Below are 461373 nucleotides of genomic sequence, written 5' to 3'. Positions count from 1 at the left end.
AACGTTAAAGCGAAAGAATTGCTAGATGTACCGGCTATTCAACAGGAATTAGTGGAACAGGTTTATAGCGCTGTACAATGGGAAGCATCAGTTCGTGAAATGATCGCTCAAGGCGTCGATGTTTTCATCGAGTGTGGACCTGGTAAAGTTTTAAGTGGCTTAGTAAAGAAAATAGATCGTTCAGTAGCAACGTATTGTGTATATGATGAAGCTTCATTAGAAGCAGTATTAGAAGCGTCGAAGGAGTGGTCAATCAATGCGTAAATTAGAAGGTAAAGTTGCAGTTGTAACAGGTGCTTCACGAGGAATCGGACGTGCGATTGCGTTAAAGCTTGCTGACGAAGGTGCAAAGGTTATCGTAAACTATAGTGGCTCACAAGCAAAAGCAGAAGAAGTTGTTGCGGCAATTCAAGCAAATGGTGGCGAAGCGCTTGCTGTACAGGCAAGTGTTTCAAAAACAGAAGAAGTAACTGCTTTAATGGATGCAGCAGTCAAAACATTTGGTTCACTTGATATTTTAGTTAATAATGCAGGTATTACACGCGATAATTTATTAATGCGAATGAAGGAAGAAGAATGGGACGATGTTCTTAATACAAACTTAAAAGGTGTATTCCTTTGTACAAAAGCTGTAACTCGTCAAATGATGAAGCAACGTGCAGGACGTATTATCAATATTTCTTCTATCGTTGGAGTAGCAGGCAATGCTGGGCAAGCTAACTATGTAGCGGCAAAAGCGGGCGTAATTGGCTTAACAAAAACAACTGCTAAGGAACTTGCATCACGTAATATTTTAGTTAATGCGATTGCACCAGGCTTTATTGAAACAGAAATGACTGAACAGCTTCCAGAAGATTTAAAACAAGGTATGCTTACGCAAATTCCGCTTGCTAAACTAGGGCAGCCAGAGGATATTGCGAAAGCTGTTGTGTTTTTAGCTTCTGATGATGCAAACTATATGACAGGCCAAACGCTACATATTGACGGTGGCATGGTAATGTAATATTATGCTATAGCATAAATATAAATTTTTTGTATAATCATTTGAGGGGAGGTGAAAGTTTTGACTACAGTATTAGAACGCGTAACAAAAGTAATCGTGGACCGTTTAGGTGTTGAAGAAAGTGAAGTAACATTAGAAGCTTCTTTCCGTGATGATTTAGGTGCTGACTCATTAGACGTTGTTGAGCTTGTTATGGAGCTTGAAGACGAATTCGATATGGAAATTTCTGATGAAGATGCTGAAAAAATCACAACAGTAGGTTCTGCTATTTCATACATCGAAGGTAAAATTAACTAATCGCCTCTTGGCAGATGTTATAGATTTCGAACGCAGCCTTTTGAGGTTGCATATTAAAAATCTGATTACATTGTAATACTTACATCAAAGCATAATCGCAAAAGCATTTTATGCTTTGATGTATTTTAAAGGTACGAAATGGTTCGTTTTTCGAACGATTTGCGTGCCTTTTTTTATTTTTGTTAAAAAATTACGTTAAAACTTCCAAAACATTGTATTTCAGCCGAAATACTTTTGCATAAATGCCTTGAAAAAGGTACACTAAGACGGTAGAAACTATTAGGAAGGCAGATTGTTCAATGGCTATGAGAAGAAAAGGAACTATGCAGAAATCAGGCGTACTTCCTGAAAAGGTACGCAATCAATTCGAGCTGTTACAGCATGAATTAAATATCACATTTATTAATAAAAATTTATTGTATCAAGCATTCACGCATTCATCTTATGTGAATGAGCATCGCCGTAAATTGTTTACGGATAATGAGCGTCTCGAATTTTTAGGCGACGCAGTACTTGAACTATCTGTTTCTAAATACCTTTTTGAGAAATACCCGCATATGAGCGAGGGCGAATTAACAAAACTGCGCGCATCGATTGTTTGTGAGCCATCACTTGTTATTTTTGCAAATGAATTAGGCTTTGGTCGCTTTGTATTGCTTGGAAAAGGTGAAGAATTAACAGGAGGACGGGAACGCCCAGCGCTACTTGCAGATGTTTTTGAATCATTTGTGGGTGCTCTTTATTTAGATCAGGATTTGCAAACGGTCGTGACGTTTTTAGAACGAATCGTGTTCCCAAAAGTAGAAGTCGGTGCTTTTTCGCATGTGATGGATTTCAAAAGCCAGTTACAAGAAATGGTACAGCAAACAAACAACGGTCTTCTTCATTATGAGATTATCGATGAAAAGGGCCCAGCGCATAACCGTACCTTTGTATCGAGCGTGCTATTAAATGGACAAGAGCTTGGAATCGGTAGAGGAAAATCGAAAAAAGAAGCTGAACAACAAGCAGCACAATGCGCTATGCGTATGATGCGTGAGCATTCTGCTAAAGAGGAGGCTTAATAGATGTTCCTAAAACGACTCGAAGTGATTGGCTTTAAATCTTTTGCGGAGCGCATTGGTATTGATTTTGTACCAGGAGTTACAGCTGTTGTTGGACCTAACGGCAGTGGGAAAAGTAATGTAACTGATGCTATTCGTTGGGTACTCGGGGAGCAATCGGCAAAGTCGTTGCGTGGGGCAAAAATGGAAGATGTTATTTTTGCTGGGAGTGACTCTCGAAAGCCACTAAACTTTGCAGAGGTAACATTAATTTTAGATAATACTGATGAGCAGCTTGCTTTTTCTTATACAGAGGTAAGCGTAACAAGACGCGTATACCGTTCAGGTGATAGTGAATATTTATTAAATAACCAGCAGTGTCGCCTGAAGGATATTACGGACTTGTTTATGGACTCAGGACTTGGGAAAGAGGCTTTTTCAATTATTTCGCAAGGCCGTGTCGATGAAATTTTAAATAGCCGCCCTGACGACCGCCGCTCAATATTTGAAGAGGCAGCTGGTGTATTAAAATACAAGCTTCGAAAGAAAAAAGCTGAGCATAAATTAGTAGAAACAGATGAAAACTTATACCGTGTTTTAGATATTTTGCACGAGTTAGATAGCCGTTTGGAGCCTTTGCAAATACAAGCTTCTAGCGCAAGAGATTATGTGCAAATGTCCACGGAGCTGAAGGATTTTGATATTGCGATTCTTGTGCACGATTTAAAAAATTGTGCACAATCTTTGCATGCATTGAAAGAAGAATATACGCAACTATCTGAAACAGAGCAAAAACATGCTAGTAATATTCAAGCTTTAGAAACACAATCTACAGCTATTCGTAAACATTTAAAAGAGCTTGATGTGGAGCTGGATGCTGCTCAATCGGAGCTTGTTGATGCAACAATGGAAATGGAGCGTTGGGATGGTCGTAAAGCTTTAATGGCTGAAAAGCGTCAAAATGCAACGAACCAATTACAGCAGTTAAATGCATCATTACAAGAAGCGAAAAATGAAGTAGAGGACCTAACCGCTCAAGAGCTTGAGAAGAAACAGTTGTTTACTGAAAAGCAACAAGAAGTTTTAACTTTAAAGCAAATTATTAAGCAATTAGAGCAATCATTAAATCGTTCTGTTACAGAGATAGAACAAGAAATTGAAGAGCATAAAAACCGTTATATCGATTCGTTAAATGAAGAAGCAACAGTAAAAAATGAATTGAAAAATATCGATCAACAACTATCGCAACAAAAAGCGATGGCTGCGCGAATGACCGACCAAACGGATGAAATTGGGCAAGAGCTTATTGAAGTTGTGACTGAGAAAGAATCGCTTGTTGGCACATATACTGCAACAACGACTGAACTGCAACAAAAGCTAGAGCAATATGAAGCATTGCAAATTCAGTTTAAAAAAGTGAATAGTTCCTTTAGCGATAAGCAAGAAATGCTATACAAGGCTTATCAGCATCAGCAACAATTAAAAGCTAGAAAAGACACATTAGCAGAATTAGAAGCAGACTTCTCAGGCTTCTTCCACGGAGTTAAGGAAGTATTACTGGCCCGTGACAAAGGTGAATTATTCGGTATTGAAGGCGCGGTTGCAGAATTAATTCAGGTTAACGGTAAATATTCACAAGCGATTGAAACAGCTTTAGGTGCTGCATCACAGCATATCGTGACGTCGAATGAACAGAATGCTCAACAGGCAATCAAATGGTTAAAACAAAAAAGAGCAGGTCGAGCGACATTTTTACCGAAAACGGTCATGAAATCGCGCAAAATTAATTTATCATCGATACAGCTTGCGACTGAGCATCCAGCATTCGTGCAAATGGCAGATGCACTGGTGACGTTCGATGAAGATAATCGCTCCATTGTAGAAAATTTACTTGGCAATGTCATCGTGGCAGCCAATTTAGAAGGTGCTAGCCAAATTGCACGCTTATGTGGTTTCCGCTATCGTGTAGTAACACTCGAAGGAGATATTGTTAATGCTGGGGGTTCTTTAACGGGTGGTGCTGCCAAACAACAATCTTCACTATTTACGAGAAAAGCGGAGCTAGATGGTCTAATTGCTAAACTAGAAGCGCTAGAAACAACCATTTATAGTGCAGAACAGGCTGTAGCGACTGAAAAGGAAACATTGGCAACATTGCGTGACGCAGTGGAACAATTAAAACTAGAAGGCGAACAGCTACGTAAAGAAGAGATGCAACAGGCAAGTCGGATTCGGGAATTAGAAGTTGTTGAAAAAAGCTTGTCAGCCCGAGTGTCATATGCTTCCAATGAAACGCAGGATGTGAAGACACGTGAAGAAGCACTGCTTGCTCAAAAGGAAGCAGCAACGACGCGTTTAGCAGCTCTTGCAATAGAGTTAGTGGCGATTAATGAAACTGTAGAGCAGCTAGGTAAAGTTAAATTACAAAGTGAAACGGAAAAGGATGTTCTTCGTGAGCAGACTGCAGAAAAACGTTCACAATTAGCGGTTATGCAGGAGCAAATGTCCCAAGTACAAATTGCAACGGCAGACCTTGCTCTCCAATTAAACAAAGCTCGACAAAAAGTCGACAATATTTCTCAGGAAATAATATGGCTTCAATCCGATGAATCGACAAAACTGTTGAGTGATGAAGAAGTTGAGGAGCAAGTCACAACTTGGAAAGCAAGAAGAGAAACGTTACAAGTTACAATTTCACAGAAAAAAGATAAAAAAGCAGCCCAACAACTAGAGCTAACAACGTTAGAAGAGCAGCTAAAGGAATTGCAACGTATACATAAAGGCTTCATTGAAGCAATACGTGCGAATGAATTAAAGCGAAGCCGCGTAGAATTTGAGATGAATAATTATAATAATCAGCTCGAAGAAAACTATCAACTAACGTTAGAAGAAGCAATGGAAGTAGCCTTATCAATTGAAGATGAAGAGCACATGCGACGTCGTGTCAAGCTATTGAAAAAGTCCATTGAAGAATTAGGTCCTGTGAATTTAAGTGCAATTGATGAATTTGAGCGTGTCCAAGAGCGTCATTCTTTTTTAACAGAGCAGCGTGAGGATTTACTTGCAGCGCAAGATACTTTACACGAAGCAATTAAAGAAATGGATGAAGAAATGACATTGCGCTTTAGTGAGACGTTTTTTGCCATTCGTGAGCAATTCAAACATGTATTCCGCGAATTATTTGGTGGGGGTCAAGCGGATTTAGTATTACTAGATCCAAACAATATGCTTGAAACAGGCATTGAAATTGTTGCACAACCACCTGGTAAAAAGCTACAAAATTTAAGTTTGCTTTCTGGTGGTGAACGTGCACTTACTGCGATTGCTTTACTATTCTCCATTTTAAATATTAGACCTGTGCCGTTTTGTATTCTCGATGAAGTAGAAGCGGCATTAGATGAGGCAAATGTTGTTCGATACAGCGAATACTTGAAGAAGTTTAGTCGCAATACCCAATTTATTGTCATTACACATCGTAAAGGTACAATGGAGGGAGCTGACGTACTGTATGGCATTACGATGCAGGAATCAGGTGTATCAAAACTTGTATCAGTAAAATTAGAAGATGAACCCGTACTTGCGGAGCAAAGGAGCGAACAAGCATGAGTTTTTTTAAACGTTTAAAAGATAAGTTAATTGGAAATCCGACAGAAGAAGAAAAAGTAGAAACTACAGGTGACGAGCAGTCAGCCGATTTACAGCTTGAAGACACAGCTGAGCCTGCCTTGCTTGAAACAACTAACTTAGAAGTAGAAGTAGAAGTAGAAGAAAAGCTAGAGGAATCACCAAGTGAGGACATACCTGTTTTAGAGGCTTCTGATATAGCAGAGGAAGAAAAACAGGAAGAAGTATTGGAGATCGCCGTTGTAGAGCAAGAAGTACCAGAAAAAAAACCTTCTGCTTGGTCCATTACACAAAAGTTTAAAGCTGGTCTTGAAAAAACACGAAATTCATTTACTTCAAAGGTCAATGATTTAGTTGCACGTTACCGCAAAGTAGACGAAGATTTCTTTGAAGAACTAGAAGATTTATTATTACAAGCAGACGTTGGCTTTGAAACAGTGATGGAGCTTATGGATAAATTACGCTACGAGGTTCAGCGTAAAAATATTAAAGATACAAACGGTATCCAAGCAATTATTTCTGAAAAGCTTGTAGAAATTTATGAGCAAGGTGAAGAAGATTTAATTGACCTAAATATGCAACCTAATGGTGAGCTAACTGTTATTTTATTTGTTGGCGTAAACGGTGTCGGGAAAACAACAACAATTGGTAAATTGGCACATCGTCTAAAATCAGAAGGTAAAACGGTTGTACTAGCAGCTGGTGATACGTTCCGTGCAGGTGCGATTGATCAATTACAAGTTTGGGGAGACCGTGTTGGCTGTGAAGTTATTAAGCAGTCTGAAGGCTCGGATCCAGCAGCGGTCATGTATGATGCGATACGTGCTGCGAAAAACCGTAAAGCGGACGTATTAATTTGTGATACTGCGGGTCGCCTACAAAACAAAGTGAACTTAATGAATGAGCTTGAAAAAGTACATCGTGTTATTTCGCGGGAAATACCAAATGCACCTCATGAGGTATTGTTAGCACTAGATGCGACTACTGGTCAAAATGCGCTTGTGCAGGCTCAAACGTTTAAAGAAGTAACAAACGTAACAGGTATTGTCTTGACGAAACTTGATGGTACTGCAAAGGGTGGTATTGTGCTAGCCATTCGAAATAAATTGCACATTCCTGTGAAATTCGTAGGTCTTGGTGAAAAGATGGACGATTTACAGCCATTTGATGCAGAACGTTATGTATATGGCTTGTTTGCAGAAGGTTTAGATAAAGAGCTACAAAATAGCGAAGATTAACGATAGCTATTTTGTAGTGGATAGAATGGGCGCTCGACTGTAAAAAGGTGAAATGTGTTGTTTAAAAGAGAAATACTAGCTAATGATGGAAGATTACTTAAATCAGCTAATAGAAGGCTTTTAGACAAGGAGATTACCTTGACACAGACGGGCGCTTTTCGTTATGATACAAATGACAAACAACGGGGGGAGAAACTCGATGCTACTTGAAAAAACAACACGCATGAACTTTCTCTTCGACTTTTATCAAGCATTATTAACAGATAAGCAAAGAAGTTATATGGAACTCTATTATTTAGACGATAACTCACTTGGAGAAATCGCTGAATCGTATGGGATTTCACGTCAAGCTGTTTATGATAATATTCGTCGAACTGAAGCGATGCTTGAAGAATATGAAGAAAAACTATGTTTACTGGAAAAATTTCAACAACGCACGCAAATGCTTGCGCGACTTACAGCTGGGATTACGGAAAAAAGTATGCCGGTTGAGGAGCAATTGGCGCTTATTGAGCAGTTGAAAGAATGGGATTAGGAGGCGAAAGCAGTGGCTTTTGAAGGATTAGCGGAACGACTCCAAGGAACGATCCAAAAGATTAAAGGTAAAGGGAAAGTATCGGAACAAGACGTAAAAGAAATGATGCGTGAAGTCCGATTTGCTTTAATCGAGGCGGATGTTAACTTAAAAGTAGTCAAAGAATTCGTTAAAAAGGTAAGTGAACGTGCTGTTGGCGTAGACGTTATGCAAAGCTTAACACCAGGTCAACAAGTAATTAAAATCGTTCAAGACGAATTAACGGAGCTGATGGGCGGCGAACAAAGCCCGATTAAATTTAATACGAAGCCACCTACTGTCATTATGATGGTCGGTTTGCAAGGTGCTGGTAAAACAACAACTTCTGGGAAATTAGCAAATGTTTTACGTAAAAAATATAATCGTAAACCATTATTAGTTGCTGCTGACGTTTATCGACCTGCTGCGGTTCAACAATTACAAACATTAGGAAAGCAATTATCTTTACCTGTTTTTGCTTTAGGCACAGACGTATCACCAGTTGAAATCGCGCGCCAGGCAATTGAACTAGCAAAAGAAGAGCATCATGATGTAGTCATTATTGATACTGCGGGTCGCTTGCATATCGATGAGGATTTAATGCAAGAATTAAAGGATATTCGTGCGCTTAAAGAGCCGGATGAAGTATTCCTAGTAGTAGATGCTATGACAGGTCAGGACGCCGTAAACGTTGCGGACAGCTTTAATGAGGCTGTCGGCATTACAGGTGTTGTATTAACTAAGCTCGATGGGGATACACGTGGTGGTGCGGCATTATCAATCCGTTCTGTAACACAGAAACCGATTAAATTTGTCGGTATGGGTGAAAAAATGGACGCTCTTGAACCGTTCCATCCAGAGCGTATGGCATCTCGTATTTTAGGTATGGGTGACGTTTTATCACTAATTGAGAAGGCACAGGCAAACGTCGATGAAGCAAAAGCGAAAGAACTAGAAGAAAAGTTCAAAACGCAAAGCTTTACACTCGATGATTTTGTTGAGCAATTACAACAAGTGAAGAAAATGGGCCCGCTCGATGAAATATTAAAAATGCTACCAGGCGCAGGCAAAATTAAAGGGTTAGATAATGTCAAAGTAGACGATAAGCAAATGGGCCGCGTAGAAGCCATTATTTACTCTATGACAAAGGCTGAAAAGACAAATCCTGAAATTATTAACGGCAACCGTAAAAAACGCATTGCAAAAGGTTCAGGTACGTCTATTCAAGAGGTAAATCGTTTGTTAAAACAATTTGACGAAATGAAAAAAATGATGAAACAAATGACAGGTATGGCTACTGGTAAAGGCAAGAAAAAGATGAAATTACCTGGCTTTGATTCATTGTTTAAATAATATTTTATAGGTGTTAAGAAAAAACACTTTACAAACAACATAAACATTGATAATATACTATCTTGTGTGAAACTTATTCGGAGGTGCTATTAAAATGGCAGTTAAAATTCGCTTAAAACGTATGGGAGCTAAAAAATCTCCTTTCTATCGTATCGTAGTTGCAGACGCTCGTTCACCACGTGACGGTCGTTCAATCGAAACAGTTGGTACTTACAACCCACTAACTCAACCAGCTACTGTAAACATTGATGAAGAGAAAGCTCTTAAATGGTTAGCTGACGGTGCAAAACCATCAGATACAGTACGTAACTTGTTCTCAGAACAAGGTATCATGGAAAAATTCCATAACCAAAAATTCAGTAAATAATCGGGGGAGACGTCTTTGAAGCAGCTGATTGAAGCAATCGTTTTACCGTTAGTCGATTATCCAGAAGAAGTTCGTATTGAGACGGACGAAAATGCAAATCGAATTGTTTATAAACTTTTTGTTCATCCAGAGGATCGAGGGAAAGTCATAGGCAAACAAGGGCGAGTAGCGAAAGCGATTCGTACAATTGTTTATTCAGCGGCAGGTAGTCACCATCAAAAAAAGACTTACGTCGATATATTGGATTGATAAAAAGATTTTCACGCTCGTTTACACGCGAGAAGGTAACAATGTAGCAACTATGCAACATGTGGCCATTTTGCACTGAAGAATTCTAACAAGTATGCTTACATACGTTGCTAGAATTCAACGGGACAGTAAATGTGTAGCGTAAAATCTGGATAGAAGAGGGGGGAGCTTGCTGGTTCCTTCCTTTTTTTATATAGTACGGATATATAACGTTATAGAGGTGAAATGGATGGAATGGTTTAATGTAGGTCGTATTGTCAACACGCACGGTATCCGTGGTGAAGTACGTATATTATCGACTACAGATTTTGAAGAAGAACGCTTTGCGGTGGGAAATAAGATTGCAGCGTTTAAAAAAGACGATAAAAAGCCAACGTGGGTAACAATTCAATCGGTACGCCGCCATAAAAACTTTATTTTATTAACATTTGAAGGCATGGATAATATCAACTTTGTCGAACCGTTCAAAGAAGGAATGCTGAAAATCACGAAAGATCAAATGACCGATGATTTATTACAAGAAAATGAATTTTTCTTCCATGACATTATTGGCTGTACAGTTGTATCTGAAGAAGGCGAAACAATTGGTGAAGTGAAAGATATTCTGCAAACAGGTGCCAATGATGTATGGGTAGTGAAAGGTGCAAAAAAAGAACACTACATTCCATATATTGAAGACATCGTAAAAAATATTGATGTGGAAGAAAAGAAAATTGTCATTTATGTGATGGAAGGCTTGCTATGATGAATATTCATGTGTTAAGCCTGTTTCCTGATATGTTCTCTGGCGTGTTTGGAGCATCGATACTAAAAAAAGCGCAGGAAAAAGGTGCTGTAAAGCTAGAAGTTTCCGATATTCGTGCATTTTCAGGCAACAAGCATAATCAAGTAGATGATTATCCTTATGGTGGCGGTGCAGGGATGGTATTGAAGCCGGAACCGATGTTTAGCGCTGTAGAGGCAATTACAGCAGGTAGAAAGCCACGCATCATTTTAATGTGTCCGCAAGGTGAACGATTCACCCAAAAAAAAGCTGAGGAGCTAGCGCAAGAAAGCGAATTAGTGTTTTTATGTGGACACTATGAAGGCTATGATGAACGCATTCGTCAACACCTAGTAACCGACGAAATTTCAATTGGAGATTTTGTGTTAACAGGTGGAGAGTTAGGCGCAATGACGGTTATTGATAGTGTAGTACGGCTTTTACCTGGTGTTTTAGGACAAGAGGATTCCCATATTCAAGATTCCTTTTCAACGGGTCTGCTAGAACACCCGCATTATACGCGACCTGCTGAATTTCGAGGCATGCAAGTACCTGAAGTATTATTATCGGGCAATCATGCGAAAATCGAGCAATGGCGCGAAGAACAATCGTTAAAAAGAACATTCGAGCGTCGCCCAGATCTACTCGAGCATTATCCATTAACAGACAAGCAAAAATTGTATTTAGAAAAACTTAAAAAAGAACTATAAAGATACTTGCTTGCATGCAGTATATGTGATAACATCTATTCTGTACTTCTATGTGAAGTGCTGAATTACGGTGTTCCGCTGTGGCATAGATTGCGTGCAAGAGCATCTGTCTAAGGAGAGAAAACAATGTCAAACATTATTACAGAAATTACTAAAGCTCAGCTTCGTACTGATCTACCTGCTTTCCGTCCTGGTGATACTGTTAAGGTACACGTGAAAGTAGTAGAGGGTACACGTGAACGTGTCCAAGTATACGAAGGTGTAGTTATCAAACGTCGTGGTGGCGGTATTAGCGAAACTTTCACAGTTCGTAAAATTTCTTACGGTGTAGGTGTTGAGCGTACATTCCCTGTACACACACCCAAAATCGCTAACTTAGAAGTTGTACGTCGTGGTAAAGTACGTCGTGCTAAACTTTACTACCTACGTAACCTACGTGGTAAAGCTGCTCGTATTAAAGAAATTCGATAATTATGACTTAAAAGTGAGGGGCTTGTATTGCAAGCTCCTTTTCTTTTTGCTTGTCATCTTAAATAATAATCATCTAAAATGAGGATGAGGATAGACAAGGGGGCAATTCATAATGGAAAAACAAGTGAAAGAAAAGAATGAATTATGGGAATGGACAAAGGCGCTTTTAATTGCATTTGCGATTGCAGCAGTTATTCGTTATTTTTTATTTACACCAATTGCAGTTGATGGTGAGTCCATGATGCCAACCCTTGAAGATGGCGACCGAATGATTGTGAATAAAATCGGTTATAAAATTGGCGAACCAAAGCGCTTTGATATTGTTGTGTTCCATGCACCAGAACAAAAAAACTACATTAAACGTGTAATTGGGTTACCAGGTGAAACGTTAGAATATAAAGACGATCAGCTATACATTAACGGTGAACCGATAGACGAGCCTTATTTAGATGCCTACAAAGCTAAAATTACAGAGGGTACATTAACGGAAGATTTTACGTTAAATGACATTGATGTATCACTGAATGATGTAATTCCAGAGGGCTATGTTTTTGTCATGGGGGATAATCGTCGTTATAGTAAGGATAGCCGTCATATTGGAATTGTCGATCAAAAAGAAATCATAGGTAATACGAGCCTTATTTTCTGGCCGTATAGCGATATTAAAATTGTGAAGTAATGTTTGAAAGGGAGGCGAACCCTCCCTTTCTTAACGTCTAAGAGCATAAGTTTTCTTATTCGATTTTAAAGCATTTGCACTGCACGTTTAGTACGTGTTAATTGGGCGAATGCGCTTTTCTTATTTAGGAGGTATAGAAATGACTATACAATGGTTTCCAGGGCATATGGCGAAGGCCCGCCGTGAAGTAACGGAAAAATTAAAGCTAGTAGATATTATTTTTGAATTAATTGATGCACGTTTGCCGCTATCTTCTAGAAATCCAATGATCGATGAGGTTATTAATCAAAAGCCACGTCTTCTCATTTTAAATAAATCAGATATGGCAGATGAACATGAAACACGCAAATGGGTAGAGTATTTTGCAAAGCATGGTCATAAAGCGGTGGCGATCAATTCTCTTGAAGGAAAAGGGTTGCAACTCGTTACGAAGGCAGCTCAGGAAATTTTAAAAGAAAAATTTGATCGAATGAAGTCTCGTGGAATGAAGCCAAGAGCAATCCGTGCAATGATAGTTGGTATTCCGAACGTTGGGAAATCAACACTTATTAATCGATTAGCAAAGAAAAATATTGCGAAAACAGGCAATATGCCAGGTGTGACAAAGGCTCAACAGTGGATCAAGGTCGGTAAGGAACTTGAATTGCTTGATACACCAGGGATTTTATGGCCAAAGTTTGAAGATCAAGAAGTCGGCTATAAGCTGGCATTAACAGGCGCTATTAAAGACACCATTACAAATATGGAAGATCTAGCTGTTTACGGGTTGCGATTTTTATCGACGCATTATCCTAAACGCATGGAGGAACGATATGGTTTCCAACTTATGCATGAGGATTTAGTAGAAACATTTGACCATATTGGCAAGCTTCGTCGTGTTTTTGGCGCAGGTGGAGAAATCGATTATGATCAAGTAGCACAGCTTATCGTTCGTGATATTCGTGGATTACTTTTAGGAAAGCTAACATTTGACTTTGTTGACGAACAGCTTGAAAAAGAAGCTACACAGCAATAATGTGCAAAAAAACTGCCATGCTCACGCAATAAAACGTGAGCATGGCAGTTTTTCTTTTAGGAATAGTAGTTGTTGCCGATAAATGATATAGAGTGAGAAAAAGGGAGTAAAATGATGAAAACGATTAAAGAGATTACAGCAGCATTAAAAATGGCTGAGGATTGGCAAGAATGGATGACAGCAGTTGCAGTCGATGAACGTGCAGGTGTGCAGAAAGCATGGCTTAGTTGGAAAAAACGCCAAGATAGAAAACAACAACTAATTGACGAACATCAAGCAAAAATTGACTTCGATCATCTCTATGGTGGGAACGACGCATTGATTGCAGGTGTGGATGAAGCTGGACGTGGGCCATTAGCTGGACCAGTTGTAACGGCGGCTGTTATTTTGCCAAAAAACTGTGAAGCTCTTGTTGGATTAAATGATTCGAAGCAATTAACAAAGGAAAAACGTAACGCTTTTGCATCATTGGTGAAAGAGCATGCTATTAGTTATTTTATTCATTTTCAATCAGCAAAAAATATTGATGAATTGAACATCTACGAAGCGACAAAGCAATCGATGAAAACAAGTGTGGAATCATTGTCTATTAAGCCTAATTTCGTATTAGTTGATGCAATGACACTACCAATCGCTATTCCTCAGGAATCTATTATTAAAGGAGATGCTAAAAGCTTAGCGATTGCAGCGGCTTCTATTTTAGCAAAAACTGCTAGGGATGATTATATGGAACAATTGGATAAAGATTTCCCTATGTATGGCTTTGCACAACATGCTGGCTACGGTACGAAACAACATTTAGAGGCACTTGAAACATTCGGACCAACAATACATCATCGAAAGTCATTTGAACCTATAAAATCCATGTAAGAAAGGAGTATTTAGATGACAGCTACATCGTTTAATCCGATACAAACACAACCAACTGCTCTAATGCAAGCCAATCAACCGCTTGCATTAAAGCAAGGACAAGTATTTCATGGCACGATTAAACAACTATATCCAGATCAAACGGCAGAAATTCAGGTTGGTAATCAAAAACTCATTGCTAAACTTGAAGTACCGCTTAAAGCAGGGGATGCACATTTCTTTCAAGTAACAGGTACAAGTCCGCAAACAGAGTTAAAGGTTGTTACAGGGCCAATGGGACAAGGGGTTTCCTCGAGCCAGCAAATAAATCAGCTACTAGATTCGATGAACTTGCCAAAATCGACGGAAATGCAGCAGGTGTTAGCGCATTTTATAAAGGCACAAATACCGATTTCTAAGGAGCAGCTTCTTCAGGCGGAGATGTGGATGAAGGCATTACCCGAAGGTGTGACAAAGATGGATGCCTTGCAAGCCCTACAAAAAATGGTCGAACTGAAAATGCCGATGCTTCAAGATGTATTCCAAGCGCTTGTTAGTGGGCAGAAAACATCAGGTATGACGGCTATTATGGATACCTTTACACAGCTATTAGCAAAGGATACCGTACTGCAAGAAAATATGAAGCAAAATTTAATGCAACAAGTGACAGCGATAGCAAAGCCATTCGAAGCAGAAACGGGGGCATTAGTGCTCGCAAAATCTATTCAACTTTTAACGAATAATGCTGCTTCTGTGAGTGAACGTTTACAAGCTTTAAATTTATTAAAGGAAGCAGGCATTTTGCCGCAACAGGCAACTTTACAAAATTGGACGTCTTTAAATGATGCAAAGTCTGTGCAACAAGGTCAACTGCAGCAGGCTGGCCAAGTAATCCAAACTATTTTAGCAACAAAACCAGAAAATAAAGCTCAGCTTATTGACCAGCTAAAGTCTTGGACAGCAAGTCAAAGTTTATTGACGAATGAGCAAAAACTACAACTGAACCAAATGATTGATAGATTTAATCAATTACCAACTAATAAACAAACATTAGAGATTTTTGCAAAGCAAATGCAGGAGCAACTAATCAAAGCTTTTGCTCAAAATACACCTGAGCGATTATTTACGCAAGATGCTAATGGGCTTTCTGTAAAAGAACATTTATTATCGTTGTTTAAGCAACAACCAACTTTGCCTGCACAAAATGAAGCGCTAATGCGTAATCTTGTGAAGACTAGTATTGAAGCACCACATCCAGGGATTCAGCGAATGCTGACAGAAGCTGATGCACATGTAAGAAATTCAATGGATAGTAAGGCAATGGAACATGCGCTTAAAACAGTATTAAAAAGTCTAGGTATTAGCTATGAGGCAGCCCTTAGTAGTAAATCAGCTGATTTACAAACGATTGCCCATCAACTAAAGCCTCAGCTCCATACGTTGCTTCAAGAAGCGCAGGTTACACCGCAGTTAAAGGAAGCGGCAGAAATGTTAATGACACGTATGAATGGTATGCAACTCGTGTCAGGAGAAAATGGTCATCAACACCAGCTTGTAATGCAAGTACCACTCGAATTTTTCGGTAAGAAAATGGACGCGACACTACAGTGGAACGGGCGTATGAAGGATGATGGAAAAATTGATGCTAACTATGCGCGAATATTATTTTATTTACAGATGGAATCAATGAAGGAAACCGTTATTGATATGCAAGTTCAAAATCGTGTCGTAACAGTTACTGTATTTAATGAGCAATCCAATATTATTCCGCCTGCAGATTCACTAAAGGAAGCATTAAAAATAGGTCTAGCAAAAAAAAATTATCAGCTTTCGGGAGTCTTTATTAAACAATTTGAAAAAGCCCAACTAGAAAAAACACCCCCTGTAGTACAACAGCAGGAGGAAAATAGTGGGGTGGATTTCCGTATATGAGTGAAGAAAAAAAGACTCGTAAAGAAGCAATTGCCCTTACTTATAAGCTAGGACAATTTGATAGCCCCTCTGTCGTCGCAAAAGGTAAAGGGAAGGTGGCAGAAAACATATTGGCACGGGCAAATGAGCATAACGTGCCTATTTATGAGGATCCGAACCTTGTCCAATTACTTGGACAATTAGATTTAAATGAGTCAATACCTGAAGAATTATATCAAGCTGTAGCAGAAGTATTTGCATTTATATATCATTTAGACCAAGAACATAGCAAAAATATAGAAAAAATAAAGTATTCTGATTTTTAGAATTCTCTGTTTTAGTACACAAAATAGAAGAAAACGACATAATTTTAGAGAATTTTTGAACGAAAGACAAAGTGTAGACTTTATCAGAATGTTTCGTTAGAATAGATTATGTTAGTAAAACAATTTTATGCAAATGTTTGATGGGAGGATGTATTATGAATATCCATGAATATCAAGGGAAAGAAATTCTGAGAAAATATGGTGTTGCAGTACCTAACGGAAAAGTTGCTTTTTCCCCTGATGAAGCAGTGAAGGTAGCGAAGGAACTTGGCTCAAATGTTACTGTAGTCAAGGCGCAAATTCATGCAGGTGGACGCGGTAAAGCTGGTGGTGTCAAAATCGCAAAAAACCTTGATGAGGTGCGTACGTACGCAAAAGAGTTATTAGGTAAAATTTTAGTAACTCATCAAACAGGTCCAGAAGGAAAAGAAGTAAAGCGCTTGTATATTGAAGAGGGCTCTGATATTCAAAAAGAATATTATTTAAGTTTAGTTTTAGACCGCGCTACATCTCGTGTAACTGTAATGGGATCAGAAGAGGGCGGCATGGATATTGAGGAAGTTGCAGAAACAAATCCTGAAAAAATCTTCAAAGAAGTTGTTGATCCAGTAATCGGACTTACAAGCTTCCAAGCACGTCGTATGGCGTTTAATATGAATATTCCAGCAAACCTAGTAGGGAAAGCTGTTAAATTAATGTTAGGTTTATATCAAGCATTTATCGACAAAGATGCTTCTATCGTAGAAATTAATCCACTTGTTGTTACTGGACAAGGGGACGTAGTAGCACTAGATGCTAAATTCAATTTTGACGCAAATGCATTGTATCGCCATAAAGATATTGTCGAATTACGCGACTTCGATGAAGAAGATCCAAAAGAAATCGAAGCGTCAAAATATGACCTTAGCTATATTTCTCTAAATGGCAACATTGGCTGTATGGTAAATGGTGCAGGTCTAGCGATGGCAACGATGGATACAATTAGTTACTACGGCGGCAGTCCCGCTAACTTCCTTGATGTTGGGGGCGGCGCAACAGCTGAAAAAGTAACAGAAGCATTCAAAATTATTCTTTCAGATCCACATGTAAAAGGTATATTCGTTAATATTTTCGGTGGAATTATGAAATGTAACATTATCGCTGATGGTGTAGTAACTGCAGCCAAAGAAATCGGTTTATCTGTACCGTTAGTAGTACGCTTAGAAGGTACGAACGTCGAGCTTGGTAAAGAAATTTTAAATGCATCTGGTTTAAACATCGTAGCAGCAGATTCAATGGCTGACGGCGCACAAAAAATTGTGGAACTAGTAGGCTAAGGAAGGCAGGGAGAACAATGGCTGTATTTATTAATAAAGATACAAAGGTAATTGTACAAGGGATTACAGGCGAAACAGCGCTATTTCATACAAAGCAAATGCTTGATTATGGTACAAAAATCGTAGCAGGCGTAACACCTGGAAAGGGAGGACTTGAAATTGAAGGCGTACCTGTATTCAATACTGTAGCTGAAGCAGTTGCAGCAACAGGTGCGACGACATCAGTTATTTATGTACCTGCACCTTTTGCAGCAGATGCAATATTAGAAGCTGTTGATGCTGAACTAGAATTAACAATTTGTATTACAGAGCATATTCCTGTCCTTGATATGGTAAAGGTTAAACGCTTTATGGAAGGCAAAAAAACACGTCTAGTTGGACCAAACTGTCCAGGTGTTATTACAGCAGATGAATGTAAGATTGGTATTATGCCTGGTTATATTCATACGAAAGGTCACGTTGGAGTTGTTTCTCGTTCTGGAACATTAACGTATGAAGCAGTTCACCAATTGACACAAGCCGGTATCGGTCAAACAACTGCTGTAGGTATCGGAGGAGACCCTGTAAATGGGACTAACTTTATCGACGCACTAGAAGCATTCAACAATGACCCTGACACATATGCAGTTGTAATGATTGGGGAAATTGGCGGTACTGCTGAAGAAGAAGCAGCAGAATGGATTAAAGCAAATATGACAAAACCAGTCGTTGGCTTTATCGGTGGACAAACTGCACCTCCAGGAAAACGTATGGGACACGCAGGTGCCATTATTTCTGGTGGTAAAGGAACAGCTGCTGAAAAAATTAAGGCTATGAACGAAGCGGGTATTGAAGTAGCTGAAACACCATCTGTTATCGGTGAAACATTAATTAAAGTAATTAAAGAAAAAGGGCTATACGAAAAATGTAAAACCCATTAAAATGGAAGATGTAGCACATTGTGGCTACATCTTTTCTCTTTTTCTCTGTTTAAATGATAGTGTTTGTCTATTCCTTCCCTTTTGGAATGTTCAACACTAGAAACTCGATAATAAAAGTCGAGTAGGTGAAGCGGCAAGACAGGACGTACTCTCTAGTGTGTATATGAGTGTATCACACATCGTTTTCTACTTTTTTTGTGATGAAATGAAAATTGCGGTCATTTAATTTCTTCTATTATAAAGGAGGTTTTTAAATGATTTTCTCAGTAGATACTCAGAGACTACTAGCTATGCATTATGTATATCCATTACCACTCCAAAAACTTCAACAGTTATTGTCCCCGGTGGATGTATTAAGTTGTTTTGAAGAAGCACACCCTAATGAGATTGCAAGCACATTGCAAATAACGAGGCAAAAAGCTATGCAAATTTCTCAAAATTTCCAGCGCGTTATGAACTTGCCAATTCAAGAGGTTTACGCACAAGCAAATATTTTCCCCATACCTTTTAATCACCCATATTTCCCGGCGCAATTATTTGAAATACCTAGCCCACCTACTGTATTGTATGTGAAAGGTCAGCGCGACCTGCTGGAAAGAGATAAACGGATAGCTATAATAGGCTCTAGAAAGGCTACAGCATATACTAGAGTTGCAATAGACTTAATCGTCCCACCGCTCATTGAACACGAATACACGGTCGTGAGTGGGCTTGCGCGAGGTGCAGATACAATGGCTCATGAGGCAACTATTAAGTTTGGGGGCCACACAATTGCAGTGCTTGGACATGGCTTTAATTTTCTATACCCAAAAGAAAACCGAGCGCTCGCTTGTAAAATGGCTGAGAACCATTTACTTATTACAGAGTACCCACCTTATATTAAACCGGCAAAATGGCAATTTCCTATGCGTAACCGATTAATAAGTGGTTTGTCTCAAGCTTTAGTTGTAACGGAAGCGGCACTAAAGAGCGGGACATTAATTACTACAGAATGTGCATTAGAGCAAGGAAAAGATGTATTTGTTGTACCTGGGCCGATTAATGTAGAGCAGTCAAAAGGGACGAATAAATTACTATTAGAAGGAGCTATTCCCGTATGCGATGGTCACCAAATCGTTGAAACACTTTCGCTCTTTTCTAGCAAAAATTGAAAAAAAGTTGCATTATCTTAAAATCTGTTATACATTTTGCAACAGGTAACTTAAAAAATTAGCAATAGACCTCGCTAAGGGGGAGACATAGATGGCGGATTATTTAGTGATTGTAGAATCACCAGCAAAAGCAAAAACAATTGAACGTTATTTAGGAAAAAAATACAAAGTAAAAGCATCGGTCGGACATGTGCGTGACTTACCACGTAGCCAGATGGGCGTTGATACTGAAAATAATTACGAACCTAAATATATTACAATTCGCGGTAAAGGACCTGTTTTACAGGAACTTAAGTCTGCGGCTAAAAAAGTGAAGAAAGTCTATCTAGCGGCCGATCCAGACCGCGAGGGAGAAGCGATTGCTTGGCACCTTGCGACTGCATTAAATATTGATATTCACTCAGACTGTCGAGTTGTTTTCAATGAAATTACAAAGGATGCAATTTTAGATTCCTTTAAAAATCCTCGTGCTATAAATATGGACTTAGTGGATGCACAGCAAACACGTCGTATGCTAGATCGACTTGTAGGCTATAATATAAGCCCAATTCTTTGGAAAAAAGTTAAAAAAGGTTTATCAGCAGGTCGTGTGCAATCTGTAGCACTACGTATGATCATTGATCGTGAAAACGAAATTAAAAACTTCCAGCCGGAAGAGTATTGGACGATTGAAGGTTCCTTTGAAAAAGGTAAAAAGACATTTGATGCACTGTACTATGGTAACGGCAAAGATAAAATAAAATTAACGAATGAAGAGCAAGTAAAGTCCATTTTAAAAAATGTAAAAGGTACTGCATTTGAAGTCGTAAATGTGACAAAAAAAGAACGTAAACGAAATGCTGCACCTGCTTTTACTACATCTTCTTTACAACAAGAAGCAGCGCGGAAGCTAAATTTCCGTGCGAAGAAAACGATGATGCTTGCACAGCAATTGTATGAAGGTATTGATATTGGTAAAAAAGAAGGTACAGTCGGTTTAATCACGTATATGCGTACAGATTCAACACGTATATCTGAAACTGCAAAGACTGAAGCGGTTTCTTATATTGAAACAAAGTACGGAAAAGAATATATCTCGACAGAAACGAAGCAGGTTAAAAAGGCGTCGAATGCACAAGATGCCCATGAAGCAATTCGTCCGACAAGTACGATGAGAACACCAGATGAGTTAAAAACAGTACTTAGTCGCGATCAACTACGCTTATACCGTTTAATTTGGGAGCGCTTTATTGCAAGCCAAATGGCGCCTGCTGTATTAGATACAGTTGCTGTAGACCTTCAACATGGTGATGTTTTATTCCGAGCAAATGGCTCACAAGTCAAATTTGCTGGATTTATGAAACTATATATAGAAGGTACGGATGATCAAACAGAAGAAACGACGAAACTTCTACCTGAAATGGAAATTGGCGATCAGGTGAAATCACTTGAAATCGAGCCGAAGCAACATTTTACACAACCACCACCACGTTACTCAGAGGCTCGTCTTGTGAAAACAATGGAAGAGCTAGGAATAGGGCGACCATCGACATATGCACCGACCCTTGATACAATTCAACGCCGTGGCTATGTTGTGCTAGATACAAAGAGATTTATGCCGACAGAGCTTGGTGAAATCGTTCACCAACAAATGCTGGAATTTTTCCCTGATATAATAAATATCGAATTTACAGCAAAAATGGAACAAGATCTCGATGAAGTTGAAGAAGGTATTCGTAAGTGGGTTGAAGTTATCGATGATTTTTATAAAGACTTCGAGGTTCATGTAAAGCATGCAGATGCTGAAATGGAGAAAGTAGTCATTAAAGATGAACCAGCTGGTGAGGATTGCGAGAAGTGTGGTTCACCAATGGTATTTAAACTTGGTCGCTATGGGAAATTTATGGCTTGCTCGAACTTCCCAGATTGCCGTAACACAAAAGCTATTATGAAGCCAATTGGGGTTAAATGTCCTTCTTGCGAAACTGGCGAAATTGTGGAACGCAAAAGTAAAACAAAGCGCTTATTTTATGGATGTAATCAATATCCAGAGTGCGAATTTGTTTCATGGGACAAACCAATTAGTAGACCATGTCCGAAATGTAGTGCATTATTAGTAGAGAAAAAATTAAAAAAAGGTGTGCAAATTCAGTGTACGAAATGTGACTATGAAGAGACACCAACTCAATGATAGGAAGATGGTAAGAAAATGACTGAACAATTTGTAAATGTAATTGGAGCAGGCCTTGCAGGTAGTGAGGCGGCTTGGCAAATTGCTAAGCGTGGTGTAAAAGTTAAACTTTATGAAATGCGTCCAGTAAAGCAAACACCTGCCCACCATACTGATAAATTTGCAGAGCTTGTTTGCTCAAACTCGCTACGTGCAAATACGCTAACAAATGCAGTTGGTGTTATTAAAGAAGAAATGCGTTTATTAGATTCTGTTATTCTAAAAGCTGCCGATGCATGCTCCGTACCAGCAGGTGGAGCACTTGCCGTAGATCGCCATGAGTTTGCAGGCTATGTAACAGAAGCGGTGAAAAATCATCCGTTAGTGGAAGTAATTCATGAAGAAGTAACTGAAATTCCAGAAGGTATTACGGTTATTGCAACTGGTCCACTAACTTCAAAAGCATTAGCTGAAAAAATTCAAGGTTTAACGGGTCTAGACTATCTGTATTTCTATGATGCAGCAGCACCAATTATTGAAAAAGATAGCATTGATATGGATAAAGTTTATTTAAAATCTCGTTATGACAAAGGTGAAGCGGCTTATCTAAACTGTCCTATGACAAAGGAAGAATTTGATCGTTTCCGCCAAGCGTTAATCGAGGCAGAAGTTGTTCCATTAAAAGAATTTGAAAAAGAAATTTATTTCGAAGGCTGTATGCCGATTGAAGTAATGGCAGCGCGCGGTGAAAAAACGATGTTGTTTGGACCGATGAAGCCAGTAGGTCTTGAAGATCCGAAAACTGGTAAACGACCTTATGCTGTTGTACAACTGCGCCAAGATGACGCTGCTGGTACACTTTATAATATTGTCGGCTTCCAAACACATTTAAAGTGGGGTCCACAAAAAGAAGTGCTGCAACTAATACCAGGCCTAGAAAATGTTGAAATCGTACGATATGGTGTAATGCATCGAAATACTTTCATTAATTCACCGAAAGTGCTAGAGAAAACATATCAGTTACGTGAACAAAAAAATGTTTTCTTTGCTGGTCAAATGACAGGTGTAGAAGGTTATGTTGAATCTGCAGGTAGTGGGTTAATTGCTGGAATTAATGCGGCACGTTTGGCATCAGGACAAGAGCCAATTATTTTCCCATTCGAAACTGCATTGGGTAGTATGGCGCGTTATATAACAGAAGCACAATCAAAAAATTTCCAACCGATGAACGTTAACTTTGGTATATTCCCTGAATTACCACCTGGACGTCGTTCAAAACCCGAGCGTGCGGAAATGCATGCGAATCGCGCAATGAGCACAATTCGAAATTTTGTGAATTCACAAACAATTTAATTGCCAAAAGCCTCTAAAAGTTGATATACTCTTAGAGGCTTTTTCTTTTGTGTAGACAAAATGCTTAATTACACGTATTTTATTATTTTGTATAATGATTTTCTCATAATATAACCATTTTCACTTGCTATATTACGAAGATAGGTATAGTGTCAATATGTATGTTTTTTAAGGATTACTTTAACGACAAATTTATTTAAATGGCAACGTTTGTTTTACCATTTGAATTTGTTGGTAATAGTAATGAGAGAAGGTTACGAATAATTCATTGGTGGTGAATCTTTCATGTTAGTTTCGTCCCAAGAAGCACTTGAACAGTTTATGCTTTACATCCAGGTAGAAAAAAACTTCTCTGTTCATACTGTGCGAGAATATGAATCAGACCTACTAGATTTTTTAGCGTTTTTACAGGCAGAAGGCGTTAATGATTTAGCCAGTGTTGAGTATATACATGCACGACTATATGTAACGAAGTTGTATGATGAAAAGAAAGCAAGAACTTCTGTATCAAGAAAAATTTCATCAATCCGCTCCTTTTTTCGCTTTCTAAATAAACAGCACGGCATGGATGATAGTGCTTTTCGATCTCTATATCATCCGAAAAAAGAATCACGTTTACCAAGTTTTTTCTATGAAGAAGAATTGATGAAGCTTTTTGATGCGAATGTAGGAGATGATTTGAAATCGTTGCGTAATATGGCTATTTTAGAGTTATTATATGCAACGGGCATTCGGGTGAGTGAGCTTACATCCATTATGGTAGCGGATATCGATTTCCGTTATTCTATTGTTCGAGTAATGGGTAAAGGAAGAAAAGAACGCATTATACCATTTGGTCAATTTGCGAGTGTGGCTATACAGCACTACATAGAGCAGGCTCGTCCACGTTTGATGAAACAAACAAATCATCAGCAACTATTTGTCAATATGCGCGGAGGGGAACTTACGCCACGTGGGGTACGTCATATTTTAAATGAAATGATTGATAAGACCTCACTCCATACGAAAATATACCCACATATGCTTCGCCATACTTTTGCTACACACTTACTGAATCATGGCGCAGATTTACGGACTGTACAGGAGTTACTGGGCCACGCGCATTTAACTTCAACACAGGTTTATACGCATGTAACAAATGAGCATCTTCGTCAAACATATATGAATGCCCATCCAAGGGCATAATAGAGGCTAAGGAGGAAGGCAAATGGGACAAATCCATGCGACTACGATATTTGCGGTACATCATAATGGCGGGTGCGCTATGGCTGGCGATGGTCAAGTGACACTTGGGAATGCGGTTGTTATGAAAGGCACTGCAAGGAAGGTCAGACGTCTGTTTAATGGGCAGGTGCTAGCTGGCTTTGCAGGCTCTGTAGCCGATGCTTTTACACTTTTTGAAATGTTCGAAGCGAAATTAAACGAATATAATGGGAATTTACAGCGAGCTGCTGTAGAAGTAGCAAAACAATGGCGTGGTGATAAAATGCTACGTCAATTAGAGGCGATGTTACTTGTGATGGATAAAAGTACACTACTCCTTGTGTCTGGTACGGGAGAAGTTATAGAACCTGATGACGGTATATTAGCGATTGGTTCTGGTGGGAATTATGCATTATCAGCAGGTCGTGCTCTAAAAAAATATGCAGGTGAGACAATGACTGCCCGTGAGATTGCTGAGGCAGCATTAGAAACTGCCGCTGAAATTTGTGTATTTACAAACCATAATATTATCGTGGAGGCACTTAACTAATGACACCACAAAACTTAACCCCAAGACAAATTACTGAGCATTTGGATCGTTATATCGTAGGGCAAAATGAGGCGAAAAGAGCGGTAGCTATTGCGCTACGAAATCGCTATCGTCGTTCTCTACTAGCGGATGATATGAAGGCTGAAGTTATTCCTAAAAATATTTTAATGATTGGACCAACGGGAGTTGGGAAAACTGAAATTGCAAGGAGAATTGCAAAACTAACGAATGCGCCGTTCGTAAAGGTTGAAGCAACGAAATTTACAGAAGTGGGCTATGTTGGACGTGATGTTGAGTCAATGGTCCGCGATGTTGTGGAGGCTTCTCATCGTCTCGTGAAGGAAGAAATGATGGAGTCTGTGAAGGAGCAAGCGGAAGAGTTAGCAAATGAAGCCATTGTAAAATTACTTGTCCCTTCTTTACGTAAAAAACAAGCTATGCAAAATCCGTTTGAAATGTTATTTGGTGGCAAAGAACAACAAACGCATGATGATACATCTTCTGATGAAACGGAAGTACGCTCAAAACGTGCGCAAATCGCTATTGATTTACGCAATGGCAAATTAGAAAATGAATGGGTTACTGTTGAAGTTACTGAACAAAATCCTTCGATTTTTGACGCATTACAAGGTACAGGGATGGATATGTCTGCCAATAGCGGTATGCAAGATATGTTATCAAGCTTAATGCCTAAAAAACAGAAAAAGCGCCGTGTGCAAGTAAAAGATGCACGTCGTATTTTAATAATTGAGGAAGCAAATAAGCTTATTGACGCAGATGAGGTGTCGCAAGAGGCTATTACTAGAGCAGAACAATCTGGGATTATTTTCATTGATGAAATTGATAAAATCGCAAGCAAAGATACGAACTCTTCTGCTAGTGTTTCACGTGAGGGTGTCCAGCGCGATATTTTACCAATTGTTGAAGGTTCAACTGTCACTACGAAATATGGTGCGGTGAAAACAGACTATATGCTTTTTGTTGCTGCCGGAGCTTTCCACATGTCTAAACCGTCAGATTTGATTCCAGAATTACAAGGACGATTCCCAATTCGTGTAGAACTTGAAAAATTAACGAAGCAAGATTTTGTTCGTATTTTAAAAGAACCAGATCAATCGCTTATTTTGCAATATAAAGCGTTATTAGAAACAGAAGGTGTAGCAATCAATTTTGCAGAAGATGCAATTGAACGAATTGCAGAAATCGCAACAGAGGTCAATCAAGAAACAGATAATATCGGGGCACGTCGATTACACACAATTTTAGAGCGTTTGCTAGAAGAATTATCGTTTGAAGCGTCTGAAATTGCTCCAGCTCAAATTGAAATTACAGCTGCTTATGTTGACCAAAAATTGGCTGGTATTGTAAAAAACAAAGATTTGTCACAGTTTATATTGTAGGCGAGGCTTGTTAGTACCATTCAATTGCAAAAAACTTTAGAATATTAACTAAATACGGTATGGATAATTTATAGGAGGAACATATAATGAATTTATTAGAAAAAACAAGAAAAATTAACTCAATGCTCCAGGCATCTGCGGGTAAACCAGTAAACTTTAAAGAGATGGCTGACACTTTAGGGGACATTATTGATAGCAACGTATATATTGTAAGCCGTAAAGGGAAGCTTTTAGGTATTTCAATTCACCAACAAATTGAAAACGAGCGTATGAAAAAAATGTTCGAAGAGCGTCAATTCCCAGAAGAATATACACATAGCTTGTTTACAATTTCCGAAACGTCTTCAAATTTAGATATTAACAATGAACATACTGCGTTCCCAGTTGAAAATAAAGATTTATTCCAAAGCGCTCTAACAACTATCGTACCAATCGTTGGTGGTGGTGAACGTTTAGGTACATTAATTTTAGCTCGTTTATCAGCTCAATTTGAAGATGATGATTTAATTTTAGCTGAATATGGTGCTACAGTAGTTGGTATGGAAATTTTACGTGAGAAATCTGAAGAAATTGAAGAAGAAGCACGTAGCAAAGCTGTTGTACAAATGGCAATTAACTCACTTTCATATAGTGAATTAGAAGCGATTGAACATATCTTTGAAGAGCTAGATGGTAACGAAGGCTTATTAGTTGCTTCGAAAATTGCAGACCGCGTAGGAATTACACGTTCAGTGATTGTAAATGCATTACGTAAACTTGAATCTGCAGGTGTAATTGAATCACGTTCACTAGGGATGAAAGGAACTTACATTAAAGTATTAAACGATAAATTCCTAAACGCACTAGCTGAAATTAAAATGAAATAATGAGCAAAAGCTCCCCAGTTGAGGGAGCTTTTTCTGTTTGCGTAAGCTATACAAATAGTTAATAAAGCAAGCCCTACCACTCTGCTTTGTGTGAGCGAGCGTCGGTTGTTCATAAATGGTACATGTGTCATTTTTGTGAATATCCGGTGTATTGTTTCTGCAAAATACTAGGTGGTAGGGCTTGCTTTGTAACAAAAATGATACATAATTAATCTTTAAAAAGTACTTCCTATTTCTTGTAGTCTTTTAACTTTAAAAAGGGTGGCTAACGATGCGAGACAAGCATTTATTAGACTCGTTTAATACGCATTACTCTAACATGATGAGCAAACGCTAACGGTAAAAGGCATTTGTTGTGAGAAGATTGAAACTAAACCTGCCTAAAAGCGTCCACTTGGAGTGAAAATCACTGCCATATATGGACATATCCTGACCTTTAGCCCTTTTTGTCGAAAAGTATAGACGTTCTCAACGGAATTAGAAGGAGTATTTTATATTGTCACGTCTAAAATAGTAAAAAGGAACTTTTTTTTACCGAAAAATCCCTTTTTGTCATTTAAATCCAACCCTCTGTAGTAATAAAAAGGGATATATTTGATACTAATACAGTAAACACTGTCGAAATAGTGTAAAATAACTAGAAAAAAGTCGACACGCTTTGAGGCCTAGTGCCAGTAGGGATGGGGCATATTTGTCCTGGTTAACAAACTTAAAAAATAGGGCGTATATACTATTAAAAAATGACAAAAGACAATAGACACTACGTATCATCTTAATTACAATTGTATTATTGGATAAATTAAGAAGTACATAGATTGAAATTAAATGAGGTGAATGGTTTTGAACTTATTTGGAGGAACTATTAGTAGCCTGGAAAACGGACTTTCCTATGCAACTTTGAATCATAAAACAATCGCAAATAATATTGCGAATGTCGATACACCAAATTATAAGGCGAAAAATGTAAGTTTTAAAGATATGTTGGAGAATGAGAAGCAAATTTCTATATCGGCATATCGAACAGATAGTAGACACTATGATTTCAAAATTAAACAATCGACACCAGGTGTCAATAATGTTACTAACTTACGATATCGAAATAACGGTAATGCTGTAGATATGGATGCGGAACAAACGAAATTAGCGGAAAATCAAATCTACTACAATGCTTTGATTGACCGTGTAAATGGAAAGTTAAATACGCTTAATACTGTTATTAAAGGAGGTAAGTAATAAATGTCTATTTTTCATGGAATGAATACTACTGCCTCTGCCTTAACGGCACAGCGTTTACGAATGGATGTTATTTCTTCGAATATGGCAAACGTAGACACTACTCGCGCTAAACAAGTAAACGGGGAGTGGGAGCCATACCGACGGAAATCTGTTACTTTTTCTGCGCAAGAAGGACGATTTTCGAATTTTTTAAATGTGGCAATTGGTAAAAATGCAAAAAGCGGTGTTGGGAATGGTGTGAAAGTTTCGCAAATTAAAGAAGATACTGAAACACCTTTCAAATTAGTGTATGATCCGACACATCCAGATGCAGATGCAGATGGCTATGTCAGCATGCCGAATGTTGACCCATTAAAAGAAATGGTAGATTTAATGTCTGCTACTCGTTCATATGAGGCGAACATAACTGTTTTAAATGCAAATAAGTCTATGCTAACAAAAGCGTTAGAAATCGGTAAATAATAAAAAAGAAAGGATGGATACATAATGGCAATTTCGTCCGTTTCACTAATGACACCTACCCAGGTTGTAAATCAAACAAACAAATTAAATACAACACCTTACGAAGCCCAGCAAAGCTTTGCGAATTCGTTAAAAGAGGCAATAGCGAAAGTGAATGATCAGCAAATTACTTCTGATAATCTTACACAAAAGCTAATTACTGGTGGAGATGTGGAGTTGCACGAAGTAATGATTGCATCTCAAAAGGCGAGCATTACATTAAACGCAACAATTGAAGTTCGCAATAAGGTGATTGAAGCTTACCAAGAAATAATGCGAATGAGTGTCTAATTAGAATGAATTGGTGAAGTAAGCCGCCAATTCATTTCGTTAGGCTTCCCGTGGAAACAAAGTTTTTAGAGTATTAGTTTTCATGGGATTCCACTATTATCGCGAATTATTGATTGCTAGGTTATTCACTATAACCGGAGGATTCATAATGAATGAACGATTGACGAAAATAAAAAACGACACCAGCCAATTTTGGACAAGTCGGAGTAAAACACAAAAAATAGTAATGATTAGTTCTTTAGTAGGTGTAATATTACTTGCAGCCATCATTACATTTTTTGCAACAAAAACTACATATGTTCCGCTTTATAAAGATTTATCGACAAGAGAAATCGGCCAAGTAAAAGAAGCTTTGGATTCTCAAGGCGTAAAATATGAGATTGCTCCAGGTGGAACGTCCATATTAGTACCCGAAGAACAAGTCGATTCATTATTGGTGCAACTAGCATCCGATGGTTATCCTCAAACTGGAACGATCGATTACTCATTTGCTAATAGCTCTGGTTTCGGTATGACAGACAACGAATTTAATTTATTGAAAAAAGCTGCGACTGAAACAGAAATTGCTAAACTAATAAAAAATCTAGAAGGCGTGAAAGATGCAAAAGTTATGATTACTCTTCCTGAAGAAGGAGTCTTCATAAAAGATGTAAAAGAAGATGCAACTGCATCCATTGTATTGAACACAGATCCTGGCTATAAATTTACAGAGCAACAAATTGCCACTATGTACAACTTAGTAGCAAAAAGTATCCCAAACTTAAATACGGATAATATTGTTATCTCTAACCAATATTCAGAGTACTTTGATTTGAATGCTACATCGACAGATGGTACTTCTACAACAACAGCTGAAGGCCAATTGCAAATGAAGAAATTGGTAGAACGTGACTTGCAACGTCAAGTGCAAAATATGCTAGGTACTTTAATGGGACAAGATAAAGTCATCGTTTCTGTTACGACAGATATTGACTTTAAAAAGGAAAATCGTGAAGAAAATTTAGTGACACCAGTTGATGAAGAGAATATGGAAGGGATTGCGATTAGCGCCCAACGTATTACAGAGCAGTATTCTGGTACTGGCAACCCAGCAACAGGTACACCTGAAGCTGAAACAACAACAGATAATTTCACTACTTACAATGAAGGTACATCGGGAGATGGAGATTACGAACGTACGGAAGAAACAATCAATAATGACGTCAACCGTATTCGTAAAGATATTCAAGAGGCACCTTATAAAATTCAAGATATCGGTATCCAAGTAATTGTTGAGCCACCAACAGCTGCTGACGCAGCATCTCTACCAGATGGTGTTCGACAAGACATTGAGAAAATTTTAAGTACTATTGTTCGTACAACAATCTCAAAAGATGTAGCTGCTGAACTTACACAAGATCAAATAGATGAAAAAGTGGCTGTTTCAGTCCAACCTTTAAATGGTAAAGTGGCAGATACTGCTCCTGAGACACCTGTTATTCCATGGTGGGTTTGGGTAGTTGGAGGCATTTTACTGGCTGTTATTCTATTACTGGCATTCTTCATCATCCGTTCACGTAAACGTGCGAAAGAAGAAGAAGAGCTTAGTATCCTAGAAGAACAAGAAGAATTGATAATTGATGATATTAATGAAGAAATTGAAACGGAAGCTACAATGCGTCGTAAGCAACTTGAAAAAATGGCGAAAGATAAGCCTGATGATTTTGCAAAGTTACTGCGTAGTTGGATTGCGGAAGACTAACTAGGAGGTTCTGCTGTGTCCAAGAAAGATAAGGAATTAACCGGAAAACAAAAGGCCGCACTCTTGTTAATTTCACTAGGGCCTGAGGTTTCAGCTTCTGTCTATAAACATTTAACTGAGGAAGAAATCGAACGTTTAACGTTAGAAATATCAAGTGTTAAAAAAGTAGAAGCAAATGTCAAAGAAGAAATTATTGAAGAATTTCACAATATAGCCCTTGCGCAAGATTATATTACACAAGGTGGTATTGGTTACGCGAAGACGGTATTAGAAAAAGCATTAGGTATGGAGCAAGCACAAACGATTATTAATCGTTTGACTTCCTCTTTACAAGTGCGACCGTTCGACTTTGCACGTCGAGCAGACCCTGCTCAAATATTTAACTTTATTCAAAATGAACATCCACAAACAATTGCGCTTATTCTATCTTATTTAGAAGCAGGGCAAGCGGGTGTTATTTTATCTTCATTACCGCAAGAAGTACAAGCAGATATTGCTAAACGTATTGCAATGATGGAATCAACTTCACCAGAAGTAATTAGTGAAATTGAATCTGTATTGGAACGAAAACTATCATCCACTGTTACGCAAGATTACACAGAAACTGGTGGTATTGATGCAGTCGTTGAAGTATTAAATGGTGTTGACAGACAAACAGAGAAGACGATTCTCGATGCACTCGAAATTCAAGATCCAGAGCTTGCAGAAGAAATCAAGAAACGCATGTTTGTATTCGAAGATATCGTGACGCTCGACAATCGTTCAATTCAGCGTGTTATTCGTGATTGTGAAAACGAAGATTTACTTCTTTCAATGAAAGTTTCAAGCGAAGAAGTAAAAGATATTATCTTCCGAAATATGTCACAACGTATGGCCGATACTTTCAAAGAAGAAATGGAAATTATGGGACCTGTTCGCTTGCGTGACGTAGAAGAAGCTCAATCACGAATTGTCGCTGTTATTCGCCGCTTAGAAGATGCTGGTGAGATTATTATTGCACGTGGTGGAGGAGATGACGTCATTGTCTAGAATCATCCGTTCTGTATATACACAGTCCAATGGCGATAATGTAAAGAAGATACAAATTCGTGATATGTTTGAATTACCCGAAATGGATACAGATGAAACATCCCATTATCATATGACAATGGAAGATGTATTTGCAGAACGTGATCGATTACTTGAAGAGGCTAGAGCTAAAATTCAAGTAGAACGAGAAGCTTTTGAACAAGAGAAGCAAATGCACTTCCAAGAAATTGAGCATATGAAACAAAGCTGGGAAGAAGAACGCCCTAATCGCGTACAAGAAGCGTATGATGAAGGGTATGGTCAAGGTTATGAGGATGGTACAAATAGAGCCACTGAAGCAATGGCACAATCCCTTCAAACAGCGAATGAAATCATCGCTCAAGCAGGGGAAAATGCAAAAAAATATATCGATGACCAAGAAGCGATTATTTTGGAACTAGGCTTAACTGCTGCGCAACGTATTATTGGGACTTCGTTAGAGCAAAACGATGAACTGTTTCTATCAATCGTTCAAAGAGGGCTTAAAGAAGCGAGAGAGATGAAGGAAATAAAAATCTACGTTTCTCCTACATACTATGGTTTAATTACATCGAATCGTGATGAATTGGCAGAAATGTTCCCAACAGATGTACCATTTATGATTTTTGTAGATGAAGATTTCGAAAAAGAAACAGATTGTTATATAGAAACAAATCACGGTCGAATTGTTGTTAGTATTGACGAGCAATTAAATGAATTAAGATTAAAGCTACATGAAATATTAGAAAGTAAGGAATGATCTAGATGAAAACGGCTCAATTAATCGAACAAATTCCTAATATACCAACTTTTAAGAAGTTTGGTAGAGTAACGAGAGTTGTCGGCTTAATGATTGAGTCGCAAGGTCCTGATAGTTCCATCGGTGATGTATGTAAAATTCATGTTGAAACGTCGAAAAACGGACATCAAATCATTTTAGCAGAGGTCGTTGGGTTTAAAGATGAAATAGTAGTTTTAATGCCCTTCACCTCGCTCCGTGAAATATCAATTGGTTGCTTAGTAGAAGGAACAGGAGCACCTCTTGAAATTAAAGTTGGACCAGAGCTAATTGGTAAAGTACTAGATTCAATGGGAAATCCGATAGATGGTACATTGTTACCGAAGGGTTTAATGTCAGTACCTACTGAGCAAGATCCGCCTAATCCACTTACTCGCCCACCAATAAATGAACGACTTGAGGTGGGTGTAAAAGCGATTGATGGTATGCTAACTGTCGGTAATGGACAACGTGTAGGTATTTTCGCTGGCTCTGGTGTCGGTAAAAGTACACTTCTAGGTATGATTGCGCGTAATACGCAAGCTGACTTAAATGTCATTGCATTGGTTGGTGAGCGTGGTCGTGAGGTGCGTGAATTTATTGAACGAGATTTAGGACCTGAAGGTTTAAGCCGTTCCATAGTGGTCGCAGCTACCTCAGACCAACCCGCACTTATGCGTATTAAAGGAGCATTTACAGCGACAGCGATTGCAGAATACTTTAGAAATCGTGGCTTAAATGTGATGTTAATGATGGACTCCGTAACGCGGGTTGCAATGGCTCAACGTGAGATCGGACTTGCGACCGGAGAACCACCTGCTCAGAAGGGTTATACACCTTCTGTATTTGCGATTTTACCAAAGTTATTAGAACGGACTGGAACAAATGAAAAAGGCTCTATTACAGCCTTTTATACGGTATTAGTAGATGGCGACGATATGAACGAGCCAATTGCTGATACTGTTCGTGGTATTTTAGATGGTCATATTGTACTTGATCGAAACCTTGCAAATAAAGGTCAATATCCAGCTATTAATGTACTGAAAAGTGTCAGTCGTTTGATGAATCATGTGGCAGAGCCGGAGCATAAAAAGGCAGCAGAGCGTTTACGGGAACTCTATTATACATATGACAAATCAGAGGATTTAATAAATATCGGTGCATATAAACGTGGGACTTCAAAAGAAATTGATGAAGCAATTTATTATGAACCACTCATTACAGCTTATTTAAAGCAAGGGTATTTAGATAAGGTGACACTTGAGGAAAGTAAGAATGAGTTAATTACATTATCGAACGGTGGTGGCAGGTAGGATGGTCAGTTATATGTATCGTTTTGAAAAAGTATTAACCATTCGAGAGCAAGAAAAAAACGAGACTGAAATTGCCTACAAGGAATCTGTTCGTTCTTTTGAAGAGGTTGCAACAAAGCTCTATGACTTGCTGAAAAAGAAAGAGGATTTAATAGAATTTCAGCAGAAACGTTTAGTTGTAGGGTCATCAATAGAGGAAATTCATCACTATGCTCGTTTTATTGATAGCCTTGAAAAGACAATTGCGGATGTGCAACAAAAAGTTGTGCAGGCGCGTTCAAAAATGAATTGGCACGAAGAAAAACTATTAGAAAAAAACTTGGAAGTACGTAAATTTGAAAAAATGCGCGAAAAAGATTTTAAGTCTTTTCAACAAGAACAAGATCGCATTGAGAGCATATTTTTAGATGAAATATCTTCACTTACGTATTTCAAGAAAGAAATCAGGTGATTTCATGGCAAAAAGAGATAGCCGTATTAAAACTGAATTAGAAGTACAACAGCCAACACGTAAATCAGGAGGTTTCCAAAAGTTTTTCATCTGGATATTAATACCTGTTATGTTCGTGGTAGCGGTGTTACTCGTTGTGGCAACGTTAATGGATACGAACGTCTTTGATTTAGGAAAAAAGGCAGTAAGTAACCTACCTTTTGTTGAATCGGAAGAACAACAAGCAAAAGATGCCCTTGTTATTGATGATTCCAAGGTAGTAGGCTTACAGGCAGAAATACAAGAAAAAGAAGCAGAAATTGCACAATTGCAAAGTAAATTAGATACAACTACAAATGAAAAAGAAAAGTTACTGACGGAGCAAGAGCGATTACTCTTTGAAATTGAAAAATTAAAAAGAGAGCAAGATGATGTGAAACGTGACTTTAATGATATTTTGTCTACTTTTGATAAGATGTCTCCTAAAGCGGCAGCACCTGTTCTTATAAAAATGAGTGATGCACAGGCACTTCGTATTTTATCGAGCTTGAAACCGGATAAGTTAGCAGCGATTCTAGAAAAAATGGATCCGCAAGATGCTGCAAAGTATACAGAAATGATGGCTAAACAATAAAAAACATTTATGTAAAGGAGGTGAAAACATGAATATTGCATTGATGAACATGAGTGCTCCAAATACTACGAAGCCAAGTACTGCTACTTCGAAAGCTGTGTCAACAAACAGTTCTGAGATGAAAACAAATGCTGGAGCAGATAAAGATAAAATATCTAAATTTGGTTCTGTATTTGGACAAGCTGTTGCTTCAACAAATCAACAAAATAAAACATCTCAAAGTAATAATACTCAAGGTGACGATAAGCTAGCGGAGCTAGATAAGGTGTTAAATAGTCAATCTATCGAAGAATTACTAGATTTACTAGAAATTCCACATGATGAAGGCTTGTTAATGCTTCAAGTTGGGGAAGATGGCAAAGCAGTAGCTATGGATGAAATGTTAAATTTAGAAAATTTAATGGCTGCATTGAATGTTGATAAAGAGCAAATAGAAAAATTGGTTCAACAATTACTAGATGAAGATCAGCAAGCGAGCGATGTATGGGAGCTTTTAGCTTTAGTAGACGCTCAAGCTCCATTGTTACAGACGCAAATTGTATCTGCGTTGCAAGGTGAAGGGCAAGTACCTTCAGAAGATGCTACGAAGCTACTACAAGTATTAAAATTAGCACAGTTAGTTGGTCAAAAATCGGATTTGACGATGTCTCAAGAAAATGCACTGTCAAACGTTAATAATTTTTTAACAGCGTTACAAACACAAGTTGAAACTATTCAAACTGCGCAGCAAGTTACAACAAAAACAACCGTTACATTACCGTTGCAAGGTTTCCAGCAAGTTATTCAACAAGTGCAAGTGACAAAACAATCTGATACAAGTGCTAATGAAATGGTGACGGCTAATACAGTACAAACCAAAGCTGATACATTCCAAGTTACTTTACCAGCAGCTAAACCAGCGCAGTCGGAAGCTTTACTGAAAGAAATGCAGGCAATCATCAATAAGGCTCAAATTTCGAATGCACAAGGGATTACGCGTTTAACGTTAAAATTGTATCCTGAAAATCTAGGTACCATTCGAATCGAACTTGTACAAAATGACGGTGTTTTAACAGCTCGATTACTAGCTTCAACTGCACATGGGCGTGAGCTTCTTGACAGTCAAGCGCACCAATTAAAGCAAGCCTTTGTCCAGCAAAACATCCAAGTTGATCGACTCGATATTGCGCAATCGTTGCAGGATGCTGATAGACAACAACGTGATCAAAATTTCTTTAATAACTTCTTTAGGCAACAGCAGCAAGAAGAACAAGAGCAGCAAAAAGAGGACAGCGAAGATGGTATGTCCTTTAATGATTATTTAGAAAACGAGGAGGTGTAAACGTGGCAGATAAAATTACAAATGACCTTTACTATTCCAACTATACTGCACCAACAAAACAAACTGGTAATAGTGAACTCGGTAAAGATGCATTTTTAAAACTATTGATTACACAATTACAGCATCAGGATCCAACAAACCCTATGGATGACCGTGATTTCATTGCACAAATGGCGCAGTTCTCATCTTTGGAGCAAATGCAAAATATGACAAAGGCAATGGAGTCATTACTGATGTCGCAACAACAAACGCAGCTTATGAACTATACATCATTTGTTGGAAAAGAAGTAAAATGGCATGAACTTACAGAAGAAGTAGATAAAGATAATAAGCCAGTTATAAATGAAGGTACGGGCGTTATCCAATCATTAAAATTTGTTGATGGAGAAGCAGTATTCATTTTAGATGATGGCAAGGAAATCTATCCTGGAAACATTTCAGCGATTTTAGGTAATAAAGATACAAGTACAGGTGAGAGCAATACATCAACTGAATCACCACTTGTTCAAGCGAGTAAGCTAATTGGCAAAAATGTCACTTACAATGACGGAGAGCAAGATGTACAAGGGCGTATCGTCTCTGTATCAAACAAAGATGGTATTATTTATTACGAATTAGATAATGGTAAAAAACTAGCAGGGAAAGAATTTACAGTAATAAGCGAATAAAGGTGGTGGAGAAAGATGGATAAATTTTCAATTCATCGTGTCCCATTGCATCCAACTATTCGTCAAACGCAAACTACACCTATCAATACCCAGCAATCGTTTAGTGCTCATTTACAAGAGGCAACGAATCAACAGGAGCTAAAAGTAAGTAAGCATGCAAATGAACGCATTAAAGAGCGTAATATTGCGATTACTGAACAGGAATGGCGGGTTGTATCTGACAAGGTATTTGAGGCACATTCAAAAGGTGTCAAACAACCATTAGTCTTGATGGATCAAGCGGCTCTAATTGTCAGTGCTAAAAATGCTACTGTCATTACAGCAATGGATCGCACGGAAGCAAAGCAACAACTGTTTACTAATATTGATGGCACAATCGTGCTTTAAGGCTGGACCTTCTTAATGTAAGGAAGCCTATGTGTGCTGACTGATAGAGGCACGCAATTCAAAAAATGAAGGGAGAACGACAACTTATGTTACGTTCTATGTATTCAGGTATTTCAGGTCTTAAAAACTTCCAAACAAAGCTAGATGTTATCGGGAATAATATTGCCAATGTTAACACGTATGGATTTAAAAAAGGACGCGTTATTTTCAAAGACATCCTATCTCAAACAAGCGCAGGTGCTTCAGCTGCAACTACTACTCGTGGTGGTACAAACCCTTTACAAGTAGGTCTTGGTTCAACACTTGCGGCAATTGATACAGTTCACGGTTCTGGCTCACGCCAAACGACAGATCGACCATTGGACCTTGCAGTTCAAGGTGAAGGCTTCTTTATGGTAGCTGACTCCGTTTCAAATACTGATGGCGTTGCAGAAGGCTATACAAATGTTGTTTATACACGTGCAGGTAATTTCTACATGGATAACGCAGGTTATTTAGTGAATGCTGAAGGGAAATATTTAGTTGGTCATGCAAATGATACATTGTATGAAACTGACTCTACTGAAAGTAATGCCGAGGCAGATAAAGAAGCAAGCCCGCTGAACGGTGAAACTGAGGATTTATTAGGGGAAAATGATACATTTACTTTTGAAGATAATAACCCAATCAAAATCCCGACAACAGCTAAATCTATAAGTATCGGTCAAGACGGAACGGTTGAATATGTGGATGCAAATGGATATAGACAATATGCGGGTCAAATTGTTATGGTTAAGTTCCCAAATGCTGGTGGTCTTGAGAAAGTAGGAAGTAACTATTTCCAAGCAACAGCTAACTCAGGTGAAGCTTATGGCCAAGTAGCAACAGTAGCTGGTATGGGTTCAATTACGGCAGGGGCGCTTGAAATGTCCAATGTCGACCTTTCAGAAGAATTTACAGAGATGATTGTAGCACAGCGTGGATTCCAAGCAAATACACGTATTATCACTACATCGGATGAAGTTCTACAAGAATTAGTAAACTTAAAACGATAGTAATTAGTTATTTCTAGTCTTGAACGCAAGAATCTATAAGGTTACGCGTTAAGATATTAAACTACTATATGCTAGTGTAATTTTAGCGAATCCGTAAAGGGTTATTTGTAGATGCGTTTGAGCTCTAAAACATAATTTTCAATATGAGGGAGGGTCGGGCCGGCTCTCATGCTAGACCGGCCCTATTTCAATGATTGAACTAACAAGACTAAATGGCAAAGCATTTACACTGAATGCTTTATACATAGAAACTGTCGAATCTTTTCCAGATACGACTATTACTTTAACAACTGGAACAAAAATTATTGTGTTACAGAGTGAAGATGAGGTGCGACAAAAGGTAACAGCCTTTTATAACAATATACAAGTACTATCAAACCCGCATCTACGAGGTGAAGAAGATGAAGAATAATAAAGTATTAACGATGATCATCATCGTACTAGTGGCGATTATACTTATTGGAGTTATTGCGTTTGTATTATTTACTCAATTCAATAAGCCTGCAGCATCTCTTGAACCATCAATAGACGATATTGTAGAAGCATCTGTTGATGTTCCAGAAATTATGACAAATCTTGCTGATAAAAGGGTAGTGCGCATGACGCTAAAAATCCAAACTTCTAGCAAGGACGCTGCTGAAGAGTTAAAGAAGCGTGATTTCCAAACGAATAATTTAATTATTCAAGAGCTTTCAGAAATGGAGCAAAAAGATTTGGATGGCAAGGCAGGAAAAATAATGTTTGAAAAGGCATTAAAAACACAGTTAAATGAATTGATGCAAGAGGGAGAAATTCAACAAGTATATATTACCTCCTACATCTTTCAATAAAAATTAGAAACTGCTTGAAATGGAGGTGGGCAAATGGCAGGAGATGTGTTATCCCAATCGGAGATAGATGCGCTACTTTCCGCAATCTCGACCGGAGAAATGTCAGCGGATGACATGAAAAAAGAGGACGAGGTACGAAAGGTTAAAGTTTATGACTTTAAGCGAGCGTTGCGCTTCTCTAAAGATCAAATCCGAAGTTTGACCCGAATACATGAGAATTTTGCACGATTACTAACTACCTTCTTTTCTGCACAGTTAAGAAGCTACGTGCAAATTACAGTAGCATCAGTAGACCAAATACCCTTTGAAGAGTTTGTTCGATCAATTCCGAATATGACGCTCATTAATGTGTTTGAAGTGCCACCACTTGATGGTAATATATTGATGGAAATAAACCCGAACATTGCCTATTCGATGTTGGATCGTTTAATGGGGGGGAGTGGAGCGAGTCATAGTAATGTTGATAACTTAACTGAAATTGAAACTAAAATTATGACAAATCTCTTCGAACGTTCATTCGACAATTTACGCGAAGCATGGGAAAATGTTGCTGAAATCGACCCGATTCTAGTAGAACTTGAGGTAAATCCTCAATTTTTACAAATGATTTCACCAAATGAAACGGTAGTCGTCATTTCATTGAATACAATTATTGGTGAGACAAGCGGTATGATTAATATTTGTATCCCGCATGTTGTATTGGAGCCAATCGTACCGAATCTATCTGTACGTTATTGGATGCAAACAAATACAAAAGAGATGTCACCTGAGCAAACAAAAATGCTTGAAACACGTGTTAAACAAGCTAGATTACCTCTTTCTGTAGAGTTAGGTGTTACGGATATCACAATTGAAGACTTCCTGATGATGCAAATCGGCGATGTTATTCAATTAGAACAAAAAATTGATGATCCTTTACTGCTGAAAGTAGGTACATTGCCTAAATTCACAGTACAACCCGGAAAACAGGGTAAAAAATTAGCAATCCAGATTATCGACCCTTTGAAAGGAGGAGACGAAGATGAGTGATGAAATGCTCTCCCAAGAAGAAATTGAAGCGTTATTAAGGGGCGAAACGTTGGAGGATAGAATAAACGACAGCGAAGCTTCTACAAAAGAAGAAACAAATGAAATACGAGTAGAGGATTACCTTGATTCGTTTGCTCAAGATGCACTAGGTGAAGTAGGAAATATATCTTTTGGTAGTTCAGCTACTGCTCTTTCAGCGTTATTAGGTCAAAAAGTAGATATTACTACACCTAGTATTTCAATGATTAACCGCAATAAATTAGAAGAGGAATTTCCTCATCCGTATGTAGCGGTACAAGTTGAATATACAATCGGTTTAACAGGTATGAACTTACTTGTTATTAAACAATCAGATGCTGCGATTATTGCAGATTTAATGTTAGGTGGGGACGGCTTAAATCCTAAACCTGACTTAGGTGAAATTCAGCTAAGCGCAGTGCAAGAAGCAATGAATCAAATGATGGGTTCAGCTGCTACATCGATGTCGACGGTATTCAACAAAAAAGTGGATATTTCGCCACCGACAATTGACTTAATGAATATTTCACAAAATGAAGGTCGAGATAATATTCCTGAAGATGATTTACTTGTAAAAGTTTCATTCCGACTTCGAATTGGTAATTTAATCGATTCAAACTTAATGCAATTATTACCGCTTAAGTTTAGTCAAAACATTGTAAAGTCATTATTAGGAGAAACAGAGGCGATTGAAGAGCCAGTTGCAGCCACAATTGCTCCAGAAGCGCCTATCGCACCACCACCTGTTCAACATACAGCGCCACCAGCACAGCAACCTGTATATCAACAACCAGCAGCGCCAGTGCAACAGCCGATGTATCAAGAGCAGCACCCAATGTATCAAGAGCAGCAACAAATTCATACGCAACAAAGACCAGTACAACCTGTAAATGTTCAACAGGCACAGTTTGCTAGCTTTGATCCAAATGTAATCTCTCAATCTGAGGCTAGAAATTTAAATATGCTACTTGATATTCCATTGCAAGTTACTGTAGAGTTAGGACGTACGAAACGTTCTGTTAAAGAGATTTTAGAACTAGCTAGTGGATCGATTATTGAATTAGATAAATTAGCAGGGGAACCGGTTGATATTCTAGTAAATAGTCGTTTAATTGCAAAGGGCGAAGTTGTTGTTATTGATGAAAACTTCGGCGTACGCATTACAGATGTTTTAAGTCAAGCAGAGCGTTTAAATAATTTAAGATAGTTTCAATTGGAGGAGTTAACCATGTCTAAAAGAATTTTGATTGTAGACGATGCTGCATTTATGCGCATGATGATCAAGGATATTTTGTCGAAAAACGGATTTGAAGTTGTAGGGGAAGCTGCCGATGGTCTACAGGCTGTTGAAAAATACAACGAATTAAAGCCAGATTTAGTAACAATGGATATTACAATGCCTGAAATGGATGGTATTGCAGCTCTTAAAGCTATTAAAAGTACACATCCGAGTGCAACTGTAATCATGTGTTCAGCAATGGGACAACAAGCGATGGTAATCGATGCAATTCAAGCTGGTGCGAAAGACTTCATTGTTAAGCCTTTCCAAGCAGATCGTGTAATTGAAGCGATTCAAAAAGCACTAGGATGATTTCATGCAAATGTTAAAATCATTTCGTGTAACGATGATTTTCGCATTTCTATTAACCTTCCTATTTGTGTACCCACCAACAGTTTCTGTTTATGCTGACTCTGATACAAATAGTATTGAGTATTGTATGAAAAAACCAGAGGAATGTAAGGATAATACAGATCCAGCTGCGAAGGAAGATACGGTTGTTTCAGCAGCTGGAGATGTTTCTGCATGGGAATACATAAAAATGGTTTTGGCGCTTATTTTTGTTGTAGCTTTATTTTATGGGTTGATGAAGTTTCTAAATAAAAGAAATTTAACTTTTCAACGAAATCAAATGGTACAAAATTTAGGCGGTTTATCGTTAGGTGCACAAAAGTCTGTTCAACTTTTGCAAATAGGAAAATCACTTTATTTAGTTGGTGTCGGTGATGATGTCCAACTTTTACGTGAGATTACCGATCCGCAGGAAGTTGAAGCACTGCTTTCACTATATAACGAAAAACAGGAATATGCGGCAACATCACCTTATATAGCAGAAGTATTTTCAAAGCTTAAGAGAAAAAATAACCAAAATTCATCAACACTTCAAAAGCAAGATTCGTTTGGTGAACTTTTTGAAAAGAAGATTTCCGAAATTAAACAGGAGCGTAGTGAAGAAATAGAGAGATGGAAGCAAAAGGAGAATGATGATAAATGAATGATATAGTCAATTATTTTTCCAACAGCGATCCGACAAATGTCTCAACCTCTGTTAAGCTCCTATTATTATTAACTGTACTGTCACTTGCACCGAGTATTTTAATATTGATGACGTCCTTTGCGCGAATTGTCATTGTGCTCTCGTTTGTACGTACAGCTTTAGCGACACAACAAATGCCACCAAATCAGGTTATTGTTGGTCTTGCCTTGTTTTTAACATTTTTTATCATGGCTCCTACATTTCAAGAGGTCAATAAAGAAGCATTACAGCCATTATTTGCTGAAGAAATAGGGCTGGAAGAAGCATATGAGAAAGCTAGTGTGCCTTTTAAAGAATTTATGAGTAAACAAACGAGGCAAAAAGATTTAGATTTGTTTTTACAATACAATCAAGCAGAAAAACCAGCATCGGTAGAGGATATACCTCTAACTATGCTTGTACCTGCCTTCGCATTAAGCGAAATTAAAACAGCATTCCAAATTGGTTTTATGATTTTTATCCCATTCCTAGTAATCGATATGATTGTAGCAAGTACATTAATGTCGATGGGGATGATGATGTTACCACCGGTTATGATTTCATTACCGTTTAAGATTTTATTATTTGTACTCGTCGATGGCTGGTACCTCGTAATGAAATCATTACTACAAAGTTTTTAGGGGATGATACAGTATGACAGGTGAAATGGTTATTTCAATTGCAGAGCGTGCCATTATGATTATCCTTCTAACAAGCGGACCGCTATTATTAATTGCTTTAATCTCAGGTTTAGCGGTAAGTATATTTCAAGCAACAACATCAATTCAAGAGCAAACATTAGCATTCGTTCCAAAAATCGTCGCAGTATTAGTGGGCATCGTTTTCTTTGGTCCATGGATGTTATCTCAAGTAACAAGCTATGCGAGAGATATTTTTGAGAATTTAACGCGTTATATAGGGTGAGTGCATGAATGAACTAGTCCCCCAAATAACGGTATTCTTATTAGTGCTTGTGCGTGTAACGGCTTTTTTTGTTACAGTACCTTTCTTTTCATATAAAACGATTCCGCAGCAAGTACGTATTGCCCTCGCATTCGTTTTAGCTTGGATGATGTATTATACAATCGACGTAGAGCCATTTCTTTTTAATGGTGATTACATACTTTTAGTGATGAAAGAAGCACTTATTGGATTGTTACTAGGTCTAGTAGGCTATATCATCATGTCGGCGATACAAATTGCCGGAAGCTTTATAGATTTCCAAATGGGATTTGCCATCGCCAATATTATTGATCCACAAACTGGTGCACAAAGCCCACTAATTGGTCAATTTTTTAATACATTGGCGTTACTATTTTTATTAGCAATAGATGGCCATCATATGATTCTAGATGGAATTTACTATAGTTATCAGTTTTTACCTATAGATCAGGGATTTCCAGATTTCGCGAAAGATGACTATATCCAGTTTGTTATGAAAACATTTACTGCAGTCTTCGCCATCGCTTTTCAAATGGCAGCACCTGTTGTAGCAACGTTGTTTTTAGTGGATTTAGCGCTAGGAATCACGGCAAAAACTGTCCCGCAATTAAATATCTTTGTTGTCGGTTTTCCCATTAAAATTGGTGTCAGTTTTTTAGTGCTATTCACGATGATGGCGGTTATGGTACAAGTCATACAAAAGTTGATTACAATTATGATTTACGGTATGCGCGATTTAATGGCAATTTTAGGTGGTGGATAACATGTTGCTACTACTGGACTTAGATTTACAGTTTTTTGCAGGTGAAAAAACGGAAAAAGCGACACCTAAAAAAAGACAAGATGCAAGAAAAAAAGGGCAGGTCGTAAAGAGTCAGGACATATCGAGTGCGATTGTTATGCTCATGGTGTTTATCTTTCTTTTTTTCTTCGCGGGATCATTGCGAGATGAGCTTTTATCTTTTTTTAGGCAAACATTTATCCATAACATACGTGTAGAAACACTTACGATAGATAGTGTAATGCATCTATTTATCGAAACATTAGTAGAAATGGCTTATGTTATCGTACCGATAATGGCGATTGCTTTAGTAGGAGCATTAGCGGGCAATTTTCTACAATTTGGCTTTTTATTCACATTAGAGCCGATGAAATTCGATTTAAAAAAGATGGATCCTATTAAAGGATTAAAGAAAATTTTTTCAGTAAAAGCCATTGTAGAGCTTTTAAAATCAGTATTAAAAATCACCTTTATCGGTGGGGTAACAACAATTATCGTATGGTCAAATTTACATGAAGTATTAGCTCTATCTTTTAAAAGTCCGTGGGTGACCCTAATTACTGTTGGCAAACTAGTTGGCATTATGGGTATCGCGGCTTCTCTTGTGTTACTATGTGTATCCTTATTGGACTGGATGTATCAAAAACATGAGTATGAAAAAAATCTTAAAATGTCTAAGCAAGACATAAAAGATGAATATAAAAATAGTGAGGGTGATCCGCTCATTAAATCAAAAATCAAACAACGTCAGCGCGAAATGGCGATGCGTCGAATGATGTCAGAGGTTCCGAACGCAGATGTGGTTATCACCAACCCAACTCACTATGCGATCGCTCTGAAGTATGATGAGGATAGTATGGAAGCCCCACGTATAGTGGCAAAGGGAACTGACTTTGTGGCTCAAAAAATTAAACTGATCGCTAAAGAACATGATGTCATCATGGTAGAAAATAGACCATTAGCACGCGCTATGTATGATCAGGTAGAAATAGGCGATCAAGTACCAGAAGAGTTTTTCAAAGCAATAGCAGAAGTACTCGCTTATGTATATCGTATTAAGCGGAAAATTTAAAGCTTTTTTGTAGGAGGGACACAAATGAAGGTTCGCGATATAGGGGTTTTAGGTGCGGTTATTTTAATCGTTGCGATGCTCATCATCCCTCTTCCTCCGTGGATGCTAAGTTTCTTAATCGTCATTAATATTACGTTAGGATTAATAGTACTTTTAACAGCAATGAGTATGAAGGAAGCATTAGATTTCTCTATATTCCCTTCCGTTATTTTACTGTTGACCCTGTTTCGACTTGGATTGAGTGTTTCCACAACGCGTGCAATATTAGCAAATGGAGACGCTGGTTCAGTTGTTGAAACTTTCGGGGATTTCGTAGTTGGCGGGAATATTCTCGTAGGTTTAGTCGTGTTTTTAATTCTTGTATTAATTCAGTTTATCGTTATTACAAAAGGGGCGGAACGTGTTGCAGAGGTAGCTGCTCGATTCACTCTTGATGCGATGCCGGGTAAACAAATGAGTATTGATGCGGATTTAAATGCAGGTGTTATTTCTGAACGAGAAGCACGTGAACGACGTGATAAAGTTGCGGGTGAAGCGGATTTCTATGGAGCGATGGATGGTGCTACGAAATTCGTTAAAGGGGATGCAATCGCCTCAATGGTGATGGTTATCATCAACTTATTATTTGGTATTATTATTGGTGTTGTACAAATGGGCTTACCGTTTGCCGAAGCAGCAACCCATTTCTCAAAGCTAACAGTTGGTGATGGTATTGTATCGCAAATCCCTGCACTTCTTATTTCAACAGCAACAGGGATTGTTGTAACGCGCGCATCTTCTAAAGGAAGTCTAGGAGAAGATATTACAGGACAATTATTCGCGCAAGCAAAGCTTCTATATGTTGCTGGGGGTACTATTGTTTTACTAGGATTATTCACGCCAATTCCTAACTGGGTAACGTTACCGATCGGTGTTTCACTAATTGTTGGTGCATACATGATGGATCGTAAAAAGCCAGAGGATGAGGAAGAGTTACTTGAAATTGAGGAAGAAGTGGCAACAGACGGCATGAAGAGCCCTGAAAATGTTGTGAATTTATTAAATGTGGACCCAATTGAATTTGAATTTGGCTACGGCTTAATTCCTTTAGTGGACGCTGCTCAAGGTGGAGACTTATTGGATCGTGTCATCATGATTCGTCGTCAGCTAGCATTGGAACTAGGGATTGTCATTCCGGTTGTTCGTATTCGCGATAATATTCAATTACAGCCAAATGAATACCGAATTAAAATTAAAGGTAATGAAATGGCTCGGGGAGAGCTTTTACTCGATCATTATTTAGCAATGAGCCCTGGAGATGATGATTCAATAGAGGGTATTGATACCGTTGAACCATCATTTGGTCTACCTGCAAAATGGATTACTGAGCAAGTAAAAGAGGACGCTGAAATGTCTGGCTATACGGTTGTTGATCCACCGAGTGTTGTATCAACTCATTTAACCGAAATTATTCGAGCGAATGCGCATGAGCTTTTAGGACGTCAAGAAACGAAACAATTAATCGATCATTTACGAGAAACACATCCAATATTAGTCGAAGAGTTGACTCCTGCTCCATTGTCTACAGGCGAAATCCAAAAAGTTTTGGGCAAGCTTCTTCGAGAAAATGTTTCGGTACGTAATTTACCAATTATTTTCGAAACATTGGCTGACTATGCAAAATTAACAAGTGATACCGATATATTAACAGAGTATGTGCGTCAATCATTAGCTCGTCAAATTACATCACAATATGTAGGTGGCAGCTCGTCATTGAAAGTCATTACTGTATCGGGTAAAGTAGAGAAAATGATTGCTGATAGCATTCAGCAAACGGATCACGGTAATTATTTAGCGATGGATCCACAAGATTCTCAAACGGTTTTAGAGACCATTGCATCTGAGGTAGAGCGCGTATCCTTTATGGAACAATCTGCTATTATTTTATGCTCTCCAGCAGTTCGTATGTATTTACGTCAGCTGACAGAACGTTATTTCCCGCAGATTCCAGTACTATCTTATAATGAACTAGATGCTTCTATTGAAATTCAAAGTGTTGGGGTGGTGAATGTTGAGTGAAAATGAAAAAATATTATGCATCTTCCATACCAGAGGCAATGAAGCTAGTACGTGCTGATTTAGGCGAGGACGCTGTCATTTTGAATTCAAAAGTAGTAGTAACAAAGAAACTTTTTGGGCTTGTAAAAAAGAAAAATTTTGAGGTTGTTGCAGGGATTGACTCAATGGAGCCGAGTTATACGGCTCCCGCACCTGTTAATGTGCCTTCAATACCCGCTAAAAAAGAAAATGCTAGTTTACAAGAGATTACAAATGCTGTGCAAGCTAAAATTCAGCATGCTCAGCCTATGTATGAACCATCTTCCCAAGATGGGACAGGTATGTCTGAAGAACTGCGAAAGGAAATTGCAGATTTAAAATCGATAATGCAATCTATGCACAAGAAGGCTAGCCAAGCTCAATATCCGGATGAACTCTTACCCTTCATTGAATACTTAAGACAGCAAGAGCTAAATGAGGAGCTCATCACAACGATTGGTGATGAGCTTTTTACGCATTTTAAAGAAGCTTCAGATATTAATTTTTCACAATGCAAGTTAATTACAAAAAACTTGTTGCGGAAACAACTAGAGGGATTGCCGATGGGTGGCCTATCGTATGAACGTAAATTTATTAATGTTCTTGGTCCAACTGGTGTCGGCAAGACAACGACAATTGCTAAAATGGCAGCAAGAGCGGTTTTAGAGAAAAAGAAAAAAATAGGCTTTATTACAACAGATACCTACAGAATAGCAGCCATTGAGCAGTTAAAAACGTATGCTGGACTTTTGCAAGCACCTGTCGAAATTGCCTATAACACGACAGATTTTGAACAAGCTGTGCAACGATTGTCCCATTTAGATTTAGTCTTTATCGATACAGCTGGACGAAATTATAAAGAAGTAAAATATGTAGATGATTTACAGCGTCTTATTAAGTTTGATGATCAGGCTGAATCCTTCCTAGTGCTTGCTATGACGGCAAAAGAAAAGGATATGACCAATATTATTGACCAATTTAAAGGCGTACCAATTGAAAAATTCATTTTTACAAAGATCGATGAAACAAATTCTATTGGCACAATGATTAATTTAATGATTAAATATAATAAAGGACTTGCTTACTATACGAATGGTCAAGAAGTACCAGAAGATATTGAAGAAGCTGATTTAGAAGCAGTGCTTAATTTGTTTTTCCAAGGTGAAGAAAAATGAGGGATCAAGCAGAAACATTACGCTTGAAAATGCTTAAGCGGCAAGGTGAATTAGGCAAAACCATTGCTGTAGTGAGCGGTAAGGGTGGAGTTGGTAAAAGTAACTTTTCAATGAACTTTGCAATTAATTTAGCGAGTAAGGACAAAAAAGTAGCAATTGTAGATATGGATATTGGTATGGGAAATATTAATATTTTAATTGGAAAAAATGTTTCTTATAGTTTGAAAGATTACTTAGAAGGAAAAAAATTACTAGATGAGGTAATTTTTGAAGGTCCACATGGTTTACAATGTATTTCAGGAGGCTCTGGCATGTCGAGCGTGCTCGAGTGGTCGGAAGCGATGTTTGAAAGGTTAATTCATGCTTTTGAACAACTCCAAAAAAACTTCGACTATATTTTATTTGATATGGGCGCGGGTGCGACTAATTGGTCATTAGAATTACTAACATCCATTGATGAAATTATTGTAATTACCACAGCGGAGCCAACCTCTATTACAGACGCCTATTCGATGATGAAATATATTCACGTACGAGATATGGATAAGCAATTCTATATACTTTGTAATCGTGCTTTTTCTAAAGAAGAAGGTGTCGAGACGATTGAACGTTTAAGGCTTACGATGAAACGTTTTCTAGACAAAGAGGTTACAGTATTGGGCTCATTACCTGAGGATCCGGTTGTGCGTAAAGCTGTGCGCGAGCAAGTGCCTTTTTCAATCGCATATCCAGAAGCACTTATTTCTAAGACACTTCAACTGATAGTGGCTCGGTTTATGGAACAACGTATGGAGGAAGTGCATGCACATGAACAGTCAGCAAGTAAATTCTTATCTAAACTTAGAAATATTTTTTCGAAAGGGCGTGATTAATTGGACTTTTTACATAAAAGCAAGCTTTTAGTTGTCGATGATTCTGCTTTTATGAGAAAGCTAATTAGTGACTTTTTTGTTGGTAGCTCGAAGGTTGAAGTAGTTGGAACAGCACGAAACGGAAAAGATGCGATAAAGAAAATCCAAACATTAAAACCAACAGTCGTGACAATGGATATTGAAATGCCTGAAATGAATGGACTCGATGCATTAAATGAAATTATGACAATTTGTCCAGTGCCTGTCGTCATGCTTTCAAGTACAACCCAAAGAGGTGCTGAAAATGCACTAACTGCAATCGAGTATGGAGCAGTTGATTTTGTTGCGAAACCTAGCGGAACAATTTCACTTGATTTACATAAAATCCAATCTGAACTTGTCCATAAAGTGGAACAAGCCTCGTTGGTACCTATTACTAAACTAAAAAAACATTCGAGTAGCAAAAGACAACAAGAACCAAATGTATCACCGTCTACTATAAGAAAAGAATTAACGAATGAACGAAAAGTGTCACCATCATTCAATGTGCCTTCGACTGTAGCAAATGTTGCGAAGCCACATAGTGAATGGAGTAAAGTAAGCAAAAAAATAGTGTTAATTGGTACATCTACAGGTGGACCACGTGCGCTACAAGAAGTTATTACAAAAATTCCAAAATCAATTCAAGCGCCGATTCTAATTGTCCAACATATGCCGGCTGGGTTTACAAAGTCATTAGCTTCTCGCCTCAATCAATTGAGCGAGATAACAGTGAAGGAAGCAGAGCAAGGCGATATTTTACAAAATGGCGTGGCATATATTGCACCTGGAGGATACCATTTAAGGTTAAGAAAAGTAGGAATCTCATATGGCATCGTTCTAGATAATCAAGAACCACCACGTTCTGGCCATCGCCCATCTGTAGATGTGATGTTTGAAGATGTAAGTCAATTTAAAGATTTTGATAAGGTAGCAGTCATTATGACGGGTATGGGCTATGATGGTTCAAACGGGCTAAAAGCATTAAAAAATACCGGTAATGTGATTGCTATTGCAGAGTCAGCTGAAACTTGCATAGTGTATGGTATGCCGAAAGCTGCGGTGGAAACGCAGCTTGTCGATGAAGTCGCTGATGTAGATGATATTGCACAAACAATTATGAAATATTTGCCTTAAAAGGGGTGTCCTCTTAATGGAAGTCAATCAATATTTAGAGATGTTTATCGAAGAAAGTAAAGAGCATTTACAAGCATGTAGTGAGCATTTATTAGAACTAGAAAAAAACCCTGATGATTTGGCAATCGTTGGAGAAATTTTCCGTTCAGCGCATACATTAAAAGGTATGTCAGCGACTATGGGCTTCGAAGACTTAGCGGATTTAACACATAAGATGGAAAATGTGCTAGATGCAATTCGAAATGAAAAAATTCATGTTTCACCAGAAATTTTAGATATCGTATTTGAATCTGTTGATCATTTAGAAGAAATGGTGATGGATATTGCGAATGGTGGAGATGGTAAACGTGATGTGTCCTCTACAGTAGCGCAATTAAAGCGTATTGAATCTGGTGAGGAAGCAGCTCGTGAAGTTGTAGCAACTGTAGCAGCTGAAGAAAAACCACAAGTATCTAGTGTGTTAGAATACGACAGCTTTGAGCAAACGGTTATTACACAATCTGCTGAACAAGGCTTTAATGCATTTGAAATTTCAGTAAGTCTTCGTGAAGATTGTCTATTAAAAGCAGCGCGTGTATTCATGGTGTTTGAGATTCTTGAAAAAGATGGAGATGTTATTAAATCAACACCATCTGTTGAGAAGCTTGAAGATGAACAATTCGATCAGCAATTTTACGTAGCATTCGTAACGAAAGAATCAGCGGAAGATATGCAGAAGAAGTTAATGAAGGTTTCTGAGGTTGAGGAAGTAAAAGTTGCTTCAATTAACCAAAAACAATTTAGTGAAAAACAACAATACGAGGCAAGCCAGGAAGCTGCAGCTACTGCAATTGCGACAGTTGAAGCGGTAGAAACAACAACGGCGAAACCTGCACCAGCAAAATCTACAGCGCCTGCAAAAGCTGATAAAAGTCATGCGCCTGTAGGAAACAAAACAATCCGTGTAAATATCGAACGTCTGGATATTTTAATGAATTTATTTGAAGAACTCGTAATTGATCGTGGACGCCTACAATCAATCTCGACAGAAGTCAATCACGGTGAGCTAAACGAAACAGTAGAACGAATGAGTCGAGTAATGGGTGACTTACAAACAATCATTTTAACTATGCGCATGGTACCTGTTGAAACGGTATTCAATCGCTTCCCTAAAATGATTCGTCAGCTATCACGTGACCTTAATAAGAAAATTAACCTTGAAATTATTGGTGCGGAAACAGAGCTTGATCGCACAGTAATCGATGAAATCGGAGATCCACTTGTTCACTTAATCCGTAACTCTGTCGATCACGGTATTGAAAACCCTACTGCACGCCGTGCGAAAGGGAAACCAGAAGAAGGCACAGTAGTATTACGTGCTTATCATAGCGGTAACTATGTCTTTATCGAAATTGAAGATGACGGTGCAGGCATTAATCGTGATAAAGTGCTGTCAAAAGCGATTTCAAAAGGAATCGTTACGCATGAACAATCACTTGCAATGACAGATAATCAAATCAATGAGCTAATTTTAGCCTCTGGTTTCTCAACAGCAGATGTTATTTCTGACGTATCTGGTCGTGGTGTAGGATTGGACGTTGTAAAAACAACGATTGAATCTTTAGGTGGAAACATTTCGATTGAATCTACACAAGATGTAGGCTCTATTTTCTCTATTCAATTGCCGCTAACATTATCGATTATTTCAGTAATGCTTGTGGAAATAGAAAAAGAAATTTATGCGATACCACTTTCATCAATTATTGAAACTTCGATTATCCGTTCATCAGATATTATGAATGCTCATAACCAGAAGGTAATCGACTTCCGTGGCAAAGTGGTTCCACTTGTATTCTTAGAGGAAATTTTTGAGGTTCCTCGTAAAGAGTTACAAGATGATGAATTCCATTCAGTAGTAATTGTTCGTAAAGGCGAGAAACTTGCTGGTTTAGTTGTAGATTCATTCATTGGCCAACAAGAAATTGTTCTGAAATCATTAGGAAACTACTTAACGAATATCTTTGCAATTTCAGGTGCAACAATTTTAGGTAACGGTAAAGTAGCCTTAATTGTCGATTGCAATGCACTTATTAAATAAGGTGAATGAATAAGAGAGGTGTTAACCATGACAAATGCAGTTGAACAAGAAAATATAAAAGTGATTGTTTTCCAATTAGCAGATAAGGAATATGCCATTCCTGTATCACATGTTCAAGGTATCGAGAAACTCATGCATATTACACGGGTACCTAAAACAGAGAAATATGTAAAAGGCGTTATTAATTTACGAGGAGTCGTAACACCAATTATTGATTTACGGGAACGTTTTGAGTTACCAATTTCTGAACATGAAGAAACTACTCGTATTATTATTATTTCATTAGAAGACATGGAAGTGGGCTTTGTTGTAGATTCAGCTAATGATGTGTTGGATATTCCAGCAAGCTCAATTGAACCACAACCAGAAGTAGTAGGGTCTCTTGAAGAAGAGTTTATTTCTGGCGTCGCGAAAATCGATAAACGATTATTAATTTTATTGCATTTAGAGAAAGTATTAAATCCACTAAAGTAGGGATACGATTATGACATTTAATCAAAAGATTACATCACTACATTTAGACGTCTTAAAGGAAATTGGAAATATTGGTGCCGCACATGCTGCGACGGCACTTTCCAATTTGCTTGGTAAAAAAATCGATATGCGTGTACCGAAAGTTGAAATGGTGTCATTTAATGACATGATGGAACTGGCTGGTGGCTCTGAAAACGTCGTTGTTGGGATTTTTTTACGCATCGAAGGTGATGCTGAAGGGAGCATGTTCTTCATTCTTCCTATCGAACAAGCTAATCGCTTTATCCGTCGTCTAATACAGGATGAATCATTCGACTTTAAAAAACCACCTGTTTCTGAATTAGGTTTATCTGCTATGCAGGAAATGGGGAATATTTTATCTGGTTCTTATTTATCAGCGTTATCAGACTTTACAAATTTAAAAATTTATCCCACTGTGCCAGGTTTAAGTGTAGATATGTTTGGGGCTATTATCAGTATTGGCTTAATTGAATTATCACATGTTAGTGATAATGTTATCGTAATAAATACATCCATTTTTGAAGACGGTGTGGAGGATCATGAAACAGTAAGGGGACATTTCTTCTTACTACCTGATCCTGATTCTTTTGATGCTATTTTTAAAGCATTAGGAGTTTCATAGCCTATGCTAAACACTAACACGAATGGTCAAGTTATAAAAGTTGGAATTGCTCAAATGGATGTAGCGAAATTGCCAAACACGATTAGAACTTCAGGGCTTGGTTCTTGTGTCGGCGTTATTTTATACGATGAGTCAAAGAAAATAGCTGGTTTAATTCATGTGATGCTACCTGACTCTAGTCTTGGTAGATCAGAGTCAATAAATGTAGCGAAATTTGCGGATACAGGCATTTCAGCTATGATAGATTTATTAAAACTAGAGGGTGTTCAAAAATTTAAACTTAAGGCTAAAATTGCTGGGGGTGCGCAGATGTTTCAATTTACATCAGATAAAGATTCAATGCGCATCGGCCCTCGGAATGTAGAGGCTGTAAAGTTTGAATTAAAGCGTCATGGAATTCCTTTAATTGCCGAAAATACAGGCGGTAATAGCGGTCGAACTATTGAATTTAATCCTGCTACGTCGATATTACATATTCGAACGGTAAACCAAGGAGTGAGTGAAATATAATGTTTGGTTCTATTTTTTATAACCTGTGGGGGGCTTTAATTGCCTTTTCTATTTATTTCTTTATGACGCTGCAACAGCCATTAACGCCATTACGTATCATTATCGGTTCATTTGTAGTAGCAATTATCGTATTTTTTGTTATGTATATTGTTAGGTTTATAATTGCGTATGTGCTATTTACGCCAAATGCTGATCAATCACTTGCTGATAGCGGTCTTGAAGAAAACAGTTCTACTCACATTGGCGAGGAAAGTGAAGAAACGTCTTCTACGAGCTCGACGGTTGAGTTTCAAGATGAAAGCACGGAAGATATTGCACAAGTAGTCCGAACGATGATGAATCGTGAAGATGAACAACAAGTAAATGCATAAAGCCATAACACTTTGAACTGCCTCTAATGTTAGCTATCGACTAATGATTGGGAGGCAGTTTTCTTATGCCCAAATGTAAAAGCTGTTAGTAATAGAATAGTGTTAGAGAATCATATGAAATTATAGTCGAATCTTGTTATAATAAAAGGAAAGAATGGTATAGGTTTGTATCTAAGTTTGTCAGTCATTGTAAGCAGGATACTCAAGATGTGATAAGTATGATTCTTTTATATACATGCAGTTTTTTTAAAAAGCGTTAATTACAGCGACTGGTACAAATACGCCTTGGAGCATTCAAGAGGCAACAATAGTCCAGGCTAACAGGTGCAAAAGAGCTTTTAAAAGAGAGGTGGATTTTATGACACAACCAATTCTAAACGATGAACAAAAGCTTTGGAATCGATGGATTAATGAACGTGATCCAGATGCGGGTGATTTACTAATAAAAAAATATACATCTCTTGTGACTTATCATGTACAACGAATCGGTGCAGGTGTACCTAAGAGTGTATCTCGTGACGATTTAACAAGCTTAGGCATGTTAGGTCTATTTGATGCGTTAAATAAATTTGATATAAATCGAGACTTAAAATTTGATACATATGCTTCTTTTAGAGTGAGGGGCGCAATCATTGATGGCTTGCGTAAAGAAGATTGGTTACCACGCTCTGCGCGAGAAAAGGCAAAAAAGTTGGATGCCAAAATTGAACAATTAGAACAACAATTTATGCGTCATGTGACACCTGAGGAGCTTGCAGAACAGATGGAGTTACCTGTAGAGGATATTTATCAAACTGTACAGGAGCACTTCTTCTCTAATGTACTATCCATAAATGAGCAACAAGATCAAGAGGAGGCTGAGGGAAAGTCGTTTGTAATCCGTGACGATACGACAAAAACCCCTGAGCAGGTCGTAATAAAATCAGAATTACTTGATGATTTAGCAGTAAATATACAAAAGCTAAACGAAAAAGAGCAGCTCGTACTGAGTTTATTTTATACAGAGGAATTGACCTTAACTGAAATTGGAGAAATGCTCGAATTGTCAACATCGCGTATTTCGCAAATTCACTCAAAGGCATTATTTAAGTTACGTAAGCTATTGTCTAGTGAAATTATTAATGCGTAAGTATTCTAGAAAGTATTGTTGAGGGAGGAAATATTATGAGTTTAAAAGGTGTCGAATTACAAATAGCTCTTCCAAAAACGTTTGAAGCAGGTAAAATGGCAGATCAGGCACAACAACAAACTTTAGCTCAACAAGCACACGCAAATGAAGCGCTGAAAAAGGAAATAGAGCGCAAGCAAAAAGCTGTGAATACTTCGGAAGGTATGACTGAGATTAGTGAAGAGGAAGAAGCGGGTGGCGAATATATAAAAGGCACGCTTAAAAAGAAAAAACAGCCTAACGAAAAACCAGAAAAACAGGCTCAGCATCCTTTCAAAGGTAATTTCGTAGACTTTAGTGGATAGGAGTTTACTATGACAACCATACTAATAGCCGTTCTCTTTGTATTACAGCTACTATCATTTTATTTCATTATTATATTAAATACGAAATTAGCGAAATTCAAAGATTTAGAAAAAAAGCAGGAACGTTTAATGCGGGAAATGGATGACTCTATCAGTCTGTATTTAGCTGAAATGAAGGATGAAAATAATCGTCTCATTCAAGCGTTACAAGTCGTACCAAAGCCTGAAAAGACAACTGGTATAGGACAACAACCAAAGCAATTTAACGTGCAAAAAGATCAGGGACAGCCTTTGTCACAGGCTGAAAGTGATCAAAAGGATGTGAGCCGAGATAGCGAGCCGCGTATTTTAATGCCGAAAAATATGGTAGCAAATGCTTATTCACGTCAACAACAAGTAGTAGCGTCTCCAGTGCAAGCTACTGTCTCGAAGCCAATTGCGATACAAAAGGAAGAACAAAAACCGTTAACAGTGGAACAACAAATTGTTCAAATGGCGAAGCAAGGAAAAACAGCGGAAGAAATTGCGAAACAACTTCAAAAAGGGAAGACAGAAATCGAGCTTTTATTGAAATTTCATAGCTAAAACAGTTGCGAATGCTATGAAGCTGTGATATAGTTGCAAATGGTGTTATTACTACACACGCATTTTGATGCAGTAAGTGGTGCTCTAAGATTAGGGTAGCTTGTTGCAAACGATAAATGCGGAGGAAAAAAACCAAACATTCTAGGAGGAAATTCACATGTCAGTAATTTCTATGAAACAATTACTTGAAGCTGGTGTACATTTCGGTCACCAAACTCGTCGTTGGAACCCAAAAATGAAGAAATTTATCTTCGTTGAGCGTAACGGGATCTACATCATCGACTTACAAAAAACGGTTAAAAAATTAGAGGAAGCTTATGACTTCATGCGTCAAGTTGGTCAAGACGGTGGTAAAGTTCTTTTCGTTGGTACGAAAAAACAAGCACAAGAAGCGATCAAAGACGAAGCTGAACGTTCAGGCAACTACTACATCAACCAACGTTGGTTAGGTGGTACTCTTACTAACTTCGGTACAATCCAAAAACGTGTTGCACGTATGAAAGCTATCGAAAAAATGGAAGAAGAAGGAACTTTCGAAGTTCTTCCTAAAAAAGAAGTAATCCAACTTAAAAAAGAACACGAACGTCTAGTTAAATTCTTAGGCGGTATCCGTGATATGCACGATCTTCCAGACGTTATGTTCGTGGTTGACCCACGCAAAGAACGTATCGCTGTTGCAGAAGCTCGTAAATTAAACATCCCTCTAGTAGGTATTGTTGATACAAACTGTGACCCAGATGAAATCGACTATGTTATCCCTGCTAATGACGATGCTATTCGCGCTGTTAAACTTTTAACTGCTAAAATGGCTGACGCTTTAATCGAGTCAAAACAAGGTGAAGAAGAAGCTCCAGCTACAGAAGCTGCTGCTGAGTAATTCACGTTTACAAAAAGGTGATAAGTGGCTCAAAACCCTTATCACCTTTTTTAGAACCTATCACTAAAATAGTTTAACCAATTTGAGGAGGCAACACTAAATGGCAAACATTACTGCACAATTAGTAAAAGAATTACGCGAAAAAACTGGCGCTGGTATGATGGACTGTAAAAAAGCGTTAGTACAAACTGACGGTGACCTAGAAGCTGCAATCGATTTCCTACGTGAAAAAGGTCTTTCTTCAGCTGCTAAAAAAGCTGACCGTATCGCTGCAGAAGGTACTACTTATATTCTAGAAAAAGGTAACGAAGCAATTATTCTTGAAGTAAACGCTGAAACTGACTTCGTTGCGAAAAACGATAAATTCCAAGTGTTAGTTTCTTCTTTAGCTGAGCAATTACTTACTGCTAAACCAGCATCAGTAGAAGTAGCATTAGAGCTTGAAAATGCAGAAGGTGTAAAAATTTCTGACCAAATTTCAACAGCAGTTGCAACTATCGGTGAAAAAATTACTCTTCGTCGTTTCGAAGTGAAAACTAAAACTGATGCAGATTCATTTGGTTCTTACCTACACATGGGTGGACGTATTGGTGTATTAGTATCTTTAGAAGGTTCTACAGATGCTTCAGCTGCAAAAGATATTGCTATGCATATCGCAGCTATTAACCCAACTTACGTTTCTCGTGATGAAGTTTCTGCAGAAGAAGTTGACCGTGAACGTAAAGTGTTAACAGAACAAGCACTTAACGAAGGTAAACCAGAAAACATCGTTGCAAAAATGGTTGAAGGTCGTCTTGGTAAATACTTCGAAGACGTTTGCTTACTTGACCAATCATTCGTTAAAAACTCAGACCAAAAAGTTCGTGACTTCGTTGCTACAACTGGTGGTACTGTAACTGGCTTCGTACGTTATGCTGTTGGTGAAGGTATCGAAAAACGTGAAGATAACTTCGCAGAAGAAGTAATGAACCAAGTTAAAGGTAACTAATTCGTAGACTAGTTCACTTGATGGATTGGCTTACATTTGATCCTAATCAAATAATAACTAGATTTTCTAGACAAAAATGGGGAACACAACATAACGTGTTCCCTATTTTTCCGAAAAGAGCGAAAAAAACGATAGAATTTTCTATTACCATTTTTCACAACTAGCAATTATTGTTAGATATACTATAATGGAAAAGGAATAGAAATGTTTTAAATAAATGTCTGACGGAGGTTTACAATGAGTGTGCCACAATATAAACGAGTAGTTATTAAACTAAGTGGTGAAGCGTTAGCAGGAGAGGCTGGCTTCGGATTATCACCAAAAATTATCAAGTCTGTTGCAGAAGAAGTGAAAGAAGTAGTAGATCTTGATGTAGAAGTTGCTGTTGTTGTAGGTGGCGGTAATATATGGCGTGGGAAAATTGGCAGTGAAATGGGAATGGATCGTGCGGCAGCTGACTATATGGGGATGCTAGCAACGGTTATGAACTCATTAGCATTACAAGATGCTCTTGAAAAATTAGGTATCGAAACACGCGTGCAATCTTCTATTGTGATGACACAAGTAGCAGAGCCATATATTCGTCGTAAAGCAGTTCGTCATTTAGAGAAAAAACGTGTAGTTATTTTTGCGGCAGGTACAGGTAACCCGTTCTTCTCTACAGATACAACAGCTGCATTAAGAGCAGCTGAAATTGACGCAGATGCTATTTTAATGGCGAAAAATAATGTAGATGGTGTCTATTCTGCAGATCCTAAAGTCGATACTACTGCCATCAAATATGATACACTCACATACTTAGACGTTATTCAGCAAGGGTTACAAGTAATGGATTCAACAGCTTCGACACTATGTATGGATAACGATATTCCGTTAATTGTCTTCTCGATTACGGAGCAGGGTAATATTAAACGTGCCGTACTAGGCGAGAAAATTGGAACAGTTGTTAGGAGGAATGCATAATGACTAAACAAGTCTTAGAACAAGCTAAAGAAAAAATGAATAAATCAATTGCTGCTTTTTCACGTGAATTAGCATCAATCCGAGCAGGTCGTGCAAACGCATCTCTACTAGATCGTATTTCTGTAGAGTATTATGGAGCACCAACACCGATTAACCAACTTGCGGGTGTTGCTGTACCTGAAGCTCGTTTGCTAGTTATTACACCTTACGATAAAACAATTTTAGGTGAAATCGAAAAAGCAATTATGAAATCGGATATTGGTATTACACCAACTAATGATGGTTCTGTTATTCGTTTAATGATTCCTGCATTAACTGAAGAACGTCGTAAAGATCTTGTAAAACAAGTGAAAAAAGAAGCTGAAGATGCAAAAATCGCAGTACGTAACGTTCGTCGCGATGCTAATGATGATCTTAAAAAACTTGAAAAAGCTGGCGAAATCACAGAAGACGATTTACGTGGATACGGTGATGATATCCAAAAATTAACAGATGAGTTCATCGTGAAAGTAGATCAAGTAGCGAAAGACAAAGAAAAAGAAATTCTAGAAGTGTAAGCAGGCGCTTTACATTTCTAAGATGGAACTTTTTGATGAGATGAAGGCGTCCTATATATAACAGGACGTCTTTTCTCTTTTATTGAAAAGTATTCATTCTTATCGATGCTACAATTCTCACATGTAATGTATGAGCAGTAAGGTTTACTGAAGTAAAACTAGTAAACTAATTACGGTTTTGTTTAGACTTACTAGCAGCTGCTGAATGTAGAAAGACAAGATTTCTTTGAGATATATGTTGTTCTAAAATAAGGTAGTTCATACATAGTCAATTAGAGGGAAAAAAAAGACAAAAGGCACTTTTGTTTGTTATGATAGGTTAGTATACGTCCGATTAGTTGTAGTGGGGGAGTTAGCATGTTTAAGAAGCTATTAGGTAAACAAGTAAATATGGATATACTATCATTGGAGGAACGTGTTGCCCTTTCGAAAAGCGAGCCGATTCCTGCCCATGTAGCGATTATTATGGACGGAAATGGACGTTGGGCTAAAAAACGTGCCATGCCACGTGTTGCTGGGCACCATGAAGGTATGAAGACGGTACGGAAGGTAACTAGATTTGCATCTGATCTTGGAATAAAAGTATTAACAGTGTATGCGTTCTCTACTGAAAATTGGAAACGACCAAAACCAGAAGTCGATTTTCTGATGCGTTTACCTGTTGAATTTTTGGGTTCTTTTTTACCGGAAATGATGGAGCGCAATGTGCGTGTTGAAATGATTGGGGATCCGACGCTCTTGCCAGCACATACACAAAAAGCATTGTATGATGCAATGGAGGAGACGAAGCATAATACAGGGTTAATTTTAAATTTTGCTTTGAATTATGGCAGTCGTTCAGAAATGGTTAGCGCCATGAAAGCGATGCTTCAAAAAGTGCAGGACGGTCAATTAACAATACAAGACTTAAATGAGGAATGTATGACATCGCATTTAATGACAGCTCATCTACCAGAGCCTGACTTACTCATTCGTACAAGTGGTGAAGTACGTTTAAGTAACTTTATGTTATGGCAACTCGCCTATACGGAATTTTGGTTTACAGATACATTGTGGCCAGATTTTAACGAGGAAAACTTTCTGGAAGCGGTGGAAAACTATCAAAAACGTAATCGCCGTTACGGTGGGTTGAAGGGAGAAGAAACATCTTGAAACAGCGAATTATTACAGCAATCATTGCAGCGGCACTGTTTATTCCGTTTGTCATTTACGGAAAAGTGCCATTTACACTACTTGTGCTTGCAATGGCTGTTGTAGGCTTTTATGAAATACTAAAGATGAAAAGTATTTCAATTTTTTCAGTACCAGGGTTGGTAGGCGTATTAACCCTTATTATGCTCGTAATACCAAAAAACTGGGCAAATGAGGTAGTGCATGCAATTGGCTACTCATCTGTATTAATGGTTATTTATGGACTCGTAATGCTCTTGCTTATATATGTTGTTCTAGTGAAAAATAAAATCACATTTGACGAAATCGGCTTTATTTTGCTTGGTGCGTTTTATGTAGGATTAGGCTTCCATTATTTAATTGAAACTAGAAGCTACGGTCTTGAGTTTGTTGTATATTGTTTACTTGTTGTGTGGACAACAGATTCTGGCGCATATTTTGTAGGTAGAAAATTAGGTAAAAATAAGCTATGGCCAGAAATTTCACCGAAGAAAACGATTGAAGGCTTTATTGGTGGGATTGTCATTGCAGTCATTTTTGCTATCGCTATGCAAGCAATTTATCCATTTGCGAATGGTTATGTTTCACTAATCTTTATTACGATTTTCGCTTCCATCATTGGACAGATGGGTGATTTAGTGGAGTCAGCGATAAAGCGCCATTTTGACGTGAAAGATTCGGGCAATATTTTACCAGGTCATGGCGGGATTTTAGACCGCTTTGATAGTTTATTATTCGTAGTGCCTTTACTCCATTTTTTACATCTCTTCGGTAGCTAAATAAGCAAAAAAATTAACTTTAAGTAGTTGAATGCGAAATGTTTATTTGGTTGAGTTAATTTCATGAAAATGATTTCAATGTGATTGATGAATATGTGAATGATGCCATTGATTCACTTAGATAGAAAAAGGGGACGTTTTGTCGTGAAAAAAATTAGTTTATTGGGTGCAACTGGTTCTATCGGTTGGCAAACCTATGATATTTTAAAAGAACAACGTGATGCATTTCATCTTGTAGCGTTTTCTTCAGGGAAAAACATAGAAAAAACACGTGAAATGATTGAAACCTTACAGCCTGAACTTGTATCTGTTCAGCTTGAGGAAGATGCACGTATGCTTGCAAAAGACTACCCGCAAGTACACTTTACATTTGGTGCTAAGGGGCTTGTAGAGGTTGCTATACATCCTGATTCGACGGTACTTGTAAATGCAGTGCTCGGTAGCGTTGGTCTTGAATCCACCCTAGCTGCAATTCGCATGGGCAAAACAATTGCTATTGCCAATAAGGAAACGCTAGTAACAGCTGGGCACTTAGTGATGGCTGAAGCGAAAAAATACAATGCTCCAATATTACCGGTTGATAGTGAGCATTCTGCTATATTCCAATCAATGAATGGTGAAAATCCAAAAAATATTGAGCGTTTAATTATTACAGCTTCTGGTGGTAGTTTCCGCGACAAAACACGTGAAGAGTTAAAACATGTTACGGTTGCAGATGCACTCAATCATCCAAACTGGTCGATGGGCGCAAAAATTACGATAGATTCCGCTACGATGATGAATAAAGGGCTTGAAGTCATAGAAGCACATGTCTTATTTGATATGCCTTATGATAAAATTGATGTTCTTTTACACAGAGAAAGTATTATTCACTCTCTAGTTGAGTATCATGATACTAGTGTTATTGCTCAGCTTGGTACTCCAGATATGCGTGTCCCTATCCAGTACGCTTTAAGCTATCCAGACCGTATACCGCTTCATAATGGTCAACGACTTAATTTAGCGCAAATAGGTCAGCTACATTTTAAAGAAATGGATTTTGATCGCTATCCAGCATTGCGATTAGCATTTGAGGCAGGACGTACAGGCGGTACAATTTTAACTGCAATGAATGCAGCAAATGAAGCAGCAGTCGCAGCATTTTTACAAGGGAAAATAACTTTCCTTGAAATTGATGAAACAATTGAACGTGTAATGCAGGGACACAATAATATTTTAGTACCAGATTTACAAACAATTTTACATGTGGACAGAGAAACAAGAAAAATAGTGTTAGACATGGTAAAATAACGACAGGAAGCTATCGTTAACTATTCGCTTTTAAAGAGGTGGGGTATTATGCAAACAGCCGTTGCATTTATTTTAATATTTGGCTTGCTCGTGTTCTTCCATGAACTTGGTCACTTCCTTTTTGCGAAACGTGCAGGAATTATGGTTCGTGAATTCGCAATCGGTATGGGTCCGAAAATCTATGGTAAGATGCATGGTGAAACAATTTATACAGTCCGTTTATTGCCAATCGGTGGATATGTCCGTATGGCAGGGGAGGACATGGATGGTGTTGAATTACAGCCAGGTTACCGTGTAGGGATTATTGTCAATGAAGATAATATCGTAAAAAAAATCATTTTTAATCAAAATAATAAGCAATTACCAGATTTATTATTTTTAGAAGTGGAACGTGCTGACTTAGAACGAGACTTATTTATTGAAGGCTATGATGAAGAAGAAAAATTAGTTCGTTATAGTGTTGCAAGAGATTGTGTTGTTGTAGAAAACGGCAAAGAAACCGTTATTGCGCCATACGATCGTCAATTTAACGCAAAAACGGTTGGTCAACGTGCAATGACAATTTTTGCAGGACCATTATTTAACTTTATTTTAGCCTTTTTCATCTATATGTTAATCGGCTTGTTAAATGGTGTACCAACATATGAGCCTATTATTACTGAAGTAGTTGCAAACGATCCAGCAGCACAGGCAGGTATGCTTGCAGGGGATAAGGTTACATCTATCGATGGACAAGCTGTTGAAAAGTGGCAAGATTTAGCTGCCATAGTACAAAATCGCCCTGATCAAAATATTAATGTAACTGTTGAGCGTGGTGGACAAGTAGAAAACCTTAACATGACAGTAAAGGCCGTTGAAAGTAATGGCGAAACATTAGGGCAAATAGGTGTCAAGTATGAAAGTCCTCGTGTTTTTAATCCTATAAAGGCTGTAGTTTACGGAGCACAGGAAACATATAATATGACGGTTCGTATCTTTGAATTATTAGGAATGCTTATTACAGGGAAGTTTACAATTGATGCACTATCAGGACCTGTAGGTATTTATAAAACAACTGAGGAAGTTGCAGCATGGGGAATTTTCGCATTAATGAATTTTGCTGCTATGCTAAGTATCAACCTTGGTATTATGAACCTATTGCCACTTCCAGCGTTAGATGGTGGACGATTATTGTTCTTTGGCTTTGAAGCTGTAAGAGGTAAACCGATTGATCGTCAAAAAGAAGGTATGGTTCACTTCGTAGGTATCGTATTGCTTATGATATTAATGGTCGTTGTTACGTGGAATGATATACAACGATTCTTCTTCTAACAAGTTTAACGACAGTATACTTTCGTATTTCCAACGTCTGAAACTTATACAAAGTAAACTTTAGATAAGGTTATGCCTAAGTGAAATTAAATTGTAAAATAGCTTTGAGCGCAATTATTTTGAAACATTGCGTTCAAAGCTAAATTTGTTTATGCTAATTAGAGTATAAATTTATTTATTAAAAAGGTGGAACACTGAATGAAGCAAAGTAAAACATTTATCCCAACGCTACGTGAAGTACCTGCTGATGCAGATGTAAAATCACATAAGCAATTATTACGTGCAGGGTTTATTCGTCAAAATACAAGTGGGGTATATTCGTATTTACCGCTTGCAAAACGTGTGTTAACAAAAATTGAAAATATTATTCGTGAAGAGATGGAAGCTATCAACTCAATCGAATTATTAATGCCTGCATTGCAATCTGCTGAGCTGTGGCAGGAATCAGGCCGTTGGGAAAAATACGGTCCAGAACTTATGCGATTGAAAGATCGTCATAATCGTGACTTTGCCTTAGGACCAACACATGAAGAAGTAATTACTACATTAGTGCGTGATGAAATTAAATCATATAAAAAGTTGCCATTAACACTCTATCAAATTCAAACAAAATTCCGTGATGAAAAACGTCCTCGTTTCGGCTTATTACGAGGAAGAGAGTTTATTATGAAGGATGCTTATTCTTTCCACGCTTCACGTGAAAGCTTAGATGAAACATATGAAGATATGTATCGTGCTTACTCTAATATTTTCTCACGTTTAGGCTTAAACTATCGTGCAGTTATTGCAGATGCGGGCTCAATCGGTGGTAAAGGGACACATGAATTTATGGTGCTTTCTGAAATTGGCGAAGATACAATCGCTTACTCTGATACTTCAGATTATGCTGCAAATATCGAGATGGCAGAAGTGACTGTAGAGTATCAACCAGCCAACGACGAATTAAAAGATCTTGAAAAAGTAGCAACGCCAGATCAAAAAACAATTGAAGAAGTATCTGCATTTTTACAAGTAGGGCCATCTAATGTCATCAAGTCATTAGTATTTAATATAGATGATGAATTAGTTGTTGTACTTGCTCGTGGTGATCACGAAATAAATGATATTAAATTAAAAAATGCGCTAAATGCTGGTTCTGTAGAACTTGCTGATGAAGCGGCGATTCGTCAGTTATTAGGCTGTGGTGTTGGTTCAATCGGACCTGTAAAATTACCAGTAGACGTGAAAGTGGTTGCTGACCATGCCATTAAATCAATTCGTAACGGTGTAGCTGGCGCAAATGAGGACGGCTTCCACTTAGTTAATGTGAACCCAGAGCGAGATTTCGCCATTAATGAATATTTAGATATCCGCTTCATCCAAGAAGGAGATCCATCTCCTGATGGACAAGGTATCATTAAATTTGCAGAAGGTATCGAAGTTGGCCATATTTTCAAATTAGGTACAACGTATTCTGAAAAAATGAATGGTACATTTTTAGATGAGCAAGGTAAGGCACAGCCGTTTATTATGGGTTGCTATGGTATTGGCGTTTCACGTATATTAGCTGCTGTAGCTGAACATTTCCAAGATGAAAATGGTTTCACTTGGCCTACACAATTAGCTCCTTATGATATTCATGTAGTGCCTGTTAATACGAAAGATGAAACACAAGTTTCGTTAGCAAATGAATTATATGGCTTATTAAAATCATATCGCTATGATGTACTTTTAGATGATCGTGCTGAACGTGCAGGCGTGAAGTTTGCAGATGCAGACTTAATTGGCTTACCTGTTCGTGTAACAGTTGGTAAAAAGGCAACTGAAGGCGTTGTCGAAGTGAAATTCCGTCAAACTGGCGAAACTTTTGAGTGGAAAAAAGAAGAGGTCATTGATCGCTTAAACGAATTTTTCCGTAAAAATTAATATCCTTTGGGAAGATTAAGCTCAATAGATTTAGATGCTCATACTAAAAGCATCTTTTAATGAAGAATGAGGATTAAGCAAACGAATTCGCGACACTCCTACGGGAAGCCAAGCAGATCTCACAGTGCAAAAACAATGTGAGGTTTGCGGATTTGCCCGTGGAAAGGGAGCGAATTTTTTTGCTTCAAATTTGAATAGTATTCGCTAGATAAAAATAGAACAAGAGGCTATTAAGACTGCCTCCTTCTCTTTAAATGAAAGTAGGTGTCGACCGATTGGAACAGCAACAAGAAGCAAGACAGAGATTTCGAATGCTCTTGCAACAACTAGAGTTAACAGATGATGTATACATGTCTTTTTTTGAAGAAGGCGAGTTATCACGTCTAACGGTGCATAAAAAGAATAGACTCTGGCATTTTAATATTAAATTACGTGGCATACTTCCATTTCCGTTATATCAACTATTTCGTACACATCTAGCTGAAAAATTCGCTGCTATTGCGCAAATTGAAACAACCTTTGAAACAGTTGAAAAAGATGTAACGGAAGAACTTATACAATCGTATTGGTTAACGATTATTGAGCAAATCGATGATATGGCGCCACCGTTAAAAAACTGCCTTGTATCGCAAATCCCGATGTGGAATGGGCAAAAAATTACGGTGTCCTGCGTGCAGAACATGGAACTAATGATGCTAAAAACAAAATATGCAGATAAGCTTGCAATGAGTTACAGTCAATTTGGTTTCCCACAAATTGCGTTTGATTTTATGCTCCAAGAGGAAACAGATGAGATGCGTGAGGCGCAACAAGCCTTTATCGAGCAAAAACGTTTAGAGGAAGCAGCGATGGCACAGCAAGCGATGCAAGACTTCCAAAAACGTGAGCAGGATAAAAAGGACAACCCAGCATTGGCAGCGCTTGGCGATCGCCCATTCCAGCTTGGCATGCAAATTAAAGACGATGAAATTATGGAAATTAAGCGCATAGTGGAAGAAGAACGACGCGTCATTATTGAAGGCTTTGTCTTTGATACAGAAATTAGAGAGTTAAAAAGTGGACGCTCACTTCTACAAATTAAAATTACCGACTATACAGATTCAATCGTTGTTAAAATGTTCTCGCGTGATAATGACGATGCAGAACTGATGCAACATTTGAAAAAAGGTATGTGGGTAAAAGTACGTGGCTCAGTTCAAACCGATACCTTTATTCGTGATTTAATTGTGATGGCAAATGATATCAATGAAATTAAAAAAGAAACACGTCAGGACAAGGCACCAGAGGGTGAAAAACGAGTAGAGTTGCATTTGCATACACCGATGAGTCAAATGGATGCGGTAACGCCAGTAGATAGATTAGTGGCACAGGCTGCTAAATGGGGCCATCCAGCCATTGCGATTACAGACCATGCTGTTGTGCAATCTTTCCCGGATGCATACGGAGCAGGGAAAAAACATGGCATTAAAGTTATTTACGGTTTAGAAGCAAATTTAGTGGATGACGGAGTACCTATCGCTTATGCTTCCGAGCATCGTGCATTAGACGAAGCAACATATGTTGTCTTTGACGTCGAAACAACAGGTCTTTCTACTGCCTACGATACAATTATTGAGCTCGCAGCAGTGAAAATTAAAGGTGGACATGTCATCGATAAATACGAAAGTTTTGCAAATCCACATCATGCACTGTCAGCTACGACTATCGAACTGACTGGCATTACTGATGATATGGTTCGCAATGCGCCTGAAGTGGAACAAGTTATCCATGAATTCCATGCCTTTATAGGGGAAGCTATCGTAGTGGCACACAATGCATCTTTCGATATGGGCTTCTTATATACTGGCTATAAAAAATACGGACTTGAAGAAACGATTCATCCAGTTATCGATACACTAGAACTTGCCCGTTTGCTCCATCCAACAATGAAAAATCATCGTTTAAATACTCTTTGTAAAAAATTCGGTATTGAATTAACGCAGCATCACCGTGCGATTTATGATACAGAAGCAACAGGCTATTTATTGTTGCATCTGTTAAAAGAAGCCGATGAACTAGGCATTAAATATCACGATGATTTCAATAAGCATGTTGGTGGTGGAGATGCATATAAAAAAGCGCGACCGATGCATTGTACGATTCTAGCAGTCAATAATGATGGTTTGAAAAATTTATTTAAAATTGTGTCTCATTCTCACACAAAAACGTTCTACCGTGTGCCTCGTGTAACACGCTCTACACTGGAACAGTATAGAGAGGGGTTATTAATTGGTTCAGGCTGTAGTAACGGTGAAGTGTTTGAAACAATGATGAATAAATCCCCAGAAGAAGCGGAACAGGTTGCAAGATTTTACGATTATATCGAAGTGCAACCAAAGGCTGTTTATGCACCTTTAATTGAACGTAATGTCGTCCGTGATGAATGGACAATTGAAGATATTATACGCAAGCTTGTAAAGCTCGGGAAAAAGATGAATAAGCCTGTAGTCGCTACTGGCAATGTTCATTATTTAGATCCAAACGATGGAATGTTTAGACAAATATTGATTGGTTCCCAAGGAGGCGCCAATATTTTAAATAAATCTAAGCTTCCAGAAGTACATTTTAGAACGACTGATGAGATGCTGAAGGACTTTGACTTTTTAGGTCCTGATCTTGCGAAAGAAATAGTTGTCACAAATACGCAAAAAGTCGCTGATATGATTGGCGATGTGAAGCCAATTAAAGATGATTTATATACGCCAAAAATTGAAGGCTCCGATGATGAAGTAACAAATTTAACGTATGAAATGGCACATCGTATATATGGTGAAGAATTACCTGAAATCGTAAAAGCGCGTATTGAAAAAGAATTAAAGTCGATTTTAGGCCATGGATTTGGCGTTATTTACTTAATTTCCGCGAAGCTCGTAAAAAAATCACTTGCTGACGGTTACTTAGTAGGTTCTCGCGGTTCGGTAGGTTCTTCATTAGTTGCAACCTTTATGGAGATTACGGAGGTAAACCCATTACCACCTCATTATATTTGTCCAAATTGTAAGCATTCCGAGTTTTTCAATGACGGTTCGGTTAGCTCAGGTTACGACTTACCAAATAAAGATTGTACTGAGTGTGGCACACCATATAAAAAAGATGGACAAGATATTCCGTTTGAAACGTTCCTTGGCTTTAAAGGGGATAAAGTACCTGATATCGATTTGAACTTCTCAGGTGAATATCAACCGCAGGCCCACAACTATACTAAAGTACTGTTTGGTGAAGAATATGTATTCCGTGCTGGAACAATAGGTACTGTTGCGGAAAAAACAGCATATGGTTACGTTAAAGGGTATGCGAGCGACAACAATCTTCATTTCCGAGGCGCTGAAGTAGACCGTTTAGTACAGGGCTGTACAGGCGTTAAACGGACAACAGGTCAACATCCAGGTGGGATTATTGTTGTACCGGATTATATGGACATTTATGATTTCTCACCAGTGCAGTTCCCAGCGGATGCACAGGATTCCGAATGGAAAACAACACACTTTGATTTCCACTCTATTCATGACAATATTTTGAAGCTCGATATACTTGGACACGATGATCCGACCGTAATTCGGATGTTACAGGATTTATCTGGAATCGATCCGAAAACAATTCCAACAGATGATCCGTTCGTTATGAAAATTTTTAGTTCACCTGAATCTCTAGGCGTGACAGAAAAGCAAATTGGTTGTAAGACGGGAACATTAGGTATTCCGGAATTTGGTACACGATTTGTCCGTCAAATGCTAGAAGATACAAAACCATCTACATTCTCAGAGCTTGTCCAAATTTCAGGACTTTCACATGGAACGGATGTATGGCTAGGTAATGCGCAGGAACTTATTCAAAATGGTACATGCGTATTAAAAGAAGTAATCGGCTGTCGTGATGACATTATGGTGTATTTAATATACCAAGGACTTGAACCGTCTTTAGCCTTTAAAATTATGGAGTCTGTTCGTAAAGGGAAAGGCTTATCAGAAGAATTTGAAGCAGAAATGCTAGCAAATAAAGTACCTGGTTGGTATATCGAATCATGTAAAAAGATAAAATATATGTTCCCTAAAGCCCATGCTGCTGCCTATGTTTTAATGGCAGTACGTATTGCTTGGTTTAAAGTGCATTTTCCAATCTTATATTACGCTGCCTACTTCACAGTAAGAGCAGATGATTTTGATTTAATTTCGATGACGCAAGGTTCTCAAATGATTCGTGCAAAAATAGATGAAATCAATATTAAGGGACTAGATGCTTCTACAAAAGAGAAAAACTTACTAACTGTAATGGAACTTGCACTTGAAATGTGTGAACGTGGTATGAGCTTCCAAAAGGTTGATTTATATCGTTCACAAGCTAGCGAGTTTATAATTGATGGCAATTCCTTAATTCCACCTTTTGATGCCATTCCAGGACTCGGAACGAACGTTGCCAAAACAATCGTAGCTGCACGTGAGAATGGTGAATTTTTATCGAAAGAAGATTTACAGCAACGAGGTCGTGTGTCGAAAACATTAATTGAGTACATGGATCAATTAGGTTGTTTGGAAGGCATGCCTGATGCCAATCAGTTATCGCTTTTCTAGTAAGCGCTAGACCTAAAATAAGGTCGTTTGCATTGTAGCGTAAATTGTGCTATTCTTATGGTAATAATTTGTTGATAGTTTTCCAGCAAAAGAGTGGGGCATTCCCGCTCTTTTCTGTTGTTATACCGAAGCAAAGCAAATTTTTTAGACTAACAGCAGGTAAGACCGTCAAATTTCACCAACATCACTGGTGGAATTTCTGTTTTATTACGCCTGAAATTGAAAAACGCAGGAGGAAACAATGAGCAAAGTACCATCTTTAATTGAAGAACTTGCTACACCGATTGTCGAAGAGTTAAATCTTGAGTTGGTGGATGTTGAGTTTGTGAAAGAAGGACGTAACTGGTTTTTACGTGTTTATGTAGATACACCCGAGGGTGGGATTGACATTGGCCAATGTGCTCAAGTTAGTGAACGACTATGTTTACTGTTGGATGAAAAAGATCCTATTACACAAAATTATTATTTAGAGGTATCTTCACCAGGTGCAGAACGTCCATTAAAAAAAGATACTGATTTTAAAAAAGCCGTTGGCAAGTTTATCTATGTGAAGACTTATGAGCCTATTAAGGACATGAAGGAATTCCAAGGCTACTTAACATCTTATGATGAACATACATTAGTGATGGAAGTACCCGTTAAAACACGGAAAATTACAGTAACAATTGAACAAGAAAAAATCGCCTTGGCACGTCTTGCCATCGATTTTTCAGCATAATGCATATTTAGGAGTGAAAATAAAATGAGTAGTGATTTGTTAGATGCGCTAACGGCGCTGGAAGAACAAAAAGGAATTTCAAGAGATGTGTTAATCGAAGCGATTGAGGCTGCATTAGTAACAGCTTACAAGCGCAACTTTAACCAAGCTCAGAATGTTCGAGTAGACTTAAATTTAGACAAAGGCTCAATTCGTGTGTTTTCACGTAAAGATGTTGTTGAAGAAGTTGACGATGATCGTTTACAAATTGCAATAGAAGATGCAAAGGCTATCAATCCTGCTTATCAATTAGAAGATATTGTTGAGCAAGAAGTAACACCTCGTAATTTTGGCCGTATTGCTGCACAAACAGCGAAGCAAGTCGTTACACAACGTGTACGTGAAGCAGAACGCGGTTTAATTTATGAACAATACGTAGATCGAGAAGATGATATTGTAACTGGTGTTGTTGAGCGTTTAGATGCACGTAACATTTACGTAGGTCTTGGGAAAGTAGAAGCAGCATTACCACAAAACGAACAAATCCAAGGCGAAACATACAATCCACATGATCGTATTAAAGTCTATATTACAAAAGTTGAACGTACGACACGTGGTCCACAAGTAATCGTATCACGCACACACCCAGGCTTATTACGTCGTTTGTTTGAAATGGAAGTGCCTGAAATTTATGAGGGCATTGTAGAAATCAAATCAATTGCTCGTGAAGCAGGGGACCGTTCTAAAATTTCTGTTCATGCACATAATGAAGAAGTTGATCCTGTTGGCTCATGTGTAGGTGCAAAAGGTGCTCGTGTACAAACAATTGTTAATGAATTAAACGGTGAGAAAATTGATATCGTTGAATGGTCAGAAGACCCTGTTGTATTCGTAGCAAATGCACTAAGCCCATCAAAAGTATTAGATGTGCAAGTAAATGAAGAAGAAAAATCAACAACGGTTGTAGTTCCAGATTACCAATTATCTTTAGCAATCGGTAAACGTGGTCAAAATGCGCGTTTAGCTGCGAAATTAACTGGCTGGAAAATTGATATTAAAAGTGAAACAGATGCACGTGAGTTAGGTATTTATCCATCTGCAACAAGCACGTTCGTACCTGCTGAAGATAGCGACTTCGAAGCAGCTGCAGTTGACTTATATCAAGACGACGAAGAATAAGTAAGAAAGCCCGTGTGACTGGTCACCTGGCTTTATTCAGTGGGCGTTCCCAGGCCGACTGAATAAAGCCAGAAACTGTGGCAAAGGTCCTGAATTTTGAGAGGCGTAATTGTACTCCACAATGTTCAAATCACAAAATTCCACCTTGCCGTATTGGTTATGGCTAGTCCACCTCTTACGAAGCTTCAGAGAGGAAAGGTGATTCTTATGGCGATTAATAAAAAAGTACCACTTCGAAAATGTGTAGCTACTGGAGAAATGCTACCAAAAAAAGAAATGATTCGTGTTGTTCGCTCAAAAGAGGGCGAGGTAAGCGTTGATGTTTCAGGGAAAAAACCTGGACGGGGCGCCTATGTTTCAAAGTCTGAACAGGCGGTTGACATCGCGCGTAAGAAAAATGTATTAGGGCACCAACTTGAAGCGAAAATTCCTGAAGAGATTTATGAAGAGCTACTATTGCTCATTCGTCGGGAGGCTATTTTATGACCAATCAAGCAGTGTTTAATTTGCTTGGTATAGCGGCTAGAGCCCGAAAAGTTATTTCAGGTGAAGAGTTAGTAGTAAAGGAAGTCCGCAATGGTAATGCTAAGCTTGTATTGCTAGCAAACGATGCTTCTAAAAACTCTAATAAAAAAATTCAAGATAAATGCACTTATTACAACGTTGAGTATCATGTAATTGGCGATCGTTATGATCTAGGACATGCTACAGGTAAGGAAGCCCGAGTGGCTTTAGCTATTACCGATAAAGGTTTTGCAAGTAAATTGTCTAGTCTACTCAACGAAAAATAATCGGGGGTGAGCAGATGACCAAAATCAGAGTTCATGAATATGCCAAACAAGTGAATAAATCGAGTAAAGAGGTTATTGAAGCGCTAAGTAAACTAAATGTGAGTGTAACAAACCATATGTCAATGTTGGAGAACGACACAGTGGTAAAGTTAAACCAATCATTTAAAGCACCAACAGATAAAAGAGACGCAAAACAGCCTACTCAAAATGTAACACAACGATCTCAAGCGAATGGACAACAAAAACCACAGCAATCGGTGAAAAAGCAAGATGGACAAAAGCAGCAGTCTGCTACTTCTAAGCCGAAAGCGAATAATTACAATCAACAAACGCAACAAAACTCAAATTCGTCTAACGAAAAATCTAAGAATACTAAAGGTAATCAAAATCGAAATATGACACAAAATAATAATAATAACAATAATAATAATAATCGTAGAGGCGGCGGTGGATACAACCAACGTCCAAAACCAGGAATTCACGGCGGTAAACGCCGTCATCCAAAAACGCATCAACCAACAATACCAATGAAACAAAAAGAATTACCAGAAAAAATTACATTTGTTGAATCACTTTCTGTAGCTGAATTAGCTAAAAAATTATACCGTGAGCCATCTGAAATCATTAAAAAATTATTTATGCTTGGTGTTATGGCTACAATTAACCAAGAATTAGATAAGGATGCAATCGAGTTAATTTGTGCAGACTACGGTGTAGAAGTTGAAGAAGAAATCCGTGTGGATATTACGGATTTAGAAACGCACTTCGAAACAGAGGAAGTTAATGAAGCTGAATTATCAGAACGACCTCCTGTAGTAACAATTATGGGTCACGTTGACCATGGTAAAACAACGTTACTAGACTCAATTCGTCATACTAAAGTAACTGCTGGAGAAGCTGGTGGTATTACACAACATATTGGTGCATACCAAGTAACTGAAGGCGACAAAAAAATTACGTTCCTTGATACACCTGGACACGCGGCATTCACAACAATGCGTGCGCGTGGTGCGAAAGTAACAGACTTAACAATTTTAGTAGTAGCGGCAGACGATGGTGTAATGCCTCAAACAGTTGAAGCGATTAACCATGCCAAAGCTGCAGAAGTGCCAATTATTGTTGCTGTTAACAAAATGGATAAACCATCAGCAAACCCTGATCGTGTGATGCAAGAATTAACTGAGCATGGTCTTGTACCTGAAGCTTGGGGTGGCGAAACGATTTTCGTCCCTATTTCAGCATTAAAAGGTGAAGGTATTGACACATTGTTAGAAATGGTCTTACTTGTTGCCGAAGTTGGAGAGTTAAAAGCAAATTCAGATCGTTTAGCACTTGGTACTGTAATTGAAGCACAACTTGATAAAGGTCGTGGTTCTGTTGCAACACTATTAGTACAAGACGGTACATTAAAAGTCGGAGATCCTATCGTAGTTGGTCACGCTTATGGCCGTGTACGTGCTATGGTCAACGATAAAGGTCGTCGTGTGAAAGAAGCAGGCCCATCAACGCCAGTAGAAATTACAGGATTAAACGATGTGCCACAAGCTGGTGACCGCTTCGTTGTATTCGAAGACGAAAAAACAGCTCGTCAAGTTGGGGAAACTCGTGCAATGACAGCTATTCAAGCACAACGTTCTGAAAAACAACGTGTAACGCTTGATAACTTATTCGAACAAATGAGCCAAGGCGAAATGAAAGAGTTAAACTTAATCGTTAAAGCTGACGTTCAAGGTACTGTAGAAGCTATGGCTGCTTCACTAATGAAGATTGATGTCGAAGGCGTAAATGTGAAAATTATCCACACAGGCGCTGGCGCAATTACAGAATCAGATATTTCTCTTGCAGCAGCATCGAATGCAATCGTTATCGGTTTCAACGTACGACCTGATATTAATGCAAAACGTGCAGCGGAAGAAGAAGGCGTAGATATTCGTCTACACCGTGTTATTTATAAAGTAATCGAAGAAATCGAGCAAGCGATGAAAGGTATGCTAGATCCAGAATTTGAAGAAAAAATTATTGGTCAAGCGGAAGTTCGTCAAACAATTAAAGTATCAAAAGTAGGTACGATTGCTGGTTCTTACGTTACAGAAGGTAAAGTAACACGCGATTCAGGCGTACGTGTCATCCGTGACAACGTCGTGATTTTCGAAGGCGAATTAGATACATTAAAACGTTTCAAAGACGAAGTAAAAGAAGTTGCAAGAGGATACGAATGTGGTATAACGATTACAAACTTCAATGACATTAAAGAAGGCGACATCATTGAAGCATACATTATGGAAGAAATTAAACGTGCATAATGATTGTATACGTTGAGGTAGAATTTATCGTTCAAACTGCCCATTCGTTAAAGGAAAAGCGCGCTGTTTTACAGCGTATGATTACTCGCACAAAACAGAAGTTTAATGTATCCATTGCAGAAATTGACCATCAAGATGTATGGCAACGTACGAAATTAGCGCTTGTTGCTGTTTCTTCCTCGAAAGAAGCAGCAGAGCGTGAAATCAATCATGCTCTACATTATTTAGAGTCAAATCCGTCTTGGGAACAGCTTAATGTGTGGCGAGACTATTTATAAGTAGTAAGGATATTTGCGATAGTTGCAGGAAGGCTGATGTGGCGTGTGAACATGCGCCATCATCATTCGCCTGTAGCGTAAATATTTGAACATCGAAATTGAGGTGACTAATTATGTCTCTACGCTCAAACCGTGTTGCTGAGCAAATGAAAAAAGAGCTTGGTGATATTATTGGCCGTAAAATTAAAGATCCGCGTGTTGGCTTCGTTACTGTTACTGGTGTAGATGTAACAGGTGATTTACAACAAGCAACAATTTATATTACATCTTTAGGCAATGAACGGGAACGTGAGGAAACGCTAAAAGCTTTAGTAAAAGCAGCTGGCTTTATCCGTTCAGAAATCGGTTCTCGTATCCGTTTACGTCGAACACCAGAGTTAATCTTTGAATTCGATTCATCGATTGAATATGGGAACCGTATTGATTCATTGCTACGTGGTTTACACAAAGAATAAGCACAACAGTAAAAGTCTGCCACATGCATCTTCATGCAGGCAGACTTTTTTTATGCAATTTTGTTTAAGGGGGATTTTTATGAATGGTATTTTACCGCTGTGGAAAGAACGTGGCATGACAAGTCATGACTGCGTCTTTAAATTACGAAAAATATTGCGTACAAAAAAAGTAGGCCATACGGGCACATTAGATCCAGGAGTGGAAGGTGTTCTTCCAATTTGTATCGGACAGGCAACCCGCATTGCAGAATATTTAACAGATGCAGGTAAGACTTATGAGGCAGTGATTTCAATTGGGCGAACAACGACAACTGAAGATGCCGAAGGAGAAACAGTAGCCGAAGATAACACAAATAAGTCGTTTACACGTGCGGAGCTGCTCGATGTATTAGCTTCCTTAACTGGTATCATTAATCAAACGCCACCGATGTTTTCAGCTGTAAAAGTAAATGGCAAACGTTTATATGAATATGCTCGTAAAGGTGAGACTGTTGAAAGACCAACAAGACAGGTTACAATTTATGCATTAGAGTTACTTGATGAGAAGGAAACTTACGAAGGACATGAAATTACATTCCCTGTAAGAATCTCATGTAGCAAAGGTACGTATATTCGTACACTTGCTGTACAAATAGGCGATGCACTTGGATATCCTGCACATATGCATGAGCTTGTGCGAACAGCATCAGGTACATTTACGCAAGATAATTGCTTTACACTGGCACAAGTTACAGAATTAATGGAAAATGAACAAATCAATACATGCATACTTCCTGTAGAATATGCATTATCAGACTATCCATATATTGAAATAACTGCCGCTAATGAAAAAGAAATTTTCAATGGACAAGTGCTTCCAGCAGATGCATTATTAAAGGTGCATGATAAAATTGTGTTTGGAATCAAAGGAAAAGCATTTGCGGTTTATCAAGCCCATCCGACTAAGGAAGGGTACATGAAACCACATAAAATGTTTCCGACGATAGAGTAGGAGGATTTTTTGTATGGAGGTCATTCATTTAAAATACCCACACCAATTACAGCAACGAGAAAGCATACAGCCTTACTCATTGGCAATTGGCTTTTTTGATGGTGTACATATTGGACATCAGGCGGTTATTGCTGCTGCCAAGCAAGAGGCGGACAAGCGACAAATTTCAACTGCCGTAATGACATTTGATCCGCATCCATCTTTAGTGCTAGGCGGACGAAATGAAAAAGTATTCTATATTACATTATTACAGCAGAAATTGCAGCTGTTTGAAGAACAAGGTGTAGATACTGTATTTGTTGTCCATTTTACATCGGACTTTGCAAAGCTGTCACCTGCTGCTTTTATTGATACATTTATTCGAGGATTAAACATTCAACACGTTACAGCAGGCTTTGATTTTTCGTTTGGTGCATTTGGTAAAGGCACAATGGAAGATATGCGTGCATTAAGTAATGGGGAATATGGTGTAACAGTTGTCGATAAGAAAACCGATGCGCTTGAGAAAATTAGCTCAACGCGTATTCGTAAGTTATTGCAGGAGGGGGATATGGAGGCAGCAAGAATGCTTCTAGGGCGACCTTTTGACATAAAAGGTATTGTTGTGCATGGCGATAAGCGCGGACGTACGATAGGCTTCCCTACTGCCAATGTTCAAGCATTAGAGGGCACATACATCCCAGCAAGTGGTGTGTATGCTGTTCGTCTACTTGTGCAAAATAATTGGTATGATGGCGTATGTAATGTAGGCTATAAACCAACATTTAAAGATCCTAATGACAAGCAACTGTCTATCGAGGTTCATATTTTAAACTTCGAGAAAAACATCTATGGCGAGGAAGTGCATGTTGCTTGGTATAAACGTATTCGAAGCGAGCGTAAATTCGACGGAATCGAAGCGTTAAAAACACAAATAGAAAAAGATAAGCAAGAGGCTATTCACTTTTTTAACGTAATCGAGTAGACGCTGTCAAAATGCATGCAGAGTAAAATGGTATTAAATAGGATAGAATCACTCCCTCTTACAGTACTGTTTCGCTTACTCAGCACTATTTGCTTGAGGTCTGTAATGCTTGGACGTTTGCCAGAACAACGTTATTACTTGCTTGACCCATTATTTTATGGTAACATTCATAAGTGCATAAAGTGCTTAACCTTAGCTCGGTATACCGATGACTCCAACGTTTACTGTGCTAATGGGGATTAAACAATTATTTAGGAGGTCAATACAAATGGCTATTACAAAAGAACGTAAAAACGAAATTATCGCTGAGTACCGTACTCACGAAAGTGACACTGGTTCTCCAGAAGTACAAGTTGCAGTTTTAACAGCTGAAATCAACGCTTTAAACACTCACTTACGTACACACAAAAAAGATTTCCACTCTGAGCGTGGTCTTCTAAAAATGGTAGGTCGTCGTCGTCACTTACTTAAATATCTTCGTGAAACTGACGTTCAACGTTACCGTGAACTAATCAATCGTTTAGGCTTACGTCGCTAATTGACAATCGAAAAGCGGGATTATTCCCGCTTTTTCTTTATGTTTATAAAACTTTCTAGCTATTCTTAAGTATTTACCAAGATTGATACTTGTAAATGGAAAGTGAATGACTAAGTGCAATTTAACAAAATAATCTTTATACGTAGGCTACTATAAACATGAATAGCAAAAAATAGCCAAATAAAATCAAAATATAAGCACAAAAGCAAGTAAAAACGCCATTAATACCAAATTAAGAAATAAATCCTAAATAAATTGGCAATAACTGAATTTAAATGTATGATTATTTCATGAAATATTTAGCATAGAACAAGCATTTTTGGTACACTTACTATTAGTACATACAGACGAGTAAGTGTTTTTATAATAGAGAGGGGTTCATTGAATGAACGAAAAGAAAGTCTATTCCTACGAATGGGCTGGCCGTCCACTTGTAATTGAAGTAGGACAGTTAGCTAAACAAGCAAATGGAGCAGCATTAGTACGCTATGGTGATACTTCTGTACTTGCAACAGCAACAATGTCAAAATCACCAAAACCACTAGATTTCTTCCCATTAACAGTAAACTACGAAGAACGTTTATATGCAGCGGGTAAAATTCCTGGCGGCTTTATTAAACGCGAAGGGCGTCCATCTGAAAAAGCGATTTTAGCAAGCCGCTTAATTGACCGTCCAATTCGTCCAATGTTCCCAGATGGTTTCCGTAATGAAGTACAAGTAATTTCAATGGTTATGTCTAATGATCCTGATTGCACGTCTGAAATGGCAGCAATGGTAGGTTCATCATTAGCATTAGCAATTTCTGATATTCCATTCGACGGTCCTATTGCTGGTGTACAGGTTGGTTATATTGACGGTGAATTCATCGTGAACCCAACAGTGGAGCAGTCAAACATCTCAACAGTACATTTATCTGTCGCTGGTAACAAAGATGCTATTAACATGGTTGAAGCAGGCGCTTTAGAAGTACCTGAAGAGATAATGCTAGAAGCAATTATGTTCGGTCATGAAGAAATTAAAAAAATAATTGCTTTCCAAGAGCAAATTATTGCTGAAGTAGGGAAAGAGAAATTACCTGTAACATTGTTTGAAATTGATGAAGCTATTCAAGCTGATATTAAAGCAGCATGTGAAACGGAAATGCATGATGCGATTCAAACTGCTGAAAAACATGCACGTGATGAAGCTATTAAAGCTGTGAAGGACCGTATTGTCGCTTCTTATGAAGAACAAGAAGCTGATGACACAACAATGAAACAAGTTCATACAATTTTAGATAAAATGGTGAAAGACGAAGTTCGTCGCCAAATTACAGAAGATAAAATCCGTCCAGATGGTCGTAAACTTGATGAAATTCGCCCACTTTCTTCAGAAACAGGGCTATTACAACGTACGCACGGTTCGGCATTATTTACACGTGGACAAACTCAAGCACTTTCAATTTGTACTTTAGGTGCACTTGGCGATGTACAAATTATCGACGGCTTAGGTGTAGAAGAATCAAAACGCTTTATGCATCACTACAATTTCCCTCAATTCTCTGTAGGTGAAACTGGTCCAATTCGTGGTCCAGGTCGTCGTGAAATCGGTCACGGTGCTTTAGGTGAGCGTGCACTCGAAGCAGTAATTCCTGATGAATCTGTATTCCCATACACAATCCGTTGTGTATCAGAAGTACTTGAATCAAACGGCTCAACATCACAAGCTTCAATCTGTGCTTCTACTTTAGCTATGATGGATGCTGGTGTTCCGTTAAAAGCACCTGTTGCTGGTATTGCGATGGGACTTATTAAAAAAGGTGAGCATTACTCAATTTTAACGGATATCCAAGGTATGGAAGATCATCTTGGTGATATGGACTTTAAAGTAGCTGGTACAGCTAAAGGTGTAACAGCGCTTCAAATGGATATTAAAATTGACGGTTTATCACGCAATATTTTAGAAGAAGCATTAACACAAGCTAAAATTGGTCGTATGCATATTTTAGAATCAATGCTTGCAACACTTGCACAGCCACGTGAGAAATTATCTACTTATGCACCGAAAATTGTTATCGTGCGTATCAATCCAGATAAAATCCGCGATGTAATTGGACCAGGTGGTAAACAAATCAACAAAATTATTGAAGAAACAGGCGTAAAAATTGATACAGAGCAAGACGGTACAATTTACATTTCTTCAGCAGATGAAGAAATGAACGCACGTGCAAAACAAATTATTGAAGATATCGTACGTGAAGCAAAAGTTGGCGAATACTACTTATCAACTGTAAAACGTATCGAAAAATTCGGTGCTTTTTGTGAAATCTTCCCAGGCAAAGATGGCTTATTACACATCTCTGAAATTCAAGAAGAACGTACAAAGCAAGTAGAAGATGTGTTAAAACTAGGCGATCAATTACTTGTGAAAGTTATTGAAATCGACAAGCAAGGTCGTGTAAACTTATCTCGTAAAGTAGTTATTCAAGAGGAAAAAGAACGCGCAGAACAAGATAAATAATTTTATAAAAAAAGGCTGCGTATGATGCGCAGCCTTTTTCAAATAAAACGGTTGTAAAAGGAGGAAATTATTTGGTACAAGTACATACATGTCAAAACGGTGTGCGTATTGTGTCTGAGCAAATTGATCATGTAAGATCCGTTGCTCTTGGCATTTTTGTCAATGCTGGTTCTCGCTATGAACTTCCAGAGGAGAATGGAATCACGCACTTTATCGAACATATGCTTTTTAAAGGGACAAAAACGCGAACTGCTCGCCAAATAGCAGAGGAGTTCGACCGAATTGGCGGAGAACTAAATGCTTTTACTTCAAAGGAAAACACATGCTATTATGCGAAAGTTTTAGATCATCATGCAGAGCTTGCCATAACAATCCTTGCAGATATGTTCTTTAATTCGACATTTTCGGAAGAAGAATTAGAAAAGGAACGTCAAGTAGTGCTAGAGGAAATATTAATGAGTGAAGATGCTCCTGATGACGATGTTCATGAAAAGCTTTGGGAAGTAATGTATCCAAATGATGCACTAGGACGTCCAATTTTAGGGACTGCTGCTACATTAAAAACATTTACTGCAGATGTGATTCGACAATATATGGCAAAACATTATGGACCAGAATCAATTGTAATTTCTGTGGCAGGAAATATTTCTTCCTCACTATTAACAACGATTGAAAATTTGTTCGGACATTACGAGGCTTCACCACTTGCTGTTGTACCTGTCCTGACAAACCCACAGTTCCATCCAGGAGAAATTACGAAAACGCGTGATACGGAACAGGCGCATTTAGCACTTTCTTATCCGGCAATCGGTGTCAAAGATCCAGATATGTATAGCTTTATTGCTTTAAATAATATTATTGGTGGAAACATGAGCTCCCGTCTATTCCAAGAGGTACGAGAAGAGCGCGGCTTAGCGTATTCAATTTTCTCCTATCAATCATGCTATGCAGATGTTGGAGCATTTACGATTTACGGCAGTGCAAGTCGCCAGCAGCTTTCGCAATTGCAACATACGATTGATGCTACATTACTTGATATTGTAGCGGGAGGCGTAACGGAGGAAGAGCTAGATAATGCTAAGGAACAGCTAAAAGGAAGCTTTGTACTTGGTCTTGAAAGTACGGGTGCACGTATGAATCGTAATGGTACAAGTGAATTAGTTCATCGAAGACATCGTTCAGTAGATGAAGTATTAGCGTCAATTGATGCTGTAACAATGGAATCAGTTGACCGACTCATTGCTAAAATATTAAAAGCAGAGCCTGCGATTTCAATTATCGGACCTGAAGCATAAAAAGAGCCTGAAACGAGGTCACAAAAATTTCATATTTTATTGCGAGGCATCCAACGGTTCGATTGTTGGATGCCTCGCTTTAGTGTGTAGACAAAGTTATAGATTTACACTACTGCAGTCGATTTCCGCTCGGGCTGTTTTGCAGGAGTATCGTATCGCCTACTGCTAGTGCCAGGCACTCAAACAATTTTTATGATTTATTAAGAAAAAATCCACGTAGACTTCTTCTAAAGAACGAACGCAATAAAAGACGCAACAGACCGTGGGACAGCGAGGGTTGGGGCTTACACGGTGCCAGCGGAAAGCGAAGTGGATATCCCTGATTTAGGAAACGATAGTATGCTGAGTGCCAGGCACCCAAACAATTAGGCACCCAAACAATTTTTTTGCTAGACAGACTTTCTGCGGAAAAGCGTCTACTCGGAGCGAATCACCTTTATTTAATTCTTTGTTTCCAGTTTCTAGCGAGGTATTTAACGATTCAATCGTTAAATGCCTCGCTTTTTTATTTAGTTATTGGTTCACATGCTACAACTGGAAGAAGCAATATAAGCTATGCATATTTTTCAATTGGAAAAGATATTATCAATTAGACGTTGCTATTATCAATGAACTCTGATATTATGAATGACATTGAATATCATTATCAGTTAGTAGGGAGATAGAAAATATGAAAAAGTGGGTTTGGGTTAGTCTTTTAGTAATAGTATGTGCATTAGCAGGATGTGCAAAGCAAGAAGAAAAAGGTGTAGAAAAAGAAGCAGATAAACCAGAACAACAAGAAGTAGCAACAGATGAAAAAGAAGATGCATCAGAAGCATTAGAAGACGGCGTAGATGAAGAAGCATTTCAAAAAGCTTTAGCAAGTTTCCCGGCAGAGGTGCCTGACAAGATCGTCACTACATCTGTCCCGTTAACAGAGATGCTTCACCTATTAGGAATTACACCAGTGGGAGTTCCAACATCGACAAATCCACTTCCTAAAGATTTTGAGGCAATTACGAAAATTGGCTCACCGATGGCACCGGATTTAGAAGTCATTTCAAGTTTACAAACAGGTTTAATTATTGGGGCATCAGCTCTTCAAAGCTCTTTGGATCAAGCATTAACAGGGATGAATATTCCAACAGCATATTTACCAACAGAGTCATATGATGATTTAAAATTAAGTTTCAAAGTACTTGGTACATACTTTGGAAAAGAAGATAAAATGAATGAAGTGCTACAAAGTATTGTAGCGAAGGAAAATGAACTAGAAACACAGGGGAAAGGCAAGGAACTTCCATCTGTAATGCTAGTGATTGGTACATCTGATTCATTCATGGTTATGAACGAAAAATCATATTTAGGTAGTTTAGTTGAACGTTTAGGTGCAGATAATATTGCACAATCCGTGTTAAAAGCAGAATCAACATATTCACCAATGAACTTAGAAGATATTGTAGTAGCTGATCCTGATATGATTTTCGTGTTAGCTTCAGGTGATCATGGAGCGAATGAAGATAAATTTAAGCAAGAAATTGAGAAAAACAGTGCATGGACGCAATTGTCAGCTTATAAAAATGACAAAATCTATATGCTTGATTATAGTACATTTGGTGTGACTTCCATTGCCAATGTAGAAACAGCACTTACAACAATTGCAGATTATTTCTACAAGTAAGAATGAGGTTTAACTATGATTAGTACAACGAGAAGTCGCATAATCGTAATCGTTACCTTTGTGCTGACATTAATAGCAGCGATTGTTGCCATTGGACTTGGAAGTGTCCATATTACAATTCCAGAAATACTATCAACGATATTAAATGGCCGGACAAATGAAGGTGTGTATACAACGATAATTTGGGATATTCGACTGCCACGTGTGTTACTAGCATTGATTATTGGCGCAAATATTGCAATTTCAGGTGCGCTATTGCAGGCGGTGATGGGAAATCCATTAGCTGACCCAGGATTGACAGGTGTAACAAGTGGTGCTGCTGCCTTTGTGTTAATTATTATGTTAGCGAATCCGGAATTCACAAGCTACATTCCGATAGCAGCATTTGTTGGGGGCTTGCTTGCGGCAACAATTGTTTACGCATTAGCTTGGCGCCGTTCAGGTATTTCACCAATTACCATTATTTTGTCAGGTGTTGCTGTCAATGCATTAGGTGGGGGCATCATTGGTTTCCTATCCATCATGTATAGTGATCGTCTTCCTTCTGCCGTGCAATGGTTAAATGGTAGCCTTGCTGCGAAGGGAAATGCTTCGCTACATATGATTTATCCGTACGCGATTATCGGTTGGATTGTATCAATCTTTGCTATCCGAAAGGCGAATATTATCCGCTTAGGAGACCAAGTTGCAGTGAACCTCGGCGAAAATGTAACACGTATTCGTATTATGTTATCAATTTTAGCTGTATTTTTAGCGGCTATCTCAGTAGCGGCAATTGGTATGATTGGTTTTGTCGGCTTAATCGTTCCACATATGGCGCGCATGCTTGTAGGCTCAGACTATAAGTACATGCTTCCGATGAGTATGGCGATGGGCGCTATAGTATTACTTATTGCAGATACAGGTGGTCGGACATTATTTGCGCCACTAGATATTCCAGCAGGGATTATTATGGCTGTTATTGGTGGACCTTATTTCTTATATTTAATGCGAAAGAAGGCGTTTTAATTGTTAAAAATTGAACAGCTATCTGTCCGTTATGAGCAAAAAGAAGTTGTCCATAATTTTTCATTTGATGTCAACAAAGGAGAGGTACTATCCATTATCGGGCCGAATGGCTCTGGAAAGTCTACTATACTAAAGGCCATTGCACGTATGCAGCCTTACAGTGGTGGGACAATTACCTTCGATGGCGAAAATATACGTCGACTTTCGTCTAAAGAAATTGCACAGAAAATGTGTATACTTAGTCAGCGAAATCAAGCACCAGCAGATATTTCAGTTCGAAATTTAGTCGCTTATGGTCGCTATCCACATAAAAAATGGTTTGAACGTTTAAATGCAGAAGATGAAGAAATCATTGATTGGGCATTAGAGAGAACGCAGTTAATGCATTATCGAGATCAACCAATTGCGGCGTTATCTGGTGGAGAATCGCAACGCGCATGGATTGCGATGGCATTGACACAACGACCACAAATTTTATTATTGGATGAGCCTACGACTTATTTAGATATTGCCCATCAACATGAAGTACTGGAATTAGTACGAGAGCTTAATCGTGAAATGGGGATGACCGTTGTTATGGTAATCCATGATCTAAATCAAGCATCTAGTTATAGCGACCAAATTGTCGTTGTAAAGGATGGATACCGAGCACAAATTGGTACGCCTGAAGATGTGATGACAGAAGAAATGATTCAGCAAATTTACCGGATGGAAGCGGAAATTCAATATGTATCATGGGATTCCGCTCCACGAATTCAATTAAAAAGTACTGTGAAGGCATAGGAGGAATTAGGATGCAAAAAGAAATTAACATGGACCAAATTAAACAGGATTATGAAGCGTTTATACAAGGTAAAAAAAGTTGTGTTCTTAGTCTTGTAGATGCAGAAGGTAAGCCGTTCAGCAGTACTACACCATTTGTGCGACTAAACGGGAAATTTTATGTTTATATTAGTCGGATTGCTGAGCATTTTAAACTAATGGAGCAGTCTCAATTTGTAGATTTAATATGTGTAGCAGACGAGGCAGTAACAGCTAACCCGTTTGCGACAGAGCGTGCACGTTGGCAATGTACACCAACTTTATTAGGTAATGAAGGCTATGAGGAAGTGTTTGCATTATTCGATGAAGTGCATAATGCGAAAATGATGCAATTATTGCGCACACTTGATTTTTCACTATTTGAGCTAACACCTTTAGAAGGTCGTTACGTTGTCGGTTTCGGTAAAGCGTTTGATATTGATGTAACTACTGACACTTTAAAACATGTAGTAATTGATAAAAAATAGCATAAACGTGAGCGTTTGATTTTCGCTCCGACTGTGCGCTTAAGCAACGCCCCGCGGAAAGCGAGCAACCCGCACCGGAAATTAGCCTTCACCTTTACAAAGCAAGCCCCACCGTGGTTTATTTCACGGTGGGGCTTGTCCTATTTATGAATATTATTGGTCAGTCGGATTGTTGTTAGCATTAATAGATCTCTTTAGCTCTATACAGCACATGGCATTTTCGAAAAACGAAAATACTGATGATTACGCTAATTACTGTTGGTATTAAAATGACTGACAAATTGACAGCTACCATTGATAAATAATAATGGATTGGAAAATTAACGGAAAAAATAAGTAATACATAAACGATCATTCTAAAGGAACGCATCCCTTTAGTCTCCTCTATATGGTGTGTATAAAATTGCGTACAAACAAGCAAAATAGCACAGCTAATATTTGCGAAATAAATAGCGAAATGCTCGAAGCTATTGCTATGCTCGTAAAACGGTGAAAAATAAATAGGGGCAGATGTGATAAACAGTAGTGCAATTAAGCCGTAACAATAAAGATAGTCCGCTTGTAACTGCATCTTTTTCGTTAAAGGAAGACTATTAACAAACAGTTCCCACTTCGCTTTATGATCTTGCGTATACATGCTTTCGACTATCGTCGCAGAAAAAATTAACGCAAATATGACGATAGAAGAGGCACTGAAAAAATGTAAGTTTATGAAAGTAATGGACAAACTAATTATAAGCAACAAAAGTATATACCATTTTTGCATAGACAATCTATGCCATAATAAAGCTTTCATAGTGCATGCAACCTCCCTCCTAAAATTCCTTACGTTTATAGATTGCTGTTGAAATAAGAGAAGATAACCATAAAATAAAAAGTCCGATAAAAGGTGCGAGATAGCTCAAATGTTGTAGTTTAGAAACAACTAGCAAAATATTCGCAAAGTACTCATCTAACATACCGATAATCAAGCCTGGAATAAAGCATAGGAAAATAAGAACGAATCTCCCTTTTACAGAGCCGAATTTTATATAGATTGGTAATAATAAAGCAAGCATACATAATGCTGCCGCAATAATAAGGTTAAATGTAAGGAAATAATTAGCTGTTTCCCAATTGTTGGTGAAGTGATTAATTATAAAAACAATAGGTAACGCAATAATCAATGCGATAAACATTAGAAAAAGGCTGAGCATGTATTTGCTAAGGACAATTTCGCTCTTTGAAATGGGTAAAGTATTGGCATATTTATCAAAATCACATAGTTCATCATAAGTAAGAGCAGTAACTGCTTGAATAATTAGGATAAATAAAATAAAGGGAAAAATAAAATAACCTTGCCCAAACACAATGGATATAAAAAGAATGGGGAAAAGAAAAAGGACTTGTGTCTTTAATTGCCGTTGAATGGTCATTAAATCTTTTACTAGAAGAGCAGTCATAATTGAACACTACCTTTCACGTAAAATAGCATGATATCTTCAATAGTAGGCCTTTCAACGGTAAATGCTTCACTTATTTCATTTTTTAGAACAAGTACCTCAAGCCCGAAAGCGCCATTACGTTTGCGGATAATGGCTTGCTCTGGTAAATCGCTTACTTCCTCTTTGTTCCCTTTGAAAATACCGTAGTCATACAGTAAGACATCCTTGCTTTCACTAAATAAAATTTCACCATTATGAATAAATGTAATATAGTCAGCTATCTTTTCTAAATCACTCGTTATATGTGATGAAAATAAAATGCTATGTGTCTCGTCCTGCATAAAATCTAAAAACAAGTCGAGAATTTCATCACGTATAATTGGATCTAGTCCACTTGTCGGTTCATCTAAAATCAATAATTTTGGATGATGCGATAACGCTAATGCAATTGATAGCTTCATCCTCATTCCTCGAGATAATTCTTTTACCTTTTTTCGCTCAGGTACTTTAAATTGTGCCAATCGCTCAAAATAATAGGTAGAATCCCATGTTTTAAATACCTTTTTCATAAATTTGTCGAGCTGCGTCGCATTAAGCGTTTCAGGTACATGCAGCTCGTCGAAAACGACACCGATGTCGTTTTTTATCGCAAGCTCATGTTCGACAATATCTTTGCCGAATAGCAATATTTCGCCATATTCTTTTTTCAATAAATTGAGCATGCATTTAATAGTAGTTGATTTGCCTGCACCGTTCTCACCAACAAAGCCCATAACAGTTCCTTGTGGTACTGAAAAACTAATATCTTTTAATGAAAAGCCTTCAAAGATTTTGTGTAAATCATGAATTTCTATGGAATTCATTTAGTTGTCCTCCTCTACAATTAACGAAAGTAAGTCTCCTAATTCCTCTTTTGAAAGACCTGCAGTTTTGGCTGTCCTTACGGCTTTTTGCAGATGCTCCTCTACTTGACGCAATAATTCCTCACGGAGAAAGTCTTGGTTGCGTTCAGTGACAAAGCTACCTTTGCCAGCTACGGTTTCAATAAAGCCATCTCGCTCTAAATCTGCATAAGCTCGTTTTGTTGTCATTACGCTAATTTTGAGATCCTTTGCGAGTGCACGAATAGAGGGGAGTGCATCGCCAGCCTGTAATTTACTTGCTAAAATTGCCTCTTTTAGCTGTACAGTAATTTGCTCGTAAATTGGTTTATCACTCGCATTGCTTAAATGGATATGCACAAATTTTCACCTCTCATGTTTAACAAACTGTATATACACACTATACACAGTTCAGCCTAAAGTTGCAACATTGAAGTACTTTCAATATGGGGCACGATTTGCAAAAACTCGGCATATATTGGGTTAACGGCTCAAGGAGGGAGATGAGGCATGCTATTATCTGAAATGGTGGATAAAGAGTTAATTCAGGTTGAAGGTGGTGTACATTTTGGCATACTGGCACACACAGAATGCCTATTAGATGTGCAGACAGGTAAGATACATGGATTTGAGATTATTAAAGAAAAATTACCATTCCAAAAGAAGAAAGTGAAAGTTAGTGAAATGATTCCATGGCATGAAATTATATTAATTGGGGAAGATCGTATTTTATTTAACAAAACAACGACGGTACAGTCCGAATTTTTACAGTGAGGTGAGCTTTTGGAAAACGAAAAATGGCTGGTGATCGGCGAGGACTCAAGGTTAAAAGAATTAGCAACGATGCTGCGAAGCTCTTCACGTACAGTATTCTATAAAAGAACTTCAGTTTGGAATGAGGAGTTAAATAAACTTGTTTTAGAGTTCCAGCCCAATAAAATTATTCTACCTATACTTCCATTGAAGATAGAAGTAGAACAATTATATGGCATATCACAAGTTAAGTTTTATACTGGGCGATTGACAATGCATTGGAAGCAGTTGCTAGAAAAAAATGAAACTAATTGCTATTTACAGCAAGAGTCTTTTATTTGGCAAAATGCGAGGTTGACAGCGGAGGGATTTATCGCCACGTTCTACGGACTCGAGCAGAAATGTATTTACGGACAAAACTTTACAATCGCAGGCTTTGGACGCATCGCCAAAATGCTCGCTTCTTTACTCGTAAAGATGGGTGCTAACGTGCATATTGTTGCGCGTTCAGTGGTACAAGTGAGTGAAGCGAAAGCATATGGCTATAAAGCGTCTGATTTAGATGATCGAAAATGGTCGATACATGATGGGATTTTCATCAATACGATTCCTGCCAAATGGATTACAGAATCGTTTCAGGACCATGTGCCTGCTGTGCTATATGATTTAGCTTCAGAGCCAGGCTGTTTAGATATTGATGCTGACCAGTTACAGACATATGTACTATTGCCATCATTACCTGGGAAATACTTTGCACATGATGCGGCAGAAATTTTGTGCAAGGCAATAGAGGAGGAAGAAAATTGCTGACGGGTAAACGAATTGGTTTAGGCATTACGGCTTCACATTGCACGTATGAGGATGTTGTACCCAAAATTCAAAACTTTATCAATGCAGGGGCTACAGTTATCCCGATTATTACCCACTCTGTATTACACGCTGCTACACGTTTCGGTACAGGAGAAGAATGGATTGCAAAAATAGAGGAATTGACAGGACAAAAAGTGATTTCTTCTATAAAAGAAGCAGAACCATTTGGACCTTCCAATCCATTGGATGCAATGGTTATAGCTCCAATGACCGGTAATAGTATTAGTAAATTTGCCAATGCAGCGACAGATAGCCCTGTGCTGATGGCGGCAAAGGCAACATTGCGAAACGGTTCACCTGTCGTGCTAGGCATTTCCACAAATGATGCACTTGGCCTAAACGGCATGAATATTATGAAACTGCTCAATTCAAAAAACATCTACTTTATTCCATTCGGTCAAGATTCACCCCACGGAAAACCGAATTCATTAATTGCTGATTTTAATCAAATGGTCGAGACGGTTGATGCAGCAATTACGCAGAAAACGCAATTACAACCACTGTTGATACAATATTTCAAATAAATCATTAATTGCACACAATTTTCAGTATTTTTATGATACAATAGCACACATTATGGAACTTGTATTCAAGGAGAGATGACAGATGACTAAGCAGTTAACAGTTGCAGTTGTAGGGGCAACAGGAGCAGTAGGTTCAAAAATGATGGAGCAACTAATTAAACGAAAATTTCCAATCGGACATATTAAATTTTTAGCTTCTGCACGTTCTGCAGGAAAACCAATCGAATTTAATGGTAAGACATATACAATTGAAGAAGCGACACCAGAAGCTTTTGAAGGCGTCAATGTCGCTTTATTCTCTGCGGGTGGTTCTGTATCGGCAGTGCTTGCGCCTGAAGCGGCAAAACGCGGGGCGGTAGTTATTGACAATACGAGCCATTTCCGTATGGATCCAGAGGTACCGTTAGTTGTACCTGAAGTGAATCGCGGCGATCTTGCTAAACATAAGGGGATTATCGCAAATCCAAACTGCTCTACAATTCAAATGGTTGCAGCACTTGAACCAATCCGTGCAACATTTGGCTTAACGAAGGTATTAGTATCAACATACCAAGCAGTTTCTGGTGCAGGTATTTCAGCAATTGAAGAATTAAAAGCACAAAGCGCAAACTGGGATGCAGGTAAAGATGTAGAAGCGAATATTTTACCAAGTGGTGGCGACAAACGTCATTTCCCAATTGCTCGTAATGTCATTCCACAAATCGATAAATTTACAGACAATGGCTTTACATACGAAGAAATGAAAATGATTAATGAAACGAAGAAAATTATGCATGCACCAGAGCTAAAAGTAGCTGCTACTTGCGTACGTGTACCTGTCGTTTCAGGACATTCTGAATCTGTTTATATAGAAGTAGAAAAAGATACGACAGTTGAGGGGATTTTCGAAGTATTACGTCATGCACCTGGAATTGTATTACAAGATGATATCGCAACACAAACTTACCCAATGCCAATTTACGCAGAAGGGGAAGATGCTACTTTTGTAGGACGTATCCGTCAAGACTTAGACAATAAAAAGGGATTCCATCTCTGGATCGTATCAGATAATTTATTAAAAGGCGCTGCATTGAACTCTATCCAAATTGCAGAAGCAATGCTTGAGGATAAATTACTATAAGAGGGGTGTAAGGATGAATTTAGGTCGAATTGGAACGGCAATGATAACGCCGTTTAAGGAAGATGGTACGATTAATTATCCGGAATTAGAACGTATTATTAATTACTTAATAGATAATGGCACTGATTGCATTGTTGCATGTGGCACAACCTCTGAAAACCCAACTATGACCACAGAAGAAAAAATTGAAGTAGTAAGATTTACAGTAGAGAAAGTCGCAGGCCGTGTACCAGTTATTGCGGGTACAGGGGATAACGAAACGGCTTATTCTATCGCCATGACGCATAAGGCTGAAGAAAATGGTGCAGATGGTATTATGTTAGTAGCACCTTATTATAATAAGCCAAACCAACGAGGTATTTACGCGCACTTTGAAACTATTGCAAAAGAAACTAGGCTGCCTGTAATGCTTTATAATGTACCGGGACGTACAGGTGTGAACGTGGCATATGAGACGTCTGTTGATTTAAGTAAAATTCCTAATATCTCTTGGATTAAAGAGGCGAGCGGGAATTTAGATCAAATGGGCGATATTATTGAAAACGTTGAAGCTGTTGATAATTTCTTTGTATATAGTGGAGATGACGGATTAACATTACCGTTGCTTGCAATAGGGGGCGCGGGAGTAATTTCAGTTGCGTCGCATGTCGTTGGAAATGATATGCAGTTAATGATCCGAATGTTTGAAGAAGGAAATCACAAGCAAGCTGCGAAAATTCACAGAGCATTATTACCATTAGTACGTGCATTGTTTGCCCAACCGAATCCTTCACCAGTAAAATACGCAATGACTAAATTAGGATTTGATACATTAAATGTTCGTCTACCAATGGTAGAAATGACGGATGAAGAGAAAGCAAACTTTGATTTAGTATGGGAAACATACCAAGAAAAAGCGAAAAGCTTTAGATAGTGATAGATGATACTATAGACAAACTCAACAATACGAGTTTGTCTATAGTTTTTTTAACATTGCGGTGCCAGGCACTCAAACAATTTCTCTGCGATTTGCTGAGGTGTCAGGCACTCAAACAATTTAATGATAAGCTAAGTAAAAATCCACGAAGACGCCTGCGGGACTAACCCACAACGTAAGACGCAACAAACCGCGCGCACGCGAGGGTTGCAGCTTACACTGTGCCCGCGGAAAGCGGAGTGGATTTTTACGCCATAGGGGTTAAAATAATCGCATTACCTATATTTTTAATTTGTGCAAAAGCTTTGCAAACCGTATAATGAAAATAAGTGGTTGCTGTTCGGGATATTTTTTAGGAGGAAACAAATTGACAAAAAAGAAAAATGAACTAATTCGCATCATTCCACTAGGTGGCGTGGGCGAAATCGGAAAAGCAATGTGCGTAGTAGAAATTGACGAAGAGCTATTTGTAGTAGATAGCGGTTTAATGTTCCCAGAAGACGAGATGCTGGGCATTGACATCGTAATTCCTGATATTACGTATTTAGAAGAAAACAAAGAGCGTGTTAAGGGGATTTTCTTAACACATGGTCACGAGGATGCTATTGGTTCAATCGCTTATATTTTACAAAAAGTGAAGGCACCAGTGTACGGATCAAAATTAACTATTGCGCTCGCAAAAGAACATTTAAAAGAATTACCTGCACCACATCAGGTGAAATTCTTTGAAGTAACAAATCGAAGCCGTATGAATTTCAACTCTACGTATGTGACATTCTTCCATACAACACATAGTATTCCCGATTCATTAGGAGTTGTGTTCCATACTTCTGAAGGGGCGATTGTTCATACAGGGGAGTTTAAATTCGATCAGTCTGCGACAGGTAAGTTCAAGCCAGATTTAGCAAAAATGGCGCAATTAGGTGAAGAAGGCGTATTTATTTTACTTTCTGAGTCTTGTGAAGCAGAGCGACCAGGCTATACGACATCTGAAATTGTGATTGAGGAACAACTATCAAAAACTTTCCATTCAGCACCAGGTCGTATTTTAGTAGCTGTATACGCATCTAACTTCATTCGTATTCAACAAGTATTAACACAAGCTCAAAAATCATTCCGTAAAGTGGCGATTGTAGGGAAACCTCTAGAAAAAGCTGTTGATCTAGGTGTACAGTTAGGTTATTTAACGGTTGAAGAAGATACTATTATTCCTATCTCTGATATGCAAAAATATCAAGAAGAAGAAATTATTATTATCGCAACTGGTAATAGAGGCGAACCGCTAGACGCGCTGGAAAAAATCGTTCGTAAACATCACCGAGATATTAAGATTAAACAAAATGATACAGTACTCATTACGTTTACTCCGTCTCCAGGTATGGAAGTACAAATGGCTAACACAATGAACTCCATTGCAAAAGCAGGAGCTGAAATTTTGACATCGAGCAAAAATGTCCATGTTTCAGGGCACGGCAGCCAAGAGGATTTAAAGCTAATGCTGAATTTAATGCAGCCGAAATACTTTATCCCTGTTCAAGGTGAATATCGTATGCTTATTGCTCACTCTAAACTAGCTCAACAGTTGGGTATGCAAAAATCACAAATTTTCATCGCCGATAAAGGTGATATAGTAGAATATAAAAACGGTAAAATGCGTATGAGCGGTCGAGTACAAGCCGGCAATGTATTAATTGACGGTATTGGTGTAGGCGATGTTGGAAACATTGTTTTACGTGATCGTAAATTACTATCTCAGGATGGTATATTCATTGTTGTTGTCACATTAAACCGAGCACAAAAGAAAATCGCATCAGGTCCCGAAATCTTATCGCGTGGTTTTGTCTATGTACGTGAATCAGAGCAACTGATGGTGGAAGCATCTGAAATTGCGAAAACCGTCATTGAAAAATACGTTGGAAAAGATACATTTGAATGGACAAACATTAAACAAGAGATTCGAGATACATTGAATACTTATTTATTCCAAAAAACGAAGCGCCGCCCAATGATTATCCCAATCATTATGGAATATTAAAATTTTAAACGACTATTTTACGCACGTTGCTACTAACGTGACATTTACGTAGCGTTGCCGATTGAATTTTCAAAAGGTTTGCTGAATGTCTTATAAAAAAATGCGACATTGCTTAAGCAAGCAACCTTTGAAAAATGGACTTGCCCTATAAGCGAGAGTTGTATTTTAGAGCAAGGTAAGGGAAAGTAGCGAAAGAAGAAAGGATTTTCTAGCCGATAAAAAACGGTGGAAAATCCTTTTTTTGAAATAATCGGGTTCTACATGATATTATTCGCTACATATATAGAATGGATTGCAAAAGAAGGTGAAAAAGATGGCAAGTAGTAAAAGAAGAAAAACAACAAAAGCAAAACCAACATCTGACAAAAAAGAAATGCATCCACTCATGTACGAAATTTTTGGGCTCATCTTAATCGCAATTGCGGTCATTATGATTTTTGAATATGGCATGATTGGACGTATTTTACAAACAATTGCCATGTTTCTTTTAGGAAATTTACATTTTGCAGTGCCATTTATGCTGATATTTGTTGCATTGCTATTAATGATTGGGCAGAAAAAAGTAAGCATGAAAGACCGACTTATTTTAGGAATGTTTTTAATTGTGATGAGCTTGACTATTTTTAGTCATGGGATTTTATTTGAGCAATTATCAAAATCAGGTGGCTTATTATCTGAATCGGTTCTGAGAGAGTCGTGGCGAATCTTAATTAATTCGGAAGGTGTGGTTCATCGCAGTGATGCACTTGGCGGTGGAATGGTAGGCGCTTTGTTATTTAGTGGTCTTCACGTATTATTTGAAGCGACAGGTGCGAAAGTGGTTGCTTGGGTTATTTTCTTTATCGGTTTAATTTTAGTGACGGGCAAGGCACTTGTTCCGTATTTAGCTGAAAAAATGCCTGTGCTTTTTGGGAAATGGCAAAAAAAACAGCGAGAAAAGAAAAAAAATGCGCCAAAGAAAGCAAAAAGTCGTCGTTCAAGAGCAGAAAGTACTGCGGACGAAGTTGCAGCTGTTGATCACGCCCATGAAGTACATGAGGAAGAGGAAGTTTCTCATGAGCCAATTATCTCAGCCTTTACACAAAATGTATCACATGAACGTGAAGAACCACTGCCAATCGCTGAGCACGTAGAAATTGAAGAAGGAGAGCTTATTGATGACGTCCACATTGGAAGTGCAGATGCTGTTGAAAATGCAGATTATCAACTTCCCTCATTCAATCTTTTGCAAATGCCTCCACAGCACGACCAAAGTGGTGAATATTCCGTAATTCAGGCAAATGCGAAAAAGTTAGAGCAAACTTTGCAAAGTTTCGGGGTAAAGGCTAAAGTGACGCAAGTCCATTTAGGGCCTGCTGTTACGAAATATGAAATACTGCCAGATATCGGCGTAAAAGTAAGTAAAATTGTTAACCTTCAGGATGACCTAGCTTTAGCACTTGCAGCGAAGGATATTCGTATGGAGGCACCGATTCCTGGTAAATCGGCAATTGGTATTGAAGTTCCTAATAGTGAGGTAGCAATCGTGACATTGCGAGAAGTGCTAGAATCAAAAGATGGAGCGAAGCCAGATTCGTTGTTACAAGTAGCACTAGGCCGTGATATTACTGGACAAGCCGTGTTAGCAGAGCTTAATAAAATGCCGCACTTACTTGTAGCGGGTTCAACAGGCAGCGGGAAAAGTGTGTGTATAAATGGCATTGTGGTATCCATACTAATGCGAACAAAGCCACATGAAGTTAAGCTCATGATGATTGACCCGAAAATGGTGGAATTGAATGTCTATAATGGAATTCCTCATCTGTTAGCACCAGTTGTAACCGATGCTCGAAAAGCGTCACAAGCACTTAAAAAGGTAGTATCGGAAATGGAACGACGCTATGATTTATTTTCACATACGGGCACTCGAAATATTGAAGGCTACAATGGTCATGTACAAAAAGTAAATGAGCAAACAGAGGAAAAGCATCCGAAGTTGCCGTATATTGTAGTGATTGTCGATGAGTTAGCAGATTTAATGATGGTAGCCTCCAATGACGTCGAGGATTCCATTACGCGTTTGGCGCAGATGGCTCGTGCGGCGGGTATCCATTTAATATTAGCGACTCAAAGACCAAGTGTAGACGTTTTAACGGGTGTTATTAAGGCAAATATCCCTTCACGAATTGCATTTGCAGTATCATCAGCTATTGATTCGAGAACGATTTTAGATATGGGCGGGGCAGAGCGTTTGCTTGGCCGTGGCGATATGTTATTTTTACCTGCTGGTGCTTCTAAACCTAAACGAGTGCAAGGTGCTTTTTTATCCGATCAGGAAGTTGAAGCGGTTGTGAATTTTGTTATAGAACAACAAAAAGCACAGTACCAAGAAGAGATGATTCCGAGTGAAGAAGAGACAGTTTTAGAAGAAACGGATGAATTATTTGACGAAGCAGTCCAATTAGTTGTTAATATGCAGACAGCTTCGGTGTCCATGTTACAACGTCGTTTCCGTATTGGCTATTCTCGTGCTGCTCGCATAGTCGATCAGATGGAACAACGCGGTATTGTAGGGCCTCCAGAGGGCAGTAAGCCTCGACAAGTGCTTATTCATCAGTATGATAATTGATTCCTTAAAAAGGAAAAACAATCATTTTTTTCAGTATTTATGTCCAAATGTTTGCGACAAAAAGAAGGAAAAAATGATTTCTATAATTGATTTTGCTTAAAATAGTTTATTTCATTCTGCAAAAATGTTATATTTATGAACGATTAGTAGGAATGTTGTACATCAGATGTCTGATCTCTGATTTTGGTGGTGATTTATGTGACTATAAAAGCAGATCATCGTCATCTCTATCTTCAAGTAATTGATCGTTTAAAGTCTGACATTGAGACGGGCGTTTTTAAAGAAAATGAAAAACTTCCTTCAGAGTTTGAATTATCGAAATCACTAGGGGTAAGTCGAGCAACACTTAGGGAAGCGCTTCGACTGTTGGAAGAGGAAAATGTGATTGTGCGTCGACATGGGGTTGGCACTTTTGTTAATCCTAAGCCGTTGTTTACTTCAGGCATCGAGCATTTATCCAGTATTTCTTCTATGATCGAAACAGCAGGTATGGAACCAGGGTCTCGTTTTTTAAAGGCAACGGAGAATATCCCTTCTGATGAAGATTTAAAACGCTTCCAATGTGATGGCGAAGATAAAATACTCACGATTGAACGCGTCAGAACAGCGGACGGTGAGCCAGTAGTTTATTGTATAGATAAATTACCAGCAAGCTTCCTGCCTACTGACTTTGTTGACAAAAAAGAAGTTTCACTTTTCTCTGCACTTGAACAATCGGGTAAAATTCATGTTGCCTATGCTGTAACTTATATTGATCCAGTAGGGTATCATGAACAAGCATCACCGATACTAAATTGTGGTCGTGAAACTGCTCTTTTAGTATTGAAACAGCTCCATTATGATGATAATGATCAAGTAGTGCTGTATTCAAAAAATTATTTCCGAGCTGATAAATTCAGCTTCCATGTAGTACGTAAACGGGTGTAGAACATTTCTAAATTATTTTCCTGCTAATTACAATACCTCGGGGGGTTAACAAAATGAAAAAACGTAAATTTGGTTTAGTATTATCTTCAGTTTTAGCTGCAAGTGCAATTCTAGGTGCATGTGGTGCGAAGGACGAAGAAAAACCTGCAAAAGACAATGCATCAGGAGACAAAAACACTGAGGAAACTTTCTCAGTAGCGATGGTTACTGACGTAGGTGGCGTTGACGACAAATCATTTAACCAATCTGCATGGGAAGGTGTTCAAGCTTATGGTAAAGAACACAGCCTATCAAAAGGTGATGGTGGTTTCGACTATTTACAATCAGCTTCTGACGCTGACTATGAAACAAACTTAAACAACTTAATCCGTCGTGACTTTAACTTAGTATTCGGTATTGGTTTCATGATGGCAGATGCTGTTGAAGCAGTTGCAGCTGACAATGCAGATAACCACTTTGCATTAATCGATGCTGAAGTAAAAGCTGATAACGTTGTAAATGTTCTTTTCAAAGAGCAAGAAGGCGCATTCTTAGCGGGTGTAGCTGCTGCTAAAATGTCTAAATCAGGTAAAATCGGATTTGTAGGTGGCGTAGATATTCCAGTTATCAATCGTTTTGAAGCTGGTTTCGTTGAAGGTGCTAAAGCTGTTAACCCTGATATCGAAATTCAACGCAACTATACTGGTGCATTTGACAAAGCGGATCTTGGTAAAATCGCTGCAAACAGCATGTACTCTTCAGGCGTAGATATTATCTTCCACGCTGCTGGTGCAACTGGTAACGGTGTATTCTCTGAAGCTAAAGAACGTAAAGCAAAAGATCCTAACGCGAACGTATGGGTAATCGGTGTAGATGCTGACCAATACGATGAAGGTAAAGTTGATGATAAAACAAACATTACTTTAACTTCTATGTTAAAAGGTGTTAACGAAGCAGTAGTAGATATTTCAAACAAAGCAAAAAATGGTGAATTCCCAGGTGGTACAACAGTTGTCTACGGTCTAGCTGAAGACGGCGTTAAACTTGCTGACTCTCGTGGTGCAATTCCAGCAGACGTACAAGCTGTTATTGACGAATATAAAGAAAAAATTTCTAGCGGTGAAATCGTAGTTCCAGAAAAAGTGGAAAAATAATTCATCTCTTAATCATCATAAGGGCTTTACAACTGCCCTTATGATGATTTTTCAATCTATCGTTATATTTTGACTATTTGTAATACTCTGTTTGGATATATTTTATTTTTATATTATTTTTCCATATTGAAATAAGATTATTATATTATCGTAACTTAAGATAATGATGGTACCAAGTTAATAGAAGAAAGGTTTCTAACGATGACCTTTCCTGTATTAATTTATTTTTCTGTTAGAAAATGCCTTACCTTTAGGTGAGGTTCAATACAGGTGTTTTTTTATTTAAAGAAATTGCAACGCTTTTGAATAAAGTTAAACCTTAGGCTGGGCTGTATTGCAATAGAGGCAGGTAGAAATACACTAGAGTACAATTATTTTAGAGAAAATTGCCTAATAAGGGAGTGACAATATTGGAATACGTGATTGAAATGCTTGGAATCCGCAAAGAATTTGGTGATTTCGTAGCGAATAACAACATCACCCTCCAACTAAAAAAAGGCGAAATCCATGCACTACTAGGAGAAAATGGTGCTGGTAAATCGACTTTAATGAACGTCCTTTTTGGTCTGTATCAGCCAGAGGGTGGAGAAATTCGTGTTCGTGGGAAAGCTGTTAAAATTACAAACCCAAACGTTGCCAATGATTTGGGGATTGGCATGGTGCATCAACATTTTATGTTGGTGGAAAACTTTACAGTGACAGAAAACATTATATTAGGTTCTGAACCTACTAAGATGGGCGTAGTCAATATTAAAGACGCAGCGAAAAAGGTGCAAGCGCTTTCTGAGAAATATGGTCTAGATGTAGATCCTAATGCAAAAATCGAAGACATTACAGTTGGTATGCAGCAACGTGTCGAGATTTTAAAAACACTTTATCGCGGTGCAGAAATACTAATTTTCGATGAACCGACTGCTTCTTTAACGCCACAAGAAATCACTGAACTGATTCAAATTATGCGTCGATTAATCGCTGAAGGTAAATCAATTATATTAATTACGCATAAGCTGAAAGAAATTATGGATGTTTCCGACCGAGTAACAATTATTCGTAAAGGTGAAGGGATTGGGACGGTTGTTACGACTGAGACAAACCCTAATCATTTAGCTGAATTAATGGTTGGTCGTCAAGTAGAGTTTAAAACAGAAAAAATTGATGGAAATCCAACTGATGAAGTACTTTCAATTGAGAATTTAGTCGTAACTGACTATCGTAATATCAATAAAGTAAAAGGCCTTAACCTCACTGTACGTAAGGGTGAAATTGTTGGTATCGCTGGTATCGATGGCAATGGACAATCTGAGTTAATCGAGGCAATTACAGGCTTGCGTAAAGTAAAAGGCGGAATAGTGAAGTTTAACGGTAAAGATGTTACGAACATGAAACCTCGTAAAATTACTGAGGAGGGTGTTGGACATATCCCGCAAGATCGTCATAAGCATGGTTTAGTACTCGACTTCCCAATCGGTCATAATATTGCACTCCAAACATATTACCAACCGCCAATTGCAAAAGGCATTGTAATGGATTATAAAAAAGTATCAGAAAAAGCGAAGCAAATTATTAAAGAATACGATGTACGTACAGGTAATGGCGAAATGACGCCTGCCCGCGCTTTATCAGGTGGTAACCAGCAAAAGGCGATTATTGGTCGTGAAATTGACCGAAATCCGGACTTATTAATTGCGGCACTACCGACACGTGGACTTGACGTAGGGGCAATTGAATTTATTCACTCTCGACTTATAGAGCAACGTGATAAAGGAAAAGCCGTATTATTAATTTCTTTTGAACTAGATGAAGTAATGAATGTTTCAGACCGTATCGCTGTTATTTATGATGGTCAGATAGTGGATGAGTTAAATCCAAAAGAAACAACAGAGCAAGAGCTTGGTCTATTAATGGCGGGGCAAAGTAAAAAAAATAGCACAAATATAGCGAAGGAGGGGAACGACTAATGTCAAATCGTGTCATTAATATACTCGTTCCTATCATCTCTATTATTATCGGTTTAATTGTAGGTGCTATCGTAATGGTAGTCAGTGGCTATGATCCAATACAAGGTTATAGTGCTCTTTGGACAGGTATTTTTGGAGATTCATATTCAATAGGGAACACAATTCGTCAAATCACACCATATATTTTGGCGGGTCTAGCGGTAGCATTTGCCTTCCGTACAGGTTTATTTAACATCGGTGTTGAAGGTCAGTTAATTTTAGGTTGGCTTGCAGCAGCATGGGTAGGTTATGCTTTTGAACTACCAAAAATCATTCACTTACCGTTAGCATTGCTAGCAGCAGCAGTAGCTGGTGCATTTTGGGCCTTTATTGCAGGTTTCTTAAAAGCGAAATTTAAAGTCCATGAAGTAATTGCGACAATTATGTTAAACTATACAGCACTTTATATTGCGAATGCTGTTATTAAAAAATTGTCAGATGGTAGCTTTAAAACAGAACGTGTTCTTGAATCGGCTTCATTACGTTCTCCGTTTTTAAGAGAGCTTACAGACAATTCAAGTCTTCACTATGGGATCCTAATTGCACTTCTTATGGTAGTTGTAATGTGGTTCATTTTAGAAAAAACAACACGTGGTTATGAGTTAAAAGCAGTTGGCTTTAATCATAATGCAGCAGAATATGCTGGTATGAGTGTCAATAAAAATGTCATTTTAGCAATGACAATTTCAGGTATGTTTGCAGGCCTTGGTGGTGCGATGGAGGCGCTTGGTACATTCCAAAACGCATCGATTAAAGCTGGCTTCACAGGTATTGGTTTTGACGGTATTGCCGTTGCTTTACTTGGTGCCAATACACCACTTGGCGTAGTATTCGGGGCTTCGTTATTCGGCTCGTTAAAATACGGTGCTCTTAACATGCCAAATGCTGCAGGGATTCCTGAGGAAATCGTGTCTATCATTATTGCCTTAATTATCTTCTTTGTAGCATCAGGTTACGTTATTCGAGTAGGTTTACAAAAGTTAAGTAAGAAAAAGGAGGGACAATAACATGACCTTTTTAGAAATGTTATATTTCATCATCCCTTCTGCAATCCTATATGCGACACCATTAATTTTCACTGCAATCGGTGGTGTATTCTCTGAGCGTTCAGGTGTTGTTAACATCGGGCTAGAAGGTTTAATGATTGTCGGCGCATTTGTTGGTATTTTTGTCAATTTAGAGTTTGCAACACAATTGGGATCCGCAACAGTCTGGGTGGCAATGCTTGCAGCTGTTATTATAGGGGGGATTTTCTCCTTACTACACGCGGTAGCATCTATCACATTCCGTGCCGATCAAACGGTATCAGGGGTAGCTATTAACTTACTTGGTTTAGCGGTCACTGTATTCTTAGTAAAATTGATTTATGATAAAGGTCAAACAGATATGATTGACCAACCAATTCGTCGTTTTGCTATTCCATACTTACAGGATATTCCGTTCTTTGGACGTTTATTATTCCATGATGTATATAGCACATCGATTTTAGCCTTTGCAGTGGCAATAGGTGCTTGGTTTATTATTTATAAAACACCATTTGGATTACGCTTACGTGCAGTAGGGGAACATCCAATGGCTGCAGATACAATGGGTGTAAAAGTTAATAAAATGCGTTATATTGCCGTAGTTATTTCAGGAGCACTTGGTGGTCTTGGTGGTGCGGTTTATGCGCAAACAATTACACATGACTTTTCACACGCAACGATTGCTGGTCAAGGTTTCATGTCACTTGCAGCAATGATCTTTGGGAAATGGCATCCAATCGGTGCACTTGGAGCAGCATTGTTCTTTGGTTTAGCGCAAACATTAAGTATTGCAGGGAACCAAATTCCATATGTGCAAGAAATCCCAGCAGTGTATTTACAAATCTTACCTTACGTGTTAACGATTTTTGCGTTAGCAGGATTTATTGGTAAAGCAAATGCACCAAAAGCAAGTGGTCAACCATATATTAAAGGCAAACGATAAGTCTAAGACAGCATGTTTATTCGTTGAACTACTAGACCGAGTCGAAAGAAATGAAGCGAGTAAACAAAAGACTGGGCAATCAAGCCCAGTCTTTTGCCTTATACAAATAATAATTTACAAGCTTATTTTCACTTTCTGTATACATACTTTGGATTCTTTTTGCAATTATAGACAATAGACATGTATAGTATTTGTAGTACATTGTTATATTAAGAAAGATAGGAGGGTTTCATATGTTTAAAACAATACCTTTTGCAAAAGGTGTCAATTTGCATATCCGACAAACGACCCAATTTAAAACAGTAAATTTCTCGATTAAATGGAGAAGAGCATTAACGGCCAAATGTGCGTCTGAACGTACGGTGTTAACAAATGTATTGCAACACAGCAATGCAAAATATACAACAACTGCCGCATTTCGTAGTTTTTTAGATGACCTATACGGGACAGTATTGTATTTTGATACATCAAAGCGTGGTAACGAACATACGGTATTGATGAATATGGAAACCGTAAACGATCAATATTTGGCTAATACAAGTGTCTTAAATGAAGTACTAGGTGTAATGCATGCGGCAATTTTTGAGCCGAATTTAGAAAATGGTGTATTTAAAGAATCAATTGTAGAACGTGAAAAGAAAATGGTCATCCAACGTATTGAATCCATTTTTGACGATAAATCTCGTTTTGCACAAATGCGTCTGCAAGAAATATTACGTCCAAATGAACCTGCCTCTATTTCGGCAAATGGTACAGTAGAAGACATTAAAAATATCACACCGTCATCTCTGTTGGCAGCGTACGAATCAATGCTAACGACGGACAAAATTGATATTTATGTTGCAGGTGATATTAATGAAGATGAGCTTGTTGCAAAATTAAAAGAGGCTCTACCATTTAAGGACCGTATTCCTGAGGAAATTCCAACTGTATCGCCACAAAAACACCCACAAAATGATTATGTCCGTGAACAGCAAGAAATGAAGCAAGGTAAGCTGCATATAGGTTTTAGTACTCCTGTTCGATTTGGTGATGCTGATTTTGCAAAAATGCAGATTTTTAACGGTATTTTTGGTGGTTATCCGCATGCCAAGTTATTTATGAATGTGCGAGAAAAAGAAAGCCTGGCTTACTATGCCTCTAGCTCATATGCATCACACTATGGCTTATTATTCGTTGTGTCAGGTATTGAGGCGAAAAATGAAGAAAAAGCACTCAATCTCATTAAAGAGCAACTTGCTGTTATGCAAGCAGGGGAAATCACTGATTTAGAATTAGAACAAACAAAGGCGATGTTAACAAATCAGTTAAAAGAATCTCTTGATTCAGCGCGTGGTCAAATCGAAATTTTTGACCAATATAAAGATTTGCCTGAGGAGTTCTCTGTAGAAGCATGGGCAAATAAATGGCGAGCTGTAACGAAAGAAGATGTAATTGAAATGGCGAAGCAAGTGCAGTTAGAAGCGGTCTATTTCTTATCAGGAAAGGAGCAAGCTGCACAATGAAAACAATTGAATTCAAACAATTAGATGAAACACTTTACTATGAAAAATTAGAAAACGGCTTAGATGTATATATCTTGCCGAAAAAAGGCTTTTCAAAAACTTTTGTCACGTTCACAACGAAGTACGGCTCAGTAGATCGTACATTTGTACCGCTTGGTGAATCGGAAAGTATTACAGTGCCAGATGGAATCGCACACTTTTTAGAGCATAAAATGTTTGAAAAAGAAGATGGAGATGTATTCCAGAAATTTAGTGAATATGGTGCTTCAGCCAATGCATTTACTTCCTTCACTCGAACTGCATATTTATTTTCATCAACAGATAATATATATAAAAGCACAGAAACATTATTAAATTTTGTCCAAGAACCTTACTTTACAGAAGCTACTGTTAACAAAGAAAAGGGCATTATTGGCCAGGAAATTACAATGTATGATGACCAACCAGATTGGCGTCTATACTTTGGTACGATTGAAAATATGTATCATAATCACCCTGTGAAAATTGATATTGCGGGAACAATTGAATCAATTGACGGCATTACGGCTGACCATTTATACACGTGCTACAATACGTTTTATCATCCGTCTAATATGTTGTTATTTGCTATAGGTGCTGTCGAGCCAGAAGAAATGATGGCGTTCATTCGCGAAAACCAAGGAAAAAAAGAGTTTCCAGAGCCTACACCAATACAACGCTTCTTTGATGAAGAGCCAACAGATGTTGCCATAAAAGACCGTACATTACACATGGATGTTCAAAAGCCTAAGGTCTATATTGGTTTAAAAGCTCGAGAAACGAATTTGTCTGGTCGGGAAATGTTAAAACATGAGCTATCAGTACAAATTGCTTTAGAACTTATTTTTGGTCGCACTTCTAATTTTTATGAACGTGTGTATGATGAAGGTTTGATTGATGAATCGTACGCATTTGACTTTACTTTAGAAAATGGTTTTGGCTTTGCGTTAATTGGTTCGGATTCAACAGAACCTGATGCATTAGAAAAAGCGATTAAAGCCGAATTGGAAAAATACGAAAAAAACGCGCAATTTGCAAGTGAAGATTTAGAGCGCATTAAGCGTAAAAAAATAGGCTTTTTCTTACGTGCATTAAATTCAATTGAATTTATTGCAAACCAATTTACGCGTTACTCGTTTAATGATATGAATTTGTTTGATGTAGTGCCTGTCTTAGAAGAATTAACAATTGAAGATTTAACGCAAGCGTTTGCTTCTATTCAAGGAGAGTCTCAACAAACTGTGTTTAAAGTTTTACCAACAGAGAAGGGCGCCTAGTGAAAAAGTTTGCCCTTATATTAGGTGCATCAGGTGAGATCGGTCGTGCTATTTGCCACAGTTTGGCAGAGGACGGCTGGTCTCTCTATGTGCATTATTCAAACAATGAGCAAATGGCTCAAACATTATGTAAAACGCTTGTAAGTCGTTTTCCTGCTCAGGAATTTATGCTTGTACAAGGTGATTTTACAAAAATAACAGCGGCGCAAGCGTTAGCTTCCCAAATATTTAGTGTACAGGCAATTGTTTTTGCTAATGGTCAAGCGCATTATTCATTGCTGGAAGACACTACGGTAGAAGATATGGATGCATTATGGCGTGTTCATGTGCAAAATCCAATGCATTTAACGGCTTTATTATCCTCAAAACTCCGTACCCATGATGTGAGCTATGTGCTTTTTATCGGCTCTATTTGGGGCGAGGCAGGTTCCGCAGGTGAGGCACTTTATGCAACGGTGAAAGGCGCGCAGCATGCTTTTGTGAAGTCCTACGCCAAAGAAGCTGCATTGTCTCGCATTCGTGTGAATGCTATTGCGCCAGGCTTTATTAATACTTCGATGAATAGCCATTTAAGTGAAGAGGAATTGCAATATATTTTGGACGATATTCCTTTAGGAGCGGTCGGTCAAACAACGGATGTAGCGGAAATGGTTCGTTTCTACTTATCCGGCAAAGCAGACTATGTGACAGGACAAATAATTCGATTAAATGGTGGCTGGTACATATAATATTTCTTTTTGCACATACTACTTGTGTAAAGGAGGAGGAAACATATGACCATTTTAGAAAACTGGCAAAAATGGACATCTTTTTTAGGACAAAACGTAATGCAAGCTGAATCAAGCGGTATGCCAAAGAAAATGATTCAACAGGCTGCTGTCCAAATTGGCGAGTATTTAGCGACTAATGTCGATCCTAAAAATGAACAAGAGCGAGTGCTGTCGGATTTATGGGGCGTTGCCTCTGATGATGAAAAACATGCATTGGCGAATTGTGTCGTAAAACTTGTGCAAAATAAACATGTGCAATAAAAAAAGAGGAGAGCTACTCTCCTCTTTTTTCTATTAAAAATCGATAATATTGCGGAAAAGGGAACGTATGTAAGTCTATTTCCAATACTACCAAAAAAAATTAGTAAGAAATTAAAAATAACGCTATAATTCCATGTATTCTAACTTTCCATTACATAAAAAATCAGCTATGATGGAACTTATAAAAGATTTTTTACGTTAACTAATAGGAAGGGAACGAGTGTGTTTGAGCGATTGGTACTTTGAATATGAAATTCAGGTGAATCGCCCTGGATTATTAGGAGATATTGCTTCACTTTTAGGGATGCTTCGAGTCAATATTATATCAATTAATGGTGTCGATGAAGATCGACGTGGTATGTTAGTGCATACAGACAATGATGAAGCAATTGAGCGTTTTCGTACAATTGTTTCGACAATGGAACATATCCACGTTACTAAATTTCGACAACCTAAACTCCGTGATCGTTTAGCTATCAGGCATGGTCATTATATTCCACGAGATGCAGACGAAAAAAATACCTTCCGCTTTGTACGAGATGAACTAGGTATTTTAGTGGACTTTATGGCAGAACTCTTTAAAAAAGAAGGTCATAAGCTCATTGGAATACGTGGGATGCCTCGGGTTGGTAAAACAGAATCTATTGTTGCGGCAAGTGTTTGTGCCAATAAAAAATGGATTTTCTTATCGTCTACAATGATTAAGCAAACTATTCGTAATAAGCTCGCCGGCGATGAATTCAGTGACAATAATATTTTTATATTGGACGGTATTGTTACAAGGCGTTCCGAGGACGAGCGACATTTGCAACTAGTACGTGAAATGATGAATATGCCTTCTATTAAAGTAGTAGAGCATCCTGATATGTTTATTCAGCATTCTGAATATAAGATTGAGGATTTTGATTATATCATTGAACTACGTCATCACCCTGATGAAGAAATTACTTATGAAATAATGGAAAAAAATCATATGATGTCCGAATCCGATTCATTTGGAGGATTTAATTTTTAATTTGATATTAAAGTAGGTGTTATTAGTGGCAGAATTAGGTACTCGACTGAAAGAGGCGAGACTGTCTAAAGGCTACAGCTTAGACGATTTACAAGAAATAACGAAAATTCAAAAACGTTATTTAGTAGGGATTGAAGAAGGCAATTATTCAATTATGCCAGGTTCGTTTTATGTACGAGCATTCATTAAACAATATGCTGAGGCTGTTGGGTTAAATCCAGAGGAAATTTTAGAAACGTATAAAAACGAATTACCAGGCACAAAGAACGACCAAGTTAGCCAATCGATGACTCAAACTTCAACTAGAAGAAAAGTTTCAAAAAGCCCTTCAAATAAAATGATGGAGGCTATGCCAAAAGTCATTGTCGCTTTATTTATTATCGTTATTATTGTTGCAATTTGGGTTCTTTTACAATCAAAAAGTAAAACTGGAACAAATGAATATGATGATACGACGCCAGTGGTGGAGTACGATAAAAAACCAAAACCAATTGATAGTGAAAAAGACAAAGCGGAAGAAGATAAAAAGGCTCAAGCTAATAAAGATAAAGATTCGACAGATGAAACAAAAGATGAAACACCAGATGAAAGTAAAACTGAAGAAGATGTTAAGCAAGCGATTTCAGCAGGCACAATCGAAGCAGATGGCGCTACAACTTCTTACACGTTAACAGGTGCTGAAACATTTAAAATACGCATTGAAGTATCAGGTCCTACATTTATTGGTATTCGCGACCAACAGCAACAAGAATTACTTGCAGATACGCGTGTTTATAACGCAGGTGAAGTTGTTGAGTTTGATGCAACAGCGCAAAACTATGCTCGTATTCGTTTAGGCAATTCAACTCAAGCTAAGGTTTATATTAATGACGAACTTTTAACGTACGCACAGCAAATCGTAACGCAAAATATTGTCGTCAATTTCAATAAAGAACAGTAGTCATCCTAATGATGACTACTTTCTTTCATCATGAAAGGTGTTAGAAAAATGAACATTCCAAATAAAATTACCATTTCACGTATCTTACTTATTCCGTTCTTTGTAATTGTTATGATGTTTGATTTCGGCTGGGGAACAATGAACTTATTTAGTGCAGAAATGCCAGTCCATCATTTTGTAGGAGCTCTTATTTTTATTATTGCATCAACGACGGATTGGGTAGATGGTTACTATGCGAGAAAGTATGATCTTGTAACGACGTTTGGTAAATTTTTAGATCCTTTAGCGGATAAATTACTTGTCTCTGCAGCGTTTATTTTAATGGTAGAGCTTGGTATGGCACCGGCTTGGGTGATTATTGTTATTATTAGCCGTGAATTTGCGGTAACTGGTTTACGTTTAATTCTTGCAGGTGGTGGAGAAGTCGTAGCGGCGAATCAGCTTGGTAAGATTAAAACATGGGCACAAATTGTAGCTATTGCAGCTGCTCTTTTACACAATACAATTTTTGTGATTTTCGGTATCCCATTTGATACAATAATGCTATATATAGCATTGTTCTTTACACTATGGTCTGGATGGGATTATTTCTATATAAATCGACGTGTATTACTTGAGTCTAAATAAGAAAGGTCTTGTGAATCATGAATGCTGAAATCCTTGCAGTTGGCTCAGAGTTATTACTTGGACAGATTTCAAATACAAATGCAAAGTTTATTTCTAATCAGCTTTCTGAGTTAGGAATTAATGTGTTTTATCATACCGTTGTTGGCGATAATTCAAAACGGTTAGAGGAAGCAATAAGCATAGCGGAATCGCGCGCTGATCTTATCATTTTTTCAGGTGGTTTAGGCCCTACAAAGGATGATTTAACGAAGGAAACGATTGCTCGTCATCTTGGGCTAGATCTTGTAATCGATCAAGTTGCATTGTCATACATTGAGCAATTTTTTGCTAAACGAGGCATCTCAATGACGGAAAATAACCGCAAGCAGGCGCTTGTATTAGCAGGTAGCGAGGTGCTAGCTAATCATCATGGTATGGCACCAGGGATGATTTTGACAAAGGATAAGCGTACCTACATTTTACTTCCTGGACCTCCAAAAGAACTGGAGCCGATGTTCCAATTTGAAGCGAAGCCAAAGCTTGGTACAATGCTAAATGATGGCGGAGTCATAGTGTCTCATGTAATGCGCTTTTATGGCATTGGAGAAGCTGAGTTAGAAGTGCGTGTACAAGATATTTTAGATACACAAACAAATCCGACAGTTGCACCACTAGCTGCTGATGGAGAAGTAACTTTACGTGTAACAGCAAAGGCGCAATCAGAGCAGGAAGCCCAACAGCTTATTGCTGATAAAGTGGCGGAGATTCGTGCTATTGTAGGAGACTTCCAATATGGCATAAATGATGATTCACTTGCCTCGAAAACGGTAGAAATGTTGCAAGATAATAAATTAACGATTTCTGCAGCAGAAAGCTTAACAGCAGGTTTATTTCAATCAGAGCTAGCAGAGATTCCAGGCGTAGGCAATATTCTTATAGGAGGCGTAGTGACCTATACAGAAGATGCCAAGGTAAAGCAGCTAGGTATTGACCAACAATTATTAGATACTTATGGTATCGTCAGCAGTGAATGTGCTGCAGCAATGGCTAGTGCAGTGCGTGAAAAATTTGGTACGAATATTGGTATTGGGTTAACGGGAGCGGCTGGTCCTACTGCACATGACCATCAGCCAGTTGGAACGGTATGGATTGGAATTGCTATAGGCGACGAAGAGCCAATAACATATTTACTGCATTTATCAGGTATGCGCAATACAAATCGTTTACGTGCGGTTAAATTTACATTTCATTATTTAATGCAACAATTAGAAGAACGAGGATATATGAAACGATTTTAATTTGCTAATTGGTTTAGTAGGGTAGAACCCTAGCTGAAGCAATGCATAGGCTCGAAAAAAATTGGGCGCAATTACGACTGGAGTGTAATTGCTAATAGTTGAAAATGGGAATTTGGATAGGAAAAACTTATCCAAATTTTTATTTTGGATTAAAATCGAATAAATGTTCGCTTTTTTCTTGCGTGTTCTCAAAAAAACAAGTATAGTAGAGATAGACAATAACAGTGAACAGTTTTGAAGGAGGAAAAATAATGAGTGATCGTAAAGCAGCCTTAGAACAGGCGTTAAAACAAATTGAGAAGAATTTCGGTAAAGGCTCTATCATGAAGCTAGGCGAAAAAACAGATTTAGAAATTGCTACATCTTCTAGTGGTTCACTAGCACTTGATGCCGCATTAGGTATAGGTGGATACCCACGTGGACGTATTATTGAAGTATATGGTCCAGAATCATCAGGTAAAACAACAGTTGCACTACATGCCATTGCGGAAGTACAAGCAAAGGGTGGACAAGCAGCATTTATTGACGCTGAGCATGCGTTAGATCCGATTTATGCTCAAAAATTAGGCGTAAATATCGATGAACTTTTATTATCACAACCAGATACTGGTGAGCAAGCGCTTGAAATTGCAGAAGCGTTAGTGCGTAGTGGCGCTATTGATATTATCGTTATTGACTCTGTTGCAGCGCTAGTACCGAAAGCTGAAATTGAAGGCGATATGGGTGACTCTCACGTTGGTTTACAAGCTCGTTTAATGTCTCAAGCATTACGTAAGCTTTCAGGCGCTATCAATAAATCAAAAACTATCGCTATTTTCATTAACCAAATTCGTGAAAAAATTGGTGTTATGTTCGGTAATCCAGAAACGACACCTGGTGGTCGTGCGCTTAAGTTCTACAGCTCAGTACGTTTAGAAGTTCGTCGTGCAGAAGCAATAAAACAAGGTAATGATATTATGGGTAACCGTACGAAAATTAAAATTGTAAAAAACAAAGTGGCACCACCATTCCGTACAGCTGAGGTTGATATTATGTACGGTGAAGGGATCTCAAAAGAGGGCGAAACAGTCGATTTAGGTGTAGAATTAGACATCGTTCAAAAAAGTGGATCTTGGTACGCTTATGGCGATGAGCGTCTAGGCCAAGGACGTGAAAACGCAAAACAATATTTAAAAGAAAATCCTGCTGTTTTAGAAGAAATTGCAAATAAAATTCGTTCTTCTTACGGAATTGCCGCAACACAGTATACAATTGCTGCACATGATGACGAGGAAATGGATGAAGAGCTAATGCTTCTTCTTGAAGATGAAAAAAAATAAATATTGTTCTCACTTCTAAAGGAATGAGAATGCTTAAGATGCGACAAAATGCATCAAGAAGTTCATTCTAGTTACATTTTAATAAGTTGGTTAGAGCACACGTCGGCGACTTCTGCTGTAACGCATAGTACGTAAGACGAACAATCTACGCTAGTGAGGGTTGAGGCTTACAGAAGTGCTGTGCAGAAAGCGTGCGCCTACAAAGGAAATCAATCAACATAGCAATTCGCTTCACTCTAAATCGTTCTTACTCATAAGAAGTAAGAACGATTTTTTTGTTAGTTTAATAGATTGTAGCGATACTGGAATTGATAGATAGCTAACGTAAATTATAGATATAGTTATGAGTGAAATAGGGTATAAAATTTTTGATTGGACAGCTGACAAAGAGACGATATGTTCATTTGTCAAAGAAAGTTAAAATAATTGTATTAAGATGACGGTAATTGTGGTAATAATTGTATTGTAACCATCATCCTAATAAAAAGATTATTCATCGAAGAAGGCATTTTATCTAGCTCAAAAGTAACAGTTAATATATCCATCTAATGGATATGACTTACTTTTTTTGTTGCAGATAGGCGAACAGATGCCCGTCTATCCTTGACAGAGCCTGAGGCTAGCTATACAATTAAATATGTATAATTTCTGAATTATGACTTTAAAATAGGCAGTACATTTTTTGTATGCGCCGACTGAACCTGTATTACCCAAATAGCAAGAGGAGGTGTTCATATGGATGGAATTACTATCATCTCCGCTTTGCTTGGACTCATCGTTGGTGCCGCTGTTAGCTATATCTACATGAAAAAAGTGAATGACTCAAAAATCACTGGTGCTAAACATGTCGCTGAAACAATCGTTGAAGAAGGAAAACGAGAGGCGGAGGCATTAAAGAAAGAAGCACTACTTGAAGCCAAAGATGAAACTCACAAATTTCGTACTGAAGCAGAAAATGACATTCGTGACCGTCGTTTAGAACTTCAAAAACAAGAGAACCGTTTATTGCAAAGAGAAGAGAATCTTGATCGCAAGGATGATGCTCTGAATAAGAGAGAAGCCAGCTTAGAGCGTAAGGAACAAGCTCTAGCTGAAAGACAACAGCATATTGAACAGATGGAAAGCAAAGTGGACGAGCTTGTTGCAGCGCAAAAAACAGAACTAGAGCGCATTTCTGCATTAACAAGAGATGAAGCTAAGACTATTATCTTAAGTGAAGTAGAGAAAGAGCTAGCGACTGATATTGCTGTAATGACGAAGGAATCTGAAATGCGTGTGAAAGAGGAATCTGATAAAAAGGCACGTGAAATTTTATCATTGGCACTGCAACGCTTTGCTGCAGACCACGTTGCAGAAACAACAGTCTCTGTTGTGAACTTGCCAAATGATGAAATGAAAGGTCGTATTATTGGTAGAGAGGGTCGTAATATCCGTACACTCGAAACTTTAACAGGAATCGATTTAATTATTGATGATACTCCAGAAGCAGTAATTTTATCTGGGTTTGATCCAATTCGTCGTGAAACGGCTCGACTTGCACTTGAAAAGCTGGTACAGGATGGTCGTATTCACCCTGCTCGCATCGAAGAAATGGTTGAGAAATCTCGTCGAGAGGTGGATGAACAAATTCGTGAAACAGGGGAACAAACGACATTTGAAATCGGCATTCACAATCTACATCCAGACTTAATGAAGATTTTGGGCCGCATGAAATACCGTACAAGCTACGGGCAAAACGTCCTAAAACATTCAGTGGAGGTTGCACATTTGGCAGGTTTACTAGCTGCTGAGCTTGGTGAAGATGTAGCGTTAGCTCGTCGTGCAGGCCTATTGCATGATATAGGTAAAGCAATCGACCATGAAGTTGAAGGAAGCCATGTTGAAATCGGCGTGGAATTAGCTACGAAATATAAAGAACATCCTGTTGTTATTAATAGTATTGCTTCTCACCATGGTGATACAGAAGCGACATCTGTTATTGCAGTATTAGTAGCTGCAGCAGACGCATTATCAGCAGCGCGTCCAGGTGCTCGTAGTGAGACACTGGAAAACTATATTCGCAGACTAGAAAAATTAGAAGAGATTTCTGAAAGCTATGATGGTGTTGAAAAATCATATGCTATCCAAGCAGGTCGTGAAATCCGAATTATTGTTCAACCAGAAAAAATTGACGATTTAGCATCTCATCGTCTTGCACGTGATATTCGTAAGCGTATTGAAGAAGAACTAGATTATCCAGGTCATATTAAAGTAACCGTTATTCGCGAAACTCGTGCAGTGGAGTATGCAAAATAATAAAATAAGAGGCTCCTCTTGATTTTAATCAAGAGGAGCCTCTTTTTATTTGGTTAGGAATACAAGATTGTATTTAGCACGTATTTGAATGAAAAACACTTAGATTAGATGATTGTGACCTTATGCAGTTCGTCAGATGTGAAAATGAATATATCGGTTTTAGTAAGAAGCGTTTCCTGAAAATTGGATTCGCTTTTTGTTTTTGAAAAGCCCCATATTAATAATAGAAGATATAAGCTTATGTAACATCTATGTCTCTTTATCGACCATGAATAAAAGGGAGATATCAATAATATAATAGGCCATAAAACTTTTTGAATAAAACTTTTTAATGTAACTAGTGGATATAGATTAGCTAGCATATGTTATGTCAAGGGGTGAAGGTCGTTGCAAGAAACTATCACATTACAAGATGTATTGAAAATAGTGCGAAAGCAATTGCTCTATATTATCAGTTTTGCACTTTTATTAGCATTAGTCACTGCGTTTCTTAGTTACTTTATCATAAAGCCAACGTATGAGGCGCAGACCCAGCTTTTAGTAAATCAAAAAAATACCGATCAAGCTCTGTTAGGGGTACAGCAAGTAGAAACAAATCTACGCTTAATTAATACGTACAATGTTATTATTCAAAGTCCTGCTATTTTATCAAAAGTGATTAGCCAACTTAATTTAAATAGTACACCTGAAAAATTAAAGGAACAGATTACTGTATCCAACGCCAGTAATTCTCAAGTTGTCAATATTGCTGTCCGCGATAAAAAGCCCGAAATGGCAGTCGATATTGCCAATACTGTAGCAGGCGTATTTCAAGAGGAAATTCAAGTGTTAATGACAATCGACAATATTAATATTTTGTCCGTAGCGAAATTGGAGGACAAACCTGAGCCTGTAGCACCAAACAAAAATTTATATATTGTGGCGGCTGCAATGATTGGATTTATCATAAGCGCTGGCATTGCGTTATTGATAGAGTGCTTGGATACAACAGTTAAGACAGAGCAAGATATTGAAGAAACCATTGGGTTACCAATTATTGGCATAATAAGTAAAATAACTAGTGCGAGCTATAAAAACATATGATTGAATCCCGTTACATAAGGAGGGAGTAACTGTGTTTCTTCAAAAAAGAGCCAATAAAAAAAAACTAGGAAAAATGGGCAGGAAGCTTGTGACAGTCGGCAATAGTAATTCCATCGTTTCTGAGCAATTTCGTACAATACGAACAAACATTACCTTCGCAATGCCAGATCAAGACATCAAAACAATTTTAGTAACTTCAGCGACGCCAGGTGAAGGGAAATCAACAAATGTAGCCAATTTAGGCGTTGTATTTGCACAAGAAGGGAAAAAAATATTAATTGTAGATGCTGATTTACGTAAGCCCACAATGCATTATACGTTTCGATTACAAAATATAAGAGGTCTTTCAAATTTACTGACAAGACAATATGAAATGTCAGAAGTTTTAAATAGTACAGATATTCCTAATCTTTTTGTTATGACGAGTGGACCAATTCCACCTAATCCCGCTGAGTTACTTTCTTCAAAAACAATGGATAGTATTATGACGCAACTAATAGGAGACTTTGACATCATTATTTTTGATGCACCACCACTGTTATCTGTAACCGATGCACAAGTTTTATCTAATAAATGTCAAGGAACACTACTAATTGTGAATAGTGGTGTAGTGGAAAATGCAAGTGTACTTAAAGCGAAATTAAGTCTTGAAGCATCAAAGGCGAATATTTTAGGCGTAGTTTTAAACAATTACAAATTACCTCTCGGCGAATATTATGATCAATATTACCGATAGTGATTGGGCGTAGATAGGGAAGTGAAACGTAGTGATAGATATGCACAGTCATATTTTAGTAAATGTCGATGACGGTCCCGAAACAGTAGAAGAGACATTCAGATTATTTGAACAGGCTATTATGGAAGGTATTACAGCAATTATTTCTACTTCACATGCGCTACACCCTAAATATAATGTCCATGTTCATGTAGTACATGAACAAATTGCACAATTACAACAGGAAATTGACAGACGTAACATGCCACTAACACTTTATCCAGGACATGAGGTGAGATTGGCAGGGAATATTTTGGAGCTTTATAAGAAAGATCAGCTTCTCACATTAGCACATTCAAATTATTTGTTACTTGAGCTTCCATCGGGTTTCATTCCCACATATACACGAACAATCATTTACAACTTGTTGACAGCAGGTATAACGCCAATCATTGCTCATCCAGAACGAAATAAAGCGATAGCAGAAAATCCAAGTCGCTTAGAAAACCTCGTACGTGACGGTGCACTTGCACAAATAACTGCAGGAAGTTTAGCTGGTTTGTTTGGCAAGTCCATTCAACAGCTTTCTTTGAAATTAGTTCGATCGAACCTTGTCCATACATATGGTTCGGATGTGCATAATTTAAAAACACGCCCATTCTTATTTGAAAAAGGTCTGAGATTTTTGGAAAAGCAAAAAGAATTGAATGCGGTGGATGCCTTTTTAGAAAATAATATACGAATCATCAATAATCAGCCTTTTATCGTATATGAGCCAGTAAATAACTTCACAAAAAGACGGTGGAAGTTATTTTGAATGGAGCTGCTTATAAAAGCTAAAGAGAGCAAATAGTACGTAAAGATGCTGGCACGATAGTAGGTATTAAACATATAAGGGGACAGTTTGGGATGAGAGTCGTTTTTATGAGAAGTAATCCAATTTCTCCAGATCCGAGAGTTGAAAAAGAAGTGGACAGCCTTAGAAAAAATGACTGGCATGTTCAAATTTTAGCATGGGATAGAGATAGTAAATATAACGCAAAAGTAGAATTTTTGGAGCGAGCTCATACAATTAAAATTACAAGGTTTGGCATCCCTGCTACATTTGGTGGAGGATTTAAAAAAAATTTCTTTCCACTATTGCGCTTTCAGCTAAAGCTATTCCAATGGCTACTTCAAAATAAAAATACGTATGATATTATTCATGCTTGTGATTTTGATACAGCATTTGTAGGTACAGTATGTGCGAAAATACTCCGTAAAAAAGTCATTTATGATATGTTTGATTCCGTTACTGCCCCCTTCCATGGACCTGCAATAATAGGGAAAATAGTTGAAAAAATTGATAGAGCACTATTAAATAGTGTGGATGCTGTCATTATTTGTACAGAAAAGCGAAGAGGGCAAATAGCTAATGCATCACCGAAAAAAATTGAGGTTATTTATAATACTCCACTGCATGTGGATTTAAAATATGATTTAAATTTGAATCACGATAAAGTAAAAATTGTCTATGTCGGCATACTGGCAAATGAAAGACTCATTAAGGAACTAGTTGAAATCGTAAAAAATAATCCACACTACGAATTGCATATTGGTGGATTTGGCGAGTATGCAGACGAATTGGCACAAATGGCACTGCAATATGACAACATACTTTTTTACGGAAAAATCCCGTATGAAAAAACATTAGCATTAGAAAAAAGTTGTGATATTATGACCGCCATTTATGATCCTGAAGTTTCCAACCATTATTACGCAGCCCCAAATAAATTTTATGAGGCACTGATGCTTGGCAAGCCATTAATTATGGTAAAAAACACAGGCATGTCTGAAGTAGTGGCAGAAAATGACCTAGGTGAGCTAATTGATTTTAATCAAGAAAGTCTACAAAAAGGTATTGAAAAGCTAATAGAGCGTAAAAAAGAATGGCCAGAAATTTCACGTAAAATGAAGCTGTTATATGAGGAACAGTATAGCTGGAATGAGATGGAGAAACGCATTATTACATTATACAGCAATTTATAGCAGTAGAAGCTATTTGAAAATTTTACAGTAATATTGGGTTTCTAGGGGGTCTTGGGAAGAGATGAAGATATTATTTGTTGCGCAAAATTTTCAGATGGGCGGTATTCAAAAAGCTTTAATTAATACATTGAAAGAAGTGTGTGTCGATAAGCAATATGAAATAGATGTGTTTACATTCGGTAAAGGCGAACTCATAAAGGACATCCCCTCTAATGTGCAAGTCAATATAGGAGGTTTACTATTACAGCTAATTGCTACCCCGTTTTATGTAGTGAAACAGAGAAAGAACTTGTGGCATATCCTCTTACGAATACTATGTATGTTGATCGTACGCGTGATTGGTTCAAACAATTTTTATACATTACTTTTTAAAATGCATCGCCATCAAAAACAATATCATATTGCTATTTCTTATTTTAATGATGCACCAAATAGTTACTTTAACCAAGGCACGAATTTGTTTGTAGATAAATTTGTAAGAGCGGATAAAAAGTTTGCGTGGATACATACAGATCCATTAAGGGCGAACTTTAATTACGAAGTATGTGTTAAAACCTATCAGAATTTCGATAGATTAATATGTGTTTCTGAAGCATGTAAGCAAAACTTGGTTAATTTTCTCCCCCAATATCAACATAAAATACAAGTAGTCTATAATTTTTTCCCAATAGCAGAAATAAAAGAACTAGCAACGCAATATCCACCATTTGAAAAAGGAACATTGGATTTATTATCTGTTGGGCGAATGGATAATGCTACTAAAAGGTTCGATCTCATTCCACACATATGTAAGCTTTTAAAGGAATCCTCTTACAATCAATTTCATTGGCGAATTATAGGCGATGGGCCAGATTTACTTTTTAATAAACAATTAGCGCTTGAATTAGGGGTAGAAGATGTAGTTGAATTTGTCGGTGAATGTCATAATCCGTATCCATTTATTAAACAGAGCGATGTTTTAATATTAACTTCAGCGTATGAAGGGTATCCGATGGTAGTAGGGGAGGCATTAATATTAGCAACGCCAGTTATTACCACAAATTTTGCGGCAGCAGGTGAGCAAATACACGATGGTTGCAACGGTTTGATAACAAATGGACATGTAGAAAATCTGTATGCCGTCATTGCCAATGTAATCAACAATGGCGATCGTCTCCAGAAGATGAAAAAATATATTGAAGAAAATCGCTATACAAATCGAAAAGCACAAGAGCAATTAGTATTGGAGTTTGATCGAAAATGAAATTAAAAAATAAAAATTTCAGTATTTGGATCTGTGTTATTTCCAGTATATTTGTCGTGTTAAAAATGTATACAGGTAGTAATCTATTCCTTTTTATCTTTATTAGTTTAGTAATTACGGCAATGTTGTTGGATAAACAACAACATCGAATTGATTATTTACTGTTTTTTATTTCATGGGTGTATGTTATTAAGTTCGATTTAACGAGCTATTCACTTTTTGTTGTACTTAGTTTTGTTTATATTGTTTTAAGTGTCATGACACTGTTTATGCAAAACAAAGGGATATCAACACAGCTTGTCATCACCTATGTTCTTTTTGTATGTTTTGCTGTCCTGGCAACGCTGTTTAATAGCGGTAATGTTATCGAAGTGTTGGGCTTTGTATTAAATTATAGTGTGATCTTTTTTGCTGTTCTGTTCATCGATTCAAATACTTATTTTAGAAGATATACGTATGTGTATGCAATAGGCTTACTAATTGCTGCAATCGTTCGCTGGATAAGTTTTTCTGTTCAATCGATTGACAGCTTTATTGAGTCAATGACAATTGTCAATACAGTTAAGACGACAAGTGCCATTAATACAAGGTTTACGGGTTTAGATTTAGATCCGAATTATTTTAGTTTGCAAATTCTTATAGCGATTGCTTGTTTATTAGTTCTTTTTTATTACGATAGAAAAATGGAAATTAAGCCGATTGTGTTCATCATTGTATTAGCGATATTCGGAATATTTACTTATTCCAAAATGTTTATCATCACTTTTATAGCATTCATTTTATTGACATTCATCATGTTCGTTAAACACAATGTAAAAACAGCATTCCAGTTCGCTTCGTTTATGCTAGCGATTTGTGGTGTTCTACTATTTTTTTTTTACGAGAAGTTATTCGAAATTTATTGGATTCGATTTTTTGGAGCAGGAACATCCACAGATGCTATTACAACTGGGCGATTAAGTAGCTGGAATATGTTTGCAGCGGAAATTTTACAAAGTACGAAAATATTCGTTATTGGGGCTGGTTTTGGTACGAGTTTCTCCAATGCAAAAATGGCTCATACGATGTACTTATCAACACCTTATTATCTTGGGTTAGTGGGCATCGTTCTTGCACTACTATATATTGTTAGCTTAAATAAAGTTCTTCGTCAAAATATTGGTAACAGCGGAAAAACAAACTTTCAAATATTAGCGGTCAACACTATACCTCTCTATATTATGTTAATTGCTAATGCTGTACTTGATTCTTTCGTAATGGATTATTTCCCTTTTCATATTATGTTAATTATGTTTGCGTTAACGCTTCGGAAAAATCAGGAGATAAGTATGGATGGGAGGTGAGGCTATGCCATTTTTAAGCATTATTGTGCCAATCTATAATGTTGGGCACTATTTAAAAGAATGTATAGATAGCATCTTGAATCAAAAATTTGAGGATTTTGAGCTAATATTGGTGAATGATGGATCAACGGATAATAGTTCCAAAATATGTGATGACTATGCCGAGCACGATCCAAGAATTGTTGTTATTCACAAAGAAAATGGTGGGCTTGTCAGTGCGCGAAAAGCAGGTATACTTGCCGCTCATGGCAAGTATATTGGCTATGTAGATAGTGATGATTGGATTGAAGCAGACATGTACCAATCATTATGTGGTGCAGCAAAGGTACATGATGTTGACATTGTCATTTGCGATATCGTAGAAAATTATCCAAACCAAGAAGTAAGACGAACACAAATGGTTGCACCTGGATTGTACAAGAAAGAAAGGATGGAACAAGACGTTTATCCGATTATGCTATATGCAGGTGAATATTATAAGTTCGGATTATTTCCTTCTGTGTCCAATAAAATCTTCAAAAAAACGCTTATCAAAAAATTTCAATTGAATGTTGATGATACAATCCGCATGGGGGAAGATGTAGCCTGTACATATCCTAGCTTACTTGATGCGGACAGTATTTATATATTAGACAAACAATATTTATATCATTATCGTCAAAGTTCCTCTTCTATGACAGCTAGCTATGATCAAACATTTTTTGAGAAAATCCTCATTTTATATGGGCATTTAAAATATTTTACACGTAGTAATGAAAAAACAGCACCTAATTTTACAAATCAACTTCAGTATTATTTTATCTATTTAATTATTGCAGGGGTTAATAATGAATTTAATCGACAAAATGATAAGAGCTTGCGTGAGAAAAGGGCCTTTATCAAAAAAATGATGAAACAGAAAGATGTCAATGAGGTGTTACAGGCTATTTGTACAAATGGTTTACCGTATAAAACAAAAATGTACATTTGGTTATTGAAGAAACAACAAATTTTATTATTATATGCATTGATTGAGATGAAACGAAGTAGAAGTGGCTCATGAGAACAAAGAAAATTATATTAAATTTATTTTCCAATGTTATGTTGCAAATTGTTTCGGCGGTCATTAATTTTATTTTGCCTCGTTTATTTATGACGACTTATGGCTCCGCTACAAATGGACTAGTTACGTCGATTAAGCAATTTTTAAGTTATTTAAAAATTGTAGAAGCGGGAGTTGGCAGTGCATCCATTGCAGCACTGTATAAACCGTTGGCCATAAATGATAAAGAACAAATAAATGGCATTCTTTCAGCAACACATTATTTTTACAGACGTTCGGGTACTATATTTGTTGTATTAGTAGCCCTATTAGCTATCTTCTATCCGCTAATAGTAGCAAAAGAAGTGAGTCCACTTACAGCTTTTTATATGGTGCTTATTTTAGGAATTAGTGGTGTATGGGAGTATTTTTTAATTGGAAAATATTTAGTGCTCCTAACTGCAGATCAAAAAAGCTACATTCTTTTTCGAATACAAACATGTTTATTGATCGCTAGTACCATTTTATCCTTATTTTTATTAACACTTGGTTTTTCAATCGTTGTTGTTGTTGGTAGTTCTAGCATGCTGTTATTACTAGATATTCTTTTTTTAAAAGTATATGTCCAAAAAAAATATCCGTATTTCAATAGTAAAGTAAAGCCAAATACATCAGCAATTAAAAAAAAGTGGGACGCTTTAATCCATCAAATTGCCTCATTAGTTGTATTTAATACGCCGTTTATTTTAATTACTATTTTTCTTGGTCTTGCAGAAGTTAGTGTATTTACGGTGTACAATATGGTATTTAATGCTGTTACATTGTTTATTTCAGCTTTTTCTGGTGCGATGTTAGCAGCCTTTGGAGACATACTTGTAAAAGAAGATCGAGATACACTTCAAAAACATTTTCATCATTTCGAATACATTTTTTTCGCAGTCGTAGCTTTTGGCTATACATGTACAGCCATTTTAATTTTGCCTTTTATAACTATTTATACAGCGGGTATTGAGGATGCAAACTATATAAGACCGTGGTTAGCGGCACTCTTTGTAGTTGTAGGCATTGCCAATGCTATTCGAATTCCTGCGAATACATTAGTCAATTCGGCTGGGCATTTTAAAGAGACAAAAATTCGTGCCATTATTGAAGCGGTCATAAACTTTTGTGTCTCCTTTGTTTTAGTACAATTTCTAGGTGTTGAAGGCATTTTGATTGGAGCACTTTGTTCTTATGCATATCGTACATGTGATTTAATACTTTATACGTCTAAAGTGATATTAAACACTTCAGTCTGCGTTACCGTTAAAAAAATTTTACTAAATAGTATTTTGGCATTCATCGCAGCATTACCATTTCTATTTTTTATCGAATTACATATTGTAAGTGTCATGACTTGGTTTGTTGCAGCAATATGCATTTCTGTATGGACAATGACTGTTGTTTTTGTTGGGAATTTTATTTTCCAACCTACAACGATGCGAGACATTTTGCTGCACTTAAAGCGTGTCATTTCCAACGACTAAAAAGCTTTCCCTACGTTTTTAAGTAAGTTAGATAACCTAGATTACTAATTAAAAATAAGTTTAATTGCTTAGAAATGGCAGGTGGGAAGATGAAGCCAGTTGTTAAGGAAATATTTTTACTAAGGTTTGTAGCCTGTTTGGGAATTGTTTTAATGCATAGTGTCACTTTAGTGTTAGACATATACGATATAGAAGAAAATACTGTGTTTTTTGTACTGACATCTCTTCAATTAGCATTAATGTTCGGGACACCTGTCTTTATTTTTATTTCGGAATTTGTGATTGCCTACTCCTATTCAGATGAATTGCCAAAAAGTTTTTATAAAAAACGTTTTTCTTATATTTTTCTACCTTTTATTTTTATAGGGATTGTAGATGCAGCCCTTCATTCCATTAACATAAATAGTATTGATTTTGAAAAAAAGGTTTTATTAAATTTTTTCGAAGGTGATTTTCACGGCTATTTCATTATCATCATTTTTCAGTTTTACTTTTTGCATCCATTATTTGTGAAATTTATCGTTTCAAAATATCCAGCCTACCAAGTCATCATCACAGCATGTATCATTAATTTTGCCTACCTAGCCTTATTCAATTTTTTTGACCCATTTAAGTATTTATATTTTCTTCCTTATATAGAAGTGGAATGGACTGTATTAAATAAGATGCCATTTCCTGCTTGGATCGCCTATTTCGTAGTGGCCTATTATTGTGGTAAAAATTATGAGCAGTTTATTTCGTTGCTCCATCGCTTTCGCTATGTATTACCAAGTATTTGTTTACTCATGCTAGGTATTTTACTCGCTAGTCAATGGTCTGGATTAATTACTGAAGTTCACTCAAAAAGAATTGATGTTATTTTTTACACATTGAGTGTAGCTTTTTTATTGTTTTTTATCGCCAGCAAAATAAGAAACATGCCTAAATTAATTATTTTCATTAGTCGTTATTCTTTTGGCATTTATTTGCTACACCCACTTTTTAATATCATGCTGAAAAGTTTTTTTACGAAATATATAGATGTATTAAGCGCTTCTACAGTTATCGTCAGCACGTTTTTCATCAGTACGGTATGCTCCATTTGCGTTACATATTTACTGAACAAATGGAAGTTCGGACCTTATTTAGTAGGTCAAGTGCATGCTAAGGAAAAAGCAACTAGTAACAAAATTAGAGCGAGCAAGACAAAGCAATTAGTCAATCATCGTTAATAATGTGATTGCTCTTTTGGCGAAAACGATTAAATATAAAATTTAGATGCAAGCAAGCAACATAAATCTGAAGCGAATTTTTCCTTTTATTTTTGCGATAGACGAAGAAAAAATGGTAAACTCTAATGAGTGTTATTGATAGAAAGAGTGGTTTTGTAAAATGAAAGTACTATTTATTGGAGATATCGTCGGTTCAATTGGCCGAGATGCGGTTGAAAAATATTTACCACGATTAAAAAAGAAATATAGTCCAGATGTAGTTATTGCAAATGGTGAAAATGCTGCAGCGGGTCGTGGGATTACACGTAATATTTATAATGATTTATTACAAATGGGTGTAGATGTTATTACAATGGGTAACCACACTTGGGATAATAAAGATATTTTTGATTTTATTGATGATGCTGATTATTTAATTCGACCAGCGAACTTTTCGACTGATGCACCAGGTAAGGGTATGGTGCAAATTTCGAAAAAGGGTGTTACGTTATCTGTTATCAATTTACACGGTCGTGTATTTTTGCCACCGCATGAAGATCCGTTTGCAATGGCAGAGAATTTAATCGAAGAAGCGCGTAAAACGTCGCCACTAGTATTCGTGGATTTCCATGCTGAAGCGACAAGTGAAAAAATTGCGCTTGGTTGGCACTTAGATGGCAAGGCATCGGCAGTTGTAGGAACACATACGCATGTTCAAACAGCTGATGCGCGTATTTATCCTAATGGTACTGCTTATATTACGGACGTCGGCATGACAGGACCATATGATGAAATTTTAGGGATGACAAAGGAAAGTGTTATTTACAAATTCCAAACTAATATGCCGTCACGTTTTGAAGTACCAAAAAAGGGTCGCGATGTGTTAAGTGGCTTTTATGTTGATATTGATGATAAGACAGGGAAAGCTGTTAATTGTGAAAGAATATATATTAATGAGGACTATCCGTTTCAAGCTTAATGAAAACTACTGTGCATAATTCATGCACAGTAGTTTTTTTTTTACCTGCTGCTTTGGTGGATAAACCGTTGTAAATAGTAGGTTTATTAGTATTAAAAATGAATATATACCAATAAAAACATCAAGGAATTAATCAGTTTACAATATATCAGAAATGAAAATAGTCTATTTTCATTTTACTGAGCATAAAATGACCTACGGACAATAACTTGAGGTCCAAAAAGGGGGACATGAGTTATTGAGCGTAAACACTATTCGCGAAACGGGGAGGAATAATTGTGGATTCATTAAAAGTATCATCACGCTCTAATCCAAATTCAGTTGCAGGTGCATTAGTCGCGGTAATCAGAGAAAAAGGGCAAGCAGAAATGCAGGCAGTTGGGGCAGGTGCACTTAACCAAGCCGTGAAAGCAGTGGCCATCGCACGCGGATTTGTAGCGCCAAGTGGCACAGATTTAATTTGCGCACCGGCGTTTGCCGATATTTTAATTGCTGGTGAAGAACGTACAGCCTTAAAGCTGCTAGTAGAAAAACGTGTTCGATAATTAAAGTAGAACTTTAATCGGTGGGGGGTGACCCCACCGATTATTAGTTAAACAGTGGAGAAATTCATTCCACTATAAAGATGTACAAGCCCTATCACACTTTTATGGACGAGCGTCTAGTGCTCGTTCCTCTAGAAGGCAATGTGATAGGGCTTCTTTGTGCCTATCTTAGTGTCAGGCACCGAAACAATTCCGAAATTTCTAAATGAGTGTCAGGCACCGAAACAATTTTGAAATTTCATGTCAAAGCCAGTAATGTTAACTAAGTAAAAATCCACGCAGACTCCTGCGGGAACGCACCCAACGTAAGACGGAACAGACGACGCGACAGCGACGGTTGCGGCTTACGTCGTGCCCGCGGGAAAGCGGAGTGGATTTTAACGCTATAAGAAGCCGTTATTATGCAATTAGCATTGCCTAAATCCAAAAATAAATGTCCATTCATGCACTTGAAATCAGCAAGTTAATTTTTTATACTTAATTGATTTGAAAATTACAACTTTTTGAACAACATTTTCAGTCAAAGGTCTGAATTTCGCCCAATTCATTGAATAACAATAGTGCAGACCGTTTCTTCGTGTTAAACTTATGAAGGAAAAAAATAATAGTATACATTGGATTTAAGGAGTTGTTGAGATGTTACATCAGCTTTCGTGGAAAGTCGGTGGGCAGCAAGGTGAAGGGATTGAGAGTACAGGTGAGATTTTCTCGATGGCAATGAATCGTTTAGGTTATTTCCTTTACGGTTATCGTCACTTCTCTTCTCGTATAAAAGGTGGCCACACTAATAATAAAATTACAGTTCGTCCAACAGAAGTACGTTCCATTGCGGATGATTTAGATATTTTAGTGGCGTTCGATCAAGAAACAATCGACGTCAATTATAAAGAACTAACAGAAAAAGGCATTATTTTAGCCGATGCAAAATTTGATCCTGTAAAACCAGACGATTCAAAAGCACCACTATTTGCTGTACCTTTTACAGAGGTGGCAGCAGAGCTTGGTACAACGTTAATGAAAAACATGGTAGCAATCGGAGCGACTGCATCTCTTCTAAACTTAGAAGACGCTGTGTTCCAAAATGTTGTTGATGACATCTTCGGCAAAAAAGGTGAAGAAGTTGTTCAGAAAAACATGGAAGCAATTGCACGCGGTCATGAAATGATGAATGAACTATTAGGCGATCGTATTGGGGAGTGGGCATTAGCTCCAGCTGATGGTAAACGCCGTATGTTCATGATTGGGAATGATGCAGTAGCACTTGGTGCACTAGCTGCTGGGACACGCTTTATGGCGGCATACCCGATTACACCTGCGTCAGAAATTATGGAATACCTCATTAAAAAATTACCTAAATTTGGTGGTGCGGTTATTCAAACAGAAGACGAGATTGCTGCAGCAACGATGGCAATCGGTGCAAACTTTGGTGGTGTACGTTCATTTACAGCATCAGCAGGTCCTGGTCTTTCTCTAATGATGGAAGCAATCGGGCTTTCAGGTATGACAGAGCAACCTCTAGTTGTTGTAGACACACAACGTGGCGGTCCATCTACTGGTTTACCAACGAAACAAGAACAATCAGATTTAATGGCGATGCTTTATGGTACGCATGGTGAAATTCCGAAAGTGGTAATCGCACCTTCAACTATGGAAGAAGCGTTCTTTGACACAATCCAAGCGTTTAATATTGCAGAGGAACTACAGTTACCTGTTATTTTAATGACAGACTTACAATTATCTCTTGGTAAACAAACTGTTGAACCATTCGATTATAAAAAAATTGAAATTCGTCGTGGTAAAATTGTTACAGACGATATTGAAGCTTCAGCAGATAAAGCTTACTTCAAACGTTATGAAGATACAGAAGACGGTATATCGCCACGCGTATTACCAGGTCATTTAAACGGTATCCATCATGTGACAGGTGTTGAGCATGATGAAACAGGGAAACCATCTGAAGCAACTGGCAACCGTCGTACACAAATGGACAAACGCTTCCGTAAGCTAGAAGCATTGAATTTTGATACACCTGTTTATAAAAATGCGCCACATGAAGAAGCGGACGTTTTATTAGTAGGCTTTAACTCTACACGTGGAGCGATTGAAGAAGTACAAGAGCGATTAAATGCTCAAGGCATGAAGGTGAACCATGCGCATATTCGCTTAATTCACCCATTCCCATCGGCTGATATGGCACCTCTTGTGGAGAAAGCGAAAAAAGTAATCGTTGTAGAAAACAACTACACTGGTCAATTAGCGAACATCATGAAAATGAATATTGGTGGTCACGGCAAGATTGAGATGATTACAAAATATAACGGTACACCATTTTTACCAGGTGAATTAGAAAATAGAGTGAAGGAGTTGACTCGCTAATGGCAACATTTAAGGATTTTCGTAATACAGTGAAACCAAACTGGTGCCCAGGTTGTGGCGACTTCTCTGTACAGGCTGCGATTCAACGTGCAGCAGCAAACGTAGGCATAGAACCAAATGAACTAGCAGTTATTTCTGGAATCGGCTGTTCAGGTCGTATTTCAGGTTATATTAATTCATACGGTTTCCATGGCATTCATGGGCGTGCATTACCGATTGCACAAGGATTAAAAATGGCTAACCGTGATTTAAATGTTATCGCTTCTGGTGGTGACGGAGATGGCTTTGCGATTGGTATGGGGCATACGATTCATGCCATCCGTCGTAACATCGATATCACATATGTTGTAATGGATAACCAAATTTACGGTTTAACAAAAGGCCAAACATCTCCACGTTCGGCTGCTGGATTTATTACAAAATCTACGCCAGGTGGTGCTATTGAGCCATCGTTAAAACCATTGGAAGTAGCATTAACAAGCGGTGCTACATTTGTGGCACAAGGCTTCTCAACTGATATTAAAGAATTAACAGCTTTAATTGAAGCAGGCATTAACCATAAAGGCTTCTCATTTATCAATGTATTTTCACCATGTGTTACGTACAACAAAGTAAATACGTACGATTGGTTTAAAGAAAACTTAACAAAGCTTGTTGATATTGAAGGCTATGATAATGCTGACCGTGGTATGGCAATGCGCACTGTAATGGAGAATGAAGGCTTAGTTACTGGGATTATTTATCAGGATAAAGAAACTACTTCTTATCAAGAAAAAGTTCCTGGTTACGCTGAACTACCTTTAACAGATATCGATATTCAAATGAGCGAAAATCAATTCAATGCACTTGTGCAGGAATTTATGTAAATAAGATTGCAAAAAGCCACAATTTTAATATTGTGGCTTTTAGTATGTAAATAAAAGGTATCAAGAAGTGTTTTTCACTCTTGATGCCTTTTGTTGTGCCAGGCACCCAAACAATTTTGAATTTTCATGGTACTACCACTAAGGTTAACTAAGTCAAAATCCACGCAGACAGACCGCACGACAGCACGGTTACAGATTACGTCGTGCCCAAGGAAAGCGGAGTGGATTTTTACGATTGAGGAAACCATTAGTATGCTAGGTATCTACGCTAAGTGCCAGGCACACAAACAATACTTCTAGCTGATTTGAGCAGAAAGCGTCACACACAGCGGAAACCAACTTACATTTTTAATAATGAAAATCCATCAATGATTAATAGGGGGCGTGCGCGGGTAAAATTATATGAAAGAATGATACAATAAAAGAAAAAAAGAGGCGATGTTCGTGAATAATATCATTGATTTTATTGCGAAAAAAAAGGAACGTGAAGAACGGCAACGTGCTCTAGATTTAGAACGGTATGTTGCGACTCAATGTAAATTCCATCAGCCAGAAAACATAGATGCTCTTGTTGATGGTAAAGTAATTGAAGTGAAAGATCATACTTTGTTTTTAGGTTTTTTATCAATTTTAAAAGATGAACAAATTGAGCCACTTCATATCTTTCAGGACGTTTTTTCATTAGAGCCAAGCCGTTTTGAAATAGCCTATAACATGAAATGGTGGTCGGTTGTTCAGCTTGCTTTTACATTTTTAACGATTTTAAAGGAAAATGAACCGCATACATATGCAGATTTTCTAGGACTAACTTGATTTATCTGGGGTATGTGCACGTCTGATAAACGAAACAAACGTGTGCATACACAACTGGATTCCTCTTTTTAACTCAAAAAATACAATCATCTTTACAATTCCTCTAATACTTAAAAAACTTCACACATATTTATAAACTCTCAATAATGTTTACGAAATATTTTTAAGCCATCCATACTTGCTTAATGTTTGTTTTATAAGATTACTGTTGTAAGCAAATAAAAATAAACATAAACAAATGGAGGGTCCAACTCATGGCAATTCAAAAGTTATGGAAGAAAGGCTTAATCGGTGCATTAGCAATTTCAATGTTGGCAGCTTGCTCGGACAGTTCTTCTAATTCAAATGGGGTCAATAGTGATGCATCACTTGATGAAATTACTGAAAAAGCGAAACAAGAAGGAACGGTTAATTCAGTCGGTATGCCAGATACATGGGCAAATTGGGTAGAGACTTGGCAAGAGCTTGATACTGAATATGCCATCAAGCATCAGGATACGGATATGTCGAGTGCAGAGGAACTAGCAAAATTTGAAGCAGAAAAAGATGATGCTACTGCTGATATTGGGGATGTAGGGATTGCCTTTGGACCAATTGCCAAGGATAAAGGCCTAACATTACCATACAAAACCTCTTATTGGGATGATATTCCGGACTGGGCAAAAGATGATGAAGGCCATTGGATTGTTGGCTATACAGGTACAATTTCATTTTTAACAGATACAAACAATGTAAAAAATGCACCAACCTCTTGGGCGGATCTTAAAAATGGAGATTATCATGTCAGCATAGGGGATGCTTTAACAGCAAACCAAGCACAATTTGCGATATTAGCCGCGGCAATGGCTTTCGGTGGCGATGAATCGAATATTCAACCGGGCATTGATTTCTTTGCGGAATTAGCGCAACAAGGACGTTTACAGGGAGACCCGTCCGTCGCTAATTTAGAAAAAGGGGAAATCGATGTGGCAATCTTATGGGACTTTAATGCATTAGGCTATCGTCATCAAATTGATGAACAGCGCTTTGATGTAGTAATTCCATCAGAAGGCTCTGTAACATCAGGCTATGCCACAGTAATAAATAAGTATGCGAAAAACCCTTATGCTGCCATGTTAACACGCGAATATATTTTATCGGATGCTGGACAAGAAAACTTAGCAAAAGGTTACGCACGACCAATTCGTGAAAATATGAAGCTTTCTCAGGAAGTAAAGGATTTATTACTACCAGCTGAAATGTATAAAAACGCAAAACCAGTTAATGATCAAAAGCAGTGGGAAGAAACAACAAAGCAAATTCCACAAATGTATCAAGAGCAGGTATTAATTCATGCCAAATAAAAAAGTCGCTCTTATTGTCATCGATGCACTTCGATTTGATACGGCATGTACACACATGGGATTTATGCAACATTTAGTAGAACGTAATATAGCTTCGCGTTTCGAGGTCCGTTCTGAAGTACCGTCTTTATCGAGACCTTTATATGAAACTATTTTAACGGGCACACCACCAATCGTTCATGGTGTAACGAGTAATATGACGGTGCGCTTATCGACACAAAGTAGTTTATTTCATTTAGCGAAAACGAATGGTCTTTCTACAGCAGCAGCAGCTTATTATTGGGTCAGTGAGCTTTATAATCGCTCGCCATTTCAGCATATGGAGGACCGTTTACAATTCGAGACAAAGCTTCCGATTGAGAATGGCTTGTTCTATTTTGAAGATCATTACCCTGACAGTCATTTATTTGCGGATGCAGCGTGGTTAATGGATCAAAAACAACCAGATTTCTTATATATTCACCCGATGAATGTAGATGATGATGGGCATAAGTTTACAGCAAACTCAGCGCAATATCGTAATCGCATATTGGCTGTGGATGCACTATTGTCGCTATTTATTCCAAAATGTATGGCACAAGGGTACGAAGTGATTGTAACGGCAGATCATGGGATGACAAGTGATGGCAATCATGGCGGGTCAACGACTGAGGATCGGCATGTACCTATGTTTGTAATTTCCCAAGCTGTTAAAGCAGGTATAAAAGATGGCGTGGTGTCTCAGCTACAAGTAGCACCTCTCTGTTGTCATTTAATGAATATAGAGCCTTCTGAGGAGATGGTTCCACTATTATTAGAGGGTGTACAAACATTACAACAAACTAATTAAAAAATAAAGACGCGTGCATGTCAGATTTAACGTTTATCCATTTTTAAGTTAGAAAGAAGTGGTAGTTTTGATATCTAAGAGGCAATCTTTTGCCTGGCTTACACCTTTCCTGTTACTTGTAATGTTATTTTTCCTAGTGCCATTACTGTACATGCTCGTTACGAGCTTTAGTAATAGCGAAGGATTTACGTTAGCGCAATATAAATCCGTATTAACGAATAATTATATTTTACAAGGATTTAAAAATAGTGTGACGTTATCTGTCATTTCGGCAGTAGTTGCGCTAATCGTTACGTTGTTTGCAGTTCATGCGATTATGCACTTTTCGCAGCCTGTACGGGAGAAAATTTTAATAATAACAAATTTAACTTCAAATTTTTCAGGTATTCCTTTAGCTTTTGCGTTTATTGTCTTGCTTGGTAATAGTGGACTATTTACGTTGCTATTTGAAAAATGGGAAATAGGTGCATTATCGTCCTTTTCCCTTTATAGCTGGAGTGGTTTATTGCTCATTTATATTTATTTTCAACTGCCGTTAGCGTTAATGCTGCTGTATCCGATTTATGATGGTATACAGCAGCAATGGAAGGAAGCGGCTGCGCTTTTAGGTGCATCGACTTTTCAATTTTGGATAAAAATTGGTATTCCCGTTATGTTACCAGGTATTGTTGGAACCTTTAGCGTGTTATTTGCCAATGCAATGGGTGCTTATGCATCTGCATACGCCTTAACTAGTAGTAATTATAATTTAGTTGCTATACGAATTGGAGCACTGATTAAGGGAGATATTTTTGCTCAACCCGAGTTGGCAAGTGCCATTGCAGTATTGCTGGCAGTAACGATGGTGACCGCAATGCTAATAAGTGAATGGAGCATAAAGAAAACAAGGGGGAAATTGTAATGAAAAAAAGAAATTTTGCTAATAGCGTTTTCCTCCTTTTAATGTTGTATTTGCTATTGCCGATAGTAGCGACAATGCTTTATGCCTTTTCATCCAAGTGGCATAAAACAGTTTTTCCCGAGGGATTGACATTTAAGTGGCTTGCTACACTGTTCCAGGATGCAGCATTTATGCAGGCATTTGGACGTTCGGTCTTGCTTTCTGGAGGTGCAGTCGCCATTGCATTATTCGTCATTGTGCCTGCGATATTTGTCATTGTTTTATATTTTCCAAAGTATGAAAAATGGATTCAAGTGGCAGTCGTTATGGTGTATTCATTTCCTGGAATAATTTTAGCCGTTGGATTGATCCGCGTATATTCAACAATAGGTGTACCGATGATTTTGGTCGTATTGGGCGCCTATGTGATTGGTATTTTGCCATATATATATCAAGGGACTCGCAATAGCTTGCGTAATATAGATGCAAAGCAACTGTTAGACGCGGCACAATTATTAGGTTCAACTAAAAGGCAGGCATTTACGAAAATACTGTTACCAACCGTTTATCCAGGCTTGTTCGCTGGCGCGTTATTATCGTTTTCAGTGCTCTTTGGAGAATTTGTACTAATTAATTTAGTAGTCGGCTCGCGCTTTGAAACTGTACAAATTTATTTAATGAAAAAGCTAAGTACAAGTGGTCATATTGCCAGTGCGGTCGTCTTTATTTATATCGTTCTAATGGGCTTATTAACTTTCGCTATTGCGATATTAACGAATCGTTCGAAAGGTGCGACAAATGTATGAGCTATATTGTAATTGAAGGACTTCATAAAAAATATGAACAAACAACTGTCTTATCAAATATCGAAATGACAATTGAAAAAGGTCAATTTATTACACTTTTAGGGCCAAGTGGCTGTGGGAAAAGTACTATTTTAAGAATTGTTGCGGGCCTAACGGATGCAACAGCAGGAAAAATACAAATTGAAGGAAAAAATATGGGCGGCATCCAGCCGAAAGAGCGCCAGGTCGGGATGGTATTTCAATCCTACGCACTATTTCCGAACATGACCGTCAAAGAAAATATTGCGTTTGGCTTGCGAATGCAAAAAATAAATAATGCAGAAGTGGAGCATCGTGTGCAGGAAATTCTAGCGATCGTGCATTTGACAGAAAAGGCGAATGCATATCCAAAGGAATTGTCTGGTGGTCAACAGCAACGAGTAGCGCTTGCACGCGCACTCATTGTACGACCTAAAGTGTTGCTTTTAGATGAGCCGCTAAGTGCGCTTGATGCGCAAATACGCAAAAAATTACAGAGCGATTTACGTGCGATCCAACGACAGCTTGGGATGACAATGATTTTAGTAACCCATGATCAGGATGAAGCTATGGCTGTATCAGACAAAATATTTGTTATGAGCAATGGGGAAATTGCGCAAAGCGGCACACCGACAGAAATTTATACGAATCCGAAAAGTGAATTTATTGCAAATTTCATTGGTCATTATAATGTTTTTCCACGACAAGTGTTAGAGACGATGATCGGAACGAAATTGCCTGGAAATAGTGGGAAGTTTGCCATTCGACCAGAAGCTGTTCATGTCGAGATGAAGGATGGAGACTTTTGTCTTTTAGGTGTAGCGACACAGTCGTTAATGAGTGGTAACATCATTCGTACAACTTTAGAAGGCGACTTTACATTTACAATGGAACAGTTACATCAGCGTGGGCAAACGCTTGAACTAGGTAAAAACTATAAGTGTTACGTGGCGAAGGAAGATGTGATTGCACTATCATGACGTATGCTAAAATTGAACGGTTTGAATTTATATTAAAGCAATTAGAGCTCGATGGAAAAATCATTGTGGCAAATATCGCAGAAGCATTGTTCGTAGCACCTGAAACTGTTCGTCGGGATTTGGATGAGCTAGAGCAGCAACATCTATTGACGAGAGTGCATGGTGGAGCAATTAAGTATACAAATGTTCGAACAGAACCTGCATTTTTACGGAAATTACAAATGCAAAAAGAGGCAAAGTGTATCATTGCTCGGCAGGCTGCGATGCGAATATGTGATGGGGATACGATTGCAGTTGATACAGGGACGACGACAGTGCACATTGCAGATTACTTAATGGCAGTGGATGATATTACTGTTGTTACTCATTCCATTGCCGCTGCTGCACAATTTAATCTTGCCATTGAAGAAAGACGGATGACAGGGAAAGTTATTTTATTAGGTGGAACAACAAACCCTAGACAAGCTTCGGTTGCTGGTGCAATGACATTAGAATGGTTAGGCAATATGAACTTCGACAAAGCGTTTTTATCTTGCGGTGGCATGAAGGATGGCATTGTGTATGACTATGATTTAGATGAATCACTGATTTCCCAAAAGATGCTACAGCAAAGTAAAAAGACAATATTATTAGCAGATGCATCAAAAATTAATGGCCATTCATTTTATCAAATCTGTCATTTAGCACAATGTACGGAAATAATGTGTGATATTGCTTGCCCAGAAGACTGGCAAGTATACGAAGAACAGTGGACAGTATGTAGTGGAGGGAAAAGTTAATGACAATTGATTACCATGTGCATTTAGAGGAGGGGCCCTATTCTTTCCGTTGGCTGGAACGAACATCTCGCGCGATATCGCATTTTCATGAGCCTAGAAGTACTACTAAAGGTTCCAAAGCGTTGGTTGAATGGCAAGTGTCAGCATTGGCTAGTCGATTACATAATGGCTGCTATAGTGAAGAATGGCTTGACCTATATTTACAAAAGGCAAAACAACTTGGTTTACGAGAGGTTGGTATTGTCGATCATTTGTATCGCTTTCATGAGGCTCGCTCCTATTTTGAACAATATATGCAATTAGATGATTCACAAGAAATCGGTCCACTGCAACGATACTGGCTAGATAGTGTGATGACTGAAAATATGGACGATTTCGTATTAGCGATAGCAAAGGCAAAGAAAAAATGGCGTCAGCATGGTGTCGAGTTAAAGCTAGGCATTGAAGCGGATTACTTTGTAGGTGGCGAGACGCAATTGGCATCGCTACTAGAAGGACACCCTTGGGATTATGTGATTGGCTCTGTTCATTTTGTAGATGGCTGGGGCTTTGATAATCCACAAACAGAGCATTTATTTGCTAATATGGATCAAACAACATTGCAAAAAAACTATACGCAGTTTTTTTCAACGGTCGTGCAAATGATACAGTCTAACATGTTTGATTTTGTGGCTCACTTAGATAATTTTAAAGTTTTTCATTATCATGTTGAGGATGAGGCGTTTAATCTTTTATGGTATGAACAAATCGCACAAGCGCTTGTTAACACACAAACGGCTACGGAAATTAATGCAGGGTTATATTATCGCTATCCCGTCCAAGAAATGTGCCCAGGTCCATTGTTTTTGCAAGTTTTAGTACAAAGAGGTGTAGAATTTACCGTTTCTTCAGACGCCCATTTCCCTGATGATTTAGGAAAATATACGTTTGCCAATACTGATTTGCTAAAGAGCTTAGGCGTTCAACACCTAGTAGGGTTCGATCAACGCACAAAAAAATATATAGAGTTATAACAACAATCACCGTTGATAATGTCATCGGTGATTTTTGCTAGGTATCTATGCTAAGTATCATGCATTTAAACAGTTATACTTGTTGTTGGCAGCGAAGGGGGTGACTCCTGCGGGAATGCACGCAGCATAAGACGCAACAGACCACGCGATAGCGGGGGTTGCGACTTACGAATGTGCCCGCGGAAAGCACCGCCGTAGTGGACAACAACGACATTGCAAAAAAGTGTTAGATTGATTACTGTCAATCTAACACTTTTTCTCTTTTGTCCCAGCCTCCTTGTTTATTATGAAGCAATAGACAAGAACGACGGAATATTTTTAATAAGAAGTGTATTTAAGTCGAAACCACGACATTTAGTACACAAACCTTGTAGGAAGTAGTAATCATTCAGTATAATAGTAAAATGGGAATTCGAATGCACGGATTTCGTTTGAAAGGAGTTACCTGACCTGCAATGAATGAGGAACAACGATTAACCAGTCAACAAGTCAATCAACCAAAAAAAGAAGACAAGCCTGAAAAGGATTATAGTAAATATTTTGAGAAGGTCTTTACTGCACCTTCATTAAAAGATGCAAAAAAACGCGGCAAAGAAGAAGTGAAATACCATAAAGACTTCCAAATAGCCGAACAATTTGCTGGCATGGGCGAGGGACGGACTTTCTATATCCGTACATATGGCTGCCAAATGAATGAGCACGATACAGAAGTGATGGCTGGGATATTTATGCAGCTCGGTTATACTTCAACAGAGATTATCGAGGAAGCAGATGTGGTGCTACTCAATACATGTGCAATCCGTGAAAATGCAGAGAACAAAGTGTTTGGAGAGCTTGGTTTCCTGCTAAAATATAAACGCAAAAATCCAGAAATGCTAATTGGTGTATGTGGCTGTATGTCGCAAGAAGAATCTGTAGTTAATAAAATTTTAAAAACGTATCCGCACGTCGATATGGTATTTGGCACACACAATATACACCGTTTGCCAAATATTTTAAAAGAAGCATACATGTCGAAGGAAATGGTTGTAGAGGTTTGGTCTAAAGAGGGCGACGTTATTGAAAACTTGCCGAAAAAACGTTTAGGTTCCATTAAAGCCTGGGTCAATATAATGTACGGCTGTGACAAGTTTTGTACGTATTGTATCGTGCCATATACGCGTGGGAAAGAACGTAGTCGACGTCCCGAGGAAATCATTGCTGAAGTTCGTGAGCTAGCAGCGGCGGGCTATAAAGAAATTATGCTCCTTGGCCAAAATGTCAACGCTTACGGGAAAGACTTTGAGGACCTTGATTACCGCCTAGGTGACTTAATGGATGAATTGCGAAAAATTGATATTCCGCGTATTCGCTTTACAACAAGTCACCCTCGTGATTTCGATGATTATTTAATTGAAGTGCTAGCAAAAGGTGGGAACTTAGTTGAACATATTCATTTACCAGTACAATCGGGTTCAAATGATGTGTTAAAAATTATGGCTCGTAAATATAGTCGTGAGCATTTCCTTAGCCTAGTAGATAAGATTAAAGCTGCAATTCCAGGTGTGACGTTAACAACGGATATTATTGTCGGTTATCCAAACGAAACAGAGGAGCAATTTGAAGAGACGATATCACTATACCGTGAAGTAGGCTTTGAAATGGCCTTTACGTATATTTACTCTCCTCGAGAAGGTACGCCAGCTGCGAAGATGGTTGACAATGTACCAGAAGATGTGAAAAAAGAGCGTCTACATCGTTTAAATGCAGTCGTACAAGAATATTCTAGAAAAGCGCTTGAAGGCTTGAAAGGCGAAATCGTAGAAGTGTTAGTGGAAGGAACAAGTAAACGTCGTGATGACGTACTTGCCGGCTATACGCGTAAAAATCGCCTCGTGAATTTTAAAGCACCAACAGCGTTAATTGGGCAGTTAGTGAAAGTGAAAATAACGGAGGCTACTTCTTATTCATTAACAGGAGAATTTGTGGAAGTAGTAAAAAATGAAAAGGTGGAAGCGTAAATGACACAAGTATTGTATACAAAAGAAGATTTAATTAAAAAATCCCATGAAATTGCGCATATGATTGCGAATACACCGGAAGTTGATTTTTTTAAAAAAGCTGAAGCACAAATTAATGAAAATCAACTTGTTCGTGAACGTATTGCTAGTTTAAAAAGCTTGCAAAAACAAGCAGTAAACTTCCAGCACTTAGGTAAAGAAAAAGCATTAAAAATGATCGAAGACAAAATAGAAAAAATCGAAGAAGAAATTAATGCCATTCCTGTCGTGCAGCAATTTAAAGAATCACAAGGTGATGTGAATGACTTATTACAATTAGTGTCAAACACAATTGCCAATAACGTTACAAATGAAATTGTGCGTTCAACAGGTGGCGATGTGTTACGTGGTGAAACTGGCTCTTATGTACAAAATTCTCAACCAGGTAGCTGTTCATAAATAAATAATAGAAGAAACAGCCCGAATGACTGCATTCGGGCTATTTTTATGAAGCAATTTAGCAAGGGGTTTACACATAATGAAAGCCTCTACTAAAGCTGTTGAATGCAAAAATGTATAAAGGAAGTCAATTCGATTCTATGAAATATGTTCACCCAATGGGCGCTACCTGCATATGATGGAGTGAAAAGAGTCGAAGGAGGAATTGCGCTGAAACGTTTACGACAAATCGTGACGAAAGCAGTAGTTGCCAAAGGGAAGAAGAGAACGGAAGAACGTGTAACGTTATGTCCAACAAATAAACCGACGAGTATTCTCGGTTGCTGGGTAATCAACCATACTTGTTCAGCAAAAAAAGTCGGTAAATTTGTAGAAGTGTCAGGAAAGTTTGATGTCAATGTATGGTATGCTTATAGTAATCATTCGAAAACAGCAGTGTTTTCAGAAACGGTTCACTATAAAGACAAAGTAAAGCTTAATTTTAGAGATGGCGAAGTAACAGTTGGCGATGATGTGCGTGTGCGTGTAATACAAGAACCAAATTGCATGGAAGCGGTAATTTCTCCATGTGGAACAAAATTTGAAATTGTAGTAGAACGTGAGACTGTCGTTGAAGTAATGGGTGAAATGACAATTTGTATTAGTGTACATCCGCTAGATTTCGAAGAGGAATGGAATTTTAATGATGAAAGTTCATCTTCATCATCTTCATCGTCAAGCTCTAGTTCCAGTTCTTCTAGCTCAAGTAGTGAAGGAAGATTCGTTTTAGAGTCCTCATCGTTTCCTGACGAACGTCCAAGATAATATACAAGATAATATTTTTTGATACATGCGAAATGCTAGCATCTTTACAAAGGTGAAATAAGCGTTTCGCATGTATCTTTTGTTATAATAAATATAACGATTAGGGGAAGAAGCACTCAATGGATAGTTCAGCCTTTAGAAGGTGTTAATATGTTAGCCTAGATTTATCGCTCTAAGTAGCAATTGCTAACGTAACTACAAGTGTACATACCCATAGCACAATACAAAATTTATCTAAACGCAAATATGCCAATGCGTATTTGATTTAAATGGCAAGAGCGAGGGAATTTTTAAATGACAACTTATACACCAATGATGCAACAATATTTGCAAGTAAAAGAAGATTATAAGGATGCCTTTTTATTTTTTAGATTAGGTGACTTTTACGAAATGTTTTTTGAAGATGCAATTAATGCATCACAAATTTTAGAAATTACATTAACGAGTCGAGATGCAGGCGCTAAGGAGCGTATTCCAATGTGTGGGGTACCACATCACTCGGCAAAAAATTATATTGAAACACTTGTGCAAAAAGGCTATAAGGTTGCAATTTGTGAGCAAACGGAAGATCCTAAGCTAGCAAAAGGTGTAGTCAAACGTGAAGTAGTCCAACTTATTACGCCAGGTACTATTATGGAAGGTAAGGCGCTAGATGGTAAAACCAATCATTTTATAGGCGCAGCAGAACAATTGGATGCCACGACATTTGGCTATGCCTACTTGGATCTATCTACAGGTGAAGCAATAGCGTCAACAATTGAAGGGGATGGCAAGGCACTTCTGATGCAGATGCAGGCATATGGTATTCGAGAATTAATCGTAACAGAGAGCTTACAGCTTTTGTTGGCAGAACATGCAATGAATTTTGGCATTGTCCTATCCGTTGAAGAAGATGAAATGGTGATGGACAAAGCGGTGAACTATTTAGAAGCGGTTCCAGCAACTATACAGTTAGCTTGCCTTCGTTTGCTTCATTATATCGATAAGACACAAATGCGTTCACTTTCTCATATTCAAGCGTTTACCTTCAATGAAATGAAAAACTATCTACGCATCGATTCTAGCTCAAAGCGAAACTTAGAACTGATTCAGTCCATTCGTGGCGGCGACCAAAAAGGTACATTGTTATGGCTATTAGATGACACTGTTACAGCGATGGGTGGGCGTAAGCTGAAGCAGTGGCTACATCAACCGTTAGCATCACGCTCAGCTATTGAGGATAGACTTGCGATGGTTAGTGATTTGTTAGAAGAATATTTTGTAAGATCGGAATTACAAATCTCTCTAAAACAAGTATATGATTTAGAACGTTTAGCTGGTCGTGTGGCGTTTGGCAATGTAGGCGGGCGCGATTTAGCACAGCTTCGCGATTCATTACGACAAGTTCCAGTTATTCAACAACAGTTAATTGGAGCAAATAAAGAAACATTGCACAAGTTAGGTGCAGCACTCGATACATGTGCTGACGTTGAGGCTTTATTGGCACTTGCTATTACAGATAACCCACCAATCACTATTAAAGAAGGTGATGTTATCCGAGATGGCTATAATGAACGATTAGATGAACTGCGTTATGCGTCTCGCAATGGCAAGGACTGGATAGCCCAGTTAGAACAAGCGGAACGTGCAAAAACGGGCATTAAAAACTTGAAAATAGGCTATAACCGTATTTTTGGCTATTATATCGAAATAACAAAATCTAATATCCATTTGGCAGATTTAACACGCTATGAACGTAAACAAACACTCGCGAATGCGGAACGTTATATTACGCAGGAACTGAAAGAAAAAGAGTCACTTATTTTGAATGCCGAGGAAGAAAGCTTGGCATTGGAGTACAACCTATTCGTTGAAATACGTGAACAATTAAAATCATTCATTCCACGTGTACAAGCGTTAGCAGCGAGCATTAGTGAATTAGATGTATTGCTTAGCTTTGCAAGCGTTTCTGAAAAATATCGTTTTACGAAGCCCGAATTTCATGCGGGACGTGCGCTTGAAATTATTGAAGGACGACACCCCGTTGTAGAGAAAATGCTCAATAAGCAAATGTATGTACCGAATGATTGTGTGCTCGAAGAAAATCACAACATGATGCTCATTACGGGGCCCAATATGTCTGGTAAAAGTACGTATATGCGCCAAGTAGCACTCATTGTTGTGATGGCACAAATGGGATGCTATGTGCCGGCGGAAAAGGCAAGATTACCAATTACAGATCAAATTTTTACACGGATTGGTGCAGCGGATGATTTAGCTGCAGGACAATCAACATTTATGGTAGAAATGCTAGAATCACAGCATGCGATTATGCATGCAACTCAAAATAGCTTAATGCTGTTTGATGAAATTGGTCGTGGAACATCCACATATGATGGTATGAGTCTTGCGCAATCTATGATGGAATATATTCATGACAAAATCGGCGCAAATACACTTTTCTCTACACATTATCATGAATTGACAGCTTTAGAAAAAGAGTTACCTCGCTTACAAAATGTGCATGTATCTGCCACTGAAAAGAATGGAACAGTTGTCTTTTTACACAAGGTGAAAAAGGGGGCGGCAGATAAATCATATGGTATTCATGTAGCCCAGCTAGCACAATTACCAGAGGAAATTTTAGAGAGAGCACGTATATTGCTCGAAAACTTTGAGGCAGGTAAAGAAATTCCTGTGTCCCCAGAAGTAGTTGAACAACCTGTACAAATGTCGCTCTTTACAGAAGAAGCAGCGTTGCCTTCAGCTGAGGCAGATGTCTTGAAAAGCTTGGAGAAGGTGAATATTCTAGGCACATCACCAATGCAGGCCATTAATATTTTATATGAATTACAACAGCAATTAGTTAACGCTAAAAAATAAAGGAGTGAAGCGCCATGGGGAAAATTCAAATTATGGACGCGTGGCTATCCAATAGAATTGCCGCGGGGGAAGTAGTAGAACGACCAGCATCTGTAGTCAAAGAACTAGTCGAAAATGCAATTGATGCTGGGAGTACGTCCATTGATGTCTTTTTACTAGAAGCGGGCCTCACTTCAATTCAAGTTATTGATAATGGTAGTGGGATGGATGAGGAAGACGCACTGATCTCTTTCTCACGCCATGCAACAAGTAAGATTCATCAGGAGCATGATTTATTTCGTATTCGTACTTTAGGATTTCGTGGTGAGGCATTAGCATCAATCGCATCGGTATCCAAAATGACGATGATTACTTCGACTGGTGAATCAGGGACGTATGTGGAACTAGAGGGTGGCCATGTGGCAGTGCAAAAGCCTGGGCCATTGCGTAAAGGAACAGATATTACAGTGGCACAGCTATTTTTCAATACGCCTGCGCGTTTAAAATATATGAAAACGATACAAACCGAGCTTGGGCATACGATTGATCTTATGAACCGTCTAGCGCTTGGTAATCCACAAATTGCCTTTCGATTGCTACATAACGGTCAGCAGTTGCTACAGACAAATGGACGAGGCGATGTACAGCAAGTACTTGCTGCGATTTATGGTATGCATAATGCGAAAAAAATGGTGCCATTTCAAGGGGAGTCTCATGACTATAAGGTGTCGGGCTTTATATCTTTACCAGAGGTGACGCGTGCTTCTAAAAATTATATGTCGCTGTTTGTTAATGGTCGTTGGGTGAAACATTATTTGGTGCAAAAGGCTATTATCGACGCATACCATACGTATTTACCGATTGAACGTTTTCCAATTGTAGCACTTTATATTGAAGGTGATCCTTATTTAACAGACGTAAATGTTCATCCAGCCAAACACCAAATACGTTTAAGTAAAGAACCAGAGCTACTGAAATTGATTGAAGAAACGATTCGTGGCAAAATTCGAGAAGTTATGCGTGTACCACTAATGGAAAAGAAAGAAAAAATTCCGAAACCTGCAACAGAACAGCTGAATATTTGGAAGCCTACCCCGAAGCTGGATGTCGAAAAAATGAATGCTATCGTTGAAAAGCTTTATGATGCGCAAACTGTTCAAGAGTCCAGCATATTGCCAGTTAAGGAGCCAGCACCAACAGCTACAGTTATAGAAGAGAGCTGGCAACCAATTCAACAATTAGAAACAAATCAGGTTGAAGTAGAGTCACCAATAGAGCACATGGAATTTCTAAATGAGGAACCTCAAATAGAAGAATCTCAAATAGAAGAGCCTAAAAAAGAACCATTCCCTGCTCTTGAAGTAGTAGGGCAAATTCACGGGACATATATCGTTGCGCAAATGGAGGATGGCTTTTATTTAATCGACCAACATGCGGCACAGGAGCGTATTAAGTACGAGTTTTTCCGTGAAAAGGTTGGGCAAGTTAATCCGAACGAACGACAGACATTATTACTTCCCTTGACCTTCCATTACGCAGCAGACGAGGCGCTTATACTGCGTGAAAATAGACAGCAGCTAGAGGCTGTTGGCGTATTTTTAGAGGATTTTGGACAGTCATCATTTGTTATTCGTGAGCATCCTAGTTGGTTTCCAAATGGCGAGGAGCAGGACATTATTGAGGATTTAATTGAGCAAGTATTGACGACGAAAAAGGCAGATGTTAAAAAAATGCGTGAGGCAGCAGCCATTATGATGAGCTGTAAAAAGTCTATTAAGGCTAATCATTATTTAACGAAAGAGCAAATGGTTGCATTGCTAGACGATTTACGCGAAGCAGACAATCCATTTACCTGTCCACATGGTCGCCCAGTGCTAATTCATTTTACAACCTATGAAGTGGAAAAAATGTTCAAACGGGTAATGTAGTGATAACTGAGCATCGAGGTCGCAGTAAATAAAAGAAAAACTTACAGCAATCTCGTGCGTGGTGAGAAAACCTAAGGGGGAGAAAAAATGGGTGAATTTATTTTAGCAATTGATCAAGGTACGACAAGTTCAAGAGCGATTTTATTCAATCATAAAGGTGAAATTGTCCATGTTGCACAAAAGGAATTTCAGCAGTATTTTCCGAAGGCAGGCTGGGTAGAGCATAATGCCAATGAGATTTGGGGATCAGTGCTCTCGGTTATCGCAGCAGTGTTAACTGAAAGTGGTCATGAAGCAAGTGAGGTACATGCAATTGGCATTACAAATCAGCGGGAAACTACGGTAGTTTGGGATAAACATACTGGTCAGCCTGTCTACAATGCTATCGTTTGGCAATCAAGGCAAACCCAGGACATTGTTAAAGAGTTGAAGGAACAAGGCCATGAAAACATGTTTCAACAAAAGACAGGGTTACGTCTGGATTCCTATTTCTCTGCAACAAAAATTAAATGGATTTTAGACAATGTTGAAGGTGCACGTGACAAGGCGGAAAATGGTGATTTACTCTTCGGCACGATTGATTCTTGGATTGTTTGGCGATTATCAAAAGGGAAGGCACATATTACGGATTATTCGAATGCGGCGCGGACATTACTTTATAATATCCATGAACTACAGTGGGACGAAGAACTTTGTGAGCTACTAAATATCCCAATGACGATGTTACCAGAAGTAAGAAATTCGTCAGAAATCTATACGAAAACCGCACCGAGCGTATTTTTTGGGCAAGAAACGCCAATTGCAGGTATTGCTGGCGACCAGCAGGCAGCGCTCTTTGGGCAAACATGCTTTGCGAAGGGCATGGCTAAAAATACGTACGGTACCGGCTGTTTTATGTTGTTAAATACAGGTGAACAGGCTATACATTCTGAAAATGGTTTGCTTACAACGATTGCTTGGGGCATTGATGGCACTGTGACATATGCATTAGAAGGCAGTGTCTTTGTAGCAGGTTCAGCAATTCAGTGGTTACGTGATGGTCTTCGCATGATTCGCACTGCTAAAGAATCTGAAAAATATGCAACAAAGGTAGCTGATACAGATGGTGTATACGTTGTACCTGCATTTGTAGGATTAGGCACACCATACTGGGATACCGATGCCCGTGGCGCTATTTTTGGTTTGACACGGGGTACTTCAAAAGAACATTTTATCCGGGCAACGCTTGAATCATTGGCTTACCAGACGAAAGATGTACTGGATGCAATGGAGGAAGCGGCTGGCACACCAATTGAAGTATTGCGGGTAGATGGTGGAGCTGTAAGTAATGGCTTCTTAATGCAATTCCAAAGTGATATTTTACAGTTAGAGGTGGAGTTAGCAAAGCTTAATGAATCGACTGCACTCGGGGCAGCCTATTTAGCAGGGCTGGCAACTGGATTTTGGGAAAATAAAGAGGCGTTAGCTGCATTATGGGCAAATGGGCAAACCTATCAACCCAAAATGAGCACAGAGCAAAGCGCGATATTATATGCGGGCTGGCAAAGAGCTGTGGAAGCTACACGTTTATTCAAATCATAGCTAATGGGGGAGAAAGTATGTTTTCATTTGAGAACCGTCCTAAAATTATGGATTATTTAGAGCAATATAGCTTTGACGTATTAGTAATTGGAGGTGGCATTACTGGTGCTGGAATTGCACTCGATGCCGCATCAAGAGGATTATCTGTCGCATTGATTGAGATGCAGGATTTTGCGGCTGGTACATCAAGCCGTTCAACAAAGCTAATTCACGGAGGCCTTCGATATTTAAAACAATTTGATATGGGTGTAGTGGCTGAAGTTGGGCGTGAACGCGAAATCGTTTATGATAATGCTGTTCATGTAACGACGCCTGAAAAGATGCTGTTGCCTTTATATAAGCATGGTTCACTTGGTCCATTTACGACTTCAATAGCATTGAAGGTTTATGACCGATTAGCAGGTGTGAAAAAGCAAGAACGTCGCACAATGTTGAGTGCACAAGAAACAGCAGCGCTTGAGCCATTATTAAAGCGTGATGAGCTCGTTGGCGGCGGCTATTATGTGGAGTATCGTACCGATGATGCACGTTTAACAATTGAAGTGTTAAAAAAAGCGGTTGAATATGGCGCACTTTGTGTAAACTATGCTGAAATGACAGGATTTTTATATAACAAGAAAAAGCTAATTGGGGCAAAAGTAAAAGATCATGTAACAGGAAAAGTAGTGGAAGTTCATGCGGCGCAAATCGTCAACGCTACTGGTCCTTGGGTAGATGAAGTACGACAAAAAGATAAAAGTACGGACAAAAAACAATTACGTCTGACCAAAGGTGTCCATATTGTACTCAATCAAAAGCACTTCCCATTGCAACAGGCAGTCTATTTTGATATTCCAGATGGTCGTATGGCTTTTGCAATTCCACGTGATGGTAAAACATATTTAGGGACAACGGATACAGTTTATGAAGGAAATCCTATACACCCTACTGCAACACAACAAGATGTAGATTATTTAATTGAGGCTGCTAAAAATGTTTTTCCAACAGCCGAAATTACAAGAAAAACAGTTGAATCTTCTTGGGCAGGTGTACGTCCACTTATTTTCGAAAAAGGTAAAGACCCTTCTGAAATTTCGCGTAAAGATGAGATTTGGACAGCATCAAGTGGTTTGATGACCATTGCTGGTGGCAAGCTAACAGGCTACCGCCAAATGGCCGAAACAATTGTTGATAAAATTGTCAAAACACATAAATTTAAGCATGCAAGTCCATGTATGACACGTGAGCTGTCGCTTTCGGGTGCAAAGGGCATTAATGCTATTAATTTCCCTGATTATACTGCATATAAAGCTAGAGAGGGTGTTCAGTATGGCCTGAATTATGATGAAGCAAAGCATCTTGTGCAAAAGTATGGTACAAATGTTGACGCTTTATTTGATCAGGTAAAGTATTTGCATGAGCATGGCAGTACGATGCCTCTCGTGTTACATGCGATGCTGCTCTATGGTATAGAAGCGGAAATGGTTTATACACCTTGTGATTTCTTTATTCGTCGTACGGGATTATTATACTTTGATATTGATGCAGTGAAACGATATAAGGAGCAAGTAATTCAAGTAATGCAACAGCGTTTTCACTACTCAGAATCCCAAAGAAATACTTATGTTGCTCAATTAGAACAAGCCATAATAGATGCGACAAGTTTTGCGGATGTGGAGGTGTAGTAAATGGAAGAGCGTTATATGAAAATGTCGGATGGATATTTTGTGTTTACGCGAACATTGACTCCGGCTATTCCATGCATAGGTCATTTTCATATTTTACATGGCATGGCAGAGCATAGTGGACGTTATCTAAAATTTGCTCGAATACTATGTGCAGCAGGCTATGCAGTTACGATGCATGATCATCGTGGACATGGAGAAACAGCATCTTATAACGGCACATTAGGTTTTTTCGCTGAGAAAAATGGTTTTGACCGTGTTGTTGAAGATGCCCATGAAGTGATAATAACTATGCATGCTCAATTTGCCGATGTGCCTTTCATTTTGTTCGGTCATAGTATGGGTTCTTTTATTGCTAGAAGGTATATTCAGCTTTACGGCAATGGCGTGGATAACGTTATACTTTGTGGAACAGGAAACGTTTCAACATTGCATAAGATTGGACATTATGTTGCACAAGTATTAGCAATGCAGCTGGGCAAAGAGTTGGAGAGCCCTTTATTAAATAAATTGAGTTTTGGGAGCTTCAATAAGCAAGTTCCAAATGCTAAAACAGCGTATGATTGGTTATGTTCTGTAGAGCATGAGGTGCAAAAATATATCGATGATCCATATTGTGGCTTTATACCAACAAACCAATTTTTTGTTGATTTAACGGCTGGCCTTATGGTGCTAAATCGAAAAAAAGAGATTGAAAAAATAAATAAAAACTTACCGATCCTTTTGATAAGTGGTAGCAAGGACCCTGTTGGTGACGCTGGTCAAGGAGTGTATACAGTGGCAGAGCGTTTTGTAGAAGCAGGTATACAGGATGTTACAGTCTATTTATTTGAAGATAAGCGACACGAAATTTTAAATGAAGACAATCATCAGGCGGTTCATCAAGTTTTATTACGGTGGTTAAAAAAGTATGATACAAAATAAAATTCAGCAAGCAGAGGTTGTTGCAATCGTTGGACCAACGGCCTCTGGTAAAACAGCACTGAGCATTGAGCTAGCAAAAAAGTATAATGGTGAAATTATTAATGGCGATTCGATGCAAATTTATAAAGACTTAAATATTGGTACAGCGAAAATTACCGAGGAAGAGATGCAAGGTGTACCACATCATTTATTAAGCTTCAAAGAGCCAACAGAATCATTTTCAGTAGCGGATTATCAAAAACTGGTGCGTGCCAAAATTAGTGAAATACAGGCAGGCGGGAAGTTGCCAATTATTGTTGGAGGCTCTGGGTTATATGTACAAGCAGTGCTCTATGATTTCCAATTTACGGAGGAGCAGGTAGATGAGGTAGCACGTAAGGCATATTATGAGGAGCTAGAAAAGTTGGGTCCTGAAGCAATGCATGCAAAACTATTAGCATTGGATCCGAAAACGGCAGAAACAATTCATCCGAATAATACAAGACGTGTTATTCGAGCATTAGAAATGATTGAATTAAGTGGTGTTTCAAAAGCTTCAGATGAACATAATCGTGGAGAAATCCCCCTTTATCGCCATTTGATTTTAGGGCTTGGAGAAAATATGTCACGCGATGAGCTTTATGATCGCATAAATCGCCGAGTAGATTTGATGATGGACAAAGGGCTGTTACAAGAAGTAAAAGGGTTATGGCAGCAAAATATTCGAGGTGTACAGTCAATACAAGCGATTGGCTATAAGGAATTGTATGATTACTTAGATGGTCGATGCACATTAGAAGAAGCAATTGAAAGTTTAAAACAAAATTCTCGTCGCTACGCGAAAAGACAACTTACTTATTTCCGTAATAAGATGGACATTCATTTTATTGAAAAAGACTAAAAACTTTAATAATTTCTAAAAATTACTAATTGATAAATTGGTATAACATGCTACTATAGGAATGAAGAGGTAGAAAGAGAGTAGGGGAGGCGCAATCTATGAAATCAATCAATTTGCAAGATACGTTTTTGAACCATCTACGTAAAAACAGTGTTTTTGTAACTGTGTTTCTGTTAAACGGGTTCCAGTTAAAAGGAACAGTGAAATCCTATGACAACTTTACAGTATTATTAGTTGATGCTGAAAGCAAACAGCATCTCATTTACAAACACGCAATTTCTACTTTCGTTCCAGCAAAGCAAGTCGAATTTTTAGAGACAGAAGAATAGAGTCATTTTAAGCAGCTAGTGCTACATCACTAGCTGTTTTTTTTCGTTCACGCTATAATGTAATAGGAAATTGATATATTGGAGGACTATAAAGATGAAATCAATGGATACAACGCAATTATTAGAACAACTAGATGCTAACGAAGACCTATACATTATTGATGTGCGAGAAGATGATGAGGTAGCACAAGGTGTCATTCCTGGTGCTAAGCATATAGCGCTTGGAACAATTCCAGAGCGTTTAGATGAGATAGATAGATCTAAGCCTTATATTATCGTATGTAAAGCTGGCGGACGCTCGGCAAATGCATGTGCTTATTTAGAAGCACAAGGCTTTGATGTAACAAATCTTGAAGGCGGCATGCTTGCCTATGATGGGGAATTAGAATTTAAATAATGTAAAGATGAAGGTATTTAACAAGTCAGTTGTTAAATACCTCATTTTTTTTGTTTATATTAAATGATGGCAATGCAAAAAGTGCTGTTACCAAAACTTTTAACAATATTGACACTCAAAAAACTTTGTCGTAAATTTAAAGTAATTACATAAAAGCATTAGGTGCCCACTTTGGGAGAATAGGGAATAAAGTGAAATGCTTTAGCGGTCCCACCACTGTAAAATGGAGTTTTATAGAGAATACCACTAGCGATGGCTGGGAAGGTTCTATAAAATGTTGAGATTGAGCCAGGAGACCTGCCTAATTGCTTCGGATGATATGGACGATGGAAAAGTCTGTAGTTTATTTGTTATGAAATAAACTACAGGCTTTTCTATTTTTTTCATTCTTTTATGTAAAAGGCTAAAAAAAGGAGAGATGATGATGCAATTGCTACAACAAACGATTCAACACATTCAACGTACTAACAACAAAATGATGGAAAATGCGAAGGAACGTATAGATTCTCTTAGCAAGCCACCGAGCAGTTTAGGGAAGCTGGAGTCGCTTGCTATACAACTAACTGGGATTACGGGAGAACTATATCCTAAACTCGATAACAAAGTGATCATCGTATGTGCGGCAGATCACGGTGTTTGTGACGAAGGGGTAACATCGAATCCACAAAACGTAACATTTTTTCAAACATTGAATTTTCCTAAAGGGGTAACAGGTGTTTGTGCTATTGCTAAAATAACAAATGCAAAAATTGTAACGGTGGACGTCGGTGTCAAAGAGGATATTCCGCTTGATGCTGGTGTTTTAATTAAAAAAATTAAATACGGTACGGACAATATGGCGAAAGGTCCGGCGATGACGAGGGAAGAAGCAGTCCAATCAATTGAAGTAGGCATAGAAATAGCGACATCAGAAATAGCAAAAGGGGCAAATGTTCTTGGTACTGGTGAAATGGGGATTGGCAATACAACACCTAGTGCAGCTATATTATCAGTACTTCATGCTTGTCACCCGCATGAAGTGACGGGATTCGGTGCAGGGCTAGGGTCAGGAGGAATTGAACATAAAGTAGCTGTTATTCAAAAGGCTATCGAAATAAACAAACCTAATCGTCATGATGCAATCGATATACTTGCAAAAGTTGGTGGGTTAGAAATAGGGGCTATGGCTGGAGTAATCCTTGCGGCTGCCGCAAATCGCAAACCAGTTGTAATTGATGGCTTTATTTCTACAGTAGCTGCACTAATTGCATATGAGCTTGAACCAAAAGTACAAGACTATATCATACCTTCTCATGCATCAGAAGAACCTGGGGCAAAAATAGCAGCCGAATTGCTAGGAGTAGAGCCGATGCTTCATATGAATATGCGATTGGGAGAGGGCTCTGGCGCAGCATTAGCGTTTCCAATTCTAGACGCAGCTTGTTCGATGATGAGCAATATGGCTACATTAGCAGAGTCTATGGCGCTAATAGATAAATAATAATTGACGAGGAATAAGGTTTGTTCTTAGAGCGAAGGAAATAGTATATGCAATCTAGTTGATGGTAGCGAAGGCGAGTGACTCCTGTGGGAACGCACGCAGCCTAAGTCGCAACAATTCGCGCGACAGCGACGATTACGGCTTACATCGTGCCCGCGGAAAGCACCCGCCGAAGCGGATATTCACGGTAAAGCAAAAAGAGTTCGATTAATGTGATGGTATTTTTACGCTATGTAAGAAGAATGAAACTATAGCTGTTCATTCTTTTGCAGTAAATAAAAAATTAGAAGAGAACACGAGTTGATGGTAGCGAAGGTGGGCGACTCCTGCGGGAACGCACGCAGTGTAAGACGCAACAAACCGCGCGTTAGCGAAGGTTGCGGCTTACGTCGTGCCCGCGGAAAGCGCACACCGAAGCGGACATCAACGATATAGAGTTCGACTAATATGATGACATTTTTACGTTGTACCCGCAGAAAGCACTCGCCGAAGTGGACACAACGGTATAGCCTCTATTAAGCTCGGTTCAACTTCCGTAACGGCAAACGCCATTTCTTCATATATGAAAGAACTCGTAAAACCGTAATGACACCGAATAATACATATAAGAAAATATCGCCTGGTAGTAATTCCAGTCCAATAAGAAGACCTGCAAGTGCTGCCCATACACCGTAAATTTCATCGCGTAACACGAGTGGCTTCCGTCCAGCCAATAAATCCCGAACAATACCACCGCCTGAACCAGTTAAAACAGCAGCAACAATGACTGCACTAATTGGCATATTGAGTTTGACAGCGTACAATGCACCTTGTATAGCAAAAGCCGATAAACCAATAGCATCTGTGAAATTGCCCCAACGATGCCAATGCTGTATTAGATGATGCGGAAAAATAAAAAATATAGTAATTGCAGCAATCGCAATTTGGAACATCATATCTTGCCCCCACAATGTTGTGACAGGTAGACCAATCAGTAAATTACGAATGGCACCTCCACCGAATGCAGTTACAATGCCAAGTATATATACACCGAATAAATCGTATTCTTCTTCCATTGCAATTATTGCCCCGGAAATAGCGAAGGCAATTGTCCCGATGATGCTAAAAACTTCCCAAGCCATCACTTTCCCCCCTTATACGAGAATAATTTGTAGTAAGTCCGCCCCTTAGCTTAGCGCATTTAACAGCTAGACACAATAGCAATTTTTGCAGGGTTGCAAACAAATTGATAAGATAGGAAAGAACAATTTGAAACGGAGACGAAAACAATGACTTTTACAACCCATTTAACAGCAGAAACGTTAACATTAGCGGAAAAAATAGAAGAAAAGGTGCGCCCTTATCATACGAAGGTAGAGAATATGGCGTTCATCAATCAGCAAAAGGTACTTTCCGCATTCAGAGCGCATCAAGTAAGCGATTTTCATTTACATCCGTCAAATGGCTATGGCTATGATGACGAGGGACGTGACAATCTTGAGCGTGTATATGCACAAGTTTTTGGAGCAGAGGCGGCGATTGTCCGTCCGCAAATCATATCTGGTACACATGCGATTACGCTTAGTCTATTCGGTGTGCTACGACCAGGTGATGAATTGCTTTATATTTCAGGTCAACCATATGACACGCTACAATCGATTGTCGATGGTGGTGACAAAGATACGGGCTCGCTGAAGGATTATAAAATTGGTTATCGTCATGTAGATTTGATTGATAACAAAGAAATTGATTGGACTGCAGTTGCTGCAGCTATTACACCAAACACGAAAATGATAGCTATTCAACGTTCAAAAGGCTATGCAACTCGTCCTTCCTTTACCATCTCACAAATTGCAAAAATGTGTGAAAAAGTTAGAGAATTGGCTCCGAATGCCGTTATTTTTGTTGATAACTGCTATGGTGAATTTGTGGAGGCACAGGAACCTACAGAAGTAGGTGCTGATTTAATGGCAGGTTCTCTTATTAAAAATCCGGGTGGTGGCTTAGCAAAAATAGGTGGTTATATTGCAGGACGAGCTGATTTAGTAGAAAAATGTGCTTATCGTATGACCTCACCAGGTATTGGGGCAGAAGCAGGTGCAACATTAAACACACTTGGTGATTTCTATCAAGGCTTTTTCCTTGCACCGCATGTTGTTAGTCAAGCATTAAAGGGTGCCATTTTCACAGCAGCAATGCTGGAGGGAATAGGGATGAATACTTTCCCTAGTTATCATGCGGAACGTACAGACTTAATTCAATCGGTATCATTTAAAACAGCAGAACAAATGATTGCTTTCTGTCGAGAAATTCAAGCAAATTCTCCAATTAATGCGCACTACGCTCCAGAGCCTGCTTACATGCCTGGCTATGAAGACGATGTCATTATGGCAGCGGGGACATTTATTCAAGGTTCAAGCATTGAACTTACAGCGGATGGCCCAATTCGTCCGCCGTATACAGCATTTATTCAAGGTGGATTGACATATGAGCACGTGAAATTTGCCATTTGTAGCGCTGTCCAAAGCATACGAAAATAGGCAATTTATAGCTGTTAGACAAGCCCTATCACAGTTTCGTGATGGGGCTTGTCTCGTAATGGTAATAGTGGGAGTTTGACACTTCAGTACGAATGGAAAATACGTTGCGTATAGAACTTCTAAGTGGAGGAAATTAGTATAAAAAGGAGCGAATGGAACTGAAATCTACTGTTTCTTACAATTTATTAACAAGAAAAAGACTGTAATTTGTATAGTTTTTAACAATTTTTCATCAATTCTAAAAAAAATTAAAAAACCATGTTAGGAAACCTTACATCTTTGTTGACAGTGAAAATTTTTCGTTATATGATAAGCGGGTATTGGGGGGACTTAAATGAGTCGTGAAATTAGACGAACGATGCCGTTATTATCTATGAGTATCGTGATGCAATTGACCGAGCTTTCGGCACGCCAAATTCGTTATTATGAAGAACACCATTTAATTGAGCCACACCGAACAGAAGGTAATCGTCGAATGTTTTCATTAAATGACGTCGATACGCTTCTTGAAATAAAAGATTACTTGGAGCAGGGTATGAATATGGCGAAAATTAAAAAATTATTTGCTAAAAAATTAGATCCTGTTGCAGCTGAAGAACCTGATTTAACTGACACAGAATTACGTCAAATTATGCGCGAAGAAATGCGTCAAGCACAGCGCATGCAAAAGTCATCTATCCGACGTGGGGATTTATCCCGATTCTATTAGATAAATGCAAGTATTTTTCAATTGGTCGGTTTTTATTTAATAGGGTAGGGTAAAGATATAAGCTAGACAATTTATAGGAGTGTGGAAAACTGTGGGTAAATACACAAAAGAGGACATCAAGAGTTTAATCGAAGAAAAAAATGTTAGTTTCATTCGTTTACAATTTACGGATATACTAGGTACAATTAAAAACGTTGAAATTCCAGTTAGTCAACTAGACAAAGCACTAGAAAACAAAATGATGTTCGATGGCTCATCAATTGAAGGTTTCGTGCGTATCGAAGAATCAGATATGTATTTATATCCTGATTTAGATTCTTTCGTAGTTTTCCCTTGGACTTCAGAAAAAGGGAAAGTAGCACGTTTCATCTGTGACGTATACACTGCTAAAGGCGAACCATTCGCTGGTGACCCACGTAACAATTTAAAACGTATCCTTAAAAAAATGGAAGATATGGGCTTCACAAGCTTCAACTTAGGGCCTGAGCCAGAATTCTTCTTATTCAAATTAGATGCAAAAGGTGAACCTACGTTAGAAGTAAACGACCACGGTGGTTATTTTGACTTAGCACCTACTGATTTAGGTGAAAACTGTCGTCGTGATATCGTTTTAGAGCTTGAAGAAATGGGCTTTGAAATTGAAGCTTCTCACCATGAAGTAGCACCTGGTCAACATGAAATTGACTTTAAATATGCGGATGCTATTACAGCATGTGACAACATCCAAACGTTCAAATTAGTTGTTAAAACAATTGCACGTAAACACGGCCTACATGCAACATTCATGCCAAAACCATTATTTGGTGAAGCAGGCTCTGGTATGCACTTTAACGTGTCATTATTTAAAGGTAAAGAAAATGCATTCTATGATGAGTCTACTGAGCTAGGCCTTTCTGAAACAGCAATGCAATTCATGGCAGGTGTCCTTGCACACGTACAAGGATTCACAGCAGTAACAAACCCAACTGTTAACTCTTATAAACGATTAGTTCCTGGTTATGAAGCGCCATGCTACGTTGCTTGGTCTGCACAAAACCGTTCACCACTTATTCGTATCCCATCTGCACGCGGACTTTCAACTCGTGTAGAAGTACGTTCAGTGGACCCAGCAGCAAACCCATATTTAGCGATGGCTGTTATTTTAGAAGCGGGTCTAGAAGGTATTCGCCAACAATTAACACCACCAGCGGCAATTAACCGCAATATCTACGTAATGACGGAAGAAGAGCGCAAAGCAAATGGTATTGCCAATTTACCGCCAGCGCTTGACGATGCGTTAACATTACTTGCGCAAGATAAAGTGGCTCAAGCTGCTTTAGGTGAGCACATTTACGCTAACTTTAAAGAAGCAAAAGAAATCGAGTTCGACATGTACCGTACAACAGTACACCAATGGGAACGCGATCAATATTTAAAAATGTATTAATCAAAAGCGTTGGGGCTCAAGGGCTCCAACGCTTTTCTATTTCTGATCTTCATATTTTTCAAAAACCAAATCATTTGCTTTAATCTGACCATATTTATTATGGGATTTTGCAAAATCATTAATGTTATACGAACCTAAAAAGTAAAAGTTTCTAACTGATGATTTAACTAACCTGCTCCTCTAGTTGAACAGCAATTAACTTCTAGAAAATAGCATAACTGAACAAGCCCCACTATTCTTGATAACGTGTTCTAATGTCTAAATTAAGAGCAAAAATAATAGAAGGTTAAGATTTCTTTACCTTGTAGAAAATCTATTGATTTAATATAGAAATAAAATTACGATGTTGACGGGGAAATAAGAATAAGCTAAAAATTATTGTTGACGGATCGCCGTATGCGATGAAAGTCGCACGTATGGTGAAGGCTCGTTATAAAGCGCTAATGTGTATAAGACGAGAATAGTTCAAGTAATGAAGCACCAAAAGTATTAAATGTAAATATTGGTGGAACAGTAAAGGAAGGACAAGTTTTAATAGGAAACTATGATTATACTGACAAAGAAAATGATTTAGAAGGTACTTCAACTTATCAATGGTACGCTGCGGATGATGTGACTGGAACAAATAAGGTAGCAATTAGTGGTGCTAAATCTAAATTGTATACTTTAACTGAAGCAGATGTGGATAAATATATCTTCTTTGAAGTAACACCAGTAGCACAATCAGGGGTACCATCAGGAAATCCAGTATTAAGTCCAGCTACAACACAAGTATTGGGATTATCATTTTATTTAGAGGATAATATCGGAAGTATCTCATATTCATTCCCAGTTGGGACTAATGTAAATAGTGGTGGTTTAAATAGTCTGTGGCCAACAGTACGTGCTGAAAAACCGATTATTAATGCAACTGTTACTATTGATTTAGACGGAGCATTTACTGCTGATATTAATGACAAATATGCATTTTCAAATAATCATTCAGGAATTAATTTAACAGCAGGAATGATTTCGAATAATGGTCAAACTATTACAATTCCTAACGTAGATATTATGACATTTCCTGATCAACCATTTTGGTTAATGATTAAGTTTGGTACTAAGACTCTAGTTACAAAAGGAACATATGAAATTAAATTCACAATAAATGGCGTAACAAAAGTGATGAAACTGAATGTTACAAATTAATTATAGTTAATCTGATTGTTTGGAGCTAGATTTTTAAAAATTAAAAAACAAAATACTAAATATATCTATATTTTACCTTCCACAAGCACCTGTGGAGGGTTTTTATTATGCGCTATAAGAGCAATGAAGATATGCAACTGTATATGTTACTGACTCTCGATACTTCTCATGACTTTTTATTTTAATTAAATTGGGCGAAGGATTAGTAAATAATCTTGAAACCCAACTATCAACTTCTAGATATGTTTCTCCAGCAAAAGCTGTAAGTAAAACTGCCCCTAATAATAAAGGATGCTGCGACACATATTTTCTTTATAATAATTACTTCTTTTGTAAATTATACATTAATTATAAATAATTTCTATATTTTTTTTTGTAAAATAATATAAATAAAGGTTTTTTGCTAAAATATAGCTGAGCTAGCTTTTTAGAATTAATTTTAAATGATCAGTATAAGTAATCAAGAACTCATATAATCGGTGAGTATCTGGTTATTTATTTATTCTTCAAACGGTCAAATAGAATTAAATTAATACTTTCCCCTTTCAAAATTTGTGTGGCAAATATTTATTCAGTTATTATGCATCACAAAGCTCTGTTATTATTGCCAACAAATTGTCCCAAAAAAATATTATTTCTGATGTTCCATATATTAGTGAAATTTTTTTGTTTTGTACATAGGTATTTATAGTTGCTACGATGAATTCATGCCCATGTTGATTGAAAAGGGAGATCCATTACTTTATGTAAAACAAGCGCTGAACTTGTATCTCGTTAGGATGATATAGATTATTGAAATTGTATTTATCATGAATATTTGTATTGCACTTCACTGGAAGGAGCGGATAAAGATAGAAATCTTTAGTAAAGACAATTGAGGAGGAAATCTATTGGCAACAAAACTTTACTTATATTTAATGTGTTGTATACAAACTATGTTAGGAATTTACTTGTTTTTTTTAAGCAAGAAGTATGCAAATGTTGAAAGTGTAATGTCACAATGGCCTTTTGTTACATTGGTCGGTATACTAATGATATTTTATTTGTCACGGGAAAAAAGCGAAAATAAAACATTAAAAAATAAATATAAGCTTTTGTGTTCTGGTTACCCTATTATTCTAATAATCAGTGGGGGATTAATTTTCACGTCTATCCCTGTTTATTCTTACAAAGAAGCACTTCAAATTATAGAAAATCAAACAGGTGAAAAAATTATCAAAACAAAGGGTTTTAAAGCATCTAACCGATTTTATTATATATATACAAAGGATAAGACATATTTAGTCAATCCTTACGATGGTAAATTTTATCTTAAGGATGGATAGCTGGGATAAATTTTCTACAAAAAGGAAGATATTTTCCTCGACACTTAAGCATACAAAAAGTTGAAATTTCATGCTTTCATAAATATCTGGAGCCCGTAGCAGCTAAAGTGCATCTCTAGGGCTCCAACGTTTTATTCTACTGACAAATTGTCCTCAAATCCATTTCATTTTTCACCGGATACCTTCTTCATTAACCGCTTTAACTTATCCTCTGTTTCTGTTTCCTCTGCAGGTGTATAAATACTGCACCGTAAATCCATATCACCTTGAACTTGAAGTGAAGTGAGATTAAACAACATTTTGCCTGCTTTGGCATGTCTAAATTCGATTATCATTTCTGGCGCCTTACTCACTTGACTTTCTTGCCATAAATCTCGGAATTCTTGATGGGAATGACTCATTTCCTCAATAAATTGGTTGTACCATTCATCACCTAAATAGTGTCCATAGTAGGTACGGAAAATAGCAAGAAAACCTTTCGCAAAATGTTCCCAATTGACGGCTAACGCTTTAAATTCTTTTCTAGTGAACACTAAACGAATTAAATTTCTTTCATTATAAGGTACTAGGTCAAAGTCTAAAAAAACATGCGCAGCAGCAGCGTTCCAACCGACAATATGACAATGCCGATCCGTAATAATGGTTGGACAATATGTTAATTCAGCTAATATTCGTTTTAAAGCAGGGCTAAGCTCTGAAGAATTCTTTTTTAGATTTGTCATTTCAGATTTTACATCTAATGCAAGGTTGTATAAGTAGTCTGTTTCATCATTACTCAATTGCAAAGCAGTAGCAATACAATCAAGCACACTTGCAGATACTTTAATATCTCTTCCTTGCTCTAGCCATGTATACCAAGTAGTACTTACACCTGCTAATTGGGCAACTTCTTCTCTGCGTAACCCTGGTGTTCTTCTCCGCGTTCCGGCAGGCAAACCGATAGACTCGGGCTTTATTTGGGCACGTTTCGATTTTAAAAATGTCGACAAAGCTTCAAGCCTATTTTTATCATTCAAGTTCACAACACCTCAGTATCATTTTTTCCTAGTAGTTATTATACCAGGATAAACAGTGTCTTGTAATAGGATATTAACAATGTAAAATACAACTATAATATTGATTTGGAGGAATGAAAAATGGAGAGAGTTGTGATTACTGGAATGGGAGTAGTTTCTCCTCTAGGCAACGACGTTAAAACATTTTGGAACAATTTGATGAATGGACAATCGGGTATATCAACGATTGATACATTTGATACTACAAATCAAAAAACAAAAATTGCAGGTATTATTAAAGATTTCAATGCAGAGGAAGCGTTAGGGAAGAAAGAAGCAAGAAGCTTAGATCGTTTTGCTCAATTTGCCTTAGTTGCGGCAGAACAAGCATGGCAAGATGCCAATTTAGACCTCAATCAAATAGATGCAGAAAGATTAGGCGTATACGTCGGCTCAGGTATAGGTGGAATTGAAACTTTCATTGAAAATATTGATGCGCTTAGACAGAAAGGGCCACGAAGAGTTAGCCCAACTTTAGTACCTGCTATGATGGCTAATGCTGCTGCAGCTCAAATTAGTATTAAGTGGAAAGCGATGGGTCCTTCCATGTCACCTGTTTCAGCTTGTGCAATCGGAAATACAGCTATCGGAGAAGCATTTAGATTAATTCGTTACGGTGAAGTTGATGTTATGTTTGCAGGTGGAACAGAGGCCGCTATAACAGATTTATCGATAGCTAGCTTTGGAAATGCTACGGCATTATCAACAAGAAACGATGAACCTGCAATGGCTAGCCGTCCATTTGATGACAACCGTGATGGATTTGTTATGTCAGAAGGAGCAGGCATTTTAATTTTAGAATCGTTATCACATGCATTACGACGAGGGGCAAAAATATATGCAGAAGTAATAGGCTATGGTGCAAGTTCAGATGCACATCATATCGTAGCCACACATCCAGAAGGCGAGGGAGCCTATCTCGCAATGAAGTCGGCATTAAAAAATGCCAAAATATCACCTGAAGAAATTGATGTCATTAGTGCTCATGCGACAAGTACAAAAGTAGGAGACATTTCTGAAACGATGGCTATTAAGCAGTTGTTTGGCCAACAAGCTTATCAAATCCCAGTAACAGCAAATAAATCAATGCTTGGTCATATGCTAGGAGCGGCTGGTGGAGCGGAGGCAATTGCATTAGCGATGAGCTTAAAGGAAGGAATCATTCCTCCTACTATCAACTTAGAACATCCCGATCCATTATGTGATCTAGATTATGTACCATCTGTTGCTCGTCATGTGAATATTAATACCGGATTATCGAACTCATTTGGCTTTGGTGGTCATAACGCAGCGATTGTTTTAAAGAAATATGAATGAATTTATTAATCAATTGATATAATTCTTTTCATACAGAAAATGAGACAGGATAGTAATAAAACTAATAAATAAAAAGCGTTGGAGCTATACGTCCAACGCTTTTTATTGTTCAAATATAAATGTCTTTATACGCTCCTTGCTTACAAATAATCCCTGATTTTCTAAGTCTGAACTTGTAAACGTTATCAAAGAGATGCTATTTCACACTTTGGACAAATTATAAAAATTAATATTAGTAGGCTATATGTATTGATTGCAAAGTAAATAGTATTTTTGTAGAATTACACTCACGGTTTAATTAAACTACTTAAATTAAACTATTCTGTTTAGAATATAAATTGAACAAACAGGTTTGTAGAAGGGGAGTACTAATTAAATGAAGTTTAAAGAGTTTTTGAAAACGAAGGGTGCAAAAGGCTCTATTTTTATGGGGATCTTATATGCGGTCTGTATGTTGGGTATCTTTTTACCAGGGTACACAGCAATACCGGGCAATATGGATCAATTACCGATTGCCATTATTAATGATGATAAAGGAGAATATGGCGCTCAAATAGCGGATAGTTTAACTGAACAGCTGCCATTTGAGGATATTCAAACAAAGATCTCAAATAAAGAGGCTATAAAAGATTTAGAAAAAAACGACTTAGCTTTAGTTGTTCACATTCCAGAGACGTTTTCAGCTGATTTACAAAAAGGAGATGTATCATCTAGCATTGATTTCTCAATCAATGAAGCTGGTGCAACAGCAGTGTCATCTTCTATGCAACAAATCGTCATGCAAATTAACGCACAATTAAGTGCACAATTTTCACAACAAACTGCTCAAGGAATTTTAATGAACTTACATGTTCCGAAAGAGCAAGCGGCTGAATTAGCGGCGCAAATTGAAAATAGTTATGTAGGAAATATTGTTACGTTGAACGACGTGCCAGATGGTATGCATAATAATATGCTTCCAATGTTCTTAACAATGGCAATTTATGTTGGGGCAATGATTGGTGCGATGCAATTAGTAGGTGCATTTAAAGCGAGTCGTGGGAAAGCAACGAAAACACGTTTATTTATCTACATGCAATTAACAGCGATTATTATCGGTATGTTAGCTGGTTTAGTATCAACAGCAATGTCATTTGCAATCAATGATTTATCTGGAGCAGATTCATTCTTCCAAATTTGGGGTCAACAAATTCTAAACTATTGGGCATGCTTTAACTTCACTGCAGTTTTCGTTTTATTAGTTGGTGAAGCAGGTATGATTTTAAATATTCCAGTTCTATTAATCCAAACAATCGCGAATGGTGCAACAATCAATCGCGATATGATGTATTTACCGTATAAATGGATGAGTCATATTTCACCAATGTATTATTCTGTTCAAGCATACTTTAACAGTATTTTTGGTAGTGTGAGTGCGGCTCCATTCGTTTTAGGATTAACAACAGTTGGCTTTGTAGCAATGGTCATTAATGTTCTTATTGTTTGGGTACTTCATAAACCACTACCAGTAGCTGTGGAGAAGTAGTTTTTTTAGAATTTATCAAAGGCATAAAATTCTGATGAAGTAAATCGTTAGTTTTGATAAAATAGAACTAATATTTGCCTAAGGAGCTGAAACAATGGCAATTCAAATTTTCATTCTTAGCAAGCTTATGCAAGGAGATAATTATCCTTATAATTTAAAAAAACAAATCTCAGAATTACAGTCCCTTGATTCGATAAATGGTTTAACGGAAAGTAAGTTATATTATCATTTTGAATCATTAGCGAAGCAAGGATTAATCGAGACGAAAGAAGTTATAAAAGAGGATAATCGACCAGATAAGCATGTGTTTTCCATTACAGAAAAGGGCCGCGATGCCTTGCCAAAAAAGATTTATAAATCCCTTGAAAGTGCAAATACGATAGGTGATATGGTTATCGGTTTAGCGAATATGGAATATGTGGACCGCGATAGAATCATTCATATTTTAGAAAAAAAGTTAAACGGGATGCATTCAAAATGGGACTTACTTTTTAAATCAGATAGACAGCATTTAGTTAAACCAGGTGGAGAAGTGTTAGCAGAGTTTGTTGGCGACTATGCGAATTTTAGAATACAGGGCTCTATTCAGTATTTAGAAAGACTGATTGAACATGTTCGAAAAGAAGAAATATAAGAAAAAGACTATTTACGCTTATTGTAAATAGTCTTTTTTTATAATGGAATAATCATCTCGTACATAAATTTCTGTTGCTATATAATAGAATAGTCGTGTTCTAATTAACATATTTAATTGTAAAAGAGATAGCACAATAATCATAAATATATACATTAAGTTAGAGAAATATAGTAAAAATTATAATATATTGAGTTTTTAGTTTTATATTTAATCCAGAAAAATGATTAAAAGTTTAGTTTTACAATTCCTGTATAGGTCTTTAACAATACTTCTTTTACAAATACTTTTAATATATACAAGATATTTGTAAAATAAAATGAAATTTGTGTTTTAATAGATAGTGGAAAGTGAGTCTTTAAACTTAATTAATAAGATGTCCAAAATACATAAATAGGAGTAATAAAAAACAATGAAATCAACACAATTAAGGCTAAAGCATTTAATAATGGGTTTAGCTATGGCAGCATTTTTCCTTACAAGTATCGGTAGCTTATGGAGTGGCTATCGCATGAATGTGGATTCGATAAAGGAAAATTCGCTTGAAACCAATCGTGTATATGCACAAAAATTGGCAACAACCGCAAGTGCATACTTAGAAGAAGCCTTTCAAATTTTAGGATATAGTGCGGGCAATATAGAATCTATCATGAACGATGAGGCTGCCTTGGATCGGGAAACAGATCGTTTAAAAATGCAAAATAATATGTTTAACTCAGTCATTGTGTCCAATGCGGATGGTTTAGTATTGTCTGTATCACCGCCTTCTGTAGATGTTAAAGGTAGGTATTTAACTTCTGCAGGGGGGAAAGAGGCGTTATCTAAAAAAACCCCTCTCGTATCCAAACCATATGAAGGTATAACAGGAAGACTAATTATCTTTATTTCATACCCTATATTTTCAGCGGAAAATGAATACTTAGGAATGGTAGCAGGTACAATTTATTTAAAGGAAAAGAATGTATTTAACTTGCTATTAGGAGAGCATTATTATCATGACGGTTCGTATGTTTTTGTAGTAGATGCAGATGGACGTATTATTTACCATCAAGATCCAACGCGCATTAACGATGTTGTAATAAAAAATAAAGCTGTTCAAGAAGTTGTTTCGGGAAAAAATGGCGCAAAGCAAGTAACGAACACAAAAGGGGTAGAGATGTTGGCAGGATATAGCTCCGTGCCGCTAGCAGGGTGGGGAGTCGTTTCTCAAAGACCATTAGATGTAGCGCTAGAGCCTTCATTCGACCGAGTACAAGATGTAGCGATTAAGGCTATCCCTCTTATGCTATTATCAATCATTATTTTATTATGGACAGCAGCGCGAATTGCCCGTCCATTGCAACAGTTAGCAACATTAACGGAAGAAAGTTTAGATTCACGAAATGTAGAAGGGTTAAAGTCCGTACGCAGTTGGTACTTTGAAGCGTATTATTTAAAGAGTGCGCTTATTCGAAGTTTGTCCTTTTTGCAAGGGCAAGTATCCTATTTTAAAGATCAATCGACAACAGATCCTTTAACTGGTGTAACAAATCGACGCACAATGGATGCTATGCTATATGAATGGCAGAAAAAACATATGATGCATTCGATTATTTTACTTGATTTAGATTATTTCAAGAGCGTTAATGATACTTATGGTCATGCAGTAGGAGATAAAGTACTGCAATTTTTAGCAAAAAATATGAAAGCTGTAGCACGGGAACATGATATTTGCTGTCGATATGGTGGTGAGGAATTTATTATCTTATTGCCTAATACTTCTGTTGAAGAAGCAGCAATTGTAGCCGAAAATTTAAGACAACTATTAGCAAACACGAATAGTCCATGTGGACGTCCAGTAACATTATCAGCTGGGGTTGCGGAGTATCCGAAAATGGCTAGTACGACAGAAGCCCTTTTTGAAGCTGCAGATGGTGCACTGTATCTTGCTAAGCAAGCGGGGCGAAACCAAGTGAAGATTGCTGGAAAAGAATAGTGCAGCCGATAGAAGATGAGAAAAGCGATGAGACAAAAAGTGTCTCATCGCATAAAAAATTAATACCCCATACCCATGCCCATATGTTTATGGTGACCCATATGGTGCTGTGGCATATGGCAGTGATTGTGTGGCATACCGCATAGAGTGTGGTTTTCACAGCACTCGTTTACTACGTTTTCAGTGCATGGGAAGTAGTATTGATGATCAATAATATGTTTGTTAACTGTTGTGATATGTGCTGGCTGAACGTGTGGTACAACTGTATGGATATAATTTGTGCGAACATATTGCTCTGGTGGTAAAAATTGTGGTGGATCAAATTGTGTTGGCATTGTTTGTGGTGGGCAGCATTGTGGTCCTCTTCCATGGTGACGCTTACGATTAAACATGTTATTACCTCCTGTTTTGATAAGTTGTGGTTCATAATTAACATATGAGATGTAAGACTAAGTGGTCTATTTGTATGCCTATTAGGGGCTAGTTAAATCTCTTAACTGCCACAGAGCAGTGAAATTTCGTGGCATGTAATGTTTATTTACCAAAAGGGAAAGCAGTAATTGGGGGATTTATCAATTTGTGAAAATCATTTATCGATAGCTACAGCCAAAAAGTGAAAATAGACTACAGCTTCTGGATATAACAAGAGCTGCTTTTCATTTTCGTATATTGATATGCCTAGCGAAAAAGGATAGTTCTCGTCAGTAATTTGGCGACAGAACTATCCTTTATTTTTATGCTTGATACCAATTTTCATCAAAATTAAGTTGTAACGCTTTACCAAAAGCAACACCAAACTGAATAAAACCTCTTCCTCTTGCAGTAATAATCGGACCATCCTGGACGATTAAGTCTTCTGAGTAATAGTTAAGGTCAAAAACCCCTAATTGCTTCATACCTTCAAGTGACAAGCCTACTGTATAGTTTTTGCCCTTCAATACACCAGCCTTAGCTAAAAGGTATGGAGAGCTTGAAATACTAGCAATGATTGCCCCAGTAGAACTCATTTTTCTAATAAAATCGATTAGCTCTTGCGCATCTACTAATGTCATAATGTCCAAACAGCCAGGTAATAACAGACTATCAAACTCTTCTAAATTGACTTCGCAAAGTTGTATATCTGCTAAACAAGATAAACCTGACTCACCTTTAATGCAGCTCTTATTATTTAAACCAACTGTCACAATGGGTTTATTCCCTTGCATTAATATTGATAATGCTACACTTAATTCATATTCACTAAATTGCGGGTATAACAATACGGCCGTTTTTTTCACTTCCATCACATCTCCAATATGTTCAAGATACAATATTCATTTTACAATATATTGGAAATTTAGTGTATAATAGATAAAAAACATGAAGGACATATACTATAAAATGATGAAAAATGTAATGTTTGTTTTCATAAGTATGCTTGTCTTAACGGGCTGTTCAAAAAGTAGCTATAGCACAGCAGATGCCATTGAAAAGGGGGATATTACGGTTACACCAAGTGAAATTCACAACCTAGAGCGTTTTGAGCAATTTTTGCAGAGCATATCAAAGCAGCAAGAGGACAAGATTCGGGTGACATCCTTTACCATCGAAGGTGATCCTATTTTTCAGGATTTACATTATGATGGGGACAACATTCAATATTCATACGATAACACGAATGATGCATTCGGTGGGCAAGATAAAGGAGTTAAGACAGAAATTTGTACTGCTATAACTAGCAAAGGTAAGATGCAAGGCAAATCAGAATACTATATTGCTGGTTGTGAGGACAATTTCGATTATTATCTACTGGAGGTAAGCGATCGCTGATAGCATCGAGAGAATGGCCAATAAAATGAATCGAATCGCTGATAAAATATGAGAACAAAGGAGATAGGCTATTGAAAAACATTGTGACTTTGATGGGCCTGCTACTATTGCTATTGTATTTTTATAAGACACCAATGTTAGATACTAAAGAAGCCGTTTTAAAGGCAGAAATGTATTTAAATAATCCTCCTCAACATACATATACTGCGCAAATGAATGTCAATGTAAAGGAGCTGACTACTGAACAAATAAATACACAATTACACAATCAAACTGGCATGTTAAATCGAATGTTTAACCGTAAAGAATGGGTAATTATGCTCCAATTTGATAATAGAAATCCAACTGTCGTGATAGATGCTCATAATGGGAAACTTATTCAACTAATAGGAGCAACCAATTAGTTTACAAAAAAATATCAAGAGCTTCTGGAAGCCCTTGATATGCTACTACTATATTATTGTACGAATGTTTTTTTCTTAACTTGTCTTTATTATCAATTAGCAATCCAACGCTCGGAATGTATGAATTAATTCATAATGTCATCAATAGTTAAAGTAGTGTACTTCAATACATTTTTTAAATGTAACTCATTTCTAGACCATGCATCATATTTTTCATACAATAAACCGATTTCATGGTTTGGTAACTCGGTAAGTGCTGAATATGAATATCCATATTGCGGATAATCGACATCATACTTGTGATTCCAGTCGATTGTATTTGTAGCTTGATTGATGAATCCTACCCATAACTGTCCATTTCTTCGGCCATTTGTGGAATTCGGGGTACTTAATATTACTGCCTCTTTGCCATTTATTAGCTGAGAATATTTAATAATCGACAGTTGTGTACCATAAGAGGTATTTTCCACGATGTCTAGATATTTCACTTCACTCCAACTATCTCCACTATCTAAACTCGTCATATAGCCTATTTTGCCTGTTGTCGTTCTTAAATACGTTTGAATGACACCTGGTTTAATTTCCACCATTTGTGCTTCGGCAGTTGCATTAGTAAACGGCAGTGGAGCGGTTTTATGTGTCCAAGTTAGCCCATTGTCGTCGCTAATAATATATACCATTTGCTTACTTGCATATGATGAAAAGATAATGCGATTCGTGTCAGCTAAGACCAAACCTTGTCCAGGGCTTAAGTATGAAGCGTTAGAATTTAATCCAAGGAAAGGCGGTAATAATAGCGGAGCATTCCAAGTTTCCCCTGAATTATCACTTGTCGTATAGCCTATATAGTTCGTAGGTGTAATTTTCAATAAGGAATCCTTGTAAAAGATATTCATTTTAACTTGATTACCATTTTTGTATTCAATTAAATTACCGTTTTCAAACTTGACAGAGTACTGCTCTACATTTAAATATTCATTGTTCTTTTTTATATTGTAGTAATGATCCACACTATATTCAGTCGGTGTATTTAAAATATCATTATAGATTACACCGTTTTCACGAATGGAATAATTATATGCCGATTCAGAGCCATATTTCAATTTTAGATAGAACTGTCCATTTATTGATTTGTAACCTGAATTCGTTTTTAATGCATTCTGATTTCCAATACCAGCTGGCATAAAATCAGACATCAAAATTACCTTATTGTTCTGTTTATCCTCCACTAATGCAGAATCAATAAAAGAGGCACTACCACTTATTTGAATATTTTTACCTACGTCATCCCTAGGCCAATCAATTGTTTGTTCTGCATAGTCATCAAATTTTAAGGCTAGTTTGGGATTGGACCAAGTAACCCCATTGTCATCACTATATGAGGTAGCAATATTTATTTTGCTTTTAGAATCATGTGTCCCTCCGTATCTAGCATCCACACTAGCAAGAACTCTGCCATTACTTAGCGTATATAAAGCAGGAATTCTGAAATAATTAGCTTTTGTTGTATCGCCAGCTTTAAAAATCAAGTTGTTTGTAGTGGAATTTGTCGTTTCATTGATCAGTTGGTCATTGGATAAAGATTCATTAAATATTTTTAGGGATTCTATTTCTCCATTAAACTTAAAGTCTAGTTTTCCTTCTCGGTTAACTCCACCTAAAACAAAGGAATTTGCTCCTGAAATTTTGTTAATCGGTTTAAAATTTGAAGCTTTACTTTCAATAATTTTTTCACCATTAGCATACAACGCATACATACCCTGTTGTGAGTTTGAAACAAATGCTACAGTGTTAGAAACCTCTCCATTCTCATCTTTCCCCCATAGAGAAGCGGGTCTTGCAATCAGATAATTAATACTTGCATTAGCGTCTCTTACTTCGACACCCAATTCACCGTTATTTCGTAAAAAAATATCAAAATAATTATTTTTATAGCCAGTGTCTTTATTTGATATTCCAAACAAAGCTTGCAATGCATTTTGATTGTTGGACTTAAACTTAATGATTATTGTAGAACTTTCCGATGTAAGTGCTTGTTGTAGTTCATTCGTTACATCTAATCCTTGGTTATTTAACACTATATTATTTTTTTCAAAAATTGGTGTACTAACGTATTGTGTTTGATTACTTGTAACATTCGTTTCTGCACTTGCATGTGTTGGACTCACTTGACCAAAACCAAGCCCTAAGAGCAGTGTAGAGATACCGATTACTTTAAAAGTATATTTCATATTTATGCCTCCTCGTATATTTATTTAAGAGCTCCTGTAAAAAGAGTTTCCAGTTGAAGTAGATTTTCTGAAATGTGCGTTAAAATCCTATCGTTTAAATTTGTGAAGCGAAAGCTAGTACGTGTTAAAGATATGTTGTTACGCCTTACAGCTTTAAGTGACTAGGTCTGTTCTTTTACAGCAAAAGGACAAAATCGAATAATAACACCTCCTTACAAAATTAACGCATTAAAACATACTGAATAATAAGGATTTTGTCCTACATATTAAAGTGTAGGAATATATTTTCCTCAAATGAAATGCGTACACAAGTGAATTATACATATATTCCGAAAATTCTCAACATTAACATTTTTTAAAATTACCCAATGAAATCAACTTGTCATTCACAGTAAAAAGACTGTGAAACCCTTATGTTGCTTACAATATTCTTTGTTTGAATGCGATTAAATAGCTTAATTATTGGTGGATTTTTTTTTCAAAAATTTAAAATATAAAGAAAATTATTTACAATTAATTTTTAATTTGGTATATTTCATTTGAAAGCGGTAACAGATAATTATTGAAAAGCGGGAGGGAGAAAATAACATTAAAGAGATTTAAATAAGTTTTTCCAGCTTTTTATGCTTGTTATGACGACCTAGAAAATGGGGTACACATGCATTATGTAGGCATGTATATTGGAGAATGTATTTATCAAAGTTTGAATCTCAAATGAAAATGCACATTAATTGCCCACCTAGGAGCATTATTAACGGAGGAATGTACGGTGTTTGCGCGCTAGTCCTTTAACTATATATATCTGAAATTTCAGTCTTTATATTGTTTTAATCTTTCTATAAAGCTTTTTAAGAAGTTAATAGAAAATAAAAGAGGTATTGGTGCATTCCATTTTCTCATGGGAAGAGTAAGTACTCCATTAGAAGAAATTCCAGCATGAAATTACATACTATAGAGGTCATGAAGGATAGAATCGATGGAGCAATCGCTAAACGTTATACAAGCGTTGTTATAAGTTAGTTTGTATTACTTTTCATATCTATAAATATTGAAGGGGTGGTATTTGAATGAAAAAGAAAATGTTAGTGTTGTTCGTCATATTAGCTATGATGATTACTACTGCTTGTAGCGGTGGAGAAAATGAAGCAACAACAAACCAAAGCTCTTCAGGGGAATTTGAAGGGGAAATCACAGTTTGGCATTCCTTCACACAGGGACCAAGATTAGAATTTATGCAAGCAGCTGCAGATTCATTTATGAAAGAACACTCAAAAGTAAAAATAAAAATCGAAACTTTTGCGTGGCCTGAATTTTATACGAAATGGACAACAGGTTTGCAATCTGGACAAGTTCCAGATGTGAGTACAGCATTGCCAAACCATGTCGTTGAATTAATTGATGTTGATGCACTTGTGCCATTAAATGATGTCATTGATAACATTGGTAGGGATCGTTTTTATGAAGCCCCTCTAAAAGAAGGAACAGTGGATGAAAATAATTACTCTATCCCACTGTATTCACATGCGCAAGTGATGTGGTATAGAAAAGATTTATTAGAAGAAGCAGGATTGGAAGTGCCAAAAACATGGGATGAACTATATGAAACTGCTAAAAAGTTAAATAATGCTCCTAATGTTTATGGATTATCAGTGCCAATGGGATCTGGTGACATGATGGCAACAAGATTCTTGAATTTTTATGTTCGTTCAGCTGGTGAAACGTTAATAACGAAAGATGGAAAAGCAAACTTAACAAGTAAAGCCGCAATTGATGGTATTAATTACTGGATAAATATGTATAAATCTACATCACCTGAAGGTTCAGTCAATTATAAAGTATTAGATCAAGCTAATTTATACTATCAAGGAAAAACTGCGTTTGACTTTAATAGCGGCTTCCAAATCGGTGGAGTGGAAACGAATTCTCCACAGTTGCTCGATAAAATTGATGCTGCGCCAATGCCAAAAATTAATGCGAATGATCCAGAAAACGGAATTGAAACATCTAACATTCCAGTTGTAGTGTGGAAAAATAGTAAGCACCCTGAAATCGCTAAGGCATTTGTAGAAAGCTTATATGAAAAAGAAGAATATATTAAGTTCTTACATTCAGTACCAGCAGGAATGCTACCAGCTTTAAAAGACATTGCTGAGGACCCAGAATTCTTAAATAATCCGACTATCCAGAAATTTGATAATGCCGTAAAAGTTATTAGCGCAGCCGTAGATAAAGGGACTGCAATCGGTATGGAGAACGGTCCTACCTTACAATCAGGTGTTATCGTGAGTCAAGGCGTTATTGAGAAAATGTTCCAGGATATTGTTCTTAAAGATGTACCTGTAAAAGAAGCTGCTGAAAAGGCCGAAAAGGAATTAAATGACTTATTTAAGATGTTAGGTAAATAAGCAGGGCTCGGAATACACAACTTACGACGCTCTCATGAATTATGAGGGCGTTTGTTTTTTAACTTGTTTCACACTTCTTTAAGGTGCGATGGCTCAATAAAATTTGGAGACCATTACATTGAGGCGTAATTGTAACAGGTCTTTACATAACAGGAAAGGAGACGAGATATGGAAAAAAAACTTAAGTCTTTTAATTTGACAGGTATGCTATTCGTTTTACCTTCTGTACTAATAGTTATTTTACTATTAATCTATCCAATCTTTTCGAGTATCTATTTTAGTTTTACTTCGAAAAATTTAATCCGTCCATTTTATGACTTTGTATGGTTAGAAAACTTTAAATTTGTTTTAACCAATCCAGATTTTTATAGGGCTTTTATGAATTCTATAAAATGGACTGTTTTGTCATTAGCAGGGCAATTATTTATTGGTTTTACTGCTGCATTAGCCTTAAATAGAATTCCAAAATTCACCGGACTTTATCGAACTTTATTGATAATTCCGTGGGCATTTCCAGCAATCGTCATTGCCTTTTCATGGAAATATATTTTAAACGATGTATACGGATTTTTACCTAATTTACTTACTAAACTTGGAATAACAGACGCAAATATTAACTTTCTAGCTAATCCAGATTTAGCTTTTATCGTTGTAGTATTAATAAATATTTGGTTTGGAGCACCGTTGTTTATGGTTAATATTTTATCAGCTTTGAAGACGGTTCCATCAGAACAGTACGAAGCAGCCCAAATGGATGGGGCATCCTCGTTTCAAGTATTTTGGCATATTACGCTAAGACATATTCGTGTCGTTATCGGTTTATTATTAGTTTTAAGAACGATTTGGGTCTTTAATAACTTTGACATCCTATACTTAATTACTGGAGGGGGACCTTCAGATATTACGACAACATTGCCAATCTTTGCATTTAAAGCAGGATGGGGTATGAAGCAGCTTGGCGTCGCTTCTGCCATTACCGTCATTTTATTATTATTTTTACTTGGTATTTGTTTCTTGTACTTTAAATTACTCGATAAATGGGAAAGGGAGGATCGATGATGGTAGGAAAAAGCAAACTATCTACAACAATGAATTATATTTATTTGACTTTATTAGCTATCGTGTCGGTCTTCCCGTTACTTTGGATTATTTTATCGTCAGTAAAGTCCTCAGGGGAAATGGCTAATAATCCACTCTCATTCTTTCCTGAAAAAATAACATTTGATTACTATTTCAGGGTGTTAAATGACTTATCATTTACTACCAATATAAAAAACAGCTTATTAGTATCTTTTTCAGCTACATTCATTACCATCGTAGTGTCCGCGTTAGGGGCATATGGCATTGTTCGTTTCTTTCCGAAGGCAGGAAAGAAAATGACTAAAATCTTAATCACGACTTATATGTTCCCGCCTATTCTTTTGGCAGTCCCATATTCGATTATTATCGTATCTGTAGGTTTAGTAAATACATGGACGGGACTAGTCATAACGTATCTTTCCTTTTCAATTCCTTATGCGATTTGGATGCTTATTGGATTCTTTCAAACCGTTCCATTAGAAATAGAGGAAGCTGCAAAGGTGGATGGAGCAGGGATAGTGCGTACCTTTCTGCAAGTCGTGCTACCAATCGTAGCGCCAGGTGTAGTGGCAACTGCTATTTATACCTTTATCAATACGTGGAATGAGTTTTTATTTGCCTTGCTGCTTATAAATAGTTCTGAAAAGATGCCAATATCAGTGGCATTGTATTCCTTAACAGGTTCAGAAGTATTGGATTGGGGAGAAATGATGGCCGCATCTGTAATTGTCATTTTACCTTCTATTATATTCTTTATGATTATCCAAAATAAGATTGCAGGCGGTTTATCGGATGGAGCAGGAAAATAACAATTGTTTATATTGAGAGGAGAATAAATATGAGTCAAATCAACTATGGAGTAGTAGGGACAGGCTATTTTGGAGCAGGTCTTGCAAGAATACTTAACAGTTTAGAAGATGCGAAGATTGTAGCGGTATATGATCCAAATAATGCAGAAGTGGTTGCCAAAGAATTAGATAGTGAGGTTGAACCTGATATTGAAGCATTGTGTCAACGAGCAGATATTGATGCCGTAATTATAGCTTCCCCAAATGGATTTCATAAGCATCCCGTCTTAAGCGCTGCACAAAATAACAAACATGTATTTTGTGAAAAACCAATTGCCTTATCCTATGAAGATTGTAATGAGATGATTGAAGCTACGAAACAAAATGGCGTTACATTTATGGCAGGTCATGTCATGAATTTTATGAACGGGGTACGTACAGCTAAAAAATTGATTAACGAAGGTGAAATTGGTGAAATTCTTTTCTGTCACGCAGAACGTAATGGCTGGGAAGAAGCACAAAAAGAAGTAAGTTGGAAAAAGCAAAGGGAACTTTCAGGTGGTCATTTATATCATCATATTCATGAACTTGATTTTATTCAGTTTTTAATGGGTCCAGCTAAACGTGTGTCAATGGTTGGGGGGAATGTTGCTCATCAAGGAGAACAATTTGGTGATGAAGATGATATGTTATTAATTACGCTTGAATTTGAAAATAAACGATTTGCAACATTACAATATGGGTCTGCTTTTAGATGGAGCGATCATTATGTAAAAATCCAAGGAACGAAAGGTGCAATTTTAATCGATTTGCAAGATGTAAAAGTAGTTTTAAAAACACCGGAGAAAGAGGAAAGATATTTATTGCATGAATCAAAAGAAGAAGATGAGGATCGTACAAGAATTTATAGTGGGCTAAAGTCTGACCAAGCGATTGCCTATGGTAAACCAAATCAAACACCACCAATGTGGCTGCATTCGATTATGGAAAAAGAGATGAAGTATTTCCATAGTATTATGCAGGGGGCAGAGGTTGAAGAAGAATTTATTCCTTTACTGGACGGTACTGCTGCGAGAGCATCAATTGCTACTGCAGATGCCCTTACATTGTCTCTAAATGAAGATCGAAAAGTAAGTGTTGAAGAGATAGTTTCTAAAGGCGTTTTTCAAAAGTAAGATTGAATGTAGCATAACGAATGCGAATGGGGCATTATCAGTGGGCATCCTATAAAGGACAAAGCTCATGGTAATGCCCTTTTTAACTGCATGTAGAATAGTAATAAAAGGTGTAACTATGCAACGTACATACTTATAGAAAAATATGAGAGATTGTATAAGACAGAAAAAACACCTCCTAATTGAAAGTAAGGTATTTATACCCGAATTCAATCGAAGATGTTTAATTTGATTTATGCTGTTAGGAGTAGCCCCTTGTTTTTTTTCTTAACACGTCTCCATAAAAATAACGTATAAACAAATAGGACAATAATGATAATATACGCTGTTAGCATAGAACTTTCAGCATTCCCCATAAAGTTGAAGAAATTATTAAAACCATGGAAGAGAATTGTCAAAATAATGGATTGGCCATCGATAATCAGTAATGAAAGAACAAGACCTACAAGAAGGGCATAAATAATTTGAATGATAGTATCTTCAACCGATTGCCCCCCAACTAGTTGCAATGCATGTGTGACGCCAAACAGTATGCTTGAAATCCATATGGCAACAAAGGTTCCTTTAGGTTGCAACATGCGAAGTAGGATTCCTCTGAAAATTGTTTCTTCAATAAACGCAACGATAAACATTTGCATCATAAACATAAGAAATAAATCGCTAATCGATTCGAAATTTAAGCCTTTTGTGCCAATTAAAATAATACATAACACGATAAGAAGCGGTGAGAATACTATAATATTTTCTTTATTGATTGCAATAAAGAAGTAATGGCTCCATTTCTTTTTGACAGCAATATAAAGGAAGAGGCCAACTGCTAAAGGAATCAAAAAGGCAAATTGTAGAAACGGACTAGATGGTTGTTGAATGGATACGTAGGCGCCATTTGCAACATAGAAAAATATAAGAAGCAGTTCTAATCCAATAATTTTAAAAATGATTTTTTTCATTTTGTTGAATCCCTTCAAGGTTAATGTTTTTACTTTTCTTTATTTAATGTTTTCATGCACCATTTTATGATGGAATTGCAGAAGCTTTTCGTAATGCACCTGATATTACGATATAGATGAAAATACTAATAACTAGTAAGCTAGCGATAATAGTAAAAGCAGAAACCTTAGATACTAATTCAAACAGCGGTGTATACCATTCGAAAATCACCATTGTAATCGGAATCAACGCAAGTACACCAATAAAGCTGTAGCCACCTAATGTTCCGAAGCGGTAAAAGACGACATTTAAAAGTAAGCTTGAAATTAGACAGAGTAGAAGTAACACAGTATCCATAGACATTGTTAATAAAAAGGAATCAGAATTGCTGAAAAATAAAATAGGGTGGATAATAACCATATTTTCATAATCAAATAGGTTAGAAACGAGGGTAATAATTTTATGCGTACAAGCGATTACGAATGCACCAGCAAGGCTCCAAACGATGAAAAATAAGCCAACGTTACACACATATTGCATACGACTTAAGCCAAGCTTTAAAAAATAGGGCAATGTTTTATTTAAAATTTTCGCTCCCTTTACACTATAAAAAACATAGACAGGTATTGAAATAGTCATGGCAAAGGATACATACTGCCCAAAAAAAGTATCAATAAAAAATGACAGTATGACGATTGAAAACAGAATGCACCAAAAAATAATATTACTTTTTTTATAGCTTTGAAAAAGGACGTATAAGCTACCCTGTACTGTCTTCATTTCACTAACCTCGCTTTTTGTTGTTTACTTAAATACACCAATAGATCTTGTAAAGATACATTTTCTAGTGTGATGTTATCATCTTCAATAGCCTGACCACTAGCAAACACAACGGCTGTCATCTCCTGCATAAAAGTATGCTTATAAATTACTTCAAAGTTTTTGATTGCGAGCTCGACATCCTGTGGACTTCCTTTTACTGCAACAATATACTTTTCCCATTCCTCCGCTGTTTTTTGAAGTAATAATTCACCTTCATGGAGGATAAGAATTTCTTCGAACAATTTACTAGCTTCATCTATTAAATGCGTTGATAAAAGAAATAGCCTTGGATTTTCTATTTGTTGTTCGATTAATAAATCATAAAAAGTATTTCTTGCAGCTGCGTCTAATCCAATGTAAGGCTCATCGAAAATCGTGATTGAAGCATTACTGGCAAACCCTGTAATGATACCGAGTGCAGATACCATCCCTTTGGAGAGATTGCGCACCTTATCTTTTGGATTAAGAGCAAACACTTGAAGTAGTTCATTTGCAAGCTGTCCATCCCACTTTGGATAGAAAAAACTATTAGTCTTTAAACTTTGTGCAACTGTCATATCTTCTTGAAAATTCCCACTCTCTCCAACAAAACAAATGTCTCGTAATATAACAGGGGCATTAAATACATTCTCGCCATTGACACAAATTTGCCCTTTATTTGTAGAAATAAGTCCTGCTAAAAGGTTTAAAAATGTTGTTTTACCAGCGCCATTATGGCCTAAAAAACCTATGATTTTTGGCCCTTCAATAGTAAACGATATATTTTTTAAAGCATGCTTCTGCTTATATAATTTGCTTACATTTCTCACATCGATTTTCATAAGTTATCCCCTCTGTAACATATTTTGTAATTCTTCATCTGAGATACCTAAACGAATTGCCTCTTTTTTCAACGGTTCAATATGTTGTGCAAAGAAGATTTCCTTACGTTCTGCGATTAAAATCTTTCGTGCGTCAATACTAACAAACATGCCCACGCCTCGTTTTTTATAGATGACACCTTTTTCCACTAATTCGTTCACGCCCTTTCCTGCTGTTGCAGGATTTATTTGATACTCCTTGGCAAATTCATTTGTCGATGGAATGCGATCTTCAGATTGAAGTTGCCCATCAAGAATTGCATCTTCAATCCGTTCCCGAATTTGTTGGAAGATTGGTTTTTCATTGCTTAAAGAATAAATCACAATCCACCTCCTAGTTAATTGGTTCATTACTTGTGTAACTAACCATACAACGCAGTAGTTAAATTGTCAAATTATTGTTGGTAAATTTTTATAATTTGTGTATTGGTTCAGAAAAAATGGCGATATGTCCGAATCTCAAATAAATTTGCTTCACTCCATATTTGAGAGAAAAATAAGTAATCCCAGGGTGAAATTAATGGGGGGCATTACTTGAAGAATATTGACTTGCATAGGCAGCTTTTTTTCTTCAACTAACGACGCGGTTTAGTTATATGTAACTTTTGGTAGTCAATTTATGTCTATATAAAAGAGGTGGGTGGATTGAATATAAAAAAGTTATTCTATGGTTTGATTGCATTAGCTTTATTCATGATTACAGGATGCAATATTCAAGGGGGAACTACAACAGTATCAATAGACAGTATAGATGCTGAAGAAGTTTTAACATTAGATTCTGATGCCGATATTTTTCAGTATGATGGCGTTATCTACAAAACTAATATTGATTGGGTTGAAGAATTGTCTTTAACAAAAGATGTTCAAATCGGTGAAATAAAAACAAAAAATGATGCTAATACAGATTTTAAAGATGAGATGTCGAATAAACTTCCTGTTGGTACAAAGATTTTTTCCACCAAAGAACGAGGAGATATTTTAATCGTTGAATCAAAAGGAGAAATCAAAAAATATCTTGCAATTGTTGAAGGGTAAACAAAATAATCATTGAGTTGTGTGATCTTCCACAATCGAGCGCGATTCTGTAAAAAGGTCAGCGCTCGTTTTCATTAAAAGACCAGATTGTTAAATAACATTCTTAAAAGAACTTTACTAACATTTGTTGTAATATTTCCTTTAGATTTTATATTTACATAGCAATTTGTCATATATAATTTAAGTGGGTTATGAAGAAATTTTGAAAATTATATTGACAAAATATTTTTTTTCTGTAAAATGAAAAACAATTCAAAAATATTTGTATAGAACAAAGGCTATGAAAAGAAATAGTATCAATTATTTTTACGAACAGAAAGTTACCGGTTGATGAGAGGTGCATGTAAAACGATTGAGAATTCATCTTGGAGCCGTGTACCGAACAGATTATTCTAAGTAGGCTACGCCGGTAAGCACCCGTAATCATGTGCGAGAGTATCGTCAAATGACCGTACTTCTTAAGGTAAGTAATGTGAATTGCTTATAAATTAAAGGTGGTAACACGAGTTGAATCGTCCTTTTGGTTAATCCAAAAGGGCGTTTTTTTTTATTCCTTTTTTGAGCAAAGTATTTGAAAATCTAAACGTATTAGGAGTATGACATTATGAAAGACAATCATCAAGATTCACAGCTAAAGCGCGGATTAAGTACTCGTCACATGCAACTAATTGCATTGGGCGGATCCATTGGGGTCGGTTTATTTTATGGCTCTAGTTCAACAATTCAAATGGCTGGGCCATCTATTTTACTAGCTTATTTAATTGGCGGATTAGTAATTTTCACAATTATGCGTGCATTAGGCGAAATGGCAGTAGAGGAACCTGTATCAGGCTCTTTCAGTACGTACGCGGATAAATATTTAGGACGCTTTGCTGGGTTTTTATCTGGTTGGACGTATTGGTTCATGTGGATTGTCGTTGGCATGGCTGAATTAACAGTAGTCGGTGTATACATTAACTACTGGTTCCCTGATATTCCACAATGGGTAACTGCCCTTGTAGTACTTTTTATTATGATGCTTGTAAACTTAGCAAATGTAAAAGCTTACGGAGAATTCGAATTCTGGTTTGCGATGATTAAAGTTGTTGCGATTATCGGTATGATTGTTCTAGGATTGGCCATTATTTTCTTCGGTGTCGGCAACCAAGGTGAAGCAATTGGCTTCGATAATTTATGGGCACACGGTGGCTTCATGCCAAACGGTTTCCATGGTATTTTAATGTCACTAGTATTAGTTATGTTCTCATTCGGTGGGGTTGAATTAGTTGGTATTTCTGCAGGAGAAGCAAAAAATCCTAGCAAGTCAATTCCTTCAGCTATTAACAACATCGTTTGGCGTATTTTAATTTTTTACATTGGTGCATTAGGCATTATGATGGTTATTTATCCTTGGAACGAAGTTGGTTCAGAAGGAAGCCCGTTCGTTCAAATTTTCGATTATGTCGGTATCCCTGCTGCGGCTCACATTATTAACTTTGTTGTAATTACAGCAGCAATGTCTGCATTTAATAGTGGTTTATACGGTTCAGGACGTATGCTACACAACTTATCGGTACAAAAAAATGCTCCAAAATATTTTAAAACAGTAAGTAAAAACGGTAGTCCACGTAGAGGGATTTTATTTTCTTCAGCGATGTTATTAATTGCGGTTGTTTTAAATTACGTAGTACCTGAAAAAGTGTTCATCTATATTTCTGCCGTGGCGACTGTTGCAGTCATTACAAGTTGGATGATTATTTTATTAGCACAATTGAAATTTAGAAAGTCAAAAACGAAAGAGGAAGTAGCCGAACTGAAATTTAAAATTCCGCTGTATCCACTTTCTACGTATATTGCCATTGCATTCTTACTAATGGTTATTGTGTTAATGGCATTTATTCCAGATATGCGTGTTGCCCTATATGTCGCGCCAGTTTGGTTTTTAATCTTATTCGTTGGATACAAAGTAATACATGTTAAAAAGTAGTTAAATCATTTCATTTAACTGATACTTCTTCAACGAAGACATATGTTAAAAAGTCCCTATGGTTAACTCAAATGGTTACACATATCTCAAGAAAATTATTTTTATATAATAATAAACATTAATAACATTCCCAAATGAAAGATTGGAATGAAACCGAAATCCAAGAAATGCTGTTAAATCATCATTTCTTGGATTTTTATTTGAATATTGTCTACACATCTTTTATGTAAATATAGAAACATGGAGATGACATGGACACATTAACCATTCTAATATTGAAAGGTTTTCTGCAGAGGAATTAGCTCTTTGTGAGTATCTAATGAACGCATTATTAATTTGTTAAACGAGCATGATTTTTTTAGTTAGCAGGTAGAAGTATCCTATCACTCATCAAGGTCGTTGAAGAAAGCTTTACAAGGCAACTACTAATTTATTTTTGAAATGAGGGAAAATTAAGACTTTACAAAGAATTTTAACTCCTGTATATTTATTTTTTATTAACGACATATTAACGACAAAGTTGTTATATGTCTAAATCTATAAAAGGAGCATGATGTAATGGAAAATGAACAGAGCGTAAAGAAGAGGAGTTGGCTCAAAGTCCCTCATACATATACCATTATTTTTGCTATTATTTTTTTAGCGGGTATTTTAAGCTATATTGTTCCAGCAGGTGAGTTTGATCGTGTAGAAGATGAGGAAGGGCGAATGCTCGTTGTAGATGGAAGCTATCATCATATTGAGAGTGATCCAGTTTCATTTTTTGAAATGTTTACAGCGATTCCAATGGGGCTTGAAAAAGGAGCTCAAATTATTTTCTACATTTTCTTAGTTAGTGGTGTATTTGGAATTATTCATAAAACAGGTGCCATTGAAGCTGGTGTCTATAAAGGGGTAAAAGCTTTAGAAGGCAGAGAAAAATTGCTTATTCCTTTATCGATGATTTTATTCTCTGTTGGTGGTTTTACAATGGGAATGGCGGAAGAAACAATTATTTTCGTACCAATTGGTGTGGCCATTGCACGCGCGATGGGCTTTGATGCTATAACAGGAACTGCCATGATCACACTTGGTGCTGCCAGTGGATTTTTTGGAGGAATGCTAAATCCCTTTACAGTAGGTGTTGCGCAATCATTAGCAGATGTACCATTATTCTCAGGGATTGGCTTCCGTGCAGTAGTCTATGTTTTTGTATTAGGCTTTGCTATTTTCTATGTATCTCGCTATGCTTTTAAGGTGAAAAAGAACCCTCAGGCAAGCGTTATTTATGATATTGAGCAAAAAGCTAAATCCAATGTATCAGTGATTGACATTCCTACATTAACTGGAAAGCATAAATTTGTATTTATTGTCATGGCTTGTGGAATTGGCTTTAATATTTATGGTGTCTTTAATTGGGGTTGGTTTTTAACACAGCTAACTGCATCCTTTTTAATTATGGGGTTAGTTGCAGGATTAATTGGTGGTTTAAAACCTGCCACTATCTTTGATTCCTTTATTGAGGGAGCTAAGGCTGTAACGTTTGGTGCTTTAATTGTAGGCTTTGCCCGTGCCATTACGGTTGTATTAGAGCAAGGGAAAATTATTGATACGATTGTGTATGCAGCATCTGAAACAATTGGACATTTACCACATGCTATAAGCGCAATCGGCATGTTAATAATCCAAGCAATTTTAAATTTATTTATTTCATCAGGCAGTGGACAGGCAGCAGCAACAATGCCAATTATGATTCCAATTACTGATTTATTAGGATTAGAACGACAAGTAGCTGTTTTAGCCTTTCAATATGGCGATTCTCTAACAAACTCTATTATCCCAACTTCATCTGCATTAATGGCATATTTAGCTGTAGCAGGTATCCCATATGAAAAGTGGATTAAATTTATTTGGAAGATGATACTTGGTTGGGTAGTTATTGCTTGTCTGGCGTTAATTGTTGCGGTTGCCATAGGAATCACTTAAAACATGATGTAATCTGACCAAAAAAGTTAGACAAATAATTTAAGCAACTGCTAAGATCTGAGTCCGGTATTGTATTGGACTCAGATTTTTTAATTTAGCTTACATACGTTTGTGATGATAGGAATGAATATAAGCATTTATCATTAAACAATAAAATAGATGATCAAAGAAATGAAGTAATACAATTTAATTAGTTTCGATGAACCGCAGCATAAAATAAGAAAAAGCCATTCACTCCACAAGCGGAGAGAATGACTTTCCTTCATAAATCGCAAAACTACTGATTATAGCTTTGCCCAACGTTCCTCTAACCAGTTCATAAATTCTACACCTTTGTCGCCTTCATACGCATCAAAGACATCTAAACGCATACGTTTTAGTTTATCCGCAAATTCTGCCACTGTATGGTCCTTCGGCAAGCTCTTTTTCACCCGTAGGAAAATTTTATCTGTTCCTTTAATAATATCAAAACGTGCAGGTGATGGCTTCTCTACGTCCTCACCAAACGCCACGAGTGCTTCATAGGCTGCTAATTGCACCTTGTTGACAGTATCATGCTCCATACGATTTTTTAATAAATCTATGATTTTGTCATGTTGATAAGCCGATAACATTTCGACTGCGTCTAAACGCTCTCGCCAGCTAGACGTATAATTGGCTTGTTTTTTTAATGCTTCATACTGCTCAGGTAATGCTGTTTCAAACTGTTTCAAGTAATAGCACCTCTTTTTTTCACTAGAGGAAAAATAAATTCTTCTTCTGCTTCTCTTATTATACGTTGTCTTGGTGAAAATAGCGATGAATCGCTGGTAAGGATAAATAAATATATAAAATGGAAACTAACTACATTAAGGTGAACCGTATCATAAGTATGTACTATTCTTTAGTAGTATAAGCGGTGAAAATTTAGAAATTGTTACGGACAGCGGTAGATATGTGAAATTAACAGAGCAAGATTCAGCGAATCTATATGAGATTTTAACAGGAGAACAATTAATAAAGTAATTACCTTTCTTGTATACTATTCAACTAACAGGAGCTTTGGTTGAATAACGATTTTCAACAATCGGGCGCGATTCTGTAACAAGGATTAGCGCTAGTTTTCATTAAAGGGCCATATTGTTAAGAAATGGTCTTACACTCTTAATTGAGATTGAAGGATTATATTGGAAGCGCAGATTTATTTTATTAAAAAATAGTTCTATTAGATAAACTTATGTATATTAATAATTATTTAAAAATTTACTTATGAATTTATTGATATACTATTGGGAATAGAAGGTAAAAACATGCGTTAAAGCCGAATGTAACTAAACATTCCTGTTGAAATAATCTAAAGTTGACATGGGGGATTTTAAATGGGTATTGATTTTCATAATGAGAAAAACCGTAATACTTATTCAACTCGAAAAGCAGATGATTCGTGGGTTAAGGTTATAAAGGATCTGGTACAGTTCGACAATATCTCTAAGGCGTTGGATATAGGGTGTGGTGGAGGTATTTATTCAAAGGCGATATCTGAAATGGGAGTAGCCTCTGTTACCGGTGTCGATTTTTCCGAAGAAATACTAAAAGGTGCAAGAGATAACTGTAGAGAATTTCAAAACATATCATTTAAGCAAGGTGATGCTCTTCATACAAGCTTAGAAGGCAACGATTACAATTTACTTCTTGAAAGAGCATTGATACATCATATAAATGATTTGCAAAAATGTTTTGAAGAGGCATATCGACTATTAAAGGACAAAGGAATTTATATTGTTCAAGACCGTACACCTGAAGATTGCTTATTAAAAGGTAATGATAGTCACATTAGGGGATATTTCTTTGAACTATTTCCACAATTAATTGAGAAAGAGACTAAACGCAGATACAATAGCCAATTTGTAATAAAAACACTTTCAGAGGTTGGGTTTAGAGAAATTCAAGAAGTACAGTTGTGGGAAACAAGAAAAGTGTATAAAAATAAAGAGCAATTACTAAAAGACCTGAGTGAGAGAACAGGAAGAAGTATTTTACACGAATTGGACGATAAAGAATTAAACTTATTAATTAATTATATAGATAAAGCAATTTCGACTGAAAATAATATTGTAGAAAGAGATAGATGGACCATTTGGAAAGCCGTAAAATAATTTGGTGGGGTGATTAAATCAGTGGAAAAAGTACTTAAACGAACATGGCGTTAATCTAGTATGGATTAACGCTTTTATTGTTTTTAATAATGTAAATCAGCTCATAAAACTTAATCTATCTTCAACAATCAGGCGCGATTCTGTAACATGGATAATTGCTCGTTTTCATTAAAGGGCCATTTAGTGGAGGAAGAATCCTAAGAAAAATTGATTACATATGGTAATGCTAGATTGGTTTTTGTGAAAGATTATACTTAAACTATAGGGGCAGGTTAATTAAAAAAAGAGAAATGGGGGTTACGAGTGAGAGGTATATCTTTTGAAATTCCCAACGCTTACGGGAAATATTTGTTAGAGATATTAGATGGCATCAATTTAAAAGGATTAACTTTGAAAATTGGTGGTGGAGAATCATATTTTATTGAAAATAATACATTAGGGGACCCACTATTTCCAAATATCAGCGTGTTAAATGAGGAAGAACTATATAAGCAAATTTCAAGAGAAGATTATTATCTTATATTTGTTGATTTAAAAGGATTTCCGAAAAAGTCAGATGTGAGAGAAATTGAAACCTATCAAGAATTTGTTGAAAGTGAATGTACATTTGTACTCCTATTGGTCGATTCCTCCTATGTAACAATCTATTCCAAGGACCAAGTAACCGTTAAGCATTTATTCTCTAAGGCAATAACTGCTGGTTACGAAAATATTGAGTATATTACAGATGAAAATGATACACGAACAACGTTGATTGCTTTTTAATACATAATTTAGGCATCGTTTGACCAGCAAATTGTGAAGTTATGTACTTAAACTAACTGGGTACATTACATTAGTTCAAGAAGTATTACGTATTTTTATGGCTAAGATCATATTTCAGTTATTCCATTAAAGGGCGCGATTCTGTAACAGGGATCAGCGCTCGATTTCATTAAAAGGCCAGATTGTGGAATAACGCAGTTGATGGGTTATACTAAAAATCAGAAATAGATTGTTAAAAATTATACTTAAACGAAAAGGACAGAATAATCTAATTCAAGGAAATAAGTTAAATTTAAATGATAAACTAAAGTTTACTTATTACTATATGATAGATAATAAATTCTATATAGAGGTGGAATTTAATGCCTAAAATTGACAATATGTTAGCAATTCTATGGATGCTTCGTTCAGGTGAAAAAATTACTGCACAACAAATTTCAGAAAAGTTAGAGATGAATATAAGGACTGTGTATCGTTATATTGATACACTTTCAACAAGTGGCGTACCTATAATTTCAGAACCAGGACATAACGGTGGATACACTCTATTGAACAATTTTATTGAGGCTCCTCTATTTTTTGATTTTGAGGAGCAAACTTCACTTTATCATGCTGCTGTTTTTGCAGAAGAAGCTGGATATTATGGTGGCGAAGCACTAAATAGTGCTATTTCAAAGCTAAGCAAATATTCAAATCAAGAGCAGAAAATAAAGATAAACCAACATTTGACCAGTCTTGAAGTAATAAGTCGATTAAGTTCTCAGCCTATGGATCCTTTCTTGAAGGAGTTGGAGCAGGCCGTAGCTGACGGAAACTCTTTAAAAATTCTTTACCATAAAAGTGGCGAGAATCAATCAAACTATAGATTTATTGATCCTTACAGAATTATTTATTGGAATAATAAGTGGTATGTGATTGGGTTTTGTCATCTTAGGAATGAAATCCGTAGTTTTAGAGTAGATCGAATTGAAAGTCTAACGCTAACCGAAAATAAGTTTAACCGGCCAGAAAATTTTTCAGCACGTGACTTTTTTATGAAAAACCTCCTTCCAACTATAGAAGATACGGAAGTAATTATACCTTTGGTTATTAATGGGAATTCACTAACGTTGGATGATATTTGCCAACATTGGTTTTTAGGACATTATTTACAAACACGGACTTCAAATCAAGCAGTTTTTCTTCTTGAAAAAGATATAATACATACATATGTACCTTATTTACTTTTACCGTACAATAAATCTATTAAAGTTATCGAGCCAATAAGTCTTAAGAAAAGAATTATTGAAGTTCTGACGGAATTAATAAATTTTCATCAAGTATGATAACTTCCCTGACGGTAACTGTCAGGGAAGTTATTTTATAATAGCTATATCAAATGTGATTGGAGTGTTTGGATGCAAACAAACAAAGTTTTTCTATATGTCTTTAATACAATGTCGGACTGGGAATATGGATATTTAATTGCTGAACTAAACTCAGGAAGATATTTCAAAAAAGATTTACCACCTTTAAAAGTAATTACAGTAGGAGCTAATAAAGAAATGATTACTACTATGGGAGGACTGAGCATAAAACCAGATATTTCACTTGATGAATGTATTCTTGAGAGTAAAGATCTTTTAATTTTACCAGGAGGGTTTACTTGGAGTGAAGAAATTCATCAACCTATTTTGGAGAGAGTTGGCCAAGCTTTAAAGTTTGGCACTATTGTTGCTGCAATTTGTGGTGCAACTGAGGCCCTTGCAAATATGGGATACTTAGATTCTAGAAAACACACAAGCAGTGACTTAGAGTATATTAAAATGGTCTGTCCTAATTATAAAGGAGAAAAATATTATGAGATGAGACCTGCGGTATCTGGTGAGAATTTGATTACTGCATCAGGAGTAGCACCTCTAGAATTTACGATGGAAGTACTAAAAAAATTAGACGTCTTTGCACCCGACACATTACATTCATGGTATAACCTAAATAAGACTCATAAACCGGAGTACTTCTTCCAGTTAATGAATTCAATAAATAGCTGAGCTAAAAAATTACCTAAGCAGTTTCATATTAGTTCAAATAAAAATCATGCTTTAGACAATGTCAAAGTATGGTTTTTGTATATAATTTAAATATACTTATGGAAGTAAAAAACTTATAAAGCACTCCCTCTTGTTGACTATTTTAAGGAACACGTTGCAGAACAAAATCGCTTGGCGTTTTGGTCAATATTTTAGGAAGCTTACCTATTTTACAAAAAAGTAAAAATCCAACAATCACTATTTATCACCTTTTCACCGAATTAAAATTAAACAATATATGTTAGAGCTATCATTTATCACTCAATCCTGTTAAATGAAAGAAACATTGATTAATACCCATATCCTAAATATTGGGTTTATGATAACATATATCTGATTCTTTTAACTATAAAAATATGAAAGGAAGTGTAATAATCACATATGAAAAAGATATTGAAACCATTGATTAGTGTTATTGCTATTGGTGCCATCTCGCTATCTATAAACATAGATAATAATGTATTAGCTAATAATATTGCAAATACATGTAAGTATGATTCGGCATCGAAAGTAAACCCTGATTATTCCACAATGAACTGTTTGTTAACCGAAACAGCATTGATTTATGATGTTCCTCCTGAAATTGTGAAGGCAATAGCGGAAGGTGAAAGTGGAAATTGGCGTCATTTTGATATGAATGGTGAAGCGATTGTGACAGCTGATAATGGAATTGGCATTATGCAAATTACAAATCAAGTCGGCTACAATCAAGACAGACTAAAAAGCGATATTGTCTATAATATACAAGCTGGTGTAGAGACTCTAGATGATATGTTTAAGCGAAAGGATTTACCTAGCATCAATGGTGGGGAAAGAGATGTACTGGAACATTGGTACTTCGCTATCATGGCTTATAACGGTACTAAGCCAGTAAATAGTCCAATTGTTCAAGCAACTGGTGAAAGAAATACCAATGCCTATCAAGAAAGAATTCTCCGAATCATAAATAAATTGGAATTAATAGACTTAACAGAGCTACCTTTTTCACGTGAACAATTTCAATATGACTCTAACAGTAGGGAAAATATTAAATTTTCAACAATGAACTATGATTTTGATTTACCATTAACAAAATCTAAGTATCTTTTTGAAACAAATCAAAAAGTTAGTGCAATAACGAATGTAACATTTAGGACAAGACCTACTACGGATAGTCCTTCTTTGGGTACTTTACGTGAAGGTGAAATTGTTACCATTACGGGTCCTTTTGAATATGAAAAAGTATCAACGAAGAAAAACCATTTTGTTTGGTATCCTGTGAAAAGAAGTGACGGGACAAAGGGGTATGTAGCATCAAGTTATTTAAACTACTCAGCTTCAACACCAACGCCAACACCTCCAGTAACACCGCCAACAACGGGAAATGTTGATGTATCAAAGTTTGCTGATTACAATGCAAACCAATACTGGGCTGAGGATTTTAAGTGGGCAGTCAACATCGGTATCATCAGTGGATACCCAAACGTGAAAAACCCATCAACAGGTAAGTACGAAAACTTACTTAAACCGTACACTAACTTAACGGAAAATCAAATGTTATCTATCCTATTACGTTACTTCAAACCATCAGAACTAGCTTCAACGATAGCAATTACTTCATGGTATGGAGACGTAAACTACCAACTGGCTACAAAATACGCTCTACCAGTTTTAGGTGCAAACACAGCATCCAAACAAGCTATTGCAGGTAAGGATATCACACGTGGTAACTTCGCTCGTATCTTAGCTTCAATGCATTATGGTAAGACTGTATCTCAGTCAGAAGCTATTCAATTTCTTCGTGATAATGGTTTAACAACCACTAAAACAAATGAAGAGTTTAAACCAAATGATTCTCTAGCAAGAGCGCACACAGTGGCATTCTTCCACCGTTACGAACAAACATTCAATAACTAAATTGCTAATATAAGTGAAAAGGTGACTATAAAAGTCATCTTTTCTTTTTTTATGTTTAAAAAATCCTTTCTTGACACTCCTCGAACCTTTCATAACTAAATTCATTGACACAGATTGCTTGATATCCTGGGACGTCTAAAGGTTCAGATAGAACAAGTTTGAACTAACTGAAAAGTGCTTTAAAGTACTTTTACAACAAGGGTTTGAGGCGCTTTTCTTTTTTAAGAAACCGTTAGAAAAGTATAGAAAATGAAAAGTTTCTACACATTTTCTACACAAAAAAGGTATTAATTAATCGTTTCGTGACTGTTATTGAACTAAACTGCAAAAAGGTTAAGTGTAACTACTTGCATACAATTAGCCGAGTGTTTTTTTATTATGGGTCAAATTGTTAAATAAAGAAATTTTGCAATATAGAAGAAATTATTGCTTGTTATGTGTGCTATACTTGATTCTGCACATAACATTAATGAAAACTGCAAAGTATAATGTGACATCCTTCATGAACAAAGGAGAACTGGAAATGAGAAAACTTGTTCTATTTCTGCACGCATCGCTTGACGGTTTTGTAGAAGGGCCAAACGGTGAAATGGACATTGGCTGGGTTTCCTACGATTCTGATTTGGAGAAACACGCGAAAGAAATTCTGAGTACTGCCGACACTGTCATTTGGGGACGTGGGACTTATCAAATGATGCATAGTTACTGGCCATCTGTGCCTTCGAACCCATCAGCTTCGCAGTACGAACGGAATCATGCCGAGTGGATCGAAAAGACAGCCAAAATCGTTTTTTCCACGACGCTGGAGAAGGTCGAATGGAACAATTCCAGACTGGTGAAAGAAGATGTCGAGGAAGAGATCAAGAACCTCAAACAGCAGCCAGGCAAGGATATGGTCATCTTAGGAAGTCCTAGATTAGCACACTACCTTATGCAGCTTGATTTAATTGATGAGTATAAGATTACGGTTTCTCCCGTCCTGGTCGGCAGCGGGTTGCCATTATTCCAAGGTCTCAAGGAGAAAATCAATCTTAAACTTATCGAAAACAAGACATTTGATTCTGGAGCCATAGGTCTCGTTTACCAGACGGGTAGATAACCTTGTCACCTAAAATAGATTACGCTAACCGGAATACGTTAGCACAATAAAAGCAGCGGCAGTCTAGGTCTTTCGAGTTCCTAGTCCGTCACTGCTTTTTTTACGAGTCAGTTTAATTCAGTTTGTCGGGTGATCGACAAACCTTATTTTTTAAACCAACACCGACCCCTTTTTCTTATTTTTAAGTAACAGGGGAAAAATGGAAATTGAAATTGTATTATTTTGAAATCAAGTCTTTCATATAAGGGCTCGATACTGTAACAAGGATCAACGCTCGTTTTCATTAAAGGGCTATAATGTTGAAAAAGATGAAGATTTCCTCGAGCAGATCATTGACAATAAAGAAGGATGGGTTTTTATACTGACTTGGTTGAAAGGCCATCTGGAATACAGAGTCCAAGCAATACGAGGAGACTTGTAAAATGAAAAACAAACCCGGGATTGGATTCCCGGGTTTGTTTTTACTTATTGGCAACTAAGACCAATTTACCTGTATCAAGTACCTCTTCGAATTGAGCAGCTTCCGATTTACTTAATCCGACAGAAGCTAACTTATTGCGGAGTTCATCTCCACGGGAATTCACCAGGTTCTTCATAGAAGTCAGGAACCCTTGCTCACTAATACCAGCTTCTTCTGTCCCCAGTGCTTCGTTAATATCATCTTCACGTTCTTCATAGTGCGCAAAGATGTAAATGTTATCTCGAAGATATCCTTGCGCTTCTAATTTTTCCACTTCTTGTTTCGCTTGTACTACGTTTTCTACTGTCAATTTGACTGTCATTATTTATCCCTCCAATATATGTTTACATTCAATCTATTCCACTAAATTGAATAAATAAAACATCTTTTTAGTTTTTAATTATGCTAAAGTGGCATTAACAACTAATGGAATACTAATGAATAACTCGAAAACATTGTAAGTTGTTCTTCTATAATTGGGCACTATTCTATTTAGGGATTGTACTTTATTCAAGAATAGGGCGCGTTTCTGTAACAAGGATCAGCGCTCGTTTTCACTAAAGGGCTAATTTATTGAGTAACAAGCTTTTAAGCAATGGTACCAAACGACGATTTGGTTGTTTTTTCCTCAACTAACGAAGCAGTTTTGTTCAATAAGGAGTTGATTAACTCTTAGCAGGTATATATTTATAGATGGAGGTGTTCACTTGAAAAAGATATTGTTAGGCTTTGTTGTTATGGCAATGATTTTTTTATACATATATCAGTCGCATATTATGAGTACAGTAGAAGCGATATCTAGTGCAGAACGATACTTGCAAAAACCACCAGAGGAGTGGAGTAAGTCAATTTCTTATGTTGATTTAAATGAAATCCCGATAATAGAAAATATTAGTGCAACGCTCAATCAAAAGAGTGGGTTTTGGAATCAATTAACAAATAGAATGCAGTGGGAAGTAACAATAAAATATAATGGCATTGAGCCAACGATTGTGATGGATGCCTATACTGGGAGTTTTATTGATATATACGGACCCTTAAACTAAAGTTTTTACATTTTTAATTGTGCAACTAACGGGTCTTTAGTTCAATAACGATCTTCAACAATCGGGCGCGATTGTTGCATAGGTGTCTCTTTTTATTCACTTAACTGCCGATTAGTTGTATTTAAAGGACATAACATAATAGTCATATAAAATATGTTATGTCCTTTATGTTAGACTCCTGATTCAATAAACTAATAACAAAGCGCTCCTAGGTGAGTACTTGGTCTTTTTTGTTTATTCATCATATTAAGTTACTGGTATATAATACTAAGAAATTATGTTTGTAAAACTGAGAAGGAGGAGAATAATGAAAAAATTATTTATCGTGATACTAGCAGCATTTGTATTTTCAGTAGTAAATCCAACAAAATCAGAAGCGAAAGTGATGTATGATGGAGCAGAAGTTGTAAAAGGGCAAACAGGGAAAATGACTTTTAAAAAAGACATTAAGGTATACAAGAAAAATTCAGATGGTACGTTTGAATCTTTAGTGGTTAAGCGAAATAACTTCTTTAGAACGTATGATATTGAAAAATATGATAAAAAAATATTCTATCAAATGGGCCAATACCGCGTACAAGCAACGGATTTAGTAGTTTTCAAAGAAGTACCAATAGAAATTCGTTCATCTTTTTATAACAAACCAACTTATATTGTTATTACGCGCGATGGTATTAATGACGGCTTATATTACGGATCTCACTTTAAACTAGAAGGACCATGGGGTATTTATTTCAAGGATACAAATAATGGACAAATACTAAAGTATTGCGACAGTGGTGATGGTAGTGAGGAATTTTGTTACGAGTATTCTGGTACAGACCTTAAAATCGCTGAGACAATCTCGAGAGAAAGAGGTGTACGTTATGAACTAACAAGAGATGAAGAGGGGAAAGGCGTTCCATTAAAAGAATCTAAAACTGAAAGAATTATGAAAAAGGGGAGTACTGTTTTTTCAAGGTATGATCAAGAAATTAATGGTTATATATATGTATCCGATGACTTAGAAGAAAGACTCGATAATGCTGTTTACCTTCCAATGAATTCACTAAAGCCAGTTGAAGATAAGTGATAGATTAGAAATTACATTATGCCCTCTTATTTATTTACTAAGGGGGCTATTTTTCTGGTTTGGACTTACAGACAGGATGTTTGTCGATACCTTGGCTTAGCTGGGATGAATATTTAAAATGTATGATTATAAAATAGTTTGATTGTTTGTATTAAAGTTTGATTAGTCGTTTGAAAAATATTAAATGTATTTGTAAATGTGAGTTAATTTATTCAACAAACAGGCCAGATAATACGATAATAAAATTGGACGTGGAGATTGTGAAGAAAAGTCGAAGAAGGATACTATGAGAAAAAGGTTTTGTTGAATGAATGCAAGGGAGGAGAGCTAACTTGGAAATCACTACAGAAAGATTACTAATTAGACCATTTAAGAGTACTGATTTACAGGATGTATTTACTATTTATAATAATGATGATACATGTAAGTTCCTATTACATAATAAGTGGACTCATGAAGATATGCAGACAAGATTTAATAAGAAGCTAGTGAACAGTGCACTGACGAAAGAATCAATGTTAAGTTTGGCAGTTATATACAAGACTAAAGTAGTTGGTGATCTATCTGTATGGTATACAAATATGAAAGATACGGTTGAGATTGGTTATAGTTTTTCAAATGAAGTAGCTGGGAAAGGTTTGGCTACTGAAGCAGTAAGTAATTTGGTCATTAAATTATTTAGTGAGTTTAATGTACATCGTATACAAGCTAATCTTGATGCACGGAATACAGCTTCACAAAAATTATGTGAACGGATAGGCATGAGAAAGGAAGCCCATTTCATACAAGATTTTTGGAATAAAAATGAATGGACAGATAGTATGGTTTATGGAATGTTATCCTCTGATTTGTTGTAATAGGCTTAGATATTTTATTGTAGCTAACTTATAGGTGCATTTCTTGATGTTCTGAATAAAATATAGTTGCGACATTTGTATAAAGTCACACTGAAACACCCCTATAGGTAATTTGGTCTAAAGGGGTGTTTTTATGTCAATAAAATAGGAGCATTCAAACAAAATAGGAGGAGTATGAACTATGAACTTCTTAGAAGATTAGGTTCGTAAGGGTACAACACTATAACCTATTTTTTACCGCAAACTAGCATGCTGGTTCCTAATTTGAAATGTTAATTGTCAAACCATTAACATTTGTCAGTATTACTATCTTTTAACTTAGCTTATTATGAAGTTATATGTAAGCAAATTGAGTGGAGATTGCTACTACAGAGGAAAAAAAGAGAATGGGAGAAGACTACATGAAAAAAATACCTAGCCTATTCCTAATAGTGTTACTCATTCATTTACAATGGGGAAATATAACAGTATATGGCGCTAGTGCAGTAAATAGTGAAGTAGATTTTGAAACGCAGACCAATAGTACAGGCGTAACCATTACAAAATACAAAGGAACAGCTAAAGATATTACCATACCTGATAAAATTAATAATCAAGCAGTGATGATACCAAAGGACGTGGGGTCATTCCAAAGGCTGGCAGTTGGAGCTTCAACCTCGTTGGATGTGAGATTAGAAGTTCCCTCCACATCGGTTTATGGCAGTAGTGTTCAGATTAATGCTTCTGTTAATGAGTTTGTTCCAGGATCTGTCATTAAGTTATATGATGGTAATACTTTATTAGATTCTACGGAGATCTTAAGCAGCGAACCGATTATTAAGAACAGGTCTCAATATGATGCACCTGCTGTGGCGGGCGCAAACTTGATCTGTGCCACCTGCTCCAGCGGTTACACTACTGTGGACACGATTGAATGGAACGGCCTTACTTATTGGACCTTTTCGTATTCAGCCAATACTGAATACACAAAGCTTGTAGCGGTAGATTCAATGAATCGTATTGTTAAGGTATGGGAAAATGTAGCGCCAGTTCGTTACGTGGGAGAAATGATACTGGAAGCGAACGGGACGATAACTCTCAAGGGTCAAGGAACTTCACCTAATAACTACCAACCCTATAATTTAAACCTTGATAACTATGCTTATTCGTCGACCTCTTTCGCAATTACGAATTTAGCACTAGGTGATCATCAATTGCGAATCGAGTACACAAGGGATGGAAACGCAATAGACGGTTCTTCCCTGACGACAGCCCATACGGTTGTATCACCGGCCAGTATGCCTACGGCGAATCCACCTAGTGGAGTCGTAACGTCCGGCACAACTGTAGAGTTATCGACTTCTACAGTGGGGGCAACAATCTATTACACAACAGATGGTAGTACGCCAACTAATGCTTCTATACCTTACACATCGCCAATTAGCGTAACGAACAATATGACAATCAAGGCAATCGCAGTCAAGGCAGGCACTCCAGATAGCCAAGTTATGAGCGAGAGCTACACGATAATACCAGCGGAAACACCTACTGCGAATATACGTGGCGGAACTGTAACGTCCGGCACAACTGTAGAGTTATCGACCTCTACAGTGGGGGCAACAATCTATTACACAACAGATGGTAGTACGCCAAGTTATACTTCTATACCTTACACATCGCCAATTAGCGTAACGAGCAATATAACAATCAAGGCAATCGCAGTCAAGGCAAGCACTCCAGACAGCCAAGTTATGAGCGAGAGCTACACGATAATGCCAGCAGAAACACCTACTGCGAATATACGTGGCGGAACTGTAACGTCCGGTACAACTATAACGTTATCAACCGCTACAGTGGGAGCAACAATCTATTACACAACAGATGGTAGTACGCCAAGTAATACTTCTACTCCTTATACATCGCCTATCAGTGTAACAAGTGATATGACAATTAAAGCGATTGCGATAAAAGTAGGTATTCCCAACAGTCCTATTATGAGTGAGAGTTACACACTATTGCCAGCAGGTACATCGGTCCTGAACCCGTCACCGCCATCGCCATCGCATCAAATTTTGATACAGCGTGTTGTGAAAAATGGCGAAATAATCTATCTGGGTAACGTGACCTTAGAAAATGTACAGGCGATTATTCAGCAATTGACGAGCGAGAAAGAGCGAGTTGTCGGTGTTATTTTCCCAGCAGAAGCAGCTAATGTCGATACAACACTGACAGTGCAACGTGCTGCCGTTGAATATTTGGCAAAACAGAAAGTAGACTTGTTCATTCAAATAGCAAACGCCACAATACGTGTTCCACATACATCATTAAATGATTTTACAGACAATCTATTTTTCCGAATCGCTCCTATTGAGCAAACAGAACGGAAAGTAATCGAAGAAAACGCTGCTCAAAATCAGAAAGTACAAGATTTTATAACAAATAAAATGTCCGTTAACCTATTAGGGGATACAGTCGCAATAAAAACGAATCTGCAAAGTAGACCAGTAATAGTCACTTTACCAATCCCAGCTGATGCGACAGAGGAGCAAATAGCATCATTAGTCGTTTATATTGAGCATAGTAACGGAACAGCAGAAGTAAAACGAGGACGTATTGTTGAATTTGAACCAGGTGTGAAAGGGTTCCAGTTTGAAGTAGACCACTTCTCAACATTTAGTCTACTTTATACTTCAGAAGTGCAAGATGAAGAAGTGAACCGATTAGCACCCTACATCCAGGGGTACCCTGATGGCTCATTCAAACCAAATGCCCCTGTGACACGTGCACAAATGGCAACGATGTTAGCGCGTTTTTTAACCAACGGAGACATCCCAACAACTATGAATAGTTCTTTTAAAGATACAATCTACCACCATTCAAAAGATGCGATTGAAGTAGTGAAGCAAACAGGTTTATTTAATGGCACAACGGAAACGACATTTAATCCAAACGGCACAATTACACGTGCACAAATGGCCACTGTAGTAACTCATTGGCTCGAAACTGGATGTGTAAAGGAGCCATCAAAAACAATCTGCCATGTCTCTGGAAAAGCCAAATCCTATACAGACGTTTCATCAACCCACTGGGCCGCAAGTGCAATCGAACAAGTGAGTGAATCGGGAATTATGACGGGTAACAGTGAAACGACATTTAATCCAAACGGTTCCTTAACACGTGCACAAGCTGTGAAAGTACTGAACCAATTATTCGAACGTCCAGTTTTAGAAGACATCCCAATGTCTACCTTTAGTGATGTCCCTTCTACCCATTGGGCTATTGGAGAAATCGAGTCGGCTGCAACCGAAAGAATAGTCAATAAATAAATAGAAACTACACATGTATGGCTTGCAAGGATAACGCCGCAACATGTGTAGTTTTTAATTGGGAACATTCCTACCTGTAGAAGCAGTTTTACAAAAACGAAGCGTGTTAATCAATCTCTTTTATAAAAATTATGCTCAAACAAAAACGAAACCCACTTGTTTTAATCAGTATTTGTGCTAAACGAGTGGGTTTCTACTATATAAAACTGCACGAACCGGAACAGAAATGGACTCAATATTTAATTTAATATGACCACCTAGAACGTTAGTGTTCTAAGTGGTTCTTTTAAGCCCATTATACTTCGTAAATCTACAAGAGCGATTTAGGGCATTGAATGAGTATAGAAATTTGTCTTTAGTAGGGCTATTTAATTTAGTTAAAATATAAACTTCAATATAAATGCTTTTATGTTAATCAAATTTATTTAACAAACATTAACATTTGTTAGTATTGTAGTTAGGAGAAATTAGTTAAAATTAATGGAAAACTATTTTATTTAGTAAAAATTATTTCTAAGGAGGAAAGTATGCAAATAAAATCGTATAGCAAAAAACTATTTATTCTGTTTATTCCTATCATCATGTTGTGTGTTATTTTATCTAAATATTGCGTTATTGATGCGGAAGCGGCATCCAATAGGAGTATTAAAATTGAGGAAGTCCGCGGAACTGTTATGATTCAAAAAAGTGCTGGTGTTAAGTTAATACGGGCATATGAGGGCATGACATTGCAACAAGGAGATCGAATTTCAACAAATCCGTATGCTAGTTTGAGATTAATTATTCCAGATACGAATGATGAAATTACTGTTAGTGAAAATACGGAATTTTCTATAGTTAATTTAGATGAAGCTAAAGAAAATAAACGTACTAAGCTAACAATGTGGAACGGTTCCATTTGGGCAAAAGTAACACCTTTAAAACATTCAAAAGATAAATTTGAAATAGGAACGCCCTCTTCTACAATGAATGTGAAAGGGACAAACTTTTTTGTAGGCGTTGATCCAAATACAGGTAATTCTTCAGTTTTTGTTGGATCAGGAATTGTTAATGTGAGCCCAAATAATCAGGGAAGTGGAGATAGTACTTTTGTGTTTCCAAGTCAACAATTATTAAATAATAGCGGAGATGTGAATATCGTTGATTTAGATAGTCTTATAAGAAATATGGACCCGACTTTAATAGAAGCAATACTTCGGAGTAAAGCGGCCATAGATAAAGAGAATGAACAATATATAGCAGAACTTCAACAGGGGCAACAATTAAATAAAGAAGATATAAATCGACTTAACCAAAACTTACAAAACCTTGTCGGTAATATAGTAAATGAAGCTATTCAACAGAAAAAAATAAGCCAACAGGAAATTGAAAAATTAATAAAAAAACTAAAGGAACAATACAATATAAACTTTGACCTCGATTTGGATAAAACACTACCACTACAGTTAACGGATGCAGAAAAAGAAAAAATGGCACTCCTTCAAAAGCTTGAAGAGGAAAGAAAGAAGAAACAAGAGGAAGAAAAACAAAAGCAAGAACAATTAAAGCAACAGAACCAAGATATTTTAAATAAGCTACAAGAACAGCTTAGGAAGCAAGAAGAGCAGAAGAAAGCAGTGGAAGAAGCTGCGCGAAAAAAAGCACTAGAAAATCTACAACTAAAGCTGGATGAAGAAAAAAGAAAGGCATTAGAAGAAAGATTAAAAGCATTGGAATTAGAAAAGAAGAAACAAGAAGAAGCGGCATCAGATTCTAAATCAAAAGCAGAAGCAGAAGCAGAAGCTCCTGTTCCGACATCACCATCACAACCAAGTGAAAACCCTGGTCCAGTTACATCAGATATAGATACTAATCTTGCAAAAGCAAAAGCAACAGTTCCCATATCTTCGGAGCGTTATACCGAGGAAAGTTGGAGCCGAATAGTATTTGCATTAGGACTGAGAGAGACAAGTAACAGTGAAAAAATAGAGAAAACAGAAGCTATTAAATTAGCTGTAGCTGGATTAATAACGGTTATTGACCATAATTTAATGATTGCCAAGTCTAGCATCCCAACAAATTCAATACGCTATACCCCAGATACTTGGGGAAAATTAGTAGCGGCACTAGCTATGAATGAAACAAATGATAGTGAAAAAGTAGAAAAAACAGAAGCGATAAAAAATGCTGTTGAGCGACTAGTTGAAATACCTATCGTTTCAGAACTAGTTATAGAGGAATTAAGTGTTGGTACTAATTATATAAAAGTACACTGGGCTCATTATGTTAATGCTACTATATATGAAGTTTACTTAAACGGAGAATTAGTAAAAACGTACGATGAAATAATGGATGTCTATAATTTTACTGACGATGAGTTACAGTCAGGAAAGTCTTATATACTAGAAATTTTAGCATTAGATGAAAGTTCGAATGTTCTAGCCAATAAAACGATCAACTTTCAAACAGAGAATCCTATAGAAGATTTAGTTCCTACTCCATGATGAAAGAAAGGGATATCTAGTGAAGAATAAGTGTATGAAATTATTTGTTTCCCCCGCAATAACGGCGGCTTTATTATTCTCATCAATTACTGTATTTGCAAGTAGTTCGAGGCAGGATGAATTAGTTTTGCCGGCTTATTTGAAGGATGGCGTTTCTGTCTCTAATTTTGCAGGTAATGGGGAATATAGTAGTGCAAATGGCAAAGCAGAAGCTACTTCATTCCGTAAGCCAAATAGTATTGTTTCACTATCAGACGGTTCTATTTTAGTTGCAGATAGTAAAAATCAAACAATACGAATGATCAAAAGTAACGTTGTCTCTACTTATGCGGGCATAACATTTGATACCGATACGCATGGTAACCCTCTAGGTGGCTGGCATGATGACAAGAAAGAAATGTCGGTATTTAACAATCCTATGGGAATGGCAGTAGATAAAAATGATACGATTTTCATTGCTGATGCCAACAACAATGTTATTCGTAAGATTACGAAAGATGGTAACGTGGCAACAGTTGCAGGGGATGGTTTTATCGGCAATCAAGATGGCATGCAAGCGAGGTTTAATAATCCTCAAGATGTTGCAGTTGCAAAGGATGGAACGTTGTATGTGGCGGATACATTAAACCACGTTATCCGAAAGATTGATACAAATGGAAAAGTTAGCACGTTAAATGCTTATTCCGATAGAGTGGCACAAATAGAAGAAGGAGAAATAGAATTAGCTGGAGATTTTGCAGATGGAAAACTAGTGGACGCAAAATTTAATGAACCCTCTGCCCTTGTGATTGACAAAAAAGGGAACTTGTATGTAAGCGATAGTGGGAACCAGCTTATTCGGTATATTGATTTTGCTTCTAATACAGTTTCAACTGTTGCTGGGAACGTTACTAAAAGTAGCACAATTTCCAAATCTACTAATTTGTATGCGGATGGAGATTACAAAAATGGCTTAGCGTTATCCGCTCAATTTAATTTTCCAAAAGGTTTAGCGATTACAAATGACGGTGGACTTTTAATTACAGATACTTTAAATCATGCCATTCGCTACTTGTCGAATGGTAAAGTAACAACCGTTGTCGGAGGAACTAGCGGCAGTGAAAGCCCACTATACTACCCAACGGACATTTTAGTATTACCTGAAGGATCCCTTCTTGTAGTAGATAGCTACCACAATAGTATTCGTTTTGTTGAGTCAAAGTGAAGTTGTGGCTATATAAAATTCGCAAATGCATAATAATAGATTTAAAGTAAAAAACCTCACTTAGCCACATCTCGGCGAACCGTATCAAAGTTAAATATCGAGGCTATGTGGTAAAAAGGCTTTATATTCGTTGTTCAACAATCGGGCGCGATTCTGTAACAAGAATCAGCGCTCGTTTTTATTAAAGGGCCATATTATTGAATAACAATCTTTTATGAAAGTTCCTACACAACCTAAATTAAAAAACAGTGGTATCAATGCTTTGAGAGGCAATCATATGCCCCTCCTGGTACGTATTTAGTCAGTGTTGCATGAACATTTATTGATGAAATGAAAACGCACAAGCCTTAACGGGTTTGTGCATTTTTGGTTTGTCTATAGTAACAGAAGATAATAAAAACACGACTCAAATCGAGCCGTGCCTTTGCCATACATATTAAGCTGTTTATTGTGGATGTACATCCTTAAGAGGAAACGTCAATTCGATCGTTAACTTATTGTTAACATAGGCGGCAGATACATGCCCATTCATTTGCTCCACAAGGATTTTTACAATGGAGAGTCCAAGGCCAGTAGCGTGTCTTGCGCTTTCCTAGAAATAGGGGAAGGCCCCATTTTCTATTTTCTGGTTAAAAATGCTTTGGAAATTATCAATATATTAGCTTATTGAATAATCACTGTATGAAACAGCCTCTCTCTGAACATAATAGAATATAGAATACTAGATTTAACTTAGTAGGAGAGTGGAGTGAAAGATAAATGTTATTATCCGAAGCGTGGAAATAATACCAACAAGATAAAAAAATAGAGGGGTATTCAACACTTACATTAAAAACATATTATTTTCAATACAATCTTTTATTGCGATTTTTTGGTGATATTGATATGAACGGATTTAGTACAGAAAAATTAAAAGATTACTTAATACAGTCAGGAGAACACTTAAAGCCATCCAGTTTAGGGCATAGGATTCGTTGTGTTAAATCACTATTTAGATGGTCACATGAAGAGGGATATATTCTAAAAAATCCTGCTGCTAAATTGAAAGAGCCGAAATTAGGTAAAAGAATTCCTAAGTTTCTCTCGGAATTAGAGATCGAACATCTAAGGGAAGCTTGTCAATCAACGATGGAAAATGCGCTATTTGAGTTTATGTATTCAACCGGCTGCCGTATTGGGGAGGTAGTAAAATTAGATCGTGATGATATTGATTTTCGAACAAATTCCGTCATTGTACAAGGGAAAGGTGATAAAGAAAGAGAAGTATACTTTAATACTCGCTGCTCCATTTGGTTAAAAAGGTATTTAGATGAACGGGAGGATGAAGTTCCTTGTTTGTTTATTACGGACAGAAAGCCTAAAAGGCGTATGAGCATTGATAATTTAAGATATATTATTAAGCGCGTATCAAATCGGGCTGGAATAAAAAAGAGTATACACCCGCATCAATTACGACACAGCTTTGCAACTCATATGATTAATAACGGTGCGCCAATAGATGTTATCCAAAGTTTACTTGGGCATGAAAAGAGTGAGACTACAAAGATATATGCTCAGTTAAGCGGAAAAATAAGACAAGACTATTATAGTAAATACTTTTGAAATCAAACCCTTAGTAATTCAAGACACCCATGTAAAAGTGGTTGTCTTTTCTGTTATAGGGCCAGATTGTTGAGGAAAGTAAAACACATATTAGTGTGTTGAAGTTAATGAACTAACGAATTAGTTTAAATTATCTAGAAAGACAAAAGTAGGGCACCGTCAGAAAAAAGCGAATTTACAAATAATTTTATTCTTCAAGTAACTCTAGTGTTTTTATCGATGTTTTATGTCAAAATCGCACAAAAAGAATAAATTGATATAAAGGGACAGTACCTGTTTTTACTAAGGGAATGCCCTTTATTCTTTTAAGATTATTTTTTTAAGCCAGCTGCAAAGTAGGGACCATTAACCGTAATGGTCGTTAATTAGTATTTAAATTAAGATTAAACTTAATAGAATTTTCTGAAAAATTATACGATCAAACGACACTAAACACAAAAGTTTATTTGGTTTAGTGTCATTTTAATATTATAGATTTAGAAAATAGAATGTTTCCAAATCCGTTATATTTTTATTTAATAAAAATATGATAATACTTGGTATCCTTCTAGCTTGAATCAAAAGAAAATATCTAATATTTTCCTTTTTTTAAAGTAAAATCAAACGAGTTAAATCAGTGAAAATTTATATCCTGTCTGGAGAGGTTTCTTTATATTTATTAATACTTCGCCATAATAGACGTTAAGAGTTTTCCATCAATATTTCCACCTGATATAACAAGTGCTATATTTTGACCACCAATTTTTTCTCTGTGTTCCATTATTGCAGCTACAGTCGTAGAACTTGCAGCTTCTGCAATATACTTTTCTTCCTTTGCCATAAAACTAACAGCTTTGGCAATTGACTCTTCTGAAACCATAAGAAATTCATCAACATAATCTTTCGCTATTTCATAACTTAACTTTCCTATACCTCCAATTAAAGCATCACAGATTGACTCTTCACTTGGGTATTCTTCGTAAAAGGTTTTATCTCTATAAGAATTTATCATTGCTGGGCATGCTTCTGTTTGCACACCAATAATACGTATATCTGGCTTAATTGATTTAGCGGCAACTGCAATGCCTGTTATCAAGCCACCACCACCAATTGGTACAACAATCGTATCTATATCAGGCTTTTGTTCTAAAATTTCTATAGCAACTGTTCCTTGACCAGCATATATTTTGGGATCGCTATAATATGCATCTATAAATGTAAGACCATTTTCTTCTATATAAGTCATTCCGAGAGCATGTGCCTCATCATAACTATTTCCCATCAGCATAACATCAGCACCAAAATATTTAATTTTATCTATTTTACTTTGAGGTGTATTTTTAGGAACAATAACTTTTGCATTTTTGATACCAAGGATTGAAGCTGCATAACTAACAGAGCTTCCGTGATTTCCAGAAGAAATAGTTCCAATACCACGTTCTTTTTCTTCTGTGGTTAGAGTCATCATTTTATTTAATGCACCACGAATTTTAAAACTTTTTGCTCTTTGAAATGATTCAAGTTTAAAGAAATAGCGTTGATTTTGATTCCCTAAATAATAAGATTCTTCTAAGGGTGTAGTGGGTACATACTTCTTAATACGTGTGTAAGCTTCTTGGATTTCTTTAAATTGTAAACTCATAATTTTATCTCCTTTTAAATATTAGTTTTTGAACCAAGTTTATTTTTTTCTGCTTCCTTTAGTGCCAAATCAGCTGTAGCAATATCTAAAAGTGCCATGCCGGTAGCATCAAAAATTGTTATTTGATCGTTACTTGTTCTTCCCTTAACTTTACCAACTATTAAATCGCCTAATTCTCCGATAATATTTGTTTCATTTATAATGCCTTGCTTAAGAGGAATTTCTATTTCACCAACCTCTTTGCAATGCATCATATCGTCTACAAAAATTAAGGAAGAGGGCAGTATTTCAGAATCTATTTCTTGCTTTCCTTCCATATCAGCTCCAATACAAGAAATGTGAGTTCCTTTTTGCAACCATTCTTTTCTGATGATTGGGTTTCTTGAAGGGGTAACTGTAATGATAATATGACTATTATTTACAGCTTGTTCTAAATCATCTACAGCTTCGAATTCAATATTATCAACGTTAATACCGAATTGATGTTTAAGTTGTTGAGAAATTCCTTCAACAAAACTATTTGCATTGGCTAGTTGCTGTGAAGCTACTCGTACTTTTTTAATCGTAGGTATTGTTGTCAATGTAGCCGCAATTTGGAAGATAGCTTGATTTCCAGCACCCACAATTAATAAGTTTTCTGCGTCTTCTCTAGCCAAATATTTAGCACCTAATGCACCAGCTGCTCCAGTTCTCATACCAGTAATATAAGCAGCATCTGTCATACCTATTGGCATACCAGTTTCTGCATCAAATACAGCAATCATACCAATTAGTGTTGGAATTCCTTTTTCGGTATTATCTCCAAACCATGTGACAGTTTTATGCCCGAAAAGTTGCTTACTTTTTAAGTAACCTGATTTAATATCTAAATCTGCTTTACCTCGGTTGAATTCATAAAATACTGTTGGCCATACATCTGTTAAGCCATCACTCTTTGCTTTATAGACACTTTCAACAACTTCTATAACTTGTTGGATTGAAATTAATTTTTTTACATCTTCCTTACTAAGTATACGAATTTCAAACATTAAATTAGCCCCTTTCTAGGTACATGAAATTTTATTTTTTAAAAATTTATAAGTTATAAATCCCTCTTTTTTAGATTCAAAGTGGCTTTTACCCTAAAAAAGACAATAAAGCACTGAATCTCACTCCTCCTAAAAAGGCCCTAACGGAGTGAAATCCAGTGCTTTAAATGTATTAACCCGGGGGAAAATACAAGCATCATATTATTTGTTTTATAACTTAAAAATTAAAATAACATAGATTTTTTAGTTTAGCAATAATATTTTAAATAATATTAATAAATGAAACAGGTAGAAGGGGATTGTACAAAGTACTAAGTTAAATAAAATTAATAATATTTTTCTTATGAATATATATTATTAATATCAGTTAGCTTTTTACTATGTGTTTTCTCTTGGTGAATTTTTTAATATTTTCTCTCTTCACCTTTTTTTAGTAACTCCCAATCAATCTCTATATTTCTTCTTATTTTTTTTAATGTTTTTAAAACAGCTTGTGCTTCTTCTTTATCAATCCCTCTATGTGCAACTATGTCGGAATGTTCTTCTTCTCGTTTTAATAAAAGATAAATGTCTTCACCTTTCTTAGTAGGGTATAACCTTTTAATTTTTTTATTTTCAAAATCGTCCTTTTTTTCTACAAATCCTTGTGCTTCTAATTTTTTTACTGCATGAGCAACAGTGGTTTTATCAACTTTAATCATTTCTGATAGTTTCTCTTGAATAATACCAGGATTCTCACAAATTCTTACAAGATATAAATATTGTCCTTTAGATAAATGCAATTCTTTAAATTCTATATTACTAATAGAATCCAAGCATCTAGCAATCATTCCAATTTCGCGAAGTATCTCTATCATTTTTTTCCCCCTGATGTAATTCAAAAAAAATGTTATGTTGTATTTACAACTAAAAAAAAATCCCTTATACTCATGAATGTGTTCAAGAAATTTTCATTAATTCAGAAAGTTCTTTTTTTCATCACTATTTAGTTGTAAATGCAACTAAATAGAAATTTTCACAGGTTTTATTAAAGGTATTATTATTTTTTTTATTAGAATTTCGTTGTAAATACAACTAAAATAGGTTTTTTTTGTATGGAGTATATTTTTTTAAAAAGAATTTAGTTGTAAATACAACTAAACTAAATACTTTATATAGTTTTTAGGTTACTAGTCTATAGAAAAATAGTTATAGATAACAAAATATACTTCTTTAATTATAACTATTTATAAAAATTAAACATAGTGATTCTTAAAACTATTATTAGTACTTTCGTAAATCTTATTCAATTTGGAGGAATGTTACATGAACAACACGGTTTTAAGTGATGATTTAATATCCCGGACTATTGAAACTAGGAGATATTTACATCAATACCCAGAATTATCAGGACAAGAATATAAAACTTCTAAATTTATTCAAGAAAAGCTACTAACATTTAATATTGAGTTATTGGATTTTGATGAACCTAGTGTTGTAGGTTTTTTAAAAGGTTCAAAAGGTGATAAAACTATTGCATTAAGAGCTGATATTGATGCACTACCAATAATGGAAGAAGGGGACAAGCCCTATATTTCAAAAGTACCTGGAGTGGCGCATGCATGTGGACATGATGGTCATGTTGCTGTTCTATTAGCGGTAGCAGAATGGCTTTCAACAAATAGAGAAAAAATTGAACATAATGTTATTTTTATCTTTCAGTCTTCTGAAGAAATGACTCCAAGTGGAGCAAAAGCATTAATAGATCAAGGTGTTCTAAATAATGTTGATTCAATATTTGGTCTGCATTTATGGCAAGGAGAAGAAAGAGGGAAAATGGGTTTTACATATGGCTCAATGATGGCCTCTGCTGATGAATTTGAAATTATTATTAAAGGAAAAGGAGGACATGGAGCTGCACCTCATGAAACTATTGATCCTATATATATTTCCACATATTTAATTCAGGCATTGCAATCAATTATCAGTAGAACTTTAAATCCAGTACATCCTGGTGTAATTTCAATTGGAAAAATAGAAGCTGGAACAACGTTTAATATTATACCTGATTCTGCGAAAGTTTTTGGCACAGTACGAGCCTTAACGCCTGAAACAGTAAAAATAATGAGGGAACAAATTATTCAATTAACGGCAGGGATCTGTGAATCCTTTGGAGCTTCTGGAGAAGTTAATTATTTCTTAGGGACACCACCACTGGTGAATGACCTAAATGATTCTAAGTTTGTTGAAAAAGTTATTCAAGATTCATTTGGTAAAGAAGTCATCAAACTTATCGATCCAGTAATGGCTGGTGAAGATTTCTCACATTATTTATTAGAAAAACCAGGGGCTTTTATTTTTGTAGGGATGGGTAGTGAAAAGAGTAATTATCCTCATCACCATCCACGTTTCGATATTGATGAAGGTGTTTTTCCAACTGCAATTCAATTGTTAATTGATATTGTAAAGAACTATCGATAAATATATTTTACCAGGTCATAAACAAGGAGGGGTACCTCGAAATATTATTTGCACTTCAATAGTTTTTTAGAATTTCTTGTTGAAATATCTAGTTTATAGATTGGCTGTAAGGGGGTGATTTATTTTAATAAAATCTAATTCTCATTTAATATTTTTTCTATATATACATCTATTAAATGTGATTATAACTAAGGGAGTTTTTTAAAATTTTCTTAAAAGCAAAAACTATATCGTCTTCATTTGATAAAAAAACATTAGGAGTGTATGAGTTCAGTTTTTTTTTAAAAATAATTTACTGAAAATAAATAATAGTCAGTAAATAGAATTTAGTTTTAATGGTATAGGGGGAGGAATCATCATGAGTCACGTTCAGCAAAAAACTTCAAAAAAAGAAATAAAAAAATCAAGAACAATTAATGTATATGTTCTTCTATTAATTGTTTTGCTGGTTGCTACTGTATTTACGCATATTATTCCAGCAGGAGAGTATGCAAGGATAGATTTTAATGGTCGAGAGATAGTAGATTCAGATTCATTTAAATATGTTGATAAATCACCAGCATCATTCTTCGATTTTTTCAAGGCAATACATTCTGGTATGGTTAGTGCCGCAGATATTATCTTTTTTGTTTTAATAATTGGAGGAGCATTTGGTGTACTCACAGCTACAGGTACAATTGAAACCTTAATGGTAGTTGTATCAAGAAAGTTGGCTAATAAAGAAAAATGGCTAATCCCAGTAATGATGTTATTTTTCGCTTTAGGTGGATCTCTTATGGGTATGTCGGAAGAAACGCTTGTTTATATTCCAATCCTTATTCCTCTTGCAATTGCTCTAGGTTTTGATGTACTTACCGGTGCAGCAATAGTGTTGATTGGAGCTTCAATTGGCTTTACAACTGCCATAATGAATCCTTTTACTGTGGGGATTGCTCAAGGAATTGCAGGACTCCCAATTTTCTCAGGAATGATGTATAGAATCATACTGTTTATTCTTATGTATGTTATTGCTGTAGGGTTTGTCTATAGACATGCAATGAAAGTCAAAAGAGAACGTTCATTAGGATATTTTGCTGACTATCAAACTATAGGATTAGAAAAAATAATTGACTCAAATATAGTTCTTGAAAAAAAACATAAATTGGTTCTTGGATATTTTTTGTTTAACTTTGTAGTTTTAGTTATTGGTGTTATTAAATTTCAATGGTATATCACTGAAATTGCTAGTTTATTTATTTTGTCAGGAATTATTATGGGGATTTTAGGGAAACTTTCAAGTGATCAAATAGTTCAATCCTTTATGAATGGGGCAGCAGGTTTAGTTACTGGAGCATTGGTAATTGGGGTATCAAGAGCTACTCTAATCGTCTTAGAGCAGGGGCATATTATTGATACAATTTTATATCATACATCATCTGCTCTTCAACATGTTCCACCTGTATTTAGTTCAGCAGGAATGTTTATTCTCCAATCCTTCATTCACTTTGTTGTTCCATCAGGAAGTGGCCAAGCTGCATTAACTATGCCTATTATGGCACCTCTTGCAGATTTACTAGGAGTAACCCGACAAACAGCAGTTCTTTCCTTTTCCATGGCAGATGGAATTGGTAATATAATTTTCCCTACATCGGGATATTTCATGGCAGCGCTTTCATTAGCTAAAATTCCTTGGAGTCGTTGGGCAAAGTGGGTATGGCCATTAATTTTAGTACAGTATGGAATCGGGATTATTTCCGTTATTATTGCACAAACATTAAAATATGGACCGTATTAGATAAAATTTTAGAAGCGGATTTGGAAGTTAGATAATTAGAAAAGTCATTAAGGATAGAAAGTCCTTAATGATTTTTTGTATTTTAAAAGGAAATAATTAAAATAAAATTACATGAAATGAATAGGTATGGAATTCTATAAAAATAAAGTTATCTTCTGTTACAGTCGTCGTAAAAAGATCTTGTTTACATGTAAGGACATGAACAACAAAATTGGGATATATAGTAACTGAAGTGAGTGTTTTTGTATCTGGTTTTAGTGGCAAAATCGTGCTGTAGAAAGGGATATGGAAAAATGGATTAATTATAACAAAGGGGTTATGTTAAATTGTACCGTAAAGCATAAATTTCCAAATGGAAAGTTTATGCTTTATTTTATTTTAAGAAATTTTATAGTTGAATATTCTCATCTTAGGTAATCCAATAAAACGGTGTACTATTAATAATAAAGTAGTTTATTCAACAATCGGGCCAGATTGTTGAATAACAGTCTTTTTAAGAAATGTTACCTAACGACGCTTGTGCAAAAATAATATTGTTGTTTAATTTACAATAAAGTCATTTAAAAAATAATATAGTTGTTTAAAAATCCTTATTCCGAACGAACAAGTTAGTGGAAGTAATAGTAATTAGGTTTGGCTGGGAAAATTGTCGATGATATTAAAAAAGACACCGAAGTGTCTTATGTTTTTCAAATTAAGCATACCGATAAATTGAAATTTAATTACTTAACATTTTGCTTATCTTGGGAGCAAGGTATTTTATCGGTGAGTGTATACAAACCATGTAATGCTTGCTGTTAATAATGCTGACGAAATCAAAGCTGTAAGAACACTATATGTTCGCCAAATAAGTATCGTTGACCAATCTAAAGCACAGCACAGTATACCCAGGGCAATCGTAGCGATCAGGAAAATAATTGTTACGATTATTCTCTTTTTTGTCATTGGCTGCCGCTCATTCGTTTTCCTTCTGCGTAATCCTAAGAGAAATAACAAAACGGCCAATAGGCAAAGAATAATTGTGATAGACGACAAAGTGATATCCAAAAGCTGTGTGCCGCTTATTTCATATGACTGAGTTAGATTGCCGTCTAATATATCTTTAACTTTTAGTACCAGGTTTATATTTGTATTTGCACCGTTGCTCAGCAAGCAGACGGCTGTTCGTTCATTTAGCAGTATGGCTACTTCGGTTCTGAAATTTGGATTGCCCCCAGTGTGTTCTATAATCGTTTGGTCGGCGTTTACCGACCAGCCTGCCGCATAATGCATATCGTTGACAGCCGAAACAGACATATCACCCCTATGTGATTTTTCGATAACCGTGTGAAATATTTCGGGTATGTCCTGCACAATACCCATCTGTATACCCATCCAACGCGCCATATCTTTTGTATTAGAAATGATGTAGCCTGCGGGTTTATTCCCCGCATAATCCGGAGCTTTAAATGGAGTTGTCATAAAAAAGGAAGTACGGTAGCCCTGTGCCAACTGTCCAGTGGCTTGAGCATCTTCTTTATAAGCATACGTCTGGTGAAGACCTAACGGCTGAAATACCTGTTCCCTCATAAAGTCTTCATAGCTTTGTCGCGACACAATCTCAATAACCAAACCCAATACGTCATAATTAACGGTTCCATAGTTATACTGTTCACCGGGAGGGAACGCCAATTCAGCATCTACGAGCATTTCCACAGTCTTTTGCAACATATCCGGTGTATTGCCTTGTGGAATATTTTGAGTATGCCTAATATTTGTTAGACCACTGGTATGGTGAAGAAAGTTATTTAGTGTAAGGCTTTGCATATCAACAGGTTTCCCTTGATACTTTAACGTAAACCAAGGTAAATATTTTTGGACAGGGTCAGTCATTGAGAGCAGCCCTTGTTCTTCCAACAGCATAATACCCATACCGGTAAAAGCTTTACTGACCGAAGCTAACTCATAGAGTGTATTTTCACTTGCAGACAACCCCTTTTCACGGTCTGCATACCCTGAAGAAAAGTAGAACACTTCATCATCAGCAAGTATTGAGATTGACATTCCCGGCACACCTGATATACGAGAGGCATCATCTAGCAACGCTTGTATTGCCGCAGATTTCGAATCTGACAACGCATAACTTTGTGTTGCGAATCCTGAGAATAATATAAATATCGTTAATACAAAAACAATAATCTTTTTCATAAACTCTCCTTTTCGAAAAATTATAAGAGAATAATATAAATAACCTACTTTTACAACTACTAAACTAATTTTAATTTATCTTTCTATTCACCTATATAATATCAAGTAATTGTGAAGAGTTACACTTAACGAATAGAGCGTTAGTTCAATAAGAAAAACGATCTTCCACAATCGGGCGCGATTGTTGAACAACATAGATATTACTTAATAAGACTTTCCTTTGCTGACATTTGTGTAGAGGAGAGTCTTTTATTTTTTGAATATAGGTTTGTGAAGTTTTTAATCAAACTTTATTCCAATGCCACAGATTATTCTGGTGGATATTTATACGTCTTGAGGTGAGTGTGATTTATCAATTTAACATCAGGCCCATAAGATATCTCATAGGTCATTCGGTCCTTCCCTAAAGGGATATACTGACCGCCATCTGTAGGTTCAATTTCAAATGTAATTTGCAATATAAAGCCACGAAAATCATTTACTCTTCTAGTTTCAATAACTTCAATTTTCCATGGAGTAACATGTGGTGAAACATCCTTAAAAATCTTCGGATAATAATAGCTATTCAAATCTTTTTCAATATAAGGAGTAAGCATGAGCATGAGCATATCCTCTAATCTAAGCTCGTTAGAATCTTGCATCGGTTCAGAAAATGAAACAGTTGTTGTTTGAAAAGATGTAATTAGTGCAAGGGATAGGAGTAAAACGAGTATTTTCTTTTTCATGTTCCTAAATACACCTCTTTAAGGTCTTTACATAATAAATTGTATTATTACCTTTATTGAATAAAGTATGTGAAGTAACTGAGGGCTATAGTTAAACAAGGAAAATGCTTATAATTTTCCACAATCAGGCGCGATTGTTGAAGATGAATTGAACCTTTTTCGGTAAAAAGGTCAGCTTATTAAAAAACATATTTTTCTAAAAATGGTATTTGTGTTAATATTAAAGATGGATTGTAGAGAAATGTAAGTAAAGTTAATTTAGTAAATTATTTCAATAGAAAAAGGGGATGTTGGAATATTTAAAGATCAGCTTATAAAATTTTGTAATCAGAATTTAATTAATTTAGAACTGATGCACAAAGGTTGCAGATCCTTCAGATTATTACTAACAGTGTTTTTAACTAATATAGAGCTAAGGGAGAAGATATATGACCTATAATGAAGTTGCTAAAATATACGAAGCTTATTTAAGTCCACTAGTTTCAGAGTTGTACGAGTTGGAAGGCTATGAAATAAGTTTAATTAATGCTCATGACGGAGGGCGGAATGTCGTTTATAACTGTGAGAAAGAAGGCGCTAGTGCAAAAATACTCAGAATCGCCTTTTTAAATGACAGGAGCCGAGAGGATTTGCTGGGGGAAGTTGAATATATTCAATATTTATTCGAGCATGGCGGTAATGTCTCGAAAGTGATTAGCTCTCGGAAGGGGAATCTGCTGGAAGAGATCACTCATAATAATCACACCTTTTTTGTCTGCCTGTTTGAAAAGGCTAGGGGAAAAATGCTTGTAGAAAATCATTATCAGTATCGCGAAGGAGTTCCAATTACGGAATACTATTATAACTGCGGCAAAGTTCTCGGGAAGCTGCACCAATTGTCGAAAGGCTATGCTCCTGTTCATCGCCGATATAGTTTCTTTGATAAATACAATGCCGAGTATATCGACAATCTGATACCGGATACGTTACCACTGCTTAAGGAGAAGATGGTTGAACTTCTTACAACATTAGAAGGGTTGGACAAGAACTCTGAGTCATACGGTATGGTACATTTTGATTATAATGATGGTAATTATATGATTGACTTTGATACCGGGCAAATCACTGTATTTGATTTCGATAACTCTTGTTTCTGTTGGTATATGTATGATTTGGCGAATGCATGGATGCTTGGATTGGGCTGGATACAATTCGAACCAGATGCGGGTAAACGAAAAGACTTTATGGATGATTATTTTAAAACAGTACTCGAGGGATACACATCTGAAACCAAAATTGAAGATTCGATGTTGAATAATCTGCCCTTATTTATCCAAATTACTGTTATGGAAAATATTATAGATGCTTTCGAGGTCATGCGGAACAGCGGTGAAGAGCTGGCGTGTGATGAAGAGTTGTCATATAGCATAAAATGCCTCGAAGAAGATATACCATATAAGGGATTTTTCCATGAAGTTTTCTCATGCGAAGAACCTTTCGAGTGTGAGGAACGAAATATTCAATCTTCAATACACTGATTTCCAAATGTGAGGACGGTATATCGTTATCTTCGGGTAATAAACATTCAGGTGCTTTAGTTTAATAAAGCAACAGTTGAAAAATGATATAAAAAAAGGGGCTCGATTCCACTAAATGGGAATCGAGCCTATTTCATATTTAACAGACCAGCACCAATATGTTGACTCATACACTACACACATAGGGAGGCTATCGAGTGGTTGGAGTTAGTGTCATTTAAAACTGTCAAAGATTTGATTTTTAAGAACTGTTCCAATATATAGTGCGATAGAGTATGCATTTGTCGGTGGTGGGAACATCATTGAATATGGAAGAGGTATTACAAAAGCAATCATCGAGGAATACCGAGAGGAAAACGATCTCCCAAAGGATTTGTTAGAAAAGCTTCTCTTATTTATAAAACTAAAAGAAACCCATTTTAGAATGAGAATTGAAAAAGATATTCTTTCCTAGACACAAACGGTTTATGGAAAAACTAATCTGAATCTTCCACAATTGGGCGCTTTCCTTGGATAAGGAAAGGGTCTTTCTTCATGAATAAGGTCAAATATAAATCCATATAACCCCATAATTATTTATCATGTTCAACCTGAATAGCATATTAAAGTTTTTCCAATTTCACTAGATACACTGTAATAATAATTACTTAAATTTCAAGTTTCTATATATTGTATTAAAATGAAATGAATAATTGCCTATTTAAAAACATGTTAGTTCCACTCAGCTACCACAAGACAGTAAAAATACATATTGGGTGGACCTTTTGAAATCAGTGCAGGAATGTAAAAATGTTAGCAAGGAGATGAATGGAGTGTTTAACGATTTTAAGATTACGGAAGGCCGTCCTGTATATATACAACTTAAGGAATATTTAAAAAGAATGATAACGAACGGGCATTTACTTGAGCACCAAAAGCTTCCATCCACTCGTGAACTCTGTTCTTTATTATCAATTAGCCGAAATACTGTTCTAACAGCTTATGCGGATCTGGAACAAGAAGGGCTTATCTATGCGGTAAAGGGAAAGGGAAACTTTGTCAGTCATGTTGAGATAATCAAATCCCCATCCATCCAGTTAAATTGGACTGAAAAAGTTAACGAGCAAACCTTTTTGGCGGATGAATTGGACCTAAAAAAGCAAGGTGTACGCTGGAATAAGGAAATTATTTCGTTTAATAGCATCGCACCCGATGAAAAGCTTTTTGATATAGAAAATTTCAAACGGGCTTTTTTAAATCGGATGTCCATTGAAGGAGATATTGTTCTTAACTATGGATATGCAAAGGGCTATAAACCACTTATCGAATACTTGCTTCGCTACATGGAAATTAAAGGAGTAGACACTCGAAATAAAGATATTTTAATTACCAATGGGTTCACGGAAGGTCTGGATCTCATTTTATCGTCTTTAAATAAAAAGAGCGGTCGTGTTATTTGTGAAAATCCAACCAATGACTCTGCTCTTAAGCTCTTTCGATTACATGGCTTCGAAATTGATGGAATCGAAATGGATAATGATGGTGTCAATATTAGTCAACTGGAAACAATGCTATCAAAAAAAGAATATGATTTTGCGTACTTAATTCCGTCCTACCATAATCCCACTGGAATCGTAACGTCTTCAAAAAAAAGGAAAGAAATCATGGATTTGTTTTCTGCATATCAGCTTCCTATCATTGAAAATGGATTTAATGAAGAATTACGTTATTCAGGGTCACATCTCGCATCATTGGCGTCCTTCGCCGGACAAGGTAATAATGTTATTTATATTAGCAGCTTCTCTAAAATTCTTTTTCCTGGTTTACGGATTGGCTGGATATTGGCAGATAAAGATTTAATTAATTACTTAGAAAGTATGAAAAGAGCTCGAACAATTCATACATCCACATTAGATCAAGCTGTGTTATATCAATATTTGATTGATGGATACTTTGAGAAGTATATAAAAAAAGCTAAATCTGTCTATAAGAAAAAGTATGAATTAACCGTTCATTATTGTAAGCAATTTATTCCTTTCAAACGAATAACTGGTGACGGAGGGCTTCACATTTTTATAGAACTTGAAGACCACATTGATTCACGAAAGCTTTTAGAAAAATGTTATCAAAGAGGCGTTGTTTTCATACCAGGAAATGTTTTTCATACGGACAGCAGTGGAAACCATACTTTACGATTAGGATTTTCTCGGTTGAATGAAAGAGAGATTATTCAGGGCATAAAAATCATTGGGGAAACGTTAAAAAATAATTATGGGGGGCTAGAAAAATGAGAGTTGGCGTAATTATGGGAGGAATTTCTTCTGAGAAACAAGTTTCGATTATGACAGGTGAAGAAATGATCGCACATTTAGATAAACATAAATATGAAATTGTACCGATTCACATAGAGAACAAAGAAGAATTAGTGGAAAAGGTAAACGATCTTGACATTGCACTACTGGCGCTGCATGGCAAATTCGGTGAGGATGGCACTATTCAAGGTACTCTTGAAACTATGGGAGTTCCATATACAGGGAGTAGCATCCTATCCAGCAGCTTATGTATGGATAAAAATATCTCAAAAAAAATCATCCGCTTTGAAGGCGTGCAAACACCGGATTGGATTCACCTTACGAACATGGAAGAACTTAAAATGGATGAACTAGACAAAATGGGTTTCCCGCTAGTTGTAAAACCTAATTCAGGCGGTTCAAGTGTGGGAGTAAAAATTGTTTATGATAAAGAAACACTAAAGCCAGCAATTGCAGAAGTATTCAAATGGGATTCCGAAGTGATAATTGAAAAGCTAATTATGGGAGAGGAAATTACATGTTCCATTTTGGATGGAAAGCTTTTACCGGTGATTTCGATTCGTCATCAGGGAGAATTTTTTGATTATACCTCCAAATATAATGATGTGGCTACGATTGAAGAGGTAGTTCAACTCCCTCCCGAAACACAGGCCCGTGTCTCTTTAGCTGCTATGACTTGCTATAATTCATTGAAATGTAGTGTTTACGCCCGAATCGACATGATGATTCAAAATGGTATCCCTTATGTGATGGAAGTTAATACATTACCAGGGATGACGAAAAATAGTTTGCTACCAAAAAGTGCACAAGGAGCGGGTATTCCTTATCATAAGCTACTTGACTTAATCATTGAACATTCACTTAAAGTGAGGAGAAAAGGTATTTAAAATGTGCTTAAGACGTACACAAAAGTAATGTACTAATAAATTTTGAGCAACGCACACGTTGAAGGTGCTTGTTCATAGCCGACTGTTATGTTCACTAAATGCGCAATAAAGAAAACAACTTGGTATGTTTTACTACCAAGCTCAGACTGTAGACAAACTCGAAGATTTTCGAGTTTGTCTACAGTCCTTTTTTATTTAAAATTAATATTGAAGTGATGTCTCCTGCCGTTGATTTTCGCTACGAACGGGCGCTTTCCGCGGGCACACCGTAAGCCCAACCCTCGCTAACGCGCGGTCTGTTGCGTCTTACGTACTGTGCGTTCTCGCAGGAGTCGCCCGTCCTCCGGTCCAATCAACTTAATATGTAATGCTCACAGTCTACTATAAAATATGGTATTTTAGAGTAAATGCTATAATTTGGTTATCAATGGCAAAGAAGGTATTGTGATAGCCAATCAAAAAATGAGGGGGATTTAAAATTGATAATGATTACAGAAAAAGTTGAAGGAAAACGATATCAACATCTTATCGAGTTTTTAGCAACAAGATGTAACCATTTTGCATTCGTAGAGAATAGACAATTAATGGATGATGAACAATTGAGACTAGCCTTTATTGATAAATTAATAGCAGAAATTAAAGACCAAAAAATCGAAAGAAAAATTCAAAGAAAGTGGGAGACAACAGTGCTGGGTGAAGGTACAGCATATGTTTATTATTTTCATTTAAATAACGTTACCACACAATTTCTAAAGCAACGTAGCGACTCACTTTTTGGGTGGATTACACCGGAATTACCAGAGGATTTAATGTTTTATCAAGATGATCAATGTCTACTAGCAGTATGTTCGCACGAAGGTTTTTTTAGGGTTGATGAAAAAATATGGGATAGTTTCTTATTGAACTAACACGGAAGAAGCATATTAGTTCAATAAAAATAAGTTGGGTTTTAATAATAAATAGCCGTTTTTGTATTGAATTTCGATTTAAAATAGTATAAGATTTACAAAATTACATATAAAAAGCTATGAAAAGAAGAGTAAACATGCGTACTATCTACAGAGACCTCTGGAAGCTGAAAAAGAGGGATAGGAAATGTGTTGAAACAAGCCTTGGAGCTGTGCATTGGATTTGTTTAGGAACAATGATGATGCAACGTCTTCTCACGTTAACGAGATAGAGTATCGCTGGTGACTTATTCACACAGCTGTACTTGATAAGGCTTCTGCAGCAATGTAGAAATGAACTGGGGTGGCACCGCGATATGACTCGCCCCCAAGATAAAAATCTTGGGGGTGAGTTTTTTTATTTTGTTTAACAACAAATAAAATAGGAGTGGTGATGATGTCCAGATGGAAATATCCTTTAATACTATTAGGGGGAATAGGTATTTCAAATGTCGGTGCTTGGGTTTACCTAATCGCACTGAATTTAATTCTATTGAATGAAACAGGTTCCCCACTTGCAATTGCTTTTTTATATATACTCGGCCCCATTGCAACGATTTGTTCGAATGCTTGGGCAGGAAGCTTAATTGATCGGGTTAATACAAGGCTTCTAATGATGGGTTTAGATATTTTCAGAGCAATCTGTATTGCGTTAATACCTTTTTTACCTTCATTTATTTACGTGTATGTACTAGCGTTTATCATTAATATGGGAAGTGCTATTTTTCAACCTACCTCTATGGTTTACATGACGAAACTAATACCAGAAAAAGATCGGCAACGTTTTAATGCACTACGTAGTTTTATCAACTCTTGTGGTTCACTAATAGGCCCTGCCATTGCTGGGATTTTATTTTGGATGGGTACCCCATATACCGCCATCCATATCAATGCAGTCGCTTTATTTTTTTCAGCACTAATTATAATGATGCTACCTAATGTTGAAACAAAACTCAAAGAAACAGAAGTGCAAAGATTTACGTGGGATTTGATAAAAAATGATTTTCGGGTTGTTATTAATTTCAGTAAGGGCGATACCTATATCACAAAGATATATTTATTATTTAGTGGTACTACGATATTCATGACTGCAATAGATTCTCTCGAGGCAGCCTTTGCTAAAGGTGTACTTTTAATATCAGACACCAATTATGGGTTTTTATTAAGTATTTTTGGAGCTGGCATAATAATTGGATCAATTATTAATTCAGTATTTTCGAAACAACTGGCAGTTAATCTATTAATAGGTATTGGTACCATCTTTACATCAATAGGTTATCTCGTACTTTATAGTTCGAACGGCTTTTTTAGTGCAGCACCTAGTGTTTTTTTAATAGGATTTGCTGTAACGTTTGCCAATACAGGATATTTGACGTTCTACCAAAATCATGTTCCTGTAGGGATGATGGGAAGATTCGGAAGTATCTTTAGTGTTATAGAAGCAGGTTTCATTGTTGCTTTAACAGTTTTAATAGGTTTAGCTGCTGAATTAACGTCAATCCGTCCTATAGGGTTAATAGGCTCGATCGCCTTTTTCTTATTAGGGTTAATAGCATTGAAGGCTGTAACAGCAGCAAAACGGCAGGAGTATTTTAAAAAAGAAGTTTCTTCTTTAAACAGTTAACAATAGGAGGCGGTAAAATGAAATACATTGAATCAGAAAAGGTTACGAAAGAGGAAAAAGAACATATTTTTCAACAGTTATTAAAATACAATCTTGAGAACATTGAAGATAAATTAGTAAAAGATATTGGTCTATTTGTAGAGGATGAAGAAGGAAATAGAGTTGCAGGTTTAATTGGTGAGACACATGGAAATTGGTTAGAAGTAGAGTATTTATGGGTAAGTGAAGAACTGCGAGGTCAGCATATTGGTACTGAATTGATGAGGAAAGTTGAGAAGATTGCTATTAATAGAGGATGCAAATACGCCTTCCTCAATACGTTTAGTTTTCAAGCACCTGATTTTTACGTCAAGCTAGGCTATAAAGAAGAATTTGTACTTCATGATTATCCGCTAACGGGTAAAAGATATTATTACACAAAAAATCTTTAAGATTCAATCGTTGCAACAATAATTGCTCGTGCAAAAATGGGGGTGTTAATTGAAAAAGTACATAGTTGCATTTACATCGAAATGCGTGGTGTAAAAAGTTGACCGCCAGAAGATTGAAATATTAAAATTTCTGCTATTATAAAAACACCCTACCTATATTTGAATATGCCGATGATTAACCTGGTATTTCAATATAAAGGAAGGGTGTAGGCATATTGGGGCTATTTCATTTTCTTTAGAGATGAATAGTAGTTTTAATTCCACTATTCATTTTTTTAAAAAGCAAGATGGCAAGAAGTAAAGCGATGCTTACAGCACCCAAACCAACCCAATTCAAAGTTAAAATAGAGGTACGACTGATGACAAGCCCACCTAATCCAGATCCAAGCGCAAAGCCAAATTGAATAAAGGACGTATTTACGCTTAGGGCAATGTCCGGATTTCGAGGCACTAGAGTGACTAGAAAAAGCTGTTGGGCAGGGGAAATACTCCATGTTGCTAACATAAAAATCATTAAAACGAAGATCAAGACAATGAGATTGACTCCAGCTATAGCGAATACAATAAGCGTTAGTCCCTGTAAAAGCAATCCGAGACAAATTGTGAATCTCGATCCTTTTGCATCTGCCAATTGCCCGCCCACTCTTGATCCGATGAAGCTGCAGATTCCTGCCAGGAATAGAATGCCACTAATTTCAGTTATGGAAAGAGTAGATGTGGCTTGCAGGAAAGGCGTAATATAAGTAAATAGTGTAGCGTATCCACCAATATAAAATAAAGTAATAGCCAAGGCAGTTAAAATTTTTGAATCTTTTAAAATGGAAAGCTGCATCCTTAGGGTAACAGCTTCTTCCTCTTTGATTACCGGAACCTTTTTATAGATAAAAAGCAATGGAAGAATGGTTAAAAAACCAATCAAAACAAATAAAACTCTCCAACCAAAAATTTCGCTAAAAAATGTGCCGATTGGAACACCTAGCACGAGTGAGCTGCTTAGACCCATCAAAATAATACCAATAGTACGGCCTCTTTTTTCTTTTTCCACTAGTCGAGTAGCTACTGCCATGGCTACCACTGTAGCGATTCCTCCGCTAACCCCTTGAATTATTCGTATCAATAATGCTGTTTCATAAGAAGGGCTTATAAACATTAGTCCATTGCTAGCAATGAACACACTTAGAGTAACTAAGAGCAACTTTTTGCGGTCCACATTTATCGTCAGAGCGATTAAAATTGGAGCGACAATGGCTGCTGCGAGAGCAAATACAGTCACCAATAACCCAGCTTCAGAAATAGATACTCCAAAGTCTACGGCGGTCATTTCAATTACTCCTGTAATAATGTATTCAACAGTTCCGATGAGAAAAACAGCAAGTGCTAGCACATAGATGATCAGATTTTTTTTCAGCGCAACCACTCCTCCTCTAGTTTTCTATTTGCAATTGGAATTTGTATTTCAAGTAATAGTGCTTCTGTTGTAGATAATGGTAAATATATTTCCCTACCAAGTTCGTTTTCCTAAATCTGATAGTTATTTTTCACAATCCATTTTGCTAAAGCAACACAGGCTGTACAAGCAAAGTTCCAATCTGATCATAATAGTGAATGTTTTTAAGAATACTTTACTTAGCCTAGTAAACTTACTGGTTTTTTAAAAATATCACTCTCAATCTATAACATAATGGAAGTAGACAGCTTCCCATGCAAGGGAAAATCAAGTGTTTGAAGATGTTATTCAAGTAGTAACATTTTTAGGTTTTTATCTATAAATACGGAATCTGGATCATGCTGTCCAATTCCTGCGCAATGCCCCCACTTCGATTCAATCGGGAGAAAGTGGGCATTTGGCATTTGTTGTACCTCATATTTGTTGTCCTGGGGGGGAAAGAAAAGATCTGTACTTCCTGGCATGACCAACGCCCGTGCTGTAATTTTACTTAAAGCAAGTTCAAAATCGCCGTCATATGCTGGATTTGCACAAATATTGCCAGTCATTCCGGTACGTAACATGGTGATCAGGTCATTGGCATCAAAGGTCAAAAACACTTGATCCCAGTAGTCTACAAGGTATTCCTCGAGTGTTTGGTAGCCTTCTTGCTGATAAAGCTGTTCCAAATAATAAGCCTGCGAGAAGCCCCAAGCTGCATAGACTCGCCCCATGGCTGCCAATCCTGCTGTAGGTTGCTGTGTGTAAAAGCCATTCTTCCAGTTAGAATCAGCCTGAAGGGCAGCAATCATTCCTTCAAATACAACCTTTGCATGTGGTCGGGTCATGGCAGTACCACCGAATGGAGCGATTCGTTCGATCATATCGGGATAACTTGCTCCCCATTGAAAGGTCTGCACAGCACCTAGTGACCAGCCAACAACGAGTGCAATTTTTGTAATACCAAACTTTTGAGTAACCAATTGATGCTGTAGTCGCACGTTATCATAAATCGAAATTAGTGGAAAATTCGCTTGATGATAAGGTGGTGGAGTATTGCTTGGTGAAGAGGATAATCCATTACCAAGCATATTCGGTATGATGATGAAATACTTTTCTGGATCCAGTGCCTTGCCAGTTCCGATTAGCCATTCATTATCGGTATGTAGACCTGCAAACCAGGTAGGATAAACAATTACATTATTTTTTTCTGCATTTAGTGTTCCGTATGTTTTGTAGGCGAGAATGGCATTTGGCAGAGTGTCACCAGATTGCAACAGAACATCACCTAGTTCGTAAAGTTCATAATCTTTCATGTAAAAAACTCCTTTTCATAGTTAAAGATGGATTGCCTTTCTTGTGATAACTGTACGATGGTGCTATTGTTAAGTCAAAGAAACGTTTTTGAATAGAACGTTCATTATTTTTGAACTAAGGGGTGGTAGGTAAGATGGAATTACGCCAACTAAAGACCTTTTATACGCTTGCTTCCACACTCAATTTTAGCCGCGCTGCAGAAGTGCAAAACTATGTCCCCTCAACGGTTACGATGCAGATGAAGGCATTGGAGGAAGAACTAGGTGTCAAGCTAGTGGACAGACTAGGTAAAAAAGTGATTCTGACAGATGCAGGGAGACGTTTTCTCGGCTATGTAGCAGACATATTGAGTGAACTTGAAGAAGCGCAGCATGCCGTTAAGCAATCTGGCGAGGTGACGGGTACTGTGATCATCAGTGCGGATGAAACATTGTGCGCGTATCGGCTTCCAGCAGTACTACGCCGCTTTCGCTTACGCTATCCAGGAATTCGACTTATGTTTCGGCCGCTTGCTCATTCGAACCTTAAACAGAGCTTGCGGGAAGGGGACGCGGATATTATTTTTATGCTGGATGAGGACAAGGGTGAAATAGGATTTTGCGGAGAAAAAATGCTGGATGAGCCCTTTTATTTATTGGCATCACCTGATCATCCTTTGGCTGCACGTACTGAGTTAGTTATTGGTGATTTTAATGGTGAGACCTTTTTGTTGACGGAGAAGGGATGCTCCTATCGCACGTTTTTTGAACGAAGTCTTTCGCAAAAAGGCATGGGTGGAATTACCGAATTAGAATTTAACAGCGCCGAGGCGATTAAACAATGTGCGATAATAGGAATGGGCATTGCCATATTGCCTGAAATGGCCGTGACAGCAGAAATAAGTAGGGGAGAATTGGTCCCGTTGCCGTGGGATTTGACAGCCACATCATTTGCAACCCAAATGTTTTGGCATGAAGAGAAATGGATTTCGCCTGCCATCGAAGCTTTTTTGAACTCGGCTAGAGATACTCTTTTGAATAATTGACGTTATAAAATTTTATTTTTATAAAGAATTTAATATTAGTTTCGGTGAACAATATCATAAGTAAGTGCGGTTTTTAAAAACAGAGGAAAAACGACAAATGTAAATACTAAAATTCAAAATTTAATTAAAACAAATTTGTATCAAGAATAATTTAAAAGGTTGATTACATTGATGAAAAACGGAAAAAAATCAAATTATTTAGCGAAAATTTCTTTAGGCGTTATGGGTGCAGGTTTTCTTATAACGATTCCTTTTCAAGAGACCTTTATGGGTCGATTATTGCAAGGTGGATTTGAAGCAGGACTAGTTGGTGGACTGGCAGATTGGTTTGCTGTTACAGCTCTTTTTCGACATCCTCTGGGTATCCCCATTCCACATACGGCATTGCTTCCAAAAAACCGAGATAGAATGATTAAAGCTCTTATATCTATGCTTGAAAAAGATTGGCTGACTAAAGAAAGTATTATAGAGAAAATCAAACAAATTCAATTTGCAGATAAACTCCTACAAATTGCTGAGAAAGAATTGTCAGCAGCAAATTTGAAAAGAAGAATTAGTTCGATTCTTAAGGAGATAATCAGCTTTGCAAATTTAGAAAAAATAGCTCCGTCTATTGAAAAAGAGGTAAAGGAATATCTTCACGCTTTAAAAGTAGAAAAAATTCTTCAATCTACGATTACCCTAGCACTAAACGAAAAATTAGATGAAAAAACTTTGAACTATAGCTTGACTGAAATCGAAAAGTGGATATCAAAAGAAGAGACAAAGCAAAAAATAGGAGTAATAGCCAAACAATTACTTGATAATATCGAAGCAGAGGGTTTTTTAAAGTTGGCTATTAGTTCTTTTCGCAATTTAGTAAATGAGGAAAAGTTAGGGAATATGCTTCAACCATTTATTCTTAAAAGAATCACTCTTTTACAAAGAGAGGATAACCCATATAGGCATTTGATTCTTTCCCGAATTCGCGAAGAGTTAGAAGGCTTACCTGATAAGGAAGAATTAATGGTTGAAATTAATAATTGGAAGAATACACAAGTAAACAATTGGAGCTCGATAGATCAAATTACTGAGATTTTAAAGCAACTACAGAAAAAGTTGATAGTTCTAGCTGAAGATGAAGAATTTATTGAAAGGTATATCATTTCATTTATTCGAAGCTTTATAAATAACATACTAGAAACACCTAAGAAAATGGAAAGTATTGAAAATTGGATTCAAAATCAAATTATATATTATCTTGATAAGAACCATTCAAAAATAGGCGTTCTTGTGAAAGAAAATCTGGAAAAATTGGATAACGAAACACTTATTAATATGATGGAAAATAACATTGGTAAGGATCTACAATGGATACGAGTGAATGGAGCTGTATGCGGATTTTTCATAGGCATTATCTTAACGATTTTGAAAACTATTTTATAAGATAAATTAGTAAGGATCTCTCAGGAATACGTTACTGAATACTTAAGTAACATTTCATTTTATTCTTCAACTAACTGAGTGCGATTGTTCAATTTAGAGCAATCGCTTCTTGTGTTAACGAGGCAAGTTAGCTGAAAAGGGAAAATGGAGAAATGTAAATAGAAGAGTTGTTATAAGTTGGTCTTTAAATAATAAAAAATATTGAGTCAATTACAGATGAGTTGCAGAATGTTTTTCATTTGCAAATATAAAGTGAATTCAAACTTCAATTTGAGTTTGCAAAAGAGTTCTTTCGAGATTTTGGACTTGAGGTGAAGAGGGATGGAAAATCGAGGAGAGTTGATGGAATATGCAGTTGGGCTTAATGACGCTAAAGTATTAATTAAAATGAAGTTCGATTCTTTTTTACTTTCTATTTTTATGTATGTGAAGAACTATACTTATACTAACAAGGGCTTTACTTGTAGAACATTGAGTTGCATATGCAGCTCTTTTTTATTATTGAACTAGCGGGGCAAAACACTTTAATAATTTATGATAAAATTTATTGAGGAGGGGAGAAGAAAATTGACTAAAAAGAAAAAAGTACTATTTCGAATTTCATTAGGTTTGAACATTTTCCTTATCGCAATAATAGCTTGGGGAATAATAAAGATGAACTTTGTTAAAGAGCAAGTTCTCGTTACGGAAGTACAACATAATTTAGTAGAACTTGAAGGTTTAATAGATAATCAGATTCAAGATAATTGGTCAAATCCCAATTTGGTTACAACGGAATTAGGAGATGTATTGAATGGTATTTGGCTAGGTATGAATACTGGAAAACAATTAGGAATGCTCTCTAATAGTGACAATTACATTCTTGAACACTTATATTCTACATTAAAACAATATCCTAATGATAAATTATATAGTTTTGCTGAGTTAACTGAAGAGGATAAAAAGAATTTTGAAGAGTTGCGAGAAACACTTCGTGACGTAGGATTAGGATTAAATATGACGATACGCGCAGATATGGATACCTTTATAAATCAAGCAGAAGAATTAAATAAAAAGATTAAATACCCATTAAATTAACGCTTATTTTGAAAGTATCGACGTATTTATGGAAGAGGGATTATTATTTTAATTTTATTCGGTCTCTTAATTGCATTTATAACTATTATTTTATTTTTAATTTTATGTACTAACATAATAATTGCCTTCATTAAAAAGAAACCTTTTCCTAAAAAAATGCTGTTGGCAACGCTATCTGGGATTGCTTTAGTTTCGTCCATTTATCTATATGAAACATATTTTTTTACATTTAGTGAAATAGACAGAGAATTCGTCCAAAAGGGGCCCGGACCTGTTATATCCCCTACAGAAAAGTATACTGCTAATGCTTATTACGAGCCATTTGGTGGTGCAGCAGGTGGTGTTAATGTATGGGTGGAAATTACAAATAATATTGAGAATGATAAAGTACAAATTATTTATTATAGTGATGCAAAAAGTAATTTTGCTATGAAGTGGCTCGATACAGATACCCTGTACATTCTTAATGATGAACCTAATTTTCCGAATTCAAATAGAAGTATCGAATTAAAAGTTGAAAAAGAAATTTATCATGAAAATGGGTTGGCTTGTAAAAGCTTGTTAATGAAAGATGATTATGAGACTTGCTATCAAGACTAATTTTTCTTATTCCACCAATAGGGTCCCAAAGCCATAATATAGTAGTAAAAAGGGAAGAAGCGGAAAATATCGCTTTCTTCCCTTTTTCATTTCTTTATTTATTAGCTAATTGGGACGCTAATTGCTGGGCTTCTTTTACAGCATTTTTCAAAAGTTCTTCCCGATTTATTATAGAGGATCCTTGAACACGCATAATTTTATAATCTTCTATGCCCATAAAATTAAACATAGATTTCAAATATTTATGGGAGTACTCTACTTCTGTATACCAATCGTTATTAGTATAAATAGAACCACTTCCTTGGATAATAACCATACTCCGACCGTCATTTAACAATCCAACTGAACCGTTTTCAGTATATTTAAATGTTTCTCGAGCAATCAAAATATTATCCATATAATCTTTCAATTTTGAAGGTACATTGAAGTTGTGCAATGGATAAGCAATGATATATTTATTGGCACTTTTAAATTGTTGGACTAACTCATTCATACGTGTGATAGCATTTAATTGTTCATCAGTTAGCTCCTCTTTGTTTGCTTGTTTATTCCAAGCGTCGAAAATAGTTTTATCCAACTGAGGAATATAATCGTCATATAAATTTATTTGCTCAATGATTTCTTCATTAGAATTTTCTTCTCTATAAAAGTTCATAAAATTACGTAAGGCATTTAAACTAACGGAAGTTATAGAATCGAATTCAGGATGTGCATTGATGACCAAAAGTTTACTCAAAGTTGTTTTCCTCCTAAAATTTCCTATACAATATTGATTGTAGATAATAATAATCGTGGATAATATTTATCCGTAATTAATATATAGCTTTTTTCTTTTTCCGTCAATGATGTGGACTTATTGTTTTTTTCTATGTGAAATATTAAAATATCTTCTTATAGGAGTAGGTGAATAAATATGAAATATAGTGTAATGGTGGAATATGCTTTACACAGTTTGGTGTATTTGATCGATATACCTTCTGATGAAACGATTGGAATTAAAGATTTAGCAGAATTTCAAGGGTTATCAGAAACCTATTTATCGAAAGTTTTCAGTAAGTTATCAAAGGCTGGCATTGTAATCTCTGTTCCAGGGGTGAATGGGGGTTATAAACTAGCAAAGGAAGCAAGTAATATATCTTTTTGGGATGTAATTAGGGCAGTTGAAGGTATCAAACCAATTTTTCAATGTAAAAATATTTTAAAAAATAATGTGATGTATCAAGACGATGAGAAATGCCAATCATGTACAACTAACTCTACTTGTACGATTAACATGGTTATGTTAGAAGCAGAAAATCAAATGCGTGTGTTTCTTCAAAAAAAGACACTTGATTGGTTGAATCAGGAGCTCGATTCAGTGTTATCAGAAAAAATGAGAGAAGATTCTAGAAAATATTTTATTAAGAGAGGTACTAGTTGATATTTTGAATTAAGGCGCATTTTATTGGTCTCTTTAGTACTAAGGATGTACTTAAGTGCATTAGTTAAACGTGGTTCCTTTAATTAATCATAAAAGTTTAATGAAACTTATTAATCAATTATTATTCTAAAGCTATTGTGCAAAAAAACTCAAATAGTGTTGACACTTAGAAAATATTTGAATATAATTGTCCTAATTTTATAAGCAAACATTCACGAGTTCGTGAGTGGCGGAATTTTGTAGAGTTTTAGCTCTGTTTCATTCGCTCGTCGTCTATTTATAGACGACGAGATTTTTTATTTTTTGGAGGGATTTTTTTTGGAAAAATTGAAGTTTTCTTTAGTGGTTTTATTAGGTGCCTGTAGCTATGGGGTCCTATCTTCCATTCTAAAAGTTGGATTTTCAAACGGATTTACCTTTCCTGAACTTTTAGGTGGACAGTATGTATTTGGCTGGTTTGGACTATTATTACTCGTTATTTGTTTTTCACGTCATAAAGTATCTTTAAAAAATATATTATCACTGTTAGCAGTTGGGATAACAATGAGTTTAACAAGTATTTTTTACGGGCTATCTGTAAAAGAACTACCTGCATCTATTGCTATTGTGTTGTTATTTCAATTCACATGGATGGGTGTTCTAATTGAAGCAATTGCTAATAAAACTGTTCCAAGTCGTGAAAAGGTCATTTCGATTATTATCTTATTTGTAGGAACGTTGTTTGCTGGAGGGGTATTTGAAGGATTAGGGCAGCAATTATCTATTAAAGGAATAATATTTGGGTTACTAGCAGCTATAACCTTTTCTCTCTATATATTTGCAAGTGGACGTGTTTCCACCGAAGTACCAATCTATTCAAAAAGCTTTCTAATGACAACGAGTGCAACACTATTTGTTTGCTTAGTTTTCCCCCCGACTTACTTGATTGATGGTACACTGCAGGCTGGATTATGGAAATATGCATTAATACTAGGCTTCTTTGGTGTCGTAATACCAGTCATTTGTTTTTCCACTGGTATACCAAAAGTCGGGACAGGCCTTGGAACAATTTTAGGAGCTGTCGAACTACCAACGGCGGTTATCGCGTCTATTACTCTTGTTCATGAAGTCGTTTCTCCTTTGCAATGGCTTGGAATTGTTTGTATTTTATTAGGTATTTTTATACCACAAGTGTTAGAAGTACGAAAAGAAAAGAGGCTAACCCGTCTTTATGAAACTACAGAGATTTAAAGTGATGTCTACGAAACAAGCTTAACTTGCTAAAATAGACTTGTCTTAAAAGAATCTATTGTACTCAAACTTTTTCAAAATGTAAGGAGCCTTAATAATATGGATGCAAAGTATATTGAATTCAAGGAATTTGGCTGTCCTAAAGAAGTGTTAACAATTGAATATAAAACGATGGAACGACCTAAAGATAATGAAGTTCTTGTAAGAATGTTGGTTCGACCTATTAATCCTTCTGATTTAATTCCAATTAGAGGATCGTATGCCCATCGTATTTCATTACCTAACATTCCTGGTTATGAAGGAGTTGGGATTGTAGAAGATGTAGGTCCTTTTGTTTCGAAAAATCTTATTGGTAAACGAGTATTACCTTTACGAGGGGAAGGTACATGGCAAGAGATTGTAAAGACTTCGGCAGAATTTGTCGTTCCTATACCTGATTCTATTGATGATTTTACAGCTGCCCAAATGTATATCAATCCAGTTACTGCGTGGGTGGTTTGTTCGGAAGTTTTAAAGTTAAAACCAAATGATGTTTTATTAGTGAATGCATGTGGTTCTGCTATTGGACATGTTATTGCGCAATTTGCTAATATTTTGGGTTTTCAATTGATTGCAGTGACAAGAAATAATGACTATACAGAGGAACTACTTCAACTTGGAGCTTCTGCTGTAATTGATACCTCAAAAAGTGCTCTAATTGAAACCGTTATGGAATTAACAAACGGAATGGGGGCAGATGCTGCAATCGATTCTATTGGAGGTACAGATGGCAATGAATTAGCTTTCAGTGTCCACCCTAATGGTCAATTTTTAACTATTGGTCTTTTATCTGGGATACAAGTAAATTGGGCAGCTATTGTCAATCAAGCAAAAGTGAATGCGAATATATTTCATTTACGGCATTGGAATAAAAATGTCTCAACAAGTAAATGGCAAGAAACTTTTAATCATTTGATAAAGCTAATAGAAGGAAAAAAATTAAGTTTAAAAATGGTCGATTCGAAGTATGACTTGTCGGAATTTAACAAGGCGATTGACGCAGTTGAATCTACTAAAAGAACGAATGGAAAAGTATTTTTAACAAGCTACTGATATTTTTATTCAATCAGCTGGGCACTATCTTATAAAAAAACTGAGTTGCATGTGCAGCTCTTTTTTTAGATTAATGAATGTTTGACTGGGGCTTTACTACGCATCATAGCGCTCTTTCAGTAAAAGAAAGAGCGTTTTAATTTTCTTTAGGCATCGATTTTTCCAATGCTAATTTTACAAAGTCGAGATATATTAGAAGCTCTTCTGGCAAAAATACATCATTTCGCTTCACGTATCCTACTTGAATTAGATGACTTTCTTCTAACGGAATCGAGATGACGTTTGGATTCATATAATTATTCACGATGCACCCTGTTCCAAGGTTATATCCATTCGTATTAGACAATAGGTTATTCATCGTGCCACGATCTGTTACATAGACTAGCTTTTCAATATTATTGACATGGAGTGTTTCTTCTGCAAAATGTAAAAGCATATCATCCTGCTGGTAGCTTAAATAAGGATAGTCTCGTAATTGTTCAAATGTAATCGTTTGAAAATGAGCTAAAGGATGTTCTTTGCGTAAAAAGACGTGCTGCTTCAATGAAGTCAGTGGAGTAAATAGTAAAGCTTTGGAAATGAAATGACGGTCAAAAAAGTGTTTATTTAATTCGCTTACAGATAAAATACCAATAATACTTCTGCTTGAATAGATGTCATCAATAACGTCTGTAGATTTACCTTCACGAACTGCCAGCTCATATTTTCGTTCTTTAAAATGCTCCATTAAATTCGCAACAGCTTCAATTGCAAAGCCATAATGTTGTGATGAAATAGAAAACTTCGTTAGGCCCATTTTCTTGTCTTTATCAAAATGATGTTTAACAGCCTCCGTTTGTTCCAGTAGCATTTTCGCATAAAACAATAATTCAGTTCCTTCCTTTGTAAAAACTACCCCTTTGTTCGTTCGATCTAAAATTGTAATCCCTAGCTCAGCTTCCAAATCACGCACTGATTTACTAATACTAGGTTGTGTTACGAAAAGTGCTGAAGCGGCTTTACTAATTGAATTATGTTTGGCAATCTCTACAAGATAACGAAATTGCTGAAATGTCATTTCCTCACCCACTCTTCTTTTTCTTGCTATAACTTTAGTCTATAGCAAGGGGATAAAAAGTTCAATTTTACCTTATGAATGAAGAGATTTAATATAAAAGGAGTATTACAAATAAAGCGAAAAAGAAAGGGAGAAAAAACATGATAAGAGAAGCAACGCCAAAGGACTTAATGGACATTTTAAACATTTATAATGATGCAATTCTCCATACGACTGCTGTATACACATATAAACCCCAAACTCTGGAAAATAGACAAAGTTGGTATGACCAAAAGATGCAGGAGGGAAATCCCATACTCGTATATGAGCTAGAAAAAAAAGTGGTAGGCTTTGCGACATTTGGTCCTTTTAGAGCGTGGCCAGCTTATAAATATTCGATTGAGCATTCTATTTATGTAGATAAAAACTATAGAAAAAATGGAATTGGAACGGCATTGCTTAAAGAATTAATAGCTATTGCAACAGAAAGAGAATACATGACATTAATTGCTGGAATTGATGCTCAAAATGAGAAAAGCATTGATATGCATAAAAACTTTGGCTTTGTCTATTCAGGTACTATTAAAAAAGCAGGTTTTAAATTTAATAGTTGGCTAGATTTAGATTTTTATCAATTAGAGTTGCAAGGTCCTAAAGAACCTGTAGAAGAATAAATCTGTTTGGAAGAAGGGGGAATAAAAGGTGAAGAAGTATTATGTTTTGTTGCTTTCAACTTGTTTATTATGGGCAGGAAGTTTTGTTGTTAGTAAAACGCTTGTTGAACATGCTTCACCTATCACCCTGACGACTTTGAGGTGGATGATCGCCGTCATTTGTCTTGTGCCTATTGTATGGTGGAAAGAAAAAAAGATTTTGCCTCCAAAAAATGCAATACTTCCTTTAGTTTTAATGGGGTTAACAGGTGTTGTTCTATTTAACCTTCTACAGTTTTTAGCATTAGAGCAGACAACTGCAACAAATGTTGGCTTAATATCAACTTTAAATATGATTTCCATCGCTGCTTGTTCAGCTATATTTTTGAAAGAGAAATTGAATATGCTACAAATTGTTGCAATGAGTGTTTCCTTTTGTGGTGTCATTCTTGTACTATCAAAAGGGAAAATAGACTACTTGTTATCATTGAAGTTTAATACAGGAGATTTGTGGATGCTTGCTGCAGTATGTATATGGGGAATTTATACAATTTGTAGTAAGTGGGCTATGGCCAAAACTTCGGCTTTAATGTCTACTTTATACTCAGCTATTTTTGGACTAATAATGCTTTTACCAATAAGCATACCTAGATTTACTGTTTCCCATATAGATACTTCTTTCATTTGTGGGCTTCTTTATACAGGCGTATTAGCAACAGTCGTATGTATGCTATTTTGGAATATGTGTGTTTACAATATAGGTTCAACAACATCTGGCGTTTTCCTAAATTTTAATCCAATATTTACTGCCATTTTAGCTTTTCTACTATTAGGTGAAAAAATGAGTTGGATACAAGGAATAGGGAGTGTCATAGCAATAGGGGGATGTTTTTTATTTTCATACTATACAAAAAAGAGTGATACGACAAAAGATATAGTCGCAAATCAAAGCGTTCAAAATTAATAAGAAACAAATGGTGAAGATGCAAACTATAGGTGCCTGAACATTACAAGGGCTCAAGGCATCATAGTTTATCGACCTTCCTCCCGCATCCATCCTTTCAACCTCTATAATGGAGATTTTGTGCTACATAATGGCTTGGCATTGAAATAAAATATGCCTATTTACTAAATGTACATCTACAATTACACGTTCTCCTTTTCCTGTATAAATCCATGGGAAGTCCTCTCTGCTTTAAATATCCACTGTTGAAGAGGTAGTTGATATTTTGGTAGTATCCAACCTAAAATTTTACCGATAAAATAGGCGGCAATAAGTGTACCGATTCCAATTGAGCCTAATGAATGAATGAAAATTACACAGATTCCACCAGCCACACAAATATTTATTAAATCGATAGAAATTTTTGCTCTACCAAATTTTATTTTAAATTTTTCACTAATTGCGTAAGTTAACGCATCGTACGGCATTAATGGAAGTTTGGCAGTTGTATAGCCCATTAAGCCGACTGCTATAACAAATAAGCTAATAATTAAAAATACAATTCGAGTAAAGATTGTTTCAGGTGTAGGGAAAAGTTGTACAACAGAGAGCGCTGCATCCATTAAGAACCCAAATAAAAACGAAATTATGAATTGACCTGCAAATTCAGTTAACGCCATTCGTTTACTTAATATTACTTGAATAATAATGTACAAAACATTTGCAAGTGCCATTGTCACACCAACCGATAAACCAGTCGTTAGTGTACTTGCATATGCTAAAGATGATACAGGCGATACGCCAAATCCTGCTTGAATCGACAGGCTAATACCAATCGACATAAAAAATAACCCGAGCACGTACAAAATGATACGCTTCAAGGTTTTAATCTGATGATTCATCATATCTCTCACTTCCTATTTAATATAAGCACTATATATAGAATTATAATGCCAAATTCAAGATATGAAAAATATATATATGATAAACTAATCATATTAAAAAACATATAACGGAGAGATGAAATGGATTTTCGACAACTATATTACTTCAAAGAAATTGTGAATCAAGGAAGTATTTCGAAAGCAGCAGAAGTGCTACATATCGCGCAACCCCCGCTTAGTCAGTTGTTAAAAAAGCTTGAAAATGATCTAGGCACAACATTAATTCATCGGTATCGTCAAAAATGGGAGCTGACAGAAACAGGTGAAATACTATATCAATATGCCAATCAAATGCTAATGCAAATGCAAGATGTAAAGCAGAGAATTCAAGAAATTGAACAAGGTATAGGAGGAACAGTAAGTATTGGTGTATCATCTTCATGTTCAAACATGCTTATTGACTATGTCAGTATGTTTAGAACACAATATCCGAATGTTAAGATGAATATAGTAACAGGGAATTCAGAAGAATTATTAAAAAGACTCGAGCAAAGAGAGATTGATGTTGCCTTACTTTTACGCTTGGGCAATAACGAACAGTATGAGATGAAAAAATTAAAAGAACATCCAACCGCTGTGATTATCCCTAAAAGTTGGGTAACATCTTTTTCAGCACAGCATGTGACGATTGAACAGATTGCCCAGTTTCCATTCATAATGCTAGGATCAATGGAAGGCCTCTCCTTTCATGAAGACCTCTTCAAAGTGTTTGATGAACATCAGGTTAAGCCAAATATCATTATTGAGTGTAAAGATTTGAGGATGGTTGAGGCACTTGTTAGTAGAGGATTAGGATTATCCGTTATTCCAAGAATGGATTACACATCACCATTTTTAGAACATACAACGCTTTTTGAATTGAAACAATTTGATTTTCATCTAGAGCCTGTATTAGTTAAATTAAAGGGCCAACAAGTTTCCAAATCGGCATCTCAATTTTGGGAAATGGTTGATTAATTAACTGCGTTTATAGCGCCCAGTTAACGGAGCAGCCGAGTACAATAATAATTGCTATGTACAAGAACCGAAGGAGTGCTGAATTTGGAAGAGTTTGAAGTTTTCCTCCCAAGAAATAAACATGATATCGATAAGGTTGAAGAAATTAAAAAACTGGATAGCAATATACTAGTGTCTTTATTGCCTGAGCTACTCGTATTTACGCAGGATATGAACTGGCCAGTTGCACCTGGTGTATTGGAAATTTTATTAACTTTCCCTAAAGAAATTGTCCCCCATGTGCATGCTGTTTTATCTTCAGATGATGATAACTGGAAGTGGTTTATTCTTCACTTTTTAGTTATTGAATTGCCATTAGAGTCAAGAGAGCAGTTTAAAGAATATTTAACGAGGGTGGCCGAAACCCCTACAGAAGTTGAGCTTGCAGAAGAACTTGATGAAATTGCAAAGGAAATTTTAGAGACACTCTGAAATAATGCTATAAAAATAAATCGACGACTCATATGAATGGGCTTCACTATCGCGGGCCAATTTTTTGTCTGTGAAGGATCAGGATTGTGGAAGAAGGATTTATCGTTTTTCAGGAGAACTTTTATATCTATTAGAAAATATTTCTAGATGAGGTGTTTGATTGAATAAGATAAAAACCGAAACAGAAAGATTAGTTATTCGATTAATAGAAGAGGAAGATTATTCTACTTGGCTTTCCCAATATGAACATCGTTTACCTTCTCAGCATAAATACGATGAAGGTAAAATAGATATGAGTATTTGTACGAAAGAATGGTTTCATGATTTAGTTACAGAACATTTTCAACTGGCTGTTGATGACAAAGTATATATATTTGGTGTGTTTAGAAAAGTCGATAATACTCATATTGGCTTTATAGACTTTTCGACAATTATGAGGAGAGAATTTCAATGGGCTAGATTCGGTTATACGATCCATAACCAATTTTGGAGACAAGGTTATGGTAAAGAGGCTGTAAAAGCAGCGATTGATTTAGCGTTTGAAAAATTAAATTATCATCGAATAGAAGCTCACATAAATATTGATAATATACCGTCTATAAAATTGGCAGAAAGTGTTGGAATGGTCTATGAATGTACAAGGAAAGGTTTCATCTACGAGAACGACAAATGGACTGATCACCTAGTCTACTTTATAAACGCAAATTAAAACCATTGAGTTGCATAAGCAGCTCTTTTTTTTATTAAACAAGTGATACCTTATTACTTCAAAAAATGTTGACATTGTCCACTAAATTCATTAATATTTGTTGACATAGTCCACAAATAAAGGAATGCGAATATGAACGTAAATGATAATATTATCGCTGATATACGGCAATTCAATCGGTTTTATACGAATTTACTTGGGTTATTAGATAAACATGTTTTGGATACCGGTTATTCTTTTACAGAGGCACGAGTAATTGTTGAGATTGGTTTGTTGGAACAGTGTATTTCAAACAATTTAGTTGAAAATCTAAATATTGATCGCAGTTACATGAGCAGAATCATTACTAAGCTTAGTAATGATGGACTAATTAGTAAAGAATCATCGATACTGGATAACAGAACAAAATTGATTCGATTGACACCTAAAGGGCTTGCTTTATTTGATCAACTCAATGAGAAATCTGATGAACAAATCGTGAAATTACTGCAAGGTTTGTCACCAATGGAGACTAAAGAAATACATGCCTCTATGTTAATGATTCAAAAGAAATTAAATATGTTGGAGGAAATATAAAATGATACGTTTTGAAAGTGATTATGCAGAAGGTGCTCATAAGCAAATACTGAGCCGACTAATCGAAACGAATGAAGAGCAGACACCTGGTTATGGTATGGATGAACATTGTGATAAAGCCAGATCTTACATTCGAAAAGCGTGTGGTGCAGATAATGCAGATGTGCACTTCTTAGTTGGAGGAACTCAAACGAATACTACAATTATCGCGTCCATTTTGCGTCCACATCAAGGTGCCGTTGCTGCTATTACAGGTCATATTGCTGTACATGAAACAGGCGCAATTGAAGCTACAGGTCATAAAGTACTTACTTTAACGAGTGATGATGGCAAAATTACAGCACAACAAGTAAAAGAATTATATGATGCGCATTGGAATGATGTCACGCATGAACATATGGTTCAGCCAGGCTTAGTTTACATATCTCATCCTAGCGAGAATGGGACGACTTACAGTAAATCCGAATTAGAGGAGTTAAGCAAAGTTTGCCGACAATGTAGTTTGCCATTGGTTATGGATGGAGCTCGATTAGGATATGGTCTTGTTTCAAAAGACAGTGATTTATCCTTAGCAGATATCGCTAGACTTTGTGATGTGTTTTATATCGGTGGAACGAAAGTAGGTGCAATGTTTGGGGAAGCAGTAGTCATAATAAATGATAATCTTAAAAAGGATTTTCGCTATTTTATCAAACAAAATGGAGGAATGCTCGCTAAGGGGAGACTGTTAGGAATCCAGTTTGAAACATTGTTTGAAGATGGCTTATACTATGAGATTTCTAATCATGCTGTGGAACTGGCGATGATGATCCGAGAGGCATTTGTTGAAGAAGGTTATTCATTAAGATATGATTCGAAAACAAATCAACAGTTTCCTATTTTACCGAATGATGTGTTAACTAAATTAGGTAAGAACTATTCATTTTCCTTTTGGGAACAGTTCGATGCTACGCAAAGTGTTGTAAGATTTTGTACTAGCTGGGCAACTAAAAAGGAAGATGTTGAAATGCTAATTGAGGATATTAGGAAATTAAAATATAGCTAAGTTATAGAGGAATCCATTTTAAAGACTTTTTGAAATGGATTTTTTTATTTACCAAATATTTTATGTCTTCTTACATAATAAATATTTTAAAATATTTGAACGAAATGAAGTATTTTACAGTCTAATGAAGGAAGGAGGCGAAAAGGATGGAATTTGAAATGACACAGCGTGCTATATGTGGGGATCATCAAGCGATACTTTCTCTTATTGAAATGGATGAAGATATTTTATATCGCATGGCTTTTACATATATGAAAAATGAGCAAGACGCTTTAGACGTAATGCAGGAGCTAGTTTATAAGGCACTTAAAAAAATGCATACCGTTCAACAGCACGAATATGCCAGAACATGGCTCGTGCGTGTCTTAATCAATTGTTGTAAAGATCATTTACGTAAACGCCAACAAACCGTTCAAATTGAAGAATATCACTTATTTGAATGGGCCATTTACTCAGATATTGAGAAATTGTTAGAACAATTAACCTTATCAGAGCAGCAACTCGTCTATATGAAATATTTTCAGCAACTAAAAAATAAAGAAATTGCCGAACTCAATCATATTCCTGAGGGTACTGTAAAGTCTAAGCTTCATCACATTCTAAAAAAACTTAGAACCTTCGCAAGAGAAAAGGAGGACTGGCTATGAGTAAACTACCGATTGACGTTCCAAAGGACAAACTTCATCAAATCCGAATCGATACATTTCGTAAAGTGAAGAGAGAAAAAAGAAAAAAGAAGCGCATCGTTTCGGTTGCAATCGTATTTTTGTGTTGTCTAAGTCTTTTATTTTCAATTCGTGTATCGCCAACAATTGCAAGCTATGTTGCAAAAATACCTGGTCTCGAGGCTATTGTATTAGCGGTAGGAAGAGATAAAGGGATAAAAGATATTGTGGATAATCATTACTATGAAGAAATCAATGTGACGCAAAATAAAGATGGCTTATCGCTTACATTGCAAGGGGTTATAGCAGATTATTCGGGATTTGTCCTTTACTATGATGCGGATGCGCCATTTGAATTATTTTTGGAGAAAGTGCAATTGTTCCAAGGAGAGGATGAAATTGAATGCGGTTGTTCTTTTACTCATAATGCAAGTAATCAAACAAACATCTCATCTTCAGTCGATTTTAGTTTTTTAGAGCCTATCGCCTATACTTCAAAGGATTTTAAAGCTGTTTTTCATTTTAATGATAAAGATAAAGGGAACATTGAAATAACAATACCGTTTTCACTACAAAATGAAATCGCACAGGAAAAAGTTTTTAATGCGAATCGTACTGTAGATGTCCAAGGTCAGAAACTTACGATTAAACAAATTCGCCGTAGTCCACTAAAATTGGCACTCGATATTGAAGTTGACGAGGAAAATACAATGCAAATAATAGCACTGGAAGATATTGCAGTCGTGACGGAAAGTGGTGAGCGTAGAGAAACAGATAGAAATCGCTCATCAATATACAGAAATAATTCCAATGGAAAATTCACGGTATATTTGCAAAGTAATTATTTCGATGATTCAGAGTCATTGAAGCTTATAATTGGTGCTGTACAAGCAGTGCCAAAGGGTGAGGATTTTATCGAAGTTGATTTTGCTACACAGAAAATAATTTCAAAACCAGATTATTTAGATTGGGATATATCTGTAGAGCAACAAAGCCTAAAAACTGCAGCAAAGAAATGGGATAATCGCGAGCGCCATATGTTCTTTGTGAGTGCTCTAAAAGCAGATGGCACGGTGTTAGAATTTGCAGGAGGCTCATACGCAGATGATGATGAGTACCTATACGCAACGGAGACCTTTAAAAAATACGATGGTAAAGCCAAAATATTAATAGACTATTACTTCAATCCTATCGGTCAAAATATTGAATTGAAGATTCCATTAAAATAAAATACAGATGTTCAAAAGGGAGGAGATCCTTTTTGAGCATCTTTTTGACTTCGGTTGATCTTTAGAAAGAGGGGATTCCCATCTCAAAGCGAATGATTAACATTAAGGAAAAGAAGGAGTTGGGTAAATGTTTCACCTAAAAGATGTTTTATCCGATCAGTTGTTAGCGAATGCAAACGATCCAAGCTGGTACGTCCCATTGACAGAGGCTGTTAAAAATCTAACAGAGGAAGAAGCTTTTTGGAAGGTAAGTGAGGAAAGTAATAGTATTGCTGAAATTGTACAGCATTTACTTTATTGGAATGAAACGTGGCAAACGAGATATAAAGAAAATAGTATACATGCAGTTCAGGCGGTAGGGAGTAATGACAGTACGTTTACCATTTCAGAAAATAAAACATTCGTTGAACTTCAGCAACAGCTATTAACAGTCCTTTTATATTGGCAAGAATTATTATCAGAACAACAGCTTGAAAGCGAAGTAAAAGGGTATTTTAATGCAAATTGGTGGCAAGTAGTGGGGAATGTGACAACGCATAATGCCTACCATATCGGTCAAATTGTTTATATACGGAAGATGCAAAAGAGCTGGCAGCGGTAAGTAAATCGCCGATAGAGCAGGAGAAACCGCCGATAGAAGTCCATGAAACACCGGTAAAGCAGGAGAAATCGCCGATAGAAGTTCATGAAACGCCGGTAAGGCAGGGGAAATCGCCGATAGAAGTTCATGAAACGCCGGTAAAGCAGGGGAAATCGCCGATAGAAGTCTGTGAATCGCCGGTAAGGCAGGAGAAATCGCCGATAGAAGTCCGTGAATCGCCGGTAAGGCAGGAGAAACCGCCGATAGAAGTTCATGAAATGCCGGTAAAGCAGGGGAAATGGCCGATAGAAGTTCATGAACCGCCGGTAAAGCAGGAGAAACCGCCGATAGAAGTTCATGAAACGCCGGTAAAGCAGGGGAAACCGCCGATAGAAGTCCGTGAATCGCCGGTAAGGCAGGAGAAACCGCCGATAGAAGTCCGTGAATCGCCTGAAAAGGAGAAACCGCAACTAAAAGCCAGTGAATCGCCAGTAGACCCGCTGTAACGGACATCAACAGCAATACAAAAAGTGTAAGATTGATTGCAGTCAATCTTACACTTTTTCTCTTTTGTCTCAGACTCTTATTTCGAATTATACTTCTTCATTAAAATAGATTTTATAAAATTTGCGATTCGTTTCCTCATCAAAGCCAACTTCAATTAGCTCATCCATTTGCTCAATATCACGTACGTTCACTTGAATTTCAATTGCGGAATCCAGTTTGATTTTACGTTTATAGCTTTTCTCAGCTTTTGCAATGGCACTTTCGGAAATCACAGTTTCGTAGGGCTTGACTGAATTCACAATAATATCTTTTTGCGTTGAATCTGCTGATTCAAATACAGTTTCAATATAGTCGTTTACTTGAAATTCTTCTTCACTGCGGAAATAATCGAGCGTTTTGTTTAAAAGGCCTAACTTTTCGGGATTGGTAAAACTCTCTTCTTTTAAAATATATTTTTTACATTCAGTTAATGCTAAGTTTGTTTTATGATAATGTTCATCAGCTACTTTAACTTTCAAAAAACGTTCTTGCCAGTAAACGACATCTTCTTTCTTTTTCGTTTTCATAAAGACAACTGGCGCTTCGTCTGCCCCCATATCTACAATGACGGCCATATTATTGATTTTCTTTACATTAATGCCGTCGATGCCATTGACAGTCACTTTATTTTGTTCATTTTTTACATCTAAAAACATTTCTTTTTCTTCAATTTTGACAATGGCAATAACTTTCTTTACTTCTGTCGACATAAAACAATTGTCAAATAGTCCAATAAATAACTCGCCGCTTTTAATATTTGGATGACCAGATGCACTATGTAAGTGCGTGGCAATATGTTTGGACTGTTCAAGGAAACTAGCTTCCTCATCAAAAATGGCTTTCACGTACGTATACACTTCATTTAATCCAATATTTGATTCATGAAAAAATTCATATTGCTGCTCAAAGTCTAGTTTGTTAAATGCTAATTGAGTAAACGCTGCTTCTAGCATGACCTCTGGTTGAGAGAATGCTTCCTCTCCAAGAACAAGGGTATCGCTTACATAATGTACAACATATTGTGCTAACTTACTTTCACTTACTTCTAACATAATTATCCACCTTTAATATAATTGTTTCGATAATTTACCTTAGCATACCCCGAGTAATAATGACATGGATTTTATATGTTGATAGACCAGGAGTTGGTGTGGTGTAGATAAAGATTCACTTGAGGTGATGGTGTTATTCTCTCGACGTATGAGTTAGAAAACGGTGAAATTTAGTGTGCATGTTCTTGATATATAGATTTATTTTGCGTAATATTCAGACAACTGTTTAAAGAAATGCTAGTGTTTTGTTATAATTTAAAAAAAGAAAATGAGGAAATAGGAAAGGAGGATGATGGATATTCGCAATAAAAAAATATGGTTATTGTTGATAGTAGTTGTGATTTGGCTAATATGGTTGTACACTAGACCACTAATTACTTTTAATGAGGCTGTACCAACATTGGATATTGCGAGCATCAATAATGTTTTGATTTCAGATATGAGAGAATCGTATTATATTGAACAAGAGGAGACAAAACGATTTACTTCAATACTAGATAGACTCTTGATGAAAAAGAAAATAATTCCTAATCGACCGGCTTTTAATGAGGATGCTTATATTTACTTTTATTCTGTAAATCCAGATCAATCCTATACAATAATTTTAGATTACGAAAGAAATATCATTGGAATTATTGAAAGGCCTAAAATGATGAAGCAATATATTCTGGAGGATAGTTCTGAATTTTTTTCGTTTGTTCAAAGTTATTTACATAATAATGAGGTAGTCGAATAAATTCGACTACCTCATTATTTTATACAGGGATTCGATTACCTTTTTCATCGTAAAAGGCGTGGATTTTTCCTACTCCTGTTACTCCTTTGAAAAGTTGCTGTTGAGTAGCCCAGTCACTCGCTTCTAAAAACCCTAACTCAATATCGAATGTTTCACTATATCGGTATGAATTAACTAAATCATTCTCCAAGCGTTGCACCGCATTATTACCTGCTTTAAGCCCTTGAATCATACCATTGCGGTGTGATTGAGATGGGCTTGAAGCGAGGAAACTAATAACACCTAAAGCAACCCCTATTGCGCTACTTTTACCGAAGACCGAATAAGCAATACCTGCAAGTGATGCAATATTTCCAATATTTGATTTAAGTTGATCTGCATTGGTTCTTCCTTCTAGGTAATCTATTGCTTCAATTTGCGCAAGTCGAATTGAGAGAATATCGCGATCTCCTTTTATTTTCTTTACTGCAATATATTCTTTCGTTACTGTTGGCACATTAACCTCTCCTTTATATTGCTATTGTGTTAGCTAACAATCTATAAAGGGGAACTAGTAGCCAAAATAACAACCATAGATGATATTTAGTTTTATAAAAACTAAGTAGTCGGAAAGGCTATTATTATATGTTCGGAAATACATTAATAATTCTTATAGAAGGTTGATAAAATACATGTTAAGTCCCCTTTATGAACAAAGGAGGTTTTAATATGGATCAATCTATATTAATGAATTTAATTAGTAATGTTGGTTTTCCGATAGTAGCGTTTCTAATGGTTTTTTGGAAATTTGATAAATCCCTAGCCTTATTGACAGAAGCAGTCAATAATAACACGCAAGCTGTGCAGTTATTATTGCAAAAAGCGCAGAGGGAGGGGGGCGAACATATAAATTGATGTTGTGCTTTAGCGGTAAAGGATCGAAAAAAATATCATAAATATATTTGAGGTGATAGCGGTGGATGGCAGATTTGAACAAGAAGTTATTGAACTGTTGACACCAAAAATTAAAGCTGTGTTAAGGCAAACTAATAAGCAAGATCAAAAGGATTTAGAGCAAGAACTAATCTTAAAAGTGTTATCAACGATAAAGAGAAAAGGATTTAAGCAACTCCCGTCCTTCTTTGAACTTATGGATAAAGAAAAAAATACGCAAACAAAAAAAGAGAATTGACGGAAATATAGAGAATTGTGAAACGATTTTTGTAGAAGGTGGAGAACAGCAAAACCCAATCGTCCATTATGTACAAACTTACAATTACAAGTATCAAACTCTCAAGTTAAGATGCCTAACTTCCATTTAGAGAGTGTTCCACATCCCAAAGCGAACAGATTTCCATAGTGAATCGTAAAATATAAGTTAGAAAAGGCTGTGCTACAGGTTTGAAAGATTTAGCATAGCCTTTATTTATATATTCTTTTATAGGAAATGTGATATTGAAGTAATGGATCAAATACAAATTAAAATAAAATATAAGTCATTAAAAGTAATTTATACATAATAATTTTTGTATTAAAATATAATAGAAGTCAAGTATAAGAGATTTTTTGCAGGAGGTAGTAGCGCAACGAAATACTATGTATTATATGGTTTAATATAGCTGTTTACACATATTGTCGTTCAAATCGTATAACTTTAGCCATTTTAAAATATTAAAAATGATTAAAGGTTGTGAATAAAGATGTTGAGAAACAAAATAATTGCAGCAGTCGTTACACTAGTAATTGGGATATTTATTATTCCGCTATTTATTGGCTCTTCTTACAGCATATCATATGGTATTTATAGTACTATATTTACTGGGCCTGCAATGCTTGTAGCCATATTGGTATCAATACTAATTGAACATTATAGTAAAATTATGAATATCTATGTCATGTATATTAAGCATTTACTTTGTGCTTTGACCTATTCTTTATTATTTAGTTTGGTAATGTCTGATAGTAAAGCTACTTTCAACGATAGCATTTATTTAACTATCTCAATAAGTAGTATATTTGTAACAATATTTGTGATTAGTGATTATTTGCTGAAAGTTTTTTATAAATGGCGATTAAATAATCTTTCAAAAAATGATTAAAATGAACATAGAAAAACAAACTCTAGGACAAAAAGACCGTTGAAACGGTCTTTTTTCTAGTTATTTTGCCAACTATCATAGGAACGTCCAACGTTCACAAATTCACTTTTTAAAAATGGCCAAAGTCCCCCGATTTCTTTAGGATTATCTGGAACAGCTGAATAAATTATTTCTGGTCCTTTCTTTAACGAATAAATGAAGCAGATAGAGGTATGTTTTGATTAAATAATCGAAACATACTTTTTTTATCAATAGAGTAAAAGGGTGAATTTACGAGAATTTTAAGTTAAATAGAGTGAAAATATATGAAATTTGATATAATTTAAAAAATAAAAATGAGGAGGAACTCTATGCGGAAACGTTCAATTTTCATAGTCATTTTTGTAGTTATAGTCAGTCTTGCTTTGATGGGATTGGATGTATATGAAAATAAAAAAAGAGAAGCTACTCTTAAGGCGGAAGCTGAAAAAATTTATACAGTATCGGATATAATGAAGGATGCAGATTTTAATGCTGATAAAATGAAGCTTGGTATTGGGATTATTGATGGGAATATAGAGGATTATGAAACGATTTTTATAGAGGAGGAAGAACAGCGGAAAAAAATCGTCCATAATTTTCAAAACTTACAATTACAAATATCGAACAATATATATATGTTAAGTGATGCAGATTATTGGTTTAAAATAAAATCAAATAAGGATTATTACATTTATATATTCAAAGACAAAAAAGAAATATGCTTTAGTAGCGATACGAGATATTTTAAAATACTGAACAGTGATGAATTTTTTAATACTTTAGAACAAGCTATTCAATAATAAACCCCTGTCTATTATAGACAGGGGCTTATTTGTGCTTACGATTAGAAGTGGTATCGAGTAGGGATTACTGAAACAGGAAGTGTCAAGGTAGTGGCCCCTGTCGTTGCGTTGAATAGTTCATAATAATTGATGTTAACAGTTATTAATCTAGCACCATTGGAGTCAGCATTGTTAAAAATATCGCTAAAGTTTTTAACGGCAGTATTTCCTTCTGTTGCTACCGTATTCCTTGTTGAATGCGGCATACCATCATAAATTAATGACAAACGAGTGGCAATAGTAGTAACAGAATAAATGCCAAACACCTTATTTAAATTTCCAGGATAAACATTTTTTAATTTATCTTGAATACTTGAATGATTTGCGGTAGAAAGTAAAAATTCTGCACCACTAAGAGTTGCATGCCTCAACTGAAGTAATTGCTCTTTTGTTAAATTTGTTGATGTAGTAGAACCTTTTCGATAATTATAAATCGCCATAATGAAATTCCTCCTTAAAATTTAATATAAAAGTGTTAAAGTTGGCCAATTTAACACTTTTTAAAGGGAAATTTAAAGCGATTTAACAACCACCTTTAGGAGTTTTTAATCTAAAAACCTACCATAGACTTGTAGTTTAATTCTTATCTTTAATATTCTGCTTTGCCAATTCATACTCTTCTTTAATTTTTCGTAACGCTTGATTTTTGATCTTATTGATAGCTTGTATCGAAACACCAAGCTCCATAGCCAATTCTCCTTCAGTCCAATCCTTCACAAAAAGGAAGTACAGAATCTCCTTTTGTTTTGCACTTAATCTAGAAACGATTTCGTACAGTTGTTTATCTTCAAAAATCATTTCTAATTTACAAGATTCAACAGGAGTGTAGAATTCAAAATTATGAAGGTTTTGTTCATCTGGAATTAAATCAAGCAATTTGCTCCCTCCATCGATGCTTTTATCTAATATCAATTGATTAAGTTTACTGTTATGGCGAATTTTTTTATCAAATTTTTGAGATTCAAAAGTTAAAGTTTGTGAAAAATAACTAAGCAGTTGAATCTTTCGACCATGAATTTGAAACAATTTTTCAATCAATTCTTTTTTGCGAGCAGTAGGCTTTTCTAAATAACTTTGATACAGCTCTTTTATTTCTGGGTTTTTCAAGAAGTTTTTAAGTAACTGATTTTGAATCAAAAAAATCCCTCCTTTGCGCTAGCGAATACATTCAAAATAATTTTTTATTTATATAAAGGACTTTTCTTGAAACAAAATCAACTATACATTTGATTAAAATTGTTAGGGGATTTTCGGTTAATTTAGTGGAGAATTGGTTTTTTTTTAAGAGGTATTTGAAGGAAATGAATATTTTTATAATGGAAATATCCTTTGTAAAAGATGGTTTCTTAGTAAATTTTTTTAATAATTACTCTCTATTTTTAATTGAAAATACTTAAAGATTCTGATAAATTATAAAAAAATAAAAGGAGGGAGTTGAAATAGATAAGTATCGTATCGTTTGAAAGGGAAGGCAATAACATATTTCAAAGATATTTTATTTGGAAGCCTTTGGGGGGAACTTTAGAAGTTTACTAATTAAAACAAGTAAATTAAAAAGGTGTGATATCGATGAAAAGCAAATCTAAAAAAACAATACTATTTTCGATGCTTCCTGTGACTTTTGCTGTATCGTACTATCTTATTGGACAACCAAAACCGAAACCCGAGGTTACAAGTGAATTGACTGAGATATTGCCAAATGGTGAAATGAAGGTATCAATTATGGAAAAAGTCGATGAAGAAACAATGAAGTGGTTTGACGAAAAAAAAGCAAATATACAATCACTCATAGCCGAACAAACAGGTTTAAAAGGTGAAGATGTGCTAGTTTCGGCAACCTCTGAATCAAATATAGGCGATACAAAGAATCAAGAAATAACATGTTCAGTTGTGCTACGCACGGAGTCAACATTTGATGACCAAATTATTCAAAACGTAGTAGATGGGATTATCAATGTTTTCAAACAAGATTCTGTTGGTGCAACTATTAATAAAGAAAATATTGTAATTACGAATAACAATAATGATGTCATTCACTGAAAATATAGTTTTTAAGATAATGTTATAAAACGAGTAAATTTTAGGAATAAAGAGGGGCTAGTTGATAGCATTTAACCATGCTTCATTGGGAATTTTAGTGCTAACATCTCTTTTTTACCTGTTTTATAGTTCGGTATGTTGTTGAACTAGATTTGTTGATAAAAACAAGAGTGATAATGATATATCACTCTTGTTTTTAAATTTATTAATAGATTAAGTTATAAGCTTTTTCAAAAAAACTATCAAATCTTCGTAAATCATCATTAATACCTATATCAGCGTATTCTGTGTGACTAGCAACTACTCTTGAAATAGCTATAGCAATTTTTCCAGTAAGCGTAGCACCGAGAATTACTCGAACAACTTTATTATTTATCACTCTATCCAATACTTCTGGAGTAGCATGAATCCAAATTTCCCAAGCCATTGCCTCAGCTGAAACTGGAAAGCGTTCTCGGAATGTATTTAAATAAATTTTACGAGCTTCTACCGCAAGATTATAACATTCTCTTAATGAACTAGCACATTGTACGGCTGTATTACCATGAATTAAAGAAATTGCGATTGCTCGTTGGTATTTCACGTTAATTCGAGCATTTTGAATAGAACCTACAGCCACATTTTCATAGATGTAATAACCATTTGCTTTGTAATCAAAATTTCCATTATCTTCAGGGAATAATGCCATATTTACCTCTCCTTTTTAATAATTTTGAAAGCAGTTTTTTCCTAGGAATTTAATTGATGCTTTCAATACTAAAAGGGACATTTTTGACAAATAATCAACCTTAAATATTAATTTTATTCCGAGAAAGATAGAGTCTATAAACCACATAAATTATGGAATTTAACAACAACAAGATAATCATCTGTATTGTTATTGTAATGACAACAAATAACACATCTGCAAATAATACAATTTCGCCTGGTGGCAATTCTTGAGCAGGAGTTGATAGAACTGCAATAAACGTAATAATAATCGAACTAAAGAACGCAGCGTAGGCAAAAAGTGCGTGTTGATAAAACTGTAGTTTAAATTTGCTAAACCAAAAAATTATATTAATCAACACTAAGGTAAATGGGAAAAGTAAAAATTGATAAATCATCATATTTATTGAGTCTTCTAGGACTGTCCAATAAAGAATTTGGGCTAAAGATATAATGATAATATTTGTAGACGCTACAATGAATGAACTATTGCTTTTATGCATTACTCCACCCCCATAACTACTTTTTTATCTATTTTATATACATATATCTTTGTTTGTAAATTGAAAAGAAACGAGGCAAATCTGTTTTGTTTTTCTTATAAAATAGTAAATAAGAAGGAAATCCTGGAGGGAATTAAAGGAATTATTTTCCTCTGAAGGCCTTGGATTAGGTGTATTTTGCTCTTCTGAAAAATTATTAAAAGTTATTGACGAAAAAAAGAGAATAGACTACTATATCGTTAAATGAAAATGATTCTCATTCGAATGATGGAGAATGTGAGGTTATAAAGTAAAAGGTAGGCGTAACATCATGACAGGTAAAAATAGTAGTTTAATGGAAAGTACTTTTACACCACTTTCTTTAGCAATGCTTCAACTCTATTTATTATCAATGTTATTTTTCACAGCATCTTCAATTTTAACAATTATTTTTCCGCTGCAGGCTGAGAAAAGTGGTATTTCTGAAGGTGAAATAGGCTTTATAATGGGCATCACCATGTTTATATGTATGATCTTAAGACCGTGGGCTGGCCAGATGATTGCGAAGTATAGTGTGAAAAAAATGATGAAATGGCTTTTAGTAGGGCATGCTGTCACACTTACGCTTTATATATTATTTGGTATTCATAGCCTTTACGTTGTGCGAGTGTTGCAGGGAATCGTACTCGCCTTTTTTTCAATGTCGATGCAACTAGGCATAAGTGACTTGTTAAGAAATAAAGATCGTGGACAAGGCATGTCAATGTATACTCTTTCAACAGTTATGCCTTCTCTCTATGGTCCTATATTGGCTATAAATCTTTGGCAACAATTAGATGAAAAATACTTAATTGGTTGTATTATCGTATTGGCAATTTTGCCGTTACTTTTATTTATTCGTGCTCCTTTACCACAAGATCAAAAGACAGTTCTTGCTTTTTCATTTCGAGAATTGCTTGGTGCAGTCAAAAAAACGACCAGTAGTAAAGGACTCGTTATTGCAGCTATTACAATGATATTAGGTTCTACAATAATTGGTGCAATATCGACGTTTTTACCTCTATATATGTTAAAGTTCAATCTTGGGAATATAGCAGTATATTTATTTATCCAAGCGCTTGTTGTAGTAGGAAGTCGTTTTATTTTGCGAAAACGAATCCCCTCTGACGGACATTGGCATCCGAGTTTCATTATACTTGTACTTTTGTCATCCACCATTGGAACAACAATGCTAGCCTTCGGGGAACATCTTGGCTACTTCATTTATCTCTCTGCTATGTTTAATGGTTTAGCATCTGCCATGTTATATCCTACAATTGTGACCTACATATCGTTTGCCATTCCAGAAAAGAAAAAACATATTTTACTAGGGGTCTATCTTGCAACTTATGATTTAGGATTTTCATTTGGGAGTTTTGTGATGGGTATTGTTGTACAGCTGACATCGTATGCCATAATGTTTATTGTATGCTCCATTGTGGCTCTTATAGCTATTGGATTAGTACTGTTAAAACGTAATATTCGCTAATTAATAATTATCCCTCTGTTCAAATAATTTTCGCTATTTGAACAAGAGGGATTTAATATATTATTTTTCGATTTCAACGATAATCTCGTCCATATCAAATTCTTTTAAGCTTGCTTTACTATTCATCAATCTATATTTCCCTTTAATGGAGCCATCCGTATTGTAATCGACTCCGTCATAATCCGAGAGTGTTACTTTTGGTGTGATGATGAGTTTGGATGCCTCAGGATTTAGCGCCTGGAAGGTTTTATTCCAAGTCATTTTGACATCATTTGTACCGGCCCCGCCATGATAGTTGCTAACATATTGATGTCCTAAATTATCTTTTACTTCAATATCTATATCTGCCATATCCCATTCATTTTCTATTTCCTTCGAAACAGCTTGTTCGTAATTGATTTGGAATGATGTTGGTGTAAGCGTGATATTTTCAATATTTACTGAAATGCCTTCCGTTTCACTGTGCTGTTGAATGTTTTGCACTGTAATATTTGCTTTGTCTAAATGAAAACTGAATTGCCAGTCACCAGTAATGTGCTCTTTATCAGTTGTCAGATCTGAAAGGATATAATCAAGCTTCCAATTTACATTGATGGAACTATACTTCTCCTCAGTAAAAGTTGTGGCTTTCCCAACATATTTATTTTCATCTATTCGCGAAACCTCGTTTATTCCATCACCTTTATTTTCTATCAGCGGGATTCCCTTAATATGAAGTGTTTCCCCCATGTATTTATTAGTTTCAATTGTATATGTGACAATGAGCTTTTCACCATCATATATGGCATCATTCACTGTTACCTTGATACCATTGCTATTGGCAACTCCATTTATTAGATTGGCATTTTCTTTATAGTCTACAGATAAGCCATCGTTGTTAAAAAATTTAAAGATATTACCTAGAATTGGAATCTCTTCTGCGTTAGCAGTAAACGATAAACCTAAGAGGGTGGAGGCAATTAAACCTAATGCAAGAGAAGCAGCAGTTACGGACTTTTTCCATTTCTTTTGTTTGCTAGCGTGAATATTTTTCAACAGTTCTTTTTTTACTCTAGCCTTTTCAAACGCACTGACTTCCATTTCTTCAAACTCTTCTATGTCAATGTCCAAATCATTTAAGTGCTTATAAATATTTTTCATACCATACTACCTCCCGTAAAAAAATCAGATGCATGTACTTTTAGTTTCTTTTTACAGCGGTAAATGCGATTGTCGATAGAAGCTTTCGTTTTTCCAAATCTGCGAGCGATGTCTTCTGAATGTTCACCAAGGAAAAATTTTCGAATAAAGATTTGTTGATCAATCGGATCAAGTCGGTTAATCAATTGCATGAGTTCCGATCTATTTTCATTGCGCAGCAAATCCTTTTCTAAAGAGTCAGCACTAGAAGGCTCCAAGTAATCACTGGAAACCTCTATATTTTTAGCAGCTTTTCTGTAATAATCAATGGCCTTAAACTTCGCTATCGAACAAATCCAACTTTTGAATTTCGCAGAATCACCATCGAAATCTTTAGCATGATGCCACACAGATAACAAAATATCATTCACGCATTCATCTATCATGCCTTGGTTATTAAATGGAGATAGCACTTTATAGGTAATGCCCTTTATTAGGGATAAATAGTTGTCCACAATATATTCGAGTGCGTCTTCTTTTCCAAATTGCAGACGCTGGATAAAATTTGTTTCATTAGATTTCATCTAAAATGGCTCCTTCAAATTTTTGTAAAGGCCTTTACATCTACTATAACGAAAGGAAGCCAGTAATTTCTCATTTTAAACTTAAAAATTTTCACTAAAAATATTTGGAGGGAGGAGGTGAGAGATAATTACGTTAAATGAACGATAAAATGTTAATGAGGGAGAAATGAGCTAATAGCTTTTAGAATTAATGCCGTACGTTGTCCATAAAATGGTGCGTTCCAGTTCGCCACTTGGAACCGAAAAATTACAACAAATCACATCATCAAACTTTTTTTGATCTAGCTGAATAATTTCTTTTAACTTTATAACAATTGAATGACATTTTTTTATGTGACATGCTTGTGACATTAGTATTTTACAATGCTTGTGAGGTGAGGTGAGGAGATGAGAGTCAATCAAAATCGTTCGAAAAGGAGTATTCTTTCGTTAATTATAGTTTTTGTCCTATTACTCGTAGGAGGATGTGCAAGTAAACAGGAAGAAGAAAAACAAATAAATATAGAGGCAGGTACACTAGCAAGCAAGTTATCATTTTGGGATGAACAGAAAAAAGGTACCAATTTCATGAATTCAAAATCCATACCAGAAAACTATACAGAAGTTAATAAAGAAAACATCGAATTTATACGCTTAGCTCCAGATAAATGGTCAAAGGACAGAGATTTTTTATTTAATGATCAGCCAGATTCAAATCCCAAAAAAGATTTTTTAATTGGTAATGTAGATCATTATGAAGGTATTGTAGAAGAAGATTTTGAAGCATTAAAAGCAGACTTGGATGCAGCTTATGAACGAGGTTCAAAAGTAGTGTTAACAGTTTTAAGTTTGCCAGGAAATCGTTGGAGACAATTTAATAATCGTCAAAACGATGATCGAATATGGCAGGATTTAAGTTATCATCAGCAATCAGCGCAGTTTTGGCAAGATCTTGCTACTAGATTGAAGGATCATCCCGCTGTTGTTGGATATAATTTAGTGAATGAGCCACACCCTGAAACAGCTACAGGATTTAATGATTTTTGGACGCAGGATTATAGTGACTGGTACAGTCAAGTGGAAAATACAGCTGCCGATTTAAATAAATTGTATGAAACGATTGTAGAAGCGATTCGCTTGGTGGATAAAGAAACACCGATTATTCTTAATTCTGGATTATATGCAACTCCTTGGGCATTTGAGTATCTGAAACCAATCCAGGATGATAATGTACTGTACGCATTTCATATGTATGAGCCATATGAAATGACAAGTCAAAATCGTAAACGAGGATTCGAGTATGCTTATCCTGGCAAGGTGAAAGTAGGAGAGCAGAAAACGGAAAAAATGTTTAATAAAGATACTTTAAAAGACTTTTTACAACCTGTAGATAAGTGGGCAGAAGAAAATAATATTCCTGCTAATCGAATCATTGCGGAAGAATTCGGCATTAACCGAATGGTCAAAGGTGCTGATCAATATTTATCAGATCTTATTTCAATTTTTGATGAATATGGCTGGCATTGGGCGTTCTATGCATTCCGTGAAGACACATGGGAAGGCATGGATTATCAATTAGGAGAGCAACCGCCAAATTGGAAATATTGGGAGGCATTTGAAAAAGGAAAGCTACCAAATCGAGAACAAGTAGAAGTAAGTAATCCATTATGGGGTGCCCTGAAAAATGGATTAGAAAAGTAAAAATACGTATGCTACTCTATCGTATAAATGTTAGAAAAAAGGTGAAGTCTTCTTTTAAGGTTTTCACCTTTTGCCTTTTATTATGAGAAGAGTTACTGGTAAGACAGATAAGGAGTTTATATAAAGTGAATATACTAATAGCTGATGATGAGAAACACATGACTGCTATCTTGAAAACCTACTTTGAAAAGGAAGGTTTTAATGTCAGTATTGCTTTTGAAGGAGAAGAAGCACTTGAAATTTTTTATTCAAAAAAAATCGATCTTGCAGTTTTGGATTGGATGATGCCTAAGTTAAGTGGCATTGAAGTATGCAGAGAAATAAAGAAAGTAAGCTTAACGAAAGTGGTCATGTTAACAGCAAAGTCGTCCAATGATGATGAATTTATGGCATTAGATATTGGGGCAGATGAATATATTCGTAAGCCATTTGATCCGCGAATATTAATTTTAAGAGTGAAAAAAATGCTTGGAACAGAAAAGTTGGCTGAAATAAGGAATTTGAAAATCAATTTACAAAGTAAGAAAGTATTTAAGGACGAAGAAGACATAGTACTCTCTAAAAAAGAATATGACTTATTGAAGATTTTATATGAAAATAAAGGGCAAGTATTATCTAGAAATTCTTTGTTATCAATGGTTTGGGGCTTGGACTATCTTGGTGAGGAACGTACAGTCGATACGCACATTAATAGGCTGCGTGACAAGATTGGAGATGACCATATTATAACCCATAGAGGAATGGGGTATAGCTTTAATGATAAAGTTGAATAAAATTGGAAAGAAATTGTTATTGATGGTGAGTGTAATTATGCTCATCGTTTTCGGTGTTTCCTTTTTGTTAAACAATTACTTTTCCGCTAATTATTATTTATTTAAAATGAAAAATAATGTTAACGCCGTTTATGAAGAGCTAAAGGATTTAACAATTCCACAACTAATAGAAACACAAGAAAAAATTGAAAATGATAATAACGTTACAATTGTTATTATTCAAAATAGCGGTAGTACCGATGAAATTAATGAAAATATCGAATTTGCATTGTTTAAAGATAAAATTGTTTTAAATAAATTTTGGATTACGGAGAATTCTCTAGAAAAAATAAAGGAAGGAAAAACAGTAAGACTATTATTTAATCAAGGAAAACTAAAGTCGAGCCTTCTAACTGTGCTGTATGAGAAAGATCAACATTTAGTGTTAGTAGGAACAGTAGTTGCTCATAATACAGATGCTTTAAAAATAGTAAACCAATTATATTTATATTCCTTATTGCTAGGAATTATAATTAGTATATTATTGGTAGCACTATTCTCTAAGAAAATTATTACTCCTTTAGAGAAATTAAAAAACGTAGCAAAAGATATTACAAATTTAAACTTTAAAGAAGTGGAGATAACCTCAGGCGATGAAATTGAGGAGTTGTCACACAGTATTAATGAAATGAGTAATTCTTTGAAAAATGTTCATTCACAATTAGAAAAGAAAAATCAAAGTTTAAATACGTTAATTTCAAGTATCTCTCATGAAGTAAAAACACCCTTGTCATTAATACAAGCATATACAATTGGTATTAAAGATGGTTTTGATGATGGCTCCTATACGGATATTATTTTAGAACAAGTAAATTACACTTCAGAAATGGTGGATTATTTAATCAAATTATCTAAAATCCACGAATTAGAAGTGAAAAAAGAGCCATTCGAATTAAAGCATCTTATTCAAAAAATTATTACACAATATAATATTTCATTAAGAAATAACAATGTGCATGTAGTGCAAAATTTAGATTCAATACAACATTCCTTTATTTATGAAGATAGTAATCAAATAGAGATTGTAATGAATAATTTAATAAGCAACGCCATTAAATATGGCGAAGAGCAGTATTTCGAAATCAACTTAACAAATGAAGATAAAAACAAAATAAAGTTCTCGATACGAAATAAAACGACAAGTTTGCAACAAGAGCATCTTCCTTTTATTTGGGATGCATTCTACGTAGCAGAAGAATCGAGGAACAAAGAAATTAGCGGGACAGGCTTAGGATTGTCGATTGTTGCTAGCATCTTAGCTAAAAATGATTTACAGTATGAAGTGGTGTTAGTAGACTCGTATATTCGTTTTACGATATGGTTTGATTTAGTTGAATCAAAATAAAACAAAGAACGGGCATCTATTTGGTGCACGTTTTTTTCATTTATTGAGTGCCTTTTTCTAACAATCATAAAAAGTACATATTACTGTAACATAGCACCTTTATAATAATGGTTATAGATTTGAAAGGGGCATTTATATTGGAATGAAGAGTTTTAAAAGGATTGTAAAAATAGTTTTATTACTGATGGTATTAATAGGTTTATTTGTAGGGTACGCTTTTAAAGTTGAACCAACAAGGCTTGTCATTCATTCGTATGATTTAAATGAAGACAAGGGTGAATCAGTCAAAGTAGTTCAAATATCTGATATTCAAGTTAGTGAAACTTACACAATAAAACAATTAAACCGTTTAGTAGAAAAGATTAATCAATTATCACCTGATATTATTGTTTTTACAGGGGATTTATTCGAAAATTTTTCTACATTTCAACAGAAACAACAAGTAACTGAAAATTTATCAAAGCTTAAAGCTACCGTGGGGAAATATGCAGTTTGGGGAAACCGCGATTACGGTGGTGGTGCTTTTAAAATATATGAAGATTTATTAACGAATTCAGGTTTTACTTTATTAAAAAATAGTGGAGTAAATGTTACTGTATTAAATGATAAGAAGCTATTTATCGGAGGATTGGATGATGGTTTGCTTGGAAATCCAGATATAGACCAATTGTTATCGCAATTGGATGATAGTTTTGATTATAAAATTGTACTTATGCATGAACCAGATATGGCAGACTTATTAAAAGATACTTCAATTAATTTGCTGTTAGCTGGGCATAGTCATGGAGGACAAATAAAAATTCCATTTATGAAAACAATGACTACTTCCTTAGCTGAAAAATATAGTGATGGATTTTATACTATTAATAAAAGCAATGGGATGCAGCTTTATGTAAATACCGGAATAGGGACATCTAGAATTCCAGCTCGTTTTATGGTCCCACCTGAAATCTCCGTTTTTAATATTCATTTGTAAGATTATATATAAGTTGTCTTAAATAATCTTATAGTTATATACTTTAATAAACTGATTATATAGGGAGTTGAAAGAATGTTGGCACGATCTAAAGTATTGTATTTTGTCTTTAGTCTGATGGCACTAGCTTTTGTTCTGACAGGTTGTGGAACATCAAAAGAGGATAAGACAGTGGAAGAAAAAGTAGATTATGCATCTGCAGTGAAAGAAAATCCAATTGTGACAATTACGATGAATGACGATAAAAAAATTGTTATTGAACTAGAGCCTAAAGTAGCACCGAATACAGTTGCTAATTTTATTTCTTTAGTAAAAGATGGTTTTTATGATGGGCTTATTTTTCATCGTGTAATTCCTGGCTTTATGGTTCAAGGTGGAGATCCTGCTGGAAATGGATCTGGTGGACCAGAGTACTCGATTAACGGTGAGTTTACGAATAATGGCTTTGAAAATAATTTAAAACATGAGCGCGGTGTTATTTCAATGGCACGGACGAATAACAATCCAAATTCTGCGGGCTCACAATTTTTTATTATGGTAGAAGAAGCGTCCAATCTTGATGGAGATTACGCTGCATTTGGAAAAGTCATCGAAGGTATGGAAACGGTAGATGAGATTGTTGCAGTTGATCGAGACGCTACAGATAAGCCGTTCGAAGATCAAATCATGAAAAAAGTCGAAGTGGATACAAAGGGCTTTGACTATCCTGCACCAGTAGTGCAAAAATAGTATTAGACATACTACTAAAATTTAAAAGCACGTTGATTGACCGCAGTGTTGCGGCTGGTCAACGTGCTTTTCTTTGGAGAAACAAAGATAATTTTGCTCCTCATTTTTTTATTTCAGTAATTTTAAAACACCTTGGCTCATTTGATTTATTTGAGCCATCAAATGGTTTGTCCAAAATATGTCTCGTAAAGGAAACTGTTACGACAACTCTGTTATGGAGAATTTCTTTAGCATTATGACCCCCCTACGAATTGAAGTTCCACGTATCATGCTTCATTTTTATGGAAATTGATTTTATAAAATTTCTTAGGTCTACCTCGCAGTTTTTCATGTTTTTTATAAATTAATTCAGCTACTCCTTTTTCTTCTAATTCATTCAAAATACGGTTAGAGCTTCTGATTGTAATGCCTAAATGTAATGCTATATCGTCAGAAGATAATTCATTGGTATTCATTTTTTCAATAACGGAGAGAATTTTTTGCATTAACAGCATAGAAATATTCAGTTTTTCACTTAAACGCTGTAACTCCGGCGTTTCCTCTTTTATATGTAAAACCATTTTCTCTTGCGTGTTTGGCGCAATGATTTGACCATTTTCTGTAATAATGCAAGACGACTTTTCTTGTTTTTGAGCCTCATGATTTGCAATATGCGCTTTTTTTCTGGCATCATCAATACTTTGACCAACTCCCCAGCCAATGGTCACTGGAAAAGGTAAGCTCTCAGTTAATGTTTGTTCTAATCCATCATGTGAAAAATTATTAGTAACTGTCAGTAATTCTTTTTGAGATGTAAAGATTTCGAAATGTACACTTTGTTTTTGAATAATCATCGATAAGTGATTTTTTTCTCTATATTCCAATAGGGTAGTGTGTAAAAGAATTTGATTGAATTCTGTATTTACATTTTCTACTTTAGATGGAATCAGTGCATCACTTGTAATTTTTCCAATGGCAATAATACTCTCTGTTAATTGTTTATGCCGAACTTCCTGAATTACTTTTTCAAATATTTCTTGAATAGTTTGTGGAGACGCAGTTATCAGCTCTGCGGTCACACCATGCTCTGAAAGTTTGTTTAATATATTACTAAAAGCTGTAATAGATAGTTCTACTTTCCCGGATCTATTCAATTCAATATGCTTATCTAATAAATCCTCGTAAAAATTATCCGTAATAGGTAAATGGATAATATGAGCTTCCTCATCTTTTGCATATATTTCCTCTAATTTTATTAAATCCGTGTAGCCACTAAAATCAAATGTCACTTTTGAAAAATCGATATTTGGATATTTTCTACTAATATGAAACAGCTTTTTATAAAAATCACGCTCATTCGCCATATAATAATGAGTTGGTATTTGATAGTTAATCTGAGAACTTTGTAACACTAGATGTGCCAAGCCATTCATGACAATCGCATCAAAAAATATATAGTTTTCCAGATATAAAGGTTTTATTTCTGAAAGTTTTCTATATGTAAAAAAAGTCAACTCGCAGCGTTCTTTTAATTTTTCTTGGATAGGTAAAACATCTTGTAGTGAATTATGCGCTACGATTACACCGATTCGAATCAAAGTTAATTCTCCTCCTAGATTATCTATTAGTTCTAGTATATTTGACAAATGCTGTCTATATCAATATAGAAGTGTATTTTTTGAATTTTATTGATTTTTTTAATAGTCAATCTTATAATAATTAAAGACTGTCTTTAATATGTCTAAAAATAATGTGTTTTATCACAAGGGGGACTTTTTTTGGAAAGAACCGGTACGACTAAGCAAAAATACATAATTCTTGGAATTTTGTTTATGACGTGGATTGTCAACTATCTGGACAAGCTTTCGATGAACGTGGCGATTATACCGATAGCAGAAGAATTTAAGTTGAATGAAACGCAAGCTGGATTAATTATTAGTGTATTTTTTTTGAGTTATGCAGTAATGCAATTAGTTGGAGGTTTTCTTTCTGATAAATACGGGGCAAGAAGAATGATTCTCATATCCGTTTTATTATGGTCTATTTTCACGATTCTAACTGGTTTTGCCTGGTCATTTATATCGCTTATTGCGATACGACTACTATTTGGGATTGGAGAGGGGAGCTTTCCTGCAGCTAGTTCATTAGCAGTTGCAGACAATTTCCCAAAATCTGAACGAGGTCGTGCTAAGTCGACGCTTACTGCCGCAACGACAATTGGCAGTATGATTTCAGCAATATTAGCTGCCGCTTTAATAACTTCGATTGGCTGGCGGAATTTGTTCTTTATTTTTGGGGTTTTAGGGCTTTTCTTGACGATTGTCCTTTATTTCTTTTTAAAGCCAAGCGAGTCACAAATAAAAACGGCAGTAACAACTACAGCTACTAAGGTGCCGTTAAAAAAATTATTAAAGATGCCAATGTTGTGGCAGTTAATGTTGATGTACTTTGGCGTAAGTATTGTCAATTGGGGGCTCACATCATGGATGCCAACATTTATGGTGAAAGAGAAAAATTTAGATATGGTATCGATGGGCACACTTGCAATTATTCCTGCGTTTGCCGCGCTCATTGCAGTTGTGCTTACAGGTTGGTTGATTGATAAGTTTGCAGTAGGTAAAGAAAAGTATTTGATAATGGTTGGTGCTGTCATTGCAGGAATTAGTTTATTTTTCATGACAAGTGCTTCTTCCATAACTATGGTGGTAACTTTCCAAGCTTTAACATCAGCAGGGTGTTTATTTGCTACTACTACGATTCTGACGTTACCACTGAAATATTTCTCACATGATGTAATTGGTACTGCAACAGGGTTCATGTATTTTGGAGGACAAGTAGCTGGTGCAATTTCGCCATTTGTCATGGGATTCATCATCACAATTTTCGGTGGCTCCTATTCGGCAGCATTTATGTTCTTAATGGTGATGATCATCATTCCAATTGTTACGGCTATGACATTACAAACTAGGGATAAAATCTCACCTGATCCATCCTTTTAAAGTGCTTGAAATAAAAACTATTGGAGTGATTATTTATGTCTAATACATTAAATGCTATAAACGAGCTATCCAAAATTATTGAAGATAAGCGAGATAAGTTTATCGATATCAGTAATAAAATTTGGAATTTCGCGGAAATCCGTTTTAAAGAATTTCAATCTGCAGATTTGTTATGTACGGCATTGGAAAGTGAAGGATTTGATGTTGAGAAAGGTGTTGCAAATCTGGAAACAGCCTTTATCGGAAGTTATGGCAGTGGAAAGCCAGTCATTGCTTTTTTAGGAGAATATGATGCTCTGTCTGGTTTAAGTCAACAAGGGGGGACTGCCATAAAATCTGCTATAGAGCAAGGTGGTAATGGGCATGGATGCGGTCATAATTTACTTGGAACAGGTTCTTTAGCCGCAGCCGTAGCTTTACGTGACTATATGGTGAAACATAATATTTCTGGAACAATTCGTTACTATGGCTGTCCGGCAGAAGAGGGGGGCTCTGGGAAAACGTTGATGGTACGTGCTGGACTTTTCGATGATGTAGATTTTGCATTATGCTGGCATCCAGCCGATCATAATTTAATGATGTGCACAAGTTCATTAGCGAATACACAAGTTTCCTTTCAATTCACAGGTCGTGCAGCGCATGCGGCTCAAGCACCACATCTTGGACGTAGTGCGTTAGATGCTGTTGAGCTGATGAACGTTGGGGTCAACTATCTCCGAGAACATATAATTCCGGAAGCTCGTGTGCATTACGCAGTGACAAATACTGGTGGATTGTCCCCTAATATTGTCCAAGCAGATGCCAGTGTACTTTACTTAATACGTGCACCTAAAACGAGTCAAGTAAATGAAATCTATGAGCGTGTTTGTAAAGTTGCACAGGGTGCAGCATTAATGACTGGAACAGAAGTGGAAATCATTTTCGATAAAGCTTGTTCCAATCTTATTCCAAACCATACGATGCAGCAAGTTATGTTTGAACAATTTGCACAGCTAGGAACACCTGAATTTAGCGAAGAAGACTATCAATTTGCGGCTGCTATTCGCAATACGTTGTCACAACAGGAAAAAAGCGGTGGAGCACTACTCTCTATACCGGTATATAGAGAGATTTTAGCAAAAGAGAAGGATGCGCCATTGTCAACAGCCTTACTTCCTTACCATAAAGCTTTTACGAATGTGACGATGCCAGGATCTACAGATGTAGGAGATGTGAGTTGGGTTGTGCCGACTGCACAATGTACAACGACTTGTCATGCACAGGGCACACAGTTGCATTCTTGGCAGGCGGTTGCAACAGGCACGACGGCAATCGCTCATAAAGGTATGCTACATGCTGGTAAAGTTATGGCGGCAACTGCTGCAGCAATGCTCGCTCAACCACAATTAATAGATCAGGCAAAGCAAGATTTAAAAGAGCGATTGGGTGACGATGTTTATCAAAATCCGATTCCTGCAAAAATAAATCCTTCGCATGTACAAAAATTCTCATCTGATGTAATCGAGTAATAACAAAAGCGTCAATGACAGAACATACTGTTAGTTGACGCTTCTTTTTTTACGGTGATCCATCATAAAGCGAAAGCAGTTTTGAAAACGATGAATTAAAGGGCTTTGCTTTTACGTTTTAAAATGGAAATCGCTTTACTTAGTGCAAAATCTTTTTCATCGGAAAATATGCTTAGCCTGTTGGCAACGATAGGGGCGAGTGACTAGGTTTTATGTGTAGAGTCGCCAATTCTGCTCGTACATCAAGACCTGTAAAGCTTTCAATTTTTGGGTTAATTGTTGAAGAACACACAGAAGGCATGACTCAACAAAAATCAAGGTAGCGAGGTTTGTGGTTTAGTGTGGTGAGCGAGGAAAGCATCCACCATAGCAGACAACAACGGCATAGCAAAAAAGTGTTAGATTGATGGCAGTCAATCTAATACTTTTTGTCTTTTGTCCCAGCCTCTCCTCTTTTATTGATGAAAAGTACTTAGGAAAGGAGTTTAGGAGGTTACTGTTACTGCATATAAGATGGTACATACTCTTTTTACATCGAAATAAGCCAAATAAAATCATCTTCAGCTATAATTTGAATGTCGTGACCGAGTTGAATTAACTGCTCAGCCTTTAAATGTTTTGTACTTTTTTCTCGTCGGTTTTTGCCAAGAATAAGGAAATCTGTCTCTTTTGTCACGGCCCCTTGCATGAAAGCTCCATAAGCTCGGGCCTTTTTTGCAGCTTCAGAACGTGTCATTGTGGAGAGAGCTCCTGTAAAGACGATTTGTTTATTATAAAATGGATGCATTAAACGTTCGGATGGATTGGATAGGTAGATAACTTCTGTATTGTCCTGATTTTTGTTCATGTTGGTCTCCTAAGAGGTTGATTTTAAAGGAGTGTAATATCTTGCTTTAAAATTAGACTTACTCTTCCAGTATTTTTAAAATAGTACTTTGTCGTAAATATGTAATGTTATATTGTATGGATAATTGCTGTAAAAAGCAAAGAAGCGCCTGTATTTGACCAGTGATGAGCAATTTCTCATATTTTTGCTTTTCCTCGGATGTAGCAACTTTACGGAAATACCCCCACATATGCTGGCACGCATTGCGCATGCTGCCGTCAGTAGGTATTTGTTGTAATGCATCTTCGATCAATTGTTCAATTTGTTCATGGGGCAGTATATCGCGCATTGCCAGCCGAAGCTGATTGTAATGCTTTTGGCTATGAAACATGACACGATACTTTTCTTCTCGCCATAATTTTTCAGTTCGTTGACGTTTCATACAATCACCTTCCCATAACAATTGTTTAAATTTATTACAGTATAAACATCATACATGTTGATTAACGACATTTCTATGATATTTTAGCTAAACAAACAAATAAAACACTGTAAGTTGGGAGAGATGAGAAGGTCTTGCCCTATTTTTAAAACGCCGAGCGGGATTTCCTCCGTTGGGTAGGGTAATATGTGGTGATGTATGACAGTAATGATTGAATTACATTTAGCAAATTGGTATATTAATGTATAAATAATAAATCGATGATGTGATCAAGTAAATAAGTATTGTGAAACAGAAATTATAGCCTAGGCTGAAAGCTATATCACCTCTTCTTATTGAACCCTATCACGGAGATGTCAGTTAACAACTAACCGAGTCGTTTCGTTACAAACGTTTAGAGGACTTAATATAGTTATTAAGTCGAACTAAGGTGGTACCACGTCAATTAGCGTAAAGACGTCCTTTATTAGGATGCTTTATGCTTTTTTTATTATTTAAAACATAGGAGGAAAAGAAGATGGCTCAAAAAATAAACGATTTTTCAAAATGGTATGTGGATACGATTCAAAAAGCGGATTTAATGGATTATACGCCAGTTCGTGGCTGTATTGCTTTTAAACCAGACGGCTATGAATTATGGGAGCACATTCAAGCTGAGATGGATATGCGGTTTAAGGAAACAGGTCACCGCAATGCTTACTTCCCGATGTTAATACCAGAATCATTTTTTCAAAAGGAAAAAGATCATATTGAAGGATTTTCACCAGAGCTTCCATGGGTTACAGAAGCGGCGGGTGAGAAGTTAGAGGAGCGCTTAGCATTACGTCCAACTTCTGAAACAATGATTGGACATTTATATTCAAATTGGATTAAAAGTTATCGTGATCTTCCAGTTTTAATTAATCAATGGGCAAATGTATTCCGTTGGGAGAAGAAAACGCTACCGTTTATCCGTACTTCTGAATTTTTATGGCAAGAAGGTCATACTGCCCATGTCGATGAAGAAGATGCACGTAAAGAGACAATGCAAATGTTAGCAATTTACAAAGAAGTAGTAGAAGGTTTGCTAGCGATTCCAGTATATGATGGACAAAAGACACCATCTGAACGTTTTGCTGGAGCGGTTGATACATTCTCTATTGAAGCGATGATGAAGGATGGAAAAGCTGTGCAAGCGGGTACATCCCATTACTTAGGTACAAAATTTGCTGAAGCATTTGATATAAAATATTTAAATAAAGAAAATAAACATGTTTATGTGCATACAACTTCTTGGGGTACATCGACACGATTAATCGGGTCTGTCATCATGGTGCATGGCGATGAGCAAGGTCTTGTTTTACCACCAAAGATTGCACCGACTCAAGTTGTGTTAATCCCTGTCGGACCATGGAAAAAGAACCCTGCTATTATCGAGAAATTAGATGAAATTTTTGCAGCGTTAAAAGCAAAAGGAATTCGTGTTCGCCTTGATGACTCGGATCAATCGCCAGGCTATAAATTTAATGAGTGGGAGTTAAAAGGTGTACCGGTACGTATTGAGTTGGGACCACGTGATTTAGAGAATCAACAAGGTTTAATGAAAGCCCGTGATGAAGAAGAAAAAGTTTCTGTATCTTTAGAAACAATTGTTGAAAGCATTGAAACAGAACTTGAAACAATGCAAACACGTCTTTTCGAAAAAGCAAAAGCTTTCCGTGCGAATAACTCGCATACACATATTGATTCAATGGAGCAGTTACAACAACATTTAACTCAAGCTGAACAGAATGAAACAATACCAGGTTGGATTTTAGCAGGTTGGTGTGGAGACGATGCATGTGAAGAAAAGGTAAAAGAAGAGACAAAATTCACAACACGTAACATTCCATTTAACCCACCAGTTACAAAGGATACTTGCATTCATTGTGGGCATGAAGCAAAACATACAGTTTGGTTTGCACGAGCTTACTAATTTACGACGAAGTACAAATATAAAGCGTTTCAACAATTTTGTTGAAACGCTTTATTAATGACTTTTTACTCATATTCTACGGCTCTAAAAAATTTTATATCACTAATATAGATTTTAGAAAGATAATTGTAATAATAATACATAATTTTTATTATTAATTGGTTTAAAAGTGTTAATAGTTTAAAATATGTATATATTTACATTTTAAGGATAGATGATATACTAGTAATTAATAGGAAAAATAGTTGTAGAACCAGCAGACATTTTTATTTTTTACCTCTAGTTTGTTTAGAGAGTATGATACATATGTAAGTCCAATGTAATAAATGGTTAGAACTTTTTAAGTCATTTCAGTAAGCGCTTTCATTGATGTGAGGTTAAATTGTATTTGATATACCAGAGTCGAACATCCAAAATATTGCGCATTGTTAACAGTCCATTTTAATCGTTAGAAAGCTGTAAGGTGAAATCTCAATAAAATAAATAATTGGTAGGGTGAATGATGGAGGGAATTAAGCAATCATTAAAGATAATTGCAGGTAATTATCAACTATCAGATGAGTTTAATCGCTGTTTAAACGACTTATTAGATCAACATGAAGGTGGTGATTTTAGTGGTTTAAGTAAATTGCATTTTCAAATGAATGGTGGCACATTAACGAAATCTATAGAAGAAGTTTTTAATCTTCTAGAATTATGGATTCTTTTTACGGATATCGTTGATGATATTGAAGACGGTGATGAATCAAAGTGGGGAATAGATGGGAACATATTGTTGAATGCTTCTACAGCTTTAGTTAGTATCGTATTGTTGGAGCTAGAAAAGCTAGAGATACCTTATAAAAGTGAGGTTACTCGTTTATTTTGCCATTACTTACTACAAGCGGTTGACGGACAGCATCATGACTTAATGAACAAGATAACATCTGAAGAAATGTATATAGATGTTGTTAAAAAGAAATCAGGTTCATTAATAGCACTTTCATCCACGCTTGGCGCAGTGTTAGCGACTGGAAAGTATACAACAAAGCTTGAAATGAGTGCGCACTATATCGCAATTGTCGCTCAACTTAAAAATGATTATAACGACTTATTAAATTTACAAAGAGATTTACAAGTTAAAAAAAGAACCTTGCCTTTACTATATTTATTACAATTCGAGGATTCGGCATTTGACGAATTGCGATTGTATTATAGACAGCAAGGGAATGCAACTACGAAGATTTGTATTACTAAACAGCAGATTGTAGATTCTGGATTACACGTTTACGTGCATCTAATACAATCTAAATATCTTAATCTTGCACTAGACTTATTAAAAGAAGTATATCCAACACAAAATGTTGAAATATTCAAACAATATATTTAGATGAGGTGAAGGACATGTTAGAAATTACTCAATATCTTCAAAAAAACAAAAACATTTTAGACCTTTTAAAAGAGAATAAAGTATCGCTTTTAAATATCAATGAATTTGAAAAAAATTTAATTTTAGAGTCTTTTGAACAAGGCGAAAAGAAAGTATTAAAAAATAATCTTTCTGCTTACTGGCGCGCGTAATTATTACCACTAAGGTCATTTGTAGACTTTCCATTGTGGTTAATAGTCCTGTCATTAGGAGTACTTGTTTAAGCACAAATAGGGAGGATTTTACAAATTATTGACGTAAATGATAAGCTTAGAATTAGAGGGGATGAAGCTATGTATCAATAGTTCATCTCCTTTTTTTATTACATAGCGGACTTATTCAAGACAAATACAAATAAGCTATCTTAAGAAATAGACAGCCCATTTGTATTTACAGTACTTTTGCAAAGCAGACAAGTGGTCAAGCGGAAATTCCCTGTCTTATTAAATGACTTCTACCACCGTCATTTTCCCAACGATCAATATCCCTTCCATCTTCGTCCCACACATCGGGTCTTTCTCTGTAAGACATTTTCTACATCACCCTTTATTCATTAGTTCATTTCTATATTATGTAATGTTGTAAATTTTAGTTCATAGAAAAGGTTGTCATCGCCGGTAAGTCGGTGTGAATCGCCGATTAACTAGTTCCAATCGCCGATAAAACAATGTGAATCGCCGATAAGCTAGCGCAAATCGCCGATAAAACTGTAACTATCGTTAATAGAAATTGAAACGACAATTTTATTGGGAAGAAATTATAAATTCCTCTTTGTAAAGCTATATTTTTGCATATGTGCCAAGTCGTAAGGCGCATATACTGTAGTGAGGAAGGGGGGAGGTGAGCAAATATGAGAATTAACTGGAAAGTTCGATTCATGCATAAGCCGTTTGTATTAGCGTTGTTTTCCATGCTGCTACTACTCGCTCAGCAAGTGGGAGCTTTGTTTGGCTTTGATTTAACAAGCGGAATGAGTGAGCAACTAACGTCCATTTTGAATACAGTGTTATCGATTCTTGTATTAATGGGGGTTGTTGTTGATCCGACTACAAGTGGCACCAGTGATAGTGAACGTGCTTTAATGTATCGCAGACCAAGATAAACATTTCATTACATTTAAAAAAGTGTAATTTTACAATAGAATGAATATGATATAATGTAAGAAAATTCTAATAGCTAGGGGGATGATTGATTGTCGCTTGAAATGGAGCAGCGAATCGCTAAGCTTGAAAAGGAGATGGAAGAGTTACGGCAGGAAATGGATGTGTTAAAGCAACAACAGTCACAACAAAAGACAACTGTAAAAAATGTTAACCGATCCATTACTGTACAACCTGCATTACCAGAGCCAACACCAACACCAATACAAAAATCAACACCGAAAACTAATGCTCAGCCACAGCGTTCATTTGAGGAGCAAATTATGTGGGCGCTCCCGAAAGTCTTTATGGTTATTTTAGTGCTGGGAGTGTTATGGGGGCTAAAGCTAGTTAGTGATTATGGCTACTTATCGAACGAGGTGAAAATCATCCTCGCTTATTTATTATCAATCGCATTAGGGGCTATAGCTTATGTTTTAGAACATAAAAAGCTGGCATCACCAGCTGTAACCGTTTCCTTATACGGTGGGGCATTTATCGTAGGAATTTTAACAACCGCGGCTGGTGCTATTTTATACGAGGTATTAGGCTTAACTTTAGCACTGTTCATTGCCTTTGGGTTTATTGTCTATGGTATAGCCATTAGCTATTTAAAGAAAAACGAAGTGCTTACTTTATTTGTTGCTTTTACCTCGTTGTTACTACCATATTTACTAGAGTATATGGATTTTAGCGCGTTCATTATATTAATTTTTGTGATCGTCCTGTTTACAATGCTGCAATTCGTTATACTTCAACATAAACAAAAAATTGCGCTCTATGTCACAACCTTTTTCTCTATTATGGCAGTAAGTATTGTAGCGTTTATGAATAGTGACAATCGAGTTATTTTTGCAATAGGACTGCTCATTACACTTGCAATCTTTTACACGAGTTGGTGTCGCTTATATAATGCTGAATCTAAATCGAAGCATATTCATGCTGGACTACAATTCAGTTTAGGGATCTTTAGTTTACTCCTTATGAACCTCGTAAGTAGTCGGCTTGAATATAATGAGGTACTATTGCTTGGACTATGTATTTTGTTTGTAACTGTAGCGAGTTATAGCTATAAGCAAAAATGGCAGGAGGCATTTGATAGTGCTGTAACACTCGCATTTATTACACTTTGTAATACAGTATTGATTATGAATATACCAGAAAAGGTTGATGATTTACTTTTACCATTCATGACATTTGCAGGTGTTATGATGAGCTTACGACTACGAGCAAGTTTAATGAAGGTCGTTAGTTCATTCGGGTTTTCAATTGCACTTATTTTAAGCTATATCGTACATGAGCCGACCCCATTTTTTAGCATAGGACATATTAGCTTAATACTGCCTGGCGTATACTTGTTAATTATTTATATGTATACAATACGTCAGAAGGAAACATTGAATGCTTTTGAGAAAATAATGAAGGATTTATATGTGACAGATATTTTAGCTGTTATTACAGCTGGATACTTCCTTGCTTATATTGCTAAGCTTGATAGTGTTTATGTTACAAGTGCTAGCAATTTCCCGCATTTGATGAGTATCGGTATAGTGATACTGTTTGTGGGCTCGCTGTTGCTACCTGAAAAATATAAAGGCCGTGCATTAACGCCAGTTGTCGGTCTGTTTTTCCTTCTTGTTACGCTCATGCTCAGTGTGATCCCATATAATGTACAAGGAATTGTATGGTTGAATATTGGTACTAGATTAGTTTATATTGCAGTATTTGTAGCTATCATCTTCGATTTACTGATGAAGGGGCGCATTTATCAAATTTATCAACAACATATGACGAAATTTTTAGATCCAATTGTCAGCGCAAGCGTAGTATTCACGATGATTGCACTATGCGGTCTAGTGTCACAGCTAGCTTACAATAATCTACTGGATTGGAAACTCAGTATTGCATTCACGACAATAACACTATTCTTGTCGGCAAGTTTGTCACTATGGCTCGGCTCAGTACGACACTTACGAATACTTCGGCTTTCTGGCTTTGCCATACTAGCCATCGCATTTGTAAAGCTTATATTCTTCGATTTATCGGCACTCGATTTATTAATAAGAGCAGTACTTTTCATTGCAATTGGTGGAATTGGCATGCTGCTGTCGGGGCGGTTGTTGAGGAAATAACGAAAAATCACAGGCTAACATTTAGTGTTTGCCTGTGATTTATTTTTGAAATAATAATAGCTTAGAAATTTTCTAGTATTATTGGTTCGGTTGTTGTAGTTATTTTTATTGTATTTTGATCCCGTGTTTCGATAAACTTTTTAATCATTTCAAAATCATAATTTACACGTAATCTAGATTCAGAAGTTAAATCCCCTGTATTTGCTTTTCCCCTTAATGCGGTTAGGACAATTCTATTTGCAGAAATTCCTCCATTTATTTTAATATTAGACCCAAAACCATACATTAAAAAATGACCTTTCGTATAGAAGAAACCATCAATATTACTGTAATTATTAATAGCTGTTTCGGAAGAAATATTTGAAATATTTATAAAGTCATTTGCGAAGAAGAAGTTGGTACCTCCATTGTATCCATTAATAACACTTGATGTAATATCAATATCTTTTAAAGAGTAAAAAGTGGCATCCCCATTTAATTTAGCACCTTTAATATCAATATAACCTTCTACATAGTATTTCCCTTGTAAAGTAATATTGTAATAATTGCTTTGGTCATTTTCTAAAGTATCGGTTCCAGCATAAGGACCAATTAATAAATTTCCTTTAATATAATAGGAATCTTTTTTATTACCATAGGAAGTATTTTTATTTTTTTCACCCTTTATAGTAATAGTATTACAGGCATCCGTGTTTTTATCGCAGCTTTTTAATAATGTTTTCCCGCTTGGGTTCACTTCCTCCTTAATATTTATTGTATCTTGCAATACATTTTGAACAATCACTCTAGGTTTGTTCTTCTCACTAAGATTATAGTCTTTAAATAATTTTTGAAGTTTGCTTTGTTCATTTGCATCCATTTCATTAACTTTAAACAAAGTATAGCTATTACTTAAATAGCTCAAAGATGGGGCTTTTATAAAACTATCAAATGAAGTACCCGTTATATTTTTTTTCATTTCGATAATATTTTTTTTAGGATTCACAATAATTTTTGGAAATGAATTTCCTTCAGCAGCAGTAAGTTTTGCAAACGTACTATCTTTCCAGGTTGGACTATTTAAATAGCCGCTAAATGCTGATTTATTTAAGTAAATATCTCCATCAGCTTTTATATCACCGAGCACATCAATACCACCAAATAAAAATAGATTCCCACCATTTCCTTTTTCATCTGCATTTGTCGAGATGGCATAGTTAAGTTGCTCTGGAACTGAGCTAGAGCCAACTACAATTTTTGCATAACTAATATTATGTTGATTTGATTTATTTGTAATTCCTTCACTTTTTACAGTAATTATTCGTTTTAAACGATCTTCTTGTTTATCAGAAAATTTTTCGCTTTTTTGAATACATATTTTTGTATTTCCTAATTTCCCTTTAATATTGATGGTTTTAGGGCATAGATAGTTAGATTTACTAGGATCTTCGAGCGAGTCTTTAAGGATTTGTTCAAATTCTAAAATAGTTACACCGGTCCCCAATTTTTTGTTTAAAATATGTGTCGATTTCAGTTTGGATATAGTCTATGCCTTTAGTAGATAAATCTTGGGCAAGAACGACCTCTTCTCTTTTATGATTTTTAGTGTAGCCACTAGTTGTGATTATTTGTAAACTTATACCTAAAATTGAGACGATAATAATCAAGCAAAAAACAATATATAACGCATATCCATTTTGATTACGAAGAATTTTTCTCATTGGCGCACTCCTTGTACTAATTTTTTATATCCGGAATACTTTGTATTTGGTTTTCAAAATAATATACTTTTGAAAACTTTTTATTATCGTATTGTAGCGCTAACTTTATATGGTAACTTACTTTCTTATTTGTACTAGTGCTGCTCTTTATATATGAATCTTTGTGGATTGTTATATAGGGATTGGAAACAAGGTACTCTTGATTTTTTATGTTCAATTTCATAATTGTTCTTCCCTCGACAGTAGCGGGAGTAAAGCCTGTGATTATACAATTATTTTTGTATTCAACTGATGTTGGCTTTGAGCATGATGATTCAAGTATTGAAGTATAGATTAAATATTTTTTGTTAATGTCATCAAACTCAGTTTTTCGTACTTCGTTTTCTTTTAATGTATAAAAGTTTTTAACAAGATTACTCATGATTAAATCAGCTTCGTCTCGAATGTTGTTTTCTATTATTATTTTTTTTTGGGTGTTTATACTATTAGTGAGAAAGGAGAAAGAAAATATGGCAATAGTGACCGTCAATACTATTGTTACTAAAACTTCTATTAACGTTAAACCGCATTCATCAAGTTTATTTTTTTTCAATTTGAACATACCCCTCTGTGGTGCTTGAGATTATTCTATTATTTATTTTTTTACTAGAAGTCACTGTTACTACTATATTTATTTTGTTTTGATTAATTTCAGTTGTAATTGCATTGGAAATTACATTTGTGTTTGACGGTTTAATGCTAACTGTATAGGTAGGAGATTTAGGATCGTCTATTATTTTTACTGTTTTCGGGTAATCTTTAAAATAATCTTCTATGTTAGTAAATTTTTTTTCTTCAAGCCCTGTAGCCTTTAACCTTTCTAAATAAGCATCTGCTAAATTAATAACCACTAACTTTTCATTATTAATATTTGCTGTACTATTTGCCTGAACAAAAATTTGAGCAAAGCTTAATAAAATAATAGATATTAATACGATAGATGCTACAACTTCTAATAAAGAAAATCCTCGCTGTGATTTTATCCTTTTCATATACTCACCTCGATTATAGAGTGCTTTATCCAAAAATTCCGTTATGTTACAAATTGATAGGTAGTTTTCAGCCTAATTATATAGGTTAAAAAACACATTTACAATATAATGAAATGAATGAAATTACACACTTGATATATATATTGTACAAAAATGTGACAAATTTTAGGTTAAAAGATATATTCAAACGAGATACCTTTGTAGTATTATAAAAATATAGATATATAGTAATGATTTTAAATAATATAATAGACATTCATTTTTTCAATAAATTAGTAAAGGTTGTGAGGCTATGAAATTATATTTGAAGTTGGGTGCGATTATAGTAGGTTTAGTTGTGCTGTTAGCTTTATGGCTTCCGAATCTAATCATAGATCGTGCGCTAGCAAAAGGTGATGGCTCCTCAATTGGAGGCGTTTTAGTAAAAAATTTAGAAGAGGATGCAATAGAGGTAGCTTTGCAAGAAGCTATTCGTGTTTGGCAAGATACGCCAATTACTGTTGAAGGTGCAGGTGTAACAACATCACTCGATCCAAAATTGTTAGTATTTGACGTCGCAAGTTCGGTGGCTGAATATCGCAATTTAACGGGTAAGCCTTGGTTTGCCTTTTGGGAGGGAAAACGAACAGTTCATATTCCTTTACAAGTCATAGGGGACGAGCAGCTGACAAAGCAGCTTGAATCTATGGGGGTATGGGAGGCAGAAACAACTTTAAATGAAGTTATAGCGCAAGCATCTTATTTAAATAATCATAGCATTGAAGCAATCGTTGCAGATACGACTTCTATGGAAGCAGAGCGATTAGCATTATCAATCGAGCAAATACCGACAAATGCAAAAGGTGTTTTAGCACTAGTAAATACGTTAAATGACTACATTATCGCTCCGAATGAGCCGTTCTCCTTGTTAAGCGTTATAGGAGAAAAGGCAGAGGAAGCCAATAGTGAAGGGTTAAATTTTGTAGCTTCTTTAATTTATCATACGGTACTGCAAACAGAATTTGAGATTTTAGAGCGCCATGCACAAGACAAAAAGATTGAGTATTTACAACAAGGTTTGGATGCAGCAGTCAATCGTGCATTAAATAAAGATTTGCAATTTATCAATGATGCCAACCAACCGAGTAAGTTAAAACTAATGATTGAAAACGATTCATTAAAAGTAGAATTATTAGCTCAAAACAAAGAAAAAGAAATTACCGTTCGTGTAAGTAAAGATAAAATCGTACAGCCGCGAATCATTACTCGCTATTCAAAAGATTTAGCCATTGGACAAGAAGAGATTATACAAAATGGACAAGAAGGTGTGCGAGTAGAAGTGTATCGATCGATAATGGAAAACGGTAGTTCTAGAGAAGAATTGGTGAGCCGTGATTACTACGCACCAATCAATAGAATTGTCGTTCAATCTTCAAGACAGCCTGCAGTAAGTGATGGTACAGGAGATACTTCAAATGATGCGGATTTACAGGTTGATTTAGATGGGGACGGATTAGCGGATTCGCCAGAACAACCTTCTAAAAATCCATCTACCAATAGTAACACTTCGAATACAAGTGGATCTTCAAATACAACATCGTCGAATGATCCGGAAATTGTTTATGGTTACTACGATAAAGGCGGTAATTTTGTACAAACAAGTCCGTAATGAGAGGAGCATATGCAAATGGCTGTAAGAACTGGGCGTAAGCGTTTAGGGGATTTACTTGTTGAATCGGGAGTTATTACGAATGAGCAGCTAGAGTATGCTCTTACGACGAAAACAAAGGAAGAAAAGTTAGGCGATTTTCTAATTAAAGAAAATATCTTAACAGAGCAACAATTAATTGAGGTGCTGGAGTTTCAATTAGGCATCCCACATATTCATTTAAATCAATACTCAATAAGCCCGGATTTACTTCAACTCGTTCCTGCGGAGCTAGCAAAACGTGCAAATATTATTCCGATTCGACGTGAGAAAAACAAGCTATTTATCGCGATGGCAGACCCGATGGATTATTTCGCAATCGAAGAAGTCCGCATGGCGACAGGCTGTCAAATCGAAACAAGTATAGCCGCAAAAGATGATTTATATCGAACACTTACGAAATATTATGATTTACAGGAATCAATGGAAGCGGCATTGCAAGATATTGGGGCAACTGCTGGAGAAACACAAGTAGAAATCGAACGTGAAGATTCACCGATTGTGCGACTCGTCAATCAAATTATTGCGAACGGTGTTGCGCAACGTGCGAGTGATATTCACTTTGACCCACAAGAAACGGATTTACGGGTTCGATATCGTGTAGACGGTGTGCTGAAAACTGAACGGTCTTTGCCTAAGCACATGCAAAGTATTGTACTTGCTCGTATTAAAATTATGGGCAACTTAAATATTACAGAAAATCGTATTCCACAAGATGGACGTATTAAAACAAATGTCAATTTCAAGCCAGTGGATATTCGACTTTCTACGCTACCAACTGTTTATGGAGAAAAAGTTGTCATGCGTATTTTGGATTTAAGCAATGTAGCGAATGCGATAGATCAGCTTGGCTTTACAGAGCGCAATGAAGCATTTTTCCGTAAAATGATTGCGCACCCGAATGGCATTATGCTCATTACTGGCCCTACTGGTTCAGGTAAGTCCTCTACATTGTACGCGGCTTTAAGTAACTTGAACGAAGAGGGCGTCAATATTATTACAGTAGAAGATCCTGTGGAATATCAGCTCGATGGCATTAACCAAATTCAAGTGAAAGAAGAAGTTGGTTTAACATTTGCAACTGGATTACGTTCTATTTTGCGACAAGACCCAGATATAGTAATGATTGGGGAAATAAGAGATTTAGAAACTGCGCAAATTGCTGTGCGTGCCTCCTTAACAGGGCATCTAGTGTTAAGTACATTGCATACAAATAGTGCGGTGGAATCTATTTCTCGTTTGCAGGACATGGGGGTAGAGCCGTTTTTACTATCTTCTTCATTAGTAGGTATTATGGCACAACGCTTAGTGCGTAAAGTATGTCGAGATTGTGGAGAAACCTATGCATTTACGAATCACGAACTAGAAATCATGCAGAAAAACGGCATTGAAGGGGTAACACATGGCAGACGTGGAAGGGGCTGTCCTTCATGCAATCAAACGGGGTATCGAGGGCGTATGGCCATCCATGAAATTTTACCAATCGATCGGACGATTAAAGATTTGATTTTAAATCGTAGTGGAGATAGTGCTATTCGCGACTATATGAAACAAGAAGGCTATTACACGTTACTAGTAGATGGATTGTTAAAAGTTGTTGAAGGACAAACGACTACTTCAGAAGTATTACGTGTAGCAAATGTAGACTAGGATGTGAACCGTATGATGACAACATCGAGAAATATAGAAGAGCTTTTAACACGTTCATTTGAGGAAAAGGCTTCAGACTTACATTTAACAAAGGGGATTCCTCCTGTATATCGCATCCATGGTCAGTTGGAGCATTACGGGACTGAACCGCTTACTTCAGAAGAATTACAAACGATGGTGAAAGCTATTTTACCTGACCATAAACTCCAAGAATTTCATGATAAAGGTGAAACGGATTTTAACTATTCATTGCCCGGGAAATGTCGCTTTCGTGTAAACGCCTATCATCAGCGAAATGAAATGACAATCGCGGCACGTTTAATTGAAGCAAAAATTCCGTCGATTGAATCGTTAAATATGCCTCAGGTGTTGTATCAGCTAGCTGAAAAACCACAAGGACTTATTTTAGTAACAGGTCCAACAGGTTCTGGGAAATCGACGACACTAGCTGCGATGATTGACTATATTAATGAAACGAAAGCAAAGCATATTATTACACTTGAAGACCCAATTGAGTATTTACATACACATAAAAAGTCGGTCATCAATCAACGAGAAGTAGGTGTGGATACACAAAGCTTTGCCAATGGTTTACGTGCTGCGCTACGTCAGGACCCTGACATGATATTAGTCGGTGAGATGCGTGACTATGAAACGATTTCAACAGCCATTACAGCCGCTGAAACAGGTCACTTAGTAATGGCGACATTGCATACAAGTAGTGCACCAACGACGATTGATCGTATTATTGATGTTTTTCCACCACATCAGCAAGGTCAAATTCGTGTGCAGTTAGCGAATGTATTAGTAGGGATTATTTCACAGCGTTTATTTATTCGAAAAGATGCAAAGGGGCGTATTGCAGCAACGGAAATATTAGTACAGGCACCGTCCATTGCTAACTTAATCCGCAATGAAAAGGTACACCAAATCCCAAGTGTAATGCAGACAAGCCGTGCGCTCGGTATGCACACATTGGAGTCATCCATGCAGCAGTTAATTGCAATGGGGAAAATTTCGTTGGAGGATGCAAGACCATATATGAATGCGGGTGAGTATCAGTGACCGTTTTTCGCTACAGCGGACGTACTAAAACTGGTACACACAAAAAAGGAATTATTGATGCAGTCAATAAAAAGGCAGCACTCGAAAAATTACGCACGCAAGGCATTAATGCGCGAGAACTGGAAGAGTCGAAAAGTCTTTTGCATAAAGAATTAAATCTCGGCGGTAAAGTGAAGCATCAAGATTTCGTTATTTACTGCCGTCAATATGCAACGCTCATCCGTGCTGGGGTGTCAATCGTTGAAGCAACACATATTTTAGGTGTGCAAACGAAAAGTAAGCCACTTAAAAAGGCTTTGGAGCAAGTAGAAGAGGACATCCGTAGCGGTACTTCATTTTCAGATGCAGCGGCAAAGCATCCAAAAGTTTTTCCAGTGATGTTCGTTAATATGATGCGTTCTGGAGAGGCGACAGGTAATGTGGATGACACTTTAGAGCGACTAGCTGGTACGTTAGAAAAGCAATTTAAAATAAAGAAAAAAGTGCAATCAGCATTAACTTATCCAGCTATTTTATCGGTGCTAACAATCGCAGTAGGGATGTTTTTAATGATTTTTATCGTCCCAACATTTATGGCAACTTTTGAGGACATGGATTTAGAAATGCCACTATTAACGGTTATTGTTGTCAGCGTGTCAGATTGGTTAGTTAAATTTTGGTATATAGTGATTGGCATGTTCTTGTTAGCAGTCATCCTGTTTAGGTATTTTTATAACCATAATCAGCTCTTTCATTACAATGTAAATTATGTGTTATTACGAATCCCTGTATTTGGCGTTTTAATGCAAAAAAATGTCATTGCTCGGATGACAAGAACATTATCCTCCTTGTTTAGTAGTGCAGTGCCAATATTACATGCACTCACGATTGTTGAAAAAGTTGTAGGCAATCCAGTTGTAGGAAAGGTTGTTTTAGAGGCACGCGAAAATCTTGAAAAGGGTGGCACATTATCAGAGCCATTAGAAAAAAGCTGGCTATTTCCACCTTTAGTAACGCAAATGACATCGATCGGCGAAACAACAGGTTCGCTCGATTATATGTTAGAAAAAATAGCCGATTTCTATGAGGACGAAGTCGATCGCTCGGTCGATACATTAAAATCGTTAATCGAACCATTAATGATACTCGTTTTAGCAGGAGTTGTCGGCGTTATCGTAGCAGCAATCTTCCTACCGATGTTCGCACTCTATGAAAGTATGTAAACAATTGATGATTTAAAGGAGGTGATGTAGACAATAACTAGCGTCGTTACGGGTGTACGTGTTTTCGCACTAATTATAAAAACATTATTAAAGGAGGAACACATCATGTTCAAAAAATTACTGAACAAAAAACTATTAAAAAACCAAAAAGGTTTAACACTTATCGAGTTACTAGCTGTAATCGTGATTTTAGCAATTATTGCTGCCATTGCCATTCCTGCGATTGGGAATATTATTGAAAATTCGCGCTATAATGCTGCTAAAGCAGACGCTCTTAATGTAATTAATGCGGCTAATATTTATTTCACCGATGAAGGATCCAAAGATGGCGCTTCAGTTACTATTAAAAAGCTATTAGAAGATAATTACTTAGAAAATGCTGGTGTATTTGTATCAGATACAGCTTCAAAAGTTGATATGGTATCGGGTGGTAATAAGATAACTGGAACAGTAAAATACTCAGGAGATAAGACAGTAACATTTACCGGAGCAACTATAGCTGGGATTAATGAAGATAAGCAAAAGGGGAGTAAAGACCTAACTGCAATAATAAAATAATATTTAATCTTTATAGAACATCTAACAACCCTAGTTAGATGTTCAAGTAAAGAATTAAATAATAAATATATATTTTATACTACTCAAAAGGAGGCATCTTTTCACATGTTTAAAAAGAAAAAGAATTCGCATGTGTCGATTGAAATAAAGGATTATGTTTTGCGTGCGCTTGTGGCAAAAGGTGCTGATCCATCGCAGTGGAAGGGCTATGAGTTGCCATTGGCGCAAGGAATAGTCGAAGGTTCAATAATCAATGATGAAATCGTATTGTTTGATATGATGAAAAATCATGTTGCTAAATGGGCAGGCAAGAAGCAAAATGCTCGTATTTTTGTACCAGATACATCCGTGTTGCTAAAGAGCTTTGAGCATCCGCATGATGTTGAATCAAAAGAGTTAAAAAGCTACGCTGAAATGGAGCTTGGGCAAACGATTCATTTACCATTTCATGAGCCACTTATAGATGTTTATGATCCAACACCGAATGATGGACAAGCGATGTTATTTGCGGCTCCATCAGAAGAAGTAAATAAAACAATCGGGATGTTGCTCGATGCTTCGCTAGAACCGCAAGCTGCCGATATTCGAGCGTTATGTAATATTCGTCTATTAGAGCATATGCAATTACTAGAATTAGACAGAACATATTTAATAGCAGATTGGTCTATAAACGAATTGTCGATTAGTATTTATTCGTACGGTCAACTAGAGTTTTTACGCTATCAATCGTTTGAAACAAACTTAGCAAAATGGCAACCAAAAGAGCAGGAGGAGTTTAATTACTCTTTCCATTTAATAGATGATCAAGATAATTATCAATTGACACTAACGGATCAAATTCTTGAAATTGATCGTATTATGAACTTTTTTAAATTCTCGTTACATAAAGGTGAGAAAAGTGTAGATGATATTTTCCTTTTAGGTGATAATCCTTTATTGCCTACGATTACTGAGTTTCTAAGTAATAATTTCACGACGCCCATTACGGTGTTAAATGATGCTATGGTACAAAAATTATTCCCTCAATTTTCTGAGAAGTTTGCGAGTCTAATAGGGCTGGCTTTGAAGGAGGTACACTGATGGTACCTGAAATTAACCTCTTACCGAATTTAGAAAAACAGAAATCAGCACCAATACTCTTATATATATTCATTATTGTACTCGTTGGTATCGTTTTAGCATTCATGATAATCCAATACTTCCAGGCAAGAGGCGAGATTACGAAATTAAATGCACAGGAAATAGAGTTGACGTCCCAGCAAGAGCAGCTACAAATAGAATTAGATGGTATACGAAATATGAATGCAGGGTCACTTGAGCAATCGGTTCAATTTGTCAATCATGTAGCTTACCCTGTGACACCATTAATAGATGAGACGCAAGCATTATTGCCAGAGCAGACGTATTTACGGAATTATAAATTTGGTGAAACAACTATAGAAATTACCGCTGATTTTGAAACGATGTCAGCTATTTCAAACTATCTTGATCAATTAAACGTAAGCCCTTATTTCACTGATATTCAAGTTGGAACAATTGAAAATTTTGAGTTATCGATTGGGGAGCAGAGCGAAGTAAATTTGAAGGATAAATATCAAGAATTACCACGTTATTCGGTAACCATTACGTTGGCAATTGATTTTATTTATTTGGCTGGAGGTAGAGAATCATGACAAGCAGCAAAAACTCAGCGATTCTTCTGCTTACCGCATTAGTCGCAGCATTGTTATTTGCACTCTATTACTACTTATTAACCCCTAAATTGGAAGAGGTAGAAGCGAAGGAACGAGACGTTAGTGCACTTCAACAAGAAATTGCATCAATTCAAGAGCAAATTACTGCATTAGATACGGTACAGCAATCACATGGTGTAAGTATGCTATCTTTGCGAAAAAAAGTGCCTCAAACACGTGCCATTGAAGGCGTTATTCGAAATATCGAAGAAATAGAAGCAGTCACAGGAACTCGGGTTGAAGCTGTAGAATTTAATAATTATGATTCACTCGTGATGGACTCTTCGATTATTGACCCAAACTCGCCAGCAAATGAGGAGCAAGCGGTCACAGCACAACAACCTACTGAAAATAGCGAGCAAGCAGATAGTGAAGAAGGGGATAATGCATTACCAACGTCTACTATTGCTAAAGAATCATTACCAGTAGAATTGAAATTAGTGACGTTTAGTATTGATGTTGTTGCTATAGATACGAAGGCAATGCTTGAATTTTTAAAGGAAATTGAAAAAATTGAACGTGTGATGAAAATCGACACATTAGATATTACATTAACTGGGGAAGAGGCCGTATTCGAGGAGGATGCAGATTCATCCATTAAAGCTACCATTCAGGTAACAACCTTCTATTATGAGGGAGAACAATGATGTAAAGGCGCGCATACTCCAAAGTATGGGCGCTATGTTAGTTTAGGAGGCAATAAAAATGGAAATGGCTTATACAATACTAGTATTTGTATTTGGACTAGTTTTTGGATCGTTTTTTAATGTTGTAGGCTTACGTGTGCCGCTAAAGGAGTCAATTGTTAAGCCGCCTTCTCATTGTACGAGCTGTCAAAGACAATTAACAGCAATTGATTTAGTGCCCGTTTTATCCTATATTTTTTTAGCAGGTAAATGTCGTAGCTGTGGACAAAAAATTTCGTGGATTTATCCACTAATGGAGTTGTTAACAGGCGTATTATTCGCCTTTTCATATTGGCAATTGGGCTTTAGCGAAGAGTTTATCGTAGCGATACTATTGATTTCATTATTAGTAATCCTTGTCGTATCGGACTTTGCATATATGCTTATTCCTGATAAAGTGCTTTTGTTTTTTTTACCGTTATTAGCTATTGGACGTATGCTATCGCCATTAACGCCTTGGTGGGATAGTATCGTAGGTGCCGTCGTTGGCTTTGGCATATTATATTGTATCGCTGTTGTATCACGTGGTGGTATGGGCGGTGGCGATATTAAATTATTCTTTTTACTTGGACTTGTACTTGGTACAATAAATACATTATTGACATTATTTGTAGCGGCGGTAATTGGTATGATTGTCGGGATAATCGTGCTCAAAGTACGGCAACAAGGTCGAAAAACGCCGATTCCTTTTGGACCATCCATTGCTTTAGCTGCAATTATCGTGTATTTCTATGGGGATGTCATCATTGATTGGTATGTAGGATTATGGTAAGGGGGTATATGGATGAAACCGATTATTGGTATTACAGCATTTGCGGAAGACGATTTATCGTCAAGATTGAATGTAGCCTATAGTAAAAGTGTCATTGAGGCTGGTGGCATTCCACTTATTATTCCACTAGGGGTAGAGGAAGATGTAGCACAAATTTTATCGTTGACGGACGGTTTATTATTATCTGGTGGTCATGATGTGCATCCATTTGAATTTGGAGCGGAGCCTCTACCGAAGCTAGGACAAATACATCCAGAACGAGATAAGGTGGAACTTGCCTTAATTCATGCGGCTTTTACAAGGAAAATGCCAATTTTGGGGATTTGCCGTGGCATGCAAATACTTAATGTTGCGTTAGGTGGAACTTTATACCAAGATATTGATAGCGAATATCATAGTAGTAAGCTGTTAAAGCATACTCAACAAGCAGCTCGGGGTGTTGCTACACATTATGTACAAATTACGCCAGATACGTTGTTAAAATCAATTATCGAGGAAGAAAAAATTGCTGTGAATTCATTTCACCATCAAGCTGTAAATGTATTAGCAGAGAAGCTAATCGTTGCAGCGAAATCGAGTGATGGTCTAGTTGAAGCGTTCGTGCACGAAGACTATCCGTTTTGTTTAGCAGTGCAGTGGCACCCAGAAGAACAAGCAGTTGTAGGGGATTTAGCTGCACAGAAGCTTTTTACAGCCTTTACTGAGGAGAGCTTAAAATATAAAAGAGAAGCATGAGTGCTTCTCTTTTTTGTTTGCTAAGTATGAGAATGCATTAGTGTACACGGCGATATAAGCCGACTACTTGTCCTAAAATTGAAACTTGGTCTACAATAATCGGTTCCATTGTAGCGTTTTCTGGCTGTAAGCGGAAATGATTTTTTTCTTTGAAGAAGCGTTTAACTGTTGCTTCATCTTCTTCTGTCATTGCAACGACAATATCACCGTTATCTGCTGTTGCTTTTTGCTTCACGATGACTAAATCGCCATCAAAAATACCCGCCTCAATCATCGATTCACCCATGATTTCTAACATAAATAGTTGATCTTCACTTGTACCGTAAATATCAGGTAATGGGAAATATTCGTCGATATTTTCGATGGCAGTAATCGGTGATCCAGCTGTTACCTTACCAACAAGCGGTACATGGATGACGCTTTGCTTTTGAATTGAATCTTCTGGCTCTAAAATTTCAATGGCACGTGGCTTAGTAGGGTCTCGTCGAATAAAGCCTTTTTGCTCTAAACGAGCTAAATGTCCATGAACCGTTGAGCTTGATGCAAGTCCAACTGCTTCCCCAATCTCACGTACAGATGGCGGATACCCTTTTGCACGTACTTCTTCTTTGATAAACGCTAGTATATCCTCTTGTCTTTTCGAAACTTTTTTCATGATTGCTCACCTCTTTTTTTATATCATTCTTCTTACTATCTTCTTACTAGATAGTATAGCAGAATGCGAACACTTATGCAAACATAGGTTCGAAAAGTGTTTGACAAAAACGTCTGTTCGCTTTATCATAAGAACATACATTCCGAACAAACATTCTTAAAAGGGGATATGATGAATGAATTGGTTTAAAAAAAATACACATATTTCAATTTTATTAGGCGCATTTTTACTATTTGCAGGTTATCTTGTTATAACTGATCCTGGAGACATTACTTACACTGAAATTTATATCGAACATGGCGATAGCTTATGGTCGTTAGCTGAGCAATACCGTGGTAAAATGGGTATGGACGACTGGATAAAACTTGTGAAAGCCGAGAACGAATTACATAGCGTAAAAATAGTTGCTGGAAAATCACTCGTTATACCAGTAGTGGGTGACAATCAGACACCCACCAATTCAATTGAAATTGCGAGAAGTGAAAGATGATGAATAAACAAAGAACGGCTGTAATTTACTGCCGTGTGAGCACCGAAAAAGAGACACAAAGTTCTTCATTGGAGCGTCAACAAGAAGAATTACTTCGTTATGCTAAGGAACAAAACTACGATGTGAAAAATGTTTTTTTGGATAAGCATAGTGGTTATGATGTTGAGCGCGAAGGATTACTTGAAATGCTCGATTATATTAAAGAAAAAGAGATACACGCATTATTTGTGCAAGATGAAACGCGTTTAGGGCGTGGTAATGCACGAATGGCTGTACTTCATTTATTGCAAAAAACGGAAACAGATGTTTTTTCCATGCGTGATGCAGGGCCTGTACAATTGAATGAGATGGATACGATGTTGCTCGAAATTTTAGCTATTGTTGAGGAATATCAACGTAAAATCCATAATGCGAAAATTCGTCGTGGTATGCGCCGTGCAGTAGAAAATGGCTATCGTCCTGAACATAACCTTTCCAATCGTGGTAATCCAAATGGTCAGGAGCGTAAGGAAGTGCCTATAGAAGAAATTGTGAAGCTACGAAATCGGGGCTTTACCTATGAGGAAATTGCTACGACACTAAGAGGTCTTGGCTTCGATGTAAGTAAGGCAACCGTACATAGGCGTTATCAAGAACATCAAGAAAGGTTAGCGGGCAATTAATTTGCCCTGCTAATCTTTTTTCATGTTTAAAAACACTCCTGATTGGAAAATAAACTGTCCAAGTAGGTAGGAGGGCAAGATTAATTTCATATTATAGCTACCCATTCTTCCTGCAAAATAGCGTAATAGTATTCATCCCACCAACCGTCACCATACGGAATGCATTTTTTAAAAAATCCTTCACGTTGCATACCGATTTTTTCCATCACTCGGTAGGAGGCAATATTTTCAGGCTGGCATGTAGCGATAATTCTATGAAGCTTCATTTTCGTAAACCCGTAATCCAATAGGGCGTGCGCTGCTTCTGAAGCATAACCTTGACGATAATATGCAGGATTCAACACCCATCCAATTTCATATGTATGTTCGCCAAAGTAGGGATGGAAAACTAGATGACCAATGACTTGTTGCTGATCATGTAAAACAATAGCAAAATGTTGTGCTTGCTCACCGCTATTATCTGTTATAAATTTTTGTACCTGTTCTACAGTTAAAACACCTTCTGGCATATAGTGCATCACCGATTTATCAGACATATAACTATAAACAGCTTGCAAATCTTGTGCTTCAAATTTTCGGATATGTAATCGTTGTGTTGTGATGTTCACCTTATTTCCTCCAATAAAGTATAAATTTTTTCCTTGTATAATTAGTTATACACGACTAACATCTGGAAGTCATGTAAATTATGGCTAAGAAGTGTTTTTAAGGGTTGGTATAACTGCATTTTAAGGGAAACCATGCTATACTTTGCATACTGAAGTGATAAAGGTATTGAAAGGTGTGTAACAATGTTATCAAAAGAAAAAATTAATCGAATTAATGAATTAGCAGCAAAAGCAAAAGCGGGCAACTTAACAGAGGAAGAAGCGAAAGAGCGTACTTCTCTTCGCAAAGAATATTTAGATACATTTAGAGCGTCAATGCGCGATACGATTGAAAATGTTAAAGTTGTCGATGAAGAAGGTAATGACGTTACACCTGAGAAGGTAAAACAAGCGAAAAAAAATAAATTTTTAAATTAATATGTCACATTTAATCCACTACTAGAACATTTGGATTTTCTATTGTTATAGCTGGATAATATTCATCATTCAATTCTTACATTTTAAATGGCAAGTTACAAAATGATGATAAAGTATGACATAAATCTCAAATAGTATAACAAAAGCATTGTTTTCTAGGACAATGTTGACTAAACTGTAGTAGAACAATATATAGGACGAGAAAGGATGTCACAACATAATGACTCAACATGCGGATCAACTAGCGATTAATGCTATCCGAACATTGTCAATTGATGCAATTGAAAAAGCAAATTCAGGTCACCCAGGCTTACCGATGGGGGCAGCGCCAATGGCTTATACGCTTTGGACAAAACAACTTCGCCACAATCCGGCTAATCCAAAGTGGTATAACCGCGATCGTTTCGTACTTTCAGCAGGTCACGGCTCTATGCTTTTATATAGCCTACTTCACCTTGGAGGTTACGGCCTTCCAATGGAAGAAATTCAAAACTTCCGTCAATGGGATTCATTAACTCCAGGACATCCAGAATACGGTCATACTGTTGGAGTAGAGGCAACTACAGGTCCTCTTGGACAAGGTATTGCCATGTCAGTTGGTATGGCAATGGCAGAGAGTCATTTAGCTGCTACTTATAATAAACCAGGACATGATATTGTCGATCACTATACATTTGCGCTTTGCGGCGATGGCGATTTAATGGAAGGTGTTGCAGCTGAAGCGATTTCATTAGCTGGTCACTTAAAACTTGAAAAATTAATCGTATTATACGATTCAAACGATATTTCATTAGATGGTGATTTAGAAAAATCATTCTCTGAAAACGTACAAAAACGCTTTGAGTCATATGGCTGGAACTATTTAAAAGTTGCTGATGGCACAGAAGTAGAAGCTGTTAACAAAGCAATCGAGGAAGCTAAAAAATCTACTGGCAAGCCAACACTTATTGAAGTGAAAACAGTAATTGGTTTCGGTTCTCCAAACAAGTCAGGTAAATCTGATTCTCACGGTGCTCCACTAGGTACTGATGAGGTTGTATTAACAAAAGCAGCATACGAATGGGCGCACGAACCATTCCAAATTCCTGCTGAAGTATATGATACGTTCAATGCAGCTGCTGAAGTGCAAGGTGCACAATCAGAAGCGGCTTGGAATACGAAATTTGAAGCATACAAAGCGGAGTTTCCTGAATTAGCAACTCAATTCGAAAATGCTATGAATGGTAAGTTACCAGAAGATTTTGCAGCAGAATTGCCAGTATATGAAGCAGGTAAATCTGTAGCAACACGTTCTTCTTCAGGTGATGCAATCAATGCGATTGCGAAGAAAACTCCATCATTCTTCGGTGGTTCAGCTGACCTTGCAGGCTCAAACAAAACGACGATGAAAGGCGCAGGCGATTTCTCAGCAGACGATTATGCTGGTCGCAATATTTGGTTCGGTGTGCGTGAATTTGCAATGGGCGCAGCAATGAACGGTATGGCTCTTCACGGTGGTCTAAACGTCTTTGGTGGTACATTCTTCGTATTCTCAGATTACGTACGTCCAGCTGTTCGTCTTTCTGCATTAATGGGTCTTCCTGTAACATATGTATTCACACATGACTCAATCGCTGTAGGGGAAGATGGCCCAACACATGAACCTATCGAACATTTAGCTTCATTACGTGCAATGCCAAATCTTTCTGTTGTACGTCCAGCAGATGCAAATGAATCTGCAGTTGCATGGGAGCTTGCTGTATCTTCTGAAAACACACCAACTGTATTAGTATTATCTCGTCAAAACTTACCAGTGCTTGACGCGTCAATTGAAACAGTTCGCGAAGGTGTTACAAAAGGTGCTTACACTGTATCACCTGCTTCTAAAGAAGTAGCAGATGCAATTATAATTGCAACAGGTTCTGAAGTTTCACTTGCTATCGAAGCACAAAAAGCTTTAAAAGCTGATGGTATGGATGTAGCAGTTGTGTCAATGCCGTCAATGGATCGCTTCGAAAAACAAGATGCAGCATATAAAGAATCAGTTCTTCCAAAAGCTGTGACTAAACGTCTTGCAATCGAAATGGGTGCATCATTCGGTTGGCATAAATACACTGGCTTTGAAGGAGACGTTCTTGCTATCGACAAGTTCGGCGCTTCTGCACCAGGTGAATTAGTAATGGAAAAATACGGTTTCACAGTAGAAAATGTTGTAGCGAAAGTAAAAGCGCTATAAGATTTGGCTATAATACAAAATACCGCAACGCTCTAATTGAGCGCTGCGGTATTTTTTTGAGTAATTTATGAGGAATCGCCGATATAAGGGCATGAATCGCCGATAGCACGAGGGAAATCGCCGATAGAACGTGGCGAATCGCCGATAGCACGAGAGGAATCGCCGATAAAACATGGCGAATCGCCGATAAAACTCAGAGAATCGCCGATAAAACTCAGAGAATCGCCACTAAAACAGCACAAATCGCCGGTAATCTCGTGACACTCATAATATTATTTGGCCAAACCATTTTGAAAGGCGTAGACGACGGCTTGTGTACGATCTTGGACGTCTAATTTGGCTAAAATATTGCTGACATGGGTTTTCACAGTTTTTAATGCGATGTATAAGTCGTCGGCAATTTCTTGATTTGCTTTGCCCTTTGCCATTAATAGAAGCACTTCCATTTCCCGGTCAGTTAATTGTTCATACAGTGGTGTGTTCGAACCGTAGCGCATACGGTGCATCATTTTAGTTGTGACTTCTGGCTCCAAAACGGTTTCTCCACCGATTGTTTTACGGATGGCGTCAGCAATTTGCTTAGCGTTGGATGTTTTTAAAATATAGCTGACCGCGCCAGCCTCCAAAGCCGGATATACTTTGTCATCATCTAAAAAGCTTGTGACCATCATGATTTTCGCTTCTGGCCAGGCTTCTAATATTTTGGCAGTCGCTTCCGCTCCTGTCATTACAGGCATGACATTGTCCATTAAAATAATATGGGGGCGAAGGGCGAGGGCACGTTCCACAGCCTCTGCACCATTTTCCGCTTCACCAACAACGGTAATATCAGGCTGTGCTGACAAGTAGGCAGATACGCCAATTCTGACCATCTCGTGGTCATCCACTATTAATACTTGTATCAACTTCAACAACCTCCTTCTGTAGGGGAACTTTTACCTCTACAATTGTACCTTCTCCAGGAACAGAAACAATTTTATACGTACAGCCAATTTCAACCGCTCGCTCGGCTATATTTTGTAGTCCATAGGAAGTTGATTTATCAGCTTCCACATCAAAGCCGAGGCCATTATCCTGAATACGTAATATCGCTAAACCATCTCGAGCAACAAGAAGTAGTTCAACCTCAGTTGCTTTAGAATGACGCAACGTATTTGATAAAGCTTCTTGCGCAATGCGGAACAAATGATCTTCCTCTGCCTTCGATAAAGACATTTCCTCTAGCTCATATTCAATATGAAAATATACTTTTTGTTGAAGCTCGATAATTAATTCCTCTAAGCCTTGGGCGAGTGTTTTATTGTGCAGAGCAACAGGACGTAAATGTAATAATAATGCCCGCATTTCAAGCTGTGCCTGCTGTACAATTTTTTCTACTTGCTTTAAGCTTTTAGCATTTTCATCGCTTTCTGTTAGAGCAGAAAGTAACATGGAAGCGGCAAATAATTGCTGTGAAACGGAGTCATGCAGTTCACGTGCAAGACGTTGACGTTCGGCAATAATGCGCTCTTGGATGACTTTATCATTCGCTTCCGCGCGTTCATTGGAAAGTCGCTGTAAACTTTTTCGCTGTGTATCGATTAGCTCGCTCGTTTGAACAAGCGCTTTTTTCAACGGTTTCGGTAATGCCTGTTTTTTAGGAAGGACGAAATCTGGCTCGATTAATTCCTTCACAAAGCGAGTAGCTTGTGCCTCTCGCGCTCGAGCTGTCATACTAATCCAGCATGAAATGATGAAACTAAGAGCAAACAGACTTATTAAAATTACGCCACCTAGCGGCATATTATCATAATTTTGTTGCCATAAAGGTTGCCAAACTTTTTCATTTGGTTCGCCCCAGACAGCAAAGAGAAGGCCGAATGCTGCACCAATTAATATGAAAAATAAAGTAAATACTCTTGAAAGAAATGCAATCATTTACGTAGCACCTCCAAATCTCCTAGCCATGTAGCAACGTGTATAACGAGGGTACGCTTTGCATCTTCATGGTTGCCATCTGAGAACACAATGCTTTCATTCAGGAGTCGCTGTGGACCGCCTTGTAGACACGTAAATTCACCAAATAACGTCGTGTAGTGTAATCGAAATGGAATTTCATAAGGAACATATATTTGCACTTTGCCAATTCCTTGTCGTATTGTAACTAGACTTGGGCCAGCAGGTAAAATCGTTTGGGTTGTATCGATTGTAATGTCACCAGCAAGACGTTGGATTTGTACATCTTGCCATTTATAGGCATCGACAGGTGCAGGTATTGTACCAAATAGTTCATTTTTATTTGCTGGAAGCTTTTCGAACTCTAATGTAACGATTTTCGGTTCATTTTCTCGTTGTAAGTATTGATAGAGCATGTATAAGAGCAAAATAACGATAAATAGGCGCAAACTCCACATCGTAAAGAGGGAGATGGCGATAAAGAAAATTCCAGTCCATTTTAAAAATCGTATGTTTTTCGAAAAGCTTAAATAGAGCAATACAGCTCCAATTATTAAACAAAAAGCGCCACCATTATTGAAAATTGTGAGCTCTACAAAAACGAGTAAAAAGAAGCATAGTACCCAAAATGTAAGTTTATTTGTTGTAAAGTTTTGCAAGAGGGTCACCCTTCTTTCTACTAAATTTATTTCTGAGGAATGTCAGATTCCTAGTAATGAGCTTCTACCATCGTTTTGATGGCGTTTGGTATTATAGCAGCATCAAGTGCATTCGGATAATGGGCAGAGTGCTCTAATGTGATAAATTGTTTACCGTTTGGTGCATCTATAAATTCATAGTATTGTTGTGCTAATTCATAATTAGTCTGTTTATCGTATTTACCTTGAATAAAATATACAGGGACATCGATACGCTTTACAGACTCAAAAAAATCTGTCTTAATGATTTCTTTTTTTAGTTCGGTGCTTTTGATAAGGCTAAATTGTGGACCTGAAATAAATGATTTATATAAATCCTGTAGTGAATAATCAGGGGAAGTAAACGCCCCTTTTATTAAATCAATGACATTCACTTTTTTTATTGTATTATCATAATAATTCATGCCTTTATATTGATTGATAAGATCGCTAAATCGATCTTCATCTTCTGCAAAATACGGTCCTTCTCCTAAAGTCTCTAATACTTGGAGTGTCTTCTTATCATCATTAGCAATAGCTTCACCCTTTAACCAATTATAACCAAGTTCTTGCCCTTTACTACTGCTCGTTAATTGAGCTATGCCCATATAGGCATGAATTTTCTCTGGATAGTTGGCTACTAATTGAGTTCCAATCACTGTACCAAAAGATTGACCAATGACAAATATTTTTTCTTGATGATAAGTTTCTCTAATATAATCAACGATAACATTCGTATCATCTGTGAATTGACTAAGGTTCATTGTAGAAATAGATAAATCTTTAGTATAACTTTTACCTGAACCCCTTTGATCATAATACACAGCAACACAATGATCGGTTATTTCCGGAAACAATGTTCGAGCGCTTACGCCATATGGGAACGGCGAGCCTGGTCCACCATGTAAAAATAAACAAAATGGTTTGTTCTTATCTTTACCTTCAATTAATAGAAACTGTTTGTCTCCATTTACATTTACTTCTTTAAGCTCACTAATGCCACCATTGGCGATTAGATCACTACTTTTTTGTTGAATGTGTTGTTGTGCGATAAAACGATAACTAAATAATAGGATTGTTAGAAACATAAGTATAAGAAAAGCAAAAATACATATAGTAATCAATAGATTAAACCGTTTCCTTCTTTTATTATTTTTCATTGATCATTATCCTTTATCTCTTTTTATTCCCCCTATACTCAAAGAAATGGGATGCTTCAATAATTGAGGCATCCCTTATTTCTTTCCATTATAACATGTTATTTCTTTTCAATGAGTAGAGGTGAAGTAGCTTCGGCTGTATTTTTTTCAAGCGCTGCAAGGCGTGCCTCAAAAGTTGTTACTTCGTGATCTTTGTCGATACGGTAAGCAAGCTTATCGATATAAGATTCTAAATCCTCGAAATTCGCCTTGTTGTTGTTGGCAAGCATGCCGTCCATTTGATGGTGTGCACGTGTGACATTTTCTTTCCCCATTAACTGTAATTGACGAACTTTCATATCTTTAATTTTGTGCTTCATTGTTTCAAATTTACGCTCTAGCTCAAAGTATTCTTGCGTGCTCGCTTCAATACTTGATTGCAACGTATGATTGCGAGTTGTATAAGCTGCTACTTCGTCAGAAGCGAAATCGATTAAGTCTTGTTCGCCACTACCTAATGCTAATTGAAGTTGCGCTTCACGTTTAGCTAGTAATTCGGCATTTTGTTTTAGCTCAAGTTCCATTTTTTCTTTTAGCTTGCCTTGACGTTCTAATAATTTGCCTGTTTGTTCTGTTTGCTTCTCTGCTTCGCGAATATATTGATTTAACATGGCGATAGGATTTTTTTGTTCCTTTTTATCAAATACTTGATGTAAATCAGCCTCAATTGTGTATCTAAAACGTTGGAATAAGTTCATTTTTAATTCGCTCCTTTTATTTTGTTAAATTTGACCATTCTTTTTCAAAGTTTGTAAACGGATCTTCTTCTTTCGCTTCCACTGTTGGGATTTTAACGTCTTCGCCATTCCATTTTTTGTAGATAACATAAATAATGGCGATTGCTGCAAGACCAATCATTGCTGGAATATTAGAAACAGCTGAAAGCACACCAATTAGACCAACTGTAAACCAAATGATTTTTGCAAATGTCGATTTACTGCCAATGTAGAAGTGCATGCCTAGTGCAACGAGTACACCTGAAAATAATAAACCTGTAATTGGGCCAATTAATGCAAGTGCGACACAAGCTGCAATAATACCTCCAATTAATAAAAGAAATTTTTTCATATGTTTTAGCTCCTTTCGTTTGTATCTTTATGTTACCTGTTTGAAAGATCATCTAAAACGGACTGGAAATGGATTTTCATCTAGGTCTTGAGGCTGAGCATTATTTTATAAGCTGAAACTAGAAGCTTTTCGACAAAAATAGAAGATGGTTCCCTCCTTCGTTTGACAAATTAACATGTTCCAATCAGCTATACTTACGTTAAAGAAACTGAGCGAAGGGGGATTTCTGGTGAGAACCTATTCCATATATAAAATAAAAGAAGAGCATTTAACGTTTATTTTCGGTAGAGAGCGTAAGTTATTAGAAATGATGCAGGGCTGTGAAGATGCCAATGAGAAATCCTTAAAAGAACTCGCGTATATATGTGAAACTGTCCGCTTCGATGAAATTGCTGCAATGCTAGAAGCACAGCTAGATTCCAAATATGCTCATTTAGAAAGAGCGCGGAATGCTTTATTTTTAGAACATCCGATAAAAGGAAAGATGGCGATTTATTTAGTAGATCGTAAAATCTGTGTCTATTGTGAAGGGTCGCGAATGCTTGATTTGGATTTATTTCAAATGCTAGCAAAAATGAGTGAGCGTTTTATTGCCTTTAATAAACAAGATAATGAGTGTGGTTGGTTAAAGCCGATGAAGTATACAATGCACTAGGAATTTTCACTATAATATATAGTAACACGCTAGTATTTGGTGTATAATGGAGCGTGGAGAGTTTTTTTCTCGGTATATTGTAGTGGAGGAGGTTGGTTGTATGCCTACATGGGGCTGGATTATTATTGTAATTATCGCATTAGCAGCTGGCGCAGCACTTGGTTTCTATTTTGCACGTCAAGCTATGATGAAATATTTAAAAGAAAACCCACCAATTAACGAACAAATGATTCGAATGATGATGGCACAAATGGGTCGTACGCCGTCTGAAAAGCAAGTACGCCAAATGATGACTCAAATGAATAAATTCCAGAAATAATTGGAGTTTTTAAGGAGCAGCTGGTTTTGTAAACCGGTTGCTTTTTTCGTTGTTAAAATTACTCTGCACATGTGCATTCATAAGCAGTAGCGGTTTACCGAAGTTTGATAAATATTGAAAAACAAAACAATCGAGTAATCGAAATTTTAGAAGAAATTAGAGATAGGAAATAGAGGGCAAATATGGATGTTAAATGATAGTTTATGGATGAAACAATTGAATATAGAGGGAAGGTCTTTTAAAGTAATGCATAAAAAAACGTGCTTAGATGCGAGGAAAGAATGGATTCATCTAAGCACGTATTCATATTAAGCTTTCGACAATGTTTCCTAAATGCAATGAACATGCAGTAAATTGATTTCCGTACCAAGAAATGTTTGAAAGGAGAATAATGATTGGTGTAATAACGTAGGTGGGATATCTTTCATAATAAAGACAATATGTGAAACCTTTGTATTTTCTGGCCATTCACTTAAATGGATAGGAGGGTGAATAATATGCTGTACACCATTTAAGATGATCGGCCCTGCTTCACCGACATTGAGCATTCCTTTGACGCGCAGGATGTTTTCTCCTTTTGCATATAGTAATAAGCTAAGCCATACACCGAAACTATTCCAATTTAACGGTTGCAAAAATGCAAAAGAAATTGAATGAATATGCGATGTATTATTGTAAGGAGGTAGCTGATAGTTGCTAGGTAGACGATTGTTATAAAGTTTCCTTTCAACATTTAAAATAGATGGGTTCACATTGCCATTTTCAACATGAAAAATTTTACATGTTGGGTTAATTCTTATTATTTCTGCACAAATCAAATCAAGTTCTTCTGTCGTTACTATATCTACTTTCGTTAGCGCAACGATATCAGCTGCCGAGATTTGCTTGACTGTTTCTTCATGATTTTTTATTTGCATAGCGCCATTTTTAGCATCGACGGTTGTTATTATCCCATCAACAACAAAACGATGTTGTAAAAGGGGATTTGTCATGATGGTAAATAAAATCGGAGCGGGGTCAGCTAAGCCAGTTGTTTCGATAATAATACGATCAAAATCAATTTCACCCTGTTCAGAACTAAATAACAAGTTTTTTAGTTCTTCCTCTAAATCTTCACGCGCATGACAACAAATACAACCGCCTTGTAGTAAGGTCGTTTTTTCTTCTGCTTGTCTTAGTAAATGATGATCTAAGCCGATTTTGCCAAACTCATTGACTATAATCGCAATGTTTTCAGTTAGTTGATGATGCGTTAATAAGCTTTGAAGCAGTGTTGTTTTACCGCTACCTAAGCTACCAGTTAAAATCGTAATCGCTTTTTTTCTAGATGGCATATACTTTCACTCAATTCGCTATCGTTATTTTTTCCATTACGTCCGCGCTCAGTGGATCAATAGCGTAGCCGTTAAGCTTTTCTACTTCAGCCCATAAAGTCCCTAAATCATGGATGATTGATGTATTCCCTTTTAAATCGCTAAGAATAAATTTACTGCCATTCCATTCAGTAAGTTTTAATTGATATAAAACTAAAATTTTGTTGATGAATTGAACGCGCTCAATTCTCGATTGCTGTCTAGAACGTTGTAAGTCACCAACAATAATTTCAGATGTAGCATCTTCTTTAAACTCTGTCCAATGTACGTTCGCAATGAAATCACCACAAAAAATACACATAGGATGCCCCCTTATGTGCGTGGATAACGTTTTGCGAAATCGTTGGCAATTTCATTAAATGTTACCCACCGAATATGTTCATGGGAGTTAATATACTTTATAAGGCGATGATGCATTTGTAATACTTGAGGACGACCACTGACATCTGGATGGATTGTCATCGTAAATACAGCATAATCCATATTTTCGTAAACCCAATCGAATTGATCTTTCCACATTTGTTCGATATCGCGAGGATTAACAAAACCATGACTATTTGGAGATTTTTTAATAAACATCATTGGAGGTAAATCATCTAAATACCAGTTTGCTGGAATTTCAATTAAATCGGTTTCTTCGCCCCTTTCTAAAGGCTTCATCCATTCTTCAGCTTGCTTGCTATAATCAATTTTTGTCCATTTATCCCCGACACGTACATAGTAAGGTGTAAAATCATTATGCATTAAACTGTGATCGTATTTAATGCCATGTTTAATTAATAATTCATTCGTTACATTGGAAAACTCCCACCAAGGTGCAACATAGCCAGTCGGTTTTTTGCCCGTTAAATCTTCAATAAGTTGAATCGATTTGAGCAAAACCTGTTCTTCTTGTTTCGGTGTCATCGCAATAGGATTTTCATGAGAATATCCGTGTGCGCCAATTTCATGACCTCGTTTAAAAACATCTTTCATTTCAATTGGGAACGTTTCAATCGAATGACCAGGAATAAACCAAGTTGTTTTAATATTATGTTTGTCGAATAAATCTAAAAGTCTAGGAGTTCCAACTTCACCTGCAAATAAACCACGTGAAATATCATCAGGTGAATCTTCGCCTCCGTAAGACCCAAGCCAACCTGCTACTGCATCAACGTCAATACCATATGCTACTAAAATCTCTCGTTGCATCTATCATCCATCCCTTTAATGATTTTTTATCATTAGTCTAGCGAAAAAAATGATTCTTGTAATAAATTTTTTAAATAATTTAGAAAATATGCACAATTGCATAAAGCTTATGTTATAATGCTGAAAAAATTAAAGAATGGAGAGGTACTATGCTTGGAAATACTAAAATTTCTTCTGAAACAATCGAAAAGCTACCATTAGCATCAATTATTTACAATGAAAATTTTTCTATTAAAATGCTAAATACCAAAGCACAAAAAGCCATTCAACTTAACCGTGAAATTATTAATCATCGAAAATTAGCACCGCTATTGAAAAAAGCTTTTGCCACTGACATTCCATTAATGAAAAGTTTTTGTTGCGGTGACAAAGCATATCAATTTTTCTTCTCTAGAATAAGTGAGAAAGACAAAAACTACATATTAGTTTCTATTAATTCGTCATGGCCATTGCAACAAGATTATGAACGGTATAAGGAAGAAAGTGAAGATTTAAAAGCGATATTTGAATCTATTTACGACGTTCTGTATGTATCCGATCACAAAGGAAATACATTAAGAGTTAGTGCAGCATGCAAGCATATATGGGGTGTAAGTGAAGAACAGCTTGTTGGGAAAAATGTTTTAGATTTGGAAAAGGAAGGGGTATACCAACCTTCAATAACAAGACTAGTTTTAGAAAATAAAAAGAAAATATCAACGGTCCAATCAACTAAAAACAACAAAAGGTTATTAGTAGTAGGAACCCCTATAAAAAATAAGCAGGGAGAAATAATAAGGGTTGTAAATGCTTCGAGGGATATTACAGATATTAGTAACCTACAACAAGAAATACAACAGTTGAAATGTTTAATAAATGAATATCAACGTGAATTGTCAAAATTACAAAACGATAGGAAGGCACCTTCGAGTTCGCTCGTTTATAAAAGTAAAAAACTAGAGGCAGCAGTTAAACTTGCAAAACGTGTAGCAGCAGTAGATTCGACCGTCTTAATTTTAGGAGAAACCGGTGTTGGCAAAGAGGTTTTTGCCAATTTTATTCATGAAATGAGCTATCGGAAAAATAAGCCTTTTATTAAAATCAATTGTAGTGCTATACCCGAAAACTTATTAGAATCTGAGTTATTTGGCTATGAAAAAGGTGCATTTACTGGAGCAAATAGAGAGGGGAAAAAAGGGTTACTAGAGCTTGCTAATCACGGCACTTTGTTATTAGATGAAATTGGGGATATGCCTCTTTCACTTCAAATAAAATTACTTAGAGTAATACAAGAAAGAACGCTACAACGTATTGGTAGTACTAAAGCAATCCATATCAATGTGCGGTTTATAGCAGCAACACATCGAGATCTTGCTGAAGAGGTTGATATAGGAAAGTTTAGACAAGATTTATATTACCGTTTAAATGTTATTCCAATTCATTTACCCCCGTTACGTGAACGCAAGGAAGATATACTTTCTTTAGCGACGCATTTTTTAACTACATTAAATAACAAATACCATACATCCAAAACATTCAATTCAACCTTTACCGAAAAGTTAACCGAGTATGAGTGGCCTGGTAATATTAGAGAATTACAAAATGTAGTTGAACGAAGTTATGTTATGAGCGACTCAGATGATTTGACAAGCGAAATACTCGCAATTGCACTGAATGAAACTAAGAAGAGCAAGTCTGTACTCGTAAAAGAAATTATGCCCTTAAAAGAGTGTGTAGAATTTGCTGAAAAAGAATTATTGCAGATGGCATTTGAAACATGTAAAACAACTGTGGAAATGGCAAAATTATTAGAAGTGAATCAATCAACAATTAGTAGAAAAATTGCTAAATATAATATTCGATAAAAAAGCGTAATTCAGACTCGATTACAAAGTGCATCTTTGAAAATAATTACAATTTTATGGATTGTTGCTTATAATGTAAGTATATAAGAAAGGGTGATGGACGAATGGTTTTTCGCACGAAGGTAAACATGTTTTTGTTAACCGGTATATTTTTAGTCGTTGTCATTATGGGTTCAATCCCATTGCTTCCTTTGTATAAACAATTACCGTTTGCAATTTTACTGCTGATTGCTGTTCTCTTTCTTGTTGCTGGAGGTTTTGTTTGGTGGTATGGCACTTCGATACAATATGTTTTCTATAAAGAGTATTTATGTATTAAAGGTGGACCATTCAAACGTCGAATCCCTTATCAAAATATAACAAAGGTTTCTCCGACAACAGATGAATTCACTGGTTATAAAATTTCACCAACAGATCAAGGACTCGAATTATGTGTGGAATCTACAAGCTTTAGTAGTATAAAGATTTCACCAGACAATAAAACGGAGTTCATTGCAGAATTAAGTAAACGCTGTCCTAATATGCAGATGCAAAGCTTCGAGTAAAAAATATAGAGAAAATACCTCTTGTGTTACGTCGAGCAAGGTATTTTCTCTTTTTTTATGAAATAATAAATGACTAGTATTTGGGGTTAAAATGAGTAAATACTTACTACGATTACTAGCAAAGATACTGCTGAAAATAAATAACCCCAATTGCGTCTTTTTTTAAATTGTTCTAATCCTACAATTGCTAATAAGCAGCCGAGTAATAGCGAGGATATTGGACTATATAAAAAATCATTTTTAATGAGGCTATGCACAAATATGTAAACGATAAGACATGTAAGGCTAATTTTAATGAATTTCAAGTAAATTCCTCCTCTGATTAAAATTAACTGATGTATATTATAATGTAGCATAACTAATTGAATGTCATGCTATATCTTTATACCGTTTTCAAATGATAGAATTTTTGTATAAATAGAGGAGGCAAGATAATGAAGACTAGTGCAGATGTTTTAATCGTTATCGATTTACAAAATGGCGTGTGTTTCAGTAACGAGCATTTATTTGATTTACAAAATTTACTCACAAAAGTAAATAATCGAATCGCTTTATATCGAGAACACCAAAAACCAATTATTTTTGTTCAACATTGTGATGAAGAACTCGTACCAGAAGAGGAACTTTGGGCGATTCATGTCGATCTAGATGTGCAAAAGCAAGATTACTTGGTTAGAAAAGAACATGCAAATTCTTTTTACGAAACAAGCTTAAAAACAATTTTAGACGAATTAGCTGTGCAGCGAATTGAATTTTGCGGCGCTCAAACAGAATACTGTATGGATGCAACGATTAAATTCGCCCATGGCTTGGGATATGAAAACTTTATGGTACGTAAAGCGACTTCTACCATCCATAACCCATTTATGTCAGCACAAGAGACAATTGATTTTTATGAAAATATATGGAGTAACAGATTTTTGAAATTTATAGAATGAATTTTATAGTTAGGGGAAAAGTGTTAGATTGACTGCAATCAATCTAACACTTTTTTGTTGTTCTGATGGTCTCTCTTATGTCAGTCACTTTCCGCACAGTGCAGGATACACGTTATTCTACCGGCGAAAACACGAGTTTTACCAGCTATTTATATGATTCTATCGGCGAAAACACGAGTTTTACCGGCTATTTATATGATTTTACCGGCGAAAACACGAGTTTTACCAGCTATTTATATGATTCTACCGGCGAAAACACGAGTTTTACCGGCTATTTATATGGTTCTATCGGCGAAAACACGAGTTTTACCGGCGATTCAAGAAATTCTACTAGTATAAACACTAAATTGCATTGCTACTATGCCGAAACGCATAACTTTGCTACAAAGTTTTCATTTTTCCCTTTAAAAAATTGGCAATATAAGTGGGTTTCTAACATTATTTTAAACCTTGAAAAGTTGGCACGATTTTTGCTAAGAAAAATTGTAAAGGAAAGGAGGACTATTGTATGTAGTTGATATAGGCCGTCATTAATTTACTAAAGCATGGGGAGTGATGACTTTGAAACATGTAGTAGCAGCTGTACAAATGAATTGTGAATTATGCAATAAAGCTGGCAATTTACAAAAGGCGCAAATGTTAATTGAACAAGCGCTTGAACAACAGGCAACACTCATTGTATTACCTGAATTATTTAATACGGGTTATCGGGTTGAAGAACAAGATTGGCAATATGCTGAGACGATTCCAGGGGAAACGACCGACTATTTACAGCGTATTGCGACTCAACACGATGTTACAATGATCGGCTGTATTTTAGAACGAGGGGAAATCGAAGGTACAATTTTTGATACCGCTTTCGTCATAGCGAAAAATGGCATATTGGGCAAATATCGAAAAACACATCTTTGGGATCAAGAAAATCTTAGATTTAATAGAGGAGATGCACTGTCAGTTATCCATAAAGATGATTTGAAAATAGGTTTACAAATTTGCTATGAAATTGGATTTCCAGAGGGAGCCAGAATTTTAACATTACAAGGAGCTAATATTCTCGTATACCCTTCAGCATTTGGCGAAAAGCGTTACTACGTGTGGGACATAGCGAGTAGAGCAAGGGCTATCGAAAATGGTTGTTTTGTTATTGCGGCCAATCGTTCAGGAAGTGAAAAACAGACAACACATTTTGGTGGGAAAAGTAGAATTATTGATCCACAAGGCAATGTCCTAGCCGAAGCTGTACAGGAGGATGAATGCATTGTAGCAACAATCAATTTACAACGAGTCATTCAACAACGAAGAGAAGTACCTTATTTAAGAGATTTAAATAAAGCCGTTTTTCATCCAAGCGAATAAAGTTTTAATCAGGGGGGAGAATTATGAAACGCAACACATTAATTACCAAGGATATCGTGCCCACTTTAAGAAGGCATCGCATTATTACAGGTCTAGGTTTTTTTAATATTTGGGTCGGAATGGCGGTCATTATTGCAACATTCCAAATTGGAGCAAATGGTATTGAATCGATGACGCTTTGGCAATTAGCGGGCGCAATTTTTGTTGCCAATGTACTAATAGCGATTGTCGCGAGTTTAACCGGAGATATTGGTATTGAGCATGGTTTATCGTTTGCAGCTTATTTAAGAGCACCTTTTGGCACTGTAGGTGTGCATATTCCATCGTTAATAAGAGGTATAGTCGCTTGTATTTGGTTCGGTATTCAAACATATCTTGGCGCAACGGCCATTAACTATATTGTGGCAAATTTAACGGGATTTGATTTTTGGTTTGTATGGTATGTTGTGTTTGCGGGTGTTCAAATAGCGAATACCGCCTTTGGTATTAAGGCAATCGATCGATTTGCCGTTATTGCAGCACCTTCCATTATTTTGATTTCAATTTGGATTTTTGTGAAGATTTCAAGTATAGCTACAGTAGAAGGGATAAATATTTTTACGTATGAGGGCAGTTCAGCTGAAACAACATGGTTGCTTATTATGGCTGCTAATATGGGCTTCTGGTCTTTACTTGCAGTGGATATACCAAATCTAACGCGTTATGTGAAAGCACCAAGAAATGAGCGCAATTGGTTCCGGAGAAATACAAATAGTTACATCCCTCATTTGTTAGCCTTGCCAACTGTCCAAACATTTATCGGTATAATTGGAGCAGTAAGTTTTTTAGCTACTGGCAACTGGAATCCTATTGAAGTAGTGCAACAGCTTGCAACTGGTTGGATTATGGTAATCATTTTATTACTAGTTGTCTTAGCACAATGGTCAACCAATTCTGCCGCAAATCTAATACCCGCATCTTTAACATTTGTAAATGCAGGAGCTAAATTTAATTTATCTTATGCATGGGGCATTATTTTGGCAGGAATTATTGGTACAGTTTTTCAACCATGGTTAGTTTTAGATAAATTATTTGTTTTCTTAGGATATTATGGTGCAACAATGTCAGCATTAGCGGGTGTAATCATTTGTGATTACTACATAATTCGTAAGCGTCGTTTACATGTGACAGATTTATATAGGCAGGAGGGGCAATTTACATACAATCGTGGGGTAAACTTGGCAGGTATGCTAGCGTGGCTCATTAGTAGTGTACTCGCTATAGTGTTCATAGATTACATGTATTTCGTAGGTTTCCCTATATCTGTTTTCATTTACTATATACTAATGAAACGATGGTATTTGAATAAATTCCCGCAAAAAGAAGTAGTTTCAAATTACTCAGATGAATATTTAGGAACTTCTGTGAACCGAGATTGGAAAATTCCTGTATAGAGCTGAAGAAAAGGTGGCGTTCGTTATAATGAAAGATGAAACAATAGAGCGCATGCTTTGCTATGTCATTTACTTAAGAGGATATTGATACCGGTAAATTTGTTGTAGAGGCTAAATGTCAGTAGATGATATAAGCTTTAATAGGAACAAGAAAAAAGAAGGTAGAAGAACTCAAATTTTAGAGTTCTTCTACCTTCTGGACTTTAGAAAAGGCTAAGCCTGATTTAACCAACTAATAGCACTATGCACAACGACCGCTACCCCTAATGGAATAACACCTTCGTCTAACATAATATTTGGGTTGTGTAGTGGGTAGTTGTTGTCACCTAATCCGTTGGAGCCAGCCCACATAAACATTGTTGGCACTTGTTGGCTAATGTAAGAGAAATCTTCGGTGCCTGCTAATGGTTCAGCGTCAATTTGTAAATTGTCTTCCCCTAAAATTTCTTTCACAAAAGGTACGACTTGTTTGCACAGTGTTTCATTATTATAAAGTGATGGGGTAGAGATAGTCTTTAATTCATATGTTCCACGCATCATTTTCACTGTCGCATCTATAATTTCTTGAACTCTATTAAATAGATGATCCCTAACTTCTGGTTTGAAAGAGCGTAGTGTAGCCTCTAAATGTGCTGTATCTGGAATTATATTTGCTACTGTGCCGCCACCCATTTTACCAATAACGAGAACGGCTCTTTCTTTAGGATCAATTTCTTTGCTGACTAATGTATTCATTTGATTGTATATCGCATTGACAATCATTAAAGGATCAATGGCATTTTGAGGCTCAGAACTGTGCCCGCCTTTGCCTTGCACTTTTAGGAAGAAGCCATCTAATGATGAAGCGGCGATGCCAGGTTTGTAACCAAATTTCCCTACTTCTAAATCTGGAGTGACATGGAGGGCAAGGGCAGCATCAACTTTTGGATTTTCGAGTAAGCCATTTTCTATCATATCCTTTGCGCCAAGACCAATTTCCTCGGCGGGCTGGAACATAATTTTGACAGTACCATGAATCTCTTTTTCTTTCTCTTTTAAAAGCTTTGCTGCGCCGAGCATGAACGTCGTATGGATGTCATGACCGCAAGTATGTGCAAATCCATTTGTTGATTTAAACGGTAAATCCGTGTTTTCTTCCATCGGTAATGCGTCCATATCGCCCCTTAGTAAAATTGTTTTCCCGTTGCCATTACCAATCGTTACAACTAGCCCTGCTTGTCCTACTTTTTGAGGTGTTAGGCCCATGGAAAGTAATGTTTTTTCAACGTATGCGACTGTATTCGGTAGTTCAAATCCAATTTCAGGATGTTGGTGTAAATGTCTGCGATGATGAATGAATTCTTCTTGAAAATTTTCCGCCAATATTAATGTTTCATGTTTAGTCATATGAATACACCTCTCTAGTCTAATGAATATTCCATATCTGAAGTTGTATTAAATTTAGGTTTTGTTTTAATGGCAATGACAAACAATCCAAATAACACGATTGAAAGTACAATTAAGACATTTAACAGTAATCCATAGGAATGATTTATATTATAAATTGCGCCAGAAACAATTGGTGTTAGTGCAGCGCCTAGTGATGAAAATAATGAGACAATCCCGAATTTCGCGCTATATTCTTTTTCCCCAAATAGTGATGAAGTTAAGTAAGCAGGTGTAACTGTAACGGCCGTCGCACCAAATCCAGTAAATATCGTATACAGGATACCAGGTATTAATAGGTCGCCTCTCATCAAAAATAAAAAGCTTACTAAACCAGAGCCACAAATAATAAGTAATGTTGTGATGGTACCTAATTTATCGTATAAGCGACCGACTAATAATTTTCCGACGATGACCATTGCTGAACCTAAAGAAAGCAATATTGCAGCGTGTTGAGGTGTGCCACCAATATCCTTTAAATAAGGTGCGAGGTTAATGATCATACCATTCACGACAATACCACCGACAACAATTGCCGCACAAAGTGCCCAAAATGATACGGATCTAAATGCCTCCCTTTGTGAAAGCCCTTCTACTGTTTGTGAAGAAGTCGTTATATTTTTTATTTCACCTAGCGGAACAAGACCTTTATCTGCAGGTTTAAGTCGAATAACAAATAATGCCATAGGTACGATTAACACAAACATTGAAATGCCCGTAATGAGGTAAGCACTTCTCCAACCATAATCTGTAATAAGCCAGTTTAGGACAGGGCTAAGGATGACACCGCCAAGACCACTACCTGCTAGTGCAATCCCTAAACATAATCCACGCTTTTCGTTAAACCAATTTGTTATTAATACTGGTGCAGGAATAAGAGCAGCTCCTGCTAATGAAGCCCCCATTAGCACTGCGAATAAATAAAAGTGCATCGCAGTCGTTGCAAATGAAAATCCTACATATGAAATGGTGCCTAGTGTTGTAAATATCGTCAAGTAAAGACGAATGTCCATATTCCTCATCACTTTTCCTGCAATTGGACAGAAGATCATTGATACTAAAGCCATAATCGTATAATACGTCATAAATTCAGTTCTTCCAATTCCCAAATCTTCTGTTACAGGGACAGTATAAAGTGACACTAAATTAATAATTGGTGCATACAAAAATGTCATAATCATGACGCATGCCACTACAATCCACCATCCATAAAAGATGCCTTTTTTTCCTTGTTGAGTAGTCATATTGGTTTCCTCCGTTTTCACTTAATAATCAGGGCAATACGATGGAGATAAGTGGTGTTGAATCCGTTTTCAAATATCTCTAACATAATAAATGGTGTTACCCACGATCGTTTCATCACGCTTTCTAATTCAATAAAAAGTAATGATGGGGAGTTTTGGAGGTTGTATTGATCATAAGTATGTTTAAAGCCCTAAGACTTGTAGATACATCATTTTCAAATAGTACAAGCTCCATCTTCCTTCTCATTTAACGCTTACGAGGTTAGCTGACGGATTCGGGCCTTTGAGTAGCCCTACCTTAACAAGGATTCACCCCTTGGATTGAATGTTCATCCAAAAAATTTGGTTCCCCCGCATCCATTGGTTTCAGCGATCTAGAAAGTTGAAACTGCTATGATACTACTATTTCAAGAAAAGTTAGTAAATACAGAAAATTTTTTTGACAAATGAGAAGAAAAAATTTTTTACTTGATAAAACCTTTATTAATTAGGGTATCAGAATAACAGTAATAAAAAGTGCGAAAATATTTTTTCAAAAGGGGAAAGATTTAGACTGTTATTATTTTGAAAATTTGTGTAGGATACAGCTAAATTATCATTCTATTTTAAAAATTTACACATTTCATAGAAAACCGGTTATAATAGTTAGTATTGTAAGAAAAGGAGCTGTTAGCAATGGAACGTGAAAAAACAAATGTGGAAAGTTTTGATTTAGACCATACGAAAGTTAAAGCACCTTATGTTCGTTTAGCAGGTGTAAAAGTAGGAAAAAGTGGCGATGAAGTCTATAAATACGATATTCGCTTAAAACAGCCTAATAAGGAGCATATGGAAATGCCAGCACTCCATTCTTTAGAGCATTTATCGGCTGATATTATTCGCAATTATTCCGACCATATTGTCGATTTCAGTCCAATGGGTTGTCAAACAGGCTTTTATGTATCGTTGATTAATCATAATGATTATGATGAATTGCTAACGATTTTAGAAAAAACATTTACAGATGTCACGAATGCAACAGCAGTACCAGCATGTAATGAAGTGCAATGTGGCTGGGCAGCAAGTCATAGTCTTGAAGGTGCACAGGCACTTGCAAAAGAATTTTTAGCAAAACGTGATGAATGGCATATCGTTTTTGCAGAATAATAAAAAACCTTGCAATTGTAAAATGTCCTTTAAGTCAGATGGACATTTTGCTTGCAAGGTTTTTCATTTAACGATGAAAAGGAATGACATTGGATGAGGAAGAATCGTGATTTATTTTTTGATAAATAAAACTTTCTAAAAAGTCATGTATCAGATCTTCATATTCAGCCATATTTTCATTAAAGGACTGAGCGTGCGCACCTTTATCAAAAAGCTTTAACTTTTTCGGTCCAGTCTTTTTATTATATAAATCGAGTGACATGGAAGCTGGAATAAATGTATCGGGAATACTATGGATAAAGATAACTGGCTTTTCAATGTGTGTGACAGCTTCAGAGGGCGTTACACTTTTAAATGAATAACCATCACGTAGTCGTATAAAGAAATCAGCGAAACGGATCGGAATGATAGAACCATATTTAAATTCAGTCTTTGCAATTTGTTTAAGCAGCATTGAAAAATCTGAAAAGGCACAATCAGCAATATAAAAATCAGCACCATCTTCAACCGTTCCCGCATACAACAGCATTGTAGCTGCACCCATTGATTCTCCATGAATACCGAGGATGGCATTGTCACCAATCATCGCTTTCACGGTTTTTACAACAGCATCTAAGTCATTTTTTTCATAATAACCATAGCTTGTTGTTTTGCCGCCTGACTCCCCATGTCTTCGATGGTCAAAAATAACGGCATTGTACCCTAGTCGTTCGAAAAGACGTGCATATTTGACCGAGTTGATTTTATTTTCTGTAACCCCATGGCAAATAATCATCGTATTATTTGTTTGTAGTGGTTGGAACATAATGCCGCGAATGGAGTAGCCATTAGGAGAGTCAATATTTAATTCACATTTAAAATTTTTATTGTACCAAGCTTCGTCAAAACGTTTGGCAGTTGTTTCGCGTTCACGAATAAAATCGGGGTCTTTTTGCTGAATGTACATTAATTTATTAGAAAGCGCAAAGCCGAACAGCCCCGTTGCAGCAGCGGCGAGCGTCGTTGTAATACCTGAAAATAAAAGCATTTTCTTTTTCATCTTCAATACCTCCACGACTTGTTTCTTTGTATGTCTAGGCATTCGTCCCTAAGTTATCATAAGGTAAATGCATGTTTCTTAATTGTAATGTTCCCAACTATATTTGTTTAAAACACGACAACATTTTACAACAACCTTTGAAATACTGCGATTATTTCCGTTATCGAAAATCGTCAAAATATTTGTTAAAATATAGTTATCTGCTAGTAGCATATGCATGCAGTGTTGATTTTTGAACGGGGAAAAGGGGAGAATGATTATGACAAACGAGGTAGTGATTGTTAGTGCCGTGCGTACTGCAATCGGTTCATTCCAAGGAACATTAAAGGATGTGCCGGCAACAACTCTTGGAAGTATCGTTATTAAAGAAGCATTAGCGCGCGCTGGCGTAGCAGGTGAGCAAGTCGATGAAGTCATCATGGGGAATGTTTTATCGGCTGGACTAGGACAAAATCCGGCTCGTCAAGCATCGATTGCAGCGGGATTACCAAATACAGTGCCTGCTTTAACAATTAATAAAGTATGTGGCTCAGGCTTAAAAGCAGTGCATTTAGCAGCACAGGCAATTGTAGCAGGCGATGCTGACATCATTGTAGCTGGTGGCTTTGAAAATATGAGCCAAGCACCGTATGTATTAAAAAATGCACGTGAAGGCTTCCGCATGGGAGATCAAAAAGTCGTGGATACGATGATTCATGATGGTTTATGGTGTGCATTTAATGATTATCATATGGGCATTACTGCGGAAAATTTATGTGATGCGTATGAAATTACACGTGAGGAGCAAGATACTTTCGCAGCACGTTCACAACAACGTGCAGAAGCAGCTATTGCTGCTGGTAAATTTAATGATGAAATCGTTGCTGTGGAAATTCCTCAACGAAAAGGCGATGCTATTATTTTTAATCAAGATGAGTTTCCACGTGCAGGTGTTACAGCGGAATCCTTATCAAAGCTGCGCCCTGCATTTAAAAAGGACGGCTCAGTAACTGCAGCGAACGCTTCTGGTATTAACGATGGTGCAGCAGCAGTTGTCGTGATGTCAAAAGCGAAGGCGTTAGAGTTAGGGATTAAGCCAATGGCACAAATTTCAGCAAATGCGAGCTCTGGCGTAGATCCTTCAATTATGGGGACTGGTCCAGTAACTGCGGTGAAAAAAGCGTTAGCAAAGGCGAATGTAACTTTAGTAGATGTAGATTTAATTGAAGCGAATGAAGCGTTTGCGGCACAATCAATTGCTGTAGATCGCGAACTAAGCTTCAATCATGATAAACTAAATGTAAATGGGGGAGCAATTGCTCTTGGTCACCCAATTGGTGCAAGCGGGGCGCGAATTTTAGTCACACTTCTACATGAGATGGAGAAGCGTGATGCAAAAACGGGCCTTGCCACATTATGTATCGGTGGTGGACAAGGTGTAGCAACAGTTGTTCAACGCCCTTAATGTTAGTAAGAAGGTGAAAGTAATGGGAAAAAAACGAAAACAACAACAGCAGCGTGTAGATGATAGTTTCACAGCTAGTTTACCAAAGCAAGAAGCTGTGACATTAGCCGACCAGCTTGGTGGCGATGTGTTAGCGAAGTTAAAAGCTGCAAAACAAGATTTATCAGCGAAAGAGCAGGCGGCAGAGGAAGAGCGTCAAGCACAGCTAGCCTTTGAGCGCAAGCAGCGTGAGAAAAACAAATCGTTTGAAGAATTATTAAACGAGTACGGTGATAAAGGCTCTAAGTTTTAGTCTTAGATTAGTAAAAACAGTGAATCTCGTATGAGAGATTCACTGTTTTTTTGTTAATCGCCGATAGAGTGCCTGGAATCGCCGGTAGACTCGTGAGAATCGCCGATAAAAATCCTTTGCTTATATACGATAAATAATTATTTTCTAAACATCCGTATTTTCTTCACGGCTAAGGCGATGCTAATAAAAACAATAGCCCCAGCTGTATCTACTAAGACATCTTGCCCGTTCATTGTTCGTCCAGGTGTAAAGCTTTGGCGGAATTCATCTAGCATCGCAATCACTGCCGTAAGGGCAATGGCGACGCCCGCGGCAAAACGCCGTTTTCCCCATGCAAAGTAGATTCCGAGTGCAATACATCCAAAACCTATAAAATGCGTAAACTTTCGAATTAGAAATTCTACAAATTCAAAGTAGCCCCGCTCCTCAACAGACACGACTGTATTCCAATATGGAATTTTTAATACTGACAGTTGTGCTTCAAAAGGTTTATTGACCAAAAGTTCCTCAAGCTCAGGAATAATAGACTGTTGTTCGTAGCTCATGCTAGAGGAAATGGCGAGAATAACTAAAAGGAGCAGTAAAATTAGCCATTTTTTCATCGGTGGTCTGCGTATTGTTCTTCTTTTGTTAGTTTGTTAGCTACGTCAAAGTTAGTAATGGAATTGACTTTTTCGTAGGCTGTAAGTGTTTGGACAAGTTGTTCCTGTGAACTAGCACCAATCACAGTTGAAGCAATAGTAGGTTCCTTCAAATTAAAGGCAAGCCCTAATGCATGTAAATCTTCATAGTGTTTTGCTAAGTCTGTTAATGTCATGGTTAATTCATCTAGTGTATAGGTTTGATAACCGTTAACACGTTGCAAGCGCTCTTTCCAAGTATTTGTTAATAAGCCCTTTGCAACGGTGCCGCGTGTTACTACCGAAGCACCTTCACTGGCAATAAAATCTAGCCATTCTTCGGGGTGACGATCTAACGCACTATATTGCATCATGACACTTTTTGCAGAGCTAGCTGGTAAAAAACGTTTTAGTACATTAGGTCGAATCGAGGAAATGCCATATTCTCGAATTACACCGTCTTTTTTCAAGTTTTCAAATGTATCAATAATGCCATCCCAATCGTCCTCTATCGTACCACCATGTAGTTGATAGACATCAATGTAATCTGTACCTAGTCTTTTCAGGCTTTGATGCACGGCCTCTTTAATATATGTAGGGGAGGCATCCCAATGCCAGCCGTCCACACCTTGTGACCAACGATTGCCTACTTTAGTTGCGACGATCATATCTTGTCGACGTTTGCCCAAAACGGTACCAATAATTTGTTCGTTGGCACCAAAATCATATAAATCTGCTGTGTCAATGTAATTAATGCCAGCATCTAGTGCCATTTCGATAATGGCTGCTGCATTATTTTTGTTTGTCGAAAGAGACATACCTCCTAAGCTGATTTCTGAAATAAATAAATTACTTGAGCCGAGCTGTCTTTTTTTCATACGAATGCCCTCCTTCGATTTCTCTACTTGTAATGGTACAATGAACATATCTGAAGAACAAGCGAGGTTATGGGCAATGAAAAAGTTTGAAGAAAGAACGACACAAACGACATCAATTTATGATGGGAAAATCGTTAAGTTACAGGTCGATGATGTCACATTACCAAATGGCAAGTCGGCTAAGCGTGAAATTATTAAGCATCCAGGTGCGGTAGCAATCATTGCCATTACCAACGAAGGCAAGCTCGTTATGGTTGAGCAATATCGTAAAGCGCTTGAGCGTTCTATTGTAGAAATTCCTGCTGGTAAACTTGAAATAGGTGAGGAACCGATTTATACTGCTCGTCGAGAACTAGAAGAAGAGACAGGCTATGGTGCACATCAATTCGAGTATTTACAAGCGTTTGCCACTTCACCAGGCTTTGCAGATGAAGTGATTCATCTATTTGTAGGAACAGATTTATATCAGATTGAAAATAGCGCAGAACTAGATGAAGATGAATTTGTCGAATTACTAGAAGTTTCGTTGGAAGAGGCACAAGCGATGGTCGCTGATGGGCGTATATATGACGCTAAGACAGCGTTTGCCGTGCTTTGGTTTGCATTGCAACAAGATAAATAAAGTTTAGCATAATAGAAGCGGACGAGCATAAGCTGTACAAACCTTGATAGAAAAGGAGCATGCTAATGTCTCGTACGGTTTCTCTATTTTATCACGCATCAATTGTTGCAGTGAGCTTCGTTTGTGGCGTCATCTGCTTTCATATTATTGGAGGGGCGAATGCAGAGCCTTTTATTTTATTTATAGAACCTCGTTTAGCAGATGTGGACAGGCAATCTATTTTTCGTTTAGTGCTACCTGTCGCCGCTTCAGTCGGAATTGTATTGTTACTTGCTACACATAGTGTCTTGAAAGTTTTAGTACGTGTTACAGTCGCGATGCGCGCAACTTTTTTTGGATTTAGCTCCGTATTTTTACTGCAAAAACTTGAGGCGTTTTGGCTATATACGATTTGGTGGTTTCCATTTCAGCTTATCTATTGTATATTGTTGCTAGTATTATGTAATTTACTTGTACCCGCCTGGTCGAAGCGAAAAATCGGGAAAAAGATGAATGGACGGACAATTTTGTTGAATTTTATCGCTTTTTTCATCATAATAGTTGCTGAGTTTATTGTAATATCGTATGTACTCAAGTGAAGAAACAGCTAAAAGCATAAATGCATTTGAAATCTACTCACTATCTTGTAATAGGATTTACTCCTTTGGTATAATGAAATGAGTTTAGGGGGGCGTCACATGGAAAGCCGTATTGATCGTATTAAAAAACAGTTGCATAGTGCTAGTTATAAGCTGACGCCGCAGCGAGAAGCAACAGTTGCTGTTTTGCTAGAGCACGAAGAGGACCACTTAAGTGCAGAGGATGTCTATCTTTTAGTAAAAGATAAGGCACCTGAAATAGGTCTGGCTACTGTTTATAGAACATTAGAATTACTAACAGAGCTTAAAATCGTCGACAAAATCAACTTTGGCGATGGCGTATCACGCTATGATTTGCGCCAAGAAGGAGCTGCACATTTCCACCATCATCTAGTTTGTATCGAGTGCGGTGCTGTAGATGAAATTCAAGAAGATTTACTTGAGGATGTGGAAGCCGTTGTTGAGAAACGTTGGAACTTTATTATAAAAGATCACCGACTAACTTTCCACGGTATTTGCTGGCGTTGTCATGATAAAACCGACGAAACGAATGAAGAACAATAACGAAAAACTGTCTGATGAAATCTTACGTATAGATTACATTAGGCAGTTTTTTGTTTTTTCACTTGTATGCTTGGACTTTCTATTAAACTAGTCAATTCGATTGAAGTGAGCCCTTTCGCACTTTTTTTATAGGCGTGCTAAAATAGAGAATAATTGACAGTGAGGGGGCGTTGTGATGAATGAATTTCAATATGCAATAGAGGATTATATCCATTTTATCCAGGTAGAGCGGCAATTATCCGTTAATACATTAGCATCCTATCGCCGAGACTTAGAAAACTATGTACATTTTTTGCAAGAAGCTGAAGGGATGACTGATTTTCGGCATGTTGAACGGACAACTATATTACGTCATTTAGAACAACTGCGTATGCAAGGGAAGACAAGCCGTACTGTTGCGCGCCATATTTCATCGATTCGTAGTTTCCACCAATTTTTACTTCGAGAAAAGCGAACAGAATCAGATCCAACAGTCCATTTAGAAATGCCAACGATTGAACAAAAACTTCCGAATATCCTTTCCATAGAAGAAATAGAAGCTTTACTGACAGCGCCGAACCGCAGTAAGCCGCAAGGTATTCGTGATGTGGCGATGCTAGAGCTGCTATATGGCTCTGGTATGCGTATTAGTGAGCTGATTGCACTTGATTTAGCTGATATTCATCTGACAATGGGCTTTGTACGTGTATTTGGAAAGGGCGGCAAAGAACGCATCATTCCACTAGGAAAAAGCGCCCTTTCTGCTTTAAGTGTTTATTTAGATGGCGCAAGAGGAACATTACAAGGGAAATATCCAAAAACAGATGCATTTTTTATAAATCAACGTGGAAAACGTTTAACTAGACAAGGTTGTTGGAAATTAATGAAGGAGCACGCATTAAAGGCAGGCATCCAGCATGAGCTTACACCGCATACTTTACGCCATTCGTTTGCTACCCATTTAGTAGAGAATGGAGCTGATTTACGTGCAGTGCAGGAGATGCTAGGTCATGCAGATATTTCTACAACCCAAATTTATACGCATATTAGTAAAACGAGACTTTCTGAGGTATATAAGCAGTACCATCCACGTGCTTAACATAGAAAAATAAGCGATGGATCGAGTCTCTTTTCGTATAAAAGAATAAATATTTACCTTAGTCGGATGTCTGACCTTTATCCTTTAGCTTGTTTTTGGTAAAATGGAGTCGTGAGATTAGGAGGCAACAATTATGAATAAACCATTTAAAAAAATCCATGTCGTTGTAATGGATTCAGTTGGGATTGGTGAGGCACCAGACGCAGCTAAATTCGGAGATGTAGGCGCACATACATTAGGCCATATCGCTGAAAAAATGAATGGGCTTACAATGCCCGTTATGGAATCGTTTGGCTTAGCAAATATTGAGGCGCTTCAAGGAATGCAAGCAGTGGATGCGCCAAAAGCATACTACGGTAAAATGCAGGAAGCATCTGTTGGGAAAGACACAATGACAGGTCACTGGGAGATTATGGGTCTTAACATCGATAAACCATTTAAAGTGTACCCAGAAGGATTCCCCGCTGAACTTATTGCGGAGCTTGAACAACGTACAGGCCGAAAAGTACTATGTAATAAGCCAGCAAGTGGCACACAAGTGATTGATGATTTTGGGCAAGAACATATGGACACAGGGGCAATCATTGTCTACACATCTGCTGATCCTGTATTACAAATTGCTGCACATGAAGAAATCATTCCACTTGAAGAACTTTATAAAATTTGCGAAATTGCACGTGAATTAACATTGCAGCCAGAGTACTTAGTAGGACGCGTTATAGCACGACCATTTATCGGTACACCAGGTAACTTTACGCGTACGCCAAATCGTCATGATTATGCGTTAAAGCCATTTGGTCGCACAACGATGAATGCATTAATGGATGCAGGATTAGATGTAATCGCTATCGGTAAAATTTCAGATATTTTCAATGGTGAAGGGGTTACTGATGCAGTTCGTACAAAAAATAATATGGACGGCATGGACCAATTTGCAGAGGTTGCACGACGTGATTTCCACGGGATAAGCTTCTTAAATTTAGTAGATTTTGATGCGAATTTTGGACATCGTCGTGATCCACTTGGCTATGGCAATGCCCTACAAGAATTTGATGCACGCCTTCCTGAAATTTTAGAGGCAATGACAGAAGATGACTTACTTATGATTACAGCTGACCACGGAAATGATCCGACATTCCCTGGCACAGATCATACACGTGAATACGTACCACTAATTATCTATTCACCACGTTTTAAAGGTGGTAGCGAGCTAGCTCTACGTGAGACTTTTGCAGATATTGCCGCAACTGTCGCTGAAAACTTCAATGTAGAAGCACCACCATTCGGTAAAAGTTTCTTAAATGATTTAAAATAAGGAGGAATTTTCCATGAATATGGTGCAACTATTTGAAAAGAAAAAACAAGGTAAGGAGCTTTCACAGGCAGAAATTCAATACTTTGTTGAAGGCTATACAACAGGTTCTATTCCAGATTATCAGGCAAGCTCTTTGCTAATGGCCATTCGCTTAATTGGCATGACAGATGAAGAAACTTTTTATTTAACGAAGGCAATGATTGAATCAGGAGATGTCATTGATTTAACTTCGATCGAAGGCTTTAAAATTGATAAACATTCAACAGGTGGTGTTGGTGACAAAGTAACGTTAATCGTAACACCGATTATTGCTTCACTAGGCATTCCAGTGGCGAAGTTTAGTGGTAAAGGCCTTGGTATTACAGGTGGTACAATTGACAAACTAGAATCGATTCGAGGCTTAAAAACAGAGCTGTCTTCACAAGAATTTATTGATAATGTCAATAAACATAAAATTGCTGTTGCTGGTCAAACGGGTAATCTCGTGCCAGCAGACAAAAAACTTTATGCATTGCGTGATGTAACGGGTACTGTCGATTCTATTCCGTTAATTGCTGCGTCTATTATGAGTAAAAAAATTGCAAGTGGCGCAGATGGCATTGTGTTAGATGTCAAATGTGGTTCTGGCGCATTTATGAAAACTGAAGAAGAAGCTAAAAAATTAGCTGAGGCGATGACAGCGATTGGTGAAAAACTAGGACGTAAAGTAGTCGCACATATTAGTGATATGGATAATCCACTCGGAAAAATGATTGGTAATAAGCTTGAAGTAGTGGAGGCATATGCCTTACTAAGTGGTCGTTTAGAGGAGACGCACGCTGATTTATTTGAGGAGTGCATCATTATTTCTTCACTTATGTATCAGATTGCAGCTGGAGTGGATGAAGCAACAGCAGTAGCGGCAGTTAAGAAAGTGTTAGAGGACGGATCTGCAGCGGCTAAGTTTGAGGAATTTATAGTGGCACAAGGCGGAGATTTAGCGGATATTGTGCAAAATGACACGGCTCATAAGATTGCGGTAACAGCAGCGTCAGAAGGCGTTGTAGAGTCTATTAATGCATTAATGATTGGTGAGGCAAGCGTTAGTCTTGGTGCAGGTCGCTTAACGAAGGAATCCGCACTAGATTATGATGCGGGTATTCAACTAGTCGCAAAAAAAGGTGACCGTGTAACGGCTGGTGAAACGATTGCTTATCTGTATTCAAACAGTGAAATCAATGAGGAAACAGTCGATAAAGTACAGCAAGCTTATACAATTGCATAAATAAAAAACAGAATACGCTAGTTGATGGTAGCGGAGGCGTATACTTCTGCGGGAGGCATGCAAGACGCAACTGGTGAAGCGATAGCGACGGTTGTGGCTTACAGTGTGCCCGTGGAAAGCGTCCTCCTTAGTAAATTATCAACGACATTGCAAAAAAGTGTTAGATTGACTGCAGTCAATCTAACACTTTTTTCTTTTGTTGTTCGGCAACTATTTTACCAATTACCTACATATAAAAGCCTCCTACGCAGTTACACTTACAAAAAATGTAGACCACGTTTAAAACCTTCTTAATTATCCCATACTGCACTTAACCTAAAAGCAATAAGAATGTCGATTTTACACTATTTCGAGGGACTTGGCACTAGTTATGTCAACAGCAAGGATTTGTTATATGGAATGTGGAATTGCACGAGGAGGAGGCGATGTTCATGCATTTTCAATTAGAAATGGTAACGAGAGAGACAGTGGTTATACGTTTATTTGGTGAGCTCGATCATCATGCAGTTGAGCAAATTCGGGCTAAAATTTCTACAGCAATTTTTCAAGGCGCTGTAACGACCATCATTTGGAATTTCGAGCGACTATCGTTTATGGATAGTTCGGGTGTAGGCCTTGTGCTTGGTCGGATGCGTGAATTAGAGGCAGTGGCTGGAAGAACAATTTTATTGAATCCATCGCCGACAATGCGAAAAGTATTTCAATTTTCAGGTTTAGGTCCGTGGATGATGGATGCAACAGAGGAAGAAGCGATTGATCGAGTTAGGGGGATTGTAAATGGATAACGAAATGACATTAACTTTTTTAGCAATTAGCGAAAATGAAGCTTTGGCACGTGTGGCTATTACGGGCTTTATCGCACAATTAGACCCAACAATTGATGAACTATCAGAATTTAAAACAGTTGTCTCGGAAGCTGTTTCCAATGCCATTATCCACGGTTACGAAGAGGATGGCAAAGGTGTTGTTACAGTTCATGCAAAGCGCGAAGATGATATTGTAACCGTATCTGTAATGGATAACGGGGTTGGTATTGCAGATGTGAGTCAAGCAATGGAACCTTTGTTTACAACGAAAAGTGCAATGGAACGTTCCGGAATGGGCTTTACAATTATGGATAGCTTTTCAGATCAACTGACAGTAATGTCTAAATGGCAACAAGGTACAACAGTAACGTTTACGAAAAAATTTTACTCGGTTCGCACGGCGGTAATGTGAGGTTGCTATCGTGAAGCCGATAGAACAGTCGTCCGATAAGCTTTTGTCACAGGAGGAAATGCGTGATTTAATTGCGCGTTCACAACAGGGCGACCATGAAGCTCGTAAACGAATGATTGAGGGGAATACGAGACTTGTATGGTCCATCGTCCAACGCTTTACTACAAGGGGCGTGGAGCTCGAAGATTTATTTCAAATTGGCTGTATAGGGCTTATGAAATCTGTAGATAAGTTTGATCTAGCATACGATGTGAAGTTTTCCACATATGCGGTGCCGATGATTATCGGCGAAATACAGCGCTTCTTAAGGGATGATGGCATGGTGAAGGTGAGCCGCTCGATTCGTGAGCTTAACTTTAAAATACGCCATGCAACTGACGAATTTATTAAGAACAATGAGCATCCACCGACCATTCAAGATTTAGCACAAGTACTTGGTGTTACGACAGAGGAAATCGTAACGGCATCGGATGCTTTAAGGGATCCTGCTTCTTTACATGAGCAATTGTATGAAAGTGAAGGGGATTCTATTACGTTAATGGACCAAATGAAGGATGAAAAATCTGAGCAACCATTTGAGTATATTCCGCTTAAAGAAGTGCTAACAAGATTAGACCCCAGAGAGCAATCCATTATTTATTTACGATATTTTTCAGACTGTACACAAACTGAAATTGCCAACAGGCTTGGTATTTCACAAGTACAAGTATCTCGTTTAGAGAAAAAGATTTTAGCGCAGTTAAAAAGCTGGATGGCCACGAGTGCCACAGTCGAACATGGAGTAGAAAAAGACATCTAAGAAAATGGTGACACCATGACAAATAAACTATTTAACAGCTTAGAAGAAGCCGAAGATTTTCTTAAAGAGCAATTTGGGGACGGCGAATCATTTGACGTTGGAATTAAGCATTTATTTGTCAAAGATTTGCCGGTTCTTTGTGCATATATTAGTGGGCTTGTAGATGGGGAAGCCCTAACACAGCTACTATCTAGTATGTTACCTGAAGAAGACATCGATATTGACGATGAGAAAGAATATTTTGAAACAATTTTCAATTTTCATGGTCGTTCTGAAGAAACAGAGCGTAAAGCCTATTTGCTCGCCATTTTAAGTGGACAAGTAACATTTATCACTAAAGGTGGTTACTGTTATGTTGCTGAGCTGCGAAATTATCCAGGCCGATCACCAGAAGAGCCTGATAATGAAAAGGTAATACGTGGTTCAAGGGATGGCTTTACGGAAGGGATTTCACAAAATACAGCTTTAGTGCGTCGACGCATTCGCAACAGTAATTTACGTTTCGAGCTACATAAAATATCCAAAATCGGTCAAACCGATGTCGCAATTGCGTTTATGAAGGATATTGCAAATGAGGAAATGCTCGATAAATTGCGACAGCGTCTTGGTCAAATTAACCATGATGGTTTGACAATGGCCGATAAATCTCTAGAGGAGTGGCTATTTAAGCAAAAGTTTCACCCAATACCATTTGTACGTTATACAGAACGACCCGACATTGTCGCTGCTCATTTATTAGAGGGCCATGTGGCCATTATGGTGGATACTTCACCTTCAGTTATTTTAGTACCTATTACAATTTTCCATTTATTGCAGCACGCTGAAGAATACAGACAAGCGCCAATTGTTGGGACATTTGTTCGTTTTATGCGTTATTTCGGAACGATTATGGGGTTACTATTACTACCATTATGGTACTTATTTGTAACGAACGAATCGTTATTACCTGACACCTTGTCCTTTTTAGGTAGTCAGGAAAAATCACATATTCCAATATTACTGCAAATTCTAATAGCTGATATAGGGATTGAATTTTTAAGGATGGCCGCCATTCATACCCCTACGCCATTGTCCACTGCAATGGGATTAGTAGCAGGGGTAATCATTGGACAAATCGCGATTGATGTTGGCGTTTTCTCATCAGAAGTTGTGTTATATACAGCAGTAGGAGCGATATTTACATTTATTATTCCATCCTATGAGCTAAGTATTTCCATTAAGCTCTTTAGAATTTTCTTGCTCCTTATGACAGGCATTTGGGGGGCGGATGGATTATTCATTGGGTTATTTATATTATTTACGTATTTATGTTCATTACGTCCGTTACAAGCGCCGTATTTGTGGCCGCTCGTACCTTTTTTCCCAACAGCGATGCTTCGGGTAATTATCCGTTTCCCAATGACATCGGATGCATTAAGACCTTTTGTTGTCGATTCCAAACAGCGAAAAAGATCATAGGAGCCGTTGCACTCACTTTTTTCATGTGATAAAGTTCACCTATAGTATTTTGTGATTTTTGCAAAAATTATTTTTGTTAGCATGCCCAAATGGTATGAGCAATGAGCCATTGACATGCTCGTAAAAGATAATGTCTCGATTGGATGTTTTCAAAACTAAGTTTTTGGGTACACCATGAGGTGCAATTGTTACAAAATGGATACGTGAAAAGGGAGAGATGCAAATGCATTTATATGGAACACAAGCGATTTCTGAAGATGGACATTTAACAATAGGACAAGTAGACACATTAGAGCTTGCAAAAGTATACGGTACACCACTTTTTGTGTACGATACGGCGCTTATTCGGAAGCGTGCACGCAGCTTTATCGATACATTTAAAAAACTAGGTGTAAAAGCAGAAGTAGCTTATGCTTCAAAAGCATTTGCATGTGTGGCGGTGTATCAATTAGCAGCAGAGGAAAATCTATCATTGGATGTTGTCTCTGGAGGGGAGCTATTTACAGCATTAAAAGCTGGATTCCCTGCAGAGCGCATTCACTTCCATGGCAATAATAAAAGTATTGCCGAATTAGAGCTAGCCTTTGACTCAAAAATTGGTTGTATTGTAGTAGATAACTTCTATGAAATTAAGCTTTTAAAAGAAATTTCAGAGCGCCGTCAGCAAAACATGCGTATTTTGTTACGTGTCACACCAGGTGTTGAGGCACATACACATGATTTCATTACGACAGGGCAAGCTGATTCTAAATTTGGCTTTGACTTAAACAACGGCCAAGCAGATGAAGCATTCGAGCAAACATTTAAACATGAATACTTACAGCTTTTAGGCTTACATTGCCATATAGGCTCTCAAATTTTTGATACAGCTGGCTTTGGTTTAGCGGGAGAAAAATTAATCGACAAGATTTCTAACTGGAACAAGACTCACGGTTTTACGTGCACTGTGTTAAACTTAGGTGGGGGCTTTGGTATTCGCTATACAGAAGAAGACGCACCGCTTGAGCCGCAAGTATATGTTGAGGACATGATTACAGTTGTGAAAAATAAAGCAACGGTACTTGGGCTAACGATGCCAGAAATCTGGATTGAACCAGGTCGTTCACTGGTTGGCGATGCAGGAACATCACTTTATACAATAGGTTCTCAAAAAACAGTACCAGATGTACGGAACTACATTGCAGTTGATGGTGGAATGAGTGATAATATTCGTCCTGCACTTTACGATGCGAAATACGAGGCGGTCATTGCGAGTAAAGCCAATGCACCTAAAGAAGAAACGTACACTGTAGCTGGAAAACTTTGTGAATCGGGCGATAAATTGATTATCGATGCAAAATTACAAGAAGCAGCTTCAGGTGATGTACTAGCAATCTTCTGTACAGGGGCATATGGCTATTCGATGGCGAGCAACTACAATCGTGTACCACGTCCAGCAGTGGTATTTGTAGAAAATGGACAGCACCAATTAGCCATTAAACGTGAAAGTTATGAAGATATTGTACAAAATGATCTCCCGTTAACGTTAAAAAAGGGTGAATGAATTTGAGAAAAAATAAATGGGTATTATTAGCGTCCATGACGACTTTTATTTTATTGTGGGGCGTTGTCTATTGGGTGTTAGCATCAAAAGGTATTCTCGGCCCTGGTTCGTAAGACAGAAATTGGCTTGCGGTAATAGTACAAATCGTGTAGGATAGTCAAAGATTATGTACAGCTAGAAAAAGAGGGAATAGACAAATATGTTAATTCGATATAAAAAAGCTTTCGAGAAAATAGCGATGGGGCTACTCTCGTTTATGCCTAACGAAAAAGACATTAAAAAGCTCACAGAGACAATCCAATCTTATGAAAATGATGAGAATTGGGTATTATATTTATGGAAAAAGAACGATGAGTATGTTGGTATCGTCGGGCTTGTAGTAGACAATAACACAGCAACTATTCAGCACGTTTCTGTAGTTCCATCTTATAGAGGTGAAGGTGTGGCAAAAGAAATGCTACAAGAAGTAGCAGAACTTGGCCAATACGAACATGTGCGTGCAACGGATGAAACGCGTGAATTTGTTCAAAAATGTATACAATGTAATGAAGAAAAAGCAGACGAAAATTAACGTCTGCTTTTTCTTTGTTTGCTTTCTTGTCGTTCAGCAAGAATATGTGAGCGATCACGGAGCATATGTTTATGAAGAAGATAATCAGCGCTACTTTCCGGTAAAAGTAGTATGCGCGCCATCACTAAATCATGTAAAGCGGGCATTAGTGGTAATTGAAACGCTTGAAAGGACTTGCCCATTCGAATGTTGTTGAGCGTTTCGGTTAATTTTGTGATAAGAATTGTGTAGTCTATTTCATGAAAAAACACATTTCCTTTATTGAGTTGAAAATTATTGAGTGCTTTATGTAGGATTTTGAAAGCACCAGTTGCGTTGCCGCGACGCCAATGATATAATCCTGTCGCTAATTGAACATAACCTACAAGAGGATGATTTTTATTGCCAGGCGCGATGTCCTTCCAATATTCCTCGAGTACTTCATGGCATTCAAAAAAATCCCCATTGCCATTGAAATAGGCACAGTAATCAATAAATAAAGTATGGTGCTGTGGATGCATTTTGGACTCCTTTCCACTATACTAAAAGAACATTGAAGATCAGGGTGGTAAAATAATGTCTTATGAAGTAAAATTAGAAGCCTTTTCAGGACCTCTTGATTTATTATTGCACTTAATTCACAGATTGGAAATTGATATCTATGATATTCCAATGGCTGAAATTACGCAACAATATATAGATCATATCCATGCGATGCAGGTACTGGAATTAAATGAGGCGAGTGAGTATTTAGTGATGGCTGCTACACTCTTAGCCATAAAAAGTCGTATGCTCTTACCGATACATGAAGGAGAGCTAGAGGATGCGGAAATTGAAGTCGATGGACCTGACCCTCGTGAGGAACTGGTTCAACGTTTAATAGAGTATAAAAAATATAAAGAAGCGGCAGGCAACTTACAGGAGCTTGAATCAGATAGAGCGCAGGTGTTTACGAGACCACCAACAGATTTATCGGGATTGGCATCAGATGAGCAAATGGCGTTGTTCGATATGAATGTCAATATATATGATATGCTTGGTGCCTTCCAAAAGCTGATGCGCAGAAAAAAATTAAAAAAGCCATTAAAAACAACTGTCACGAGACAGGAACGCTCGGTTAAAGATCAAATGCGTTCGGTTGTGAATTCTTTACGTTCCACAGGTGGACGTGCATCATTTTTCGAGCTTTTTCCCTATGAAGATAAACCAACACTGATTTTAACGTTTCTATCACTGCTGGAACTGATGAAACGTCAGATTGTCATTGTAGAGCAAGACGGTAATTTTGAAGAACTAACGGTCACATTACAGAAGGAGGAATGGGATGATGACGAAAACAATGATCCTACAAAGTAGAATTGAAGCTTTATTATTTGTTGTGGGAGATGATGGCTTAACGATTAAGCAATTAGCACACTTACTTGGTGATGCAGAAGAAGTTGTTGCACAAGCTATGGATGCATTACGTACAGCATTTGACGAAGATGAAAATAGAGGAATTACAATTAAAGAAATGGCTGGCGTTTACCAGTTAATTACAAAGCATGAGCTTGCAGATACGATACAAAAATTAGTAGAGAATCCGACAGCACAATCATTATCTCAGGCATCCTTAGAAGTATTGGCTATAGTGGCGTATAAACAACCTATTACAAGGGTAGCGATTGAAGATTTACGAGGCGTAAAATGTGAACGGCCACTGCAAACACTGGCTTCCAGAGGGCTAGTGAAAGAGGTTGGCCGTTCAGAGGGAACTGGACGTGCTATTTTATATGGCACAACGAAAGAGTTCTTAAATTACTTTGGTTTAAATAGTATTGAAGAAATGCCTCCATTACCTGAGGAGGAAAATGGAGATACAGAGCAAGAAACGGATTTATTTATGACCAAATTCCAAGAAACTTTTAACGGCGTTAAGTAATAGAGGAAATGTGCTCGTCGCTTTCCTTTTTAGTTTAATAGTTTTTACTTATCTATCACTTATAATAAGGAGTGGCTTGTTGCTACGGTTACTACGAGTAATGTTGTTCATGGTAGTAGTTGGAATTTTAGTTTTTCCACAAAATGGTTTGGCAAGAGGCGGAAGCGGATATGTTGTGTTAGACGGCGACACAGGCCGCGTATTATCAGGTACTAATAGTGATGCAAGGCTCCCAATCGCAAGTTTAACAAAAATTTGGACAGCTCTCGTCGCCATTGAAAACAGTGATCTACAAGATGAAGTAGTCATTTCTCCAAGGGCTGCAATGGCTGAAGGTTCGTCTATTTATTTGCAAGCTGGTGAGACGGTAACAGTTGAAACCTTGCTTTATGGCTTAATGCTCCGATCTGGCAATGATGCTGCAACTGCATTAGCTGAGCATGCAGGTGGTTCAGTTGAAGGTTTTGTCAAATTAATGAATGAACGAGCGGTGATTGCTGGCCTCACAAATACAGTTTTTATGAACCCGTCTGGCTTGCATCATGATGAGCATTTATCTTCTGCAAGAGATACAGCGGAGATGTTGAGGTTAGCTCTCCAAAATAAAACCTTTGAAAAAATTGCATCTACTGTCCTTTATCGTGCCAATACAGAAAACGGCATGCTGTGGGAAAATAAACACCGCTTATTACGAGAAGGCTCAGGAGTCGCAGCTGATGTAGATGATGAGACGGAGCAACCTGTAAGTTCATTAAAATCAGCAACAGGTACTGCTTTTGCTGGAAAGACTGGTTTTACAAAGGTCGCTGGAAGAACATTGGCAACTGCTTTTCATAAAGATGGGCAAACATGTATTGTTGTCACTTTAAATGAATCTGATGACTGGAATATGCATCGAGGTTTAGCGAATGAGGTTTGGAAAAATTATAATATGGAGACGGTTGTGAAAAAGGGGAAATACAATGTCAACGATAAACTGGCTATCCGTTTAGAGCAACCAATTCAATTGCAATTAAACAAAGAGGAAAAAAAGACAGTTAGGCAAGTACTTCAAGTGTCCAGAAAAAGAAAGGAAGCAGTACTTTCGATATTTATCGGGGAAGAGCGTATTTATGCAACGCCTGTTAAAGTAGAATCAGCGGATCGTTAAAAGCGATGCGCTGATTTTTTATAATGCATAATATGGTATATTGTTTACTAGAAACTATTTTATATTTATTGTAAATGGTGTAAAATAATGAGAGTTATAATATGGAAGCATTAGGAGGTATACTATTATGGCTACTAGTGAAAATAACCGTAAGCAAACTCAAATCGCTATTATCATTATTTTATTTCTTTCAAGCTTTACAGCACCATTTATTTTGCTATTTCCCATTCAAGAGCTTCTTTACCGACCGCACGAATATTACCTTTTTGAGACCATTTTTAAAGCATATATTATTTTGATGTTTGTCTTAATTGCGATGGCAATAATTTTATTAATAAATTTATTGATTACTCCCACTACAAAAAAGGGGAGAAATGTCCAACGAACAATCGTTGGTACATCATGGCTGCTCGTTCTAGCGATTTTATTTTTATGTATCAATCATTATCAAATTATTGATGAAAAAGGGTTACATACGAATAATTTTTTTAGCTTGCAAGAAGACTCGACAAGCTGGAAAGAGATTGTTAAAGTCGAACAAACAAATGTGCAGAAAGATGGCGTAACTAAACCAGATAAGCTTATATTCACATTAAACGATGGTTCGACAATCGAACAATCTTTAACGGCGAAGTTAGCAAAAGCGAAGGCATTTATCAATTATGAATTAAGTAAAAGTGGCATTACAATCGAAAATGTATATAGTGAAAATGAATAATAAAAAGCTGCCTAAAGAGTGCAGCTTTTTTTATTGTTCGAGTGCCTGGCACTAAGACGGACCTTTGTGTGCGTTCCGACAGAAGTGTAAGTAGATGTTTACTTGGATAAGGTTGTTGATAGTGTCGTGAATATTCAGAATTGTTTGAGTGCCTGACACTTTATAAAATATCTTTTCTAAATGCGATTTGCATTTTGTTGATTCGTCCATATTAGAAATAAATAGCAAACATCGATGAATCTTTATGTTACGCTAAGACAAATAATCGATAAACTAGCAAATAATACACTATTTAGAATTATCGTATTACTAGTACAAAATTAGTTTCTCTTTTATATTACACAAAAGTATGACATAATTTTCACAGATTGACGGGAAAAATAACCTTAAAAAGGTTACATTTTTAACTAGAGGTGAAAGAATGGAAAGATTACAAAAAGTTATTGCTTATGCGGGTGTCGCTTCAAGGCGTAAAGCAGAGCAATTGATTGTAGAAGGTAAAGTAAAGGTAAACGGTGTTGTTGTACGTGAGCTAGGAACAAAAGTTTCCAACTCGGATACAATTGAAGTAGAGGGTGTCAAACTTGAGAAAGAAGATAAAGTCTACTACTTACTATATAAACCACGTGGAACAATTTCTGCTGTAACGGACGATAAAGGACGCAAAACTGTCACAGATTTATTTAAGCATATTCCGCAACGTATTTTCCCTGTTGGTCGTCTAGATTATGATACATCTGGATTATTATTACTGACAAATGATGGAGAGTTTTCTTTTATGTTGACGCATCCGAAATTTAAAATTGATAAAACGTACATTGCGCGAGTAAAAGGTATACCTACAATTGAGGGTCTAAAAAAGCTACAACGTGGTATTAAACTAGAAGATGGCAAAACAGCACCAGCAAAAGTGAGTATGACTTCTTTTGATGAGCAAGCAGGCAAGGCGATTTGTGAAATTACTATTCACGAAGGGCGAAATCGTCAAGTGCGTCGTATGTTTGAGGCAATCGGTACACCAGTAGTTAAACTGAAACGTGAACGTTTTGCGTTTTTAGATTTATATGGTTTAACACCAGGAGAATACCGTGAATTGTCGAAGCATGAAGTCAAGCAATTACGCGTGTTAGCTGAAACGGGACAACTCGGCTAAACGGACATTAGCGATGGAAGGTGAACATACCGTTATACGTATAGTGAGTTTTTCACTTTCCTCGTGTGGAAACGTTCATAAATCATTCATAATTAATAACTAAGTTAATTTGTATCATTTTGCTATAATAGGTGAGAATAGTACACCAGTTTTAAATTTATCCAGCAGACGCTGAACAAAGTAAGTCTCGGGGAGATATAACAGATGTTTCTTGTTCAAATGCGAAATATCGACATAATTACCTCGAGGCGTATTTGAGTAGGGGGTTTATTAACTTGGAGAAAAAGAAAAAACGTCTTGTAACCCGTACCATTATTTTAGTTATTTTGGCGCTTGCCATAGGGTACACTGTTTACGGGACAGCGACAAAGGATAAGGTAGAGTTAGTAGCAGTTGGCTCTGAAGCACCGAACTTCACGTTAGTAGATTTAAATGGAGAGAAACACAAACTGTCTGATTATAGAGGGCAGGGGGTATTTTTGAATTTCTGGGGAACTTGGTGTAAGCCATGTGAGAAGGAAATGCCAGCTATGAACAACCAGTATCAAGTCTTTAAAGACCTAGGTGTTCAAACATTGGCTGTCAACATTGCACAAACAGATTTTGAAGTACAAAATTTTGTCGATAAGTACGATCTTACATTTCCTGTAGTAATTGACAAAACAAAAAGTGTTATGACTGCCTATAATGTTGGGAATTTACCTGCAACTGTTTTAATTGATCCAGATGGTAAGGTAGTTAAAATTACGACTGGAGAAATGACAGAGGCGAATATCGCTTCTTACATGGAATTAATAAAGCCAAAATGAGGGGTAATTGACGATGGAGAATATCATTTGTGCTTGTGGACATAGTAATCCGTTTGGCACGAAGCTCTGTGAGAAATGTGGTCGTCCTTTAACCGAAGAAGAAAAACAGAATAAAGTTGTCGATATGCGCTATGATGGTACGGCTATTCGCTCAAAAACGTACAACAAAACAATTGTCGATAAAATTTGGAATTTTTTCTCTAGTGTTAAAGTTGGAATCGCTTTAATTATTATCACATTAATAGCAGCTTCAATTGGAACCTTATTACCGCAAGAGTTTTACGTAAAAGCTTCTGACATTGAAAAGGGAGCATATTACGAGGATGTTTATGGTTTCGTGGGGAAAATCTATTATACATTAGGTCTTTCAGATTTATATAGCTCTTGGTGGTTCCAAATTTTAGTTGGGATGCTTGCGGTATCGATTATTGTTGCAAGTCTTGACCGTGGTATACCACTTTATAAATCATTGAAAAATCAACGAGTAAAGCGCCATGAAAGCTTTATGAAGCGCCAACGTATTGTTGCGGAAGGACAAGTAACTGAAAGTCCTGAAGAGATGCTTAATAAAGTTGAAAAGAAAATGACTGAGATGAAATATAATGTTCGTCGAGATGGAAGTGCTTTGTTAGCAGAAAAAGGGCGTTTCGCGCGATACGGTCCGTACATAAATCATGTAGGCCTCATTATCTTTTTAGCAGGGGTTATGTTGCGTTTAGTTCCTGGTTTTTATGTCGATGAATCGATATGGGTACGTGAAGGTGAAACACGTGCAATAACGGGTATGGAAGGTTATTTTATTGAAAATCATGAATTTATTTTAGAAACACATGATAATACACCACAAGGCGAACAGCTGAAACAAGGCGTGAACGTCGTTGCGAAAAACTTCCAAACTAATGTTACGTTATACAAACAGCCTGAAGATGCAATTGCTGGTGATACGGATAATCTAGAAAAGGTTAGAGATTATTCAATTCGAGTTAACCATCCGTTAAAAGAAGATGGCTACGCATTATATCAAATGGATTATCGTTTAAATGAATTGAAGCAAATGAATTTTGAACTAGTAAATAAAACAACTGAGCAATCACTTGGTAAAGTAGAAATCGATTTAACAAACCCTAAAAAGGACTATGATTTAGGAAATGGTACATCTGTTAAACTACTTGTCTACACGCCAGACTTCTCTGGGTTTGAAAATGGTGTACCGCAAACTGCGACGTCCGTTCCTAATAATCCAGCATTTCTATTTAAAATGACAACACCAGAAACACCAGAGGGTGAAACAAGCTTTGTTGCTATTAAACAAACACTAGAGCCACTAGGCGAAAATCAATACAAAATGAAATTTGCAAGTGTGGAAACACGAGATATGTCAGGCTTTACGATACGTAAAGACCGCACAATCCCTATTTTATTTGTTGGTGGTATTATTTTCATGATTGGCGTTGCGATTGGTTCATATTGGAATCACCGTCGTCTTTGGTTACAAGTAGAGCCAGATGGTAAATTACTGATGGCTGCCCACGTAAACAAAAATATGTTTAGCATGAAAAAAGATTTAGATGCCGTGACTGCATTTGCTGGTCTACCACAATATAATGACCAGTTAGATATAGCAGAAGAGGATGAAAAGTCCACAAGCCATGGCAATAATAAAAAGGAAGGTGACAACACCTTATGAGTTTGATTGACTTAAGTGGGAATCTATTATTTGTAGCATTTGTAGCCTATCTAGTAGCAACCTTATTATTTGGCGGTGCAATTAAACAATCCAATGCTTCCGGTAAAAATACTGATAAATGGGGTAAACTTGCAATTACAGTGACGATTGTTGGTTTCCTTGCACAACTTGGTTATTTTATTACACGTTGGATTCATACAGGGCACGCTCCTGTAAGTAATATGTTTGAATTTACAACTGCTTTCGGGATGTTTATCGTTGCAGCATTCATTTTAATCTACTTTATTTATCGTCTGACAGCATTAGGATTTGTAGCGTTACCTGTAGCGCTTTTAATTATTGCATATGCGTCGATGTTCCCGAGCGAAGTAAGTCCATTAGTACCTTCATTACAAAGTTATTGGTTAACAATTCACGTTATTACAGCTGCCATGGGTCAATCCATTTTAGCAATTAGTGCAGTTGCAGGTTTAATTTACTTATTAAAAGTTGTTGATTTAAAGAAGCCTTCAAAGCAACGTTTTTGGCTTGAAGCCGTTATGTACTGTTTAGTTGTTGTAATTGGCTTTGTTGCTGTTTCATCTACATTTAGTGTTATGGATTACGAATCAAAATACACGTATCTTGATAAAGAAGGTGTATCTCGTCAAATTACTTATAATTTGCCACCAATTTTTGGCATGCACGATTATGAGGCAGTTGAGGAGCATGGCATGTCTCCATTAGTAGAAATGCCTGCACTCATTAATGCGAAAAAATTAACAACAGTTGTTTGGTCTTTACTGGTAGGGTCATTACTATACTTGTTAATTCGTCTTATTGCACGTCGTCGAATTAGCGCATTGTTCCAGCCGCTTGTTAAACGTGTAAATCTGCAATTATTAGATGAAATTGGTTATCGATCTGTTATTATTGGTTTCCCTGTTTTCACGTTAGGTGCACTCATCTTTGCGATGATTTGGGCACAACTTGCGTGGAGTCGTTTCTGGGGATGGGACCCGAAAGAAGTATGGGCCCTTATTACATGGTTATTCTATGCAGCATTCCTACATCTACGTCTATCTAAGGGCTGGGAAGGTGAAAAATCTGCTTGGTTAGCACTAATTGGTTTTGGTATTATTTTATTTAACCTAATAGCTGTTAACTTAATTCTTGCAGGTTTACACTCCTACGCGTAACAATGGGAAACGAAAAGCCTTTTCGCTGCGGCGAAAGGGCTTTCTTTTCTTTTCAAGACGTTGTGTACCATGTACAATAGAGGATAGAGAAAGTTTGGAAGAGAGGGATCGTGAAAGTGTCAGAGAATATTTCAGTATTAGTAGTAGACGATGAGGATCGCATTCGCCGCTTATTAAAAATGTATTTGGAGCGCGAAGGGTACCAAGTCGACGAAGCAGAGAATGGTGAAGAAGCGATCGAGAAATCTTTAGAAAAAGAGTATCACTGTATTTTACTAGATATTATGATGCCTGAAAAAGATGGGCTAGAAGTTTGTGCAGAAATTAGAGAACGTGCTGCAACTCCAATTATTTTATTAACTGCAAAAGGTGAGGAAGCGAACCGTGTACAAGGCTTCGAGCTTGGGGCAGATGATTATATTGTAAAACCATTTAGTCCGCGTGAAGTAGTGCTACGTGTAAAAGCTATTTTGCGTCGCTCACAAGCATTTTCACCTACAACAAATGCATCTTCATCAAAAGATTTAGTGGTATTCCAACACTTGATGATTGATCATGATGCACACCGTGTAACTGCAGAGGGAATCGAAGTAAATTTAACACCGAAAGAGTATGAATTATTGTATTTCCTTGCAAAATCTCCAGACAAAGTATTTGACCGTGAACAATTACTAAAAGAGGTTTGGCATTACGATTTCTTTGGGGATCTACGTACAGTAGATACACATGTTAAGCGATTACGTGAGAAGCTCAATCGTGTATCAGAAAACGCTGCAAAAATGATTGTTACTGTTTGGGGCGTTGGTTACAAATTTGAGGTTGTCAATGAATAGAATATGGAACAGTGTTGTCGGGAAGCTATGGGTAACCATATTGCTTCTCGTTTCATTTGTATTATTTGTTTTCACGGTTTTAATGCTCGAATTCCTTCAAAACTATCATATGCAGCAAGCCGAGATTTCGTTGCGTCAAACGGCTGCAACAATAGCGAGTATAGTGGATGACAATGAAACAGCCGAATCGACTTCGCAACTATTAACAGATATTTTACCTGATGGTACAAATGCGCTTATCGCCATTAATCATCTAGAAGTAACATTTGCGATGCAGGAAGGCGTTAACAAAAAAGAAATTCAAGGCGCAATTTTAGCGAATAAAGCGTTCCATGAAGTTTTCAAATCAGATGATCCAATCATTAAGGAAATGATGATGCCTTCCTCGACTGATAAAGAAAAAATGGAATCGTATGTCGTGTTAGGTTTCCCACTAAACGTAGAAAATGAAGTGCATGGTGCTGTATTTATTTACCAAAGTCCAGATGCGTTACATAAAACGTCCAAAGAGACTACGAAAATTGTCTTTTTAGCGGCATTCATTGCCTTTGTGTTAACGACATTCTTTGCATTTTTCCTTTCATCACGTATTACTTCGCCGCTACGAAAAATGCGCGAGCTAGCATTTGAAATTGCAAAAGGTAATTTCGAGGCAAAAATGCCGACAACGCAAAACGATGAAATTGGACAGCTTGCGGTTGCATTCAATCAAATGGGGCGCCAGTTAAAGCATAATTTAGAAGTAATCAATCAAGAAAATGAGCAATTATCCAATATTTTAACTTCTATGACTGATGCTGTTATAACGTTTAATCGGGATCGTACTATTTTACTCAGCAATCCACCTGCGGAACGCTTAATGCAAAAATGGTTTGTCAATAAAGGCTCGCAAAGTGCCAAGCCTATTCCACCTGAACTATATCATATGCTTGATCATGTATTAATGTTTGAAGATAAGCTGGAAGAAGAAATTGAGATGGATGGAAATTATTATACATTTACGATTAGCCCGCTCTATAGTGGGGAATTGATACGAGGAGCTGTTGCTGTTATCCGTGATATGACAGAACAGCATCGTCTAGAAAAGCTTCGCTCAGACTTTATTGCCAATGTTTCACATGAGCTACGGACACCTATTTCAATGCTTCAGGGCTACTCAGAAGCGCTAATGGATGATGATTTTATACAAGATCAAGAAGAGCGCAATGAGATTACTAAAATTATTTATGATGAATCAAAGCGTATGGGACGTTTAGTTACAGATTTATTGGATTTAGCACGGATGGAATCTGGACATATGACATTATACAAAGATGAAGTACCGATTAATGCGACATTTGAGCGCATTACGCAAAAATTTGCACAAGTAGCAAAAGAGAAGCATGTACAGCTCCTATTTAATAGTGAGTTTGAGGAAGATGCGGTCATAAGCATGGATGAGGATCGTATTGAACAAGTGTTAACGAACTTAGTTGATAATGCACTGCGTCATACAGATGAAGGTTCTGTCTTTGTGAAAGTAGAGAAGGAACCGACATTTGCTAAAATCTCAGTTCAGGATACAGGACATGGTATTCCACAGGAAGATTTACCATATGTTTTTGAGCGTTTTTACAAGGCTGATAAAGCGCGTACACGTTCTAAAGGGGGAACAGGTTTAGGGCTTGCTATTGCTCGAAACATTGTAAAGGCACATTCTGGAAATATTATGGTCGATAGTGTATTAAAAGAAGGAACAACCTTTACTTTCTATTTACCCTTCGACTAACTAACATTGTCCGTTAGAAGCCCATTGATTCGAAAACTTAATGCCAAAGTCTGTTAGCTGATTGTATGTAGTTTTAGTGCAGGGAATGGCACATAGCGAAATTTTGAGCAAAAAATCATTAATTAAGATGTAACTTGTGCGAGCGTTAGACGACAAATACTATGAGAACGGGGGTGGAGTGCTTTGAATGACTCCGTGTTCCATCGATTATACGATTCATACCATCAAGACGTGTTCCAGTTTCTTATTTATCTAGTGAAAAATCGTACACTTGCTGAGGATTTATCACATGAGGTGTACGTTCGTGTTCTGCGATCGTATGAACAATTCGCAGGAAATAGCAGTGAAAAAACATGGCTTTTTGCTATTGCTAAAAATGTCGCAATAGATCATTTTAGAAAGCAGGCAGTGCGGAAAAAACATTCGCTCGATTTTTTTGACTGGGAAACGGAACAACTACATTCAACCACACCATCACCGGAAGATATGCTACAGGCCAGTGATGAATTAATGCAAATAGAGTCTGCACTTGAAAATTGTACAGGGGATCAAAAAATGGTGATTATTATGCGCTTTTTCCAAGATTTATCGATTGCTGAAACAGCGCAAATACTTGATTGGACAGAAGCAAAGGTTAAGACGACGCAACATCGAGCCATTAAATTTTTAAGGCAACAGCTACAACAGGTTAGGGAACAGGAGGCGAAAAGGCAATGACTCATAAACAATTTGACGACGATGAACAACTAGAACAAATGTTGAAGAATGCCCCGAAGCTGACTGATAACCGTTCGAAAGAAGAAGTGTTGAAACGATTGCTAGCAGATTCACGTCTGCAAGATAATATACATCTTCAAGAAGCAATGCAACAACCAATAGATTCAAAAGTGCTTGAAGAGCAAGAGCGGTCTATTGCTGCTCATGAGAATGAAAGCATCAAGCCGATGCAAAAGCGTAAAAAGAGTAAGTTACCTATTTTTAGTAGTATTGCAGCTGTTTTTGTACTATCAATAGCAGGGTACGTGTTTTTAACAAATAATAATCCAGTTAAGGATGAGGCAAATGCCCCTCCTGAAAATTTTTCTACGATGCAAGAGGATCGAGCTATACAAGAAAATGAAAATGCAGATGGTGTGATGAAAGCGAATATCGGTGCCGAACATGCACGAATGCTATCGCTTCGGACATCAGTTTACGAAGACGATTTAGCAAATGCAGTAGTATTTAGAATCGGCTTACCAGGTGGCAATGCTGATAGCATACCAATGACCTATGTAATCCCGAACGAAAAATTAACGGCTGATTTTGGAAAGAAAAAGCCGACAACTCTACAAATGTATGAAAAATACGCACCACAAATTGATGAGGAAGCACTTGGTTTTGCTAATTATCATCCATACAAAGGTGAGTTGAAGGAAGAGGGTGAGACGCTAGTTCACGTCTTACCTAAAAAAAATGATTACGATGTAGCTTCAGCTTCTGTAACAAAATATTTAAGCTCGTTAAAAGATACTTTTTCCGACTCTGAATATAAAGCGATTGCGTTAAAAAATGCAGATGGTTCTCCTTATGAATTTTCGCAGGTTGGTGAGCCAAGTGAGCCTATACAGTTAACGAAAGATAATCATTACAACTATTATTTATATACAGAAGAAAATGGTACTGAATATTTATCGCCCGACTTCCACCAAACATATCCTACTGTTACAGAGGCACTTATCGCCATGCGTGATAAAAAAGATGATATTTATGTACCTGTCATCCCTGAAAATGTAACGTACACAGTGAAAGAAGAAGATGGTGGTGTTGTCATCACCTTTGACGCACCGCTGGATTTGATGACAATGGATGCTGTGCGGGCAACGCAATTAATCGAGGCCATGATGCTGACAGCTTCAAGCTTTGATAAAAAGCTACGCTTAGATAACGTCGTACAGGATAGTTGGGAAGGCTTTGATTTAACAAATTTTTTACCGATACCTGTAGGTGCAAATAAACAAACAATGCAGTAACAAAGAAAAACAGCTATCTTTTATGAGGTAGCTGTTTTTTGTATGAGTTGTCTGATGGGGAAAACGCGGAAATCGGGTGCTGAAACGCGGAATCCGGCTGTTGAAGCGCGGAATTCAGGCTCTGAAACGCGGAATCCCAGTGCTAAAACGCGGAATTCGTCGTTCATGGCTGAATTCGAATTACCTGAACTCGAAAATCAAATGGCCCTTTTATAGAAGCATTCATTAAAACATACAAATTTAATCGGAATTTTTTAAGCAGAAGTATTTACTTTTATGTAATAAAACATTATAGTTAATTTATAAAATAATATTGATTCATCTTCGGGGCAGGGTGAAAATCCCGACCGGCGGTAATAGAGTTGTAAATCGCTAGTGTTGTACTAAACTACATTAGCTCGCATGATTTACTAAATGGCTCTTCAGCCCGCGACCTGTGCAAAGATTTTTTTGCATGGCTGACTTGGTGCGATTCCAAGGCCGACAGTATAGTCTGGATGGGAGAAGATGAAGGTACGATCGTCATTCGTTGTTACGAATTAAGCTATGTGCGAGCGTTTTTTTCAGTGTGTCTACTAATTACACTGTATGCACAAAAAATAGCTAGTAATGGCGTTATTTAATCATGCCTTTTCTCCCTTATGCTGATGTGCATAAGGGTTTTTTCGTGAAAAAACAATCGATTACGTCGTAACCTTTCTTCTTGCAAGATTGAATCAGCAAAGAGGAGAGAGTTTTCAATGAAGAAAAATATCAAACTGCAATCGTTTATTACGATTGGTATGCTAAGTAGTATTTCGTTTTTATTAATGCTTTTTAATTTCCCGATTCCGCCGTTCCCAGCATTTTTAGAGGTGGATTTCAGTGATATGCCAGCTTTACTTGCAGCTATCACAATGGGTCCAGTTGCGGGTATTTTAGTAGAACTATTTAAAAATATACTGGATTGGATTTTCTCGGGTACGCCTACAGGGGTTCCGGTTGGACATATTGCAAACTTTGTGACAGGTATATTATTTATTTTACCAGTATCATTTGTTTTTAACCGTTTTAAAACAATTGCGGGTCTTGTCGGAGGTTTGGCAACAGGAACAATCGTTATGGCAGTAGGAATGAGCTTTTTAAATTACGCAGTATTTTTACCGATGTACACTTATTTCTTAGGTATGGAGCCAGTAGTTGGCGATTCATTATATAAAATGATTATTGCAGGTATTTTGCCATTTAATATCGTAAAAGGTGTTCTATTAACAGCTATCATGGTGTTACTGTTCACAACGATGCGTAGATGGATTGAACAACAACGTACAATGTATTTATCAAAATAATAAATTAAGCCTCGAGTTTATTCTTACTCGGGGTTTTTTGTGTATAGATCTAATAGCATACTGGAATCTTCAGGAATTGACTAGTCTAAATTACTATTTTAATGTACAATTAATGTGAGATTAGTTAGATTTGAGGAGATTGAAGAGATGAGTGAAAACAATGGACAATGGTCCGGTAAGTTAGGGTTTATTTTAGCATCGGCGGGTGCTGCGATTGGACTAGGGGCAATATGGAAGCTACCATATGTCACAGGGCAAAGTGGTGGCGGCGCATTTTTCCTTATATTTGTGGTGTTCACTTTGTTGATTGGCCTACCGATGTTATTATCCGAGTATATTTTAGGGCGTGGTACGCAATCAGAGGCGATAACAGCCTATAAAAAGGTTGTTCCAACGAAACCTGCTTGGGCTTGGGTTGGACGCATGGGTGTACTTGGCTGTTTTCTATTATTAACCTTTTACAGTGTTGTAGGGGGCTGGATATTTATTTATAGTGGCCTAGGTGTATCTGGGGCTGTTATTGATTCAACGGTTAATCCCAGTGAGTTATTTGGAAAAATTATTAGTACTCCGTGGATTACGTTACTAGGTTTAGCGTTATTTACACTGGCAAATGTACTTGTCATTTCACTAGGTGTACAAAACGGCATTGAAAAAGCAAATAAGTGGATGATGCCATTATTATTTGTTATGTTTATTGTTCTTGTTGTTCGTGCGTTAACATTAGATGGGGCAATGGAAGGTGTGAAATTCTTCTTATGGCCAGACTTTTCAAATATAACGGGTAAAGCGTTATTAGAGGCGTTAGGGCAGTCATTCTTCGGTTTGGCAGTAGGGTTCTCTTGTTTGGTTACATATAGTTCGTATTTGAAAAAGGATGTTAGTTTACCAAACTCTGCTGGCTCAGTAGTTTTACTGACTGTGCTCGTGTCATTTTTAGCAGGACTAGCTATTTTCCCTGTAGTGTTTGCCTTTGATTTAGAGCCACAAGCTGGGCCTGGCTTATTATTTATGGTGCTACCGACAGCATTTAGTCAAATGCCTTTTGGTGAACTATTTTTAGCGCTGTTTTTATTACTATTTTTATTTGCGACGTTAACGTCATCATTTAGTTTATATGAAATCATTGTTGCAGCATTTATGGAGAAGTGGCATATGTCACGTTCAGCCTTAACGATGTTGCTAGGAGTTGTTGTTTTTATTGCTTCCATTCCATCGGCATTATCATCTAGCTTATTAGCGGATGTATCCATTTTCGGAAAGTCGATTTTTGATGCTACTGATTATTTAGTGTCCAATTTAATGCTACCATTGGGCAATTTATTGATTGCGATCTTTATTGCCTATGTAGTAGATAAAAGCTTTGTGAAGAAGGAATTGCTCATGGGAAGTCAAATGGGGCAGGGATTTTATAAGACTTATCGCGTGCTAATGTTAGTAGTCGTTCCGATCGTTATTATCGTTGTTTTATTAAATATGCTTTTACAAAAATAATATTGAATGAAATTGTTTGAGTGCCTGGCACTTGCAGACACAATATAAGCCGCAACACTCGCTATCGCGCGATTGTTGCGGCTTCGTTTATACGTTCTCACAGCAGGCTAGGTAGATTTTTACTTCTGGGAGAATTCAAAATTGTGTGAGTGCCTGGCACTTAATATTCACTTAGGGCAAGCTCACCTAACCAGTTTTTTTCTTTAATCATTTGCTGCGCTTGCAGTTCACTTTTTGCAATGGGGAATACTTTGTCACATTGTGAGATCGCGAACAGTTTACGAATAAAATCATCTGTCACAATGATGGCGATTTTCTTTTCGGCAATCGTAACTTTCTTTGCGAAATTAATAATCATACCAAAACCAGTACTATCAATATTCGTTACCCTTTGCATATCAATTACATAGCCATGCTTTGTATCTAAACTAATAGCATGTAGCTCCTCTTTTAACTCATCGATTAATCCATATTCTAAATTCCCTGTAAAGGCGATTGAAATATAATCAGTCTTTGAATCAATATTTATCATGTTATTCTTACTCATTTCAGTGCTCCTCCGTGTCATTTAGTTAAAAGATTAAAATTTAAATTTATTTACTTCGTTTTGTAGTTTAGTAGAAATTTCCGCTAACTCCTCTGATTTATGTGAAATCTCAGCTACAGTTGCATGTTGTTCTTCAGACGTAGCTGCCATTTCTTCGGAAGCTGCCGCAGAATCTTCTAGAATGCGTGAGATATCATGTATTGCCTGTTGAACACCTAATGAATTGTCATTGACATGCGTGAATGCAGATTTCATTTGTTTCACACCTTGTTCTGTTTCAACAACATGTTCAACGATTTCTTGTAAGGCATGTCCGCCTTTACTAATGATGTTCACCTGTTCTTCTACTGCTAGTAAATTACTTTCCATAGTTCGGACGGTCACAGCAGTTTCGGCTTGTATGTTTTTAATTAAATCTGTAATTTGACCAGAAGCCAAACTTGACTGCTCAGCAAGCTGACGAACTTCTGATGCGACTACAGCAAAGCCCTTTCCTTGATCTCCGGCTCGAGCAGCTTCGATGGCCGCGTTTAAAGCTAATAAATTTGTTTGCTCCGCAATACCCGTTATGACAGTAATAATTCCACCTATTTCTTCGGAACGTTTGCCTAGTTTTTGAATCGAATCGGTTGCATAAGAAACCGTATGAGTGACTGTATTTAAATGTTTAATTGCTTCACTAATAGCATCTTCTCCTTTGTGGGCGATATAGGTAGATTGAATTGCTCTATTTAAAGTTGCTTCTGCTTTTTCTAAACTATTGGTTACTTCCTCAATCGTTGTTTTCATCATCATAACAATACGTTCAGCCTGGTCTGATTGAATGGTGGTACCATTTGAAATGTCGTTCATTGTTAAGGCAATTTGGTTTGAGGCTTCACTTGTTTGGTGTGATGATTCGGCTAATGTCTGCGAGGATCTAGCTATTTGATTTGCGCTATTCGAGACAATGGTCATTGTTTCTGTTAAACGCTGCTTCATACTATTAAATGCTTGTGCTAAATTGGCGATTTCATCTTTTCCTTTAGGATTTAATATTTTTACGTTTAAATTTAAATTAGCAAGTTCTTTAGCATTTAAACTTAATTGATTAATTGGTCCAATAATTTGGCGCTGTAAAAACCAACTAATGCTAACAAACATCAAAATCGCTATTCCTAATGAAATGGCCACATTCTCAAGGACATATTTTGTAGCAATGTTAATATAGGGCGCTGATGGCGTGCCTGTCGACCACATACCGATGATGTCGCCTTTGCTATTGAAAATTGGCTCTGTCGCAACTTGATACATACTACCTAATACATTAGCTGTACCGATAAAACGTTCTTTTTGCTCTAACACAGCAGTAGTAAGCTCTTTAGGAGCCTTCGTGTTCACTTGTCGTATACCGTTTTCCACAATAGTTGTGTTAATTCGTGTATCGTGCTGAAAGATTGTCACAAAATTACCGTCTGCTAGATTGCCAATCTCATCTACAATATCGAAATTGCCAGCAATTTTAACATCGCCTTTATATAATTCATTATTTTTAATGTCCCAATCTCCAGGAATTTTAACATCAAAATATTGATAACTTAATTGTAAATCCGATAAAAGTTTGGCATTTGCACTTTCTAAAAAATTCTTTTTAGCTTCAAAAAAATCAATTATTGCTATAAGAGAAACCATTAACAAAATACAGGTAAGAATAAGTAAGTTCATTTTTTTACGGATTGTCCATTTCACAAAAAGTCCCTCCTAATTACAGATGTACTTTATTCATGAATTTTCTTGGAAACACCGACTAAAAATTTGGTTCTTGAAATATGTTTAAACCAAATAGAATCAACCATATTTTTGACAAAAAATAATCCTCGACCTCGATCTGTATAATTATAATAGTGTTCGTTAGGATCGAATTGTAATGCCTTCTTTAAATCATTTTCAGTAATGCCTTGTGCTTCATCGATGACTGTTAATGTAATCTCCTCATCGTTTTGCAAAACTTGAATTTGAATTTTGCCGTAGGAAGAGGGTGTATCGATTTTTTCCATTGCTTCAATAGCATTAATTACTAATTCGTGTAAAACAAATCTCAATTCTTTACTGAAGGGTATACTATAAATATTTGTATAGTTTTCCATCACATTATCTATAAAATGAACTGCTTGTCGATTTGCTTGAACTCGCAGTGTAAATTTCATTACCAATCACCTATCTTGTACGTAAAATTACATTTACATTTTCGCTAGTGATATCCAGTAAAATGTAAGTAAAGTTAAATAGGTCATCGCCATTATATTGAGAAAGAATAGGAATGAAAACGCATGTCTAAACCCATCCAGTATAATAGGTATTGTGTTTTCTATACTTTAGCGGTGTTTAAGAAATTCATGTATTTTAAGATTACTAACATTTAAACGCAGAGAATTAATGTCATTTCTATAAAAATAGTTATGTGTGATAAAGGAATGAATATCGTTGACTAATACTGTTTTCACCCTATGGTTTTTGTCACCCCTATAGCAGTAAAAAGGCTTGTAAGTCTATGTATCTTTTGAATATGGATACTTAATATTGGTGACAAAGTGTTAAATAAGAATTTTAAGGCGATGCTAAATCATTTGCCTGGAGTTTGCGAAGTTTTCTTCAATTTGGTAGTTTAGACCATTTGAAAGGGAGTTTTGTTTGGTACTGGATGGAATCATAAGGCCTTTATCCACCGACGTCATTATTATAAAAGCTACTTTCGAATTATTCAATTACTTTAATAGTGATTGGTATATAGAATAGTAAAAATATCCTATTAAGTACTATTGAATTTATATTTAGTTTATAATGTACCAGTAAAATATAAAGAATGCAAGACTAATGTTCTATAAAAGAAAGTTTTTAGTAATCATTAAGTTTTATTTTAGTTGATGTCAATATATAGGTCCAACCTAATATAACTATACATCTAAAATAAAGATAAATTTATTCGAAAAAAAATATGTAATAAAACATTACATGCCCATTGCGCTTGTTTGTTGTTTTAGTGTAATTTAAAAGCAGTTACAAAAAAACACGTTAAGAAAAATGACAAATTGGAGTGGTGAAGAATGAAACATCATACAAGAGATGATATTATCCGCATGGTGAAAGAAGAAAATGTGAAATTTATTCGCCTACAATTTACTGATATATTGGGCTCAATAAAAAATGTGGAAATACCAGTTAGTCAATTAGCGAAGGCATTAGACAATAAGGTCATGTTTGATGGTTCATCGATTGAGGGGTTTGTTCGTATTGAGGAGTCTGATATGTATTTACGTCCCGACTTAGATACATTCGTTATCTTTCCATGGACAGCGGAAAGAGGTAAGGTAGCACGTTTTATCTGTGATATTGCACGACCAGATGGTACAGCATTTGAAGGTGATCCACGTTCCAACCTTAAGCGGGTATTAAAGGAAATGGAAGATTTAGGTTTTAGCTCGTTTAACCTTGGTCCAGAGCCAGAATTTTTCTTATTTAAACTAGATGATAAAGGGCATCCAACACTTGAATTAAATGATAGTGGTGGGTATTTCGATTTAGCGCCCACTGATTTAGGCGAGAACTGTCGACGTGATATTGTGCTTGAGCTAGAGGGCATGGGTTTTGAAATTGAAGCGTCACATCACGAAGTTGCACCTGGTCAGCATGAAATTGATTTTAAATATGCAAGTGCTATTGAAGCGTGTGATAATATACAAACGTTCAAACTCGTCGTTAAGACAGTCGCTGCACAGCACGGTTTACATGCAACCTTTATGCCAAAACCGTTATTTGGCGTTAATGGCTCAGGGATGCATTTCAATCTTTCATTGTTTGAAGGTGATAAAAATGCCTTCTATGATGAACATGCAGAAATACAATTGAGCGAAACTGCTCGCAGCTTTATGGCAGGGGTTATGAAGCATGTTCACGGCTTTACAGCTGTGACAAACCCTTTAGTAAATTCTTATAAACGTTTAGTTCCAGGCTATGAAGCACCGTGCTATGTAGCTTGGTCAGCCCAAAACCGCTCACCACTTATTCGCATCCCGGCAGCAAGAGGTCTTTCAACTCGTATTGAGTTACGTTCTGTTGATCCAGCGGCTAACCCATACTTAGCGATGGCTGTTATTTTAGCATCTGGCCTTGATGGGATACGTAAAGGTTTAACACCACCAGATGCTGTAGATCGAAATATTTATAAAATGAACCGCGCGGATCGTGAATTAAATGGCATTGATAGTTTACCATCTTCTTTAGAATACGCACTAATCGAGCTAGAGATGGATCATATTGTACGTGACGCACTTGGCAATCATATTTTTGAGAAGTTCACAGAAGCGAAGGAAATTGAATGGAACAAATACCGCACACGCGTCCATGACTGGGAACGTGATGAGTATTTGACGATGTATTAGAAAAGAAGTGTTGGGTGTTGCAAGTAAGAGTAAGAAGAAAGAGACAGTATTAATTTAAGTTTTTTTCTAGAGACTAATACTGTTAAGACAAAAATTACAGAGTTAATCTTCAGCAAACGGCATAATATTATAAGTTTTAGAAGTGAATAAATTTTCAAGAATTAACATTAATATTAACATTTGTCAGTATTGTCATTACTATAATTAATTTATAATTAACTACGGGGAAATAAAACTTAAAGATCTATCGCTGACGGATCGCCGTGTGCGATGAAAGTTGCCTGCACGGTGAAGGCTCGTTATAAAACCGAGATATAGAGATGGATAAAACGAGAATAGCGTATTTTTACCTGTAACAAATGTGAGTGGAAGTTCAATAGATTTATCACCGGGTGGCGTTAGAAATACAATTACTTGGACAGATAATCAATCATCTGTAGGAACGGTTACTTATACGATAAAACGCAACACAAGCAATAGTTTAGTAGGGGCAATTGTTTTACATTCAAGCATTGCGAGTGGTACACAACGCTGGAATGATGATACAGCAACACCATTTACGACATATTATTATTTCATTGAAGCAACTAATGGTGTAGAAACGGCTGTAACTGCAGGTTATGAATTAAGAACTACTGAGAATAAGTATGCTTTAACTAAAAATTACAAAAATACCCACTTTGCCAACCTTGTATTTAATCCGGTAACAGAGTCATTTGACGAAGTGTAGTATTTCCAAGTAGCCTAATAACTTAGGCTACTTATTTTTAAGAGGTGAAATTAATGGAAATTTTAAATCTTACTTCAAGTAATTATAGTATGTTTTTAACTTTTTTGAATCCTAATCATTTTAAAAGGTTGCAATTAATGGACGCAAGTTTATGGGGAATAGGTTTAGTTGATCATACACGTCCAATAGGTATCCTTATTGCAGACATCAATTTTGATAATAAGTCAGCAGCGATTACACATTTAGTTGTAAATGATGAGGAGAATGCCCATCATTTTGTTATGCAACTATATAATGAAGCGGAAAATTATTTTGAAAAGATCGGCTTTTTAATAACAGAAATAACGCTTACTATGAACAGTAAATCTGATGACTTCATAAATATATTAACCAATCAAGGTTGGAGTGGGAATGTACAAGGCATAGAAAAATATGTGCTGGATTTTAATCGAATACAACAAAATGAATGGTTATGGAATTTAAAAATACCTACTAGTTTAACAGTAGTACCTTGGAGTCAGCATGTGAGTGAGATATTTAGAGAAGCAATTTCTAATAAGAATAAGTTTGATGATCATGTCTATCCTTTTGTTCAGAATTTAGGCGTTGTCGATGAAGAATTTAGCTTTGCTTTATTTCTTGAAGGAGATTTAGTGGGGTGGTGCATTGCTGAGAGAGTTGCGCAGAACATGATACTTTTACCCCATTCTTATGTGAAGCGTTTGCCCGCTACCAGATTGGGAGGAGGGGGGATGTTAGTGTATGCCCCCGTTGTCAAAAGGGCGATAGAAGAGAATATGTTCGTGACATTTTTTACTGATGTAGATAATACATCGATGCAAAATATTATTAATAGACGTTTTAAAGAATGCGTAATACAAAAGAAATTATTAGTTCGTTTAGTAAAAAAAGAGAATGTTACTAGTATTCATTAGTCTCCTATTAAAATTATAACACCTCTGATAGAAGGGATAAGACTCCGCTTCCAAATAATTCAACAACTTTTTTTGAACCAAAACTACATTGTATGATTTTAAGGTAATGGATGGCGGTTAGAAGTCGCTCTCGGTATGTGTTTTTATTGGAAGCTAATATAAAAATTTGTTGAATGGACAACGCTTGAACAACTACAGTTTCAGAAAATAACTCAGATTGTTGCGGGTTATTAGAGGCTTAAGGATAATATCAAAAATTTTAAAATAAAATTCACACATTCCGATAATAAATTTAATGATAAAACCAGCTCTATTATATTAGAGCTGGTTTTTTTATGTCTGATGAATTTAAGGAAGACTTACTCCTTAGATTTGTCATCAGTTTTGTTTTGATCATCCATATGTTCTTTGTGTGTCGAAGGTGCTTCAGTATCGTTAGGCTCCGTTTTTTCTTTCGCATTACCACACCCAAATAATAATCCTGTTGTTAGGATTGCTGTAAAAGTACCGATAATTAATTTTTTCATACTTCACCTCATAATGGAATTTTATACTTTTATTCTTGCCCTTATTTTGGACTTCATACATCGTTCATTTATTAAAGTTTGCCCAATTTAAAAATACTTCTTCTCAGTGTTATTTTTAACCAAAATGGATATATATGTTAAGATAATGATGCGGATAAAAAAGGTCATACATTTTAGAATAGAATGGGTGGTTAGAAGAGAAAGGTGAGATGAGCATGAGTCAAATTAAAATATATGGTATTAAGGACAGTTTAGATCCTATTAAGGCAGCATTATCGACTATTATTCATTCTTGTATGATGGAGGCACTGGGATTGCCATCCGATAAGAAATTTCATCGTTTTTTCCCAATGAATAAAGAAGATTTTTATTTTCCTAGTGAAAGAACTGAAGCATATACCATTATTGAAATTAGTATGTTCGAAGGTCGTACGATAGAAACGAAAAAACAATTACTCGCATTGCTGTTTGAAAAAATTAACAGTCAATTAAGTATAGCTCCTCAGGATATAGAAATTACTATTTTTGAAACACCTAAGCATAACTGGGGGATACGAGGACTACCTGGGGATGAGTTAGCATTGAATTATAAAGTAAATGTTTGAGCTTTTTTAGACGATTAATAAACTAGATGAGGTGAACTACTGTGATAAAAAAAGGCTACTTCATAGACAAGGAAAAAAATCAGATTTATAACAATGAAGTAGTAGTGGCAAGTAAAATCTACTCTAATAATTTTACGTTGCAGGAACTTGGACAAATGATTTTTAATGGCGAAGTAGAAGAAGTATTTATCTGTAACTATCAAACGGAACGAAAAAGTACATTAGAGTGTTTATTAATACATGATGTTAAGTCAGAATGGGCTACTAAGTATAAAAATAACATTTGCCTTGATGATGAGGCATATTTAAATGATTTCCCAAATGGATATTGTTTTTTTGTTGAGCTTTGGGAAAGCGAAAAAGGTCCAATTATTTTGGTGTTATTCCAATATCATTAAACGACAAAAAACGGAGACGATTATATTAGTGGCTTATGTTGTGCTACAAAAACGATCACAGTAAAAAAGTGTTAGATTGATTTCGATCAATCTAACACTTTTTTGTATATTTTTATAATTTAATCGTCCAACCAAATGTATCTTCAAGCGTGCCATTTTGAATGCCTGTTAATGTTTCGTAAAGCATTTGTGAAACTTCACCAATCTCACCGTTATTAATCACTATTTTTTCATCTTGCCATTTTAATTCTCCAACAGGTGAAATAACCGCAGCTGTTCCTGTACCAAATGCTTCTTCCAAAGTGCCATTATGATAAGCCTCTACCACTTCATCAATTGAAATACGACGTTCTTCGACTGGAATGTTTTTCTCCTTTAATACTTGAAGCATTGAATTACGTGTAATTCCAGGTAAGATGCTACCATTTAATGCTGGTGTGATGACTGTTCCGTTTATTTTGAAGAATATATTCATGCTACCTACTTCTTCGATGTAACGGTGTTCTTTACCGTCTAGCCATAAAGTTTGAGAGTAGCCTTCCTTATTCGCAATTTCTTGTCCTTTTAAGGCGCTCGCATAGTTACCAGCAGTTTTTGCTTCGCCGGTGCCGCCAACTACAGCTCTTACAAAATGTTGTTCCACCATGATTTTTACTGGATTAATGCCCTCTTTGTAGTACGAGCCTGATGGAGACATAATGATGATAAATTTATAGTTTTTAGAAGGGTGTACACCTAAGTGTGGCTCAGTAGCAATAATAAATGGACGGATATAAAGAGATGTTCCAGGTGCCTTTGGAACCCATTCACGATCCAATGTTACTAACTGCTTTAACGCCTCTAACGCCAATTCTTCATCAATTGCTGGAATGACAATACGCTCATTCGAATGATTTAAGCGGTTAAAATTACGGTCAGGACGGAATAAAAGGACCCTATTATCCACTGTTGCATAAGCTTTTAATCCTTCAAATACAGCTTGTCCATAATGGAAAACTGCTGCCGAAGGATCTAGTGAAAGCGGCTGATACGGGATAATACGTGGATCATGCCAACCCATGCCTTCTGTGTAATCGACTATAAACATATGATCTGTAAAAAATTGACCAAAACCTAATTGGTCTGCTGCAGGTTTTTCTTTTGGGTTTGTTGTTATCTCTTTTGTTATCTCTAACATGTCATATCCTCCGCGTATTGTGTCATTAGATGAAATATCTATAATACTTAATAATACTGTTTATTTTAAATTAATTAAATACTAAGAATCTACTAATAATTAATAAAATTGCTGATTTATTTACTTTTCAGCAACAAATAACACTTATTGCAAAGATTTTATTCGTAGCGTTACGCTACCGTTGATGCTTTTCGCTCACTTAAATGTTCATGATACTTCTTGAAATTTTTATGTTATTGCCTTGTATAAATGATTATTATTGAAGTAGTAGTACTTTTAAGTAAAGGATTGGAAAATTGTCGATATGTAGTAGACTATGCATACAACTGAGTGGACCAGTCCAAAGATAGCATAAAAAGACAGGAAGAAAAAACTAGAATACGTTAATCTTTAAGCAAGGAGTGAGGGCATTTGAGTTTGAGTTGGATTGAGTCGATTCAAAAAGCAATAAATTATATAGAAGAGCATTTGCAAGAAACGATTACAATGGAGCAAATCGCAAACGAAGTGAATGCATCTGTATTTCATTTTCAACGAACATTTTCTATTTTAACGGATATGTCAATTGCGGATTATATAAGACGAAGAAGATTGACTTTAGCAGCACAGGAATTAATCAATACAGATATAAAAGTAATCGATCTCGCCTTCAAATATGGCTACGACTCTCCCGAAGCTTTTACAAAAGCATTTCGAAAGCAACATAACGTAACGCCGAGTGAAGCACGAAAACAGCAAGGACCATTACAATCATATAACCGCCTTGTAATCCAGGTGAGTCTGAAGGGAGCAGAACCAATGAAGTATAACATTGTAGAAAAAGAAAAGTTCCAAGTTGTAGGAGTAAAAAGAACGTATAATTGCCAAAAAGGCGAGAATTTGCAAGGTATTCCTGTATTTTGGGATGAAGTAAATCGTCAAGGAATGGACGAGCAACTATTTGCATTAAATGATGGACAAATTAAAGGGGTATTGGGTGTTTGTGTACCAGACGAAAACTATAAAGAAAATAATTTAATCGATTATTGGATTGGAACAGATCACGTAGGGGCGGATGTACCGGAAAATTTATTAGCGATGGAAGTGCCAGCATCAAAATGGGTTGTGTTTGAAGTACATGGCCCAATGCCGGATGCGATGCAAAATGCATGGAAGCAAATTTTCTCCGAATGGTTCCCGTCGAATCCATATGAGCCTGCTGGAACACCTGAATTAGAGGTTTATACAGAGGAAGATCCTACAAGCGAAAATCTCTATTCGGAAATTTGGATTCCAATTAAGTAAAAGTGCCCATAAAAGTGCCAGGCACTCAAACAATTTTTAAAAAATTTTGTGAAAAGTGCCGCCCGTAGCGGAAATCAACGGCAATAGACATTTATATTTCTTTAAAGCCAAGAATGAAACTTGTTGTTCATTCTTGGCTTTTGACGTTTAAAAGAAATTATTACGCAAATCAAAAACTTTGAAGAACAGTCTAGCATCTCTGCCCATTTTGCTATTGGTATTCATATGTGCTAATAAACATTGCTGAAATAATTCATCGCAATTTTTTGTTCTACCATATTTTGAATAACAAGCATCATGCTTCTTACAACAAGAGTCAACAGCATTTGTTGGTGAACCAGGTCCTGAACATCCAGGTCCGCAATATTTATAGCCAGGATAACAAAATCTTAATCTTCTATTCCTATTCACCTTGGTCACCTCTTTTCAAAATAGTCTACATACTATAAAATATGTTGTCTTAACTTTTGAAAAGGGATGAAAAACTAAGGAAAACATGAAAAATATTGAGACGAAATTTCACATTTCATTAGCCACTAATGCATTAGACTACGCTTGATAATAATATGAATAAAAGAAGGGTCTTGGAAATTAATCCAGACCTTTTTTTTATTGTTTGACTAAGAAACTGCAATTTTAAATAAATCGTTAAGATAAATGAAATCCTTCAGTTAAGGTTTTTGTAAGCTAATCAACAAACTGCTGTAAGGTTGCCTAGATATAATAGCCAAGGAGCATGAATTGCAGTATTGAAGATAAGGAGTTGAAAGCATGAATCCATCCGTTACACAAAAAGAAAGAATTGTGTCCTTAGATATTATTCGGGGATTAGCGTTATTTGGTATTTTATTTATTAATGTAGGTGCTTATCAAATAGTAGTTGAAGGAGGACCGGTGCCAGCCTATAGTAAATTCAATAGTGTGATTGATACACTAATTGATATATTCATTGAGAAAAAATTCTTTTCCATTTTTTCATTTCTTTTCGGTGTCGGTTTTTATATTTTTGCTTCACGCGCTGAAGCAAGAGGTGATAAGCCTCGATGGCGTTTTGCAAGACGTTTACTAGCATTATTTGTTATTGGGATTGTGCACATATTTTTTTTCTGGGGTTCCATCCTTTCTGCATATGCAGTAATAGGTTTGTTCTTACTACCATTTTATCGAGCGCAGATTGATACAATTCGTAACTGGCTTATTGGCATAATTACTGTTCACATTGTAAGCATACTTGGGCAAATGTTTTTGCCAAACTTAGCTATCCTTTCAACAGTTTTCAATGTACTAGGGAATGATACAATAACTATTTTTATTATGTTTTTAACAGGTTTTCTAGTAGCAAAAGCTGACTGGATAAGAAATGTGAGACAACTTACCAAACAAATAAAGTTGGTCTTATATGTAACAGCTCCAATATTTGTAGCTATATCTAGTTGGATTTGGTTTGCATCTCAAAATGATGATCAAAAGCTTCAATTAGTACTAGGTTTAGGTGTAATCCCGACTACATATTTTTATTTAGCGAGTTTATTCCTGATTCTAGAACACAAAAATGTTGTAAAAATGCTACAGCCAATTGGACGGGTAGGTCAGATGGCATTTACAAATTACTTAGCTCAGAGTTTTATAGGGTTAGCTATTATATCGCTCATGGGACTCGAAGTACTTTCGACTTCCTATATTGTCATCATTGCCATTATGATTTTTGTAATTCAAATCATCTTTAGTATCATTTATTTTAAATTTTTCAAAATTGGGCCATTGGAAAAAGTGTGGAGATGGATGACGTACGGAAGAAAAGTAACGACAAAATAATGATTTCAACGTCAGAGTATTATTGCTCTGGCGTTTTTTATTGATAATACTTTTGTGCTTAAATATAGAATTGCAAATAAGAAGAACATAATATGCGATATCAATGCAAATATAAGCAGATTCAACTTCATTATTTTTAGATAATTATTAATGATTGTTTTTTTTAACTATTTTGAAAAAATGGAAACTATGCTAAACTTAGCATTAAGTGAATAGCGAATGCAGAATAAAGGTGCTCTTTTAAGAGCTTAATAGGGAATTCGGTGCAAATCCGAAGCTGTTTCCGCAACTGTATGTGTAGATGACCCCAGAAAACACCACTGTCAAACGAGGAAAAATGCCTCAAGTAGATGGGAAGGTTCTGATTAGGGTACACAAGCCAGGAGACCTGCCTTTATTTCATCGTATTAAATCTCTTCGGAAGCTAGGAGAATTTACGGCAAATAGATGGACAGGCAAATAGTATTTTGAGCCTTTTTCTGTTTTCCTTGGATGCTCTCTCTTTTATTAGAGAAGCATCTTTTTTATTTTCTAGTTATTGCAAGCGCATTCATCTATAAAAATTGGGGGGAAAGAAATGGACTTTTATAAAAAATGGTTGAATATAGCGATTGTCTTTATCTTATCATTTTCGTTATTATCACCCGTTGCATTCGCTGAGACACAACAAAATGATGCTAGTGAGTTAGAAACAGATTCTAGTATTCAAACTAATGAAGAATCATTAGAGAAAGAAATGACCGAGCAAACGGAAAGCGAACTATCTCCTATTACCAGTAATGATAGTGCGACGATATTTAATAATACTGAACCTAAAGGTTATGTGACGGTTTCCGTAGAGAAGTTTACACTTGGGCAGGGATACATAAAGGAACCTGTTCGTGTTCCTTTTTATGAAGGGGATAATATAGCTAAGGTTATAGTTAACCTGTTAGGAGAAGGCAACTATGACATTACAGGGTCTGTAGAAGAAAGCTTTTACTTATCAGGGGTCTTTGATCCTGATCCTGGAGAAGTGAGCGTCCCAAAATACATTCTTGATGAATCTGGTCCAGTTGATGGAAGAATAGAATCCGACTGGTTAAATCAAATGGACTATACAACTATGTCGGGCTGGATGGTAGCTGTAAATAATAACTTTATTCCTCGAGGTGCTTCTGAATGGTTCCCAGAAGATGGTGATATCATTAGATGGCAGTTTACAGTATGGGGGTATGGAGCAGATTTAGGTGGTGGCTTAGAGGGAAGTAGTTTAATTACTCCAGCGAATAAAGACGAGTTAACAGCGAAAATTGCCGAAATTAATAGCTCGCCAACTAAAAACGAAATTTTAGCAAATGAACAAGTAAAGTCTTCTTATGACGCCGCCTACGTGCAGCTTAAAAATATGGAGAGTAGTCAAACAAATGTGGATGCAGCACTTACCCATTTAAATGCTGCTTTAAATGGAGAAGGGGAAGAAATCGTTAAAGCTGATAAAACAGCTTTGCAAACAGCGGTTCAACAAGCTGAACAAACAAAAGCTTCTGTGAAAGTAAGTTTAGATGGAAAAGATGTAGCTCCTACTGATTACTGGGTTACTCAAGCTGAAATAGATGCATATACAAATGAAATTATAGACGCACAGGAACTAATCGCAGATGAAAATGCCAGTCAAGAAGAAATAGATGCAAAAGTTTTAGCACTAAATCAAGCCACAAATGCATTTAGTAAAAAACCTGGTTTACAAACGGATATTACTAGCACAGTGAAAATTACTGTGGCACATAAAGCTGTGATGTTAAAGCTTTATGATACGAATGAGCAAGAAATAAACATAGGCTCTGGTGTTGAAGGGACATACAATGTTTATACAGCAACTATACCAGTAGGAAGTTATCGCTACGAAGGATTTGATAGCAATCATAACAGTGTTGGCGGTGGTCAGCTAACAGTAAAAGCAGAATCAAATCAAGAATTTCAATTCCGCCAGCTTAATTTTAAAGCTAGTAATACAAGTTGGAATGTTAATAGCGATTACACTGTAAAAGTTGGGCAAGAAATACCGAACGATACGTCATTAAAACTAGGTAAAGTAACAACACAAGGACAGACTCCAGTACTAGCTCTAGTAGGGGAAAAAATCTACTATACGTTTGAGCCAGATGCAAAGCATACACAATATGTTCCAGTTAGTAATAGCACTACAGTAACACTTTCGGCCACAGCTCAAACAATTAGTGCAGCTATTCCGTTTTCTGGGGATATTAAGTTTACAGTCCCTGAAGATGCTGAATTATTTGTAGGAAAAAAAATTAAACACTTTATTGCATTTGAAGAAGTCCTGCCTGAAGGGGTAGCTACGATTAACCCGGATGGTACAAAAACATTTTCTTTCAAGTTAACAAACAATGGTGATTATAACTACCGAGTTAGCCAAGCAGGAAAACTTACAAATGTAGGTACATTTAAAGCAAATGCTCAAAATGCAACATTGGCAATTACAAAACAACAGCTCTCAATTCAATCGCCAACAGCAATTTTAAATAAAGGAACATATCTTGAAGGTAATATTTATTTAAATATTAATGAGCAAAATCATTTGAAGTTAAACCAAGGAGAAAGCTTCAATTTACTAACATTACGAAGCTGGCAAGCATTAATAGAAGGAATTAACAACTATTTCTTTGAGCCTGATTTCCATTATGAAATCATAACAGGCGATGATGTAATTCAAATTGATCCTGGTAAGCCAGGAAGTTATTCGACAGTCAAAGCATTGAAAAATGGTACAGCTGTTGTAAAAGTGACGTATGACGCATTGAAGGTTAATGGTTCCGGATACATTAGTGATGCGAATGATGCATTTAGTGCTATTTGGCCAGAAAATGTCGGTCTCTTTGTTGTGACTGTTGGTCAAGGTGAAACAGGTATTTCTACAGGTATAGAAAGTAACAAAGAACGTAATCAAAAAATTAATGAAGGTAAAAAAGGTGGGGACCTTCTAAACTTACAAAATGGTGTTTTTGATGCTGATATTGATAGTGTTTACTATGTTCAAGGCGAACAAGGAGCATATTATACTTTTACTCCGACTTCTGGAAGCTCAGTAAGCGTTTTGCGTCCGGAAATTAATCATAGTATAGGAACAGCATCCTATGGAAATGGTGAATTTTCAACAGAAAGTGTTCAATCTAGTGGAAATGGCTCTTTCACAGTTTTATTAACTGAAGGACGTAATATAGTTAAGGTTGAAAAAGATGGAAAAGCTGAGTATCACGTGATGACAGCACGTCCACTTGATGTAACAATTGAAAACTTAACAGCAGCAAATGAAAAAATAGTACCTGGAGATAAAGTTAAAGTTACTTTAAAAGGCTTGTCTTTCCCTGCGAATAAACTTTCTGGTATTTATAACTTCCAAGGTCAGCTGAGATTTTTCGCTGGTCCTGAAAATACTCTTGTTTCGGGCGATGCAAGACAATACAATATGGCAACGCAGGCAAACAGTGTTACATTTACAATTCCACAAGAACATAAGGGTGAATACAAGTTACGAGATGGGCATATTCGTCTGAGCTTTTTTGGAAGTCCAATAGGTGAACACCACAATATTAATCCAATAACTGGAGCGAGTCCTAACCTTAATGCATCAGCTCGAGAAGGCTACTACAGCATCTTCCCAGAAATTTCGATTATTTCAGATGAAAAAGTAGTCATTGATAAATCAGTATTACAAAGTGCAATTGAGAAAGCAGAACAAAACAAGGGTTCTGTAAAAATAAGTACTGATGGAAAAAATATAGACCCTGCTGATTTTTGGGTTACTCAAGCTGTACAAGATGCCTATACAAATATAATTTTATCTGCCCAACAATTAATAGCAGATAATACAGCGGAACAAGATATTATTGATGCGAAAGTTTTAGCACTAAATCAGGCCACAACGATATTTAATGAAGCGAAAAAAGTTGGAACAAAAACTAATGCTGATACAACAACTTTGAAGGCTTATAAAACTGTTGGTCAATACATGGTAGATAAACTACCTAACCCTAAATTCGATAATGAGTGGTGGATAATTTCATTAGCTCGCGGAGGCTATGAAGTACCGAAAGAATATTACGAAACGTATTATAAAAATGTCGTTGACCATGTTGTTGCAAAAAATGGCGTACTCGATAAACGGAAATATACAGAATACTCACGTTTAATTATTGCCCTTACTGCAATTGGTAAAGATCCAACAAATGTCGGTGGTTATAACTTAGTTGAAAAACTATCTGATTTTGACCAAGTAATTTGGCAAGGTGTAAATGGTGCGTATTTTGGGTTAATTGCTCTTAACACATGGAACTTTGAGCTACCAAAAACAGCTACAACAACTCCTGAAATGCTGATGGAGCACATTTTAAGCAAGCAATTAGCTGATGGCGGCTGGGCTTTATCAGGAACAAAGTCTGATCCAGATATGACAGCTATGGCTATACAAGCACTAGCTCCATACTATAACAACAATTCAAAAGTTAAGATAGCTGTTAATAATGCATTAGATACGTTGGCTGCTATGCAATTAGAGAATGGTGGCTATAAATCATGGGGTATGGAAAATGTTGAAAGCGCTGCTCAGGTTGTTACTGCACTTGCGAGCATAGGCATTGATGCGAATAAAGATCCTCGCTTTAATAAAGTAATTGCTAATATTATGACTTATTACAGTCCAGAAGACGGTGGCTTTAAACACGATTTAAACGAAAAGCAAGCAAACGGAATGGCTACCGAGCAGGTTGGCTATACATTAGCAGCCTATCATCGTCTGCTAAACGGGCAAACAGCACTTTATGATACGTCCGATACGAAGTCTAATAATCCATCTAACCCAGGAGAAGGTGGGAACCCATCTAACCCAGGAGATGGAGGAAACCCTTCAAACCCGGGAGAAGGTGGAAATCCATCTAACCCAGGGGGAAGTATCCCAAGTGGTTATGCAACATTTTTAATTAGAATTTCTTCTTCCGAGATTCCATTAAGAACAACTACTGTTCAACTAAATACCGGAGATACAGTATTCGATGCATTAAAACGTGTGACAACTGAAAATGGTATCGATTTAAGCTATCGAGAAACACAATATGGCACATATATCGATGGTATTGCGGGCCTTTATGAATTCGACCGCGGTCCTTTAAGTGGTTGGATGTATCGTGTAAATGGTCAATTCCCTTCTTATTCTGCAGGACTCTATAAATTATCACCTGGGGATTCTGTGGAATGGCTATACACACTTGATTTAGGTAAGGATATCGGTGGATATGTTGATGGTATCGAAAGTGGAGGTAAAGGTGAAGGTGAAGAAAATAAAGAATGTAAAGAGAAAGAAACAGATAAATGTAAAGAAGAAGTAAAATGTAAGGCCGATGATAAACAATGTACTGAAGAAACAGAAAAAGATAATAAAGACGATGATGCAGTGTCTGAAGAACCAAATAAAGATAGTTCATTAGCTGAAATTACTATTGAAGATGGTAGTAACAAAGCAATTATTAAATCTGAAAATATTCAAGATTATATTAAAAAGAACATTCAAAAGATAGTTATTCAAAGCAAACAGAATTTCAAGATAGAAGTCCCTACTTCAATTTTTAATAGCATTAAACTTGCTGAAAACGAGGAGTTAACAGTCGAAGTAACAAAGGATACTAAAGATAAAAAATTCTCTGTTTCATTCGGTATTGAGTCTACAAACGGTAAAACAAAGCCTATTACTTTAGGAAAAGAATATTTGAAAGTTACACTATTGGATAGCGAAATCAAATCAAATACAGTCGTTTTACAGCTTGTTGATGGGGAATATAAACCTGTTCCACATAAAATAGTGAATGGTGAAATTGTTTTGTTCACAAAAATAAGCGGTACATTCGTTATAACTGAAAATACAGTAACATTTAAGGACATTGCACAGTTAGCAAACAAAGAAGAAATTGAATTTTTAGTGAGTCGTCACGTAATCCAAGGAACTACACCAGAGACGTTTGAGCCAAATAAACCAATTACGCGTGCCCAATTTGCAGTATTAATTAGCCGTGCCCTTGGTTTACAAACTATAGGTGAAAATCCATTTAATGATACAAAAGGCAAATGGTATGAGGCAGATATTCAAGCCCTATATGAGGCAGGTATTACAAAAGGATCAACTGCTTCAACATTTAAGCCTGATGCGCCAATAACACGTCAGCAAGCAGCTGCATTTATGGCACGCATTCTAGAATATTTAAATACTGATGTGAAAACCGCAGGAGAGATTAATTACAATGATGCTAGTCGTATTAGCGCTGAATACTTACCTTATATTAAGCTATTAAATAGCCTTGATATTATGACAGGTAAGCTGGATGGTTCATTTGACCCTAGCTCGCCAATTACACGTGGACAAACAGCGAAAATTTTAAAACGGACGTTAAATATCTCAGGCATTATGTAAATTTCTTCACTAACCCAAATGCATTTTGTATTTGGGTTAGTACCCTTTTATCGATGGAGGTTACTCTAATGAAAAGAATATCTAAGTTTATAATGGTACTTGTTTTGTTGCTTACTATGGCGGCACCAGTCTCCGCACAGCAAGTATCAACAATGGATAGTTATAAAATAACTGGTCAGTTTTTAGTTAACAAAGCACCTAATCCTTCTTTTGGTGATGAGTGGTTTGTTATTGCGCTTGCAAGGGGAGAATACAATGTTCCAAAAGGCTATTTTGAAAAATATTATGAAAACGTCGAGAAGCATGTAAAAACTGTAAAAGGAGAATTACACAACCGTAAATATACGGAGTACTCACGTTTAATTATTGCACTCACTGCCATTGGAAAAGACCCTACTAATGTAGGTGGCTACAATTTAGTGGAAAAATTAAGCGACTTTGATAAAGTTGTATGGCAAGGTCCGAATGGGGCTTTTTTTGCACTAATCGCTTTAGATACATGGAGCTTTGAGCTTTCCAAAACAGCAACAACTACACGAGAAAAACTTATCCAGCATATTTTATCAAAGCAATTGCCTGACGGCGGTTGGGATTTATCTGGTGTGAAAGCAGATCCTGATATGACAGCTATGGCTATTCAAGCGCTCTCCACTTATAAAGACAGATCAGATGTTAAGGTTTCTATTAATAAAGCACTTGATACTTTAAAAAACTTGCAAGGAGCTAATGGAAGTTACCAAAGCTGGGGAACTACAAATTTAGAAAGTGTTGCCCAAGTAATTACAGCACTTGCTAGCTTAAATATTGATCCGAACAAAGACCAACGCTTTAATAAGTTATTTACAAGCTTTTTTACTTTTTACAATGCCCAAGATGGTGGATTTAAACATGTATTAACTGAATCAGTAGCCAATGGTATGGCAACTGAGCAGGCCTCTTATACATTGGCAGCATATAACCGTCTGCTTTTAAGCAAAACAAAGCTATATGATACATCTGATAAAAAGCCAAGTAATACGTCAACACCAGGCAAGCCAAGCCAACCTACAGCTCCTCCGACTAAGGTGAGTTTTAAGGATATTCAATCGCATTGGGCGAAGACTGATATTGAAGCTGCAGTAGACAAGGGCTTATTAAAAGGTTATGAAGACAATACATTCAGACCAGATAACAATTTAACTCGTGTACAGGCAGTATCGATTTTAGTTCGCGCTCTGCATCTAACAAGTTCCGGAAATGCCCCTTTCACGGATATAAACTCGTATAATACTGAAACAAAACAAGAAATTGCTGCTGCTTACGAGGCTAATTTATTAGCGACTACGTCAAATAAATTTCTACCTTCCTCACCAATTACTCGTGAGGAATTAGCAGTAATTCTAGCAAATGCATATACACATAAAACAGGAAATCCGTATGTATCCAATGTAAATGCCCCTTTAAATGATATTGCGAAGTTATCAAAGGAATCGCAACAAGCAATTACATTTTTATATGATTTTGGAGTTGCACAAGGCTCCAATGGTGCGTATAATCCAAAAAACTTTATAACACGCGCCCATGCGTCTAAAATGTATGTCAATTTCTTAAAGGTAGTAGAGGAGTAATATGAAAATAAAATTACCCTTATTACTATTATTAGTACTCACTATTTTTTTAACAGCATGTAATATTCAAACGGTAGAGAAATTTGAGCAAATGCAAGAGCAGGAACGGAGCGTTGAGCCCAAATCTACTACTGAACAACATGAAGCAACAGAAGAAACTCCTTCAGTTGACGAAGAGAAACAAGCTGAAATGAAGTCTGGAATCGATGAGAATTCCAAAAATGAGAAGCAGGACAAACCTCAGCAAGAAGTACAGCAAGAAAACCAAGAAGTAGTGGAACAACCAAAAAAGGAAGCTGAGAAAAAGCAAGAAGTCACAAAAGCTCCAAATACAAAAACTGAACAAAAAGCTACTAATAAAACTGGCGATAAAGAAAAAACAAATACAGTTACGCCACCAAATGAAGTTCAGCAACAGCCAGCTACCCAAAAACGCACTGTAACCATTGCGATTCGCGTTGATACGTTACTAAAGCATTGGGATAAGTTAGATTCGAACCTCCAAAGTGAGAAATATGTACCTAAGAATGGTATTATTTTGAAGCCAACAACATACGAACTTCTTTCAGAGAAGGATACTGTGTGGGATGTATTACAGCGTGCAACAAAGGAGTATAAAATTCAGATGGAATACCAAGGAGCAAACGAAAATATTTATAATAGTGTCTATGTAGAGGGAATTAATCATTTATACGAATTTAGTGCGGGGGAATTAAGTGGTTGGATGTATAAAGTAAACGGTGTTTATCCCAATTATGGCTGCAGTCAGTACGTATTAAAGGATGGCGATGTAATTGAATGGCACTATACAGTTGATTTAGGGCGAGACTTAGGAAATCATTGGGATGGTAACTAATGAAGGCATTTGAGACATATCATCCTATTGTTCTTTTCTCTTTTTTTGCCGCTACTATTGGCTTATCCATGTTTTTTATGCATCCAGTCTATTTAGCTATTACAATTTTCTTTGCAATAAGCTTAAATTTTGCTTTACGCAGGCGGTCTTTTTTTAAAGACTGGAAAATATATGTACCTCTATTTTTCATAATGGCAATTATTAACCCTTTGATTAGCCATAATGGTCAACTTGTATTACTTTATATAAATGGCAACCCACTTACGTTAGAGGCGATTACATATGGTATCGCAATTTCCACAATGATTGTCTCTATTATGCTATGGTTTAGCAGTTATAATGTCCTAATGACGTCAGATAAATTTATTTATTTATTTGGAAAAGTGTCACCAGTAATTTCACTAACATTGTCAATTTCATTGCGATTAGTGCCCCGTTTTAGGCGGCAATTAAAGCAAATTGTACTAGCGCAAAAAGTAATCGGAATGGATTATACTTCAGGCTCTCTATGGCATCGCATCAAATGTATAATTCGTATCTTATCTATTTTAATTACTTGGGCGTTAGAAAATGCCATTGATACTGCCGATTCAATGAAAGCTCGTGGCTATGGCGTTACTAAGAGGACTGCTTTTTCTATATTTATTTTCGAACGTAGAGATGGCTACGTTTTGACAATAATTACATTGCTCTTTATTAGTAATTTAGTTGCAAGTTTCATTGGTGTAACAACATTTGATTATTATCCCACTTTCGGGATAGTTAAATGGGAAATCACTAGTATCTTGTTTTATACTAGCTATTGCATTTTGCTAGCTATTCCATTAGCAATCGAAATAAGGGGGGCATTAAAGTGGCGATCGTTAAAATCGACAATGTAAGTTTTACTTATCCTAATGAAGCCAATCCTATATTAAAAAATATTAACTTAAATATTCAGCAAGGTGAATTTATAGTGCTCATAGGACAATCAGGCTGTGGAAAAAGTACTTTGCTTCGCCATTTCAAACGAGAATTGCGACCGCATGGTTCAATGACAGGTAATATTTTTTATCAAGATTGTGACTTAGAACAGTTAACTGCTGAAGTGGCTGCAGCGGATATAGGCTATGTATTTCAAAATCCTGATAACCAAATTGTTACTGATAAAGTATGGCATGAGCTTGCTTTTGGACTTGAAAGCCTAGGTGTCGATACATCAACAATTCGCAGGAAAGTAGCTGAAATGGCAAACTTCTTTGGTATTCAGAAATGGTTTCATCATAAAACGACCGAGCTTTCTGGTGGCCAAAAGCAACTTTTAAATTTAGCATCCATTATGGTTATGCAGCCGAAGCTACTGCTGTTAGATGAACCAACATCGCAATTAGATCCAATAGCTGCATTGGAGTTTATCCAGACACTGCATCGTTTAAATAGAGAACTAGGTATTACAATTATATTAATTGAGCATCGTCTTGAAGAAGTGTTACCCCTTGCTGATCGAGTATTTATTATGGATGAAGGTAGCATTTTATTTGACGGTCCACCTAAGGAAATTTTAAATTCTCTACCAGAGAAACACGCAATGATAACGGCATTGCCAGCTGCTACTAAAATTTTTCACTTGTTAAATGGTACAGGGCATATTCCACTTACTATTCGCGAAGGCCAACGTTGGCTTCAGAGCCAGCAATACAATTTATCTCAGTTGATTACTATTCCGACAAAATCCCAAAATAAAACAGATATTGTTTTAGAAGCAAACGATGTTGCATTTCGCTATGAAAAGAAAGATCTTGATATTGTTCATCATTTTAATTTACAAGTGAGGGAAGGCGAATTTTTAACTATAATAGGTGGGAATGGAACAGGAAAATCTACAGTTCTTTCTATTCTATCTGGACTACAAAAGCCTTATCATGGCAAAGTAATGTTATTAAATAAAGCTTTAAAAAAATATAGTAATAAACAATTGTATCACCAATATTTGACTTTACTACCCCAAGATCCAAAAACACTATTTGTACAAAAAACTGTACATCAAGAGTTAGATGATATGGCGCATTTACATAAGGTTACAGATGATAAAGTTCAGGAAACTATCCAAATGTTTCGATTAACTCATTTATTAAATCGACATCCATATGATTTAAGTGGGGGTGAACAGCAAAAACTAGCTCTCGCAAAACTTTTATTAATAGAACCTAAAATTCTGTTACTAGATGAGCCGACCAAGGGGCTGGATGCACATGCAAAAGAAGAACTCGCAGATTTATTAAAAGGTTTACAAGCTAAAGGTATGACAATTATTATGGTGACACATGATATTGAATTTTCTGCGCAACACAGCAATAGATGCGCTCTATTTTTTGATGGCAGTATTGTATCTGAGGGTGAACCGCGAGAGTTTTACAGTGGAAATAATTTTTATACGACTGCTGCTCATCGAATATCACGAGATTTATTGAGCAATGCCATTACATGTGAGGATGTAGTAACTTTATGCCAAAAAACATACGTATAACTATTTCACTCATTGTTATTTTTATTTTAATTCCACTAACGTTACTTGCTGGTATTACGGTAATGGCTGACCGAAAATATTATTTTATTTCGTTGGTTATTATGATTTTGGCGTGTATTCCATTTTTTCTATCTTTTGAACGTAGAAAGCCTCAGCCGCGTGAAATTTTAATCATTGCAGTAATGTCTGCTATATCTGTGGCAGGACGTGCCTTATTTGTTGTTACCCCTGGATTTAAACCTGTTGCAGCTATTACAGCTATTACTGGTTTTTCACTAGGAGCAGAAGCAGGTTTTTTAACAGGGGCCATTTCTGCATTAGTGTCGAATATGTTTTTTGGACAAGGTCCTTGGACACCGTTCCAAATGTTTATGTGGGGAATGATTGGGTTTATTGCGGGCTTGTTAGGCAAAACGGGTGTAATGCATAAAAAAATCCCCCTTATTATATTTGGTATTTCAGCGGGGATATTTTTTTCGTTTGGAATGGATATTTGGGGAACTGTATCAATATATGGTGTTTTCAGCTGGGAAGCCTACTCACTGGCATTGACTTCTGCAATTCCTTTTACAATAATTTATGCTATTTCTAATGTAATTTTTCTACTATTATTAGCTAAACCGATTACTGAAAAGCTAGAGCGGATAAAAAATAAATATGGGATATTACAATAGACTTTTATATTCAAAAGTAGCCTAGAGGTATGACGGTATTAAGATTCAATATTTGATTTCTTTTTTTGCTAGCTGTCAGTAGGCTAAATTAAAAAAATCCACAAAGTTTCCTTTCATGCAGGAGACTTTGTGGATTTTTAGTTTCAGTATTTAGTTTATTAATCGTTCCAACCTTTACAAACATCAATCCATTGCTGATAAGGTGTATACGCTTCTAGCTCCTGAATGGTAAGTTCAATTGCAGAATTGCTGCTGCCGCAAGCTGGGAATACCGTTGCAAAACGTTTGAGTGATTCATCTAAATAAACAGCAACCCCTTCATTAATACCGAACGGGCAAACCCCTCCGATATCATGCCCAATTCGTTCGTTGACTTCTTCCTTTGCAAGCATTTTCGCTTTCGTTTCAAACATAGCTTTATATTTCGCATTGTCAATTTTGGCATCACCCGCAGCTACAATTAAAATGGCACCATCATTCACTAGAAACGATAGTGTTTTAGCGATTCGTTCTGGTTCACAGCCAAGTGCCTGTGCTGCCATTTCAACAGTTGCAGAGCTTTCATTCAGTTCCTGTATTTTATGCTGTAAATTCCATTGTGCGAAATGCTCGCGTACTTTTTTAATTGCCATATGTAAAAACCTCCTTGCAGTTTATATTTATTTTAACATAATTTTCAGAATTTAAGGACATGAATTGCTAATGTGAAAAAGATTGAAAATTCGAAATTAAAATTCGGGAATATCTGCTAAAATATAATATAAGGAAAAAAAGGAGGTAATTACATGGACTATCAACCTATTAATTTAAGTGAAAAGTTATCAAAGTTTACTGAGCAGTGGTCCCCTAAAGTTATTGGTGAAATGAATGACTACCAGTTTAAATTAGTTAAGATTCAAGGTGATTTTGTATGGCATCAACATCGTGAGACAGATGAGGTATTTATCGTACTGGATGGGGAGATGGTGATCGCATTTCGTGATGGAGAGGTCAAACTATCTAAAGGAGAAATGTATGTAATTCCAAAGGGCGTGGAGCATAAGCCTTATGCTGAACAGGAATGCCAAATAATGCTAGTGGAACCTAGAGGCGTTGTTAATACAGGTGAAACAAATAGCGAAATGACTGCAGAAAACGATGTGTGGATTTAAAGTGATCGGAACATCGCCGATTGACAGGGCTAAATCGCTAGTAACTAGAGCAAATCGCTGATAAAACCCTGTGAATCGCCGATAGCCGGGAGCAAATCGCCGATAAAACCCTGTGAATCACCGATAGCCGGGAGCAAATCGCCGATAAAACCCGGGGTTCGCCGATAGCTCGGAGCAAATCGCCGATAAAACCCTGTGAAACGCCGATAGCCGGGAGCAAATCGCTGATAAAACCCTGTGAAACGCCGATAGCGGGGAGCAAATCGCCGATAAAACCCTGTGAAACGCCGATAGCCGGGAGCAAATCGCTGATAAAACCCAGGGAATCGCCGATAACCGGGAGCAAATCGCTGATAAAACCCTGTGAATCGCCGATAACCGGGAGCAAATCGCCGATAAAACCCAGGGAATCGCCGATAGCCGGGAGCAAATCGCCGATAAAACCCAGGGAAACCCCGATAGCGGGGAGCAAATCGCCGATAAAACCCAGGGAATCGCCAATAACCGTGGTCAAATCGCCACAAAACCTGTGCAAATCACTACTATGAGAACATATCAACCTCCATTGGAGTGACGTATCGTATGGATAAAAATTTTATAATTAGAAAAGCAACCGAACCAGATGCGAAAGCAATAGCAAAAGTACATGTCGACAGTTGGAGAACAACATATGCTAACATCGTTCCTGACGAATACTTAATAAATTTATCGTATGAAAATCGAGAACAGCTATGGATAAAGAATATTTCAAATGACGCTGTATTTGTAGCGGAAAATAATGAAGGACAAATTATTGGTTTTTCTTCTGGCGGTAAAGAAAGAAGCGGTAAATATATTGAGTTTGAAGGGGAGCTATATGCCATTTATCTTATGAAAGAATGCCAAGGGCAAGGGATTGGGAGAGCACTTGTTACAGCGATCGTAGAAGAAATTAAAGCAATGGGATTGCGTTCTATGCTTGTGCTTGTCTTGAAAGATAATAGTTTTCATCGATTTTATGAAGCGCTTGGTGGGAACAAAATAGATACTGTTGAAATTCAGATTGCTGGCAAAAAACTAGATGAACTTGTTTACGGGTGGGCAGATATTCGGAACATATTATAATTTCCACACAAGATTTTGTTAAGTATGAAAAATATGGTAAACTTTATTTAAAATATAAGTTTTTGGGAAGGTTGTGTTTTATTGATAAAATTACCAAAAATAATTACAGCATTTATACTAATATGCACAATTCTAACGCTTGCTTCCTGTACACAAACAGAAAAATCGCATAAAAAACAAGAAATTGAAAGTATCGTTACATCTTTTGAACACCCTCAAACAAAGCAAAAGTATAAAATAATCAATGCCTATAAACTTTATGACAACTATCAAGATAAGGTTGAAAGTAACCCAAAACAATCAAAACAAGAAATTTATAAAGATGAGGTTATTGAACCAATCTATAGTGATTGTTTTGACAATGGCGAATATCTTCATATGGCACATTATGCACTAAACGTAGCTCCCGACCAATTAACAGAAAATCAATTATTAAGTAAAAAAATTAATAGGGAAGAAACAGAAAAGCTTATAAAAGAAGCTCTTTTCAAATCTTCAGACCTTATTCCGTCCGAAAAAGAAACGAATGTATGTGTTTTTCCTGCCACTAATGTATACGCATATATGGTAACGGTGGGGGCGGGGAAAATTATAGTGCTATACAATAAAAATTATACCGAAGAAGATATGAGAATTAGCATATCTCACGAATATCATCATAGTATTTGGACTGAGAAGTACCTACCTAAAGATGCACGTTTTACGATTTTGGATAACATGGTTTTTGAAGGAAAGGCAGTTATGTTTAGTAAATTAGTTTATCCTAATGATTATTATGATAATATATTGTACTCTGCATACGACAGAGAAAATTGGTCAAAAGTTGTAGGAGATTTAGATAGTCCTGACTTTAAGCGGTCACAAGAAATTATTTTTGGAGGGGATGACCTACCATCTTCATATGGTTACAGTGAGGGCTATAAAATGGTTAAATCCTATCTTAAATTACACCCAGATGTAACACCTGAGGAATGGACTGCCCTAAGCGCAAAGGAAATATTTGAAAAGGGCAATTACCTCGAACATTATCAATGAGGGATCGAAGATGGAAAAAATAAATGAAGTCATTGAAATACTAATAAATAAAGGTTTGATAAGTAACGATTGTCTAACATTAAAAACTTTAAAAAGCGGAACGACGAATGGGGTATTATTTACGCTCAGCATTAACAAAAAGCCGACCTTTGTAATAAAAATAGATAACCCAGCCATTATTACTGCAACTAATGATTTTCTATCCGCATATCGTGATGTAAAGCTATTGCCTGATGTTCTTTATACAGACGGAAACAAAGAATTTATTGTCTACTCTTATATTTCTGGAGAAACACATGTTAATCGAGGGTCTAAATTGGCATGGATGGAAGTTTTAATAAAAGAGTTATTTAATACATACCAACGAGTGGACAAAGATATGCCATGGGGAAGGGTCAATGGACTACATAGAAAATATTGGTCAGAATTTAATGAGAGTAGTTTAGCATTTGCTCAAAAGAGCATAGAAGACAAACTACCAATACATGACCATATAAGAGTAGGGATGTTGGTAAAAAAATTAAGTGCTCATTATACCCAAGAAGAGAAGTATTATTTACATGGAGATACGGGTGTTCACAATTTTATATTTTTGAATAATAAAATCAACGGTGTTATAGATCCGTCACCGCTAATTGGGCCAAAAATTTATGATTTTACCTATGCTTTTTGCTCTTCACCCGATAGCTTAACTATGAATACACTTTTGTCATCGTTTGCGTTGTGGAATAGCGATTCTTCATTTTCGAAGGAACGACTTGTGGACGAGGTGCTTTTTCAGTTATACACACGTATTGGCGTATGTATTCAAGTACATCCACACGACCTAGATGATTACTTAAAAGCATGGCAAGAGTGGAGAAAATACTTATAATAATTGTGTATTTAACGCCCAATGAGTTGCTACGGCAGCTCTTTTTTACTAATAGAAGGTTCGTGAGTATTATTTATAACTAAATTAAGTTTTAATCGTCTAATCAGTAAATATATTGAGGGAGTGTAAAGCTTGAGATATACAAAACTTATATTATTTACTGCGATTGTGGTCTTTTCATTTTTTCCGTGCAAAGCAAAGGCAACAAGCTGGGCATATCCTTTCGTTGTTTGGGATGATTATATTTATGTAATTAGTGATGAATATGTAGAAAAGATTAATAAAGAAATTGGTGAAGTTACAAAGTATTCAGATATGGAACAATATGAAGGCAACTTTTCAAATGCATATCCAAAAGGAACGAAATATTATTCAATTGATGGAATAGATACAGATACTGCAATTGCAATCCACATAGGGAATGGTCAATATTTAAAAGCAATTAGAGAAGGCGAGTATACTTACCGTAAAAGTTACATCCAATATGTTTATAAAGGTTTAGGGATTTTTGCGATTTTAATTGTAGGTTTTATTATCTTTACGCAATCTAGAAAAAATCTTTAACAATATGCGAGCTCTCTTTAACTATGAGGAGGTTTTACTTATGAAACACATTAAAGGCTTATATGTAACATTTGTACTAATGATGGTAGTTATTTTGGTAAACACTACAATATTTAATGATAAATATTCGGGAATATCGATGTTCGTTTGTTTAGGCCTATTTTTAATTGGATCTACCTTTTTTATCAATGCCAAACAATTAAAAGGAAAATAAGCTATTCAATCAAGGGGCGTTAATGATAGATTATTGGGTTGCTACGGCAGCTCTTTTTTCATGCTTGAACTAACGATTGGGCTAGCTTAAGAAGAAAATAAGGTCGAAATGGGGTGAAATAGATGAGTAATGATAAAAAACGAAATAAGAAAATAATTGGCAAAGAAATATACGGCACGACTACTGAAGAACGATTTAAAGAAGTACACGGGATAACAATTGAGGAATGGAATGCAAAAGGTGAAGAAAGATTTAAAGCTAAAACAGGAATGAGTTACGAAGAATGGTATATTAAAAAGATTCTTTCTTCGACACCAATTGATTATCTTAAAAACCTCAATGGTGTTGTTTCTCAGGATGATATAGAACTAGTTAAGGATTTACAAGAGCTGGGGTTAGATGATGGTGTTATAAATGTATTACTGGATTATGTAAAAATTGTTAGTAAAATAGGGTTTATTCACTCATTAGTAAGAGAAATGGGTAAAAATTGGCTCAAGAAGAATGTCTCAACGATTGAAAGCGCAATGGCCTTTGTTAGGGAAGAATGGAAAAACTAAAGTCCTCAAAATATTTTCTCCAACATATCCATTTTGAATTAACAGGGTTCTTATTTGAAAACTGTTGAGCAAATTAGCTGGCTCTATTTTAATGTGTAACGTAATTTATTTCTACAATTTATACTAAAAAGGATTTTTATGAAAAAAATGGTATAATAAAAAAGCCTAAAAATTTATAGTTATAATTTTAGGTAGTCGTAGTTAGAGGAGGCGTTCATTATGACAAATACGAGATTTTATAAAATTAATGGCTATAAGGGGATAACGACTTATTAACATTGGCGTTTCCCCGCATTTTGAAAGGGGAAAATTATGATTAAAGAAAATGTGAAAATCGTAGAATTAAATGCAGAAAACTGGTACGACTGCTGTGAATTAGAGATAGCAACAGAACAAAAAAAATACATCGAATCCAATGCCATATCAATAGCTCAGTCAAAGTTTGAGCCTACTTTAAAGCCATATGCTATTTATTTAAATGAAAAAGTAGTCGGCTTTTTAATGTATAATGCTGTTCAAGAAGAACTTGATGGTTATTGGGTATATAGAATAATGGTGGATAAGAAATTCCAAGGCAAGGGTATCGGTAAAGCTGCAACTAAGTTAATGATTTCAGAGATGGCTAAATTACCGAATTCAAAAAAAGTTATTGTAGGTTATCATCCTGAAAATTTGGGTGCACATAATTTATATGCGAGTCTAGGATTTATTGATGAAGGTCACCGGTTCGGTAAGGAAATGGCAGTAATAAAATATCTTACCGAGTGACAGGTTAATTAAATATTGCAATAAGAAAGGACCATTTATTGGTCCTTTCTTATTGTGCCAATAGAAGTAGTTCAAAGAACAAAAGGAGTAGTGTTTTTCCATTGCTTACGTTGGCAACAATATTCAATCAACTACATCAACTTCTTAACAGTGCTTTAAAGTACTTAAAAAAATTCTTTCCTGCTCACGAAGTGGATGACTTCTATCTATCAACAATATCATTTGGAAAGATAATTAATACTAATGATCATATTCTTTCTAGTTTAAACGATTACTAGTGGGTGAGATTACTGTAAAATTTAAAGGATAATTCTATCGTGATTTCACTTTCTTCTTTCCTATTGACTTCAAGATGACACCAATGAAAAAGAAAATTATATATACATCAATATAAGTACCATAGTTTACTCGAACCTCGTGAAAATACCCCATTACAAATATTAATTTTAATAATAATAAAATGCTTCCCACAAATAAAAATATATTTGCTATTAAATTTCTATTCAAATCTTTCCACATCTCACTTCTCCTAACCAATAATCTTTTCGCCAACTTTTACCTTTATTTTAATTCATTCATTTCATTTATTAAATAAATTATGGAAATATACTATGAAAAACGATTCTTATAAATGTACTATTATTATTTTTTTGGAATAAAGAAATGAGAGCCAATTAAAGGGCTCTTTTTGTCAATGATTATGTTATGGAATGTGCAAAAATGGGTATGTCTAGTAAGGGAGTCGTTTGACAAAAGTAACAACCTGTTGATAAAATCAAGTTGTTACTTTTGGTAGCCGAGTAAAAATAATTAAATAAAGGGTTTCTTAGGAAGACAATGAAACGCTAAGTTTTTAAACTAGGGGGATGGAAAAAGATGAAATTGAAATCGGTAGGACTCACTTTAGGGCTAGCCACTATGCTACTTTTAACAGGGTGTGGTGATGGAGATAGCAAACAAGAAAATGGCAATTCATCAGAAAATACGCCAAGCATAGGTGAACAAGTAGATTATAAGATTATTGGAATTGAACCAGGAGCTGGGTTGACTGAGCTTGCGGAAAAAACTATAGAGAAATATGATAATTTAAAAGGTTGGGAACTTGAACAAAGTTCAACACCTGGGATGTTAGGTTCTTTAGAGCAGGCTATTCGAAATGAAGAGCCAATTATTATTACTGGATGGACACCACATTGGATGTTTTCATCTTATGATTTAAAATTTTTGGAAGATCCTCAAGGGACATTAGGTGGATCGGAAAATATTAATACACTTGCGCGTAAAGGCTTGGAAAAAGACTTACCTGATGCGTATACAATACTGGATAGATTTTACTGGGAACCAGAAGATATGGAAGCTGTAATGTTTGAAGCACAAACAAGTTCATTTGAAGAAGCAGCAGACAAATGGATAGAAGAAAACCAAGAAAAGGTAAATGTATGGACAAAAGATGCAAAAAAAGTAAGTGGAAAAGAAATTGAATTAGCTTCTACTCCGTGGGATTCAGAAAGAGCTTCAAGTAGTGTACTACAGGCAGTATTTGAAGACCTCGGATACACTGTCACAATTACACCAGTAGATCCTGCCATTATGTTTCAAGCTATAGCTACAGGCGTAGCTGATGCAACCGTAGCCGCTTGGTTACCAACAACACATAGCTCTTTTTATGAAAAATATAAAGATGATTTCGATGATTTAGGTGAGAACTTAAAAGGAACAAAAAATGGATTTGTCGTTCCTGAATATATGGATATAGACTCCATTGAGGATTTACAGCCGAAGAAGTAACACCAATACGAAAGGGGGATTTCCTACTAAAGAGGGAATTCTCCTTTTTCATTTTTATCTCATCTTGTCGTTAAATCAACAATAGATGTTATACTCTAATTTAATTAATGAAAGTCTAAGCATACGTTAGTGAGGTATTCAAAATAATGATGAAAATAGTACCCCCTAAGCCATTTTTCTATAAAGGTGGCGATAAGGCTGTTTTACTATTACACTCTTTTACAAGCAATACAATTGATATGAAAAAGTTAGGGAAGTATTTGCAACAGCACAATTATACTTGCTATGCACCCTTATACAGAGGACATGGTTTAACAGCAGAAGAGCTACTCACATTTAGACCGACAAATTGGTGGCAAGATGTACTAGACGGTTACCAGTTGTTGAAGGATGAAGGCTATGAAAAAATAGCCGTTGTTGGCCTTTCTCTTGGTGGTGTACTTGCATTAAAAGTTGCGCAAGAGCTGGAGGTAACTGGTGTTGTGACAATGTCAGTGCCAATACGTAGGGAAGCAGCTTTTCTCCAAAAGCGTGTCTTTCATTATGCAAAAGGTTATAAACAACTTGAAGGAAAAAATGAAGACCAAATAAACGTAGAAATAACATGTTTGCAAAATATGTCAATCGATTCATTAGTGGAGTTTCAACACCTCATTCAAAAAACGATGGATAAATTAGCACTAATAACGTCACCAATCAGTATTTTATATGGTGCTTTAGATGATCCGTTATATAAAGACAGTGCAGATGTAATTTCTCACAACGTAGCGACACAGCATAAAACAATGAAAGGGTATCCGAACTCTAAGCATTTAATGATATTGGGCATAGACAAAAATGAAGTGAACAAAGATATTCTTACATTTTTAAATGATTTACTTTGGTAATTCATAATAAAAAACAGTGGGAATAAATACTTCCCACTGTGTATGACGATATTTAATGTTTTAAAAATTTAAGTAATTTTATTTCGCTAACAAATGTTGAGGCTAACAGTAACGTGCCACCGAGCATTTGAAGCACTGTCATTTGCTCTTGCAGTATTAAAGCCGAAACTAATATAGCTACAAATGGATCAACATAGCTTAACATGGCAATACTTTGCCCTTTAAGTTTCTCCATGCCAGCAAAGAATAACCAAAACCCAATCCCCGTATTAAAGATCCCTAAAATTAAAATAAAAGGAATGGAAGAACTCGCTACACTAAACATTCTAAAGCCAGAAGTTAAGAAAACATATGGCATAAGGAAAATAGCAGTTGTGCCGAGCTGAATAATTGTCAGCTCCAGTTTTTCCATCTCTTTAATAAATTTATTTAATAACAATAATGTAGCATAAAATGCAGCGGCAATTAATCCATAAAAAAGTCCGAGGAGATCATCCGTTTTAGATGCACTCAGACCTTCACCTACAATCAAAAGTAATCCCATAATAGCGACAATAATACAAACTACTTTTTTTAATGACAATTGTTCTTTAAGGATAATTGGGGATAGGAGCATTACAAACACCGGTGCAAAGTAATAGCCGAGTGTTGCGTTGGCAATTGTCGTATAGTCATAGGATTGGTAAAGAAAAATCCAATTTCCACCTAATGCAATACTGGAGAAAAGCAATATGGAAGCATTCGACTTCACTAAATGCCATGATATCTTTTTCTTCATCATAAAGAAGAGTACCGTTAAAAATAAGCAACCTATAAAACTGCTTAGTAAAGCTCTTTCGCTCGAAGCAAGATCAATTTTTCGAACAACTAAACCGATTGTACCGAAAATGATCATTGATAAAATAAACTGAAATTTAGATTTCATCGTTTACTCCTTCGAATCTGCGAAACAGCTTATATCTCGCAGATTCTTATTCTATTTTGTATATAAGCTTGTTCAATGCTGCTTGAGCAGCTGGAGTAAACGGTGGTGGTGATGTTGAAAATGGCTTCCAAATGCAAATATTTGTTTTCGATAATGACATAAAAAATCCCTCCCGATATAATTAAAATTTTTTAAATACATATAACAATATATATGCTGATGCATATTTATAAATGTTCTAAGGAACCCCTTCTTCTATTTATAAAAGGGAAACAGCCACTATAAATAGAAGTAAATAAAATATAAAAAATATCAGGGGTGAAATATTCATGGTCACAATTAGAACTGTTGAAAAAAATGAATTGGATTTTTTGACCGATATGCTTTATGAATCGATCCATATTCTTGAGAACAAACCTAAAAAAGAGGATTTAATTAACTCAAGTCATATTAAAAAATATCATGAAGGCTGGGGGCGAAATGGAGATACAGCATTAATTGCAGTAAATACGAATCATCAACCTGTTGGTGCCGTTTGGTATCGCTTGTTTAATAAAAGTAATAAAGGATATGGCTTTGTAGATAGGCATACGCCTGAATTAGGAATAGCTGTAGCTGAAGAGGTTAGGGAAAAAGGAATAGGAACGTTGTTGATGAAGGCAATAATTGATCAAGCAATTAATGAAGGATATAAATCTATTTCTTTAAGTGTAGATCTTGAAAATAGCCATGCAATTCACATTTATAAAAAATTAGGTTTTGAAGAATATGAAGTATCCGGAACATCTATGACAATGGTGTTTAGAGTTAAGGGAGATTAGATGAATATTTATTGTAAGAGCGCACTACATCAAATCAAAGTCGCTGTAACGTCAATTGTTCAAATGATAGAAAAGTTAGCAGAACAAGAATTGCATAAAAGGCCTACACCGAATAAGCATTCCATTGGCGAGTTAGTAGAGCATATTGCAATGATTTGTGAAGCAGATGCCCTTATTGCAGACGGGTCTTCCAAAGAAAAGATGGATGAATATTATGCTAGTGTCTCCTATAACAACTTAGCTGACATGAAAGAGGGGTTAATAAAAAATTATCTTTTTTTAGAAGATAAATATATGCATTTTACAGAAGATGAACTTCAGGAGGAAGTGACCTCTTATTGGAATGTAACATACTCACGCTATGAATGGTTGTTAGAGATCGTTGCGCACATTTACCATCACCGAGGACAATTACACGCTATGCTTGTACATTGCTATGGAATCGATCTAAAGGTTTCGTTGTTTGAATAGTGAAGCGGAGGGATGAATATGAAATTTATTGGCTTAAACAAGAAAACGAAGCGTTTATTTTTGTGGTTCATGTTGTTTTTAGTTTTGGGATTAATAAGTATTAATTTGGCCGATTCTACTAAATTGAACTATAGAGATGCTCGTAATAACTTTATTAGTGAGTTTAATGGAAAAAACCTTAGCGACAATGATATTAAAAACATCGAACATACTCTTCAAGCGATTAATGAACGATTTCATACGTCAGAGAGCATTGCGATTTTTGACAAAAAAGGCGGCATCCATGATGTACAATATTTAAATTTAGATTTTGAAGAGGCTAAACATGTGTTTCCGTTCAATGCGGATAATAAAGAGAATTTGCTCACTTCATTCTTTTATGTAACTGAAGGATTTAAAGCAGGGGATTATTATATTGTAAATCGCTATTTTCCAGATTGGTTTTATGCATTCCCAATTGTATTTTTCACTGTAAGTGCAGCGTTATTTGTACTTTGGACTGTATGTCAACTTAAGTATATTTACAAGACAAAACGTTTTAAATTCAGACTTAAACATAACTGATTGATGAGGTGGGAAAATGTATTGGGAGACTCTTCCTAATTGGGTTTGGATTATTTATTACACATTTATACTAGCAACATTGGGTGTTGCAATATTGAGTATAGTAAAAAAGAAATTAGTGATTGTATCGATTATTACGATAATTTTTGCTATGACTATTCCGATAATTAGTATAATCAATAGCATTGGGAGAGAAAAAGGGGTGGATGAGTTTGAACATTTTATTACGCAGTTACAACAAGGCTTCAACTGGCCTATTTATGTAATTGTAGGATTCTTTTATTTATTTGTTTGGTGGGCTGTTTATCTAATCAAAAATAAAAAGAAGAATGTATCTTATTGAATACATATGAAATTTACTCTCCTGAACAAGAAAAAGAATGGGGAACAATAGCGATTACGGTAAAGCAAAGCTAATTAGTTGAATTAATGTGATTGCTGAGAGAAACTTAATTTTACTAAATTAAACTAGCTAGGAGATACGATATGACGGAATTTTGGGAAACAAGCTTTATAGAAAAACAAACAATGTGGGGATTTGAGCCGACAGACTCAGCAATCGTAGTAAAGGATTTTTTCCTTGAGAGAAATGTTAAAGATATATTGATACCAGGTATTGGATACGGTAGAAATGCAAAGGTTTTTACTGACAATGGAATCGATGTAACCGGCATCGAGATTTCACAAACAGCGATTGACTTGGCAAGACAAAATGGGCTTGATATTAATATTTTCCACGGTTCAGTAACTGCTATGCCTTTTGATAATAAACTTTATGACGGTATATTTTGCTATGCCCTTATCCATCTATTGAATAAACATGAGCGTGAGAAGTTTATTAAAGATTGCTATAATCAGCTAAAGCCAAATGGGTATATGATTTTTACAACAGTTTCACAAAAAGCCCCTATGTTTGGAAAGGGCAAACAATTAGCTAAAGACTATTTTGAGGTAATGGAAGGCGTTAACATGTTTTTTTATGATGCAGACTCCATAAAACAAGAATTTGAACAATATGGGCTAGTCGAGTTTACAGAAATTGACGAGCCAAGCAAACATGCGGAAAATAAACCTCCTATAAATTTTATAATGATAAAATGTGAGAAAGAATTATAAGTACATTAGAAAATTGTAAATCGCTGCCCGTATTTCATCAGATAGAGAGGCGAGATTCTATGAAATATTTTACTAAAGAATGGTATGAACTGTGTCAAAAAACAAGTTTTCATTTGAATATAGAGGAAGACAAACAAGCCGAAACGTTTTCGGAAGAATATTTTCAACAACTCTACAATAATGAGTTAAACAGCTGGCTTGATTTACAAGAAGAAATTTCTTCTATATTGGAAACTAGCGATGATAATAACGAATATGAACCTTTTAATAGACATCAGGCAATAGAACAATTTCATGATGGTTTCATCTATAATCAACATCGTTTAAAAAACGAATTACCAGAAACAATTTTAAATCAGATAGCTGATATACGAGTTTTTGCTTTATATAAAGCAACTCGTACAGTTATAAACGCGGTAACTAAATTTTCTGAGGAAAATGAAAGGTCAGTTACCGCCACAAGTGCCGAATATAGAAAGTATTTCAAAGAAGCTTCAAGTTCATTTGAAAAAGATATAGTTGAAAACTTTGGGTTTCATGATTGTACGATTATAAAATCTGTGCAGCATGACAGGTCATTAACATTACACCTTGATAATACAGGTGGTTTTACAGATATAGAGGAAGTCACCTTTGAAAATTATCAAATCATAAAACAAGATGGTTTGTTGGAAGATTCATGGTGGTTGTATAACGAAGTATATAAAGTAAATGACAATTACGAGTTCCACGTCCTGCTTCAAAATAGCGAAATGGGGTTAATTGACTTTATTATATGTGCGGATCAAGTTTCCTTTAAAAGTAACAAAAATCATGAATAATTCGATGAGGGCTTTACTCTGATCCAGAGAAGAGCCCTTATCTTCTTTTATTAAACAAGGATGATGTTTCAGTCTAAAGGAAATCGCTGATAGTGCAGGGGACAATTAGAAATAAATAAAAGTAAAAGAGAGCGATTGTTTCTCGTGATAAAATCGTTAGTTTTCAAAAGACGTCTTAAAAGGAGGGGATAAAATGATAAGAAATAAAGTCGCACTTATTTGTTCAATTGTTATTTTAGGTATATGCATGTACTTATCTTTTCCGTTTCCTAACAATGTAATGTTAGAGGCTTATTCTACATTCATGTCGTTTCCTACTCGCAATCAAGATGGATATATTATGCTTGGAATTATAGGTTCTGCTATGTTTCTAATTGCTATTATTTTACTTGTTATAGGTATGAAGAAATATCATTTCCGAACTATAATAATAGTCGTAATAATATATACAATTTTACCGAAGTTCCTCATTATGACTTACCAAGAAACATTAGCGAGTGGCATTATGGCAATTTCATACGATGGGAATGGCAAGTGTCATTTTGAAAATGTGAGTGAAGACATAATAACAGGGGAATGTAACCTTGTATTACATAATAAAAGCAATAAAGCAGTGTCATTTGAATTAGAATTTTTAGATTCCTATTTCATGGAAGATGGAGTACGAATGGAGTCACTTATGAATGAAGCTGGCCCATATAGTATAACAATCGAAGCAAATCAAGAAAAATCAATTCATTTAAAGGAATTACTTGATTTATCAGGCGTTCCTAAACATATTGACAGTGGAACATCATTTAATGTTCATGTTAATTTAATTGACGGCGAGAAAAAACGAACTCTATAGGTCAATTTTAATTGTAAATAGTTGGTTATTTTATGAAACTTAATCATGTGTTGAATCGTAAAAGTATTAACTACAAAAGTTAATGGGGGGTGGATGCACATGAGTAGAAGTAAAATATTCACAATCTTTTTCTTAGTCATCTTTGTAGGACTGATTGTAGTGGGTTTTTACACTATGAATGATGTACAAATCGAAAGCACCTATCAACTTGATGAGCAAAGCATTATAGAAAGAAATGGCGAACATTATTTGTTAATTGATAATCGCGAGTTGTCTTTATCGAAGAAGAATTACGATAAACTCGAATTAGAAAAATACAACGAATACAAAATTAAGTATGTTTATAATCGATTGAAAAATAATGATGGTGAAGTTGTAGCACTTAAAAGATATGGCGAACAGCCTTGGGGTCAATAACGGAATGGGGAATCGCCGGTAAAACCGTGTGAATCGCCGGTAAGTCACGAGAAATCGCCGATAAAACCGTGTGAATCGCCGGTAAGTCATGAGAAATCGCCGATAAAACAGCCAGAATCGCCGATACTTCCTAATGAACAAAAAAAGATGTGTACTGGAAATGGATTTCAGTACACATCTCAACGTCAATTGACTAGCTGTTTCTTCTGTTGAAGCAGTCGTCTCTTCTATACTAGCATCGGATTCCTCTGAGACGTCAGCAATATTGCTAATGGATAAATTGAGTTTTTCACCTTTGTGGACGAAATTTTTAAGTTCGCTAAATATAATACCAACTAAAGTAAAAAATGAAATGATATTGAGGAAGGAAGTAAAGTGGGAGGTAAAAAATGAAAGAAAAAAAGTTTGATATTTTGATGTTCATGCAACTATTTTTTGCAATCCTTGTTATGGTAATTAGTATTTACGTCAAGGTTACGGAAAATTATCACTTATTCCCATTGATGTTCGCATTGATGGGTGTCATGTTCCTAATAATAGGGTTACGAGAATATAAAAGAACGAAGAATTTATTATGGGGTGGCTTCTTTCTATGTACGGCATTATTCATCTTATTCGTTGCCATTCAAGGCATTTTAATTAATAACGTTTGATTGAGGATTTGCTATAACAGAGAGCAAAGGAATGGTTTAATGCATTTAGCGAGTGAGCAATATCAGTTACATGATAGCTATTTTTTCGTTATTGATCCATTTATGTGTGGTATTATCGGAGTTTTAGTTGTTGTGATTATTTTATTCTTTGTATGGAAAAGAATAAAAAAGAAAACTATTAATTAAAGAAACTTTTAATAGTTTGATGGAGGAAAGGCAATGGATTTTTTATTTTTTATTTTTTTACCGCTGTTATTTTCTTTTTTATGGTTTATGAATTTAGTTCAGTTATTAGAAAAACTAAAACAAAATAGAAATATTAAAAATCAAAAAATACTTGGTTCGTTATGGAGTATTTGCTTTACATTATCGATTCTTTTATTCGTATTAACGCTATATTAATGGACAATTTACCTTCGAATTTAATCGTGTTTATTAATTTAATAAAATATCTTATGAAAAAATGTATTTGCGTATTTTGAAATATACATTAAGGAGTTATAGCAAAATGATTCTAGTACCAAAAGAGCATTATAGTTTAATAAAGAACAAACTTGAAGACGCACCAACGTTTGTATTTAGTGTGTTGGATTCTACTATAGAAGGAACTGTTTATGCAGATTGTGCCGATTACGAATCATTGCTTATTCAAACCGATTCAGGATTGTACTATATTACAGGGCATACAATAGATGAGCTATTAATACAGAACCTTATTAAATTTTTTGAGGCATCTGTAAATCAAGCGAAACGTTTTACATTATTTTCTGGCAATTCTTCTTGGGATCAGGCAATTGAAAAATGCCTTAATAAGCATGTAGGGAAAATTCAAAGGTATGCTTATTCTTTTGATGCAATGAAATATAAAAGTAGAAGAAGAATCGATAATTGCAAGTATGATGTAGCAAAAATAGACCCATTGGATATTCAGCATTGTTTGGAGTTTGATAAAAAATACTACGATGAATATTGGGATTCTACGGATAATTTCATTCAAAATGGAATTGGATTTTGTGTGAAGGATAGAGGGAAGATAATTAGTGAATGCGTTTCAATTTTTAAATCTTCAAAATATGCAGAAATAGATATCGTGACCGACTTGAATTATAGGGGAAAAGGGTTAGCGGGTATTGTAGCTGAACAGTTTATAGATTATTGCCTAGCTGAAACAATTCAACCACGCTGGGATTGTGATGTTGATAATAGTGCTTCCATTAATTTAGGTAGTAAATTAGGTTTTACAAATGCGAGGAAATATAGCATCTATTTTAAAAATAGCCAAAATGTCCAACGGTAAGCTAAAAAGCATTCTTCTTAATTAACAGTGACACAATTTTCGCCTTCTTGTCATACAATAATCGTGGGGTGATTAAATTGCCAAGAGCAAAATACCGTGATGCAGATGTCGCTTTAATGGCGAGGATGATGAGAGCAGAAGCTGAAGGTGAAGGAAAACAAGGGATGTTGTATGTTGGAAATGTCATTGTTAATCGCCTAGTATCAAATTGTTTAGATTTTAAAGATTTAAGATCAATTGACGATGTTATTTATCAGGTACAGGGCGGAAATTATTCTTTTGAAGCGGTTCAAAAAGGGAATATGTTTTATCAACGAGCTAGGGAAACTGAGAAAAGATTAGCGAAACAGAATTTGGATTATTGGAGGCAGCACCCAGCGAAATTTGCCCTCTGGTACTTTAATCCATATGCTCCGTGCCCTCCAACGTGGTATGGCCAACCATTCACTGGTCAATTTAAAAATCATTGTTTCTATGAACCTGCTCCGGATACATGTGAAGGGGTTTACACTGGATAGATAATAATTTCGGATTGAGGAGCTTTTGCAAGCTCCTTTTTTTGTTGTAAATTACGCTCGTGCATTTTTGCTATTTCATCGTTGAAGAGTACAACATTAATTACCAAAATTTTGTTGCCTTTTTCTCTGAAATCTTATATGGTAAATATAAATAGTGTAATTTTACACTTTCGAGGAAGGAGGAGGACAAGGCAATGAGAGTTTTGCAAACCATATTCGTGTTTATGGGTGTGTTATTTTTTACTGGAATAATTGCTTTTACTTTTTTATTAAATGGTGCTATTCATTATTTGAATCTTCTTTTCGTACTATCGATTAGCTTCTTTTTACTCTTTACATGTCTAATTTTTGAATGGTTTAAGACGAAGCAGCGGAAAGTATTATTTTCGACAATTATTGGTGTTGCTGTTATTTTCGCTTCCGTTGCACCAATTAAGTATCATTATAAAATGAGTATGGCTACTGTCGATGCAGAAATCAATGAGTATAACTATGAACCATTCGTAGAGCAGAATAAGGTCGTGAAGAACGATAAAAAAGCAACATTACAATTGGCGGAACCACTTCCACGCTTAGATGGCGCAACGGCAATGTATCCATTATATGCAGCTTTTGTGGAAGCGACATATCCAAAAAAGGACTACCCGTATTATGATAGTGAGGTTAAGGTAAGTCGAACGCCTGAGGCTTATCAAAATTTAATTTCAGGTGATGTTGATGTCATATTTGCTGCGGCGCCATCTGAGTCACAAATTAAATCAGCGGAGATCAATGGGCTGACATTTGATATGACACCGATAGGGCGAGAAGCATTTGTCTTTTTTGTCCATCATAAAAATATTGTTGAAAATTTATCCCTTGAACAAATCAAACAAATTTACGCTGGAGAAATAACAAACTGGCGTGAAGTTGGAGGTGCCAATGATTCTATTCGTGCATTCCAACGACCAGCTGATAGTGGGAGTCAGACGACATTAGAAAAAATGATGGGTGATAAAACTATAATGGAGGCTCCAGCAGAAGATGTAGCATCTGGAATGGGCGGTATTATCCATGAGGTATCTCAATATCGCAATTATAAAAATGCAATTGGTTTTACGTTTAGGTATTACTCGACAGAAATGGTCGGCAATAAAGAAATTCAATTACTGTCCATTGATGGTATAGCGCCGACGAAGGAAAATATTCGAAATGGTACATATCCACTAACGTCGGAATTTTATGCAGTGACTACTGGGGCAAAAAACCAAAATGTTAAGCAGTTTATTGAATGGATTGTGTCGCCAGAAGGGCAGGCATTAGTTGAAAAGGTTGGCTATGTACCAGTGGAAAGTTTTTAAATTATTTGCTATACTAAAATGACAATTAGATATGATAGTTTTCTAGGGTTCCGTAGCGATAGCTAGTCTGGTCCGAGAGAAAACCACAAAATGTATTTTGTGACACGGAAGGATAAAAGCCTGGGAGATACTGTTGAATAACAGTGTTTCTTTAGGCTTTTTTAATTTGCCTTCAATACTTTGAAGCTGTTTTGTGTCTCATATCTATAACGAAATGGAGGAATACAAATGAACAAACAATGGATCAGTGTCCTTGTTGCAGCTTTTTTTGAGGTAGGCTGGGTAATTGGCTTAAAGCATGCAACAAGCATACTAGAATGGCTTGGAACAGCTATTGCCATTTTTATTAGCTTTTATTTATTAATTAAGGCTGGAGAGCATTTACCTGTAGGGACGGTCTATGCAGTATTCGTAGGACTAGGAACTGCCGGTACGGTATGCGCAGACAGCTTGCTGTTTGGAGAACCATGGAAGCTAGCTAAAATATTATGTATTGTCGTGTTGCTCGCTGGTGTTGTAGGTTTGAAGCTTGTAACAGGTGAACCGAAGGATAAAGAGGTGAAAGCATAATGGCATGGGTAGCATTAGTTATCGCTGGAATCTGTGAAATGATGGGTGTTTTTATGATTAGTAAATACAATGATGTAAAATCGGTAAAAAATTTAGTATTAATGATTGTGGCTTTTACGGTTAGTTTTTTAGGGCTTGCCTTTGCAATGGAAACATTACCTATGGGGACAGCTTATGCCATTTGGACAGGTATTGGGGCAGCAGGGGGAGCGTTGTTAGGTATGTTCTTTTTCAACGAATCTAAAGATTGGCGACGAATCGTTTGTATTGCCCTAGTTTTAGGAGCCGCCATCTGCTTGAAATTGTTATCATAGTGACAGGCACTCAAACAATTCTGAAAATTATTTTATGTATAACTAAGTAAAAATCCACGAAGCCTCCTGCGGGAATACACGAAATGTAAGTCGCAACATACCACGCGCTAGCGAGGGTTGCAGCTTACATCGTGTCAGCAGAAAGCGAAGTGGATTTTTACTAAATAGAAAACTTATATTTAGCTAGGCGCCCATACTAAGTGCCAGGCACAAAAACAATTTTGCTTATTGTTCTTTTACATCTTTCGTCCATTCAGCAACTTTATCTGGATTATTTTTAATCCATTCTTTTGCTGCATCTTTAGGATCATCACCATTTAAAATGTCTAGCATAACAGCTTCTAAATCTTCTGATGTCCAGTGGAAATTATCTAAAACTGAATATACGTCTGGTTGATCTTCTTTTAATCCTTTACGAACAAATGTATTAATCGTTTCTTCGCCACCATAAACACCTTTTGGATCATCTAAATATTTCAAATCATATTTTGCGAATTTCCAGTGTGGAGACCAGCCAGTAACGATAATTTCTTCTTTATTTTTAATTGCTTTTGAAAGCGCAGTTGTCATAGCACCTGAAGATGAAGTTAATAGATTCCAATCTGCAAGGTTATCATATTCCTCTTGTGCTTTTTCAGTTGCCGCTGTAATGCCGGCACCAGGCTCAATTCCTGTAATTGTATGATCTGCTTCATTTGTTAAATCTTCAATTGAATTTACATCCATATAGCTTGGGACAACTAAGCCAATTTTTGCACCAGCAAGGTTTTCACCTAGCTCGTCTAAATCTTTTTTATATTTTTCGTATTGTGTTCCATGTGTATGTGGAAGCCAAGCAGCGACCATACCATCAGCTTCACCTTTTGAAACAGCTTCCCACATAATTGCGTTATCTAGTGGTGTTAATGTAACGTCATACCCTAAGTCTTCTAAAACTTGACCGACAACGTTAGTCGAAGCGATTTCTGTATCCCACTCAACGTAGGCTAAATTTACATCTTTCGAATCCTCATTCTTAGTCGAATCGCTCTCACCACATGCAGCTAGCATAAAGCCAAGCCCTAAAGCCATCCCTAATTTTGATAATGTTTTCAGTTTCATCGAATCTTCCTTTCTTTCCTCAATATTTAGCATTCTAGCAAAACACAAAACGTCTGTAGTGCGCTATGTGTATTTGCCCATATGCTCTATTACAGCTCTTTCTTTCTATTAAAGCTTTGAGTTAAGCGATCGATAATAATCGCGAAAATCACGAGTCCTAAACCTGCAACGAAACCATTCCCTACTTGTGTACGTTGCAATGCTGTTAATACTTCACGACCAAGTCCTGGTGCTCCAATCATAGAAGCGATAACTACCATTGAAAGTGATAGCATAACGGTTTGGTTAATGCCGGCCATAATTGTTGATTTAGCAAGCGGAATTTCCACCTTAAACAACTTTTGCCCTGCAGTACTGCCGTATGAATCCGCAGCTTCCACTAATTCTTTTGGTACTTGTCGAATCCCTAGATTTGTCATACGTACAGTAGGAGGTAAGGCAAAAATAACGGATGCAAATACACCTGGCACAATGCCAATTCCGAAAAAGGCAACTGCCGGAATTAAGTAAACGAAGCCAGGCATCGTTTGCATGAAATCAAGAATCGGTTTAATAATATTTTCGGCAACGCTTGACTTGGACATTAAAATACCAAGTGGTATACCAATGATGATAGAAATGATACTAGAAAATAAAACAAGCGTTGTGGTTTCCATGAGATGTTCCCATAAGCCTTGGTTATAAATAAATAAAAGGCCTATTAGTGTAAAGCTTGCGAGCCCAAATTTTTTGCCTACAGCGAAAAACGCTAAAATAACGACAAGTAAAATGAGAATAATAGCGGGAATGCCAATTAATAAATCAGTGACCTGGTTCATGAGTAGTTTTCCGTATTTTTGAATCACATCAAAGAATGCTGAAAAATTACTCGTCAACCAGTCCATAGCTGACTCTACCCATGGGGCAAGTGGTAAGGTTGGAATTTTGTCTAAAAAATTATTCATGTGTTACTTCCTCCTCAGTGAATGTTGAAAGTGCTTCGATAACAACACCTCGGATAAGAACACCAAGTAAGCGTTCATCTTTAACAACTGCAATAGGAGTAGGGGAATTATGAATCAAACCTAAAATATCCTGTAAAAGCATATCTGGTGGAACGGTTATCATCTCGGATTGAACAATCGAATGTACCGTTTGTTCCTGTTTTTTAGCAGCCGCTAGTGCGTCATCTGCGGTAATAAAGCCTTTCAAGTGTCGATTTTTATCAACTGCTATCAGTAAACTAACAGTTTCTTGGCGCATTCTTTTCAGCGCTACTGTAGGTCCATCAAGATCGACATTGACATAGACAGGTCGAACCATCACGTTTTCAGCTGTTAATACTTTAGAGCGATCGACATCTTCAACGAACGTTTTTACGTAATCATTTGCTGGATTCGTTAAAATTTCTTCACCAGTCCCGATTTGAATAATGGAACCATCTTTCATTATGGCAATACGATCACCTATGCGAAGCGCCTCATTTAAATCATGCGTGATAAATAAAATTGTTTTTTTCAATGTTCGTTGTAAATCTAGTAATTCATCTTGCATTTCTTTACGAATCAAAGGATCGAGAGCGGAAAATGCTTCATCCATTAATAAAATCTCTGGGTCGTTTGCGAGTGCACGTGCTAAGCCTACACGTTGCTGCATCCCGCCTGATAGTTGGTTTGGATATTGATCTTTATAGGCAAGTAAGCCTGCATTTGCAAGAGCTTGTTCCGCTTTTGCTTTGCGCTCTTCTTTTGAAATGCCTCTAACTTCAAGGCCGTATTCGGTATTTTGTAGAAGTGTACGGTGAGGGAATAAACCGAAGTTTTGAAAAACCATACTCATTTTGCTTCGTCGTGCGGTTCGTAAGCTTTCTTTCCCCATTTTAGAAATATTTTCTCCATCGATAAAAATATTGCCGCTTGTAGGTTCGATAAGTCGATTTAACAGTCTAATCAGCGTTGATTTACCGCTACCTGATAAGCCCATGATAACGAAAATTTCCCCTTCATTTACAGTAAAGCTGGCATCATATACACCAACTGTTGCACCTGTTTCTTTTAAAATATCTGTCTTGCTTTTTTGTTGTTTGACGAGTTCTAAAGCTTGGGGAATATGTTTACCAAATACTTTAGAAACATGTTCTACTTTTATTTTTTCCATAGAACCACTCCTTTCGTGCGCTAATCCCACTTGTATAAGCAGTGAGATATCAATCTCAAATAGTAGGGAAGATGTTACTTTTATAAAACGAACTATCAAACGAATTAAGAAAATCCATATGACAATTGTTTCGTTTTCATTACACTATTTGAGGATAATGATAACCAAAAATAAACAAGTAACAACTTAACACTAACAAAAGGTTGTTACTTTTGTCAAATCACTAAATAAGAAAAAAACCGCATAAACGCTGTTATATCAGCGCTTATGCGGATTTTAATTTGGATATAAAAAACTCTGTACGCGGCCTAAACTTTCGTCATTGCCAATAAAATAAATAATATCTCCTTCTTCAAATGAAGCATACGGTCCAGGTGAAAGTAATAATTCATTTCCACGGCGAATACCGACTATTGTGCTAGACGTATTTTGCCAAAAATTTAATGCTTGCAAAGTTTGATGAATACAAGGACTTTCAGCAGTCATTTCAATTTGATATGGAATAAAGGGATTGACCGAGCGGAAATGTTCCGTTCGACTAATAAGTTGTTTCGTTTTTTCCTGTAAATGCAACAATTCATGTTGTTGCTTTTGAATACTTATTAAAAGCTCATTTTGTAGCTCATGAACGGATTGGACATCTTGGAATTGTCGGACAAAGCGTGCCGCCATTTCATACGATTTAATGATGACACCACTACCTTTAGAAGCTTCCACAATTTCTAAATCTTGCAAAACTGCGATCGCTCTTCTTGCTGTTTCAGCCGATACATTGTATTGGCTAGCTAATGAAGATCTTGCGTAAATTTTATCACCAATTTGATATTTTTTTTCTACAATTTTTGAGGCAAGATCCACCGCAATTTGCTGGTATTTTGGCTGCCTTACTTGAACATTTTTTTCTAAGTTCATGCTTAAACTTCCTTTCGTCATAACAAACCTACCTCCGCTTATTATAGACTAGCCTGCACAGAAAAAATAGCACCTCCATAAGCTATTAGTATATGATTTAAGCATCATTTAACAGCTTTTTAATAAGATATGATATTTTAAAAAAAAAGGGCTGTTGATTGACAGTTTTCAGTTATTATTATAAACTAAGTTACGTTAAGTAAGTTATGTAAGTAGAAGCGTTTAATTAGCAAATTCAACTAAATGTTTAGAATAGAAAGTTGGCGATAAATATGACAATTACTACTAAAGTAGTGGATATAGTGAAAGACAAAATGACAATTGTAAAGCATTCTGAGACAGAAAATATTTGTCTAGTAGGTCCAGTAAAGTTACCTATTAAGCAAGGTGAATTTTCAGCGACTTTTCAATGGTATAACTGGTTAAAGGTTGATGGCAATTTGTCAAAAGAAGAAATAATGGATGGGCTAGCAACGGCAAATTTAGCATTTTCTCAGCAATCATCCGTACTAGTTTACGGTGATTTCGCCCATGAAGAAAATGCTTTAATCCGCATGCATAGCATTTGCCATACTGGCGATATATTTGGTAGCCAACGCTGTGACTGTGGTTATCAATTACATGAATCTATGAAAATGATTGTCGATCATGGGTGCGGAGCGATTTTCTATTTAGCCGATCATGAAGGACGTGGCATCGGTCTATTTTCTAAATCTCTTGCTTATTTATTACAGGAAGAAGGTTTAGATACTGTAGAAGCAAACCTTGCACTTGGCTTCCAAGATGACACGCGTTCGTATGAAGAAGCGGTTACAGTTTTAACGGCTCTTCGTTCGAAGCCTGTTACATTGATTACAAACAATCCGAAGAAGCTATCTGCTTTACAGATGCACGGTTTAGCAGCGGATGGACATATCCCGTTATGGGGAGGTTTGACTGAGACAAATCGCTTTTATTTAGATACTAAGGTAGAAAAATCTGGTCATATTCGGAAGTGAAGTAAGTGGAGGGTACAAAGATGACGACAGATGAAAAATACATGCAGTTAGCATTAGATTTGGCAGCGAGTGCAAGAGGGAATACGAACCCCAATCCTCTTGTAGGAGCTGTTATTGTAAAAGATGGTGTTATCGTAGGCACGGGCTTACATCGAAAAGCGGGGGAACCGCATGCGGAAGTGCATGCCTTTCGTATGGCAGGAGAGCATGCAAAAGGTGCTACTCTTTATGTAACGCTAGAGCCATGTTCACATTACGGTAAAACGCCCCCTTGTGCTAATTTAGTCAAGGAATCAGAAGTGAGCCGCGTTGTAGTAGCGATGCAAGATCCTAATCCAGCTGTAGCAGGTAATGGTATTCAATTATTGCGTGATGCAGGTATTGAGGTTGAGGTAGGTGTGTTAGAAGAAAAATCACGACGTTTAAACGAACGCTTCATACACAATATGATAACAAAACGACCTTTTATTATCTCAAAATACGCTATGACATTAGATGGGAAAATCGCAGCACATACGGGGCATTCTAAATGGGTAACTGGTGCAGAAGCTCGAGAGGATGTCCACCATATTCGTCACGAAGTAGATGCAATATTAGTCGGCGTTGGAACAGTGATTGCTGATAATCCATCTTTAACAACGAGACTAAACGATCGCCACGGCAAAAATCCAATACGCATCATTATGGATAGCTCTCTTCGCACACCTGCACATGCCAATGTTCTAAATGTAGAAGAAGCGAAAACGATTATTGTATGCAGTGAGGATGTTATGCAAGAGCAAATCGACATTTTAGAGGCTAAAGGTGTCACTGTTCTACCTGTTCGAAAAAGTAATGAAGGTCTTCATATTGATGATATGTTAGAAAAGCTTTATGTACTTGGAATTACTGATATTTTAGTCGAGGGTGGAAGTGCAATTAATGCTTCATTTTTACAAAATGCTGCCATCGATAAATACGTTATTTACGTAGCGCCTAAGGTTTTAGGTGGAAGTTTATCTTTAACGCCAATTGCGGGCTATAATGCAGCAACAATGGATGAAGCGTGGGATGTAGAATTTGCTTCTTTCGATAAGGTGGGGCAAGATTTACGCATTATTGCTTATCCGAAAAAAGGTGAAGGTAAGTGAATTTTCATGCAGATGTATGTATAGTAGGGGCTGGACCAAGTGGTGCACTTCTTGCGCATTTGCTAGCGAAAAAGGGTCTGTCCGTGATACTGCTAGAGCAAAGCTCCGCACTTGGGCAGGCTTTTCGCGGTGAATATTTAAATGAAGAGGGCGAGACGGTTCTCAAAAATCATCATCTTTTTGAAGCGATAGAAGCGCTCGGTTTATTACGAATGGAAAAACTAGAATATTATGCGAAGGGCGAAGCGTTTAAAACAATATTCCCAGATGCTTCTGTAGGACATTTAGGTATTCACGTTCCTCAAGCACATTTGCTTAAAGGAATACTCCAACATACAGTTCACTTCCAAAATTTTAAGTGTTTCCTAAATACAAAGGTGACAACACTAAAGACAGATTCTTCAGGACGATATGTCGGCGTTATCGCGACAAAGGACGAAGAAACGATTGAAATTAAGAGCCAGCTTATAATAGGAGCAGATGGCCGATATTCTACAATTCGCAAGCGAGCACATATTGCTATTCAAAAGCATAAGCATGGTTTTGATTTACTATGGGCAAAAATTCCTGCACCACAAGGTTGGGAGCCGGCAATTAAAATGGCGCTCATTGATGATATGCAATTGTCGCTTTTTTCACAGACAGGGGGCAATATTCAAATTGGTTGGAATATTAAACAGGGTGATTTTCCGCAGCTTAGAAAACAGGCAATTACTCCGTTTATTAGCCAGCTTATAAAAGCTTTTCCTGAATTAGAGGAAACCGTTACTCACCATATTCGTTCATGGCAAGATTTTGTCTTACTTGATGTGTTTAGTAGTCATTGTGACTGTTGGGGGACACAAGGACTTGTCCTTTTAGGCGATGCCGTTCATACGATGACACCTACTGGCGCATTCGGCTTAAATAGCGCGCTAAAGGATGCTGATTGTCTTGCGTCATTACTCAATAAGGACACTATTCAACAATTTAATGTGAGAGATTTTCAGCAACTGCGAGAACAGGCCATTGAAGAAGTATTGGCGCAGCAAATTGAAAAAGAACAAACTTTTGCCTTTCACTTTATAGACCAGGCATCTTGAAAGGAAGAAAATATAGATGAAATTTGGCTTTGATATAGATGATACGTTGATCGATTTACGTGCACATGCCTTTTTGCTTTATAATAAAAAGCTAGGCAAAAATATAGCAGACGAAACCTTTCAAGCTTTGCAAAGAGTAGAGATTCATGAGCCCTTTGGATTAACAGATGCAGAGGGCTCAGCAATGTGGAACAGTTCATTGGATGAAATCTATTTTACGGATTGTCCAATTTTCGAAGCTGCCCTTGAAACATTGCAAGCATTACATCAGCAAGGACATGAAATTTATTATATTACGTCACGTCCAAAACAATATTGTCAACAAACGCAACAATGGATGAAAGCGCAAGGTTTCCCTATAGAAGAGGGTCATTTCTATTGTGGTATGCAGGATGTGGAGAAAGTTGCTATTATTAAAGAACTTGATTTAGATGTTTACGTTGATGATAAACCGGCAGTGTTAGAAACGCTAAAAGATATTAAAACGAAAGTAATACTAAAAAATCAATCGTATAATCAGCTTGTAGCATTGCCGCGATTGCATCATTGGCATGAGTTTTTAAGCATAATCAATGACTGAAATGTGCTTGGACAAACGAAGAAAAGTGTTAGATTGACTACGATCAATCTAACACTTTTTTGCGGTTCACGTTAACGTTCGTCTCAGCGGGTGCTTTCTTTGGATGTAGCCTGGGCCCGTTTGACTTTCCACATATTAATGATAGACTTTCGAACAAGAGAGGTGATTTCTTTGAATATTTGGATATGCGATGACGAAAAAGCAATAACGAATGCGATTGCATCTAAAATTAAACTACGTTATCCTAACGCCCAAATTAAACAATTCCAAAATGGGCTTGAATTATTAAATCAAGTCGGTTCTTTTGATGTATTATTTTTAGATATCGAAATGCCTGATATCAAAGGTATAACCGTAGCTGAAAAATTAAGAGCTCGCCAGCAGCTAAACCCAATTATTTTTGTAACTGCCTTTGAACAATATGTTTTCCAAGCATTTGATGTTCAAGCATTTCATTATTTATTGAAACCATTTGACACGAAAAAATTATACGAGGTATTACATACAGCACTTGAAAACCGTTCTAGTCAGACTATTGATTCCCCATATCTTGTTATTAAATCGGGCTTTGATTTAAATAAAGTTTTTTACCACGAAATCTACTACATTGAAGTATTCGGTCGTAAACTTACAGTGCATAAAGAAAATAGCTCATACACATTTATAGGGCGACTCAAACAGTATGAAGAAAATCTCGGTAACAGCTTTTTCCGAATCAATCGCTCTTATTTAGTCAACCTCGACTATATTACAAGCTATACTAAGCAACAAATTATACTAGATAATGGAACTATATTAACACTTTCGCAAAAGAAATATACACAGTTTATTCAAATTTACATAGATTACATACAGCAAAAAGGATATATACATACATGATTAGTTATAGTTACTTTGAAATGGTAAACAATATATTTAATTGGTCTATGCAATTTTGTACCGCCTATTTTTTCTACCGTTTTTGTCGAATTTTTATTCAGCATTCGTATTTACTAATTATTTCAATCGGCTATTTTATCACGGTTATAGTACTAGAATGGTATATTGGTGACATTTCAAATTTTGGCGTCTATTTATTTGCATCATTAACTGCTTTTTTATTATTACTACCACTAAAAAATAACTCTGTCTATTTAAAGTTCTTCATTGTCATTACTTATTTTTCAATACGGTGGATGGCACCAACGATTGTCATTATTTTGTACCGCCCAATTAGTGATCTATCGCTTTACTTAGTAGAAAAATGGATTATTCCCGACCTGCTCGATGTAACAATAGGGTACTTTAGCTATACAATTTGGATGATGCTTGTGCTACTTGCTTTATACATCATTGGTTTATGGTGTGTCATTCATTTTTACGAAAAATGTATACATATGCATCCACGTATGTTTGAAAATCGGGAAATTTTACTACTTATTCTTCCACCACTTATTGGAATGTCGAGCTATTTTATGATGAACAAATATCATCAGGTCATAGGCGACCCAATCGACCCAGACGTTATTGATCAGTTTTTAAAATATTGGGGAGTCCATAATTGCATCACAATAGCAGCAATGTTTGGTGTGCTTATTTTAGTGCAAAAACTGGACTTACAACGTGTACAACAGCAAAAGCAGCTAGTACTTGTAAATCAATCCCAGCAGCTACAAGCCCATCTTCAAAGTATCGATGCCCTATACAAAGACATGCAACTGTTAAAACATGATGTAAAAAACCATTCGGCCACAGTAGAGAGGCTTATTGAAACGAAACAATTAACAGAAGCTAGTATTTATTTAAACAGCATGCAACAGCAGATGGATTCAAAAGTGACGCAATCTGTTACTGGTCATGCGATTGTTGACTTATTAATTCAAGAAAAAATAAAAAAAGCGCAGGCACAATCTGTTGCGATTGAGTCTACGTTCACGTATCCAAGCTATGTACATTGCGATGTATATGATTTGTGTATTATTCTTCATAACGCACTAGACAACGCACTGACTGCTACAAAAGATCGCCCTAGTGCTTCGATTAGTATTCATTCGATACAGCATAAATGTACGTATATTTTAACAATTAAAAACCCTATACCCGCTTTTGTGAATGAAAACAACTATCGGGGTGGGCTTGGTCTTCAAATTATACAAGATATCGCCAAAAAATATAATGGGGACATTCAAATCAATACAGACCATCAAGTGTTTGAACTACATGTTTTGCTACATTTTCATTCATGACACGTAAAACGTTTTTCATGACACATTTAAACATTTCAGACTAGTTGCGTCGAAATAAAAAGTAAGATTTTAATACGAGGTGATTGTATGTCCATCTATACTAATAGTTATTTACCTATCCAAAGTTATTTAGCGAAAGTCGTAAGTAATCCAAAATTAAATTTGTCTGCGCAACAAAAAAAGACTTTCCAAGAAGTTTTAAATGAGACGACGCAACATTTCACTAAAGAAGCGGCTAAAACAGATGCTCTGACTATGCAAAACAGTCAAATGTGGAAATTAATTGGGGCTGCTAGTATGAATAGTGCAGGCTTTAGTGATTTATTAATGTCAGGTATCAATAATAGTTTTTTAGGAACTTCCTCTAACCCTTTAGATAATTTAACAAATGGGTTTACTATGAGTACATTTAATTCATCAAATTATCTAAGTAACTTTTATTACCCAAAAAATAAGTCAAGTAACAATGCTAACTTCTATAATATTTATAGTAAATTAAATGAAATTAGTAGCAAATTTTAAATTCATTATTTACGAAAGGAATGTATTCTATGTATATTACATCAAACCATGGCGCAACTGTTTCTAAATATGCACAATCCGTATTATCCAATCCAAAAATCCAATTATCTGAACAACAAAAGTCAGATGTGGAGGCAATCGTAAAAAAGTACGACCCGCAAAAATCAGAAACTTATACAAAAGCTGCCTCGCTTTCTTCACTTACGGCTAATCCTTATAATCCATTTTACGGTGTAAATGAGCCAGCGAATCCATATAACTACTCAGCAGACGGTATGTTTAAAGCCAATTCTACAAGCAAATTTCATACATTTAATAATCTCGCGAAATTAAACGAGCAAGTGGATGTCAGACGAAGCGCTGCAATGCATAAATTCGAATTTCTTCGTTCTCAATTATAGGGAGGCTGGAAATCAGCCTCAATAAAATAAGAAACCAGTTTTAAGTTTTTTAAGGGCTAATTTACGTTTCTATTTTCCTGTTTGTGGAGAATCAAAGGTTGAAACGAAATAGGTTTTGCATTACTACCAGAAAATTTTTGGAGATACTTGGACGTTTACAAGGATATAGGATACCAAAGAAAAAGAGAAATCGGATGTCATCGATTTCTCTTTTTCTTAATATAAGCTAGTTCTGTCTCAGCCTCTTCGTTTGTTTAAATAAAACGAGCAATATCTTTTAACGGTAAACGAGACGAGCCATAAGCAGGTGCAGCACCTTTACCGATAGCAATAAGGACTACAGGGAAAATATGCTCTGGTAATTCAAATCGTTCAGCAAATTTCACTTTATCAAAACCACCCATTGTCACAGTATCATAGCCTTTTTCTTTGGCGATAAGCATAAGTTGCATTGAAATAAGACCTGCATCAAATGTAGCAATATTTTTTCGTACTTCTAATGGGGCAGATGGGTAAGTGCGTAGGGTATTCGCAATCATTAAATCCTTCTGTGCATCACCCATATGACCTTCTGCGACATTTTGTGTATAAATTTGTTCAACTTGTTGATACATTTCGGCATTTCCTAACACCGCAATAACTGCTGATGATGTTTCAACTTGTTCTTGGTTATTGGCAATAGCACGAAGCTCTGTTTTCACTGCTTCATCTTGAATAACAAGAAATCTCCATGCTTGTAGATTGCTAGATGACGGTGCACTTGTTGCTTCTTGAATGATTTCTTCAAGCTCTGCTTGAGGTATTTTAAAAGTAGGATCATAAACACGCACTGATTTTCGATCCTCCATAATTGTATATAGATTCGCTTTGTTATTTGTTATTGACATAATGTCCTCCTTAAAACTTACTAATGGTAAGTTGATAATTAGAATCTTACCATTAGTAAGTTTATACGTCAAATAAAAAATTTTGTGTGTTACAATAGAAATACGGAATTTAAAAATGGGAGGTTATTATATGACTAAATCTAATTGTTCACATATATGTAGTAGCTACCATCAGGCAATTGAATTTATAGGAAAACGTTGGATGGGCATGATCATCTATACGTTATTGCCTGGTCCAAAAAGGTATCATGAAATACATGCCACTATCCCTGGCATTTCTGATCGTTTGCTAACAGAACGTCTAAATGAGCTTGTTCAAGCAGGACTAATCGAGAAAAAATATATTGATTCATCGATAAAAAAAGTAGAATATGCGTTAACACCGAACGGCTTAGCGTTTCAGGAAGTCATCCTGTCTATTCAAAAATGGATTGATTTATGTGATTTTGAACAAACTACGAAAGAGTCAACATAAAAAAAGACAAAATACCTTAAGAGGGTGACACTCTTAAGGTATTTTGTCTTCTTTTATAGAAATTATTTGAGTTTTCCTATACATCTTACTTAAAGCAATTGAAGTCCAAGGTAGGTTGCTTTGTAATTTAGATGATCCTAATTATTCTACATTCATATACAATACAAATAATTCCTTTCCGTTGTTCCATAAAGCATTGATTTCATATAATATCCGTCGTTAGATGGCATCGTTATTTTTTCCTCTTCAATTTCAACATGCGTGGCATTCTGGTTGTTTATGAACATCTTTTGGAAATACATTGCATCTGTTCACCAATCCTGATGAATGCAGTAAATCCATCATAGCATCGTTTTGTTGAATTTTACTATTTTCAATGGACTACGTTGAACGAAACAAAAGAGACTGTAGGCAAACTCACATTGTAAGTTTATCTACAGTCTCATACTTTAGTAATCTATTTAACGTTCGGTAATATTTTATTTAAAAGAATGGCAGCTAGAGCAGCGGTTGCTACTGGTGAGCCAAATAAATATTGAACCGTTGTTGGTAAAGAATATAAGAAATCTTTCGGTAGTAATGTTAACGCTAATGTTAAAATGACTGGTACAGCGATGACGTACATTTCTTTTTCGCCAATGCGTTCATTTTTCATTACTTGTAACCCACTAATCGCAATGATGCCACAAACGATAACGAAGACACCACCGATAACTGCCGATGGAATAGCAGAAATTAATGCCGCTAATTTACCAGAAAAACCGAACAAAATAAACCAAGCACCTGCAGCAATAAAGACACGACGACTTGCAATACCTGTAATGGAAATAACACCTGCATTCGTTGAATAGCCTGTTACTGGTGTCGAACCTAATAATGAGGCGATGAAACAGCCGATACCTTCTCCGATTACCCCACGATTTATTTGTTTATCTGTCAATGGTTTTTCAATGACATTACTAACCGCAAACCATGTACCTGTTGTTTCAGCCATTAATACAATATAAATAATGATCATTGTCAAAATAGCTGAAAAGTTAAATGTAAAGCCAAAATCTGCGAAAGGAATTTGTGGTAAGCTAAACCACTTTGCCTTTCCAACTGCTGATAAATCTAATACACCCATTATATTAGCAGCGATACAACCTATAAGTAACGCTATAATGACAGATGCGATACGAAATGCACGACCTTTTTGACGGAACACAGAGCCTAGCATTACACAAACAATTAATACGATAGCTGAAATAAGAGCTAAATAAATATTTTGGTTAATCGTAGCACCAGCACCTTCAAAAATATTACTACTTAAACCAACTGGCATTAGCGATAATCCAACAACGAAAATAATTGTACCTCCTACAATTGGAGGAATAAAAGTTTTAACAATTTTATTGAAAATACCTGTATAGCCTAAAATAATGACAAAAATTGCACCAATTAAGCTTGCTCCTAACACAGAGCTCCAACCAAGTTCGCCACTGCCACTAGCGGCATAAATACCTACAATCGCACCTAGTGGTACATAAGACGGCCCTTGTGCGATCGGTAGCTTCATACAAAAATGAGTTTGAACAATTGTCGCAATCCCTGCTGCAATAAAAGTCGATTGTATCAATGCACTTGATTGACCTGATTGCAAACCAATTAACATCGCAATAAGGAAGGGAACTACATAGACGTCCATTGCCATAACATGCTGTAAACCTAGAAGAACTGATTGGCTAAATGGCACTTTTTCATCGGGTAAAACGGTTAAATGCGTGGTATTACTTTTATCGTTTGCTAGATTGTTTTTTTGCGTTTCCACTAAGATGTACACCTCAAAGTTTAAGTTTTTATATTATGATTAGTATTTTTATCTTTGTTCATGACCTCCACCTGCTGCTACAGCAAAGGGGAGAGTATTGTTTTTGTTAAATTAATTGCTTCTTTCATGAACTTTCGTTCCTTGCACCCACACTTCACGAATATTTTCAGGACGAACAAGATACATGATTTTTTGGAAGATATCGATCAATTCTTCATTTTTATCGTAGATTGGAAGTTTGGCAGATGCTATTTTTGTATCGATTACTTGAACATCCCACGTAAAGTTTTCTTGTAAGCGACCAACTGGTAGGCTTAAACTTTCACCACCGCCAGCTGTTGCTAAATAAAATGCTTCATTGATTGTTATGCGTGAATCTGGCACGCCACGTTTGTCTGCAGGTAGCGCTGTATCAACACCATCTTCCAACATTCTAGATGACATAACAGCTTGTTTTGCATTATCGAAAAGACTCGGAGAGAAGCCACCCGAAATATCTGATCCTAAACCAATATCCACCCCTTTTGAATGGAAACGTGCAATTGGAATGACACTGTTTGCAAAATAAGCATTTGAGATTGGACAATGACCGATCGCTGTACCTGTTTCAGCAAATAATTCTGCATCTTCATCGTTTAAAAAATTGCAATGTGCCATAACAGACTTATCACCTAATAAACCGAAGTCATGTAACGCATAGGCGTCATTTTTGTTGAAGCGGTCCTGTACATAACCATGCTCCCAATCGCTCTCACTACAGTGAGATTGAATATGTGTATCATATTTAGCAGCCAATTCACCTAAACCTTTTAATGCATTATCTGTACAACTTGGAATAAAGCGAGGCGTTACAACGGGATATACACCTTGTTTTGTAGTTTTTGCTAATTCTTTAACAGCTAAAATAAATTCTTCTGTGTCTGCTAATGCTGTATCTGTGTTTGCATCACGATAAAATTCTGGGTTTTGTTCAGGGTCATCCATGACAACTTTCCCAACTAGACCACGTTGTCCTTTTGTAGCACATATTTCAGCTAACAATAAGCTCGCCTCTTTATGGACAGTTGCAAAGTATAACGATGTAGTTGTGCCATTGGCAAGTAGGGTACTAACTAAATCTTCATAGACCTCTTTGGCAAATGCTAAATCAGAGAACTTAGATTCGATTGGAAAGGTATATGTGTTTAGCCAGTCATTTAGAGGAATGTCTAAAGCCGTTCCAGCTTGAGCCCATTGGGGTGCATGTACATGCAAGTCAACAAAGCCTGGGAAGAAATACTGTCCGTCAGTTAATTGATGAAAATTGTCTTTCCCTTCGTATGTATTTAGTAAGGTTTGATATTCAGGATGTTCCGGTGCAATAGTTTTTTCTATCATGCCGTCTGCGTTAATGCAAAAAAGATAATCTTTTAATATTTGTACTTCTTTTGAAGACTTACTAGAAAAAGCAGTCCCTTTAAAAATTTGCGTATATTCACTCATGGTTTACACCTCAACGTTCGTATTTTAGTATCAGCAGGGAATATTATAGGACAATTAAACTGTAAAGTCTATAAAAAAACGAATAAAAGCTTTTTGATTTAATAGAGATTTAAGGGGAATTAACATAAAATGAAAAGAGTTTTACAACAATTTTATGGAATGGAAATATATAGTGAGGCGGAAGAGGAATGAGGGGGTTGGCATCCTAGGGATTTTTAAATAAAATATAAGTGAGAACTATTATCAATTAAAGGTGGTGTAGACTATCGAAGACGCTTGGAAATTAATGTTGCTGTATTAAATAAAGTAGAAGTTTCCTGGAAAATGGTAATTAAATCACCTAGTAAAGTTGTAAAATACCAATCACTATTAACATTCAATTAATTTTTTTAGAGGGAATGTGATTAAGTATGTATGGTAAAAAAGTTATTATTATAGTGGGATTATGTCTTCTCGTTTTTTTGATCATTTTATTTACCATTATTAGTTTAAGAGCCAATTATTAATTAAATAGATTTACCAAAAGACTCAAGTGTAAATACTTGAGTCTTTTTTGTGAAAAAAATCGGTGCAACATATATAAAATATTGTTTTATAAATTGATTTCTGGAAAAATTTTATAAATTATATGTTTGCTTTATTAATATTCATTAAGTATCCTTTTATTAACAATAAAAAGGGGAGGGGATGCGATGAATCGTCAACATATAGGGGTATTATTTGGAGGAGTATTGTTGCTCGTAGTAGCAATGGGCATTAGCCGTTTTGCTTTTACACCTATTTTGCCATTTATGCGGGAGGATGTCGGTTTTTCATTTAATGTTGCCGGCTTTTTAGCATCCAGTAATTATATTGGTTATTTTATTGGTGCATTGTGGGCTGGATTTATCTATCGACAAAAGAAAAATTTTTTACTGTTGAGTGTTGTGTTAAACGTCATTTCTGTTGTCCTTATGGGGCTAATTGAAATTTATAGTGTTTGGCTTGTCCTGCGCTTAATTGCAGGGATTACAGGAGGGCTTATATTTGTTTTAACATCTAGTATTATTATGGATTATTTAGCTAAACAGTCACTGACAAAGTGGTCAGGTTATTTATTTAGCGGTATAGGGCTTGGCATTGCCATATCTGGATTGTTCGTACCTTTCATTGAAGTACGTTTTGCGTGGCAAGGTACTTGGATTGGCTTAGGAATTTTATCAGCAATTTTATTAATTATTACATTGATCTTATGGAGAAATTTACAAGTTCACGATAGCGTGAAAGTTACTAGATCGTCTGATACAAAAATGTCGCGAGGTTTTATGCCTTGGCTTATTGCTGCATATGGGCTTGAGGGGCTTGGCTATATTATTACAGGGACATTTTTAGTAGATATTATTCATAATATTCCATCGCTCCAAGCGTATTCTTCTTATAGCTGGGTCATTGTTGGTGTAGCGGCAATTCCATCTGCCCCAGTTTGGACAGTTTTATTAGAAAAGTTTTCCGCAACTAAAATTTTGTTTGTGGCATACATATTACAAGTGCTAGGGATTTTGTTGCCGGTATTTTCACAAACAGTGTGGAGTGTTTTATTGTCTTCATTTTTATTTGGCTTAACATTCGTTGGCATTGTAACATTAACAACCGCATATGCTAGACAGCTTTTTCCAACCCAGAGTGGTCCAGTCGTGTCAGTATTAACAACATTTTATGCATTCGGACAAATAATCGGGCCAATAATTGCTGGACAGCTTGTAGTAATATACAACAGCTATAAAGCAGCGCTCATATTTGCTGGAGTTATTGTATTCTTAGCATTGATAGTGATGTTATGCGGTAAATGGATCGTCATGAAACAACAAGAAAAAATAGCAAATTTAAACGTACAATCTACACCTTAATTACGGTGCCAGGCACCCGAAATATTCAGAATTGTTTGTGTGCCTGGCACCGAAAAAAAGGAGGGAATGGCCATTATTGAAGCTGTACTATTTGATTTAGATGGTACATTGTTAGACAGAGACAAGTCACTGATTGCTTTTGTTTCACATCAATATGAACGTCTAGCTCCTAAACTCTCAAGTATTCCAAAAGAGGACTATATCAGTCGATTTATCGAACTGGACAATAATGGATACGTTTGGAAGGATAAAGTTTATAAACAATTGATAAATGAATTTAATTTAACAGATTGTACAGAAAAAGAGTTACTTGATGATTATGTTTCCAACTTCAAACATTATTGTATTCCTTTTCAGCATCTGCATCGTATGCTTAATGAATTACAACAACAAAATATCAAGCTTGGCATGATTACGAATGGTTACGGGCAATTCCAACTAGATAATATACAAGCTCTTGGCATCGAGCAAAAATTTGAGGTCATTTTGATTTCTGAATGGGAGGGCATGAAGAAGCCAAACCCTGAAATATTTGCTCGTGCTTTAACTAAATTAAAGGTGAATGTCGCATCAAGTATGTTTGTTGGCGATCATGCAATGAACGATATAGAGGCCGCCAAAAATGTGGGAATGATAGCGGTTTGGAAAAGAAATAATGCAAGTCAAACAGAAAAAGCAGATTATAATATCGACGAATTAAGTGAAATTCCATTATTAGTTCAACAAATGGTTTTAAGAGAAGTGTAATAAAATATTGTTTAGGGGATGCTGGCACTTGAAATATTCAGAATTGTTTGTGTGCCAGGCACCCAATTATTTGGAGTGATTAGGTATGATGTTAATAAGTAGCTGTTTAGCAGGGTTAAAGGTACGTTATAACGGTACAGATAGTTTGAATGAAAGCATCCAACAGCTTGTTAGGGAAAACAAAGCCATCACGGTTTGTCCTGAATTGATGGGTGGTTTTACTACACCTCGAGAACCAGCAGAAATTATCGGAGGAGACGGTGAGGATGTCCTAAATGGAAAAGCTGTTGTGTTAGAAAAATCTGGCCGGGATGTAACAGAGCTTTATGTAAAAGGAGCATATGCGACATTGCAGAAAGTACTTGAAATAGGCGCTACCACGGTCATATTAAAAGAATACAGCCCTTCTTGTGGTAGTTCAGTGATTTATAATGGTCATTTTAATGATTCTAAAATAGTGGGGGTAGGTGTGACAACTGCACTACTAAGAAGAAATAACATTCATGTAATGTCAGAAGAAACATTTTTAGATTTTTTGCTTGAAAATCAATCATGATTCAAGAACAATTTCCTTTTTAAAAAGGAAATTGTTTTTTTATGGCGTAGCAGTAACAAATGATTTAAGCCTATTTCATTTTTTCCTAAATCGACAAAATGTTATAATTGAGGTAAATCAATTGGAGTGATGCGAATGAGTGTAAAGACTTTACGTAAAATCCCACTTGAGAGATTTGTAGATTTAAAGGTAGATTATGCATTTAAACAATTTTTTGGCACTGAGCAGAATAAAAACATTACTGTGGCTTTCCTAAATGCTATTTTAGATCGCACTGGTCGTAACGCTATTAATGAGATTTCTTTTATGAGGCAAGAATTTGGTAGCGAGCATGTAGATGATAAGCAATCACGTTTGGATATTTTAGTTAAAACACAAGAAGATCTATTTATTAATGTAGAAATTCAACTAACAAATCAATACGATATGATGAAAAGAACACTGTATTATTGGTCAAGAATTTATACTTCACAGCTTCGTAAGGGGATGGGGTATCACAAACTACGACCAACAATTACTATCAATATTTGTAATTTTAGTTTATTTGAACAAACAGAAGATTATCATTCTATTTTCCAACTTTACGACAATCAGGGGAAGTTTAAAATGGATGATGTGCTGGAAATACATTTTATCGACATGAATAAATTTATAAAGCAATGGTATGCAAAGCAATTAAATTCGTGGGAAAATGTACTTGCGAAATGGTTAATGCTACTAGGAATGGTCGATGTACGCAAAGAGAAAGTCTATGAAGAAATCTATTTGGAATTGGAGGCGCTCGCCATGAAAGATGAGGAGTTATTCAATGCTTTTAATGTTTGGCAAGATTTAAGTCAGTCACCTGAAGATTATTATGCTTACCAATCTCGTTTGAAATACATCCTTGATGAAGCGGCGAAGCTAGAAGATACAAAACATATAGCGGAGCAAGAAGGGCTATTAAAAGGGTTAGAACGGGGAATAGAACAAGGATTAAAACAAGGTATAGAACAAGGAATAGAACAAGGAATAGAACAAGGTATCAAACACGGAGAAAAAAAGATGCAGACGGAAATTGCATTGAAATTATTAAAAAGAAACACCGATATTGAAACAATCGCAGAATTAACAGAGCTAACTGTTACTGAAATTGAGCAGTTAAAAGGATTACACGATTAATATTTTAGGTGCCAGGCACTCGCAATTTTTAGAATTGTTTGGGTGCCAGGCACTTATTATATTTTCTTTTTACGATTCAACATAAAGAAGAATAGACGTATTAGTAGCAAGCTATAAATAAAAATCCAAATAAATTGCCAATAAAAGATGGCTGGAATTGCTTGAAGGCTATCATCTGAACTCATCATTTCTAAAGAAAGATGTACAGGGGGGAATAGCCATATAAAACCCTTTACTTCATGTTTCAAGGAGACAATTGCTATTGAAATGATTAGAATACTAAGAACACCCCACCAAGAATTTTGTTTGTTTTTCACCAGTTCCCTTGTAAAAAGAGCAGAGAGTCCAATAGCAAGAATTGATAGGCTAAAGTGAGCTAAGAAGCCCAATACTATATGTAAAGTTCTTGGCTTCTCACCAAATGCATCTATCAAAATAGGGTACATTACTGACACCCAGCTGAGACAAAAACCAATCGCCATACAAATCAAATAAAGCGCTCCAAAATACGCTTTTTCCCCTTTAGAATGTAGTATAGTTATGACTTTTTGCCCTTCATCCTCCGCATGAAATATTGTTACTGTAAACCATCCCATTAACAAGAAGAGCAGAGTTGAAGTAAATGAGTAACTATCTAAAATTGGGTTTGGCACAAATGCATAATTGACTACCGTACATAAAATGAAAATAAAAAAAGGGGGGATATATTTATAAGTCCTTAGATAATTTATCAATTGATAGTGCAATAAACTCATCATTTACCTAGTAAACCTCCTAAAAATGGTTATAAAATTGGTTCTTCTTATGATTTATAGGGATAAGCTGTCTAATGGCAGCATTACGCTGGAGTAATGCCAATAAAATCTTATCTGTATTCGCCTGACTAACCGTTACCATTACCTCTTGATAGCCATTAGTTAATGTGCGCATTTGTTTGATTTGAATAAGAGGTAGGAAATCCTCCAGCGAACTTTGACTGGGAAACTCAAAAACTAATTGATTGCTTGGAATAGTGGCTTCCGTTAATGCCTCTATTTGCATCACTTGGGCATCTTGAATTAATAAGACACGATCCACAAGATTTTCTAGTAATTTTGTTTCATGACAAGTTAAAACGATACTGTAGCCGTTTTCTTTTAAGGATAAAAGGATGTTTTCTAAATCATTTTGGGCGCGAGGATCAAGTCCAGATAGGGGCTCATCCAAGATGAGAAGATGTGTTTCTTCAAGCATCGCCTGCATGATCATAATTTTTTGCTTCATCCCTTTTGAAAAATTAATCATTCTTGTCGAACGAGCTTCTTGCATTTTAAACATTTTGAGTAAGTCGTCTATTTTTTGTTGTAATGTTTTTTTAGGTATGGCGCTAATTTTGCCCATATGAAAAAGATACTCTTCTGGCGTAAAGAATAGCTGAGAAGGAGTAACTTCTGGTACGTACCCAATTTTTAAAGATGGTACATGTTTGTTCACTTCTCCAAAATCACAATCCACTATGCCCCCAATAATTTTTAGTAGCGTGCTCTTACCTGAGCCATTTTTCCCTACAAGCGCTACAATTTCCTCGGAATAAATGGAGAAAGAAATATTGTCTAAAACTTTCTTGGCTTTATATTGTTTAGAAATGTTTTGTACTTCCATTATTGCACTCATAAGGTCACACCTTTTTGTTAGTGATAATTCTATTGAATCTATTATAAATTAATTTACCGAAAAATACTCCTTTAAAATGGTTTTATTTCCTATTTTTGTTTGTGCGCGTAAGCAAAAAAACTCTGCCAATAATCGCAGGCAGAGAATGTCATAATGAACGATATTTTTTTAAGCTAATAATATTTAGCATAATAAAGACAATAGCAAAGCAAGCTAGAATCACTAAATTTACTACAATTTCATTAAAGGAATACCCTTTATACATAACGCCATTTAATGCATCGGCTGCATAATACAATGGCATGATGTGACCAATGCTTTGTAACCATTCCGCCATATTGTCAAGGGGGAAAATACCAGAAAAAAATACTTGTGGCACAATAACAATAGGTATAAATTGCATCATTTGAAACTCTGAGGCAGCAAAGCTAGATAAAAGTGCGCCTAATGATAACGATACTAGTGCAATTAAAATATTAATAAGGAACACGAGCCAAATAGAACCAACATGGACAATACCGAGGATATAAATTCCAAATAGGACAATAATAATTGTCTGCATAAAGGCAAACAATCCGTAACCAATCAGATAACCTGCGACAATTTCTGAACGTTTAATTGGTGTTGCTAGTAATCGCTCTAGTGTTCCTGAAGTACGTTCCTTTAATAAGGCTATACCTGTAATTAAAAAAACAAAAAAGAAAACAAAGAAGCCGATAAGCATTGGGCTGAAAATATCAAAAATAGCCGTATCTTTGTTACCATATACATAGTCGGTTGTGATCGTCATGTTAGAAGCTTGCTCAGGTTGTAATACTTGTGACAACTTCATCATAACGGCTTTAGTAGTAGTAGGATCATCATTTAATAAGGTGAGCTTTATTTGATTGTTGTGAAGTGCTAACCAACCATCATATTTTTGTTCTTTTAGTTTGGCTATAGTAACATCATTATTTTCTGTAACTTCAAAATCAGCAGCTTCCAGTTTTTCAATAAGCTCTGTAGGAACATGTGAGACAACAAGTGTGACAACTTGCTCATTACTATTAAAAATAAAATACATTAATGAAAGCACGAGGAGGGGGGCAAGAAATAGCAGTGCAAGTGTGCGTTTATCGCGTCGCATTTGCTGAATAATTCTTGTAACTAGTGCGACAATTCTCATTGTATTGTACCCCCAGCTTTTATAAACACTTCATCAAAATCTTTTGCTTTATATTTTGTTTTCAATTCTAACGGTGTACCTTGAGCTAGAATGTGGCCGTTACGTAGTATAGCTAATTGATCACAGCGTTCAGCCTCGTCCATTGCATGTGTAGTTACTAAAATAGTTTTATGTTCTTGCTCTTTTAGACGAGTTAGCTCCTGCCAAATTTCATGTTTTAATACAGGATCAATCCCTACTGTAGGTTCATCCAAAATTAATAACTTTGGATTTTGAATAAGGGCAATTGCCAGTGACAACCTCCTTTTCATCCCCCCTGAATAATGCATTACTTTACTATTTAATTCGTCAGTTAAACGAACAAGATTTGCAGCGTACGTCACACGCTCAAGCCGTTCTTTTTTTGATAATCGATAAAGTTTTGCAAAAAAATGCAGATTTTCGGCACCTGTTAAATCTGAATAAAGAGCATCAGATTGCGCCATGTACCCTATATCCATTAACAACTGCTTATGGGGAACGGTGTACTCAAATACATGAATAGTACCATTATCAGGCTGTAACATTCCCATTATTAATTTTATCAATGTCGTTTTCCCACAGCCAGAAGGACCAAGTAAGCCAATTAACTGACCTGTTGGAATGTCGAAAGATAATGGTGCTATGACTTGTTTATGATGAAAACGTTTTTCGACAGCATTTAATGTAATTGCATGTTCTTTCAAAAAACCAACTCCTTTGAGGTGCCTGACACACAAACAATTCAGAATTGTTTGTGTGTCAGGCACCGTAATACGTATTGAGTGCTGCTTCCAAGCGTTCTTCTAAATGTTGTGAAATATAGCTAAAAACAAACTGCTCTTTTTCCATCTCAATTTGTGAGGATCTAAAAATTTTTGCGAAAAATCCTGACTTATTCTCTAGTGAAAATTGTTGCAGTGCTTCTGTGCGTAATGTTGAAACGATTTCATTTTCAATATGGCGTTCACGGATTTTTTTTACGATATCCTTTACGCTACCTTCTTGTAATTCTAGCATTTGTTTTTGGAGATGTTCATTTATATGTTTCAGTTCATTTGTTTCATTTTGGATGTCTTCGATTTTGCGGTTCGATTCGGAAGAAAGAACATTTTGAGCTAAAAAATCTTCGTTAATCGTAATGTGCAATGTTCCTTGCTTTTCATTAGGTTCCATATGAAATAAACCGGTTTGTATCATTTGCTGTAGGACACTTCCTAAAACATCGACTTTATGGGCTAAATCATCTGATGAAGCAAGAGTGGTAGCCGTAATTTGATGTTTAATTTGCTGACCGCTATCGTCAATTCCTAGAAGAAGTTTTAAGCCCTTTACACGGTGTTCGTCCTTTAAAAGTAGTATCATCCGAAGTCGTAAAATGGCAGGGAGGTCCAACCGAATATTCGTGATTTGATGATTAGAGGCGCTATCAAAAATATACTGGTCAAAAGGTTTAATGTAGTAACGAAGCATAGCATCCGTTATTTCAAACCAACCTGCAACTTCTGAAATACTATAATATTTTTTTTCATGGATGTGTGTTAAATAGGCATCACCATAAAGTGTTTCTTCTAATGGTGTATGTTGTAGAACGATAAACAATGGATCATGCTGCACAATTCCGAGTACTAATTCTTTTGCATCACTTATTTCAAGCATTTCTTCTACACCCCACTTTATTTTTCATTTGCTAAATTTTGCATTATCTCTCTATTAGGTTTCTATTCTTCTTAACCCAATTGTATGCATATTTAGAGAAGGATAATTTTATGTTTTTAATGTTTCTCAAAATCATTGTAATTTAATGAAATCCAAATCACTATTTCAAATTTAATGTAGCTAACGAAAAAAAGATTGTTGATTAAGAGGAATTTGTGAAAGGTTATAGAAAGGAAATATAAGGATATTTATTAAAAAGTAACTATACAAAGCGGGGGAAATACATGCAGACTATTATTGTTGACTGGGATGGAGGCAAAGTAAAACTAACTTGGATGCCTCGAATGAAATTAACTAATTCATTAATTGTGACAAGTGTTCATGCCGTGTGTATGAAAGATGGAAAGGTATTATTATCCCATATTAAACATCGTGGTTTTAATTATCCAGGTGGTCACGTAGAAACTGGAGAGAATATAGAAGAAGCTATATTTCGTGAGTCCTATGAAGAGGGATATGTAAAGGGAACAATCCAATACATAGGTGCAATCGAAGTGAGTCATAAAGAAAATCCATTGTTTAATTCAAAAGGTAAATATCCCGTAATTGGTTATCAGGCATTTTTTAGAATGGATGTTCTTGAATGCTTGCCTTTTCTCCGAGAACATGAATCGTGTACTAGAATTTGGGTTGAACCATCTGAAGTACCATTTGTAATTAATGACCATGAACTTTCTAAATTAATTTTAATCGATGCAGTAGCTATAGGTTCAAGTTGAACGAATCTCGATATGTTACCTTTTTAATAATTACTTAGGTAAAAGTGGGTGTATGGAAACCATGTGATTGCTCAGTAACTGCTCAGTGAGCATATCATGCATTTCAGCCAATATAGTTTGGTCCTTAATTAAAATTTGCATTTCAGTGTACTTATATTGACATTGGAATTCTCGAATATATTGAGTGATAATTGGTAAATTGTAGCTGTTCTTAATTTCAACTTCCACAAAAAAGGGCAATGTTAATTGCGGTGGTGAAAAACAACCACGGCGAATCCAAATAGCTTCATTTACATAATAACGGATTGGCAATTGGCGATCACTAGCGATAAATAAGTCCATTTAGTTCTCCTTCATAACGTAAATTCAAAATGTTTCATAACTATATTTAGTATAGCTTTTTCCGCTTAAATTGTCGTGAAGTAGCCTTGGGAATTGATATCATAGCTAGCAATCGCATGATGTTTGGTATAGTTTAGCCTGTTAAAAATAGTATCTTCATCTATTATTTCTCAGTCTTTGGAGGCTGTCATTATCGGCAATTTTTACAGCTGTCTAAGCTGTTGGTACGCTCCAATCGATTCAATGAAATATGTTAGCGCAGGTGGTTGAAAATCATCTTGACGATAAATGAACCAAGTAGGGATTTGTGTTTGCTTTGTTGCCAGTACATGAATGGCGAGTGGCTGCGTAGCCAGATATTTTTCTGCAATCGCACGTGGCAGGAGCGTTACCCCAAGTCCGGCAGCTACACAGCCTATAATTCCATCAAGTGTTCCAAACTCCATTCTTTTCTGTGGTTGCACACTGTCTTCATGTAACCAATGTTCTAAAATAGCCCGATAAGAGCAGCCGTGACGGAAAGTAATAAGTGTGCAATTTTCTATATCGCGCAATTTTTCAATTCGTTTATGCACGTTTGACGAAATGATTACAAGCTCCTCATTAATAAATTCCTTTGCTAAAATATGCTCTTTATAAACAGGCCCTGTAACAAATGCACCATCTAACTCATAATTTTCTAATCGTTTAATATTCTCCATCGATGTACTCGTTAAAATTGTTAACTCTATCTGTGCATATGACTTATGAAATTTAGTTAAAAGTGTTGGTAAATGTAGTGCAGCAGTAGTTTCCATTGAACCAATACGCAGAAAACCTTTTTGTTCTCCCGTATCATGGAGCATTTCAAAGGATTTATCATACAGATGTAACATTTTTAAGACGATTTCATAAAATTGTTCTCCTTTAGGTGTTAAACGAATCCCACGATGTCCACGATAAAAAAATGTTACATTATATAATTCTTCAAGATTTTGTATTTTCATTGAAATATTAGATTGTGAGTAATTGAGTTCTGCGGCTGCCTTAGAAAAACTTCCCGCTTGTACGACTGTTCGAAAAATAAATAAATCATTAAAATTCAAGATATTTCCTCCAGCTATCAATTTATTTGATATCTATTATAAATAATCCGGTCTATTTGTGATACCAAAATATTAGTTATAGTGAATGTGAGAGGGAGGGGAAATATGAACAAGCAAACAATTCATTATTTAATAGGAGGAGTATTTGCATTCATTGTTGCAATGGGCATTAGTCGTTTTTCGTATACGGTCATTTTACCGTACATGCAGGAAGCATTTGCATTTAGTCGAGCAACTGCAGGTTTTTTAGCTACGAGCAACTATTTAGGCTATTTTGTAGGTGCAATTATTGTTGGCCGTCTACAAATACAAGAGAAACGGATTCCCTTCTTACAACTAGCATTAGTTATGAGTATTGTAACAACTGGTTTAATGGGGTGCACTGATGCAATTTTTGTTTGGTATGTGCTTCGGTTTATTTCTGGTGTAATGAGTGCCTTTATTTTTGTCGTTGCTGCAAGTCTAGTGCTTGATCAATTAGCTAATAGCAGGAAATCACACTTATCAGGTATTTTTTATAGTGGTGTTGGAATAGGGATTGCCTTAAGTGCTTTAATTGTATCACCAATACAAGCTTTATTTAACTGGTATGGTACTTGGATTGCCTTAGCCTTATTCAGTAGTATCTTGCTAATCTTCATTGTAGCTTTTATAAAGCCAATTATACCTAACACACAACAGGAACCTAGTGAAGCTACTGTAATACGAACATCCATACCGACAAGTTGGATAAAATGGCTAGTACTTGCCTATAGTCTAGAAGGACTCGGCTATATTATTACTGGAACTTTCATTGTATCCATTGCAAAAGAATCAACAAGCTTTCAGGGAGATGCAGTCTTTGTATGGTTTGTCGTTGGGATTGCAGCAATTCCATCTTGCTTTATTTGGTCAAAACTCGCACAACGTTGGGGTTATGTAAAAACATTATTCATAGCTATGTTGTTGCAGACATTTGGCATTGTCCTACCAGCATTTACAACAAATACTGTTACACTTTATACAAGTGCTTTTGTGTTCGGTGCTACATTTATGGGGATTACAACAGTAGCAACTACTTTAGCAAAGCAAATTGTCCCTATGAATAGTCATAAAATATTAGGTTTTTTAACAGCAGGCTATGCGCTAGGGCAATTGCTTGGACCTTCACTCGCAGGAATATTGGCCAACTATACAGACAGTTATCAATATGCGTTAATAGGTGCATCAGCTGTTGTATTAGTAGGTGCGTTATGCCTAATAAAAGGTATAAAATATGAAAAAGTAATAGCGAACTCACTTTAATGCAATCAATAAAAAGAAGTAAGCAAGTAATGACACTTGCTTACTTCTAGTATTAGTGAATATCTCGTTTTTTGAAATTCCCACCGCGAACTTCTGAAACATCAGAAATAACGACAAAAGCACTGCTATCAATATCTTTAATAATTGTCACAAGCTTATTTTCTTCCATACGGTTAATGACACAGTTTAAAATTTCGGTTGGTTCGTTTGAAAAGCCGCCGCGCCCTTGTGTATAAGTTACACCACGACCTAGACGAGCTTGAATGGCATCACCAATCTCCTCAGATTTGGCACTGACAACGCGGACATCTTTTGATTTTTCTAAACCAACTTGAATAATATCAATAACGTTTTTCGCAATATAGTACGTTAAGGCTGAATATAATGCACTTTCTAATCCGAAAATAAAGCTTGCACCTAAGAAGATAAAGGCATTAATAAATAATATAATATCTCCGACTGAAAACGGAATTTTACGTGATAATAGTACGGCTAACACTTCAGAGCCATCTAATGCACCACCGTTACGTAAGACAATACCTATTCCAATTCCGAGTAACATACCACCTGATAAGACAATTAATAAAGGATCTTCTGGACCTAAAATTGTTTTAACATCATGTAAAAGAACTGTGGAAATCGATAAAGCAGCTATCCCAGTACTACTCATTAATGCAAATGTTTTTCCTACTTGTTTGTAGCCAATATAAATAAACGGGATATTAAGTACAAAGAGTAGCACCCCTAACGGAATGCCGAATAAGTGGGCACCCATAATACTAATACCTGTTACGCCGCCATCAATAACATTGTTCGGTATTAATACCGCTTCCAGTCCATATGCTGCGATGATTGCGCCGATAATAATCATGATAAATTTTCTTATATTTTCAACTGACTTGCCTTTTTTCATAAATCTTCTCCATTTCTTTACAATTTAAATCCAGTTATCTTGCCTAGAAATTGTTACTTAAGATTTTGGAATAATATTTAATGCAATTGTTTTTGTTTCAGTCTTATTGCTTGAATCGGACATATTATAGTATCTCGTTAATAAATCATTTAAATCATTTTGAAAGTTGTTAAACTGTTCCTTTGTTAAAGATAAGTCAAGTAATGAAAAAGTAGCTGTATCCTCGACGCAATCTTCTTCAAATAAGTTTAAATAATTTTGATATTGAGACAGTAATGCTAGTTGATAGTAGGAAATATAGTTGAGTTTTTGCTTTTTCGTTAGCTTGGACCACTCCTCTGCATCTATTTTTGCTGCTCCCTCATTTAAAGCATAAAATTTTTCCGTAACAGAACGTACTTTGCGTTCTTTTACAATTTGAATAATGTTTTCATCCATTAATATTTGAATATGGCGATATAAAGTAGCTTGCGGTACATCTTTAATTAAAGAAATCATCTCTAACGTACTTAAACCTTCTTCTGTATTATGCATCAGTGCCTGTAAAATTTTCATTCTTACAGGATGCATTAAAACCTCCGCTTTATTAAGCATAATCGAGCCCCCTATCTGAAGAAAAGAGATGGTATCAATGGAAAAAATCAAATGTTATCAATGTGAGAACATTATCAAAAAATATAATATATTTTTAAACAGATGTACAGTAAAAAGCTAATGAAATTATTATATGAATATGATAATATTATTCGTTTGTTAAGTAACAAGGCGATTTAGATGAAATCAATATTTTTTACTACGAAGAATTATGTAAGGTGAATTGCTGTGGATTTCCGTGAGGGGATTTACTGTGCAGGCTACTGGAGACAGTAACGTAGCCTATGCTCCAATAAACAGAATAAAAGGCATCAAGTTAAACTTCTCGATGCCTTGTGCCGAAAAACATATAATCAGTTTTGATTTTATTCTCGATATTAAATTAAAAATAACGCAACAATGGTTGTGACAAGAAGTCCTATCGCTACAGGCAATAAATTACGCCGTGCAAGCTCAAATGGACTGACGTTACAAATAGCAGCTGCGGGAATGAGCGCCCATGGTATAAGTGTACTGCCACCAATAAAAGACATATTATTTAGCTGCAACAATTATAATTTCTCTTGCTTGTTTACTGCTCGTATAATCATCCTTTGTATCAACGATAATTTGCTCAAAGATGGTGGTCATTAATTGTTTACGTTCGTTATCATCGGCATTCAACCATAGTGTATCAATATTGCGGATAACAGTCCGGATTTCTATATGTTGACGCTGATCCTGGTGCTGTAATTTTTTTAGCTTTTCTTGAATCTCTTTTTCTTTGTTACGAAGCTTTTCACTTTCATGAATTAACTCATCAATCCCGATAACATCATGCTCAAACATTGTCTTCTTCTTGTGAGAAAGTTTTTGAACAATGGATAATTCTTGTTGTAATGCGGAAAGTTGTGCCATAGGAAATGTGGCGTCTCCTTCATTACTTTGAAAATGTCCACCTACTAAGTCATCCCATTTTGCTAAGAGGGTTTGCACTAAATTGCTTTCTAAAATCATATGACTGGTACAAGCTTTTCCAGCTTTCTTTCCGGAACATCGATACGTTTTTTTCTTACCGGCTTTGTGCCCCGACATCGCATGCCCACACCGTGCACATTTTAATAGCGAGGAAAAATAGTAATTGCTCGATTCTCGTTTCCCTCCTAAGATTTTGCGCTTTTCTAACAAATCTTGTAGCTCCCAAAATTCATCGCGATCTATAATGCGTTTATGATTGCCTTCAAATAGTACCCGCTCACGAGGAGGCTTTTTTATGTCTTTCGGATTAGAGCTAAACATTAAATAACCAGCGTACGTCGGATTATTGGCAATATCTCGCACACTATCGACATGCCATTGTCCGCCTTTTCGAGTGGGGATTCCTTTATTCGTTAATTGACGGGCAAGGGAATAAAACCCCAATGATCTTGCTAACTTAAATATATCCTTCACAATTTGAGCCTCTGCTTCATCGATAACTAATTCACCATCTACTACTTGGTAGCCGAGGGGGGGCGTGCCACCTTTCCAGTGACCTAATTTTACTTTCTTCTCCATTCCAAAACGCACACGTTCTGCTGTATTTTCACGTTCCCACTGTGCAATCGCAGCAACAAGTGTAATAAATAAACGTCCCATTGCATTTGTCGTATCGTAAACTTCTGTAGCGGATTTAAATTTACATTCGTATTGCTCTAACTCAGCTAAAATTGTATGAAGATCAGGGACAGAGCGAGTTAAGCGATCAAGCTTATATACAAGAAGGACATCAATACCGCCTTGCTGAATGCGCTCAACCATAGCCTGAAAATATGGCCTATTTAAATCTTTAGCAGAATACCCATCATCGATGTAGGGCTCCTCAACGATTTCCCATCCTTGAGAAACACAATAAGCTTCCAATTTTTCAATTTGCGCAGCAATTGAAAACCCATGTTTAGCCTGTTCTTCCGTGCTGACTCGAACATAGATGACGCATTTCATAAGTATTTCACTCCTTCTATACTTCCTTTCTTTTATATATTTTGCTAGCTATAGAAATAATACTTTTATATGTATATGGATGTTTGGATTTAGAATAAAAATTTTTATCATTTCAAGTAGCGGATATGAATTTTGATGACAGGAAGAGCCTGTTATATGTTCAGGCTCTAGCCTTTAGTCAATTAAACAACAGTCGTATGGTAATGGCACCAGCTTCAGCAAGCATGAAAAAAGGTTGGATTATTGCATTTGTTAAATTGGGTAATGGGTGTAGTGAGGGAAGTGTAAGCAATGCGCACAAATTATATATGTTTTAAAAAATGAAATGGATTAGACGCTTAATTTCTCCAAATATTTTCGTATGTTTGTGCTTCTAGCTGGAGTGCTTGAAGAATTTTCGGGTCTGTTTGAGTAGCTACATGTAATTTAGCTGTTTTAACGTTTAACACAGCATATACAATATTTGATGGGGTAGGGTCATTACATTGTGCTTCTAACATTAAAGTGAGGATTGGTTGAATGTTCCGTTCATTAATTTTTTCAGTGTTCCCTTTAAAAAACAATTTTATTAAGTGAGGTATGCCATCAATAATTAAACCTAATTCGGGAGACGAACGAACAACTAAACCATTAGTAGATGTCCACAGTGATTTAGGTGGATCAAACCATTTAATTTCCTTTTTACGAGTAAATTTTTTAAATGCCTTTATTGCTTGGGTATAGGAATTAATTTTTCTCTCATGAACTTCAGTCAGCAACGAATCTAAATTTTCTAGAGATTGATTTTTCTCATAGCATAATTTAATTCGTTCTCTTAATTGTTTCCAATGATCTTTTACTGGATGATAATCCCCTTGATTTTTAATTTCAGTAATTTTATTCATCTTTGCTAACATTGTTTGCCTAACTGTGAAATCAATAAATTGTGTCAAACCGACAGACAATTTCTCCTTTTCCACTGTCGTTATTTTCAATCACTCCCTTTCTAAAATCATTTTAACAGAAAGTGAATCGAATGGAGATAGTACATTGGATTTAGTTGGTATTCAATATTGTCTGGCAGTAACTACATCGGGGAAATTGTATGTTGTGGAGAAACTGCCCAGAAGTGATTAAGAAAGAAGGAGCGTTTGCCAAGTATCTAATTTGAAATTTGTCTTAACGAAAGTGACAAGCCTATTCGACATATTCTGATAAAAAGGAGTGTGGGGAATGAAGGCTGTAAAAATGACAGAAGAAAAGGTACGAAAGTTGTTGCCAATCATTGAAAGTATTCTGTCACGGGAATATGGCAGACAGGTAACGCTAAAAGACTTAACAGTGGGTGGCATTACGGTTTATAAAGACGATTGCGCGAAATAGCGAAGTTTAAAGATTTTAGTACAAGTTTAAATACTTTTATTAAAAAAATAAAAGCACCTAATTAGGTGCTAATTAATAACTAAACTATTAATATTTATTATAGCCATCTAAAAATTTCCTCCAACCAAATTCAGTAATTTTGAAGTCATTATATTTTAGAAGAAAATAATCAATAGTATAGTTGTATCTTTCTTGTTCTTCACGATCATATTGAATTACTGTTGGGGAAGACGGATCACGGCTTGGCCGCATTATATTATCATAATCTTCTGGTCGTTCAACCCAAACATGATTCATACTAAGTGGTTCATAATTAGTCCAGCTATATTGTTTTAATGACTGCAAACCTATTTTTATATTAGGGTATGTATACCAATCCTCGTAATTTTGCCCTAGTATTTTTTTGTTTGGCATTTTTTCTATTACATCTTTAGCCATTGTTTCTATAAAATCATTTAGCTGTTGTCTCGCTTTAGCTACATCCTCTTTGGCAGTATCTTGATATTTAATGGATCTTAAGTGTTTATTCATTGCAGATTCAAAATTTAATTCCCACGGCGAAAGAGACAAATGATAGTTTATAAAATAATCATATGGCAATTTTAAATCATCATTTTCAATCACCTTGTATTCAAATTTTACTGTAACAATTTCGGTTATTAATTCTGGGTACTGTTCTTTTAAATATGATTTTAACTGACTAGCTGATTCAATTTTAGTCTCAACTTTTTTAGCTTCCATTTCATTAGTGTTATCTTTTTTCTTTTGATTTTTATTAAACTTAACTGTAGATTCTACTTTCTGATCAACTTCTTTAGCGTTTACAGTTTCCGTTAGTACGGGGGTAAATAACATTGATATAAGAAAACTGCTTGTAACTAAAGGTAATGATAGTCTTTTCATTAATAAAACCTCCTTTTATTAAAAATTATACCATATTTTAGATGTTTAAAAGAGGTATTTATTAATAAAATATTGAAGAAAAAGGGTATTTCATAATGCGAGATTTTTCTATTCAATATAGAGCCATGTTAGATAGACATTTTAAAAGAGTATTTGGTTTTTTAATTAAAAATTAGAAATACGCTATAACTATATCTAATTTAGATGTAGTTATAGCGTATTGAAAAAAAGTACCAAGTAGTTTTACTCTAGATACTTTTTATACTGTTGATTGGAGCGAATGTCAGCGACTTGGAATACGTGGTCACTCCGCGCTTACGGTGTGATAGACCTCACTATTTAGTAGATTTGACTTCATTTAAATAGAAATCATACAATTGATCGATGGAACCATTTGATAACAAAGGAATAGCCTTTTCAATTTTCTCTCGTTCCCAATCAAACCAACGCATTTCTAATAATTTATTTATTTCTAAATCTGAAAAACGTTTTCGTATTTCTTTAGCTGGATTTCCTCCGACAATCGTATATGGCGGAACATCTTTTAATACAACAGATTCTGCAGCAATAATTGCACCCTCACCGATAGTAACCCCAGGCATTATCATTGCGTTCATTCCAATCCAGGCATCACTTTTAATGACAGTATCTCCTTTTGGCTCATAAGAACGTTCTATTTGTTCCGTAAAAGGATACACTGTTATCCATTCTGAATGGTGATTATGATTACCACCCATTAAAATGATGACACCACTTGCAATACAAACGTAGTTTCCGATAATCAGTTTATCTAAATGCCAACCAAAATCATTAATAGGATTAAATAACTCACGAGATTTATTGTCACCCCAAAGGTATCTGACACACCCGTCCTCAAAATTTTGATTTCCATAATAACCCGAGTAGTATGAATAGTCTCCAACTTCAATGAGCGGATTTGTCACTAAATCTTTAATATATTTAATTTCTGACCAATGATTATATTTTTGATTGTTCATTATGTGTACCTCGCTTCTAAGTAATTAGTTTTAATTTATCTACCTAGAAGCTTAATCGCACAGCGACGTTTTTAAGTTTTCTTAAACGACGGATCATCGTCCTCAACCTCTCACATTTAATGAGGAAATAGTAACTTAAAATAATTATTGTGTCAATGAAAGGTATAGGTTAATACTATTTCTTCTGTAGTCTTCTACAAATAGTACAACGTGAAATAGCGTTTAGAAAATTAACGACAAGGGTAGATGGATGAAAATATTTTGTGAAAAAAAGCGTTAATTTTGTTATTTTTTTGATATTCTGCATTGCTATTGATAAAATACTACAATATTAGTATATATAGAGATTAACATAAAGCTGTGAAGGAGGAGAATAATGAAAAAATTAATTATGGTGTTGTTAGCTGCATTAGTAGTAGCAGTAATTCATCCGACAATAACAGAAGCAAAAGTAATGCATGATGGAGCAGAAGTTGTCAAAGGTCAAACAGGGAAAATGACTTTTACAAAGGATATCAAGGTATATAAGAAAAATCCAAACGGCACATTTGATTCGTTAGTAGTAAAGCGAAATAACTTCTTTAGAACATATGATATTGAAAAATATGATGGTAAAACTTTTTATCAGATGGGGCAATATCGGGTACAAGCAACAGATTTAGTAGTGTTCAAAGAAGTCCCATTAAAAATTCGTGCTTCCTTCTATCAAAATCCATCGTATATTAATATAAATCGTGAGAATGGAAATTATGGAAGGTACTTCAGAAAAGAGGACTCCTTGTCTATTTATTTTAAGGATACCCCAAATGGACAAATAGTGGAATATTGCGATGACATTAATGATGGGACTTACGATTCTTGTAGACGTTATCTTGGTACAGATCTTAAAATCGCTGACACGATACTAGGAGAAGAAAAGCGTTATGAGCTAATAGAAAATACAATAGGAAAACGCGATCCATTAAAAGAATCGCAACCAGATGTCATGTATGAAAAGGGAAGCATTTTTGTCACAGGTGGGTTAATTATTAACGGGTATGTATTAGTCTTTGTAACGGAAAAAGACTATTATGTTTGGCTACCTGATAATGTATTAAAGTTAGTCGGAGATAAATAAAGCTTTCTTTTAAATAACTTTAGGAGTTGCTTTAAAATAACCAAGATAGCTTAATCATCATCTTGGTTATTATTTTTCTTTAAAAAGTTTAAGTTAGGAAATAAAATTTTTAATCCGATTATAAAATAAATAAACCCAAATGTCTTTAAAGTTATATTTGTGGTTATGTCACTATCGGTTATACTCATTAATAAATTGCCGAAGAAGACTAAAATAAGTCCAATTAATCCAGTAATATATCTCAATGATTCATCTCCTTATTACAAAAAGCCACTCGGGTGAGTGACTTGTATTGTGTCTTACACAGTTAGATGTGGTTGTGCTTATTCTAAATTATCAATAGCATATTGAGCTTCTTCTTTGGTGAATTTTTCTCCGTATTCAGATATTAATTGATCGTAAATAGCCGAATTTGACATATTCATCATATCTGCGTAAGATTTTGCTTTTTTCAATGCATTTTCTTTCCAATCAAATACAATATTATTTATAGCGTATTGAGCAGCATCCGCCGGGAAATTCTCCCCATATTCCGATGTTAATTGATCGTAAATCCCTGCCTTTGACATATGCATCGTTTTAGCATATTGCTCTGCTTTTTTTAACGCCGACTTATGCTCACGTGGGACACTTGCCTCTTTTGCCTTAGCTTCTGCTTTAGCTTTGGCCTCTGCTTTAGCCTTAGCCTCCGCTTCTGCTTTAGCTTTAGCTTCTGCATCTGCCTTAGCTTTAGCCTCTGCATCTGCTTTAGCTTGTGCTTCTGCTTTCTCTTTAGCTTTTTGTTCTGCTAACGCTTTTTCTTCTACTTCCTTCGCCTCACGGGCAGCTTTTTCTTCTGGCGTTTCTTCCACTTTCGCTACAGTTTCTACTTGTTTTTGTGTATCTTCTTTTTCTGTTATTTCTACTGGATCTGCTGTGATGCCAAAACCAATAAAGGATACAATCATTACCGCTACTGATATTCCGGTAAACTTAATTTGCTTTTTAGCTTTTGAAACATCCTTTTTAATAAATTGAACAATAGCTATAATTGCAAAAACTATAATAGCTAAAAAACTTAACATTGCTACAATTAAAAATAAATTATCCATGAATATATCCACGCTCCTTATTAACTATTTTATTGGTAAAATTGGTAAAAGTATATATAAAAATAAACGATTTTATATTATTAAAGCCTATTATTGATATTGGTTTTAAAATATTTGCTAAAGAATGGGCAACGAAAAGTTGTGGAAAAACGAGTTAATTTTGTTATATTTTTGACGTTATTGTATTCTATTGATAAAATAATACGATATTAGTAGGCAAAGAAATGAGCTACAAAAATGAGTAGGAGGAGCATAATGAAAAAATTATTTATTGTGTTATTAGCAGCATTTGTATTTGTAATCGTGAATCCAACAAAATCAGAGGCTATTAGGTTTGATGGAGCCGAGGTGCATAAAGACCAAACGGGGAAAATGACTTTTACAAAAGATATTAAGATATATAAGAAAAATGAAGATGGTACATTTGATTCGTTAGTGGTGAAGCGTAATAATTATTTTAAAACGTATGAAATTGAAAAATATGATGGCAAAACATTTTATCAAATGGGGCCATATCGTGTACAAGCAACAAATCTAGTAGTTTTTAAAGAGATACCGATGAAAATTCGCGCATCTTTCTATGCAAATGTAACGTATATCAATATCAATCGTAATAGCGGAGAATACGGCAAGCTCTTTACGGAATGGCGTGATACATCCATCACAGATATGAATGGTGATCAAATGTTGAGATATTGTAGGGACACAGGAAATGGCTTGAAGTGCGAAAAGCATTATCCTGGTTCAGATATGAAAGTTCTTGATACAAAATTTAAAAAAGCCGGTGTTCGTTATGAAGTAACGGAAGAATCTGAAGCGAAAACCTATCCATTAGAAGGTTCCAAAACGGAAAAAGCGATGCCAAAAGGTAGCATAGTTTATTCAGTAAGTGATTCCATTAATGCATTTCTATGTGTAAAAGAAGACCTGGAAGCTAATGACGACCAATGTACTTGGCTTCCTATCGGTATATTAAAACCGATTTATTAACGTGCTAAAATAGTAGAAAATAGATGCTTATATAGTTTAAAGCCCAGGGACTCGGAATTTGAGCCTGGGCTTTATTGTTGAATCCGTTGGGTTGTGATAATAAAGGTTACATAAAGGGAAATTGTCAATTTCATATATAAATCATGTGCTGCATAATATTTTAGTTATACGTAAACAATACGTATAAATTCATTGATTCTTTTCTTTTCGATACGTATAATATACGTATAGAGGAAAGGGGTTAAAAAATGAAAAAGAGAGAGTTAGAGAAACGCTTCACGGCTAAAGGGTGGAAATTCTTAACCCATGGCGGTAAACATGATATTTGGGTATCACCAACAGGCAAGAAAGAACAAATCCCAAGGCATAGAGAAGTTAATGAAGATTTAGCAAAAGGGCTAATCAGAAAGCACAAACTGTAAAAGGGGTGGCTTTCAAGCCCATTAAATATAGATACGAAAGAAGGTAGAAAATGAAAAATGTTGTAGTATATCCTGTGGTTATTTCCCCCCTATCAGCAGACGGCTTTCACTTAGTGACAATTCCTGATATTGAAGGGATTACACAAGGGGAAACTATCGCTGAAGCAATTGAATATGCAAGGGATTATATAGGTAATGCCATAGCTTTCGCAGATGAACCAATAAATAAACCGTATACTGTTTCTTTTACTCCAAAAGAAGAAGATATTGTAACACTTGTAGATGTTGATATAGAGGCACATAAGAAAGCTTTAGATTTAACACCAGTTAAAAAAACTTTAACTATTCCTAGCTATTTAAATGATTTAGGTATGAAACAAGGTATAAACTTTTCCCAAACTTTAACGGATGCTTTAAAAGATAAATTAGTATAATAAATATACAAAGTAACATAATAAATTAACTAATAATTTAACCTCTCTCTTTTTATTTTCGGCTTGATAATTTCAAGCCGTTTTTTTATTTTATTCGAACTCTTTGCGTTTTGCCTTAAATTGACGCCTTGTATAAGAAGCCTCATTTATCATATGTCTTCCATTTGTGACGGTGTACCGCCACCCACCCAAATACCAGTAATTTGTCCAAGTGCGGTTAGGGTTGCTGTACCTCCGCCTATAGCATTGCCGAATAAACTACCTACAGAACCGGCTAACGAAATGCCAGAGAAGCCAGAGCCATCTAAACCTGTAATGGCACCTACGATTGCAAGGGTAATGACCGCAATTTCCTTCGTTAAGGGTACAACAGCGGCTAAGCCGACGCCTAGATCATTCACAATACCATGTGAAGCGGCAGGGAGAAAGTCACCGATAATTTTGGTAAATCCTGAGTCACCAAGATAAAAGAAGGCTGCTATTGGGATAACGGGTCCAAATACTCTAAATCCAAATTGGAATCCTTGAATTAAATAACTTGTCGATTTCTCAAATCCTTGTTTTTTGTGTGCCACAAGACAGAGCACTAATAAAATAAAGACAGCTGTTCCACCAATAAGGGCAGTGGCATCACCGCCTTGTAATTTCAATACAGACATGGCGATAACATCGAGTAAAAAAGTGATTGGAATTAGAATGGCAAAAAATCGTTTTTGTCCGGATGTTAATAAATGTTCATCTTTCACTTGCTCTATACCATCTGTTGTTTCGTGTGCTGTCTTAAAATGAAGTGTCCCACGTTTCATATCACGTTTTAATAAGTAAAAAGCCACAATTGTTGTAACAAGCCCCATCGTAATTACGAGTGGAATGCTGGCTGATATAACGTCTCCAACTGGAATACCCGCAGCATCAGCAGTTAGCTTCGGAGCCCCTTGAATAACAAAATCACTAGAAAGTGCAATTCCGTGACCAAATAAATTCATTGCCATTGCTACACCTAACGCTGGTAATCCTGCACGAATGGCTACAGGTAAAAGCACAGCACCTAATAGTGCAACAGCAGGAGAGGGCCAGAAAAACCAAGAAATAATCATCATTAAAATACCAATCGTCCAATAGGCAAGTGTCGGTGTTTTAATAATTTTTGTAAATGGTGCAACCATGACCTCATTAATACCTGATGTCATTAATACACGACTCATCGCAACAATAATGGAAATAATTAGAATGGTAGATAACAGCTCGGTAATAGCGTAAATAAAGCTGTTAAAAACACCACTTATTGAAGAAGTGAGATCACCAGTAGCGACAATCGCAAGTAGGAATATGCCCAAAATGCAAATGAGGGTAGTATCCCGTCGTTTAACCATAAAGCCAATGATTAAGACAATAAAAACAACATAAATCCAATGGAGAGCAGTAAGTTCAATCCCCATATAGTTCCCCCTCAAAATTCGTCCTGATGCTATAGAATATGAAGGGAAAAAAAGTTGGTGATGAATTTGAAAAATTTTGATTGAAGTAGAATAGCATCAGAATCGATAAAAAAAGAATTAATTACCATTTTTAAATCGTAAATATTTCAAGAATTTAAGTAAAATATTAAAGTTGAAAACTACATTATTAATGTTTTAATATAGGTAAATCTGAATATAGGGGGAATGTTAAGGAAAAAATTGTAATGTTACGATTTATATCTTTTTTATGTTTAATCATTTCCTTAATTTTAATCACCTATGTTTCTGCGAGTGAAAATATAAAAGGCGATAAGCTTCAAGTTTGACATAAAAACTAAAGAGAGGAACATAAAGGAGAGGACAGAAATGAAAAAGGTAATAAATATAACACTGATTTGTCTAATGGTTTCTGTTTTTTGTTCAACTTCTCATTATCGTGCTGAGTCAACATATGACAACGATCCTGACCTATTACTCATACCTTACAAAAAAATATTAGAAAACTTAAGTAATGAATATGGGGTAAGAATGTATATTCCAGAAAAAAACAAAGATAAATTTTTAAATAGCGTCCAAGATATGACACTACAAGAATTTGAAAAACGATTAAGACAACAATACAAAGAAGCAGAAAAGTATATAAATCAATTTACTGGAGAAAGCGTTGAATTCTATCCTCAACCAATTCCTAACGCAAATCAAGATGTATTAGCAATTCCGTTAAATTAATACTAAGAGAAAAATTGTCTTTAAAATAGACTAACTGAGGAATGAATTAAAAAAGTAGAAACGTTGAATTAGACATAGGGCAGAGAGGCAATTTTATGTACAGCTATTCAAACACCCCATACAGGGAGAGCACAACACGGACGATGAAAAAGTTGTATCTGAATTAGATGAAGCATAAGAAAAGTCGATAAAAAGGTTGTGCTAATACCTTTTTATCGACCGTTTTTAATTTAATATATTTTTTACGTAGTCAATACAGCTACTAGTTGGACGCTTTAAAGCTATTTTCTTTCAAAGTTAAGAAAGATTATTGTTTTCTTTAATGCCGCAACAATGGAAAGTGCCCTATTAGAAAGAAAATCAAATCATTAGTAAGAAATCAATAAATAGGTGGAACACCACTTGTTCACAAAGTATTAAAAAAATTCATGCTTTTCTCTTTGGTTATATCATTTTATACTACCTTTTATAAAATAATTTATTTTTATTTGAAAGGATGTGTGCTCATGTGAATTAATATATGAAATCAACTATGAGGTAAATGAGTGAGAAATTTATTCAGTCTTTTATTGTACAGCCTGCATTTTAATAACTGAAGCATTTGAAAATTCACAGTATTTTTCTTCAGAAGGCAAGAAAAAAATCATAAATTTTTGTGGAAAAAAGGAGGTATATATAATGATTAGTAAGAGAGTAATTAACTATACATTATTGTTATCTTTTCTTTTGTTTTTCTGCTTCGCTTCACTAATTTCAGCAGACGAAAGTTGCACAAAGTATTATTACGGAAACAAAGGAGATACATATGCAACAGTTCAAACAACTAAATATCCCAATACTAATGAGCGCTCTATAGCATGGGGATTAGTCATAAATGAAGAAGCTAGAATAAAATATGGTCCAAAGGTAAGAGTAACCTTAAATAGATCAAGGGTTAATTTCTACGCTATAAATCCTCCATATAAAACACATATTCAAGCTCCAGACTATAATTTTCATGGCCATTTAAAAAACTATCAGTTTATAGGTCAACCAGGTGGTGGAATTCTTAAAAAAGGTGATAGGATTCTATTAGAATTTGGAATTGTCTCAATGAACACAAAAGCTTCCGATAAACTTGTGATTTCGTGTACACTGGACTAAATCTTTAAGATAAGGGTGGGGAAAATGACAATTAAGTGGAATGTTGAAGAAGTTATTTTTGATACGATGTACGAGGCTGATACGTGGGCTGATTCAATAGCAAATGAGATTTATGGGAGAATTTATAATGGATATGATACACCAGATTATAAAATAGCATATTCTTTAGCATTTAGATTGGCAGAAATAAAAGAGTTTAGAGTTCATACAGAAATCTGGGAAAGTAGATACAAAGTATGGGTAACTATACCGTAAATACCTTAAATGACTCTAGGTTCTATTGTTCTAGGTGTTATAATAAATCAAAAAACATAATCTTTTTATATTTTTTCTTTCCTATAATTGCATTGACCTTATATTTTGAATTTTTAAGTATTTGGAAGAAACAGAATGAGTAGATTCCGCTTTTAAACTTCTTATCAACGATTGTTTTAATAGTTGCTATATATTTAAATAGAAAATAGCTAATTAAAATATAAACGGTTGCCAGTGGAAAAATGCATTGGCTACCGTTTTATTTCATCATGCGCCTCTAATCATATCGAAATTAAAAACTTTATCTTCCGAGTCACTGAGACCTAGTTTCTTTTATTTATGCAAATCATAGCCTTTTAGTAATTTATCTACATGATTTTTCTTGCCTCGTATTCCGACTCCAACAAGATTTAGTTCATTCGTCTTGAATTGTGCGACCATTGCACGATTATCCTCGTCATTATATGTATTAAACAATTCTTCAGTGTAAATTGTAATAACGACATCTTTTGTTAGAGCCTTTTGTAAAAGCTCATTCAAACGTTCACCACTAGATGAATGGATCATAACTGGTTGCTGTGACATAGGTAAATATTGAGCATTATCCTTATCTAAATAGGGTTGTCCAATAATGTTTTGAGTTCCCGCAATTCCACTCATTAGGAATGTTGTTACGTTCAATTTTTGCCACATTTCAAGGTCATCTTTTAAAACAATTTTAATTTTTGTATTAAATTCCATGAACTCAACACCTTTCTTTTTTATGATGAAAATTATCTCCCACCTAATGCATCGAGTAATTAAAACCGGAGATATCCGAAATACTTAATAGGAAAGATAATACGTTCAATTTACATATGAAAAATACTCAAACGCTGTCGTTCCATAAACACCTTTAAAATGTTTATTTAGATGGGTTAAATCAACAAAACCACATTCAGCGACAACTGAATAAATATCTCTATTTTTTTCTATTAGCTGCTTTGCACGTTCTATCTTACAGTTAAGAAAATATTGGTATGGTGAAATGCCAGTGTGAGCCTTGAAAGATCGAATAAACTTAAATTTCGATAATTCAAGTTCTCTACAAATTTCATCAAGTTTAGGTATTTTTTCTGAGTCGGTATGAAGCATATCCTTTGCTTTATTTATTAGAGTGTCATCTTTCTTCCATTCTGTAGAAAAATCAGTCTCAACAAGGTTATCTGTGAGAGATAATAGTAATTCACTACATAATGCTTCATCTTTATCGTTTAATATTGCATTAGCAAGACTTACTATTCTATATTGAAGTCTATAATCATAAACAATAGGGTTTGAAAAACGAACGAAATCTTTTTTCTCAATAACCTCTAAAAGCAATTCCGGCTCAATATATAGCATTATATAATCAAGACCTGTTTTGTCATGTGCCATTCCATCATGAACCTGTTCAGGATTAAAAATCATAATGCCGTTTTGATAGGACAATTGTAAACTGCCCTCTAAGTTATAGTGTTGAATACCACGTAATGTAACACCGATTGCATACTCTTTGTGAGAGTGCTTTTTATATGAAAAGTCAGTCATACTTGCTGATAAAGCGGTAATACCTGCCGATTTTTTATAGATAAATTTATCCATGTAATTCACCTCTCAAATAGCTTAGCTATATCCATATCATGATTGCAGCATAAAGTAAAAATAATGCCATCAATAAATTCACTATTTTCTTATGCTTCTGTAAAAACTCCTTAAAGATTGTACCGAAAAGTACCCATGTAATAAATGCTAAAAATCCAATAACAGTTACAGTGAGAACACCTACTGTAACAGCAGGTATTGAAACATAATAGGGCATAATATAGGTAGGAATGACAGTCATTGTAAATAGCACTACTTTAGGATTTAAAAACTGCGTAAGGAACCCTGACATAAAGGTACCCGTTTTGTTTACATTAGTTTTTGATGAATCCATTTTATAAACTTGATAAGCAAGATACAACATATAAAAGCTTCCAATGATCTGCATAACAATTAAAATTTTTGGAATAATCGTTGCCAATATCGTATTTAACATTGCAGAAATAGCAAGTAAGAAACCGAATGCAATCGTTGCTCCATAAGTATATTCCATTGCTTTTTTTGTCCCAGAATTATGCACAGTAGATAATATAACAATATTAGTTGGCCCTGGTGTAAATGTAACAATGAAACAGTAAAAGACAAAAGATGTAATGTTCAAGAGGACCACTCCTTTCAAGATATCCTCATATAATCATATATACTAAAATACATATAGTACGTTATTGCGCTTTTATTCTTTAATACAGCACTACAATCTTAAAGATTAATGGAAAATGTAAAATAGTTTACGAAGGCTCACCTACAGAAAAAATGGAATAAATATATGGAGTAACAGTGATTATTCGAATGCATGAAAGTATTAGTACCTACATAATTCTACTAAAGATTTAAGGTAATGATTGAAGGCATAATAGAAATAAATTTAAACTAGTTACATGATTTATGGATTTTTTAATTACATTTGAGTGACGATTTATGACACAAAAATATATCTAACCAAATATTTTAACTTTCTTGACAACAATAATGAGAAATATATAATAAAATTATAATGAGAATCATTATCAATTAGAGGAAGTTGTATACTTTTAAACATTTATGAAATTAACCATAGATGTTTTCTTTTATTCTTAATTGAGAATGGTAATCATTTAGGGGTAGTACTAGTAAAAGCTTTAAAAGGAGGTAGAAACGCTCAAGATAGGTCTAACTAATCAAAAATTCTGGATTCCTAGTGATTGAAAATAATTTTAATATTCAGGAGGGCAGAGTAGGTATGAAGAAATTTATACAATATGTAGCAATGGTATTGCTCATTTTTGGTGCAGTATTACCTTACCTTGGCATGGAAGTAAAGGCGGAAGAGAATACCGACGCTAGTCGCACAATTGACTACTCAGCCAGTTTAAATGTTTTAAAAGCTGATCCAAAAACTGGTTGCGTAACGGGAGAAACTTCAGTTATGGTTAAGAGTGGCTATGTAAAAACAGAAGCTGCTATTAAAAAACAAAATGGTCAGTATACAGTTGATATTACGGTACCGGGAAGGTTTTCAACTTGGTATAGGGGTTTTAAAGTTGAATCAGGTGGGGAATTAAAGGAAGCTATTAAAAGACAAAAAGACAAAGATAGCAATGAAGTATATACATTCGCAATCGACCAATATAATAACCCCATCCGAGCATGGGTTGATATATACGTTAAATGGGAAAAACCTATACCTTTCCTTTACGACAATAAGTATACTGTTTACCTAGCCCTTTCAAATGTTACGGAGAGCAAACGGGTTCGTGAAGAAACACCACAAACTGAGGTAAAAGAACAATCACAGCAAACAAAACAAACTGAGGTAAAAGAACAGTCTCAGCAAACAGGCCAAACTGGGCAAAAAGAACAAACTCAGCAAACAAAACAACCTAAACAAAAAGAACAATCTGAGCAAACAGAACAAACTGAAGTAAAAGAACAAACTGAAGTAAAAGAACAAACTCAACAAACAGGCCAAACTGAACAAAAAGAACAATCTCAGCAAACAGGCCAAACTGAGCAAAAAGAACAATCTCAGCAAACAAAACAAACTGAGCAAAAAGACCAATCTCAGGAAACAAAACAACCTGAGCAAAAAGAACAGTCTCAACAAACAAAACAAACTGAGCAAAAAGAACAGTCTCAGCAAACAAAACAAACTGAGCAAAAAGAACAATCTCAGCAAACAAAACAAACTGAGCAAAAAGAACAGTCTCAGCAAACAAAACAAACTGAGCAAAAAGAACAGTCTCAGCAAACAAAACAAACTGAGCAAAAAGAACAATCTCAACAAACAAAACAAACTGAGCAAAAAGAACAGTCTCAACAAACAAAACAAACTGAGCAAAAAGAACAGTCTCAGCAAAATGGCCAAACTGAGCAAAAAGAACAGTCTCAGCAAACAAAACAACCTGAGCAAAAAGAACAATCTCAGCAAACAGGACAAACTGAGCAAAAAGAACAATCTCAGCAAACAGACCAAACTGAGCAAAAAGAACAGTCTCAGCAAACAAAACAAACTGAGCAAAAAGAACAATCTCAGCAAACAAAACAAACTGAGCAAAAAGAACAGTCTCAGCAAACAAAACAAACTGAGCAAAAAGAACAGTCTCAGCAAACAAAACAAACTGAGCAAAAAGAACAATCTCAACAAACAAAACAAACTGAGCAAAAAGAACAGTCTCAACAAACAAAACAAACTGAGCAAAAAGAACAGTCTCAGCAAAATGGCCAAACTGAGCAAAAAGAACAGTCTCAGCAAACAAAACAACCTGAGCAAAAAGAACAATCTCAGCAAACAGGACAAACTGAGGAAAAAGAACAATCTCAGCAAACAGATCAAACTGAGGTAAAAGAACAGTCTCAACAAGCAGAACAAACGAAGGGTTGTTCAGAAGGAAATACCAAAGGCAGTGAATCAGGTTCTGGGGAGAACAATAATAATTCAAATACCGATGGCAATTCCAACTCTAGCACTGGAAACTCTGAACAAACAACAAGTAATGGGACAACTACGATAGAAGGGGATACAGAGAACTTTACTCAAGAAGGACAAGTTCGATTTGAAATTCCACAAAATGCAAAAGAGATCACAACATTTATAGAAAAAGCAAGTACCGTATTTCAAGATAACAAATATAAAGTGACACTTGCTTTAAATACTGGAAAAAACTTGCGAGAATTTGTTGTGAAACAAAATGGTAAAGAAATTGCAAAATGGTCCAATCCAAAAGTAGCTTCATTAGTATTTTTTGCAAATACAAAATCTTCTACACTTTCATTTGAAATAGACACATTAGAGAACCTTGTTTTTGAAGCAGTAACGAATAATAAAACGATCACAGCAAACGTAATAGCTACTAAGATTGATGAAGCATCACTTCCAAAAGTTAATGATAATGCAAATGTTCCGAATGCCGGAGCATTCCCTAGTGGTGGTGCAATGCAATCAACTAATGGGCTGTATACAGTGGACTATACATTCATAAAGGGATCAGGTTCGGGTACTTCAATGATGGACCAGTATGTTATTAAACCAGCGTATGTCGTGAGAAATGGTTCTTCATACCAAGTTCAATTAACATTAAAAAATAGTTCGTGGATTACTGACTTTACAGTGAATGGCGTAACACCTACTACAATTACTGATACAAATGATATCCGAATAGTTCAATTTGCATTACCAAGCATATCTGGGCGTTATAATGCATGGGTAAAAGTAGATATTGAGGATTTGAACTATCATCATGACTATCATATCTATTTAGAATTTCATGAATCTTCACTTTCGAAAATAAGTGATAGTACAACCTTCCCAATTACAAGTGGCCCAATTATTCCAATTCCTCAGATGAAAAAAGATTTACCTAAAGATGAAACAAAGCTAGACCAAACGGTAGGTAACTTTATTCAAGAGGGCGCAGTGAAATTTGAGATTCAACAGAATGCAAAAGAACTAATAGCATTCTTACAAAAAGCAAACACTGTATTTGAAGATAACAAATATAAAGTGACGCTTACATTGAATACAGGTAACAATTTGCAACAATTTATTGTGAAACAGAATGGTAAAGAAATTGCAAAATGGTCAAATAAAGCAGCATCATTAGTCCCTATAGCAAATGAAAAAACGGCTACACTTTCATTTGAAATGGAGACACTTGATAACCTTGTATTTGAAGCGGTAACTGCTAATAAGACAATTACCTCAAATGTAACTGCAACGAAGACAATAACAAATGAAAAGATTACTCGCCAGCCAATCACATATAAAATGGAAGCTGATCCAAATGGTAAAATACCTGATTTTATTACGAACTACCTAGCACCATACTTCACGAAAGCTGAATTAGTGACAATTGATGATAAACGTTATATCGAAATGACACTAATCGGTAAGGCGTATGGTTTCGAAACACTTGCTTATATTGATGCAGAAGGTAAGCAACAAGATATCGAGATAATTAGTTCTACAGGTGAAAAATTGGATCAAGTACGCGTAGTTCGTTTACCATTAGTGCAAGATCAAAATGGCGTAACGAAAATATTTGTCGATTCAGGAAGCTTAGGCTATGGGGCGTACACATTATTCTTTACGTTTAATGTCCCAGCTTTAGAGGGAGAAGCAACGATCGTAGAAGAAGATACAAATATTGTAAATGATGCTATTGTTGAAAATCCATTTACAGATATCGACAATGTATTCAGTAAGGATGAAATTTTAGCTTTATATGCAGCTGGCATTACAACAGGTACATCAGCCACAACATATAGTCCAAATAGAAACATCACGCGTGCGCAATTTGCAGTGATGATAGCTCGTGCTTTAAATATTTCATCCAATAAAGCAACTGCGTTTACGGATGTGAAAGGCAAATGGTATGAAAAAGAGGTACAGGCACTTGCAGAGATTGGTATTGTAAAAGGTGTCAATGCCACAACATTTAACCCAAATGCAAATATTACACGTCAGCAAGCAGCAGCAATTATATTGCGTATGCTTGAATACAAAGGCTATAAAGTAACAGTTGATAAAAATGCTTTAACGTACAAAGATGCTAATAAAGTATTTGACTACGCGAAGCAAGCAGTATCCGAATTACAAGCATTAGACATTATGACAGGGTCTAATGGCTATTTAAACCCACAAAGTAATTTAACACGTGCACAAATGGCGAAAATATTAAAACGTTCACTAGAGTTAGTAAATTTAATTTAAACGCTTAATAAATTAAAGTTAGGTACTATTACTATCCCAAAAACTCTTTCATAAAGTTGGGTGAGGTAATTAGGCTTGCTTGTGAAGCTATGGGCATTTTGTAGTCTTAGTACATTGCCTCATCCAATCGTGAGAAAATGCAATTCAAGTTGAACTTGAATTGCATTTTTTATCTTTTTCAAACTTTCTAGTTATCTTCTTTTTGTAGCATATCTCTAGCCTCTTCAACTACCCTCTATATTCCGCGTGAAAAAGTAAATGCAAATGCTTTTGCCATTTTTGATATAGCTCCTAATTTCATGGATGCTTTCAAAATAGACTGTGTATTAGCAACCTCCACTAGGTATGTAAGTGAATTAATATTGAAAAAATACTACATCTTTCATTTAAGTAAAACTTAATTTAATTTTACTAATTTATATAAACCGCTAGTTTTACTACCGAAGCGGCAATATTTATGGCTCGTTTTTATTGTGAAAGGAAACATATCCAAGGAAGCGATGAAATAGTATTAAAAGAAACGGCATATATTGAACTTTAATCCTCAAACATAGGAGTGGGGCAAGTGAAGGATGTAGATTTGTTTTTAAAGAAATTACATTACTTTGATAAAAAATTTAAGTTAATAATCAATCAACACAATAACCATCTCAAAGTTGAGTATTTAGAGTTGTGTGAGCTAATCGATAATTATTCTTCTTTTATTACAAATCGTGACAACGAAAAATATTGGAATCATCTAAAGCTATCGATTGAAATCATAGCATTAATTGAAAATCTCAGAAATAATTCTTCTGTTTGTATCCAAATCGTAGAAAAATATCGAGCTTTAGTATTGGGATTAGAAAACGAGGAGATAACTGATTATTTTCGTAATATAGAGGACTGCATTGAAAAGGAGTTTGGGGATTTTCACATTAACAGTCAGTCGAAAATACTCATGGTAGGTTCTGGGGCTTTCCCTTTAACATTATTAATGGTTGCGGAACGAACTGGCGCAGAAGTTTTTGGAATTGATATTGATGATGAAGCGGTTCGGTTGGGAAGACATGTAGTAAATATATTAGGAAGACATTTATCAATTCAAATTGATAAGAAGACAGTAGGGGAACTAACAGTTATAAAACAGATTAGTCATATTATATTTAGTTCAACTGTTAGCAATAAATATGCCATATTAGATCAATTATATGATTTAACTAATAAAGATGTGCTAATTGCGATGCGTTATGGTAATGGGTTAAAGTCTCTTTTTAATTATCCCATGCAAAAAGTAGACGAAACGAAATGGCATATAGTTGAGGAAATTATACATCCTCAAAGTGTATTTGATGTTATTTTGTATCAAAAAGTACAATGACATATATGGACGAGGAGATGGCAATGACTGATTTTAGTAACGTTTTATTGCTAGGAACTGGGCCAACAGCAATTCAACTAGCTGTAAATTTCAAAAATTATTTTAATAGTAAAGTAGCTATTGCTGGTCGAGAATCTTTACGCTCCAAGGCTTTCTTTGAAAACGTCATACAACATCAACTTGCACTTAATGTATATGTACAAAATAAACAACATCAGTCTGTTGCAGGAGAATGTACAATTGATGCTTTATTTAAAGGTTATCATTCAGTATCTGGTAATTGGGATACTATTGTGCTTAGCATTACAACAGATTCGTATTTATCAGTATTAGCGCAAATCGATTCTACCGTGTTGAAGAATGCTAGCTGTTTTATATTAATTTCGCCTACATTTGGCTCTAGTCATTTAATTTCAAATTTATTAAATAATCTATCACCTCAGGCTGAGGTAATTAGCTTTTCAACATATTACGGGGATACTAGATGGTTAGGTAGTATGCCATCAAATGAAGTATTGACAACAGGCGTAAAAAAAACAGTTTATATTGGATCAACTTACTCAATATCGAATAGAGTAGCTGATTTAACTAACCTGTTTCGTCATTTAGGGATTCAATTAAAAAAATTAGCATCTCCTCTTGAAGCAGAGACAAGAAATATTTCTTTGTACGTCCATCCTCCTTTATTTATGAATAATTTTTCATTAAAAGCAATATTTGATGCGAATACCGTAACGAAGTATGTTTATAAACTTTATCCTGAAGGTCCCATTACTTATACAACGATTCGGTATTTATTAAATTATTGGAAAGAAATGATGGAAATTGTGAAACACTTCAATATTCAACCGCTTAATCTATTACAGTTTATGGTAGATGATAATTATCCATTACACCCAAAAAGCATAGACAGACAAGATATAGAAAATTTTAATCATCTTGAGCCCATCCATCAAGAATATCTGCTCTATATTCGTTATGCTTCCTTATTAATTGATCCATTTTCTATACCAAATGAAGAAGGAAGATACTTTGATTTTTCAGCAGTTCCTCTTAGAGGAATTTTTATAAATCACGACGGAGAATGGGATATTCCTAGAATGCCAAAAGAGGATTATTATCGTGTGAAAATCATCCAAGGGATTGCGAATGCACTAAATTTAAAAACTCCAACACTTGATCATTTTGTACAAACCTATGAAGAAAAACTGCAACAAGTAGTGGCATCTTCTGAGGATAAACTTTATTCAGAAGCCTTCCAAGTAAAATCTTTTTCACAAGAAATCGAGATGATTTATAAGGAGATTAATCCAAATTAAATAACAACATAATGTGCTAAATACACATTTAAACCAGGTGCTCATAAAAATGAATACCTGGTTTTTTATGTATTGAATTATAAAAAGGTGCTTTTAATATTAAATTACATGTAATGCTAATAATCCTTTAAGGAACCTAATAGTGGGATGAAAGAGTAACAAACCATTTTTATTACGACAGGATGAATACTTAATAAGTTACAAGTTACCGTTGCTTTTAATTAATTACTTTTAACAAAATACACAATATTTTAATGTAAAATATTTTAAAATATAGAATGTGTTCCTTTAACGTAATTTTCGAAAAAATGAACTTTTCTTATGCTGTAAACAATTTTATACTATTTATAGAAAATATATTTTCTGAATTTTTTTACAAGAATGGAGGAATTGAAATTGCGTAAAATATTCATTTTTGTATTAATATCAATTTTTTTACTTCCTACTGTTACGACAACATTGGCTCAAAGTTATGAGCCTTCAATAATAGAAAATGGGAATATTAAGGAATTTGAAAAATATACTTTTGAAGATATTTTATCATTAGAGCCTTACATACAAGTTGAAGATGGTTTTTTAGTTCTTAATGAAAACGATGCAAGTGAAGCTGGAATTGATTCTATATTAATTAAAGGTCAACAAGAGTATTTTATTTTTTTAAATCAGCAGGTCAAAATCAATGCGATTAGTGTATCGTCAGATTTAACTATTCAAAATCTAGCAAATAATAATCATGAATATCAAAGCAATACACATATGCGATTTGCAAGGTGTAAAGGTATAACTACATCACCAGAATATTTCTGGTGGGGTTATAAAACAAAATTAAATAGTTGTGATACTGCTAAAGTGAGTTCGCAAGCAGGTACATTAGCAGCAGGTGGTGCTATTACTGCAGTGAGTCTTAATGTTCTTGGGGTTTGGTTTCCTCCTTTAGTTGCTGTTAGTGCTATTCCTGGTTTGACATCTGGTTACTTCTGGCTACTTTCGGAGCGTTTAAATGCTAATAATAAAGGTAGTGGTGTTATTGTAGATATGACTTGGGCAACCATTTATAATATTACGCCTCAATGATAAGGAATTGAGGAGGGTGTAGTAATGAAAAAACAGCGCCTATTTATATTTATATTTTTTTGCATTCCTATAAATATAATCAGTTTATATTTGGGATATTTAGTGATTTGGAAGAAACAAGATGAATGGGTTCCGGTGACAGTCTATTTAATGCTGATTGTTTTTATGGTTGTTGTAACTTTAAATAATAGAAAATAGTGTTTTAAAATAGAAACGGTTGGCAAGAGGAGAACTATCTTGGCAACCGTTTTTTTCTATGCTTTACAAGTGCATCCACGTTTTTAGAAATGTGATTACATCTATATTTTCATTGTTGCAACAAAGTTGTGACGCTTCCTAATCTTGCAACTGTTACTGAGTGAAATCTACACAATGTAATTAAAATCAAGTGTAGTACAAGAAAAAAGTCGAAAATGTCGTCATTTTTGTACAAATATTCAAATCAGACCGTGTAAATTTCTAAGTTATATGTCGAAAAATGTTGACTTCTGGAACATGCATCCTGTAGAGTATTTTAATGATATTGATAATCATTATCAATTATGTTGAATATAATATTATAGGAGTGTAAACAAATGAATTGGAAATACCCATTATCAGCTATAGCCCTTTCTGCGTTATTAGTCGGCTGTAATCAGTCAGACAATGCAAATAAATCTGCATCAAATGAAACAATGGAAACGAAAGAAGAGGCAATTATTAAGGACGAACTAAATCGAAAAGTAACAATCCCAATGAATCCTGACCGTGTTGTAGTAGGAGGCATCCTACCATATTTCTCAACATGGTATATAGCAACGAATTCGACAAAAGAAATCGTTGGTATGCATCCCAACTCTTATAATGCAGCGTCTCATTCAATCTTAAAAGATATTTCACCTGATATATTGAAAGCAGATACATCCTTTATTCAAAATGGGGAAGTGAATATTGAAGAATTGATGAAAGTGAATCCTGAAGTCTATTTTGAGATTGCATCGGATGAAAAATCAATTAATAAATTAGAAGAAGCAGGGGTTCCAACAGTTGCACTCCAAGCAACAGCAGATTCTGATGATCCATTAGAAATTTTAAATCGTTGGTTAACATTAACGGGTGAAATCACAGGGACAACAGATCGCCCTGAACAAATCATTCAAGAAGGTAAAAAGAATCAACAAGAAATTAAAGATAAACTAGCCAATGTACAAAAAGAAGATATGCCTAAAGTTATGATTCTTCAATATCATAACGAAAAAGAAATATCGGTAGCGGGCTCGAATATGCATGGCAATCGATGGATAAAAGCTACGGGTGGTATAGATGTTGCAGAAGCGGATGTACAAGGTATTAAAGCAGTCAATATGGAACAAATATATAACTGGGATCCAGATATTATCTATATAACTAACTTTACTGAAACACAGCCAGAAGACTTATTCAATAATACGATTGATGGCCAAGATTGGAGTCAGCTAAAAGCAGTAAAAAATAAACAAGTGTATAAAGTGCCGCTAGGTATTTATCGCTGGTATCCACCAAATGGAGATGCACCACTTATGTTAAAATGGATGGCACAGCACAATCATCCAGAAATATTCGACTATAATATGACCGAAGAAATTCAACATTACTATGCTAAATTTTACAACTATGATGTGACAGAAGAACAAGTAAAAGACATTTTAAATCCATCGTCTGAAGCTGCAAAATATTAAGAGAATACCAAGTGAAAATGATTTTACTTGCTGTGCGCATTTTAGTGATGAATGTTGTAAAAATGGTTAGAGATGGGGACAAAACCTATAGGCCCTACAATGCTTGGCAATTGGATATTTAGAAGAAACAAAATGAATGTGTACCAATTACAAACTTTTTAGCACAGATTGTTTTAATAGTTATTGTATTTTTAAATAGAAAATAGTATTAAAATTTAAACGGTTGCCAGTGGAAAAATTTCTAGGCTACCGTTTTTTTGGTACTGTAAGATTAAACCTGTCAATCTTTCTATTTTTTAAGTAAAGTGCTGTGATTTTTTCACCAATACTGGGAAGGGACCGGATTAATTCGAATGCACAGAGTTGTGAAGCTTATTGTTTAAACTCTCGGTCGGAATTACTATGTCCCAATGAACTAGATTTCTCTAGCTGACCTTATAATACGAATGGGGCAATTTTGTGTAAAAAGTAAAAAAAGGAATATGGTAAAATTGAAAGAAAAAAATATGGGGTAAATAATGAGTAATTCTGTAAATTATAAAATGTGGACTGTTTGCATGATTCAAAATGAAGACAAGGTTTTACTGCTCGATAGACAACACGATAATTTCAAAGGGTTTATTCCACCTGGTGGCAAAGTTGAATTTCCTGAAAGTATAGTAGAAAGTGCAATTAGAGAGGTAAAAGAAGAAACTGGTTTAGAAGTAAGTAACCTTGTTTTTAAAGGCCTCTATGAATATGTAAATCCAGTTGCAATGGATAGATACATGATTTTTAACTACATCACAAAAGATTTCAATGGAGAATTACTTGAAAATGGCCCAGAAGGAAAGGCAGTTTGGGTAAATATAGGGGAAGCATATAACCTTCCAATGCAGGAATCTATTCGAAGAAGATTCCCTTTATTTTTTGAAGAAGGGACATTTGAAATACAAGTTGAATGGAATCATGCAGAAAATAAAGAGGGCAAAGTTACTATTAAGAAGACTTAAACATCATGTTGTGCAACTGACTGGGGTTATTGTTCAATAGAACAGTCGCTTCTCACTATTGTTGAGGTTAGTTCGATACATACATATAATAAGTAGGGAATTCTGTGAAAGTTTGAAAATCCTACACATTAGATAAAACATACTTTTATAACTAACCCATTGTATTATTCAATACTTAGATTCATACGATTTGGATTTAAAAGATTTAGGAGGAAAAGACATGCAAATACTATTAATTCGACACGGAGAATCAGAAGCAGATATTTTAAACGTACATGAAGGAAGAGCTGATTTTGAATTAACAGAAAGAGGTAGAAAGCAAGTGGGAAGTTTATCACAAAAAGTAAAAAATGATTTCCCACCAGAGTTTATCTGGGCAAGTACGTTAAAAAGAGCACGTGAAACCGCTGAAACATTAGGAGAAATTATTGGTTGCCCAGTGCAATTAGAAGAAGAATTAATGGAGTTTAATAATGGTGTTCAAGCTGGACTATCCTTTGAAGAAGCAAAAAAGTATCCAGAGCCAAAATTTTTTCATGAGCGTTTCGAAAATGGAGAATCATTCATAGAATTTCGAATGAGAATTGAAACAATATTTTCTAAAATTGTAACCGGAAATAAATATAAACGAATTGCGATTGTTGCTCATGGCGGCGTAATTAATAATATATTACGTGCTTTTTACCAAATGCCAATCAACATGGATTATTATTTTAAAATCGGAGATACAGGAATTAGTTTAATTGAACTTACTGATAAGGAAAAGATAATTCACTTTATAAATGATACAAATCATTTAGAGAATATATAAGAAACCTTGTTGAAAAATGCTATTGCGTCAATTAAATCCCACCGTTTAGATCAATATTTTTTCAAAACGGTGGTGTTTTAAATTGTTTGTAGCTGTAGCTTATTTTTAATCAAATTTTATTTCAAAGCTCTGTGGAGGACATTATTTGAGGACAGATATAGATAATTGGGAATCAATCACGGTAACAGAAATTTATAAGCTCTTTTCAACTATTCCAATTAATTGGGGTATTGCAGGGGGATGGGCTTTAGATTTACATTTAGGAAAACAATCCAGGGTACATGATGATATAGATGTAATAATACTTCGAGAGGAACAATTAACTATCTATAATCATTTGTCAGAAGATTGGATGTTATACAAAGCAAAGAATGGGAAACTAGTTCTTTGGCAAGAAGGTGAATTTTTAAAAACTACAAATGATATTTGGGTTAGTAAAAGCAGTAGTTCCCCCTGGGCTTTTCAAATGATGTTAGTAGAGACAGAGCAACAATCTTGGATATACAGGCGAGACAAATCTATTAGAAGAGAAATAGAGGATATATTTTTAAGAACAAACGAAGAGATACCTTACCTGAGGCCCGAGATTCAACTCCTTTATAAAGGTGGTAGCGCAAACGTTAGAGTAAAAGATTTTAAAGATCTACAAATTATGCTTCCTTATTTACTGCCTGAACAAAAGGATTGGCTAAAAATTACATTGAAAAAGCAATTTCCAACTGGTCATTCGTGGCTTGACTATATTTAAGTGTGAAATATGATTCTATAGAAAAACTGAACTAAATGTTAAGTGAGTTGGATATTAACAAACAATAAGATATAAAGATACATTGAAAATGACATAGACGTAACAAAAGAGAAGGAAACACCTATCCTCTAATTCAAGGCATTATCCTTCTCTCTCTATTACTAACTCTCTAATTTTTTTGTCGCTTCTTGAATATATTCTTCTAGTTGATCTGCTGGACGATATACCGTACTTCCATGACAAACTTCTAATCGCTCAGGTTTTAATTCTTTTACAATTAAACTGCTTTGTAATGCTTCTTCCATATAGGGTGTAAACATTGGTGGATGAAGCTTTCCTTTTTTAGAGTTGAAAAGGTCACCAGCTAGCAGTACTTTATCTTTTTCATGATAATAAACAACGTGTCCCGGAGAATGACCAGGTGTTAAATAGGGTGTCAGTCCAGCAATTGTTTGCAACTTTCCATGCGCACTCTCAATGAGGGGCTTAGCTAATTGTTTCGGCAAGTTGTTTTCAAGTTTCTTTCTTTTTGGATAAAGAACTTCACCTTCCATATAAGGTATTTCAATATCGTGTGCGTAGACGGGTACTTTATTTTGAGTCAATATTCTCTTTACTGCGCCAACATGATCCGAATGACCATGCGTTAAGAGAATCCTACGCAAAGGACCAGCATTCAGTTGCTTTATGAATTTCATAATCCCTTTTGCCATCATCGGCATCCCCGCATCTACTAAAGTGACCCCATCATCCTCAATAACTATCCATACATGAATCGGAACAATCATCCACGTCTTTAGGCTCCAGATATGCTCAGAGATTTGTTCAGCTTTCATTTTCATTTCCCCTTTTTAATTTTTCTTTAAAGCCTATAAGAAGAATTTCTATTGCAAGATCAAATGTTGGTGTTAATCTTTCCATTAAACTGTTAAAAGGTTCATGTTGATACGAGTAAGTGCTAAGAATGCCATTAAGGTTGAAGTAATAAATTCGGGAAAAAGCTAATAATTGTTCTTCATCTGAAATAGATAGACATTCTCGAATTATTTCCTTCATAATTTCAAAGATTTCAATCCGCAGTCTATTTATCTCAAGTTGTGGATCCCCTTCATCTACCCTTGTAGACTTTGCGTTGAAGAAAATATCATACAAATTCCGATTCTGTAGGCAGAAGTGGATATATTCAAGACTGATTTGTTTCAATTTGTCTTCTGAAGATAAAGTACTTAAGCTCGAAAGATATAGAAATTGTTCGTGTAGCTCCTCCAAAGGTGGCATAGAGAGCTGGTGTAATAATTCTTCCTTGTCTTTAAAGTAAAGATAAATGGTTGTATGGGAACATCCCGCGTCCTTTGCAATGGCTCGTATTGTCACTGAATCGTATCCTTTTTCGGAAAATAACCTACCTGCTGATTCGATTATTTGCTTTTTTGTTTCTTCAGACCGTTCCGTCTGTTTACTTTTCACTATATTACCTACTTTCTCTACTTACTAACCAATGGTTATATAATAACCATTGGTTAGTAAGGTGTCAACATTTTATGGAAATTTTGATAAGCAGCTTAAAGAAGGAGATGATCTGGTTAAAGCCAAGATTAAATGGTAAGGTTTAGTACTTTGAAAAGATAAATAGAATGGGTAGCGGGGAAATAGGGAGGTGAATGTAATTTTACATTCTCTATTTTATTGCATTGTGAAATCCTACTTTACTTATAAATATATATAGGAAAAATAATCTATTTTGTATTAGTATTGACAAATTAATTTATCCATAATATTATTATATTAATGATAATGATTATCATTATCATTAATATGTCGAACACGCAGAATAAAAAGGGGTATTTTTAAATATCCCTTTTTATTTACATAGTGTTGATAATGATTATCAATTGAAAGGAGGTTTTATTATCAAAAGGTTATTTTCTGTTTTAATGTTAGTCTCATTATTAACATTTTTCGTTACGCCAATTTTAAACGCATCTGCTGCACTTGCAGATGGGACATACAAAATCAATTATCAAGTGAATAAACCAAATTCTTCATCTGCTTCAATAGCAAATGATTACTTTTTGAAGCCTGGGACAATTATTGTTAAGAATGGCTCTTCAGTAATACAGCTAAAAATGAAAAAAAGTGCGTGGATAACGAAATTTGAATCGAGTACAGGCGGTAATAAAGTTATTAGCGAAGATAAGGCAGAGGATACACGTATCGTCCAATTTGCACTTCCTTCTTATTCATCACCGACTGCAGTTACGATGAAGGTGGATATTGATGACTTAAATTATCATCATGAATACACTGTAGATTTTGTATGGGATCCGGCGTCATTGAAAAATGAAGATGGTAGTGCAGTAGTAGCTACAACGGACCCAAAAAACACTAACACTAACACTAACACGACTATTAAAACTAATACTGGTGATACAAATACTTCATCAGTTAAAGAAAAAGAAACAAATCCTCAAACAAGTGATGCTTTTCCAATAGGTATACTTTTATTGTTCTGTGTTAGTGGATTTATCTTATTTAATTTTAAAAAACGCATGAAGGAAGAAGAAATCAATTGAAATATTTCGGAAGCACCCTCATCTACTTCGCTAAGGTAGGAGTAGGGTGCTTTTTAAAAGGAGTGAATGAACATGATAAAAACAAAAGTAAATAGTAGAAAGTTACATATAGTGGCGCTAAGTATTATTTTTGTCGTTCTTTCAGCATGCACTAGTTCAATTAAGGAAAATGAAAATACGGTAGAAGAAAAAAAGGATGAAAATAATACAACTGTTGAAGCTGAAAATCGAATTATTCCAACGACAGTTGCAGTTGCTCATATTTTAGATGCACTAAATTTAGATGTCATTGCTGTTCCTACGACTGCTTATGATTTACCTAAACGCTATGAAGGTTTACCCGAAGTTGGTAGTCCGATGTCACCCGATATGGAAATTGTAAAATCCTTGAATCCAACAGAGGTTTTCTCAGTTACAACTTTAGAGGCAGATTTAAAAAAGACATTCGATGAAGTTGGTATCAATGCTTCATATGTAAATTTACAGAGTATTGATAATATGAAAGCTGCTATTTTAGAAATTGGGAAAAATTATGATCGGACTGATGAAGCAACAAAGTTAGTGTCAGAGCTTGAAGGAAAGATTGCGGCCCTTCGAATGAAAGTAGAATCAAAAGAATCCCCTAAAGTATTAATTCTACTTGGTATTCCAGGTAGCTATTTGGTGGCAACAGAAAATTCATATATTGGAGATTTAGTGAGAATGGCTGGAGGTCAAAATGTGATGAGCGGACAAGAACCAGAGTATTTACCATCTAATACGGAATTTTTACAACAAAGCAATCCAGATATTATTATTCGTCTGGCACATGGATTGCCTGATCAAGTTGTGGAAATGTTTAATGAAGAATTTGTTACGAATGATATTTGGAAGCATTTTGAAGCTGTGAAAAACGGACGTGTGTATGATTTAGAGGAGCCGTTATTTGGAACAACAGCAACCCTTGCAGTACCTCAAGCACTAGAAGAATTGATTAACATTATGTATCCATAATGAGAAATGTAGAGGACTAAGATGAATAAAAAAATAAGTAGTTTTATAGTTGTAAGTATTTTGCTTTTAGTTGTTATTATATATTCTGCAATTACTGGCTCTATTAAAATGGATACGATGGAATTTATTAGAGCCTTTTTTGGTGAAGAAAATGCAAATTACTCCGTTATTAAAGATTTACGTTTCCCGCGGATTATAGTCGCTATATTTGCAGGGGCAGCATTGTCTGTTGCCGGCGTATTATTGCAGGCAGTTATGCGCAATCCATTAGCTGATGCAGGTGTAATAGGAATTTCAGCAGGAGCATCATTTGTAAAATTATTAGCCATTACATTATTTCCAATGGCGTTTTTTTTCACACCATTATTGGCCTTTTTTGGTGGAGCATTCGCTTGTTTTTTAGTATTCATGTTGTCCTGGAAATCAGGCTTAAATCCTTTGAAAATTATTTTAGTAGGTATTGCGATTAATGCGATGTTTACTGGTCTAACAGAAGCGTTTATTACGCTATGTAGCTATATGAATATCATGGTTGGTGGAGCGGGTAGCTCTAATTTGTCAATGCGAACTTGGAGTGATGTACGTTTAATTACATTTTATGGTGTGATTGGATTACTAGCTTCTCTATTACTAGCTTCGTGGTGCAATTTATTGGCGTTACAAGACAAAACAGCCAAGAGTTTAGGCTTTAATGTAACACGTGCACGACTAATTATTGCAGCAATAGCGGTATTACTAGCGGCTATTTCAACTGCTACAGCAGGAGTTATTGCATTTGTTGGGTTATTAATTCCGCATATTTCAAGAAGGTTAGTAGGCTCAGACCATAAATGGCTAATTCCATTCTCAGCATTAGCAGGTGCCTTACTGATTTTGACTGCTGATACGCTAGGCAGAATATTAGTTGCACCGTTAGAAATTCCAGCTTCAACAATAATGGCGATAATCGGTGGGCCATTCCTAATCTTCTTAATTCGAAAAGATAAGTAAAGAGAGGTGAGTGCATTGAAAGTTTCACAAATTAAACTATCTTATGATCAGAGGAAAAATCATTTAGATGGAATTACGACAACTATTGAAAAAGGGAAAATCACGACGATTATTGGCCCAAATGGTTGTGGGAAATCCACATTACTAAGTGTCATTTCCCGTAATAATATGCCACAACAAGGCTCAGTAACGTTAGAACAGAAAGATATAATGGCATACAAGGCAAAGGAATTTGCGAAAAAACTTGCAATTGTTTATCAACAAAACATAGTGCCACAAGATATTACGATTGAAAAACTAGTTGCTTATGGACGGGTACCTCATCAACAATTGATGAAAAAAAATGTTGAAGAAGATGAGGAGGCAGTAAACTGGGCACTGGCAGCAACGAATTTAACACAGAAACGTACATGTAACTTGGATGCATTATCAGGTGGTGAACGACAGCGTGTTTGGATTGCCATGGCACTTGCTCAAAAATCATCCATTCTTTGTTTAGATGAGCCAACAACATATTTAGATATTTTTTATCAAATCGAATTAATGGAGTTAGTGAAGAAATTAAACAAAGAAAATTCTTTAACAATTGTGATGGTGTTGCATGATATTAATCAAGCAATAAAATATAGTGATCATATAATTTTGATGAAGGAAGGTAAAATTTTATGTGAGGGATCACCTAAAGAAACAGTAACAGCGGAACGTATGAAGGAAGTGTATGGTGTTGAAGTGATTATTCAAACGCATGAAATTGTTGGTACGTATATGATGCCAGTAAAGATTTAGGTGGATTTTTTAGACATATCATATTATTAATTTCGTAGATTTATTAAGTTAAATTGTGATTAATTCTTTTATTTACCTATAGCCTTATTTTTTAGGTATATTAACAAAAATAATATCTCGTAACATATCTTCGCTTTCTTGACAATAATAGTATGTGAGTTATAATGAGTGAGAATGAGAATCATAATCAATTAAAAGTGATTGTTTACTTTAAAACATCAGTGGAATCAATAGATGTTTTCATGAACTTTAATTGACAATGAGAATTATTCAAGTTAAGGGATAGTACTAGAAAATCTTTTAATATAAAGGAGGTAGAAACGCACAGGATAGGTCAAAATATTTTTAAAAATTCAGGAGGTCAGTGTATTGAAGAAATTTTTGCAATATGTAGCTATGGTAGCGCTGATGTTAGGTGCAATATTACCGGGCTTTGGAATGGAAGTAAAGGCGGAAGAGAATACCGTACCTAGTTGCGCAGTTAACTATTCAGCAAATATCAAAATTCTCAACGAACAACAAACAGCAGATTCAATGATGAATAGCTATGTTCAAAAGGAAGCTACTGTTAAACACAATAATGGTCTATATACAATAGACATTACTGTGCCACAAGCATATACAACATGGTATCAGGATTTTAAAGTTGAATCAGGTGGGGAATTAAAAGCAGCTATTGAAAAAACTACAGACACTAATGGTAACGATATTTACACATTCGTATTTGATCAATATGAGCAAGCAATAAAAGCATGGGTTGATGTTTACATTCCGATGATAAATTATGACCATGACTATATTGTGTATTTAAAAGTTGCCGATGTTTCGGAGACTAACCGTGTGTGTGAAGAAGCACCGGAACAACCAGGACAACCAGAACAACCAGAACAACCAGGAGATAACCCAGGAGAAGTTATCACAAAGAACGTTCCTTTCACATTTTTAACAAATAATAAAACATATGATACGTATTTTAAAAGCTATATTAACTATGCTGATTTAGCTACTGATGGTTTAGAAAAATACGCATATATTAAACTAACAGGTCACACATATGCATTTACGACGCTCAAAGTAGGCAGTGAAAACGGAGAAGACGTACAAATCGTAAGCTCTGAAGGAGAAGGAAATTCATTAGTACGTGTCATAAAAGTAAAATTAGATGCTGATTTAAAAGCTACAGTCATTATGTCTGGTGACAGATATCCAGCAACGCCGTTTACATTTGATTTTAAACCGGCAAAAGAAACAAGTGTTTATTTACCTGAGCATTTCAACTCGAACAATCAAGTGATTGAGTTTGGACTGACGCCTGTCAGCTCTGGTGCACCAGCTCATACAATAATCGCATCCCTTTTAGGACAAGCATATGCAACAAGAACAGCAGACAATAAAATAGCTGTAACAATGAATTTAGCTGTAAATGATACGACGAAGGGCTTTTCTGTAAAACAAGGAAATAATACAGTTGCAGAATGGACAGCAGGTAGCACGAAAAGTGTAATTAAATTTACAGTGGCTTCATTAGAAAATTTAACGTTCACGTTAACAACTGAGCGAAATGGTACCGCTTCGGCTATGAGTACGACAGTTGAAAAAGTACTATTAACAGGTGAAATTGCTAAACAAGAGGATAATAGTTCAGAAGGAAATACCAACGGCAGTGAATCAGGTTCTGGGGAGAACAATAATAATTCAAATACCGGTGGCAATAACAATTCTAACACTGAAAACAATGAACAATCAACTAATGGGCTGTATACAGTAAACTTTACGTTTTTAAATGAATCAGGTACTGGTAGTTCTATTATGAACACATATGTAGATAATCAAGCATATGTAGTGAAAAATGGTTCTTCTTATCAAGTTCAATTAACATTAAAAAATAGTTCATGGATTACTGGATTTACAGTGAATGGTGCAACACCTAGTACGATTAGCGATTCAAATGATGTACGAGTAGTGCAGTTTACAGTATCAAGTCTAACTGCGATTCAAAATGCGTGGGTAAAAGTAGATATTGCAGATCTTAACTATCATCATGACTATAATGTTCTTTTGAAATTTGATGAATCGTCACTTTCTAAGATCAATGATAGTACGACATTCCCAAATACAGGCGGTTCAACGAATAGTGGTTCGTCAAATGGTAATTCCACAAATGGAAGTACTACTAATAACGGAACTAACACAAACACAGGTACTACAGTGAACTTTAGTCAAGAGGGAATAGTTAAATTTGAATTTGCTAACAATGCAAAAGAGATAGCTGTATTCCTACAAAAAGCAAAAACAGTATTTGAAAATAACAAATATAAAGTTACGCTTTCAATAAATATTGAAAATAACTTACAAAATTTTATTGTTAAACAGAATGGTAAAGAAATTGCGAAATGGTCAAATAAAGTAGCTTCATTAGTACCGGTTGCAATTGCAAAAACAACAACACTTTCATTTGAAGCAGATACACTGGATAATCTTGTTTTTGAAGCTGTAACGACGGATAAGACAATTTCTTCAAATGTAACAGCAACGACGACAAATACAATTGAAAAGAATACACGTCAGTCAATTACGTATAAAATGGAGGCTGATCCAAACGGCAATATGGCTGACTTTATTACAAACTACTTAGCACCATACTTCACAAAAGCTGAATTAGTAACGATTGACGGTAAACGTTACATTGAAATGACACTAATCGGTAAAGCTTATGGTTTTGAAACACTTGCTTATATTGATGGAAATGGTAAGCAACAAAATATTGAAGTAGTTAGTTCTACTGGTGAGAAAATGGATCAAGTACGTGTTGTCCGTTTACCATTAGTTCAAGATAGCAATGGCGTTACGAAAATATTTATCGATTCAGGTAGTTTAGGTTATGGTGCGTACACATTATTCTTTACGTTTAATGTGCCAGCTTTAGAGGAAGAAACAAATAACTCTAATAACCCTAATAACTCTAACAACCCTAATAATACGATCAAAAATCCTTTTACAGATATCGATAATGTATTCAGTAAGGATGAAATTTTGGCTTTATATGCTGCTGGGATTACAACAGGTACAACAGCAACAACATTTAGTCCAAATAAAAATATTACACGTGCACAATTTGCAGTGATGATAGCTCGAGCTTTAAATATTCAATCAGCAAAAGCAACTGCGTTTAAGGATGTTAAAGGTCAGTGGTATGAAAATGAAGTACAAGCACTTGTAGAGGCCGGTATTGTAACAGGTGTAAATGCCACAACATTTAATCCAACAGCAAATATTACACGTCAGCAAGCAGCTGCAATGATATTACGTATGCTTGAATATAAAGGCTATAAAGTAACAGTTGATGAAAATGCTTTATCGTACAAAGATGCTGATAAAGTATTTGACTACTCAAAGCAAGCAGTATCAGAATTGCAAGCACTAGATATTATGACGGGGTCTAATGGTTATTTAAACCCACAGAGTAATTTAACACGTGCTCAAATGGCGAAGATTTTAAAACGTTCATTAGAATTAGTTAATTTAATTGATTAAAAATTAAAGTAAGCTATTACTATCCCATAAACTTTTTTTCAAAAGTTGGATGAGGCGACTACGCTTTTTGCTCCGATGATATATTCATCCCGCACTATTGCCGTGGATTCCTCATCCAATAAAAAAATGCAATTCAATTTTAACTTGAATTGCATTTTTTAAACGATTAAAAGCCTAGATTTTTGTGAGTTTGAATGCAACCAAGAAAGTACATTTAAATTTAATTGAGTACTTTTCAGAATAGGTTATAGAAAAATAAGGAATTAAATAATTTTTTGATTTCAACTGAGAAGGGGAAGCGTTCTAAATTTAAAATTTGGCTAATAAGATAGCTTGCAAAAGTAGAAAAACGCCAAATTTAATGGGCCGTTAAAACTGTTGTTTATGAAGAAGGACCCACAATTATCTATTGTGGGTGGTTTTATAAGAGAATTTTAAAAGCGTTCTTAAACGAATTGAGTTAGAATGCTAGCCTGTAAACTCGATGAAAAACGTCTGAGAACGTATAGTTATTATTCTTGTATTTATACTGATATGGGCAATGGTAATCTTAAAGATTAAAGTTGTAATTGGTGCATCTTCAGCCTTTTAAGAAAACCTTGTACTGAAATTACTTTACTAAAGTAGCGGCGATTTCAGAAATAACAACTCGATTACCTATTATTGGGGATGCTTCGCTGCTTTCTTTGTTACCAATCTCTTCACGTCGGTGTAAATTTTTAAAGTCATCAGATTCGCGCCAAGCTTTGAATTGCTCGACTGTATCCCAGAACATCATAACGTTCATTTCATCGTGATCTTCTGGTTCAGAGCAAACGTTCACTTCAACTTTATTAAAGCCTTCCCAGTTCAATAAAGTTTTATCAGATATAAATAATGGTGCCATTTTATTCGCAAAACCTTTTTTTACTAAAAAGCGGTTAGTAACTGTAATCATGTTTATGACCCCTTTATAACATTTTTTAATTGATATTGATTTTCATTATCAATTAAAACATACATTAATTGGCTATGCAATAAAAAAATTAAAAAAACAACATTAAAAACGTTTATTGACAATTATTATTATTTAAAATAGAATCATAAACAACCGTATGAGAATGATTATCAATTTCATTTCAAATAAAAAGAAAAGGTTGGTAGTTAACATGAAGAAGTTTAAATTTCTATTAGTAGGTGCGTTAGCATTATCATTAGCAGCATGTGGAGAAGAAAGTAAACAAGCGGATGGGAATGCTTCAACAGATAAAGTAGAAATGGAACAACAAGTTGAAACAGGAGGGTCGGTAACATTAGTAGATGACCTTGGAAATAAGCTTGAGTTTGAAGCAACGCCGAGTTCAGTTGCAACATTAAATCCAGGAATGATGGATATTTTGCTTGCGTTAGGTGCAAATGTTACTGGTCGACCTACGATTACATCCGATATGAAGGAGGATGTAAAAGCTATTCAAGAGATAGGTAACCCGCATGAACCATCATTTGAGCAGATTGCTGCATTGAATGCGGAAATACTTATTGTCCCACCAAGCTTCCAGCAATTCGCTACAACGGTGGAAGCTACAGGTACGAAAATTGTCTACTTGAACATGAATTCTGTAGATGATATAAAAAAAACGATTTCAAAGTATGGCGTGTTATTTAATAACACGGCAAAAGCAGATGAGTTAGTAGCACAAATAGATGAGAAAATTGCGAAAGACAGTTCAGAATCAACTTTAGATGCTTTAATCGTTTACGGAGCACCAGGTACATATTTAGCTGCGCTTGATAATTCGTTATACGGAGATATTTTAAATAAGGCAGGTGGAAAAAATATCGCAGCTGATTTACCAGCGACAGATAAGTTTCCAACTTATGCAAATTTAAGTGTTGAGAAAATTGTTGAGCGCAACCCAAAAGTAATTATGCTGATTACGCACGCGAATCCAGCGACAGTAAAAGAAGGATTTGAAAAACAATTGAAAGAAAATGCGGCGTGGAAAAATTTAGATGCAGTAAAAAATAATCAGATTATCATTTTACCAGCAGAATTGTTTGACAATCCTGGCACACAGGTTGTAGAAGCCATTGACTATATGCGAGGAGTTTTAAAGACAGCAGAAGAAGCAGTGAAATAATTGTTTATAGCGGGGAAATGACGAATGATAGTAGAAGAGGAAAAATATGCACACCCTCTTGCTAAAAAACGAAGATTGGCTCTCATTATGTTACCGATCCTGTTGATTATAGTGAGTGTTGGTAGCCTTATGATCGGGCAAGTTTCGTTTTCGGTAAGTGAAGTGTTTAATGGAATTTTTAGTTCAGAAGATACGATGGCACGACGAATCGTGTGGGAAATCCGTATGCCCCGTATACTAACGGGTATAATTATAGGCGTTTGTTTGGCTATTGCAGGCTCGATTTTACAAGGTGTCATGCAAAATCCATTAGCTGACCCAGGGGTAATTGGAATTACTTCCGGCGCTGGAATTATGGCGGTGGCAGTAATGGTTGTTTTTCCTGGCTATATCATATATTTACCTATTGCAGCTTTTTTAGGTGCCTTTGTCGCCGCAATGATAGTGTATTCTTTATCGGTGAAAAAGGGTGGTACATCCCCAATGCGAATTATTTTAGTAGGGGTAGCCATTAATGCACTTTGTGGTGCAGGAACAAATGCACTTATGATTTTGTATAGCGATCGTGTACAATCTGTCTTGCCATGGTTGTCTGGTGGTTTGACTGGTGTTGGTTGGGTGCAGTTTAAAATGATTATTTACTATGTTCTTGTAGCAATTGTATTATCCTTTTATGCAATTAAACATATTCGTATTATGTGTCTTGGAGATGAAATGGCAAGCCTTTTAGGGCACAATGTTGAACGAAGTCGATTCTTTTTAATTGCATTAAGTACGCTATTAGCAGGAATAGCAGTAAGTGTTGCCGGATTAATTGGGTTTGTCGGTTTGGTTGTACCGCATATTTTACGACTAATTATCGGTGGAGATCATAAATATTTACTACCTACTTCAGCTTTAGCTGGTGGCTTACTTGTTGTTTTCGCTGATACAATTGCGAGAACAGTATTTGATCCTATTGAGTTTCCTGTTGGCATTTTACTAGCATTTATTGGTGGGCCGTATTTCCTTTATTTAATTCATAGAAAGGGGAATTCCATTGCTACGAACTGAGCACATTCAATATCAACATGAGTTCACCAAGTTCAAGTTAGATGATATTACCTTGAAGATCAATGAAGGAGAAGTTGTTAGTTTAATAGGTCCAAATGGCTCGGGGAAATCAACATTATTACGTGTGATTTCACGTCTTTTAAAACCAAATAGTGGTACAGTATTTTTAGATGAACGAAACATTCATGAAATGAAGTCGAAAGAAGTGGCTAAAACACTAACGATGCTCCCGCAAATGAATAGTCATCAATTAGATTTAACAGTGCGCGAGTTAGTAGAGTTTGGGCGTCATCCGCATAGCGGAGGGAAGACGGTCCTGTCAAAAGAGGATAAAGAAATTGTCGATTGGGCGATTGATGTAACTGGATTGAAAGACTTGCAAAATCGTGTACTGCCTTCGATGTCTGGAGGTGAACGGCAACGTGCTTGGATTGCAATGACTGTAGCGCAGCATCCTAAAGTGTTACTGCTAGATGAACCAACAACATATCTAGATATTGCACATCAATTAGAAGTGATGGAGCTTGTAAAAGAGTTAAATCATAAATACAATATGACCGTTATTATGGTGTTACATGATATTAACCAAGCTGCACAAAATAGTGAACGGCTGATTGTACTAAAGAAAGGAAAAATACATTACGACGATTCACCACATTGTGTATTATGTAAAGAAATGTTTCAAACAATTTTTGAAATTGATGCTGAAATTTATATGCAAGATGGAAATCCAATCTTTACCCCGGTAAAATTGTGCTCAAATTCTTGCAAATGATGGAAGCTCATGTTTCGGGTAGAAATATGCAGCAACTACAACATCCATAAAAATTAACTTATTATAATGAAGAAAAGGAGATTTAAAATATGATTGGTATAATTTATTACGCTTATGGCGCACCGAAATCTTTAGACGATGTAACACCTTATTTTACACATATAATGAAAGGTAAAACACCACCACCTCATGTGATTGAAAACGTTACGGCACAATTTAAAAAATTAGGTGGTGTTGATCCATTAGCAGTAAATACGGGGCGTATTGCTAAAGGGCTGGAACATTCTTTACAGAATCGCTTAACACAGCCTGTAAAAGTATATAATGCATACAAACATACAGAACCTTATATTCCAGATGTTGTTGACACAATGCTTAAAGAGGGTATCACAACTTTTATTACGCTACCTGTAAATCCGATTATGTCTACAGGTGCTGCAGCGTTTCATGATGAAGTTAGTACGTTATTAGCTTCTCATGACGTTAAGGTCATTCATGCGAAAAATTGGCATTTAAACGATGAATTACTTGCTGTATATAAAGATCGTGTTCAACGTGCATATGAATGGATTCCTGTTGAAAAACGAGCACAGACGCATGTTTTATATACCGTCCATAGTCAGCCAATTGATCCGGAAAAAAACGAGAACTATGTACGCCAATTTTCCGAATTAGCCGAAGCCATTTCAAAAGCAGTTCAAATTGATAACTGGCATATTACATATCGAAGCGGTCATGGGAAAGGTGACTGGCTAGGTCCAAATGTAAAAGATAAAATTAATACATTGCAAGGCGAGGGTGCTCAAGGTATCGTCACTTGTGAGCTCCTTTCCCTTTCAGCGGATATTGAGTCCTATTTTGAAGTAGGATATGAGTGTCATAGATTGTGTGAGGAACTTCAAGTCGACTTTGCCCAATCGGAGTTTCCAGGTGATAGCTATGATACCATTCAAGCTTTAGCTGCAATTGTTGAATCATTTATTCCAGCTCATAACTGAGCTAGTCGGTACCTTTACGTGTAGTCATGCTTAAAACTTATATTGCCATCTGATGTCGAGATTTCATTGATGTCAGATGGCTATTTGTTTTTAATTAGAAAAGCAAACGAGTGCAAAACAACAAAGACAGGTTTGATCGCTACAAAATGATTAAAAATGAAATCGAACATACGGCAGGTTCATTTTAAAATCTTTTTTCTAAAAAGTAATAGGGCTTACGATAGTGGCTAAAATGGTTTAACAGATATAAACTTATATTAAGAAGTATATTAAATATAATCTTCAGTTTAATATAGGCTGCAGTAGGTAGCATAATAATTCCTGGAGATTCTATGAATAGTCTCTATAAATCAAGCTATACTTCTTTGGAACTACTAACTATGTTGTTTATTATGCTTAACTAGCTAGTCGTTTTCATTTATTAACAGTTTGTTCTTCCTAAAGAATATAATGAAAAGTTACACTATAAAGAATTCACTTTTCTGGATTTACTTTTTACTTGAAGGATGGTACACTTAATTGTGTTCAATAACAATATATTGTGTTCGTTTTATGTAGGTACTACTATATGTAGTTTAATAGGGAAGTTCGGTATATCCGACGCTGTCCCCGCAACTGTTAAGCTGACGATGATTTAATCCACTGTGCGTTGGTATGGGAAGGATATCAGAGAATGAAGCAAAGCCAGGAGACCTGCCTATCATAAAACAAATCAACCTTTCTTCGGGGAATAAGAAATGGGGACGTGACTATTCTTTGGCTTTTTTACGTTTCTAACTTAGGCTGTCTCTCCCGAGAGATAGCCTTTTTATATTATGAAAAGAGGGAATTTAAAATGAAACTTTATACTAAAACTATATGCCCAAAATGTCTTTGGGTCAAATCGGAATTACAACGTGCAGGACTTGAGGCAGAAATTGTGAATATTGATCATGACGAACAAGCAAAACAAAAAATTATGGACGCAGGCTTTTTAAGTGTGCCTGTTCTTGAAGTAAATGACACATTTATAGGAGATGTCAAAGAAATCGTTTCTCAAATTGAGATGATTGCAATATGATCGTTTATGCCAGTCGTACAGGTAATGTGCGAAGTATTGTTACTAAATTAGATGGTGAGTCAATTGAAATATATGAAGGATTATTGTTGACTGAGCCCTATCTTTTAATAACATACACAGACGGCTTAGGTGATATTCCTGCAAAAGTAGCCCGCTTTTTAGAGCAAAACAAGGAATTTTGCAAGGGAGTAGCTGTTAGTGGTAATAGTAATTTTGGACACCATGTGTTTGGCGGAGCTGGTGAGAAAATTGCAGAAGCCTATAAGGTCCCGTTAGTATGTAAATTAGATTTACGGGGATATCAGGCTGATTATGAAGTAATACAAATGTTTTATGAAACGAGGGTGAAGGGATGAAAACATATTTAAAGCTTAATAATGAGGTGCTTAATCGCTATAGCACGACAGGTCAATTAGAGCTTGAAAAGGACCGTGAAGCAACACGCCGTTATTTTTTAGAATATGTAAATGTGCGTCTACGTTATTTTATTGATATTGAAGAAAAAATTCGCTATTTAGTCGATGAGGGTTACTATGAGAAACAATTTATTGACATGTATGATATAGATTTTATTAAACATCTATACAAAAAAGCATACGATTACAATTTCCGTTTCCCTTCATTTATGAGTGCGAGTAAATTTTATGATAGCTACGCAATGAAAAGTCGTGACGGAGAAGAAATTTTAGAAAAATATGAAGATCGTATTGTTATCATCGCTTTATATTTAGCACAAGGGAACACTGTGTTAGCAGAACGTTCTGTTGAGGCAATGATGGAAGCGTACCAACCAGCAACGCCAACTGCATTAAACAGTGGGAAAAAAGCACGTGGCGAATTAGTAAGCTGCTTTAAACTATCAATGGACGATTCAATGAATAGTATTGCTGAAAATATTGGTTATTGTTTGGAGCTATCTCGCCTTGGAGGTGGAGTGGGGGTAAACTTAACTGATTTACGTCCATTAGGTGATCCAATTAAAGAAATTTTAAATCGTGCAAGTGGTGTTATCCCAGTTGCTAAACTTTTAGAAAATTCGTTTAGCTATTCGAATCAGCTTGGACAACGAAACGGCTCTGGCGTTGTCTATCTAAATATTTTCCACGCAGATATAGAAAATTTTATTTCATCGAAAAAGCCAAATGCGGATGATAAAATTCGTCTTGCAACGCTATCAACAGGTATTATTATTCCAAGTATTTTCTTTGAACTGATGAAACGTGATAAAGATATTGTGTTGTTTAGCCCATATGATATTTATAAAGAATATGGTAAACGGATGTCTGAAATCTCTATTACTGAGATGTATTACGAGTTACTAGATAACCCGAATATCCGTAAAATTAAACGCTTGAATGCTCGTAGACTTTATACAGAAGTGAAAAAAGCACAATTTGAATCAGGCTATCCTTTCGAAATTTTTGATGATAATGTCAACGATGTACATCCACTTAAAAATATAGGCCGTGTAAAAATGTCAAACCTATGTACAGAAATTCTACAAGTACAAGAAACAAGTATAATTTCTGACCAAAATGAACCAAATGAATACGGGCTGGATGTATCGTGTAACCTAGGTTCAATTGATATTCATGCCGCAAGTAAAGTAAATGATTTTGGAACATTAGTTGATACAGCAATGCATTTATTAACGAATGTGTCGCAAATGACGAACATCACGAATGTACCGCCTGTAGCTAAAGCAAATAAACTAATGCATTCGGTAGGGCTTGGTTGTATGAATTTACATGGCCATCTTGTTACAGAAGGAATCATGTATGGTTCAAAGGATTCGATTGATTTTATGGATAGCTTTATGGAAGCGATGAACTATTATTCACTTAAATCATCTATGGAGATTGCTAAGGAAAGAAGCGAAACGTTCTACCGTTTTGAAGATAGTGATTATGCTTCAGGCGTTTATTTTGATCAATATGTAAATAAAATCGAAGTAGAGCTCTCACCCGTTGTATTAAAAGCACTAGGAAATATTCCAATTGTGACATCAAAAATGTGGGAAACATTAAAACAGGATGTTATGCAATATGGTTTATTCCATTCTTATCGTTTAGCTATTGCACCAACTGGTAGTATTTCATACATTCGTAGCTGTACAGCTTCGATTGCACCAAGTACTGAGCGCGTAGAGGTACGTGATTATGCGGATAGTCGAACAATTTACCCAATGCCACATTTAACAAATGATAACAGTCATTTATATGTTGAAGCATATGATGTGAATCCATATGATTTAATCGATTTGTATGCAGCATCTCAAAAACATGTAGACCAAGGTATTTCGATGACGCTGTATGTAACTGATAACTGGACAACGGAACAGTTGGCTAAAATTTATATTTATGCTTGGGTAAAGGGAATTAAATCTGTTTATTATGTCCGTCAACGTTTGCAAAGCTTAGAGGAGTGTGTCGCATGTCAAATATAATTTACGAAGCGGTCAATTGGAATAAGTCAACGAGTGAACTAGCACAAGTATTTTGGGACCAACAATGGAAACAAATTTGGTTTCCAGAAGAAATTGCAGTAAGTAAGGATATCCAACAGTGGAAAAATTTCGAGCACCAAGATACGTATAAGAAAGTATTTGCAGGCTTAACATTACTTGATACAGTTCAAACAAATATTGGGATGAACCGTGTTGCTGCATTTACAACAGATCTTCAAGAAAAGGCTGTTCTTACTGTATTTGATGCATTTGAAGCGATCCATGCAAAATCTTACTCATATATATTCACAACGCTTTGTACAAATGAAGAAATTGACGCGCTATTTGAATGGGTAAAGAAAAATGAATATCTACAATATAAGGCTAATAAAATTGCAGATATTTATAATAGTATTGAAGAAGGGGATTCAGAAAGTTTGTGGAAAGCGATGTTCTCGTCCGTTATGCTAGAATCATTCCTTTTCTACTCTGGCTTCTTCTACCCATTGTACTTAGGCGGGCAAGGCTTTCTTCGCAATAGTGCAGAAATTATTTCCCTTATTTTACGCGATGAATCCATCCACGGTGTGGCAGTAGGCTTCTTTGCTCAAAATTTATATAAGCAATTTTCTAAGGAAAAGCAAGAAGAGCTAACATTATGGGGTTATGAATTATTGCTGGATTTATATCAAAATGAAATGAATTATACAGAGGATATTTATGCTGAAACAGGTTTATCGCCTGAAGTAAAAGCTTACGTTCGCTATAATGCTAATAAAGCGTTAATGAATGTTGGATTTGACCCAATGTTCCCGGAAGAAGAAGTTAATCCTATCGTTATGAATGGTATTCGCAATGAAGGTTCAACATATGACTTCTTTTCACAAAAGGGTTCTACTTACGCAAAAGCAAAAGTAGCGCCAATTACAGATGACACATTTAAATTTAATCGTTAAGGATGAAAATAATGAACTTAGACGTAAAAATCAAAAGAATTCATGCTGATGCATTGCTACCTTTGCAAGCAAATCCAGGTGATGCGGGAATGGATCTTTATTCAATTGAAGCAGTCGAAATTCCTTCGGGAGAAGCAAGATTAATAAAAACAGGCTTACAAATTGAATTACCAAAAGGGACAGAAGCGCAAGTTCGTCCAAGAAGTGGACTAGCATTAAAACATAGTGTAACTGTTCTCAATAGTCCAGGTACAATTGATGAAGGATACAGAGGCGAAATTGGCGTTATTTTAATTAATCATGGTAAAGAAACATTTATCGTTGAGAAATCAATGCGCATTGCCCAAATGGTAATCCAAATTGTCCCTTCTATTCAACTGCTAGAAGTAAATGAATTATCTCAAACTGTTCGTGGAGCTTCTGGATTTGGAGCAAGCGGAACAAAATAAGTTCGTAAGGATTAAGTTCGGTACAGTACCGAACTTAATTTTTTTTTGGGAGTGCCAGTCACCCACACAATTTACACACAATTTCACAGTTACTTATTTCATTCGAAAAAATAGCATGTTTGACTTGCCATATAAATTTGAAATAAAATAGGCTCATATTATATTGGAGGTTTTTGTTTGATAAACTTATGTTTCTTACTGGGGTGTAAACTTTCTTAATAATTATTATTAAGAAGGTATGTTGGGTAATTTCTAAATTTTTTAAAACGAAAATTTTTTAAAAATAGGAGAGTATATGAATATTAAAATTAGGCAAGAGCACCCTTCAGATTGCAAAAAAATTGAAGATGTTGTCAAAATGGCATTTTTAAATGTAGAACAAAGTGACAAACAAGAGCATTTTCTTGTGAATAAAATTAGGGAATCCGTTGCTTTTGTTTCTGACTTATCATTAGTAGCGATAAATCAGGAAACGGATGAAATTGTTGGTCATATTCTTTTATCTAAAATAACAATTGTCTCTTCTAATTTAACTGTAGATTCTTTAGCACTTGCTCCTGTTGCAGTCGCACCTGAATACCACAAGAAAGGTGTAGGTAGTCAACTCATTAATGCAGCTTTAAAACGTGCAAAAGAGCTTGGTTTTCAGTCAGTAATCGTTTTAGGACACAAAGATTATTATCCGAAATTCGGATTTAAAAAGGCAAGTTTATGGAATATAAAAGCACCTTTTGAAGTGCCAGATGAAGTATTTATGGCAATTGAACTGACGAAAGATTCTTTGACTAATGTTCAAGGAACAGTAAATTATTCAAAAGCCTTTATGAGTGAGAGTTAATTATTGATATAAATCATTTACAAAGACCCTGTATTTTTATAGGGTTTTTTGTATGTAGATTAAACTCCATTTTGGATGCAAAATGCACTTTAAATAACAGTAAAACGATTGTTTTATTTGCTAGCAACTGGACGTTTTGCACCTTCTTTAAATAACAAAAAGCGGTTGCAATATATAAAGTCTTTAATATAAATATTAATAGAACTTATGGTAATATAAGGTATGACGATAGTAGTGAAAGATTTTCATAATATCACAATAAGAAAGGAGCATTATAGACATGAATATTAGAAAAAGTGCACTATTATTAATATCACCTTTATTTTTTTTAGCTGCTTGTAGTGAAGATGAAGACGATAATAATCAAGAGAAAATGTATATTTCTTCAATTCAGAAAAAGGAAACATACGAAATTCAACAGCCTGCTAAATTGAATGTTGCCAGAGGATTAATTGTTAGTAATATGAATAATACTTTAAATATTAATGAAATTGAGAAGGGGTTAATGAATTTATCAGTAAATTATT

General features: G+C 36.2%; 449 protein-coding genes, 2 pseudogenes, 6 riboswitches and 3 other annotated features (2 of these 460 running past the window's edge). Of the genes and pseudogenes, 356 read left to right on the top strand and 95 right to left on the bottom strand.

The genetic code is table 11. The features are described from left to right. The 88 genes from fabD to NSQ74_RS20620 form a co-directional block, all read left to right on the top strand. Window positions 1–264: the 3' end of an ACP S-malonyltransferase gene (fabD, locus tag NSQ74_RS21055; RefSeq protein WP_340825877.1), read on the top strand. 690 nt of this gene lie to the left of the window's left edge; 264 of the gene's 954 nt are visible here — the last part of the coding sequence; the start codon falls outside the window, past its left edge; the stop codon is at window positions 262–264. Next, entirely contained in the window at window positions 257–1003 is a 747-nt protein-coding gene (gene fabG, locus NSQ74_RS21050; RefSeq protein ID WP_340825876.1) for a 3-oxoacyl-[acyl-carrier-protein] reductase, read from the top strand. The genes fabD and fabG overlap by 8 nt, the downstream gene beginning before the upstream one ends. Before the next feature lie 60 nt (window positions 1004–1063). Then, window positions 1064–1300, top strand: coding sequence for an acyl carrier protein (acpP, locus tag NSQ74_RS21045; protein ID WP_340825875.1), 237 nt, complete (start codon window positions 1064–1066; stop codon window positions 1298–1300). Window positions 1301–1599: 299 nt separating this feature from the next. Further along, on the top strand, window positions 1600–2364 hold the full coding sequence (gene rnc, locus NSQ74_RS21040) for a ribonuclease III (protein ID WP_401009494.1): 765 nt from the start codon (window positions 1600–1602) through the stop codon (window positions 2362–2364). A gap of 3 nt (window positions 2365–2367) precedes the next feature. Continuing rightward, window positions 2368–5949: a chromosome segregation protein SMC gene (gene smc, locus NSQ74_RS21035; RefSeq protein ID WP_340825874.1), complete on the top strand. Its 3582-nt coding sequence runs from the start codon at window positions 2368–2370 to the stop codon at window positions 5947–5949. After that, the gene (gene ftsY / locus NSQ74_RS21030; RefSeq protein WP_340825873.1) at window positions 5946–7205 is read left to right on the top strand and encodes a signal recognition particle-docking protein FtsY; all 1260 of its coding nucleotides are present in this window, start codon (window positions 5946–5948) and stop codon (window positions 7203–7205) included. The genes smc and ftsY overlap by 4 nt, the downstream gene beginning before the upstream one ends. 199 nt (window positions 7206–7404) lie before the next feature. Beyond that, entirely contained in the window at window positions 7405–7740 is a 336-nt protein-coding gene (locus tag NSQ74_RS21025; protein WP_340825872.1) for a putative DNA-binding protein, read from the top strand. A 12-nt stretch (window positions 7741–7752) separates the two neighbouring features. Continuing rightward, window positions 7753–9111: a signal recognition particle protein gene (gene ffh, locus NSQ74_RS21020; protein ID WP_340825871.1), complete on the top strand. Its 1359-nt coding sequence runs from the start codon at window positions 7753–7755 to the stop codon at window positions 9109–9111. Between the two features lie 94 nt (window positions 9112–9205). Continuing rightward, window positions 9206–9478, top strand: a complete 273-nt coding sequence (gene rpsP, locus NSQ74_RS21015) for a 30S ribosomal protein S16 (RefSeq protein WP_024362057.1) — start codon at window positions 9206–9208, stop codon at window positions 9476–9478. 15 nt (window positions 9479–9493) lie between these two features. Beyond that, window positions 9494–9727 carry a KH domain-containing protein gene (locus NSQ74_RS21010; RefSeq protein ID WP_004269410.1) on the top strand — a complete coding sequence of 78 codons (234 nt, stop codon included), beginning with the start codon at window positions 9494–9496 and terminating at the stop codon, window positions 9725–9727. Window positions 9728–9956: 229 nt separating this feature from the next. After that, window positions 9957–10472 (top strand): ribosome maturation factor RimM, encoded by a 516-nt coding sequence (gene rimM / locus NSQ74_RS21005; protein ID WP_340825870.1) that lies wholly within the window; start codon window positions 9957–9959, stop codon window positions 10470–10472. Beyond that, window positions 10472–11200, top strand: coding sequence for a tRNA (guanosine(37)-N1)-methyltransferase TrmD (gene trmD, locus NSQ74_RS21000; RefSeq protein WP_340826527.1), 729 nt, complete (start codon window positions 10472–10474; stop codon window positions 11198–11200). The genes rimM and trmD overlap by 1 nt, the downstream gene beginning before the upstream one ends. 126 nt (window positions 11201–11326) lie before the next feature. Further along, on the top strand, window positions 11327–11671 hold the full coding sequence (rplS, locus tag NSQ74_RS20995) for a 50S ribosomal protein L19 (protein ID WP_139860434.1): 345 nt from the start codon (window positions 11327–11329) through the stop codon (window positions 11669–11671). A gap of 112 nt (window positions 11672–11783) precedes the next feature. After that, window positions 11784–12350 carry a signal peptidase I gene (lepB, locus tag NSQ74_RS20990; RefSeq protein WP_173477780.1) on the top strand — a complete coding sequence of 189 codons (567 nt, stop codon included), beginning with the start codon at window positions 11784–11786 and terminating at the stop codon, window positions 12348–12350. A gap of 139 nt (window positions 12351–12489) precedes the next feature. Continuing rightward, window positions 12490–13365 (top strand): ribosome biogenesis GTPase YlqF, encoded by an 876-nt coding sequence (gene ylqF / locus NSQ74_RS20985; RefSeq protein WP_340825868.1) that lies wholly within the window; start codon window positions 12490–12492, stop codon window positions 13363–13365. A 114-nt stretch (window positions 13366–13479) separates the two neighbouring features. Next, window positions 13480–14235, top strand: a complete 756-nt coding sequence (locus tag NSQ74_RS20980) for a ribonuclease HII (RefSeq protein ID WP_340826525.1) — start codon at window positions 13480–13482, stop codon at window positions 14233–14235. A 15-nt stretch (window positions 14236–14250) separates the two neighbouring features. Beyond that, window positions 14251–16146 carry a hypothetical protein gene (locus NSQ74_RS20975; RefSeq protein ID WP_340825867.1) on the top strand — a complete coding sequence of 632 codons (1896 nt, stop codon included), beginning with the start codon at window positions 14251–14253 and terminating at the stop codon, window positions 16144–16146. After that, on the top strand, window positions 16143–16451 hold the full coding sequence (locus tag NSQ74_RS20970) for an EscU/YscU/HrcU family type III secretion system export apparatus switch protein (protein WP_340825865.1): 309 nt from the start codon (window positions 16143–16145) through the stop codon (window positions 16449–16451). Before NSQ74_RS20975 ends, NSQ74_RS20970 begins: the two co-directional genes overlap by 4 nt. Window positions 16452–16606: 155 nt before the next feature. After that, complete coding sequence (sucC, locus tag NSQ74_RS20965; protein ID WP_340825864.1) at window positions 16607–17767, top strand: ADP-forming succinate--CoA ligase subunit beta; 1161 nt, start codon at window positions 16607–16609, stop codon at window positions 17765–17767. Window positions 17768–17784: 17 nt separating this feature from the next. After that, window positions 17785–18687: a succinate--CoA ligase subunit alpha gene (sucD, locus tag NSQ74_RS20960; RefSeq protein WP_173477774.1), complete on the top strand. Its 903-nt coding sequence runs from the start codon at window positions 17785–17787 to the stop codon at window positions 18685–18687. A gap of 254 nt (window positions 18688–18941) precedes the next feature. Beyond that, window positions 18942–19838 (top strand): DNA-processing protein DprA, encoded by an 897-nt coding sequence (gene dprA, locus NSQ74_RS20955; RefSeq protein ID WP_340825863.1) that lies wholly within the window; start codon window positions 18942–18944, stop codon window positions 19836–19838. A 91-nt stretch (window positions 19839–19929) separates the two neighbouring features. Beyond that, on the top strand, window positions 19930–22008 hold the full coding sequence (topA, locus tag NSQ74_RS20950) for a type I DNA topoisomerase (RefSeq protein WP_340825862.1): 2079 nt from the start codon (window positions 19930–19932) through the stop codon (window positions 22006–22008). 18 nt (window positions 22009–22026) lie between these two features. Then, a complete protein-coding gene (gene trmFO, locus NSQ74_RS20945; RefSeq protein WP_340825861.1) occupies window positions 22027–23340 on the top strand; it encodes an FADH(2)-oxidizing methylenetetrahydrofolate--tRNA-(uracil(54)-C(5))-methyltransferase TrmFO in 1314 nt (437 codons plus the stop codon). Window positions 23341–23625: 285 nt separating this feature from the next. Further along, a complete protein-coding gene (xerC, locus tag NSQ74_RS20940) occupies window positions 23626–24525 on the top strand; it encodes a tyrosine recombinase XerC (protein WP_340825860.1) in 900 nt (299 codons plus the stop codon). Between the two features lie 22 nt (window positions 24526–24547). Beyond that, window positions 24548–25093 carry an ATP-dependent protease subunit HslV gene (gene hslV / locus NSQ74_RS20935; RefSeq protein WP_024362042.1) on the top strand — a complete coding sequence of 182 codons (546 nt, stop codon included), beginning with the start codon at window positions 24548–24550 and terminating at the stop codon, window positions 25091–25093. Then, complete coding sequence (hslU, locus tag NSQ74_RS20930) at window positions 25093–26493, top strand: ATP-dependent protease ATPase subunit HslU (RefSeq protein WP_340825859.1); 1401 nt, start codon at window positions 25093–25095, stop codon at window positions 26491–26493. Before hslV ends, hslU begins: the two co-directional genes overlap by 1 nt. A gap of 86 nt (window positions 26494–26579) precedes the next feature. After that, window positions 26580–27359 (top strand): GTP-sensing pleiotropic transcriptional regulator CodY, encoded by a 780-nt coding sequence (gene codY / locus NSQ74_RS20925; RefSeq protein ID WP_024362040.1) that lies wholly within the window; start codon window positions 26580–26582, stop codon window positions 27357–27359. Window positions 27360–28199: 840 nt separating this feature from the next. Next, window positions 28200–28592: a flagellar basal body rod protein FlgB gene (gene flgB / locus NSQ74_RS20920; RefSeq protein ID WP_340825858.1), complete on the top strand. Its 393-nt coding sequence runs from the start codon at window positions 28200–28202 to the stop codon at window positions 28590–28592. Between the two features lie 3 nt (window positions 28593–28595). Next, on the top strand, window positions 28596–29057 hold the full coding sequence (flgC, locus tag NSQ74_RS20915) for a flagellar basal body rod protein FlgC (RefSeq protein ID WP_340825857.1): 462 nt from the start codon (window positions 28596–28598) through the stop codon (window positions 29055–29057). 24 nt (window positions 29058–29081) lie between these two features. After that, complete coding sequence (fliE, locus tag NSQ74_RS20910) at window positions 29082–29387, top strand: flagellar hook-basal body complex protein FliE (protein ID WP_340825856.1); 306 nt, start codon at window positions 29082–29084, stop codon at window positions 29385–29387. A 148-nt stretch (window positions 29388–29535) separates the two neighbouring features. Continuing rightward, on the top strand, window positions 29536–31128 hold the full coding sequence (fliF, locus tag NSQ74_RS20905) for a flagellar basal-body MS-ring/collar protein FliF (RefSeq protein WP_340825855.1): 1593 nt from the start codon (window positions 29536–29538) through the stop codon (window positions 31126–31128). Between the two features lie 15 nt (window positions 31129–31143). Beyond that, a complete protein-coding gene (fliG, locus tag NSQ74_RS20900; protein WP_173477764.1) occupies window positions 31144–32157 on the top strand; it encodes a flagellar motor switch protein FliG in 1014 nt (337 codons plus the stop codon). Further along, window positions 32150–32935 (top strand): flagellar assembly protein FliH, encoded by a 786-nt coding sequence (fliH, locus tag NSQ74_RS20895; protein ID WP_401020381.1) that lies wholly within the window; start codon window positions 32150–32152, stop codon window positions 32933–32935. Before fliG ends, fliH begins: the two co-directional genes overlap by 8 nt. A gap of 5 nt (window positions 32936–32940) precedes the next feature. Continuing rightward, entirely contained in the window at window positions 32941–34266 is a 1326-nt protein-coding gene (gene fliI, locus NSQ74_RS20890) for a flagellar protein export ATPase FliI (protein ID WP_340825853.1), read from the top strand. Between the two features lies 1 nt (window position 34267). Next, window positions 34268–34717, top strand: a complete 450-nt coding sequence (fliJ, locus tag NSQ74_RS20885; protein ID WP_340825852.1) for a flagellar export protein FliJ — start codon at window positions 34268–34270, stop codon at window positions 34715–34717. Between the two features lie 4 nt (window positions 34718–34721). After that, a complete protein-coding gene (locus tag NSQ74_RS20880) occupies window positions 34722–35330 on the top strand; it encodes a MotE family protein (RefSeq protein ID WP_340826523.1) in 609 nt (202 codons plus the stop codon). A 28-nt stretch (window positions 35331–35358) separates the two neighbouring features. Continuing rightward, the gene (locus NSQ74_RS20875) at window positions 35359–36651 is read left to right on the top strand and encodes a flagellar hook-length control protein FliK (RefSeq protein ID WP_340825850.1); all 1293 of its coding nucleotides are present in this window, start codon (window positions 35359–35361) and stop codon (window positions 36649–36651) included. Window positions 36652–36653: 2 nt separating this feature from the next. Further along, window positions 36654–37319 (top strand): flagellar hook assembly protein FlgD, encoded by a 666-nt coding sequence (gene flgD, locus NSQ74_RS20870; RefSeq protein ID WP_340825849.1) that lies wholly within the window; start codon window positions 36654–36656, stop codon window positions 37317–37319. A 15-nt stretch (window positions 37320–37334) separates the two neighbouring features. Next, window positions 37335–37706: a TIGR02530 family flagellar biosynthesis protein gene (locus NSQ74_RS20865; protein ID WP_340825848.1), complete on the top strand. Its 372-nt coding sequence runs from the start codon at window positions 37335–37337 to the stop codon at window positions 37704–37706. Window positions 37707–37792: 86 nt separating this feature from the next. After that, complete coding sequence (gene flgG, locus NSQ74_RS20860) at window positions 37793–38740, top strand: flagellar basal body rod protein FlgG (protein WP_340825847.1); 948 nt, start codon at window positions 37793–37795, stop codon at window positions 38738–38740. Window positions 38741–38930: 190 nt separating this feature from the next. Then, window positions 38931–39152 carry a flagellar FlbD family protein gene (locus NSQ74_RS20855; RefSeq protein ID WP_173477756.1) on the top strand — a complete coding sequence of 74 codons (222 nt, stop codon included), beginning with the start codon at window positions 38931–38933 and terminating at the stop codon, window positions 39150–39152. Further along, window positions 39142–39570 carry a flagellar basal body-associated protein FliL gene (fliL, locus tag NSQ74_RS20850; RefSeq protein WP_340825845.1) on the top strand — a complete coding sequence of 143 codons (429 nt, stop codon included), beginning with the start codon at window positions 39142–39144 and terminating at the stop codon, window positions 39568–39570. Before NSQ74_RS20855 ends, fliL begins: the two co-directional genes overlap by 11 nt. Window positions 39571–39603: 33 nt before the next feature. Further along, a complete protein-coding gene (gene fliM / locus NSQ74_RS20845) occupies window positions 39604–40599 on the top strand; it encodes a flagellar motor switch protein FliM (RefSeq protein WP_340825843.1) in 996 nt (331 codons plus the stop codon). After that, window positions 40592–41824, top strand: a complete 1233-nt coding sequence (fliY, locus tag NSQ74_RS20840; protein ID WP_340825842.1) for a flagellar motor switch phosphatase FliY — start codon at window positions 40592–40594, stop codon at window positions 41822–41824. Before fliM ends, fliY begins: the two co-directional genes overlap by 8 nt. 21 nt (window positions 41825–41845) lie before the next feature. Next, window positions 41846–42208: a response regulator gene (locus tag NSQ74_RS20835; RefSeq protein WP_340825841.1), complete on the top strand. Its 363-nt coding sequence runs from the start codon at window positions 41846–41848 to the stop codon at window positions 42206–42208. 10 nt (window positions 42209–42218) lie between these two features. Further along, window positions 42219–42890 carry a flagellar biosynthetic protein FliO gene (locus NSQ74_RS20830; RefSeq protein ID WP_340825840.1) on the top strand — a complete coding sequence of 224 codons (672 nt, stop codon included), beginning with the start codon at window positions 42219–42221 and terminating at the stop codon, window positions 42888–42890. Then, a complete protein-coding gene (gene fliP / locus NSQ74_RS20825; RefSeq protein WP_340825838.1) occupies window positions 42887–43552 on the top strand; it encodes a flagellar type III secretion system pore protein FliP in 666 nt (221 codons plus the stop codon). The genes NSQ74_RS20830 and fliP overlap by 4 nt, the downstream gene beginning before the upstream one ends. Before the next feature lie 13 nt (window positions 43553–43565). Next, entirely contained in the window at window positions 43566–43835 is a 270-nt protein-coding gene (fliQ, locus tag NSQ74_RS20820; protein ID WP_173477750.1) for a flagellar biosynthesis protein FliQ, read from the top strand. Window positions 43836–43839: 4 nt separating this feature from the next. After that, a complete protein-coding gene (gene fliR / locus NSQ74_RS20815; protein WP_340825836.1) occupies window positions 43840–44616 on the top strand; it encodes a flagellar biosynthetic protein FliR in 777 nt (258 codons plus the stop codon). A 1-nt stretch (window position 44617) separates the two neighbouring features. Continuing rightward, window positions 44618–45706, top strand: coding sequence for a flagellar biosynthesis protein FlhB (gene flhB, locus NSQ74_RS20810; RefSeq protein ID WP_340825835.1), 1089 nt, complete (start codon window positions 44618–44620; stop codon window positions 45704–45706). Window positions 45707–45730: 24 nt separating this feature from the next. Then, entirely contained in the window at window positions 45731–47764 is a 2034-nt protein-coding gene (gene flhA, locus NSQ74_RS20805) for a flagellar biosynthesis protein FlhA (protein WP_340825834.1), read from the top strand. Then, the gene (flhF, locus tag NSQ74_RS20800) at window positions 47761–48957 is read left to right on the top strand and encodes a flagellar biosynthesis protein FlhF (RefSeq protein WP_340825833.1); all 1197 of its coding nucleotides are present in this window, start codon (window positions 47761–47763) and stop codon (window positions 48955–48957) included. The genes flhA and flhF overlap by 4 nt, the downstream gene beginning before the upstream one ends. Continuing rightward, a complete protein-coding gene (locus tag NSQ74_RS20795) occupies window positions 48954–49829 on the top strand; it encodes a MinD/ParA family protein (RefSeq protein WP_340825832.1) in 876 nt (291 codons plus the stop codon). The genes flhF and NSQ74_RS20795 overlap by 4 nt, the downstream gene beginning before the upstream one ends. After that, entirely contained in the window at window positions 49830–50984 is a 1155-nt protein-coding gene (locus NSQ74_RS20790) for a protein-glutamate methylesterase/protein-glutamine glutaminase (protein WP_340825830.1), read from the top strand. It abuts the gene before it with no gap. Window positions 50985–51000: 16 nt separating this feature from the next. Further along, window positions 51001–53061 carry a chemotaxis protein CheA gene (locus tag NSQ74_RS20785; protein WP_340825829.1) on the top strand — a complete coding sequence of 687 codons (2061 nt, stop codon included), beginning with the start codon at window positions 51001–51003 and terminating at the stop codon, window positions 53059–53061. Between the two features lie 27 nt (window positions 53062–53088). Further along, the gene (locus NSQ74_RS20780) at window positions 53089–53535 is read left to right on the top strand and encodes a chemotaxis protein CheW (protein ID WP_340825828.1); all 447 of its coding nucleotides are present in this window, start codon (window positions 53089–53091) and stop codon (window positions 53533–53535) included. A 10-nt stretch (window positions 53536–53545) separates the two neighbouring features. Then, window positions 53546–54178 (top strand): chemotaxis protein CheC, encoded by a 633-nt coding sequence (locus tag NSQ74_RS20775; RefSeq protein WP_340825827.1) that lies wholly within the window; start codon window positions 53546–53548, stop codon window positions 54176–54178. Between the two features lie 3 nt (window positions 54179–54181). Further along, window positions 54182–54688 carry a chemotaxis protein CheD gene (locus NSQ74_RS20770; protein WP_340825826.1) on the top strand — a complete coding sequence of 169 codons (507 nt, stop codon included), beginning with the start codon at window positions 54182–54184 and terminating at the stop codon, window positions 54686–54688. Further along, on the top strand, window positions 54688–55059 hold the full coding sequence (locus NSQ74_RS20765) for a hypothetical protein (protein ID WP_340825824.1): 372 nt from the start codon (window positions 54688–54690) through the stop codon (window positions 55057–55059). The genes NSQ74_RS20770 and NSQ74_RS20765 overlap by 1 nt, the downstream gene beginning before the upstream one ends. A gap of 358 nt (window positions 55060–55417) precedes the next feature. Next, the gene (locus tag NSQ74_RS20760; RefSeq protein ID WP_340825823.1) at window positions 55418–56188 is read left to right on the top strand and encodes a FliA/WhiG family RNA polymerase sigma factor; all 771 of its coding nucleotides are present in this window, start codon (window positions 55418–55420) and stop codon (window positions 56186–56188) included. A 35-nt stretch (window positions 56189–56223) separates the two neighbouring features. Beyond that, window positions 56224–56532 carry an RNA polymerase subunit sigma gene (locus tag NSQ74_RS20755; RefSeq protein ID WP_340825821.1) on the top strand — a complete coding sequence of 103 codons (309 nt, stop codon included), beginning with the start codon at window positions 56224–56226 and terminating at the stop codon, window positions 56530–56532. Between the two features lie 9 nt (window positions 56533–56541). After that, window positions 56542–57117 (top strand): hypothetical protein, encoded by a 576-nt coding sequence (locus NSQ74_RS20750; RefSeq protein WP_340825820.1) that lies wholly within the window; start codon window positions 56542–56544, stop codon window positions 57115–57117. A gap of 157 nt (window positions 57118–57274) precedes the next feature. Beyond that, window positions 57275–57994, top strand: a complete 720-nt coding sequence (rpsB, locus tag NSQ74_RS20745) for a 30S ribosomal protein S2 (protein ID WP_024362006.1) — start codon at window positions 57275–57277, stop codon at window positions 57992–57994. Window positions 57995–58094: 100 nt separating this feature from the next. Then, window positions 58095–58982 carry a translation elongation factor Ts gene (gene tsf / locus NSQ74_RS20740; protein WP_340825819.1) on the top strand — a complete coding sequence of 296 codons (888 nt, stop codon included), beginning with the start codon at window positions 58095–58097 and terminating at the stop codon, window positions 58980–58982. Between the two features lie 237 nt (window positions 58983–59219). Next, window positions 59220–59945: a UMP kinase gene (pyrH, locus tag NSQ74_RS20735; RefSeq protein WP_340825818.1), complete on the top strand. Its 726-nt coding sequence runs from the start codon at window positions 59220–59222 to the stop codon at window positions 59943–59945. After that, window positions 59945–60502, top strand: a complete 558-nt coding sequence (frr, locus tag NSQ74_RS20730) for a ribosome recycling factor (protein ID WP_340825817.1) — start codon at window positions 59945–59947, stop codon at window positions 60500–60502. The genes pyrH and frr overlap by 1 nt, the downstream gene beginning before the upstream one ends. 357 nt (window positions 60503–60859) lie before the next feature. Further along, window positions 60860–61654, top strand: a complete 795-nt coding sequence (locus tag NSQ74_RS20725) for an isoprenyl transferase (RefSeq protein WP_340825816.1) — start codon at window positions 60860–60862, stop codon at window positions 61652–61654. Next, the gene (locus NSQ74_RS20720) at window positions 61651–62451 is read left to right on the top strand and encodes a phosphatidate cytidylyltransferase (protein WP_340825815.1); all 801 of its coding nucleotides are present in this window, start codon (window positions 61651–61653) and stop codon (window positions 62449–62451) included. The genes NSQ74_RS20725 and NSQ74_RS20720 overlap by 4 nt, the downstream gene beginning before the upstream one ends. Window positions 62452–62595: 144 nt before the next feature. Next, window positions 62596–63741, top strand: coding sequence for a 1-deoxy-D-xylulose-5-phosphate reductoisomerase (dxr, locus tag NSQ74_RS20715; protein ID WP_340825813.1), 1146 nt, complete (start codon window positions 62596–62598; stop codon window positions 63739–63741). Window positions 63742–63789: 48 nt separating this feature from the next. After that, window positions 63790–65052 carry an RIP metalloprotease RseP gene (gene rseP, locus NSQ74_RS20710; RefSeq protein WP_340825811.1) on the top strand — a complete coding sequence of 421 codons (1263 nt, stop codon included), beginning with the start codon at window positions 63790–63792 and terminating at the stop codon, window positions 65050–65052. A gap of 198 nt (window positions 65053–65250) precedes the next feature. Beyond that, window positions 65251–66957 carry a proline--tRNA ligase gene (locus tag NSQ74_RS20705; protein ID WP_340825809.1) on the top strand — a complete coding sequence of 569 codons (1707 nt, stop codon included), beginning with the start codon at window positions 65251–65253 and terminating at the stop codon, window positions 66955–66957. 275 nt (window positions 66958–67232) lie between these two features. Next, entirely contained in the window at window positions 67233–71564 is a 4332-nt protein-coding gene (locus NSQ74_RS20700) for a PolC-type DNA polymerase III (protein ID WP_340825807.1), read from the top strand. 241 nt (window positions 71565–71805) lie between these two features. Next, window positions 71806–72282: a ribosome maturation factor RimP gene (rimP, locus tag NSQ74_RS20695; protein ID WP_340825805.1), complete on the top strand. Its 477-nt coding sequence runs from the start codon at window positions 71806–71808 to the stop codon at window positions 72280–72282. A gap of 24 nt (window positions 72283–72306) precedes the next feature. Then, entirely contained in the window at window positions 72307–73440 is a 1134-nt protein-coding gene (gene nusA, locus NSQ74_RS20690) for a transcription termination factor NusA (protein ID WP_340825803.1), read from the top strand. A gap of 207 nt (window positions 73441–73647) precedes the next feature. After that, window positions 73648–73926 carry an RNase P modulator RnpM gene (rnpM, locus tag NSQ74_RS20685; protein ID WP_340825801.1) on the top strand — a complete coding sequence of 93 codons (279 nt, stop codon included), beginning with the start codon at window positions 73648–73650 and terminating at the stop codon, window positions 73924–73926. Next, window positions 73923–74231: a YlxQ family RNA-binding protein gene (locus NSQ74_RS20680; protein WP_173477724.1), complete on the top strand. Its 309-nt coding sequence runs from the start codon at window positions 73923–73925 to the stop codon at window positions 74229–74231. Before rnpM ends, NSQ74_RS20680 begins: the two co-directional genes overlap by 4 nt. A 14-nt stretch (window positions 74232–74245) precedes the next feature. Further along, window positions 74246–76534, top strand: a complete 2289-nt coding sequence (infB, locus tag NSQ74_RS20675; protein WP_340825800.1) for a translation initiation factor IF-2 — start codon at window positions 74246–74248, stop codon at window positions 76532–76534. After that, window positions 76534–76812 carry a DUF503 domain-containing protein gene (locus NSQ74_RS20670; protein WP_340825798.1) on the top strand — a complete coding sequence of 93 codons (279 nt, stop codon included), beginning with the start codon at window positions 76534–76536 and terminating at the stop codon, window positions 76810–76812. Before infB ends, NSQ74_RS20670 begins: the two co-directional genes overlap by 1 nt. Before the next feature lie 113 nt (window positions 76813–76925). Beyond that, window positions 76926–77267, top strand: a complete 342-nt coding sequence (rbfA, locus tag NSQ74_RS20665; protein ID WP_024361990.1) for a 30S ribosome-binding factor RbfA — start codon at window positions 76926–76928, stop codon at window positions 77265–77267. 79 nt (window positions 77268–77346) lie between these two features. Further along, a complete protein-coding gene (truB, locus tag NSQ74_RS20660; RefSeq protein ID WP_340825795.1) occupies window positions 77347–78258 on the top strand; it encodes a tRNA pseudouridine(55) synthase TruB in 912 nt (303 codons plus the stop codon). Window positions 78259–78271: 13 nt separating this feature from the next. Then, entirely contained in the window at window positions 78272–79222 is a 951-nt protein-coding gene (gene ribF, locus NSQ74_RS20655) for a riboflavin biosynthesis protein RibF (RefSeq protein ID WP_340825793.1), read from the top strand. Between the two features lie 268 nt (window positions 79223–79490). Continuing rightward, entirely contained in the window at window positions 79491–79760 is a 270-nt protein-coding gene (rpsO, locus tag NSQ74_RS20650; protein WP_008178982.1) for a 30S ribosomal protein S15, read from the top strand. A gap of 385 nt (window positions 79761–80145) precedes the next feature. Further along, window positions 80146–82260, top strand: coding sequence for a polyribonucleotide nucleotidyltransferase (pnp, locus tag NSQ74_RS20645; protein ID WP_340825791.1), 2115 nt, complete (start codon window positions 80146–80148; stop codon window positions 82258–82260). Between the two features lie 71 nt (window positions 82261–82331). Beyond that, window positions 82332–83555, top strand: a complete 1224-nt coding sequence (locus NSQ74_RS20640; protein WP_340825789.1) for a M16 family metallopeptidase — start codon at window positions 82332–82334, stop codon at window positions 83553–83555. 670 nt (window positions 83556–84225) lie between these two features. Then, entirely contained in the window at window positions 84226–85218 is a 993-nt protein-coding gene (locus tag NSQ74_RS20635) for an ABC transporter substrate-binding protein (RefSeq protein WP_340825788.1), read from the top strand. Between the two features lie 15 nt (window positions 85219–85233). Then, window positions 85234–86226 carry a FecCD family ABC transporter permease gene (locus NSQ74_RS20630; RefSeq protein WP_340825787.1) on the top strand — a complete coding sequence of 331 codons (993 nt, stop codon included), beginning with the start codon at window positions 85234–85236 and terminating at the stop codon, window positions 86224–86226. Next, window positions 86227–87009, top strand: coding sequence for an ABC transporter ATP-binding protein (locus tag NSQ74_RS20625; RefSeq protein WP_340825785.1), 783 nt, complete (start codon window positions 86227–86229; stop codon window positions 87007–87009). It abuts the gene before it with no gap. A gap of 11 nt (window positions 87010–87020) precedes the next feature. Beyond that, window positions 87021–87515, top strand: a complete 495-nt coding sequence (locus NSQ74_RS20620) for a HugZ family pyridoxamine 5'-phosphate oxidase (RefSeq protein ID WP_340825784.1) — start codon at window positions 87021–87023, stop codon at window positions 87513–87515. A gap of 181 nt (window positions 87516–87696) precedes the next feature. Here NSQ74_RS20620 and NSQ74_RS20615 read toward each other — a convergent pair whose 3' ends face one another. The 4 genes from NSQ74_RS20615 to NSQ74_RS20600 are packed head-to-tail and all read right to left on the bottom strand — an operon-like array spanning window position 87697 to window position 90180. Then, entirely contained in the window at window positions 87697–88311 is a 615-nt protein-coding gene (locus tag NSQ74_RS20615) for an ABC-2 transporter permease (RefSeq protein WP_340825783.1), read from the bottom strand. 19 nt (window positions 88312–88330) lie between these two features. Next, window positions 88331–88957 carry an ABC-2 transporter permease gene (locus tag NSQ74_RS20610; protein WP_340825782.1) on the bottom strand — a complete coding sequence of 209 codons (627 nt, stop codon included), beginning with the start codon at window positions 88955–88957 and terminating at the stop codon, window positions 88331–88333. Continuing rightward, the gene (locus tag NSQ74_RS20605; protein ID WP_340825781.1) at window positions 88954–89802 is read right to left on the bottom strand and encodes an ABC transporter ATP-binding protein; all 849 of its coding nucleotides are present in this window, start codon (window positions 89800–89802) and stop codon (window positions 88954–88956) included. The genes NSQ74_RS20610 and NSQ74_RS20605 overlap by 4 nt, the downstream gene beginning before the upstream one ends. Then, complete coding sequence (locus NSQ74_RS20600; RefSeq protein WP_340825780.1) at window positions 89803–90180, bottom strand: GntR family transcriptional regulator; 378 nt, start codon at window positions 90178–90180, stop codon at window positions 89803–89805. Window positions 90181–90330: 150 nt separating this feature from the next. On the opposite strand from NSQ74_RS20600, the gene NSQ74_RS20595 reads away from it, so the two are divergent. The 55 genes from NSQ74_RS20595 (at window position 90331) to cobT (ending at window position 153617) form a co-directional block, all read left to right on the top strand. Then, complete coding sequence (locus NSQ74_RS20595) at window positions 90331–90594, top strand: YlmC/YmxH family sporulation protein (protein ID WP_173477709.1); 264 nt, start codon at window positions 90331–90333, stop codon at window positions 90592–90594. A gap of 9 nt (window positions 90595–90603) precedes the next feature. After that, window positions 90604–91383 carry a dipicolinate synthase gene (locus NSQ74_RS20590; protein ID WP_340825779.1) on the top strand — a complete coding sequence of 260 codons (780 nt, stop codon included), beginning with the start codon at window positions 90604–90606 and terminating at the stop codon, window positions 91381–91383. Next, on the top strand, window positions 91377–91967 hold the full coding sequence (locus NSQ74_RS20585) for a dipicolinate synthase subunit B (RefSeq protein WP_340825777.1): 591 nt from the start codon (window positions 91377–91379) through the stop codon (window positions 91965–91967). The genes NSQ74_RS20590 and NSQ74_RS20585 overlap by 7 nt, the downstream gene beginning before the upstream one ends. An 82-nt stretch (window positions 91968–92049) precedes the next feature. Then, window positions 92050–93087 carry an aspartate-semialdehyde dehydrogenase gene (locus NSQ74_RS20580; RefSeq protein WP_340825776.1) on the top strand — a complete coding sequence of 346 codons (1038 nt, stop codon included), beginning with the start codon at window positions 92050–92052 and terminating at the stop codon, window positions 93085–93087. Between the two features lie 13 nt (window positions 93088–93100). After that, window positions 93101–94000: a 4-hydroxy-tetrahydrodipicolinate synthase gene (gene dapA / locus NSQ74_RS20575; RefSeq protein WP_340825775.1), complete on the top strand. Its 900-nt coding sequence runs from the start codon at window positions 93101–93103 to the stop codon at window positions 93998–94000. 370 nt (window positions 94001–94370) lie between these two features. Further along, a complete protein-coding gene (locus NSQ74_RS20570) occupies window positions 94371–96038 on the top strand; it encodes a ribonuclease J (RefSeq protein WP_340825774.1) in 1668 nt (555 codons plus the stop codon). Between the two features lie 313 nt (window positions 96039–96351). Next, on the top strand, window positions 96352–98646 hold the full coding sequence (locus NSQ74_RS20565; RefSeq protein ID WP_340825773.1) for an FtsK/SpoIIIE family DNA translocase: 2295 nt from the start codon (window positions 96352–96354) through the stop codon (window positions 98644–98646). Between the two features lie 198 nt (window positions 98647–98844). Then, complete coding sequence (locus NSQ74_RS20560) at window positions 98845–99573, top strand: GntR family transcriptional regulator (protein WP_139860220.1); 729 nt, start codon at window positions 98845–98847, stop codon at window positions 99571–99573. A 53-nt stretch (window positions 99574–99626) separates the two neighbouring features. Further along, window positions 99627–100706, top strand: a complete 1080-nt coding sequence (locus NSQ74_RS20555) for a BMP family lipoprotein (RefSeq protein ID WP_340825772.1) — start codon at window positions 99627–99629, stop codon at window positions 100704–100706. Window positions 100707–101116: 410 nt separating this feature from the next. Further along, complete coding sequence (locus tag NSQ74_RS20550; protein WP_340825771.1) at window positions 101117–102664, top strand: ABC transporter ATP-binding protein; 1548 nt, start codon at window positions 101117–101119, stop codon at window positions 102662–102664. After that, on the top strand, window positions 102664–103710 hold the full coding sequence (locus NSQ74_RS20545; protein WP_340825769.1) for an ABC transporter permease: 1047 nt from the start codon (window positions 102664–102666) through the stop codon (window positions 103708–103710). The genes NSQ74_RS20550 and NSQ74_RS20545 overlap by 1 nt, the downstream gene beginning before the upstream one ends. A 1-nt stretch (window position 103711) precedes the next feature. Continuing rightward, a complete protein-coding gene (locus NSQ74_RS20540; protein ID WP_340825767.1) occupies window positions 103712–104671 on the top strand; it encodes an ABC transporter permease in 960 nt (319 codons plus the stop codon). 233 nt (window positions 104672–104904) lie between these two features. After that, on the top strand, window positions 104905–106176 hold the full coding sequence (gene yfmF / locus NSQ74_RS20535; RefSeq protein WP_340825765.1) for an EF-P 5-aminopentanol modification-associated protein YfmF: 1272 nt from the start codon (window positions 104905–104907) through the stop codon (window positions 106174–106176). Further along, window positions 106173–107471 carry an EF-P 5-aminopentanol modification-associated protein YfmH gene (gene yfmH, locus NSQ74_RS20530; protein ID WP_340825764.1) on the top strand — a complete coding sequence of 433 codons (1299 nt, stop codon included), beginning with the start codon at window positions 106173–106175 and terminating at the stop codon, window positions 107469–107471. Before yfmF ends, yfmH begins: the two co-directional genes overlap by 4 nt. Further along, on the top strand, window positions 107471–108199 hold the full coding sequence (ymfI, locus tag NSQ74_RS20525) for an elongation factor P 5-aminopentanone reductase (protein ID WP_340825763.1): 729 nt from the start codon (window positions 107471–107473) through the stop codon (window positions 108197–108199). Before yfmH ends, ymfI begins: the two co-directional genes overlap by 1 nt. 45 nt (window positions 108200–108244) lie before the next feature. Continuing rightward, complete coding sequence (locus tag NSQ74_RS20520; RefSeq protein ID WP_173477695.1) at window positions 108245–108502, top strand: DUF3243 domain-containing protein; 258 nt, start codon at window positions 108245–108247, stop codon at window positions 108500–108502. A gap of 226 nt (window positions 108503–108728) precedes the next feature. Continuing rightward, window positions 108729–109517: a DUF3388 domain-containing protein gene (locus NSQ74_RS20515; protein ID WP_340826522.1), complete on the top strand. Its 789-nt coding sequence runs from the start codon at window positions 108729–108731 to the stop codon at window positions 109515–109517. Between the two features lie 16 nt (window positions 109518–109533). Next, window positions 109534–110457 carry a helix-turn-helix domain-containing protein gene (locus NSQ74_RS20510; protein ID WP_340825761.1) on the top strand — a complete coding sequence of 308 codons (924 nt, stop codon included), beginning with the start codon at window positions 109534–109536 and terminating at the stop codon, window positions 110455–110457. A gap of 48 nt (window positions 110458–110505) precedes the next feature. Further along, complete coding sequence (pgsA, locus tag NSQ74_RS20505) at window positions 110506–111084, top strand: CDP-diacylglycerol--glycerol-3-phosphate 3-phosphatidyltransferase (RefSeq protein WP_340825759.1); 579 nt, start codon at window positions 110506–110508, stop codon at window positions 111082–111084. 17 nt (window positions 111085–111101) lie between these two features. After that, on the top strand, window positions 111102–112361 hold the full coding sequence (locus tag NSQ74_RS20500; protein ID WP_340825758.1) for a competence/damage-inducible protein A: 1260 nt from the start codon (window positions 111102–111104) through the stop codon (window positions 112359–112361). A gap of 251 nt (window positions 112362–112612) precedes the next feature. Next, complete coding sequence (recA, locus tag NSQ74_RS20495; protein WP_340825757.1) at window positions 112613–113680, top strand: recombinase RecA; 1068 nt, start codon at window positions 112613–112615, stop codon at window positions 113678–113680. Window positions 113681–114415: 735 nt separating this feature from the next. Further along, window positions 114416–115975 carry a ribonuclease Y gene (gene rny / locus NSQ74_RS20490; protein WP_340825755.1) on the top strand — a complete coding sequence of 520 codons (1560 nt, stop codon included), beginning with the start codon at window positions 114416–114418 and terminating at the stop codon, window positions 115973–115975. 387 nt (window positions 115976–116362) lie between these two features. Then, complete coding sequence (locus NSQ74_RS20485; protein ID WP_340825754.1) at window positions 116363–117058, top strand: YveK family protein; 696 nt, start codon at window positions 116363–116365, stop codon at window positions 117056–117058. A 73-nt stretch (window positions 117059–117131) separates the two neighbouring features. Next, window positions 117132–117794 (top strand): CpsD/CapB family tyrosine-protein kinase, encoded by a 663-nt coding sequence (locus NSQ74_RS20480; protein WP_340826521.1) that lies wholly within the window; start codon window positions 117132–117134, stop codon window positions 117792–117794. A gap of 40 nt (window positions 117795–117834) precedes the next feature. Next, window positions 117835–118590, top strand: coding sequence for a tyrosine-protein phosphatase (locus tag NSQ74_RS20475; protein ID WP_445669079.1), 756 nt, complete (start codon window positions 117835–117837; stop codon window positions 118588–118590). Between the two features lie 92 nt (window positions 118591–118682). Continuing rightward, window positions 118683–119801, top strand: coding sequence for a glycosyltransferase family 4 protein (locus NSQ74_RS20470; RefSeq protein ID WP_340825751.1), 1119 nt, complete (start codon window positions 118683–118685; stop codon window positions 119799–119801). 61 nt (window positions 119802–119862) lie between these two features. Continuing rightward, window positions 119863–121044 (top strand): glycosyltransferase, encoded by a 1182-nt coding sequence (locus tag NSQ74_RS20465; protein WP_340825749.1) that lies wholly within the window; start codon window positions 119863–119865, stop codon window positions 121042–121044. Beyond that, window positions 121041–122387 carry a hypothetical protein gene (locus tag NSQ74_RS20460; RefSeq protein WP_340825748.1) on the top strand — a complete coding sequence of 449 codons (1347 nt, stop codon included), beginning with the start codon at window positions 121041–121043 and terminating at the stop codon, window positions 122385–122387. The genes NSQ74_RS20465 and NSQ74_RS20460 overlap by 4 nt, the downstream gene beginning before the upstream one ends. A 4-nt stretch (window positions 122388–122391) precedes the next feature. Next, complete coding sequence (locus NSQ74_RS20455) at window positions 122392–123429, top strand: glycosyltransferase family 2 protein (protein WP_340825747.1); 1038 nt, start codon at window positions 122392–122394, stop codon at window positions 123427–123429. Next, on the top strand, window positions 123426–124934 hold the full coding sequence (locus tag NSQ74_RS20450) for a lipopolysaccharide biosynthesis protein (RefSeq protein WP_340825745.1): 1509 nt from the start codon (window positions 123426–123428) through the stop codon (window positions 124932–124934). Before NSQ74_RS20455 ends, NSQ74_RS20450 begins: the two co-directional genes overlap by 4 nt. Window positions 124935–125023: 89 nt before the next feature. Then, window positions 125024–126145, top strand: coding sequence for an acyltransferase family protein (locus NSQ74_RS20445; protein WP_340825744.1), 1122 nt, complete (start codon window positions 125024–125026; stop codon window positions 126143–126145). A 160-nt stretch (window positions 126146–126305) separates the two neighbouring features. After that, window positions 126306–127103, top strand: coding sequence for a TIGR00282 family metallophosphoesterase (locus NSQ74_RS20440; protein WP_340825743.1), 798 nt, complete (start codon window positions 126306–126308; stop codon window positions 127101–127103). Between the two features lie 278 nt (window positions 127104–127381). Further along, on the top strand, window positions 127382–127648 hold the full coding sequence (locus NSQ74_RS20435) for a stage V sporulation protein S (RefSeq protein WP_010858535.1): 267 nt from the start codon (window positions 127382–127384) through the stop codon (window positions 127646–127648). Between the two features lie 636 nt (window positions 127649–128284). After that, a complete protein-coding gene (locus tag NSQ74_RS20430) occupies window positions 128285–130024 on the top strand; it encodes a 2-oxoacid:acceptor oxidoreductase subunit alpha (protein ID WP_340825741.1) in 1740 nt (579 codons plus the stop codon). Continuing rightward, window positions 130024–130890, top strand: a complete 867-nt coding sequence (locus NSQ74_RS20425) for a 2-oxoacid:ferredoxin oxidoreductase subunit beta (protein WP_340825739.1) — start codon at window positions 130024–130026, stop codon at window positions 130888–130890. Before NSQ74_RS20430 ends, NSQ74_RS20425 begins: the two co-directional genes overlap by 1 nt. 438 nt (window positions 130891–131328) lie before the next feature. Continuing rightward, window positions 131329–131703, top strand: a complete 375-nt coding sequence (locus tag NSQ74_RS20420) for a 2-oxoglutarate ferredoxin oxidoreductase subunit beta (protein WP_340825738.1) — start codon at window positions 131329–131331, stop codon at window positions 131701–131703. A 254-nt stretch (window positions 131704–131957) separates the two neighbouring features. Next, window positions 131958–133046, top strand: a complete 1089-nt coding sequence (locus NSQ74_RS20415; RefSeq protein WP_340825736.1) for an ABC transporter substrate-binding protein — start codon at window positions 131958–131960, stop codon at window positions 133044–133046. Then, a complete protein-coding gene (locus NSQ74_RS20410) occupies window positions 133036–133875 on the top strand; it encodes an alkaline phosphatase family protein (protein WP_340825735.1) in 840 nt (279 codons plus the stop codon). Before NSQ74_RS20415 ends, NSQ74_RS20410 begins: the two co-directional genes overlap by 11 nt. Window positions 133876–133933: 58 nt before the next feature. Further along, window positions 133934–134776, top strand: a complete 843-nt coding sequence (locus NSQ74_RS20405; protein ID WP_340825734.1) for an ABC transporter permease — start codon at window positions 133934–133936, stop codon at window positions 134774–134776. After that, window positions 134776–135561 (top strand): ABC transporter permease, encoded by a 786-nt coding sequence (locus NSQ74_RS20400; protein WP_340825733.1) that lies wholly within the window; start codon window positions 134776–134778, stop codon window positions 135559–135561. Before NSQ74_RS20405 ends, NSQ74_RS20400 begins: the two co-directional genes overlap by 1 nt. Continuing rightward, the gene (locus NSQ74_RS20395; protein WP_340825732.1) at window positions 135558–136559 is read left to right on the top strand and encodes an ABC transporter ATP-binding protein; all 1002 of its coding nucleotides are present in this window, start codon (window positions 135558–135560) and stop codon (window positions 136557–136559) included. Before NSQ74_RS20400 ends, NSQ74_RS20395 begins: the two co-directional genes overlap by 4 nt. Next, a complete protein-coding gene (locus NSQ74_RS20390; protein ID WP_340825731.1) occupies window positions 136556–137338 on the top strand; it encodes a DeoR/GlpR family DNA-binding transcription regulator in 783 nt (260 codons plus the stop codon). Before NSQ74_RS20395 ends, NSQ74_RS20390 begins: the two co-directional genes overlap by 4 nt. Next, complete coding sequence (locus tag NSQ74_RS20385) at window positions 137338–138351, top strand: histidinol phosphate phosphatase domain-containing protein (protein ID WP_340825730.1); 1014 nt, start codon at window positions 137338–137340, stop codon at window positions 138349–138351. Before NSQ74_RS20390 ends, NSQ74_RS20385 begins: the two co-directional genes overlap by 1 nt. A gap of 455 nt (window positions 138352–138806) precedes the next feature. Beyond that, the gene (gene miaB, locus NSQ74_RS20380) at window positions 138807–140351 is read left to right on the top strand and encodes a tRNA (N6-isopentenyl adenosine(37)-C2)-methylthiotransferase MiaB (RefSeq protein ID WP_340825729.1); all 1545 of its coding nucleotides are present in this window, start codon (window positions 138807–138809) and stop codon (window positions 140349–140351) included. Continuing rightward, on the top strand, window positions 140352–140789 hold the full coding sequence (locus tag NSQ74_RS20375) for a RicAFT regulatory complex protein RicA family protein (RefSeq protein ID WP_340825728.1): 438 nt from the start codon (window positions 140352–140354) through the stop codon (window positions 140787–140789). Window positions 140790–140936: 147 nt separating this feature from the next. Further along, window positions 140937–141593: an outer spore coat protein CotE gene (gene cotE, locus NSQ74_RS20370; protein ID WP_340825727.1), complete on the top strand. Its 657-nt coding sequence runs from the start codon at window positions 140937–140939 to the stop codon at window positions 141591–141593. 294 nt (window positions 141594–141887) lie between these two features. After that, window positions 141888–144455: a DNA mismatch repair protein MutS gene (mutS, locus tag NSQ74_RS20365; RefSeq protein ID WP_340825726.1), complete on the top strand. Its 2568-nt coding sequence runs from the start codon at window positions 141888–141890 to the stop codon at window positions 144453–144455. A 14-nt stretch (window positions 144456–144469) separates the two neighbouring features. Continuing rightward, on the top strand, window positions 144470–146362 hold the full coding sequence (gene mutL / locus NSQ74_RS20360) for a DNA mismatch repair endonuclease MutL (protein WP_340825725.1): 1893 nt from the start codon (window positions 144470–144472) through the stop codon (window positions 146360–146362). An 87-nt stretch (window positions 146363–146449) separates the two neighbouring features. Further along, window positions 146450–147943 carry a glycerol kinase GlpK gene (gene glpK, locus NSQ74_RS20355; RefSeq protein WP_340825724.1) on the top strand — a complete coding sequence of 498 codons (1494 nt, stop codon included), beginning with the start codon at window positions 146450–146452 and terminating at the stop codon, window positions 147941–147943. A 17-nt stretch (window positions 147944–147960) separates the two neighbouring features. Then, window positions 147961–149607 carry a glycerol-3-phosphate dehydrogenase/oxidase gene (locus tag NSQ74_RS20350; protein WP_340825722.1) on the top strand — a complete coding sequence of 549 codons (1647 nt, stop codon included), beginning with the start codon at window positions 147961–147963 and terminating at the stop codon, window positions 149605–149607. Window positions 149608–149610: 3 nt separating this feature from the next. After that, window positions 149611–150531 (top strand): alpha/beta fold hydrolase, encoded by a 921-nt coding sequence (locus tag NSQ74_RS20345; protein ID WP_340825721.1) that lies wholly within the window; start codon window positions 149611–149613, stop codon window positions 150529–150531. After that, entirely contained in the window at window positions 150518–151411 is an 894-nt protein-coding gene (gene miaA / locus NSQ74_RS20340; RefSeq protein ID WP_340825720.1) for a tRNA (adenosine(37)-N6)-dimethylallyltransferase MiaA, read from the top strand. The genes NSQ74_RS20345 and miaA overlap by 14 nt, the downstream gene beginning before the upstream one ends. A gap of 98 nt (window positions 151412–151509) precedes the next feature. Then, window positions 151510–151740: an RNA chaperone Hfq gene (gene hfq / locus NSQ74_RS20335; protein ID WP_228134406.1), complete on the top strand. Its 231-nt coding sequence runs from the start codon at window positions 151510–151512 to the stop codon at window positions 151738–151740. 94 nt (window positions 151741–151834) lie between these two features. Then, a complete protein-coding gene (locus NSQ74_RS20330; protein WP_340825719.1) occupies window positions 151835–152137 on the top strand; it encodes a rhodanese-like domain-containing protein in 303 nt (100 codons plus the stop codon). Window positions 152138–152280: 143 nt separating this feature from the next. After that, window positions 152281–152456, top strand: a riboswitch (cobalamin riboswitch). A 105-nt stretch (window positions 152457–152561) separates the two neighbouring features. After that, on the top strand, window positions 152562–153617 hold the full coding sequence (gene cobT / locus NSQ74_RS20325; protein WP_340825718.1) for a nicotinate-nucleotide--dimethylbenzimidazole phosphoribosyltransferase: 1056 nt from the start codon (window positions 152562–152564) through the stop codon (window positions 153615–153617). 515 nt (window positions 153618–154132) lie between these two features. Here the strand turns inward: cobT and NSQ74_RS20320 are convergent. After that, entirely contained in the window at window positions 154133–154738 is a 606-nt protein-coding gene (locus NSQ74_RS20320; RefSeq protein ID WP_340825716.1) for a trimeric intracellular cation channel family protein, read from the bottom strand. 147 nt (window positions 154739–154885) lie between these two features. Between NSQ74_RS20320 and NSQ74_RS20315 the strand changes: the two genes are divergently transcribed. The 5 genes and pseudogenes from NSQ74_RS20315 (at window position 154886) to NSQ74_RS20295 (ending at window position 160784) form a co-directional block, all read left to right on the top strand. Further along, complete coding sequence (locus NSQ74_RS20315; protein ID WP_340825715.1) at window positions 154886–156136, top strand: methionine gamma-lyase family protein; 1251 nt, start codon at window positions 154886–154888, stop codon at window positions 156134–156136. 334 nt (window positions 156137–156470) lie between these two features. After that, a complete protein-coding gene (locus NSQ74_RS20310; RefSeq protein WP_340825714.1) occupies window positions 156471–156845 on the top strand; it encodes a MerR family transcriptional regulator in 375 nt (124 codons plus the stop codon). Window positions 156846–156936: 91 nt separating this feature from the next. After that, window positions 156937–158271 carry a type I glutamate--ammonia ligase gene (gene glnA / locus NSQ74_RS20305; RefSeq protein ID WP_340825713.1) on the top strand — a complete coding sequence of 445 codons (1335 nt, stop codon included), beginning with the start codon at window positions 156937–156939 and terminating at the stop codon, window positions 158269–158271. Between the two features lie 498 nt (window positions 158272–158769). Continuing rightward, window positions 158770–159459: pseudogene (locus NSQ74_RS20300) on the top strand (hypothetical protein); the annotation flags it as partial. Window positions 159460–160349: 890 nt separating this feature from the next. Beyond that, window positions 160350–160784, top strand: a complete 435-nt coding sequence (locus tag NSQ74_RS20295) for a hypothetical protein (protein ID WP_340825710.1) — start codon at window positions 160350–160352, stop codon at window positions 160782–160784. Between the two features lie 164 nt (window positions 160785–160948). Here the strand turns inward: NSQ74_RS20295 and NSQ74_RS20290 are convergent, their stop codons facing one another. Further along, a complete protein-coding gene (locus NSQ74_RS20290; RefSeq protein WP_340825709.1) occupies window positions 160949–161800 on the bottom strand; it encodes a helix-turn-helix transcriptional regulator in 852 nt (283 codons plus the stop codon). 120 nt (window positions 161801–161920) lie between these two features. Between NSQ74_RS20290 and fabF the strand changes: the two genes are divergently transcribed. From fabF to NSQ74_RS20270, 4 genes are all read left to right on the top strand, one after another. Then, window positions 161921–163156 (top strand): beta-ketoacyl-ACP synthase II, encoded by a 1236-nt coding sequence (gene fabF, locus NSQ74_RS20285; RefSeq protein ID WP_340825708.1) that lies wholly within the window; start codon window positions 161921–161923, stop codon window positions 163154–163156. A gap of 376 nt (window positions 163157–163532) precedes the next feature. After that, complete coding sequence (locus tag NSQ74_RS20280) at window positions 163533–164681, top strand: YhgE/Pip domain-containing protein (RefSeq protein ID WP_340825707.1); 1149 nt, start codon at window positions 163533–163535, stop codon at window positions 164679–164681. Between the two features lie 94 nt (window positions 164682–164775). Then, window positions 164776–165315 (top strand): PadR family transcriptional regulator, encoded by a 540-nt coding sequence (locus NSQ74_RS20275; protein ID WP_340825706.1) that lies wholly within the window; start codon window positions 164776–164778, stop codon window positions 165313–165315. Between the two features lie 412 nt (window positions 165316–165727). Next, on the top strand, window positions 165728–167290 hold the full coding sequence (locus NSQ74_RS20270; RefSeq protein ID WP_340825705.1) for a sensor domain-containing diguanylate cyclase: 1563 nt from the start codon (window positions 165728–165730) through the stop codon (window positions 167288–167290). A 59-nt stretch (window positions 167291–167349) separates the two neighbouring features. Here the strand turns inward: NSQ74_RS20270 and NSQ74_RS20265 are convergent, their stop codons facing one another. Both NSQ74_RS20265 and NSQ74_RS20260 read right to left on the bottom strand, forming a co-directional pair. Beyond that, window positions 167350–167682 carry a CotD family spore coat protein gene (locus NSQ74_RS20265; protein WP_173478152.1) on the bottom strand — a complete coding sequence of 111 codons (333 nt, stop codon included), beginning with the start codon at window positions 167680–167682 and terminating at the stop codon, window positions 167350–167352. 342 nt (window positions 167683–168024) lie between these two features. Further along, the gene (locus NSQ74_RS20260; RefSeq protein WP_340825704.1) at window positions 168025–168573 is read right to left on the bottom strand and encodes a DJ-1/PfpI family protein; all 549 of its coding nucleotides are present in this window, start codon (window positions 168571–168573) and stop codon (window positions 168025–168027) included. Window positions 168574–168670: 97 nt separating this feature from the next. Between NSQ74_RS20260 and NSQ74_RS20255 the strand changes: the two genes are divergently transcribed. Both NSQ74_RS20255 and NSQ74_RS20250 read left to right on the top strand, forming a co-directional pair. Next, a complete protein-coding gene (locus tag NSQ74_RS20255) occupies window positions 168671–169099 on the top strand; it encodes a DUF4362 domain-containing protein (protein ID WP_340825702.1) in 429 nt (142 codons plus the stop codon). A 71-nt stretch (window positions 169100–169170) separates the two neighbouring features. Beyond that, a complete protein-coding gene (locus tag NSQ74_RS20250) occupies window positions 169171–169503 on the top strand; it encodes a hypothetical protein (protein ID WP_340825701.1) in 333 nt (110 codons plus the stop codon). 125 nt (window positions 169504–169628) lie between these two features. Here the strand turns inward: NSQ74_RS20250 and NSQ74_RS20245 are convergent, their stop codons facing one another. Then, on the bottom strand, window positions 169629–171734 hold the full coding sequence (locus NSQ74_RS20245; protein ID WP_340825700.1) for an exo-alpha-sialidase: 2106 nt from the start codon (window positions 171732–171734) through the stop codon (window positions 169629–169631). A 1067-nt stretch (window positions 171735–172801) separates the two neighbouring features. Here NSQ74_RS20245 and NSQ74_RS20240 point away from each other — a divergent pair. The 4 genes from NSQ74_RS20240 (at window position 172802) to NSQ74_RS20225 (ending at window position 177182) form a co-directional block, all read left to right on the top strand. Further along, window positions 172802–174139, top strand: coding sequence for an ABC transporter substrate-binding protein (locus NSQ74_RS20240; protein WP_340825699.1), 1338 nt, complete (start codon window positions 172802–172804; stop codon window positions 174137–174139). Window positions 174140–174307: 168 nt separating this feature from the next. Further along, window positions 174308–175198 carry a carbohydrate ABC transporter permease gene (locus NSQ74_RS20235; protein WP_340825698.1) on the top strand — a complete coding sequence of 297 codons (891 nt, stop codon included), beginning with the start codon at window positions 174308–174310 and terminating at the stop codon, window positions 175196–175198. Then, window positions 175195–176028 carry a carbohydrate ABC transporter permease gene (locus NSQ74_RS20230; protein ID WP_340825696.1) on the top strand — a complete coding sequence of 278 codons (834 nt, stop codon included), beginning with the start codon at window positions 175195–175197 and terminating at the stop codon, window positions 176026–176028. The genes NSQ74_RS20235 and NSQ74_RS20230 overlap by 4 nt, the downstream gene beginning before the upstream one ends. A 29-nt stretch (window positions 176029–176057) precedes the next feature. Continuing rightward, window positions 176058–177182: a Gfo/Idh/MocA family protein gene (locus tag NSQ74_RS20225; protein WP_340825694.1), complete on the top strand. Its 1125-nt coding sequence runs from the start codon at window positions 176058–176060 to the stop codon at window positions 177180–177182. A gap of 233 nt (window positions 177183–177415) precedes the next feature. On the opposite strand, the gene NSQ74_RS20220 is transcribed toward NSQ74_RS20225, so the two are convergent. The 4 genes from NSQ74_RS20220 to NSQ74_RS20205 all read right to left on the bottom strand — a co-directional run bounded on the left by NSQ74_RS20220 (window position 177416) and on the right by NSQ74_RS20205 (window position 180118). Then, a complete protein-coding gene (locus NSQ74_RS20220; RefSeq protein WP_340825693.1) occupies window positions 177416–178132 on the bottom strand; it encodes a CPBP family intramembrane glutamic endopeptidase in 717 nt (238 codons plus the stop codon). Window positions 178133–178196: 64 nt separating this feature from the next. Next, window positions 178197–178892: a hypothetical protein gene (locus NSQ74_RS20215; protein WP_340825691.1), complete on the bottom strand. Its 696-nt coding sequence runs from the start codon at window positions 178890–178892 to the stop codon at window positions 178197–178199. Then, complete coding sequence (locus NSQ74_RS20210) at window positions 178889–179755, bottom strand: ABC transporter ATP-binding protein (protein ID WP_340825690.1); 867 nt, start codon at window positions 179753–179755, stop codon at window positions 178889–178891. The genes NSQ74_RS20215 and NSQ74_RS20210 overlap by 4 nt, the downstream gene beginning before the upstream one ends. Before the next feature lie 3 nt (window positions 179756–179758). After that, window positions 179759–180118, bottom strand: coding sequence for a GntR family transcriptional regulator (locus NSQ74_RS20205; RefSeq protein ID WP_340825688.1), 360 nt, complete (start codon window positions 180116–180118; stop codon window positions 179759–179761). A 312-nt stretch (window positions 180119–180430) separates the two neighbouring features. Here NSQ74_RS20205 and NSQ74_RS20200 point away from each other — a divergent pair, with 312 nt between their 5' ends. The 3 genes from NSQ74_RS20200 (at window position 180431) to NSQ74_RS20190 (ending at window position 184760) form a co-directional block, all read left to right on the top strand. Further along, complete coding sequence (locus NSQ74_RS20200) at window positions 180431–180829, top strand: hypothetical protein (RefSeq protein ID WP_340825686.1); 399 nt, start codon at window positions 180431–180433, stop codon at window positions 180827–180829. Window positions 180830–181100: 271 nt separating this feature from the next. Then, window positions 181101–181352 (top strand) — a binding site (T-box leader). An 81-nt stretch (window positions 181353–181433) separates the two neighbouring features. Further along, the gene (locus NSQ74_RS20195; RefSeq protein ID WP_340825685.1) at window positions 181434–182795 is read left to right on the top strand and encodes an amino acid permease; all 1362 of its coding nucleotides are present in this window, start codon (window positions 181434–181436) and stop codon (window positions 182793–182795) included. Between the two features lie 558 nt (window positions 182796–183353). Beyond that, a complete protein-coding gene (locus NSQ74_RS20190) occupies window positions 183354–184760 on the top strand; it encodes a YfcC family protein (protein WP_340825684.1) in 1407 nt (468 codons plus the stop codon). Window positions 184761–185044: 284 nt separating this feature from the next. Here NSQ74_RS20190 and NSQ74_RS20185 read toward each other — a convergent pair whose 3' ends face one another. Beyond that, on the bottom strand, window positions 185045–185473 hold the full coding sequence (locus NSQ74_RS20185) for a HEAT repeat domain-containing protein (protein ID WP_340825682.1): 429 nt from the start codon (window positions 185471–185473) through the stop codon (window positions 185045–185047). A gap of 645 nt (window positions 185474–186118) precedes the next feature. Between NSQ74_RS20185 and NSQ74_RS20180 the strand changes: the two genes are divergently transcribed. The 6 genes from NSQ74_RS20180 to NSQ74_RS20155 all read left to right on the top strand — a co-directional run bounded on the left by NSQ74_RS20180 (window position 186119) and on the right by NSQ74_RS20155 (window position 192724). Then, window positions 186119–186895, top strand: coding sequence for a class I SAM-dependent methyltransferase (locus tag NSQ74_RS20180; RefSeq protein WP_340825681.1), 777 nt, complete (start codon window positions 186119–186121; stop codon window positions 186893–186895). A gap of 303 nt (window positions 186896–187198) precedes the next feature. Then, window positions 187199–187660 carry a DUF2691 family protein gene (locus tag NSQ74_RS20175; protein WP_340825680.1) on the top strand — a complete coding sequence of 154 codons (462 nt, stop codon included), beginning with the start codon at window positions 187199–187201 and terminating at the stop codon, window positions 187658–187660. A gap of 362 nt (window positions 187661–188022) precedes the next feature. Continuing rightward, window positions 188023–188985: a helix-turn-helix transcriptional regulator gene (locus NSQ74_RS20170; protein WP_340825679.1), complete on the top strand. Its 963-nt coding sequence runs from the start codon at window positions 188023–188025 to the stop codon at window positions 188983–188985. Between the two features lie 72 nt (window positions 188986–189057). After that, a complete protein-coding gene (locus NSQ74_RS20165; RefSeq protein WP_340825678.1) occupies window positions 189058–189690 on the top strand; it encodes a type 1 glutamine amidotransferase family protein in 633 nt (210 codons plus the stop codon). Between the two features lie 420 nt (window positions 189691–190110). Next, window positions 190111–191625: an SH3 domain-containing protein gene (locus NSQ74_RS20160; RefSeq protein WP_340825676.1), complete on the top strand. Its 1515-nt coding sequence runs from the start codon at window positions 190111–190113 to the stop codon at window positions 191623–191625. A 523-nt stretch (window positions 191626–192148) separates the two neighbouring features. After that, complete coding sequence (locus NSQ74_RS20155; protein WP_340825675.1) at window positions 192149–192724, top strand: dihydrofolate reductase family protein; 576 nt, start codon at window positions 192149–192151, stop codon at window positions 192722–192724. A 461-nt stretch (window positions 192725–193185) separates the two neighbouring features. Here NSQ74_RS20155 and NSQ74_RS20150 read toward each other — a convergent pair whose 3' ends face one another. Then, window positions 193186–193506 carry a general stress protein gene (locus tag NSQ74_RS20150; RefSeq protein WP_340825674.1) on the bottom strand — a complete coding sequence of 107 codons (321 nt, stop codon included), beginning with the start codon at window positions 193504–193506 and terminating at the stop codon, window positions 193186–193188. A gap of 385 nt (window positions 193507–193891) precedes the next feature. Here NSQ74_RS20150 and NSQ74_RS20145 point away from each other — a divergent pair, with 385 nt between their 5' ends. From NSQ74_RS20145 to NSQ74_RS20115, 7 genes are all read left to right on the top strand, one after another. Beyond that, on the top strand, window positions 193892–194230 hold the full coding sequence (locus NSQ74_RS20145; protein ID WP_340825673.1) for a hypothetical protein: 339 nt from the start codon (window positions 193892–193894) through the stop codon (window positions 194228–194230). 307 nt (window positions 194231–194537) lie between these two features. Continuing rightward, on the top strand, window positions 194538–195302 hold the full coding sequence (locus NSQ74_RS20140; protein WP_340825672.1) for a hypothetical protein: 765 nt from the start codon (window positions 194538–194540) through the stop codon (window positions 195300–195302). Between the two features lie 332 nt (window positions 195303–195634). Beyond that, complete coding sequence (locus NSQ74_RS20135) at window positions 195635–196159, top strand: GNAT family N-acetyltransferase (RefSeq protein WP_340825670.1); 525 nt, start codon at window positions 195635–195637, stop codon at window positions 196157–196159. A gap of 401 nt (window positions 196160–196560) precedes the next feature. Further along, entirely contained in the window at window positions 196561–199464 is a 2904-nt protein-coding gene (locus tag NSQ74_RS20130; RefSeq protein ID WP_340825668.1) for a chitobiase/beta-hexosaminidase C-terminal domain-containing protein, read from the top strand. Window positions 199465–199991: 527 nt separating this feature from the next. Then, complete coding sequence (locus NSQ74_RS20125; protein ID WP_340825667.1) at window positions 199992–201947, top strand: FecR domain-containing protein; 1956 nt, start codon at window positions 199992–199994, stop codon at window positions 201945–201947. A 34-nt stretch (window positions 201948–201981) separates the two neighbouring features. Further along, a complete protein-coding gene (locus tag NSQ74_RS20120; RefSeq protein ID WP_340825666.1) occupies window positions 201982–203151 on the top strand; it encodes an NHL domain-containing protein in 1170 nt (389 codons plus the stop codon). Window positions 203152–203955: 804 nt separating this feature from the next. After that, window positions 203956–204753, top strand: coding sequence for a tyrosine-type recombinase/integrase (locus NSQ74_RS20115; protein ID WP_340826520.1), 798 nt, complete (start codon window positions 203956–203958; stop codon window positions 204751–204753). 658 nt (window positions 204754–205411) lie between these two features. Here NSQ74_RS20115 and NSQ74_RS20110 read toward each other — a convergent pair. The 3 genes from NSQ74_RS20110 to NSQ74_RS20100 all read right to left on the bottom strand — a co-directional run bounded on the left by NSQ74_RS20110 (window position 205412) and on the right by NSQ74_RS20100 (window position 208259). Next, complete coding sequence (locus NSQ74_RS20110; RefSeq protein WP_340825665.1) at window positions 205412–206374, bottom strand: threonine ammonia-lyase; 963 nt, start codon at window positions 206372–206374, stop codon at window positions 205412–205414. Between the two features lie 14 nt (window positions 206375–206388). Further along, window positions 206389–207402 (bottom strand): ornithine cyclodeaminase family protein, encoded by a 1014-nt coding sequence (locus NSQ74_RS20105; protein WP_340825664.1) that lies wholly within the window; start codon window positions 207400–207402, stop codon window positions 206389–206391. A 404-nt stretch (window positions 207403–207806) separates the two neighbouring features. Then, window positions 207807–208259, bottom strand: coding sequence for a MarR family winged helix-turn-helix transcriptional regulator (locus NSQ74_RS20100; RefSeq protein WP_340825663.1), 453 nt, complete (start codon window positions 208257–208259; stop codon window positions 207807–207809). Window positions 208260–208707: 448 nt separating this feature from the next. Between NSQ74_RS20100 and NSQ74_RS20095 the strand changes: the two genes are divergently transcribed. Next, window positions 208708–209862: a M20 metallopeptidase family protein gene (locus tag NSQ74_RS20095; protein ID WP_340825662.1), complete on the top strand. Its 1155-nt coding sequence runs from the start codon at window positions 208708–208710 to the stop codon at window positions 209860–209862. A gap of 358 nt (window positions 209863–210220) precedes the next feature. Further along, window positions 210221–211636 carry a YfcC family protein gene (locus tag NSQ74_RS20090; RefSeq protein ID WP_340825661.1) on the top strand — a complete coding sequence of 472 codons (1416 nt, stop codon included), beginning with the start codon at window positions 210221–210223 and terminating at the stop codon, window positions 211634–211636. Between the two features lie 759 nt (window positions 211637–212395). On the opposite strand, the gene NSQ74_RS20085 is transcribed toward NSQ74_RS20090, so the two are convergent. Both NSQ74_RS20085 and NSQ74_RS20080 read right to left on the bottom strand, forming a co-directional pair. Then, window positions 212396–213823: a serine hydrolase domain-containing protein gene (locus NSQ74_RS20085; RefSeq protein WP_328200671.1), complete on the bottom strand. Its 1428-nt coding sequence runs from the start codon at window positions 213821–213823 to the stop codon at window positions 212396–212398. 308 nt (window positions 213824–214131) lie between these two features. Further along, window positions 214132–214548, bottom strand: a complete 417-nt coding sequence (locus NSQ74_RS20080; RefSeq protein ID WP_340825660.1) for a DUF3888 domain-containing protein — start codon at window positions 214546–214548, stop codon at window positions 214132–214134. A 428-nt stretch (window positions 214549–214976) separates the two neighbouring features. On the opposite strand from NSQ74_RS20080, the gene NSQ74_RS20075 reads away from it, so the two are divergent. The 7 genes and pseudogenes from NSQ74_RS20075 (at window position 214977) to NSQ74_RS20045 (ending at window position 222245) form a co-directional block, all read left to right on the top strand. Then, window positions 214977–216065 carry a phosphotransferase enzyme family protein gene (locus NSQ74_RS20075; RefSeq protein WP_340825659.1) on the top strand — a complete coding sequence of 363 codons (1089 nt, stop codon included), beginning with the start codon at window positions 214977–214979 and terminating at the stop codon, window positions 216063–216065. Window positions 216066–216315: 250 nt separating this feature from the next. Beyond that, window positions 216316–216519: pseudogene (locus NSQ74_RS20070) on the top strand (protein kinase); the annotation flags it as partial. Between the two features lie 358 nt (window positions 216520–216877). Further along, window positions 216878–218335 carry a MocR-like pyridoxine biosynthesis transcription factor PdxR gene (pdxR, locus tag NSQ74_RS20065; RefSeq protein ID WP_340826519.1) on the top strand — a complete coding sequence of 486 codons (1458 nt, stop codon included), beginning with the start codon at window positions 216878–216880 and terminating at the stop codon, window positions 218333–218335. Next, window positions 218332–219243 carry a D-alanine--D-alanine ligase gene (locus NSQ74_RS20060; protein WP_340825657.1) on the top strand — a complete coding sequence of 304 codons (912 nt, stop codon included), beginning with the start codon at window positions 218332–218334 and terminating at the stop codon, window positions 219241–219243. The genes pdxR and NSQ74_RS20060 overlap by 4 nt, the downstream gene beginning before the upstream one ends. A 485-nt stretch (window positions 219244–219728) precedes the next feature. Beyond that, a complete protein-coding gene (locus NSQ74_RS20055) occupies window positions 219729–220151 on the top strand; it encodes a stage III sporulation protein AH (RefSeq protein WP_340826517.1) in 423 nt (140 codons plus the stop codon). Between the two features lie 110 nt (window positions 220152–220261). Next, window positions 220262–220523 (top strand) — a binding site (T-box leader). A gap of 64 nt (window positions 220524–220587) precedes the next feature. After that, the gene (locus NSQ74_RS20050; RefSeq protein ID WP_340825656.1) at window positions 220588–221814 is read left to right on the top strand and encodes an MFS transporter; all 1227 of its coding nucleotides are present in this window, start codon (window positions 220588–220590) and stop codon (window positions 221812–221814) included. A 17-nt stretch (window positions 221815–221831) separates the two neighbouring features. Continuing rightward, entirely contained in the window at window positions 221832–222245 is a 414-nt protein-coding gene (locus tag NSQ74_RS20045; RefSeq protein ID WP_340825655.1) for a GNAT family N-acetyltransferase, read from the top strand. Window positions 222246–222480: 235 nt separating this feature from the next. On the opposite strand, the gene NSQ74_RS20040 is transcribed toward NSQ74_RS20045, so the two are convergent. Together NSQ74_RS20040 and NSQ74_RS20035 are read right to left on the bottom strand one after the other, a co-directional pair. Beyond that, window positions 222481–223653, bottom strand: coding sequence for an MFS transporter (locus NSQ74_RS20040; RefSeq protein ID WP_340826515.1), 1173 nt, complete (start codon window positions 223651–223653; stop codon window positions 222481–222483). Window positions 223654–223976: 323 nt separating this feature from the next. Then, window positions 223977–224987, bottom strand: a complete 1011-nt coding sequence (locus NSQ74_RS20035; protein WP_340825654.1) for an alpha/beta fold hydrolase — start codon at window positions 224985–224987, stop codon at window positions 223977–223979. 134 nt (window positions 224988–225121) lie between these two features. Here NSQ74_RS20035 and NSQ74_RS20030 point away from each other — a divergent pair, with 134 nt between their 5' ends. The 4 genes from NSQ74_RS20030 (at window position 225122) to NSQ74_RS20015 (ending at window position 229114) form a co-directional block, all read left to right on the top strand. Beyond that, window positions 225122–226012: a LysR family transcriptional regulator gene (locus NSQ74_RS20030; protein ID WP_340825653.1), complete on the top strand. Its 891-nt coding sequence runs from the start codon at window positions 225122–225124 to the stop codon at window positions 226010–226012. Window positions 226013–226183: 171 nt separating this feature from the next. Next, the gene (locus NSQ74_RS20025) at window positions 226184–227437 is read left to right on the top strand and encodes a DUF445 domain-containing protein (RefSeq protein WP_340825652.1); all 1254 of its coding nucleotides are present in this window, start codon (window positions 226184–226186) and stop codon (window positions 227435–227437) included. Window positions 227438–228004: 567 nt separating this feature from the next. Then, window positions 228005–228514 carry a hypothetical protein gene (locus tag NSQ74_RS20020; RefSeq protein ID WP_340825651.1) on the top strand — a complete coding sequence of 170 codons (510 nt, stop codon included), beginning with the start codon at window positions 228005–228007 and terminating at the stop codon, window positions 228512–228514. 162 nt (window positions 228515–228676) lie between these two features. Beyond that, window positions 228677–229114, top strand: coding sequence for a DUF5412 family protein (locus tag NSQ74_RS20015; protein WP_340825650.1), 438 nt, complete (start codon window positions 228677–228679; stop codon window positions 229112–229114). A gap of 94 nt (window positions 229115–229208) precedes the next feature. Here the strand turns inward: NSQ74_RS20015 and NSQ74_RS20010 are convergent, their stop codons facing one another. After that, the gene (locus NSQ74_RS20010) at window positions 229209–229850 is read right to left on the bottom strand and encodes an FMN-dependent NADH-azoreductase (RefSeq protein WP_340825649.1); all 642 of its coding nucleotides are present in this window, start codon (window positions 229848–229850) and stop codon (window positions 229209–229211) included. Between the two features lie 177 nt (window positions 229851–230027). Between NSQ74_RS20010 and NSQ74_RS20005 the strand changes: the two genes are divergently transcribed. The 3 genes from NSQ74_RS20005 (at window position 230028) to NSQ74_RS19995 (ending at window position 232856) form a co-directional block, all read left to right on the top strand. Continuing rightward, window positions 230028–230534, top strand: a complete 507-nt coding sequence (locus NSQ74_RS20005; RefSeq protein WP_340825648.1) for an RrF2 family transcriptional regulator — start codon at window positions 230028–230030, stop codon at window positions 230532–230534. A gap of 318 nt (window positions 230535–230852) precedes the next feature. After that, window positions 230853–231764: an EamA family transporter gene (locus NSQ74_RS20000; protein WP_340825646.1), complete on the top strand. Its 912-nt coding sequence runs from the start codon at window positions 230853–230855 to the stop codon at window positions 231762–231764. Between the two features lie 99 nt (window positions 231765–231863). Then, entirely contained in the window at window positions 231864–232856 is a 993-nt protein-coding gene (locus NSQ74_RS19995; RefSeq protein WP_340825645.1) for a zinc-dependent alcohol dehydrogenase family protein, read from the top strand. Between the two features lie 136 nt (window positions 232857–232992). Here the strand turns inward: NSQ74_RS19995 and NSQ74_RS19990 are convergent, their stop codons facing one another. Then, window positions 232993–233913 (bottom strand): LysR family transcriptional regulator, encoded by a 921-nt coding sequence (locus tag NSQ74_RS19990; RefSeq protein ID WP_340825644.1) that lies wholly within the window; start codon window positions 233911–233913, stop codon window positions 232993–232995. 140 nt (window positions 233914–234053) lie between these two features. Between NSQ74_RS19990 and NSQ74_RS19985 the strand changes: the two genes are divergently transcribed. Next, window positions 234054–234566, top strand: coding sequence for a GNAT family N-acetyltransferase (locus NSQ74_RS19985; RefSeq protein ID WP_340825643.1), 513 nt, complete (start codon window positions 234054–234056; stop codon window positions 234564–234566). A gap of 28 nt (window positions 234567–234594) precedes the next feature. Continuing rightward, the gene (locus NSQ74_RS19980; protein WP_340825642.1) at window positions 234595–235509 is read left to right on the top strand and encodes a DMT family transporter; all 915 of its coding nucleotides are present in this window, start codon (window positions 234595–234597) and stop codon (window positions 235507–235509) included. Between the two features lie 182 nt (window positions 235510–235691). On the opposite strand, the gene NSQ74_RS19975 is transcribed toward NSQ74_RS19980, so the two are convergent. Then, a complete protein-coding gene (locus tag NSQ74_RS19975) occupies window positions 235692–236390 on the bottom strand; it encodes a YczE/YyaS/YitT family protein (protein ID WP_340826513.1) in 699 nt (232 codons plus the stop codon). Window positions 236391–236513: 123 nt separating this feature from the next. Between NSQ74_RS19975 and NSQ74_RS19970 the strand changes: the two genes are divergently transcribed. The 9 genes from NSQ74_RS19970 to NSQ74_RS19930 all read left to right on the top strand — a co-directional run bounded on the left by NSQ74_RS19970 (window position 236514) and on the right by NSQ74_RS19930 (window position 243170). Continuing rightward, a complete protein-coding gene (locus tag NSQ74_RS19970) occupies window positions 236514–237389 on the top strand; it encodes a LysR family transcriptional regulator (protein ID WP_340825641.1) in 876 nt (291 codons plus the stop codon). Between the two features lie 84 nt (window positions 237390–237473). Continuing rightward, on the top strand, window positions 237474–237860 hold the full coding sequence (locus NSQ74_RS19965) for a DUF5071 domain-containing protein (RefSeq protein WP_340825640.1): 387 nt from the start codon (window positions 237474–237476) through the stop codon (window positions 237858–237860). 160 nt (window positions 237861–238020) lie between these two features. Then, window positions 238021–238569 (top strand): GNAT family N-acetyltransferase, encoded by a 549-nt coding sequence (locus NSQ74_RS19960; protein ID WP_340825639.1) that lies wholly within the window; start codon window positions 238021–238023, stop codon window positions 238567–238569. Between the two features lie 132 nt (window positions 238570–238701). Then, complete coding sequence (locus tag NSQ74_RS19955) at window positions 238702–239145, top strand: MarR family winged helix-turn-helix transcriptional regulator (RefSeq protein WP_340825638.1); 444 nt, start codon at window positions 238702–238704, stop codon at window positions 239143–239145. Between the two features lies 1 nt (window position 239146). Further along, window positions 239147–240190, top strand: a complete 1044-nt coding sequence (locus tag NSQ74_RS19950; protein WP_340825637.1) for a threonine aldolase family protein — start codon at window positions 239147–239149, stop codon at window positions 240188–240190. 146 nt (window positions 240191–240336) lie between these two features. Further along, window positions 240337–240837, top strand: a complete 501-nt coding sequence (locus NSQ74_RS19945; RefSeq protein ID WP_340825636.1) for a sigma-70 family RNA polymerase sigma factor — start codon at window positions 240337–240339, stop codon at window positions 240835–240837. Continuing rightward, window positions 240834–242084, top strand: coding sequence for a DUF4179 domain-containing protein (locus NSQ74_RS19940; RefSeq protein WP_340825635.1), 1251 nt, complete (start codon window positions 240834–240836; stop codon window positions 242082–242084). Before NSQ74_RS19945 ends, NSQ74_RS19940 begins: the two co-directional genes overlap by 4 nt. A gap of 127 nt (window positions 242085–242211) precedes the next feature. Further along, the gene (locus tag NSQ74_RS19935; protein WP_340825634.1) at window positions 242212–242685 is read left to right on the top strand and encodes a DinB family protein; all 474 of its coding nucleotides are present in this window, start codon (window positions 242212–242214) and stop codon (window positions 242683–242685) included. A gap of 257 nt (window positions 242686–242942) precedes the next feature. Continuing rightward, on the top strand, window positions 242943–243170 hold the full coding sequence (locus NSQ74_RS19930) for a hypothetical protein (RefSeq protein ID WP_340825633.1): 228 nt from the start codon (window positions 242943–242945) through the stop codon (window positions 243168–243170). Window positions 243171–243257: 87 nt separating this feature from the next. Here the strand turns inward: NSQ74_RS19930 and NSQ74_RS19925 are convergent, their stop codons facing one another. Next, window positions 243258–244262, bottom strand: a complete 1005-nt coding sequence (locus NSQ74_RS19925; protein ID WP_340825632.1) for a nucleoid-associated protein — start codon at window positions 244260–244262, stop codon at window positions 243258–243260. Between the two features lie 289 nt (window positions 244263–244551). Between NSQ74_RS19925 and NSQ74_RS19920 the strand changes: the two genes are divergently transcribed. Then, window positions 244552–244998: a hypothetical protein gene (locus tag NSQ74_RS19920; RefSeq protein ID WP_340825631.1), complete on the top strand. Its 447-nt coding sequence runs from the start codon at window positions 244552–244554 to the stop codon at window positions 244996–244998. A 19-nt stretch (window positions 244999–245017) separates the two neighbouring features. Here NSQ74_RS19920 and NSQ74_RS19915 read toward each other — a convergent pair whose 3' ends face one another. Then, window positions 245018–245494: a hypothetical protein gene (locus NSQ74_RS19915; RefSeq protein ID WP_340825629.1), complete on the bottom strand. Its 477-nt coding sequence runs from the start codon at window positions 245492–245494 to the stop codon at window positions 245018–245020. A gap of 212 nt (window positions 245495–245706) precedes the next feature. On the opposite strand from NSQ74_RS19915, the gene NSQ74_RS19910 reads away from it, so the two are divergent. From NSQ74_RS19910 to NSQ74_RS19900, 3 genes are all read left to right on the top strand, one after another. Next, window positions 245707–245892, top strand: coding sequence for a hypothetical protein (locus NSQ74_RS19910; RefSeq protein WP_340825628.1), 186 nt, complete (start codon window positions 245707–245709; stop codon window positions 245890–245892). Window positions 245893–245953: 61 nt separating this feature from the next. Beyond that, window positions 245954–246169, top strand: a complete 216-nt coding sequence (locus NSQ74_RS19905; protein ID WP_340825627.1) for a hypothetical protein — start codon at window positions 245954–245956, stop codon at window positions 246167–246169. A gap of 1257 nt (window positions 246170–247426) precedes the next feature. Next, the gene (locus NSQ74_RS19900) at window positions 247427–247897 is read left to right on the top strand and encodes a hypothetical protein (RefSeq protein ID WP_340825626.1); all 471 of its coding nucleotides are present in this window, start codon (window positions 247427–247429) and stop codon (window positions 247895–247897) included. Between the two features lie 44 nt (window positions 247898–247941). Here NSQ74_RS19900 and NSQ74_RS19895 read toward each other — a convergent pair whose 3' ends face one another. Next, window positions 247942–248379: a hypothetical protein gene (locus NSQ74_RS19895; protein ID WP_340825625.1), complete on the bottom strand. Its 438-nt coding sequence runs from the start codon at window positions 248377–248379 to the stop codon at window positions 247942–247944. Window positions 248380–248515: 136 nt separating this feature from the next. Then, window positions 248516–249076, bottom strand: a complete 561-nt coding sequence (locus NSQ74_RS19890; protein ID WP_340825624.1) for a sigma factor-like helix-turn-helix DNA-binding protein — start codon at window positions 249074–249076, stop codon at window positions 248516–248518. Window positions 249077–249508: 432 nt separating this feature from the next. Between NSQ74_RS19890 and NSQ74_RS19885 the strand changes: the two genes are divergently transcribed. Continuing rightward, window positions 249509–249979, top strand: a complete 471-nt coding sequence (locus NSQ74_RS19885) for a hypothetical protein (protein WP_340825623.1) — start codon at window positions 249509–249511, stop codon at window positions 249977–249979. Between the two features lie 205 nt (window positions 249980–250184). Here NSQ74_RS19885 and NSQ74_RS19880 read toward each other — a convergent pair whose 3' ends face one another. Both NSQ74_RS19880 and NSQ74_RS19875 read right to left on the bottom strand, forming a co-directional pair. Continuing rightward, a complete protein-coding gene (locus tag NSQ74_RS19880; RefSeq protein WP_340825622.1) occupies window positions 250185–250667 on the bottom strand; it encodes a hypothetical protein in 483 nt (160 codons plus the stop codon). Window positions 250668–250767: 100 nt separating this feature from the next. Continuing rightward, window positions 250768–251190, bottom strand: a complete 423-nt coding sequence (locus tag NSQ74_RS19875) for a hypothetical protein (protein WP_340825620.1) — start codon at window positions 251188–251190, stop codon at window positions 250768–250770. 310 nt (window positions 251191–251500) lie between these two features. On the opposite strand from NSQ74_RS19875, the gene cntE reads away from it, so the two are divergent. Further along, window positions 251501–252697, top strand: a complete 1197-nt coding sequence (cntE, locus tag NSQ74_RS19870; protein ID WP_340825619.1) for a staphylopine family metallophore export MFS transporter CntE — start codon at window positions 251501–251503, stop codon at window positions 252695–252697. A gap of 60 nt (window positions 252698–252757) precedes the next feature. Here cntE and NSQ74_RS19865 read toward each other — a convergent pair whose 3' ends face one another. Continuing rightward, entirely contained in the window at window positions 252758–253837 is a 1080-nt protein-coding gene (locus tag NSQ74_RS19865) for a DUF4179 domain-containing protein (RefSeq protein WP_340825618.1), read from the bottom strand. Further along, on the bottom strand, window positions 253834–254400 hold the full coding sequence (locus tag NSQ74_RS19860; RefSeq protein WP_340825617.1) for a sigma-70 family RNA polymerase sigma factor: 567 nt from the start codon (window positions 254398–254400) through the stop codon (window positions 253834–253836). The genes NSQ74_RS19865 and NSQ74_RS19860 overlap by 4 nt, the downstream gene beginning before the upstream one ends. A 387-nt stretch (window positions 254401–254787) precedes the next feature. Here NSQ74_RS19860 and NSQ74_RS19855 point away from each other — a divergent pair, with 387 nt between their 5' ends. The 5 genes from NSQ74_RS19855 to NSQ74_RS19835 all read left to right on the top strand — a co-directional run bounded on the left by NSQ74_RS19855 (window position 254788) and on the right by NSQ74_RS19835 (window position 259942). Further along, window positions 254788–256080: a glycoside hydrolase family 5 protein gene (locus tag NSQ74_RS19855; protein ID WP_340825615.1), complete on the top strand. Its 1293-nt coding sequence runs from the start codon at window positions 254788–254790 to the stop codon at window positions 256078–256080. 125 nt (window positions 256081–256205) lie between these two features. Then, a complete protein-coding gene (locus NSQ74_RS19850; RefSeq protein WP_340825613.1) occupies window positions 256206–256853 on the top strand; it encodes a response regulator transcription factor in 648 nt (215 codons plus the stop codon). Then, window positions 256837–258237 (top strand): HAMP domain-containing sensor histidine kinase, encoded by a 1401-nt coding sequence (locus tag NSQ74_RS19845; RefSeq protein ID WP_340825612.1) that lies wholly within the window; start codon window positions 256837–256839, stop codon window positions 258235–258237. The genes NSQ74_RS19850 and NSQ74_RS19845 overlap by 17 nt, the downstream gene beginning before the upstream one ends. Before the next feature lie 142 nt (window positions 258238–258379). After that, entirely contained in the window at window positions 258380–259213 is an 834-nt protein-coding gene (locus NSQ74_RS19840; RefSeq protein ID WP_340825611.1) for a metallophosphoesterase, read from the top strand. Window positions 259214–259288: 75 nt separating this feature from the next. After that, window positions 259289–259942, top strand: coding sequence for a peptidylprolyl isomerase (locus NSQ74_RS19835; RefSeq protein WP_340825610.1), 654 nt, complete (start codon window positions 259289–259291; stop codon window positions 259940–259942). Window positions 259943–260208: 266 nt separating this feature from the next. Here the strand turns inward: NSQ74_RS19835 and NSQ74_RS19830 are convergent, their stop codons facing one another. Next, window positions 260209–261519 (bottom strand): hypothetical protein, encoded by a 1311-nt coding sequence (locus NSQ74_RS19830; RefSeq protein ID WP_340825608.1) that lies wholly within the window; start codon window positions 261517–261519, stop codon window positions 260209–260211. Between the two features lie 180 nt (window positions 261520–261699). Between NSQ74_RS19830 and NSQ74_RS19825 the strand changes: the two genes are divergently transcribed. Both NSQ74_RS19825 and NSQ74_RS19820 read left to right on the top strand, forming a co-directional pair. Further along, a complete protein-coding gene (locus tag NSQ74_RS19825) occupies window positions 261700–262920 on the top strand; it encodes an MFS transporter (protein WP_340825606.1) in 1221 nt (406 codons plus the stop codon). 35 nt (window positions 262921–262955) lie between these two features. Continuing rightward, a complete protein-coding gene (locus tag NSQ74_RS19820; RefSeq protein ID WP_340825602.1) occupies window positions 262956–264428 on the top strand; it encodes a M20 family metallopeptidase in 1473 nt (490 codons plus the stop codon). A gap of 529 nt (window positions 264429–264957) precedes the next feature. On the opposite strand, the gene NSQ74_RS19815 is transcribed toward NSQ74_RS19820, so the two are convergent. After that, window positions 264958–265275, bottom strand: coding sequence for a BRCT domain-containing protein (locus NSQ74_RS19815; RefSeq protein WP_340825601.1), 318 nt, complete (start codon window positions 265273–265275; stop codon window positions 264958–264960). A gap of 58 nt (window positions 265276–265333) precedes the next feature. Beyond that, window positions 265334–265696, bottom strand: coding sequence for a YbgA family protein (locus tag NSQ74_RS19810; protein WP_340825600.1), 363 nt, complete (start codon window positions 265694–265696; stop codon window positions 265334–265336). A gap of 251 nt (window positions 265697–265947) precedes the next feature. Then, window positions 265948–266163, top strand: a binding site (T-box leader). Between the two features lie 50 nt (window positions 266164–266213). Between NSQ74_RS19810 and proS the strand changes: the two genes are divergently transcribed. The 5 genes from proS (at window position 266214) to NSQ74_RS19785 (ending at window position 272329) form a co-directional block, all read left to right on the top strand. Then, complete coding sequence (gene proS, locus NSQ74_RS19805; RefSeq protein ID WP_340825599.1) at window positions 266214–267650, top strand: proline--tRNA ligase; 1437 nt, start codon at window positions 266214–266216, stop codon at window positions 267648–267650. 499 nt (window positions 267651–268149) lie between these two features. Then, window positions 268150–269019, top strand: coding sequence for a polyprenyl synthetase family protein (locus NSQ74_RS19800; RefSeq protein WP_340825598.1), 870 nt, complete (start codon window positions 268150–268152; stop codon window positions 269017–269019). A 14-nt stretch (window positions 269020–269033) separates the two neighbouring features. Then, on the top strand, window positions 269034–269210 hold the full coding sequence (locus NSQ74_RS19795; protein WP_340825597.1) for a competence pheromone ComX: 177 nt from the start codon (window positions 269034–269036) through the stop codon (window positions 269208–269210). Between the two features lie 698 nt (window positions 269211–269908). Further along, complete coding sequence (locus NSQ74_RS19790) at window positions 269909–270160, top strand: phage holin (protein ID WP_173478208.1); 252 nt, start codon at window positions 269909–269911, stop codon at window positions 270158–270160. A 90-nt stretch (window positions 270161–270250) separates the two neighbouring features. Continuing rightward, window positions 270251–272329: a DUF2339 domain-containing protein gene (locus NSQ74_RS19785; RefSeq protein WP_340825596.1), complete on the top strand. Its 2079-nt coding sequence runs from the start codon at window positions 270251–270253 to the stop codon at window positions 272327–272329. A gap of 61 nt (window positions 272330–272390) precedes the next feature. Here NSQ74_RS19785 and NSQ74_RS19780 read toward each other — a convergent pair whose 3' ends face one another. From NSQ74_RS19780 to NSQ74_RS19770, 3 genes are all read right to left on the bottom strand, one after another. Continuing rightward, window positions 272391–273812, bottom strand: coding sequence for a hypothetical protein (locus NSQ74_RS19780; protein ID WP_340825595.1), 1422 nt, complete (start codon window positions 273810–273812; stop codon window positions 272391–272393). Window positions 273813–274045: 233 nt separating this feature from the next. Beyond that, entirely contained in the window at window positions 274046–274621 is a 576-nt protein-coding gene (locus NSQ74_RS19775; RefSeq protein WP_340825594.1) for a PulJ/GspJ family protein, read from the bottom strand. Continuing rightward, a complete protein-coding gene (locus tag NSQ74_RS19770; protein ID WP_340825593.1) occupies window positions 274608–275060 on the bottom strand; it encodes a type IV pilus modification PilV family protein in 453 nt (150 codons plus the stop codon). Before NSQ74_RS19770 ends, NSQ74_RS19775 begins: the two co-directional genes overlap by 14 nt. A gap of 292 nt (window positions 275061–275352) precedes the next feature. Between NSQ74_RS19770 and NSQ74_RS19765 the strand changes: the two genes are divergently transcribed. From NSQ74_RS19765 to NSQ74_RS19720, 10 genes are all read left to right on the top strand, one after another. After that, complete coding sequence (locus NSQ74_RS19765; protein ID WP_340825592.1) at window positions 275353–276708, top strand: VanW family protein; 1356 nt, start codon at window positions 275353–275355, stop codon at window positions 276706–276708. Between the two features lie 18 nt (window positions 276709–276726). Continuing rightward, the gene (locus NSQ74_RS19760; RefSeq protein WP_340825591.1) at window positions 276727–278397 is read left to right on the top strand and encodes a GspE/PulE family protein; all 1671 of its coding nucleotides are present in this window, start codon (window positions 276727–276729) and stop codon (window positions 278395–278397) included. Between the two features lie 15 nt (window positions 278398–278412). Further along, the gene (locus NSQ74_RS19755; RefSeq protein WP_340826511.1) at window positions 278413–279462 is read left to right on the top strand and encodes a type IV pilus twitching motility protein PilT; all 1050 of its coding nucleotides are present in this window, start codon (window positions 278413–278415) and stop codon (window positions 279460–279462) included. Beyond that, a complete protein-coding gene (locus NSQ74_RS19750) occupies window positions 279459–280664 on the top strand; it encodes a type II secretion system F family protein (protein WP_340825590.1) in 1206 nt (401 codons plus the stop codon). The genes NSQ74_RS19755 and NSQ74_RS19750 overlap by 4 nt, the downstream gene beginning before the upstream one ends. Before the next feature lie 105 nt (window positions 280665–280769). Next, the gene (locus NSQ74_RS19745; protein ID WP_340825589.1) at window positions 280770–281222 is read left to right on the top strand and encodes a prepilin-type N-terminal cleavage/methylation domain-containing protein; all 453 of its coding nucleotides are present in this window, start codon (window positions 280770–280772) and stop codon (window positions 281220–281222) included. 105 nt (window positions 281223–281327) lie between these two features. Beyond that, window positions 281328–282302: a type IV pilus biogenesis protein PilM gene (pilM, locus tag NSQ74_RS19740; RefSeq protein ID WP_340825587.1), complete on the top strand. Its 975-nt coding sequence runs from the start codon at window positions 281328–281330 to the stop codon at window positions 282300–282302. Further along, window positions 282302–282895: a PilN domain-containing protein gene (locus NSQ74_RS19735; RefSeq protein ID WP_340825586.1), complete on the top strand. Its 594-nt coding sequence runs from the start codon at window positions 282302–282304 to the stop codon at window positions 282893–282895. Before pilM ends, NSQ74_RS19735 begins: the two co-directional genes overlap by 1 nt. Then, window positions 282892–283602, top strand: a complete 711-nt coding sequence (locus tag NSQ74_RS19730; RefSeq protein WP_340825585.1) for a potassium transporter — start codon at window positions 282892–282894, stop codon at window positions 283600–283602. Before NSQ74_RS19735 ends, NSQ74_RS19730 begins: the two co-directional genes overlap by 4 nt. A 58-nt stretch (window positions 283603–283660) precedes the next feature. Further along, the gene (locus NSQ74_RS19725; RefSeq protein WP_340825584.1) at window positions 283661–284413 is read left to right on the top strand and encodes a prepilin peptidase; all 753 of its coding nucleotides are present in this window, start codon (window positions 283661–283663) and stop codon (window positions 284411–284413) included. Window positions 284414–284425: 12 nt separating this feature from the next. Next, window positions 284426–285148 (top strand): gamma-glutamyl-gamma-aminobutyrate hydrolase family protein, encoded by a 723-nt coding sequence (locus tag NSQ74_RS19720; RefSeq protein WP_340825583.1) that lies wholly within the window; start codon window positions 284426–284428, stop codon window positions 285146–285148. 37 nt (window positions 285149–285185) lie between these two features. On the opposite strand, the gene lexA is transcribed toward NSQ74_RS19720, so the two are convergent. Beyond that, complete coding sequence (lexA, locus tag NSQ74_RS19715; RefSeq protein ID WP_024361531.1) at window positions 285186–285803, bottom strand: transcriptional repressor LexA; 618 nt, start codon at window positions 285801–285803, stop codon at window positions 285186–285188. Window positions 285804–285978: 175 nt separating this feature from the next. Between lexA and yneA the strand changes: the two genes are divergently transcribed. Further along, complete coding sequence (gene yneA, locus NSQ74_RS19710; RefSeq protein WP_340825581.1) at window positions 285979–286293, top strand: cell division suppressor protein YneA; 315 nt, start codon at window positions 285979–285981, stop codon at window positions 286291–286293. Further along, window positions 286290–286955 carry a YneB family resolvase-like protein gene (locus NSQ74_RS19705; RefSeq protein WP_340825580.1) on the top strand — a complete coding sequence of 222 codons (666 nt, stop codon included), beginning with the start codon at window positions 286290–286292 and terminating at the stop codon, window positions 286953–286955. The genes yneA and NSQ74_RS19705 overlap by 4 nt, the downstream gene beginning before the upstream one ends. Before the next feature lie 86 nt (window positions 286956–287041). On the opposite strand, the gene NSQ74_RS19700 is transcribed toward NSQ74_RS19705, so the two are convergent. Then, complete coding sequence (locus tag NSQ74_RS19700; RefSeq protein WP_340825579.1) at window positions 287042–287563, bottom strand: GNAT family N-acetyltransferase; 522 nt, start codon at window positions 287561–287563, stop codon at window positions 287042–287044. Between the two features lie 183 nt (window positions 287564–287746). Here NSQ74_RS19700 and NSQ74_RS19695 point away from each other — a divergent pair, with 183 nt between their 5' ends. Both NSQ74_RS19695 and tkt read left to right on the top strand, forming a co-directional pair. Beyond that, window positions 287747–287980 carry a DUF896 domain-containing protein gene (locus NSQ74_RS19695; protein ID WP_340825578.1) on the top strand — a complete coding sequence of 78 codons (234 nt, stop codon included), beginning with the start codon at window positions 287747–287749 and terminating at the stop codon, window positions 287978–287980. 220 nt (window positions 287981–288200) lie between these two features. Then, entirely contained in the window at window positions 288201–290195 is a 1995-nt protein-coding gene (gene tkt, locus NSQ74_RS19690) for a transketolase (protein ID WP_340825577.1), read from the top strand. Window positions 290196–290467: 272 nt separating this feature from the next. On the opposite strand, the gene NSQ74_RS19685 is transcribed toward tkt, so the two are convergent. The 6 genes from NSQ74_RS19685 to NSQ74_RS19660 all read right to left on the bottom strand — a co-directional run bounded on the left by NSQ74_RS19685 (window position 290468) and on the right by NSQ74_RS19660 (window position 295074). Further along, window positions 290468–291100 carry a response regulator transcription factor gene (locus tag NSQ74_RS19685; protein WP_340825576.1) on the bottom strand — a complete coding sequence of 211 codons (633 nt, stop codon included), beginning with the start codon at window positions 291098–291100 and terminating at the stop codon, window positions 290468–290470. After that, window positions 291075–292112 (bottom strand): sensor histidine kinase, encoded by a 1038-nt coding sequence (locus NSQ74_RS19680; RefSeq protein WP_340825575.1) that lies wholly within the window; start codon window positions 292110–292112, stop codon window positions 291075–291077. Before NSQ74_RS19680 ends, NSQ74_RS19685 begins: the two co-directional genes overlap by 26 nt. Next, a complete protein-coding gene (gene liaF / locus NSQ74_RS19675) occupies window positions 292109–292798 on the bottom strand; it encodes a cell wall-active antibiotics response protein LiaF (RefSeq protein WP_340825574.1) in 690 nt (229 codons plus the stop codon). The genes NSQ74_RS19680 and liaF overlap by 4 nt, the downstream gene beginning before the upstream one ends. A gap of 41 nt (window positions 292799–292839) precedes the next feature. Further along, window positions 292840–293931: an alpha/beta hydrolase gene (locus tag NSQ74_RS19670; protein WP_340825573.1), complete on the bottom strand. Its 1092-nt coding sequence runs from the start codon at window positions 293929–293931 to the stop codon at window positions 292840–292842. 134 nt (window positions 293932–294065) lie between these two features. Beyond that, entirely contained in the window at window positions 294066–294704 is a 639-nt protein-coding gene (locus NSQ74_RS19665; protein WP_340825572.1) for a PspA/IM30 family protein, read from the bottom strand. 16 nt (window positions 294705–294720) lie between these two features. Continuing rightward, window positions 294721–295074: a lmo0954 family membrane protein gene (locus NSQ74_RS19660; protein WP_340825570.1), complete on the bottom strand. Its 354-nt coding sequence runs from the start codon at window positions 295072–295074 to the stop codon at window positions 294721–294723. 229 nt (window positions 295075–295303) lie between these two features. Between NSQ74_RS19660 and sirA the strand changes: the two genes are divergently transcribed. Both sirA and NSQ74_RS19650 read left to right on the top strand, forming a co-directional pair. After that, window positions 295304–295729, top strand: a complete 426-nt coding sequence (sirA, locus tag NSQ74_RS19655) for a sporulation inhibitor of replication protein SirA (RefSeq protein ID WP_173478238.1) — start codon at window positions 295304–295306, stop codon at window positions 295727–295729. A 100-nt stretch (window positions 295730–295829) separates the two neighbouring features. Next, window positions 295830–296048 (top strand): YneF family protein, encoded by a 219-nt coding sequence (locus tag NSQ74_RS19650; RefSeq protein WP_024361518.1) that lies wholly within the window; start codon window positions 295830–295832, stop codon window positions 296046–296048. 329 nt (window positions 296049–296377) lie between these two features. On the opposite strand, the gene NSQ74_RS19645 is transcribed toward NSQ74_RS19650, so the two are convergent. From NSQ74_RS19645 to NSQ74_RS19635, 3 genes are read right to left on the bottom strand one after another with little or no spacing between them, the layout of a single operon-like run. Further along, entirely contained in the window at window positions 296378–297382 is a 1005-nt protein-coding gene (locus tag NSQ74_RS19645) for a CobW family GTP-binding protein (protein WP_340825568.1), read from the bottom strand. Between the two features lie 10 nt (window positions 297383–297392). Then, a complete protein-coding gene (locus NSQ74_RS19640; protein WP_340825567.1) occupies window positions 297393–297722 on the bottom strand; it encodes a hypothetical protein in 330 nt (109 codons plus the stop codon). An 11-nt stretch (window positions 297723–297733) separates the two neighbouring features. Beyond that, on the bottom strand, window positions 297734–298612 hold the full coding sequence (locus NSQ74_RS19635) for a polysaccharide deacetylase family protein (protein WP_340825566.1): 879 nt from the start codon (window positions 298610–298612) through the stop codon (window positions 297734–297736). 149 nt (window positions 298613–298761) lie between these two features. Between NSQ74_RS19635 and NSQ74_RS19630 the strand changes: the two genes are divergently transcribed. Both NSQ74_RS19630 and NSQ74_RS19625 read left to right on the top strand, forming a co-directional pair. Next, on the top strand, window positions 298762–300456 hold the full coding sequence (locus tag NSQ74_RS19630; protein ID WP_340825564.1) for a sigma-54 interaction domain-containing protein: 1695 nt from the start codon (window positions 298762–298764) through the stop codon (window positions 300454–300456). A gap of 104 nt (window positions 300457–300560) precedes the next feature. After that, the gene (locus NSQ74_RS19625) at window positions 300561–301001 is read left to right on the top strand and encodes a PH domain-containing protein (protein ID WP_340825563.1); all 441 of its coding nucleotides are present in this window, start codon (window positions 300561–300563) and stop codon (window positions 300999–301001) included. Window positions 301002–301087: 86 nt separating this feature from the next. On the opposite strand, the gene NSQ74_RS19620 is transcribed toward NSQ74_RS19625, so the two are convergent. Next, on the bottom strand, window positions 301088–301306 hold the full coding sequence (locus NSQ74_RS19620) for a DUF3953 domain-containing protein (RefSeq protein ID WP_340825562.1): 219 nt from the start codon (window positions 301304–301306) through the stop codon (window positions 301088–301090). A 129-nt stretch (window positions 301307–301435) separates the two neighbouring features. Between NSQ74_RS19620 and NSQ74_RS19615 the strand changes: the two genes are divergently transcribed. From NSQ74_RS19615 to NSQ74_RS19600, 4 genes are all read left to right on the top strand, one after another. Beyond that, entirely contained in the window at window positions 301436–301939 is a 504-nt protein-coding gene (locus NSQ74_RS19615) for a cysteine hydrolase family protein (protein ID WP_340825561.1), read from the top strand. Window positions 301940–302016: 77 nt separating this feature from the next. Then, a complete protein-coding gene (locus NSQ74_RS19610) occupies window positions 302017–302457 on the top strand; it encodes a hypothetical protein (protein WP_340825559.1) in 441 nt (146 codons plus the stop codon). A 37-nt stretch (window positions 302458–302494) separates the two neighbouring features. Then, window positions 302495–303295, top strand: a complete 801-nt coding sequence (locus NSQ74_RS19605; RefSeq protein ID WP_340825558.1) for a carbon-nitrogen hydrolase family protein — start codon at window positions 302495–302497, stop codon at window positions 303293–303295. 23 nt (window positions 303296–303318) lie between these two features. Continuing rightward, a complete protein-coding gene (locus NSQ74_RS19600) occupies window positions 303319–304728 on the top strand; it encodes an NCS1 family transporter (protein WP_340825557.1) in 1410 nt (469 codons plus the stop codon). 213 nt (window positions 304729–304941) lie between these two features. Here NSQ74_RS19600 and NSQ74_RS19595 read toward each other — a convergent pair whose 3' ends face one another. Together NSQ74_RS19595 and NSQ74_RS19590 are read right to left on the bottom strand one after the other, a co-directional pair. Continuing rightward, entirely contained in the window at window positions 304942–306114 is a 1173-nt protein-coding gene (locus tag NSQ74_RS19595; RefSeq protein ID WP_340825556.1) for a M20 metallopeptidase family protein, read from the bottom strand. A 14-nt stretch (window positions 306115–306128) separates the two neighbouring features. Continuing rightward, a complete protein-coding gene (locus NSQ74_RS19590) occupies window positions 306129–307397 on the bottom strand; it encodes an MFS transporter (RefSeq protein ID WP_340825555.1) in 1269 nt (422 codons plus the stop codon). 235 nt (window positions 307398–307632) lie between these two features. Next, window positions 307633–307779: riboswitch (cyclic di-AMP (ydaO/yuaA leader) on the bottom strand. 293 nt (window positions 307780–308072) lie between these two features. On the opposite strand from NSQ74_RS19590, the gene NSQ74_RS19585 reads away from it, so the two are divergent. Continuing rightward, window positions 308073–308543, top strand: a complete 471-nt coding sequence (locus NSQ74_RS19585) for an S-ribosylhomocysteine lyase (protein WP_340825553.1) — start codon at window positions 308073–308075, stop codon at window positions 308541–308543. A 67-nt stretch (window positions 308544–308610) separates the two neighbouring features. On the opposite strand, the gene NSQ74_RS19580 is transcribed toward NSQ74_RS19585, so the two are convergent. Further along, entirely contained in the window at window positions 308611–309582 is a 972-nt protein-coding gene (locus NSQ74_RS19580; protein ID WP_340825552.1) for an alpha/beta hydrolase, read from the bottom strand. 259 nt (window positions 309583–309841) lie between these two features. Between NSQ74_RS19580 and NSQ74_RS19575 the strand changes: the two genes are divergently transcribed. Next, the gene (locus tag NSQ74_RS19575) at window positions 309842–311026 is read left to right on the top strand and encodes an acetyl-CoA C-acetyltransferase (protein ID WP_340825551.1); all 1185 of its coding nucleotides are present in this window, start codon (window positions 309842–309844) and stop codon (window positions 311024–311026) included. Between the two features lie 22 nt (window positions 311027–311048). Continuing rightward, window positions 311049–311318: a YqkE family protein gene (locus tag NSQ74_RS19570; protein WP_340825550.1), complete on the top strand. Its 270-nt coding sequence runs from the start codon at window positions 311049–311051 to the stop codon at window positions 311316–311318. A 137-nt stretch (window positions 311319–311455) separates the two neighbouring features. Here the strand turns inward: NSQ74_RS19570 and NSQ74_RS19565 are convergent, their stop codons facing one another. Continuing rightward, window positions 311456–311920, bottom strand: a complete 465-nt coding sequence (locus NSQ74_RS19565; RefSeq protein WP_340825548.1) for a VanZ family protein — start codon at window positions 311918–311920, stop codon at window positions 311456–311458. Then, window positions 311917–312816 (bottom strand): aldo/keto reductase, encoded by a 900-nt coding sequence (locus tag NSQ74_RS19560; RefSeq protein ID WP_340825546.1) that lies wholly within the window; start codon window positions 312814–312816, stop codon window positions 311917–311919. The genes NSQ74_RS19565 and NSQ74_RS19560 overlap by 4 nt, the downstream gene beginning before the upstream one ends. 76 nt (window positions 312817–312892) lie before the next feature. On the opposite strand from NSQ74_RS19560, the gene NSQ74_RS19555 reads away from it, so the two are divergent. The 12 genes from NSQ74_RS19555 (at window position 312893) to NSQ74_RS19500 (ending at window position 323826) form a co-directional block, all read left to right on the top strand. Beyond that, entirely contained in the window at window positions 312893–313438 is a 546-nt protein-coding gene (locus NSQ74_RS19555) for an NUDIX hydrolase (protein ID WP_340825545.1), read from the top strand. 65 nt (window positions 313439–313503) lie between these two features. After that, on the top strand, window positions 313504–314016 hold the full coding sequence (locus tag NSQ74_RS19550; RefSeq protein WP_340825544.1) for a hypothetical protein: 513 nt from the start codon (window positions 313504–313506) through the stop codon (window positions 314014–314016). A 99-nt stretch (window positions 314017–314115) separates the two neighbouring features. Next, a complete protein-coding gene (gene fur, locus NSQ74_RS19545; RefSeq protein WP_340825543.1) occupies window positions 314116–314580 on the top strand; it encodes a ferric iron uptake transcriptional regulator in 465 nt (154 codons plus the stop codon). 175 nt (window positions 314581–314755) lie between these two features. Beyond that, window positions 314756–315658, top strand: coding sequence for a site-specific tyrosine recombinase XerD (gene xerD, locus NSQ74_RS19540; RefSeq protein ID WP_340825542.1), 903 nt, complete (start codon window positions 314756–314758; stop codon window positions 315656–315658). Window positions 315659–315791: 133 nt separating this feature from the next. Beyond that, on the top strand, window positions 315792–316973 hold the full coding sequence (gene deoB / locus NSQ74_RS19535) for a phosphopentomutase (RefSeq protein WP_340825541.1): 1182 nt from the start codon (window positions 315792–315794) through the stop codon (window positions 316971–316973). Between the two features lie 13 nt (window positions 316974–316986). Then, entirely contained in the window at window positions 316987–318237 is a 1251-nt protein-coding gene (locus NSQ74_RS19530; RefSeq protein WP_340825540.1) for a thymidine phosphorylase, read from the top strand. A 431-nt stretch (window positions 318238–318668) separates the two neighbouring features. Beyond that, window positions 318669–319022 carry an anti-sigma F factor antagonist gene (gene spoIIAA, locus NSQ74_RS19525; protein WP_024361503.1) on the top strand — a complete coding sequence of 118 codons (354 nt, stop codon included), beginning with the start codon at window positions 318669–318671 and terminating at the stop codon, window positions 319020–319022. Beyond that, a complete protein-coding gene (spoIIAB, locus tag NSQ74_RS19520; RefSeq protein ID WP_340825539.1) occupies window positions 319015–319455 on the top strand; it encodes an anti-sigma F factor in 441 nt (146 codons plus the stop codon). Before spoIIAA ends, spoIIAB begins: the two co-directional genes overlap by 8 nt. Window positions 319456–319465: 10 nt before the next feature. Then, on the top strand, window positions 319466–320254 hold the full coding sequence (locus tag NSQ74_RS19515; RefSeq protein ID WP_337981793.1) for a SigF/SigG family RNA polymerase sporulation sigma factor: 789 nt from the start codon (window positions 319466–319468) through the stop codon (window positions 320252–320254). A gap of 15 nt (window positions 320255–320269) precedes the next feature. After that, window positions 320270–321712, top strand: a complete 1443-nt coding sequence (locus NSQ74_RS19510; RefSeq protein ID WP_340825538.1) for a spore germination protein — start codon at window positions 320270–320272, stop codon at window positions 321710–321712. Window positions 321713–321935: 223 nt separating this feature from the next. Further along, a complete protein-coding gene (lysA, locus tag NSQ74_RS19505) occupies window positions 321936–323255 on the top strand; it encodes a diaminopimelate decarboxylase (RefSeq protein ID WP_340825537.1) in 1320 nt (439 codons plus the stop codon). A 199-nt stretch (window positions 323256–323454) separates the two neighbouring features. After that, the gene (locus NSQ74_RS19500) at window positions 323455–323826 is read left to right on the top strand and encodes a GNAT family N-acetyltransferase (RefSeq protein WP_340825536.1); all 372 of its coding nucleotides are present in this window, start codon (window positions 323455–323457) and stop codon (window positions 323824–323826) included. Here the strand turns inward: NSQ74_RS19500 and NSQ74_RS19495 are convergent. After that, window positions 323823–324326 (bottom strand): DUF309 domain-containing protein, encoded by a 504-nt coding sequence (locus tag NSQ74_RS19495; protein WP_340825534.1) that lies wholly within the window; start codon window positions 324324–324326, stop codon window positions 323823–323825. The two genes, NSQ74_RS19500 and NSQ74_RS19495, sit on opposite strands and share 4 nt — an antisense overlap. 55 nt (window positions 324327–324381) lie before the next feature. Here NSQ74_RS19495 and NSQ74_RS19490 point away from each other — a divergent pair, with 55 nt between their 5' ends. The 14 genes from NSQ74_RS19490 to NSQ74_RS19425 all read left to right on the top strand — a co-directional run bounded on the left by NSQ74_RS19490 (window position 324382) and on the right by NSQ74_RS19425 (window position 339856). Further along, a complete protein-coding gene (locus NSQ74_RS19490) occupies window positions 324382–325161 on the top strand; it encodes a segregation/condensation protein A (RefSeq protein WP_340825533.1) in 780 nt (259 codons plus the stop codon). Continuing rightward, the gene (gene scpB / locus NSQ74_RS19485) at window positions 325133–325726 is read left to right on the top strand and encodes an SMC-Scp complex subunit ScpB (RefSeq protein ID WP_340826510.1); all 594 of its coding nucleotides are present in this window, start codon (window positions 325133–325135) and stop codon (window positions 325724–325726) included. Before NSQ74_RS19490 ends, scpB begins: the two co-directional genes overlap by 29 nt. A gap of 79 nt (window positions 325727–325805) precedes the next feature. Beyond that, a complete protein-coding gene (locus NSQ74_RS19480) occupies window positions 325806–326876 on the top strand; it encodes a D-alanyl-D-alanine carboxypeptidase family protein (RefSeq protein ID WP_340825532.1) in 1071 nt (356 codons plus the stop codon). Between the two features lie 127 nt (window positions 326877–327003). Further along, the gene (locus NSQ74_RS19475) at window positions 327004–327594 is read left to right on the top strand and encodes a hypothetical protein (RefSeq protein WP_340825531.1); all 591 of its coding nucleotides are present in this window, start codon (window positions 327004–327006) and stop codon (window positions 327592–327594) included. Between the two features lie 421 nt (window positions 327595–328015). After that, window positions 328016–328747 carry a pseudouridine synthase gene (locus NSQ74_RS19470; protein ID WP_340825530.1) on the top strand — a complete coding sequence of 244 codons (732 nt, stop codon included), beginning with the start codon at window positions 328016–328018 and terminating at the stop codon, window positions 328745–328747. Window positions 328748–329022: 275 nt separating this feature from the next. Continuing rightward, complete coding sequence (gene resA / locus NSQ74_RS19465) at window positions 329023–329556, top strand: thiol-disulfide oxidoreductase ResA (protein ID WP_340825529.1); 534 nt, start codon at window positions 329023–329025, stop codon at window positions 329554–329556. Window positions 329557–329569: 13 nt separating this feature from the next. Further along, window positions 329570–331243 (top strand): cytochrome c biogenesis protein ResB, encoded by a 1674-nt coding sequence (gene resB / locus NSQ74_RS19460; protein ID WP_340825528.1) that lies wholly within the window; start codon window positions 329570–329572, stop codon window positions 331241–331243. Further along, window positions 331240–332421, top strand: a complete 1182-nt coding sequence (gene ccsB / locus NSQ74_RS19455) for a c-type cytochrome biogenesis protein CcsB (RefSeq protein WP_340825527.1) — start codon at window positions 331240–331242, stop codon at window positions 332419–332421. Before resB ends, ccsB begins: the two co-directional genes overlap by 4 nt. Window positions 332422–332537: 116 nt before the next feature. Further along, window positions 332538–333254 carry a response regulator transcription factor gene (locus tag NSQ74_RS19450; protein WP_024361488.1) on the top strand — a complete coding sequence of 239 codons (717 nt, stop codon included), beginning with the start codon at window positions 332538–332540 and terminating at the stop codon, window positions 333252–333254. Beyond that, window positions 333247–335022 (top strand): ATP-binding protein, encoded by a 1776-nt coding sequence (locus tag NSQ74_RS19445; protein WP_340825526.1) that lies wholly within the window; start codon window positions 333247–333249, stop codon window positions 335020–335022. Before NSQ74_RS19450 ends, NSQ74_RS19445 begins: the two co-directional genes overlap by 8 nt. Before the next feature lie 183 nt (window positions 335023–335205). Then, window positions 335206–335739 carry an RNA polymerase sigma factor SigX gene (gene sigX / locus NSQ74_RS19440; protein WP_340825524.1) on the top strand — a complete coding sequence of 178 codons (534 nt, stop codon included), beginning with the start codon at window positions 335206–335208 and terminating at the stop codon, window positions 335737–335739. Then, window positions 335736–337034 carry an RNA polymerase subunit sigma gene (locus tag NSQ74_RS19435; RefSeq protein WP_340825523.1) on the top strand — a complete coding sequence of 433 codons (1299 nt, stop codon included), beginning with the start codon at window positions 335736–335738 and terminating at the stop codon, window positions 337032–337034. The genes sigX and NSQ74_RS19435 overlap by 4 nt, the downstream gene beginning before the upstream one ends. A gap of 316 nt (window positions 337035–337350) precedes the next feature. Continuing rightward, a riboswitch (FMN riboswitch) is annotated at window positions 337351–337547 on the top strand. Between the two features lie 227 nt (window positions 337548–337774). After that, window positions 337775–338362, top strand: coding sequence for an ECF transporter S component (locus NSQ74_RS19430; RefSeq protein ID WP_340825522.1), 588 nt, complete (start codon window positions 337775–337777; stop codon window positions 338360–338362). Between the two features lie 147 nt (window positions 338363–338509). Further along, window positions 338510–339856 (top strand): sodium-dependent transporter, encoded by a 1347-nt coding sequence (locus NSQ74_RS19425; RefSeq protein ID WP_340825521.1) that lies wholly within the window; start codon window positions 338510–338512, stop codon window positions 339854–339856. Window positions 339857–340016: 160 nt separating this feature from the next. Here NSQ74_RS19425 and NSQ74_RS19420 read toward each other — a convergent pair whose 3' ends face one another. The 3 genes from NSQ74_RS19420 to NSQ74_RS19410 are packed head-to-tail and all read right to left on the bottom strand — an operon-like array spanning window position 340017 to window position 342589. Beyond that, a complete protein-coding gene (locus NSQ74_RS19420) occupies window positions 340017–340403 on the bottom strand; it encodes an STAS domain-containing protein (protein WP_340825519.1) in 387 nt (128 codons plus the stop codon). Between the two features lie 33 nt (window positions 340404–340436). Further along, window positions 340437–342131, bottom strand: a complete 1695-nt coding sequence (locus tag NSQ74_RS19415) for a methyl-accepting chemotaxis protein (RefSeq protein WP_340825518.1) — start codon at window positions 342129–342131, stop codon at window positions 340437–340439. 29 nt (window positions 342132–342160) lie between these two features. Continuing rightward, entirely contained in the window at window positions 342161–342589 is a 429-nt protein-coding gene (locus NSQ74_RS19410) for an ATP-binding protein (protein WP_340825516.1), read from the bottom strand. An 897-nt stretch (window positions 342590–343486) separates the two neighbouring features. Between NSQ74_RS19410 and glnA (NSQ74_RS19405) the strand changes: the two genes are divergently transcribed. The 3 genes from glnA (NSQ74_RS19405) to NSQ74_RS19395 all read left to right on the top strand — a co-directional run bounded on the left by glnA (NSQ74_RS19405) (window position 343487) and on the right by NSQ74_RS19395 (window position 346486). Next, on the top strand, window positions 343487–344821 hold the full coding sequence (glnA, locus tag NSQ74_RS19405) for a type I glutamate--ammonia ligase (RefSeq protein ID WP_340825515.1): 1335 nt from the start codon (window positions 343487–343489) through the stop codon (window positions 344819–344821). Between the two features lie 361 nt (window positions 344822–345182). Further along, window positions 345183–345551, top strand: a complete 369-nt coding sequence (locus NSQ74_RS19400) for a hypothetical protein (protein WP_340825514.1) — start codon at window positions 345183–345185, stop codon at window positions 345549–345551. A gap of 53 nt (window positions 345552–345604) precedes the next feature. Further along, on the top strand, window positions 345605–346486 hold the full coding sequence (locus NSQ74_RS19395) for a hypothetical protein (RefSeq protein ID WP_340825511.1): 882 nt from the start codon (window positions 345605–345607) through the stop codon (window positions 346484–346486). A gap of 359 nt (window positions 346487–346845) precedes the next feature. Here NSQ74_RS19395 and NSQ74_RS19390 read toward each other — a convergent pair whose 3' ends face one another. Further along, a complete protein-coding gene (locus NSQ74_RS19390; RefSeq protein ID WP_340825510.1) occupies window positions 346846–347013 on the bottom strand; it encodes a hypothetical protein in 168 nt (55 codons plus the stop codon). A 215-nt stretch (window positions 347014–347228) separates the two neighbouring features. Here NSQ74_RS19390 and NSQ74_RS19385 point away from each other — a divergent pair, with 215 nt between their 5' ends. Together NSQ74_RS19385 and NSQ74_RS19380 are read left to right on the top strand one after the other, a co-directional pair. After that, window positions 347229–347618: a tautomerase family protein gene (locus NSQ74_RS19385; protein ID WP_340826508.1), complete on the top strand. Its 390-nt coding sequence runs from the start codon at window positions 347229–347231 to the stop codon at window positions 347616–347618. A gap of 41 nt (window positions 347619–347659) precedes the next feature. Next, the gene (locus NSQ74_RS19380; protein WP_340825509.1) at window positions 347660–348016 is read left to right on the top strand and encodes a hypothetical protein; all 357 of its coding nucleotides are present in this window, start codon (window positions 347660–347662) and stop codon (window positions 348014–348016) included. A gap of 112 nt (window positions 348017–348128) precedes the next feature. Here NSQ74_RS19380 and NSQ74_RS19375 read toward each other — a convergent pair whose 3' ends face one another. Beyond that, window positions 348129–349193 carry a branched-chain amino acid aminotransferase gene (locus NSQ74_RS19375; RefSeq protein ID WP_340825508.1) on the bottom strand — a complete coding sequence of 355 codons (1065 nt, stop codon included), beginning with the start codon at window positions 349191–349193 and terminating at the stop codon, window positions 348129–348131. A gap of 417 nt (window positions 349194–349610) precedes the next feature. Between NSQ74_RS19375 and NSQ74_RS19370 the strand changes: the two genes are divergently transcribed. Then, entirely contained in the window at window positions 349611–350477 is an 867-nt protein-coding gene (locus tag NSQ74_RS19370; RefSeq protein WP_340826507.1) for an AraC family transcriptional regulator, read from the top strand. A gap of 147 nt (window positions 350478–350624) precedes the next feature. Here the strand turns inward: NSQ74_RS19370 and NSQ74_RS19365 are convergent, their stop codons facing one another. Further along, window positions 350625–350888: a phospholipase A2 family protein gene (locus NSQ74_RS19365; protein WP_340825507.1), complete on the bottom strand. Its 264-nt coding sequence runs from the start codon at window positions 350886–350888 to the stop codon at window positions 350625–350627. Window positions 350889–351248: 360 nt separating this feature from the next. Here NSQ74_RS19365 and NSQ74_RS19360 point away from each other — a divergent pair, with 360 nt between their 5' ends. The 7 genes from NSQ74_RS19360 to NSQ74_RS19330 all read left to right on the top strand — a co-directional run bounded on the left by NSQ74_RS19360 (window position 351249) and on the right by NSQ74_RS19330 (window position 364395). After that, window positions 351249–352292 (top strand): DUF418 domain-containing protein, encoded by a 1044-nt coding sequence (locus NSQ74_RS19360; RefSeq protein ID WP_340825506.1) that lies wholly within the window; start codon window positions 351249–351251, stop codon window positions 352290–352292. A 213-nt stretch (window positions 352293–352505) separates the two neighbouring features. Then, a riboswitch (cobalamin riboswitch) is annotated at window positions 352506–352702 on the top strand. A 167-nt stretch (window positions 352703–352869) separates the two neighbouring features. Continuing rightward, window positions 352870–358752: an S-layer homology domain-containing protein gene (locus tag NSQ74_RS19355; protein WP_340825505.1), complete on the top strand. Its 5883-nt coding sequence runs from the start codon at window positions 352870–352872 to the stop codon at window positions 358750–358752. A 68-nt stretch (window positions 358753–358820) separates the two neighbouring features. Continuing rightward, a complete protein-coding gene (locus NSQ74_RS19350; protein ID WP_340825504.1) occupies window positions 358821–360359 on the top strand; it encodes an S-layer homology domain-containing protein in 1539 nt (512 codons plus the stop codon). A gap of 1 nt (window position 360360) precedes the next feature. After that, on the top strand, window positions 360361–361215 hold the full coding sequence (locus tag NSQ74_RS19345; RefSeq protein WP_340825503.1) for a DUF4430 domain-containing protein: 855 nt from the start codon (window positions 360361–360363) through the stop codon (window positions 361213–361215). After that, complete coding sequence (locus NSQ74_RS19340; RefSeq protein WP_340825502.1) at window positions 361215–362096, top strand: energy-coupling factor transporter transmembrane component T; 882 nt, start codon at window positions 361215–361217, stop codon at window positions 362094–362096. Before NSQ74_RS19345 ends, NSQ74_RS19340 begins: the two co-directional genes overlap by 1 nt. After that, a complete protein-coding gene (locus NSQ74_RS19335; protein ID WP_340825501.1) occupies window positions 362069–363721 on the top strand; it encodes an ABC transporter ATP-binding protein in 1653 nt (550 codons plus the stop codon). The genes NSQ74_RS19340 and NSQ74_RS19335 overlap by 28 nt, the downstream gene beginning before the upstream one ends. Next, window positions 363700–364395, top strand: coding sequence for an ECF transporter S component (locus NSQ74_RS19330; RefSeq protein WP_340825500.1), 696 nt, complete (start codon window positions 363700–363702; stop codon window positions 364393–364395). The genes NSQ74_RS19335 and NSQ74_RS19330 overlap by 22 nt, the downstream gene beginning before the upstream one ends. 158 nt (window positions 364396–364553) lie before the next feature. On the opposite strand, the gene NSQ74_RS19325 is transcribed toward NSQ74_RS19330, so the two are convergent. Then, entirely contained in the window at window positions 364554–365027 is a 474-nt protein-coding gene (locus tag NSQ74_RS19325; RefSeq protein WP_340825499.1) for a YbaK/EbsC family protein, read from the bottom strand. A 153-nt stretch (window positions 365028–365180) separates the two neighbouring features. Here NSQ74_RS19325 and NSQ74_RS19320 point away from each other — a divergent pair, with 153 nt between their 5' ends. Then, entirely contained in the window at window positions 365181–365546 is a 366-nt protein-coding gene (locus NSQ74_RS19320; protein ID WP_340825498.1) for a cupin domain-containing protein, read from the top strand. 37 nt (window positions 365547–365583) lie between these two features. Here the strand turns inward: NSQ74_RS19320 and NSQ74_RS19315 are convergent, their stop codons facing one another. Beyond that, window positions 365584–366060 (bottom strand): hypothetical protein, encoded by a 477-nt coding sequence (locus tag NSQ74_RS19315; protein ID WP_340825497.1) that lies wholly within the window; start codon window positions 366058–366060, stop codon window positions 365584–365586. A 68-nt stretch (window positions 366061–366128) separates the two neighbouring features. Between NSQ74_RS19315 and NSQ74_RS19310 the strand changes: the two genes are divergently transcribed. The 9 genes from NSQ74_RS19310 to NSQ74_RS19270 all read left to right on the top strand — a co-directional run bounded on the left by NSQ74_RS19310 (window position 366129) and on the right by NSQ74_RS19270 (window position 373340). Further along, window positions 366129–366650, top strand: a complete 522-nt coding sequence (locus NSQ74_RS19310; protein WP_340825496.1) for a GNAT family N-acetyltransferase — start codon at window positions 366129–366131, stop codon at window positions 366648–366650. An 81-nt stretch (window positions 366651–366731) separates the two neighbouring features. Next, window positions 366732–367685, top strand: a complete 954-nt coding sequence (locus NSQ74_RS19305; protein ID WP_340825495.1) for a DUF2268 domain-containing putative Zn-dependent protease — start codon at window positions 366732–366734, stop codon at window positions 367683–367685. A 10-nt stretch (window positions 367686–367695) separates the two neighbouring features. Continuing rightward, entirely contained in the window at window positions 367696–368559 is an 864-nt protein-coding gene (locus NSQ74_RS19300; protein ID WP_340825494.1) for a hypothetical protein, read from the top strand. Window positions 368560–368691: 132 nt separating this feature from the next. Continuing rightward, on the top strand, window positions 368692–369123 hold the full coding sequence (locus NSQ74_RS19295; protein WP_340825493.1) for a hypothetical protein: 432 nt from the start codon (window positions 368692–368694) through the stop codon (window positions 369121–369123). Window positions 369124–369163: 40 nt separating this feature from the next. After that, window positions 369164–369337, top strand: a complete 174-nt coding sequence (locus NSQ74_RS19290) for a hypothetical protein (protein ID WP_340825491.1) — start codon at window positions 369164–369166, stop codon at window positions 369335–369337. Window positions 369338–369459: 122 nt separating this feature from the next. Beyond that, window positions 369460–369897: a DnaD domain protein gene (locus tag NSQ74_RS19285; RefSeq protein ID WP_340825490.1), complete on the top strand. Its 438-nt coding sequence runs from the start codon at window positions 369460–369462 to the stop codon at window positions 369895–369897. Between the two features lie 312 nt (window positions 369898–370209). Continuing rightward, window positions 370210–370665 carry a GNAT family N-acetyltransferase gene (locus tag NSQ74_RS19280; protein WP_340825489.1) on the top strand — a complete coding sequence of 152 codons (456 nt, stop codon included), beginning with the start codon at window positions 370210–370212 and terminating at the stop codon, window positions 370663–370665. An 876-nt stretch (window positions 370666–371541) separates the two neighbouring features. Beyond that, on the top strand, window positions 371542–372453 hold the full coding sequence (locus NSQ74_RS19275) for a glycine betaine ABC transporter substrate-binding protein (RefSeq protein WP_340825488.1): 912 nt from the start codon (window positions 371542–371544) through the stop codon (window positions 372451–372453). A 146-nt stretch (window positions 372454–372599) separates the two neighbouring features. Continuing rightward, window positions 372600–373340: an alpha/beta hydrolase gene (locus NSQ74_RS19270; RefSeq protein WP_340825487.1), complete on the top strand. Its 741-nt coding sequence runs from the start codon at window positions 372600–372602 to the stop codon at window positions 373338–373340. 52 nt (window positions 373341–373392) lie between these two features. Here NSQ74_RS19270 and NSQ74_RS19265 read toward each other — a convergent pair whose 3' ends face one another. Next, on the bottom strand, window positions 373393–374265 hold the full coding sequence (locus NSQ74_RS19265; RefSeq protein WP_340825486.1) for a DMT family transporter: 873 nt from the start codon (window positions 374263–374265) through the stop codon (window positions 373393–373395). Between the two features lie 329 nt (window positions 374266–374594). On the opposite strand from NSQ74_RS19265, the gene NSQ74_RS19260 reads away from it, so the two are divergent. The 15 genes from NSQ74_RS19260 (at window position 374595) to NSQ74_RS19190 (ending at window position 384014) form a co-directional block, all read left to right on the top strand. Continuing rightward, on the top strand, window positions 374595–375086 hold the full coding sequence (locus NSQ74_RS19260) for a GNAT family N-acetyltransferase (RefSeq protein WP_340825485.1): 492 nt from the start codon (window positions 374595–374597) through the stop codon (window positions 375084–375086). Further along, complete coding sequence (locus tag NSQ74_RS19255) at window positions 375087–375557, top strand: DinB family protein (RefSeq protein WP_340825483.1); 471 nt, start codon at window positions 375087–375089, stop codon at window positions 375555–375557. A gap of 18 nt (window positions 375558–375575) precedes the next feature. After that, window positions 375576–376121, top strand: coding sequence for a hypothetical protein (locus NSQ74_RS19250; protein WP_340825482.1), 546 nt, complete (start codon window positions 375576–375578; stop codon window positions 376119–376121). A 16-nt stretch (window positions 376122–376137) separates the two neighbouring features. Continuing rightward, complete coding sequence (locus tag NSQ74_RS19245) at window positions 376138–376464, top strand: hypothetical protein (RefSeq protein ID WP_340825481.1); 327 nt, start codon at window positions 376138–376140, stop codon at window positions 376462–376464. A 143-nt stretch (window positions 376465–376607) separates the two neighbouring features. Beyond that, window positions 376608–377237, top strand: a complete 630-nt coding sequence (locus NSQ74_RS19240) for a class I SAM-dependent methyltransferase (RefSeq protein WP_340825480.1) — start codon at window positions 376608–376610, stop codon at window positions 377235–377237. 59 nt (window positions 377238–377296) lie between these two features. Next, window positions 377297–378058, top strand: a complete 762-nt coding sequence (locus NSQ74_RS19235) for a DUF4085 family protein (RefSeq protein ID WP_340825478.1) — start codon at window positions 377297–377299, stop codon at window positions 378056–378058. 193 nt (window positions 378059–378251) lie between these two features. Further along, on the top strand, window positions 378252–378905 hold the full coding sequence (locus NSQ74_RS19230; protein WP_340825477.1) for a hypothetical protein: 654 nt from the start codon (window positions 378252–378254) through the stop codon (window positions 378903–378905). 99 nt (window positions 378906–379004) lie between these two features. After that, entirely contained in the window at window positions 379005–379322 is a 318-nt protein-coding gene (locus NSQ74_RS19225; protein ID WP_340825476.1) for a hypothetical protein, read from the top strand. Window positions 379323–379711: 389 nt separating this feature from the next. Next, window positions 379712–379975: a DUF3953 domain-containing protein gene (locus NSQ74_RS19220; RefSeq protein ID WP_340825475.1), complete on the top strand. Its 264-nt coding sequence runs from the start codon at window positions 379712–379714 to the stop codon at window positions 379973–379975. A gap of 219 nt (window positions 379976–380194) precedes the next feature. Further along, window positions 380195–380377 carry a hypothetical protein gene (locus tag NSQ74_RS19215; RefSeq protein ID WP_340825474.1) on the top strand — a complete coding sequence of 61 codons (183 nt, stop codon included), beginning with the start codon at window positions 380195–380197 and terminating at the stop codon, window positions 380375–380377. A gap of 106 nt (window positions 380378–380483) precedes the next feature. After that, window positions 380484–381272, top strand: a complete 789-nt coding sequence (locus tag NSQ74_RS19210; RefSeq protein WP_340825472.1) for a GNAT family N-acetyltransferase — start codon at window positions 380484–380486, stop codon at window positions 381270–381272. A gap of 77 nt (window positions 381273–381349) precedes the next feature. After that, on the top strand, window positions 381350–381790 hold the full coding sequence (locus NSQ74_RS19205) for a cell wall hydrolase (RefSeq protein WP_340825471.1): 441 nt from the start codon (window positions 381350–381352) through the stop codon (window positions 381788–381790). Between the two features lie 194 nt (window positions 381791–381984). After that, window positions 381985–383130 carry a PstS family phosphate ABC transporter substrate-binding protein gene (locus tag NSQ74_RS19200; RefSeq protein WP_340825469.1) on the top strand — a complete coding sequence of 382 codons (1146 nt, stop codon included), beginning with the start codon at window positions 381985–381987 and terminating at the stop codon, window positions 383128–383130. Window positions 383131–383161: 31 nt separating this feature from the next. Then, window positions 383162–383259: riboswitch (guanidine-I (ykkC/yxkD leader) on the top strand. A gap of 99 nt (window positions 383260–383358) precedes the next feature. Next, a complete protein-coding gene (locus NSQ74_RS19195) occupies window positions 383359–383700 on the top strand; it encodes a DMT family transporter (protein ID WP_173478319.1) in 342 nt (113 codons plus the stop codon). After that, window positions 383700–384014: a DMT family transporter gene (locus NSQ74_RS19190; RefSeq protein ID WP_340825466.1), complete on the top strand. Its 315-nt coding sequence runs from the start codon at window positions 383700–383702 to the stop codon at window positions 384012–384014. The genes NSQ74_RS19195 and NSQ74_RS19190 overlap by 1 nt, the downstream gene beginning before the upstream one ends. A gap of 225 nt (window positions 384015–384239) precedes the next feature. On the opposite strand, the gene NSQ74_RS19185 is transcribed toward NSQ74_RS19190, so the two are convergent. From NSQ74_RS19185 to NSQ74_RS19170, 4 genes are all read right to left on the bottom strand, one after another. Next, the gene (locus NSQ74_RS19185; RefSeq protein ID WP_340825465.1) at window positions 384240–385115 is read right to left on the bottom strand and encodes a glycine betaine ABC transporter substrate-binding protein; all 876 of its coding nucleotides are present in this window, start codon (window positions 385113–385115) and stop codon (window positions 384240–384242) included. 89 nt (window positions 385116–385204) lie between these two features. Further along, a complete protein-coding gene (locus NSQ74_RS19180; RefSeq protein ID WP_340825464.1) occupies window positions 385205–386059 on the bottom strand; it encodes an ABC transporter permease in 855 nt (284 codons plus the stop codon). Further along, complete coding sequence (locus NSQ74_RS19175; protein ID WP_340825463.1) at window positions 386052–387251, bottom strand: quaternary amine ABC transporter ATP-binding protein; 1200 nt, start codon at window positions 387249–387251, stop codon at window positions 386052–386054. The genes NSQ74_RS19180 and NSQ74_RS19175 overlap by 8 nt, the downstream gene beginning before the upstream one ends. A 276-nt stretch (window positions 387252–387527) precedes the next feature. After that, complete coding sequence (locus NSQ74_RS19170; protein WP_401019088.1) at window positions 387528–388163, bottom strand: TrkA C-terminal domain-containing protein; 636 nt, start codon at window positions 388161–388163, stop codon at window positions 387528–387530. A 272-nt stretch (window positions 388164–388435) separates the two neighbouring features. On the opposite strand from NSQ74_RS19170, the gene NSQ74_RS19165 reads away from it, so the two are divergent. From NSQ74_RS19165 to NSQ74_RS19130, 8 genes are all read left to right on the top strand, one after another. Further along, a complete protein-coding gene (locus tag NSQ74_RS19165) occupies window positions 388436–389161 on the top strand; it encodes a GTP cyclohydrolase II (protein ID WP_340825460.1) in 726 nt (241 codons plus the stop codon). Window positions 389162–389181: 20 nt separating this feature from the next. After that, window positions 389182–390291 carry a bifunctional diaminohydroxyphosphoribosylaminopyrimidine deaminase/5-amino-6-(5-phosphoribosylamino)uracil reductase RibD gene (gene ribD / locus NSQ74_RS19160; RefSeq protein WP_340825457.1) on the top strand — a complete coding sequence of 370 codons (1110 nt, stop codon included), beginning with the start codon at window positions 389182–389184 and terminating at the stop codon, window positions 390289–390291. Next, complete coding sequence (locus NSQ74_RS19155; RefSeq protein WP_340825456.1) at window positions 390288–391373, top strand: FAD-dependent monooxygenase; 1086 nt, start codon at window positions 390288–390290, stop codon at window positions 391371–391373. Before ribD ends, NSQ74_RS19155 begins: the two co-directional genes overlap by 4 nt. A gap of 16 nt (window positions 391374–391389) precedes the next feature. Then, a complete protein-coding gene (locus tag NSQ74_RS19150; RefSeq protein WP_340825455.1) occupies window positions 391390–391953 on the top strand; it encodes a 5' nucleotidase, NT5C type in 564 nt (187 codons plus the stop codon). Between the two features lie 171 nt (window positions 391954–392124). Beyond that, the gene (locus NSQ74_RS19145) at window positions 392125–392832 is read left to right on the top strand and encodes a LytR/AlgR family response regulator transcription factor (protein ID WP_340825453.1); all 708 of its coding nucleotides are present in this window, start codon (window positions 392125–392127) and stop codon (window positions 392830–392832) included. Further along, the gene (locus NSQ74_RS19140; RefSeq protein WP_340825451.1) at window positions 392829–394178 is read left to right on the top strand and encodes a sensor histidine kinase; all 1350 of its coding nucleotides are present in this window, start codon (window positions 392829–392831) and stop codon (window positions 394176–394178) included. The genes NSQ74_RS19145 and NSQ74_RS19140 overlap by 4 nt, the downstream gene beginning before the upstream one ends. An 87-nt stretch (window positions 394179–394265) precedes the next feature. Next, entirely contained in the window at window positions 394266–394700 is a 435-nt protein-coding gene (locus NSQ74_RS19135) for a hypothetical protein (RefSeq protein WP_340825450.1), read from the top strand. 29 nt (window positions 394701–394729) lie between these two features. Beyond that, complete coding sequence (locus NSQ74_RS19130; RefSeq protein ID WP_340825449.1) at window positions 394730–395101, top strand: hypothetical protein; 372 nt, start codon at window positions 394730–394732, stop codon at window positions 395099–395101. A gap of 254 nt (window positions 395102–395355) precedes the next feature. On the opposite strand, the gene NSQ74_RS19125 is transcribed toward NSQ74_RS19130, so the two are convergent. Then, complete coding sequence (locus NSQ74_RS19125; RefSeq protein ID WP_340826505.1) at window positions 395356–395982, bottom strand: nitroreductase family protein; 627 nt, start codon at window positions 395980–395982, stop codon at window positions 395356–395358. A gap of 136 nt (window positions 395983–396118) precedes the next feature. Between NSQ74_RS19125 and NSQ74_RS19120 the strand changes: the two genes are divergently transcribed. Continuing rightward, the gene (locus NSQ74_RS19120) at window positions 396119–396463 is read left to right on the top strand and encodes a winged helix-turn-helix transcriptional regulator (protein WP_340825448.1); all 345 of its coding nucleotides are present in this window, start codon (window positions 396119–396121) and stop codon (window positions 396461–396463) included. Window positions 396464–396920: 457 nt separating this feature from the next. Here the strand turns inward: NSQ74_RS19120 and NSQ74_RS19115 are convergent, their stop codons facing one another. Beyond that, the gene (locus tag NSQ74_RS19115) at window positions 396921–398273 is read right to left on the bottom strand and encodes a uracil-xanthine permease family protein (protein ID WP_340825447.1); all 1353 of its coding nucleotides are present in this window, start codon (window positions 398271–398273) and stop codon (window positions 396921–396923) included. 111 nt (window positions 398274–398384) lie between these two features. Further along, on the bottom strand, window positions 398385–399755 hold the full coding sequence (guaD, locus tag NSQ74_RS19110; RefSeq protein WP_340825445.1) for a guanine deaminase: 1371 nt from the start codon (window positions 399753–399755) through the stop codon (window positions 398385–398387). A gap of 692 nt (window positions 399756–400447) precedes the next feature. Here guaD and NSQ74_RS19105 point away from each other — a divergent pair. From NSQ74_RS19105 to NSQ74_RS19090, 4 genes are all read left to right on the top strand, one after another. Next, a complete protein-coding gene (locus tag NSQ74_RS19105) occupies window positions 400448–401641 on the top strand; it encodes a YbfB/YjiJ family MFS transporter (RefSeq protein ID WP_340825443.1) in 1194 nt (397 codons plus the stop codon). Between the two features lie 66 nt (window positions 401642–401707). Next, a complete protein-coding gene (locus NSQ74_RS19100; protein WP_340825441.1) occupies window positions 401708–402388 on the top strand; it encodes an HAD family hydrolase in 681 nt (226 codons plus the stop codon). 85 nt (window positions 402389–402473) lie between these two features. Continuing rightward, window positions 402474–402944 (top strand): DUF523 domain-containing protein, encoded by a 471-nt coding sequence (locus tag NSQ74_RS19095; protein WP_340825439.1) that lies wholly within the window; start codon window positions 402474–402476, stop codon window positions 402942–402944. A 135-nt stretch (window positions 402945–403079) separates the two neighbouring features. Next, window positions 403080–404105 (top strand): Rpn family recombination-promoting nuclease/putative transposase, encoded by a 1026-nt coding sequence (locus NSQ74_RS19090; protein WP_340825438.1) that lies wholly within the window; start codon window positions 403080–403082, stop codon window positions 404103–404105. 56 nt (window positions 404106–404161) lie between these two features. Here the strand turns inward: NSQ74_RS19090 and NSQ74_RS19085 are convergent, their stop codons facing one another. From NSQ74_RS19085 to NSQ74_RS19065, 5 genes are all read right to left on the bottom strand, one after another. Continuing rightward, a complete protein-coding gene (locus tag NSQ74_RS19085; protein WP_340825435.1) occupies window positions 404162–404863 on the bottom strand; it encodes an ABC transporter permease in 702 nt (233 codons plus the stop codon). Window positions 404864–404879: 16 nt separating this feature from the next. Further along, window positions 404880–405758, bottom strand: coding sequence for an ABC transporter ATP-binding protein (locus tag NSQ74_RS19080; protein WP_340825434.1), 879 nt, complete (start codon window positions 405756–405758; stop codon window positions 404880–404882). A 148-nt stretch (window positions 405759–405906) separates the two neighbouring features. Beyond that, on the bottom strand, window positions 405907–406923 hold the full coding sequence (locus NSQ74_RS19075) for an ABC transporter permease (RefSeq protein ID WP_340825432.1): 1017 nt from the start codon (window positions 406921–406923) through the stop codon (window positions 405907–405909). Then, on the bottom strand, window positions 406920–407648 hold the full coding sequence (locus NSQ74_RS19070) for an ABC transporter ATP-binding protein (protein ID WP_340825430.1): 729 nt from the start codon (window positions 407646–407648) through the stop codon (window positions 406920–406922). The genes NSQ74_RS19075 and NSQ74_RS19070 overlap by 4 nt, the downstream gene beginning before the upstream one ends. Before the next feature lie 55 nt (window positions 407649–407703). Next, window positions 407704–408600: a hypothetical protein gene (locus tag NSQ74_RS19065; protein ID WP_340825428.1), complete on the bottom strand. Its 897-nt coding sequence runs from the start codon at window positions 408598–408600 to the stop codon at window positions 407704–407706. Window positions 408601–408884: 284 nt separating this feature from the next. Here NSQ74_RS19065 and NSQ74_RS19060 point away from each other — a divergent pair, with 284 nt between their 5' ends. Beyond that, the gene (locus tag NSQ74_RS19060; RefSeq protein WP_340825426.1) at window positions 408885–409379 is read left to right on the top strand and encodes an NUDIX domain-containing protein; all 495 of its coding nucleotides are present in this window, start codon (window positions 408885–408887) and stop codon (window positions 409377–409379) included. Window positions 409380–409409: 30 nt separating this feature from the next. On the opposite strand, the gene NSQ74_RS19055 is transcribed toward NSQ74_RS19060, so the two are convergent. Beyond that, window positions 409410–409721: a hypothetical protein gene (locus NSQ74_RS19055; protein WP_340825424.1), complete on the bottom strand. Its 312-nt coding sequence runs from the start codon at window positions 409719–409721 to the stop codon at window positions 409410–409412. Window positions 409722–409924: 203 nt separating this feature from the next. Continuing rightward, the gene (locus NSQ74_RS19050; RefSeq protein ID WP_340825422.1) at window positions 409925–410806 is read right to left on the bottom strand and encodes a LysR family transcriptional regulator; all 882 of its coding nucleotides are present in this window, start codon (window positions 410804–410806) and stop codon (window positions 409925–409927) included. Window positions 410807–410911: 105 nt separating this feature from the next. Between NSQ74_RS19050 and NSQ74_RS19045 the strand changes: the two genes are divergently transcribed. Beyond that, window positions 410912–412090, top strand: a complete 1179-nt coding sequence (locus NSQ74_RS19045) for a YbfB/YjiJ family MFS transporter (protein ID WP_340825421.1) — start codon at window positions 410912–410914, stop codon at window positions 412088–412090. A gap of 52 nt (window positions 412091–412142) precedes the next feature. On the opposite strand, the gene NSQ74_RS19040 is transcribed toward NSQ74_RS19045, so the two are convergent. The 5 genes from NSQ74_RS19040 to NSQ74_RS19020 all read right to left on the bottom strand — a co-directional run bounded on the left by NSQ74_RS19040 (window position 412143) and on the right by NSQ74_RS19020 (window position 416533). Then, on the bottom strand, window positions 412143–413003 hold the full coding sequence (locus NSQ74_RS19040; protein WP_340825419.1) for a YitT family protein: 861 nt from the start codon (window positions 413001–413003) through the stop codon (window positions 412143–412145). A 57-nt stretch (window positions 413004–413060) separates the two neighbouring features. After that, window positions 413061–413597 (bottom strand): helix-turn-helix domain-containing protein, encoded by a 537-nt coding sequence (locus tag NSQ74_RS19035; protein ID WP_340825417.1) that lies wholly within the window; start codon window positions 413595–413597, stop codon window positions 413061–413063. Window positions 413598–413974: 377 nt separating this feature from the next. Continuing rightward, window positions 413975–414148, bottom strand: a complete 174-nt coding sequence (locus NSQ74_RS19030) for a hypothetical protein (protein ID WP_340826544.1) — start codon at window positions 414146–414148, stop codon at window positions 413975–413977. Further along, on the bottom strand, window positions 414132–415559 hold the full coding sequence (locus NSQ74_RS19025) for a recombinase family protein (protein WP_340825415.1): 1428 nt from the start codon (window positions 415557–415559) through the stop codon (window positions 414132–414134). The genes NSQ74_RS19030 and NSQ74_RS19025 overlap by 17 nt, the downstream gene beginning before the upstream one ends. Before the next feature lie 338 nt (window positions 415560–415897). Further along, window positions 415898–416533 carry a hypothetical protein gene (locus tag NSQ74_RS19020; RefSeq protein ID WP_340825413.1) on the bottom strand — a complete coding sequence of 212 codons (636 nt, stop codon included), beginning with the start codon at window positions 416531–416533 and terminating at the stop codon, window positions 415898–415900. 238 nt (window positions 416534–416771) lie between these two features. Between NSQ74_RS19020 and NSQ74_RS19015 the strand changes: the two genes are divergently transcribed. After that, a complete protein-coding gene (locus tag NSQ74_RS19015; RefSeq protein ID WP_173478347.1) occupies window positions 416772–416921 on the top strand; it encodes a hypothetical protein in 150 nt (49 codons plus the stop codon). Window positions 416922–417008: 87 nt separating this feature from the next. Here NSQ74_RS19015 and NSQ74_RS19010 read toward each other — a convergent pair whose 3' ends face one another. Both NSQ74_RS19010 and NSQ74_RS19005 read right to left on the bottom strand, forming a co-directional pair. Continuing rightward, entirely contained in the window at window positions 417009–417824 is an 816-nt protein-coding gene (locus NSQ74_RS19010) for a hypothetical protein (protein WP_340825411.1), read from the bottom strand. Window positions 417825–418159: 335 nt separating this feature from the next. Continuing rightward, entirely contained in the window at window positions 418160–418822 is a 663-nt protein-coding gene (locus NSQ74_RS19005; RefSeq protein ID WP_340825409.1) for a CatB-related O-acetyltransferase, read from the bottom strand. A gap of 376 nt (window positions 418823–419198) precedes the next feature. Here NSQ74_RS19005 and NSQ74_RS19000 point away from each other — a divergent pair, with 376 nt between their 5' ends. Beyond that, entirely contained in the window at window positions 419199–419939 is a 741-nt protein-coding gene (locus NSQ74_RS19000) for a hypothetical protein (protein WP_340825407.1), read from the top strand. Between the two features lie 323 nt (window positions 419940–420262). On the opposite strand, the gene NSQ74_RS18995 is transcribed toward NSQ74_RS19000, so the two are convergent. Next, complete coding sequence (locus tag NSQ74_RS18995) at window positions 420263–421030, bottom strand: Ltp family lipoprotein (RefSeq protein ID WP_340825405.1); 768 nt, start codon at window positions 421028–421030, stop codon at window positions 420263–420265. A gap of 255 nt (window positions 421031–421285) precedes the next feature. Between NSQ74_RS18995 and NSQ74_RS18990 the strand changes: the two genes are divergently transcribed. The 3 genes from NSQ74_RS18990 to NSQ74_RS18980 all read left to right on the top strand — a co-directional run bounded on the left by NSQ74_RS18990 (window position 421286) and on the right by NSQ74_RS18980 (window position 422876). Then, a complete protein-coding gene (locus tag NSQ74_RS18990) occupies window positions 421286–422020 on the top strand; it encodes a hypothetical protein (protein ID WP_340825404.1) in 735 nt (244 codons plus the stop codon). Between the two features lie 248 nt (window positions 422021–422268). Next, window positions 422269–422442: a type II toxin-antitoxin system HicA family toxin gene (locus NSQ74_RS18985; protein ID WP_340825402.1), complete on the top strand. Its 174-nt coding sequence runs from the start codon at window positions 422269–422271 to the stop codon at window positions 422440–422442. Window positions 422443–422492: 50 nt separating this feature from the next. Beyond that, on the top strand, window positions 422493–422876 hold the full coding sequence (locus NSQ74_RS18980; protein WP_340825400.1) for a HicB family protein: 384 nt from the start codon (window positions 422493–422495) through the stop codon (window positions 422874–422876). 149 nt (window positions 422877–423025) lie between these two features. Here NSQ74_RS18980 and NSQ74_RS18975 read toward each other — a convergent pair whose 3' ends face one another. Further along, window positions 423026–424315 (bottom strand): hypothetical protein, encoded by a 1290-nt coding sequence (locus NSQ74_RS18975; RefSeq protein ID WP_340825398.1) that lies wholly within the window; start codon window positions 424313–424315, stop codon window positions 423026–423028. Window positions 424316–424702: 387 nt separating this feature from the next. Between NSQ74_RS18975 and NSQ74_RS18970 the strand changes: the two genes are divergently transcribed. From NSQ74_RS18970 to NSQ74_RS18960, 3 genes are all read left to right on the top strand, one after another. Then, window positions 424703–425065 (top strand): hypothetical protein, encoded by a 363-nt coding sequence (locus NSQ74_RS18970; RefSeq protein WP_340825396.1) that lies wholly within the window; start codon window positions 424703–424705, stop codon window positions 425063–425065. A 678-nt stretch (window positions 425066–425743) separates the two neighbouring features. Then, the gene (locus NSQ74_RS18965) at window positions 425744–426208 is read left to right on the top strand and encodes a hypothetical protein (RefSeq protein ID WP_340825394.1); all 465 of its coding nucleotides are present in this window, start codon (window positions 425744–425746) and stop codon (window positions 426206–426208) included. Between the two features lie 24 nt (window positions 426209–426232). Continuing rightward, window positions 426233–426463: a hypothetical protein gene (locus NSQ74_RS18960; protein ID WP_340825392.1), complete on the top strand. Its 231-nt coding sequence runs from the start codon at window positions 426233–426235 to the stop codon at window positions 426461–426463. Between the two features lie 333 nt (window positions 426464–426796). On the opposite strand, the gene NSQ74_RS18955 is transcribed toward NSQ74_RS18960, so the two are convergent. The 3 genes from NSQ74_RS18955 to NSQ74_RS18945 form a co-directional block, all read right to left on the bottom strand. Continuing rightward, window positions 426797–427204, bottom strand: coding sequence for a DUF2000 domain-containing protein (locus tag NSQ74_RS18955; RefSeq protein ID WP_340825391.1), 408 nt, complete (start codon window positions 427202–427204; stop codon window positions 426797–426799). A 105-nt stretch (window positions 427205–427309) separates the two neighbouring features. Next, window positions 427310–428086 (bottom strand): AraC family transcriptional regulator, encoded by a 777-nt coding sequence (locus NSQ74_RS18950; RefSeq protein ID WP_340825389.1) that lies wholly within the window; start codon window positions 428084–428086, stop codon window positions 427310–427312. A 25-nt stretch (window positions 428087–428111) separates the two neighbouring features. After that, window positions 428112–428687: a LysE family translocator gene (locus tag NSQ74_RS18945; protein ID WP_340825388.1), complete on the bottom strand. Its 576-nt coding sequence runs from the start codon at window positions 428685–428687 to the stop codon at window positions 428112–428114. A 618-nt stretch (window positions 428688–429305) separates the two neighbouring features. Here NSQ74_RS18945 and NSQ74_RS18940 point away from each other — a divergent pair. The 9 genes from NSQ74_RS18940 to NSQ74_RS18900 all read left to right on the top strand — a co-directional run bounded on the left by NSQ74_RS18940 (window position 429306) and on the right by NSQ74_RS18900 (window position 441275). Next, the gene (locus NSQ74_RS18940; protein ID WP_340825387.1) at window positions 429306–433274 is read left to right on the top strand and encodes an S-layer homology domain-containing protein; all 3969 of its coding nucleotides are present in this window, start codon (window positions 429306–429308) and stop codon (window positions 433272–433274) included. 565 nt (window positions 433275–433839) lie between these two features. Continuing rightward, the gene (locus NSQ74_RS18935; RefSeq protein WP_340825385.1) at window positions 433840–434634 is read left to right on the top strand and encodes a nicotianamine synthase family protein; all 795 of its coding nucleotides are present in this window, start codon (window positions 433840–433842) and stop codon (window positions 434632–434634) included. Window positions 434635–434657: 23 nt separating this feature from the next. After that, the gene (locus tag NSQ74_RS18930) at window positions 434658–435953 is read left to right on the top strand and encodes an opine metallophore biosynthesis dehydrogenase (protein WP_340825383.1); all 1296 of its coding nucleotides are present in this window, start codon (window positions 434658–434660) and stop codon (window positions 435951–435953) included. A gap of 396 nt (window positions 435954–436349) precedes the next feature. After that, window positions 436350–437027: a hypothetical protein gene (locus NSQ74_RS18925; protein WP_340825382.1), complete on the top strand. Its 678-nt coding sequence runs from the start codon at window positions 436350–436352 to the stop codon at window positions 437025–437027. Between the two features lie 24 nt (window positions 437028–437051). Then, on the top strand, window positions 437052–437225 hold the full coding sequence (locus tag NSQ74_RS18920) for a hypothetical protein (protein WP_340825381.1): 174 nt from the start codon (window positions 437052–437054) through the stop codon (window positions 437223–437225). 377 nt (window positions 437226–437602) lie between these two features. Further along, window positions 437603–438724, top strand: coding sequence for an ABC transporter substrate-binding protein (locus NSQ74_RS18915; protein ID WP_340825380.1), 1122 nt, complete (start codon window positions 437603–437605; stop codon window positions 438722–438724). A 518-nt stretch (window positions 438725–439242) separates the two neighbouring features. Then, the gene (locus NSQ74_RS18910; protein ID WP_340825379.1) at window positions 439243–439716 is read left to right on the top strand and encodes an 8-oxo-dGTP diphosphatase; all 474 of its coding nucleotides are present in this window, start codon (window positions 439243–439245) and stop codon (window positions 439714–439716) included. Between the two features lie 220 nt (window positions 439717–439936). Next, window positions 439937–440527, top strand: coding sequence for a histidine phosphatase family protein (locus NSQ74_RS18905; RefSeq protein ID WP_340825378.1), 591 nt, complete (start codon window positions 439937–439939; stop codon window positions 440525–440527). Window positions 440528–440672: 145 nt separating this feature from the next. Further along, window positions 440673–441275 carry a nucleotidyltransferase domain-containing protein gene (locus NSQ74_RS18900; RefSeq protein WP_340825377.1) on the top strand — a complete coding sequence of 201 codons (603 nt, stop codon included), beginning with the start codon at window positions 440673–440675 and terminating at the stop codon, window positions 441273–441275. Between the two features lie 161 nt (window positions 441276–441436). On the opposite strand, the gene NSQ74_RS18895 is transcribed toward NSQ74_RS18900, so the two are convergent. Beyond that, complete coding sequence (locus NSQ74_RS18895) at window positions 441437–442111, bottom strand: MBL fold metallo-hydrolase (RefSeq protein WP_340825376.1); 675 nt, start codon at window positions 442109–442111, stop codon at window positions 441437–441439. Beyond that, window positions 442101–442742, bottom strand: a complete 642-nt coding sequence (locus NSQ74_RS18890; protein ID WP_340825375.1) for a TetR/AcrR family transcriptional regulator — start codon at window positions 442740–442742, stop codon at window positions 442101–442103. The genes NSQ74_RS18895 and NSQ74_RS18890 overlap by 11 nt, the downstream gene beginning before the upstream one ends. A gap of 425 nt (window positions 442743–443167) precedes the next feature. Here NSQ74_RS18890 and isdC point away from each other — a divergent pair, with 425 nt between their 5' ends. From isdC to NSQ74_RS18865, 5 genes are all read left to right on the top strand, one after another. After that, entirely contained in the window at window positions 443168–443848 is a 681-nt protein-coding gene (gene isdC / locus NSQ74_RS18885) for a heme uptake protein IsdC (RefSeq protein WP_340825374.1), read from the top strand. Window positions 443849–443920: 72 nt separating this feature from the next. After that, window positions 443921–444841, top strand: a complete 921-nt coding sequence (gene isdE / locus NSQ74_RS18880; protein WP_340825373.1) for a heme ABC transporter substrate-binding protein IsdE — start codon at window positions 443921–443923, stop codon at window positions 444839–444841. A 21-nt stretch (window positions 444842–444862) separates the two neighbouring features. Beyond that, on the top strand, window positions 444863–445831 hold the full coding sequence (locus NSQ74_RS18875) for a FecCD family ABC transporter permease (protein WP_340825372.1): 969 nt from the start codon (window positions 444863–444865) through the stop codon (window positions 445829–445831). Between the two features lie 15 nt (window positions 445832–445846). Further along, window positions 445847–446617 (top strand): ABC transporter ATP-binding protein, encoded by a 771-nt coding sequence (locus NSQ74_RS18870; RefSeq protein ID WP_340825371.1) that lies wholly within the window; start codon window positions 445847–445849, stop codon window positions 446615–446617. A gap of 369 nt (window positions 446618–446986) precedes the next feature. After that, a complete protein-coding gene (locus tag NSQ74_RS18865; RefSeq protein WP_340825369.1) occupies window positions 446987–450151 on the top strand; it encodes an NEAT domain-containing protein in 3165 nt (1054 codons plus the stop codon). Between the two features lie 610 nt (window positions 450152–450761). Here NSQ74_RS18865 and NSQ74_RS18860 read toward each other — a convergent pair. Next, complete coding sequence (locus NSQ74_RS18860; protein WP_340825368.1) at window positions 450762–451088, bottom strand: antibiotic biosynthesis monooxygenase; 327 nt, start codon at window positions 451086–451088, stop codon at window positions 450762–450764. A 211-nt stretch (window positions 451089–451299) separates the two neighbouring features. Between NSQ74_RS18860 and NSQ74_RS18855 the strand changes: the two genes are divergently transcribed. From NSQ74_RS18855 to NSQ74_RS18805, 11 genes are all read left to right on the top strand, one after another. After that, entirely contained in the window at window positions 451300–452271 is a 972-nt protein-coding gene (locus NSQ74_RS18855; RefSeq protein ID WP_340825366.1) for an ABC transporter substrate-binding protein, read from the top strand. Window positions 452272–452295: 24 nt separating this feature from the next. Further along, a complete protein-coding gene (locus tag NSQ74_RS18850; RefSeq protein ID WP_340825365.1) occupies window positions 452296–453324 on the top strand; it encodes a FecCD family ABC transporter permease in 1029 nt (342 codons plus the stop codon). After that, complete coding sequence (locus NSQ74_RS18845) at window positions 453311–454099, top strand: ABC transporter ATP-binding protein (RefSeq protein ID WP_445669068.1); 789 nt, start codon at window positions 453311–453313, stop codon at window positions 454097–454099. Before NSQ74_RS18850 ends, NSQ74_RS18845 begins: the two co-directional genes overlap by 14 nt. A gap of 89 nt (window positions 454100–454188) precedes the next feature. Further along, on the top strand, window positions 454189–455097 hold the full coding sequence (locus NSQ74_RS18840; protein WP_340825364.1) for a ferrochelatase: 909 nt from the start codon (window positions 454189–454191) through the stop codon (window positions 455095–455097). A gap of 539 nt (window positions 455098–455636) precedes the next feature. Then, a riboswitch (cobalamin riboswitch) is annotated at window positions 455637–455813 on the top strand. Between the two features lie 119 nt (window positions 455814–455932). Beyond that, on the top strand, window positions 455933–456157 hold the full coding sequence (locus NSQ74_RS18835; RefSeq protein WP_173478376.1) for a glutaredoxin family protein: 225 nt from the start codon (window positions 455933–455935) through the stop codon (window positions 456155–456157). Next, window positions 456154–456513, top strand: a complete 360-nt coding sequence (gene nrdI, locus NSQ74_RS18830; protein WP_340825362.1) for a class Ib ribonucleoside-diphosphate reductase assembly flavoprotein NrdI — start codon at window positions 456154–456156, stop codon at window positions 456511–456513. Before NSQ74_RS18835 ends, nrdI begins: the two co-directional genes overlap by 4 nt. After that, window positions 456510–458603: a class 1b ribonucleoside-diphosphate reductase subunit alpha gene (gene nrdE, locus NSQ74_RS18825; protein WP_340825361.1), complete on the top strand. Its 2094-nt coding sequence runs from the start codon at window positions 456510–456512 to the stop codon at window positions 458601–458603. The genes nrdI and nrdE overlap by 4 nt, the downstream gene beginning before the upstream one ends. Then, window positions 458591–459559 carry a class 1b ribonucleoside-diphosphate reductase subunit beta gene (nrdF, locus tag NSQ74_RS18820; protein WP_340825359.1) on the top strand — a complete coding sequence of 323 codons (969 nt, stop codon included), beginning with the start codon at window positions 458591–458593 and terminating at the stop codon, window positions 459557–459559. The genes nrdE and nrdF overlap by 13 nt, the downstream gene beginning before the upstream one ends. Before the next feature lie 11 nt (window positions 459560–459570). Further along, window positions 459571–460008, top strand: a complete 438-nt coding sequence (gene dut, locus NSQ74_RS18815) for a dUTP diphosphatase (RefSeq protein ID WP_340825357.1) — start codon at window positions 459571–459573, stop codon at window positions 460006–460008. Between the two features lie 295 nt (window positions 460009–460303). Then, a complete protein-coding gene (locus tag NSQ74_RS18810) occupies window positions 460304–460846 on the top strand; it encodes a GNAT family N-acetyltransferase (RefSeq protein WP_340825356.1) in 543 nt (180 codons plus the stop codon). Window positions 460847–461126: 280 nt separating this feature from the next. Beyond that, window positions 461127–461373, top strand: partial view of a CamS family sex pheromone protein gene (locus NSQ74_RS18805; RefSeq protein ID WP_340825355.1) — the 5' portion only. 881 nt of this gene lie beyond the right edge of the window; 247 of the gene's 1128 nt are visible here — the first part of the coding sequence; it begins with the start codon at window positions 461127–461129; its stop codon lies off the right edge, out of view.

The organism is Lysinibacillus sp. FSL W8-0992 (genome assembly GCF_038008685.1).
Lineage (GTDB): Bacteria > Bacillota > Bacilli > Bacillales_A > Planococcaceae > Lysinibacillus.
Note: the sequence above shows the minus strand (reverse complement) of the source record. Positions and strands in the feature narration are given on the sequence as shown.

What these genes read in the sequence shown, in the direction of transcription:
- fabG (WP_340825876.1), top strand. Translation starts at nt 257, where the DNA reads ATGCGTAAATTAGAAGGTAAAGTTGCAGTTGTAACAGGTGCTTCACGA.
- rnc (WP_401009494.1), top strand. Translation starts at nt 1,600, where the DNA reads ATGGCTATGAGAAGAAAAGGAACTATGCAGAAATCAGGCGTACTTCCT.
- smc (WP_340825874.1), top strand. Translation starts at nt 2,368, where the DNA reads ATGTTCCTAAAACGACTCGAAGTGATTGGCTTTAAATCTTTTGCGGAG.
- ftsY (WP_340825873.1), top strand. Translation starts at nt 5,946, where the DNA reads ATGAGTTTTTTTAAACGTTTAAAAGATAAGTTAATTGGAAATCCGACA.
- NSQ74_RS21025 (WP_340825872.1), top strand. Translation starts at nt 7,405, where the DNA reads ATGCTACTTGAAAAAACAACACGCATGAACTTTCTCTTCGACTTTTAT.
- rpsP (WP_024362057.1), top strand. Translation starts at nt 9,206, where the DNA reads ATGGCAGTTAAAATTCGCTTAAAACGTATGGGAGCTAAAAAATCTCCT.
- rimM (WP_340825870.1), top strand. Translation starts at nt 9,957, where the DNA reads ATGGAATGGTTTAATGTAGGTCGTATTGTCAACACGCACGGTATCCGT.
- trmD (WP_340826527.1), top strand. Translation starts at nt 10,472, where the DNA reads ATGAATATTCATGTGTTAAGCCTGTTTCCTGATATGTTCTCTGGCGTG.
- rplS (WP_139860434.1), top strand. Translation starts at nt 11,327, where the DNA reads ATGTCAAACATTATTACAGAAATTACTAAAGCTCAGCTTCGTACTGAT.
- lepB (WP_173477780.1), top strand. Translation starts at nt 11,784, where the DNA reads ATGGAAAAACAAGTGAAAGAAAAGAATGAATTATGGGAATGGACAAAG.
- ylqF (WP_340825868.1), top strand. Translation starts at nt 12,490, where the DNA reads ATGACTATACAATGGTTTCCAGGGCATATGGCGAAGGCCCGCCGTGAA.
- NSQ74_RS20980 (WP_340826525.1), top strand. Translation starts at nt 13,480, where the DNA reads ATGAAAACGATTAAAGAGATTACAGCAGCATTAAAAATGGCTGAGGAT.
- NSQ74_RS20975 (WP_340825867.1), top strand. Translation starts at nt 14,251, where the DNA reads ATGACAGCTACATCGTTTAATCCGATACAAACACAACCAACTGCTCTA.
- NSQ74_RS20970 (WP_340825865.1), top strand. Translation starts at nt 16,143, where the DNA reads ATGAGTGAAGAAAAAAAGACTCGTAAAGAAGCAATTGCCCTTACTTAT.
- sucC (WP_340825864.1), top strand. Translation starts at nt 16,607, where the DNA reads ATGAATATCCATGAATATCAAGGGAAAGAAATTCTGAGAAAATATGGT.
- sucD (WP_173477774.1), top strand. Translation starts at nt 17,785, where the DNA reads ATGGCTGTATTTATTAATAAAGATACAAAGGTAATTGTACAAGGGATT.
- dprA (WP_340825863.1), top strand. Translation starts at nt 18,942, where the DNA reads ATGATTTTCTCAGTAGATACTCAGAGACTACTAGCTATGCATTATGTA.
- topA (WP_340825862.1), top strand. Translation starts at nt 19,930, where the DNA reads ATGGCGGATTATTTAGTGATTGTAGAATCACCAGCAAAAGCAAAAACA.
- trmFO (WP_340825861.1), top strand. Translation starts at nt 22,027, where the DNA reads ATGACTGAACAATTTGTAAATGTAATTGGAGCAGGCCTTGCAGGTAGT.
- xerC (WP_340825860.1), top strand. Translation starts at nt 23,626, where the DNA reads ATGTTAGTTTCGTCCCAAGAAGCACTTGAACAGTTTATGCTTTACATC.
- hslV (WP_024362042.1), top strand. Translation starts at nt 24,548, where the DNA reads ATGGGACAAATCCATGCGACTACGATATTTGCGGTACATCATAATGGC.
- hslU (WP_340825859.1), top strand. Translation starts at nt 25,093, where the DNA reads ATGACACCACAAAACTTAACCCCAAGACAAATTACTGAGCATTTGGAT.
- codY (WP_024362040.1), top strand. Translation starts at nt 26,580, where the DNA reads ATGAATTTATTAGAAAAAACAAGAAAAATTAACTCAATGCTCCAGGCA.
- flgC (WP_340825857.1), top strand. Translation starts at nt 28,596, where the DNA reads ATGTCTATTTTTCATGGAATGAATACTACTGCCTCTGCCTTAACGGCA.
- fliE (WP_340825856.1), top strand. Translation starts at nt 29,082, where the DNA reads ATGGCAATTTCGTCCGTTTCACTAATGACACCTACCCAGGTTGTAAAT.
- fliF (WP_340825855.1), top strand. Translation starts at nt 29,536, where the DNA reads ATGAATGAACGATTGACGAAAATAAAAAACGACACCAGCCAATTTTGG.
- fliI (WP_340825853.1), top strand. Translation starts at nt 32,941, where the DNA reads ATGAAAACGGCTCAATTAATCGAACAAATTCCTAATATACCAACTTTT.
- fliJ (WP_340825852.1), top strand. Translation starts at nt 34,268, where the DNA reads ATGGTCAGTTATATGTATCGTTTTGAAAAAGTATTAACCATTCGAGAG.
- NSQ74_RS20880 (WP_340826523.1), top strand. Translation starts at nt 34,722, where the DNA reads ATGGCAAAAAGAGATAGCCGTATTAAAACTGAATTAGAAGTACAACAG.
- NSQ74_RS20875 (WP_340825850.1), top strand. Translation starts at nt 35,359, where the DNA reads ATGAATATTGCATTGATGAACATGAGTGCTCCAAATACTACGAAGCCA.
- NSQ74_RS20865 (WP_340825848.1), top strand. Translation starts at nt 37,335, where the DNA reads ATGGATAAATTTTCAATTCATCGTGTCCCATTGCATCCAACTATTCGT.
- flgG (WP_340825847.1), top strand. Translation starts at nt 37,793, where the DNA reads ATGTTACGTTCTATGTATTCAGGTATTTCAGGTCTTAAAAACTTCCAA.
- NSQ74_RS20855 (WP_173477756.1), top strand. Translation starts at nt 38,931, where the DNA reads ATGATTGAACTAACAAGACTAAATGGCAAAGCATTTACACTGAATGCT.
- fliL (WP_340825845.1), top strand. Translation starts at nt 39,142, where the DNA reads ATGAAGAATAATAAAGTATTAACGATGATCATCATCGTACTAGTGGCG.
- fliM (WP_340825843.1), top strand. Translation starts at nt 39,604, where the DNA reads ATGGCAGGAGATGTGTTATCCCAATCGGAGATAGATGCGCTACTTTCC.
- fliY (WP_340825842.1), top strand. Translation starts at nt 40,592, where the DNA reads ATGAGTGATGAAATGCTCTCCCAAGAAGAAATTGAAGCGTTATTAAGG.
- NSQ74_RS20835 (WP_340825841.1), top strand. Translation starts at nt 41,846, where the DNA reads ATGTCTAAAAGAATTTTGATTGTAGACGATGCTGCATTTATGCGCATG.
- NSQ74_RS20830 (WP_340825840.1), top strand. Translation starts at nt 42,219, where the DNA reads ATGTTAAAATCATTTCGTGTAACGATGATTTTCGCATTTCTATTAACC.
- fliP (WP_340825838.1), top strand. Translation starts at nt 42,887, where the DNA reads ATGAATGATATAGTCAATTATTTTTCCAACAGCGATCCGACAAATGTC.
- fliQ (WP_173477750.1), top strand. Translation starts at nt 43,566, where the DNA reads ATGACAGGTGAAATGGTTATTTCAATTGCAGAGCGTGCCATTATGATT.
- fliR (WP_340825836.1), top strand. Translation starts at nt 43,840, where the DNA reads ATGAATGAACTAGTCCCCCAAATAACGGTATTCTTATTAGTGCTTGTG.
- flhB (WP_340825835.1), top strand. Translation starts at nt 44,618, where the DNA reads ATGTTGCTACTACTGGACTTAGATTTACAGTTTTTTGCAGGTGAAAAA.
- flhA (WP_340825834.1), top strand. Translation starts at nt 45,731, where the DNA reads ATGAAGGTTCGCGATATAGGGGTTTTAGGTGCGGTTATTTTAATCGTT.
- NSQ74_RS20795 (WP_340825832.1), top strand. Translation starts at nt 48,954, where the DNA reads ATGAGGGATCAAGCAGAAACATTACGCTTGAAAATGCTTAAGCGGCAA.
- NSQ74_RS20785 (WP_340825829.1), top strand. Translation starts at nt 51,001, where the DNA reads ATGGAAGTCAATCAATATTTAGAGATGTTTATCGAAGAAAGTAAAGAG.
- NSQ74_RS20780 (WP_340825828.1), top strand. Translation starts at nt 53,089, where the DNA reads ATGACAAATGCAGTTGAACAAGAAAATATAAAAGTGATTGTTTTCCAA.
- NSQ74_RS20775 (WP_340825827.1), top strand. Translation starts at nt 53,546, where the DNA reads ATGACATTTAATCAAAAGATTACATCACTACATTTAGACGTCTTAAAG.
- NSQ74_RS20770 (WP_340825826.1), top strand. Translation starts at nt 54,182, where the DNA reads ATGCTAAACACTAACACGAATGGTCAAGTTATAAAAGTTGGAATTGCT.
- NSQ74_RS20765 (WP_340825824.1), top strand. Translation starts at nt 54,688, where the DNA reads ATGTTTGGTTCTATTTTTTATAACCTGTGGGGGGCTTTAATTGCCTTT.
- NSQ74_RS20760 (WP_340825823.1), top strand. Translation starts at nt 55,418, where the DNA reads ATGACACAACCAATTCTAAACGATGAACAAAAGCTTTGGAATCGATGG.
- NSQ74_RS20755 (WP_340825821.1), top strand. Translation starts at nt 56,224, where the DNA reads ATGAGTTTAAAAGGTGTCGAATTACAAATAGCTCTTCCAAAAACGTTT.
- NSQ74_RS20750 (WP_340825820.1), top strand. Translation starts at nt 56,542, where the DNA reads ATGACAACCATACTAATAGCCGTTCTCTTTGTATTACAGCTACTATCA.
- rpsB (WP_024362006.1), top strand. Translation starts at nt 57,275, where the DNA reads ATGTCAGTAATTTCTATGAAACAATTACTTGAAGCTGGTGTACATTTC.
- tsf (WP_340825819.1), top strand. Translation starts at nt 58,095, where the DNA reads ATGGCAAACATTACTGCACAATTAGTAAAAGAATTACGCGAAAAAACT.
- pyrH (WP_340825818.1), top strand. Translation starts at nt 59,220, where the DNA reads ATGAGTGTGCCACAATATAAACGAGTAGTTATTAAACTAAGTGGTGAA.
- frr (WP_340825817.1), top strand. Translation starts at nt 59,945, where the DNA reads ATGACTAAACAAGTCTTAGAACAAGCTAAAGAAAAAATGAATAAATCA.
- NSQ74_RS20725 (WP_340825816.1), top strand. Translation starts at nt 60,860, where the DNA reads ATGTTTAAGAAGCTATTAGGTAAACAAGTAAATATGGATATACTATCA.
- rseP (WP_340825811.1), top strand. Translation starts at nt 63,790, where the DNA reads ATGCAAACAGCCGTTGCATTTATTTTAATATTTGGCTTGCTCGTGTTC.
- NSQ74_RS20705 (WP_340825809.1), top strand. Translation starts at nt 65,251, where the DNA reads ATGAAGCAAAGTAAAACATTTATCCCAACGCTACGTGAAGTACCTGCT.
- rimP (WP_340825805.1), top strand. Translation starts at nt 71,806, where the DNA reads ATGAGCAAAGTACCATCTTTAATTGAAGAACTTGCTACACCGATTGTC.
- nusA (WP_340825803.1), top strand. Translation starts at nt 72,307, where the DNA reads ATGAGTAGTGATTTGTTAGATGCGCTAACGGCGCTGGAAGAACAAAAA.
- rnpM (WP_340825801.1), top strand. Translation starts at nt 73,648, where the DNA reads ATGGCGATTAATAAAAAAGTACCACTTCGAAAATGTGTAGCTACTGGA.
- NSQ74_RS20680 (WP_173477724.1), top strand. Translation starts at nt 73,923, where the DNA reads ATGACCAATCAAGCAGTGTTTAATTTGCTTGGTATAGCGGCTAGAGCC.
- infB (WP_340825800.1), top strand. Translation starts at nt 74,246, where the DNA reads ATGACCAAAATCAGAGTTCATGAATATGCCAAACAAGTGAATAAATCG.
- NSQ74_RS20670 (WP_340825798.1), top strand. Translation starts at nt 76,534, where the DNA reads ATGATTGTATACGTTGAGGTAGAATTTATCGTTCAAACTGCCCATTCG.
- rbfA (WP_024361990.1), top strand. Translation starts at nt 76,926, where the DNA reads ATGTCTCTACGCTCAAACCGTGTTGCTGAGCAAATGAAAAAAGAGCTT.
- truB (WP_340825795.1), top strand. Translation starts at nt 77,347, where the DNA reads ATGAATGGTATTTTACCGCTGTGGAAAGAACGTGGCATGACAAGTCAT.
- ribF (WP_340825793.1), top strand. Translation starts at nt 78,272, where the DNA reads ATGGAGGTCATTCATTTAAAATACCCACACCAATTACAGCAACGAGAA.
- rpsO (WP_008178982.1), top strand. Translation starts at nt 79,491, where the DNA reads ATGGCTATTACAAAAGAACGTAAAAACGAAATTATCGCTGAGTACCGT.
- pnp (WP_340825791.1), top strand. Translation starts at nt 80,146, where the DNA reads ATGAACGAAAAGAAAGTCTATTCCTACGAATGGGCTGGCCGTCCACTT.
- NSQ74_RS20635 (WP_340825788.1), top strand. Translation starts at nt 84,226, where the DNA reads ATGAAAAAGTGGGTTTGGGTTAGTCTTTTAGTAATAGTATGTGCATTA.
- NSQ74_RS20630 (WP_340825787.1), top strand. Translation starts at nt 85,234, where the DNA reads ATGATTAGTACAACGAGAAGTCGCATAATCGTAATCGTTACCTTTGTG.
- NSQ74_RS20620 (WP_340825784.1), top strand. Translation starts at nt 87,021, where the DNA reads ATGCAAAAAGAAATTAACATGGACCAAATTAAACAGGATTATGAAGCG.
- NSQ74_RS20615 (WP_340825783.1), bottom strand. Translation starts at nt 88,311, where the DNA reads ATGAAAGCTTTATTATGGCATAGATTGTCTATGCAAAAATGGTATATA.
- NSQ74_RS20610 (WP_340825782.1), bottom strand. Translation starts at nt 88,957, where the DNA reads ATGACTGCTCTTCTAGTAAAAGATTTAATGACCATTCAACGGCAATTA.
- NSQ74_RS20605 (WP_340825781.1), bottom strand. Translation starts at nt 89,802, where the DNA reads ATGAATTCCATAGAAATTCATGATTTACACAAAATCTTTGAAGGCTTT.
- NSQ74_RS20595 (WP_173477709.1), top strand. Translation starts at nt 90,331, where the DNA reads ATGCTATTATCTGAAATGGTGGATAAAGAGTTAATTCAGGTTGAAGGT.
- NSQ74_RS20580 (WP_340825776.1), top strand. Translation starts at nt 92,050, where the DNA reads ATGACTAAGCAGTTAACAGTTGCAGTTGTAGGGGCAACAGGAGCAGTA.
- dapA (WP_340825775.1), top strand. Translation starts at nt 93,101, where the DNA reads ATGAATTTAGGTCGAATTGGAACGGCAATGATAACGCCGTTTAAGGAA.
- NSQ74_RS20565 (WP_340825773.1), top strand. Translation starts at nt 96,352, where the DNA reads ATGGCAAGTAGTAAAAGAAGAAAAACAACAAAAGCAAAACCAACATCT.
- NSQ74_RS20555 (WP_340825772.1), top strand. Translation starts at nt 99,627, where the DNA reads ATGAAAAAACGTAAATTTGGTTTAGTATTATCTTCAGTTTTAGCTGCA.
- NSQ74_RS20545 (WP_340825769.1), top strand. Translation starts at nt 102,664, where the DNA reads ATGTCAAATCGTGTCATTAATATACTCGTTCCTATCATCTCTATTATT.
- NSQ74_RS20540 (WP_340825767.1), top strand. Translation starts at nt 103,712, where the DNA reads ATGACCTTTTTAGAAATGTTATATTTCATCATCCCTTCTGCAATCCTA.
- yfmF (WP_340825765.1), top strand. Translation starts at nt 104,905, where the DNA reads ATGTTTAAAACAATACCTTTTGCAAAAGGTGTCAATTTGCATATCCGA.
- yfmH (WP_340825764.1), top strand. Translation starts at nt 106,173, where the DNA reads ATGAAAACAATTGAATTCAAACAATTAGATGAAACACTTTACTATGAA.
- NSQ74_RS20520 (WP_173477695.1), top strand. Translation starts at nt 108,245, where the DNA reads ATGACCATTTTAGAAAACTGGCAAAAATGGACATCTTTTTTAGGACAA.
- pgsA (WP_340825759.1), top strand. Translation starts at nt 110,506, where the DNA reads ATGAACATTCCAAATAAAATTACCATTTCACGTATCTTACTTATTCCG.
- NSQ74_RS20500 (WP_340825758.1), top strand. Translation starts at nt 111,102, where the DNA reads ATGAATGCTGAAATCCTTGCAGTTGGCTCAGAGTTATTACTTGGACAG.
- recA (WP_340825757.1), top strand. Translation starts at nt 112,613, where the DNA reads ATGAGTGATCGTAAAGCAGCCTTAGAACAGGCGTTAAAACAAATTGAG.
- rny (WP_340825755.1), top strand. Translation starts at nt 114,416, where the DNA reads ATGGATGGAATTACTATCATCTCCGCTTTGCTTGGACTCATCGTTGGT.
- NSQ74_RS20480 (WP_340826521.1), top strand. Translation starts at nt 117,132, where the DNA reads ATGGGCAGGAAGCTTGTGACAGTCGGCAATAGTAATTCCATCGTTTCT.
- NSQ74_RS20475 (WP_445669079.1), top strand. Translation starts at nt 117,835, where the DNA reads ATGCACAGTCATATTTTAGTAAATGTCGATGACGGTCCCGAAACAGTA.
- NSQ74_RS20470 (WP_340825751.1), top strand. Translation starts at nt 118,683, where the DNA reads ATGAGAGTCGTTTTTATGAGAAGTAATCCAATTTCTCCAGATCCGAGA.
- NSQ74_RS20465 (WP_340825749.1), top strand. Translation starts at nt 119,863, where the DNA reads ATGAAGATATTATTTGTTGCGCAAAATTTTCAGATGGGCGGTATTCAA.
- NSQ74_RS20460 (WP_340825748.1), top strand. Translation starts at nt 121,041, where the DNA reads ATGAAATTAAAAAATAAAAATTTCAGTATTTGGATCTGTGTTATTTCC.
- NSQ74_RS20455 (WP_340825747.1), top strand. Translation starts at nt 122,392, where the DNA reads ATGCCATTTTTAAGCATTATTGTGCCAATCTATAATGTTGGGCACTAT.
- NSQ74_RS20450 (WP_340825745.1), top strand. Translation starts at nt 123,426, where the DNA reads ATGAGAACAAAGAAAATTATATTAAATTTATTTTCCAATGTTATGTTG.
- NSQ74_RS20445 (WP_340825744.1), top strand. Translation starts at nt 125,024, where the DNA reads ATGAAGCCAGTTGTTAAGGAAATATTTTTACTAAGGTTTGTAGCCTGT.
- NSQ74_RS20440 (WP_340825743.1), top strand. Translation starts at nt 126,306, where the DNA reads ATGAAAGTACTATTTATTGGAGATATCGTCGGTTCAATTGGCCGAGAT.
- NSQ74_RS20430 (WP_340825741.1), top strand. Translation starts at nt 128,285, where the DNA reads ATGTTACATCAGCTTTCGTGGAAAGTCGGTGGGCAGCAAGGTGAAGGG.
- NSQ74_RS20425 (WP_340825739.1), top strand. Translation starts at nt 130,024, where the DNA reads ATGGCAACATTTAAGGATTTTCGTAATACAGTGAAACCAAACTGGTGC.
- NSQ74_RS20420 (WP_340825738.1), top strand. Translation starts at nt 131,329, where the DNA reads ATGTTCGTGAATAATATCATTGATTTTATTGCGAAAAAAAAGGAACGT.
- NSQ74_RS20415 (WP_340825736.1), top strand. Translation starts at nt 131,958, where the DNA reads ATGGCAATTCAAAAGTTATGGAAGAAAGGCTTAATCGGTGCATTAGCA.
- NSQ74_RS20410 (WP_340825735.1), top strand. Translation starts at nt 133,036, where the DNA reads ATGCCAAATAAAAAAGTCGCTCTTATTGTCATCGATGCACTTCGATTT.
- NSQ74_RS20400 (WP_340825733.1), top strand. Translation starts at nt 134,776, where the DNA reads ATGAAAAAAAGAAATTTTGCTAATAGCGTTTTCCTCCTTTTAATGTTG.
- NSQ74_RS20395 (WP_340825732.1), top strand. Translation starts at nt 135,558, where the DNA reads ATGAGCTATATTGTAATTGAAGGACTTCATAAAAAATATGAACAAACA.
- NSQ74_RS20390 (WP_340825731.1), top strand. Translation starts at nt 136,556, where the DNA reads ATGACGTATGCTAAAATTGAACGGTTTGAATTTATATTAAAGCAATTA.
- NSQ74_RS20385 (WP_340825730.1), top strand. Translation starts at nt 137,338, where the DNA reads ATGACAATTGATTACCATGTGCATTTAGAGGAGGGGCCCTATTCTTTC.
- miaB (WP_340825729.1), top strand. Translation starts at nt 138,807, where the DNA reads ATGAATGAGGAACAACGATTAACCAGTCAACAAGTCAATCAACCAAAA.
- NSQ74_RS20375 (WP_340825728.1), top strand. Translation starts at nt 140,352, where the DNA reads ATGACACAAGTATTGTATACAAAAGAAGATTTAATTAAAAAATCCCAT.
- cotE (WP_340825727.1), top strand. Translation starts at nt 140,937, where the DNA reads ATGTTCACCCAATGGGCGCTACCTGCATATGATGGAGTGAAAAGAGTC.
- mutS (WP_340825726.1), top strand. Translation starts at nt 141,888, where the DNA reads ATGACAACTTATACACCAATGATGCAACAATATTTGCAAGTAAAAGAA.
- mutL (WP_340825725.1), top strand. Translation starts at nt 144,470, where the DNA reads ATGGGGAAAATTCAAATTATGGACGCGTGGCTATCCAATAGAATTGCC.
- glpK (WP_340825724.1), top strand. Translation starts at nt 146,450, where the DNA reads ATGGGTGAATTTATTTTAGCAATTGATCAAGGTACGACAAGTTCAAGA.
- NSQ74_RS20350 (WP_340825722.1), top strand. Translation starts at nt 147,961, where the DNA reads ATGTTTTCATTTGAGAACCGTCCTAAAATTATGGATTATTTAGAGCAA.
- NSQ74_RS20345 (WP_340825721.1), top strand. Translation starts at nt 149,611, where the DNA reads ATGGAAGAGCGTTATATGAAAATGTCGGATGGATATTTTGTGTTTACG.
- miaA (WP_340825720.1), top strand. Translation starts at nt 150,518, where the DNA reads ATGATACAAAATAAAATTCAGCAAGCAGAGGTTGTTGCAATCGTTGGA.
- hfq (WP_228134406.1), top strand. Translation starts at nt 151,510, where the DNA reads ATGAAATCAATCAATTTGCAAGATACGTTTTTGAACCATCTACGTAAA.
- NSQ74_RS20330 (WP_340825719.1), top strand. Translation starts at nt 151,835, where the DNA reads ATGAAATCAATGGATACAACGCAATTATTAGAACAACTAGATGCTAAC.
- cobT (WP_340825718.1), top strand. Translation starts at nt 152,562, where the DNA reads ATGCAATTGCTACAACAAACGATTCAACACATTCAACGTACTAACAAC.
- NSQ74_RS20320 (WP_340825716.1), bottom strand. Translation starts at nt 154,738, where the DNA reads ATGGCTTGGGAAGTTTTTAGCATCATCGGGACAATTGCCTTCGCTATT.
- NSQ74_RS20315 (WP_340825715.1), top strand. Translation starts at nt 154,886, where the DNA reads ATGACTTTTACAACCCATTTAACAGCAGAAACGTTAACATTAGCGGAA.
- NSQ74_RS20310 (WP_340825714.1), top strand. Translation starts at nt 156,471, where the DNA reads ATGAGTCGTGAAATTAGACGAACGATGCCGTTATTATCTATGAGTATC.
- fabF (WP_340825708.1), top strand. Translation starts at nt 161,921, where the DNA reads ATGGAGAGAGTTGTGATTACTGGAATGGGAGTAGTTTCTCCTCTAGGC.
- NSQ74_RS20280 (WP_340825707.1), top strand. Translation starts at nt 163,533, where the DNA reads ATGAAGTTTAAAGAGTTTTTGAAAACGAAGGGTGCAAAAGGCTCTATT.
- NSQ74_RS20275 (WP_340825706.1), top strand. Translation starts at nt 164,776, where the DNA reads ATGGCAATTCAAATTTTCATTCTTAGCAAGCTTATGCAAGGAGATAAT.
- NSQ74_RS20270 (WP_340825705.1), top strand. Translation starts at nt 165,728, where the DNA reads ATGAAATCAACACAATTAAGGCTAAAGCATTTAATAATGGGTTTAGCT.
- NSQ74_RS20265 (WP_173478152.1), bottom strand. Translation starts at nt 167,682, where the DNA reads ATGTTTAATCGTAAGCGTCACCATGGAAGAGGACCACAATGCTGCCCA.
- NSQ74_RS20260 (WP_340825704.1), bottom strand. Translation starts at nt 168,573, where the DNA reads ATGGAAGTGAAAAAAACGGCCGTATTGTTATACCCGCAATTTAGTGAA.
- NSQ74_RS20255 (WP_340825702.1), top strand. Translation starts at nt 168,671, where the DNA reads ATGATGAAAAATGTAATGTTTGTTTTCATAAGTATGCTTGTCTTAACG.
- NSQ74_RS20245 (WP_340825700.1), bottom strand. Translation starts at nt 171,734, where the DNA reads ATGAAATATACTTTTAAAGTAATCGGTATCTCTACACTGCTCTTAGGG.
- NSQ74_RS20240 (WP_340825699.1), top strand. Translation starts at nt 172,802, where the DNA reads ATGAAAAAGAAAATGTTAGTGTTGTTCGTCATATTAGCTATGATGATT.
- NSQ74_RS20235 (WP_340825698.1), top strand. Translation starts at nt 174,308, where the DNA reads ATGGAAAAAAAACTTAAGTCTTTTAATTTGACAGGTATGCTATTCGTT.
- NSQ74_RS20230 (WP_340825696.1), top strand. Translation starts at nt 175,195, where the DNA reads ATGATGGTAGGAAAAAGCAAACTATCTACAACAATGAATTATATTTAT.
- NSQ74_RS20225 (WP_340825694.1), top strand. Translation starts at nt 176,058, where the DNA reads ATGAGTCAAATCAACTATGGAGTAGTAGGGACAGGCTATTTTGGAGCA.
- NSQ74_RS20220 (WP_340825693.1), bottom strand. Translation starts at nt 178,132, where the DNA reads ATGAAAAAAATCATTTTTAAAATTATTGGATTAGAACTGCTTCTTATA.
- NSQ74_RS20215 (WP_340825691.1), bottom strand. Translation starts at nt 178,892, where the DNA reads ATGAAGACAGTACAGGGTAGCTTATACGTCCTTTTTCAAAGCTATAAA.
- NSQ74_RS20210 (WP_340825690.1), bottom strand. Translation starts at nt 179,755, where the DNA reads ATGAAAATCGATGTGAGAAATGTAAGCAAATTATATAAGCAGAAGCAT.
- NSQ74_RS20195 (WP_340825685.1), top strand. Translation starts at nt 181,434, where the DNA reads ATGAAAGACAATCATCAAGATTCACAGCTAAAGCGCGGATTAAGTACT.
- NSQ74_RS20190 (WP_340825684.1), top strand. Translation starts at nt 183,354, where the DNA reads ATGGAAAATGAACAGAGCGTAAAGAAGAGGAGTTGGCTCAAAGTCCCT.
- NSQ74_RS20180 (WP_340825681.1), top strand. Translation starts at nt 186,119, where the DNA reads ATGGGTATTGATTTTCATAATGAGAAAAACCGTAATACTTATTCAACT.
- NSQ74_RS20170 (WP_340825679.1), top strand. Translation starts at nt 188,023, where the DNA reads ATGCCTAAAATTGACAATATGTTAGCAATTCTATGGATGCTTCGTTCA.
- NSQ74_RS20165 (WP_340825678.1), top strand. Translation starts at nt 189,058, where the DNA reads ATGCAAACAAACAAAGTTTTTCTATATGTCTTTAATACAATGTCGGAC.
- NSQ74_RS20160 (WP_340825676.1), top strand. Translation starts at nt 190,111, where the DNA reads ATGAAAAAGATATTGAAACCATTGATTAGTGTTATTGCTATTGGTGCC.
- NSQ74_RS20155 (WP_340825675.1), top strand. Translation starts at nt 192,149, where the DNA reads ATGAGAAAACTTGTTCTATTTCTGCACGCATCGCTTGACGGTTTTGTA.
- NSQ74_RS20150 (WP_340825674.1), bottom strand. Translation starts at nt 193,506, where the DNA reads ATGACAGTCAAATTGACAGTAGAAAACGTAGTACAAGCGAAACAAGAA.
- NSQ74_RS20140 (WP_340825672.1), top strand. Translation starts at nt 194,538, where the DNA reads ATGAAAAAATTATTTATCGTGATACTAGCAGCATTTGTATTTTCAGTA.
- NSQ74_RS20130 (WP_340825668.1), top strand. Translation starts at nt 196,561, where the DNA reads ATGAAAAAAATACCTAGCCTATTCCTAATAGTGTTACTCATTCATTTA.
- NSQ74_RS20125 (WP_340825667.1), top strand. Translation starts at nt 199,992, where the DNA reads ATGCAAATAAAATCGTATAGCAAAAAACTATTTATTCTGTTTATTCCT.
- NSQ74_RS20120 (WP_340825666.1), top strand. Translation starts at nt 201,982, where the DNA reads ATGAAATTATTTGTTTCCCCCGCAATAACGGCGGCTTTATTATTCTCA.
- NSQ74_RS20110 (WP_340825665.1), bottom strand. Translation starts at nt 206,374, where the DNA reads ATGAGTTTACAATTTAAAGAAATCCAAGAAGCTTACACACGTATTAAG.
- NSQ74_RS20105 (WP_340825664.1), bottom strand. Translation starts at nt 207,402, where the DNA reads ATGTTTGAAATTCGTATACTTAGTAAGGAAGATGTAAAAAAATTAATT.
- NSQ74_RS20100 (WP_340825663.1), bottom strand. Translation starts at nt 208,259, where the DNA reads ATGATAGAGATACTTCGCGAAATTGGAATGATTGCTAGATGCTTGGAT.
- NSQ74_RS20095 (WP_340825662.1), top strand. Translation starts at nt 208,708, where the DNA reads ATGAACAACACGGTTTTAAGTGATGATTTAATATCCCGGACTATTGAA.
- NSQ74_RS20090 (WP_340825661.1), top strand. Translation starts at nt 210,221, where the DNA reads ATGAGTCACGTTCAGCAAAAAACTTCAAAAAAAGAAATAAAAAAATCA.
- NSQ74_RS20085 (WP_328200671.1), bottom strand. Translation starts at nt 213,823, where the DNA reads ATGAAAAAGATTATTGTTTTTGTATTAACGATATTTATATTATTCTCA.
- NSQ74_RS20080 (WP_340825660.1), bottom strand. Translation starts at nt 214,548, where the DNA reads ATGAAAAAGAAAATACTCGTTTTACTCCTATCCCTTGCACTAATTACA.
- NSQ74_RS20075 (WP_340825659.1), top strand. Translation starts at nt 214,977, where the DNA reads ATGACCTATAATGAAGTTGCTAAAATATACGAAGCTTATTTAAGTCCA.
- NSQ74_RS20060 (WP_340825657.1), top strand. Translation starts at nt 218,332, where the DNA reads ATGAGAGTTGGCGTAATTATGGGAGGAATTTCTTCTGAGAAACAAGTT.
- NSQ74_RS20055 (WP_340826517.1), top strand. Translation starts at nt 219,729, where the DNA reads ATGATTACAGAAAAAGTTGAAGGAAAACGATATCAACATCTTATCGAG.
- NSQ74_RS20050 (WP_340825656.1), top strand. Translation starts at nt 220,588, where the DNA reads ATGTCCAGATGGAAATATCCTTTAATACTATTAGGGGGAATAGGTATT.
- NSQ74_RS20045 (WP_340825655.1), top strand. Translation starts at nt 221,832, where the DNA reads ATGAAATACATTGAATCAGAAAAGGTTACGAAAGAGGAAAAAGAACAT.
- NSQ74_RS20035 (WP_340825654.1), bottom strand. Translation starts at nt 224,987, where the DNA reads ATGAAAGATTATGAACTTTACGAACTAGGTGATGTTCTGTTGCAATCT.
- NSQ74_RS20030 (WP_340825653.1), top strand. Translation starts at nt 225,122, where the DNA reads ATGGAATTACGCCAACTAAAGACCTTTTATACGCTTGCTTCCACACTC.
- NSQ74_RS20025 (WP_340825652.1), top strand. Translation starts at nt 226,184, where the DNA reads ATGAAAAACGGAAAAAAATCAAATTATTTAGCGAAAATTTCTTTAGGC.
- NSQ74_RS20005 (WP_340825648.1), top strand. Translation starts at nt 230,028, where the DNA reads ATGAAATATAGTGTAATGGTGGAATATGCTTTACACAGTTTGGTGTAT.
- NSQ74_RS19995 (WP_340825645.1), top strand. Translation starts at nt 231,864, where the DNA reads ATGGATGCAAAGTATATTGAATTCAAGGAATTTGGCTGTCCTAAAGAA.
- NSQ74_RS19990 (WP_340825644.1), bottom strand. Translation starts at nt 233,913, where the DNA reads ATGACATTTCAGCAATTTCGTTATCTTGTAGAGATTGCCAAACATAAT.
- NSQ74_RS19985 (WP_340825643.1), top strand. Translation starts at nt 234,054, where the DNA reads ATGATAAGAGAAGCAACGCCAAAGGACTTAATGGACATTTTAAACATT.
- NSQ74_RS19975 (WP_340826513.1), bottom strand. Translation starts at nt 236,390, where the DNA reads ATGAATCATCAGATTAAAACCTTGAAGCGTATCATTTTGTACGTGCTC.
- NSQ74_RS19970 (WP_340825641.1), top strand. Translation starts at nt 236,514, where the DNA reads ATGGATTTTCGACAACTATATTACTTCAAAGAAATTGTGAATCAAGGA.
- NSQ74_RS19955 (WP_340825638.1), top strand. Translation starts at nt 238,702, where the DNA reads ATGAACGTAAATGATAATATTATCGCTGATATACGGCAATTCAATCGG.
- NSQ74_RS19950 (WP_340825637.1), top strand. Translation starts at nt 239,147, where the DNA reads ATGATACGTTTTGAAAGTGATTATGCAGAAGGTGCTCATAAGCAAATA.
- NSQ74_RS19945 (WP_340825636.1), top strand. Translation starts at nt 240,337, where the DNA reads ATGGAATTTGAAATGACACAGCGTGCTATATGTGGGGATCATCAAGCG.
- NSQ74_RS19940 (WP_340825635.1), top strand. Translation starts at nt 240,834, where the DNA reads ATGAGTAAACTACCGATTGACGTTCCAAAGGACAAACTTCATCAAATC.
- NSQ74_RS19935 (WP_340825634.1), top strand. Translation starts at nt 242,212, where the DNA reads ATGTTTCACCTAAAAGATGTTTTATCCGATCAGTTGTTAGCGAATGCA.
- NSQ74_RS19930 (WP_340825633.1), top strand. Translation starts at nt 242,943, where the DNA reads ATGCCGGTAAAGCAGGGGAAATGGCCGATAGAAGTTCATGAACCGCCG.
- NSQ74_RS19925 (WP_340825632.1), bottom strand. Translation starts at nt 244,262, where the DNA reads ATGTTAGAAGTAAGTGAAAGTAAGTTAGCACAATATGTTGTACATTAT.
- NSQ74_RS19920 (WP_340825631.1), top strand. Translation starts at nt 244,552, where the DNA reads ATGATGGATATTCGCAATAAAAAAATATGGTTATTGTTGATAGTAGTT.
- NSQ74_RS19910 (WP_340825628.1), top strand. Translation starts at nt 245,707, where the DNA reads ATGGATCAATCTATATTAATGAATTTAATTAGTAATGTTGGTTTTCCG.
- NSQ74_RS19900 (WP_340825626.1), top strand. Translation starts at nt 247,427, where the DNA reads ATGCGGAAACGTTCAATTTTCATAGTCATTTTTGTAGTTATAGTCAGT.
- NSQ74_RS19895 (WP_340825625.1), bottom strand. Translation starts at nt 248,379, where the DNA reads ATGGCGATTTATAATTATCGAAAAGGTTCTACTACATCAACAAATTTA.
- NSQ74_RS19885 (WP_340825623.1), top strand. Translation starts at nt 249,509, where the DNA reads ATGAAAAGCAAATCTAAAAAAACAATACTATTTTCGATGCTTCCTGTG.
- NSQ74_RS19880 (WP_340825622.1), bottom strand. Translation starts at nt 250,667, where the DNA reads ATGGCATTATTCCCTGAAGATAATGGAAATTTTGATTACAAAGCAAAT.
- NSQ74_RS19875 (WP_340825620.1), bottom strand. Translation starts at nt 251,190, where the DNA reads ATGCATAAAAGCAATAGTTCATTCATTGTAGCGTCTACAAATATTATC.
- cntE (WP_340825619.1), top strand. Translation starts at nt 251,501, where the DNA reads ATGACAGGTAAAAATAGTAGTTTAATGGAAAGTACTTTTACACCACTT.
- NSQ74_RS19865 (WP_340825618.1), bottom strand. Translation starts at nt 253,837, where the DNA reads ATGAAAAATATTTATAAGCACTTAAATGATTTGGACATTGACATAGAA.
- NSQ74_RS19860 (WP_340825617.1), bottom strand. Translation starts at nt 254,400, where the DNA reads ATGAAATCTAATGAAACAAATTTTATCCAGCGTCTGCAATTTGGAAAA.
- NSQ74_RS19855 (WP_340825615.1), top strand. Translation starts at nt 254,788, where the DNA reads ATGAGAGTCAATCAAAATCGTTCGAAAAGGAGTATTCTTTCGTTAATT.
- NSQ74_RS19845 (WP_340825612.1), top strand. Translation starts at nt 256,837, where the DNA reads ATGATAAAGTTGAATAAAATTGGAAAGAAATTGTTATTGATGGTGAGT.
- NSQ74_RS19840 (WP_340825611.1), top strand. Translation starts at nt 258,380, where the DNA reads ATGAAGAGTTTTAAAAGGATTGTAAAAATAGTTTTATTACTGATGGTA.
- NSQ74_RS19835 (WP_340825610.1), top strand. Translation starts at nt 259,289, where the DNA reads ATGTTGGCACGATCTAAAGTATTGTATTTTGTCTTTAGTCTGATGGCA.
- NSQ74_RS19820 (WP_340825602.1), top strand. Translation starts at nt 262,956, where the DNA reads ATGTCTAATACATTAAATGCTATAAACGAGCTATCCAAAATTATTGAA.
- NSQ74_RS19815 (WP_340825601.1), bottom strand. Translation starts at nt 265,275, where the DNA reads ATGAACAAAAATCAGGACAATACAGAAGTTATCTACCTATCCAATCCA.
- NSQ74_RS19810 (WP_340825600.1), bottom strand. Translation starts at nt 265,696, where the DNA reads ATGAAACGTCAACGAACTGAAAAATTATGGCGAGAAGAAAAGTATCGT.
- proS (WP_340825599.1), top strand. Translation starts at nt 266,214, where the DNA reads ATGGCTCAAAAAATAAACGATTTTTCAAAATGGTATGTGGATACGATT.
- NSQ74_RS19800 (WP_340825598.1), top strand. Translation starts at nt 268,150, where the DNA reads ATGATGGAGGGAATTAAGCAATCATTAAAGATAATTGCAGGTAATTAT.
- NSQ74_RS19795 (WP_340825597.1), top strand. Translation starts at nt 269,034, where the DNA reads ATGTTAGAAATTACTCAATATCTTCAAAAAAACAAAAACATTTTAGAC.
- NSQ74_RS19790 (WP_173478208.1), top strand. Translation starts at nt 269,909, where the DNA reads ATGAGAATTAACTGGAAAGTTCGATTCATGCATAAGCCGTTTGTATTA.
- NSQ74_RS19770 (WP_340825593.1), bottom strand. Translation starts at nt 275,060, where the DNA reads ATGAAAAGGATAAAATCACAGCGAGGATTTTCTTTATTAGAAGTTGTA.
- NSQ74_RS19765 (WP_340825592.1), top strand. Translation starts at nt 275,353, where the DNA reads ATGAAATTATATTTGAAGTTGGGTGCGATTATAGTAGGTTTAGTTGTG.
- NSQ74_RS19760 (WP_340825591.1), top strand. Translation starts at nt 276,727, where the DNA reads ATGGCTGTAAGAACTGGGCGTAAGCGTTTAGGGGATTTACTTGTTGAA.
- NSQ74_RS19755 (WP_340826511.1), top strand. Translation starts at nt 278,413, where the DNA reads ATGACAACATCGAGAAATATAGAAGAGCTTTTAACACGTTCATTTGAG.
- NSQ74_RS19745 (WP_340825589.1), top strand. Translation starts at nt 280,770, where the DNA reads ATGTTCAAAAAATTACTGAACAAAAAACTATTAAAAAACCAAAAAGGT.
- pilM (WP_340825587.1), top strand. Translation starts at nt 281,328, where the DNA reads ATGTTTAAAAAGAAAAAGAATTCGCATGTGTCGATTGAAATAAAGGAT.
- NSQ74_RS19735 (WP_340825586.1), top strand. Translation starts at nt 282,302, where the DNA reads ATGGTACCTGAAATTAACCTCTTACCGAATTTAGAAAAACAGAAATCA.
- NSQ74_RS19730 (WP_340825585.1), top strand. Translation starts at nt 282,892, where the DNA reads ATGACAAGCAGCAAAAACTCAGCGATTCTTCTGCTTACCGCATTAGTC.
- NSQ74_RS19725 (WP_340825584.1), top strand. Translation starts at nt 283,661, where the DNA reads ATGGAAATGGCTTATACAATACTAGTATTTGTATTTGGACTAGTTTTT.
- NSQ74_RS19720 (WP_340825583.1), top strand. Translation starts at nt 284,426, where the DNA reads ATGAAACCGATTATTGGTATTACAGCATTTGCGGAAGACGATTTATCG.
- lexA (WP_024361531.1), bottom strand. Translation starts at nt 285,803, where the DNA reads ATGAAAAAAGTTTCGAAAAGACAAGAGGATATACTAGCGTTTATCAAA.
- yneA (WP_340825581.1), top strand. Translation starts at nt 285,979, where the DNA reads ATGAATTGGTTTAAAAAAAATACACATATTTCAATTTTATTAGGCGCA.
- NSQ74_RS19705 (WP_340825580.1), top strand. Translation starts at nt 286,290, where the DNA reads ATGATGAATAAACAAAGAACGGCTGTAATTTACTGCCGTGTGAGCACC.
- NSQ74_RS19695 (WP_340825578.1), top strand. Translation starts at nt 287,747, where the DNA reads ATGTTATCAAAAGAAAAAATTAATCGAATTAATGAATTAGCAGCAAAA.
- tkt (WP_340825577.1), top strand. Translation starts at nt 288,201, where the DNA reads ATGACTCAACATGCGGATCAACTAGCGATTAATGCTATCCGAACATTG.
- NSQ74_RS19680 (WP_340825575.1), bottom strand. Translation starts at nt 292,112, where the DNA reads ATGATTGCATTTCTTTCAAGAGTATTTACTTTATTTTTCATATTAATT.
- NSQ74_RS19665 (WP_340825572.1), bottom strand. Translation starts at nt 294,704, where the DNA reads ATGAACTTATTCCAACGTTTTAGATACACAATTGAGGCTGATTTACAT.
- NSQ74_RS19660 (WP_340825570.1), bottom strand. Translation starts at nt 295,074, where the DNA reads ATGAAAAAATTTCTTTTATTAATTGGAGGTATTATTGCAGCTTGTGTC.
- NSQ74_RS19650 (WP_024361518.1), top strand. Translation starts at nt 295,830, where the DNA reads ATGCCTACATGGGGCTGGATTATTATTGTAATTATCGCATTAGCAGCT.
- NSQ74_RS19645 (WP_340825568.1), bottom strand. Translation starts at nt 297,382, where the DNA reads ATGCCATCTAGAAAAAAAGCGATTACGATTTTAACTGGTAGCTTAGGT.
- NSQ74_RS19640 (WP_340825567.1), bottom strand. Translation starts at nt 297,722, where the DNA reads ATGTGTATTTTTTGTGGTGATTTCATTGCGAACGTACATTGGACAGAG.
- NSQ74_RS19635 (WP_340825566.1), bottom strand. Translation starts at nt 298,612, where the DNA reads ATGCAACGAGAGATTTTAGTAGCATATGGTATTGACGTTGATGCAGTA.
- NSQ74_RS19630 (WP_340825564.1), top strand. Translation starts at nt 298,762, where the DNA reads ATGCTTGGAAATACTAAAATTTCTTCTGAAACAATCGAAAAGCTACCA.
- NSQ74_RS19625 (WP_340825563.1), top strand. Translation starts at nt 300,561, where the DNA reads ATGGTTTTTCGCACGAAGGTAAACATGTTTTTGTTAACCGGTATATTT.
- NSQ74_RS19615 (WP_340825561.1), top strand. Translation starts at nt 301,436, where the DNA reads ATGAAGACTAGTGCAGATGTTTTAATCGTTATCGATTTACAAAATGGC.
- NSQ74_RS19610 (WP_340825559.1), top strand. Translation starts at nt 302,017, where the DNA reads ATGTCAGTCACTTTCCGCACAGTGCAGGATACACGTTATTCTACCGGC.
- NSQ74_RS19605 (WP_340825558.1), top strand. Translation starts at nt 302,495, where the DNA reads ATGACTTTGAAACATGTAGTAGCAGCTGTACAAATGAATTGTGAATTA.
- NSQ74_RS19600 (WP_340825557.1), top strand. Translation starts at nt 303,319, where the DNA reads ATGAAACGCAACACATTAATTACCAAGGATATCGTGCCCACTTTAAGA.
- NSQ74_RS19595 (WP_340825556.1), bottom strand. Translation starts at nt 306,114, where the DNA reads ATGACTAAACATGAAACATTAATATTGGCGGAAAATTTTCAAGAAGAA.
- NSQ74_RS19590 (WP_340825555.1), bottom strand. Translation starts at nt 307,397, where the DNA reads ATGACTACTCAACAAGGAAAAAAAGGCATCTTTTATGGATGGTGGATT.
- NSQ74_RS19585 (WP_340825553.1), top strand. Translation starts at nt 308,073, where the DNA reads ATGGAACGTGAAAAAACAAATGTGGAAAGTTTTGATTTAGACCATACG.
- NSQ74_RS19580 (WP_340825552.1), bottom strand. Translation starts at nt 309,582, where the DNA reads ATGAAAAAGAAAATGCTTTTATTTTCAGGTATTACAACGACGCTCGCC.
- NSQ74_RS19575 (WP_340825551.1), top strand. Translation starts at nt 309,842, where the DNA reads ATGACAAACGAGGTAGTGATTGTTAGTGCCGTGCGTACTGCAATCGGT.
- NSQ74_RS19570 (WP_340825550.1), top strand. Translation starts at nt 311,049, where the DNA reads ATGGGAAAAAAACGAAAACAACAACAGCAGCGTGTAGATGATAGTTTC.
- NSQ74_RS19565 (WP_340825548.1), bottom strand. Translation starts at nt 311,920, where the DNA reads ATGAAAAAATGGCTAATTTTACTGCTCCTTTTAGTTATTCTCGCCATT.
- NSQ74_RS19560 (WP_340825546.1), bottom strand. Translation starts at nt 312,816, where the DNA reads ATGAAAAAAAGACAGCTCGGCTCAAGTAATTTATTTATTTCAGAAATC.
- NSQ74_RS19555 (WP_340825545.1), top strand. Translation starts at nt 312,893, where the DNA reads ATGAAAAAGTTTGAAGAAAGAACGACACAAACGACATCAATTTATGAT.
- NSQ74_RS19550 (WP_340825544.1), top strand. Translation starts at nt 313,504, where the DNA reads ATGTCTCGTACGGTTTCTCTATTTTATCACGCATCAATTGTTGCAGTG.
- fur (WP_340825543.1), top strand. Translation starts at nt 314,116, where the DNA reads ATGGAAAGCCGTATTGATCGTATTAAAAAACAGTTGCATAGTGCTAGT.
- xerD (WP_340825542.1), top strand. Translation starts at nt 314,756, where the DNA reads ATGAATGAATTTCAATATGCAATAGAGGATTATATCCATTTTATCCAG.
- deoB (WP_340825541.1), top strand. Translation starts at nt 315,792, where the DNA reads ATGAATAAACCATTTAAAAAAATCCATGTCGTTGTAATGGATTCAGTT.
- NSQ74_RS19530 (WP_340825540.1), top strand. Translation starts at nt 316,987, where the DNA reads ATGAATATGGTGCAACTATTTGAAAAGAAAAAACAAGGTAAGGAGCTT.
- spoIIAA (WP_024361503.1), top strand. Translation starts at nt 318,669, where the DNA reads ATGCATTTTCAATTAGAAATGGTAACGAGAGAGACAGTGGTTATACGT.
- spoIIAB (WP_340825539.1), top strand. Translation starts at nt 319,015, where the DNA reads ATGGATAACGAAATGACATTAACTTTTTTAGCAATTAGCGAAAATGAA.
- NSQ74_RS19510 (WP_340825538.1), top strand. Translation starts at nt 320,270, where the DNA reads ATGACAAATAAACTATTTAACAGCTTAGAAGAAGCCGAAGATTTTCTT.
- lysA (WP_340825537.1), top strand. Translation starts at nt 321,936, where the DNA reads ATGCATTTATATGGAACACAAGCGATTTCTGAAGATGGACATTTAACA.
- NSQ74_RS19500 (WP_340825536.1), top strand. Translation starts at nt 323,455, where the DNA reads ATGTTAATTCGATATAAAAAAGCTTTCGAGAAAATAGCGATGGGGCTA.
- NSQ74_RS19495 (WP_340825534.1), bottom strand. Translation starts at nt 324,326, where the DNA reads ATGCATCCACAGCACCATACTTTATTTATTGATTACTGTGCCTATTTC.
- NSQ74_RS19490 (WP_340825533.1), top strand. Translation starts at nt 324,382, where the DNA reads ATGTCTTATGAAGTAAAATTAGAAGCCTTTTCAGGACCTCTTGATTTA.
- scpB (WP_340826510.1), top strand. Translation starts at nt 325,133, where the DNA reads ATGACGAAAACAATGATCCTACAAAGTAGAATTGAAGCTTTATTATTT.
- NSQ74_RS19475 (WP_340825531.1), top strand. Translation starts at nt 327,004, where the DNA reads ATGGCTACTAGTGAAAATAACCGTAAGCAAACTCAAATCGCTATTATC.
- NSQ74_RS19470 (WP_340825530.1), top strand. Translation starts at nt 328,016, where the DNA reads ATGGAAAGATTACAAAAAGTTATTGCTTATGCGGGTGTCGCTTCAAGG.
- resB (WP_340825528.1), top strand. Translation starts at nt 329,570, where the DNA reads ATGGAGAATATCATTTGTGCTTGTGGACATAGTAATCCGTTTGGCACG.
- ccsB (WP_340825527.1), top strand. Translation starts at nt 331,240, where the DNA reads ATGAGTTTGATTGACTTAAGTGGGAATCTATTATTTGTAGCATTTGTA.
- NSQ74_RS19445 (WP_340825526.1), top strand. Translation starts at nt 333,247, where the DNA reads ATGAATAGAATATGGAACAGTGTTGTCGGGAAGCTATGGGTAACCATA.
- NSQ74_RS19435 (WP_340825523.1), top strand. Translation starts at nt 335,736, where the DNA reads ATGACTCATAAACAATTTGACGACGATGAACAACTAGAACAAATGTTG.
- NSQ74_RS19430 (WP_340825522.1), top strand. Translation starts at nt 337,775, where the DNA reads ATGAAGAAAAATATCAAACTGCAATCGTTTATTACGATTGGTATGCTA.
- NSQ74_RS19425 (WP_340825521.1), top strand. Translation starts at nt 338,510, where the DNA reads ATGAGTGAAAACAATGGACAATGGTCCGGTAAGTTAGGGTTTATTTTA.
- NSQ74_RS19420 (WP_340825519.1), bottom strand. Translation starts at nt 340,403, where the DNA reads ATGAGTAAGAATAACATGATAAATATTGATTCAAAGACTGATTATATT.
- NSQ74_RS19410 (WP_340825516.1), bottom strand. Translation starts at nt 342,589, where the DNA reads ATGAAATTTACACTGCGAGTTCAAGCAAATCGACAAGCAGTTCATTTT.
- glnA (WP_340825515.1), top strand. Translation starts at nt 343,487, where the DNA reads ATGAAACATCATACAAGAGATGATATTATCCGCATGGTGAAAGAAGAA.
- NSQ74_RS19395 (WP_340825511.1), top strand. Translation starts at nt 345,605, where the DNA reads ATGGAAATTTTAAATCTTACTTCAAGTAATTATAGTATGTTTTTAACT.
- NSQ74_RS19390 (WP_340825510.1), bottom strand. Translation starts at nt 347,013, where the DNA reads ATGAAAAAATTAATTATCGGTACTTTTACAGCAATCCTAACAACAGGA.
- NSQ74_RS19385 (WP_340826508.1), top strand. Translation starts at nt 347,229, where the DNA reads ATGAGTCAAATTAAAATATATGGTATTAAGGACAGTTTAGATCCTATT.
- NSQ74_RS19375 (WP_340825508.1), bottom strand. Translation starts at nt 349,193, where the DNA reads ATGTTAGAGATAACAAAAGAGATAACAACAAACCCAAAAGAAAAACCT.
- NSQ74_RS19360 (WP_340825506.1), top strand. Translation starts at nt 351,249, where the DNA reads ATGAATCCATCCGTTACACAAAAAGAAAGAATTGTGTCCTTAGATATT.
- NSQ74_RS19355 (WP_340825505.1), top strand. Translation starts at nt 352,870, where the DNA reads ATGGACTTTTATAAAAAATGGTTGAATATAGCGATTGTCTTTATCTTA.
- NSQ74_RS19350 (WP_340825504.1), top strand. Translation starts at nt 358,821, where the DNA reads ATGAAAAGAATATCTAAGTTTATAATGGTACTTGTTTTGTTGCTTACT.
- NSQ74_RS19345 (WP_340825503.1), top strand. Translation starts at nt 360,361, where the DNA reads ATGAAAATAAAATTACCCTTATTACTATTATTAGTACTCACTATTTTT.
- NSQ74_RS19340 (WP_340825502.1), top strand. Translation starts at nt 361,215, where the DNA reads ATGAAGGCATTTGAGACATATCATCCTATTGTTCTTTTCTCTTTTTTT.
- NSQ74_RS19330 (WP_340825500.1), top strand. Translation starts at nt 363,700, where the DNA reads ATGCCAAAAAACATACGTATAACTATTTCACTCATTGTTATTTTTATT.
- NSQ74_RS19325 (WP_340825499.1), bottom strand. Translation starts at nt 365,027, where the DNA reads ATGGCAATTAAAAAAGTACGCGAGCATTTCGCACAATGGAATTTACAG.
- NSQ74_RS19320 (WP_340825498.1), top strand. Translation starts at nt 365,181, where the DNA reads ATGGACTATCAACCTATTAATTTAAGTGAAAAGTTATCAAAGTTTACT.
- NSQ74_RS19310 (WP_340825496.1), top strand. Translation starts at nt 366,129, where the DNA reads ATGGATAAAAATTTTATAATTAGAAAAGCAACCGAACCAGATGCGAAA.
- NSQ74_RS19300 (WP_340825494.1), top strand. Translation starts at nt 367,696, where the DNA reads ATGGAAAAAATAAATGAAGTCATTGAAATACTAATAAATAAAGGTTTG.
- NSQ74_RS19290 (WP_340825491.1), top strand. Translation starts at nt 369,164, where the DNA reads ATGAAACACATTAAAGGCTTATATGTAACATTTGTACTAATGATGGTA.
- NSQ74_RS19285 (WP_340825490.1), top strand. Translation starts at nt 369,460, where the DNA reads ATGAGTAATGATAAAAAACGAAATAAGAAAATAATTGGCAAAGAAATA.
- NSQ74_RS19280 (WP_340825489.1), top strand. Translation starts at nt 370,210, where the DNA reads ATGATTAAAGAAAATGTGAAAATCGTAGAATTAAATGCAGAAAACTGG.
- NSQ74_RS19275 (WP_340825488.1), top strand. Translation starts at nt 371,542, where the DNA reads ATGAAATTGAAATCGGTAGGACTCACTTTAGGGCTAGCCACTATGCTA.
- NSQ74_RS19270 (WP_340825487.1), top strand. Translation starts at nt 372,600, where the DNA reads ATGATGAAAATAGTACCCCCTAAGCCATTTTTCTATAAAGGTGGCGAT.
- NSQ74_RS19265 (WP_340825486.1), bottom strand. Translation starts at nt 374,265, where the DNA reads ATGAAATCTAAATTTCAGTTTATTTTATCAATGATCATTTTCGGTACA.
- NSQ74_RS19260 (WP_340825485.1), top strand. Translation starts at nt 374,595, where the DNA reads ATGGTCACAATTAGAACTGTTGAAAAAAATGAATTGGATTTTTTGACC.
- NSQ74_RS19255 (WP_340825483.1), top strand. Translation starts at nt 375,087, where the DNA reads ATGAATATTTATTGTAAGAGCGCACTACATCAAATCAAAGTCGCTGTA.
- NSQ74_RS19250 (WP_340825482.1), top strand. Translation starts at nt 375,576, where the DNA reads ATGAAATTTATTGGCTTAAACAAGAAAACGAAGCGTTTATTTTTGTGG.
- NSQ74_RS19245 (WP_340825481.1), top strand. Translation starts at nt 376,138, where the DNA reads ATGTATTGGGAGACTCTTCCTAATTGGGTTTGGATTATTTATTACACA.
- NSQ74_RS19240 (WP_340825480.1), top strand. Translation starts at nt 376,608, where the DNA reads ATGACGGAATTTTGGGAAACAAGCTTTATAGAAAAACAAACAATGTGG.
- NSQ74_RS19235 (WP_340825478.1), top strand. Translation starts at nt 377,297, where the DNA reads ATGAAATATTTTACTAAAGAATGGTATGAACTGTGTCAAAAAACAAGT.
- NSQ74_RS19230 (WP_340825477.1), top strand. Translation starts at nt 378,252, where the DNA reads ATGATAAGAAATAAAGTCGCACTTATTTGTTCAATTGTTATTTTAGGT.
- NSQ74_RS19225 (WP_340825476.1), top strand. Translation starts at nt 379,005, where the DNA reads ATGAGTAGAAGTAAAATATTCACAATCTTTTTCTTAGTCATCTTTGTA.
- NSQ74_RS19220 (WP_340825475.1), top strand. Translation starts at nt 379,712, where the DNA reads ATGAAAGAAAAAAAGTTTGATATTTTGATGTTCATGCAACTATTTTTT.
- NSQ74_RS19215 (WP_340825474.1), top strand. Translation starts at nt 380,195, where the DNA reads ATGGATTTTTTATTTTTTATTTTTTTACCGCTGTTATTTTCTTTTTTA.
- NSQ74_RS19210 (WP_340825472.1), top strand. Translation starts at nt 380,484, where the DNA reads ATGATTCTAGTACCAAAAGAGCATTATAGTTTAATAAAGAACAAACTT.
- NSQ74_RS19200 (WP_340825469.1), top strand. Translation starts at nt 381,985, where the DNA reads ATGAGAGTTTTGCAAACCATATTCGTGTTTATGGGTGTGTTATTTTTT.
- NSQ74_RS19195 (WP_173478319.1), top strand. Translation starts at nt 383,359, where the DNA reads ATGAACAAACAATGGATCAGTGTCCTTGTTGCAGCTTTTTTTGAGGTA.
- NSQ74_RS19190 (WP_340825466.1), top strand. Translation starts at nt 383,700, where the DNA reads ATGGCATGGGTAGCATTAGTTATCGCTGGAATCTGTGAAATGATGGGT.
- NSQ74_RS19185 (WP_340825465.1), bottom strand. Translation starts at nt 385,115, where the DNA reads ATGAAACTGAAAACATTATCAAAATTAGGGATGGCTTTAGGGCTTGGC.
- NSQ74_RS19180 (WP_340825464.1), bottom strand. Translation starts at nt 386,059, where the DNA reads ATGAATAATTTTTTAGACAAAATTCCAACCTTACCACTTGCCCCATGG.
- NSQ74_RS19175 (WP_340825463.1), bottom strand. Translation starts at nt 387,251, where the DNA reads ATGGAAAAAATAAAAGTAGAACATGTTTCTAAAGTATTTGGTAAACAT.
- NSQ74_RS19170 (WP_401019088.1), bottom strand. Translation starts at nt 388,163, where the DNA reads ATGAACTTAGAAAAAAATGTTCAAGTAAGGCAGCCAAAATACCAGCAA.
- NSQ74_RS19165 (WP_340825460.1), top strand. Translation starts at nt 388,436, where the DNA reads ATGACAATTACTACTAAAGTAGTGGATATAGTGAAAGACAAAATGACA.
- ribD (WP_340825457.1), top strand. Translation starts at nt 389,182, where the DNA reads ATGACGACAGATGAAAAATACATGCAGTTAGCATTAGATTTGGCAGCG.
- NSQ74_RS19150 (WP_340825455.1), top strand. Translation starts at nt 391,390, where the DNA reads ATGAAATTTGGCTTTGATATAGATGATACGTTGATCGATTTACGTGCA.
- NSQ74_RS19140 (WP_340825451.1), top strand. Translation starts at nt 392,829, where the DNA reads ATGATTAGTTATAGTTACTTTGAAATGGTAAACAATATATTTAATTGG.
- NSQ74_RS19135 (WP_340825450.1), top strand. Translation starts at nt 394,266, where the DNA reads ATGTCCATCTATACTAATAGTTATTTACCTATCCAAAGTTATTTAGCG.
- NSQ74_RS19130 (WP_340825449.1), top strand. Translation starts at nt 394,730, where the DNA reads ATGTATATTACATCAAACCATGGCGCAACTGTTTCTAAATATGCACAA.
- NSQ74_RS19120 (WP_340825448.1), top strand. Translation starts at nt 396,119, where the DNA reads ATGACTAAATCTAATTGTTCACATATATGTAGTAGCTACCATCAGGCA.
- guaD (WP_340825445.1), bottom strand. Translation starts at nt 399,755, where the DNA reads ATGAGTGAATATACGCAAATTTTTAAAGGGACTGCTTTTTCTAGTAAG.
- NSQ74_RS19105 (WP_340825443.1), top strand. Translation starts at nt 400,448, where the DNA reads ATGAATCGTCAACATATAGGGGTATTATTTGGAGGAGTATTGTTGCTC.
- NSQ74_RS19100 (WP_340825441.1), top strand. Translation starts at nt 401,708, where the DNA reads ATGGCCATTATTGAAGCTGTACTATTTGATTTAGATGGTACATTGTTA.
- NSQ74_RS19095 (WP_340825439.1), top strand. Translation starts at nt 402,474, where the DNA reads ATGATGTTAATAAGTAGCTGTTTAGCAGGGTTAAAGGTACGTTATAAC.
- NSQ74_RS19090 (WP_340825438.1), top strand. Translation starts at nt 403,080, where the DNA reads ATGAGTGTAAAGACTTTACGTAAAATCCCACTTGAGAGATTTGTAGAT.
- NSQ74_RS19085 (WP_340825435.1), bottom strand. Translation starts at nt 404,863, where the DNA reads ATGATGAGTTTATTGCACTATCAATTGATAAATTATCTAAGGACTTAT.
- NSQ74_RS19080 (WP_340825434.1), bottom strand. Translation starts at nt 405,758, where the DNA reads ATGAGTGCAATAATGGAAGTACAAAACATTTCTAAACAATATAAAGCC.
- NSQ74_RS19075 (WP_340825432.1), bottom strand. Translation starts at nt 406,923, where the DNA reads ATGAGAATTGTCGCACTAGTTACAAGAATTATTCAGCAAATGCGACGC.
- NSQ74_RS19065 (WP_340825428.1), bottom strand. Translation starts at nt 408,600, where the DNA reads ATGCTTGAAATAAGTGATGCAAAAGAATTAGTACTCGGAATTGTGCAG.
- NSQ74_RS19060 (WP_340825426.1), top strand. Translation starts at nt 408,885, where the DNA reads ATGCAGACTATTATTGTTGACTGGGATGGAGGCAAAGTAAAACTAACT.
- NSQ74_RS19055 (WP_340825424.1), bottom strand. Translation starts at nt 409,721, where the DNA reads ATGGACTTATTTATCGCTAGTGATCGCCAATTGCCAATCCGTTATTAT.
- NSQ74_RS19045 (WP_340825421.1), top strand. Translation starts at nt 410,912, where the DNA reads ATGAACAAGCAAACAATTCATTATTTAATAGGAGGAGTATTTGCATTC.
- NSQ74_RS19040 (WP_340825419.1), bottom strand. Translation starts at nt 413,003, where the DNA reads ATGAAAAAAGGCAAGTCAGTTGAAAATATAAGAAAATTTATCATGATT.
- NSQ74_RS19035 (WP_340825417.1), bottom strand. Translation starts at nt 413,597, where the DNA reads ATGCTTAATAAAGCGGAGGTTTTAATGCATCCTGTAAGAATGAAAATT.
- NSQ74_RS19025 (WP_340825415.1), bottom strand. Translation starts at nt 415,559, where the DNA reads ATGAAATGCGTCATCTATGTTCGAGTCAGCACGGAAGAACAGGCTAAA.
- NSQ74_RS19015 (WP_173478347.1), top strand. Translation starts at nt 416,772, where the DNA reads ATGAAGGCTGTAAAAATGACAGAAGAAAAGGTACGAAAGTTGTTGCCA.
- NSQ74_RS19010 (WP_340825411.1), bottom strand. Translation starts at nt 417,824, where the DNA reads ATGAAAAGACTATCATTACCTTTAGTTACAAGCAGTTTTCTTATATCA.
- NSQ74_RS19005 (WP_340825409.1), bottom strand. Translation starts at nt 418,822, where the DNA reads ATGAACAATCAAAAATATAATCATTGGTCAGAAATTAAATATATTAAA.
- NSQ74_RS19000 (WP_340825407.1), top strand. Translation starts at nt 419,199, where the DNA reads ATGAAAAAATTAATTATGGTGTTGTTAGCTGCATTAGTAGTAGCAGTA.
- NSQ74_RS18995 (WP_340825405.1), bottom strand. Translation starts at nt 421,030, where the DNA reads ATGGATAATTTATTTTTAATTGTAGCAATGTTAAGTTTTTTAGCTATT.
- NSQ74_RS18990 (WP_340825404.1), top strand. Translation starts at nt 421,286, where the DNA reads ATGAAAAAATTATTTATTGTGTTATTAGCAGCATTTGTATTTGTAATC.
- NSQ74_RS18985 (WP_340825402.1), top strand. Translation starts at nt 422,269, where the DNA reads ATGAAAAAGAGAGAGTTAGAGAAACGCTTCACGGCTAAAGGGTGGAAA.
- NSQ74_RS18980 (WP_340825400.1), top strand. Translation starts at nt 422,493, where the DNA reads ATGAAAAATGTTGTAGTATATCCTGTGGTTATTTCCCCCCTATCAGCA.
- NSQ74_RS18975 (WP_340825398.1), bottom strand. Translation starts at nt 424,315, where the DNA reads ATGGGGATTGAACTTACTGCTCTCCATTGGATTTATGTTGTTTTTATT.
- NSQ74_RS18970 (WP_340825396.1), top strand. Translation starts at nt 424,703, where the DNA reads ATGAAAAAGGTAATAAATATAACACTGATTTGTCTAATGGTTTCTGTT.
- NSQ74_RS18965 (WP_340825394.1), top strand. Translation starts at nt 425,744, where the DNA reads ATGATTAGTAAGAGAGTAATTAACTATACATTATTGTTATCTTTTCTT.
- NSQ74_RS18960 (WP_340825392.1), top strand. Translation starts at nt 426,233, where the DNA reads ATGACAATTAAGTGGAATGTTGAAGAAGTTATTTTTGATACGATGTAC.
- NSQ74_RS18955 (WP_340825391.1), bottom strand. Translation starts at nt 427,204, where the DNA reads ATGGAATTTAATACAAAAATTAAAATTGTTTTAAAAGATGACCTTGAA.
- NSQ74_RS18950 (WP_340825389.1), bottom strand. Translation starts at nt 428,086, where the DNA reads ATGGATAAATTTATCTATAAAAAATCGGCAGGTATTACCGCTTTATCA.
- NSQ74_RS18940 (WP_340825387.1), top strand. Translation starts at nt 429,306, where the DNA reads ATGAAGAAATTTATACAATATGTAGCAATGGTATTGCTCATTTTTGGT.
- NSQ74_RS18930 (WP_340825383.1), top strand. Translation starts at nt 434,658, where the DNA reads ATGACTGATTTTAGTAACGTTTTATTGCTAGGAACTGGGCCAACAGCA.
- NSQ74_RS18920 (WP_340825381.1), top strand. Translation starts at nt 437,052, where the DNA reads ATGAAAAAACAGCGCCTATTTATATTTATATTTTTTTGCATTCCTATA.
- NSQ74_RS18915 (WP_340825380.1), top strand. Translation starts at nt 437,603, where the DNA reads ATGAATTGGAAATACCCATTATCAGCTATAGCCCTTTCTGCGTTATTA.
- NSQ74_RS18910 (WP_340825379.1), top strand. Translation starts at nt 439,243, where the DNA reads ATGAGTAATTCTGTAAATTATAAAATGTGGACTGTTTGCATGATTCAA.
- NSQ74_RS18905 (WP_340825378.1), top strand. Translation starts at nt 439,937, where the DNA reads ATGCAAATACTATTAATTCGACACGGAGAATCAGAAGCAGATATTTTA.
- NSQ74_RS18895 (WP_340825376.1), bottom strand. Translation starts at nt 442,111, where the DNA reads ATGAAAGCTGAACAAATCTCTGAGCATATCTGGAGCCTAAAGACGTGG.
- isdE (WP_340825373.1), top strand. Translation starts at nt 443,921, where the DNA reads ATGATAAAAACAAAAGTAAATAGTAGAAAGTTACATATAGTGGCGCTA.
- NSQ74_RS18875 (WP_340825372.1), top strand. Translation starts at nt 444,863, where the DNA reads ATGAATAAAAAAATAAGTAGTTTTATAGTTGTAAGTATTTTGCTTTTA.
- NSQ74_RS18860 (WP_340825368.1), bottom strand. Translation starts at nt 451,088, where the DNA reads ATGATTACAGTTACTAACCGCTTTTTAGTAAAAAAAGGTTTTGCGAAT.
- NSQ74_RS18855 (WP_340825366.1), top strand. Translation starts at nt 451,300, where the DNA reads ATGAAGAAGTTTAAATTTCTATTAGTAGGTGCGTTAGCATTATCATTA.
- NSQ74_RS18850 (WP_340825365.1), top strand. Translation starts at nt 452,296, where the DNA reads ATGATAGTAGAAGAGGAAAAATATGCACACCCTCTTGCTAAAAAACGA.
- NSQ74_RS18840 (WP_340825364.1), top strand. Translation starts at nt 454,189, where the DNA reads ATGATTGGTATAATTTATTACGCTTATGGCGCACCGAAATCTTTAGAC.
- NSQ74_RS18835 (WP_173478376.1), top strand. Translation starts at nt 455,933, where the DNA reads ATGAAACTTTATACTAAAACTATATGCCCAAAATGTCTTTGGGTCAAA.
- nrdI (WP_340825362.1), top strand. Translation starts at nt 456,154, where the DNA reads ATGATCGTTTATGCCAGTCGTACAGGTAATGTGCGAAGTATTGTTACT.
- nrdE (WP_340825361.1), top strand. Translation starts at nt 456,510, where the DNA reads ATGAAAACATATTTAAAGCTTAATAATGAGGTGCTTAATCGCTATAGC.
- nrdF (WP_340825359.1), top strand. Translation starts at nt 458,591, where the DNA reads ATGTCAAATATAATTTACGAAGCGGTCAATTGGAATAAGTCAACGAGT.
- dut (WP_340825357.1), top strand. Translation starts at nt 459,571, where the DNA reads ATGAACTTAGACGTAAAAATCAAAAGAATTCATGCTGATGCATTGCTA.
- NSQ74_RS18810 (WP_340825356.1), top strand. Translation starts at nt 460,304, where the DNA reads ATGAATATTAAAATTAGGCAAGAGCACCCTTCAGATTGCAAAAAAATT.